The 461,373-nt window shown below is 37.9% G+C and carries 374 protein-coding genes, 1 tRNA gene, 1 other RNA gene and 1 pseudogene (2 of these 377 cut by a window edge); 216 read left to right on the top strand and 161 right to left on the bottom strand.

Annotation, left to right across the window (positions count from 1 at the left end; translation table 11 throughout):
- The 5 genes from IPJ53_09735 to pyrR form a co-directional block, all read right to left on the bottom strand.
- Window positions 1–669 carry the 5' portion of an aspartate kinase gene (locus IPJ53_09735; GenBank protein ID MBK7799384.1) on the bottom strand. The gene continues 627 nt to the left of window position 1, outside the view, so only the first 669 of its 1,296 coding nucleotides appear in the window; its start codon is at window positions 667–669; its stop codon lies off the left edge, out of view.
- A 156-nt stretch (window positions 670–825) separates the two neighbouring features.
- On the bottom strand, window positions 826–2,178 hold the full coding sequence (locus IPJ53_09730; protein MBK7799383.1) for a hypothetical protein: 1,353 nt from the start codon (window positions 2,176–2,178) through the stop codon (window positions 826–828).
- Window positions 2,179–2,285: 107 nt separating this feature from the next.
- A complete protein-coding gene (locus IPJ53_09725) occupies window positions 2,286–3,710 on the bottom strand; it encodes a redoxin domain-containing protein (GenBank protein ID MBK7799382.1) in 1,425 nt (474 codons plus the stop codon).
- Window positions 3,711–3,797: 87 nt separating this feature from the next.
- The gene (locus tag IPJ53_09720; protein ID MBK7799381.1) at window positions 3,798–4,733 is read right to left on the bottom strand and encodes an aspartate carbamoyltransferase catalytic subunit; all 936 of its coding nucleotides are present in this window, start codon (window positions 4,731–4,733) and stop codon (window positions 3,798–3,800) included.
- The gene (pyrR, locus tag IPJ53_09715) at window positions 4,730–5,269 is read right to left on the bottom strand and encodes a bifunctional pyr operon transcriptional regulator/uracil phosphoribosyltransferase PyrR (GenBank protein MBK7799380.1); all 540 of its coding nucleotides are present in this window, start codon (window positions 5,267–5,269) and stop codon (window positions 4,730–4,732) included. Before pyrR ends, IPJ53_09720 begins: the two co-directional genes overlap by 4 nt.
- A gap of 248 nt (window positions 5,270–5,517) precedes the next feature.
- On the opposite strand from pyrR, the gene IPJ53_09710 reads away from it, so the two are divergent.
- Both IPJ53_09710 and IPJ53_09705 read left to right on the top strand, forming a co-directional pair.
- Entirely contained in the window at window positions 5,518–7,839 is a 2,322-nt protein-coding gene (locus IPJ53_09710; GenBank protein ID MBK7799379.1) for a lamin tail domain-containing protein, read from the top strand.
- Window position 7,840: 1 nt separating this feature from the next.
- The gene (locus tag IPJ53_09705) at window positions 7,841–8,608 is read left to right on the top strand and encodes a patatin-like phospholipase family protein (protein MBK7799378.1); all 768 of its coding nucleotides are present in this window, start codon (window positions 7,841–7,843) and stop codon (window positions 8,606–8,608) included.
- Between the two features lie 25 nt (window positions 8,609–8,633).
- Here the strand turns inward: IPJ53_09705 and IPJ53_09700 are convergent, their stop codons facing one another.
- Complete coding sequence (locus tag IPJ53_09700) at window positions 8,634–9,200, bottom strand: phosphoribosyltransferase (protein MBK7799377.1); 567 nt, start codon at window positions 9,198–9,200, stop codon at window positions 8,634–8,636.
- Between IPJ53_09700 and IPJ53_09695 the strand changes: the two genes are divergently transcribed.
- The 4 genes from IPJ53_09695 to IPJ53_09680 all read left to right on the top strand — a co-directional run bounded on the left by IPJ53_09695 (window position 9,192) and on the right by IPJ53_09680 (window position 12,317).
- A complete protein-coding gene (locus tag IPJ53_09695; protein ID MBK7799376.1) occupies window positions 9,192–10,502 on the top strand; it encodes a (Fe-S)-binding protein in 1,311 nt (436 codons plus the stop codon). The two genes, IPJ53_09700 and IPJ53_09695, sit on opposite strands and share 9 nt — an antisense overlap.
- 37 nt (window positions 10,503–10,539) lie before the next feature.
- Window positions 10,540–11,313, top strand: coding sequence for a (Fe-S)-binding protein (locus IPJ53_09690; protein MBK7799375.1), 774 nt, complete (start codon window positions 10,540–10,542; stop codon window positions 11,311–11,313).
- On the top strand, window positions 11,310–11,789 hold the full coding sequence (locus IPJ53_09685) for a hypothetical protein (protein MBK7799374.1): 480 nt from the start codon (window positions 11,310–11,312) through the stop codon (window positions 11,787–11,789). The genes IPJ53_09690 and IPJ53_09685 overlap by 4 nt, the downstream gene beginning before the upstream one ends.
- 66 nt (window positions 11,790–11,855) lie before the next feature.
- Window positions 11,856–12,317 (top strand): hypothetical protein, encoded by a 462-nt coding sequence (locus IPJ53_09680; GenBank protein MBK7799373.1) that lies wholly within the window; start codon window positions 11,856–11,858, stop codon window positions 12,315–12,317.
- 26 nt (window positions 12,318–12,343) lie between these two features.
- Here the strand turns inward: IPJ53_09680 and queD are convergent, their stop codons facing one another.
- On the bottom strand, window positions 12,344–12,706 hold the full coding sequence (gene queD / locus IPJ53_09675) for a 6-carboxytetrahydropterin synthase QueD (GenBank protein ID MBK7799372.1): 363 nt from the start codon (window positions 12,704–12,706) through the stop codon (window positions 12,344–12,346).
- Between the two features lie 101 nt (window positions 12,707–12,807).
- A complete protein-coding gene (locus IPJ53_09670) occupies window positions 12,808–13,710 on the bottom strand; it encodes a tetratricopeptide repeat protein (protein MBK7799371.1) in 903 nt (300 codons plus the stop codon).
- A gap of 107 nt (window positions 13,711–13,817) precedes the next feature.
- On the opposite strand from IPJ53_09670, the gene IPJ53_09665 reads away from it, so the two are divergent.
- Complete coding sequence (locus IPJ53_09665) at window positions 13,818–15,128, top strand: deoxyribodipyrimidine photo-lyase (protein MBK7799370.1); 1,311 nt, start codon at window positions 13,818–13,820, stop codon at window positions 15,126–15,128.
- Between the two features lie 52 nt (window positions 15,129–15,180).
- Window positions 15,181–15,672 (top strand): hypothetical protein, encoded by a 492-nt coding sequence (locus IPJ53_09660; protein MBK7799369.1) that lies wholly within the window; start codon window positions 15,181–15,183, stop codon window positions 15,670–15,672.
- A 2-nt stretch (window positions 15,673–15,674) separates the two neighbouring features.
- On the opposite strand, the gene IPJ53_09655 is transcribed toward IPJ53_09660, so the two are convergent.
- The gene (locus IPJ53_09655; protein ID MBK7799368.1) at window positions 15,675–16,196 is read right to left on the bottom strand and encodes a hypothetical protein; all 522 of its coding nucleotides are present in this window, start codon (window positions 16,194–16,196) and stop codon (window positions 15,675–15,677) included.
- A gap of 88 nt (window positions 16,197–16,284) precedes the next feature.
- Here IPJ53_09655 and IPJ53_09650 point away from each other — a divergent pair, with 88 nt between their 5' ends.
- From IPJ53_09650 to IPJ53_09640, 3 genes are read left to right on the top strand one after another with little or no spacing between them, the layout of a single operon-like run.
- Entirely contained in the window at window positions 16,285–16,641 is a 357-nt protein-coding gene (locus IPJ53_09650; GenBank protein MBK7799367.1) for an iron-sulfur cluster assembly accessory protein, read from the top strand.
- A 20-nt stretch (window positions 16,642–16,661) separates the two neighbouring features.
- On the top strand, window positions 16,662–17,087 hold the full coding sequence (locus IPJ53_09645) for a DoxX family protein (protein MBK7799366.1): 426 nt from the start codon (window positions 16,662–16,664) through the stop codon (window positions 17,085–17,087).
- A gap of 25 nt (window positions 17,088–17,112) precedes the next feature.
- Window positions 17,113–18,723 carry a hypothetical protein gene (locus IPJ53_09640; GenBank protein ID MBK7799365.1) on the top strand — a complete coding sequence of 537 codons (1,611 nt, stop codon included), beginning with the start codon at window positions 17,113–17,115 and terminating at the stop codon, window positions 18,721–18,723.
- 3 nt (window positions 18,724–18,726) lie between these two features.
- Here the strand turns inward: IPJ53_09640 and IPJ53_09635 are convergent, their stop codons facing one another.
- Both IPJ53_09635 and IPJ53_09630 read right to left on the bottom strand, forming a co-directional pair.
- Window positions 18,727–19,485 (bottom strand): enoyl-CoA hydratase/isomerase family protein, encoded by a 759-nt coding sequence (locus IPJ53_09635; GenBank protein ID MBK7799364.1) that lies wholly within the window; start codon window positions 19,483–19,485, stop codon window positions 18,727–18,729.
- 35 nt (window positions 19,486–19,520) lie between these two features.
- Window positions 19,521–20,111 (bottom strand): transferase hexapeptide repeat family protein, encoded by a 591-nt coding sequence (locus tag IPJ53_09630; GenBank protein ID MBK7799363.1) that lies wholly within the window; start codon window positions 20,109–20,111, stop codon window positions 19,521–19,523.
- Between the two features lie 340 nt (window positions 20,112–20,451).
- Here IPJ53_09630 and IPJ53_09625 point away from each other — a divergent pair, with 340 nt between their 5' ends.
- Window positions 20,452–21,117 carry a DUF2461 domain-containing protein gene (locus IPJ53_09625; protein MBK7799362.1) on the top strand — a complete coding sequence of 222 codons (666 nt, stop codon included), beginning with the start codon at window positions 20,452–20,454 and terminating at the stop codon, window positions 21,115–21,117.
- On the opposite strand, the gene IPJ53_09620 is transcribed toward IPJ53_09625, so the two are convergent.
- The 3 genes from IPJ53_09620 to IPJ53_09610 are packed head-to-tail and all read right to left on the bottom strand — an operon-like array spanning window position 21,097 to window position 23,762.
- Window positions 21,097–22,083, bottom strand: coding sequence for a YihY/virulence factor BrkB family protein (locus IPJ53_09620; protein ID MBK7799361.1), 987 nt, complete (start codon window positions 22,081–22,083; stop codon window positions 21,097–21,099). The genes IPJ53_09625 and IPJ53_09620 overlap by 21 nt on opposite strands.
- Window positions 22,076–22,486: an acyl-CoA thioesterase gene (locus IPJ53_09615; GenBank protein MBK7799360.1), complete on the bottom strand. Its 411-nt coding sequence runs from the start codon at window positions 22,484–22,486 to the stop codon at window positions 22,076–22,078. The genes IPJ53_09620 and IPJ53_09615 overlap by 8 nt, the downstream gene beginning before the upstream one ends.
- Window positions 22,479–23,762 carry an arginine deiminase gene (locus tag IPJ53_09610; protein MBK7799359.1) on the bottom strand — a complete coding sequence of 428 codons (1,284 nt, stop codon included), beginning with the start codon at window positions 23,760–23,762 and terminating at the stop codon, window positions 22,479–22,481. The genes IPJ53_09615 and IPJ53_09610 overlap by 8 nt, the downstream gene beginning before the upstream one ends.
- A 297-nt stretch (window positions 23,763–24,059) precedes the next feature.
- On the opposite strand from IPJ53_09610, the gene IPJ53_09605 reads away from it, so the two are divergent.
- The gene (locus tag IPJ53_09605; GenBank protein ID MBK7799358.1) at window positions 24,060–25,289 is read left to right on the top strand and encodes a metallophosphoesterase; all 1,230 of its coding nucleotides are present in this window, start codon (window positions 24,060–24,062) and stop codon (window positions 25,287–25,289) included.
- Between the two features lie 200 nt (window positions 25,290–25,489).
- On the opposite strand, the gene IPJ53_09600 is transcribed toward IPJ53_09605, so the two are convergent.
- Both IPJ53_09600 and IPJ53_09595 read right to left on the bottom strand, forming a co-directional pair.
- Window positions 25,490–26,584, bottom strand: coding sequence for a hypothetical protein (locus IPJ53_09600; GenBank protein MBK7799357.1), 1,095 nt, complete (start codon window positions 26,582–26,584; stop codon window positions 25,490–25,492).
- 146 nt (window positions 26,585–26,730) lie between these two features.
- Complete coding sequence (locus tag IPJ53_09595) at window positions 26,731–27,777, bottom strand: exo-alpha-sialidase (protein MBK7799356.1); 1,047 nt, start codon at window positions 27,775–27,777, stop codon at window positions 26,731–26,733.
- Between the two features lie 315 nt (window positions 27,778–28,092).
- On the opposite strand from IPJ53_09595, the gene IPJ53_09590 reads away from it, so the two are divergent.
- The 4 genes from IPJ53_09590 to IPJ53_09575 all read left to right on the top strand — a co-directional run bounded on the left by IPJ53_09590 (window position 28,093) and on the right by IPJ53_09575 (window position 32,093).
- Window positions 28,093–29,397, top strand: a complete 1,305-nt coding sequence (locus IPJ53_09590) for an amidohydrolase (GenBank protein ID MBK7799355.1) — start codon at window positions 28,093–28,095, stop codon at window positions 29,395–29,397.
- Between the two features lie 128 nt (window positions 29,398–29,525).
- Window positions 29,526–30,041 carry a hypothetical protein gene (locus IPJ53_09585; GenBank protein ID MBK7799354.1) on the top strand — a complete coding sequence of 172 codons (516 nt, stop codon included), beginning with the start codon at window positions 29,526–29,528 and terminating at the stop codon, window positions 30,039–30,041.
- Between the two features lie 185 nt (window positions 30,042–30,226).
- Window positions 30,227–31,378 carry a class I SAM-dependent RNA methyltransferase gene (locus IPJ53_09580; protein ID MBK7799353.1) on the top strand — a complete coding sequence of 384 codons (1,152 nt, stop codon included), beginning with the start codon at window positions 30,227–30,229 and terminating at the stop codon, window positions 31,376–31,378.
- A 76-nt stretch (window positions 31,379–31,454) separates the two neighbouring features.
- Window positions 31,455–32,093, top strand: a complete 639-nt coding sequence (locus IPJ53_09575; GenBank protein MBK7799352.1) for a class I SAM-dependent methyltransferase — start codon at window positions 31,455–31,457, stop codon at window positions 32,091–32,093.
- A 140-nt stretch (window positions 32,094–32,233) separates the two neighbouring features.
- On the opposite strand, the gene IPJ53_09570 is transcribed toward IPJ53_09575, so the two are convergent.
- Window positions 32,234–32,749, bottom strand: coding sequence for a hypothetical protein (locus IPJ53_09570; protein MBK7799351.1), 516 nt, complete (start codon window positions 32,747–32,749; stop codon window positions 32,234–32,236).
- Between the two features lie 40 nt (window positions 32,750–32,789).
- Between IPJ53_09570 and IPJ53_09565 the strand changes: the two genes are divergently transcribed.
- Entirely contained in the window at window positions 32,790–33,086 is a 297-nt protein-coding gene (locus tag IPJ53_09565) for a hypothetical protein (GenBank protein MBK7799350.1), read from the top strand.
- Window positions 33,087–33,093: 7 nt separating this feature from the next.
- On the opposite strand, the gene msrB is transcribed toward IPJ53_09565, so the two are convergent.
- From msrB to rimO, 3 genes are read right to left on the bottom strand one after another with little or no spacing between them, the layout of a single operon-like run.
- Window positions 33,094–33,648: a peptide-methionine (R)-S-oxide reductase MsrB gene (gene msrB, locus IPJ53_09560; GenBank protein ID MBK7799349.1), complete on the bottom strand. Its 555-nt coding sequence runs from the start codon at window positions 33,646–33,648 to the stop codon at window positions 33,094–33,096.
- Window positions 33,638–34,075: a hypothetical protein gene (locus IPJ53_09555; protein ID MBK7799348.1), complete on the bottom strand. Its 438-nt coding sequence runs from the start codon at window positions 34,073–34,075 to the stop codon at window positions 33,638–33,640. The genes msrB and IPJ53_09555 overlap by 11 nt, the downstream gene beginning before the upstream one ends.
- Before the next feature lie 5 nt (window positions 34,076–34,080).
- Window positions 34,081–35,394 (bottom strand): 30S ribosomal protein S12 methylthiotransferase RimO, encoded by a 1,314-nt coding sequence (rimO, locus tag IPJ53_09550; protein MBK7799347.1) that lies wholly within the window; start codon window positions 35,392–35,394, stop codon window positions 34,081–34,083.
- A gap of 53 nt (window positions 35,395–35,447) precedes the next feature.
- Between rimO and IPJ53_09545 the strand changes: the two genes are divergently transcribed.
- Window positions 35,448–36,104, top strand: a complete 657-nt coding sequence (locus IPJ53_09545; GenBank protein ID MBK7799346.1) for a hypothetical protein — start codon at window positions 35,448–35,450, stop codon at window positions 36,102–36,104.
- On the opposite strand, the gene IPJ53_09540 is transcribed toward IPJ53_09545, so the two are convergent.
- Window positions 36,101–36,634 (bottom strand): RNA methyltransferase, encoded by a 534-nt coding sequence (locus IPJ53_09540; protein ID MBK7799345.1) that lies wholly within the window; start codon window positions 36,632–36,634, stop codon window positions 36,101–36,103. The two genes, IPJ53_09545 and IPJ53_09540, sit on opposite strands and share 4 nt — an antisense overlap.
- On the opposite strand from IPJ53_09540, the gene IPJ53_09535 reads away from it, so the two are divergent.
- Window positions 36,634–38,157, top strand: a complete 1,524-nt coding sequence (locus IPJ53_09535; GenBank protein MBK7799344.1) for a hypothetical protein — start codon at window positions 36,634–36,636, stop codon at window positions 38,155–38,157. The two genes, IPJ53_09540 and IPJ53_09535, sit on opposite strands and share 1 nt — an antisense overlap.
- Window positions 38,158–38,192: 35 nt before the next feature.
- Here the strand turns inward: IPJ53_09535 and IPJ53_09530 are convergent, their stop codons facing one another.
- The 4 genes from IPJ53_09530 to IPJ53_09515 form a co-directional block, all read right to left on the bottom strand.
- On the bottom strand, window positions 38,193–39,044 hold the full coding sequence (locus IPJ53_09530) for an esterase (protein ID MBK7799343.1): 852 nt from the start codon (window positions 39,042–39,044) through the stop codon (window positions 38,193–38,195).
- 84 nt (window positions 39,045–39,128) lie between these two features.
- A complete protein-coding gene (locus tag IPJ53_09525; GenBank protein ID MBK7799342.1) occupies window positions 39,129–40,730 on the bottom strand; it encodes a CTP synthase in 1,602 nt (533 codons plus the stop codon).
- 92 nt (window positions 40,731–40,822) lie between these two features.
- Window positions 40,823–41,419, bottom strand: a complete 597-nt coding sequence (locus tag IPJ53_09520) for a phosphatase PAP2 family protein (protein MBK7799341.1) — start codon at window positions 41,417–41,419, stop codon at window positions 40,823–40,825.
- 3 nt (window positions 41,420–41,422) lie between these two features.
- A complete protein-coding gene (locus IPJ53_09515; GenBank protein MBK7799340.1) occupies window positions 41,423–42,154 on the bottom strand; it encodes a methyltransferase domain-containing protein in 732 nt (243 codons plus the stop codon).
- Between the two features lie 74 nt (window positions 42,155–42,228).
- On the opposite strand from IPJ53_09515, the gene glmM reads away from it, so the two are divergent.
- Both glmM and IPJ53_09505 read left to right on the top strand, forming a co-directional pair.
- The gene (glmM, locus tag IPJ53_09510; protein MBK7799339.1) at window positions 42,229–43,602 is read left to right on the top strand and encodes a phosphoglucosamine mutase; all 1,374 of its coding nucleotides are present in this window, start codon (window positions 42,229–42,231) and stop codon (window positions 43,600–43,602) included.
- Window positions 43,603–43,610: 8 nt separating this feature from the next.
- Window positions 43,611–44,756: a cysteine desulfurase gene (locus tag IPJ53_09505; GenBank protein ID MBK7799338.1), complete on the top strand. Its 1,146-nt coding sequence runs from the start codon at window positions 43,611–43,613 to the stop codon at window positions 44,754–44,756.
- A 139-nt stretch (window positions 44,757–44,895) separates the two neighbouring features.
- Here the strand turns inward: IPJ53_09505 and IPJ53_09500 are convergent, their stop codons facing one another.
- Window positions 44,896–45,828: an amidinotransferase gene (locus IPJ53_09500; GenBank protein MBK7799337.1), complete on the bottom strand. Its 933-nt coding sequence runs from the start codon at window positions 45,826–45,828 to the stop codon at window positions 44,896–44,898.
- A 12-nt stretch (window positions 45,829–45,840) separates the two neighbouring features.
- Entirely contained in the window at window positions 45,841–46,641 is an 801-nt protein-coding gene (locus tag IPJ53_09495; GenBank protein MBK7799336.1) for a queuosine precursor transporter, read from the bottom strand.
- A 45-nt stretch (window positions 46,642–46,686) separates the two neighbouring features.
- Here IPJ53_09495 and hscA point away from each other — a divergent pair, with 45 nt between their 5' ends.
- The 3 genes from hscA to IPJ53_09480 are packed head-to-tail and all read left to right on the top strand — an operon-like array spanning window position 46,687 to window position 51,325.
- Window positions 46,687–48,534 carry a Fe-S protein assembly chaperone HscA gene (gene hscA, locus IPJ53_09490; GenBank protein ID MBK7799335.1) on the top strand — a complete coding sequence of 616 codons (1,848 nt, stop codon included), beginning with the start codon at window positions 46,687–46,689 and terminating at the stop codon, window positions 48,532–48,534.
- Window positions 48,535–48,536: 2 nt separating this feature from the next.
- Entirely contained in the window at window positions 48,537–48,887 is a 351-nt protein-coding gene (locus IPJ53_09485; GenBank protein ID MBK7799334.1) for a translation initiation factor, read from the top strand.
- The gene (locus tag IPJ53_09480; GenBank protein MBK7799333.1) at window positions 48,884–51,325 is read left to right on the top strand and encodes a hypothetical protein; all 2,442 of its coding nucleotides are present in this window, start codon (window positions 48,884–48,886) and stop codon (window positions 51,323–51,325) included. Before IPJ53_09485 ends, IPJ53_09480 begins: the two co-directional genes overlap by 4 nt.
- Here the strand turns inward: IPJ53_09480 and prmC are convergent.
- Window positions 51,322–52,113 carry a peptide chain release factor N(5)-glutamine methyltransferase gene (gene prmC / locus IPJ53_09475; protein MBK7799332.1) on the bottom strand — a complete coding sequence of 264 codons (792 nt, stop codon included), beginning with the start codon at window positions 52,111–52,113 and terminating at the stop codon, window positions 51,322–51,324. The two genes, IPJ53_09480 and prmC, sit on opposite strands and share 4 nt — an antisense overlap.
- A gap of 110 nt (window positions 52,114–52,223) precedes the next feature.
- Here prmC and IPJ53_09470 point away from each other — a divergent pair, with 110 nt between their 5' ends.
- Together IPJ53_09470 and IPJ53_09465 are read left to right on the top strand one after the other, a co-directional pair.
- Entirely contained in the window at window positions 52,224–54,749 is a 2,526-nt protein-coding gene (locus tag IPJ53_09470) for a hypothetical protein (GenBank protein MBK7799331.1), read from the top strand.
- Window positions 54,750–55,238, top strand: a complete 489-nt coding sequence (locus IPJ53_09465) for a cytidine deaminase (GenBank protein ID MBK7799330.1) — start codon at window positions 54,750–54,752, stop codon at window positions 55,236–55,238. It abuts the gene before it with no gap.
- Here the strand turns inward: IPJ53_09465 and kdsB are convergent.
- The gene (kdsB, locus tag IPJ53_09460; GenBank protein MBK7799329.1) at window positions 55,233–55,982 is read right to left on the bottom strand and encodes a 3-deoxy-manno-octulosonate cytidylyltransferase; all 750 of its coding nucleotides are present in this window, start codon (window positions 55,980–55,982) and stop codon (window positions 55,233–55,235) included. The two genes, IPJ53_09465 and kdsB, sit on opposite strands and share 6 nt — an antisense overlap.
- A gap of 67 nt (window positions 55,983–56,049) precedes the next feature.
- Between kdsB and IPJ53_09455 the strand changes: the two genes are divergently transcribed.
- Both IPJ53_09455 and IPJ53_09450 read left to right on the top strand, forming a co-directional pair.
- A complete protein-coding gene (locus tag IPJ53_09455) occupies window positions 56,050–56,922 on the top strand; it encodes a LysM peptidoglycan-binding domain-containing protein (GenBank protein ID MBK7799328.1) in 873 nt (290 codons plus the stop codon).
- Between the two features lie 35 nt (window positions 56,923–56,957).
- Window positions 56,958–58,316 (top strand): pyridoxal-phosphate dependent enzyme, encoded by a 1,359-nt coding sequence (locus IPJ53_09450; protein MBK7799327.1) that lies wholly within the window; start codon window positions 56,958–56,960, stop codon window positions 58,314–58,316.
- A gap of 31 nt (window positions 58,317–58,347) precedes the next feature.
- On the opposite strand, the gene IPJ53_09445 is transcribed toward IPJ53_09450, so the two are convergent.
- Entirely contained in the window at window positions 58,348–59,079 is a 732-nt protein-coding gene (locus tag IPJ53_09445) for a C40 family peptidase (protein MBK7799326.1), read from the bottom strand.
- Between the two features lie 80 nt (window positions 59,080–59,159).
- On the opposite strand from IPJ53_09445, the gene IPJ53_09440 reads away from it, so the two are divergent.
- Window positions 59,160–60,218, top strand: coding sequence for a PorP/SprF family type IX secretion system membrane protein (locus IPJ53_09440; protein MBK7799325.1), 1,059 nt, complete (start codon window positions 59,160–59,162; stop codon window positions 60,216–60,218).
- On the opposite strand, the gene IPJ53_09435 is transcribed toward IPJ53_09440, so the two are convergent.
- Both IPJ53_09435 and IPJ53_09430 read right to left on the bottom strand, forming a co-directional pair.
- On the bottom strand, window positions 60,215–61,720 hold the full coding sequence (locus tag IPJ53_09435; GenBank protein MBK7799324.1) for a GH3 auxin-responsive promoter family protein: 1,506 nt from the start codon (window positions 61,718–61,720) through the stop codon (window positions 60,215–60,217). The genes IPJ53_09440 and IPJ53_09435 overlap by 4 nt on opposite strands.
- 40 nt (window positions 61,721–61,760) lie before the next feature.
- Window positions 61,761–62,399 (bottom strand): outer membrane lipoprotein carrier protein LolA, encoded by a 639-nt coding sequence (locus IPJ53_09430; protein ID MBK7799323.1) that lies wholly within the window; start codon window positions 62,397–62,399, stop codon window positions 61,761–61,763.
- Window positions 62,400–62,496: 97 nt separating this feature from the next.
- Here IPJ53_09430 and IPJ53_09425 point away from each other — a divergent pair, with 97 nt between their 5' ends.
- Window positions 62,497–63,210, top strand: coding sequence for a TIGR02206 family membrane protein (locus IPJ53_09425; protein MBK7799322.1), 714 nt, complete (start codon window positions 62,497–62,499; stop codon window positions 63,208–63,210).
- A gap of 21 nt (window positions 63,211–63,231) precedes the next feature.
- On the opposite strand, the gene IPJ53_09420 is transcribed toward IPJ53_09425, so the two are convergent.
- Genes IPJ53_09420 through IPJ53_09405 form a run of 4 tightly spaced genes read right to left on the bottom strand, consistent with a single transcriptional unit; the run spans window position 63,232 to window position 68,293 of the window.
- Window positions 63,232–65,193 (bottom strand): OmpA family protein, encoded by a 1,962-nt coding sequence (locus IPJ53_09420; protein ID MBK7799321.1) that lies wholly within the window; start codon window positions 65,191–65,193, stop codon window positions 63,232–63,234.
- A 30-nt stretch (window positions 65,194–65,223) separates the two neighbouring features.
- On the bottom strand, window positions 65,224–66,465 hold the full coding sequence (locus tag IPJ53_09415) for a hypothetical protein (protein ID MBK7799320.1): 1,242 nt from the start codon (window positions 66,463–66,465) through the stop codon (window positions 65,224–65,226).
- The gene (locus IPJ53_09410; GenBank protein ID MBK7799319.1) at window positions 66,466–67,698 is read right to left on the bottom strand and encodes a carboxypeptidase-like regulatory domain-containing protein; all 1,233 of its coding nucleotides are present in this window, start codon (window positions 67,696–67,698) and stop codon (window positions 66,466–66,468) included.
- A gap of 4 nt (window positions 67,699–67,702) precedes the next feature.
- Complete coding sequence (locus tag IPJ53_09405) at window positions 67,703–68,293, bottom strand: aminodeoxychorismate/anthranilate synthase component II (protein MBK7799318.1); 591 nt, start codon at window positions 68,291–68,293, stop codon at window positions 67,703–67,705.
- Between the two features lie 47 nt (window positions 68,294–68,340).
- Here IPJ53_09405 and IPJ53_09400 point away from each other — a divergent pair, with 47 nt between their 5' ends.
- The 4 genes from IPJ53_09400 to IPJ53_09385 all read left to right on the top strand — a co-directional run bounded on the left by IPJ53_09400 (window position 68,341) and on the right by IPJ53_09385 (window position 71,122).
- On the top strand, window positions 68,341–69,315 hold the full coding sequence (locus IPJ53_09400; GenBank protein ID MBK7799317.1) for an aminodeoxychorismate synthase component I: 975 nt from the start codon (window positions 68,341–68,343) through the stop codon (window positions 69,313–69,315).
- A gap of 4 nt (window positions 69,316–69,319) precedes the next feature.
- Complete coding sequence (locus IPJ53_09395; protein ID MBK7799316.1) at window positions 69,320–69,898, top strand: aminotransferase class IV; 579 nt, start codon at window positions 69,320–69,322, stop codon at window positions 69,896–69,898.
- Between the two features lie 8 nt (window positions 69,899–69,906).
- Window positions 69,907–70,563, top strand: coding sequence for a YggS family pyridoxal phosphate-dependent enzyme (locus IPJ53_09390; protein MBK7799315.1), 657 nt, complete (start codon window positions 69,907–69,909; stop codon window positions 70,561–70,563).
- Between the two features lie 160 nt (window positions 70,564–70,723).
- A complete protein-coding gene (locus tag IPJ53_09385) occupies window positions 70,724–71,122 on the top strand; it encodes a hypothetical protein (GenBank protein ID MBK7799314.1) in 399 nt (132 codons plus the stop codon).
- Between the two features lie 49 nt (window positions 71,123–71,171).
- On the opposite strand, the gene IPJ53_09380 is transcribed toward IPJ53_09385, so the two are convergent.
- From IPJ53_09380 to IPJ53_09325, 12 genes are all read right to left on the bottom strand, one after another.
- The gene (locus IPJ53_09380) at window positions 71,172–72,008 is read right to left on the bottom strand and encodes a DUF2911 domain-containing protein (protein ID MBK7799313.1); all 837 of its coding nucleotides are present in this window, start codon (window positions 72,006–72,008) and stop codon (window positions 71,172–71,174) included.
- A gap of 318 nt (window positions 72,009–72,326) precedes the next feature.
- The gene (locus IPJ53_09375) at window positions 72,327–73,028 is read right to left on the bottom strand and encodes a sulfite exporter TauE/SafE family protein (protein MBK7799312.1); all 702 of its coding nucleotides are present in this window, start codon (window positions 73,026–73,028) and stop codon (window positions 72,327–72,329) included.
- Window positions 73,029–73,466, bottom strand: a complete 438-nt coding sequence (locus IPJ53_09370) for a FixH family protein (protein MBK7799311.1) — start codon at window positions 73,464–73,466, stop codon at window positions 73,029–73,031.
- 13 nt (window positions 73,467–73,479) lie between these two features.
- Window positions 73,480–74,874 carry a cytochrome c oxidase accessory protein CcoG gene (ccoG, locus tag IPJ53_09365; GenBank protein MBK7799310.1) on the bottom strand — a complete coding sequence of 465 codons (1,395 nt, stop codon included), beginning with the start codon at window positions 74,872–74,874 and terminating at the stop codon, window positions 73,480–73,482.
- Between the two features lie 2 nt (window positions 74,875–74,876).
- Entirely contained in the window at window positions 74,877–76,028 is a 1,152-nt protein-coding gene (locus tag IPJ53_09360; GenBank protein MBK7799309.1) for a c-type cytochrome, read from the bottom strand.
- A 12-nt stretch (window positions 76,029–76,040) separates the two neighbouring features.
- Complete coding sequence (locus tag IPJ53_09355; GenBank protein MBK7799308.1) at window positions 76,041–76,202, bottom strand: CcoQ/FixQ family Cbb3-type cytochrome c oxidase assembly chaperone; 162 nt, start codon at window positions 76,200–76,202, stop codon at window positions 76,041–76,043.
- Window positions 76,203–76,211: 9 nt separating this feature from the next.
- The gene (ccoN, locus tag IPJ53_09350; GenBank protein ID MBK7799307.1) at window positions 76,212–78,329 is read right to left on the bottom strand and encodes a cytochrome-c oxidase, cbb3-type subunit I; all 2,118 of its coding nucleotides are present in this window, start codon (window positions 78,327–78,329) and stop codon (window positions 76,212–76,214) included.
- Window positions 78,330–78,332: 3 nt separating this feature from the next.
- Window positions 78,333–78,491 (bottom strand): cbb3-type cytochrome oxidase assembly protein CcoS, encoded by a 159-nt coding sequence (gene ccoS / locus IPJ53_09345; GenBank protein MBK7799306.1) that lies wholly within the window; start codon window positions 78,489–78,491, stop codon window positions 78,333–78,335.
- Between the two features lie 88 nt (window positions 78,492–78,579).
- The gene (locus tag IPJ53_09340) at window positions 78,580–80,979 is read right to left on the bottom strand and encodes a heavy metal translocating P-type ATPase metal-binding domain-containing protein (protein ID MBK7799305.1); all 2,400 of its coding nucleotides are present in this window, start codon (window positions 80,977–80,979) and stop codon (window positions 78,580–78,582) included.
- A gap of 169 nt (window positions 80,980–81,148) precedes the next feature.
- Window positions 81,149–86,902, bottom strand: coding sequence for a gliding motility-associated C-terminal domain-containing protein (locus IPJ53_09335; protein ID MBK7799304.1), 5,754 nt, complete (start codon window positions 86,900–86,902; stop codon window positions 81,149–81,151).
- Between the two features lie 333 nt (window positions 86,903–87,235).
- Complete coding sequence (locus tag IPJ53_09330; GenBank protein MBK7799303.1) at window positions 87,236–92,629, bottom strand: gliding motility-associated C-terminal domain-containing protein; 5,394 nt, start codon at window positions 92,627–92,629, stop codon at window positions 87,236–87,238.
- 266 nt (window positions 92,630–92,895) lie between these two features.
- Entirely contained in the window at window positions 92,896–96,120 is a 3,225-nt protein-coding gene (locus IPJ53_09325) for a PKD domain-containing protein (GenBank protein ID MBK7799302.1), read from the bottom strand.
- A gap of 131 nt (window positions 96,121–96,251) precedes the next feature.
- On the opposite strand from IPJ53_09325, the gene IPJ53_09320 reads away from it, so the two are divergent.
- Entirely contained in the window at window positions 96,252–96,890 is a 639-nt protein-coding gene (locus tag IPJ53_09320; protein MBK7799301.1) for a hypothetical protein, read from the top strand.
- Here the strand turns inward: IPJ53_09320 and IPJ53_09315 are convergent.
- Both IPJ53_09315 and IPJ53_09310 read right to left on the bottom strand, forming a co-directional pair.
- Window positions 96,887–99,319 carry a TonB-dependent receptor gene (locus IPJ53_09315; GenBank protein ID MBK7799300.1) on the bottom strand — a complete coding sequence of 811 codons (2,433 nt, stop codon included), beginning with the start codon at window positions 99,317–99,319 and terminating at the stop codon, window positions 96,887–96,889. The two genes, IPJ53_09320 and IPJ53_09315, sit on opposite strands and share 4 nt — an antisense overlap.
- A 110-nt stretch (window positions 99,320–99,429) precedes the next feature.
- Window positions 99,430–99,963, bottom strand: coding sequence for an ATP-binding protein (locus IPJ53_09310; protein ID MBK7799299.1), 534 nt, complete (start codon window positions 99,961–99,963; stop codon window positions 99,430–99,432).
- 30 nt (window positions 99,964–99,993) lie between these two features.
- On the opposite strand from IPJ53_09310, the gene IPJ53_09305 reads away from it, so the two are divergent.
- The 8 genes from IPJ53_09305 to IPJ53_09270 are packed head-to-tail and all read left to right on the top strand — an operon-like array spanning window position 99,994 to window position 107,496.
- On the top strand, window positions 99,994–100,551 hold the full coding sequence (locus IPJ53_09305) for a hypothetical protein (GenBank protein ID MBK7799298.1): 558 nt from the start codon (window positions 99,994–99,996) through the stop codon (window positions 100,549–100,551).
- A gap of 6 nt (window positions 100,552–100,557) precedes the next feature.
- Entirely contained in the window at window positions 100,558–101,460 is a 903-nt protein-coding gene (gene era, locus IPJ53_09300; GenBank protein ID MBK7799297.1) for a GTPase Era, read from the top strand.
- Window positions 101,457–102,758, top strand: coding sequence for a ribosome biogenesis GTPase Der (gene der, locus IPJ53_09295; GenBank protein ID MBK7799296.1), 1,302 nt, complete (start codon window positions 101,457–101,459; stop codon window positions 102,756–102,758). The genes era and der overlap by 4 nt, the downstream gene beginning before the upstream one ends.
- A gap of 2 nt (window positions 102,759–102,760) precedes the next feature.
- On the top strand, window positions 102,761–103,303 hold the full coding sequence (gene rfbC / locus IPJ53_09290) for a dTDP-4-dehydrorhamnose 3,5-epimerase (protein ID MBK7799295.1): 543 nt from the start codon (window positions 102,761–102,763) through the stop codon (window positions 103,301–103,303).
- Window positions 103,304–104,185 (top strand): dTDP-4-dehydrorhamnose reductase, encoded by an 882-nt coding sequence (gene rfbD, locus IPJ53_09285; protein MBK7799294.1) that lies wholly within the window; start codon window positions 103,304–103,306, stop codon window positions 104,183–104,185. It begins immediately after the preceding gene.
- Entirely contained in the window at window positions 104,182–104,376 is a 195-nt protein-coding gene (locus IPJ53_09280; protein MBK7799293.1) for a hypothetical protein, read from the top strand. The genes rfbD and IPJ53_09280 overlap by 4 nt, the downstream gene beginning before the upstream one ends.
- Before the next feature lie 55 nt (window positions 104,377–104,431).
- Window positions 104,432–106,897 carry a gliding motility-associated C-terminal domain-containing protein gene (locus IPJ53_09275; protein MBK7799292.1) on the top strand — a complete coding sequence of 822 codons (2,466 nt, stop codon included), beginning with the start codon at window positions 104,432–104,434 and terminating at the stop codon, window positions 106,895–106,897.
- Window positions 106,897–107,496: a riboflavin synthase gene (locus tag IPJ53_09270; protein MBK7799291.1), complete on the top strand. Its 600-nt coding sequence runs from the start codon at window positions 106,897–106,899 to the stop codon at window positions 107,494–107,496. The genes IPJ53_09275 and IPJ53_09270 overlap by 1 nt, the downstream gene beginning before the upstream one ends.
- Window positions 107,497–107,515: 19 nt before the next feature.
- Here IPJ53_09270 and IPJ53_09265 read toward each other — a convergent pair whose 3' ends face one another.
- Genes IPJ53_09265 through IPJ53_09255 form a run of 3 tightly spaced genes read right to left on the bottom strand, consistent with a single transcriptional unit; the run spans window position 107,516 to window position 113,115 of the window.
- Window positions 107,516–108,214 (bottom strand): methyltransferase, encoded by a 699-nt coding sequence (locus tag IPJ53_09265; GenBank protein MBK7799290.1) that lies wholly within the window; start codon window positions 108,212–108,214, stop codon window positions 107,516–107,518.
- A gap of 14 nt (window positions 108,215–108,228) precedes the next feature.
- Window positions 108,229–110,268: a hypothetical protein gene (locus IPJ53_09260; GenBank protein ID MBK7799289.1), complete on the bottom strand. Its 2,040-nt coding sequence runs from the start codon at window positions 110,266–110,268 to the stop codon at window positions 108,229–108,231.
- A 9-nt stretch (window positions 110,269–110,277) separates the two neighbouring features.
- Window positions 110,278–113,115 carry a TonB-dependent receptor gene (locus IPJ53_09255; GenBank protein MBK7799288.1) on the bottom strand — a complete coding sequence of 946 codons (2,838 nt, stop codon included), beginning with the start codon at window positions 113,113–113,115 and terminating at the stop codon, window positions 110,278–110,280.
- Window positions 113,116–113,131: 16 nt separating this feature from the next.
- Between IPJ53_09255 and IPJ53_09250 the strand changes: the two genes are divergently transcribed.
- The 3 genes from IPJ53_09250 to IPJ53_09240 all read left to right on the top strand — a co-directional run bounded on the left by IPJ53_09250 (window position 113,132) and on the right by IPJ53_09240 (window position 116,259).
- Complete coding sequence (locus tag IPJ53_09250; GenBank protein ID MBK7799287.1) at window positions 113,132–114,139, top strand: endonuclease/exonuclease/phosphatase family protein; 1,008 nt, start codon at window positions 113,132–113,134, stop codon at window positions 114,137–114,139.
- A gap of 51 nt (window positions 114,140–114,190) precedes the next feature.
- The gene (locus IPJ53_09245) at window positions 114,191–115,453 is read left to right on the top strand and encodes an AAA family ATPase (protein ID MBK7799286.1); all 1,263 of its coding nucleotides are present in this window, start codon (window positions 114,191–114,193) and stop codon (window positions 115,451–115,453) included.
- 221 nt (window positions 115,454–115,674) lie between these two features.
- On the top strand, window positions 115,675–116,259 hold the full coding sequence (locus tag IPJ53_09240) for a tRNA-(ms[2]io[6]A)-hydroxylase (protein ID MBK7799285.1): 585 nt from the start codon (window positions 115,675–115,677) through the stop codon (window positions 116,257–116,259).
- Window positions 116,260–116,300: 41 nt separating this feature from the next.
- On the opposite strand, the gene IPJ53_09235 is transcribed toward IPJ53_09240, so the two are convergent.
- The gene (locus IPJ53_09235) at window positions 116,301–118,715 is read right to left on the bottom strand and encodes a M1 family metallopeptidase (GenBank protein ID MBK7799284.1); all 2,415 of its coding nucleotides are present in this window, start codon (window positions 118,713–118,715) and stop codon (window positions 116,301–116,303) included.
- A 69-nt stretch (window positions 118,716–118,784) separates the two neighbouring features.
- Between IPJ53_09235 and IPJ53_09230 the strand changes: the two genes are divergently transcribed.
- Window positions 118,785–119,264 (top strand): hypothetical protein, encoded by a 480-nt coding sequence (locus IPJ53_09230; GenBank protein MBK7799283.1) that lies wholly within the window; start codon window positions 118,785–118,787, stop codon window positions 119,262–119,264.
- A 35-nt stretch (window positions 119,265–119,299) separates the two neighbouring features.
- On the opposite strand, the gene IPJ53_09225 is transcribed toward IPJ53_09230, so the two are convergent.
- Entirely contained in the window at window positions 119,300–120,988 is a 1,689-nt protein-coding gene (locus IPJ53_09225) for an amidohydrolase (GenBank protein ID MBK7799282.1), read from the bottom strand.
- Window positions 120,989–120,992: 4 nt separating this feature from the next.
- Between IPJ53_09225 and IPJ53_09220 the strand changes: the two genes are divergently transcribed.
- Together IPJ53_09220 and IPJ53_09215 are read left to right on the top strand one after the other, a co-directional pair.
- Complete coding sequence (locus tag IPJ53_09220; protein ID MBK7799281.1) at window positions 120,993–121,979, top strand: polyprenyl synthetase family protein; 987 nt, start codon at window positions 120,993–120,995, stop codon at window positions 121,977–121,979.
- Window positions 121,980–122,028: 49 nt separating this feature from the next.
- Window positions 122,029–122,514 carry a hypothetical protein gene (locus tag IPJ53_09215; GenBank protein MBK7799280.1) on the top strand — a complete coding sequence of 162 codons (486 nt, stop codon included), beginning with the start codon at window positions 122,029–122,031 and terminating at the stop codon, window positions 122,512–122,514.
- 5 nt (window positions 122,515–122,519) lie between these two features.
- Here IPJ53_09215 and IPJ53_09210 read toward each other — a convergent pair whose 3' ends face one another.
- The 5 genes from IPJ53_09210 to recR form a co-directional block, all read right to left on the bottom strand.
- Complete coding sequence (locus IPJ53_09210) at window positions 122,520–123,215, bottom strand: TIGR00730 family Rossman fold protein (protein ID MBK7799279.1); 696 nt, start codon at window positions 123,213–123,215, stop codon at window positions 122,520–122,522.
- Between the two features lie 69 nt (window positions 123,216–123,284).
- The gene (locus IPJ53_09205; GenBank protein ID MBK7799278.1) at window positions 123,285–124,556 is read right to left on the bottom strand and encodes a sigma-54-dependent Fis family transcriptional regulator; all 1,272 of its coding nucleotides are present in this window, start codon (window positions 124,554–124,556) and stop codon (window positions 123,285–123,287) included.
- An 81-nt stretch (window positions 124,557–124,637) separates the two neighbouring features.
- Complete coding sequence (locus IPJ53_09200) at window positions 124,638–125,822, bottom strand: amidohydrolase (protein MBK7799277.1); 1,185 nt, start codon at window positions 125,820–125,822, stop codon at window positions 124,638–124,640.
- 3 nt (window positions 125,823–125,825) lie between these two features.
- The gene (locus IPJ53_09195; GenBank protein ID MBK7799276.1) at window positions 125,826–127,760 is read right to left on the bottom strand and encodes a glycosyltransferase; all 1,935 of its coding nucleotides are present in this window, start codon (window positions 127,758–127,760) and stop codon (window positions 125,826–125,828) included.
- The gene (gene recR / locus IPJ53_09190) at window positions 127,757–128,380 is read right to left on the bottom strand and encodes a recombination protein RecR (GenBank protein ID MBK7799275.1); all 624 of its coding nucleotides are present in this window, start codon (window positions 128,378–128,380) and stop codon (window positions 127,757–127,759) included. The genes IPJ53_09195 and recR overlap by 4 nt, the downstream gene beginning before the upstream one ends.
- Before the next feature lie 146 nt (window positions 128,381–128,526).
- Between recR and IPJ53_09185 the strand changes: the two genes are divergently transcribed.
- Together IPJ53_09185 and IPJ53_09180 are read left to right on the top strand one after the other, a co-directional pair.
- Complete coding sequence (locus IPJ53_09185) at window positions 128,527–129,747, top strand: 2-oxo acid dehydrogenase subunit E2 (protein ID MBK7799274.1); 1,221 nt, start codon at window positions 128,527–128,529, stop codon at window positions 129,745–129,747.
- A 520-nt stretch (window positions 129,748–130,267) separates the two neighbouring features.
- Entirely contained in the window at window positions 130,268–130,969 is a 702-nt protein-coding gene (locus tag IPJ53_09180; protein MBK7799273.1) for an HNH endonuclease, read from the top strand.
- Window positions 130,970–131,169: 200 nt separating this feature from the next.
- On the opposite strand, the gene IPJ53_09175 is transcribed toward IPJ53_09180, so the two are convergent.
- The 16 genes from IPJ53_09175 to IPJ53_09100 all read right to left on the bottom strand — a co-directional run bounded on the left by IPJ53_09175 (window position 131,170) and on the right by IPJ53_09100 (window position 150,245).
- Complete coding sequence (locus IPJ53_09175; protein ID MBK7799272.1) at window positions 131,170–132,162, bottom strand: T9SS type A sorting domain-containing protein; 993 nt, start codon at window positions 132,160–132,162, stop codon at window positions 131,170–131,172.
- Window positions 132,152–133,165, bottom strand: coding sequence for a hypothetical protein (locus IPJ53_09170; GenBank protein ID MBK7799271.1), 1,014 nt, complete (start codon window positions 133,163–133,165; stop codon window positions 132,152–132,154). Before IPJ53_09170 ends, IPJ53_09175 begins: the two co-directional genes overlap by 11 nt.
- Window positions 133,166–133,214: 49 nt before the next feature.
- The gene (locus IPJ53_09165) at window positions 133,215–133,871 is read right to left on the bottom strand and encodes a hypothetical protein (GenBank protein ID MBK7799270.1); all 657 of its coding nucleotides are present in this window, start codon (window positions 133,869–133,871) and stop codon (window positions 133,215–133,217) included.
- A gap of 142 nt (window positions 133,872–134,013) precedes the next feature.
- Complete coding sequence (locus IPJ53_09160; GenBank protein ID MBK7799269.1) at window positions 134,014–136,512, bottom strand: TonB-dependent receptor; 2,499 nt, start codon at window positions 136,510–136,512, stop codon at window positions 134,014–134,016.
- Between the two features lie 132 nt (window positions 136,513–136,644).
- Window positions 136,645–139,902: a PD40 domain-containing protein gene (locus IPJ53_09155; protein MBK7799268.1), complete on the bottom strand. Its 3,258-nt coding sequence runs from the start codon at window positions 139,900–139,902 to the stop codon at window positions 136,645–136,647.
- Between the two features lie 65 nt (window positions 139,903–139,967).
- Window positions 139,968–140,801, bottom strand: a complete 834-nt coding sequence (locus tag IPJ53_09150; GenBank protein MBK7799267.1) for a LexA family transcriptional regulator — start codon at window positions 140,799–140,801, stop codon at window positions 139,968–139,970.
- 140 nt (window positions 140,802–140,941) lie between these two features.
- Window positions 140,942–141,157, bottom strand: a complete 216-nt coding sequence (locus IPJ53_09145) for a hypothetical protein (GenBank protein MBK7799266.1) — start codon at window positions 141,155–141,157, stop codon at window positions 140,942–140,944.
- Between the two features lie 2 nt (window positions 141,158–141,159).
- Window positions 141,160–141,555, bottom strand: a complete 396-nt coding sequence (locus IPJ53_09140) for an IS110 family transposase (protein MBK7799265.1) — start codon at window positions 141,553–141,555, stop codon at window positions 141,160–141,162.
- Window positions 141,548–141,829: a hypothetical protein gene (locus tag IPJ53_09135; GenBank protein ID MBK7799264.1), complete on the bottom strand. Its 282-nt coding sequence runs from the start codon at window positions 141,827–141,829 to the stop codon at window positions 141,548–141,550. Before IPJ53_09135 ends, IPJ53_09140 begins: the two co-directional genes overlap by 8 nt.
- Window positions 141,830–141,834: 5 nt before the next feature.
- Window positions 141,835–142,068, bottom strand: coding sequence for a transposase (locus IPJ53_09130; protein ID MBK7799263.1), 234 nt, complete (start codon window positions 142,066–142,068; stop codon window positions 141,835–141,837).
- Window positions 142,069–143,172: 1,104 nt separating this feature from the next.
- Window positions 143,173–144,303: a hypothetical protein gene (locus IPJ53_09125; GenBank protein ID MBK7799262.1), complete on the bottom strand. Its 1,131-nt coding sequence runs from the start codon at window positions 144,301–144,303 to the stop codon at window positions 143,173–143,175.
- 11 nt (window positions 144,304–144,314) lie between these two features.
- A complete protein-coding gene (locus IPJ53_09120; GenBank protein MBK7799261.1) occupies window positions 144,315–146,003 on the bottom strand; it encodes an ABC transporter ATP-binding protein in 1,689 nt (562 codons plus the stop codon).
- A gap of 170 nt (window positions 146,004–146,173) precedes the next feature.
- Complete coding sequence (accC, locus tag IPJ53_09115; protein ID MBK7799260.1) at window positions 146,174–147,529, bottom strand: acetyl-CoA carboxylase biotin carboxylase subunit; 1,356 nt, start codon at window positions 147,527–147,529, stop codon at window positions 146,174–146,176.
- 23 nt (window positions 147,530–147,552) lie between these two features.
- Window positions 147,553–148,038, bottom strand: coding sequence for an acetyl-CoA carboxylase biotin carboxyl carrier protein (gene accB / locus IPJ53_09110; protein MBK7799259.1), 486 nt, complete (start codon window positions 148,036–148,038; stop codon window positions 147,553–147,555).
- A gap of 11 nt (window positions 148,039–148,049) precedes the next feature.
- A complete protein-coding gene (gene efp / locus IPJ53_09105; protein MBK7799258.1) occupies window positions 148,050–148,613 on the bottom strand; it encodes an elongation factor P in 564 nt (187 codons plus the stop codon).
- A gap of 111 nt (window positions 148,614–148,724) precedes the next feature.
- Entirely contained in the window at window positions 148,725–150,245 is a 1,521-nt protein-coding gene (locus tag IPJ53_09100; protein MBK7799257.1) for an OmpA family protein, read from the bottom strand.
- 365 nt (window positions 150,246–150,610) lie between these two features.
- Between IPJ53_09100 and IPJ53_09095 the strand changes: the two genes are divergently transcribed.
- The 9 genes from IPJ53_09095 (at window position 150,611) to IPJ53_09055 (ending at window position 165,948) form a co-directional block, all read left to right on the top strand.
- The gene (locus tag IPJ53_09095; protein ID MBK7799256.1) at window positions 150,611–150,874 is read left to right on the top strand and encodes a hypothetical protein; all 264 of its coding nucleotides are present in this window, start codon (window positions 150,611–150,613) and stop codon (window positions 150,872–150,874) included.
- Window positions 150,875–150,988: 114 nt separating this feature from the next.
- Window positions 150,989–152,884 carry an AAA family ATPase gene (locus IPJ53_09090; GenBank protein MBK7799255.1) on the top strand — a complete coding sequence of 632 codons (1,896 nt, stop codon included), beginning with the start codon at window positions 150,989–150,991 and terminating at the stop codon, window positions 152,882–152,884.
- Window positions 152,885–153,209: 325 nt separating this feature from the next.
- A complete protein-coding gene (locus tag IPJ53_09085) occupies window positions 153,210–156,458 on the top strand; it encodes a hypothetical protein (GenBank protein MBK7799254.1) in 3,249 nt (1,082 codons plus the stop codon).
- A gap of 632 nt (window positions 156,459–157,090) precedes the next feature.
- The gene (locus IPJ53_09080) at window positions 157,091–158,806 is read left to right on the top strand and encodes an AAA family ATPase (protein MBK7799253.1); all 1,716 of its coding nucleotides are present in this window, start codon (window positions 157,091–157,093) and stop codon (window positions 158,804–158,806) included.
- A 330-nt stretch (window positions 158,807–159,136) separates the two neighbouring features.
- On the top strand, window positions 159,137–160,591 hold the full coding sequence (locus IPJ53_09075; GenBank protein ID MBK7799252.1) for an N-6 DNA methylase: 1,455 nt from the start codon (window positions 159,137–159,139) through the stop codon (window positions 160,589–160,591).
- The gene (locus IPJ53_09070) at window positions 160,588–161,943 is read left to right on the top strand and encodes a restriction endonuclease subunit S (GenBank protein ID MBK7799251.1); all 1,356 of its coding nucleotides are present in this window, start codon (window positions 160,588–160,590) and stop codon (window positions 161,941–161,943) included. Before IPJ53_09075 ends, IPJ53_09070 begins: the two co-directional genes overlap by 4 nt.
- Window positions 161,944–161,947: 4 nt before the next feature.
- Window positions 161,948–162,400, top strand: coding sequence for an IS200/IS605 family transposase (gene tnpA / locus IPJ53_09065; GenBank protein MBK7799250.1), 453 nt, complete (start codon window positions 161,948–161,950; stop codon window positions 162,398–162,400).
- 267 nt (window positions 162,401–162,667) lie between these two features.
- Window positions 162,668–163,543 carry a hypothetical protein gene (locus tag IPJ53_09060; GenBank protein MBK7799249.1) on the top strand — a complete coding sequence of 292 codons (876 nt, stop codon included), beginning with the start codon at window positions 162,668–162,670 and terminating at the stop codon, window positions 163,541–163,543.
- On the top strand, window positions 163,540–165,948 hold the full coding sequence (locus IPJ53_09055; GenBank protein ID MBK7799248.1) for a DEAD/DEAH box helicase family protein: 2,409 nt from the start codon (window positions 163,540–163,542) through the stop codon (window positions 165,946–165,948). The genes IPJ53_09060 and IPJ53_09055 overlap by 4 nt, the downstream gene beginning before the upstream one ends.
- An 18-nt stretch (window positions 165,949–165,966) precedes the next feature.
- Here IPJ53_09055 and IPJ53_09050 read toward each other — a convergent pair whose 3' ends face one another.
- On the bottom strand, window positions 165,967–166,263 hold the full coding sequence (locus IPJ53_09050) for a hypothetical protein (protein ID MBK7799247.1): 297 nt from the start codon (window positions 166,261–166,263) through the stop codon (window positions 165,967–165,969).
- Between the two features lie 197 nt (window positions 166,264–166,460).
- On the opposite strand from IPJ53_09050, the gene IPJ53_09045 reads away from it, so the two are divergent.
- The 10 genes from IPJ53_09045 to IPJ53_09000 all read left to right on the top strand — a co-directional run bounded on the left by IPJ53_09045 (window position 166,461) and on the right by IPJ53_09000 (window position 178,561).
- The gene (locus tag IPJ53_09045) at window positions 166,461–167,450 is read left to right on the top strand and encodes a hypothetical protein (protein MBK7799246.1); all 990 of its coding nucleotides are present in this window, start codon (window positions 166,461–166,463) and stop codon (window positions 167,448–167,450) included.
- Between the two features lie 219 nt (window positions 167,451–167,669).
- A complete protein-coding gene (locus IPJ53_09040) occupies window positions 167,670–168,911 on the top strand; it encodes a tetratricopeptide repeat protein (GenBank protein MBK7799245.1) in 1,242 nt (413 codons plus the stop codon).
- Window positions 168,912–169,520: 609 nt separating this feature from the next.
- A complete protein-coding gene (locus IPJ53_09035) occupies window positions 169,521–171,530 on the top strand; it encodes a DUF4859 domain-containing protein (protein ID MBK7799244.1) in 2,010 nt (669 codons plus the stop codon).
- 458 nt (window positions 171,531–171,988) lie between these two features.
- Window positions 171,989–172,723, top strand: a complete 735-nt coding sequence (locus IPJ53_09030; GenBank protein ID MBK7799243.1) for a hypothetical protein — start codon at window positions 171,989–171,991, stop codon at window positions 172,721–172,723.
- A 635-nt stretch (window positions 172,724–173,358) separates the two neighbouring features.
- Window positions 173,359–174,438, top strand: coding sequence for a hypothetical protein (locus IPJ53_09025; GenBank protein MBK7799242.1), 1,080 nt, complete (start codon window positions 173,359–173,361; stop codon window positions 174,436–174,438).
- A gap of 155 nt (window positions 174,439–174,593) precedes the next feature.
- The gene (locus tag IPJ53_09020) at window positions 174,594–175,055 is read left to right on the top strand and encodes a VOC family protein (GenBank protein ID MBK7799241.1); all 462 of its coding nucleotides are present in this window, start codon (window positions 174,594–174,596) and stop codon (window positions 175,053–175,055) included.
- Between the two features lie 9 nt (window positions 175,056–175,064).
- Complete coding sequence (locus tag IPJ53_09015) at window positions 175,065–175,658, top strand: hypothetical protein (GenBank protein MBK7799240.1); 594 nt, start codon at window positions 175,065–175,067, stop codon at window positions 175,656–175,658.
- A gap of 142 nt (window positions 175,659–175,800) precedes the next feature.
- Window positions 175,801–176,898 (top strand): regulator, encoded by a 1,098-nt coding sequence (locus tag IPJ53_09010; GenBank protein ID MBK7799239.1) that lies wholly within the window; start codon window positions 175,801–175,803, stop codon window positions 176,896–176,898.
- A gap of 626 nt (window positions 176,899–177,524) precedes the next feature.
- On the top strand, window positions 177,525–178,028 hold the full coding sequence (locus IPJ53_09005) for a DinB family protein (GenBank protein ID MBK7799238.1): 504 nt from the start codon (window positions 177,525–177,527) through the stop codon (window positions 178,026–178,028).
- Window positions 178,029–178,081: 53 nt separating this feature from the next.
- The gene (locus IPJ53_09000; protein ID MBK7799237.1) at window positions 178,082–178,561 is read left to right on the top strand and encodes a DinB family protein; all 480 of its coding nucleotides are present in this window, start codon (window positions 178,082–178,084) and stop codon (window positions 178,559–178,561) included.
- A 167-nt stretch (window positions 178,562–178,728) separates the two neighbouring features.
- Here the strand turns inward: IPJ53_09000 and IPJ53_08995 are convergent, their stop codons facing one another.
- Window positions 178,729–178,902 (bottom strand): hypothetical protein, encoded by a 174-nt coding sequence (locus IPJ53_08995; protein ID MBK7799236.1) that lies wholly within the window; start codon window positions 178,900–178,902, stop codon window positions 178,729–178,731.
- A 243-nt stretch (window positions 178,903–179,145) separates the two neighbouring features.
- Between IPJ53_08995 and IPJ53_08990 the strand changes: the two genes are divergently transcribed.
- The 6 genes from IPJ53_08990 (at window position 179,146) to IPJ53_08965 (ending at window position 183,146) form a co-directional block, all read left to right on the top strand.
- Window positions 179,146–179,439, top strand: a complete 294-nt coding sequence (locus IPJ53_08990; protein MBK7799235.1) for a hypothetical protein — start codon at window positions 179,146–179,148, stop codon at window positions 179,437–179,439.
- A gap of 161 nt (window positions 179,440–179,600) precedes the next feature.
- A complete protein-coding gene (locus IPJ53_08985) occupies window positions 179,601–180,131 on the top strand; it encodes a hypothetical protein (GenBank protein MBK7799234.1) in 531 nt (176 codons plus the stop codon).
- A gap of 171 nt (window positions 180,132–180,302) precedes the next feature.
- Complete coding sequence (locus IPJ53_08980; protein ID MBK7799233.1) at window positions 180,303–180,689, top strand: hypothetical protein; 387 nt, start codon at window positions 180,303–180,305, stop codon at window positions 180,687–180,689.
- 33 nt (window positions 180,690–180,722) lie between these two features.
- Window positions 180,723–181,013, top strand: coding sequence for a hypothetical protein (locus IPJ53_08975; protein ID MBK7799232.1), 291 nt, complete (start codon window positions 180,723–180,725; stop codon window positions 181,011–181,013).
- A gap of 508 nt (window positions 181,014–181,521) precedes the next feature.
- Window positions 181,522–182,241, top strand: a complete 720-nt coding sequence (locus tag IPJ53_08970) for a hypothetical protein (protein MBK7799231.1) — start codon at window positions 181,522–181,524, stop codon at window positions 182,239–182,241.
- Complete coding sequence (locus tag IPJ53_08965) at window positions 182,238–183,146, top strand: homogentisate phytyltransferase (GenBank protein MBK7799230.1); 909 nt, start codon at window positions 182,238–182,240, stop codon at window positions 183,144–183,146. The genes IPJ53_08970 and IPJ53_08965 overlap by 4 nt, the downstream gene beginning before the upstream one ends.
- Before the next feature lie 765 nt (window positions 183,147–183,911).
- Here IPJ53_08965 and IPJ53_08960 read toward each other — a convergent pair.
- From IPJ53_08960 to IPJ53_08950, 3 genes are all read right to left on the bottom strand, one after another.
- Complete coding sequence (locus IPJ53_08960; GenBank protein MBK7799229.1) at window positions 183,912–184,763, bottom strand: alpha/beta hydrolase; 852 nt, start codon at window positions 184,761–184,763, stop codon at window positions 183,912–183,914.
- 11 nt (window positions 184,764–184,774) lie between these two features.
- Window positions 184,775–185,446: a flavodoxin reductase gene (locus tag IPJ53_08955; protein ID MBK7799228.1), complete on the bottom strand. Its 672-nt coding sequence runs from the start codon at window positions 185,444–185,446 to the stop codon at window positions 184,775–184,777.
- A 552-nt stretch (window positions 185,447–185,998) separates the two neighbouring features.
- Window positions 185,999–186,688, bottom strand: a complete 690-nt coding sequence (locus IPJ53_08950) for a DUF4397 domain-containing protein (GenBank protein ID MBK7799227.1) — start codon at window positions 186,686–186,688, stop codon at window positions 185,999–186,001.
- A 508-nt stretch (window positions 186,689–187,196) separates the two neighbouring features.
- Between IPJ53_08950 and IPJ53_08945 the strand changes: the two genes are divergently transcribed.
- From IPJ53_08945 to IPJ53_08900, 10 genes are all read left to right on the top strand, one after another.
- Window positions 187,197–187,823, top strand: a complete 627-nt coding sequence (locus tag IPJ53_08945) for a flavodoxin family protein (GenBank protein ID MBK7799226.1) — start codon at window positions 187,197–187,199, stop codon at window positions 187,821–187,823.
- A 119-nt stretch (window positions 187,824–187,942) separates the two neighbouring features.
- A complete protein-coding gene (locus IPJ53_08940) occupies window positions 187,943–188,320 on the top strand; it encodes a DUF2200 domain-containing protein (protein ID MBK7799225.1) in 378 nt (125 codons plus the stop codon).
- A 336-nt stretch (window positions 188,321–188,656) separates the two neighbouring features.
- Window positions 188,657–189,556, top strand: coding sequence for an AraC family transcriptional regulator (locus IPJ53_08935; protein ID MBK7799224.1), 900 nt, complete (start codon window positions 188,657–188,659; stop codon window positions 189,554–189,556).
- Window positions 189,557–189,634: 78 nt separating this feature from the next.
- Window positions 189,635–190,015 carry a cupin domain-containing protein gene (locus tag IPJ53_08930; protein ID MBK7799223.1) on the top strand — a complete coding sequence of 127 codons (381 nt, stop codon included), beginning with the start codon at window positions 189,635–189,637 and terminating at the stop codon, window positions 190,013–190,015.
- A 132-nt stretch (window positions 190,016–190,147) separates the two neighbouring features.
- The gene (locus IPJ53_08925) at window positions 190,148–190,855 is read left to right on the top strand and encodes a DNA alkylation repair protein (GenBank protein MBK7799222.1); all 708 of its coding nucleotides are present in this window, start codon (window positions 190,148–190,150) and stop codon (window positions 190,853–190,855) included.
- 137 nt (window positions 190,856–190,992) lie between these two features.
- Complete coding sequence (locus IPJ53_08920; protein MBK7799221.1) at window positions 190,993–191,538, top strand: GNAT family N-acetyltransferase; 546 nt, start codon at window positions 190,993–190,995, stop codon at window positions 191,536–191,538.
- Between the two features lie 193 nt (window positions 191,539–191,731).
- Window positions 191,732–192,079 (top strand): hypothetical protein, encoded by a 348-nt coding sequence (locus IPJ53_08915; GenBank protein ID MBK7799220.1) that lies wholly within the window; start codon window positions 191,732–191,734, stop codon window positions 192,077–192,079.
- 311 nt (window positions 192,080–192,390) lie between these two features.
- A complete protein-coding gene (locus IPJ53_08910) occupies window positions 192,391–192,819 on the top strand; it encodes a DUF1761 domain-containing protein (protein MBK7799219.1) in 429 nt (142 codons plus the stop codon).
- Window positions 192,820–193,581: 762 nt separating this feature from the next.
- On the top strand, window positions 193,582–194,322 hold the full coding sequence (ric, locus tag IPJ53_08905; protein MBK7799218.1) for an iron-sulfur cluster repair di-iron protein: 741 nt from the start codon (window positions 193,582–193,584) through the stop codon (window positions 194,320–194,322).
- 52 nt (window positions 194,323–194,374) lie between these two features.
- Window positions 194,375–195,760, top strand: coding sequence for a tyrosine phenol-lyase (locus IPJ53_08900; protein MBK7799217.1), 1,386 nt, complete (start codon window positions 194,375–194,377; stop codon window positions 195,758–195,760).
- A gap of 598 nt (window positions 195,761–196,358) precedes the next feature.
- Here IPJ53_08900 and tnpA (IPJ53_08895) read toward each other — a convergent pair.
- Both tnpA (IPJ53_08895) and IPJ53_08890 read right to left on the bottom strand, forming a co-directional pair.
- Entirely contained in the window at window positions 196,359–196,826 is a 468-nt protein-coding gene (gene tnpA, locus IPJ53_08895; protein MBK7799216.1) for an IS200/IS605 family transposase, read from the bottom strand.
- A 1,369-nt stretch (window positions 196,827–198,195) separates the two neighbouring features.
- Window positions 198,196–200,178, bottom strand: a complete 1,983-nt coding sequence (locus IPJ53_08890) for a T9SS type A sorting domain-containing protein (protein ID MBK7799215.1) — start codon at window positions 200,176–200,178, stop codon at window positions 198,196–198,198.
- Between the two features lie 413 nt (window positions 200,179–200,591).
- Between IPJ53_08890 and IPJ53_08885 the strand changes: the two genes are divergently transcribed.
- On the top strand, window positions 200,592–200,891 hold the full coding sequence (locus IPJ53_08885; GenBank protein MBK7799214.1) for a hypothetical protein: 300 nt from the start codon (window positions 200,592–200,594) through the stop codon (window positions 200,889–200,891).
- Between the two features lie 11 nt (window positions 200,892–200,902).
- On the opposite strand, the gene IPJ53_08880 is transcribed toward IPJ53_08885, so the two are convergent.
- Both IPJ53_08880 and IPJ53_08875 read right to left on the bottom strand, forming a co-directional pair.
- Window positions 200,903–201,376 carry a hypothetical protein gene (locus tag IPJ53_08880; GenBank protein ID MBK7799213.1) on the bottom strand — a complete coding sequence of 158 codons (474 nt, stop codon included), beginning with the start codon at window positions 201,374–201,376 and terminating at the stop codon, window positions 200,903–200,905.
- 64 nt (window positions 201,377–201,440) lie between these two features.
- On the bottom strand, window positions 201,441–202,799 hold the full coding sequence (locus IPJ53_08875) for a hypothetical protein (protein MBK7799212.1): 1,359 nt from the start codon (window positions 202,797–202,799) through the stop codon (window positions 201,441–201,443).
- Window positions 202,800–203,006: 207 nt separating this feature from the next.
- Between IPJ53_08875 and IPJ53_08870 the strand changes: the two genes are divergently transcribed.
- Entirely contained in the window at window positions 203,007–203,207 is a 201-nt protein-coding gene (locus IPJ53_08870; protein MBK7799211.1) for a hypothetical protein, read from the top strand.
- 19 nt (window positions 203,208–203,226) lie between these two features.
- Here IPJ53_08870 and IPJ53_08865 read toward each other — a convergent pair whose 3' ends face one another.
- The 5 genes from IPJ53_08865 to IPJ53_08845 form a co-directional block, all read right to left on the bottom strand.
- Window positions 203,227–203,517 (bottom strand): helix-turn-helix domain-containing protein, encoded by a 291-nt coding sequence (locus IPJ53_08865; GenBank protein MBK7799210.1) that lies wholly within the window; start codon window positions 203,515–203,517, stop codon window positions 203,227–203,229.
- 69 nt (window positions 203,518–203,586) lie between these two features.
- Complete coding sequence (locus tag IPJ53_08860) at window positions 203,587–204,408, bottom strand: hypothetical protein (GenBank protein ID MBK7799209.1); 822 nt, start codon at window positions 204,406–204,408, stop codon at window positions 203,587–203,589.
- 6 nt (window positions 204,409–204,414) lie between these two features.
- A complete protein-coding gene (locus IPJ53_08855) occupies window positions 204,415–205,767 on the bottom strand; it encodes an integrase catalytic domain-containing protein (protein MBK7799208.1) in 1,353 nt (450 codons plus the stop codon).
- A 175-nt stretch (window positions 205,768–205,942) separates the two neighbouring features.
- A tRNA-Arg gene (locus tag IPJ53_08850) sits at window positions 205,943–206,016 on the bottom strand.
- Window positions 206,017–206,073: 57 nt separating this feature from the next.
- On the bottom strand, window positions 206,074–208,143 hold the full coding sequence (locus tag IPJ53_08845; GenBank protein MBK7799207.1) for a SprB repeat-containing protein: 2,070 nt from the start codon (window positions 208,141–208,143) through the stop codon (window positions 206,074–206,076).
- A gap of 72 nt (window positions 208,144–208,215) precedes the next feature.
- On the opposite strand from IPJ53_08845, the gene ung reads away from it, so the two are divergent.
- The gene (gene ung, locus IPJ53_08840) at window positions 208,216–208,884 is read left to right on the top strand and encodes a uracil-DNA glycosylase (GenBank protein ID MBK7799206.1); all 669 of its coding nucleotides are present in this window, start codon (window positions 208,216–208,218) and stop codon (window positions 208,882–208,884) included.
- 68 nt (window positions 208,885–208,952) lie between these two features.
- Entirely contained in the window at window positions 208,953–209,450 is a 498-nt protein-coding gene (locus tag IPJ53_08835) for a hypothetical protein (GenBank protein MBK7799205.1), read from the top strand.
- 59 nt (window positions 209,451–209,509) lie between these two features.
- On the opposite strand, the gene IPJ53_08830 is transcribed toward IPJ53_08835, so the two are convergent.
- Window positions 209,510–211,048 (bottom strand): DUF853 family protein, encoded by a 1,539-nt coding sequence (locus IPJ53_08830; GenBank protein ID MBK7799204.1) that lies wholly within the window; start codon window positions 211,046–211,048, stop codon window positions 209,510–209,512.
- 245 nt (window positions 211,049–211,293) lie between these two features.
- Here IPJ53_08830 and IPJ53_08825 point away from each other — a divergent pair, with 245 nt between their 5' ends.
- Window positions 211,294–212,061, top strand: a complete 768-nt coding sequence (locus IPJ53_08825) for a hypothetical protein (GenBank protein ID MBK7799203.1) — start codon at window positions 211,294–211,296, stop codon at window positions 212,059–212,061.
- Window positions 212,062–212,082: 21 nt separating this feature from the next.
- Here IPJ53_08825 and bshB1 read toward each other — a convergent pair whose 3' ends face one another.
- From bshB1 to IPJ53_08810, 3 genes are read right to left on the bottom strand one after another with little or no spacing between them, the layout of a single operon-like run.
- The gene (gene bshB1 / locus IPJ53_08820; protein ID MBK7799202.1) at window positions 212,083–212,802 is read right to left on the bottom strand and encodes a bacillithiol biosynthesis deacetylase BshB1; all 720 of its coding nucleotides are present in this window, start codon (window positions 212,800–212,802) and stop codon (window positions 212,083–212,085) included.
- Window positions 212,803–212,810: 8 nt separating this feature from the next.
- On the bottom strand, window positions 212,811–213,866 hold the full coding sequence (locus IPJ53_08815; GenBank protein MBK7799201.1) for a ketoacyl-ACP synthase III: 1,056 nt from the start codon (window positions 213,864–213,866) through the stop codon (window positions 212,811–212,813).
- Between the two features lie 10 nt (window positions 213,867–213,876).
- Entirely contained in the window at window positions 213,877–215,310 is a 1,434-nt protein-coding gene (locus IPJ53_08810; protein MBK7799200.1) for a T9SS type A sorting domain-containing protein, read from the bottom strand.
- Window positions 215,311–215,425: 115 nt separating this feature from the next.
- Between IPJ53_08810 and IPJ53_08805 the strand changes: the two genes are divergently transcribed.
- Window positions 215,426–216,016 carry a DUF1572 family protein gene (locus IPJ53_08805; protein ID MBK7799199.1) on the top strand — a complete coding sequence of 197 codons (591 nt, stop codon included), beginning with the start codon at window positions 215,426–215,428 and terminating at the stop codon, window positions 216,014–216,016.
- 109 nt (window positions 216,017–216,125) lie between these two features.
- Here the strand turns inward: IPJ53_08805 and IPJ53_08800 are convergent, their stop codons facing one another.
- A complete protein-coding gene (locus tag IPJ53_08800) occupies window positions 216,126–216,977 on the bottom strand; it encodes an acetyl-CoA carboxylase carboxyltransferase subunit beta (protein MBK7799198.1) in 852 nt (283 codons plus the stop codon).
- Window positions 216,978–217,110: 133 nt separating this feature from the next.
- Between IPJ53_08800 and dapB the strand changes: the two genes are divergently transcribed.
- From dapB to IPJ53_08735, 13 genes are all read left to right on the top strand, one after another.
- Entirely contained in the window at window positions 217,111–217,827 is a 717-nt protein-coding gene (gene dapB / locus IPJ53_08795; protein MBK7799197.1) for a 4-hydroxy-tetrahydrodipicolinate reductase, read from the top strand.
- A gap of 33 nt (window positions 217,828–217,860) precedes the next feature.
- Complete coding sequence (locus tag IPJ53_08790; protein MBK7799196.1) at window positions 217,861–219,801, top strand: DNA primase; 1,941 nt, start codon at window positions 217,861–217,863, stop codon at window positions 219,799–219,801.
- A 48-nt stretch (window positions 219,802–219,849) separates the two neighbouring features.
- Window positions 219,850–223,818: a PKD domain-containing protein gene (locus IPJ53_08785; protein ID MBK7799195.1), complete on the top strand. Its 3,969-nt coding sequence runs from the start codon at window positions 219,850–219,852 to the stop codon at window positions 223,816–223,818.
- Between the two features lie 159 nt (window positions 223,819–223,977).
- Window positions 223,978–225,168 (top strand): glycine C-acetyltransferase, encoded by a 1,191-nt coding sequence (gene kbl, locus IPJ53_08780; protein MBK7799194.1) that lies wholly within the window; start codon window positions 223,978–223,980, stop codon window positions 225,166–225,168.
- A 4-nt stretch (window positions 225,169–225,172) separates the two neighbouring features.
- A complete protein-coding gene (locus IPJ53_08775; protein ID MBK7799193.1) occupies window positions 225,173–225,727 on the top strand; it encodes a hypothetical protein in 555 nt (184 codons plus the stop codon).
- A gap of 127 nt (window positions 225,728–225,854) precedes the next feature.
- Window positions 225,855–227,531 (top strand): DUF1800 domain-containing protein, encoded by a 1,677-nt coding sequence (locus tag IPJ53_08770; GenBank protein ID MBK7799192.1) that lies wholly within the window; start codon window positions 225,855–225,857, stop codon window positions 227,529–227,531.
- Between the two features lie 18 nt (window positions 227,532–227,549).
- Window positions 227,550–229,115 carry a DUF1501 domain-containing protein gene (locus IPJ53_08765; GenBank protein MBK7799191.1) on the top strand — a complete coding sequence of 522 codons (1,566 nt, stop codon included), beginning with the start codon at window positions 227,550–227,552 and terminating at the stop codon, window positions 229,113–229,115.
- Window positions 229,116–229,183: 68 nt separating this feature from the next.
- Window positions 229,184–230,098, top strand: a complete 915-nt coding sequence (locus IPJ53_08760; GenBank protein ID MBK7799190.1) for a nucleotidyltransferase — start codon at window positions 229,184–229,186, stop codon at window positions 230,096–230,098.
- 53 nt (window positions 230,099–230,151) lie between these two features.
- The gene (gene pgmB, locus IPJ53_08755; protein MBK7799189.1) at window positions 230,152–230,850 is read left to right on the top strand and encodes a beta-phosphoglucomutase; all 699 of its coding nucleotides are present in this window, start codon (window positions 230,152–230,154) and stop codon (window positions 230,848–230,850) included.
- Complete coding sequence (locus IPJ53_08750) at window positions 230,834–233,143, top strand: glycoside hydrolase family 65 protein (protein ID MBK7799188.1); 2,310 nt, start codon at window positions 230,834–230,836, stop codon at window positions 233,141–233,143. The genes pgmB and IPJ53_08750 overlap by 17 nt, the downstream gene beginning before the upstream one ends.
- 109 nt (window positions 233,144–233,252) lie before the next feature.
- Window positions 233,253–234,611 (top strand): alpha-glucosidase C-terminal domain-containing protein, encoded by a 1,359-nt coding sequence (locus IPJ53_08745; GenBank protein MBK7799187.1) that lies wholly within the window; start codon window positions 233,253–233,255, stop codon window positions 234,609–234,611.
- Between the two features lie 6 nt (window positions 234,612–234,617).
- Window positions 234,618–235,925 carry an MFS transporter gene (locus IPJ53_08740; protein ID MBK7799186.1) on the top strand — a complete coding sequence of 436 codons (1,308 nt, stop codon included), beginning with the start codon at window positions 234,618–234,620 and terminating at the stop codon, window positions 235,923–235,925.
- 36 nt (window positions 235,926–235,961) lie between these two features.
- Entirely contained in the window at window positions 235,962–237,896 is a 1,935-nt protein-coding gene (locus IPJ53_08735) for a cyclomaltodextrinase N-terminal domain-containing protein (protein MBK7799185.1), read from the top strand.
- A 47-nt stretch (window positions 237,897–237,943) separates the two neighbouring features.
- Here the strand turns inward: IPJ53_08735 and IPJ53_08730 are convergent, their stop codons facing one another.
- Window positions 237,944–240,748 (bottom strand): DUF4961 domain-containing protein, encoded by a 2,805-nt coding sequence (locus IPJ53_08730; protein ID MBK7799184.1) that lies wholly within the window; start codon window positions 240,746–240,748, stop codon window positions 237,944–237,946.
- A gap of 186 nt (window positions 240,749–240,934) precedes the next feature.
- Between IPJ53_08730 and IPJ53_08725 the strand changes: the two genes are divergently transcribed.
- Both IPJ53_08725 and IPJ53_08720 read left to right on the top strand, forming a co-directional pair.
- Entirely contained in the window at window positions 240,935–242,938 is a 2,004-nt protein-coding gene (locus IPJ53_08725; GenBank protein ID MBK7799183.1) for a T9SS type A sorting domain-containing protein, read from the top strand.
- A gap of 314 nt (window positions 242,939–243,252) precedes the next feature.
- Window positions 243,253–243,873: a nicotinamide mononucleotide transporter gene (locus tag IPJ53_08720; protein MBK7799182.1), complete on the top strand. Its 621-nt coding sequence runs from the start codon at window positions 243,253–243,255 to the stop codon at window positions 243,871–243,873.
- On the opposite strand, the gene IPJ53_08715 is transcribed toward IPJ53_08720, so the two are convergent.
- Window positions 243,870–245,030 (bottom strand): aminotransferase class I/II-fold pyridoxal phosphate-dependent enzyme, encoded by a 1,161-nt coding sequence (locus IPJ53_08715; GenBank protein MBK7799181.1) that lies wholly within the window; start codon window positions 245,028–245,030, stop codon window positions 243,870–243,872. The two genes, IPJ53_08720 and IPJ53_08715, sit on opposite strands and share 4 nt — an antisense overlap.
- Window positions 245,031–245,104: 74 nt before the next feature.
- Complete coding sequence (locus IPJ53_08710) at window positions 245,105–246,427, bottom strand: APC family permease (GenBank protein MBK7799180.1); 1,323 nt, start codon at window positions 246,425–246,427, stop codon at window positions 245,105–245,107.
- A 250-nt stretch (window positions 246,428–246,677) separates the two neighbouring features.
- Between IPJ53_08710 and IPJ53_08705 the strand changes: the two genes are divergently transcribed.
- The 11 genes from IPJ53_08705 to IPJ53_08655 all read left to right on the top strand — a co-directional run bounded on the left by IPJ53_08705 (window position 246,678) and on the right by IPJ53_08655 (window position 257,616).
- Complete coding sequence (locus IPJ53_08705) at window positions 246,678–247,946, top strand: cytochrome-c peroxidase (protein MBK7799179.1); 1,269 nt, start codon at window positions 246,678–246,680, stop codon at window positions 247,944–247,946.
- Between the two features lie 17 nt (window positions 247,947–247,963).
- Window positions 247,964–249,115 carry a glycosyltransferase gene (locus IPJ53_08700; GenBank protein ID MBK7799178.1) on the top strand — a complete coding sequence of 384 codons (1,152 nt, stop codon included), beginning with the start codon at window positions 247,964–247,966 and terminating at the stop codon, window positions 249,113–249,115.
- A 46-nt stretch (window positions 249,116–249,161) separates the two neighbouring features.
- Window positions 249,162–250,001, top strand: coding sequence for a hypothetical protein (locus IPJ53_08695; GenBank protein ID MBK7799177.1), 840 nt, complete (start codon window positions 249,162–249,164; stop codon window positions 249,999–250,001).
- Window positions 250,002–250,009: 8 nt separating this feature from the next.
- Entirely contained in the window at window positions 250,010–250,315 is a 306-nt protein-coding gene (locus tag IPJ53_08690) for a DUF3098 domain-containing protein (GenBank protein ID MBK7799176.1), read from the top strand.
- Window positions 250,316–250,318: 3 nt separating this feature from the next.
- On the top strand, window positions 250,319–251,119 hold the full coding sequence (locus IPJ53_08685) for an undecaprenyl-diphosphate phosphatase (GenBank protein MBK7799175.1): 801 nt from the start codon (window positions 250,319–250,321) through the stop codon (window positions 251,117–251,119).
- 80 nt (window positions 251,120–251,199) lie between these two features.
- Window positions 251,200–251,850: a tRNA pseudouridine(55) synthase TruB gene (gene truB / locus IPJ53_08680; GenBank protein ID MBK7799174.1), complete on the top strand. Its 651-nt coding sequence runs from the start codon at window positions 251,200–251,202 to the stop codon at window positions 251,848–251,850.
- Window positions 251,851–251,887: 37 nt separating this feature from the next.
- Window positions 251,888–252,808 (top strand): gliding motility-associated ABC transporter ATP-binding subunit GldA, encoded by a 921-nt coding sequence (gene gldA, locus IPJ53_08675; protein MBK7799173.1) that lies wholly within the window; start codon window positions 251,888–251,890, stop codon window positions 252,806–252,808.
- Between the two features lie 4 nt (window positions 252,809–252,812).
- Window positions 252,813–253,544 (top strand): gliding motility-associated ABC transporter permease subunit GldF, encoded by a 732-nt coding sequence (gene gldF, locus IPJ53_08670; protein MBK7799172.1) that lies wholly within the window; start codon window positions 252,813–252,815, stop codon window positions 253,542–253,544.
- Window position 253,545: 1 nt separating this feature from the next.
- The gene (gene gldG, locus IPJ53_08665) at window positions 253,546–255,255 is read left to right on the top strand and encodes a gliding motility-associated ABC transporter substrate-binding protein GldG (protein MBK7799171.1); all 1,710 of its coding nucleotides are present in this window, start codon (window positions 253,546–253,548) and stop codon (window positions 255,253–255,255) included.
- On the top strand, window positions 255,252–256,271 hold the full coding sequence (locus IPJ53_08660) for a hypothetical protein (protein MBK7799170.1): 1,020 nt from the start codon (window positions 255,252–255,254) through the stop codon (window positions 256,269–256,271). Before gldG ends, IPJ53_08660 begins: the two co-directional genes overlap by 4 nt.
- Before the next feature lie 61 nt (window positions 256,272–256,332).
- Window positions 256,333–257,616 (top strand): hypothetical protein, encoded by a 1,284-nt coding sequence (locus IPJ53_08655; GenBank protein MBK7799169.1) that lies wholly within the window; start codon window positions 256,333–256,335, stop codon window positions 257,614–257,616.
- A gap of 60 nt (window positions 257,617–257,676) precedes the next feature.
- On the opposite strand, the gene IPJ53_08650 is transcribed toward IPJ53_08655, so the two are convergent.
- Window positions 257,677–260,607 (bottom strand): S8 family serine peptidase, encoded by a 2,931-nt coding sequence (locus IPJ53_08650; protein ID MBK7799168.1) that lies wholly within the window; start codon window positions 260,605–260,607, stop codon window positions 257,677–257,679.
- Window positions 260,608–260,772: 165 nt separating this feature from the next.
- Between IPJ53_08650 and IPJ53_08645 the strand changes: the two genes are divergently transcribed.
- Window positions 260,773–262,680, top strand: a complete 1,908-nt coding sequence (locus IPJ53_08645; GenBank protein MBK7799167.1) for a PD40 domain-containing protein — start codon at window positions 260,773–260,775, stop codon at window positions 262,678–262,680.
- A gap of 227 nt (window positions 262,681–262,907) precedes the next feature.
- Here IPJ53_08645 and IPJ53_08640 read toward each other — a convergent pair whose 3' ends face one another.
- The 7 genes from IPJ53_08640 to alaS all read right to left on the bottom strand — a co-directional run bounded on the left by IPJ53_08640 (window position 262,908) and on the right by alaS (window position 270,935).
- Window positions 262,908–263,600, bottom strand: a complete 693-nt coding sequence (locus tag IPJ53_08640; protein MBK7799166.1) for a hypothetical protein — start codon at window positions 263,598–263,600, stop codon at window positions 262,908–262,910.
- A gap of 67 nt (window positions 263,601–263,667) precedes the next feature.
- A complete protein-coding gene (locus IPJ53_08635; GenBank protein ID MBK7799165.1) occupies window positions 263,668–264,648 on the bottom strand; it encodes a pyruvate dehydrogenase complex E1 component subunit beta in 981 nt (326 codons plus the stop codon).
- Between the two features lie 109 nt (window positions 264,649–264,757).
- Complete coding sequence (locus IPJ53_08630; protein MBK7799164.1) at window positions 264,758–266,170, bottom strand: sugar transferase; 1,413 nt, start codon at window positions 266,168–266,170, stop codon at window positions 264,758–264,760.
- A complete protein-coding gene (locus IPJ53_08625) occupies window positions 266,170–267,030 on the bottom strand; it encodes a hypothetical protein (protein MBK7799163.1) in 861 nt (286 codons plus the stop codon). Before IPJ53_08625 ends, IPJ53_08630 begins: the two co-directional genes overlap by 1 nt.
- Window positions 267,023–267,994, bottom strand: coding sequence for a Gfo/Idh/MocA family oxidoreductase (locus IPJ53_08620; GenBank protein MBK7799162.1), 972 nt, complete (start codon window positions 267,992–267,994; stop codon window positions 267,023–267,025). Before IPJ53_08620 ends, IPJ53_08625 begins: the two co-directional genes overlap by 8 nt.
- Window position 267,995: 1 nt before the next feature.
- The gene (locus IPJ53_08615; protein ID MBK7799161.1) at window positions 267,996–268,292 is read right to left on the bottom strand and encodes a hypothetical protein; all 297 of its coding nucleotides are present in this window, start codon (window positions 268,290–268,292) and stop codon (window positions 267,996–267,998) included.
- Between the two features lie 9 nt (window positions 268,293–268,301).
- Entirely contained in the window at window positions 268,302–270,935 is a 2,634-nt protein-coding gene (gene alaS / locus IPJ53_08610) for an alanine--tRNA ligase (protein MBK7799160.1), read from the bottom strand.
- 190 nt (window positions 270,936–271,125) lie between these two features.
- Here alaS and IPJ53_08605 point away from each other — a divergent pair, with 190 nt between their 5' ends.
- Complete coding sequence (locus IPJ53_08605; GenBank protein ID MBK7799159.1) at window positions 271,126–272,109, top strand: M23 family metallopeptidase; 984 nt, start codon at window positions 271,126–271,128, stop codon at window positions 272,107–272,109.
- A 334-nt stretch (window positions 272,110–272,443) separates the two neighbouring features.
- Window positions 272,444–273,490, top strand: coding sequence for a hypothetical protein (locus IPJ53_08600; protein ID MBK7799158.1), 1,047 nt, complete (start codon window positions 272,444–272,446; stop codon window positions 273,488–273,490).
- Window positions 273,491–274,029: 539 nt separating this feature from the next.
- Here IPJ53_08600 and IPJ53_08595 read toward each other — a convergent pair.
- Together IPJ53_08595 and gyrA are read right to left on the bottom strand one after the other, a co-directional pair.
- The gene (locus IPJ53_08595) at window positions 274,030–275,328 is read right to left on the bottom strand and encodes a hypothetical protein (protein ID MBK7799157.1); all 1,299 of its coding nucleotides are present in this window, start codon (window positions 275,326–275,328) and stop codon (window positions 274,030–274,032) included.
- A gap of 92 nt (window positions 275,329–275,420) precedes the next feature.
- On the bottom strand, window positions 275,421–277,934 hold the full coding sequence (gyrA, locus tag IPJ53_08590; protein MBK7799156.1) for a DNA gyrase subunit A: 2,514 nt from the start codon (window positions 277,932–277,934) through the stop codon (window positions 275,421–275,423).
- Between the two features lie 187 nt (window positions 277,935–278,121).
- On the opposite strand from gyrA, the gene ubiE reads away from it, so the two are divergent.
- Together ubiE and IPJ53_08580 are read left to right on the top strand one after the other, a co-directional pair.
- Window positions 278,122–278,856: a bifunctional demethylmenaquinone methyltransferase/2-methoxy-6-polyprenyl-1,4-benzoquinol methylase UbiE gene (ubiE, locus tag IPJ53_08585; protein MBK7799155.1), complete on the top strand. Its 735-nt coding sequence runs from the start codon at window positions 278,122–278,124 to the stop codon at window positions 278,854–278,856.
- Complete coding sequence (locus IPJ53_08580) at window positions 278,826–279,542, top strand: outer membrane beta-barrel protein (protein MBK7799154.1); 717 nt, start codon at window positions 278,826–278,828, stop codon at window positions 279,540–279,542. The genes ubiE and IPJ53_08580 overlap by 31 nt, the downstream gene beginning before the upstream one ends.
- Here the strand turns inward: IPJ53_08580 and IPJ53_08575 are convergent.
- Window positions 279,514–280,113, bottom strand: coding sequence for a DUF479 domain-containing protein (locus IPJ53_08575; GenBank protein ID MBK7799153.1), 600 nt, complete (start codon window positions 280,111–280,113; stop codon window positions 279,514–279,516). The genes IPJ53_08580 and IPJ53_08575 overlap by 29 nt on opposite strands.
- Before the next feature lie 86 nt (window positions 280,114–280,199).
- On the opposite strand from IPJ53_08575, the gene ychF reads away from it, so the two are divergent.
- The 3 genes from ychF to IPJ53_08560 all read left to right on the top strand — a co-directional run bounded on the left by ychF (window position 280,200) and on the right by IPJ53_08560 (window position 285,004).
- Window positions 280,200–281,294 carry a redox-regulated ATPase YchF gene (ychF, locus tag IPJ53_08570; protein ID MBK7799152.1) on the top strand — a complete coding sequence of 365 codons (1,095 nt, stop codon included), beginning with the start codon at window positions 280,200–280,202 and terminating at the stop codon, window positions 281,292–281,294.
- Between the two features lie 160 nt (window positions 281,295–281,454).
- Window positions 281,455–284,199 carry a T9SS type A sorting domain-containing protein gene (locus IPJ53_08565; GenBank protein MBK7799151.1) on the top strand — a complete coding sequence of 915 codons (2,745 nt, stop codon included), beginning with the start codon at window positions 281,455–281,457 and terminating at the stop codon, window positions 284,197–284,199.
- 262 nt (window positions 284,200–284,461) lie between these two features.
- A complete protein-coding gene (locus IPJ53_08560) occupies window positions 284,462–285,004 on the top strand; it encodes a hypothetical protein (protein MBK7799150.1) in 543 nt (180 codons plus the stop codon).
- 34 nt (window positions 285,005–285,038) lie between these two features.
- Here the strand turns inward: IPJ53_08560 and IPJ53_08555 are convergent, their stop codons facing one another.
- The 6 genes from IPJ53_08555 to IPJ53_08530 form a co-directional block, all read right to left on the bottom strand.
- On the bottom strand, window positions 285,039–286,514 hold the full coding sequence (locus IPJ53_08555; GenBank protein ID MBK7799149.1) for a hypothetical protein: 1,476 nt from the start codon (window positions 286,512–286,514) through the stop codon (window positions 285,039–285,041).
- A 22-nt stretch (window positions 286,515–286,536) separates the two neighbouring features.
- Window positions 286,537–287,244, bottom strand: coding sequence for a two pore domain potassium channel family protein (locus IPJ53_08550; protein MBK7799148.1), 708 nt, complete (start codon window positions 287,242–287,244; stop codon window positions 286,537–286,539).
- Window positions 287,245–287,364: 120 nt separating this feature from the next.
- On the bottom strand, window positions 287,365–289,680 hold the full coding sequence (locus tag IPJ53_08545) for a hypothetical protein (protein ID MBK7799147.1): 2,316 nt from the start codon (window positions 289,678–289,680) through the stop codon (window positions 287,365–287,367).
- A gap of 521 nt (window positions 289,681–290,201) precedes the next feature.
- Window positions 290,202–292,511, bottom strand: a complete 2,310-nt coding sequence (locus IPJ53_08540) for a hypothetical protein (GenBank protein MBK7799146.1) — start codon at window positions 292,509–292,511, stop codon at window positions 290,202–290,204.
- A gap of 411 nt (window positions 292,512–292,922) precedes the next feature.
- Window positions 292,923–293,289, bottom strand: a transfer-messenger RNA (tmRNA) gene (gene ssrA, locus IPJ53_08535).
- A gap of 55 nt (window positions 293,290–293,344) precedes the next feature.
- The gene (locus IPJ53_08530; protein ID MBK7799145.1) at window positions 293,345–293,770 is read right to left on the bottom strand and encodes a DUF393 domain-containing protein; all 426 of its coding nucleotides are present in this window, start codon (window positions 293,768–293,770) and stop codon (window positions 293,345–293,347) included.
- 75 nt (window positions 293,771–293,845) lie between these two features.
- On the opposite strand from IPJ53_08530, the gene pepT reads away from it, so the two are divergent.
- A complete protein-coding gene (gene pepT, locus IPJ53_08525) occupies window positions 293,846–295,078 on the top strand; it encodes a peptidase T (protein ID MBK7799144.1) in 1,233 nt (410 codons plus the stop codon).
- A 45-nt stretch (window positions 295,079–295,123) separates the two neighbouring features.
- On the opposite strand, the gene topA is transcribed toward pepT, so the two are convergent.
- The 4 genes from topA to holA form a co-directional block, all read right to left on the bottom strand.
- Complete coding sequence (topA, locus tag IPJ53_08520; GenBank protein ID MBK7799143.1) at window positions 295,124–297,697, bottom strand: type I DNA topoisomerase; 2,574 nt, start codon at window positions 297,695–297,697, stop codon at window positions 295,124–295,126.
- Window positions 297,698–297,808: 111 nt separating this feature from the next.
- Entirely contained in the window at window positions 297,809–300,154 is a 2,346-nt protein-coding gene (pbpC, locus tag IPJ53_08515) for a penicillin-binding protein 1C (protein MBK7799142.1), read from the bottom strand.
- 5 nt (window positions 300,155–300,159) lie between these two features.
- On the bottom strand, window positions 300,160–305,688 hold the full coding sequence (locus tag IPJ53_08510) for a hypothetical protein (GenBank protein MBK7799141.1): 5,529 nt from the start codon (window positions 305,686–305,688) through the stop codon (window positions 300,160–300,162).
- A 19-nt stretch (window positions 305,689–305,707) separates the two neighbouring features.
- Window positions 305,708–306,712 (bottom strand): DNA polymerase III subunit delta, encoded by a 1,005-nt coding sequence (holA, locus tag IPJ53_08505; protein MBK7799140.1) that lies wholly within the window; start codon window positions 306,710–306,712, stop codon window positions 305,708–305,710.
- A 73-nt stretch (window positions 306,713–306,785) separates the two neighbouring features.
- On the opposite strand from holA, the gene surE reads away from it, so the two are divergent.
- From surE to lpxB, 3 genes are read left to right on the top strand one after another with little or no spacing between them, the layout of a single operon-like run.
- Window positions 306,786–307,562, top strand: a complete 777-nt coding sequence (gene surE, locus IPJ53_08500; protein ID MBK7799139.1) for a 5'/3'-nucleotidase SurE — start codon at window positions 306,786–306,788, stop codon at window positions 307,560–307,562.
- Window positions 307,559–307,885: a hypothetical protein gene (locus tag IPJ53_08495; protein ID MBK7799138.1), complete on the top strand. Its 327-nt coding sequence runs from the start codon at window positions 307,559–307,561 to the stop codon at window positions 307,883–307,885. Before surE ends, IPJ53_08495 begins: the two co-directional genes overlap by 4 nt.
- A gap of 11 nt (window positions 307,886–307,896) precedes the next feature.
- Window positions 307,897–308,994 carry a lipid-A-disaccharide synthase gene (lpxB, locus tag IPJ53_08490; protein MBK7799137.1) on the top strand — a complete coding sequence of 366 codons (1,098 nt, stop codon included), beginning with the start codon at window positions 307,897–307,899 and terminating at the stop codon, window positions 308,992–308,994.
- Between the two features lie 82 nt (window positions 308,995–309,076).
- Here the strand turns inward: lpxB and IPJ53_08485 are convergent, their stop codons facing one another.
- Genes IPJ53_08485 through lpxD form a run of 5 tightly spaced genes read right to left on the bottom strand, consistent with a single transcriptional unit; the run spans window position 309,077 to window position 313,584 of the window.
- Window positions 309,077–309,724: a hypothetical protein gene (locus tag IPJ53_08485; GenBank protein ID MBK7799136.1), complete on the bottom strand. Its 648-nt coding sequence runs from the start codon at window positions 309,722–309,724 to the stop codon at window positions 309,077–309,079.
- A 26-nt stretch (window positions 309,725–309,750) separates the two neighbouring features.
- On the bottom strand, window positions 309,751–310,365 hold the full coding sequence (locus IPJ53_08480; protein ID MBK7799135.1) for an ABC transporter ATP-binding protein: 615 nt from the start codon (window positions 310,363–310,365) through the stop codon (window positions 309,751–309,753).
- Between the two features lie 5 nt (window positions 310,366–310,370).
- Entirely contained in the window at window positions 310,371–311,150 is a 780-nt protein-coding gene (gene lpxA, locus IPJ53_08475; GenBank protein ID MBK7799134.1) for an acyl-ACP--UDP-N-acetylglucosamine O-acyltransferase, read from the bottom strand.
- Window positions 311,147–312,538, bottom strand: coding sequence for a bifunctional UDP-3-O-[3-hydroxymyristoyl] N-acetylglucosamine deacetylase/3-hydroxyacyl-ACP dehydratase (locus IPJ53_08470; protein MBK7799133.1), 1,392 nt, complete (start codon window positions 312,536–312,538; stop codon window positions 311,147–311,149). Before IPJ53_08470 ends, lpxA begins: the two co-directional genes overlap by 4 nt.
- 2 nt (window positions 312,539–312,540) lie before the next feature.
- Window positions 312,541–313,584: a UDP-3-O-(3-hydroxymyristoyl)glucosamine N-acyltransferase gene (gene lpxD / locus IPJ53_08465; protein ID MBK7799132.1), complete on the bottom strand. Its 1,044-nt coding sequence runs from the start codon at window positions 313,582–313,584 to the stop codon at window positions 312,541–312,543.
- Between the two features lie 120 nt (window positions 313,585–313,704).
- Here lpxD and IPJ53_08460 point away from each other — a divergent pair, with 120 nt between their 5' ends.
- The 7 genes from IPJ53_08460 (at window position 313,705) to IPJ53_08430 (ending at window position 323,823) form a co-directional block, all read left to right on the top strand.
- Window positions 313,705–315,606 carry a tetratricopeptide repeat protein gene (locus IPJ53_08460; protein MBK7799131.1) on the top strand — a complete coding sequence of 634 codons (1,902 nt, stop codon included), beginning with the start codon at window positions 313,705–313,707 and terminating at the stop codon, window positions 315,604–315,606.
- A 4-nt stretch (window positions 315,607–315,610) separates the two neighbouring features.
- On the top strand, window positions 315,611–317,263 hold the full coding sequence (gene recN / locus IPJ53_08455) for a DNA repair protein RecN (protein ID MBK7799130.1): 1,653 nt from the start codon (window positions 315,611–315,613) through the stop codon (window positions 317,261–317,263).
- 34 nt (window positions 317,264–317,297) lie between these two features.
- Entirely contained in the window at window positions 317,298–318,101 is an 804-nt protein-coding gene (locus IPJ53_08450) for an SDR family oxidoreductase (protein MBK7799129.1), read from the top strand.
- Between the two features lie 579 nt (window positions 318,102–318,680).
- Entirely contained in the window at window positions 318,681–319,625 is a 945-nt protein-coding gene (locus tag IPJ53_08445; protein ID MBK7799128.1) for a hypothetical protein, read from the top strand.
- Window positions 319,626–319,787: 162 nt separating this feature from the next.
- Window positions 319,788–321,701 (top strand): hypothetical protein, encoded by a 1,914-nt coding sequence (locus tag IPJ53_08440; protein MBK7799127.1) that lies wholly within the window; start codon window positions 319,788–319,790, stop codon window positions 321,699–321,701.
- A gap of 100 nt (window positions 321,702–321,801) precedes the next feature.
- A complete protein-coding gene (locus IPJ53_08435) occupies window positions 321,802–322,689 on the top strand; it encodes a hypothetical protein (GenBank protein MBK7799126.1) in 888 nt (295 codons plus the stop codon).
- A gap of 384 nt (window positions 322,690–323,073) precedes the next feature.
- The gene (locus IPJ53_08430; GenBank protein MBK7799125.1) at window positions 323,074–323,823 is read left to right on the top strand and encodes a hypothetical protein; all 750 of its coding nucleotides are present in this window, start codon (window positions 323,074–323,076) and stop codon (window positions 323,821–323,823) included.
- 75 nt (window positions 323,824–323,898) lie between these two features.
- Here IPJ53_08430 and IPJ53_08425 read toward each other — a convergent pair whose 3' ends face one another.
- Genes IPJ53_08425 through yaaA form a run of 4 tightly spaced genes read right to left on the bottom strand, consistent with a single transcriptional unit; the run spans window position 323,899 to window position 328,339 of the window.
- A complete protein-coding gene (locus IPJ53_08425) occupies window positions 323,899–324,765 on the bottom strand; it encodes a hypothetical protein (protein MBK7799124.1) in 867 nt (288 codons plus the stop codon).
- A gap of 20 nt (window positions 324,766–324,785) precedes the next feature.
- Complete coding sequence (locus IPJ53_08420) at window positions 324,786–325,142, bottom strand: hypothetical protein (GenBank protein ID MBK7799123.1); 357 nt, start codon at window positions 325,140–325,142, stop codon at window positions 324,786–324,788.
- Window positions 325,139–327,562 carry a penicillin acylase family protein gene (locus IPJ53_08415; protein ID MBK7799122.1) on the bottom strand — a complete coding sequence of 808 codons (2,424 nt, stop codon included), beginning with the start codon at window positions 327,560–327,562 and terminating at the stop codon, window positions 325,139–325,141. Before IPJ53_08415 ends, IPJ53_08420 begins: the two co-directional genes overlap by 4 nt.
- A 12-nt stretch (window positions 327,563–327,574) precedes the next feature.
- On the bottom strand, window positions 327,575–328,339 hold the full coding sequence (gene yaaA / locus IPJ53_08410) for a peroxide stress protein YaaA (GenBank protein ID MBK7799121.1): 765 nt from the start codon (window positions 328,337–328,339) through the stop codon (window positions 327,575–327,577).
- A gap of 293 nt (window positions 328,340–328,632) precedes the next feature.
- Between yaaA and IPJ53_08405 the strand changes: the two genes are divergently transcribed.
- From IPJ53_08405 to IPJ53_08370, 8 genes are all read left to right on the top strand, one after another.
- Window positions 328,633–330,426, top strand: a complete 1,794-nt coding sequence (locus IPJ53_08405; GenBank protein ID MBK7799120.1) for a DUF1800 domain-containing protein — start codon at window positions 328,633–328,635, stop codon at window positions 330,424–330,426.
- The gene (locus IPJ53_08400) at window positions 330,410–331,843 is read left to right on the top strand and encodes a DUF1501 domain-containing protein (GenBank protein MBK7799119.1); all 1,434 of its coding nucleotides are present in this window, start codon (window positions 330,410–330,412) and stop codon (window positions 331,841–331,843) included. Before IPJ53_08405 ends, IPJ53_08400 begins: the two co-directional genes overlap by 17 nt.
- Before the next feature lie 10 nt (window positions 331,844–331,853).
- Window positions 331,854–332,609 carry a discoidin domain-containing protein gene (locus tag IPJ53_08395; protein ID MBK7799118.1) on the top strand — a complete coding sequence of 252 codons (756 nt, stop codon included), beginning with the start codon at window positions 331,854–331,856 and terminating at the stop codon, window positions 332,607–332,609.
- Between the two features lie 118 nt (window positions 332,610–332,727).
- Window positions 332,728–332,949: a hypothetical protein gene (locus IPJ53_08390; protein MBK7799117.1), complete on the top strand. Its 222-nt coding sequence runs from the start codon at window positions 332,728–332,730 to the stop codon at window positions 332,947–332,949.
- 6 nt (window positions 332,950–332,955) lie between these two features.
- A complete protein-coding gene (locus IPJ53_08385; GenBank protein ID MBK7799116.1) occupies window positions 332,956–333,219 on the top strand; it encodes a Txe/YoeB family addiction module toxin in 264 nt (87 codons plus the stop codon).
- 561 nt (window positions 333,220–333,780) lie between these two features.
- Entirely contained in the window at window positions 333,781–334,008 is a 228-nt protein-coding gene (locus IPJ53_08380) for a hypothetical protein (GenBank protein ID MBK7799115.1), read from the top strand.
- 10 nt (window positions 334,009–334,018) lie between these two features.
- Window positions 334,019–334,801, top strand: a complete 783-nt coding sequence (locus tag IPJ53_08375) for a hypothetical protein (protein ID MBK7799114.1) — start codon at window positions 334,019–334,021, stop codon at window positions 334,799–334,801.
- 34 nt (window positions 334,802–334,835) lie between these two features.
- Entirely contained in the window at window positions 334,836–335,015 is a 180-nt protein-coding gene (locus IPJ53_08370) for a type II toxin-antitoxin system HicB family antitoxin (GenBank protein ID MBK7799113.1), read from the top strand.
- Between the two features lie 190 nt (window positions 335,016–335,205).
- On the opposite strand, the gene IPJ53_08365 is transcribed toward IPJ53_08370, so the two are convergent.
- On the bottom strand, window positions 335,206–336,135 hold the full coding sequence (locus tag IPJ53_08365) for a ribonuclease Z (GenBank protein ID MBK7799112.1): 930 nt from the start codon (window positions 336,133–336,135) through the stop codon (window positions 335,206–335,208).
- Complete coding sequence (locus IPJ53_08360; GenBank protein MBK7799111.1) at window positions 336,119–336,496, bottom strand: STAS domain-containing protein; 378 nt, start codon at window positions 336,494–336,496, stop codon at window positions 336,119–336,121. The genes IPJ53_08365 and IPJ53_08360 overlap by 17 nt, the downstream gene beginning before the upstream one ends.
- A 241-nt stretch (window positions 336,497–336,737) precedes the next feature.
- Here IPJ53_08360 and IPJ53_08355 point away from each other — a divergent pair, with 241 nt between their 5' ends.
- The 4 genes from IPJ53_08355 to rplT all read left to right on the top strand — a co-directional run bounded on the left by IPJ53_08355 (window position 336,738) and on the right by rplT (window position 340,601).
- Window positions 336,738–339,281, top strand: a complete 2,544-nt coding sequence (locus IPJ53_08355) for an ATP-dependent Clp protease ATP-binding subunit (GenBank protein ID MBK7799110.1) — start codon at window positions 336,738–336,740, stop codon at window positions 339,279–339,281.
- A 48-nt stretch (window positions 339,282–339,329) separates the two neighbouring features.
- Complete coding sequence (locus IPJ53_08350) at window positions 339,330–339,923, top strand: translation initiation factor IF-3 (GenBank protein MBK7799109.1); 594 nt, start codon at window positions 339,330–339,332, stop codon at window positions 339,921–339,923.
- A 61-nt stretch (window positions 339,924–339,984) separates the two neighbouring features.
- Window positions 339,985–340,182, top strand: a complete 198-nt coding sequence (gene rpmI / locus IPJ53_08345; GenBank protein MBK7799108.1) for a 50S ribosomal protein L35 — start codon at window positions 339,985–339,987, stop codon at window positions 340,180–340,182.
- A gap of 71 nt (window positions 340,183–340,253) precedes the next feature.
- Entirely contained in the window at window positions 340,254–340,601 is a 348-nt protein-coding gene (gene rplT / locus IPJ53_08340) for a 50S ribosomal protein L20 (GenBank protein ID MBK7799107.1), read from the top strand.
- Between the two features lie 557 nt (window positions 340,602–341,158).
- On the opposite strand, the gene IPJ53_08335 is transcribed toward rplT, so the two are convergent.
- The gene (locus tag IPJ53_08335; protein ID MBK7799106.1) at window positions 341,159–342,409 is read right to left on the bottom strand and encodes an ABC transporter permease; all 1,251 of its coding nucleotides are present in this window, start codon (window positions 342,407–342,409) and stop codon (window positions 341,159–341,161) included.
- A 205-nt stretch (window positions 342,410–342,614) separates the two neighbouring features.
- On the opposite strand from IPJ53_08335, the gene queA reads away from it, so the two are divergent.
- From queA to IPJ53_08320, 3 genes are all read left to right on the top strand, one after another.
- Window positions 342,615–343,679 carry a tRNA preQ1(34) S-adenosylmethionine ribosyltransferase-isomerase QueA gene (queA, locus tag IPJ53_08330; GenBank protein MBK7799105.1) on the top strand — a complete coding sequence of 355 codons (1,065 nt, stop codon included), beginning with the start codon at window positions 342,615–342,617 and terminating at the stop codon, window positions 343,677–343,679.
- A 71-nt stretch (window positions 343,680–343,750) separates the two neighbouring features.
- On the top strand, window positions 343,751–343,972 hold the full coding sequence (locus tag IPJ53_08325) for a DUF2795 domain-containing protein (protein MBK7799104.1): 222 nt from the start codon (window positions 343,751–343,753) through the stop codon (window positions 343,970–343,972).
- Between the two features lie 90 nt (window positions 343,973–344,062).
- Complete coding sequence (locus IPJ53_08320; protein ID MBK7799103.1) at window positions 344,063–344,743, top strand: (d)CMP kinase; 681 nt, start codon at window positions 344,063–344,065, stop codon at window positions 344,741–344,743.
- Between the two features lie 1,961 nt (window positions 344,744–346,704).
- On the opposite strand, the gene IPJ53_08315 is transcribed toward IPJ53_08320, so the two are convergent.
- On the bottom strand, window positions 346,705–348,489 hold the full coding sequence (locus tag IPJ53_08315) for a hypothetical protein (GenBank protein MBK7799102.1): 1,785 nt from the start codon (window positions 348,487–348,489) through the stop codon (window positions 346,705–346,707).
- Window positions 348,490–349,044: 555 nt separating this feature from the next.
- Here IPJ53_08315 and IPJ53_08310 point away from each other — a divergent pair.
- The 11 genes from IPJ53_08310 to IPJ53_08260 all read left to right on the top strand — a co-directional run bounded on the left by IPJ53_08310 (window position 349,045) and on the right by IPJ53_08260 (window position 364,308).
- Window positions 349,045–349,749 (top strand): hypothetical protein, encoded by a 705-nt coding sequence (locus IPJ53_08310; GenBank protein ID MBK7799101.1) that lies wholly within the window; start codon window positions 349,045–349,047, stop codon window positions 349,747–349,749.
- Window positions 349,746–349,895 (top strand): hypothetical protein, encoded by a 150-nt coding sequence (locus IPJ53_08305; GenBank protein ID MBK7799100.1) that lies wholly within the window; start codon window positions 349,746–349,748, stop codon window positions 349,893–349,895. The genes IPJ53_08310 and IPJ53_08305 overlap by 4 nt, the downstream gene beginning before the upstream one ends.
- Window positions 349,896–349,943: 48 nt before the next feature.
- Window positions 349,944–351,437 (top strand): hypothetical protein, encoded by a 1,494-nt coding sequence (locus tag IPJ53_08300; protein ID MBK7799099.1) that lies wholly within the window; start codon window positions 349,944–349,946, stop codon window positions 351,435–351,437.
- A 169-nt stretch (window positions 351,438–351,606) separates the two neighbouring features.
- The gene (gene dgt / locus IPJ53_08295) at window positions 351,607–353,142 is read left to right on the top strand and encodes a dNTP triphosphohydrolase (GenBank protein MBK7799098.1); all 1,536 of its coding nucleotides are present in this window, start codon (window positions 351,607–351,609) and stop codon (window positions 353,140–353,142) included.
- Window positions 353,143–353,302: 160 nt separating this feature from the next.
- Window positions 353,303–354,700: an AAA family ATPase gene (locus tag IPJ53_08290; GenBank protein ID MBK7799097.1), complete on the top strand. Its 1,398-nt coding sequence runs from the start codon at window positions 353,303–353,305 to the stop codon at window positions 354,698–354,700.
- A gap of 2 nt (window positions 354,701–354,702) precedes the next feature.
- Complete coding sequence (locus IPJ53_08285; GenBank protein MBK7799096.1) at window positions 354,703–355,323, top strand: DUF4276 family protein; 621 nt, start codon at window positions 354,703–354,705, stop codon at window positions 355,321–355,323.
- A gap of 708 nt (window positions 355,324–356,031) precedes the next feature.
- The gene (locus tag IPJ53_08280) at window positions 356,032–358,179 is read left to right on the top strand and encodes an SAM-dependent DNA methyltransferase (protein ID MBK7799095.1); all 2,148 of its coding nucleotides are present in this window, start codon (window positions 356,032–356,034) and stop codon (window positions 358,177–358,179) included.
- The gene (locus tag IPJ53_08275) at window positions 358,176–359,246 is read left to right on the top strand and encodes a restriction endonuclease subunit S (GenBank protein MBK7799094.1); all 1,071 of its coding nucleotides are present in this window, start codon (window positions 358,176–358,178) and stop codon (window positions 359,244–359,246) included. Before IPJ53_08280 ends, IPJ53_08275 begins: the two co-directional genes overlap by 4 nt.
- Window positions 359,247–359,416: 170 nt before the next feature.
- Complete coding sequence (locus IPJ53_08270; GenBank protein ID MBK7799093.1) at window positions 359,417–359,857, top strand: GxxExxY protein; 441 nt, start codon at window positions 359,417–359,419, stop codon at window positions 359,855–359,857.
- A 19-nt stretch (window positions 359,858–359,876) separates the two neighbouring features.
- Window positions 359,877–360,854 carry a virulence protein RhuM/Fic/DOC family protein gene (locus tag IPJ53_08265; GenBank protein ID MBK7799092.1) on the top strand — a complete coding sequence of 326 codons (978 nt, stop codon included), beginning with the start codon at window positions 359,877–359,879 and terminating at the stop codon, window positions 360,852–360,854.
- Window positions 360,855–361,080: 226 nt separating this feature from the next.
- Window positions 361,081–364,308, top strand: coding sequence for a type I restriction endonuclease subunit R (locus IPJ53_08260; GenBank protein ID MBK7799091.1), 3,228 nt, complete (start codon window positions 361,081–361,083; stop codon window positions 364,306–364,308).
- Window positions 364,309–364,474: 166 nt separating this feature from the next.
- On the opposite strand, the gene IPJ53_08255 is transcribed toward IPJ53_08260, so the two are convergent.
- Window positions 364,475–365,164 (bottom strand): DUF2461 domain-containing protein, encoded by a 690-nt coding sequence (locus tag IPJ53_08255; GenBank protein MBK7799090.1) that lies wholly within the window; start codon window positions 365,162–365,164, stop codon window positions 364,475–364,477.
- A 351-nt stretch (window positions 365,165–365,515) separates the two neighbouring features.
- Between IPJ53_08255 and IPJ53_08250 the strand changes: the two genes are divergently transcribed.
- The 15 genes and pseudogenes from IPJ53_08250 (at window position 365,516) to IPJ53_08180 (ending at window position 375,823) form a co-directional block, all read left to right on the top strand.
- Window positions 365,516–365,680 (top strand): hypothetical protein, encoded by a 165-nt coding sequence (locus IPJ53_08250; protein ID MBK7799089.1) that lies wholly within the window; start codon window positions 365,516–365,518, stop codon window positions 365,678–365,680.
- Entirely contained in the window at window positions 365,670–365,882 is a 213-nt protein-coding gene (locus IPJ53_08245; protein ID MBK7799088.1) for a type II toxin-antitoxin system HicB family antitoxin, read from the top strand. Before IPJ53_08250 ends, IPJ53_08245 begins: the two co-directional genes overlap by 11 nt.
- Window positions 365,883–367,231: 1,349 nt before the next feature.
- Window positions 367,232–367,954, top strand: coding sequence for a hypothetical protein (locus IPJ53_08240; GenBank protein MBK7799087.1), 723 nt, complete (start codon window positions 367,232–367,234; stop codon window positions 367,952–367,954).
- Complete coding sequence (locus IPJ53_08235) at window positions 367,951–368,940, top strand: nucleotidyl transferase AbiEii/AbiGii toxin family protein (GenBank protein MBK7799086.1); 990 nt, start codon at window positions 367,951–367,953, stop codon at window positions 368,938–368,940. The genes IPJ53_08240 and IPJ53_08235 overlap by 4 nt, the downstream gene beginning before the upstream one ends.
- Before the next feature lie 118 nt (window positions 368,941–369,058).
- Window positions 369,059–369,340 (top strand): annotated as a pseudogene (locus tag IPJ53_08230) (cell filamentation protein Fic).
- 358 nt (window positions 369,341–369,698) lie between these two features.
- Window positions 369,699–370,160, top strand: coding sequence for a MarR family transcriptional regulator (locus tag IPJ53_08225; GenBank protein ID MBK7799085.1), 462 nt, complete (start codon window positions 369,699–369,701; stop codon window positions 370,158–370,160).
- A gap of 55 nt (window positions 370,161–370,215) precedes the next feature.
- Window positions 370,216–370,860, top strand: coding sequence for an NAD(P)-binding domain-containing protein (locus tag IPJ53_08220; GenBank protein ID MBK7799084.1), 645 nt, complete (start codon window positions 370,216–370,218; stop codon window positions 370,858–370,860).
- Window positions 370,861–370,899: 39 nt separating this feature from the next.
- Window positions 370,900–371,787, top strand: a complete 888-nt coding sequence (locus IPJ53_08215; protein ID MBK7799083.1) for an NmrA family NAD(P)-binding protein — start codon at window positions 370,900–370,902, stop codon at window positions 371,785–371,787.
- Between the two features lie 55 nt (window positions 371,788–371,842).
- Window positions 371,843–372,577, top strand: coding sequence for an SDR family oxidoreductase (locus IPJ53_08210; protein MBK7799082.1), 735 nt, complete (start codon window positions 371,843–371,845; stop codon window positions 372,575–372,577).
- 120 nt (window positions 372,578–372,697) lie between these two features.
- Window positions 372,698–372,928: a type II toxin-antitoxin system HicB family antitoxin gene (locus IPJ53_08205; protein ID MBK7799081.1), complete on the top strand. Its 231-nt coding sequence runs from the start codon at window positions 372,698–372,700 to the stop codon at window positions 372,926–372,928.
- Window positions 372,929–373,138, top strand: a complete 210-nt coding sequence (locus tag IPJ53_08200) for a type II toxin-antitoxin system HicA family toxin (protein MBK7799080.1) — start codon at window positions 372,929–372,931, stop codon at window positions 373,136–373,138.
- Between the two features lie 264 nt (window positions 373,139–373,402).
- The gene (locus IPJ53_08195; protein MBK7799079.1) at window positions 373,403–373,576 is read left to right on the top strand and encodes a hypothetical protein; all 174 of its coding nucleotides are present in this window, start codon (window positions 373,403–373,405) and stop codon (window positions 373,574–373,576) included.
- A complete protein-coding gene (locus tag IPJ53_08190; GenBank protein MBK7799078.1) occupies window positions 373,570–373,857 on the top strand; it encodes a type II toxin-antitoxin system RelE/ParE family toxin in 288 nt (95 codons plus the stop codon). The genes IPJ53_08195 and IPJ53_08190 overlap by 7 nt, the downstream gene beginning before the upstream one ends.
- A 238-nt stretch (window positions 373,858–374,095) precedes the next feature.
- Complete coding sequence (locus IPJ53_08185) at window positions 374,096–375,052, top strand: Fic family protein (GenBank protein ID MBK7799077.1); 957 nt, start codon at window positions 374,096–374,098, stop codon at window positions 375,050–375,052.
- A gap of 60 nt (window positions 375,053–375,112) precedes the next feature.
- Complete coding sequence (locus IPJ53_08180; protein MBK7799076.1) at window positions 375,113–375,823, top strand: hypothetical protein; 711 nt, start codon at window positions 375,113–375,115, stop codon at window positions 375,821–375,823.
- A gap of 417 nt (window positions 375,824–376,240) precedes the next feature.
- Here the strand turns inward: IPJ53_08180 and IPJ53_08175 are convergent, their stop codons facing one another.
- Window positions 376,241–377,164, bottom strand: coding sequence for a LysR family transcriptional regulator (locus IPJ53_08175; protein MBK7799075.1), 924 nt, complete (start codon window positions 377,162–377,164; stop codon window positions 376,241–376,243).
- A gap of 90 nt (window positions 377,165–377,254) precedes the next feature.
- Between IPJ53_08175 and IPJ53_08170 the strand changes: the two genes are divergently transcribed.
- The 16 genes from IPJ53_08170 (at window position 377,255) to IPJ53_08095 (ending at window position 398,970) form a co-directional block, all read left to right on the top strand.
- Complete coding sequence (locus IPJ53_08170) at window positions 377,255–378,022, top strand: prohibitin family protein (protein ID MBK7799074.1); 768 nt, start codon at window positions 377,255–377,257, stop codon at window positions 378,020–378,022.
- 23 nt (window positions 378,023–378,045) lie between these two features.
- Window positions 378,046–379,482, top strand: a complete 1,437-nt coding sequence (locus IPJ53_08165) for an NADP-dependent isocitrate dehydrogenase (GenBank protein ID MBK7799073.1) — start codon at window positions 378,046–378,048, stop codon at window positions 379,480–379,482.
- A 120-nt stretch (window positions 379,483–379,602) separates the two neighbouring features.
- Complete coding sequence (locus IPJ53_08160; GenBank protein MBK7799072.1) at window positions 379,603–379,773, top strand: hypothetical protein; 171 nt, start codon at window positions 379,603–379,605, stop codon at window positions 379,771–379,773.
- The gene (locus IPJ53_08155; protein ID MBK7799071.1) at window positions 379,773–380,054 is read left to right on the top strand and encodes a hypothetical protein; all 282 of its coding nucleotides are present in this window, start codon (window positions 379,773–379,775) and stop codon (window positions 380,052–380,054) included. The genes IPJ53_08160 and IPJ53_08155 overlap by 1 nt, the downstream gene beginning before the upstream one ends.
- 6 nt (window positions 380,055–380,060) lie before the next feature.
- Window positions 380,061–380,897 (top strand): hypothetical protein, encoded by an 837-nt coding sequence (locus tag IPJ53_08150; GenBank protein ID MBK7799070.1) that lies wholly within the window; start codon window positions 380,061–380,063, stop codon window positions 380,895–380,897.
- 8 nt (window positions 380,898–380,905) lie between these two features.
- Window positions 380,906–382,252, top strand: coding sequence for a dihydroorotase (locus IPJ53_08145; protein MBK7799069.1), 1,347 nt, complete (start codon window positions 380,906–380,908; stop codon window positions 382,250–382,252).
- 34 nt (window positions 382,253–382,286) lie between these two features.
- Window positions 382,287–383,249 (top strand): sodium-dependent bicarbonate transport family permease, encoded by a 963-nt coding sequence (locus IPJ53_08140; protein MBK7799068.1) that lies wholly within the window; start codon window positions 382,287–382,289, stop codon window positions 383,247–383,249.
- A 472-nt stretch (window positions 383,250–383,721) separates the two neighbouring features.
- On the top strand, window positions 383,722–384,543 hold the full coding sequence (locus IPJ53_08135) for a CPBP family intramembrane metalloprotease (GenBank protein MBK7799067.1): 822 nt from the start codon (window positions 383,722–383,724) through the stop codon (window positions 384,541–384,543).
- A gap of 340 nt (window positions 384,544–384,883) precedes the next feature.
- A complete protein-coding gene (locus IPJ53_08130; GenBank protein ID MBK7799066.1) occupies window positions 384,884–385,420 on the top strand; it encodes a DUF2975 domain-containing protein in 537 nt (178 codons plus the stop codon).
- Window positions 385,421–385,423: 3 nt separating this feature from the next.
- A complete protein-coding gene (locus tag IPJ53_08125; GenBank protein ID MBK7799065.1) occupies window positions 385,424–385,645 on the top strand; it encodes a helix-turn-helix transcriptional regulator in 222 nt (73 codons plus the stop codon).
- A gap of 771 nt (window positions 385,646–386,416) precedes the next feature.
- Complete coding sequence (locus IPJ53_08120) at window positions 386,417–389,587, top strand: histidine kinase (protein MBK7799064.1); 3,171 nt, start codon at window positions 386,417–386,419, stop codon at window positions 389,585–389,587.
- Between the two features lie 2 nt (window positions 389,588–389,589).
- A complete protein-coding gene (locus IPJ53_08115) occupies window positions 389,590–390,339 on the top strand; it encodes a response regulator transcription factor (protein ID MBK7799063.1) in 750 nt (249 codons plus the stop codon).
- Between the two features lie 418 nt (window positions 390,340–390,757).
- A complete protein-coding gene (locus IPJ53_08110; protein ID MBK7799062.1) occupies window positions 390,758–394,570 on the top strand; it encodes a T9SS type A sorting domain-containing protein in 3,813 nt (1,270 codons plus the stop codon).
- Window positions 394,571–394,611: 41 nt separating this feature from the next.
- The gene (locus IPJ53_08105) at window positions 394,612–396,027 is read left to right on the top strand and encodes a peptidoglycan DD-metalloendopeptidase family protein (protein MBK7799061.1); all 1,416 of its coding nucleotides are present in this window, start codon (window positions 394,612–394,614) and stop codon (window positions 396,025–396,027) included.
- An 896-nt stretch (window positions 396,028–396,923) separates the two neighbouring features.
- Entirely contained in the window at window positions 396,924–397,850 is a 927-nt protein-coding gene (locus IPJ53_08100; protein ID MBK7799060.1) for a DUF3667 domain-containing protein, read from the top strand.
- Between the two features lie 235 nt (window positions 397,851–398,085).
- Complete coding sequence (locus tag IPJ53_08095) at window positions 398,086–398,970, top strand: PIG-L family deacetylase (GenBank protein ID MBK7799059.1); 885 nt, start codon at window positions 398,086–398,088, stop codon at window positions 398,968–398,970.
- Window positions 398,971–399,044: 74 nt separating this feature from the next.
- Here the strand turns inward: IPJ53_08095 and IPJ53_08090 are convergent, their stop codons facing one another.
- Window positions 399,045–400,823, bottom strand: a complete 1,779-nt coding sequence (locus tag IPJ53_08090; GenBank protein ID MBK7799058.1) for a right-handed parallel beta-helix repeat-containing protein — start codon at window positions 400,821–400,823, stop codon at window positions 399,045–399,047.
- A gap of 586 nt (window positions 400,824–401,409) precedes the next feature.
- On the opposite strand from IPJ53_08090, the gene IPJ53_08085 reads away from it, so the two are divergent.
- Window positions 401,410–402,087: a carbonic anhydrase gene (locus IPJ53_08085; protein MBK7799057.1), complete on the top strand. Its 678-nt coding sequence runs from the start codon at window positions 401,410–401,412 to the stop codon at window positions 402,085–402,087.
- A 100-nt stretch (window positions 402,088–402,187) separates the two neighbouring features.
- On the opposite strand, the gene IPJ53_08080 is transcribed toward IPJ53_08085, so the two are convergent.
- Window positions 402,188–402,907 (bottom strand): class I SAM-dependent methyltransferase, encoded by a 720-nt coding sequence (locus tag IPJ53_08080; protein MBK7799056.1) that lies wholly within the window; start codon window positions 402,905–402,907, stop codon window positions 402,188–402,190.
- 780 nt (window positions 402,908–403,687) lie between these two features.
- Between IPJ53_08080 and IPJ53_08075 the strand changes: the two genes are divergently transcribed.
- From IPJ53_08075 to IPJ53_08020, 12 genes are all read left to right on the top strand, one after another.
- Window positions 403,688–404,773, top strand: a complete 1,086-nt coding sequence (locus IPJ53_08075) for a hypothetical protein (GenBank protein MBK7799055.1) — start codon at window positions 403,688–403,690, stop codon at window positions 404,771–404,773.
- Window positions 404,774–404,787: 14 nt separating this feature from the next.
- Entirely contained in the window at window positions 404,788–405,252 is a 465-nt protein-coding gene (locus IPJ53_08070) for a hypothetical protein (GenBank protein MBK7799054.1), read from the top strand.
- A gap of 109 nt (window positions 405,253–405,361) precedes the next feature.
- A complete protein-coding gene (locus IPJ53_08065; GenBank protein ID MBK7799053.1) occupies window positions 405,362–406,411 on the top strand; it encodes a T9SS type A sorting domain-containing protein in 1,050 nt (349 codons plus the stop codon).
- Between the two features lie 73 nt (window positions 406,412–406,484).
- Entirely contained in the window at window positions 406,485–407,399 is a 915-nt protein-coding gene (locus IPJ53_08060) for a hypothetical protein (protein MBK7799052.1), read from the top strand.
- A gap of 303 nt (window positions 407,400–407,702) precedes the next feature.
- On the top strand, window positions 407,703–407,954 hold the full coding sequence (locus IPJ53_08055) for a hypothetical protein (protein ID MBK7799051.1): 252 nt from the start codon (window positions 407,703–407,705) through the stop codon (window positions 407,952–407,954).
- 672 nt (window positions 407,955–408,626) lie between these two features.
- A complete protein-coding gene (locus tag IPJ53_08050; protein ID MBK7799050.1) occupies window positions 408,627–410,282 on the top strand; it encodes an ATP-binding cassette domain-containing protein in 1,656 nt (551 codons plus the stop codon).
- A gap of 3 nt (window positions 410,283–410,285) precedes the next feature.
- Complete coding sequence (locus tag IPJ53_08045; GenBank protein MBK7799049.1) at window positions 410,286–411,587, top strand: HlyD family efflux transporter periplasmic adaptor subunit; 1,302 nt, start codon at window positions 410,286–410,288, stop codon at window positions 411,585–411,587.
- A gap of 13 nt (window positions 411,588–411,600) precedes the next feature.
- Complete coding sequence (locus IPJ53_08040) at window positions 411,601–413,001, top strand: TolC family protein (GenBank protein ID MBK7799048.1); 1,401 nt, start codon at window positions 411,601–411,603, stop codon at window positions 412,999–413,001.
- A gap of 37 nt (window positions 413,002–413,038) precedes the next feature.
- Window positions 413,039–413,728 (top strand): TerC family protein, encoded by a 690-nt coding sequence (locus IPJ53_08035; GenBank protein ID MBK7799047.1) that lies wholly within the window; start codon window positions 413,039–413,041, stop codon window positions 413,726–413,728.
- A 1-nt stretch (window position 413,729) separates the two neighbouring features.
- The gene (locus IPJ53_08030; GenBank protein MBK7799046.1) at window positions 413,730–414,527 is read left to right on the top strand and encodes a Fic family protein; all 798 of its coding nucleotides are present in this window, start codon (window positions 413,730–413,732) and stop codon (window positions 414,525–414,527) included.
- A gap of 379 nt (window positions 414,528–414,906) precedes the next feature.
- Window positions 414,907–415,440, top strand: coding sequence for an SRPBCC family protein (locus IPJ53_08025; GenBank protein MBK7799045.1), 534 nt, complete (start codon window positions 414,907–414,909; stop codon window positions 415,438–415,440).
- 163 nt (window positions 415,441–415,603) lie between these two features.
- The gene (locus IPJ53_08020) at window positions 415,604–417,808 is read left to right on the top strand and encodes a T9SS type A sorting domain-containing protein (GenBank protein MBK7799044.1); all 2,205 of its coding nucleotides are present in this window, start codon (window positions 415,604–415,606) and stop codon (window positions 417,806–417,808) included.
- An 86-nt stretch (window positions 417,809–417,894) separates the two neighbouring features.
- Here IPJ53_08020 and IPJ53_08015 read toward each other — a convergent pair whose 3' ends face one another.
- The 17 genes from IPJ53_08015 to IPJ53_07935 form a co-directional block, all read right to left on the bottom strand.
- Complete coding sequence (locus IPJ53_08015) at window positions 417,895–421,050, bottom strand: T9SS type A sorting domain-containing protein (GenBank protein MBK7799043.1); 3,156 nt, start codon at window positions 421,048–421,050, stop codon at window positions 417,895–417,897.
- A 113-nt stretch (window positions 421,051–421,163) separates the two neighbouring features.
- Window positions 421,164–422,504 (bottom strand): signal recognition particle protein, encoded by a 1,341-nt coding sequence (gene ffh / locus IPJ53_08010; GenBank protein ID MBK7799042.1) that lies wholly within the window; start codon window positions 422,502–422,504, stop codon window positions 421,164–421,166.
- Window positions 422,505–422,568: 64 nt separating this feature from the next.
- The gene (locus tag IPJ53_08005; GenBank protein MBK7799041.1) at window positions 422,569–423,237 is read right to left on the bottom strand and encodes an ATP-binding cassette domain-containing protein; all 669 of its coding nucleotides are present in this window, start codon (window positions 423,235–423,237) and stop codon (window positions 422,569–422,571) included.
- Window positions 423,238–423,524: 287 nt separating this feature from the next.
- Window positions 423,525–423,968 (bottom strand): Hsp20/alpha crystallin family protein, encoded by a 444-nt coding sequence (locus IPJ53_08000; GenBank protein MBK7799040.1) that lies wholly within the window; start codon window positions 423,966–423,968, stop codon window positions 423,525–423,527.
- A gap of 181 nt (window positions 423,969–424,149) precedes the next feature.
- Window positions 424,150–426,264 carry a bi-domain-containing oxidoreductase gene (locus IPJ53_07995; protein MBK7799039.1) on the bottom strand — a complete coding sequence of 705 codons (2,115 nt, stop codon included), beginning with the start codon at window positions 426,262–426,264 and terminating at the stop codon, window positions 424,150–424,152.
- A 323-nt stretch (window positions 426,265–426,587) separates the two neighbouring features.
- Window positions 426,588–427,700 (bottom strand): glycosyltransferase family 4 protein, encoded by a 1,113-nt coding sequence (locus IPJ53_07990; GenBank protein ID MBK7799038.1) that lies wholly within the window; start codon window positions 427,698–427,700, stop codon window positions 426,588–426,590.
- Window positions 427,684–428,991 carry a hypothetical protein gene (locus tag IPJ53_07985; GenBank protein ID MBK7799037.1) on the bottom strand — a complete coding sequence of 436 codons (1,308 nt, stop codon included), beginning with the start codon at window positions 428,989–428,991 and terminating at the stop codon, window positions 427,684–427,686. The genes IPJ53_07990 and IPJ53_07985 overlap by 17 nt, the downstream gene beginning before the upstream one ends.
- The gene (locus IPJ53_07980; protein MBK7799036.1) at window positions 428,988–430,217 is read right to left on the bottom strand and encodes a glycosyltransferase family 4 protein; all 1,230 of its coding nucleotides are present in this window, start codon (window positions 430,215–430,217) and stop codon (window positions 428,988–428,990) included. The genes IPJ53_07985 and IPJ53_07980 overlap by 4 nt, the downstream gene beginning before the upstream one ends.
- A complete protein-coding gene (locus tag IPJ53_07975; GenBank protein MBK7799035.1) occupies window positions 430,214–431,416 on the bottom strand; it encodes a glycosyltransferase family 2 protein in 1,203 nt (400 codons plus the stop codon). Before IPJ53_07975 ends, IPJ53_07980 begins: the two co-directional genes overlap by 4 nt.
- A 3-nt stretch (window positions 431,417–431,419) precedes the next feature.
- Window positions 431,420–432,913: an oligosaccharide flippase family protein gene (locus tag IPJ53_07970; GenBank protein ID MBK7799034.1), complete on the bottom strand. Its 1,494-nt coding sequence runs from the start codon at window positions 432,911–432,913 to the stop codon at window positions 431,420–431,422.
- Window positions 432,914–432,936: 23 nt separating this feature from the next.
- On the bottom strand, window positions 432,937–433,665 hold the full coding sequence (locus IPJ53_07965; protein MBK7799033.1) for a cephalosporin hydroxylase family protein: 729 nt from the start codon (window positions 433,663–433,665) through the stop codon (window positions 432,937–432,939).
- A 12-nt stretch (window positions 433,666–433,677) separates the two neighbouring features.
- Complete coding sequence (locus IPJ53_07960; GenBank protein ID MBK7799032.1) at window positions 433,678–434,508, bottom strand: NAD(P)-dependent oxidoreductase; 831 nt, start codon at window positions 434,506–434,508, stop codon at window positions 433,678–433,680.
- Window position 434,509: 1 nt separating this feature from the next.
- The gene (locus IPJ53_07955) at window positions 434,510–435,739 is read right to left on the bottom strand and encodes a methyltransferase domain-containing protein (GenBank protein MBK7799031.1); all 1,230 of its coding nucleotides are present in this window, start codon (window positions 435,737–435,739) and stop codon (window positions 434,510–434,512) included.
- On the bottom strand, window positions 435,736–436,284 hold the full coding sequence (locus IPJ53_07950; GenBank protein ID MBK7799030.1) for a dTDP-4-dehydrorhamnose 3,5-epimerase family protein: 549 nt from the start codon (window positions 436,282–436,284) through the stop codon (window positions 435,736–435,738). Before IPJ53_07950 ends, IPJ53_07955 begins: the two co-directional genes overlap by 4 nt.
- Window positions 436,274–437,368 (bottom strand): CDP-glucose 4,6-dehydratase, encoded by a 1,095-nt coding sequence (gene rfbG / locus IPJ53_07945; protein ID MBK7799029.1) that lies wholly within the window; start codon window positions 437,366–437,368, stop codon window positions 436,274–436,276. Before rfbG ends, IPJ53_07950 begins: the two co-directional genes overlap by 11 nt.
- Window positions 437,353–438,129 carry a glucose-1-phosphate cytidylyltransferase gene (gene rfbF, locus IPJ53_07940; GenBank protein MBK7799028.1) on the bottom strand — a complete coding sequence of 259 codons (777 nt, stop codon included), beginning with the start codon at window positions 438,127–438,129 and terminating at the stop codon, window positions 437,353–437,355. The genes rfbG and rfbF overlap by 16 nt, the downstream gene beginning before the upstream one ends.
- A 15-nt stretch (window positions 438,130–438,144) precedes the next feature.
- Entirely contained in the window at window positions 438,145–439,206 is a 1,062-nt protein-coding gene (locus IPJ53_07935) for a hypothetical protein (GenBank protein ID MBK7799027.1), read from the bottom strand.
- A gap of 215 nt (window positions 439,207–439,421) precedes the next feature.
- Between IPJ53_07935 and IPJ53_07930 the strand changes: the two genes are divergently transcribed.
- The 5 genes from IPJ53_07930 (at window position 439,422) to IPJ53_07910 (ending at window position 448,438) form a co-directional block, all read left to right on the top strand.
- Window positions 439,422–440,348 carry an ATP-binding cassette domain-containing protein gene (locus IPJ53_07930; protein ID MBK7799026.1) on the top strand — a complete coding sequence of 309 codons (927 nt, stop codon included), beginning with the start codon at window positions 439,422–439,424 and terminating at the stop codon, window positions 440,346–440,348.
- Between the two features lie 6 nt (window positions 440,349–440,354).
- A complete protein-coding gene (locus IPJ53_07925; protein ID MBK7799025.1) occupies window positions 440,355–441,074 on the top strand; it encodes an ABC transporter permease subunit in 720 nt (239 codons plus the stop codon).
- A 10-nt stretch (window positions 441,075–441,084) separates the two neighbouring features.
- On the top strand, window positions 441,085–442,578 hold the full coding sequence (locus IPJ53_07920) for a Gldg family protein (protein MBK7799024.1): 1,494 nt from the start codon (window positions 441,085–441,087) through the stop codon (window positions 442,576–442,578).
- Window positions 442,579–443,357: 779 nt separating this feature from the next.
- Entirely contained in the window at window positions 443,358–445,919 is a 2,562-nt protein-coding gene (locus IPJ53_07915) for a T9SS type A sorting domain-containing protein (protein MBK7799023.1), read from the top strand.
- A 41-nt stretch (window positions 445,920–445,960) separates the two neighbouring features.
- Window positions 445,961–448,438: a TonB-dependent receptor gene (locus IPJ53_07910; GenBank protein MBK7799022.1), complete on the top strand. Its 2,478-nt coding sequence runs from the start codon at window positions 445,961–445,963 to the stop codon at window positions 448,436–448,438.
- Between the two features lie 381 nt (window positions 448,439–448,819).
- Here IPJ53_07910 and phbB read toward each other — a convergent pair whose 3' ends face one another.
- The 3 genes from phbB to IPJ53_07895 form a co-directional block, all read right to left on the bottom strand.
- Entirely contained in the window at window positions 448,820–449,566 is a 747-nt protein-coding gene (phbB, locus tag IPJ53_07905; protein ID MBK7799021.1) for an acetoacetyl-CoA reductase, read from the bottom strand.
- 91 nt (window positions 449,567–449,657) lie between these two features.
- Window positions 449,658–450,638, bottom strand: coding sequence for a chorismate synthase (locus tag IPJ53_07900; protein ID MBK7799020.1), 981 nt, complete (start codon window positions 450,636–450,638; stop codon window positions 449,658–449,660).
- Window positions 450,639–450,644: 6 nt separating this feature from the next.
- Window positions 450,645–451,874, bottom strand: a complete 1,230-nt coding sequence (locus IPJ53_07895) for a 3-phosphoshikimate 1-carboxyvinyltransferase (GenBank protein ID MBK7799019.1) — start codon at window positions 451,872–451,874, stop codon at window positions 450,645–450,647.
- Window positions 451,875–452,465: 591 nt separating this feature from the next.
- Between IPJ53_07895 and yidC the strand changes: the two genes are divergently transcribed.
- Both yidC and IPJ53_07885 read left to right on the top strand, forming a co-directional pair.
- Entirely contained in the window at window positions 452,466–454,295 is a 1,830-nt protein-coding gene (gene yidC / locus IPJ53_07890; GenBank protein ID MBK7799018.1) for a membrane protein insertase YidC, read from the top strand.
- Complete coding sequence (locus IPJ53_07885; GenBank protein MBK7799017.1) at window positions 454,295–454,864, top strand: hypothetical protein; 570 nt, start codon at window positions 454,295–454,297, stop codon at window positions 454,862–454,864. The genes yidC and IPJ53_07885 overlap by 1 nt, the downstream gene beginning before the upstream one ends.
- 420 nt (window positions 454,865–455,284) lie before the next feature.
- On the opposite strand, the gene IPJ53_07880 is transcribed toward IPJ53_07885, so the two are convergent.
- Window positions 455,285–455,731, bottom strand: a complete 447-nt coding sequence (locus IPJ53_07880) for a hypothetical protein (protein MBK7799016.1) — start codon at window positions 455,729–455,731, stop codon at window positions 455,285–455,287.
- A gap of 217 nt (window positions 455,732–455,948) precedes the next feature.
- Between IPJ53_07880 and IPJ53_07875 the strand changes: the two genes are divergently transcribed.
- Complete coding sequence (locus IPJ53_07875; GenBank protein ID MBK7799015.1) at window positions 455,949–456,617, top strand: hypothetical protein; 669 nt, start codon at window positions 455,949–455,951, stop codon at window positions 456,615–456,617.
- A 120-nt stretch (window positions 456,618–456,737) separates the two neighbouring features.
- Here the strand turns inward: IPJ53_07875 and IPJ53_07870 are convergent, their stop codons facing one another.
- The 4 genes from IPJ53_07870 to IPJ53_07855 form a co-directional block, all read right to left on the bottom strand.
- Window positions 456,738–458,348, bottom strand: a complete 1,611-nt coding sequence (locus tag IPJ53_07870) for a Na/Pi symporter (protein ID MBK7799014.1) — start codon at window positions 458,346–458,348, stop codon at window positions 456,738–456,740.
- Entirely contained in the window at window positions 458,349–459,635 is a 1,287-nt protein-coding gene (locus tag IPJ53_07865; protein MBK7799013.1) for an acetyl-CoA hydrolase/transferase family protein, read from the bottom strand.
- Window positions 459,636–459,798: 163 nt separating this feature from the next.
- Window positions 459,799–461,031 carry a hypothetical protein gene (locus IPJ53_07860; protein MBK7799012.1) on the bottom strand — a complete coding sequence of 411 codons (1,233 nt, stop codon included), beginning with the start codon at window positions 461,029–461,031 and terminating at the stop codon, window positions 459,799–459,801.
- A protein-coding gene (locus tag IPJ53_07855; protein MBK7799011.1) for a hypothetical protein crosses the window boundary here: on the bottom strand, window positions 461,028–461,373 show its 3' portion. The gene runs 1,769 nt beyond the window's last position; only the last 346 of its 2,115 coding nucleotides appear in the window; its start codon lies off the right edge, out of view; its stop codon occupies window positions 461,028–461,030. Before IPJ53_07855 ends, IPJ53_07860 begins: the two co-directional genes overlap by 4 nt.

Raw genomic sequence — 461,373 nt, 5'->3', positions numbered from 1 at the left:
GATGGTCATTGATTCTGCATCAAGAGCCGCTGAAATAATTGCAGCAGTATAATCCGACCCTTCTCTGCCAAGCGTTACAGTATTGTTTTCTTTTGTAGATCCTATAAATCCTTGAGTCAAAACTACTTCACCTGAATATAAAATAGGAGATAAAATATCTTTAATCTGAGTATTTGTTTCTGACCACAAGACTCTGCCTTCTCGCCAGGTATCATTGGTTATTATAATGGATCGTGCATCTATCCAATTCACATCAATACCTTCATGCTTAAGCCATTCAGCTAATATTCTGGAGGATATTAATTCACCTAAAGAAACAATTTGATCATAAACATAATCAAATGACATTTCTCTATTTTCTTCAATTACCCATTCTGCCTCAGCAAAATGTTCACTGAGTTCATCCATCAGAACTGAAGGTAATTTTCCAAATAAATCATTTATAAAGGATTCATGTGTTATCCTAATCTCGTCCAATAACTTTTTGGATAAATCAATGTTGTCAAATTTGGCTGTTACAACTTTTTCCAATAGATTAGTGGTCTTCCCTATTGCAGAAACAACTATTACCAAAGGTTTATTAATTCCATACCGTTTAATAATATGTGTTACATTTTTTATCCCTTGAGGATCTTTTACTGAGGCGCCACCAAATTTAAATACTTGCATATTACTTTATATACTGCAAAGAAACGGATTTTTCAAAACTTATGATAAGCGATGAATAACGATTGAATAGTTTTGCAAATTCTCTGAAAAGATTAAAAAAAAATCCCCCGGTAAAACCAGGGGACACTTCAGGTTAATTTACAACAGCTACAAGTATTATTTTTTAACCTGAAATGGTATGTTTAATATGTTTCTTGAGATGTCATTTCCCAAATCAAAACCCGCATCAATGCTGGATCGAAAATGTACTCCGGCTAAAATGTCCACATAGGATGCTTCTTTAGCAAAATCTATAAAAGATTCAAATCGTCTAACTTTCGATCTAAGGTCAGTACGATTCTTTTGAGTATAATCCATAAACGGAAATCTATAACCTAAATACTTAGATAAGATTTCTGCACCCGAACTATAAATTACCGCAGATTCGGACACAAATTCCGGCACAGGTAATGATCCCATTACTGGGATGTAAAAACGATTTAGGTGTTGTCTAATGTAAGAGGACACTCTTAGTAAGTTTTTGTCATATTTAATTTTCCATGATGAGATGTACCCATCATTTGCCGCAAATGATAAGCAAACCAATAGTTCCAAAGTTTTTGGCAAATTGAGTTGCTGTTCTTTGACCAGCTGAAGAGCAAGTAGAAAATTATGACTTAAAGGATTGGCAGTTTTATCCATCTCTCTGTTAAAATAACCAATACTTTCTTTTTGATCAAGTGTTAAAGCTTCACTGAGATTGTAAACCTCAACCGCTTCCGCATAAATATTGGAATTCTGAGCTTCAGAATAAATTAAACTTTTATTTAAATTAATACCAAAAACATTGGTATTCAATATGGTTCGGGCCTTCGACCAAAATGGCAACAATGGTCTCGGAGCATAATCAGGCGAGGTAGGTATCCACTGACCAGGTCCTGAAGGCATTGTATAGCTCGCAGGATAATTATTTAAGTAGGCTTCAGATTGACCGTCTGTCAAACTAAATTCCCAAATGGCACGCCCTATAGCCTTTCCTAATTCAATTGATTGATTAATAACCTCTTGTGATTCCCCGAGCGAAAACTTATCAGCATATTTTTGTCGTAGAACATCCGCAAGTGAAAGGTTCGAGCCCGCAGGTAAATATAAATTATGGACGATCAAACTGGTAGCTTCGTTTGAAACAATTCCCCAATTATATTTTTTACCTGCCTCGGCTTGTGGTAAGGTAACCTTAAATCCATCTAATTTAACTTGCAAGGACTGGTATCCATCAAGTCCCTGTATGAGGGTCTCGTACATCGTAAATGAAAGATAACTTTGTGATCTCGCCACAATGGGCTCTTCAAAGCCATTACATTTTGAACTAAGTTCAATACTTAGCGCGTACCAATCGCGAACAAATGCATTGTCTGCTAAATCAAGTTTCTGGGAAGGCACCACGGCAACTTCTTTCTGACAAGAGGTTACGAGTAACAATCCGACGAGGGCATAGAACCCCCAGGAGTAGGTCTTTAAACATTTCATTGGCTGTGTTTTTTAAACTAAATAATCAAAATCAAGACAAATATATTACGAATATTTGTAATATGTTAGTATTTGATTTAAAATTATTTTTGTAGCTCTACAGCCGGTTAGTTCGTTCCGCTTTTTTGTATGGCATTAATTTTATCCATTACCTCTTTAAACTGCTCGCCTGCAATCTTCTTGGTCAATATTTTCTTATTTTCATCTAAAAAGTATACCTGGGGTGTAGTTTTTACATCGTAAACAAGTCTGAATTTAGATTTATGCTGTGGGTCTGAGGTGTTTATCCACCCCCCCATCCCGAGCTGTGAGACCCCTTCCCAGCAAGTTTTTTCATCTGGCCCTGTTTTGGAACAAACGGCGAAGATTTCAACCCCTTTAGACTTATATTCCTCGTAGAATTTTTTGATACTCGGCATAGATTGTTTACAATGCCCACAATCCGGTGCCCAGATTAATAAAATGGTATATTTAGCTTTCACATCATGGAGTGAAATCGGAGTGGAATCTTGTTTAAACACCGTGATGTTTGGAGCTATTTTATCAATTAATAATGGTTTTAGGGCTTTGGCATCAGCTGTCATTTTAGCTAATGCCTCTGCATCAATCCATGGTGCCTTACCTTTGCCATAGTATTCCTCCACCAAATGTACATATACAGCATCCATCCCAACATACTTCGAATTAGCAAATGTGTTTAGTTGAGTAGAAAGCACATATTTAAATAAATCGGTACCAACTTTACATTTTGATAAAATATAATCCAGGGAGGAATTAATAGAATCAGGAATTTGGACAGTCAACTTTTGCATGAAACGCTCCAACTTACTATGAAATAGTGGTAACCTTACTGACCTGTCGTCCTGGAAGTCCGCAAAATCAAAATAATGACTTTTATAATGGTAAAATGCTTTTTCATTTTTCTCCTCCTCTGTTCCGACAAACTCAGGAACTTCCACATCCAACGTCCATTTTATCAGCAAACTTAAGATACTGTTAGGTTGATCTTTAATAATTTGATTTTGTCTTGATTTAACCGATTTATCAATGGATTCAAGTTGTGATTTTAACTTCGATATATCTGCATTATTTTCCTGTTGTTTGATTAAATGCCCAATTGAATCAGCCTTAAGACGATTTTCACTGATAAAATCAATATATTTATTAAAATCTGTATTTAGAGTAGAACCTTTGAATTTCAAATGCCCGGCAAGATCTGAAGTATCGGTTTCAATTGAAAATTTCTGTTTTCCTGCGTCAATTAAAATTTGGAAAAACTGGTGATCAGGCTGCAGAACGACAAGATACATTCCAGATTCCAGGACAGTATCTGCTTTAAACACAAAGTTTCCGGATTTGGAAACACTTGTATCCTTTATATATTGTTTGTCACCGTAATGATAGCCCAACAATAAGGTATCATTTGTGTAACCTTTAATATTGACTTTTATTTCATAGCCCTGTGCTACCCCATTCAGGGATAAAATCAACAGGTTTGTTAAAATAAATCCGAAAAAGACTTTAATGTTCATGGTTTTAAAATTCCGTAGCTTAGAAATAACGGATTAATATTAAGTAAATTATAAATACTTAAGGAGTTAGTTAAGTTCCTGGAAGCGTTATTTTTTTCTTCTATTTGCTAATAAGAATAAGACAGCCATCCTTACTGCAACCCCATTTTCCACCTGGTCAAGAATAATGGAATGGTCTGAGTCAGCTGCGTCAGTACTCAACTCCACTCCCCTATTTATAGGGCCTGGATGCATCAGAATTATTTTATGATCCAGTGCATCCAATTTAGACTTGGTGACTCCAAAAAACTGGGCATATTCGTTGGCTGATGGAAAATATTGCAGCTCCATTCGCTCAGTCTGTATCCTTAGGACATTTGCCACATCACACCAATTGAGTATCCGGTTAAGATTATAATCTACAGATACACCGAGAGATTCAATATGCTTGGGAATTAAAGTAGGAGGGCCGCAGACCTTTACTTTAGCTCCAAGTTTGTTTAGACAAATAATGTTAGAAAGAGCAACTCGGCTATGTAAAATATCACCAATTATGGCAATTTTAGCTCCTTTTATGTATCCTAATTTTTCCTGAATTGAATATGCATCAAGAAGGGCCTGAGTAGGATGTTCGTGAGTTCCGTCGCCTGCATTGATGACTTGTACTTTAACCCTTTCTGCCAGAAAAGCAGCAGCTCCAACAGAAGAATGTCTGAGTACAATCATATCAACTTTCATAGCAAGGATATTCTGAACAGTGTCCAGCAAAGTTTCACCTTTACTAACGGAAGAACCAGAGGAAGAAAAATTAATGATGTCTGCTGATAAACGCTTTTCTGCCAATTCAAAAGACAATTTAGTCCTTGTTGAATTTTCAAAAAACATATTGGCAATGGTGATATCCCTCAAGGAAGGCACTTTCTTTATAGGCCTTTGAAGTACCTCTTTAAACTCACCCGCGGTATGAAGAATCAATTCAATATCCTCCAATTTCAGTGGCTTAATTCCAATCAAATGGTCAGTTGATAATGTATTCTCGTTCATTCTTCATTGGTTTCAGGATCAAATAGTAAAACCCTGTCTTTCCCACCTTCTTCCTTAAGCTCTACTTTCACATAAGCTTGATCCAAGGCATCTACCTTCAAGCCGGAATAATTGCATTGAATTGGAAAGCTTCTATTAAATCTTCGGTCAATTAAAACTAATAATTCCACCGAGGTTGGTCTACCATATTGAGACAATGCTTGTAAGGCAGCCTGAATGGTTCTTCCAGTATAGAGCACATCGTCGACCAAAATAACTTTGAGAGAATCTACTAGAAAGTCCAGTTCTGTATGATGTGGCACAAGTATCTTGTTATTTAACCTGAAATCATCTCTGAAAAAAGTGATGTCAAGTTTACCTAATGGAAAACGTGGGGGCTTCACCAATTCCTGAAGACGAATGTGAATTCTTTCTGCCAGAAAAGCTCCTTTTTGTTGGATACCGACTATACAGCTTTGACTAAAGTCTCCGTAATTTTCAATAAGCTGGTAGCAAAGACGGTCAATCGTTCTTTGGAGTTGATCTTCCTGAAACAAAACTTTGGATTTCTTTTTTACCACTTCAAAAGGATGTTGTTTAATCACTATGATTATTATGCAAAGGTACAAAATATGCCATTTTGTGGTAAGAAACTCTTGTATATAGAAGATTTGTAATTCAAGGACTTGTGATTTTGAGCTTGGAATGAGTCCGGTAAATTTAAAATGAGAAAATAAAAATTCAGGGTAAACACTGATTGACGAGTAGTACAAGCATAGTATATTTGCATTTCAAAGTATTGAAAATGAGAAAATTACTCCAACAAATTGCATTCTTTATCTTATTGGTATCCTGTAGCCTACATGCTCAAATAATCATAAATGAGATAAATTACAATCCTCCTGAATCAGGTACAGATAAGCTTGAATTCATTGAATTTTACAACACAGGTAATACAAACCTATCCTTGAAAGACTACTCAATTACAGATGCGGTGAATATCGTTTTTCCTGACACTGTAATAAAAGCTAAAAGTTATTTTGTAATTTGTGTGAATACACTCAGCTTTGATACAGCCTTTGGCTTTAAAGCACTTCAATGGACATCCGGAGCTCTTAGGAATGACTCTGAAGTGATTACTTTATTAGACCAGAATGGAGCTGTAGTGGACAGTGTCAGATATTCTGATATAAACGGGTGGCCTTCTCTTCCTGACGGTTTTGGTCCTTCCCTTGAATTATGTCGTTCCTCAGCTGACAATCGGATGTTTGAATATTGGAAACCTTCCAATCAGGCAAGAGGAAGATTTATTGAAGGATATGAATTAAAAGGGTCTCCAGGCCAGGAAAACAATGTGGATTGTGCAGAGCATACTATAGAGGTTTCTAACTTTAAATTTGATCCAGCTGACATCACAATAAACGTTGGTGAATTTATAGAATGGAGAAATCTTGGCGGAATGCATAATATCAATGGTTCGAAGGTTACTTATCCTGCCAACCCAGAAGGTTTCGGAAACGGGACTCCATCCAGCTCACTTTGGAGTTACATCAAGAAATTTGATAAAATTGGTGAATATCAGTATCAGTGTGATCCACATTCCAATCAAATGAGGGGAAAGATTACTGTAAAGCCAAATGACATCCAATACCCTTCCTACATGGTCGGTGAAGTTACTTCCACTAATCCAATGGGAGTGCTAGACTCCTTAAACGTAAAATGCCAATTGGAAGGAATAGTTTATGGAATAAATTATCGTGTTTCAGGACTTCAATTTACCATTATAGACAATTTTGGAGATGGAATAGGTGCATTCAGTGCCAACAGAAATTATTCTTACACTGTAACTGAGGGGGATCGTTTGGTGCTCCGCGGGACAATCGGGCAGTTTAATGGCCTTGCCCAAATAAATCTTGACACCATTATTCGCATCAGCCAAAATAATCCCTTGAACTCCCCGGAAGTTATTGCCAGCCTGAATGAAAATACTGAATCTCAATTAGTAAAGATCAGAAATGTACAATTGGTAAACCCCGTTCAATGGTCTAACAATCCTTTAGGTTTCACAGTTAAAGTAACCAATGGTCTAAATACTTTTGATGTCAGAATTGATAATGACTGTGAATTAGTGAGCAAAGAAGCTCCTTCGGGAACCTTTGACATTACCGGACTTGGATCGCAAAACGACAACAGTTCACCTTTTCTGGATGGATACCAAATTTGGCCAAGAAATACCGCTGACATTAGTCCATATTTACCGGCCAGTAAGTTTTATAAGCGGCTTGACATCGTGGATGTTAAAGGCATCAATGGCATGGGGATAGCCGATTCACTTGGTGTAAAATGTGAGTTAAAAGGGACTGTTTACGGGATAGATTACAATGGCAACAGCGGTTTGCAATTTACCATCATTGATAGGACCGGAGGCTTGGGTGTGTTTTCGACGACTAATAACTATGGCTATACTGTTACTGAAGGTGACGAAGTAATCTTACAAGGCAAAATTGATCAGTTCAGAGGATTGACACAGATCACATTGGACAGCATGTGGAAAGTTTCTTCGGGAAACACACTGAATAGTCCTAAAAATGTAACAGATCTTAATGAATCAACAGAATCTGATCTGGTAAAATTGACAAATCTGGCCATTGTTGATCCTGCCGAATGGTTAGGGAATGGCACCAGTTTCAGTGTCAGACTTTCAAATGGAATTAAAGATTTTGTAATGAGAATTGACGACAATACTGATATTGCGAATACCAAACCCCTTGGAAACAGGGTAAGTGTAACTGGTCTTGGTAGTCAATTTGACAGCAATTCACCTTTTGACAGCGATTATTTAATCTATCCCAGGTATAAGAAAGATTTAAGCTTTACCACCTCAACTGAAGAAGAAATATTAGATAGAACCATCAAACTTAATCCGCAACCAGCTCAAAACATATTCCGTTTTGAAGGAAATGTAGAGGGGATTCAATTTATAGAAATTTACAATCTTACCGGAAAGCTGTTGTTAAGAATGCCTTTTAACTCTGAAATTGAAACTTCTTTAAACTCGGGATTATATCTGCTAAAAATGATTGGAGACAGCCAAAGTCAATCTTTGAAACTTATAATTCAGAAATAGTTTGGTAAAAATCGGATTAGCTCTTTCGGGTGGCGGTTCAAGGGGCTCGTTTCATATAGGAGTCCTTGCTGCATTTGATGCTTTGGGGATAGCTCCATCCATAATTTCAGGGACGAGTGCTGGAGCACTGGTTGGATCACTTTATGCAGCCGGAGTGAAGCCCGACCAAATCCTTGAAATAGCCAATAATGTAAAATGGTATAATTTACTTACTACGAGCTTCGCCAAAAATGGGATTACCAATCTTAATTTTCTTGAAAATCTTTTAACCCGGTTTATTCCCGGAAATGATTTCAAGGATTTAAAATTTCCTTTTCTAGTGACTGCAACAAATATGAATTCCGGAGGGTTGGAAATATTTGAAACCGGTGAGGTTCACAAGCCGGTTATGGCTTCCTGTTCAGTCCCAATATTGTTCAGACCAATTTCAATGAACGGGAATAAATATCTTGATGGAGGTATTGTTATGAACCTTCCTGTCAGTCCATTGATTGATCGATGCGATATCATAATCGCCTCCAACTTATTTCCTTTAGTTCCAAGGCAGGACGATGACTTAACTAGTTTTGGAAATATTATGACCAGAGTCCTTGAAGTGACCATCAGCATTAACACCAACATAGAAAAACTAAAAGCTGATATCTTAATTGAAACCGAGCTGATAAACAAATACAACCGATTTGAACTAAGCTTCAGCCATGAGTTATTTGAATTGGGTTACAATGCCACTATGGATGCTTTGAAATCTTCTACCGTAATTCCAGTGTAAATGGCGTCTTTAGGATTTAAATTGATTAATACATTTCTACTAGCGTAGCGCACTCTTCTTCGAATTTAACCTCAATATTTTGCTTAATGGTGGTGGCAAGCCTAAGGCCAAAATAATCCACGCTGATTGGAAATTGTTTATGCATTCGCTCCACCAGCACACAAACTTCTACCTTTTTAGGGATGGTTGACATAAAGGCTTTAAAACCAAAAAAAATGGTTCGACCTGAATTACTTACGTCATCTACAATAATACAGACGCTTTTGCCAATTAAATTATCATCTATATTAATAACCGGATCACCGTGAAGTGGATCTGCTGCATTAATTTTCAAATTAGCAAGAGTCACTGTTAGATTGCATAAGTGTTTCAACTCTTTTTGAAGCAATTTGGCCAGGAAGTATCCCTTTTGGTTCACACCAGCCAATATTATGGACTTTTGATCGGCATGGCGTTCATAAACTTCCATGGCCATTCTTCTAATTTTTTTCTCTATTTGCTGCTTATTTAAAATTATCATGCTATTTTGAGCGCTTAAAGTACCCTGGCAAAGTTGCTCAAAAATACGTTGTAAACTGCAATTATGATTCAAATTCTGATTTTCCTCCTCATCAGCATTTATGTCTTTTATAAGGCTGCAGGTAAATTTTATGAAATTTATCGAAACATAAACCTGGGTAAACATCAACCAATTGAAGGCTCATCCGTGGAAAGGTTTCGCATGATGATGATGTTTGCTTTAGGGCAAAAGAAAATGTTCACCCGACCGGTATCCGGTATTTTTCATTTATTCATTTATGTAGCTTTTCTATTTACTCAAATTGAATTAATTGAAATTCTTCTAGATGGAATATTGGGCAAACATCGGATTTTTGCATCTTCCCTCGGATTTCTATATACTTTTCTTATTAACTTTATAGAACTACTTTCTATCCTGGCCTTTATAGCAACTATAGTTTTTCTCTTCAGAAGAAACATATTGAAACTATTGCGATTTAAAAAACCAGAATTGGAAGGATGGCCCAGCCTGGACGCTAACCTTATTTTATTGGGTGAGATTTTACTGATCTGTGGAATTTTTACAATGAACTCCTCAGATCAATTATTGCAAAATTTAAACCCTGCGCATTATCCTGAAACAGGGACATTATTAATATCCGGGATTTTGTCAAACAATGTTTTCTATTCTTTGCCTGAGGGATTACTGGTAATTCTAGAGCGGACTGGATGGTGGTTGCATCTGCTAGTCATTTATGGTTTTATACTTTATCTACCCTACTCTAAACATTTACATGTCTTTCTTGCTTTTCCAAATAGTTATTTTAGCAATCTGAATCCCCGAGGAAGAATTTCCAATATTCCAGTCATAGAAAATGAAGCACGGGGCATGCTGGGATTGGCACAAAACGACCAAATTGAATCAGTTGAATCCTTCGGAGCCAAAGATATTTTTGACCTTGACTGGCGCACTTTGCTTGCTGCTTATAGTTGTACCGAATGTGGAAGATGCACCTCTGTTTGTCCGGCAAATTTAACTGGCAAAAAACTGAGTCCCCGCAAGATCGTAATGGACATCCGCGACAGGTTGGAAGAAGTAGGACAAAATTATAAATCCAATAAATCAGCTAATAACGCAGTATTTGATGATGGCAAATCATTATTTGACTATATCAGCAAAGAAGAGATTTATGCCTGCACTACATGCAATGCATGTGTGGAAGCTTGTCCGGTACTCATCAATCCAATGGATCCAATCATTCAGTTGAGACGTTACGATATTCTTATGAATTCAGGAGGTCCTTCTGAATGGCTGCCAATGTTCAACAGTCTTGAGAATAACCAATCTGTTTGGCAACTTCCTGAATCCAGAGATGCATGGACGAACAAGTCATAAACCAACATTTTATCACAAAAAACGAAAGTAAATTATGATCCAGATTCCACGTATGTCTGATGTCGCAGCACAAGGTAATAGCATAGAAGTTTTATTTTGGGTGGGTTGTGCCGGATCCTATGATGCACGTGCTCAAAAGGTATCTATGGCGTTTTCTCAAATTCTGGATAAAGCGGGAATCCAATATGCGATTCTTGGAGAAGAAGAAAAGTGTACCGGTGATCCAGCCAGACGTGCGGGCAATGAATTTTTATTTCAGATGCTTGCATTACAGAACATTGAAACGCTCAACCAATATCAAGTCAAAAAAATTGTATGCACTTGTCCCCATTGTTTCAATACCCTCAAAAATGAGTATCCTGAACTGGGTGGAAGTTATGAAGTAATACATCATACTGAATTTCTGGATCAACTTATTCAATCTGGACGAATAAAGTTGATAGATTCTGATGCTGAAACTGTAAGTTACCATGACTCCTGTTATTTGGGCAGAGTAAATGATCAATACGAAGCACCGAGGTCAGTCATCCATCAACTCAAAATGGATATTCGTGAAATGAAGCGATCCAGAAAAAATGGTTTATGTTGTGGAGCAGGTGGTGGCCAAATGTTTAAGGAAGATGAGCCAGGAAACAAAAGGATAAATGAAGAAAGAATTGATGAAGTAATCGCCAATGGAACAACAAAGGTGCTTGCAAATTGTCCATTTTGTCTAACAATGTTGCAAGATGGTATTAAATCGAAAGATAAACAAGATGAAATCATGGTTTACGACCTTTCAGAGTTAATCATTGAAAAAATGCAAGAATGATGGATTTAATATCTTTCCCGGATTCTGCTAAAATTTGGATATATCCTTCTTCTAAAAGAATAGAAGATTCGCTTCTAAATGAAATACAATCGAGTATTAATGAATTCACCAACCACTGGCATAGTCACCACAAACCATTAAAGGCCACCGGTGGAATCTTGCACAATTATTTTATAGTGCTTGTAGTTGATGAATCAGTTGCTCCAGCCTCTGGATGTTCTATTGATGAATCAGTTTCATTTATTAAAAATCTTGAGACTTTCTATCACACCGATTTTTTTAATCGAATGAATTTTTATTACATTGATCAAGAGGAAGTAAAACAAGTTTCGGCCGGACAAATGCCCGAATGGTATCAGACCGGCAACATTAATGATAACACTTTATTTTTCAATACACTTATTCAAGACAAAAAACAATTTTTACAAAACTGGTTGGTTCCTTTAAGGGATTCTTGGCAGCAAAAATTTATTTAGTCGATTACTTCATATTTCCGGTCGATTATTAATTTGCCATAGTTAGTTTTGGAGGATCTTTGAATTATGATAAAAAGGATAAAGAACTGGTTAGGTATCGAAGGCCCAAAGGTAAAATTTCAGCATGAGGTGTTGAATGATGAAAACAGGATAGTGGGTAGCTTGACCATCAGCACTTTAAACCCTTCCGTTATTCTGAGTCTTCAGATTATGCTCAAGGAAAAATACATTTCGGGCAGAGGTAAACATTCTAAAAATCAGGAATTCATTCTAGGTGAAAAATTTATACATGAACAACTGCATCTCACTGCGAATGAGCAAATTACCATACCATTTATGGTTGATTACCAAAAAGTCAAATCTGGTCTTGACAAAATTGAGGAAAGAAACTTATTGTTTAAACCTTTAACAGGATTGGCTAAATTAATTCGAGGAACACAATCCACCTACTTTTTAGAAGTACATGCAGAGATCAAAGATTCAATGGTTCCGGCCGTGGATATACAGGTTTTGGAAAAATTGAAATAGAAGATTAACTACATGCTTTATTAAATTCAACCTCGGAAAACGCAGCCACTGCTGGGCGTTTCGAAAACCCAGATTTCTTTCAGAAATTCAATTTCCTGCCTAATTTTATTCCAAATCCAAATAGCGATTTGTTCTGCAGTTGGATTTTCGAGCCCGACTATATCGTTTAGATACCTGTGATCCAAAGCATCCTTCACAGGTTGGAAGGCTTTATTAATGTCCTGAAAATCAATTACCCATCCTAAATGAGCATCCAATTCAGATTCCACCACAATTTTTATACGGTAGGTATGCCCATGGACATTCTGACATTTATGGCCTACTGGTACATTGGGTAATCGATGGGCACAATCGATTGTAAATTCTTTGAAAACTTCTACCTTACTCATGGGTTTAGAGCATTCAATAAAACAATGGGATTAATACGAATTTAATGGATAAACAGGAACTTTAAAAGAAACATGCAAGTAGATGATATGAATCTTTGATGTTATTTTTTTTCATTGTTTTTTTCCATTAAATCTTTCAATACTTCTTCATCTGATTTACCAAGATTTTGAAGTAACATTTTTGCATCTTTGGCAAATTGATTATTTGGGTATTTATTTAAGAACTCCTGATAATATTTAGCTGCATTGATGGAATCATGCAAGGTACCGTCAAATAAAAACCCTTTCATAAATAAAGCAACAGGAGACCGTTCGTGATTAGGGTATTTTTCAATTAACCAATCATACAAGGCAAAACTTTTTTCAAAAGTCCTCAGTGTATTTGAAGTTTCAGCGGCCTTAAAAATGAACTCAGGTGTTTGTGGGTCTTTGGGCATTACCATTGCGTATGCTTCACAAGCATCCACATAATTCATGGCATTTCGCTGATTAAACCCAGTTGCCGTGTCGGCAAAAATTGATCTGCCTATGTCAAGGATGTAATCTTCAGGAGAAACAACTTTAGGTAATTTTGATTTTAGCTCTTCAGTTTTTGCATCACCAGGATATGTTTTTAGATAACTCAAAGACAAAACATCCGCAGTAATGTGTCTGTCAGTTGCATGAAGCAAGTTGATCATTTTGTAAACATTATCTCTTGTGTCAGGTCTATCCGGATAATTCTTTACCAGGTTATTTAAGAATATAACCTGCTGGTCTTTTTTAGCCATTTTTTCACTGGCATTGGAAGCTTTTAGAAGGATTTCACTTACATCAGTATTTTTGGGTGCTGTCTGAATAATTTCCAAATATTTAGTTACCAACTTTTCGTAATTTTCTTCATTGGGAGTTGAATTAAAAGAATTTTCAAGACCTGCTACCAAAGGGTCACTGATACCAGAATTTTGTTTGCAAGACCATGATATAGAAGCCAATATAAAAAACAATAGAGCAGCTGTACGCATAAGTTTGTATTTAGAGCAAAAATAAAACATTCAACTCATTTATATTCAATATCTTATAAATTAACATACTATTTAAACATGTGGCTGCTATTGGTGTTTTGTAACTCATGAAAATAACAGCGTTTTGGATCAGAAGGGATCTCAGGCTCGAAGACAATCACGGACTTTATGAGGCATTGATGTCCGGGAACAAGGTTCTCTGTTTTTTCATATTTGACCGCCACATTCTTGAAACTTTGAACAACAAAAAAGATCCAAGACTTCATTTTATTTACCAACAAGCGTTAACCCTCAAACAAAAGCTAAACAAATTAGGCTCTGATTTAATTGTAACCCATGATTACCCACTTGCTGCCTGGAAAAATTGGATTCAGATATATGACATTCAATCACTTTATCTAAATCGTGATTATGAACCCTATGCAATACAAAGGGATTTGAAAATCAGTGAATTATTTAAATATAAGGGTTTAAGCTTTCATTGTTTTAAAGATCATGTACTTTTCGAAAAAGAGGAGGTGTTGAAAGATGACCAGACACCCTACACAGTTTTCACTCCATACAAAAGAAAATGGATGGAGAAACTGAATCAAATTGGTATTTCTAAGGTTTTTATCGATTATAGAAACGAACTTTATTTTGACCAATTTATTCAGCTAAGTCCTACCCCATATATTTCTCTTGAATCGATGGGTTTTGAACCCTCCACCCTATCGATTCCTGGGTCTGGAGCTTGGGAAAAAATTTTGGCCGGATATTCCACTTTGAGAGATTTTCCAGCAGTGCATGGGACCAGTCGGTTGGGTATTCATTTACGTTTTGGCACCGTGAGTATTCGAGAGATTGCAAGAAAGGCCTTTCAAGTATCCGAGGTTTTTCTGAGCGAATTAATTTGGCGCGACTTTTATTCTATGATTTTACAGGCATTTCCGGAGGTGATTGGGCATGCTTTCAAGCCTGCATATGATCGCATAAAGTGGTTGAATTCTGAAGAGAAATTTAAACTTTGGTGTGAAGGAAGAACAGGTTATCCGCTTGTGGATGCAGGAATGCGTGAGTTAAACAAAACTGGATTCATGCACAATAGAGTGAGAATGGTGACAGCTAGTTTCCTGGTGAAACATTTATTGATAGACTGGAGATGGGGTGAAGCATACTTTGCGGAAAAGTTATTGGATTTTGATGTGGCAAGCAATAACGGAGGTTGGCAATGGGCAGCCGGATGTGGTACCGACGCAGCGCCATATTTTCGAATATTTAATCCCGAGGCCCAACAAAAGAAATTTGATCCTAAGTTTGAATATATTCAAAAGTGGATACCTGAATTTAACACACCATCATACCCAAGGCCTATAGTTGACCACGGATTATCCCGCAAAAGATGCCTGGAAGTTTACAAAGAAGCCTTAAGTGATTGATTAGTATTTCGATCAGATGGTAGTAATTGTGCTAAAACGATTAATTTTAGGCATGAATTTTCATATTAAGTTGACATCTCTTGCTCTAGTTTTGGTTGGTTTAATTGCCTGCAAAGATGATGACCAGTCCTCGAACGTACCCTTCATAAAATTTTTAAATACCAATAAGAAAATTATGAAACAAGGTGACTTAAATCAGGATTCACTTTGGCTTAGTTTTAGTTTTGAGGATGGCGATGGAGATTTGGGATTTGGATCGAGCAGTGGCAATCAGGATATATTTTTAATTGACAAACGCACTGATCAGTTGCAAGATGCATTCAAGATTCCTGACCTACCGGATGCTGGGGGAAAACCAATCAGTGGTAATGCATCTATTCTTATTTTCACAACCTGTTGTCTGTTTCCAAACAACATTCCTCCATGTTCCAATCCGGTTCAGTTTCCTAATGATTCTTTAAGATATGAGCTCTATATCAAGGATCGTGCTGGGCATGAAAGCAATCACGTCATTAGCGATTGGATAGTACTAAGTTGTCAATAGTTTTAGAGAATTAATTGAATTTCTTTTTTGATGGCGTTCAGTGCAGTTTGGACTCCAACTTCGGCAGTTTGGTTTTTTTGATCAAGCAGCATTTGTGAAAATTGAGAAATCTCCATATTTTTATTGGCATCATTCAAGGATGAATCTAAGGCAAAGAGCACCTCATTTTTAGCAAAAAGGATAATTTCCCATAATTTGTCACTAACATATATTTGTTGTACCATATTATGTTCAAATTCCTGATGCACACTAATCATTAGAGTTTTGACCCAGACTTCAGGGGTAAGGTCTTTGGTTGAAAAACGTACCACAAGATTTTGTAATCTGATTCTCTCGAGGAAGAGGGCCAATCGTTCGTAAGACTGAAGCTTAAGTGGGAGACTTTGAGCTCCGTTGGCTGATTTTGTTTCCGAGATCCTTTTAAATCGTTCAAATTCAAAATACTGCCTCAGCATATAGTATACTACAGCAAATACGGTTAGGGCAGGAATGGTTAGCTTAAATATTTCTAAAACAGTCTCCATGATTAAAGTTGAACTGCGAAGGTACAGTATTGATCCAATTCCCTATACAGGAGAACATTTTTCTGTACTTTTGTGTTATTAATTTCAAATGGAAAAGGGCATGGAAATCTTAACAGAAACTCCTGTAATCATTACAGATTCAGCCAGAATTCAGCTGGAGAAAATTAAATTAGAACAACAAATACCTGATTTACATGGACTTAGAGTTGGGGTAAAAGGGGGCGGATGTTCCGGGTTCAGTTATGTTCTTGGTTTTGATACTCAGAAAGCAAATGATCAGGAGTACATGATTAATGGAATTAAAGTGTTTATGGATCCTGCTCACGCGCTGTATCTTGTAGGCATGCAGATTGAATGGGTAGAGGGTCTAAACAATCGCGGGTTCTCTTTTGTCAATCCAAATGCAAAGGATACGTGCGGCTGTGGTCAATCCTTCTCTGCCTGATCGCGTGTACCTGATTTAAAATGAAAGACATCTTTGATTTAATTTCCAGGATATTTTTATCCGCAATTTTTCTTTTTGAAGCTTTTACTTCTATGAAGTTTTTTGAAAGAACCAAAGGAACCATGACAGAATACGGCCTCCTTTGGAATCAGGACTTCTTATTGATTTGTACCATCATTGCTTTGAGTATAGGTGGATTATTTTTGTTGATAGGTTATAGACCGGCATTTGCGGTCACTTTGTTGCTGATGTATTGGATTCCAGTAACTTTTATAGTTTATTCCTTTTGGGACGACCCACCTGCCAAGCAAAATCTGCATTCTATATTTTTTATGAAAAATATAGCCATTATAGGTGGACTGATCCATGTTCTCATTTATGGAACAGGTCGATACAGTTTCAGAAGATTATTCGGAATGACAAAACTACCAAAAGAGAGTTGGTAAAATCAACCAATAATAAACAAGTTCTATGCTTCATTTTATTAAAGTGAGAAGTCGGCATATTTGTTTGGTTTGTATTCAATTGCTTTTTACTGGATTGGGACATAGCCAAGGTGATTATGATTTTACTTTAGATACATTTAAACTGTCGGGATGGCCAGCCTTACATTCCTTTAGTTATGCATATTACAAGGATAAGGTCTACATGTTTGGGGGGCGGATAGATGGAATCCATGAGAAAGAGTCTGGTTTTAAGAAAAGTGGAAGTAATGAAAATTTATTTGTTTGGAATACTGTAACCGATCAAATTGCAAAGTTTGAATTATCTTCTCTTCCGGATTCAATATTACTGCCCCTAATTTCAGCGGGAGCTTCTTTTGTTCAACAGGAAAACAAATTGGTGATAATTGGAGGTTATGGTGAATCGAAAACAGGGATTTTTGACACCTATCCCAGTTTAATCCAAATAGATATGGACGCCCTCGAAAGGGTCATCTCCAGTCATGGTAATTTTGCAGAAGCCATCAGCCAAATTCATGATCCAAAATTCAGAACAGCAGGAGCCCAACTTCAATATTTAGACGGAAAGTACTATCTGGTGGGTGGAAATCTTTTTGAAGGTGAATACAAAAGTAATTCAGGACAGATTAAGCAAATTTATCCTGAAACAGCGATTATATTTAGTTTGGAAAAGGAACTCAATACCCTTCAAGTAAAATTTGAATATCAATTCAAAGATGAATTCAACTTTCATCGAAGGGATTACAATATGGCTCCCTTTGTTGTTGCCCCTGGAATAATAAAGCTGATGATCTTCTCAGGTGTATTTCTCATCAACGAAAATCGTCCCTTTATGAACCTCGCACTGGTGGATACAAATGGTTATGAAGATGTGTCAAATTTCAATCAAAGATTTGCACATTATCATTGCAGTAAAGTTGGAATTTACAGTCTTGCCACGCAAGAAATGTCCGAGATTTTTTTTGGTGGGATGGCTGAATATTATATTGACTCATCCGGAATTCCATCGAGGGATCCTTTTGTACCATTTGTTAAAACAATTTCGAAAGTAAGCAGGTCAAAAGATGGCAGCTACACAGAATCACATTATGAACACCAAATGCCCGGGTTCCTTGGCACTAATTCAGAATTTCTTATTCATAGTGGAATTCCCCTATATTCTCCGGGTATTGTTGATCTGGACAAAATTAAAGCTGACACTTCATTTTTAGGGTTGATATTTGGAGGTATATATAATCCAACCGGAGACCCAAATCCATGGCAGAACAATAAAGCTGGATTAACTATGGCTAATCCATACCTGATTAAAGTTAATTTAGTTAAAAAAACAAACCCCAATTCCAGCAAGTGGGTTTATAAAAATAAGGACCCCAAAATATTCCTTAATGCAATTCCAAATCCTGTTCGTAACAAGTGTCAGATAAGTGTAGAAGGAATAACATGGAACAAATTATCCTTTTGGGTTATTAATCCTGAAGGCGATCTTGTATTTCATAAGCGTTATACCACTGGAGAAAACCCAATTATTAATTTTGAAAATTACACTAGTGGATGGTACATTATTTATGCACTTGTAGATGAAAAGTATTTGATACAATCTAAAACAGAAAAACTATAGAGGTTAACGAGTATTTTTAAATCTACTTATAGCGTCCCTTGTATATTCACTTAACACCAGTCTCCCAGAAATTTCTGCTCGATCTGGAAGTAATGTCAACCAATGTTCAGTTCTCTCCCAAAAAACTTTTTTCAATTCAATTAAAGCCAATGGATTTGACTCTAATAAAATTTTGGAAAAGTGGGAGATGTAAGCATCCATTTGCTCTGTAGTTTCAAATACTTCCTGGAACAAACCTTTATCCTTTGCCCATAGTGCGGTTTGCCATTCGGTGGCATTTAGTGCCATTTGAGAAAATGCAGCGACCCCAATTTTTCTTTCAACTGCAGGTCCAATCACAAATGGCCCAATACCTACTGCAAGTTCACTAAGTCTTACGGAAGCAAAGGTAGTAGAAAAGGTATAATCACATCCGGATGCTAAACCAACCCCTCCTCCTACAGCCTTACCTTGTATGCGGCCCAGGATTATTTTAGGGGAGCGTCTCATCGCCAGGATGACATTCGCGAATCCCATAAAGAACTTCTTTCCATGCTCTAAGTCTGTGATTGATGCCAACTCATCAAAACTTGCCCCTGCACAAAAAGCTTTATCTCCCCCACTCTTTAGTAAGATTATTGGACATTCTGATGTGGCTGAAATTTCATCAATGGTATCTGCCAAACTACTTAAAATGTCTGACGGCAATGAATTACTTTGATCTGTAAAAAATTCAATTGTTTCTACCTGATCCTGTAGAAATCTTTTCACATAGTTCCCCATATTCATAATTTAATGCATAAAATTAACAGTAAAATTTAATTCTGACGACGCCAACTTTTAAAATCTCCATTTGGAATTTCCCACACTGGAGGCATTTCACTTAGCGGTTCGGTTTCTTTTAACTCTTCAAGACAATCCTGTGCCAATTGCTGATATAATTCAGTACCTTTTGTTTTCCATAAGATCATATCGTCCGTTACATCTTTCACTTTTTTTGCAGGATTTCCTACAATAAGACTTCTTTGCTCGAATACTGATCGCTCTTTTATAAAACTCATTGCTCCAATAATACATTCTTTTCCTATTACACAATCATCCATAATTACTGAGTTCATTCCCACCAATGTGTTACTCCCAATTTTAGCCCCATGAATTATTGCCCCGTGTCCAACATGTACATTTTCTTCTAAGTGCACAGTAATTCCTGGGAACATATGCACCATACAATGCTCTTGAATGTTGCATCCATCCTCTACTACAATCTCGCCAAAATCTCCTCGAAGCACAGCAAAAGGGCCTATATATACATTCTTGCCTACTCTTACGCAGCCGGTGATCGCTGCTAATGGATGTACAAATGCACTTGGGTGAATGTAAGGAGTAAAAGATTTAAATTTATAATACATGGGGAAATGATTTAAGAATTATTGGAGAAATGTGTTAGGCAATAATTTTGTAATGTAAGAATTAGAAAATGATGAATTGAAATGGAGGCTATACAGTAAATTTATATTGCTACCAGTTGAAATAATGCAGTATAAAGAAAAGTAGCGCTTTATTAGCGAATAAATATAAATTACATTATTCGGTTGACAATTATTCAATTGCCTCAATAATGAATGCTTGTATGTTGAATTAAAAGGTAAAATTTCAACATAGTACAAGTATATTTTTTTCAATAACATATGGCTATTTGTACAAATAAAATTCTGGCACTTCTTATATTGTGTGAAATTACTGCTAAGTATGATATTTTTTGAAGTAGATTTTTTGAATTTTTTGGCCGATCTTGAAATCAACAATAACCGGGAATGGTTTAATGCAAATAAAGATAGATTTAAAGCAAAGGTCGAAGCTCCATTTCATTCATTTATTGGTAGAGTGATTGAATTATTGCAAAAGGAGAATCCCAAAATCACCATCACACCCAAAGAAGCAATTTTTAGGATTTACAAGGATGTACGATTCAGCAAAGATAAAACACCCTATAAAACTCACATGTCTGCTCTAATTTCTTCTTATGGCAAGAAAGAAATAAGTGCGCCCGGACTTTATCTTGAATTCAGTGCGGATAATCTTCACATTTATTCAGGAATATATCAACCTGATCCGCAGTCTCTTTATAAAATAAGAACTCACATTGCCAAAAACCAAAAAGAATTTTTAAAATTGTACTCTTCTAAATCATTTACTCAAACTTTCGGTGTTATCAAAGGTGAAAAAAATAAGGTCATTCCTGCAGAGTTTAAGAATGCAGCAATTCAAGAACCCTTGTTGTACAATAAGGCATTCTATTTTTTTAGTGTAAATGATTCCGAACTGTTGCTAAAAGAAGGCTTAGACAAATTGGTTTTGCACACTTATAAAGTGGCGCAGCCAATGAATGAATTTTTAGAAATGGCGTTGGTTTGATTGAATAACATCCGCTTCTCCCGTATCGCTGAGAATGTCACGGTTGATAATGATTCCGGCATTTAATTCAAAGCCAAGTATCAGGATGAGTACGTTGATACGAATCCAGACCAATGTGATGATGAGAGCGGAAATCGCGCCGTAAATCTTATGATAGGAGGAAAAATTTTCAACAAAATATCCAAATACCACCGATGTTAAAATGGATGCGGTGGTCGCAAAAATAGTCCCGGGAGAAAAGCCCTTCATCGGCTTGCGAAGTGCTGGTCCAAAACGATAAATCAAGTCAATTACAGTATAAAACAGAAGAATAATAATAACATATTGCAAAAGCTTAATGCTCAGCGCAGCAAGGGTACCCAACTTTAATAAGCCAAAGACCCAATTAAATATATAACTGCCCATTATAATAAGTACTATTGAAAAAATCAGAAGTATACTTAACAAGAAAGTAAGCAAAAGGGCAATCAGGTGTTTTTCAATCCAGCTTCTTCTGCGGAAACTACTTCTGTAGGTCTTGTCAAATCCACTCATCATGGAAAGAATCCCGTTAGAAGCAAAAAATACCGCCAATAAAAATCCAATAGATAGAAAACTCTTATTCGCTTTTGGTCGAATGGCACCCACGATGTTTTTCCAGAGGTAATCTTTGGCACCTTCAGGCATAATGGAATTAAGAGAATTTTCTAAGGTCGTAAAAAAATCCCAACTCTTGGGTAAATATGCAGTAAGTGTAAACAAAAAAATGAGGGTTGGAAACAAGGCCAGAAAGAAATTATAGGACATGGCACTTGCACGGGTTTCCAGGTCGTTTTTCTTTAATTCGAAATTAATAAATGACAAAGTAGTGTATATACTTACACCATAAAACCCTGGAAGTGAGTGGGTCTTCGACCAATGTAACAATTGTACAATGGGCCCAAAATTCAAAAATGCATTTTTTATTTTTTGAATCCCTTTAATCAAAGTATGATTTTAATTTGTCTACAATAATACTAGGGGCATTAACCCGCTTTTTAGTTTTTACATCCACAAAACAAAGAGTCACTTTTCCTTGATTTGCCAATTCTTTTTTCTCATTGTAAATTTTAGTTTCAAACTCTATGGTAAGTTCTGGTAAATGAATAATGGAAGTCTCTAAAATTAACAATTCATCATAGAAACATGGCCGGAGATATCTCACATTCATATTCATCACCGGCATAAAAACCCCTAAATCATCCTCCATTGATTTATAACTTAATCCAAGTGAGCGCAAAGCTTCTACCCTACCCGTTTCGTAATAAAAACTGTAATTTCCATAATAAACATAAGCCATTCGATCTGTTTCAGAATATCTGACCCTGACCTCTGTTTTATGCTTAAACATGCTCGCTGATCTTTTGCCTGATGACAGGGCAAGACATACAATGGGTACCTCCACGTGCACGGGAAAGTTCACTCGATGGTAAGGTAATAATCGTCTTCTTCAACTCTGAAGGTTCAATACTTCCACCTTCCACCTGACGTAGAAATTCATTTGCATGAATTACCGAGTAACCATGATTTCTAAAAGCTTTTTCGGTATTTGGATTGCGATCGTAAGTGAGGGCTACTCCAGGTCTGATGGTCAGCAAATTACAACCATCTGTCCACTGTTCACGCTCCTGATAGGGAGATTCACCATCGCCACTCCAGATAAATTTTATATCCGAACTGATTTCTGCGTGAAGAAAATCAAGCACAGAAGGATATTCCACCAACTCTCCGGAAGAACGGTGAACAGTTACGTAAGAACCAAGTCCATCTTTAACAATAGGTTTATAGCCAACAAAATCCAAATGATCTATCTGGGTAAAGAGGGTATCAATATGCATGAATGACCTTTCTTTTGGAACGTCAACTTCTACAATATTTTTAATCAATTTCTTGTCGAACAAAACTTGCTTCAGTGTATTTAATGCGTGATCTGTAGTGCGCTCACTGCTACCAATCAACAAATAATCTTCATTCAGTAACATCAAATCTCCGCCTTCAATTGAAATAGGCTCTCCTTTACGAGAAGGTGGAAAGTCATTGATCAGGTTAAGATTAATCAGTCGGTTGTCGGTGAGTAGATTGGCAAATTGAGGGTGTGCATAAATAAAGAAACGGGTAAGTAGGTTTTCCCGATGACGAACCGACTTAGAAGCTTTTGTAATTACCACATGATCTTTGATCGTCAAAGCAATGTCACGGGTAAAAATAAAATTTGGAATCGGATCAAATAAAATATGGTCCTCAGGATAATTGTATCCAGAAATTAATACTTCTGCCAACAAACCATGATCCATGTCATTTAAAGACTTAATGACGCTTCCTGGCAACTCCTCCCACTCTGCCAATTTCTGCAGCAACTCTTCTTTTAAAGGTATGCTTGCGTCCAGGGCTTCACGGATAAGAGTTTCTGTTTCCAAAACATTCTCCTCACCTATAAACATCCCCAATACGTTTGTAAATATTTTATGCTCACGTTGCATAGCTGGCAGATAAACAATGTCATCAAAGAGTAATTCACCTGCACGCTTAGGGCTTATTCGGTCAATACCTTCGTCGGGGGCATGGACAATGACTTTTTTCAGAGGCATGATTTCTGAGTCAACATATATTTCTTTAGACAAACCCATATTGAGGAATTTGCTGCAAATTTAGAGCTTTTCCTCACCAGAACACCCTACCTGTTGAAAGGAAGTTCATTTTGATGCCTAATCAATTGTATATCTGACATTTAGAGGTCATTTATTATTTGATTAAATTGTTTATATCTATCTTTTCTTCTAATTTATCCAACATTTTGTAATGCTCATCGGAACTTTTTCCCTTCTGGTCTAATTATAGGAGCGTATGGTTTTAAGTGAATAAACCAAAGCATCTTGCTCAATGTTACTATGTTCTAAATCTTCAATTCAATGGGTTTTCTTATAATGTTTATCATTTTTTTGGGGCTGGATCTTTACGTGTTTCAGGGAATTAAAATGCTCACCGCAGGTATTTCTTCAGGATTGCTCAAAAACGGAATTACCATTGGATTCTGGATAATCTCCTGGGGATTGGTGTTATTGATGATTTATGGTTTCTTTGGTTTTAGAAAGACTCACCATTTTACCTGGGTTTCACGTTGGACTTTGAATTTCTTCATTACTATTTTAGTAACAAAGATCTTTTTTATATTTTTCCTTTTTTCAGAAGATATATACCGATTTGTATTTGGCGTGGGTCAAAAAATTGTCCAACAGAATCCTGCTGAAGATCAGGCCTTTTTTCCAGACCGAAGATTATTTTTCAGTCAGGTTGGATTAATGGTTGCCAGTGTACCTTTTGTGTCATTTCTATATGGGATGACCAAAGGAAAATACAATTACAAAATCCATCATCACAAACTGTTTTTTGACGACCTTCCTGCAGCATTTGAAGGATTTAAAATTGCCCAGTTTTCAGACTTTCATTCCGGAAGTTTTGATGACCCTCAAGAAGTCCAAAAAGGACTTAACATGTTGCAAAATCAGAATTGTGATTTAATAGTCTTTACCGGAGATCTTGTTAACAACTCTGCAGACGAAGTTGATCCTTACAAGCATATGCTCAAAGAACTTCATGCTCCCTATGGAAAATTCTCCATCCTTGGAAATCATGATTACGGAGATTATATCGAATGGCCATCACAAAATGAAAAACAAAATAATCTTCAGCAATTGATAAATAATCATCACGACATGGGCTTTAGATTGCTACAAGATGAAAGTCACGCAATTGAGAAAAAAGGAGAAAAAATTCATATTCTCGGCGTCGAAAATTGGGGTGTTGGATTCGGTAAAAGTGGAAATCTTGAAAAGGCACTTGTCGGCACTCAACCCAATGATTTTAAGGTATTACTTTCCCATGATCCAACTCATTGGGAGCATGAAGTCAAAATGCATCCATCCAATGTACATTTAACCCTTTCGGGACATACTCATGGTGCTCAAATGGGTGTGGAGATTCCCGGATTTAAATTTAGCCCGGTTCAATTCCGTTACCCACATTGGGCTGGATTGAAAGAAGAGCTAGGTAGAATTATCCATATTAACCGAGGATTTGGATTTCTTGCTTTTGCAGGAAGAGTGGGCATTTGGCCTGAGATTACTGTTATCGAATTGCTAAAAAAACAGGTCTAAAAGTAAATATAACAGTTTTGGGCCTGGCGAAATTGGCGACTTTTACCACTAATTTTGATGCGGAGAACCAAATTTAGATTAACCACAAATGCGTTTGCGGATCAATGAACCACAACTTTTGCCAATTTTGTGTTAGTGGTTTGTCGCTTTTGTTCACTTTTGTCTTTTGTTGCAAATTTTGTTTGTCAGTCTGTTTCAGGCTAGTGTTTATATTCCGAATAAGTAATAAATGCTTTTCCATCATAAAGATAGAGACCTGTTTCTCTCGTACCCACCCAAATATTTCCAGTTTTATCTTCCAAAATTGACCAAATACTGCTGTTGAGCAGTCCATCTTTTTTTGTAAAACGATTGAAAGATTTACCATCGTAAAGGCTAAGCCCAGCACCAGCATCGCCACCAAACCAAAGGTTTCCTTTTTTGTCTTCTATAATCCGCGTAACACCACCGGCTAAGCCATCGCTTTTTGTAAAACTTGTAAATGAATTCCCATCATACCGGTAGGCCCCGCCCCAATTGCTGAACCAAATATTCCCGTTATTGTCTTGCAATTGAGGCCATGCCCAACTATGAGGTTTTGGCTTTGGCCCATCTTGAAATAATTCCTTTAGTTTAAGGTTGGTCACAGACTTTCCATCGTAACGGTAAACACCTTCGTTAGTTCGTCCTCCAAACCAAATGTTACCTGCTTTATCTTCTAAAATACGTTCCACGTTATCGTTACTGGTCAAAAAGCCATTTGCTGCCTCATTAATTGTGAACAGCGAAAAGGATTTGCCATCGTAGACATAAACACCATCTATTGTAACAAACCATAGTTTTCCGCTTTTTGCTTGCATGATACTGTAAACCCAATGCGAGTTACGATAGTATGGATTCTTGTTGGGAGGCAGGTTTTTTGGTAAAGGAATCTGGATTTTAACAAATGTTTTGCCATCGTAAAGACAAAGTCCCGCACCTGTGCCTATCCAAATTTTACCCTCATTATCTTCCAAAAGTGTATAAACATCATTACTGTTTAACCCATCTGTTACTAAAAACCGGCTAAAAGATTTTCCATCATATTTATAAAGACCATTTTCTGAGGTGCCAAACCAAAGGTTACCGGCCTTGTCCTGCAGGCTACATTGAACATTGCCATATCTAGGGTCACCTATGGTTTTTATAAGTTTTGAATGCCTATCAGATATCTTTTCTTTTGGTAAGTCTTTTTTAAATGGTTCGTTGCAGGCAGTCCCCAAAAGTAGTATTGTCAGAAAAGTAAAAACTTGAATTTGTGAGAAATATTTTTTCATTTTTTAAATTGTCATTGAGGTTTTGTTATCTATTTGTAGGTTTGGGTAATGCTCTGCAATGACCGCTAACTTCAGTTAAATTTTAAAATCAAATTTCAGAATACTATATAAGAAAAATCAAAATATATTGAAAATCTACCTTCCTGTCAACATCCGCTGAACACAGAGACAGCATAAATCACACCGCCGGATACTACCAACTCAAAAGATGAATTGCCACCGGAACTAAGCACTAACTCCCAAGTTTTGCCAAGATCACTGGATCGATACACACCTGCATCTAGACTACAAAAAATATAATTTCCTTGCTGCTCAATGTCATTAATCGCACTCGGCCTGAATTGAACCCCATTTCGCATATTTTTTCTGAGTAACTCTGGATTTAAAAGTGCTCCTGACAGACCCGCATCCGCTCTTATCCAAGTTTGGCCACCATCATCAGAAGTACGTATTCTGTTAGTCTTTATTCCAAATGGCGCCAAATTTTCCTTCCCCCATGGTCCCATCCCACTGGTTATAGCCACCATGTGCCCGTTAATCGTACCTGCACTTAGTCCCATTCCATCTCCAGTAAATGCCCAAACCCAGTTTTCCCCATTGTCTACAGACCTTAATAAGCCTTTAAAACCACCGGCAATAATTACACCATCTGAATAAAACATGTTCAGTATCATCCCTTCTGAAAAAACTTGTTTCCATGTTTTTCTTCCATCAATTGATTTATAAATTCCATTATCAGTTGCAACTAAAACAGATCCTCCGGGAATTTCAAGAATGGTACGAACCATTTTATCTTCCAGTGTTTTGTCCATAGGGACCCATATCTCTGTACCAATTAGTTTTTGAAATATTCCATTACCATAACTGGTAACATAGAGTCCCGCCCATCCATTGGATAGGTTGCTTATACTTTTACCCAAACCAAGATCTTCTTGCCATAAAATAGCTGAACATGTTGTATGGCCAATATAAAGACCTCTGTCTGAACCTAAAATGATCTCCTTGTCGGTTGCAATAACAGTATTTAAGGCTACGTCTTTGGGCAGGCCAATACTTACATCTAACCATGTATGGCCACCATCACTTGACCGATAAACGATTTTTGTGGCAGTTGGTTTTTCAGCCAACGGTTCTGAGTGAGCAAAAAACAAGGATTGAATAAAATGAAAAAAGATGAATAGATAAGTTGCCATTTTAATAATTTAATTGATTGAATGAAACAAATGTACACATAGCTAGATCTGAACCTTGATTTGGTTTGTAAAACGATGTAACAGAATTGTAAAAGTATGTTGAATCAAAATCTGGAGATGGAATCACTCCGGACATTGCTTAATTATAAAGTCGTCCAACAAAATCCAATTCCTTCAGTATCATTTGGATAAGAAATTTTAAAGATCGTTATAGCCTCAAATCCAAACAAAAGTTTAGAGAACAATATGTTAACTTTGAACTTCAAATTTGAAATTTTTTACATTTTACCTAACAATCCTTGCGCTCCTTAGCTTATGAAAATAACGTTTATTCTTATTTTATTTACCAGTCTACAACTTCTAATTGCTCAAAAATTAAGCATTCAGGAAATCATTCAACAAAAGGCAGATAAATTAGAATCCAAAGTAATCCAATGGAGACGTGACTTTCATGAGCATCCAGAGCTGGCTAATAGGGAATTCAGAACAGCTGCTATTGTTGCAAAACACTTGGAATCACTAGGCCTTCAGGTTAAAACTGGAGTAGCGGTTACAGGTGTTGTGGGTATACTCAAGGGTGGAAAACCTGGTCCGGTGGTGGCGTTGAGAGCTGACATGGATGCATTGCCTGTTGCTGAGAGAAATGACCTTCCGTTTGCTTCCAAAATTAAAACAAACTACAACGGTCATGAAACTGAGGTTATGCATGCGTGTGGGCATGACGCTCATGTTGCCATCTTGATGGGTGTAGCCGAAATTTTAAGTGGAATGAAGAAGGAACTGAAGGGTACTGTTAAATTTATTTTTCAGCCTGCAGAAGAAGGTGCACCGGTCGGAGAGGAATTTGGAGCTGAATTGATGATTAAGGAAGGCGTATTGGAAAATCCTAAAGTAGATGTGATCTTTGGTTTGCATATGAAGGCTGATTTGGAGGTTGGCAAAGTTTCCTGTCGACCTGAAGGAACCATGGCAGCTGCCTCCGATTTTAAGATAACTGTAACTGGAAAACCATCACATGGTTCTGCGCCTTGGCAATCAGTTGATCCAGTTGTTGTAGCCGCGCAAATCATCAACAATCTACAGACCATAGTAAGCAGAAATGTTAAACTTATAGACAATCCAGCAGTAGTAACTGTAGGGACTATACATGGTGGAAATCGTTTTAATATAATATCTGAACAAGTAGAAATGATGGGTACTGTAAGGACTTTAAGTGATGAAGATGAAATTTTTGTCAACAAGCGCATCCGTCAAATTGCAGAAAAAACTGCTGAATCTGCCGGGGCCAAAGCAGAAGTAGCACTACCCTATTCCGTACATTATCCTGTCACCTACAATGATATTGCGCTTACCGAAGCAATGCGCCCTTCATTAGAAAAAGCAGCAGGAAAAGAAAATGTTGTATTGAGACCTGCTACCACAGGAGCAGAAGACTTTTCATTTTTTGCACAAAAGGTTCCCGGTTTGTATTTTTTTGTTGGAGGCCTTCCTAAAGGTAAAGATCCAAAAACCTCAGGTCCTCATCATACGCCTGATTTTTATATAGATGAAAGTTCATTCAAAACGGGAATAAAGTCTTTTTGTAATTTGGTCATTGATTACATGGAGATGAATAAATGAAAACATTGATTGAATTACTGTAAGCCTTATAATTGGACAGCAAATATGAATGCCTTTATATTTACCGGCTGTTTTGTACAAGTGTGGTTTTGGAGAATTCTATTTAAGTTAATTATTAATTAGCATAGATGCAAAAGCTGAATATTTTAATTTTATTATTTTTGTTTTCCCTTAAAACAAATGCACAAAACGAGGAAATCAAATCAACAAATTCCTTCCTTATAACTGGCAAAGTGAAGGAGGAAAAAACTATAACACTAGATGACCTTAAAAACTATCCAATTATAGACCTTAAAGACATCAACACAAGTTGTTCTCCAAAAAGAGAAGAAAAATCAAAGGATGTAAAAGCAGTTTTACTAAAGTCCATACTCGACGACGTTGCCTTCGATTATAAAAAATCCTACATGCTTAATCAATATTATTTTCTGTTTGTAGCAGTAGACGACTATAAAATGGTTTTCTCTTTCAGCGAAATATTTAATACGGAAATAGGAAACAACCTCTATGTTGTTACAGAATTAGAAGGTAAAGGATTGGAAGATATGAACAACCGGATATTGCTATTATCTACAAAAGATATTAAAGGTGGTAGCAGAAACATGAAGTGGTTGTCAAAAATAGTAGTACAAATTGCCGAATAATTTTTCGTATAAAAATTTCTTATTTATATCAGGTCAAATGTGTTCCTAATTTTTTGTTTACTATAGATTAAATTTTTAACTTTAATATGGCTCTTATTGAAATAAGAAATTTGATTTCCAATAAGTTCAATATCATTTGTTTGAGATATAACAATAATAATAATTAACCTTTAATAAATATAACTTTGTCTTTTAATTTCAACATTACCGCCACTACTTTATATGGATTGGAAGAAGTACTTGCGGAAGAATTGCGTAGTCTAGGTGCGCTGGATATTGAAGTGTTAAATCGTGCTGTTCAATATAAGGGAGATCTTGCTTTGATGTACAAAAGCAATCTTATGTTGCGCACCGCAGTTAAAATCCTAAGACCTATTAGCACTTTCCGGGCTTTTAATGAAGATCAGCTTTACCACCATGTAAGGAAAATAAATTGGGACAATTATTTTGACACCAATATGACTTTTGCGATAGATGGCAGCACCAGTGGCGAAATCTTCACACATTCCAAATATGCAGCTTTAAAGTCAAAAGATGCCATTGCTGATCAGTTTAGGGATAAGTATGGATTAAGGCCATCTGTCGATACAGAGAATCCTGATATTCGCATCAACGTGCATATTTCAAATGAAATGGTGCATGTCTCGCTGGACAGTTCAGGAAATATTCTATCCAAGAGAAACTATCGTCTGAATCAGACTGAGGCCTCCATGAATGAAGTTCTGGCTGCAGGAATCATACTACTGTCAGGATGGAATAAAGATTCAGACTTTATTGATCCGATGTGTGGTTCCGGGACACTACCAATCGAAGCTGCATTAATTGCGCATAACATTCCTCCGGGTAAAAACAGGAACTTCGGATTTCAAACATGGCTGGACTTTGATAAAAATCTTTGGGATAAAATAAAGGCAGATTCAGAGCAAAATATTACAACTTTTAAAAAGAAGATCACTGCTTACGAAATTGATAAAAAAGCACTCAGTGTTGCCATTATCAATTCGGAACGGGCGGGTGTAAAAGAATTTATTGACTTTAAACAAATGGATTTTTTTGAATCAAGTTATGAAGGAGAGAAAGGGCATGTTGTGATCAATCCCCCATACGGCGAACGGATTGAAGTGGATGAGATTGTGGACTTTTATAAAAGTATGGGCACCCGATTGAAACACTTTTACCCAGGTTGCAACGCATGGGTGATAAGTTCAAATTTTGAAGCACTTAAGCATTTTGGGTTAAGACCTACACGTAAAATAAAATTATTCAATGGCCCCCTGGAATGCCGGTTGCATAAATTTGAATTGTATAAGGGCAGCAAAAGAGATAATTATTTATAGTCTTTGATCCTACTCCGGAAAAATTACACTTAATTTTTAGCCTCTTACATGTTTCATTTTATTATACGAATACAAAATGATGGATAATTACAATCACTCCTTTCACACCTGGGACAAATTAGCTGAAGAGTATGAGAATAAATTCATGGATTTAGACCTATACAATGACACCTACGATCTATTTTGCCAGAAGATCGGGGTGCCTCAAGCTAAGATTTTGGAGATAGCTTGTGGTCCCGGTAATATTTCAAAATACCTGTTTGGAAAAAGAGAAGATTTTATCATTGACGGATTTGATGTCTCCCCAAATATGATTCAGCTGGCTAAAAAAAATATACCTACCGGACATTTTTGGTTATTGGATTGCCGAGAGCTTCACTTATTGAAAAAGATATACGATGGGATTATTTGTGGATTTTGTTTACCCTATTTGTCAAAAGAGGATGTGGAAAAATTAATTAAAGATTGCTCAAACTTGCTTTCTCATAACGGACTTTTGTATATAAGCACCATCGAGGGTGATTATAATAATTCCAATTATGAATTCAGTAGCAGTGGCCAGGAATTTATGTATGTCTACCAACACCAAGCAGATTACCTGTCCAAATATTTTATAACCAATGGATTTAGCAACCCAACCCTAATACGCAAATATTATCCAAAATCAAATGGCATCAAAGACACTCATTTAATAATGATTGCTCAAAAAAAATAAATTCTCTTACTTTGAATTTTTCCAACCGTTGCGCAGGAAACAGAAAAAAGCAACTAAAGATGTTGTGTAGCAAACTACTTTAAATTAATGAGGTAAACAATGCAACTAATATTAAACCAGTTCATACTGTGTAATTAGCCTTATTCCATATGCTTTTTAACAGGTCCAAGATTTTTAATCACTTTTGATTTCTTAAGCTTTTCTTCGTGCTCCTTCTTTCTTTTTGAAATATAAAAATTGAAAAGTTCTTTTTCCTTAATTGGTTTTTGGGCTAAAGTCCTGTAAAAACTTCGGATCAACAAATCCTGCATATCATCAAAATTAGAGACACCATTTTCCTTATAGTAGTGACTTATTCTACTTCCCTCTTCAAATCCCCAATTGATAAGCATCCAACGCCCAAGGCTAAAATGTAACTTACTGGCAATGCTGTCTTCTGGTACTGACAGAATCTTGACCCTTCCCTCCGGATCTGTAAGTCGGAGGAGCTCCTTCATTGCATCTTCTGTATTCTTAGGAATGTATATGTCATCAATGCGAGACAAAGTAATCCTTTCTTGATATTTTTTTAGATAGGCTGTCGTGTCAAAGCTCTGAGACATGCCGATTTCTAAAAACAGGCTAAATAATAAAACAAACTTAACTTTGAATTCCATATTTAACAATTAACGCAGGTCAACACATTGTGGTATAAGGATGAATAATTCAATTTTTCCAAAAAAGTTCCCAATTACGGAAATTCTATTGTGCCTTGCCCTGGTTTTGAGCATGCTTTGGTATTTCAACGATTTTGTTGCCAGCCTCATATCGGCACTTTTAATCCTGGTTTGTATTTTCCTGTTAATCATCAGTTTGGCTGCAGAATTTCTTGAGAAATCAAAAACCCCAAGATGGTATTTTCTCTTATTGCTGGGTATTATTGCAGTTTCTATAACTTGCCTGATGGTTTTTGGACTCATTTATGGATTTAATTTTGACTGGATGAGGCCTTAACTGGGCCTTATTTGGGAAGTTTTTTCGACGGAACAAAATCAAGAGAAACAGAATTGATGCAGTATCGCAAACCTGTAGGTGCAGGTCCATCATCAAAAACATGGCCCAAATGCCCATTGCATTTACTGCATACCACTTCTACCCTAACCATCCCATGAGATTGATCCCTGTTTTCAGTTATTAGATATGACCTAATCGGCTGATAAAAACTTGGCCAACCTGTTCCGGAGTTAAACTTGGTATCTGAATTAAACAATGGGAGTCGACACCCGGAACAAACATATACGCCATGATCATGGTGATCCCAATATTTTCCTGTAAAAGACCTCTCTGTTCCTTTTTCCCTCAACACGAAGTGAGCCATTTCTGGAAGTGACTTTTTCCATTCTTCTTCACTCTTCTGAATGGGTAAAACTTGTTCCGGAATAATGATAATGGTATCATTATTAACCTGTTCAACAATTGCTTGAGGCTTAGTTGAATTTTGCACAGATTTTGGCTGACATGAAATGCTGCCACAAGTCAAAAAAGTAGAGAAAATATAGATCCATTTATTGCTCATTCTGAATTTTTTTATCTTGTTTAAGTGCCAATGCTACAATTTTACGCATAAGACTTTGAATGGTAAGAAACACCAGATATACAATTGCAAAAACGAAAATTATCCAGGAATATGTTTTGACTTCAAAAATAGATTTACCGGTAAGCCACCTTCCCGTAAAAATCAAAAAAGTAAGAATCAGTAGAAAGCCATAAATGGAATCCCGATAATAGTTCATCATTTCCTTAGAACCAAAACCAAGAATGGTATTTAAAATAATGTAAAATAACACCATGGCAGTTCCGACTAACCATATATCACCAATTTCAACCCAATCCAATTTTAGGATATTCAAGAGCAAAATAACCAGTTCGAAAACGAATACCACTGAAACGCAAACCCCAGCTTGCCAGAGTGGATTCTCCTTTATTTTACGATAAAAATCCATAATTGTTATGGGACTAATTCACCGATTAAATCAAAATGATCGGCTTCAGTAATTCTAACCTTCGCAAAATCTCCTATCCTGCAATAATCTTTTACAGAAATGTGGACTTCATTGTCAACTTCCGGACTGTCCGCCTCCGTTCGTCCTACATAATAATCAGTTTCCTTATGATCAATAAGCACTTTATAAACTTTTCCAATCTTTTCTTCATTTAGCTCTAGGGAAATCCCTTCTTGAATGGCCATCAGCGAGGCAGCCCTCTCTTCTTTTAAATTAACCGGCACATCATCCTTCATTAAATAAGCTGAAGTATCCTCTTCATGAGAGTATTGAAATACACCCAATCGGTCAAACCTTTGCTCTTCTACAAAATTACATAAATCATTAAAGTCACTTTCGGATTCACCGGGAAAACCAACAAGCATGGTGGTCCTCAAGCTAATTCCAGGCAAAATGTCCCGAATGTCACCTATTAACCTCCGAGTCTCCTCTCTTGTAATTTGCCTTTTCATGGAAGCTAAAATGCGGTCAGATGCATGTTGCAAAGGTAAATCCAGGTAATTACAAATTTTCTCCTGTGATTTCATAGTGTGTATTACATCAAGTGGAAATTTAGAAGGGTATGCATAATGCAGTCGAATCCATTCTATGCCTTCCACCTCGCAAAGTAAGTTGAGTAATTTACTCAAACTTCTTTCTTTATAAATGTCAAGTCCGTAATAAGTCAATTCTTGGGCAATTAAAATTATTTCTTTCACCCCATGTCTTGCCAAATTTCGAGCTTGCAGTATAATTTGGTCAATAGGAATTGAGATGTGCTTCCCACGCATCAACGGAATCGCACAAAATGAGCAGGTTCTGTTGCATCCTTCTGAAATTTTTAAATAAGCAAAATGTGAAGGTGTGGTTGTCAATCTTTCACCAACTAATTCATGTATATAATCTGCATTCAGTTTAGCCAGTAATGCAGGCATTTCCATGGTGCCAAAAAAAGCGTCAACTTCTTTTATCTCTGACTCTAGATTGTCTTTGTATCGTTGTGAGAGGCAACCAGTTACATATAATTTAGAAATTGCTCCACGCCCCTTCATTTGGGCATACTCCAAAATTGTTTCAATAGATTCTTCTTTTGCACGATCGATGAACCCACAGGTATTAATAATTACAATATCAGCTGGATCGGCCCCTGAAGGATTGTGCTCTACTTTGTAATGATTATAATCCAATTGGGTCATTAGATTCTCTGAATCCACCAGGTTCTTTGAGCACCCAAGTGTAATCAGCTGAACCTTCTCTTTTTTATAAGTTCTTGTCTTCAAAAAAAATATTTAGGCAAAGATATTAAAGCTTTTAAGCTTACGTTATAACAGGGATGAAACAATTCTTTCCCATCTTAGTTTTAGTTACAGGTTTATATACGGAGGCTTTAGGACAATGGGGTGTCCAAATTCAGGGAGAAAGACATGTGGTATCAACAATTCCTTCAGTTAGTTCATCAGAAATCGGGAGCGATTTCTTTGGGGTATTTGGGGGGGTGAATTATTTTTTTCGATTAAAAAATTATCGTTTAGAATTTTTACCCGGGGCAGGACTCGCTTACGAATCAGGAAAATTCCCCCTTATTCAGTCCGCCAAATTAAATTTCAAATCAATAGGACCTCAAATTTTCAGTCTCATCAATATATATCCTTTTGATTTTAAAAATGATTGCAATTGTCCCACTTTCAAAAAAGAAGGAAATACTCTAAAAAAAGGTCTTCATCTAATCATCGATCTTGGATTTCGGTATAATATACGCAATTATGCGGATCAAGAGCAAAAAACAGGACAATTTTACACTGGTTTTGGTATTGGAAACGACTTCGGGATTTCAGAAAATCTGACGATCAGTCCTATGATATTGTATAATTTTGGACACCTAGATAAACATTTGGACTCTGAAAGTTATCCGGAATTTTCACACCAAAAAATTTCTTTAGGGGTAAGGTTGTTGTATGATAAAAACAAAGGAAGAAAGAGAAGATACTAAAGAAAGTGTGCAAATATATGCCAGGTCACAAGTCCTGCCGCCACGCTGACATTTAATGAATGCTTTGTTCCTTTTTGAGGAATTTCAATGCATTCGTCACACAAACTCAAGACAGAATCCGACACACCATTCACTTCATTGCCAAAAATTAAAACATACTTCTCATCTTGATTAAAATGCAATTGATGTAGAAATTGGCTTCCATCAGTCTGCTCTACAGCCATTATCCGATAGCCTTCAGACTTTTTTAAGGTAAGGTATTCTTCTGGATGCTCAAAATGTTTCCAGTTAACAGTTTCTGTGGCTCCCAATGCAGTTTTATTGATTTCCGGATGAGGTGGTTTCACCGTATAACCCACCAATAAAACTTCTTCTAAACCAAATGCATCCGCAATCCTGAATAAAGAGCCTACATTATGGCCCGACCTGATGTGATCAGCCATTAAAATTATTGGTACTTTTGGGCTGGTTTTGAATTCCTTGGCGGAAATTCGCTTTAGATCTTTGGTCGCTGTTTTAACAAAATTCATTGGAAAGTCTTAAATCTTTTACAAAGCTAACAAACTATAAATTTTACGGGCTGATATTACTTTTTTGCCTGGCTCATCTCCTTTTTTGGGGTTATGAAGGCAGTGGTAATGACATGATTGAGGTAGTTCCGGTTTTGAAAAAAATGCAACACCCTGAACTATATACTGGTGATTTTCACATCGAATTTAACGAATCGCTGATTCTTCATGAGCGGACCTTCCTAAATAATTTTCTTAATTTAATTGGTGCCGAAAACCCACTTATACTCTTTATAGCCTATTTCCTTTGTTTGTTTGCCTTCATACTTGGCTTATCGCATTTAACTGAAGTGCTTGGTCTAACCAAACATTCAAAATACTTAAGCATCCTGTTGATATTATTTATCGCCCCCTACAGCTCGGTTGGAGGCAATGAATTGTTTTACAACATGGCTGTTGGATCTTGCTTTGCAAAAACATTGGGAATTTGGTGTCTGGTTTTTTACCTTAGAAATAATATCATCTCTTCATTTTTTCTGCTGTCTATAGCCACATACTTTCAGGTACTTGCGGGCTTTCAACTATTTTTAATTATTGGCACACTGACATTTATTGATATTTTTAGTTCAGAAAAAAATGAAACCAAAAATAAATTAGCAGCCATTATTTTATTCTGCCTACTTTGTCTACCCTATTTATTAGCATTAGTATACTCAAGAGTTAAACTACATAATCACGGAAGCGGATTATTTGATTTATTAGAATTTAGAATCGGACACCATTTCCTTATTCAGTACAGTTCAATAATTCACATTTTTATATTTTATTTTCTGTTTTTCTCCGGCTTGTACTTATGGTCAAAAAGCAACCGGTTAATTTTCAAATTTTATTTATTACAAGGTGTCATAATGCTTTTTTATATAGGGGCTACCACGATTTACAAGTCAGAATTTGTGCTCCAGATGCAATGGCTTAAAACTACCATATGGATCGAGTTATTCAGTATTTTGGCACTGGTTGGATTAATTGAAAAGATAACCCATAAATTTTCTTTTACCTGGCTACAATACTGCAATTATCTTTTAGTTATGATGATCTTATGTGTTGCCACAGTAAAACAAATTAAAAGAAATGATCTTTTTAAAGAGGAGCATGACCTTGCAATCTGGGTAAAAAACAATACCAATATAAAAAGTTTATTAGTAGTGCCTCCTGATTTTACCCATTTTAAAACCTGGTCTGAAAGAAGTTCTTGGGTTGACTTTAAAGCAATATCTCATCAAATAGCATATCTTTTCCCTTGGTACGATCGTATCCACACAATATATAAAATAAATCTTGAGACGCGAAAAAGTGGGATAAATTTAATGAATCAGGCAAAATTTAATTATCAAAAAATTGATGAAAAAACCTTAGATTATCTTTTCGATCAGCAAATGGTGAATTACGTGATACTTCCTGTAAATGCATTTTACTCAGAGCAATTTAAAGTGGTCTTTCATTCAAAATCTTATTTGATATTGACAAAAAAATCTGACTATTAAGTTAATTTTATTAAAAGAAATCACGTATAAATCATTTACATCCTTTTAGTGGACAACATGAATTCCAGGGGTATTTCTAATCTATCTCTCCAATCTTTTTCGCTGTGAGATTTACCTTCAAACTTCAGAGATAGATATTGGGCGGAACCTTGAAATACAGAAAACAGAATTTCATCCACCTTCAATTGATAAGGACTATACCATGCATCCAAATTTTCTGTACCATGATCAAAATACAGTTTTGCCCCTTTCAACTTGTCTCTTGATTCTTCGATTACATGGAAATAACCTTCCGGAATGTCCCGATCATTTCTCCGAACACTGATGGGCCAGTGCGTAGACATGCAAATAGCCCCTCCAAAAAAATGAGGATACTCCATCAGGCCATAAAATGAAATCAAACCTCCCATGCTAGCTCCCCCGATGTAACAGTTCAATTTATCGGGCAATGTTCTATAATTACTGTCGATATATGGTTTTAATTCCTGAGTCAAGAATTGAAGATATTTATCCCCTAAGGGTTTTCCTCCATATTCTTTAGTTAGTGCATTACGTTTATTTACTTTAAGGGCATTGTAAAAAAGGTCGGGCATATATTCCAAAAACCTATTTTCATTATTCCAAATTCCAACAACGATAAAATCCTGAATCATCTGGGCAGAAACAAGATCCTCTATAGATTTATGCATCTCTAATGGAGAATGATTGTATGAAACTGCCGGATCAAATAAATTTTGGCCATCCTGCCAATACAATACGGGAAATTTTTTTTCAACAGAGGAATTGTACGATGGGGGCAACCAAATTTCAATATTTCTGCTTGAAACAAAAGTACTGGGGAAGTTACAATAGCGTGTCAACTGCACAGGATGGTCAATATGCAACATGTCCTGTGTAATTGATTTTGATTTGAAACCCAAAAGCATTAACAGCCAGGCTAATGGTTGTCTCCAAAATTTATTAACGCCCAATTACTTTTGGTTTTTAATACAACTCTTAACAAATGCAACAAAGAGTGGGTGTGGATTTTCAACGGTGCTTTTTAATTCAGGATGAAATTGCACCCCTACAAACCATGGATGTTCTTTAAGTTCCATTATTTCTACCAATTTGCGGTCTGGGTGTATTCCAGAAGCGACCATACCATGATCTTCAAATTGCTTTAAGTAAGTTCCATTAAATTCATATCGATGTCTGTGCCTTTCAGAAATCATGGTCTTTTGGTAAGCATTAAAAGCCTTTGAAGGTTTCTTGACGGCGCATTCATAAGCACCTAAACGCATGGTTCCTCCTTTTTCCCTGATTTTCTTTTGTTCAGACATCATATGAATGACCGGATTGGGTGTTTTAGGGTTTACTTCTGTGGAAGATGCCTTTAGTTTGAGTACATTTCTTGCAAATTCAACAACGGCACATTGCATTCCCAAACAAATCCCAAAAAAAGGAAGTTTATTCTCGCGGGCATATTTAATAGCGTTAATCTTACCTTCAATACCCCGTTCACCAAATCCTGGGGCCACTAATAAACCATCAAGACCATTTAGAGACTGATCCACAGACTTTTTATCCTCGAGATGTTCTGAATGCACCGCGACGATTTCTACCTTACATTTATTGGCTGAACCTGAATGTACAAAGGCTTCATATATGGATTTATAAGCATCGGGCAACTCATTGTACTTACCAATGAGTCCGATTTTTACAGAATGAATTGGATTCTTTAGATTTGATAAAAATTCCTTCCATGCTTTTAGCTCAGGTTTTTTCTTAGACTTCAATCCAAGTTTTTTCAACACCCTCACATCCAACTTTTCTTTAAGCATCAGAAGAGGAACGTCATAAATGGTATCGGCATCAAGCGCTTCAATTACATTCGCTTTATCAAGATTGCAAAACAGGGCCAATTTAGAGCGAATTTCATCCGTGATTGGCTTTTCAGTACGGCAAACCAATACATCAGGTTGGATACCTGCTTCCTGGAGTTCTTTGACCGAATGTTGAGTAGGTTTTGTTTTAAGCTCTTTTGCAGCTGCGAGATAAGGGATCAAGGTTAGGTGAACTGTTGCATAATTCTTGGCCCCAAGCTCCATTCTAAGTTGCCTGAGTGCTTCCAAATATGGTAAGGATTCAATATCACCAACAGTTCCTCCAAGTTCTGTGATTATGATATCATAATTAGTCTCTCCAAGTAAGGTAATCCTCCTTTTAATCTCATCCGTAATGTGTGGAATTACCTGAACAGTTTTTCCTAAAAAATCACCTGCTCTTTCTTTATTTATTACGGTTTGATAAATTCTACCTGTAGTAACGTTATTGGCCTGTGAAGTTGAGATATTTAAAAATCGCTCATAGTGTCCCAAATCCAAATCTGTTTCAGCTCCATCATCCGTAACATAACATTCTCCATGTTCATAAGGATTAAGAGTGCCCGGATCAACGTTGATATAAGGGTCAAACTTTTGGATGGTAGTTTTGAAACCATGACCCTGAAGAAGTTTGGCCAATGAGGCGGCAATGATCCCCTTTCCTAAAGAAGAGGTAACTCCTCCCGTAACAAAAATATATTTAGTCATGATTTAATTGTCTGCTACGGGATACAAAGGTAGTGTGAAAAATTTAAATGGATTCAATTATTTGCAGACCTCCCGTCATTATGCAATCACATTTAATGATTCAATGTAAGTTTATGATACTCTGATTTTATAGACGGCTCAATCCAAAAATATAATAAATAGCAAAGCATCCCTAATATTGCACCTATTAAAAAACCTGCCAAAACATCAAATGGAAAATGAACTGCAACATAAACCTGGGCAAAACCAACAATTAACGGCCAAATCAACAGCATCCGCCTTTTAAATTTGTTTTTACCTTCAAAAAACAAATAGAGAAAAGCCCCCAAAGCCATATGATTTGAGGCATGACTTGAGGGAAAACTAAAGCCTCCACTGCACCCAACAGGGGTATTAAACTGGTCACTGAAATAGGCTTCTTTACAAGGACGTTCCCTTCTTACAGTTTTCTTTATCAAACTACTCGTCAATTGATCACTTAAACTGATCAAAACGACGATCATAAGTACAAATTTTACTAAATTGATTTTATAATTAAAAACAACATAGGCCACCAGAAATACATACAAAGGCAACCAGAAATGCTTGTCCCTGCACAATGATATCAAAACATCCAATTCTGATGCTCTCAGGTTCAGTTGAATCCATTCAAATATCTTATGATCTAGCCAAATTAAATAATTAATCATCAATCAAACTATCTTTTTAAAAACACAAATCATCCTGTCTGATTTTTGTTCATGGAAATCTTCAAGAAAATAGTTACCAAATACATATTGAAGTTCCAATCCAAATTTATTGAACATTTTTTTTATATCCATCAGTGAATAAAGTCTTACACGCTCTTCAAAAGTATAATTGGAATCGAGGTCCTGAACCTGTATTCTTTTAATAATTTTTCTTCCAACAATTTCCTTTTGTATATCAAAATTCACAGACCCAATCTGCAATTTCACATTGTGTACTATATTTTGCTCTACACAAAATGAATTAAAGTAATCAAAGATTAGATAGCCATTTTTCTTAACATTTGTGGCCAGACAATAAGCTGCTTTTTCATCTTCCGACACCGTTTCAAAATATCCAAAGCTTGTAAATAGGTTTAAAACAATGTCAAAATAATTAATTCTAAAAATTCTTCGCATATCATGTTGATAAAAACTAAGAAGTTCACTTTCATTTTCTTTAGCCAATAAAATGCAGGCCAATGATAAATCAACTCCTGTAACATCCCAGCCATATTCACTTAAAGACAATGCATGCCTTCCTGAGCCACAAGCAACATCCAAAATTTTAGCATGTTCATCCGGACGCAACAAATCAACGACGTTTTTAACAAAATTAGAAGCTTCCTGATCATCTCTCTGATTGTAGAGCAGATGGTAATAAGATGTATTGAACCACTCTGCAAACCATTCTTTCATTTGTCTCAATTTGGAATTATATCCATGGAATAAGCCGCTAAATTAATACTTTTGTCAGCTAATATTGATTTAAGATGAGTCTTATCATTTCTGTCTCCGGCATAAGGGGAACCATTGGGGGAGTTAAAGGAGAAAATCTCAGTACTGAAGATATCGTAAAGTTCTCCCTGGCTTTTGGAAAATTACTTTTACAAAAAAATCCAAAACCAACAGTAGTCTTAGGTCGGGATGCCCGGATTTCAGGAGAAATGGTCTCAAAATTAGTAGAAGCTAGTCTGCAAAGTCTCGGTGTTGGTATAATTGATGCAGGTCTATCTACCACACCCAGTATTGAGATGGCCGTTTTACACCTCAAAGCAGCTGGAGGAATAATACTTACTGCAAGCCACAATCCTCGGGAATGGAATGCTTTAAAATTATTGAACCATAGGGGGGAATTCATTTCTGCAGAGGAAGGGCTTCAAATCCTTGAACTAAGCAATTTGGAAGGCCTGGTTTATGCAGACATCGACAATCTAGGTCAAAAAACCAGTTACAACAGCAGTATTGAAGATCACATCAGAGCTATTTTAGCCATCCCCTATTTACCCATTGAGAAGATTCAATCAAAAAAATACCATATTGTAGCTGATTGTATCAATTCCACTGGAAGTCTTGCCTTACCTCGTTTGTTTGACAGCCTTGGATGTACTTATGAATTGATAAATTCCAATCCTGACGGAAATTTTAGGCACAATCCTGAACCTCTTGAAGGACATTTATCGGAATTAATGGAAGCCACTAAAAACAAGGCAGATCTGGGTATTGCAGTTGACCCCGATGTTGACAGACTGGCATTGGTAGACCATGAGGGACAGTATTTTGGAGAGGAATATTCTCTAATTTGCTGTGCAGATTTTATGCTCGATGTAAAACCTGGCAACACGGTCTCCAATCTTTCCTCTTCTCGTGCACTCGCAGACCTTACCTTACAAAAAGGAGGAAAACACTATTCGTCTGCTGTTGGAGAAGTTCATGTGGTTAATAAAATGAAGGAAGTGAATGCTGTAATAGGCGGAGAAGGAAATGGAGGAATAATTTTGCCGGATTTACATTTTGGTAGAGATTCACTAATTGGAATTGTCCTTGTTTTGGCAAATATGGCAACAAAAAACAAGACTTTGTCTCAATTGAAATCAGGATATCCTTTATATTATATGCATAAGGATAAAATTAATATTGATCCTACACTTAATTTTGAAGACTTGCTCAAAAATCTTTCAGCTGCTTATAGCGATGTGCAAATCAATTTAGCAGATGGCTTAAAAATTGATTTCAAGGATTCGTGGCTTCACCTTAGAAAATCAAATACAGAACCCATCATACGAATTTACAGTGAAGCCAAATCGGAGCAGGAAGCCAGGATTTTAGTAGAAGATATTAAAATCAAAATTGAGCAATTTAATTAAAACATCTTATGAATCAAAGGATTTACCTGGACAATGCCGCTACCACCCCATTGCTACCTGAAGTCATCGAATGTATAAATCATACTTCAAAAAATATTTTCGGTAACCCTTCTTCCATTTATAGGGAAGGAGCCGCTGCTAAAAGTTTAATAGAAGAAAGCAGAAAAGTCCTGAGCAATTTTTTACACACCTCCCCTTCCCAGGTTTTTTTTACTTCCTGTGGCACTGAATCATCTAATATGATAATTAGTGCGGTGATTAAAAATTTACAGGTTAAAACCATCATAAGTTCACCTATTGAACATCCCTGTGTTTTGCACTCCTGCAAAGAGTATGCACAAATTAGTGGAGTTCAATTAAAATATCTTCATCCGGATGAATATGGCAGGATCAACCTCAATGAACTGGAGTCTATTTTAAAAGAAAGTGATTCGCCAGCTTTGGTAACCTTGATACACACACATAATGAACTTGGCAGTCTAACCCCAATCAAACAAATATCGGAAATCTGTAAAAAATATAGTGCCTATTACCATTCTGACACAGTTCAATCTATTGGAAATATAGAATTAAATGTAACAGAATTGGACATTGATTTTGCAACTGGGTCCGGCCATAAGTTTCATGGACCTAAAGGAATTGGATTTGTATATTTGAAGGAGCCTACTCTGATTAAACCTTTCATTTATGGTGGGAGTCAGGAAAGAAATTTGCGAGCTGGAACAGAAAACATTATTGGCATAGCTGCATTGGCAAAGGCTCTTCAACTTTGCACTGAATCTTGGAAGGAGAAGTTGGCTCATCTATACCATTTAAATACTTACTTTAGATCAGCATTACAACATCATGAATTGTCCGAATCTTTTAACACACCTGAATCTGAATTCAATCCAAAAATTTTGAGTGTCAATTTTCCGGAACAAAAGGGAATTGAATGGTTGCTCATGAATCTTGACATTCATGGAATCGCAGCCTCAGGAGGCTCTGCATGTTCCTCAGGCACTGAGAAATCTTCTCATGTGTTAGAATATATACGCCCCAATGCCAAAGGAAGAACAGTGAGATTTTCCTTTTCCCAATTGAATACAAAAGAAGAACTGGACCTTACTCTTGAAATTTTATTAAAAATCCTCAAACCGCCTACACAAATTTAATCGTCTAATATTTGTTTTTCATCTGAAAACTGTTCATAAAATATTTATTGAGCGACCGAATACCTATTAATTCATAGTTACTTGCTCTTGATGTTTGATAAAATTTAAAACGAGCAAGGTTATTAAGATGAGAATAGAATTAAACATTAAATCGCTGGGGTAAAAAGACTTCTGCCATCATACATCTTGCACTACCACCACCGATCTGTTCAATAGTTGGAATGGAAACCGGCAAAATATCCGTTTTGGATTCCAGGGTACTTAGTTGATTGGCATTCAAAGATTCATAAGCAGATTTAGACATCACCAACAGTGGATTATGGTCTGCTTTTTCAACTTGTAACATATTTCCAGCAAATGATTCCATTTGATTAAATGAAATATCAATAACATCTTTTCCTGTTTTTTCAAACTGTTCTTCTAATCTAATTCTGCTGCCTTGCTCCACAGCCTCCATGCATATAACCACAAAATCCTTACCTAATGCCATCAACACATTCGTATGGTAAATTGGAAATCCCCCGGCATCGTATGCATTAAATAATATGGGTCTATAATCGATTATTAAACAGAGTTTTTGCAAAACCTCCATTGAAGTCCTTACACTTTGACAAGCATAGGCAAGTTTATGTTCATGATCAAAAATAATGCTACCGGTCCCTTCCAAAAACTGATCCTTGCTTTCAAACAACTCGAGGGAAAGACGTTTCTTTACATCGAAATCTCTGATCAACGATTCAATAATGTTTTCACTTCGTTCCTTACGTCTCACCGGTGCGAACATCGGATAAGTAATAAGTGTGCCATCTTCATGCATACTTATCCAATTGTTTGGAAAAACAGCATCCGGTTTAACAACGTCCTCTGAATCTTCAAAAACCAGAACATTGACACCATTTAATCTTAAAGCTGCAACCATTTGGTCAAACTCCTCACAAGCTTTTGACTTGATGTCTTTTTGGTCTTGCTTTTCTTGTTTTTTTTGAAATTTATTACTGGTAGCCGTCTCCTGATTGTACCCAAAATGAGCAGGTCTGACCATGAGTATAGTGTTGCTGATTTGCTTTGCCATTTTTTAAGATTGTTAAGAATTCTGTCTGTTCATGGCTTCAAGTTTTAACTTCACAGCGAGATCCTTGCCCAGAAAATTTTCAATTAATTTATGAATTAAGTATATTAATGGAGTAATAAGTACGGCTACTATAAATTTGTAGATATAGTTGACCGTTCCTATTGCCAATACTTGTTTAATTGACCAACCGGCCCCGAAATAAAATGCTATGAACAAAACAACGTAACTGTCAATAAACTGAGAGATTATTGTTGATCCCGTCGACCTGAGCCAAATGCTATTCTCTCCGGTTTTTTCTTTGATTTTATGAAATACAAAAACATCTATGATCTGACCAAAAATAAAAGCTATCAACGAACCAACGATAATCCATAAGCCCTGACCAAAAATAAGTCGATAAGCTGTATTCAGATTTCCAACTTCAGAGCCTAACCATGGGGTCTTCTCACTAATATGGGAGGTGGGCCAAAAATCAGCTGGTTGCAACCTTACTGCAAAAAAAACAACCAAAAATGCATAAATGATCAGAGCGGACGCCAAGTAGGATAAAAATCTCACCCCTTTTGGTCCAAAATATTCATTAATAATGTCCGTCATTACAAAGACAACTGGCCATAAAAGCACCCCTGCCGTAAGATTAAATGCCAAATTATCGATGCCAAAAAGTGAAAAATCCAATGAACCAAAACCAAGAGATTTTTCTAAAGAAAAGATTTTAACTCCGATAAACTCAGCTATTATTGCATTCGTAATGAACAAACCGGCCAAAACAATAAATAAAATGGTTTGTTTATTCTTGCTTATGCTAAACATATGCTCACTTAAACACATTAAGTAAGATTTGGTTTAATAGTCGTCATGGGGAAAGTTGCAATTAATTTTAAGACCGGTACAATCAGAAAAAATGAGGAGATCATTGTTGGGATTGATCTTGGGACTACCAATAGCTTGATTTCATTCATTAAGGATAGCAAGCCTTTGATAATCAAGGACATCAACCAAAAAGACCTCTTTGTCCCATCCATTATTTACATAAACTCGGAAGGTAAAATTATTGTAGGTAAAGAAGCCAAAAAGCAATTAAGTGTTGATCCAGAATGCACCATTTATTCAGTTAAAAGATTAATGGGCAAGTCGTTAAATGATCTCCAAAATCAAAAAAAACACTTTGGGTACCAACTCAGTGAGGAAAGCTCTGATGAATTGATTAAAGTTAAAATCAAAGATAAGTTTTACACTCCGATCGAATTGTCCTCCATGATTTTGAAACACCTAAAGAATGAAGCGGAACTAAGTATCGGGGCCAAAATTGAAAAGGCTGTTATTACCGTCCCGGCTTACTTCAATGACAACCAAAGGCAAGCTACCAGGGATGCAGGCAGATTGGCAGGACTCGATGTCTTAAGAATTGTCAATGAGCCCACCGCAGCCAGCCTTGCATTTGGAATTGGCCTTGATCGTCAGGATGTTAAAAACATTGCAGTTTATGATTTAGGAGGTGGAACCTTTGATGTTTCCATTCTTAGAATTGAGGATGGAATATTTGACGTATTGGCCACCAGAGGAGATACTTACCTGGGAGGTGATGACTTTGATCACGCCATTATTGACTTTTGGGTGCAAAAATTTAATTTGATCATTCCAGAGGACTTTGCACAAAAAAATAGTCTGAGAATTCTCGCAGAAGAAGCCAAAATAAATCTTAATATAAACAAAATTCATACAACCGAATGGAATGGAATTAAGCTGGACATCAATCAAAGTGAATTTGAAAAATGTACTGCTTCCTTAATACAAAAAACATTGGACTGCTGCACACTTGCAATCAAAGACAGCGGATTAGCATTAACTGACCTAGATGAAGTTTTATTGGTAGGAGGATCAACCAGGATGCAGATTGTAAAATCTGCAGTAAATAATTTTTTTAAAAAAGTGCCCAACGACAGCCTTAATCCTGACGAAGCTGTTTGTCTCGGCGCTTCCATTCAGGCTGATATTCTGAGTGGAAAGAGAAAAGATCTTCTCCTTTTAGATGTAAATCCACTTTCACTGGGCATTGAAACATTAGGAGGGTTAATGGATGTAATCATACCTAGAAACTCGAAACTTCCGATACACCAGGCCAGAAATTATACAACCTCCAAAGATGGTCAAGTCAAATTAAGAATTGCAGTTTATCAAGGAGAAAGAGACTTAGTAGAACACAACCGGCTGCTTGGAGAATTTATACTGGACAAAATTCCTCCAATGGCAACAGGGATACCCAAAATAGAAGTTAGCTTCCATGTGGATGTAGACGGAATTTTAAAAGTGAAAGCAAAAGAATTAAGGTCCGGCCAAGAGCAAGAAATTGAAATTAAATCACAATTTTCATTGAGTCCGCACGAAATGGCCAGAATGCTTTCTGAATCAATCTTACATGCTGCTTCAGATATTGAAAAAAAATCCTTGCTTGATTTGATCAATGAGGCAGAAATTTTGATCTTGCACACTGAAAAATTTTTAAAAAATCACCATTCATGGATCAATCCGAAAACAGATGTTGAAATCAAGAATATTTGTAAAGAACTGAAATCTCAAATCAATTTAAAAGCCAAGGAAAATATTCAGGAATTTATGGAAAAATTAAAAGAGATTACTACACCTCTAGCACACCTTGCGATGGACAATACAATTCAGGAAGCTTTGAAAGGTCAAAAGATATAATTATGATAAAAAAGTTAAATAATCTCTCAGATCTCGGACTTGTATATTCCACTCATGTCTCTAATAATTCTGATAAAGAAGATGATTTAACCGAACAAACCTCTTTCAGCAGTCAAATTGTAAGAGTACAATTGGAGACAAAACACAGAGGCGGAAAAGCAGTTTCAAAAATCATGGGGCTGCAATTAACGGATGACAAATTAGAGGAACTTGCAAAATTTTTGAAACAGAAATGTGGTGTAGGAGGCAGTGTAAAAGATGGAGAAATATTAATTCAAGGGGATCATGTAAAAAAGATTATTGAAATCCTAATTCAAAAGGGTTTCAAAAACACCAAGAGAACCGGAGGATGAACTTATTTTTGAAACAATTCATTTTTCTAATTTCCTTTTCGTTTATCTGTCTTAGCTCCTGTACAAAAAAGGAAATATTTCCACCAAAAGCAGAATCGGGTGCCTTAAATGCCCTTGAGTTTGAAAATATTAAAAGAACTTTTCCCTTTCATTTTATTCCTGCAAATCTGTATTCCCGTGCTTTTAATGAAATGCAACATTTCACCAAGTCGCCAATAAACTACAGAACTGAAAATCAATGGGAAAGTCTTGGTCCAAATAAAATTGCAGGAAGATGTCTAACCATTGTTGTTCATCCGGTTGATACAAACCAAGTATGGGTTGGCACAGCAGGAGCAGGTTTATGGAAATCGACCACCGGAGGTAGAGGCCTTAATGCATGGACTTCTGTCCAGACCGGCTACCCGGTATTGGGTGTAACCAGTATTGCGATTAATCCAAAAAATCCTCAGACAATGTACATTGGTACCGGGGAGATCTACAACTATCAAGGAACCGATGGTGGAAAATATGTAAGAACATTAAGAGGTTCTTGGGGGATAGGCATTTTAAAATCAACCGACGGTGGAATCTCCTGGAGTAAATCTTTGGATTGGGGAATGGAAGAATATCAAGGTGTCTGGCGAATTATTATTGACCCCAAAAGTCCAGACATTGTATATACTGCTACCACCAAAGGTATTTTAAAATCAATTGATCATGGAAGCCATTGGAATTTAATCCTTGATAAAAAAATGGCAGTGGAAATGATTCTCAATCCGCTCGCTCCGGAATCAATAACTGTAGGGGTCGGTGGAATTGATTCTGATGAATTTGGAATATTCACAAGCCAAGATGGCGGCTCACAGTGGTCGAAAATGAATTTGCCGCAATTTGATCACTTAAGAGGTAGGATTATGTTGGCGAATTATCAAAAGAATCCGCTTCGACAGTATGCCTTAATTTCCGACCAGTTTGAAACCGTTCAATGGTTAAGATCCAGAGATGGTTTTAAAAATTACTTCTACAGTTCAGTTCCGGATATTGGAACTTATCAAAGCTGGTATGCACGAGGTTTAAAAATTAAAGACAATGATTCCAGTAAAATCATTGCCGGGGGTGTTGATTTGTTCATCGATAGTTTAGGCAATGGAAATCAATTCAATCGATATACTTTAAATAAGATTAAAGTACATGCAGATTTTCATGACATTGTTTCAAACCCTTTGGATCCATCTAAAATTTATCTGGCAACCGATGGAGGTGTCTACAGGTCGGATGATTTCGGTATTAGTTTTTATTCTTGCAATGATGGATTACTTACAACTCAATTCTATTCTGGGGTAGTAGATCAGAAAACGGAAAAAATTATTTTGGGAGGTTTACAAGACAATAACTGTGGATTAATGGACCAAAACGGAGTCTGGAAATTGGTTTCGGTTGGAGATGGTGCCTATTGCACAATCAATCATTCAGATCCTAATAACATGAATTGTCTGGCCCAAAATCTGAATCTTTATAAGTCTTCAGATTTTGGTAAAACCTGGCTTGAAGTACTTAAACCTGACCCTTCCAGTTGCTTCATTAGTCCTTTAAAAATGAGTCTTACAGATGAAAATCTTATTTATGGCGGAAGCAAACAATTAATTAAGTCTATGGATAATGGAAAGACCTGGATTACACTATCCAGCAATCCTTCACTAGCTCCTATAAATTCTATAGAACTTTCCTCTCGAAATAAATCAATACTGGCATTTTCAACCATGCCGGATCTAAATCAGAGGGTAAGATTATACCTCAGTGTGGATGGGGGGACAACCTCCAAAGAAATTTCAAATTTTCTACCCAACAGAATTATTACTGATATTTCATTCCACCCTCAGAGTGATTCTATTATGCTTGTAAGCATGGGAGGGTTTGAAAATGAACATTTGTTTGTAAGCCAGGATTTTGGAGAAAATTGGGTAGGAATATCCAACGGCTTACCCGATGTGCCATTTCATACCATTGTGTACAATAAACAAAATCCTGATTTCATTTTTGCAGGTTGTGATTTAGGTCTTTTTGCCAGTGGAGATGGGGGAAAAAGTTGGATAAATTTTACTGATTCCGATGTAGATGTTGTTCCGGTTTACGATCTTATTTATTTAAGTACTGAAAATAAAATCTTGGTATTTACTCACGGAAGAGGTGTTTTTAAAATTAATGCGGAATTTCAAATTCCAACTGGATTTAAATCAACTTCAAGCGATCATAATAAAAATATATTCATTTCAACCAAAACTGAACTGCAAAAGCACTTTAGTGATAACGACAATGTAAAATTGTACTCAATTGATGGACAACTAATCTTTAGTTCTATTAATAGGATTTACAATGAGTGGGAACGAATTAGGAATGGGGTATATTACTTAGTGGTTCCCGGAAGAAACTTCAAAGTAATAATTGCAAATCATTAATTAATCTGTGCCCTTAACATTCTTGGTTTTCCTTGCATATCTGAACGAATTTCAATTGACCGGTAGCCAAAAAATTTGAATATTTCTTCAGTCTCCCTTGCTAAAAATTCATTTATTTCACAATAAATTTTACCCATTGGATTTAGATGTGCAAGTCCAAATTCAGCTAATTTTCTATAAAAGATCAGTGGATCACCCCCTTTAGGGAAAAGGGCCATTTCTGGCTCAAAAGCAAGCGTTTGTGGTGACATTAAATGCGATTCCTGCCTTGAGATATAGGGAGGATTGGAGACAATTATATCAAAAGCTTGGGCTCCAAAATCCTTCACTTCTAAGAAATCAATCAAAATAAAATCTATCTCCACATTAAATTTGGATGCATTCAGTTTGGCTACTTTCAATGCATTTGAAGAAATATCTAAACCAGCCACTTTCCAATCAGGATTTCTCTTTTTCAAATAAATGGCTATACATCCTGAACCGCATCCAACATCTAAAACTTTTAAATCTGATTGATTCCTAAATTCCTGATTTACCCAATTAGTCAGTTCTTCTGTCTCCGGACGAGGAATGAGTACAGACGTGTCAACATACAATATCAAACCCATAAAATCAGATTCATTAATTGCATATTGTACAGGAAATTTTAATTTGAGTAAGTTAATTACCTGTTCTAAAGTTGGTAACTTCTCGGCACCAATCGACTTGAAACCAGCATTATATACCTTAAACCAATCCGATTTTAGAATATAATTTTGTATTTCCTCCAAATTGCTATCATTTTGCATAAAAGCTAATTGCTTTTCCAGTATTTGGCATAATTCTTGTTTGCTGAGTAACATATTATAGAAATATATAATGTGTATTTAACTATTTAACTAACTTTAAATCAGCCCCCATGTCATTTCATCGATCAAAATCCAAAAGGCATACTTCGCTCCGCAAAATAGTAATTTACGCATTACTTCTTCTGACAACTACTGCTGAGGCTCAATTCAGATTGGATCCATACTCTATTACTGAAATAAAAGCAGCATTTGATCTTGAGAAAAAATCACTTTTCACTAAAGGGGTAAAACATCAAGAAAATAATGCAAATCATGTTTCCCTTGAAACTGAAATAAATTATTTTGAACAATGGTTGAATTCAAATAACAAGTTAGTACAATCCGAATTGAACTTTCCGGAATTGGGTAAGCAAAAAATTTATTTTACAGCTTATGATTTTTTCGAACCAGGATTTAAGTTTTACCTTTCAGATAATGAATCACAAAAGGAGATCAGCCTGGAAAAAGGGATTCACTTAAAGGGAATAATAAATAATGATCTGCAATCCATAGCTAGTGTAAGCCTTTTTAAAAATAGTATATCAGGGATTGTTCAGGTAAACAGATCCAATTGCTTTTCACTAACTCCGGCCCTTAATGATAAAAACAAAATTATCACCAATCTAACAAAGGTGAATCTTGAAAATGTAAATGAAATAATGGCCTCCTGTAAAACAGATGACATCAGGCACTATATTGAAGACAAAGGATTATTAATTTCCAGAACGAAGGAATCTTGTAAAAGGGTTGCTATCAGTATTCGGGCAGATTATGACTTATTTGTAAAATTTAATAAAAACCCACAAAACGTCAGTAATTATATACTTGGATTATTTAACCAAATAAATACCATTTACCGAAGGGAAGATATTCAAATCAGTATTTCTGAGATCATTATTCATACAACGCCTGATGGATTTCCACACACCACTGCGACAGAAGAATTGGATCACTTAAGGCTGAAATTCAAAACTTATAATGGAAATATTTCTCTTTGCCTTTCAGGGGCTACAAGAAACGGGAAAGCATCATTAGGTGGAATTGCCTATATTAATTCACTTTGTCAGAAAAACTATTCTTATGCTTATGTAAATGTAAATGGAAACTTTGCTGATCTTCCGGTATTTTCCTATGATGTATATTCAGCCGCACACGAAATTGGCCATGTATTAGGATCAAGACATACACACGCATGTGTCTGGGGGCCAAACAAAAATCAACCCATTGACAATTGTGCAAAAGTAGAAGGAAGTTGTTTGGCCGGCCAAAAGCCAACAAAAGGAACACTCATGAGTTATTGCTATCTATCAGGACAACCCGGAATAGACCTTTCACTTGGATTAGGAAAAGAACCGGGTGACCTTATAAGAAGCAAAATTGCAGCTTCTACCTGCCTAAATCAATATGTTCCAAATGCAAAAACATTGGTTACTGCCAATCAACATTTAACTGCTAATTTCGAATGCAATGATGGAAATTTTTCTAACTACTATTATGACAACAATACCATTGATGAAAATGATGACATTTTGATGATGTCCATTCAAACAAATGGAAATAATATTGGATCCATCCTTGATGGAAGTTTAAAAATCACAGAACACACCACTCCAAATTATAACTCTAAAAAGGCAGCTAAAATTACTGCTGCCTATACCAACAAACAAATCGAATATTTCGCAATGAATAAGTATTGGGAGATAAGCTCTAGCAAATTTCTCACTAAAGCCGTAAAAATTAAAATCTATGTTCATAATAAAGATTTGGAAGATCTTCAGGGCTCACTCAACGGTTTTACGAAGGAACAGTTAAAACTATTTACCATTAAATCACCCGGCAATCCAAATCCTGAATCAAATCATGCCCTTACAACTTCAAACGAATACAAGCAATATGAGCATTCCGCATCTTTAAGTGCCAATTCATTTGTGCTAAACACTATTTCACCGAGTGAGCATACTATCGAATTCGAAACTTCAGAATTGAATTCCATAGGTTTAGGGGGTCAAAAAGCAACCACTTTAACTCAATCTGAAACAAAATTTAGCAGCCTTAAAATCCGAAAGATTGGTTCAACTCAAAACATAAGTTGGAGTACTGATTTAGAAAAAAATTCAAAACACTTTATAATATTGAAAAGTTTGAATGGCATACAATTCGATTCTATTGGAAGGACAATAGCAAGCCTTCAATCCACTACAAGTAAAAACTATTCATTTACTGATTCCAAAAGTGCCACAACAGAAGTTTATTACAAGTTGGTAAGCGTTCACACTGATGACTTCAAATCTGAATCACCAATAGCATCGCTTTCCAGTTCATATTTTGCAACCAATAAAATGAGTCTCTACCCCAATCCTCTGGGCGCCACTGATCTTAATGTGGAATTCAATATCAATAATCCAAATATAAAGTCAGTCAATTTCAGAATTCTTGATCCTGCTTTTAACCAAATAGATAACCTAACTATACCTGTTATCCAAGGAAAAAATATAATTCAGCTCCCATCTGCAAAAATGAATAATGGGTTCTATTATATACAAATGACCCATACTGCAGAAACGGTTACCCAGAAAATTGTGGTTAAAAAAAGTTAAATGAACAATAAAACTATTAACATAAATTTCCAACAGATTGCAAAAGGATCACAGCTAAATGATGAAGATTTACTCTTGTTAGAATCTGCACTCTTGGCTACTGAGACCTCCTATGCCCCCTACTCCAACTTTTTCGTTGGTGCAGCCATCCGGTTAGAAAATTTAACGGAAATTATAGTTGGATCAAACCAGGAAAATGCTTCTTATCCATGCGGTATTTGCGCCGAAAGAACTGCAATTCATCAAGCTAACATAAGATATCCGAATTATATAATTTCTACAATGGCCGTAGTCGTGAAAAATGAAACAAAACATGTGCCATCCCCTTGCGGATTTTGCAGACAGGTAATGTCAGAGCAAGAAATCCGGAATAAAAATCCAATAAAATTGATTTTAGGTCACCCTAATAGAGAATGCTATGTTTTCCAAAGCTGCTCCGCACTTTTGCCTTTTGCCTTTCAACCTGAGCATTTAAATTCAATATTATAATCTGTCAATTGCAAGTCTTGCTTCGGCCTTTTTTAGATCTTCTTCTGTATCAATTCCAAATCCATTAGTTTCAATGACTCCCATTCTAATATGAAATCCAGTCTCCAACCATCTGAGCTGCTCCAACATTTCAATTTTTTCTAAAGTCCCTGTGGGCAATCCACTTATTTCTAATAAAGTTTCTACTTGAAAACCATACAGTCCAATATGTTTATAATATTGAAAAAATTTAAGACGTTCTACTTCATTTATCTCCCTTGCAAAAGGTATTGCTGACCTGCTAAAATACAGGGCATTCATTGAATTACCAACAACTACTTTCACAACATTTGGATTATCCAGCTCAAAATAATCTTTTACGGGAGTCATCAAACTGGCGATTTTCACTTTTGAATCATCCAACAAATGACAAAGTTGATCCAACGTATTGATTTCTATAAAAGGTTCGTCTCCTTGCACGTTCACAATATGAGTAAACCCACTTATTAACCGTGCAACTTCAGCGCACCGATCTGTACCTGAAGGTAAATTATCTGACGTCATGATTGCGTGACCACCAAAAGCTGCAACATGTTCAAAGACTAATTCATGATCAACCGCCACGATAATCTGATCAAAAAATCTGCATTTTGAAACTTGCTCATACACTCTTTGGATTAAGGTTTTACCCTCGATAATTCTCATGACCTTCCCAGGCAATCTAGTCGAGTGGTATCGGGCAGGTATAATGGCCAATATTTTCATTAAACTATTATTAATCAATTGCATTCATATTACAAATAAATGTAATATTTTTGTAAAAATATGGAATATGAAGTCATTATCGATCATTTTGACAATTTTACTACTTTGCTCGACATCAAGCACTTATGCACAAATAAACCCATCGGATAAAATACCTTCTCAATTATTGATCCAATTTGATGACCAAAATAATCCGTTTATTTTAGTTCAGGTAATAAAAAACTTAAGTCTTTATTCAATTTGTAAAACTTATAAAATTAGCGAATCGGAAGTTTACAATTTAAATCCTGACTTAAAAAGAGGTATTATTCATGAAAATGAATGGGTGAAAATACCAATTTCGGGGGTCCTAACATATAAAGCTGAAACTAATCTTCCTAATTGTTTATCTAAAGTGTTCTATCAGGTAAAAGCAAAAGAAACGCTTTATGAGATCATACGCACTAAGACGAAACTTAAACTCCTGGAATTGATTGAAATGAACAAACTAGAAAATGTCAATTTAAAACAAGGCCAACTTTTACAGATTGGCTGGGTTGTCCGATGCAGTAAAAAGGAAGCCGGCAACCCAAAAATCGAAATAAATGAAAAAATGAATGAGGATATCCAGGAAGCTACTAAATTGCCTGATGATGAAGTTATAAGACAAGCAAAATCAGGCAGATTAATACCTTTTACCCAAGAGTCCCGTGGGGTCGGTGTATGCCTTAATAATAATTACAGAACCAACGATTTATTAGCATTACATGCGAAGGCTCGCCGAAATTCTCTAATCGAAATTCACAATCCAATCACAGGAAAAACAGTTATGGCCAAAGTAGTTGGCAAAATACCAAGAAATTACCCAAAGGAAGTTCAGGTTGTGGTATCAAGTGAAGTGGCGAGGGAACTTCTTATCGTTGATTCTAAATTCTTTGTTTATCTGAAATTCGGTATTTGACAGTTTAAGTCTAATTTTGCATAATAAATCTACCAATGAAGTATTACAAGAACATATTAGAGACCATAGGAAATACCCCATTAGTCAAACTGAATAAAGTTGTATCACAAGTTCCGGCCCTTGTTTTGGCAAAAATTGAAACTTTCAATCCTGGCAATTCCATAAAAGACAGAATGGCAGTTAAAATGATTGACGATGCAGAGGTTGCAGGTAAACTCAAGCCGGGTGGCACCATTATAGAGTGCACCAGTGGAAACACAGGTATGGGTTTAGCCCTGGTAGCATGTGTGAGAGGCTATAAATGTATTTTTACTACCAGCGACAAACAATCAAAAGAAAAAATTGATTTGCTTAAAGCACTAGGGGCAGAAGTTATAGTTTGCCCCACCAATGTTGAACCAACTGACCCCAGATCTTATTATTCTGTTGCTGAAAAATTAAGTAAAGAAATCAACAATTCCTTTTGGTGTAATCAATATGACAACTTAAGTAATTCACAGGCCCATTATGAAAGCACAGGCCCGGAAATTTGGCAACAGACTGAGGGTAAAATTACGCATTTAATAGTAGGTGTAGGGACAGGTGGCACGATTTCTGGAACTGCCAGATTTCTAAAAGAAAAAAATCCCAACATTAAAATCTGGGGAATCGATACTTATGGTTCTGTTTTTAAAAAGTATCATGAGACCGGAATTTTTGATGAAAAGGAAATCTACCCTTACATCACTGAAGGAATAGGTGAAGACATTCTACCAAAAAATGTTGATTTTTCAATTATTGATTTATTTGAAAAAGTCTCTGATAAAGATGCCGCACTTGCTGCCAGGAGACTGGCTAGAGAAGAGGGAATTTTACTTGGTTATTCAGCAGGTTCTGCCTTGGCAGGCTTGATCCAATTGTCCGGAAAACTTACCAAAGATGATGTAGTGGTCTTGATTTTTCATGACCATGGCAGTAGATATATTGGCAAAATATACAATGATGACTGGATGAGGGAAAGGGGCTTTCTCGATTCTGAAATAAAAGTAAAAGACCTAATATCAGCTAAAAAGGATAAAGCATTCTATTATGTACAATCTGTAGAAAAAATACGGAATGTCCTCAAAATTATGAAAGAAAGAGACATTTCTCAATTACCAGTTCTTGAAAATGAAAACATCATTGGCACTGTGTCTGAGAACTCTATTTTATCTTTCATTCTTGAAAACCCATTAGATAATGCAGACAAGGAAGTAAAACTCATCATGTCTGATCCAATGCCTAAAGTTTCAATGGACCTTCCTCTTAGTTTGCTAAACAAATGCTTTTCAGAAAAAATACCAGGTGTGATTACAAAAGATCAAAATGATCATTACCATGTGCTCACCAAATATGACGTCATCAGGGCACTCTAATAGAGTAATAAAATTAGAATTTGACTTAAAATTAAATTATCCTTCGAATCGAATGAAGCTTATGGGTAATTAATTGGGTCTCCTCTCTGAGAATTCCATCATTTGTAAGGCGATCTATTCTGACTTTTCCTGATGCATGAATAATTTTATCCTCCTGCATGATTATTCCTACATGGCTGATTTTTTCAGAATCGGTCGTAAAAAAAGCCAGGTCCCCTTGATTCAATTCCTTCAGAGAATCTATTTTGTGACCAATGTTGGACTGCGGTTGGGAATCTCTTGGTATGTCAATTCCTAATAGCCGGTAATACATTTGACTTAATCCGGAGCAATCAATTCCAAAAACAGTCCTTCCTCCCCAAACATAGGGGCTTCCTAAAAATATTTTTGTGATCAGATCATTAGCTGACTCCAAATTAAGAGGAGTTTTTAATACATTTATTTCGCCTAAGTTTCCGGGATAAAGTTGATTTTCTTCTACATAAGAACCAAAGGGAATTCTTAGCATTCCTTTTACAGTTTTGATTCGTATTAATGCGTCTGCAACCAAATTTGGTCCCTTTTTAATATAATCCTGATAATCTTCATTTGGCTGAATCCAACCATTGTAATCATCATGTAGGCATTTAATATGAACCCAACTACCACTCTTTTCCAATACTTGATAAGCTTCACCAAAAAGTATTTGACTGACACCTTCTGACTTGTGATCTGGCATTCTCCTCAGAAAAGTTAAAGGATCCTGAAATATATAATTTTGCATTCCCGAAATTATAAAAAAATCACTTTCCTGACCACAATTTGATTGTATCTTTATGCTGGAGATGCTTTTATTTATTGATTATGCGTATTTTAAAGATTGTTTTTTTTATATATCTGACATTGGATTTTAACAAGGGTCAAAGTCAGGATATTAGCTTTTCACAGTTTAATTCTCTTGGTTCTTATTACAATCCGGCACTTACTGGATCATTTGACGGTAATTTTAAAGTCAGAATGATCAACAGAGATCATTGGTTGAAGTTTGCAGATGCTCCTTATAGAACTTTTGGAATTTCCGGAGACATTAAGTTTGATCAAAACGACAAAGACTTTAAAGGTGATTTTTTGGCGTTGGGTGCTTTTTTCATTTCTGACCGAGGTCAAATTTTAGATTGGAACAAGAATGAAATGGGTGTTTCTATTGCCTACCACAAACTTCTTGATAAGTTAAAGAAGACATACCTGAGTGGTGGTATTGCATTAGGAATCCTTCAAAGATCTATAAGTTACGACAACATATATTTTGAAGACCAGTTTGACGGATTAGATCGATACAATGGAAGTACCTCTGAAATTCTTCCACAGAACATACATGCCACACCTGACCTAAAATTTGGTATTAATTACAATACACAATTATCAAAATTATGGGGTGTTCAGATCGGAACAGGCATACATTATATTTTTAAGCCCAATTTTTCATTTTACAAAAGTCTTGAGGATATCAATTACAGTGGCTCTAAGGAATCTAAAGCATTGATCAGGACAAACACCATACTTAACTTTTCATATAAAATCGATAATTTTAGACAACTCTTCCCAAAATTATACTTTGCTACACAGGGCCCTTTGCAGATTTTACAAACCGGAATAAATTACAGACAAGCCTTTTACTCACTTAATCAAACAGCGATGCATGCCGGCATAGCGTTGAGGAGTGTATCTTCAACTTCATTTATTACACCCGTGGATTTTGGACTTTTGTTAGGGTTTGAAGTAAAAAGGTTTATCATCGGGATGCAATACGATATTGGATTACGAGATGCAATCAAATACCAAAACCCTACACATTCTTTTGAAATCAGTATTTCTATTGTAGGCGATTATACAAATGAGGGTTTTATATGTCCTGAATTCTAAGATATTAGGATCTGATTAGCTAGTTCGTCTGCAATTTTTCTGTCGTTACACAAACGCTGAACTTTAAACTGTTCTCCGTATTTTTTTATGCTTATCATGTAATCCTTAAATCCGTTTCTTTTAATGGGTCGAATCTTTAGTGTATCAAGTATTCTTCCATTGATTAAATCTTTGTAATAATTATTCCGTTGCATCATCGCTTCATCTAACCTTGCAGAAATTTCATTTAGATTTTTAGGTTCATCTTTGAATTCAATAAACCACTCATGATATGGTAAGTCATTATCCGTTGGATTGACTTGTGGAGCAACTGTAAATTCAATTACTTGCAAATTGAATAAACTTTGAATTTCACTCAAGGCTCCTTCCACTTCAGATGCAATTACGTGTTCTCCAAAAGCGGAAATAAATTGTGAAACCCTTCCTGTAACTTTTAGTCGGGGTGGATTAAGGGAGCAAAAGTTAACAACATCACCTAAAAGATAAGCCCATAAACCAGCATTTGTCGACAAGACTATTGCATAATCTTTATCAATCTCAACTTCTTCGAGAGACAATCGAATGGGATTGGTTTCGTGAAACCCATCTAATGGTATAAATTCAAAAAATATTCCTGATTTACTAACCAATCTCATGCCATCCAAATCCGGATTATCCTGATATGCAATAAATCCTTCACTGGCTGGGTAAGTTTCCAAAAGTGAAAGTTGTTCTCCGACCAGTTTGTTAATTCTGTGATTATAAGGTTCATAATTAACACCACCATGAATATAAAGCTCAAGATTTGGAAATACATCTTTTACACATGACTTTCCAGTCTTCTCCAGGATCTTTTCAAAAAACATTTGAATCCATGGTGGTATTCCACTCACTACTCTGAGATCCCGGTGAAGTATATCTTCAATAATCTTTTCCACTTTTAATTCCCAGGGTTGAATCAAATTGGTTTGATGATCAGGCAATTTAGCCTTGGAGAACCAGGATGGTATTTCATGATTTACGATGCCTGATAAGCGTCCTACGCCAATTCCATTGTGAAATTCAAGTTCCGGTGATCCAGACAAAAACAGCATCTTTCCATCAAAAATCATAGTATCTGATCTGTGATGCACATAAGAAAATAAGGCATTTCTAGCACTGTTTAGATGATTTGGAATACTGGCCCTTGTAATAGGAATAAATTTGGTGCCGCTCGTTGTACCTGAAGTCTTGGCCAAATACTTAGGTTTTCCAGGCCAAAGTACATTTGGCTCACCATTTTTAACTCGCTCGAAGTATGAAATGTGCTTTTCATAATCACCAATAGGCACATTTTGTTTAAAAGTATTATAATCCTTAATTTTGGAGAATTTAAAATCTTTTCCAAAAGAAGTCTTCAATCCGCTGATTATCAGTTGATTAAAAACCTGATTTTGATTTTTTACAGAATGGGATGCAAGTTTCTCTTCTCGCACACAAATCACCTGGGCGGTGGCTTTAATTAAACTGGATTTGATACTCATATAAAGTGCAAAAGTACCAATTTAAGTCTTTTGAATTGGATTATTCATCACGAAGATCTTCCACATGTAACCCTTTAAGTTGACCGGACTCCATTGTGAACTTTTGAGAATTCAAAACTGCATTGGAAACAATTTTTTTATTGTTTATGGTAATTCGATCTCCATTCTTCTCAAATATCTGCAATTGAGTCATTTGAACATCTGTCTTGCGGATTTTAATTTTTACTTTAAAAAAACTTTCCGTTCTCTCAATTGGTACAAATTCAATTGTCAAGAACTTTGAATCTTCTGATTCAATTTTATATTCATATTTCCCTGATTTATATAGACCGGCAAAAAACTTTGGGTGATATACAGCATCTTCTTCTTTGGAGGAAGTTATTTGAACTTCCTTTCTGTCTTTAAAATAAGTATACTGGGTTTTGCCATCAAAATAAACTTCATGATCAGGTAAAATCAGACTAAAGGAACTGCCTTGATAAGCAAAACTGCCGGATTGAATATTCGTTTTATGCTCAGCTGGCTTGGTCTCGATGGTTAAGTCAATCTTAAGGCTTGAAAATGAATTATATACTGATTCAACCTTTTTTAGCCATTTGGTGGCTTTTGGGTCAGGTCCTGAATAAACTTTACCCAGAAAAAAAATATAAATAAAAACCAAAGCTAAGTATCTCATCATTTTTAACTTTAGACTGTAATTGTTAACAAAGGTATTTCAAAGTCTGTTAAAAAATACTTAAAATAGCTAAAAGCCTTATTCATATTACTTAGTCTGCATGCCGCAACCAAAACTTTACGACGAAGATTTATTTAGAGCATTCACTCTGGAACATCTTTTACCTGTCTTATTCTTTACTTTACTATGCATTCTGTGGATAAAGTCTTCAAAAGCCTATACAAAAGTTGTTCAAATTAGACAGGCACTCATTTTTTCTCTAGTGCTTGCTGGAACGAATATTATTCTAATGATATTTAAATTTACACAAAACAATTTAAGTTTAACAGAAGACTTACCGTTTCATCTTTGTAATTTCCTCACATTAGTATACCCTGTTACTTTGATTTATCAATCGAGATGGTTCTTTGGAATACTTTATTTTTGGGTCCTGGTGGGTACATTTCAGGCTATCTTAACACCAGAACTCAAAGAGAGTTTTCCTCATCCTATATATTTTAAATATTGGTTGGTACATTGTGGTTTGGTAATGCTGGTAATCCATGGAATATTTGTACTTAATTGGACTGTGTATAAAAAAGATCTATTCAATGCAATTATAGGTGCCAATGTATATTTGGTCTTTTCATTTATAGTAAACATTACGTTCGGGAGTAATTACTTTTACTCGATGCACAAACCTAAGACAGCTTCTTTATTGGATTATCTTGGACCATGGCCCTGGTATTTAATTTCAGGACAATTAATCATGGTGTTTTTATTCTATTTATATTTTCTGCCAATTCATTTAAAAGCTAAAAAAACAAACCTTTAAATTAAAAAGTCCATCAGACGTCTATTCCACCAAACTTATTTTAAAAGTGGACCGTCTGTTTTTTTGGTGTTCCTCCTCAGAACACAAATTACATTCACAAGGCACAGCAAATTCACGCTCTCCAAAGCCAATATAATCAAGACGATTGGATGAAATACCTTTATCTATCAAATATTGATAAACTGATTTTGCACGATTCCTACTTAATTCCAAATTGTATTTTTCTTCTCCCCTGCAGTCTGTATGAGATCCAATGAGAATTTTAATTTTAGGATTGATGATCATAGATTCATACAATTTGTCAATAGCTGATAATGCATCTTTTCGCAAATCCCATTTGTCAAAATCATAATACACGTCTTGCAATACAAATTCCTTATTTAATTCAAAAGGGATCAAAGTCATCAGATAATTTAATGTGATGGTACTGTCAGCATCCAAGACCGGAACAGATGGAGTTGTAAAAGTTAAAACTGAATTCAAAAACGATCTTCTGGAGGCTCTAATTTCATACTTTGTATCTGGCAATAACTGAAGAATAAGGTTGGTCTTTTTACCCATAAACAGGACGTCCTTAGGATCATTACTCATTTGGATTTGCACAGAATCTAAGGAAGAATTATGCAGATGCACAGTGTATTCTTCTGCACGACTAAAATTAATATTTACATAAATTCTAAATTTGTAAACTTCCTTTTTTACCTTTTCAGGCTGAGAAACAGATTTTTTTACTATTGTGAACTGATAAATTTTATCACCATCGCCTAAACGATTGCTTGTAAACACTCCCCTTTCCAGCAAAGTATCACTTGGAATAAAATTTGGATCATGGGAAAAGACCAAATCGTCCCCGCCACTGTTGACAGGATAATCAAGATGTTGTGGATCACTCCATTTGCCATTGGACATGCGCCAAGTTTTAAATATATCCAAACCGCCAAAACCGGGAAGGTGATCAGAACAGAAATACAAAGTATCCTTAAACCAAACTGGAAATTTTTCATTGCCCTGTGTATTAATTGACTCGCCAAGATTTTGAGGCTCATTCCATTCTCCTTCCTTTTTTTTGGCTACGTATAAATCAAATTGGCCAAATCCATTAGCTCTGTCTGAAGAAAATATTAAAATACTGTCAGAATGATGAATTGCCGGATGTATATTATTACAGGATCCCCCACCTAAATCTATTTTTTCTGACTTATCATTGCCATCCATAAAACCCTCGTAAATCTGGCAGTAATAATCTGTCAACTCAGTGTTGGCGCATCTTGTAAAATAAATCAATTGTTCATTTTGATCAATGCTACAACTTCCCTCATTAAACTTTGTGTTAATTGCAGTACTCAATTGGCGAACACTCATCTTTGACGGATCATAATTGAATAAATCAAAGTAGAAATTCCCAGACCATTGATATTTTTCTTTCCCTGTAACTCCCAACCTATCAGATGAAAAGATAAGATTACCAGCTTTAGTGTAAACAGCCCCAAAATTATTTGAATTATCATTTATTCCTTCTGCTAAACTAACTTCATAATGGACAGGCAGCTCTGCTTTTTTCTTCCATTCAATACACAATTTGCAAATGGCTATATCTCTTTGGTATAATTGAGGTGTGCCTGATTCTTCACCAAGCAATCCGAATGTACCAATTGCCGCTTCATAATCCTCATTTTGTTTTAAAGAGAAAGCATATTTCTCCAATGCTGCCAATCCATAGCCGTGTTCGTATGCTCTTTTATACCAAATCAAACTTTTGGAATGCAAACCCATTTTTTCATAAGAATGACCAATCTTGAATGCCAGCACTGCTCTTTGGCCAAGAGACGGTTTTTCTTCATAATCCTTTAAAAGAAGTGAAATTGCCAAAGAATATTGCTTCAATTCATAAGCCTCTCTTCCTGATTTACTTTTAATTCCTGTAAAACATGAAGTGGTAATTGTTACAATCAATATTACACCAATAAAAAAAAATACTTTCAATTTCATTAAAATTTTAGCAACATTCATCGACTATCTGCCCAAATTTAACAAACTTTCCATCCCAATCCGGATGTAAGACGGGCTCGCAGATCCGCTGTAATAAGATTTCACCCAATCAATCCGAAAAATTCTGAATGCCTTATACCCAATATTTCCCAATCCAAAACTAATTTCTTTATAAAGTCTGTAATCTGAAGTACTCAACATGGATACTTTAAATAACTCAACCAAACCTAATTTGTTGATCCCCGGTATCCGGTCAAAAAGCAAACCTTGAAAATCATGTTCGAGATGCATGGAAAATAAACGCTTTTTCTCAATAATCTGGTATATATGCAGACCTCTGAAGAAATTTGGGTCGGTGGTTTGTGTATAAAAAATAAATGGATTTCCGTTAGCATATAGACGTTCCGGAACATCCGCCAATGGCTTTAAAGGAAGGATAGAAAAATAACTGGACACAATAAAATTGCCCCATCTAACCAAACCTGCTTCGTACCTTACAGATAAATCTATTCTGGGGGCCCATTCCTTTTCAGATACATAATAGTTTGACTGAAGGTTTAAATTAAAAATGGGCCATTTCGAACCAATTTTTTGAATCTCCAAAGGCGTTTTCCAAACTTTTGTTCCAGGCTGATATCTAACTCCGAAACTAAGTTGTAACAATTTAGGATGATTGATTGTAAGTAAAGAATCCTGAATTCCGGCACTTCTGTTGGACTCAAAAGATTTATCATCGAAGCCAAAACTAAAGTCGGTATGATTATCAAGTACTTTTCGCTCAGCCAACTTTAAACTTAATCTAAACCTAATATCATAACCGATGTCTTGCGCCCATCCCATTAAAATAAATTTCTCATCAAACATTTTTAATCTATTCACTTTTAAAAAAAGCGAAGTCAGTCCATTGCTAAATCTATCAACCAATCCAAAGGGTGAAAATTCATTGATGGCATACCCAAATTTAATAAATGAAATTCTATTTTCAAAAGCATCCATTTTATAATTAACCCCGAATTGTGCTCTAAATCTTTTTTCAGAAAATCCATAATTTAGCGCAAGATCAGAATTCAAACTTCTACTCCAATCCAGTTTTTTTAAAAAAAATGAATGACGAATTTTAAAATCAATCAGTCCTCCCTGGACGGGATTATAGCAAAGGAACTGAAGTAACCCGTTTGTATTGAGATACATTCGTTCATAACTATTCCTAAAATTATATCCCATGAGGACACTTGAATAACTCCAACGATTTGCAATTCGATCCATCTAATCAAGGTAAGGTCTTGATTCTTTAATTAATTTTATACTATCCTTCCTGACATAATCAAAAAATTCCTCCTGTGTTAAAGGTACTGGTCTCACAGTATCCCAATAATCCTTGCTTTTTGTATTCGCGCCAGGCAATATTTCTAGAGTTTCACGCTTATTTTTCGATCTTTCTAAATCTTCAAATTGATAATCAGAATAAACGATTGTAAATTTTCCTTCCATTTTGAATCCAATAATTCCAGCATTGAATCCAAAATATTGGCTTTGAATTTTTTGTTGATGTTCCCCTTCTGGTTGAAAATGAGTTTGTCTTAAAAAAATAGTATCAAAAATTTCCTGCTTGACTTGACTTCCCTTGATATAGCCATCAAATTCTGAGATAACAAATTTTTGATCTTCAATGTAAATATTGCCAGACCATACCGGATCATTTGCTACTATTGGAATAAGTTTGATTTTATGAATTTGACGACCGTCCTGATCTAAACTTGTGCCCAATAATTTGTAGCGATAATGGCTTAGGGCATAATCGGCAATTGGAGAAATAATCTCCCTCCCAAATGGTACCGTGTTTCGGTATAAATTAAAATTCAATGCAGTTGCTCTATTAAAACTAAAACCATTATCATTGCCGGAAACTTTTGAGCTTATCATCCTTTCCTGATAATTGTCAGGTTTTTTATAGTTCAATTCTGAAATAGATTCAGATAAATAAACAATTCCTTGTCGGTTGGTATCTAATTGCCCATTAAGATTACCTATATCTTTTCCCAATATTTTTTTTGGAGCACTTAGAATTTTCATCAATCCTTTTGTATACGAATTACAAGAATAATCCTTTGAATATCGTTCTACGAGTTTCCTTTCGAGGATGGCTTTCCTGATGATGTCATATGCAGGATCTTCTCTTTTAGCACTAAAAACAATTTCTCCCAAATTAAATTTCGATTCTTTCAAGATAATCGTCAATTCAACCTTTCCTCCTTTATAGTGAATGCTTTCAAAATGCTTTATATACCCGGTATATTGAAACACGAGTTTATAATCGCCGGGTTCAAGCCCTAATTCAAATTCACCTTCTGAATTAGCAATTGTTCCTTTTGTTGAATTCTCCAAATAGACACTCGCAAATGGAAGCACCTCCCTGTTTTCATTATACACAGTGCCAACAATTTGTGCATGGACGAATACTGGAATAAAAATTATAAAAAATATAAAAAATCCTTTCATAAAATCACATGCTCCTTTTAAGCCAAGCACCCAACAAATCCCTACCTATCACACTCATATAGGACTCCGGATGAAACTGTAACCCTTCTACCTCATAGTCCTTATGCTTAATACCCATGACAATCCCTTCCTGGCTCATGCAAGTAATATTTAGCATGGAAGGAAAATCTTCAGATTTTAAAGCCCATGAGTGATACAACGCAACTAATGCAGGCAAAGAAATTCCGTCTAATAAAGATCCCTTAATACCCGGCCCAGGAAACAATTGAATGGTCTGCCCATGCTGAACCCTGGCAAGCTGATCTAATTTTGCACCATAAAAGCATCCAATGGCTTGATGCCCCAGACAAATACCCAATATTGGTTTACGATTTTGAAATAACCTGATTATTTCAAATATAGACGGGTAATCGGAAGGAATACCGGGACCTGGGGAAATTAAAATCTTGTCATAATCATAACAAACATTGATTACATCAACGCTATAAGTCCTTACTGCGACCTCAGCCCCCAGATTCTCAAGCAATTGAACCAAATTATAGGTAAATGAATCCTTCAGGTCAATAAGCAAAATTTTAGGTTTCTTTGTCACCATTCATGATAATTACTCGTAAAATTAGTCAAGAAATTTAATTTTGTAGCATGAACCAATTCATCCCTTATCAACAAGCTATTGAAAAGATAGACAGACTCCAGGCTGAAAAGGAAGATTTTATATTTGTTTTAAATTTTAACAAAACATTTGGCTTCTGTGAAAAAATAGTTGACCTTGACACAGACCTCATAAATTATGAAATAAATCAAAAAATTAAGTACTCAATTGCTGCCAAATCATTTACTTTTAAATACAAACCAATTCCATATTCAGTTTATTTAGAACATTTTAATCAAGTAAAAAATCAAATTTCGCTTGGGAACACTTATCTGGCAAATTTGACATTCAAAACAGAAATTGAAACCAACTTAAATCTATTAGAGATTTTTAAATTAAGTAAAGCCAAATACAAGCTTTGGATCAAAGACCAATTTGTAGTTTTCTCGCCTGAGTGCTTCATTCAAATTAATGAAGGAAAAATCAGTACCTTTCCAATGAAAGGAACTCATAAATTGCAAGAAGGAGAAAAGCCGGAAATATTACTTGAAAATCCAAAAGAAAACGCAGAACACCTGACTATTGTCGATTTACTCCGAAATGATCTGAGCATAGTTGCTACGAACGTAAAGGTGAACAACTTTAAGTATTTAGACCAGTTAAATACAAACAATGGCATTATCGTACAAATGAGTTCAGAAATTTCAGGAAATCTAAAAGAAAAGTATTTAAAAAAATATGGGACACTTTTAGATTTAATTCTCCCGGCAGGTTCTGTGAGCGGTGCTCCAAAAGCCAGGACTCTTGAAATTATTCATGAGGCTGAGGACTATGAAAGAGAATATTACACAGGGGTTTTCGGAATATTTTCTAATGGCAAACTCGATTCTGGCATTATGATCAGGTTTATCGAGGAGAAAAATGATCAATTGTTTTTTAAATCAGGTGGAGGCATAACCTATAATTCAGATCCGCAACTGGAATACCAAGAATATATGAACAAGATTTATGTTCCCATTTTTTGAGAGCATGGCCTTAATTGGAGGTAAGATCAGAAACTTATCTTCCCATCAAAGTAGAATCAACCGCACTTTTGGACGATTTTATCCAGGATACACACCACATGAAATTCAAAATATAAATTTTGATATACAAGATAATCCAATCCAAATTTATAAAGTAAAATTATCTTACAACCTTCTGGATTATTTGATTCAAATTACTCCTTATGAAACAAAATCAATTGCAGGAGTAATGCCCATTCCGCAACCTGAACTTAATTACTCTTATAAATATACCGATAGAGAAATTTTAAATTTTCTAAAAAACAAATTCCCAGAAAATGTCGAAATTTTGATCATTAAAAATGGAAAAATTTGTGACACTTCCATTCACAATATTATATTAAGCAAAAACAACAAATGGTTTACTCCGTCAGAACCGTTGTTAAATGGCACAATGCGCCAATTTTTGCTTTATAAAAAAAAGATAACAGAATGCGAGATTTATTTAAAAAACCTTGGCGAATACAAAAATTTCAAATTAATAAATGCTTTAAATTCCTTTGAAGACAGCCAAACTCTTCCCATTGAATTAATAAAAATCTAATTGATTATATGACTAACTATGAATTGATTAAATCGGAGTGCTCCAAGTATCAAGCAAAGTTAATTGTGGTTACTAAATTGCAAGATCCTGAAAACATCTTAAAACTATACAACCTGGGACATCGTTATTTTGCTGAAAACAAAGCCCAATTGCTGACCCAAAAAAAAGATTTACTCCCTAATAACATTGAATGGCATATGATTGGTCATTTACAAAAGAACAAAGTCAAATCAATAATTTCATTCATTGCTAACATTCAATCAGTTGATTCATTTGAGCTGGCATTAGAGATCAACAAACAGGCTCAAAAGATCAACAGAATAATTCCCATTCTGCTTCAGATAAAAATATCATCGGATGAAAGTAAATATGGTTTTGAAATAAATGGCTTAATGGATTCTTTGAAGACTGATCCCTGGCACTTATTGGAAAATATTGAAATTAAAGGTGTCATGGGGATTGGCAGTCTTGTTACTGATCGTCAAATCACTCGCAAAGAATTTAGACAATTAAAAAACAATTTGGATAAAATCAACAGGATGACAAATTATAAATTGAGTTTGACAGAAATCTCAATGGGTATGTCAGGGGATTACCAAATAGCTCTGGAAGAGGGCTCTACCATGATTAGAGTTGGAACGCTGGTATTCGCTGATCTAACTTGAGTAGTTAAAATTCGTTAATTTTTCACTTCCATTTTTTAATAATACAATTTTGAAAACTAGATAATTGTGAAATAAATCAATAATATTCAAAAAATACATTAAATTTGTTAGCCCGTCAGTATTTCTTCAAGCACTTTGAAGAAAATTAAAATTCAAGTATATGTCAGTTTTAAAATTTTCTATAATATTTATAGTTGCCTCTATGGCTATGATATCTTGCTCCAAAGATTCTGATGGTGCTACCGGAGAATATACAGGAGACCTTATTGCCTTGACAGGTTTTACCGGGAGTGGTAAAATTTCAGCCAACTTAGATGGAAATTTGCTGGATCTAAATGTTTCTTTTAATGGTATCAATCCTGCTCTTGCGGCTTATGCCATTGAGGAAAATAATGGGATAAAACGAATTCAGAACATTGGCGCTAATCCCAGTTCTCCTTTCAATGCTAAAATAAATTTGGCCGACAGCAGCGTAGTATTATTGAATAGCGGCAAATTTGGCGTTGAAATTCTAACAACCGGTGGAGCTATTTCGGTGAGGGGATTTTTAAAAAAATAAGTCCCTGAAGCCTAGGCCACAAGGACTTATTCTGTTTATAATTTAATTATTAATTTCTGCTCCATTCTGCAATGGATTCATTGTTCATTTTTACATAATCCTCGTTACCATCTGCTGCTGCCAAAGCTTTTGACCTTTGGGCTACTTCCACAGCCTCTGTTCTGCGGCCAAGTTTTGCAAGAATAAGAGATTCAATTCTCAATTTCCAATACTTGGCATCCATGGTGTTGGATTTTTGTATCCATCCTAGTGCTGTATTTAGATCCTTACCTGAATCAAAATAATATCTGGCCGCCAAGTAAAAGTCATCTGAACTTGGCCCTGCAAGTACTTTTTCAATGTTTTTTACAACTTTGGTATCTACGTCTGTTTTCATTTTAACTGATACTCCGGTATTTTCCCATTTTATATTTAATGTTGCCTCATCATTTTTTATGTCATTAATGTCTATGGTGAAAGTTTCATAAGAAGTAGTTAATAACTCAGGAATAGCCTGAACTCTGACAGCTTCTTTTGAAATATCATAATTTTTAGGAGTGCCTGGTTGATCCCAATCTGAATAGAATATTAAATCCCAGGAAAGTTCGCCGGGAATTGAGTACAATGCATAACTACCTTTTGGCAAGCTCTTTCCTTCAATAGAAACATCATCAGTAAATGTAATTTTAGTTGCTTTATTGGCGCCGGTTCGCCAAAGTGCATTAAAATCTACTAACTCTCCGAAGACCTTTCGATTCTTCATGCTTGGTCTGGAATATTCAATGGTAACCAATCCTAAACCAAATTTTTGCTCGATTTTACAAAACGGACTGGGAGCAGGTGTTTGAATTTGAGCATATCCACTAAATGATATACTTAATAAAAGGCAAAAAACTAATTTTTTCATAAGGCTGAATTTAATTTAAAAGAATAGAAATCAATTACTTAGAAGTAAATGTTTTTTTTCTAAAAAAGTTCATTGTATTTTATATTAAACATTTTCATAATATATACTATATTTGCATGTACTAACTAAAAACACGATTTATGATTATTGCTTCAATTTGTACAGTTTGTTTCATTTGCTCTTGGTTTCTGATACAGCTTAGGACCTCAGAACAGGAATAATTACCTGATAATTAAACACATAAGTAAGAGATAATTCGGAGTACCTTGTAATCAAGAGCTCTTAATGATCGGTTTACTTAGATTAAGCTGGATGGGTTTACTTTTTATGACAGCAATTCAGAGTTGAATTTTCTGCTAATTTCGGGCTTAAATAAGGTATTCCTAAATTCATTCCTCTCATAATAAAAAGCATTGACAGTGTCAGACTGAAGACAAGGGACATTGTCTTGAAATTTTTACCAAAGCTACTTGTAATAAGTCTTTTAGAATAAATTATTATGCTTAATGAAGGAATGGTAGCCAGACCAAAAATCATCATGAATACTGAAGCTTTCAAGGAAGAATACATTAAAACTGATGCCGCCAGGGCAATGTATACAATTCCACAAGGAATCAATCCATTGGCAACTCCAAGATAAAAAATAGAATTTTTACCAGACCGCTTTAACAAGCTTGCAGAGATCTGACTTAAATTTCCGAAAAGTTTATTTTGGTAAGTTCTTGTGCTTTTAGTTATATATGGGAATAGACTGATAATCAATATAGAGACACCAAAGAATAAAGAAAATCCTTGCTGGTATCCTAAAAGCTTAAACCCCATTCCAAAACTCCCTAAAATGAACCCTAAAAAAGCATAGCTCAAAGTTTTGCCCACATGGTACATTATGAGACGGTAGGTAGAAACATCCCCATTTAAATCCTGGAACGGCATAGCCATAACCAATGGACCGCACATCCCCATACAATGTAAGGAACTTCCAAGCCCCAAGGTTAAAGCTGAAATTAGGAAAACAACCATTTAGTTTATAACTGTGATTTCATCATAATAAAACTTTCCGGTAGCTTCAATGGAAACCTTTAAAATGGACTTTCCTTTACCCATTTCGGATCTTGGAAAAGAATATACATAGTTCGCCGGTGAATGAATGTCCATTTTTCTATCAAGTGCTTTTGAAGGTGGATAGTACATATATAACTCCCCTTTCAATCCGGAACTATCTAGTGAACGGTTTATATTTACTATTACGAAATTTTGATTTAAGGATAATTGAACTATTCCCCCATCAAGACCGGAGGTATTTCGTTTGCCTTCTAAGTACTGTTCCATTTTTTCCTCCTTTGCGTAATAATTGTCCTCGGCCATCTCAAAATTGATATTCAAACTTAATATCACCATAAAAATAATCCCCAACGCTCCTACAACATAGGCAATCAACACTTTATATCCAAAATTCATATAGTCTGGGATGTTATAAAAATTCTACAAAAATCAAATCTTTCCGAGCCAGAATCTTATCCTTACTTTTAATTAATAATTCCAATTTTCTCTTATGTTCTTTAATTTGATTCTTTTCCAGTCTAACAAAAAATAAACAATCTAGTTTTGTTCCTCCTGCTATTGAATCAATCTTTTGACCAACAAACTCGATTGTACCAATACCGTCCTCCATCGAAAGTGAAATAGGTATCGTTTTCTTTCCCTTGTTTGTTAATTTTAAAGAATAAAAATTTGAAACGCTTCCATCCTGATTTGTTTGAAGGATTTGTCCAGGAACTTTTAGGACAACAGAGTCAATTTGTGTTCGAGTAGCTAAAATATATACAAATAGAGCAACCAGCGCTACTAAAATACCGGAAAAAACTTTAATTCTTGGCGTAAAATTAAAGTTTTTATTAGTTTCTATATTATTTACGGAAGCATACTTAATCAAATCGGGTTGCCTTTTAACTTTTAACATCATCATATTGCATGCATCAATACAAGCAGTACATTGAGTGCACTCAAGTTGTGAAGAGCCGTTCCTTATATCAATTCCGGTCGGGCACACTGCTACGCACAAATTACAATCTATGCAATCTCCTTGTTGATCATCCAATTTATGCTTTGTTCTTGGTTCTCCTCGCCTTGAATCGTAGCTAACAGCAAGTGTATTATTGTCAACTAATACTCCCTGCAGCCTACCATAAGGACAAACTACTGTGCAGACGATTTCCCGTACAAAAGCAAAAACAGTATAAAATACCAATGTAAATACCAGTATTGAAATTAAACCAATTATATGATATTTCAATGGGTCGGAAATCAAGGTTAACCACTCATCCTTACCTATAATGTACAAAAGGAAGGTATTGGAAATTAAAAACGAAACAAATAGAAAAACTAAATGCTTTAATATTTTACGAACGCCTCTCTCCAGGTTAAATGGTTTTGAATCGTTTAGCTTTTGAATATTGGCGTTTCCCTCTATGAGATATTCGATCTTTCTAAACACCATTTCCAGAAAAACGGTTTGTGGACATACCCAACCACAAAACAATCTCCCATAAATCATTGTAAATACAATGATAATAAAAATAAAAGTCAGCATGGCCAAACCGAACATCACAAAATCCTGAGGAGTAAAAACCACAGTAAATATTACAAACTCGGCCTTCGGAAAATTAAACATTAAAATCGGGCTTCCATTTATACTTAAAAACGGAAGGACAAAAAAGACAATTAAATAAAAATAGCTTAGGTAGGACCTATAATTATACCATGTACCTTCAGGCTTTAAGGCATAAATCCACTTCCTTTTTCCCTTTGAATCAACCGTAGAAATACGATCCTTAAAATCAACATCATTCTTCGGTTGTAATGCCATTCTTATTTAGTTAGTGATGTCGAATCTACTGCTTTAGTATTTTTTGTAGTATCAACTGATGGTGAACCGGACGATTCTTCTACATATAGCTCTCCTTGTTTCTCCTTAGGATTTGGTGGATTAGAACCCCTTAATGATTTAACAAAGCTTGCTAAATTAGCAATCTGTCTCGGACTAAAATCTTCTACCCATGATTTCATGCCTTTTGCAGGTACTCCATATTTTATGGTTGCAAAAATATCCTTCAAGCCACCTTTGTTAATCCAGTAATCATCCGTCAAATTTGGACCAATACTACCCTGCCCTTGTGCAAGATGACAGACTACACAGTTTACTTTAAATAACTCAGCTCCTTCTGCAATTCCTCCTGCATCTGACATGACCACTGAATTCTCATCAATTGATTCTGCTTGATTCTTCATGTACTCGGCCTTTGCCTTGGCTGCTATGGCTTGGGCAATACTCAGTTCTTCAAGTGGTAGTGGAGCTGAATATGCAATATGATATCTATACATGTAAACAGCACCAAACAAAATGCAGCCTAAAAAAGCGAAACTCCACCAGCCCGGAACTTTGTTATCCAACTCACGAATTCCATCATAATTATGACCTGAATCAATTTGATATTCTTGCTCAATAGGTCTAAAATTATTTGCCTTTCTCCAAATTCTGGCCAACCATGAATCTCTTATCTTTGGTTCCAGTATTTCAGATTCCGGAGTTACGAATCCTTTAATTTTATTGGATATAAAAACAATAATGATAAACTCCAAAATTCCTAAAATTATCATTGCCCAAATATCCATAGGAATCAATCCCCAATCTATCAATAATACTGTTGTAGATTGAGCATTTGATTGATTTGGGAACATCCAAAAACTTAGGGTAATCAATCCTGAAACCAGCGATAAAATTTTTGAAGAATTCCCATTGATTTTGTTCCTTAAATATTGCTTTGAGGCTGCCAGCAATGCATTTCCTAAAACAACAATAATTATTAACAAAACTAGACATACAAATATCATCATGTACCTGACCATGTCATATGGATCATTTTGTACAGGAGTATTATTTGCCACTCCACCCTGACTATAAATTAACTGGTTAATACCAAGAATAGCTAGAATTATTGAAAATAAAAATTTTGATTTCATAAGTTTTAAATATTAAGACTCCAATGGAATTTTAGCGTATTGACTGGATTCTTCCTTTTTCATAGAAACCACATAAATCAATACAAATACAAAAAAACTAACAAACAAGACCAAACCCACCAAGGGATAAATATTAACATGATCAATTGAGCATAAATAATTCTTGAATTTCATCTTTCTAAATTATTTATTTTGATTTAACCTTCCATCAACTCCCATTCTTTGCATATAAGCAATCAATGCAATAATTTCTTTATTGGGATCCGCATCAATTTTCTCAGCTTTCAATCTCCTATAAACTTCTATTGCCTGAGCCTGCAGATCATCATTTGCTTTTTCATCATATTTTTCCGGATATGGTACCCCCAATGTCTGCATAGCTCTAATCTTGGCCGGGGTAGTATTTAAATCAAGATCATTTTCATATAGCCATGGGTAGGCCGGCATTATAGATCCCGGAGAGATCAACGCAGGTTCACGCATATGCAAATAATGCCAGCTGTCCGTGTATTTACCTCCTATCCTTGCCAAATCCGGGCCGGTTCGTTTACTGCCCCATTGGAAAGGATGGTCATATACAAACTCACCTCCTTTTGAAAATTCTCCATAACGAGCTACCTCATCCCTGAATGGCCGTATCATCTGGGAATGGCAATTGTAACAACCCTCCCGTATGTATAGATCCCGACCTTGTAACTCTAAAGGTGTATAGGGTTTAACTGAAGCTATTGTGGGTATATTTGACTTCACTAAAAAAGTAGGAACTAATTCAATTAAACCTCCTATGGCAACCACCAATAAACTTAAAACCAACATCATTAGAGGTTTGCGTTCTATAATGTTGTGCCAATAAGTTTGCATAACTGTGAGTGGTTGGCTTTTCAAGGCAAGACCTTCAGCAGGTTCGTCAGCCTGAAATTTACCGGATTGGACTGTTTTATATAAATTATAAACCATCAATCCCGCACCATAAAGAAAAACTGTTCCTCCCAAACCCCTTACGATATACAGCGGAATTATTTTGGTAACCGTCTCCAAAAACTGATATTTCAACTGACCGGCTTCCGTAAATTGTTTCCACATGAAAGCTTGAGAAAATGCACTCCAATACATTGGTATCGCATACAATAAAATCGCAATTACACCAATCAGAAAATGCGTATTGGCCATTTTGGTTGAATATAATTTAGTATTGTAAATTCTTGGAACCAACCAATACAACATACCAAAAGTCAAAAACCCATTCCAACCCAAGGCCCCGATATGAACATGTGCAATGGTCCAATCTGTGTAATGTGAAATTGCGTTTACGTTTTTCAAAGACATCATAGGTCCTTCGAAGGTGCTCATTCCGTAACAAGTCAAGGCCACTACAAACATTTTCAAAACCGGATCTTCCTTGACCTTATCCCAAGCACCTCTTAATGTAAATAAACCATTCAACATTCCACCCCAACTTGGTAAAATGAGCATAATACTAAAAACCGTTCCTAATGACTGCGCCCAATCAGGTAAGGCTGTGTACAATAAATGATGAGGACCTGCCCAGATGTAAATAAAAATTAATGCCCAAAAATGTATAATACTCCATTTATAGGAATATACCGGGCGATTTGCTGCTTTGGGAACAAAGTAATACATGATCCCTAAGTAAGGTGTTGTCAAAAAGAACGCCACGGCATTATGTCCATACCACCATTGTACCAATGCATCTTGAACACCTGCGAAAAAACTGTAGCTGTGTGTTAAGGATGTTGGAATTGCAAACGAATTGACGATGTGAAGCATGGCAACCGTTATCCAAGTTCCTATATAAAACCAAATGGCCACATACATGTGCCGCTCCCGTCTGGTTAATATGGTCCCAAACATATTGATTCCGAAAATGACCCAGATTAATGCAATCAGGATGTCTATAGGCCAAATTAGTTCGGCGTATTCTTTTCCTTCTGTAAGTCCAAGGGCAAGGGTAACAGCCGCCAATACAATAATTGATTGCCATCCCCAAAAATGAATTTTACTAAGTGTGTCACTCCACATTCGAGTTTTTAAAAGTCGTTGGAGTGAATAGTACACACCTGTGAATATTCCGTTGCCTACAAAAGCAAAAATTACCGCATTCGTATGGATGGGCCTCAATCTGCCAAAAGTGGTGAAAGAGAACCCTAGATTCCAGGAAGGAAAAGCCAATTGAAAGGCAATTATGACTCCCAGTAAAAAACCAACAATACCCCAAATAACAGTTGCGTAAGCAAAATTTCTAACATTGGTGTTGTCGTAATAAAATTTCTGTAGCTCCATAATCTAATCTATGTGGTTAATGTCTTTTGAATCAAATAAAATTCTACGAGGGGGGGCATAATCATCATCAAACTGACCATCTTGAACGCCCCAAATAAATGCAACCAAAAAAAAGATGGCAACAGCCAAGCTTATTAGTAAAAGTAATATAATGACCTTCAATACGTAAATTTTAACAAAAGTCCCTTTAATATCTAGTTTCACAAATAATGTCAATCAGATTAAAAAATGATTTTAATCATATTGAATATCAATTATTTATATATTTATAAAAATATTTATTTTCAAGCATTTTTACCATAAAATAGCTTAACAAAATTATACTAATGGATGAAATGGGCATCAAAATTGCGGCTACAAAAGGTGTAAGCTGAGCGGATACCGCAAAGCCAACTCCAATGATATTGTAAATGATCGAATAGGCAAATACCACTCTTATGAGCAGTTGCGATTTGCGGGCAACTTTCAAAATGGAATGGATCCTAAACAAATGATCACCCGCGAGTAAAGCATCTGAAGCCGGAGAAAAACAAAATGAATCATTTACTACTGCGATGCCACAATCACTCTGTTTTAAAGCTCCTGCGTCATTTAATCCATCTCCAACCATTAATACCTTCTTCCCTGACAATTGCAAACCTTCCACATACTGTCTCTTCATCAGAGGAGATTGACTTGCCAGTAGTGATGTATTTGATGGAAGAAGTGAGGAAATATTTTCAAGTTTCATTACGGTGTCACCACTTAATACTCTTAATTGATATCCGGATAAATTTCGAAGTGTATCACCTATGTTTTCCCTAAGTTTTTGTTTTAATAGAAATTTACCAAGGAATCTTTCATCAATCGAGCAATATACAATAGATTCAGTCGAGTTCTCTTCAGGTTGACCCAGAACAAACATTTTGTTACCCATTTTTATATTGGAATTTCCAATTTTAGATTCTAAACCAAGATGTCGAAACTCCTTATAATGGTCAGGTATAAAAATTGAGTGACTTTTATATTTGGAAGCAATCATTTTACCCAAAGGGTGACTTGAATTATCTATTGAAGAAATCAATAAATTTAATTGCTCATGAGTCAAATTTGATCCTACAAATTCAATATCCTTTGACTCAGGTTCTGTGAGCGTTCCGGTTTTATCAAAAACAATTGTATCGATTCCAGCCAAAGATTCAATAACCAAATGATTCTTTAGGTATAAGCCGTATTTTGAGAATAATTGAAGTATATACCCATTAGTGAAACTCGAAGTTAATAAAAGAGAACATGGACATGCCACGATCAATACTGAACTCAATGCGTGAATAGATTTCGAAGGATCTATAAAATACCAGTAGGTACCTGCAATAAATGAAATCAAAAACACAAGTATTGAAAAATAACTGCTCAATTTATGAATGACTGACTGATCTTGCTTTTCCTGATAAAAAACCTGGTTGTTCCAAAGGTCAACAAAACTGTTCTTCGAAAAAGGTTTAAGAGCTAGAATTTCTATGGAGGCATCTATAACCCTTCCTCCCTGATAAATCATTCCTCCTGTATCTATTCTTTTTTCGTCACTTTCTCCGGTAATAAAACTGTAATCTATTTTTGCCTCCCCTTTTGACAAGATTCCATCCACTGGACAAATTTCATCATGTCGTAACTTTAAAACATCAGACACAGAAATTTCATGAAGTAAAACGGGTACCTCTTTGCCATGGTCCAGCTTGGTAACTGCAACAGGAAAATAAGTTTTATAATCATGATCAAATGATAATGAAGCTTTGGTTTTCGATTGAAAATACCTTCCAACCAACATAAAAAAAACAATTCCAGACATACTGTCCAGAAATCCTGGTCCGATTCCGGAAAAAATTTCATAAACACTTCTTACAAAAGTTACCACAATGGCCAGAGAAACGGGTGCATCAATGTTTAGGTATCGGCGTTTGATACCAATCCAGGTCATTTTAAAAAATTCCGCTGCACCATAAAAAAAGACAGGTAAAGCAAGAATAACATTTAAATATCTGAATGTTAAACCCAAATCTTTATCTTTTGATATCTCCAATCCTAAATATTCCGGAAAACTCAAAAGCATTATATTGGCGAAACAAAAGCCAGCGATGCCAATCCTGTAAATCAAAGATCGGTCTACCATCTTTGGAGATTTCTCATCCATTTTCTCCAATGAAATATATGGCTCGTACCCTATTGAACTCATTAACTCAACCACTTCCCGCACGCTCAGGAAATCTGAATTGATCACAACCTTTACTATTTTTCTATTAAAATCGACTTTTGAACTCAAAATATTTGAATTCAATTTGTGAAGATTTTCAAGTAGCCAAAGGCATGAAATGCAATGCATCTGAGGAACTTCAAATTTAAGATGCGCCCATTCTTTATCTTTAAATATAATAAACTTACTGGAAATTTCAATCCGATCGAGATATGCAAATCGGTCAGATTTTATGGACTTCACTTTTAGTCCCGCCCCTTGTTGAAAGTTATAATAATCACATAATTGATTTTGATTCAGCAAATCATAAACTGTTTTACAACCATAGCAACAAAAAACTTTGTCTTCTATACAAATTGAATCATCGCATTTATCACCGCAGTGATAACACTTTAAATCAGATTCAATCAAAACACTCATTACTTAAAACTAAAATTACAAAGCCCAAAGCTATTACTTATATGATTAACTTAGAAAATTCATATCATTTCAATGGATGATTTTGAGCAGCAGAAAATTTTGAAAGGTTAAAAATTATCCCAAAAAAAAAGGCCTCCAATTGGAGGCCTTTAAAATCAATTTAAAATTTTTATCGAAGCAGAGTAAACTCTCCTTTTACTTTCTCAAATCCAGTAGATCCTTCATATTCTATCTCTGCATAGAAAACATATACCCCTGGAAGAGCTTTCTTTCCTTTAAAGTCACCAGACCAACCAACAGATCTGTTTGTATTACCATCAGGAAGATTAGTTTGAGAATAGACCTGTGAGCCCCATCTGTCGTAAATCTGAAGCAATCTTACATTTCTAACTCGTTTACCATAAACATTGAAATGATCATTCAGATTATCTCCATTAGCAGATATGACAGTTGGCCACCACACATCTTTAATAATTCTAACCAAGACTCTAACTCTGTCGCTGATTTCACAACCAGCTTGATCGATCCCTGTGATTAGGAATTCTCTGGTAGTATCCGCCAAATAATTCAACTTACTTTCCCAGTCCACTTGCTGATCAATGTTGAACCAAGTTGTATCCTTGTATGCTCCATTTGTAGAAGTTCCTCCACGAAGTGCAAGTAACAGCGAATCCAACCTGACCAAAGAACCCTGATCAACCACAATACTCTTGATCACTTCTATACCCAATTTTCCTGGTTCTATAAGATTATAAGTTCTTTCCAACAAGCATCCATTAGGATCTTTAACAGAAATCTTATAAGAACCCTGACCCAAGTTATTGAATGACTTACTGGAAGTGTAAGGTCCACCATTAAATGAAAACTGTAAATTACCTAAAGGTTGGTTATTAACGTCTAACACTTGATTAACGGTAATGGTACCATTACGCTCTCCAAAGCATTTTGGATTAACCGGATCCACCAGTAAATCAGCTAATGGATTTCCAATTTCAGTTACATCTATTGTATCTGAATCGATACAACCGTTTTTACTGTCTTTTATCGTTACTATAAATGTTCCACCTGGCTTACCAACTGTTACCGTATTGGTTCCTTGTCCAGAAAGAACGCTACCTACCCAGGTAAATGAACCTATGGTTCCTGAATTAGCCCGCGAGCCGGAAGCATCCAATTGGATTTGGTTAACAGAACAAGTCAGATTTCCTTTTTGACTGATATCAGCAACAGGCAGAGCTACATCTTCCGTTACATTAATCGTTTTGAGATCCACGCAACCATTTTTCAGATTTTCAACCATCAAAGTGTACGTTCCAACAGCATTTATAGTCGGAGAATAGGTACTTCCGCCAATAAGATTTCCTGGACCGGACCAAGTCGGCTGATAAATAGCCCCAGTTGATGAACCTGTTCCATCAAGGTTAAGTGTTTTAACGTCACAGGTTAAAACTCCAGGAGTTTTAATATCAACATTAGGTTTAACAATGTCCTGAGTAACTACAAAACTAGTTTGATGTCTGCAGCCAGCTCTAGGGTCAACTACTTCCAGATTGTAAGTACCAGGTCTATTAATGTCTACTGTTGAGCCTGTAACCTGACCAGGATTTACAAATTGTCCATTTGAAGTCGTCCAGTTAAAAGCCAACTGATCACCTGAACCGCTGGTAGAAACTGCTCCATTTAAAGTAATTGAAGTGACTTTACAATTCAACTCAGTAGGTCCGCTGATAGCTGCGACCGGGTAAGAGAACCATGCTACAGGAACACCTGGAGTATTGTCCAAACAGCGATCAGTAAAGTTCACATTACCCGTTGTAGGATCAATATTTCCAACAAATACAGCTATGTAATACGTCTTACCAAGTTGCATGGTAGCAGGGTTAAAAACAAATCTACCATTGTCATTAAAACTAATGATGGAGCCACCTCTTGGATTACCAGGAAGGCCGTCATAAAGTACATATCTAAAAATATCATTTCCATCTAATACCCCAGGCGCTACTGTATAGTTGGCCTGTGCAGCTGCATCAAAACAAAGATTGTTTGGAGCCAAAGTTAAAACTCCTGCATCTGTGATGCAATTACAAATCTCAACAGCCTGGAATGAATCTACCAAACAATTATTTTTATCACGAATGGTCAATAGGAATGCATTCCCTTGAGGGATCCAGTCAGTCAACCAACGATCTCCGGCTTCAAAGTTACCTGCCAAAGGATCATTAACAGAATGCTCCCCTTGAATATTCCAGCTAGGTCTGTTACCATTTCTTGATGTTATCCTTACCCGATAGTTTTCTGCTGTATTGTCACACTCTACTGTATAGGTATTGTCAATAAATTCTGGAGCATCCAAGAAAGTAACAGAAACAGAATCATAGGCGTCACAATTATAATTGAAGACTGCCCATTCAAAGTTGTAGGTTCCATAACCAGGCACTGTAACAGTGGTAGAAGGTGCATTAGGATCCGCAAATATTGCATTATTTCCACCTATTTGACGCCAGGTTCCGTTACCTAAAGTAAGATTGGCATCTAATGGAAAAGTAAGTCCGCAAATGTCTTTATCTAATCCAGCATCAGCTAAAGGATATGGTTCCCAAATGATTGGCTGGTTATTAGAAATGCGCTTACAAGGATCTTTTATGTCAACTACTCCATCCCTTGGTGCAAGGTCTTCCCCAACCACCCTGGTTATGTAATAAGTTTCTACGCCCAATAACATTTTGGTTTTGTCGAAACAAATGATGTCATTAATTGAATATAATGTATCCAACACTGTAGAAGGGTCATTGTAAGAACCTTTATGTAAAATATAAATGGCTACATCTTCTGCGGTATTAATGCTTTCTGGAATTAAATTCTTAATTGGAACACATTCATCTTCACAAACACGTGTTAACAAACTGTCAAGGTTTCCAGCATCAATTGGGTCACAATTACAATTATAAATATCAATGGTCAACTGAGAAATACATCCATTCGCATCTTGAATTTGGATACTGAAAGTGTCCAAACTTGCAAGCGTATCGGAAACCCATTTGTTACCATTGATGGAACCTTTGGCAGTAATCAATGTATAAGGCGGCCTTCCACTCATCAAATCAGCTTCGACAATGAATTTTCCATCTTTAGAACCAGGTGCGCCAAAAGCAATACACCTTGGTTCCACATTTCTTACTTCCGGAGAAGGATTAAATGTGATGCTTACCACATCCTTCTGGATGCATATATCATTGTTGTTTTCTTCCAATTCAAAAACATAGGTTCCGAAATCACCCAAAGCACTTACCTGACTGGCAGGATCAAGTGTGTTGTTGAACAATACACCTGAATTTGGAGTAGGTCCCTGTACCAATCTCCATTCAATTCGAGATCCCGGGATCGATTGGAAACCACCTAGATCATATACCCGTCCACAAATTGCATCATCCGGACCTGCGTTTGGTGAAGGGATTTTGTAGAAGGCAAATGGAACGCCACCATCTACTCTCAGGCAACCTTTAATTTGATCAATTCCACCTTTGTTGTCTGTACGTCCCAAAATAACTCCTACATAATAAGTTTGTCCATAAACGAAACTTGGATCATAAGGTATAGAAAGTGAACTGATGTCTCTAATTCTTGAACTATAAGGATTATTCGGATCCGTGTAAATAAAGAATATAATAGTGTCTTTATTCGGACTTGGATCCAGGATCTGACCGGATGCATCATAGTTTATGACCACGACACCATCCTCGCAAAGTATTTGTTGGGTCTTATCCAGATTACCAAGATTGTTGGTGCATTTACACTCATAGACATGAATGAAAGTAAATTCACAACCATTCACATCTCTGATTATAACTGTATCGTTGGCCAAGTTTAAGATGACTCCTGAATTGTAGACACCTAAAGGACTTACCGTTCCATTTCCTTTTATAACTGTATATGGACTCTTACCTCCGGAAATTTGAAAATTAAAAGTGTAGTCTTTGTTATTGGAATTACAGATATAATTTGCTGGACTTTTGATAGGAGTATCATTAAAGTTAATGGTGGTAGAATCAGTTGTAATACAACCTAAGCGTGTTTCCGTATAACCAAAAACATAAGTTCCGTATTGATCTACCGTAACTAAAGACTTATCATCAAACTGATCACTGTACGTAACATTGCCAGGTCCTGAAATTTTAGTCCATTGACCTCCAACATCTTTTTTACCTTGGAAGCTCGTGGACAGACCACAAACAGAAATTACCGGCCCAGCATCAGGAGCAGGAGAAGGAACTATTTCCACATCAATGCAACACTCAGGGCTTGGACCACAATTGGACTCAAAATTGAAACAAACAGTTCCTATTGGCGCATTTGTATTCCACAATACCTCAATAACGGTGGTATCAAAAGCATTTTTTGTAAGGATTGTACCTCCACTCACATTCCAGTTTAGGAAATAAACATCATTTGGCAAAATAGTATCTATATAATAAATACCCGTTTTACCCTTACAAACCTGCAAATCACCTTTAGGACATACCTTTTTAGGCTTGAATTGATCTTCATCAAACTGCTCACAGAATTCATAAAAACAAACGATTGCCTTATCTCCAAGATTTGCCAATACCTTTATTTCCACACAATAGTCATCTTTTTTCTCTACATCTGTAAGAATTTCATCGTTGCCGATTGCCTTTTTGGCTGGATCATTTTTTAAGAACCATTTGTAACTTATATCTGTAGACAAGCCGGCGGCTCCACAAGTTTTGGTACGATCGATAACTCTTGGTTGAATTTCTAATTTACCACCAATACAATACTCTCTAAAAGTGACATTGTAATCCAAAAATATAGCAGTTAGTTTGTAGGTACTGTCACATCTCCATGGATCTGTTGATTTTGGCAAGTTGACAATTTTTCCGTTTTGGCAGGTACTAAAAACCTGTCTCGTGGTTGGGTCAATATAGACATCATTATTATCACAACCTAAATGGTATACATCCGGAGGTTCCGGGACTTCGAGCACAATGAATTGGCGCACGGAGTCAAACTTACAGCAAGTTGCCCGATCAGTAAATTCATGTCGGTATTCACCAGTTGCGCTTATCTGTTCACCATGCCAATTAAATGGTATTCGTTCGTTGCACAAAGTCCAAGGAGGACCTACCTTATCGGCAATTGGTCTTACGCGAATGGTGATACATTTCGGACCATCCTGGTCACAAATTGAACCTGATTGTGGGTTACCGATGTAGGCTGTAACGCAAAGCTGGAAATCACCTTCATCCGGAAAGTCCAAAGTTACTTCGCCCAATCCACTTCCGATTTCTGTTCCATCTAAGGTCCATTCATAAGTAGGATCGCAGGCTCCACCCGTATTGATGGTGTATTTAATATTGCAAGCACCTTTACAGACATCGCGAGGGCCCATGATATTACCTAAAGGTGGCAACATTGGGGCTGAACCACCTGAAGTTGTCAAGGTAAAATCACATACGTCTCCGGAACATCCATCCACAAACAGATAATATGTTTTACAAGCAGTAAGGTTACCAGACAAAGTAAATGACCCAGCACCATTACAATTTGGATTACATACAATGGATTCATTACAATCGCAATCCCCCCAAATACCCATCTGTACACCTGTACCATTTACGGAACAGTTACTAAAAGTAATTGTAATGGTCACTGGTCCGCCATCGCACACAAATGCCCACCAACCGGTATTATGAGCTCCCCCACCTGATGGACAGAGTGGCGAACAACCGGTAGGATTGGAATAAGTTGTATTCTGGCAGGTGTACCCATTTACCTCATCTAATGAACAAAGAACGTTGGCGTCTTCGCATTCATCCGCTGATGGCGGGGTGCATTGTGCAGTAAGTTCTAAACTCCAGATGGAAAAAAATCCAATCACAAAGGAGAGTAAAATTTTATTCATATTGTTTTTGTTTGACTTATACATTAAATTAAATTATATACGAGCTCCTGAAAAGCCGAATAAAAGTACACTGATTAACAACAATTTACAAATAAAATTGCAAGAATATATTAAGATTAAAAATACAACTCATATGTTCCAGCAAACCTATTAACGAATTAACTATAATCAGGCCAATCTTTTCGGCTAACAATAAGACCCCACAAATATGATATCCGTTGCAACGCTGAAGATTTTTTTAATGAAAAATTTTAAATTTAGAGATCAAAAAACTAAATTTTAAGCTAGAGCATTAATTATCAACTAATTAAAAAATAAATTTAAATTTTTATTCTATCTGACAAGAGTCAGGCTTCCTTTTTTATAAACCGAACTTCCATTGACTGAAAGGGCCTCAATTAAATAAACAAAAACGCCAGGGTTAACAGCCTGACCATTTAAAGTCCCATCCCATCCTAATTCTACTTGCTTAGGATCATAATCATAGGCCCCAAAAACTTTATTCCCCCATCGGTCGTAGATCTCATATTTTTTTACCTTCAGTATATCCTCTCCAGTTACCAAATTTACCTGATCATTAATTTTATCGCCATTTGGACTGAAGACATCCGGAATAAAAATCCTGGGCTCCGTAATTACTGATATGGTAAGATCATCGGAAATCTCACAACCATTTTCATCAATAATGTGTAGCCTATAACGTGTAGTTTTTAATGGCTTAGCATAGGTCTCTATACAGTTTGGGCAAAATATTGATTCAGATGGCATCCATTCTATCTTCTTTGCCAGATTGGTATCCACATTGGTGAAGCCTGTTATAAATGCTGTTTGTCCCAATAAAATAGTGGTATCCTTGAATACTTTTAAACTCAACTCTGGTTTCTCAACAATAGTCACTAAAGTATCATAAGTACAACCAAATGCATCTTTAATGTAAATCCTTTGATTACCTGGACGGAGGTTTCTGAATTCTGTATTTAAATTAAAGTTCAAGCCATCCAGGGAGACTGAATAAGGTGGCTTTCCGCCAAGCACATTTTTCACTAAAATCTTTCCGTCCTCAATTCCAAAACAACTAGGTCCATCGATTACCACTTCTACTCCGTCGAGACTTCTTGAAGCCTCATTGACCACAAATTTTCTAGTCGAAACACAACCATTCAACTTATTCTTAACCTCGAGTTCATATTCGCCTTCAGATTCAATCAAAACTGTATTAACATTATTAATACTTACGATTCTTCCGTTGATACTGGACCATAAATATTCAAAAACGGACACAGAATCATTCACCAACCCCAAAAGTCTTACTTGTCTTTGATTGCATTTAAATGAATCCAATTGAAAAATTGTAAAATCTGGTTTTAAGGTATCCATTGAAACAAAAACAGTACTGTCTTTTCGACATCCATCAAGATTGATAACACTGACTGTATAAGCTCCCGGAATATTGACAAATGGCTCAGAAGTTTTTGAAAAAAATTGTGATGGCCCTCTCCAGGAAATTAGTGAATCCTGACTTTGTATCTGCAGCTTCAATTGCAAAGAATCCTGCAAACAGTTAATTGCACCTCCGGAAACTATAAAATTCGGAAATGTCTTAACATTATCCAATTTAATACTCGTTTGCGCAGAGCATTTGTTCTTACAAATAACAAATACATTATAGGTTCCAGTATCCTTTGCAAAAGGATTTTGTTCAGAGGCAAAAAATCTATTTGGACCGGTCCAAATAAAAATTGGATCACTACAATTCGAGCTAACCTTTAATTGAATAGAATCTGAATTACAAGGCAGGGATGCATCAACGGCAAATACATCGGGATGTATAGTATCTACAACCACTCTAACTGAATCAAATCCAGAACAATAATTTCTTTGTGAGGTTACCTTAACGAAATGTATGCCTCCTTCTAATGCCGTTACCGGATTTCCAAAATACTGGGTTCCATCTGGAAATGTCCAATTGAAATTTAAGTTTGAATCAATTGAAACGACTTTTAACATGGCTCTTGGTTGTGAGCAATTTATAGTATCCGCGGTGAGAATAAAAATTGGATTTGAAGTATCTGCCCTGACATCAAAAAAGGTATCCAATGTACAAAAATTTACACCTTCAATTCTGGCAAGGTAGCGTCCTGGCAAACCAAATTCATATTTATTTCTTGAAACTGGAATTACGTTTGAAGCGCCAAACCAATCAATTTTGGAAACAGAATCTTGCGTTATTAAATTTAAAGTCGCATGAGACACTTTACAATTAATGGTATCCAGGCTAAATGATATTATTGAAAAGTTAGTATCGTATTTTACAAAAACTGAATCCGAATTTTTACATCCAAATTCATCTGACACAGTCACTTTATAAAATCCGGATAAGGGATTACAAATTTCATTACCTGAACTTTTTACACCCATTGGATTCGTCCAATCTATAGAATCCAAAGTTGAAGTACTTAAAATTTTGAGACAGGCATTTTGAACATTTTTACAATTAAAAAAGGTATCTGAGAATGAAATGGACGGTTTAACTACATTACTTACTACAAAAATAGAATCCACATTGATACAGCCCAATGAATTAGTTACGGTCACTAAATGCCATCCAGTGATATCAGTGGTGATTATTTTATTTGTATCAATTGATTTATCCGGGCGCTCCCATAAATAGCGATCAGTTGCACTGGATGAAGAATTTCGAATAAATGCTGCATTGGACTTACAGGTAATGGTGTCAGACATTAAATTCAATATAGGTTTGTCCTTTGAGGATTGGATAAATATTTCTTTTGAATTAGAACAACCATTAGAACTTGTTACATACAAAGTATGAATACCTTCTAAATTAGTTCGCAAATTTTGGGTTCTTGAAGTATCCATAGTCGGCAACACCCAAATAAAATCTGCAATTGAATCATTTACAGTTGTGATTATATTGGCAAATGCCTTATCACAGGTGATGGAGTCAGCTTCTAAGAGGATTGCGGGCTTCATGGTATCTTCTACAACAAATACAGAATCTCGTGAAATGCAACCATTGATTGCTCTGGCAAATAAATAATACCAACCACCTATTCCAACTGTAGGCTCTAAAGTGGATGAACTAAAATTCAATGGACCCGACCATTCAAAAGTGTCTATTTGTACAACCGTTTGGACAAAAATAAAGGATGAATCCCGATTGCAATTAATTGTATCCCCTCGAACATTCCCGATCCCCAATCTTTTATTTTCAATAACTTCAATAGATTTTTCTGAGGTACATCCATTTGCGGCAGTTACCGTGACCATATAAATTCCACCTTGAGTGATGGATGGGTTTTTCTGAGAACTGATGAAGTTGGATGGGCCACGCCAATTAAATTGAACGGCTGTTGCTGAATTGGATTGAATATTAATGGAGGTATCTCTACAATTTATTTCAGGTGCAGTCAGATCAATTACCGGTCTGTTCTTATCCTCGAATATGGTGATGGTATCTTCTGAAACACAACCATTAGGAGCAGTGACAATAACTTTATAATTTCCTTTTTGTCTTACCCATGGGTTTTGCTGATTTGAAATAAAACCAATCGGCCCATCCCAACTGTATTGAAATGCTTGTAAAGGAAAGTTGGTATGATTTAACATTATTTGAATACTGTCCTCCCCGCAATTTAATTCTTCTCCAAGCAAACTAAATTCCGGCGCTTCCTTATTTTCAGGAACTATTAAAAAGGTATCCAATGTGCAGCCAGCAGTATCAATTATTTTTACCTTATAAATTCCGGACTTATTTACCCATGGTGCAAATTCATTGGTAATAAAACTGTCCGGTCCGGAAAATTCAATTAATTCCAAAGGAGAATTTATTATCGGAATAATTCTTACCAGACTATCAGAACAAGTCAATGTATCCACATCATATTTAAAGTCAGGAATATTTATGGCCTCTTTCACTTGTACAAATTCTTCTGCAACACAGCCATTCTTACCAGTTGCCTCGAGTTTATACAATCCTGGAATTTTAACATAATTAATCAGACCTGAATTGTACACCATTGAAGGACCTGACCAACTGTACTTTAGAATACTGTCTGAGCTCGTAAAGGTCAATAAAGATGAATCCATTCGGCAAGTAATAGTCGTTGCCAATGGGTTAATTACCGGCCGTGTTTTATCTTCCAATATATTTATTATCTGAAGATTTGAACACCCTGATTGGTCGGTTACTTGAACTGAATATATTCCCGGTTTATTAATAGTGAGTGTATCGGAATTTCTCAAAACATTCCCCAGGTTATCACGCCAAACCCAGAATGGATTGATTACATTCGTATTGGCCTTGGCAACAATTGAAGATTTTAAACAGTTGAGTGTATCAGTTGTAACTTGCAATTCTGGTGGTGTCCCAGTTTTGGCAATCGAGAATTCCAGAGAATCAGCACATTGACCTTTGGTTAGTAAAACTTTATAAGTCCCTGCCTTATTAATTTTGGGTCTGAGCAAATCAGAAAGATCTGAAAATTGTCCATCGGGTGTTGTCCACTTAATTTCAGTTCCTGGAGGTAAAGTGGATCCTGACACATCCAAGGTTACAACCGGATTTAAGCAATTAATCTCCGGCAAAGGATTTACAATTTGAGCTTTTAAATCTACAAACTTTAAATTCAAATTCACAATTGAATCACAGGCATCCTGTGAAGTATACTTAATTGAGTAAATTCCTTCTAAAAAATAGGAAATACTGTCCAGTATAAAACTATCGCCTCGACAAATAAAAGCATTAAAATCCAGCGTTGGTGGAACTTTGTTGATTTTAAGATCGATGCAATTTTTAGACAATTCTGCGCATGTTCCACTTCTGTTTGCCGCCAAGTCATTTTTGAATTCCGATAATTTAGTTCCCTGACCTCCTTTCGGTATTTTCAAACTGTCAGCCTTAAGGTATGAAATCGCACAAATCTCATAATTGCCGGGAGGGTAATTTCTAAAATCAAGTGAATTTGTCTTTTGATTTATAAGGTCACCGGAACTTATTAAAAACTCATATGCATAAATTGTCGAATCCGGAATGAAGCTTGGTTGGATGGGTCGAATGAGTAGGTTTAGATCCGGACTGTTTTCACAATAACTAATGGAGGTTTGATCAAAATACCCTCCATTCGGGCTGCATGTATTGCAAGAAATACCAGAATTGTCACAAAACAAAAGACAAAAGCTTTCAATATTTCCCTCATAACCCTTGTCATTATCAATTAGGGTAAGCGTCCAGGTACCATTCACACTGCCTAAATCAAAGTCTTCCAAACATCCCTTATTAGGATAATAAGTGCCATTAAAAAACTGCCCAAGAATACCCCAAAACTGAAGATTATCCCATTTTGCTTTAAAGCCAACATCCGGCACTGCCTTTTGGGCACATGGAACAAAGGTTACGTTCCACTTTGAAAAAAACGTAAAACCAGAATCTCCTACAGGACCTATTAGTCCAATGGTCTGACCTGACGGAGAAGTTAAATTGATAGTAAGATCACCTATGAATTTATGATCAAATTTTATACGAACACCACACAGGCCCTGAGAAGTAGTAGCCAGATCATTGTTTATCGCACCTGAAATTTGGAGTCTTAGCGACTGAGTTAGATTATCTTTTATCACTAAATTCGTATCAATGCAGCACCACTGCCCCGACAATTCAATTGCCAAAACAAAACAAAAGACAAGTATTGCAATAAATCTATTCAAACTCTATAAACGAAAACAAATCCAAAATTAAATATATTATCAAAAAAATTAATATCAAATAGGAAGTTGCTTGAATTACGGCTCTTCCACTAAACTTTACAAGATAGTTTATTTTAATAGCTTTTTTCGAAAGGAATCTAGCCTTTAAAATAATCATCGAACACCAATATAACTAAGACACCCGAATGATGAATAATGTTGTTTAGGCTAATAAAAAAGCCTTATCGATGCGATAAGGCTTTTTTATTCTTTATGTAAAATTATTTTTATTTAGTGATTACCAGTTTTCTGGTTACAATGTCAGAATCTAGCTTGCATTGCAGAACATAAGTACCTGACTCTAAATAATTTAAATGCATGCTAATGAAACCTCCCTGTATCTCTGGTGTACTGTTGACATATAATTCACGTCCCATCATGTCTGTGAGTATCAATGAAATTTTAGCATTTGCAGAAATTGGTCCCAATGAAATGTTGAAAATTCCATTATTCGGGTTAGGTAAAATATTTACTTCGGCATTGAATCGATTTCTATTGTTGATAGATTTTGCCGGATCAGCTTCTTCTCCTAATTGAACCTTCCTTTTTTTACCAGTCTTGTCTGGACACAATACAGAAGAAATAACTTCAATGTAATTTGTTTTGGTTATAAAATTTTCTCCATTGGTATTTTTGACGGTTAGTTTCACTGCGTAAATTCCCGGCTTTTCATAAGTAACAGATGGGTTTTTATCAATCGAAGTAGCCGGTTTCCCCCCTTCAAATTGCCAATTCCAATCGTTTACATCTTTGGAAGATTCATCCACATAATTCACTTGATCGCCAGCACAAATACGGGTTTTGGAAGAAGAGAAATTAACTTTTGGAATCAGGTAAACGATGACTCTTTGCTTCAATTCTGAAATTCCGCAATCATTGGTCATAGTCATGGTAACCTCATATTCCCCTTCTGCCTTGTAGGTATGTGTAGGGTTTTCTTCCGTACTGGTTTCCATATCACCGAAATTCCATAAATAAGTTCCTCCATTTTTGGAGGTATTGGCGAAGGAAACTGCATAGCCTGAAACTACTGATTGATATTCTGCAATTGGAGCCGCCCCTACATTAATAAACGAAGTTTGACTTAAGGTAGATTTGTCAGAGCCGTTGATTGCCACTAGTGTAACATCGTAGATACCCACTTTATCGTATGTAACCTTTGGATTGGGATCTGTACTGGTACTTGGATTTCCACCAGGAAAGCTCCATTCATAGCTTGCAGCCCCTGTCGAATTGTTTTTAAATTGTACTTCGAATGGCACGCAACCTTTTGCGTTGTCTATGGAGAATCTGGAATTTAAAGTGGTGCTAATTTCAACTTCCTGACAAGTTGTGTCTTTTCCACATTTTCCGGTACTGATCAGACAAACATTGTACTTACCCGGCCCAGGAAAATTATGCTCAGGCTCTGTTTCGGAACTTTTTGAGTTATCTCCAAAATCCCATGCGTATGTTGTTGCATCAATTGATTTATTTGTAAACTTAATCAGGTTACCCAATGGGGCGCCAGCTTCAAAATCTGAAATAGGTGTGCTGTCGACTTTAATGTACTTAACTTCGTATTTTGTATGTCGATATCTCGAATTAAAGGCTGTTAATTTAACATCAAACTGCCCTTTTTCGGTATAGGTTACAACGGGCTCCTTCAATGTTGATTTTGATGGATTTCCACCAGGGAACTCCCATTCGAACGTATTTGAATTTTTGGAAGAAAGATTCTTGTATTTTACTTTAAGCACAGAGCAACCATCCTGTACATCGGATGAAAAATTAGCTTCATTGGGGGTTACCACATTAACCTTCACATTTTTTTTGACTGTCCCACAACGATTGGTAACGGCAAGTTCAACTGTATACACCCCATCTTCGGCATAGGTGTGATAGGGTTCGAATTCAGTAGATTTGTTTCCATCCCCAAATGACCATAAATAGGAATCTCCATTTAGGGAATTATTGGTGGTGGTAAGATCTCTGTCTGTAACATTTGTAGTAAAAATTGGAACAGCTTTAGCCTCTACATCTATGTAAAGACTAAAAGTTTCTTCATTTGACCCGAACTGGTTGGTAACCTTCAGCGTCACATCATAAACCCCTTTGTTGGAATAAGTTACTAAAGGATTTTGTTGGGTGGATGTTAAAGGAGAACCTCCCGGGAAAGTCCACAACCATGAAGAGGGCGTACCTGTAGACAAATCAGTAAATTGTACTTTACCTGTTGCACAAACTAAGGTTGGAACCCCTTTAAAATTGGCGACCGGTGCATCACCGGCTGAACAAGTGCCCAGGCATCCAAGACCTGGAAGGTAATTATTTACTGAAGATATAGAATTAGAAGACCAGGTATTTGATCCATTAACTGAAGGTGCCATGATGGTATTAGAACCTGCAGCATCATGCTGACAACTAAAATTGTGACCTAGCTCATGAGCCTGGAGCACTCTCAAACCTCCACCAACACTACCACCATAATCACTGCATACATTATACCTAAAGCTGCTGCATACTGCTGACAACCACGCAAGACCGATTGCTCCGGAGGACCACTTCTTAGACCAGTTAGTGGCCACTGCATAACTTGCTCCACCATATCCGCCACTGTTGCCCCAAGACCTGTGCTGATCAAGTTGTTGATTTATAGTAGATGAACCATTCCATGGATCCCCTCCAACAGTAGAGGCCACAAATATGGTGCTGATGGTAAATTCTACAGCGTCTGCAAATTCATTGTCATAATTTGTTTGAACATTGTTCAGTACAGAAGTCATAAAGGCATCTGCCTGTGGAATTCCCCCTTTATTGTCATGTAATGTTTTATCACAGGATAAGGCAATGTCCACGCTTCTGCATACACCTCTTGAATTGATTTCATTGGTATGCACTTCATTAGGATTTAAGTGCATCGCTTTTTCATATTCTTCAAATCCGCAGGCTATTCCAGAATTGCGAATCACATCAGACTCATTGTAAATGACCACTTCATTCTTAGGCGCATTTGGGTCAAGACTGTAGACCATCTCAAAATAGATACTTTGGCCAGCATCTACAACATGTCCGTTGAAAAAATCGTTGGTAAGGGTAAGACAACCCCAACCTCCCCTTGGTGTTCTTAAAATGGATTTATAGGTTTTGATTTCCTTATTTCTTGGTCTCCTTGTTACGCCTTGGTCGTCAGATACAGACAAATAGAAATCCTTTCCATATAAATCATATTCAAAAAGGTCCAAAGGCCAGGATTTTGAACCCAGATCAAGCTGCATTTTTTTCACAGTTGAACGGGTGTTTAAGGAGGATTGGATTTCTTTGATATTTAATGTTACGACCTCGTAATGCTTAAAAATCCTATCCAAGGTTGGTTTTGCGGAGGATTGAACCTGTTTTGCATTAAAAGTCTGAGCATTAAGGCCAAAAAGACAGGCCAACAAAATAAAAAAAGTCAAAATTCCGGATTTCATATTTTTTTGTTTGCATTTAAAACGCCACAAATTAAAAAAAATCTCATTTTTGCAGGCCACAAGTTCTGAATACCGTTCAAATATTTTACTATTGAATTTATAATAAATTAATATTCAATAACTTACACATAATGTTAAAAATAATAAAATCAGCACTTCTTTTGACCATATTGTCCTTTTGCATGGTTGGTATGAATCCAATTATTGGGCAATCTTCAAAAAATACAAAATCCTCCAAATCAAAGTCTTCCAAGAAAGGTCAGGAAGAATATCATTTAATCGACCATCTTTGGTTTGGCGGTGGTTTTAATTTACAATTTTACCAGGCATCTATTGGCAACGGAGTGGTCGGCAATGTTTTTGAATTAGGGCTTTCTCCATTGGTTGGCTATAAATTGAACAGCTGGATTTCAGTTGGTCCCAGGTTAGAGTTTTCTTATGCAGGAGGAAGATTTGATGCGGCACCGGATGTTTGGAAATACAATGCATTCAATTTTGGACTTGGAGCATTCAATCGTCTGAAATTTCTTAAATATTTATTTTCTCACATCGAATATTCACAGATCAGTCAATCAGAAATTGTTGGTCTCAGTCCTGATAACAAATTGGAAACAAGACGACTTTGGAATGAACATTTTTATGCAGGATTGGGCTACAATGCCGGTGGCATTTTTTCTTATGAATTGTATCTGATGTATGACTTCTTAGCACCCAAAGAATCAGTAGATTTACCTATTCAGTTTAGAATCGGCCTTACCTACCGATTTTAAAATGTGAGATTTATTCCCAAGCTAAAATGTCTGAGAGCTTGTGGGAATAAACCTTTATAATAATAGATGTTCTGATCCTCTGTGCCCAGGTATGGGTCTGTGTTTGGATCCAATGATGTTGTACTACCAAATCTACTAAACCATCCGTGAGAAGTGTATCTTTGATTGGTTAGGTTGTTTACCTGTATGTAGGCATTCAGATTGGCTTTCTTTATCATTCTTCCATATTGAAGTTTCAACATTTCTACATGATACGCCTCAATCATGGCTTCATTTTTTCCTGAAAGGTCAAGATACTGAGCGCCGACAAATTTTGTATTAAATAAAATCTGAAGCAATTCAGAGCGCTTCGGCCTTTCCAATAGATTAAATTTTATAGTTACCCCATGGATCTGTGAAGGTGAAAAAGCCAGAGGCGTGGATGCAGAAAATCTTATTATTTCACCTACTTGTGTGTAGTTGCCATCGAAAACCGGAATTTTTTCATTGAAATTTCTGGCCCTATTTTTTGAAATGTTTACCTGATAAGATATTCCTATAAATCTGACAGGTAAAAAATCTACATTACACTCTACCCCACTGCGAAAAGCTTTAGGAATATTGACTCTCAAAGGATCTCCGGTATCGTTGAGATCTCCATTAGGTGCTAAATAATCACGATATTCCATGTGATACAAGTTTGCAGCTGCTTTAAATTTTGCGATACTCCAAATAAAACCTGCATCCAAACAAACCAATTTTTCTTTTCCTAATGTTGGATTGCTCAACAGTTCTTCCCTATATGGTTCCCGCTCATAATATGCAGAAGAGAAGCTGGCTTGTATTTTGTCTGAGAGAATATAAATAAAGGCTAATTTAGGATTTGCTAAATTTATTTGCTGGGTAATATTTATCGCACCATAGGAATCATCTGTACCCATCGCGTTGTAGTTTACAGATCTGAGGTGAAAATCAAAAACAGCCTTTACTTTTGAACTAATGCCATAGCTGGATTTGAAAAAATAACTCATTTCGTTTTTCTTTCCAGTATTGAAGTAATAGTTTAGACCTAGTCCGCCCACTTTGTAAAGGGAAGTACTGATAATCTGACCAAAATGTTTTCCTTTGTAAAATGAATAGGCTATTCCAAAACTTGAAGAAAACCTGGAATTCCAGACTTTCTCTAACCCCAAATAACTGTATAAAAAATCATTGTCCAACCACTTTCGTCTGATCAAATCTGCCTGCATGGTATCCGGGTGGGTCAAACCATAATCAGCAAGGTTATTGTTGGATTTAAAATTTTCATAAAAACCTCTTCCTTTGGTAAAATTAAAATTGAATACCAAATTTGTACTCCGATTAAATGACTTGTTGTAAAAGATTTGGGAATGGGTTTGTTTGTAATTATCTACTTCATTGTCATAAGGTACAGGAGACTTTTCTCTACCTGAAAGATTCCATGTATAAAGTGAGTCCGTATTGAAATACTGATATGGAAGACCATTCCAAGCCTGACCAGTTAACTCAGACCCTTGAATGAAATTTAATCTTAGGCTGTATTTTTTCTTGATCACTGCTCCAGATAAAAAAAGTGATCTCAGTCTGCTGTCTGATCGTTCAATAAATCCATTAGAATTTTGTCTGCTGTATCTTATTTCTAAATTGTAGGCATCTTCAAATAATCCTGTGTTGGCCATTACAGAAAACATGGAGGAATTGTATGAGCCGAATTGGGTAGAAATTCTTGCAAATGGTTTGAAATATAGTTTGTTAAGGTTGAGATCCAGTGATGCACCAAATCCCCCCGGTCCACTTCTGCCGGGAACAAAACCAGTTAAAACCTCCATGCGATCTATACTGCTTAGTAAATCAGGAGTATTTACAAAATACGTTCTGGATGATTCTGCATCATTCAAGGGAATTCCATTCAAATTAACCTGAATCTGATTTGGATCAATGCCCCTGACTCTAAAACCAGCATAGCCGATACCATTCCCAGCATCAGACTGAACTTGAATGGATGGAAGATTATTCAGCATATAAGGAAGATCCTTATCGTCTCTGTTTTTTAATATTTCCTCCCCGGTGATTTTTTTAGTTGAGACCAAACCATCAGACCCCCATTTGGTGGAGCTTATGTTGATCTCTTCAAAATTTATCCTTCTGGAGATGTTAAAATCGTAGGTCACAATGGATTTATCAATCAATACTTGTCTGTATTCTATATCATAGCCATAATCGACGGATACAGCATACGTTCCTGAAGGTAAATTCCTGAATTCATAATACCCTTTGCTGTCCGTCCAAGTTGAATTGTTTAATTGTTCAATTTTTACTAAAACTTGCTGATAGGGATCTGAATTTTCATCTAATACCCTTCCCGACAAAAAAGACTGGGCATTTGATTCAAAAGAAAACAGCCAAAGCAAACAGAGAATTTTTTTCATAAACCAGGCTTTTAAAAGGGCAATACATCCAGCCTGATCCCTCCCCGGAATTACCCGTACAGGTTCAATGGGTATAATCTCAGCCGGTGAAAATCACTGATGCGGCACCCCTATGGGGCGAAGGTAGTTTTTTTTATAAACTGATCAATTAAAAAAACTGCATTGTTCAACCTTGAAATTCCTGAACCGGTCACGTAACCGTAATCTAATTGACTGGCTGTCAAATAATTAATAAACAAATTGGCTATCTCAGTTCTTTGAAGCGGATTTTCTCTCAATGGATCGCTCTGCCACTTGACATCGGGAACACACATCAAATAAAAATCTGCCTGATGTCCCTTCCAGTTTTCCAATAAGTAAGGATCTACTGATCCGTATTTAAATCCTTGCCAAACCAAATAGGTCAGAAGGTCGGTATCTTCTAAATGAAAAGAGTTATGGGATGGAGCATTCTCGGATAATTTGATTTGCTGCAAGGCCATTTGGCTAACTTCTTCAAAAGTGTATGGGACGACTGATTTCGTCAGAAAATACCTGCTGAATTCAGGAATCAAGTTAACTTTGTAATGGTTTGACAAAGCCAAAGAAAGGCTGGTTTTTCCCGTTGATTCAGGGCCCGTCAGGACTATTCGAATCTTTCTCAAATAATTTTTGTTATTATATTTTTTACCTGTATGCATGACATTGAACCATTTTACCTCTGGCGAGACTTGTACAACAGTTCCGAAGATGAAAAGTCACCTTTTTATAAAGTTACTTATAGTGAATTCACGTACTCCAACAAAATATACAATTATTATGTTCACCCTCAGTGGGATAATTTTGGATCTGCCAATTTGTACATAAAAATTCTTTTTGTTGATTACGCCGATGGATTCGCAATTATTGAATTGATTGGCGAATGGAACGATTGTATTGAAAATGACATCATGTTTCTCAAAAGAGATATCATTGATGTGATGATCAAACACAAGATCAAGTATTTTATTTTATTGTGTGAGAATGTCTTAAATTTTCACGGTTCGGATGATTGTTATTATGAAGAATGGAAGGAGGATATATCTGATGAAGGTGGGTGGATTTGTTTCATCAACGTGCTGGATCATGTAAAGGATGAGATGAAGAGGACTTTAATACAATATCATACCAATTTTGGAAAAAAATTCAATGACTTAAATTGGAGAAAAATGACGCCTGCTATATTATTTGAATATCTTGATCAAAAAATTTAACACCTCTTGGAATCGAAAATAAATAGATCAGGTTTTGTGAACATTGTTGGTTTGCCTAACAGTGGAAAATCGACTTTAGTCAATGCATTAAGCGAACACAAGCTTTCAATTGTATCGCCTAAACCACAAACAACCAGAGCCAGGATATTTTCAATTTGCAATTTTAACCAGACACAGGTAATTTATTCAGATCTACCTGGTTGGATTGAGCAGGAAAACTATCCAATGCAAAAGATGATGAACGATAAAATCAGGGAATCGCAGTCTGATGCGGACGTATTGCTCATGGTCGTTGATGGCACCAGACCAAAAGAAAGTTCATTTACGCTCACTGAAGACTGTCAAAAGTTAACGATTCCGAAAATTCTGGTCATCAACAAGAAAGATCGGATACCAGCATCAAAATTAGAGCAGGTCAAAAAGGACCTTGAATTTTACAATGACCTGGATTACAGCTTTTTAGTATCTGCCCTAACCGGAGAAGGAGTTGCGGAACTGAGAAGTCAGATACTTGAATTAATTCCTTTACACGAACCATATTTCTCAGATGACATAGCCAGTGACAAACCGATCAAGTTTTTTTTAAGCGAGTTAATACGTGAACAGATCTACTATTTGTTTGAGGATGAGATCCCTTTTAGTACCTTTGTCGAAATCACCAAGTGTAAAGGAGTGGATGATCAATTACCTATGGCCAGTATTGAGGCAACCATTTACACCAATAAGCAAAGTCAAATTCCAATTCTTTTAGGCAAAAACGGCTCAAAGATTAAGGAGTTGGGAATAAAATCAAGAATAGAAATAGAACAATTTCTTCAGCAAAAAGCTTATCTTGGATTAAGCATTAAACTCAGGAAAGATTGGCGGAACGATATTAATTTTTTAGAAAAATCAGGAGTACTAAGATGAGATTTACAGTAGCAATTGTAGGAAGACCTAACGTAGGCAAATCAACTTTATTTAATCGACTGGTTGGGCGTAAAAAATCAATTGTGGATGACATAAGCGGGGTGACCCGTGACAGAATATATGATGTTGCGGAATGGAATGGAAAAAAGTTTTACATCGTCGACACAGGTGGATTTGTAGCACATTCAAGTGACATATTTGAATCACAGATCAGGAGACAAGTTGAATTAGCGATTGTAGAATCCAGTGCGATTATTTACATGGTTGATGTTACCACCGGAATTACAGATCTGGATGAGTTTGTCGCACAATTACTGCGCCGAGTTGACAAGAAGAAATTCCTGGTAGTTAACAAAGTGGACAATCATGAAAGATTGCTTTTGGCACAAGAATTTTGGAGTTTAGGTTTTGATGAAATGTATTGTGTCTCCGGGATGACAGGCAGTGGAACCGGTGAGTTGCTGGATGCCATAGCGGAATTAATTCCAAGTGAAGAGCTGGTATTACCGGACTTACCAAAATTTGCCATTATTGGTCAACCCAATGTTGGAAAGTCCTCTCTGATTAACGCTCTGCTTGATGAAGAACGTAACATGGTTACCGATATAGCCGGCACCACAAGAGATCCGATCCATTCAGAATACAATAAATTTGGGAAACAATTTATAATTATTGACACTGCCGGAATCAGGAAAAAGGCTAAAGTCCACGAAGACCTCGAGTTTTATTCAGTAATCAGGGCTTTTAAAAGCATAGAGGAAGCGGATGTGTGTTTTCTGGTAATTGATGCCACCCTAGGAATTGAGTCACAGGATATGGAGCTTGTATCCCTTGTAATTAAAAGAAACAAAGGCTTGGTAATTTTGGTCAATAAATGGGATCTGGTTGAAAAAATTACCAACACAGCTAAAGAATACGAACAAACGATTAAGAATAAGATGGCTCCCTTTAATGATGTTCCCATCTTGTTCATTTCCGCTAAAGAAAAACAAAGAGTATTTCAAGCTATTGAAAAAGGACTTGAAGTATATAAACATCGAAGCCAGAAAATAAAGACCTCTGACCTCAATGAAAAAATGTTGGAAGCCATCGGAAAAATACCCCCTCCTTCTTACAGAAATCACCTAATTAAAATCAAGTATATTACTCAAATAGAAAAAGAATATCCGCTGTTCGCTTTTTTCTCAAATTATCCTGATGAGATCAAAGGCAGTTACAAGCAGTTTCTCGAAAACCAATTGAGAAGTCTGTATAATTTCACCGGAGTACCCATCAGATTATTGTTCAAAGAAAAATAGTCATGAAACTTACCAAGACCCCTTTGGAAGATTTGATCATCATTGAACCCAAAGTACACATTGATTCCCGTGGGTATTTTATGGAATCGTACAATAAGAATCTGTTTGATCAGAATCATTTGAATTATCATTTTGTCCAAGACAATGAATCACAATCTGAATTTGGTGTTATTCGAGGACTTCATTTTCAAATACCTCCTTTTCAACAAACCAAATTAGTTCGGGTGAGTTATGGTGAAGCCTTGGATGTGGTCGTTGATCTGAGACCAAATAGCAAAACATTTGGAAAAAGTTTTTCCATATTGCTTTCCATGGAAAATAAGAAGCAATTATTAATACCAAAAGGTTTTGCTCATGGGTATTCAGTACTCAGTGAAAGATGTATTTTTAATTACAAATGTGATGAATTCTATCATGCACCTTCCGAATCCGGAATACATCCAATGGATACTTCACTTAATATAGACTGGATGATTCCGATTGAAAAGCAAATTATTTCGGACAAAGATCTTAATTGGCCTGGCATTAAATATTACAACTTCTGAATGTTTACTATTTTAGTTACCGGAGCTCATGGACAAGTTGCCAGTGAATTAAAGAACCTTGTAAAATTATCGAGTGACATCAAATGGATATTCTTTGACAGACAAGAATGGGATATAAGTTCAGTTCAAAAAACGGAAGAAATATTATCTGCCCACCAACCTAATATACTCATTAATACAGCCGCGTATACCAAGGTTGATCTTGCCGAAAAGGAACCGGACATGTGTTATAAAATCAACACTAACTCAGTTCAAATGATGGCCATTGCATGTCGCAAAAGAGGAATCAAGTTTATTCACTTTTCATCGGATTATGTTTTTCATGCGGAAACCTCTGCCCCAATTAAGGAAGACTCCCCACTCCATCCTATTGGCGTTTATGCTCGTTCCAAGGCTGAGGCTGAAGCATTGTTAACGCTTGCTGATCCGGAGGCGATTATTATCAGAAGCTCCTGGATTTATTCTTATTATGATCATAATTTTGTAAAAACCATGCTAAAATTAGGAAAATCAAATATTGAGATTCGGGTCGTCAATGATCAGATTGGCTCTCCCACTTATGCATTTGATCTTGCCAACATGTTGGTTGTTCTGGTGAGTCGATTAAGAGAAAAAGGCATGGATTCTGTGAAGGGATTTTTCCATTATTCAAATTCCGGTTCGTTAAGTTGGTATGATTTTGCCTGTGAAATTTTTGAACATTGTGTTATGCAAGTGAAAGTCATTCCTATCAGTACGGAAATTTTCAATGCTCCTGCCCCCAGACCAAAATACAGTGTGTTAGACTGTGAAAAAATTAAAACTACCTTAAACATTGACATCCCGAATTGGAAAGATAGTCTTCATCATTGTCTTAATCGATTAAAAATAGATCAAGGGTGAAAAGGCGTCGTTTAAGAAAAATATTATTACTTTTTTTGGCCATTTTGAATGGTGTTGGTTTGTATGCCACCCACAACAGAGCAGGAGAGATAACTTACATACAACTAAGTAATCTGACTATAAGAGCCACCCTCGTAACCTATACGAAAACATCGAGTGTAGGAGCCGACAGGGATACGCTCAGGCATTAGCTGGGGAGATGGGAGTTTTACGAATGTAAAAAGATCAAATGGCAATGGTCAACCTTTGCCCAATGACATAAAAAAAAATATTTACATAGCAGAACATACCTATCCCGGCAGAGGAACTTACAGTATCAGTATGCTGGACCCCAACAGAATTGACAACATTTTAAATGTTGATCCTCCAAATTCCATCAATGTTCCATTTTATATACAGTCTACCATCACATTATTCAACACTACTTTTCAGGGAATAAACCATTCCCCAATATTGCTGAAGGCACCTATAGATATTGCCTGTCTGTATCAGGTATTTGAACACAATCCATCTGCATATGACGAAGATGGAGACAGTCTTTCATTTGAGTTGGTTACTCCATTAATGGCTGCAAACACTGCTGTCCCAAATTATCTATTACCCAGTCAGATAAGTCCCGGGATCAACAATACTGTTAGTTTGGATTCCAAAACCGGAAGTTTTATTTGGAGGTCTCCACAAAGAGCAGGAGAGTATAATATCGCGATTGCCATTTCTGAATATCGGAAGGGAATTAAGATCAGTTCCACCATCAGAGACATGCAAATCTTGGTTGTGGAATCTTGTAAAGAAAATAATCCACCTTCAATTACCGGCATTCTTGACACCTGTGTAATTGCGGGCAGTCTTATAGATTTAAATTTTTTTGTGGAGGATCCGGATAAAGGATCCAGAGGAGGAAGCGTAAAAATTGAGGTGGATGGAGCTCCCTTGTTTTTGGAAAATCCGGCTCAGGTTTTTTTTCCATCCGGATTCAATCAACCGAGAGTAAATATTAATTTCAAATGGATGACTGCTTGCAATCATGTAAGAAAAGAACCATATTCCATTTTTATAAAAGCCGTAGATAATTATTTTGATACTTCAGGTTTAACCACTACAAGAGTAATAAGGATTAAAGTGATAGGGCCGTCACCTGAAAATCTAACTTCCATCAACGAAAATGAAAATATCAGACTTTATTGGGATGCTCCTTATAAATGCACAATGGATTCATCTGACTTTAGGGGATTTTCGGTTTGGCGCAAAATAAATAATGGATTTCTACGTCAGGACACTTGCAATCCGGGACTTGAGCAATCCGCATATAAGCAATTGGCCTACCTCGTAAACGACCTTAATAATTTAAAGTTTACTTTTTTAGACAGTACTGCCTTAAAAGGAAATGCATATTGTTACCGAGTGCAAGCTGAATTTGCAAAACTAAGTCCCGGGAACTTTCCTTACAATTTCACACCCTCTTTAGCCTCCAATGAAACGTGTGATTATCTTTCAACTGATTCTCCTTTGTTGTTAAATACTGATGTACTTACCACCAATCCGGTGAATGGAAAAATATTGATCAAGTGGACAAAACCGGATCCTGAAAAGTACGACTACCAGAAAAGAACACCTCCGTTTACCATAAAAGCTTACCATTCTGAAAACTCAATAATTTTTTCAGAAATAACCGATTATACACAAAGCCCCAACAGCTTAAGGAATTTTATAGATACACTTTTTATTGACAGTCTGAGAAACACTTCTTCAACCAGTCATTTTTACAAAATCGAAATCATTTCGGGTGATCAATTTAGAGTTGAATCCGATACCGCTGAAAGTATATTCTTAATCGTAAAAAATGACAATGGATTTATGCTATTAACCTGGGACGAATCGACTCCCTGGAATAATTATGAATACACGGTATTTAAAAAGAACAAAATTGCAGCAATCTACGATTCTATATTCACTACCTCTTCCAGGTCTTATCAGGACCATGACATTATTTATGGTGAGGAGTATTGTTATTTAGTAAAGGCGAAAGGGAATTATGGAATACCCTGGATTGAAAGCCCGTTGATTAATCATTCAAATGAGTATTGTATTCTGGCTCGGGATTCGACTCCACCTTGTTGTCCGGTATTTCAGGTAAAAGGACCCTGTGAAGGCAATCCAGATTCACCTGTTCAAGTGAATGAAATTAGTTGGAATAATCCAAATCTTAATTGCCCCTCACAGGATATAGCCGGTTACAGGGTTTATGCCATATACAAGGATGGCAGTTCTGAAATATTAACTGAAATAGCAGACCCAAACCTTACTAAATATACACACATGATTACCCGAAACGAACCATTGTGCTATCAGGTAAGTGCTTATGATACTTTGGGACTTGAATGTTCCCCACTCGAAAAAATTTGTGCCAATTATTGTCCCGCATATGAACTACCTAATACATTTACACCAAATGGGGACGGGTTTAATGATCTTTTTATTCCGAGAATAAACAGATACATTCAATCTGTTGAATTAACCATTTTGAACAGATGGGGACAGGTTGTATTTAAATCGATTGACCCCGAAATAAACTGGAACGGATCAAATCTAAATGGGGAACAATTAAGTGATGGAACTTACTATTACAAGTGCAAGGTAATTCCTTACCCTAACACAGACCAGATTCAGGAGTGGATTATTACCGGATTTATTGAGCTTTTAAAAGGCAGATAATGTTTACAGGAATCATTGAGGTTATTGGAAAAATAGCAGACCTAGAAAGAAAAAATGGAAATCTTGAACTACGAGTAGCTTCTGAGATAAGTAAATTTGTTAAAATTGATGAAAGCATTTCACACAATGGAGTCTGTCTTACGGTAGTTGAATGTGATTCTAAAACCCATCGGGTGACTATAATTGAAGAAACCATTCATAAGACTGCATTCAATAATGTTAAAATTGGAGATCTTATTAATCTTGAACGATCACTTAAAATTGGTGACCGTTTGAGTGGTCATTTTGTTCAAGGTCATGTAGATGGCACGTCACGTTGTCTTGCCATAGGTACCCTTGAAGGAAGCCATGTATTTAGATTTGGCCTTGAGCCAGAATATGCCCTTTACATTGTTCAAAAAGGCTCCGTTTGTGTCAATGGGACAAGTCTTACTGTTTCTGATTTAGGAAAAGATTTTTTTGAAGTTTCAATAATTCCGTACACGTATCAAAATACTAATTTAAAAACACTAAACGTGGGTGATTTAGTAAATATAGAATTTGATGTGTTGGGGAAATATATTGTGAGATCCATTGAGCAAAGGAATCATTCGGATTGAGATTAAAAAACAAATATGACTATAAAATAAAGTTTTGGGTTAACTCTTTATATGCCTCTGAATAATCCCCTTTTTCATTTAGAATTACCAATTCTGCAAAATTGACAAAACTGGAAAAACGCGAATAAGCCACACAAACCAAAGAGGTATCTGACTTTTCCGAATGTTTGATTTTTAAATACTCAACCGGATATAATCCTTTCATAATTAATTCTGTCGTCCAAAGAGATTCTAAACCTATTGGCATTACTATTAAAAACAAGCCATCCTTACTCAATCTATTTGCAACGTTTGAAGCCAATAGAGAAATTTTTGAGGCAGTGAAATGCCGCTGAAGATTTTTTGATTGTAGCTGGGATGGAAGATCTTCAATAAAATATGGAGGATTGGAAATAATTAAATCAAAAAAAAGTTCAGGGAGGGATGAGCCGGTAAAATCCGTATGAATAAACTTAAAGGAATTGACAAATCCAGTATTAATAAAATTCACATTAGACAATTCGACTGCGTCCAAATTTATATCAATTCCAAACACCTCACAATTTTGATTCTGTTGGGCCAACATCAAACTCAATATACCTGAACCACATCCCAAATCGAGAATTCTTGTATAGTTCATATTGCTAGCCCAGGCACCTAAGATGACACTATCCGTGGAAGGCTTCATAATATTCTCACCATTGATCAGGTCAAAATATTTAAACTTAAAGACCTCCATAAGCCAAGAAAATACTATTGCTCAATATCAGACACAGTCCGCATGATCAATTGTCTTGCGGTAAATTGAGACAAAATGCCTGTGATACTTTTCGCAGAAGTTGGAAAATTATCAGCGGCAAAATTGGCTTGCGAACGTGTAAACAAGTCTATTGTTCCCGTCCCATCATTTATGATCACTGTACCTGAGTAATTTGTACCGGAGGATTTGGAAAAGTTTGGGTTCAATATCTTAAGCAATTGCCCTTCCCAATTCTCAGCTTCAGAAATTATTTGTGCAATGGTTACTACCCTGGGTTGAATTTGATTTCCTGAAGTAATTAACTTGGCATTTGCCAATGGAGTGCTATTGAGCTGCAAAAGACCATTGAATTCGGAAAGTTCCACTCCTTTTACCACAACTTCAATTTCGTCGCCAAGATTAAAACTATGATTCCCTGAAAAACGAATCACGATAGCAGCCGTAGCGTCTTGAATGAAAACATTCTGCGTTACAACATTCAGTGCATTTTTTTCAGAACTCACAATGCCTTTCACTTTAAAATCTCCGGAGACATTGGTCAAGGTGCCGACAAATAAATCACGAATGAATTTTATTGATTTAAGTTCGGATTGCCCTCCTCCTCCTCCAGTTATCACTACATCATTCAGGTTACGAATTAATAGTTGTTTGCTATTGAATTGTGAGACGATGGCTGTGATTTTTACAATGGCTGAGGGAAAAACATCGTTTGCGAATTTTGCTGTTTGACTGGTAAACAGATTTATTTTACCTGTCTGGTCGTTAACTTCCACATTATCGGTGTAAGTTGTACCACTGGATTTAGATAATGACGCATTTACAATTTGGACAAGTTGACTTTCATAGTTTTCAAAGGAAGTCAACAATTCCCCAATTGTAATTTGCTTTGGTGAAATAGATTTACCACTTGAAATTTTGGTTACCTTGTTTACAGGAACATTATTTAATTGAAGGAGTCCATTAAATTCAGACAACTCTATTCCTTTTAAATTGATCTCGAGCTCATCTCCTAAAGCATAAGAATGATTGGCTGAAAAACGAACTGTAATGGCACCAGAAGCATCCTGAATAAATAAATTTCGTGCATTCACGTTTGAATTGTCTTTATCTGAAGTTACTATGCCTAAAATTTTATAATCTTCGGATATATTACTGGCAGCTCCTGAATAAAGTGATCTGATTTCTGAAATTGATTTTAGAATAGCCTGTCCACTGCCACCCCCACAAGGAGTTTTGTTGAAAAGGATGTCTGAAGTATCACGAATGTAGATTTGCACATCGGTATTAAACTTTGACAATACACCTGTAAGGCTTCCGTTAGCTGCAGGTATTGAAAAATTGGCAAAATCCGCAAAACCACTGGTTCGCAACAACAAACTAGCCTTGTTGCAATCAACCAAAATTATATTTTGAGATGTTTGAGTCGCAACGTTTGCATATGTTTTACCTAATTCCGCACGATCAAACTCTACATCTTCTAATTTTATTAAAGTACTTAAATCCAAAGAATTCAAGGCATTAATTGATTTTGTTTTGGGGGTTACAAATTTGTTTCTTTCTCCGGCAAAAACATATTGATCCAGTAACGCATCTTCTATTCCGGCAAGCCGTTCTCTTCCATTGTCCAAATAGGAACCCTGCCCTAACTGAATGAGTCCGGCATAATCTCCTATGGTAAGATTTTTGCATTTAATTCCTACGCGGGTTCCTATAGGAAACAAAGCAAATAATCCAATACTGTTGATCTTAACTTCAATTCCACCAGTACTGTCCTGGATTACAAGAGTTTTATAAAAGTTACCTGAACGGTCATCGGCAATCACTGTTGCGATGATATTTAACTCCTCGGTAATGTTGATAAATTGACCAGGAATGTATTTTGATTTTAGTTGTACAATCGAGCTGTTTGCACTGAATGGAATGGTTGGCGTAAACACAGGAGGTTCATCAAACGCTCTGTCCACGCAGGAAGCAATCACTAGCAAAGCCAAAAACGAACCAATTGACCAACTTAAAAATTTATTAAACACCATAATTTATACTTATTCAAATGACACGATGAGATTAAAGAAATAGTTTATTCCCTGAAGGTTGAAATATTTATTAGGAAATTTTTGAGGGTTGTTTGATTCAAAGTCAAATCTGAATTGTTCAAATCCTCCGGAGACCAAATTTTTATTATTTAGTAAATTGTTTACTCCAAGGCTGATGCTTGTATAATGGCCATATATCTTATAACTTTTAAAAATAAATGCATCCATTACAAAGTAAGCCGGTAGTTTTTCCTGATCTATATAAGAGCGGAACAAATCAGTATTTCTGTCGATTCCCTGAGTTGCCTCCGAAGTTCGTCTAAGCGGATTTACTTCGAGGTATGATCGATCCACATAGGAGAAATTTAAAGTGGCAAATCCAAATCGCTTAAAATTATATTTTAAATTTAGGGTACCTACCGTCTGAGGTGTCCCGGGAACAAAGAAATTTTTCAAATAAATCGTATATTTTGACGCCGCTTTACTGAATTGATCGTAAATCAAAAAATCGGGTCTGCTTGTATACACAGCCAGGTTATTTTGAAACATCCCTCCTAAAACAAAGCCAAATGGCAGAGCATATTCTACACCTACATCCACTCCAAGATGATCCTGATTAAGTCCCGTATAAAAACCATTAATTAGACCTCCGTCTCTAAGTTCAGGGTTATTCCCGGTTTCCAAATCTCCGTCCAGAAAAAAATCTTTATTTCTCGTTTGATTTTTTGATTGAATAGCAAATCCACCTAATTGAAATTTAAAGCCAGGACTTTTAAAATAGTAACGAATCTCCCCTGACCTGTTGGTGGTATTTTGAATATCAGGAATGACATCAGCTCTCCATCCCGGGTTTATAAAAACCTGATCAAACAATGGAGGCAGCGATTCATATGCCAAGGACATGGAAACATAATTGCGTCCATTAATTTTGTAAGTAGAATTTGTCTTTACAGCCCATTGAAATCCGGTAAGAGTCTCAGACTTGCCTTTAGCGTTTTCGAAAATTGCATTTTGAAATCTGCCCTCCCGAAAGTCACGTTTGTGTGCAACTAAAAACCCTGCACTAAAATCAAATTTCTTTCTCTTGTAAACAGCCTGAGTAAAACTAGAATAGCGTTGCAAAACCGAGCTGTAATCATAAGATAACTTATCCCCAACTTTAATAATTTTATTTTTCAAATTTACATCCGGATCTGACTTGCTGACATCATCGATAAATGTTTCTTTGTCCACGTAAAAATCTCCACCGAGAAGATCAAGCAATTCGAGATAGTTTTCTTTAATAGTGTATTCAATTCTGTATGCAGAGGTCAGCTTTATTTTTCCCAATGAATATTTTAACTGAAGAAAATGTTCCAAATCGGTTGGATCTGAATGACGATCGAATTGAATATATTGTGATTGCCTTCCGGTAATAGAATCAGAACCTCCATTTATGTTGTACACAGTGTTTATGTTAGATCTGTTTACCTGATGCATTCTTGTCCAATTGATTTGTCTGACTGATTCATCGGTTTGCCACAAAGAGGATATGGTGTCTTTAGTTGGCGCATATTCAATAAACGAAGGTAATTTTTGATAATAATCCGGTCGCGGATCATAAGCATCGTTCCAATCGAGATTTGAATCAGATCTTTTTCCTTTGACCAACATGATACCCGAAGTAAAGCTTACTCGATTGTTTGGGTTTGAATGAAAATTAAGAAAAATGGCCGGAATATTTGTTGAAGCCATTCTGGCATTTCTTTTCTCCCCATTTTGGTATCCCCAATATGAATTGTACAAAGGATCTCCGGATAAGTCATATACCTCTTTTACTCCCGGACTGTTTTTACCCCGCACGACAGGTGCCTGCACATAAAATAAACTCAAACCTGAGTTCGATTTAAATTTTTTGGAAATGCCCGCGTAAACTCCCCATGCATCATAAAAAGTACCGGGTATATTGGCTTCCTGAGCCCACCGTCGGTTTGCGCCCAGGATGTAGTGAAGGCCCTTTCCAGGAAGATGGTTGACATATTGCAATGCAAGACGATGTGTGTAAGACCTGTTTGACAAAGAATAATTGGCCGTAAAACCTTTTCTGTAGGAGGCAGGATCAAAATTGATCCATTGGTTAATTCCAAGACTTCCAAAGTCATTCTCCTGAATTGGATAACTCAGATCATTTTCAGAATAGCGGGTAATTTGGTTTTGTCCGGAAAACAAATAAAATGGATTGTTGCCATTTTCCAGATCTGTCAACAGAAACCCATTAAACCCTACCTGGTTGTAAATCTGATCAATTGATTTAAGTTTGAATCTGAATGGACTGAACTGGAAAGCTGCTGCCTGCAAAATGGGGTCACGTGAACTGGTTAACAGACTGTACACTTCAGAATCCTGGTCATCATCACCATCTCCCTCATCCAGTTGAATAGTGGGAATCTCAATTTTAGGAGCATTTACTAAAATAAGAAAAAATTCAAGCTCTTGACCAGAGGTTTCCCGGGCGTTAATATTATGTTCGAGAATTTTATAACCGGGTTTATCCAATTTAAGGGTAATATTTTCATTCGCATTAAAAGCCTTCATGGAAAATTTACCAAATTTGTCCGTAAAAACGATCATATTATCCTCTACAACTAACACTTTGACCCCTTCTATGCCTTTACCTGTAGAAAAATCTGTAACTATGCCTTTAAGATCCTGGCTAAAAATGCTTTGTCCAAGAGACATCAAACAAAATAATAAAATAACCCGTTTAGATACGATCATGATCCAGTATTCAAGCTCAAATTTATCCAGATTAATCCAGCTATTCCACATTACACCTTGTATTTTTAGAAAAACCTTCTTTCTGTTCATTCACTTGGTTTTTTCTTTGAGCATTGTTACCAATAGTCAGGGGCAACAAGCAAAAATCACTTGCATTGGATTCTACAATCTTGAAAATCTATTTGATACAGAAGATGACCCTACCATTGCTGATGAAGAATTTACGCCAACGGGTCCCAAGGCCTGGACTGAAGATAAATATCAGGACAAATTAATACGACTTTCAGAAGTCATCGTAAAACTTGGAACAGACTTAAATCCGGACGGTGTCGGTATTTTGGGTGTTTGTGAAGTAGAAAACAGAAGGGTACTTCAAGATTTGGTGAATACACCATATCTGAAAGAACGAAATTATCAAATCCTCCATTTCAATTCTTTTGATCCTAGAGGAATTGATTTGGCCATTTTGTATCAGGAGAAGTATTTCACTCCACTGGAAGCCCAGATGATTGAAATCCCATTGACTGATGCTGATGGCAAATCCCGTAAAACCAGAGGGTTGCTGGTCGCCAAAGGCAAAATAGAAAACCAGACGGCCTATATTTTGGTCAATCACTGGCCTTCCAAACGAGGTGGGGAACTTGCTACAAGGCCCTTAAGAATCCAAGCCAGCAAAAAAAACAAGGAGATTGCAGACTCCCTGCAAGCCTTGCATCCGGACGCCAATATTTTTATCATGGGTGACCTGAATGACAATCCGGATGCTAAAAGTGTCACTAAATATTTGCTTGCGGAAAAGGATGTTAAGTCCTTAAAATCAGGCAGTTTTTATAACCCTTTTTATAAAAATTACCTTTTAGGTGAAGGAACCACTGCCCATGATGACAGCTGGAGTCTTTTTGATCAGATCCTGTTGTCAAAAAATTGTCTTGGAAAATCAAATGAACAATACAAGTACTTAAAGCATAAAATATTTCACGAAGAATTTATGATTCAGGAGGATGGTCATTATAAAAATTATCCACGCCGAACATTCTCCGGAGACGTTTACAATTACGGGTACTCAGATCATTTTCCGGTGGTGGTTTATCTTGCCAAAATGGTTAAAAAATAAAGTGAGTGGATGTTTTATTGATAAATTTATTTTGTGCTTGAATCAAAAAATATTTACCAACTGCATGCCGAGCAGCATTATGCACTTGACAGGATACAAAAGCTGGAAGGGGTTGTTTTCCTAACAGGTAAGGCAGGTACTGGAAAAAGTACTTTATTAAATTTAATCAAGCGGACTTTTAGGTATAATATGGTGGTACTTGCTCCTACGGGAGTAGCCTCTGTGTTGGTAGGAGGACAAACGATTCACTCATTTTTCAAATTTCCTCCCGGATGGATCAGTCAAAAAGATTATAGACCACTTTCCAAATCAATGGCAGATAAGATTGACCTTATCGTGATTGATGAAATAAGTATGGTTAGGGCAGACTTGCTTGATCATATGGATCAGTTGTTAAGGATATCGAAGAAGAATGACAGACCCTTTGGAGGCATTCCAATGTTATGGGTGGGCGACTTGTATCAGTTACCGCCCGTGATCAGCTCTCCCGAAGAGAAGGAGTATTTTAAAAACCATTACAGCTCCCCCTATTTTTTCTCAGCAGAAGTTATGAAGGAGTTAGATTCATTTGAGTTGATTGAGTTGGAACAAGTTTTTCGACAAAGTGAATTGCATTTTATCCGATTGCTGAATAGAATCAGGTTGAATGAATGTGATGAAGAAGATCTGGAAGAAATTAATTTAAGGGCTGAAGCTGATCCAAATGAAGATCAAATTCCTGCTATTACCCTCACCAGTACCAATGTGCAGGCCACCCAAATTAACTTGAGGGAGCTCAACAAATTGGATTCAAGTGCAAAAACTTATCCTGCCAAAATAGAAGGTATGGTAAATCCCGCTCAACTTCCGGCTGAACAACATTTGGTATTAAAGGAAGGGGCACAGGTTATGACCATGAGAAATGACCCTGCGAAAAATTATATTAATGGAAGCATTGGGATTTTGGAAGAATTAAAATCTCAAAGTATTCTGGTAAGATTTCCACACCAGGAGCAAAGTGTAGAAATCCCCTTGGCCACCTGGGAAATAGTTAGGTACATTTATGAGGATCAAACGATTAAGGTAAATCCTGTAGGCAGTTTCACTCAATTGCCGGTTAAACTGGCCTGGGCGGTAACGATCCACAAGAGTCAGGGGAAGACCTTTGAAAAAGCGATCATTGATTTAGGTAGAGGGGCTTTTGAGAATGGTCAAACGTATGTAGCCCTGAGCAGATGCCGCACCCTTGATGGTGTTTATCTTACTCAAAAACTAAACTGGAAAGATATTCGGACAGATGAAAGAGTGGCAGATTTTATTCGCCAATGGCGATAAATAGCATGATAAAAATCCATCATTTTATCGTTTGATTTTTGGTGGAGTGTTTATACCTTGCAGAAAATTATCCCATCATGTCAAAACATCATAACCATCCAAGCAGAAGAGAAGAGAAACAAGAAGAAAGAAAGATATTCAGGATTATCATTATTGTCGCCGCCGTTTTAATGGTACTCATGTACTTTATGTACAGATCTGCTAATTCTTAATTAACTTCCTTGAAGTTAAATCTTGAGCTAAAGGCTGAAAGTCCAAAGGAGTGGCTGGAAGCTGTGTTGTCTGATTTTGATTCCTTCCTTCAGGATCATGCAGATTGCGAACGAAAAGCATCGGCCATGGCAATGAGTTTGGTGGCTAAATATCCTGACAGATATGACATCCATACAGATCTGATCGAGACAGCGATTGAAGAATTAGATCATTTCAGATTGGTTTACCAACTAATGAGAACCAGAAATGTTGGGTTAGCCCATCAGATAAAGGAAGATCCCTATGTTAAAAAGCTGATGGTCTTTATGCATTCCGGTAGAGAAGAGAGGTTTTTAGATTACTTATTGATAGGTTCTGTTCTGGAAACAAGAGGAGCAGAAAGATTCAGACTCATTGAAGAGGGTTTGACTGACCCAGAGTACAAGAAGTTTTACAAAATGCTTTGGACTTCAGAAGCAAAACATGGTCACATTTATGTCAAACTGGCCTTGTGTTATTTTCCGGAATCAAAGGTATACCCACGATTGGAATGGTGGATGGAAAAAGAAGCAGAAGTCATTAACAGCCTGGAAATCAGACCTGCCTTGCATTGAGGCAATTTCCACACCTATTAGACAACTTTTATTCATATAGATTACTTCCCGGACCTTGCTTTCTGCATGGGATTTGGTGTGCCACTGCTGTTTCCTCTCCGATTTCCGGTTCTGCCGGATTTGAAAATTTCAAATCTGGAAGGTTCTCCCGACTTTAACCAATGGTTATTTTTTAAATTGATGTCCGCTGTTTCCAGATAAGGATCCAATTCTAATGATTTGACTTTCTTGTTTTTCAAAAAAGACTTTACTACTTGATCTTCATTTTTACGCCAGATATATGCATTGATTCTTTCAATTTCACTGGTGCCGTCTTCAAAATTCCATTTCAAAATAATAGGCATTACAGAACCCCCTTTATTAGAAAAGAATACTTCATAAACATATTGATCCTGATACAAACTGTACAAGGAGTCTGTCAGAAATTCCCTACGATTTAAATTAGAACGGGACTGTCTTAAAGTGGGTGATTCTTCGTTGGCAGGAGCGTTGTAGTAATAGTAAAAATCCCTCAGCGTAGTATCTACATCCACTAAAAATTGAGTTCCATTGGTTTTATTCCTGATTTTGGTAATGGGAATGAAATTTTTTGGAATTTCAAAATTCTCGGATTGAGCTCGTGTGTCCCGACTTGTATTTGATTTATTAAAACTGCTGTCTTGAATTAATTCCTTATTTGTAAAACCGTATGCATTTACGGAATCAATAGATATGTCAACCGGATCAATACCAAAAAACCATGCACGCCAGAACCAGTCTAAATCCACACCGGAGGCATCTTCCATGGTTCGGAAAAAATCCGCAGGTGTCGGATGTTTTAGTTTCCATCGCTGAGCATATTGTTTAAATGCAAAATCAAACAGAGTTCTACCCATGATGGTTTCCCTCAAAATATTCAGTGCTGTAGCCGTCTTATGATATGCATTTGAACCAAAATGTATGAGGTTGTCACTGTTGGTCATGATGGGTTCCAGTTGTTCTTTCGGCAAACTCATATAATCTACAATTTTATGAGCAGGACCTCTTGGAGATGGATAATTGTTGTCAAATTCCTCCTGTGTAAGAAATTGAACAAATGAATTGAGGCCTTCATCCATCCATGTCCATTGACGTTCATCACTGTTGATGATCATTGGAAAAAAGTTATGTCCCACCTCATGGATAATCACCCCCAACATTCCATACTTCGTTCCTTCTGAATAGGTTCCATCCTTTTCAGTTCGGCCACCGTTGAAACAAATCATGGGATATTCCATGCCGTTGGCTGCCTCCACGCTGATGGCAACCGGGTAGGGATAATCGACTGTGTATTTTGAATAAGTGCGAATGGTATGCGCAACCACTTTTGTAGAAAATTTGCGGTACAAACCATACGCTTCTTTTGGATAATAGCTCATGCACATGATGGGTTTGCCGGCTACAAAAATTTTCATGGCATCCCAAATAAATTTTCGGGACGTTCCAAACGCAAAGTCCCTAACATTCTCGGCTTTGTAATGCCAAATTTTTCTTTCAGTAGATTTACTTTTTTCAGCATTTTTCGCTTCTTCCAACAAGGCGATTTCAACAGGTTCTGAAGAATGTTGTGCGCTTTCCCATCTTGAATATTGATTTGAATTCAAGACTTGTTTATAATTTTGACATTGTCCGGTTGCTGCGACTACATGATCAGCCGGTACATTTATGTTTACGTCAAAATCTCCGAAAGCAAGGGCAAATTCAGCTCTCCCGGTAAATTGTTTGTTCTGCCATCCCTGAAAATCAGAATACACACACATGCGCGGATACCACTGTGCGATGGTGAACAAATGATTCCTGTCTTCTTCAAAATACTCCAACCCTCCTCTACCGCCAAGTTTCATTCTGTCCGGTATTTTGTAGGACCAGCTGATAAAGAATTTAGATTTTTTTCCAGGTTTAAGTGTTTTATTCAAATCCACTCTCATCATGGTTTGGTTGATCTGAAAATTCAAAGGATGGCCGGATTCATCTTTTACCTGAAAAATATTAACCCCATGTCCTGCAAGCTGGTCGCTGTTTTTTAGAGCTTTAATTGATTGTTCGGTAAATGGAGGTATAAACTTGCCTCCGTCTATAAAATTGCTTTCAGCCTCTGGCCGGTTTTCATTTTCATCCAGTTGCAACCATAAATAATCCAAGGGATCCGGGGACTGATTATGGTACACGATCCACTCTTCTCCTTTCATGATTAAATTCTCCTCATCCAAATAAGCATTAATGGAATAATCGGCTTTCATTTGCCAGTATTGGGATCCAGGTGCTCCTGCTGCATTTCTGTAGGAATTGGCATCAGGCAAAATGATACCTAATTGTTCAAACTTATTCCCATGATTGGATTTTGGGTTGTTTTGAATATTTTGACTATTGGAAGAGTTCCCAATAAATAAGCATACATAAATCCAAACAATCCTGATGAAGCCTATATTTCTGTTCATTGACTATCTTTGAAAGTCAAAATTACAAAAATCTACGAACTGATTCGTAGCGTTGTTAAAATTAAATCGATGTCCGTTTTTTTACAAATCTTAATATTTCTGATTCATCCCTTTTATGTAAGCGTCACTAAGGTCACCTATAATGATGCTACACACCGACTGGAAGTAAGTTGTAAAATTTTCACTGATGATTTGGAAAAAGCTTTAAAACAAGGTCTTGAACAAAAACCTGATTTAAAAAACAATGAAAGGCTTGAACAGAATGACTTACTTATACAGAATTACCTGGCTTCCAGACTAAAAATTACTTTACAAAAAGTAGATGTAGGCTTGGAATATTTGGGATTTGAACATGAGGAAGAAGCCACCATCATTTACTTTGAATCAACCCAAGCTTTCAAACGGCCTCAGGAAGTTGTGATTTACAACGAAATACTTACTGAGGTGATACCGGATCAATTAAACTTTGTCCATTATTTTCAGGGAGATTTTCACAAAACCTATCAACTTTCCAGGAAAGAACAAACCATAAAATGGATATTGCCTTAATAAAGGACGCTTTAATTTCTATTCAATAAAAACCATCAACGGATTTTTTCACCATCTAAATAAACGGACAATACTTTTGTAAGTGGAACTTCCTGATCCGGGCACTCAAGAAGATTTCTGTCCAAGACAATAAAATCAGCTTTTTTTCCGGGCTCCAGGCTCCCTTTTATAGATTCCTCAAAAGATGCATAAGCATTCCACAGGGTATATGATTTGAGCGCTTCGGTACGAGTCATTTTCTCTTCAGGGAAGAACTCCATTCCGTTGTCAAGTCTCTTGCGTGTTATGGCGGCATATATGCACTCAAAAGGATTAATCTTTTCTACAGGCGCGTCCGTTCCATTGGCAAATTTTACACCTGCGTCCAACAGTGACCTCCAAATATAGGAACTGGATTTAGCTCGCTCCTGCCCCAGCCGTTTGACAACAAAAGGGGCGTCACTGGTGCAGTGTATGGCCTGCATGGAGGCGATCACACCAAGTGAACTGAACCTGGGAATATCAGCTCTCAACAAATGCTGGGCATGTTCGATCCTCCATCTATTTTGTGGACCAATGCCTGTTTTTTCAAAAACATTCAAGACTTCGTGATTGCCCCTGTCTCCTATGGCGTGGACACACATCTGAAAACCTAAGGATTTTGCTTTGTCAGCAATTTTGGTAATCATTTCTATGGGCACCAAAGTCTGGCCTTTTACCCCCGGATTGTCTGCATAATCTTCCCACAACCAGGCCCCGTAAGACCCAAGAGCTCCATCCATATAGGCTTTTACTGATGTTGCTCTGAACATGTCCTGATTATAACTTTTCAAAGGTAGAGAATCCATTTTTTCCAATGCAGCAGCCGGATTCTCGTATAACATCACATTCAGTCTAATGGGTATCTCCCCATTTTTTGAAAGCTCATGCAATATTCTGATTTTTTCCAAACTGGTTCCGGCATCCTGAAAGCTGGTAATTCCATACTCCAAAGCTTTATCTGAAGCCAATTTTACCTGCTTTTTTATCAATTCTTGCACTATTTGAGGTGAACTCTTTTGTTCGAACTCATCCAATGCTTTTTCAATTAATTCCATGGCATTTTCTTCGAATACGCCGTTCAGTTTGCCTTCATTATCCTTCACAATTCTACCGCCTACTGAAGAAACAGATTCCGGGCTAACTCCGGCCAATTCCATGGCTTTTGCATTGGCAATCAATGCGTGACCGCTGGCATGGTATAGTACTACTGGGTGTGCCGGGCTGGCTGCTGAGAGCAAATCGTGATAGGGGTAGCCATTAAATTTGAGATCCGCCGAGGCTTTCCATTTGTCCTGATGCCAGCCTCTACCTTCAATCCAGGTCCCTGTGGGTAACTGCTTGGTTTTAACTGCAACTTTCAGTACAATTTCTTCCCAAGAATGAGTTTCGAGTAAATCTATGCTCATCATGCTCTTGCCAAGTGATAGAAAATGGGCATGTCCTTCATTTAATCCCGGCATTACAAATTTGCCCTGCAGGTCTATCGTTTTTGTATTTTCGGATTTCAACCTCATCATCTCCTCATCCGAACCAAGCGCCATTACTTTATCATTTGCAATTGCCATGGCTGTAAAAGAATGATCAAGGCTGTCTGCGGTATAAATTGCGCCATTTAGCAGGATGAGATCTGCATTTTCCTTTACTTTGCACGAGCTAAGCACCAGCAGTGTAAATATTACCAATAAACTGACTTGTTTTTTCATATTTATGAGTGAAAGTACAAATTTAAAGCTGTTTCAAGAGATCGTCCACATCTATGAAAACTATTCCAGCCAGGTAGCATGGTCAGGTGCTCCAGAAGATCTTTACACACCAATCGCTTACATCATGCACCAGGAAGGCAAGAAGTTGCGCCCTGCTGCACTTTTGATGATTTACAATTTATGGAAGGATGATTTGGGCAAGGCGCTCGGTGCCGCTTACGGACTTGAGTTGTTCCATAATTTTACACTGGTACATGACGACATCATGGATGACTCTACCATACGCAGAGGGAGAGAAACCGTTTATCGCAAGTTTGGTACCAACCAGGCCATACTATCAGGAGATGCGATGTTGATTGAAGCATGTCGTCTTGTGTATCAATCTCAGTTAGAATCAGGTATCAAAGGAAATCTGGATCTTTTTTTAAAAACGGCCATGGATGTTTGTGAAGGTCAAAGTCTTGACATGAGTTTTGAGAAGATGGAGAAAGTGATATTAAGTGAATATCTTAACATGATCCGATTGAAAACTTCCGTTTTACTTGGGTGTGCTTTTCAAATGGGTGCTGAATTGGCACATCAAAGTCAGGAAGTCTGCGAAAAACTATATGAACTGGGTACAACCCTTGGTGTAGGTTTCCAAATTCACGATGATTGGCTTGATTTTTACGGAGATCAGCAACTCACCGGAAAGGTCAAAGGAGGAGACATTCTGAAGAAGAAAAAATCAGCCTTGATACTGACTGCATTGGATTCTATGGAAGAGGAAAAAAGGCAAGTTTTACTAAAAGAATATCATGAAGATCATCCCGAAAAAATTGAATTAATTGAATCCCGGTTTTCTCAACTGGGGATCAAGGAAAAAGTCAATGAAATGTATTTGGCTTATAAAAAAAGGTGTTTCGAAATGATAGAAAACCTTCCATTAAACCCTTTACAAAAATCACGGTTAAATGAATTTGTAATTTTGGTATTGGAGCGAACAAATTGACAAACACTTTTAGTTGACATCACTTATTTTTATGATACAATTCAGACTTATGCAATATTTCAAATTTTTAATATTTCTCTTGGTGACCTTCATCTCCTGTACTTCAAAAAACAGATTTGACCCCAGTCAAAACAATCCAAAAAGTTCCACCCCTAGTGAAAAACCGGTTAATCCTCAGGGCAATATCACCGATGTAGAAAGTGATGCCATCGCCTATTTTCAGGGCTTTGGTGAAGTGCCAAAATGGAGTGTTAAAATTGGCAACATCCAGAATAATATTTTTGAAGTTCAATTGAAACTTGAAGATGAAAATGATACTTACATCGGCTTGATGCAAAAAATGATAAGTGAAAATACTTCCATGCCGGGTGAATTTTTTGTCGGACAGTTAGACAATCAAGGTGTTAAAATTGATGCTCAGTTTTTTTTGGAGAGGGCTGTATGTTCAGACAGTAAGAAAGTTGAACACAATGGCAGAATAACCATGCTCAAAAATGGCAAGGAACATTACGGATGTGGAAATTTTGTCAATTGAATTGGCTATAATTCAAAAGTAGGTCTCAACCCTGTTGAACCATCACCTCCATAGAAATCGTTGATGATTTTGACGACCTGTTCCGGTTCGTCCACCAGTGGCAAATAATTTATGTCCCCGGAAGAGATGTAGCCAAACTCTTTGTCCATAACTTCTGTGATCCATGCTTTCATAGGGCTCCAAAAATCGGTACCCACCAGAATGATGGGGACTTTATTTATTTTACCGGTCTGGGTTAATGTGAGTACTTCAAATAATTCATCCATGGTTCCAAAACCACCCGGCAGTGCTATGAAGGCCTGAGAATATTTTACAAACATGACCTTCCTAACAAAGAAATAACGGTGATGAAGATTTTTATCTTTATCAATATACTGATTGGTAAACTGTTCAAAAGGCAAAGAGATATTTAAACCCACCGAAATTCCATTTTTTTCTGAGGCACCTCTATTGGCTGCTTCCATGATGCCCGGTCCTCCGCCGGTAATCACCCCAAATCCCTCTTCCGTAAGGCGATTGGCGATACTTCTGGCCAATTCATAATGCTTGTGTCCCGGCACCACTCTTGCTGAACCAAAGATGGATACACAAGGCCCCAATCTTTGCATGGTTTCAAAGCCGTCTACCAGTTCAGCCAAGACTTTAAACATGGTCCAACTGTTTTCTGCTTTCAGTTGACTCCATTGTTTCATTGATTTCATACGCTCTTTATTTAGACAAAAAAGCCTGTCTTTTGGAAGACAGGCCTAACATATTTTTAAGAGATAAAATTATATCTCAGATTTGTAAGCGGTAAATTCTTTCCGAATAAAATCATTTAACTCCTGCACGGTATCAAACTGTTCAAACAATTCCTTGAATTTGTTGTGCCTTTGGCTGGCCGGAATCACAAAATCAAGCACTTCTTTTCTGCTGATTTTCTGCTTACTTAAGATGATTAATCTTTCTACCACATTTCGCAGTTCGCGGATATTTCCGGTCCAATTGTATTTTTGCAATTCTTCAATGGCAGAATCTTCAATTCTTTTAGGTGGCATTCCGTATTCATGGCAGATATGCTCCATAAAATGTTCTGTGAGGATCGGAATATCTTCCACTCGCTCATTCAAAGAAGGTACTTCAATGATGATGACAGCCAATCTGTGATAAAGGTCTTCTCTAAATTTTCCCCTGGCAATTTCTTCACGCAAATCTTTGTTGGTTGCTGCAATTACCCTAACGTCCACTGAAATCTCCTTATCCCCTCCTACTCGGGTAATCTTGCTTTCTTGTAATGCTCTCAACACCTTGGCTTGAGCTGACAATGACATATCCCCGATTTCATCTAAAAACAAGGTGCCACCATTGGCCAATTCGAATTTGCCCAAACGCTGTTTAATGGCCGAGGTAAATGAACCTTTTTCGTGGCCAAACAATTCAGATTCAATTAATTCAGAAGGAATCGCTGCGCAATTCACTTCCACGATATTTCCTTTGGAGCGATTGCTTTTTTCATGTATCCAGCGGGCCACCAGTTCCTTTCCTGTTCCGTTCTGTCCGGTAATTAAGACCCTGGCATCTGTAGGTGCTACCAATTCTATGGTATCCCTGACCTTCATGATCGACCTGGACTCCCCTACAATTTCTTGTGTTTTAAATTTAGAAACCTTTTTTTGAAGGATCTTTTTTTCACTTATCAGGGAGGACTTGTCAATTGCATTCCTGAGTGTGATCAGGAGACGGTTCAGATCAGGTGGTTTGGAAATAAAGTCGTAGGCCCCTCTCTTTACCGCTTCAACAGCCGTATCGATGGTAGCGTGACCACTGATCATCACAATGGGCGTGTCTGCAGCCAATTGCTGAATCTTGTCCAATGCTTCCATTCCATCCATTTTGGGCATTTTTATGTCCAAAATGATGGCATCGTATTCACTTTGTTTGAGTTTTACCAGGCAATCCAAACCGTCTACGGCCTCATCTACCTGATATTTCTCCAACTCCAAAATATCGCGAAGCACCCTTCGGATACTCTGTTCATCATCAACGATTAATATTCTCGCCATTTGAATATTTTCTTAAAATGGTATAACTAGGGTCAAAGATAAAAATTTGACTAATACATTGTTACAAATTATAAAATTATTTTATGCGTATTGTAAAAAACCTATACTTAACCAGGCCATCAGACCAGAACCGGATACAATGGAGGTCTCATCTACTTTAAATTCAGGCGTATGTACATTGGAAGACGGTCCGGTCCCCAACCTGTAAAAACATGCCGGAATCTGGTGACTGTAATAGGCAAAATCTTCTGACGTTAGTCTGGGTGGTACATGAGCTATGTTTTGAGCTCCGATGTAATCAGATGCTAACTCTGCCCATTTTTCAGCTGCAGAGGCATTGTTAATCAAACACGGATAACCTTTTTCAATTCTAAGTAGATACTCTGCCCCAAAGGCAGCGCATTGCCCTTTTAACAATTCTTCTATTCTTGCCCATAGCTGATTTCTCAGATTTTCATCCATACACCGGAGCGTTCCTTCGAGTTGGATTTGATCCGGAATAATATTGGTTGCTCCACCAAGGGTATTCATCTTGCCAAAACTCAAGACCGCCGGTGCAAACGGGGCTTTTTCTTTGCTAATGAGAGATTGCGAGGCGATCAAAAAGTGTGAGGCTACCAATAATGGATCGATGCACAAGTGTGGCATGGCCGCGTGACCACCTTTACCGGTAATGGTAATGTAAATTTCATCGCAGGAGGCCATAGAATTACCCGGGCAAATACCAGCGGTTCCGGCCTCCATGTTGGGTTGAACATGTTGTCCTATGATGATGTCAGGTTTAGGATTTGACAAAACCCCTTCATTTATCAGGATGGAAGCCCCTCCGGGTAATTTCTCTTCGCCCGGCTGGAAAATAAATTTTACTGTTCCTCCCCAGGAGGATCTGGTATTGTGCAAAATATGTATAGCCCCAAGCAAACAACTCATGTGAATGTCATGTCCACAAGCGTGCATTTTACCTTCATTAACCGAAGCAAATTCAAGACCGCTTTTTTCAACAATGGGCAGCGCGTCCATGTCGGCCCGCAAAGCGATGACGCGGTGTGCAGGCAGGTCTCCGGTGATGACGCCAACGATGCCGGTGCCGGCCCAACCAGAGCTGAACTCTACTCCCCATCCGGTTAGAATCTGACTAATTTTTTCGGAGGTTCTGTGTTCTTGAAAAGACAATTCCGGATGTCTGTGTAAATCCCGTCTGATGTCGATAATTTCCGGGCCGATACTTTCTGCCCGTGATTTTATATAGTCTTTTGTGATTTTCATTTTTCAGGAATCTAATTTACTGATATTTTTCAGACAGACATCCAAATCCATCCAAACTGAATAGTACAGTGCATAATAGCTTATAATTTGATTGGAGAGATCCAATGTTTCCGCACCTTGAGAAACTGCTGTAGGAGTAAGTATTCCCGGTTTAACAATGGGAATCTTTAATTCCCTGGCTATTTGAGTGGAATACCCAACCCATGATTTTGAACCTCTCAGACAGGCCCAGACATTTAATAAAAAACGATGTTTGTTGGTTTGAAGAAAAATAAATATCCATCCAAACAACAGCAGACCCAATGAAAAGAAAATATCAAAAACTCTTTTTTGTCTTCGGGTTACTTTTTGATTTAATGGATATTGCAGATCCAGGGTATACAATTCTGCAGGATTGTTTTTGGATGGACTTCCGATCAAACCGGCACCACTTTCTGTCAGCATCTTCACTTCAATTTGTTCAGGCAAGCCAGACATGATGTTCATTATATTTTTTGAAGATGAAACGGAAGGACAGAAAATCAATTCATTCACTTTCAATTCTTTCAACAATCTGTTCCAATAGCCATGATCCGGGTTCATTTGTTGCGCATTCAATTTATTCACAATTGAATATTCCACCTTTGATGCTTTTAAAATATCTTCTACCTGATCAATTTCAGCTGATTCCCCTACTACGACCATATTTTTTTTCAGGTGACTTCCTATAGACCAGAAATTCAGTGACAGTTTGTTGAGAATTATTCTACTGAGCATTGCATAAAACAATACAAATGCAAAAGAAAACAACAAAATCATTCTGGATGAGCGCAGCGTTTCAGGTAGTAGGGAATACACCACCAAATTCAATCCAAAACCAACAATCACGCTTAGCAGGAGGTCCTTGGACTTAAATCTTTTTTCATAGACTCCTGAAAGAAAAAAAGAAATCAACCACATCCCTGTAAAAAGAGCTGCGTTGGTCCAGAAAGCCAGCGAAGAAAAATAATAAGTATTTTTAAAATAAAGGAATGACCACCCTTTTTTGATTAAAAAAATACCGCTCAGCATCACCAGCGCATCGAAAATCGGCATGCTTAAACTCACTATTAAATTGCGTATCCAGGACAATATTCCCTTCAGCAAAATTCCACATTTGATAAAAAACAAAAAGCCAAAAACATTTCCGGGTTTGAAATATTTTTTCGAAAATATCATCATGGCCTGATAAAAACTATGATAATAATTGAGATTAGATTTTTTAGTGCTTTCTCCTTTGTAATGAATGATGGAAGTGTTGGCCAGATAATAATTTTGATAACCTGCAAGCTTGATTCGATGAGACAGATCTATGTCTTCGCCGTACATAAAAAAAGCTTCATCGAATCCGCCAATTTTATTCATAATTGATTGGCGGGTAAAAAAAAATGCCCCACTTAGAATATCAATTTGATGGTCGGATTCATAATCCAGCTGACCCATGTAATACCCATTGAAAAGCCCAGATTTTGGGAACAACTTATTCAATCCCGTTAGCTTGCAAAATGAAACCCAGGTGGTAGGAAATCCTCTTTTGGATTCTGGTAGAATTTTGCCGCTGCCATCGAGCATTTTTACTCCGAGTGCGCCGGCGTCGGAATGTTCATCCATAAATTGGCAACATTTAAACAAACAGTCTTCCGACACCACTGTATCTGGGTTCAAAAAAAGAATATATTCTCCCTGAGCCTTTGCCAATGCCAAATTATTGGCTTTTGAAAACCCAAGATTAACAGGAGATTCTATCAATTTCACTGTAGGAAAAAGTGTTTTTACCATGGTGCAGGAATCGTCCACCGAGCTGTTGTCTACGACAATAACCTCCCCACTTACTCTTTGTAAGGCGACCATGACTGAACTCAGTGCATGTTCCAGAAAATGCCTTACATTGTAATTGACAATGATGACGGACAGTTTCAAACTGCAGAATTGTCTTTAATGAAATAAGGAGTCCTGGAGGCAATGGATCTGCTGAGGGTAAATTCATCTGCATATTCCAACTCAGACCCAAAAGAAATACCTCTCGCAATCAAGCTGATTTTGGTTTGTTCCGTGTCAATTTGTTTGGTGATGTAATACACCGTGGTGTCACCTTCAATGCTGGGGCGAATGGCCATGATTATTTCCTTCGGCTTTTTATCCTGTACTCTCTTAAGCAAGGGCAAGATATTTAATTTATCAGGGCCGATGCCTTCTATAGGTGAAATCAATCCACCGAGGACATGGTACAAGCCTTTGTATTGTTGTGTTTCTTCTATGGCCATGAGATCTCTTATGGATTCAATAACGCAAAAAGTGGTCTGATCTCGTGCCGGGTTGGCACAAATTTCACAAATTTCACTGTCAGAATAAGAGAAGCAGACTTTGCATACCTGCATTTTATCCACCATGTCCTGGATGGCTGATGACAATCTGTGACTTTTTGAAGCATCTTGCTGTGCCAAAAAGATGGCCAGACGAAGAGCGGTCTTTTTCCCGACTCCCGGGAGCGTGCTTAATGCCTCCACAGCATCCTGCATAAGCTTGGATGTATATTTCATACGCCTAAAATTAAGAGTTTTCCTAATATGTAAAGGTAGAATTCCATACATTTTATCACTAAACTGCCTGTGTGCGGTTAAAATGATTAAAATCCATTAATTTTGTCCAATATTGTCATTGGAAATAAACTAATAAACGGAGAAATATGGCTGATATCATCAGAATGCCCAGATTAAGTGATACGATGCAAACAGGGTTCATCAGAACCTGGCACAAGAAAGTCGGAGATTCTGTAAAGCCCGGTGATGTATTGGCGGAAGTGGAAACAGATAAAGCCACCATGGATCTTGAAGCTTTTCAGGAAGGGGTTTTATTGCACATTGCTGTTGCAGAAGGGAATGTGGATGTTGATGGAATCATCGCCATTATTGGGAAGGCAGGAGAAGATTTTGCTAGTTTGCTGAGTGGCCCGGCTAAGGCAACTGAATCTGCTCCAATTGTTGAAACCCCTGCACCGCAGGCTTCCAGCGCATCAGCACCCGTGGCAACAAGTGTTTCTGGTGAACCTCAAAGGATAAAAGCATCTCCATTGGCAAAGTCTATAGCCAAGGAGACCGGCGTGGATTTAGCCGCTGTAAAAGGTACCGGAGAAAACGGAAGAATAGTTAAAAAAGATATAGAAAGTTCCATTGCAGCGCCTGTGAAAAGCAAACCGGCTACACCTGCTTTCATTACTTATGAATCAAAGGGCGATCGTGAAGTTTTGGTCAGTCAAATGCGTAAAACCATTGCGACCAGACTGGCTGAAAGTAAATTCTCTGCCCCGCATTTTTATCTTAAGACAGAGATCGACATGGATCAATGTGTAGAGGCTCGGAATCAAATCAATAAACTGGCAACTACTAAGATATCTTTTAATGATTTTATTATCAAAGCCGTTGCAGCAGCGGTCAGACAGAATCCGGGCGTAAACGTCTCGTGGTATGGCGACAAGATGGTCTTCCACAATGACATACACATTGGAGTTGCAGTGGCCATCGAAGACGGGTTGGTCGTTCCTGTAATCAGAAACACCGATCAAAAGAGTCTCAGTGCCATTAATGCAGAAGTTGCAGACAAAGCAGCACGTGCCAAAGAAAGAAAATTGGGACTGGATGAAATGCAGGGCAATACCTTCACTATTTCCAATTTGGGCATGTTTGACATAGAGGATTTCACCGCGATTATCAATCCACCGGATGCCTGCATCCTTGCAGTGGGATCTATAGCCAAGAAACCTGCTGTAAAAGGAGATCAGATTGTAATCTCACACCGAATGAAGGTGTGTTTGTCCTGCGATCACCGTGCGGTAGATGGGGCCACCGGCGCCAAGTTTCTCCAAAGCCTAAAGGCGTTTTTGGAACAACCGGTAAATATGATACTTTAGTAATCCGTAAGAGTATATTACGAAAACGACACCAAATATCACTAAGGACACTTTTGTAGAAATCCTACAAGATAAAGACCTTGTGCAACCTGACGACCTTCTCATATTTCAAACTCTTTATGGACTCGACAAGCAAGAAGCATCCGCTACTGACCTTGCAAGAATTATAGGTTGGTCTGACAAACACGGGGTTGTTGGAAAAATTGTTGGACTTGGAAAACGCATCCTTAAAAAACGGTACATTGAACAAACAGTGCGTGAAGACGGGACAAGAAAACTTTGGGACTTCTTTTTTACAGGTTATTATAAAGGGACATTTTTCATTTATCAACTCAAACCAGAATTAAAAGAAGCATTAGAAGAATGTGGGTTGACGGAAAACATAAAGCCAATTGTAATTCAAAATTCTTATCTCTTTGTTTGGAATCCTAACAAATGGAGCCAATGGACAGACCCAAAAAATGAGCCATACATTGAAAAAAACATTGAAGAACTCAAAAACACTGGAAAAGTGACTTTAATGTGGAGTTGCCGGAGTCACAAAAGTATTCGACCTGGCGACAGAGCATTTTTTGCAAGAGTTGGTTCTACACCAAGAGGAATTTTCGCATCTGGGAAAGTTGTTTCTGAACCTTTTCTTTCGCAACATTGGAGCGGTGAATACAAAGACGTTCCAAGAGTATTAATTGAGTTCGACACATTACTAAATCCCGAAAAAGAGCCAATTCTAACAGTCGAGAATCTCGACAAAGGAAATTTATCAAAGCAAACTTGGACACCACAATCTTCAGGAATTACAATTAGACCCGAAGCCGTTGACGAACTTGAAGAAGAATGGTTTGAGTTTTTAAGTACACAGAATATTCGTTGCAGCCCATTTTCAGAAACAACTGACACAACAATTACCTTTGTTGAAGGTTCTGCATCACAAGTTATGCAGACACGATACGAACGAAATATTTATGCAAGAAAGGAATGCATAAGACATTATGGTTATTCTTGTTCAGTTTGTGACTTCAACTTTGAAAAATTTTATGGTAGTTTAGGTTACAAATTTATTCACGTTCATCATTTGACACAAGTAGCGACAATCAAACAAGAATATAAAGTTGATCCAATTCAAGACTTGCGACCTGTTTGTCCAAACTGTCATTCAATGTTGCATAAACAAAATCCACCATTGACAATTGACGAACTAAAAGACATAATAAAAAGTAGTTAATAATCTACACGAACAAAGATTATCTATTGCTATGAGGTGTTTGTCAAACAGTAGTTTCAGCTTCTTAAATAGAAACTAAGTGCTTCGAATCAGATGTGCGTTTGCAAGTGTTTGTGGTGCTTCGATATCAAATTCTTCGCCAAACGACAGAGCGGTAATTCCGAAAAATGAAATAGGTCAATTATTTTCTGAAGAGATGGTCACGGTACTAAAAACCTCTCTGTTATTCCCATGTATTGAGCCAGGTACAATCCACTTTTGAGATTCAGGTCATAAGTGTTGGAGCCTTTATTTGGCAGCATTGATTCTATGAGTTTGCCATTTAGATCATAGATTCTGAGGGGACTCCCATTTTCGTTCATTATTTCAACCAGTAGTTTTTGTTGAAAGTAGCTGAGGTTAAAGTCAAATGATTTTTCAGTATTTGAAGGATGGTCGATACCCGTAACATTGCATTGATTGTTCAGAACCCATTGATAGGCCGAGGAAAGAATTTGATTTCGCCTTGGAAAATCAATGGTGTGCCCGATGCCCGCCATTAGGGTATCTTCCAGACAAGCTGACGATTTAGCAAATGTCTGGAGGGCCGGATAATATCTTGTTTGGGGAATGTCCTGGGAACCATGTATGATGTAGATGTTTTTAAAAAGGGCATTCACTGCAAGGTTTTTAATTTCAGCGTCCCCATTGATGGCTGCGCCAATGGGAATAAGCCCTTTGAATTTTTCAGGATGGCTGAGACCGTAAGTATAAGTCGTCAATCCTCCCCAGGAAAATCCCATCGCTACCAATAAGTCTTTTCTGAAAGGATACCAAAGACTCACTGAATCCAGCAATGCGGAGGCAAAGGTGGTATCCTCTTCATCGTTTACTCTTCCATCCAACCCACCGTCCGGACAAATGAGCAACAATCCATTTTGTTCTGCAAAAACTATTAGCGTATCGCGCCAAGATCTGGAATCCCATCTCGCAGTATTCAAAGCATGAAAGGCCAACACTGCATTTCCGCCCGGTTTAAAGCCTGAAGCGAGGTAGAGCGAATACTTCTGAGGTGCCGCTCCGTTCAATGAAAAACTGCCATCAATTTTTTGTTGGGCAATAAGCCCGGGTAAAAACACCAGGCCTAAAAGCAAAACAATTAATTGTGAAAGACGCTCAATGAATGTTGATTTCAGAAATGGCTTATTTTTCATTGAAAAAATCATCGTAAGGGTTTTTATTTTCCAATTCATCGCGTTCCGGTCTCGGACTGTCCAGGATGAGTGGTTTGTCTCCTGACACCAAAACTTCTTTTTCCTTTCCCAGTATTTTTGAAACTCCTTGTGTTTCCCATTTCTCCAACATTTTCAGCCCTTCTTCCTCAAACACGCCATTTTGTAGATCTACAGAAGACATAAAATTCTCGGACAATTCCATGAATTGTTCCATCTCCCCTACTTTCATGCTGACGTCGTCTGCCATGGCTTCCAATGCTTCATCAAACAAGGCTCTTTGATCTTTATCACCTGTGATGACACTCATGGCCGAACGCATCGCAGAATGGCTGGCGTGAATGGCTATTCTTTCCTGTTCCTTCAATTTCACCTGGTCAGAAATATCTTCGGCCATAATTTCTGAGGTCTCATACATCCTGTTCAAAACCTTGTACAGAATTTCCATTTTTCTGTACAAATCGTCAAGCTTTATGTTGGATTCCTTGAGTCTGCCGGCCTGACGTGTCTTCAAGACCATAACTGATTCTTGATTGGTCTTTTGGGCTTGTGCCGCCTGATCAAGACTGGAGGTGATTTGCTTTTTGTTGTTGTGAATTTGCTCCCTGAGAATATGCATTTGGGACCTGAGTTTAGTGATCTGCATGTTCATCTTCCCAAGGTTGTCCCGGAGGTCTTCCACATAAGATTTTAAAATCCCTATCGGGTCAATTTTTACAAAAATGCTGGTGATCCACCTCATGGCACTTTTGTACATGTACCAGGTCAGGTTGCGGGTTTTTGGATCCAAAATCATGTAGATGATGGCACCTAAGACCAACAACATACCAGACAGGTAAAGCAGATTAGAAGTAAGGCTGATCAATACCGGTAGGAATTGATAAAGCAGATAACCTCCACCCAATATCAATCCGCCCAATACCAGCCCTCCTGTAACGCCTTCAGGCCTGTTCCAGAAATTTTTCTTTGGTGAATTTAGGTTCATCATACTCTTTGCGCTTTGTAATGTTTGGTTAGGATTTTTGAGGGCATGATTATTTCAGATAGGTTTCCATTTTTTGAATGTCTGTTCTGATCTCCTCAACTATGTTTTGGTAGCTCGCTTTAAAATTGGCTTTGTTTGCTTCAACCTTCTGGCTCACATGCCCAAGTTCTTCCTGCAAATTGGTCAATCTCGTTTTATCCGCTTCCAGTTTAGCTTTCAACTCATCAATTTGCTGAGTAATTTTTTGCACTTGGTCCTGCAGTTGGGTTTCCTCAGATTTTTTGGAGGAAAGCTGTTGATTGAGGTAATTGTTGGCCGATTGGTTAAAATTGGTCTCTTCAACTTCCAGTAAGGTCAGGTACTTATTCGCCGAACTGATCAGACTCTCATGACTTACATTCATGGATTGGGCAGCTGCAAAGGCCGTTTTGTATTGGGTGGCCTCGTCCATGGTGTGCAGCTTGGCAATGGATTGAACTGCTTTGCGGTATTCAAAATAATCAAAACCCGGCAAGTTGTTTTTCTCCAGCACGCCGGCCAAAATCTCTAAAAACTTTTCGTTGGGCTGGCCTGTAACTTCGACTTTAGATTGCTCAGAAGTATTTGATGAGGAAGCAGACGAAGAATTAGCTTGATCCATCTGTGAGGAGGATGCGTTTTCGTCCGGAACAATAAAAATCGATTTGATTTTGTCTAAAATAGGCATAATTACTTTTCAGTCAATATTATCAGCAGAAAGTACAAATTTGCGTTGAAAAAATGAATTCTGAGTGTCCGGCTTAAAAATAAATGGCTTTCATTAAAATAAAGTAAATCTGGATACCCAAAAACTGTTGACTCGTTGGCTATTAACGTCCACCGGAAGAACCCATTCCTCCCCCATCGCCATCACCTTGCTTGAGGTCATCATTGAGTGCCCCTTTCTTTTTCTTCTTTTGTGGTGCCCCAAATTCCATTTTGCCAAACCGATATTCTACACTGGCTCTTACACCCCAACCTTCGATGCGGTTTTTGGAAGAAAAGCTAAATTCAGGTGACTCGAAATCGGAATTGATGTTCATCCATTGGTGAAAAATATTATCCACTCCAAAGCTGACAGCCCCTTTCTTTTTCCAAAGTTCTTTGCGGGCGCCAATGTTGTACACAAACCAGGTGGCTTGTTTTCCCTGCGTGGTCAATTTTGGAGAATTGTAAAATCCAAAAACAGTGATGCCCCAGGTAGGTGTGATGTTGATGTTTCCAAAAATATTCATATTGAAGTTGACCGCATCGTTGCGGACATCTGTAAATCGCTCACTGGAAATTTTCTGATAAAATACATTCACGGTAGAATTCAAAATTATCTTTCCCAATTTCATTAAACCACCATTGATGCTTAGGCCACTTGAATAACCGGTTGAGAGGTTGTTGTAGGTTGCATTGGTCACACCAAGGGAATCAACAAAACGATAATTGTCTATCAGGTCTGTAGTAGTCTTGTGATAAACATTGATGTTGATGCTGTTGAAATTTTTGGAATAGCCCCAGGTTGCTTCATAGGAATCTGTTAATTCCGGTGACAATTCAGGATTACCGTAAGAAATATTTGTCGGGTCATTGAAGTTTACGTAAGGATTCAGGAAGAACATTCCCGGCCTTTGAATTCTTCGTGAATACGAAATTTTTGCGGTTGAAAATTTTGATAAATTGTACGATATCAAACCGGATGGAATCCAACTTGCATAATTATTGCTGAAACCACTTTCGCCAATTTCGTTTCCATCGATAAAAGTATGTTCATATCTCAAACCAGCACGTCCTGTGATGTCTTTGGTGATCGGAAAAGTAATCTGACCATAACCAGCTGCTACATCCTGTGCGTAATTAAAAAAATTATTTCTTCTGGAATCTCGGATCAATTGATTGTTCGTAAAATTTAAAGTGTCGTAATAAATATCGCTGGTGACATCTCGCAAAATAGTCTTCGCACCTGTTTCCAAATTAATTTTTTTGGTGATGGGATGAATGTAATCAGCTGCAAAAATCAATTCCTTGTTGTTGCTGTTGTTGGGTCCGACTTCCCGGAAATTCAGTAAATTAAATTGATTGAACTGATCCGTTTCATAATCACTTTGTCTGTTGCTGATGGAATACTGAGCAGATGCGCTGAATTCGCGATCAGATTCTTTGTTAAATGTTTTCTTATAATCCAAATTAATGTCACTGCCTATGGTGTGGTTGTAAATGTCACTTACTCTTCTGAATCCGAATGGCAGCACCTCACTTTCTCCCCCCTGAAAAGTGCTCAGATCATTGTCATTCGTGAAAAGATTCAAGGGCACTCTAAGAGAAAGGGTGAGATTATTTTTATCATTGATGTCATAGTCCATTCCACCTTGCAGAAAAAATCCTCCACCGAGGTTGGAAGATTTTCCTTCTTGTTTAAGAAACAAAGTATCGGCTGCAAAAATATTTTCTCTGGTATTTAAAGTAGTTCCCCTACCACGCCATAAGTGTCCACCAAAATTACCATTGAATCCAATTTTTCCGGTTCGGATGGATAAATTGGAACCTAAGAAACTGCTTCTGGTTCCGGCACTTGCATTAAATCCTCCGGACACACCCTGGATTTTTTTGGATTTGGTGACAATGTTGATGATACCGGCGGTGCCTTCTGCATCGTACTTTGCGCCCGGTTGAGTGATGACTTCTACTTTTTGGATGACATCCGCAGGGATCATTTTAAGTGCATCCTTGACAGAAGAAGCCATGATGGAAGAAGGTTTTCCATTGATTAGCATGGTAATGTTGGAAGATCCTCTCAGGGATACATTTCCTTCGAGATCTACGGTAAGCAAGGGAGTTTTGCGCAACACATCCGCTGCATTACCTCCACGTGATGTTATATCCCGTTCAGCATTGTAGACCAATCGGTCGATTTTGTTTTCTACCAATTCCTTTTGGCCTGTAACGGTAACTTCCTCTAATTGCAAAGTACTTGGCTGCAACATAATTTTACCAAGATTGTACTCTGTCAGGTCTTTATTTATTTTATAAACTCCAATGGTGCGGCTGTGGTATCCGAGAAAAGAAATGATCAGTTCATACTTGGCATTTTTCAATTCCTTGAACTTAAATACACCATCTTCTTGTGTCAATAGCCCATCCACTTCTTTGTGTTCAAGCGCTTCTCTTAAAACCACATTGGCATAGCCAACAGGTTGTTTGGTTACTGAATCCAAAATGACCCCTGAGATTTTACCTACTCCGGGAATGGCTTTGGCAGCCATTGGATTGCCAAATTGTGCGGACAATAAAAAATGAGAAAGGAAAAATATGGATGTCAAAAAAGACTTAAAAAAATGCATAGACTTGGATTAAGATACAGAACAACAGCAAACCTAAACACTTGGTTCTGTTTGCATTCAAGATATCGACCAAACATAAAAAACCTCAGACAAACAACTTTGTCTGAGGTTTTAAATTTTGGAAATTCAAAATTACTTCACCGGAAATGGTGGTGGAGTAGGTTCTTTGAATTGTTTATTTTTCATTTGATCCATGATGTAGCGAATGGCTTCATTGAGTTGCTGGTCTTCACCCATAAACTCTTTTGCCGGATCGTTGTCTACTACGATGTCCGGATCTACCCCATGTCCTTCGATTTCCCAACGTTTTCCATCAACATCGTATCTGGAGAATTCAGGTCTGTTCAATATACCACCGTCGACAATCGGAAGTGTACCACGGATTCCCACGACACCACCCCACGAGCGCTTGCCGATTACAGGTCCAAGTTTAGATTTTTGAAATCTGTAGGCGAAAATGTCACCATCACTTGCTGAATATTCATCGATCAAGGCAACTTTAGGACCTATGACCTGATCAGCCGGTTCGAAGACCGGTGCAGCGTTTCTTGCTTTGGTTACCTGTACAGGTTCTCTTTTCAATCGCTCAATGATCATAGGAGACACGTTGCCCCCGCCATTGCCACGATCGTCGATGATTAAACCTTCCTTGTACAGTTGAGCGTAGAAATATTTAGCAAATTCATTCAAACCTTCCGGGCCCATGTTGGGAATGTGCAGATATCCTACTCGACCTCCGGTCGCTTTGTTTACTTTTTCGATGTTGTTTTGTACCCAGGTATAGTAAATTAATTTTTGTTCATCTGCGATGGGTATGATGGTTACTTCACGAGCTCCCGTTTCAGAAGCGGTTGAATTAATTTTTAAAGTGATTTGTTTATTCGCAGTACCTATCAACATGGAATAAATGTTGCTGACATTTTTGGTAGAAACGCCTTCTACTGCAGTGATGTAATCCCCTTCTTTTGCATCTACTCCGATTTCTGTCAAAGGAGCGCGTACATTCTTATCCCAGTTTTGGCTTTTGTAAATTTTATCAATTCGGAAATAGCCGGATTTATCTTTGGTAACTGTTCCACCAAGTAGCCCCATGGGAATGCGATCCGCTTTTACATAATCGCCTCCGCCTACGTAGGCATGACCGCAATTCAATTCACCGATCAATTCTCCGATGATGTAGGTCAAGTCAATGCGCGTATTGACATAAGGCAACAATTCAGCATATTGGTCCCTCAATTTTTCCCAATTAACTCCATGCATTCCGGGATCGTAAAAGAAATCCCTCATCTGGCGCCAGCATTCAAAATAAATTTGTTTGAATTCTGCTTTGCGGTCCACCATGGTTTTCATATCCGTTAGATTCAGGGGTGTTTCCAACGTAACTTTAGCGGATGGAAGATCTACGATGTAATAACTTCCTCCGGAATTAAGCAACATTTTCTTACTGTCGGCACTTATGGTGTATGACCTTGCTTTATCGCTGATCTCTGTTTCTTTCTGCGCTTTCAAATCATAGACTACCAATTTATTTGCTTCTCTCATAGAAGATTTGAAATAATAAATTTTATCATCTACCGATTGGATGCCAAAATAATTTCCACCCGCTCCCGGTATTTCTATTACTCTGTTTTCTATTCCGAAAAAATCAATTCCGGAAACCATGGTGCTGTCCGAATTCTTATCCGCTTTCTTGTCGTCTTTTTTATCATCCTTTTTATCCTCTTTTTTTGACAAGTCTCTGATGGCGACTTCATCAGATTTAGGAGCGAAAGGATTTTTTGTAGTGGACTTTAAGGTAACCATGTACACTTTTGATAAATCAAAATAGGCATGATTCCACTCAAGGTTATTGTAGGAAGGGCTAAAAGTTCGCTGCGAAACAAAATACAAATATTTACCGTCCGAACTGAAACATGGATTGGAGGAATCAAACCATGGTTCCGTAACCGGATGCGTTGATTTATCACTTAAAGAATAAATATTGATGACAGAATTTCCTTTTCTTACCGGATTGGTGTAGGCCAAAAATTTGCTGTCAGGGGACCAGTTGTAATCTCTGATTTCAAAAACATCTGAGCTGGCAACGACTACTTCTTTTTTGGTTTTGATGTCCACGTAATACAATTTCTGATTTCGGTCACTGTAGGCGATTTTGGTACCATCAGGAGACCAGGACATTCCGTATTTATAGTTCTTACCTTTTTGGGTCAATTGTTCCGGTGCGCCTACCCCATTGGATGGAATGATGTAGATTTCATCTTCTCCGGTGGCATCGCTGATGTAACCGATGTATTTTCCATCAGGAGACCAGGCCAAATCTCTTTCGTGTGCATTTGAACTGGAAGTAAGATTTTTGATGGCCCCATTTTTTGCAGGGACGGTGAAGATGTCACCTCTTGCAGAGAAACAAGCGCGATTTCCATCAGAGGAAAGATCCCAACCAAAAATATTGTCTTTTGCAGAAACGATTTTATTTCTGCCCATGGAAAAATCTTCATTGATCTGGATGCTGATTTTTTCCACTTTATCATTACTCAGATTCAATTTATAAATGTAGCCACCATTTTCAAAGACGATGGCTTTGTCTCCCAGTGAAGGAAACTTCACATCAAAGTCTTTAAAATCGGTCAGCTTTTTGGTTTGCAGGGTTGTAAAATCGTAAACAAAAATGTTCATTCTTTTGTCGCGATCAGACACGTAATAAACTTTATTACCGGTCCACATCGGGATGATGTCCTGTGCATCGTTGTCTGTAATTTTAGTGGTTTGTTTGGAAGCAAAATCATAGATCCAGATCTCATCTGCCTGGCCACCTTTGTATCGTTTCCAGGTTCTGAATTCTCTAAACACTCGGTTGAATGCGATTTTCTTTTTATCCGGAGAATAACTGCAAAAACCACCGTGTGGAAATGGCAATTGCTCCGGCATGGAACCATTGATGTTGGCGGTGTAGAGTTGTCCTTTCCAATCATTGAAATCTCTCCATCTGGAGCGATATACAATGGTTTCTTTGTCTTTCCAGCCCATGCAGATGTTGTTAGGACCCATGCGGTCAGACACATCATCTCTGTTCAAGGTGGCGGTGTAGGTGACCCTTTGTGGAACTCCTCCACCTGCCGGCATTACATACACTTCAGAATTTCCGTCATACTGTGCTGTGTAAGCGATTTTGGATCCGTCCGGAGAATATTTGGAAAATATTTCCACGCCTTCATGATCTGTCAATCTTCTGGCGGTGCCTCCGTTGGCACTGCAGGTGTATAAATTACCTGCGTAGGTAAAACATACGTTGTCACCGTAGATGGTGGGAAATCTCAACAATCTGCTCTCCTGTGCGCGGAGCATAATCAGACTGCTCAAACAAAATAAAAATGTGAATATTTTTTGCATAAAATTAATTTATCGGCGAATGTACGAAGATATTCGTAATTGAAAAATTTATGAGGATAAAACAATTATTGGACCGGGTCAGCTTCCACTTTTTCGAGAATTTCTTCCAGCACCTGATTTTGCTGGAGGATCATGTTTTTAAGCTGGTCTACCACTAATTCAAGACCCTGAGATTTATTGGATGGTGGATCCAGCTGTGTGCTTATTTTGGCTTTTACCTGCCAGACTTCCTTGATTTTATCTGCTTCGACGGCGTAGGAATTAAAACTTGTGTTGTCGGAATGCAGTAATAATTTACGTTCAGATCGCAGTAGATTGGTTGGCCGTTTGACCACGACATCTGCGTCGGTTACGAAGACATATAATTTCTGATCGCGGATTTGTTTTTCCCAATGGAAAGGATGGATGTATCCGCAGATAATAAGATCCCCCTGATTGAGTGTAGGCTCCATGCTTTCGCCGCTCACTTCAAAGGAACGCATGGTGCCGTCCGTTTTGAATTTAAAATCCGGTAAGGAATAGCATGGCAATTCATGAATGTAAACAGGATCGGCAAAACGTCCGGTATACCCAGCCTGCGCCACCATGGGTACGTGTACTATTTGTTCCCGGTCTTTACTGTCTGCTACGATGGTGAGTATGGAGAGATCTTCTGAAGCATCTACTTTGAGAAATTTTGGGCCATTTCCCGAAAATAAAAAATGAGGGTTGAAATGAAATACTTCCACTGCTTTCTGTACCAGTTCGAGGCTTACATCTCTTCTTAATTTGAGGATTTCATTGAAGGTCTGGGCGTAAGAATCGAGGGCAACGGCAAACTGTCTGGCTGAACGGATTTGATGGGTATCGATCAAATCTTGATAACATTGAATAAAACGTTGACTTACAAGGTTATTCATATTATCATATTGGCTTATCTAATAATATGTAAAGATATGCTAAGCAAGTCTAATTTTATATCATCGCGATGAAAAATTTTACAAAATGATCTTAAGTAATCCCAATATGTGATCATTGCTCTTTTTTGTCTCTTAAGTAACTACATTTCAACTATCTGTAAACCAAGGTTTTTAGCTTGTCGTTTTAACTTCTTAATTTGATTTTCTTTAAACCCATCCATATATTTTTCGATTGGTATTGGGTTAAATTTAACCCTTTCTTTTACCATTTTATAAAAAATAGCCGCAATTTTTCTTGCAGTCGCAACAATTGCTTTTGGCGCCCCATTTTTTGCTTTTATACGATTATAAAACATCGCTAACCAATTTTTGCTACGCTGTATGGCAAACGCCGCCATTCTAAATATTTGACCTGCGTGGTTTTTCTTTTTGGAATCCGGCTACTTAATACTTTCCCTCCTGATATTTTATTATTCGGCGCTAAGTTTAACCATGATGTAAAGTGTTTTACCGTTGGCCATTTACTCATATCTAATCCGACTTCGCTTATAATTTCTATAGCATTTGTTTCCGTAATCCCAAAAATTTCTGCTAAATCCGTCCCCGTTAGTTCGTACAACATTTCCTTTCCGTTAAAATTCAAATTATTTTTATTACTCTTTTCTTTTTTTTGGGGCTCCACAAATGTATCTACTCCGGATTTTTCACGAAGATGCTCTTCTATTTTAGCATCGCATTCCTTTAGCTTAAGCATGATAGAATTGATATATTGAATAACTTTGCTCTAGTTCAAAAACGTGTTCTTCTTTCCAAACCCCCGTTAAGGATTTTATAATACCCTCTTTTTTATGGGCTCTAATTCTACTATCGCAACAAGATGCTAATATCTCTGCGTTTCGTTCACCAGCTATGATGGATTTTATGATCTCTTGTCCAGATTTACCTGTAATATCCGCAATAACATGTTGTATTTTAATATTCATTTGTTCTAAAGCTTTATGCATCATGCGAATATGTGTAGCTGACATTTCAATTAAATTTTTCGATGACGCATATATGCTCTTAATTTACGAGTAAACTTATCGGGTTGAAAACTTGCAGATAATAATCCGCAACTGTGTAATTGACGTATCCAATCAGCATCGCTAACATCTGTTTTCTTTCCTCTTACATTTTTTACATGTTTAGCTGTAACTAATACAACATCAAAACCCGCATCTTCTAATACTAAAAATAAACTTACCCAGTAAATACCAGTAGCCTCCATAGCAACTGTATCTACTTTGCATTCTTTTAAAAAACACAACTAGGGCGTGTAAGTCTTCAGTAAAGGCGCCAAAGGCTCTTATTGGTTTTTCAGTGGATTCAGGATTAACTGCTACATAATGTTCTTTGCTTGATATATCTATACCTGCCGCGTTAGGATAAATAATCGGAAATGCTTTTGTTTTTTTTTCTTTCATTTTCTTAAAATTTTAAAGTGAATAAAACGAAAGCAGTGTTAAGGTTCTGAGTAATTATCGTATAAGCTCTTAAACGGGGTTTCGCCAAAGGCGAACCACCAAAATGGATTGTCATTCAAAGAACACTACCAAACTTGATAAGGGGCTGCGAGCACCATAACAAAAAACGGTTTTTGTAAACACTGCTTTACGTCTCGCAAGTTACTTTAAAGGATTGAGAGCGGAGCCGCTGTTATAAACTTGATAAACCCATACTATGCATTAGAATTTCTATTCCAAGTCAAAGAAATTCAGCTTTCGCTGTTTCGTTAAATACAAGTATTTCCTCATGCCGCTTTCGCGCCTGCCTGCCGACGCAGTCAGGCAGGGTTCATTCCCTTGAAGCATTGTCGTGCTTCATTCCGCATTGCGGAAATCGGTCAGTCATCCATTAGCTAATTAGCTAATTTTCAAATTCTCTAATTCTCTAATTTCCTCATTAGCCGCTTTCGCGGTTCCTTCCCTTGAAGCACTGTCGTGCTTCATTCCGCATTGCGGAAATCGGTCAGTCACCTTAAGCTCCAATAAAGGCTCCAGGCCTTACTGTCATATATCTGTTAGCTTATCTGTATACGAGCTCAAACAGTATTTTGTTCTTTACGCTTTTTAATTCAGTTTTAGCTAAAATGAAAAAGGCCGATCTCAATTTCTCATTCGATAACTGTATAATGATAAATCTGCATGCGAGCTCAAACAGTATTTTGTTTTGAACGCTTTTTAAATCAGTTTTAGCTAAAATGAAAAAGGCCGGGCTGAATTTCTTATTCGATCACTTTATGAGGTATTGGAATCTATTTAATCCACCTATTAAAAATGTTTTATTTCTACTGAATCCTCAAAAAATTTACCTGGATCAAAATGTAAGCGGGCTACCTTTTCGTAAATGTACTTCGCCAAAAATTATTGGTGCCGGGCTTTACCAGCAACAGCTGAAAACTTCCCTGAGGCAGGTTCTTCAGATCAATGTCCAAAACTTTACCTTCCTGTACGTCAACAGACTGGTTGAATAAGTTCTTTCCATCATTGCTGTACACATTCAGTTGCCAGTTGCCCGACACTGCATTGGTGCAATGGATTTGAATTTTGTCCTGGACGATGGTATTTTTAAGTTCGAATTGTTCTGCGACAGCTGTAAGATCTCTGCTGGCAACCTCAATGGTATTCGGTTTGTATTGTATGTTGGTGACATTGCCGGAAGTATCCGTATTTACGAGTGCGATCAACCCCTTAGACTCATTACTTCTGAATGCATAAGATATGTTGATTCCACTTGGTATCAAACCTCCTAAAAAAGCACCTGCAAAAGCGGTAATGTCCTGCCATCCCAATAACCCCAGACGCGCGTCGATGGCAAAAGTGGTGTTGGTGGTTACTTTTTCACGGATTACATCCCAGGATTTTAATGGTAATTTTACTTTTCCCCAGGCGTCAGAAAGCCGGTCAACTTGTGTAGTCAATCGTATTCTGAAGGAATCCGGTTTGATAGGCCCCGGAATCTGGCTCAGCAAACTGTCCGGCACAAAGCTGGCCGGAAATGGAATCGTCACATCGGTCTTTGAAGAAAGGTTGCTTCCAAAAGTAGTAGGCGTATTGAAAACCGTAACCGGTTTTGAATAGACAGTCGGTTGATTAAATCCCGGAATTGGGCCTCCTGCCCTGTTGGCGAAACCAAGCTCCTCCACTTTGTTGGCACTCAGACGATAAAAGGTTTCTCTGGTATTGGTGCGCACCATGGCATTGGCAGTTGGAAAACTGGCTTTTGCCTGACTGAGCGCAGGATCGCGAAACACTTCAGATCTTCTGGTCTGGTTTTTAAGAAAACTCATATCCCATTCCTGATCTCCGGCCGGCAAACCCAAAGAAAATCCGGAAACTGTGGTATCTACTGCATAAGCAAAGGAATCTCCCAAAACAGGAACCACTTTGTTGGTGATGATGATCTGTGCAGAGGCCGCCGTAAAGAGGCAAATGGACAATGCAAGGGATGAAATAAATCGCATGTATGTAAAGTTTAGAGGAGTGATTGCAAGGACACAAAGTTACTGTATTCCCCATTAAATTTAATTAATTCTTCGTGCGTACCGGTCTCCACGATCCTTCCTTCCTTCAGTACTACGATGAGATCCGCATTTCGGATGGTGGACAAGCGGTGCGCGATGACGATGGCGGTGTGTTTTTTAAGCAATTCTTCGAGGGCTGCCTGGATCAGTGTTTCTGAAGCAGAATCAAGTGCTGAGGTGGCTTCATCGAGGATGAGGATCTCCGGATTTCTGAGTACTGCTCTGGCGATGGTGAGTCGCTGGCGTTGGCCACCGCTGAGTTTGACGCCACGGTCACCAATGTTGTACTCCAAACCTTTGGAAGACTCTGATACAAAATCGGCCGCATTCGCCAATTTTAAAACTTCCCAAATCCGTTCATCAGAGTTCCCCATTTGACCAAACTCCACATTGTTTTTGATGGAATCGTTGAACAAGATAGGTTCCTGGGTCACCATGCCCATCAGTCTTCGCAAATCCTCTACCTCAATCTTGCGAATGTCCACTCCGTCTATGCGGATGCTACCGCTGCTGACATCGTGAAACCTTGCCAGCAAATCTACCATGGTGGACTTACCCGAACCACTTGCCCCTACCAGCGCGATGGTCTGTCCCTTGTGTATTTTTAAATTGATTCCGGACAGGACTTCTTTAGGGTCATTGGGATATACAAAAGAAACATTGTCAAATTCTATGATGGATTCGAAGCTCTTTTTGGTGATGGCCTGGTCGTCATTTTTAATTTTAATGTCGAGGTTCAGAATTTCATTAATCCGGTTGAGGGCGGCCACTCCTTTCTGCACATTGAAATAAGAGGCAGACAACATTTTGGACGGTTCGATCACATTAAAAAAAGCATATAAAAACGCCAGAAAAGTAGAAGCTGCAATTTGATTGGAAAAAACGAGTGATGCACCATAAGACAGCAGCAAACAAACGATCACAATTCCCAAAAACTCCGACAAAGGTGGAGCCATTTCCCTGCGTCTGTTGATGTTGATCAGGAGATTTTTGTACTTCTCCAGAATGGCGTCGAAACGGGACTTTACATAGGATTCTGCTGCAAACACTTTGATGACTCTTAGCCCACCGAGGCTTTCTTCCTGCAAGGAAATCAGGTCTCCAAATTCTTCCTGAGCATTCAGTGATTTCTTCTTGAGCGTCCTTGAAATGCCCCCGATGATGAAGGCAGTTGCCATCAACAGTATCAACACAAATAAAGTGAGACTCGGACTGGTGTAGAGCATGAAGGCGATGCTTCCCAGGATGATCAGAGGATCTTTTACCCAGGACTCAAAAGTGGCCAATAGAGTCCATTCCACTTCGTGTACGTCGGCGGTCATTCTGGCGATGAGATCCCCTTTTCTTTCTTCAGAAAAAAAAGACATCGGGAGATCCATCAGTTTTGCAAATAAGCGGCTGCGGGTATCTTTCACCATGGCTGCCCGGACAGGCGTCATAAAATAGATGGCCAGGTATCGGAATAAATTTTTCAGAAAAAAAACAGAGCCAATGCAAATGCAGACGATGAAGACCGCCTGAGATTTGTCCTTGGTGGACAGCCAGCTTGCAAAATCGTATTTGAGTTGGCTGACCAGTCCGCCGGCGCCACTTGCATTCACAGGAGGTTCAGGCACTACCAGCCCTTGTTGGAACAACATTTCGAACAGCGGAATAATGGCCGGAATGGACGCCACCGTAAAGATGGCCGTCAGCAGATAACAGACAAAATGCAGGATGACCAAGCCTTTGTACTTGCTTACCTGGCTGATGAAATTAAAAAAATCTTTCAAACTTATGAATCGAGCAAAAGTGCTTTAAATGTATTGACTTATTTGGTCGGCTTTTCAGGTTCCAGCACAAAAGTATTCAGGAATCCCGTGTTGAAATCCCCTGAACGGAAAGACTCATTCCTCATCAATTGCTTGTGAAAAGGGATGGTCGTCTTGATGCCTTCCAGAATGAATTCATCCAGTGCGCGCTCCATTTTGGTAATGCACTCCTCGCGGGTCTGCGCCTTGCAGATGAGTTTGGCGATCATGGAATCGTAATATGGCGGAACGGTGTAACCGGAATACACATGCGTATCTACGCGGACCCCATGGCCCTTGGAAGTGTGGAGCGTGGTAATTTTACCCGGACAAGGCCTAAAATCATTGTAAGGGTCTTCTGCGTTTATTCTCACCTCGATGGCATGCAGATTCGGAATGTAATTTTTACCGGAAATTGGAATTCCGGCAGCCACTTTGATTTGTTCTTTGATCAGGTCATGGTCGATGACCTCTTCCGTCACAGGATGCTCTACCTGAATTCGGGTATTCATCTCCATGAAGTAAAAGTTGCGGTATTTGTCAACGAGAAACTCTACCGTACCTACTCCTTCGTAGTTGATGGCTTTTCCGGCAAGGATGGCGGCGTCCCCCATTTTCTCCCTTAATTCAGGCGTCATAAACGGAGAAGGACTTTCTTCAACCAACTTTTGATGACGTCGCTGGATGGAGCAATCCCTTTCTGAGAGATGAACTACTTTTCCAAACTGATCCCCTACGATTTGAAATTCAATGTGTCGTGGTTCTTCCACGTATTTTTCCATGTATATACCGTCATTGGTAAAGGCCGCTTTGGCCTCCTGACGGGCGGTATTCCAGGCATGTTCAAATTCTTCTTCTTTCCAGACGATGCGCATCCCCTTACCACCCCCTCCGGCAGTAGCCTTCAGGATTACAGGGTATCCGATCTCAAGAGCTACCTTCTTGCCTTGTTTGATGTCTTTCAGTAATCCTTCGGAACCAGGTACAACCGGTACCCCACATTTGATCATGGTATCCTTGGCGGTGATTTTGTCCCCCATTCTACGGATCTGATCCGGTGTGGGCCCAATAAATTTTACACCGTACTGTGTGCAGATCTCTGCAAATTCAGCATTCTCCGCCAAAAAACCATATCCGGGATGCACCGCATCTGCGTTGGTAATTTCAACGGCTGCCATGATCTTGGGAATGTTGAGGTAAGATTGAGAGGAAGCTGGAGGTCCTATGCAGACCGCTTCGTCAGCAAATCTCACATGCAGGCTTTCGCGATCGGCGGTCGAATAAATCGCCACCGTTTTGATGCCCATTTCTTTACAGGTCCTAATAATCCTCAAGGCAATTTCGCCTCTGTTGGCAATCAATATTTTTTGAAACATGCTGTCAAATGCTGATTAAAAAATTAGGGCTCTAGAATGAATAGAACCTGATCGTATTCAACCGGTGAAGCATCCTCCACGCAGACTTTTACGATGGTTCCTTTTACTTCCGATTCAATTTCGTTGAAAAGTTTCATGGCTTCAATGATGCAGACCGTTTTACCGGAATCTATCTTGTCGCCTACTTTAACAAAAGGTGGTTTGTCCGGTCCGCCGGAACGATAGAAAGTACCCACCATCGGAGATTTTATTTCGATTTGTTTTTTACCGGATTCAGGAGCGCCGGCCGGAGCGGCAGCTGCTTCCAGGGCTTTTGGTGCAGGAGCGGCCTGATGCTGGGTCGGCTGCATGGTATAGGAAGGTTGGTAGCTGATGGCCTGCATCTCAGGCATTTTTAAAGCCTTTTGGGTCTTTATAGAAAGCTCAAACTCACCATCCTTCACCTTGAATTCTGCCAAATCAGATTTGCTTACCAGGCGGATTAATTCTTGAATTTCTTTAAAGTTCATTGTTTTAGTTTTTATTTGACTCGTTCGATATACTCTCTCGTACGGGTATCCACTTTAATTTTTTCGCCCTGCTCAATGAACAAGGGTACTTTAATCTCAGCACCGGTCTCGATAGTGGCCATTTTCATGGCATTGGTGGCGGTATTGCCTTTTACACCGGGTTCGGTGTAAGTTACCTCTACCACCAGATGTGCAGGAAGTTCGGCTAACAGTGGGGTGTTTTTCTCTGCATGGTACAACACCTCGATCTCCATTCCTTCTTTAAGGAATTCGCCATTGTCTATTAGCTTGTCACTCAAAGACTCTTGTTCGAAGGTCTCTGAATTCATAAAATTATAGCCCATATCGTCTTTGTAAAGATACTGAACTTTTCTTCTTTCTACCCTCACTTCGTTGATGGTGTGTCCTGCCACGAAAGTATTCTCGATGACCTTTCCGGAGGTCATACTTTTCAATCTGGTACGTACGAAGGCATTTCCTTTTCCGGGTTTGACATGCTGGAATTCCACAATCACGAAAATGTCATTGTTGTAATCCATGCACATTCCATTTCTGATATCTGATGTATTTGCCATAAATTAAGCTAAGATTATAAATTTTGCGCAAAGATAAGCCGTAAGTACATAAAAAAAAGGAATCCAACGAATTGGACTCCTTTTTATGTCTTGTATGCATCTCCGGTGTGCTTATTTAGGCACCAAATTAAATTCTGTTCTGCGGTTCAGGAATCTGCCCGTTTCTGTCTTGTTGTCTGCGATCGGCTTGGTAATACCGTACCCGGTATAGGACAACCTGTTCTGATCCAAACCTTTGGAAACCAGGTACTCGTAGCACACTTTGGCCCGTTTTTCAGAGAGCTCCAGGTTGAATCCCGGGCTGCCTGAATTGTCGGTATGTCCGCCTATGGCGAGGTTGTAGTCAGGATATTTTTTCAGGATTTTGGCAATTTTATCCAGAATGGAAAAGGACTCTTCTTTTAATGTAGCGCGACCTAAGTCAAACTGTATTGCCCTCATGGCGAAGTCCAGTACTTCGAGGTCCTTTTTTTCGATCAATGGGCAGCCTTTGTTGGATCGTGGTCCTGCCATCGTAGGACAATCGTCCACTTTGTCCTGAATACCGTCGCCGTCCGTATCCGGACAACCTTTAAACTGCATCAGTCCGGCTGCAAAAGGACATTCGTCCATGTCGTCTTCAATGCCGTCTTTGTCAGAATCTTTTTTAGTTTCCGGGCATCCACCTTTGGTCTTCAGCCCCGGAATATCCGGACAACGGTCGTCTTTATCGGAAACTCCATCGCCATCGCTGTCAGGGCAGCCGTAGAGGCTCGCAAGACCGGCTTTATCCGGGCAATGGTCTTCCTTGTCGGGTATGCCATCGCCGTCGCCGTCTTTCTCGGGACAGCCTTTATTTTCGATCAGCCCTTTCACATTGGGACATTCATCGTCGTTGTCAGAAACCCCGTCACCATCCGCATCCGGGCAACCGTCCAGCGCTGCTACGCCGGCTGTATCCGGGCATTTATCTTTGCTGTCTTCTATGCCATCGCCATCTGTATCAGGGCAGCCATAGAACTTGGCCAATCCTGCAATGGAAGGACAGAGATCAAGTTCATCGGCGATGCCATCGCCATCCGAATCCGTCTTGATCATTTCCATCACCGGTTTGTCGGCTTTCTTGTTGCCCAGGAAATACACCAGCCCGAATGTATGCTGAAGGTGATCTTCCCAGTCGATGATGCCCAGTCTATAGTCGGACTGTACCTGCAGGAAAACCTGCGGATGCAATTTAACATTCAGCCCCAAACCCAGCGGAATCTCGATGCCGAAGGAACGCCCCATGGGAAAGAGACTGTTCAAACCTCCTGTCAGGAAGGGATTCACCCACCAACTGCTTTTAAAAAAATGGTATTGTCCCAACACCCCCACCGAAAACAAGGGAGATCCTCCCCCATCGCCCAGTGAGTCCACGTATCTGCCCAGGCCCAATGGAGCTGACAGCACAAAATTCTTAGAAAATCTACGGAGGTAAGCCAGTTCGAAGCCATCGCCCATATCCTTCAATGCGGCGGCATCCTTGTCTCTCAGGGTATTGTAGTCTATTAAAGTCTTTTTGGCACTGAGCCCTTGCTTGAGTTCAAATAACTGAGCGTTCACGGGGCCTGCGAGGCAAGCCAGGAGTATCAGGGAGTATAAAAACTGCTTCATGGTAGCGGATGATTAAATTAAACATACAAAGATATGTTTAAATAATTAATTCAAATCAATATACATTAAGAATTTTGGTTATATTATAAAAATGAGGGGGCTGTGTGATCCACAAATAGAATTCTGCATTTTCAGATAATGAAAACAAAATGATATACGTCCCTCCGTTATATTTGAAAATTCTAAAGATCCATATAGCGGATAAATTAGAACTACTATCCTAAAAATAAAATCTCTCAAATAATTTGGAAATTTCATAAATAAATTATATTTTAGCCCGAATTATTGCTATACGACCACCAAAACGTTCTGAATTTTAAAAAATAGCCAAATGTCCTGAAACCCTAAAGCCTAAAATAAGACTAATGCCTTTAACCCAATATACTACTTCGAGCAGTCAGAATTGTCTTGATGCCCGCAAAAGTACTGACCTGTATAGGCTGAATAAAAATAATTCATTATTTCAATTTGTAAATCTGGAGGACTTAGTTCGCATCCTTGTAATTGATGATTTTCAAAACAAGCAATCTTATAGAATTTACTCTCAACTTAACGCCAGAAGTATTAACAACATTGATTTTCCTGTTCACACTTTTTTATCCACCTCAGATGAAAATTATAAGAAATAAAATTTCGACATTAATATCAAGGTCATATAGCAATGAGAAATGATAAATTGATTAATAGAAAGCTATTTGCAATTTTTAGACTCAAATTATAAAGTAATACTTAATTAAAACTTTATGGCCCTTCTAAGTCCAACACTTGAAGTAATCAAACGACAGAAAGTTCAACCAACTGAAGGTGAGTGGACTTTGCTTAATTTTTTGTTGGAAAATTTGGACAACACTTACGAAATATATTTTCAACCTTTTCTCAATGGAGACAACCCCGACTTTGCAATTATGCGAAAAGAAAGCGGTTTGCTACTCATAGAAGTTAAAGATTGGAATTTACAGCATTATTATGTTGACGAGAAAACAAGATGGCGGTTAGTTAAAGATGATACGTTTATAAAATCACCACTTAACCAAGTAGAAAACTATAAAGACAATTTATTCAAACTTCACATTGAAGAGTTATTTCTAAAAAACGTCAAGAACAAAGATCATTGGGCAACTGTAAAGTGTGCTGTCTATTTTCATAATACTACAGAACAACACCTTAACAAATTTCTGTTATCAGATTTTCAGATTGACACAAAAGAAAAAAACAATTCTAAATACCGAGAATTTGTAAGCTACTTCGGATTACTTGGAAACAATTCGCTTAACAAAGATAAATTAGACAAACTGTTCAGTAAGTTTTATTTAAACAGAAAATCAAAATATTTTGACGATACTCTGTACAACAGTTTTTACCGTTACTTGAAAGCTCCTGTCCATCAAACAGAAGAAGGAATAGAAATTAACTATACAAAAGAGCAACAAGAATTAATTAGAAGCGAAATAAGACCAAGAAGAAAAATAAGAGGCGTTGCAGGAAGTGGGAAGACATTGGTTTTAGCAAAGCGTGCTGTCAACGCCCATATTAGAACAAAAAGCAAAGTTTTAATTTTGACTTTCAACCTTGCACTTAAAAATTATATTCACGATAGAATTAGTGATGTTAGAGAAGAGTTTTATTGGAATAGTTTCTATATCACTAACTATCATCAATTTATTAAAACCCAAGCAAATAATTACAACCTTGAAATTAACGGGTTAAATGCTTGGTATGACACATCTTTTTTTGAAGATGTGAAAAATAAAATTCATACATTTGATGTAGTTCTTATAGATGAAATTCAAGATTACGAGCAAGAGTGGCTTGATATTGTTGCTACATATTTTATGCACGATGACACTGAGTGGATTGTTTTTGGTGATGACAAACAAGATATTTATCATAGAAAATTAGTTGTAAGAAACATCCCAGGCGTATGGAACAAATCACTAGATAAATCTTTCAGATTTACTGGAGCAATTGCCAACATTGCAATTAAATTTCAACAGAAATTCTTTGACAAAATCTACGAGTTGGACGACATTAAAATAATGTCGCAAATTGACTTTGAAACAAGAACTATTGAGTATCATTCATTCAACAAATTTACTACCCAAAAATTATTTGAGGCAGTTTATTCTGTATTAGAGAAGAATAAAATTCATTCTTCAGATGCAGGTATTTTATGTTCAAAAGTTGAGATTTTACGAGCAATAGATTTTTCAATACGCACCGTAAAAAATGAAAAGACTACAACGACTTTTGAAAGCCAAGAGGAATTCGATACAATAAAAAAGGATGAAACAAAAAAACTCATTGAAAAAGGTGTTGCTGAAGGAGATATAAAATTCCACATCAACAAAGCAATGCGTGACAAGTTAGAGGACATAAGAAAAATCAAGAAGAACCATTTTTGGATGAAAACAGGAACGGTAAAACTATCAACAGTACATAGTTTCAAAGGTTGGGAGATTGACACTCTGTTTTTGTTCATTGAAAATGAAGAAGATGAAGAAAGTGCATTTACAAATGCTGAAATTATTTACACTGCATTGACAAGGGCAAGGAAAAATTTAATTGTATTTAATTTGGGTAACAAAATGTTTGACAACTTTTTCAAGAGCGAAATAGAGATCCAATATGTAATTCAATGAAAGGAAAAACTGCACATAGCAAGGAATTTTCGATTGCAGGGGTTATATGATTCAAAGATAAATTTGATAAAGGCAAGAGTTCAGTTTTCCGAACAAATTTGAGTGCTAAAATACCCCACAATGGAAAACACCCAAAACGTTATGCCTCACCCTAAAAGACGACACGACCGAAAATAAGCGAACAAAAAAATGAAAGATAGAATGCCAATGCTTCAGCAAAATCAAAAGAGCAGCAACCCTACGCTCATTGCCAACCAAGTGCAGCACAACTGTTTTTGCCCCAATCGCACTTTGGCCAATACTTAATTAGAAAGAAATAAGAAATATGAGTGAAATATTCGGAAAATTCGATACGCAAGATTTAAACAGAAAATCAGCACTTGATATATTTGAAAAACTTAGACCAATTCGACAAGGCATAAACAAAGAGTTTATTGCAAGAAGATTGATTTGGGAACTTATCCAAAATGCTAAAGACAATGTTGCTGTTTGTAATTCAAACGGAGACAAGAATCTTTCAATTGAACTAAATTTAACCAATGACAAATTCATTTTTTCTCATAACAAAGGCTACTTTAAAAATGAAAATGTAAGAGGTTTAATCAGACGCTATTCTTCAAGCGACAAAGACCGAAACGAAACCAATTCAGAAGAAGCACCTGCGACAACAGGTCGTTTTGGAACAGGTTTTATGACAACACACTTACTCTCGGAATTGGTTGAAATAAAAGCTGTATTCCAAGAAAATAATGAAACTTTCAAGCCCTTTACTCTAATTCTTGACCGCACGGGCCATAATGTTCCAGAATTAATTAACGGAATAGAAAAGGCGTTCACTTCGGTTGAAACAAGCGTTTCAAATTCTTCAACAATTTCCCCGAATGTAAACGAATTTAAATCTGAATTTATTTACCATCTAAATAATGTAGGACTTGAGTTAGCCAAAATTGCTGTTGAGGAACTTAAAAACACGGCTGCTTATTCCTTAATAAATCATCCCAATATTAAGTCTATAAAATACAATGGTGTCAATACGATATTTGATTTTAAACTTTCAAAAATCAATTCAATACAATTTGAAGAAACTGAGATTATTTTTTATGAACTAAATATCCAGAAAGAACAACTATCCAAGTATTATGTGTCGGTTGGGTGCAATGAAACAAAAATAATTTTTCCAATTCAAATAGTTGAAAATGAAATTCTTCTATTGTCAGTTGAAAAGGAAGTTCCAAAAGTGTTTTTAGATTTTCCTTTAATTGGAACAGAAGAACTACATATTCCTTTTGTAATAAACAGCCCATTCTTTGAGCCAACAGAGCCACGAGACGGAATAAGTCTTACAGGCGGTACAGATGAGGACACACAGAAAAATGTAGCAGTTTTCAATGAAGCGTTTAGACTTTACAATATTTTTATCAACTATGTTCAAAGCAAGTTCGAATGGAAAAATCTTTACAACCTTGCAGACATAAGAAAACCAAAAGAAAAAGATTGGGTAAATACTTCTTGGTATGAAGAAACATATATTAAGCCAACAAGAGAAACCTTACTTACAAAATATATTGTTGATACGGTTAGATACGGTCGCAGAGCTATAACGGGAAAAGGAACAGTTGATTTCCCAAGTTCAGTTAAAAAAGAAATCAGAGAAAAACTTTGGATATTATGCAATATTGGAGATTATTTTATACTTCCAAACCAAGAACATATTCATAAGTGGTATGAAATTATTTGGAAAAAAGAATATGAGCTAACAGTAGAAAAAATAGTTAAATGGATAGAGACCAAACAAAATATAAGTCGGCTATCAACTTCTCTTGGAAAAACAGAATCCGGTACAATTGATTGGTTAAATGAAGTGATTGCATTGGTTAATGATGATGAAACTTTATTGGCACAACTTAACCAAGACAAATTAAAAGTACTACCTAACCAAAATGGATTGTTCCAAGTAAAATCAAAACTTTTAAAAGATGACGGTATTGAGGAAAATCTGAAATCTGTAATGATTACAATCGGAAACGATTGGAAAAACTTTTTATTACATCAAAGTATAAATGATTTTACAGGTATTATTTTCAATTCAAAAGACCAAGATTCTATAATCATAGAAATCAACCGAATTTTGAATGAAGGCGAAAATTCAAACATCAACAAGGCTTGCATTCAATTAGCTTGTTTGTTTCCAAAATCTGAGAATAAAATAAGAAGTAGTATTTATACTTTTTCTAAAAGATTGTTCCCAAATGAAATTGGTGAAATAAAATCTGTTCCTATTGATAATCCGAGCATTTGGGTGGTATCAGACAAGTTAATCACAAAAAGAATCGTTACTACTATTGGTTCCTGTAACAATGTTGAAACTTTAAAAACAAAATTTAGTTTTCAAATTATTTCAGAAACTCTAAAGTGGCTTGATGAGTTAATAACTTTCTTGGAAAAGAACCAATACGAAAACTTATTAAATCTAAAAACCGCACCAATACTGCCAAATCAAAACGGAGATTTTAAATATAAAGACATTTTACAGACAGATAATACCGAAGAAGTCGCAGAAGATTTAAAAGATATAAGCAAACTGTTGGGTTATGATTTTCGCAATGAACTATTGGCAAAAGAAATTTTTCCTGTACTTCCAGAAAAACAAGTTGTTGAAATTAAAGCCATTGCCGATAAAATTACAGTACTGATTGAACTAAAACTTGGAAGCATTGAAAGAGATGATGCAATTCGAGAATTATTCCGCAAACTGTTCCTATGGTTCAACAAGAACAAATATTTAGCAGAGCAAATATTTACAAAACTCTATGAACGAAAACACAGACTAATAGATGATGACGAAATTGCAGAAAATCTTGAAAAAGCAGAGATATTTGATGAAATATTTGGCGAAACAGGTTTGTTGCCTAAAGAGATAAAGGATAAGTTGAAAGCCCTTTTAACCAATCCGAACATTGCAGACATTTTAAAAACACCAACCGAAGCGATATTACCTGTTTCTGGTGTTTTATATCCAGTCGGTTCGGAAGATGACATTGCAATTTCGCTATCACTCATAGATAACTCAAGTGAGAAATCAAGAATTTCGGTAAGTGAAGATGCCAAGGAAATAATTTTCCAAACACTCAAGGAAAAAGGATTTAGATTTTCTGAAAACCTTAAAATCAAATATACCATTGTAGATGGTATTCTTAGCCCTAATGGCAATCCGATTAAGATTATCATAAAGAGTGCCAAAGCAGGTAAGATATATTTTAACCCTAATGAATGGTTGACATTGACAGAACCAGACTCTCAATTATTTGTAGTAACCAGAGGTGACGTAGTTAGAAACGTAACCCTTTCCGATATTGAATCTATTAATGATACTTTCCATATGCGATTAAACACTCAATCTTTCGCTTTGGCCAATTTAAAGGAATTTGTTAAATTCTTTCAGTATCTACCCTACACACACTTTATTTTTGAAACTCCTGAAAGCTCAACAGATTACCTGCGACAATTTGGTTTGAGCGAGCGAAACCCTAGTTCAACTGAGTTATCAACTGACGATAAAAACTTATTGCTATAATGATTTACAGCAGAGAAGAACATATTCGGTTTTTAGAAGAAGAACTTCGGGCACAAACCGAAGCCTATAAGCAGAAGTTAGATACTTCTGCTCTTTTTCTGTTGCAAGAACGTGAAGAACTTTTTGTTGCTCAATTTCTTACGTTTGAAGACGGAGAAATGATTTTGAAATTCCCAAATACCAGAGGAATACCAAGACAAGAAGAATATCTTTACTGTTTTACAGTTCCAAAGGATTTAAGAAATTATAGAGAATGGGGAAACAAGACTTATGGAGATTTATTAAAAGCAAAGACAAATTATTCTGAGGTTGTTTGTATTTGGCAATCACCATCAAAAGACAAAGACGGCAAAATTGAAAAAGATTTCAGCATTGCGAAATTCAGAGGTGTTGAAATTGAGTTTGCAATTAATATACAAGAAGCCAAAGGAATGATAGTTCTTTTAGGCCCGAAAAAACCACCATTTGAATACATTGCCAATCTTCAAAGCATTGTCCAAAATCAAAACAATGAATCTGTAAATAAAATTCTTGACCAAGATTTTCAAGGTTCAGATTGGACACCTTCTCTTCTTGACAATAAAAGCAACATTGCTGATTTTGTTTTATCTCAATTGACTTTGCAAGACAGCTTGATTATTCAAGGTCCACCAGGGACAGGCAAAACATATTTAATAGCTGAAATTTGCGAACGACTTTGTAATGAGGGTAACTCTGTTTTAGTAACAGCATTAACAAATAGAGCATTAATTGAAATAGTTGAAAAAACAGCATTGAAAGGACTTTTGGAAGAACATCGGATTTTTAAAACGAAACTTTCTGTTGACGAAGCAAAAGGGGTCAAAGATTTACAACAAACAAAAGAAGTTAGCCCACAACCTTACAATCTAATTCTATCAACATTTTTCATTACAAGTGGAAAAGCTGCAAAATCTTTTATTGAACCACCGTTTGACTATGTTATAGTGGACGAAGCGAGTCAGGCGTTGCTTGCTATGTTTGGCGGAGCAAAGCTTTTAGGAAAGAAAAATATTTGGATTGGCGACACAAGACAATTACCACCTGTTGTTGCTTTAAGTGATGATAAAGTAAGCCGTAAAAATTACGGCGCATTAGTTGACGGTTTAAAAGCTTTATCAGAAACTGGATCATTACCTATATTTCAACTTACCAAAACACATCGTTTAACTGACAGAGCAGCAAATTATACTGGTGCTTTTTATAAGAACAGTTTAAATTCAAGAGCAAAGAAAGATATTCGACTTTCCTATTTAGAAATGGATTCCGATTATGGCAAATTATTTAATCCTAAAGGTGGTCCAACTTTAATAAAAACGGATTTAAAAGCTGGTGAGTTTAAACCAATAAATGCACTTAAACTTGCAACTGAAATAGTTAAACACTTATTGGAAACAAATGAAAAATTGCATATTTCTGTATTAACATACTTTGTAGAGACAACCAAAGCATTACAAAAAGTAATTTTTCAAACTGTCGGTTATCATAAGAATTTATTGATTGAAACAGTATCAAGAGTTCAAGGATTGACAAATGACGTAACAATTTTTGTTGTTCCTAATTCAAGTTATCATCGTTCTTTAGAAAACCGACTTTTTAATGTTGCGACAAGTCGTTCTAAACGACATACACTTATTATCACAGACAAAGGTGTATTGACACGTTCGCAGATTGACAATGAAGTTAAAAGCTATCTTCAACGATTGAATGAGGAATTTTCATTTTACATTAAATTTGACAATTCAGCCATAGCCAACATTAGCGAAGTTAAACAGCAGGAAACAGTTGAGAAACAAAATCCAGGAAGCCAAGAACCAGAGCCGAAAAAAAATGAATCTGAAACCAAACCAGGTTTAAAAGTTCTTGGCAAAATAGACCTTTCAAAATTTGAAAAACCGAAAAAGGAAATTAATAAGGACAAGTTAAATATTTACATCATTGACACAAATGTCTTTGTTGATTATCCCGACATTATTTCAAAAATAGACAAAATGTATCAAGTCATTTTATCTGCAAAAGTCATTGACGAATTGGACTATTTGAAAATTTCATTGACAGAGGAACAAAAGAAAAATGTCCAAAAGGCATTGAGACAAATTAATGAGAGTATAGATAAACGTGGAATTAAAATGGACACAGCAGATTTGACATTACTTCCAAATGACTTTAACAAAAAATCACCTGACAATTTTATATTATCAGTTGCATTAAAATACAAAAAAGAAAACCCAATTATGCTTACATCAGACAATGGTTTACAGATAAAAGCAAAGGGTTTAGGTATAACGACCATAACATTGAAAGAATTTTTAAAACAATTAAAATATTGAGCCAACGCTATTGGTGTCACATTTGCAATTTCGCACAAGCGTGTCGATTCCGTAACAATCTGCCCCCCTTATTACGGTGAAGCTGACCCCGCTTGGGTCTTTTTCATAGACATATAATGGGAAAGACATATTGTTAAATGAGGACTTTTTTAATCCATTCCAATTTTATTAACTTTACTTCTGCAGATGATTTTTGGGCCCTTTTGGATATTTTTCGTACATTATTCCCAAAAATAGGAAACAACCCTTTGCAAAATCAAATCAGCTAAATTTACCACTACACCCGACCAGATTATTAACTTTACAAATGGATGACAACAGAAATAAATTATGTTCGAACAAACCTTTAAGAATATAGACGACATCCTGCACAAGGACGCAGGTTGTGGCAGCGAACTGGACTATGTAGAGCAGACTTCCTGGATCTTGTTCCTCAAATATCTGGACGACCTGGAGAAGGATAAGGCCACCGCGGCGGAACTGAGCGGCAAGACTTACACCAACATTCTTGCCCCGGAATTTCAGTGGACCGTTTGGGCCGCTCCCAAGGACAAAGACGGCAAGCTCGACCACCACAAAGCCCTGACAGGCGACGACCTGAAAGATTATGTGGACTTAAAACTATTTCCCTACCTCAAGAAGTTTAAAACAGATGCGGAAAGTGCCGACACCATAGAGTATAAAATCGGTGAGATTTTCAGCGAACTGAAAAACCGGATACAAAGTGGCTACAATTTGCGCGAAGTCATCAACCGCATCGACGAATTGCGTTTCCGCACCCATGCCGAAAAACACGAAATGAGCCACCTGTACGAGGACAAGATTAAAAATATGGGTAACGCGGGTCGTAACGGTGGAGAATACTACACGCCACGACCTTTGATTAAAACCATTGTAAAAGTCGTCGCCCCGGAAATAGGACAAAAGATATATGATGGTGCGGTCGGTTCTGCGGGCTTCCTGGTGGAAGCGTTTGAGTATTTGAAGCACAGTAAAAAACTAAGTACTGCTGACGTAACCACCTTGCAGAAAAAAACCTTTTACGGTAAGGAGAAAAAATCATTGGCTTACATCATTGGAACCATGAACATGATTTTGCACGGTGTGGAAGCTCCCAACATCATACATACCAACACCCTTTCTGAAAACATCGCCGACATACAGGAAAAAGACCGCTACGACGTAGTCCTGGCCAATCCTCCTTTTGGAGGTAAAGAAAGGGCCGAAGTACAGCAAAACTTTCCCATCAAAACGGGCGAAACTGCTTCTCTCTTTTTGCAGCACTTTATCAAAATCCTCAAGGCAGGTGGCAAAGCCGGTGTGGTCATTAAAAACACCTTTTTGAGCAATACCGACAATGCTTCTGTGAGTTTGAGGAAGTTGCTTTTGGAAAGCTGCAATTTGCACACTGTATTGGATTTGCCGGGGGGCACCTTTACCGGTGCGGGCGTAAAAACCGTAGTCTTGTTTTTTGAAAAAGGCTCCTCCACCAAAAAAGTCTGGTTTTACCAACTTAACCTGGACAGAAACTTAGGAAAGACCAATGCCCTGAACGAAAAAGATTTGGCTGAATTTGTAGAACTCCAAAAAACAAAAGCCGACAGCGAAAACTCCTGGAGCATTGCCGTAAAAGACATTGACCAAACCACCTTTGACCTTAGTGCCAAAAACCCTCACAAAAAAGAAGAAACCGCTTTGCGCACACCGCAGGAAATTTTAGAAGAAATGAAAGCCTTGGACGAAGAAAGTGCGGATATTTTAAACTCAATTTTGGAACTGATATGAAACAAGGTTGGGAAATAAAAAAGTTAGGAGAAGTTTGTGATGTAATTGGTGGAGGAACTCCATCAAAATCAAATAGTAAATTTTATAATGGTAATATTCATTGGGCAACAGTAAGAGATATGAAAGGAGATTTCATAAAAGATACTGAACATAAAATCACTGCAGATGCTGTTAAAAAAAGTTCAACTAATATTATCCCTAAAGGAAATGTAATAATCGCTACAAGAGTTGGTCTTGGTAAAGTGTGCTTAATTGAAAATGATACTGCCATAAATCAAGATTTAAGAGGGATTGTTCCTAAAAATAAATTGATAATATCAGTTGGATATTTGTTTCGGTGGTTTAAAAGTATTTCAAATTTAATTATTGAAGAAGGTACTGGTGCTACAGTGCAAGGGGTAAAACTGCCTTTTATTAAAGATTTAGAAATCCTCCTCCCTCCCCTCCCCGAGCAACAACGCATCGTAGCCATATTAGATGAAGCCTTTGCCGCCATAGCCAAGGCAAAAGCCAATGCGGAACAAAATCTCAAAAACGCTAAGGAACTTTTTGAAAGTTATTTGCAAGGGGTGTTTGAGAATGGGAACTGGGAAGAAAAAAGGCTGGAAGAAATTTGCGTTTTAATTTCAAAAGGTTCATCACCGAAATGGCAAGGTATAAATTATGTTGATGAGCCAGGAGTTTTGTTTATCACAAGCGAAAATGTTGGAGAAAACACTTTACTTATTGAACAACGAAAGTATGTTGAAGAAAAATTTAATATCTCTGACAAAAAATCAATCTTAAAGAACGGTGATGTATTAACCAATATCGTTGGTGCTTCTATTGGAAGAACTGCAATATTTGATCTAGACGATATTGCAAATATCAACCAAGCTGTTTGTTTAATAAGATGCAATCAGGAATTTTTGTTCAATGAATATCTAATGTACTTATTAAATTCGCCTTTCACCAAACAACATTTACACGATAACGAAGTAAACAACGCACGAGCAAATTTGAGTTTAGGTTTTTTCAGAAGTTTATCAATTCCATTACCTAAAATGACCGAACAAAAAGAAGTTGTTATTAAAATAAAAGAGTTCCATATAGTAACAAAAAAACTTGAAAAAGTATATCAAAATAAAATTGATGATCTAGAAGAACTTAAGAAATCGGTTTTGCAAAAAGCCTTTAATGGAGAATTGCGAAGTCCTGAAGGGGCGGTATATGATAGCGAGGCGGTAACGCCCCTCGCAACAAAGAAAAAGATTACCACAAAAAGCCCTGAAGGGGCGGTATATGATAGCGAGGCGGTAACGCCCATCGCAACAAAGAAAAAGATTACCACAAAAAGCCCCGAAGGGGCGTAATACTATGGGGCAAACACTCGTAAAAAACTATATACACATCGTATTCAGCACCAAACACCGCGAGCCGCTGATACACCCGCCCGTAGAGGCAGAACTACACAGCTACCTCGGCGGTATTTGTAATAAACTCCAATGCCAGGTAATAAAAGTGGGTGGCTACACCGACCATATTCATGTCCTCTGTATGCTATCGAAAAAGATAGCTCTAATGACATTGCTAGAAGAATTAAAATCACATTCATCTAAATGGATAAAAACAAAAGGAGAAGGATACAAGAACTTTTACTGGCAAGATGGGTATGGGGCTTTTTCAGTAAATCCATCTGAAATAGAAACGGTAATTGCGTATATCGCAAATCAGCATGAACATCATAGCAAAAAAACATTCCAGGATGAATACCGTGCGTTTTTGAAAAAGTATCATGTAGAATATGATGAGAAGTATGTTTGGGAATAGATATTTCGCCCTTTCAGGGCTTTGGGATTCGTGGCTTTGCCACTTGATAGGGCTTCACCCTATCTTAATATATGATGCCCCTTCGGGGCTAACATTAGATCAATTTTATCATAGCCCTGAAAGGGCGGTATATGATAACGTTGCAGTAACGCCCCTCGCAAACAAGAAAAAGATTACCACAAAAATCCCTGAAGGGGCGGTATATGATAGCGAGGCGGTAACGCCCCTCGCAACCAAGAAAAAGATTACCACAAAAAGCCCGGGCGTTTGATTACAACAAAAAGCCCTGAAGGGGCGGTATATGATAACGTTGCAGTAACGCCCCTCGCAAACAAGAAAAAGAATACCACAAAAAGCCCTGAAAGGGCAATATATGATAACGAGGCGGTAATGCCCCTCGCAAACAGGAAAAAGATTACCACAAAAAGCCCTGAAAGGGCGATATATGATAGCGAGGCGGTAACGCCCCTCGCAAACAAGAAAAAGATTACAACAAAAAGCCCTGAAGGGGCGATATATGATAACGAGGCGGTAACGCCCCTCGCAAACAAGAAAAAGATTACCACAAAAAGCCCTGAAGGGGCGATATATGATGCCGAGGAGGTAACGCCCCTCGCAAACAGGAAAAAGATTACCACAAAAAGCCCTGAAAGGGCGATATATGATAACGAGGCGGTAACGCCCCTCGCAAACAAGAAAAAGATTACCACTAAAAGCCCTGAAAGGGCGATATATGATAACGAGGCGGTAACGCCCCTCGCAAACAAGAAAAAGATTACCACTAAAAGCCCTGAATGGGCGATATATGATAACGTGGCGGTAACACCCCTTGCAAACAAGAAAAAGATTACCACTAAAAGCCCTGAAAGGGCGATATATGATAACGAGGCGGTAACGCCCCTCGCAAACAAGAAAAAGATTACCACTAAAAGCCCTGAATGGGCGATATATGATAACGTGGCGGTAACACCCCTTGCAAACAAGAAAAAGAATACCACAAAAAGCCCTGAAGGGGCGGTATACATTAGCGAGGCGGTAACGCCCCTCGCAAACAAGAAAAAGATTACCACTAAAAGCCCTGAAAGGGCTGAATACATTAGCGTGGCGGTAACGCCCCTCGCTATTAAAAGCAGCAAATTATGAACGAAGCAGAAACAAGAGCGGAACTCATAGACCCGAAATTAAAGGCATGCGGATGGGGCGTTGTAGAAGGTTCTAAAATCCTTCGCGAATACAACATTACCGCAGGTAAAATTCAAACTGGTGGCGTAAGATCAAAAAAAATGACTGCCGATTATGTCTTGGTTTACAAGGGAATTAAACTGGCAGTAATAGAAGCCAAAAGCGATGATTTGGGCGTTGGTGAAGGGGTGGCTCAAGCCAAACAATATGCCGAGAAACTCAACTTGGAAACTACCTACAGCACCAACGGCAAAGACATTTACAGCATCTGCATGAAAACCGGTGCAGAAGGACTGGTAGCAGATTACCTTACGCCCGAGCAACTTTGGGATAAAACTTATGCAATTGAAAATGGAAAATTGACCATTGAAAATGATTGGTTTGAGAAGTTTGCTGCCATTCCGTTTGAAGATGTAGGCGGTACAAAAGGAGCAAGATACTATCAGGAAATTGCCGTAAACAAAACTCTAGAAGCAGTCGCCAACAATGCTCAACGAATTTTATTAACCCTTGCTACAGGTACAGGAAAAACATTCATTGCCTTTCAAATTGCCTGGAAATTATTTCAAACACGGTGGAACTTAAAACGTGACGGAAGCCGTAGACCACGAATTTTATTTTTAGCCGACAGAAACATTTTAGCCAATCAGGCCTACAATGCATTTTCAGCATTCCCCGAAGATGCTTTGGTGCGGATAAATCCGAAGGAAATACGCAAAGACGGACGAGTGCCTACAAACGGCAGCATCTTCTTTACCATCTTTCAAACCTTTATGACCAATGCAAAAGTCGTAAAGAAAATAGAACCCACAGAACCAATTTCTTTAGCGGCAGAACCAATTGTGGAATTTGGAAATGAGCAATTCAATTTCGGACAATACCCAAAAGACTATTTTGATTTCATCATCATTGACGAGTGCCACCGGGGAGGCGCAAACGATGAAGGAAACTGGAGAGGAATTTTAGAATATTTTTCGCCTGCAGTGCAGTTAGGATTAACTGCCACTCCAAAACGAAAAGACAATGTGGATACGTACAAATATTTTGGAGAACCTGTTTATGTCTATTCACTCAAAGAAGGTATCAACGATGGATTCTTAACGCCATTTAAGGTTAAGCGCATCAAGACAACGCTTGACGATTATATCTACACTAGCGATGACCAGATTATTGAAGGCGAAATTGAAGAAGGAAAACTTTACACCGAACCCGACTTCAACAGAATCATTGAGATAAAAGCAAGAGAGGCAAAACGTGTTCAGCTGTACATGGACGATGCCAATCAAAAAGAGAAGGCCATTATTTTTTGTGCCACTCAGGACCACGCCGCAGCGGTTCGTGATTTAGTAAATCAATACAAGAAAAGCACAGACCCGAATTATTGTGTTCGGGTAACCGCAAACGATGGTGAAATAGGTGAACAGTTTTTAAGAGCGTTTCAAGACAACGAAAAAACAATCCCGACCATTCTAACCACTTCACAAAAACTCTCCACAGGGGTTGATGCGAGGAATATCCGTAACATTGTTTTGATGCGCCCGGTAAACTCCATGATAGAGTTTAAGCAAATAGTAGGACGGGGAACGCGGTTGTTTGATGGAAAAGATTTTTTTACCATCTATGATTTTGTAGATGCTTATCACCACTTTGCCGACCCAGAATGGGATGGCGATCCAATAGAGCCGGAACCATCCGCAACCAAAACGATCTCAACACCCATAGAGCCTCAAGAACCAAAAGATGCCGGTGATGAAGGCGAAGAGAAAGAAAAACGCAAACGAATTAAAGTAAAACTCAGGGATGGCAAGGAAAGAGAAATACAATCCATGGTTTCTACATCGTTTTGGAGTGCTGACGGCAGACCCATTTCCGCAGAAGAATTTTTGAATAATCTCTTTGGCGAATTGCCAAACCTTTTCAAGAGTGAAGAAGAATTGCGAACCCTTTGGAGCAACCCTATTACAAGGAGGACACTTTTGGAAAAATTGGACGCAGCAGGTTTTGGCAGAGAGGAATTGACTACTTTACAAAAGCTTATTGACGCTGAAAAAAGTGACTTGTTTGATGTGTTGGAATATGTGTTTAACAGCGACATCAAACCCATGACCAGAGAAGCCAGAGTCGCGGCCGCACAAGCGACCATCTTTGCTTTGCTGAACAACAAACAAAAAGAGTTTATAGAATTTGTGTTGAGCAAATATATTGAGACAGGGGTCGAAGAACTTGACCAGGAGAAACTTCCAATCTTGCTCACAAATAAGTATCAATCCTTAGAAGATGCCAAGAGCATTTTAGGAGACGTGTCCAATATCAGCCGTCTTTTTATAGAATTTCAAGAGCATCTTTATAAACAGTCTGCAGCTTAATGACAGTGCACAGCATATTTACAACCATCGTTTAGATATCATACGCTTTTGCAATTCACACAAGAAAATTAACATCACAAATCTTGCATTAGAATATTTTATCCCAATTGCACCAAGACAAGACTTATAGCCGGTCAGCACATTACAGCGCATATAAGAAATTGGCGGTTCAGTGGTTAAATGAAGCTTTGTGCTTCGTATCAAGTTCAGCGGTGGCAGAAAGTTTTCGTCTCCGAAATCGCCAAATTCTTGTAGCTGCAAAACGTCAGGTTGTGAAAAAACTAATTCAAAATAATTTGATAAACTCTTTGCCATATTTATAATGATTAGTATTTTTATACATTATGAATCATGTAACAGGTAAAAAACCTTTGAAAGATCTCATAAGTCTTTTATAGACCAATTTTAGAATTATGCGTCATGCTAGGTTGGTCTATGAATTTCAAACTTGACTATAAGTAAATTAATTTTCACAAAAACAATTGATGTAAATTATTAAACAATAAAAAAATATGGAAACTCAAACACCAGCACCAGTCCGTGCATTTCAGATTCTAGGAGGAATGATGAATTCATTTATCCTTACTTCACTTATTAAAAATGAGGTCATTGAAGCAATTGATTCGGGAATCAATTCAATTGATGAACTTGCAGAAAAATGTAAACTAAATAACAATGTATTAGCAAGGACTTTACGATACGCTTCCATAATTGGCTTAGTGAACATTACTGAAAATTATTATTCACTTACTGAGGTAGGACTTTGTTTTCTAAAAAATACACCAGGAAGTTTATATGGTTCGGCAAATTTTATTAGTGCACCGCCATGGCGTGATAGCTGGATGAATTTTGAGCATTGCTTGAAATCAGGCGAACCTGCTTTCGATCATGTTTTTGGTCAACCTTTCTTTCAATTTCTTGATGCCAATCAGGAATACGGCAAACCCTTCAATCATTACATGACCATGATGACAACCATGGTTGCTCCTGTTGTGGCGGAAGCTTACGACTTCAGTGCCTTTGATACGATTTGTGATGTTGGTGGAGGGCAAGGTTTATTGCTCAAAGCCATTCTGGAGAAATCTCCCCAATCAAAAGGGATTCTTTTCGACATGGACAGTGCTGTAAAAGAGCATGTATTAGAAAACGTTTCAGATAGGGTTGATATAGTGAGAGGAAGTTTTTTCAACTCCATACCTTCTGCAAACTGCATGATTCTGAAAACGATTATTCATGACTGGAATGATGAAAATGCTATAAGAATACTTACAAACTGTCGCAAAAATATTAAACCTAATGGCAAAATATTACTTGTTGAGCAGGTTGTAGAAGAACCCTATACACTCATTTCGCTATTTTATGATTTGCACATGCAGGTGATGTTAGGAGGTGCTGAGCGGACTGAACAAGAATTTAAAAATTTGTTTGAATCAGCAGGACTGAAACTCAATCGCATTATTCCGACAAAGTCACCAATGAAAATAGTGGAAGCTTCCTGTTAAATCATAATGAGAAGAACAGCACGAACGCATGACAGCAGCTACAAGAAATTGGCGATTCAGTGGTCAAATGAAACTTTATGCTTCTATCAATGTTTGTACTTGTTTGACAATGTAGTGCCTCTTATTCGCCACCTTCCGGTAGGTTTAAAAGGTATTGCGTCGTACAAAAGACAGTACTGTCAATGCTTTATTCAATTACTCAATTATAAAAATCATAAAATGAATTTCAAATATTTAATAATTTTTGTCTATTTATTAAGCATAAATTTTGACTTAACAGCGCAATCCTCAAAGAAAATTGAGTATCTCCAATTGATAAACGAAGGTGATATATCATTACGCTTTGGTCTTTGGGAGCAAGCAATATTGCAATACGGCAATGCAATAGCTATAGACCCAAACTTTCCAGATGCTTATATGAAAAGAGCAGTCTTGCTTCGAAGAATGGGTAGACTCCAAGAATCCTTACGCGATTATAACCAGGCTATTAATCTTAATCCGTATTCTATATACATATACGATCAAAGAGCGAAGCTTAAAATATTAGCAATGGATTACAAGGGTGCAATAGATGACATAAATCAAGCTATTTCAATTAACCCTAATAACAAGGAGCTAATTGAACACCGAGCAGATGATTATATTTTAATTGGTGACTATAAAAAAGCAATTACTGATTTAGATACACTTATAGCACTTAATTTTAATAGAGAATTTGAATATCTAAAAAAGGCTACCATTTATTTAATAGAAAATAATATTGAATCATGTAGAGAAAATTTAAACAAGGCATTTGAAATAAATCAAAACAATTCTATAGCGTACGATTTGGAAGGGCTTATATTACTTAAAGAAGGTAAGTATTATCAAGCTATTCAATCATTTGATAAAGCAATTGCTTTAAATCCCGAATTCGCTGTGCTGTATTATAACAGAAGTCTGGCCAATCGCTTTTTAAAAAATACCGATTTAGCACAAAAGGATTTAGATCAAGCAATAGAAAAAAGTCGTGATAATCCTAATATATACTTTGCCAGAGCTCTTGTGAAAAAAGAATTAGGTGATTTAAGTGGATCGCTTAACGATTATAATCAAGCTATAGGGTTTGATAGTAATTTTCAGGATGCACTTTATAATCGTGCATTTGTTAAAAAGCTATTGGGAAATTATGACAGTGCACTTGAAGATGCCAACAATCTGATAAAAAAAGATGAAGTGAATTCTGAAAACTGGAATTTAAGTGGTAATATTAAATTACTTTTTGGTAACTATGACGATGCAATAAATGACTTTGACAAGGCCATAAATATCAATAGCGATTATGCCATATGCTTTTATAATCGGGGCTTGGCTTATTTAATGAGTGGCAATACAATAAGGGGATGCAATGATATTGACCGGAGCATTGAGTTAGGCTATGAACCTGCTCGAAATATTAAAATCAATTTTTGTGAAAAGTAAATGAGTTATTCTGCCGAAATAAATTCTCATAATTTGCAAGCACATTGATAAACTGCACATCCACCTACTCGGCCAAGGTTTTTAATAGAGCTTGCAAAGCCGACTGTAGATTCCGGAGCAAAGTGTCCCACCCTAATCCTTTTCATGTTGACCCCACCATTCCGGTGAAACTGACTCCTTAATTTTTCAAAATCAGAGAATTTTACCCATATATTTTAGGTTATTTATGGCGCTAAATAGCAACTTTTTAAATCCATTCCAATTTTATTAACTTTATGTCAGAAGACGGTTTCAAGGCACTTTTGGACATTTTCGAATACTATACTTAAAAACAAGAAACAACCCTTTGTAAAACCAAAACAACTAAATTTACCACTACACCCGACCAGATTATTAGCTTTACGAATGGATGACAAGAGAAATTAATTATGTTCGAACAAACCTTTAAAAATATTGACGACATCCTGCACAAGGACGCAGGCTGTGGCAGCGAACTGGACTACGTAGAGCAGACTTCCTGGATCTTGTTCCTCAAGACTAAATACGATTGCATGAGATAATATCTTTAGGAAAGTACTTACTTTGCAAAAGCTTAAATTTTCAATTTATATGCAAGCCTTTAGAATTAAAGTGATCATGTTTGCTCTCTTATTTATTATTAAATCTCTTGGAGCACAAAAGACCGTGTACATCCCTAGATTTATTACCAATACGGGTATGGACCTAAATGATGACAACAGTCAATGGAGCTATGCCAGGAGTGTTGAGACCGAAAACGTGGTCGTGTTTTGGGAACCTGGATTTGGCGCCGATCCTTCAATTTCTCCTTCTCCATATACAGTGGATATGAAAAATTTAATTGAAGTAGCTGAGAAGTCTTATCGCATCATGCTGGATTCCTTAAAATTTGCCATTAAAGATTCTTCGGTCACCGATCAATATAAGCTTATGATCTTTTTATTGTACACCACCGATTGGCATGCTTCCGGGTCAGGACAAGACGATTCAGTGGCTACCATATTTGTAAGTCCTGCCGCTGCCAATGGAGATCATGTGGTGGCACATGAGATTGGCCATGGCTTTCAATACATAACCGGCTGTGGTACTGAAGGTGGATTCAGGTATGGATTGGGTGATAATGGTGTAGGTGGCAATGGGTTTTGGGAGCAGTGCGCACAATGGATGGCCTATCAAGTATATCCTGAACAACTTTTTGTTGATGGAGATTATAACAATTACATTCAAAACAACCATCTGCACATCCTTCACGAAAATACCAGATACGCTAATTATTTCATTACTGAATTCTGGACCTATAAAAATGGCATTGACTTTATAGGGAAACTTTGGCGAGCGTCCAGAAGACCTGAAGATCCTGTAGAAGCCTATAAAAGATTAAACAACCTCGATCAAGCAGCTTTTAATAGCCAAATTTACGAACATGCAGCACGCCTGACTACCTGGGATATTCCTTCCTTAAAAGTTTCTGGTAAAGACTATATTCATAAAAGACCTCAGGTGAAAATGAATTTTACGGCTGATAGCTTTTGGCAGGTAGATCGGAGCATTTGCCTGGAAAATTACGGTTATCACAGTATAAAACTTGGAGTACCTGCACCGGGAACAGAAATAAAAGTAAATTTTGAGGGATTGGCAGGTGACACGACCTACAGGTCAAAAAATATTGAACAAGCCGGGTGGAATTTTGGTTTTGTTGCGCTTCTGAACAATGGTCAACGCATTTACAGTGAAGCTAAAAGTGTCCAATACTCAAATGGGGCCAATCCGAAATCTTCACTTAGTTTTACAAGTCCTGAAAATTGTACCCATCTGTGGCTCATTGTAACAGGAGCACCTCAGCAGCACTGGAGACACGCCTGGGACGATGACAACTCTAATGATGAACATTGGCCATACCAAGTCAAATTTGAGAACACAGATTTATCAGGCAATTTTTTGGGTCCCTTAAAAGATATAGAATTAACCCACGACGTCATCATGAAGCCAAGATCAAATTATGATGCGAATAGAATTAAACTTAATTCTGTTTTGATAGAAGATGCATTTGCATTGCCAGAAGCAGAAATCAATCAAAAACTTGGCAACCAAATAAAATACTATGCTATTAATCCGGATGGAAGTCTGGACAGTAATTCTACTGCATTTTATCCGGGACACTGGTTTGATAATGATGGTAAAGTGACCAGGTGGCAAGTGAACTCATTTATTTATTCCGAGCTTGACATCAATGATGTGCAAGTCAGAATCGGTCAATTCCCGGGAGCCTGTAAAAATGGAGATTCGGTTACGATTCGTCAGGCACTTATTTACAGACGCAGTGATGGAAAATCAGCAAAGTTGACAATGAAATTTAACATTTATATTCAGGATGAGACCACCGCTGTAGAAGAAGAATCGCAAAATAAAAAATTGAATATTTGGCCTAATCCTACTTCCAACTTAATATCATGGAATGTCTACGAACATTTTGTCCTGAGTGATGTCCATGGAGTCCGAATTGCAAGTGGAAATGGAAGTTCTTTAGACATTTCTGAATATCAAAGTGGTTTGTATTTACTCAAAATTGGCAAGGAGGTTTATAAGGTTATGAAACAATAATGTTAATAATCTTATTTCAAGTAATCTAAGAAATATTAAAATTGGGGACATAGCTTTTAGGTCTATAACCAAAGAGCCAAACGAGTAGGAAAATTTTAAGCCAAAAGACATTCTCCGGGTTTTCGATAACTTTACAAATCAAAACTAATGATGTAGATTCCGAAGCAATCTGCCCATCCTATTCCGTTTCAAATTGCCCCCCATATTCCGGTGAAGCAGCCCCTCAAATTTTCCAAATTCGGGCCTATTTTATTTCTATAATATATGTTAGGCATGTTGTATAATTGAAACAGATATCCTCCATTCCTCTTTTTATTTATCTTTACCGTTAGCCCCGAATATTCCCTTCTTGAGGCCGATTTCGGATACAGTGATAAAACTATTTATGATTAAACAAGAAATAGCTTCTATTCAAATTCAAAACCATAAAGGAAAGATCAATTTAAACAATATCCACTATGCAACAGGCATCCATAAATCATATCACACAGACAAACATTAAACTTATCATTACCGGTATGATCCTTATGTTTATTATTGTACACATAGGGTTTCATGCCACTTACCTCAAACATTTTCCGGAGTTTACTAAATTTAATTGGATACACCATATTCATGGCGCATTGATGGGTGCCTGGGTTTTATTACTGGTTGTACAACCTGTATTGATTTACCACAAAGGTTTTACAGCACATCGTTTTTTGGGAAAACTGACTTATGTCCTTGCGCCTTTTATTATGACATCTATGTTTTTTGTTGCAAAGGAAAATTATCAAGCGGGCATTCTTAAAAAAACTTCTGTTGATGTGATGGCCATTCAATCCATCACATGGATGCAACTGTTCATGTTTGTATTATTTTATTCTCTGGCTATTTACCATAGAAAAATTACAGCCATGCATATGCGCTTCATCATTGGGACGGCGATACTCATGATTGGTCCACCTATGAACAGAATCTTAATTAGTTATTTCCCTGACATAGGAGCAGCCAATATACTTCCGATTGTTTTATATTTAAAAACCGCAATTGCTGCAAGCTTATTTCTTATCGATGTAGCAAAAAAGCAGCAATGGTTACCCTACTTGATTGTGCTTTTGGCTTTTCTATTTTCTGACTTGGTGTACCATGCCCGTTATTCAGAAATTTGGCAGGCGTTTGGAAATTTTGTAGCGCATAATTTGTATCAATAATATAGTTTGTTGTGGAGAATCATTTTTATATTTCGAACCCTGACTTCATTTCCGTTTAGTTAGCTTGGTCTTTGACCAAAGGTATCTGAAAACGTTAACAAATAAATTCCCATACCATTGAAATCAATTATTTGCAATGCAGCAAAATCACATGGTTTTATAAACTGGTGGAGAGGTGCTCCACTAAAGTTGTCCTAAATTCCATCCTAGTATCATTGTTCTTTTTTGTCTTAATACAAAAAAGAACCAAAAAAAATCAAGGCTGTTTTCATTTCTTAACGCTAAAACTGTTTTAAAAAGCTAAACAAAATAAACTCGCCGTAGGCAGTAATAATGGCTCTAGGCCTACCTGTCATAAATTCATTGGCATAGCTGCAAGCGAGCTCAAACAGTATTTTGTTCTTTACGCTTTTTAAATCAGTTTTAGCTAAAATGAAAAAGGCCGATCTGAATTTCTCATTCGATAACTATATGAGGTGTCGGAATCTATTTAATCAATCTATTAAGGCTGCTTAATTTCTACTTAATCCCCATAAAGTTTACCTGACTTATTAATTCCTTGAGTAATCTCTTTTTCTTTGGTGATACAAAAATGATTTCAGATCTTCGTTTTTGAGCAAATATCATATCCATCTATGTTTTCAAATATCCTTCTTGCCCTTACAACCATCAACTATATTGGTCTGGCCATCTTAAATATCCAGAAAACGAATGTTACCGGCGAACGACTCATGGTCTCTGGATTTATTGGCTTGGGTTTAATAGCAGCGTATGTTCTGTTTAGTTTGTTGTTGACGATAAGCATCACATCTAAAGGCGGGTTTAACTGGCTCTCCTCAGCAACTCTATCCCGAAATTTCCTGGTGGGTATTTTATGGTTCTGCATGATTGCCGGTGTTGTATTCTGCGCAATGTTGAGTACAGAGATGAGTACAGACCAAACCACAGGAATACTTAGGATCTTGTCCAAACCTGTTTACTATGGCAGTGTATGGTTGCCTCTATTGATGCTCATCCCTTATGCGATATTGCTCAATCCGCATTGGCGCGAATCTATACCTCCCGGATTCTATAAGTTTCCACTGGTGATTGCTTGTTTGTTGGGTATTGTAATCGTGATGATTCCCCAGATTGTCATCTCGATGAATATCAAGGTACCCAAGCAATCAACAGAAGACTGGAAGAAGGAAAATCTCATGCCATCCATAGAACAGGAAAACTCTGTTGAAACACTACTTAACTATACAAAAGATGAAGAAAAATGGGTCAGGGATCTTGCTGCAAGCCGCCTTAAATCCCTCCCAAATTGGGAAGATGAGTTGATCGGTAAATTGCAGCGTTCAGACGGGTATGGACACTATGATTTTCATTGGGTCTATAATTTTCTGGATCAATACTCCGCGGAGCATCCAGATCGTTTTGTAGACCCCATCAACAGTAGCCTCCAATCCATTACCAAAGCTACAGAGATGGCTCTTGCCAAATCCTTTGTTTATTCCGGTGACCTGACCCTGCTGCAAATTGATGTAGTGTGTCGGGTTCTGGATCATCAGTTTAAAGGCAGTAGCCATGTCTTCAGACCCAACATGCTCAGGTTACAGAAAGCCTTAGACACCCCTCCTGCAGAACCATCCCAGAATACTCCGGAGTTTATTGAATTTATTAAGCCATTTCAAATGGCAGTGAAGGGATGGTTGGAGAGAAATAGTGGTTAGTTTTAAGGTGGATTTTATTTAGATAAGCTTGCTCGCTACATGGACAAATTGAAAAGTACAAAAATAAAAACCTAAAAAAAGCAGTTATTCTGAAAAAACTTTTCATTGCTTGACAGACAACTCCGAAATTTTCATTTCATTAATACATAAACACCATGCAAAAAATAATACCAAATCTTTGGTTTGACGGAAATGCCAAAGAAGCAGCAGAATATTACTTAACCATTTTTAAGGACGGCAAACTGATTCATATTACCTATTACCCTATGACAGAAGATGAAGGGCTGGCTGACTTTCAAAAAGACTTTGCCGGTAAAGTACTCACCGTTGAATTTGAGATTTTAGGCATGCGATTTATTGGCATAAATGCTGGACCTTTATTCAAATTCAATGAATCTGTTTCGTTTATGATTCCTTGCAGAGACCAGGAAGAAATTGACTATTACTGGAATGCACTCACCGTAAATGGTGGCGAAGAAAGTGTATGCGGATGGCTGAAAGACAAATATGGTTTAAGCTGGCAGGTATGCCCTGACAATTGGGAAGAGCTCAACCAAAAACCAGGAGCATTCAAAAAACTGATGGGCATGAAAAAACTAATTATTGCAGACTTTTAAACCCATTTCATGTATAATAAATCGTTTCTTTTTTTTTTCAGTTTTAGTTTCTTTATACTTATATATAGTGATGCACAAGGTTCAAGATTTAATGCCGGCTTTACAGCTGGATTGAATTTTGCTGCGCTCGAGGGAAATGGAAATACTAATTATATCGGACTGAATACAGGAATAATTGGAACCGCAAAAATAACTAGACACTCGCAATTGGGAATGGAAATTTTATTTAGTCAAAACGGGGAATATATTTTACCAAAATATTATCCTGCACTACAATACGGACAAGTATGGCTAAATCATGTCGAAGTACCGGTCCATATTGATTGGCTTATAGGTGTCTTCCAAAAAGATAAATTTTACGATTGGAACTTAAATATTGGATTAGCATATACACGATTGCTTAGCTACAATATTGAAACAATTGACAAAGTAAATGTCAATGACAAAATTATTTATGCGAATAAAGATGCCATATTAATACAAGCTGGGACAACGTACAATTTTACAAAAAAGATGGGAATTAATTTTAAAGCTTCACTACCCATCAGAATTAAAGGACTAAGTTGGACATTAGCGGCCAGACTAATTTACATGATTAAATAGAAATTAACAATTATTACGTATATTACAAGTATTTCTGGTACAATAAACAATATCCAGAGACTTTATTAAAAAGATTTTATAGTATACAGAAAATTTGGTTAAATTGAGTATAATAAAAATTTAATCAATACAATTCTTACTTATGAATTTGAACAAAATATTGAGGTTTGTCTTTTTAATCATTTTCACATCCTGCCTCGGGCAAGAAAAAAAAAGCACAATTAAAGATCAAATTACCGGCAAACCAAATCCAACAATAGTAAGAAATTTTAATGCAGTTGCTGTGGCACCTGATTTTGACACTACCCTGGTTAGTCAATACATCCGGAGTATTTTTCAGGATTCGGAAGGGAATTTATGGTTTGGCACTTTAGGTGAAGGCGTAGTTAAATATGATGTAAAAACCCTGACTTATTATTCCAATCCCGATGGTTTTATTAACAACACAGTTTATGCCATAAATGAAGATAAAAATGGCAATATTTGGTTTGGGACCGATCAGGGTGTTTATAAATACGATGGAAAATATTTTAGAAATTACAATCAGCAAGATGGTCTTAGCCAAAACGAAATAAGTCGTAAAGGCATCCTTGTTGATCGATCCGGTGCTGTTTGGGTAGGTACACACAGCGGTGTCTTTCGCTATAACCCAACTGCTGAAATTAGAGGAGGCCCAAGTTTTTCTCTATTCCAATTGATTCCGCAGGTGCATATTACCGGCATCATGGAAGACAGCAGTGGAAACATTTGGTTTGCTACAGCTGAAAATGGCGTCTTTCGATACGATCCATCAGAATCACAAAAAGCGGCTGGAAAAACAATTACCCATATTTCCGATAAGATAGGTTTGGGGAATAACTTTGCAGGAGGTATAGCTGAAGATAAAGCAGGAAATATTTGGTTTACCATGAAAAACGGTATTTGCAAATATGATGGAAAAAAATTAACAGAATACACTCCTAAAGACGGATTAGGCGGCACCGAGTTCTGGGGTATTTATATAGAACAATATGGTATTATTTGGGTTACAGCACGTGGCAGCACCACAAGATTTGACCCTTCCATTCCTTTGCCAAATCCAAATGCATTTACCGTATTCACGGTTGAAGACGGGATCAACTGTTGTGTACAGAGTATGTACCAGGACAGATCAAACAATATGTGGTGGGGGACGGGTCAAGGACTTTATCGATTTGATGGAAAGCGTTTTTATCAAGTAAAAAAGACAGGGCCTTGGTAATCATAAACTATAATCAAAGCTGCTCGCTATAAAGCAACAATTCGTTTAACTCCAATTAAACGACAGGTGAAAATTTAAGGTATAAGAAAAATATTTGTGGTATTCCGGGGTTGCTATGTCAATAAAATTGGTAAGCATATCCGACTTTAGGAAAAATATATAAAGTTAGTTATTGACATAAAATAGCACTAAATCTCAGTTGCAAATATTGCGATTTGGTATATTTGTAGGGTGAGCATATCTAATAAAGCCTATTCGTGCACATTTTGAACAAAATAAATCACTATGATTGATAGATTATTTTTTGAAGATATAATTGGATCCATTAACTTTTCTTCAGCTGATACAACTTTCTTCGATTAACTTAGTAAATACACAATAAAGAGGATACTTGCTCCAACGTTAGAATGAAGCAAGGAATAAATTACGGAGCATTCTGACCCTCCTATTTCGCTTTACAGTTGTCTAGAACTGCATGAAAACATTAGAAAACCCTTTTGCATTCACCCTGTTGCTTAAAGTCTATTGTTATTATTCGACTCAATAAAAAAAATTTAAAGTCCTTATATTTGCAAAACAAGCGTTTCTCTCCAAACAAAAAAGTAAAACACTCTAAATAGAACTTTATGGACCTAATAACATCGATCAAAACTGCTATTTGGCACCAATTCGGTGCCAGTCTTGACATGCTGGAAAATGCAATAAGTATGTGTCCTGATGAGCATTGGGACACCGAAATGAATTTTTGGTACAACGCCTACCATTGCATTTTTTGGACAGACTATTACCTGACGACAGAACCCAACAAATTTATGCCTCCTGCACCATTTACCTTTTCGGAGTTTGACCCAAACGGAAAGAAACCGGACAGAACATATTCCCGAACAGAATTAATTTCCTACTTAGACCATTGCCGACAAAAGGCCACACTACTCATTTCCACATTGACGGATGAGAAATTGAATGAAAGATGGATCAACGATTACAAAAATTATTCGTTATTTGAAATTCTGTTGTATAACCTCCGGCACATTCAACATCATGCTGCTCAGTTAAATTTAATGCTTAGACAGACTGTAGACAAGACACCGAATTGGGTAAGTCAGGCAAAGAAAATGGTACAACATTAAAGATTTATTAGAGCTGAAGGTAGCGTTGTACAGACTTTGTAAAAATTTAGTTTATGAACAGAAACTTAACTATTGCAAGCCGACTCCGGGAAGTATTTTTAAATGGGCGATGGATTGCCAATACCAACTATAGAGAACAAATATTAAGTGTAAACTGGCAGCAGGCCACTCAGAAAGCTGAAAACTTAAATACCATTGCGGCGTTGACCTACCATATAAACTATTATTTGGCCGGATTGCTCAGTGCATTTGAAAATGGGAAAATTGAAATCAGGGACCAATACAGTTTTGATCTTCCGTCCATTCATTCTGAATCAGAGTGGAACAAATTGGTTGCTGAATTTTTGAGTAATTCGGAAAAGTTTGCGACAAAAATTGAAAAAATGGAGGACAAAGATTTTGACCAGCCATTTATAGATGAAAAATATGGGACATTGCTGCGCAATATTGAAGGGGTAATTGAGCACAGTTATTATCATTTAGGGCAAATTTCACTGATTAGAAAAATGATCGTACAAAATCAATCTTCATAAAATCAAGAAAATAAAATGATAATACAAATAGTATAAAAGCATTCTTAATAAGTATGATTATCCTAAATTCAGTTATTTTGATCGATTGCAAGTCCTTGTATAAGAATTGACCCCTGTATTACTTTTTACTATTGCCAACAAAAAGCACGGTGTTAACACCATAACCATCAAATTCCCTTTACTGAAGTTCCTATTGCCAATACTATGAAACCAATAAGCAAAAGCGTGTAGTTATGCTCCTTTAAAATTTGAACATCTGCATAATGACCAATAATCCCAAGTATGCCACAAAGCATTCCAATGATCCAGGTAATTTTTCTTGGTTCTGATGGGTAATCCATATACATAATTTAAAATGATGAAACGAAAATAATAGATTTAGTAAAAGACAAAAATAGCCAGGGGTATTTGAATAAATGTTACACAATTCCGTATCATTGTTACATAATTAAAATACCGGATGAACTAATTTTTGTACTCTAAGACCATTTTAAATTTTTCTTTTAAATCTTGGGGACAAAGCTTTAATTTCATTCCTGGTCAATCTGCCTTACAACCCAAATAAGAGGGAAATGAAAATAAAAATGGAGCCTTCAAAGACATTAAAAACTTGCAAAAATGGACACAAATTCCATAAAAGTTCTGACTGTCCTATTTGTCCTATTTGTGAAGAAGAGCGAAAGCCGAATGACAATTTTCTTTCTTTGCTTGCAGCCCCGGCAAGGCGGGCTTTAGAAAATGCCGGCATCTTAAGCCTAAAACAACTTTCAAATTTTTCGGAAAGAGAAGTTTTAAAATTTCATGGTATGGGTAAAACATCTATACCCATATTAAACAGAGAACTTGAAAGAGCTGGACTTACTTTTAACAAAAATTAATAAAATAACCCCAAATTAACCATTAGATAAAAAGTAACTTATATAATGGACATTATGCTGAAAATTTCAAAAATACCCTATCTTCGAATAAAGTTATTAAAATGTGCTTATACAAAAGCAAATTATTAAACCTATTTATCTAAATTAAAAACACCCTTCTGATGAAAAAATTAAAGCAGTCTTTTCAGTTCTATTTATCTTTAATAATATTTTCAATATTCATAACATGCTGTTGTGAATATTCATCCAAAATCGTTGGAAATGGAAAAATGTACATCCATCAGATAGACAATGGAAGAAGTGACACGATTAGAAGTAAATTTGAAATTGAGTTAATTTTGGAAACCAGGGTTTCAGGCAACTTTCACAACACTGGAATTATAAGCTCATCCTATGCAACAAGCTGTTCGGAAACCGCTCTCAGCACACTCACCAGAAATTCGTTCAAGTTAATTTGTGAAAATGACTTCATTTACAAGGGGCAATTAATTAAAGCGGGTACGAATTTCAAAGATGAAGAAAATCTGATCATTGAATTCGATAATTTCTCGGGAGTAATATTAATTCATTTCGGTCCGGAATTTCTAAATTCTGCAAAATTTGAAAAATCCATTCATAAATTCAGGGTGGAAATTGAAACCAGCGACCAGGAAAAATTTACAAATGAAGCATCTACCTATATGGATATGTAACAGAAGCATGTCCACGACTTATCGTAACCACCCTTACTCCAAATTTTAATGCACCTGTCGCAAAGGTATTTTAATACCCCATTAAATATTTAGTGTGCAAAAATCCCTGCTTTTTATAGAATTTATTATATTTGTAATGCAAATATCTATGCCTGGTAAAACGATGTTAAAATGGAAAAGGGATATAAACATTTGGCCTATTTCTTTGGAATACTTGCCCTCATAACCTTTGTCGGTTTTTATAAAAAATACTTTTCCCTATTTCCTGAATTTTCAGGATTAAAAAACATCCATCATTTCCATGCTGTCGCATTAACCCTATGGTTGATTATGCTGATTGTCCAGCCTATTCTGATAGCAAAGAACCAAATGACAGCGCACAGGCTGATAGGAAGAATTTCTTACCTCCTGGTTCCCATCATGTTTGTGTCCATGCTATTAGCCTACCACAATCAATACTTGCGGTTCGTTGCAGAAGCCAAATCTGAATCCGAAACCCTGGCGTTTGTATTTAGTCCAACAACTGATTCCATTCCATTCCTAATCTTTTATATTTAAGCAATACTGAATAAACGTGAAACAGCCAAACACATGAGATATATGATTTCCAGCGGAATTGTAATTGGAGGACCTGGATTAGGCCGCATTTTTATGACCTGGATGAACATGGATATCTTTGCAGCAATTGGCCTGATGAGTCTGATTTCCTTGTTGGTGTTTGTTGCACTTATTATTTATGACAGAACAAATAAAAAAGCATTCATTATTAATCCATTTTCGATAGCTCTAATCATCTGGCTGATTCCAAACATCCTGGTTATATTTTTCCCAAATACAGCCCTTTGGCAAAGTATTGCAAAATGGATGGTTGAGTTGATTTAGACCGGTTGGGGAATCCATATTAAATGATGCTGATATAAGCTAATCAATAAATCAAGCCAATCATACACTTACAAATATTCAGGCAATACAAGAAACTTAAATAATAATTTGAACCAGGTACTACAAAATAGACAAGCACAAATTTAATTACACCCACAATATCTGGTCAACGAAATAACACAGTACAATATGTGACATTAAGGTGCATGTGCCTTTATTTTCGATTAACTAAAAGTGTCAATGATGTAACTTATCTTCAGATTTGTGTAATGGTTATCTAAAACAAATGTATCAACTTTGTAGAGTAAAATTATCTTAGATAATCTCCATTATAGTTCTTTATCAGTTTGCCAGATAGCAATGCAGGCATTGAAAATAATGAAAGTGTCCAATCACTTTCTGAGAACAATTATAAAGTAGAAATGACTGCAACCATTTAATTGGTACAAATCAATTTCACGAAATTAATCATTGATGATTTCATGAAATTAAAAAAATTCAATGCCTGATGAAAGAACTTGAAGATTACAGTTGGTACCCTCCTATTTTAAGACAGTTTCAAACAGAATTTATTGGTTTTGTTGTAACTAAGTTTCATCTATATGATGTTTTTATCAGACATCTTAAAACTTTATCTCGAACAAGCTCTTCTATGACAGATCTCTGCTCGGGTAGCGGCGAACCTGCAATAAGTATTTTTAGAAAAAGCGACTGCTTTAGCAGGCTCTCACTCAGTGATAAATTTCCAATCGATCTCAAAATAAATGATGATAGAATCACTTATAAAATGCAAAGTGCAGATGTCCTGGAAATGGAATTCAAACGAGGAACTTGCTATACCATGTTTAATGCATTTCATCATTTTGAGGATGAAGAAAAATTACACATTGTGCAAAAAATTCGGCTTTCCGGTTCCGATGCATTTATAGTAGAAATACTCGAACCAAATTTCATTTGCTTTATAAAAGTATTATTCACAGGAACCATTGGCAATTTAATGTTAACTCCATTTATACTTCCTTTCTCCTTCATACGATTGTTCTTAACCTATATAGTTCCGGTCAATTTACTAACCATCACAATGGACGGCCTCGTGTCCGTTCTAAAATCACGCTCCATGTCACAATACCAAAAGCTATTTGCTCATTACGAACAATCAGTAAAAATATACCGACTTAGAAACAAATTAAACTCCCTTCTTATCATACAAATTGATCAAATGAAATGAACGCCCTCCTAACACTTTGGAAATTCAGCAGGCCGCATACAATTATTGGAAGTGTAATTAGCATCCTCACTTTGTATTACATCGTATGCGAGAAACAGGAAACACAATCTATTTCCTATTTAGTAATGGCACTAAGCATTGGAGTCACCTGTAATCTTTTCATTGTGGGGATAAACCAGATAGCAGATGTGAACATAGATAAAATCAACAAACCATATCTACCTATCCCATCCAAGGTATTAAGCATGCAACAAGCTAAGTACATTGTGATCACAGCATTATTGATAAGTCTTGGTCTCGCATTATACATCTCTCCATACCTATTTGGCATAATTACCTTGGCAGCCACCATTGGCTGGGCCTATTCCATGCCGCCATTTTATCTAAAGCAACACCATGTAACAGCAGCTATAGCTATAACAGCCGTTCGCGGAGTATTGCTCAACGCGGGTGGTTTCCTTGTATTCAACTACCTGGTCAACAATTCCCTTGAGATGCCTGAGAATGTAATAATTCTAACCCTGTTCATCATTGTATTCAGCATAGTCATATCCTGGTTTAAGGATCTGCCGGATGTAGAAGGCGATGCCCAATACAATATTAAATCATTCGCCATCTTATATTCACCCAGGTTTGTCTTGATAACAGGCAATCTACTGGTAGCAATGGCCTATATCTTTACCATTGCCGTGAAATACGCCGAACTATTTTTATCAAATGTTCAAAACTTTGAAACGAAAGTACTTTTTTACGGACATATTCTCTTGTTAATTCTCTTCGTATATAATGCGGTTACTATAAAGTTGAGCCAACATTCTTCCATTAAAAAGTTTTATAAACGTTTTTGGTGGTTCTTCTTTGCGGAATATGCACTGTACCTTTTAGCATATGCGACGAATGCATAAATTGTTATCTAAAATGAAAGTAAAACTTGATTTAACTTCAATTAATTAAGCATAGTAAGTAAAAAGATTTTCAATAATTGAAGTCAAGATACGTTTATATAAATTTAATGCCCCATTCCTGTTTAATTTGAATGAAGGAAAGACTGTTCAGCTCCAATTATTTGATTCAATGCTACCCGATCAATCTCAACCCAACACAATTTTTCAATACAAAATCAACCTTGTAAGCGTTTAATAAGTAAATCATGTAGCTAATATCCATTATTATGTAACTAATAAACGTCAATCAACAGTACCTTTACAATGAAATATTTTATACCTTGATCAAAATATAACCATTTTAGAAACATGTTGACCATGGAAAAAGATCATTAGTAAATCCTTATCAAATAATATTTTAAACAGCTACTTCAATTATCAACTTTGATTAATTATTAATTACAAAATAAATTAAACCAGAATGAACAATATCTTTAAAGGACTTTTTGCAGGATATGGAGCGTACAAATTAGGTGGTGGCTGTATAGGCACAATAGTGGTATTTGTAATCATATGGGTACTCCTTGGGCATTGTTGAAATGCCCTTATTCATTACAAAATCACCCGTGATCAAATTGCTAAAACTGAAATAAAGCAGTTAACAGAAATTATTTAAATATAAAAACCCACTTTTGCTTGGCTGCAAAATGGAGAGTCCCATTGACCTTTTTACTTGAAATTTTTAGTGAGACCTTTTTTTCAGATTTGTTCTTATTTAAAAAGTGTCTAATTTCCTCTCACCTCATCTCCATCCCCCAGACCTATATCTGTTAAAAACCTCAAAAGAAGGCTGTTGAATTCCAATGGTTGCTCAAGATTAGATACGTGTCCAGCCCGATCGATTACTTGCAATTTTGATCCTCTTATTGCCGCATGCATTAATTCGGACTGCACAAGTGGAGTAACCACATCTTCCCGCCCACAAATGATCAATGTTGGTATGGTAATATTATTCAAAGTTGAACATGTTTCCGATCTTTCAGCAAGCGCTGTCAATCCTTGTGTAATTATGTGTTTCGAATTAGCCAATACAACACTTCTCAATTGCTGCACCAATTCCTTTTGGCTCTCTAAGGAATCCTTGCAAAATACACTTTTTATAAAGCCATCACTGAAATTGACCGTTCCATTCATATTAATTTCATCAATAGTCTTATAGCGCTTTTTTTTAACCTCTGGAGAATCGGCAATGCATTGTGTATCGCAAAGAACTAAAGCCTCAAAGCGTCCTGGAAATCGCTTTATTGCATTCAGCGCAATATATCCTCCCATGGACAAGCCGCAAATTATAACTTTTTTAATACTTAACTTATCCATTAAACGGATTAAGTCTTCCGAAAATAAATCAATGCTCAAGGCTGATGTTTCGTCCTTTGATTTTCCAAACCCTCTTATGTCAAGAGCTATAAGGCGATGAGTAGTTTTAAAAAAATCAAGCTGAAAACGCCACATCGATTTGTCGAAAGGATAACCATGCAGAAATACAATAGGAATATTCCCATCTCCAAAATCATCATAAGAAAAGAGAAGGTTATTTACGGGAATCGTTAGATTAAATCCTTTAGCTGCGGTTTCCATGTTTCTTTAATTTAAGAAATTTCTTTTGTAATTGAATTTTTATCAACACCCAAACTAATTAATTGCATTTCCACCTCTTTTATCATTGGTGGCGGACCACAGATATAAAACTGTTGATTAAAATCGGTCACGATTGATTTTAAGAATTCTTCCGAAATCCTTCCAAAATGGTAACCTTCAATTTGCTCATCAGATAAAATATTGATAAATTTATCCCCCAGCAATGTATCAAATTCGCTTTCCAAAATAATATCAGCTTTTGTTTTATTGGCAAACACCAGCATATTATTCCCTATTTCATTTTTTGCCTTCAGATTTCTAAAAATAGAAATAAAGGGAGTAATGCCAGCTCCGCCGCCTATAAAAACCCCTTCTCCTTTATAGGCAATAGCCCCAAAAACATCATGCAACACTATACTGTCATCCTGTTTTAATTGTAACAACTCGTTGGTGACCCCTTCATGTTCGGGATATGTTTTAATGGTGAATTCTAAAGAATTGTCCGTAGGTAAATTTGTAAAAGTAAACAGTCTTTCTTCTCTTCGCCAGCCACTTTTATTTATAGCTATGTTTGCAGCCTGTCCGGGCACAAAGTCAAATCCCTTAGGCTTATTGGTAATTATTCGCAACACATCGTGTGTTACATTGTTTGTGGACACTATATTTAGAATTTGATTTTTCATGGTGCTTTTTTTTGAATTTTAGAATTGTTTAGCAGGACTTGTATTTAAACTTATAAATGATATCAGTGCAAACTTACTTACTACCATTCAGGAATGCCTTACACAATTTGAAAAAATTGTTTCACAAATCACGCTTTGCCCTTGATTACGATTCACATTGATAAGACAGTAATTGTAATACGAAAATTTGATTCACATAAATTCATCCTGCTTGCACTTTACTAGACTGAGCCCAAATTTACATTTCAATAATAAGGTAAGAAGATGATTGCAAAACTATTCAAATTGAATATGGAATAGAATTTTATACCTTTTAAAAAAATTGAAATTGATGATATTTTAAGTTTTGAAATTCAAAATCGCCTATCATATTTGCTATGACAATGATTAAATTGCCTACACGGACATTTCTTAACAGCAAACAAATATTTATTGATAAACATTTTGTTTACTAGTTGAAATTGAAGATAGAATAACGTGGGATATGGAATTTTTCTAAATTAAAAAGCCCATATTCAAAATATGGGCTTTTTAATGTGAGCACATCTGAATTTATTTGTTCACGATAATTTCGGCGCCTAATGCCTGAGCACCGCTTCCACCAAGGAACCCTTTTGCAAAAACTGTGTATATTTTACCGGCTTCCAGAGTAATGGCGGGTAATACAAGTGCGACAGTAGAAGTTCCAGCCACACGCACATCCAAATTGTAAGTACCGGCATCAAGTGGTGTAAAGGCAGTATACTCTGTAAATTTTTTGTTTCCAAATACCACAGCTCCGCTGCTTGCTACAGCAACATCAACCGCAGGAGCATTGGGCGACAAGTGAATAAAGCGAACATGCGCTTTGCCCGCTGCAGGGGCAGAAAGATCATCGGCAAGGACAATTGCTGAAATGTTTGATACAGAATCTACAGCAAATACAGAGTAATTGTTATCCTTCGCAAGCATCAGATTAGCCTCTATTACCGTTGTAGAAGTTCCTGTAACGTTCACTTTGATGTTTCGTGTACCTGACTCAACCTTAAGGTATCCCGTATTATTGGGAAAATTTAGAGCCGAAGAGTTTTGCTTGCTATTATCAATTAGAAGATCAACGCCAGGTGCATTTGGTGAGGCATGGGTTACTAAAACCTTTGCATAAGAGTTGTCATCGTTAGATTCGTCTTCTTTGCAAGAAGTAAAAAGAGTGATGGAAGCAAATAAAATTGTTGAAAGGAAAATTGAAATTTTGTTTTTCATGACTTTAAAAGTTTAAAATATTTAGTTAACGATAGATAGTCAAACGTAACAGCCTAAGTTTTGTTTAACTATTTTCGAATATTTGTTAAACAAAATGTTTTTTACCTGTTTAAAGGGCTATTAAACTCATGAAAATGTGTTTAGACCGATCTCTGAAAAGCGATGACTCAATACTTGCAAAAGCTGACAAGTGATTGAATTTCAGTCTATTAATATTATATTGTCTTAATCTACATGATAAAATGAAGTCTAAAGTGCGATTTTTCGACTTGTAGCCACGAGAAGAGTCTATGCTATAAGTAAATTCTAGACTGAGTCCTCTGCTTAAGACACTTTGGAGCTTACCATCATATTTATCCTTCTCACTCCAATAGATCGGGTCTGCCTATCTCACCAGGGAAAGTTCTGTTAATAAAGAGAAATAGGTCTTTAGCCGGTTTCCCTTTAGGTTTTTCCGAACCATGTGTTTAGAATTGCATTGATGCGTAAATTTTAAAGCCCTGAAGTTTTGTTGCATCCAACAAGAAATGTACATTCACATACTGTAGCTAAAAAGCATACTGAAAAAGAACTTATGAAAAAGTACCTCATCCTGTATTATTCCAAAACCAATAACAGCAAGTTCATTGCAGAAAGGCTGTCTAAAGAGCTGAATTGTGAGATGGAAATGATTGAGTCCATGATCCACAACTTAGGGTTATTATTCTTTATATCACTACTCAACATACCCATTCCAATCAATGTATCGAAAGAAAAAATAAAACAGTATGAAGCAATCATAATTGTAGGTCCAATTTGGGGTGGACTTTTAATTGCACCGTTAAAATCTGTTATCAAAAAATGCATTGGACTCAATAAACCATTTCACTTTGCCCTAACGTGTGAAAGCAAAGAAAGTGATAAGGACAGCAAGTATGGGTATAACACTGTTTTAGTGAAAGCTAAAGCTTTGGGTGGAAATTTAATAAAAAGCACCTCAGCATTTTCAACATCTCTGATAAGTGGTTACCATGAAAAGGAATTCAACATTCACGTGAAGGCAAAATTCAATGAGGATAATTTTAGTGAAGAGTTAAATAATAGAGTAAATATTTTCGTAAGTAAAATTAAAAATTCAGACATCTCAAATAAATGAACAGATGGTCAAGCTATAAAACTAGTTATCTGAGCTGGAATTTACTTTGATCAGAGATAATTTAACAGAGGACCATCTTATATTGAATTGACTTAAGCGGATTAAGCTAATCTATTAAAATGAACAACACAAGCCACCACGATGAACGAATTGCAAAAATGACTTTTGCTACTGTATATCCTCTTTACGTTGCAAAAATCGAGAAGAAAGGCCGAACTCAAGAAGAATTGCATCAAGTAATTGAATGGTTAACCGGATATGATGAAAACAAATTAAAAACCCTCCTCGAAGAAAAAGTAACTTTTAAAACTTTCTTTGAAAAAGCTACGCTAAACCCTCATGCGCATCTGATTAACGGACTCATCTGTGGCTATCGGGTAGAAGAAATCGAAAATCCGTTGACACAAAAGGTAAGATTCTTGGACAAGCTGGTTGATGAATTGGCGAAAGGACGTAAAATGGAAAAGATCTTGCGGAGTGCAGCAAGCGATTCCTGAACAAAAGACAAATCTTTTCTAAAACCCATCGGACAATTATTAATAAATCACTAGGCAGAAATATACTTTGCAAGGATGGATTGTTGCAGACCTTGATCAGAAAGTAATTACTTTAATAAATATCAAATTCTATTTATTTGTCTTTTGCCTTAAAATTTTTGACCCTAAAAAAAACTGTTCCAAGTCATAGCCAACTCCATCATTCATTTACAAAAAAAACAAGAAAGTGATTATATTTGAATGATTGTTACGACCCACAAGTGGTCTTAGATGAAATTAAAATTGAAAGATACCAATATCCATTCCGTATGAAATACTGACAGAGAAGCTAATTATATGAAAGGGAAAAAAGAAATATTGAACATTCAAACGCTGGAGAAGTTTGAGCGATTGATAAATCTCGACACCACAGTGTACGACCTTGACATGATGGTGATGCCCGGAACGCTTGAGGACAAACATAAAAATTGTGAAATATTTCCGGCACTCAGAAGGCAATTTAACCTGATTTACCTGCTCCTGGAAGGTGAACACGATGTTAAACTGGGCGCAGATCACTTGCTGTTAAATCCCAACGATCTGGTGATAGTGCCTGAAAATATGCTGTATGCAAGCGACCACATAAAAAACTGCAAAGGCTATTGCATTCATTTCAAATCTGAATTTTTGAAAGCCCTTCTTACAAAACCTCTTTCAGAAGAGTTTCCCTATTTCCAGTTTGATGCTCCACACATCATCAACCTAAATCAGCAAGAAAGTGAAATTATCCAGGCTGCATTCAAAAATATTATAGAGGAATACGAGCGAAAATCTACAGAAAAGAATTTACTGCTTGGTAATCTCATTTATATTTTACTTTTAAGAATCCGCGAAATTTATCGACCTCGGGTAAAAGAAATAAAAACCAATTCCAGTAGACAGGAGCAACTGGCAAATGGATTCAGACTGCTTGTTGAACAATATTTTATTGAATACCGGACTGTGAATGATTATGCAGAAAAGTTGTTCATCTCAGCCAAGCATTTATCAGAAGTGGTAAGGGAAACATTTGGCCGTTCACCTTTACAAATCATCCACGATATATTATTACTGGAGGCCAAGGTTCAGCTGCGCGCTACCGATAAATCCGTTTCAGAAATTGCGTACTACTTAAAATTTGACGACCCTTCACATTTCAGTCATTTTGTAAAAAAGCGAACTGGCCTGTCTCCACAAGATCTTCGCAAGAAACTCTGAATTATACAAGTCTTGCCGAAAAATTTACAATTATGCCTCTGCTAGCTTGTTTTCCTTTGCATCATAAATAAATAAACAATGGAAAATAAAACTAACAAATCAAAAATGGCCGAATGGAATAACTTCAGTAAAGCTGATGAAATCCGGGAATTTCCAAAAGGAAGACTTGAGTTACTTAATATTGGAGGAGCAACTATTGGAAGGGGTATTTTCGAACCTGGATGGAGATGGTCTACCTCTGTTCAACCTATTGTCCACACGCACAGTTGCGAAGCGCCCCATTTCCAATACCATGTTTCCGGGATCCTTCGTGTTAAAATGGATGATGGAACCGAATTCGATTGTCACCCCGGCGATGTATCGCTCCTACCTTCCGGCCATGATGCCTGGACGGTAGGTGATGAACCTGCAGTTGTCATAGATTTTCAGGGAATGATTGATTTTGCCAAGCACCTTTAAGCATTTCTATACAAGCCATGCAAAGAGCTTAGCGCTTTATGAATTAGGTTCATTTCATTTTGCATATCATTGGCCATTCACCAATTTGCTAATTTTCCTTAATTTTGGAATTGAGAAAATTAAATGATGCATATGACTGCAAGTGAGGTAATGAATCAACTAAAAATGTTTGGCAGCGAACAAACAAAAAAAATCTATATAAGCCATGGCGCAAAGGAACCCTTGTTTGGCGTTAAAGTAGCAGACCTTAAAACGATTCTCAAAAAAACAAAAAAGGATCATCAGCTGTCTCTGGAACTTTATGATACCGGCAACTCTGATGCGATGTATTTGGCAGGCCTGATGGCTGATGAAAGCAAAATAACAGAAGAGCATTTAAATGATTGGGTTAAAAAAGCATACTGGTTTTATTTAAGTGAATACACCGTTCCATGGGTGGCCGCAGAAACGAAATTTGGTTTCGAACTGGGACTCAAGTGGATCCGTTCGGATGAGGAAAGAATTGCAGCAGCCGGATGGTCTACCCTCTCCTATTACGCAAGTGTACATCCAGATGACAAATTGGATATCAATGCTTACAGCAAACTGTTGGATCAGATTCCAACAGAAATTCATGCTGCAAGAGGCAGGGTAAAATATGCGATGAACGGATTCATTATAGCCATTGGTTCTTTTATAGCTGAACTGAATGAAAAAGCAACCAACATTGCTAAAAAAGTTGGATCTGTTGAAGTAGACATGAACGGCACCTCCTGCAAAGTTCCTTTGGCAAGTGATTATCTCCATAAGATTTTAGAGAAAAAACAAATAGGGAAAAAACGAAAGACCGCCAGATGTTAAAAATCCAATGATGGCTGAACTCAAAATTTGTAAGTCCAAGGATTTGAAAACTTGTTGTCAAACCAGGATGTATTACCAGGTTTTTGAACCTGATTTGAATTGCTAACTTTGCTCCATAATATAAATCAAATGGTCCAATGAATGCCAATTTTAAATTCATTCCTTTTCCTGTTTTGACCACTCAACGCCTGAATTTAAGGGAACTTGATTTCACTGATGATCAGGATATTTTTGCGCATCGGACAGACGATAGAGTGAATACCTACCTTGATGGTTTCAGACATGATCACATATCGCAATCCCGGGATTTTATTACTCGGGTACTAAAAGAGATCGACGAAGGAATAACCATCTTGTGGGTAATTTCCCGAAAGGAGTCCAGAAAATTCATGGGAACCATTTGTCTTTGGAATATTTCGAAAACCAATTTAAAAGCAGAACTTGGCTACACGCTTGTTCCGGAGTACCACAATTTGGGATACATGAGTGAGGCCTTGGAACGTGTACTTGAATTTGGATTTAAAGTGATGAAACTTAAAACCATAGAAGCCTTTACCCATCAGGACAATGCAGGTTCAATTCGCATTTTGACAAAAAATAAATTTATGCCTGACTTTTCACTGGACTTTACAAATAAAAAAAATCGGGTAGGTTTTACATTGACGAATGAATTGGTATTTTAAATTAATTTTATGGCCTCTAAAATAATTAATATTATTTTGTCTGTTCTCTGTTTTTAGAAGATCAAATAAAAAGAATTAGATGATAGAAGATAAAGAGCTGAAGACCAAAATACGCACCATAAGCATTCTTCTATTTCTGATATCGTTCACGCAAAAATGTTATTGCTCGACTTCCACTTGCGGAGATTCAATCATGGCATTCTTACTTGGGTGGGCAGCTATATTCACCGATGGAACCGGAATTGCGTGGCTCGCCAATCCTTTCTTGTTTATTGCCTGGTATACCCTATCCCGGAATTTGAAGGTCTCCATGATGTCAAGCCTTTTCGCTGTGATTTTCTCGCTTTCCTTCTTGCTATTTGGATCCACCATGGACAATGAAGGAGGAATTTCACATGCCATCATATCTTATGAATGGGGCTACAAGCTTTGGACATCAAGCTGTTTAATTATGTTGATTGGCACCTACTATCTAATGATGAGACATAACACAAGGGCCAAGGCCAATAAGGCATTTTCCTCCGATGCTGAATATTTGTAAACATCTTGTCTCTTAAAAAGTGATTCCTCACATGGGCAACATTTAATTCGACACTCTCAATACTCAAAATATGATCCATCTCCGAAAAAGCAACTTAATTGAAGAATTCGATGCTTGAAAATAAATTTGCATTAAGGCATTATAACCTTACTTAACTTTTCAATTCAGGAGAATACCCCAATAAAATACTGCAAAATAACTTGAGATTTTAGAAATTCATTAATATTGTATTGATAAATGGGGGCCGGAGACCATTTCAAAAGCGGGGCGAATCCGAAAAGCCAAATGATTAGGACTTAAACGATTTAAATATGGAATTAGGAATTAACATGACAGCCATTGCAATTGCGGTAGTGGCAAATTTCATTCTTGGGTTTATCTGGTACACTCCATTGTTTGGAAAAGCTTGGGGAAAAGAAATGGGTTATGACCTCAACGAGAAGCCTGACAATTCAATAATGTTTAAAGGAATGGCATTTATGGTGTTTGGGAATATACTGTTCGCATGGGTTTTTGCACACAACATTGCAGCCTGGACCTTTGTACCCGGAATGAATGAAATGGGAAATTTTTCAAATGCGATGAGCGCAGCAATATTCACCTGGCTCGGTTTTTATTTACCCGGAGAATTGGGAGGCACTGTTTGGGAAAAAAAATCCTGGAAGCTATTTGCCATTAACACAGGGTATCATCTTGCTTCCCTGTTGTTGGTTGCATTTATATTGACGTATTGGAAATAAAATTTATTAACCCTAACGAACAATATTTATCACTGTACATGAAATAATTGGTCAGATTATTGTATATTAAAAGAGCGACTATAATTATTCAACATCAGGATTAATCCGGCTTAAATTTGCTAAATAGCAACAATGGGTTTCAAACGGCGGGCATTAAAATATATTTAAAAAAGGTGACAAATTTGGATGTGCCTTTAAAAGTAATCTTGATTTTCCAAATTATTTTTACGTTACCAATAATAATTCGAAGGAAATATTAAAAGTGTTTCCTTCAAATTATTTCGAAAGGATTCTCTCTACAACTTTAATAGAATTGAATAAATAAATTGCAGACACCCTGTTGCAACTTAAGCCTTATCTAATTATCAGACGTTATTGTGAATAAATAAAAATGCATACCGGCTCATCACTACCACTTACCTCCAATAAATCCACTCAATAATTTATAAATTGTCTTCGAGAAAAAGTTTCCATACTAGACAATTGCTTTCACGATCAATTATAATTTTAATATGCTGTTAGCATGTCTTGAATTCGAGAATGATATTCGGTTCTTATCCTTTTTAGCATTGGCAGGCTCGCAAACCAATGACAAATATCATGTATGGATATGACCAAATATATTCGGACAAAGTAATCCACTATTCTCATCACACCTATCTTTGTTCATTAATTCACGTCTCTGGATGAAAGAACTCTGCGAAGCTTTTTCAGGGCAAATCATTTAGATACACAATAATTCAAGACCATTAAACACACCAAATGAAAATCTTAAATATTGCCACTGTAGGAAATTTTGTTGCGGAAGACTATCGTGCAGCAGCCGTCTTTCAAAAACACGACATTGACTTTTGTTGTAAAGGCGGAAGAACGATTGAGGAAGCTTGCACACAAAAAAACATCCCAACACAAGAACTGCTCAAAGAATTAAAGCTGGCATGTAAAGTTCCGGAAAAGAGTTCCATGAATTTTCAAAAATGGCCCTTGGATTTATTGGCTGACTACATTGAGAAAAAACACCACCGGTACATCCTGCAGAACAGTCCGGTAATCATACAATTTTTGGACAAACTGTGTAAAGTTCATGGCGGCAGACACCCTGAATTGTATAAAATCAACCAAGAATTCAATGAATCAGACCTGCAATTAAAGGCACACATGAGGAAAGAGGAAATGATACTTTTCCCTTATGTGCGATCACTGGTTTCCTTAAAAGTGAACCCTGATGATCACATTCGACCAGGTTTTGGAAATGTCCAAAACCCCATCCGAATGATGATGCAGGAACACGATGTCGAAGGAGAAAGATTTAGAAAAATGTCATTGCTCAGCAATGGATACACAACACCGGAAGATGGTTGTACCACCTACAGAGTATGTTACTCCATGTTGAAAGACTTTGAAAATGACCTGCACCTTCATGTCCATTTGGAAAACAACATTCTGTTTCCTAAAGCCATCGAACTGGAAAATGAATCTCATATACTTCATGTTCAACATTAGGGCTTAATAAAACCTCAAAAAGGGTAAGACACTCATCAAAAGACAGAATCCTATGAAAAAAAACATAAAAGCAAGTTGGGCAGAACCCTATAAAATAAAGATGGTGGAGTTGTTAAAAATGACCACCCCGGCCCAAAGGAGAAAAGCGCTAAAGGAAGCCGGTTTCAACACTTTTTTACTAAAATCCGAGGACGTCTATATTGACTTGCTGACCGACAGCGGCACATCTGCCATGAGTGACCGCCAATGGGCCGGCATGATGATGGGTGATGAAGCCTATGCCGGCAGTCGCAACTTTTTTCATTTGGAGGAGGTGGTGCGCGATGTGTACGGTTACAAATATTTAATTCCAACTCATCAAGGGCGGGGTGCTGAAAACATACTGTCTAAAATACTGATCAAAAAAGGCGACATCATCCCCGGCAACATGTACTTCACCACTACCCGCCTCCATCAGGAACTCGCCGGAGGTAAGTTTGAAGACATCATCATTGATGAGGCTCATGATGCTGAAAATGAGTTTCCATTCAAAGGAAATGTTGACCTCAACAAACTAGAGCGGCTCATCAAAAAACACGGTGCTGCAAAGATTCCCTACATCAGTATCGCTACCAGTGTAAACATGGCCGGCGGACAACCCATCAGCATTCGAAATTTAAAAGAGCTCAGAACCCTCACCAAGAAGCACAAGATCAAGATCATCCATGACATGACCCGTGTAGCAGAAAATGCTTATTTCATCCAGCAAAGAGAAAAAGGATACGCAAACAAGACCATCAAAGAGATTGTCCAGGAAATCTGCAATTTAACCGACGGCGCCACCATGAGCGCTAAAAAAGATGCTTTGGTCAATATAGGCGGCTTTTTGGCGGTCAACGACTGGGATGTGTTTGAAGAGGCCAGGAACATGGTTGTGGTGTATGAGGGGCTGCACACATATGGTGGGCTTGCAGGAAGAGATATGGAAGCCATGGCGATTGGGATCGGCGAGAGTGTAAGTGACGCACATATCCGAGCCAGGGTTGGTCAGGTTATTTATCTGGGCGAAAAAATGATGGAATATGGCATCCCTATTGTGAAGCCCATTGGTGGTCATGGCATTTTTGTAGATGCAAAAAAATTCCTCCCTCACATCCCTCAGGAGCAGTTTCCTGCACAGACACTGGCCGCTGAAATTTACCTGGACTCAGGAGTCCGCACCATGGAAAGGGGCATCGTCTCCGCCGGTCGTAAAGCCAATGGAGAAAATTATTTTCCAAAACTGGAGTTGGTCAGATTTACCATTCCCCGACGGGTGTACACCCAGGCGCACATGGATGTGATTGCAGAATCCACCAGCAGGGTATTCCAAAGACGAGATAAAATCAAAGGCCTTAAAATGGTCTACGAACCAAAATACCTAAGATTCTTTCAGGCAAAGTTTGAGAGGATGGAGTAGAGGTACTGGAAAGTATTTGTAAGCAAAATTCAATGTGTAAATTTAATAATTCGTTTTGATGTCAGGGCTACGCCTCTGTATTAATATTTTTACATTGTAATCTATGAAGATTTTTGGGGTTAGCTCCATGTTTTTTATTTGTTTAAATTCATATGACGTTGCTTTGATATTTTCGTAATTATGATGTCAGGGCTACGCCCCTCTGTCAATTTTCTTTCTTTCCAAGTTATGAAGATTTTAGGGCTAAAGCCCCATTTTATATTTGTTTAAATTCAAATGATGTAGCTCTGGCATCTTCGTAATTTTGATGTCAGGGCTGCGCCCCTGTATTAATATTTTTACATTCTAATCTATGAAGATTTTGGGGGTTAGCTCCATGTTTTTTATTTGTTTAAATTCATATGACGTTGCTTTGATATTTTCGTAATTATGATATCAGGGCTACGCCCCTCTGTGTATTTTCTTTCTTTCCAAGTTATGAAGATTTTAGGGCTAACGCTCCGTTCCTTATATTTGTTGAAATTCAAGGGGCGTTAGCCCCGACATCCTCGTAGCAAAATGTGTTGTGTGAATTGGAGGAAGGGCGTTAGCCCTGACATCATTTCATTTCATAGTATTCAAACAAATATTTTTCGTCATAATCAATATTAAATTTTTTCAAGAGCAACAAATATTCATCCCTGAACGATTTCTTTTTATGGTGTTCAGGTTGGTTTAAAATATATTTCACAACCCTATCAATATGCGATTTAGAATAGGAAAAAGCACCGTATCCTTTCTGCCATGAAAATATCCCAGGAATGTATTTTTTTTCATTAAGCCATTTCGACGATCCCGACTTAACCTGTTCCATGAGTTTTGAGGCCGACATTGTTGGATCCATTCCAACAAAAATGTGCGTATGGTCGGGATTGCAATAGATAGCATAGGTTTTACATTTATGATTGGTAATAATACCACACATCACCTTTTCTAATTCATCGCGAAAGGATTCTTTGATAAGGTTTTGTCTCCCTTTAACGGTAAAAACAAATTGTATGTATAATTGGGTGTAGGTGTTTGCCATAATGTGTTTTGATGTCAGGGCTACGCCCCTGAATTTATATTTTTATTTTCCTAATTATGAAGATTTAGGGGCTAACGCCCCTATTTTATTATTTTTAATTTGTTCATTAGGATTCTTCATTTGCATCAGCAAACAAAACCTGAATTAAATATTTTTTTGGAGTTTTAGGGTTTCCATATCTTGACTTTTAGTGTTTATTCATTCATCTATCAAAAATACTAAGATTTTGTGGTTAATGCCTCATTTTATTTTTTGAAAATTCAAATGAAGGCCCCCTCTCATCTTAGTTGATTTGATTTCAGGGCTACGCCCCTGTATTAATATTTTTGCATTCTAATCTATGAAGATGGTGGGGCTAAAGCCCCATTTTTTTTGTGCTAATAATTCACATAACTTTCCTCTAACATTTTCGTATCTACGAAGATTGTAAGGCTAAAGCCCCATTTTATATTTGCTTAAATTCAAATGACCTAGCTCTGGCATCTTCGTAATTTTGATGTCAGGGCTACGCCCCTCTATTTTTATTTTTCCTTTCCTAATTATGAAGATTTTGGGGCTAAAGCCCCGTTTTATATTTGCTTAAACTTAAATGATGTTGTTTTGATATTTTCGTATTTTTGATGTCAGGGCTACGCCCCTTTATTTTTATTTTGCTCTCCTAATTACGAAGATGGTGGGGCTAAAGCCCCGCTTTTTATTTGTTGAAATTCATATGTCAATGCGCTGGTATTTTCGTGATACTGATGTCAGGGCTACGCCCCTGTATTTTCATTTTCACTTTCCTAATTAGGAAGATTTTGGGGCTAACGCCCCATTTCTTATTTGTTTAAATCAAAATAACATTGATCTTGTATTTTCGTATTTTAGATGTCAAGGCTACGCCCCTCTGTCATTTTTTTTGCTTTCAAAGTTATTAAGATTTGAGGGCTAAAGCCCCACTTTTTATTTGTCGAAATTCAAGGGGCGTTAGCCCTGACATCCCCGCAGCAAAATGTGTTGTGTGAATTGGAGGAGGGGCGTTAGCCCTGACATCATTTCATTTCATAGTATTCAAACAAATATTTTTCGTCAAAATCAATATTAATATTTTTCAGGAGTAATAAATATTCATCCCTGAACGATTTCTTTTTATAATGTTCAGGTTGATATAAAATATATTTCTCCACCTTGTCAATATGCAATTTGGAATAGGTAAATACACCGTATCCTTTTTGCCACGCAAATTTATCGGGTAGATAATTTTTTAAAAGCTTACAATTATATCTCTAATGAAATCTTTTGATTCAAATGATTCCGACCAATGCAATCAAAATATTAATTACTAAAGAAATAAAATTGACGAATGATTATCAATTTATGTTAGTCTAAATCAATTTACAACAAGCTTTCCTTTCCATTTATTTCGACCCAAGCTAATTGTTGTCAGATATACTCCTTTTTGAAGCCCAGCCAGATCAATATTTACATTTGATTTACCATTATTCAATATAGTTGCCTTAGTCATGATTTGTTTTCCTAATAGATCGTATAGAGTAATTTCCGCTACATCACTATTTTCCTGATCGAAACAGAACTGTACATAATCATTTGCAGGATTGGGGTACATTGCAACGCTCATATAATTCTTAGTTTCGGTTACACTAACAGAACTTATTTTTGAATATAAAATGGTTGAACCATCACCGACTGTCCATATATCTGATTGGCTACCGTGAATAGCATAATATTTAGCGGATATTGGTACATTCTGTTTTATCCAATTTGTTCCATCATATTTATAAATAATACCCTGAGTTCCTACAACCCATACATTATTCGCATCTGTACCCCAAACCCCATACAAATCATTTAATTTAACCCCAGGGTTTTGAACAGCCCAGCTTACACCATCATATTTTAACAATACTCCAGTTTCTCCTACGGCCCAGATGTTCTTTTCATTTGCCGCCCAAACACTTCTTAAAGTTGCCGTAGTATTAGAATTCATGGATATCCAATTATTTCCATCGAACTTGAAAATTTTTCCTAAATAACCTACGGCCCAAATATTATTAGCATCAATGCCATGAATACCAAATAGATAATCTCCACTGCTTTGCAATTGGCTGACCCAGGCAGACCCATCATATTTAAGTATAGTTCCTGAACGACCAACAGCCCAAATATTATCCTTATTTAAGCCCCACATACCTAGTAAATCTGATGTAATCCCAGAATTTTCAACACTCCAATTACTACCATTATATTTAAGAATTGTTCCTTTAGTCCCAACGGCCCAAATATTTTTGGAGTCACTACCCCAGATGCCCCAGATATCATTCGCGGTTTTTGAGTCTTGGGTTATCCAATTTGATCCATCATATTTTACAATTAGTCCTTTACTACCAACTGCCCAAACATTTCCGGGGTCAAAAACCCAAACATTGAATAGATTTTGATTATTTATATTTTGCTTATTCCATTTTAAGCCATCACCTAATAATTTAGTACCAGAATAGCCCACCACCCATATGTTATTAACATCTTTAGCAAATACCGAAGTTAGAAATTCAGTAGTGCCTGAAATTTGAGTTACCCATTGATTATTTTTATAAACCAAGATCACCCCACCTGTACCAACTGCCCAAATATTATTTGCATCAGTTCCATGAATATTGAAAAGAAATGCATTTGTATTTGCAGCTTGTTTTGACCATGTTGAACCGTCGAATTTTAAAATCGTACCTTTTCCAGTTCCCCCTACACCAGCGGCCCATATATTATCTTTATCAACTCCCCAAAGTTTATAAAGATAATTTGTGGTATCTGCATTTATTTGGGACCAGTTGTTTCCGTTATAATTGAGAATTGTTGCTCCTGCCACCCAAATATTATTTATGTCAGCCCCCCAAATTGATGCAAGGTTCTTGGTTGTACCAGAAGCTTGAGGAATCCAGCTGTTTCCATCATATTTAAGGATAGTTCCCGAACGACCAACAGCCCAAACATTATCCTTATTTAAGCCCCACACACCTAATAAATCTAATGTTGTACCAGAATTTTCAGTACTCCAAATACTTCCATTATACTTTAAAATAGTGCCTAAATTACCAACTGCCCATGCATTATTCTCATCTAATGCCCAAACAGCAGATAGGTTATTCTTATTATCAGAATTCTGAAAAACCCATTTAACCCCATCATAATGCTGGATGACTCCACTCCCGCCAACAATCCATCCTTTATTATTGTCTAGTAGAAATATGTCGTTAAAATTAGTAGCAGTATTCTGAATTTGCCAATTTTGAGAATAGCATAAAGTACCTAAAAAGTAAAAAATAGGAAAAAGAATTTTTTGTATGTTATAGATCATATTGCATTATTTTAATAGCGAAATTACTAATTTTATCAAAATTAAGTACTTTTCTTCTTTTCGATAAAAAATACTAACAATTTGTTCTAATATGAAGCCAATGGTTCAGCCACCTATTAATCAGACAGTATTCCTGCCAGAAAGCTTATTTCCTATCATGAAGGCTGCAATCTGTTGACTAAAAGTTGACTTAATTGGAGTTTATTAAAGTTCATTTAAGTTCTTCAAAAGTGAGACCCCAATGAGACCCAAAAAGCAAAATGCCTTGTAAATCTACATCTACAAGGCATTCCAGTGATCCCGTCAGGATTCGAATGTACTTTGTAAATCAATGTATTATAATCTTATATGTGTTTCGTACACGATTTCGTATGTGATATTTCAAAATTGTTTAATCATCATAAATCAATACAATGGATCAGAATTTATCAATTGAAACAAAAAAAACGATCGATCAAGAATTAGAAATAATTCTTTTATCTGAGTTGTTCGATAACCTTCAGCATTATGCCTCAATGAGACATGATGACCTTTCAAGGGATTTAGAGAGTGCCTGTAAAGAGTGGGTCAAGAATTGTCCGCATAGTGCGGAAAGGGCTATAAATCTAATGGGTACATTTATTCCACTGTTAGGTCAATTTGCAAGGGTATTCGATTTGATCTCTGATAAGGCTCAGTATTACTCAAAATTATCTGATCAGATTGGTAGGTAATCAAGATTTACTTATTCAATAAGTGGCGCCTGGTCATGAAACAATTGAATTACAGTTCTTATATCATTATTGATAGATAGGTCAGTTTTTTGAGGTGCGTTCCATCCCATCATTATACTGATCTGTTTTGCTGCTGCTATTTGGTCCGATGGTTTTACATTGTTGCCTTCATTGAAAAATATTTGGGTCAGACCCTTGATAATTTGTTCTTTCGTTAATAGGGCCTCTGTACGGGCCTCAATTTCTTTTAGATGGTGGTTGTTATCGAACGCTGTTTTCTTGTCTTGACGCTGCCCATTTGCCTGGTCTTTGGCCATTCTGATGTATTTGTCAACCTGGTTAGACTTGATATTATATTTTTTCTCTATTTTTCGTACTATCTCATTTCTTGACATACCATTTGAAAGGTCGAAGGCTATTTCGTCAATTCTCGTCTGCAAATTGGGTTTATTTGATCTGATGTTTTTGGTTGCTGAAGTTCTCATTTCAAATCTTGATTTATCATTGGTAACTCAATGTTGTTCTCTTGCTAATGTCTTGTCAGTGGTTTTAGTTCGATTGGGCTGTCTGAAGTGGGAATAAACTATTTTGGTATCTAATGACTGCCAATTCTTTTTTGTGTTGGAGTGCTCTTTGTTGTGCCCTGGGATTGCTGTCCTGGTTTCTGATGTTCTTTGCGATCATTTCAAATTCCCCGGCCTGGTCCTTAGGCTGTTTTAACTTTGGACCAAACTTCAATTTTAGGTACTCATAAATTTTAGGCTCTTTTTCTTTGATGGTCTTTAGTGTGGTTTCTCTGAGAAATGAACTCCCTTCCTTCTGATGACTAATATCAATTCCGGTAACCTTGCAAACCCTGGTTTCTTTACTTGTCCCTGGGGCGTTTTCTGAATCCGTTATTGTGTTGCTGCAAATTGGTGCAAGATCATGTATTATAATAGTGTGATCTTGCACTAATTCTTGTTTGCCAATGGTTTTGTTTTCCGTGGTGATCTTGCACCACTTTTCAGATATGGCATCTTCTATTGTCTTGTGTGCATTACCGTGGTGTTCTTGCACTAGTTTTTGGTACTTGCTCAATTCCCTATTGAATTTATTCCGGTCTTTGCCTCTGGTGTTTTCGAACAAGTCTATCCAGTAATTTGTGTTGTGCCATTCCAAAATTTTAATTCGGTCCTTCTTTTTGAGATTGTTTAGATTTATGGTCCAGTCTCTTATTACCGTCTCTCTCCAAAGTTGTACTAACCGATTTCCCAATCTTTTTACTGCATCAGTATTAATGAGATCAGAAAGGTATATTATTCCTAATTCGTTTAGATAAACGCTCTTATGTGACTTACATTCAAATCTAAAGATGTTTCCTTCTTGGTCTTTGTGTTTGGCCTTATCGTAGCATTTAAGTGAAAACGTTACCCGTTTTTCTATTGCCTTGTATTCACTTGCGGTTCGTTGTATTATGTATCTGTATTCATGCGGTTTCCCTTTACCATTATGAAACATGATATTTTTAATGATGGTATGTGTATCATAGGGCAAATCTTGAAGATTAACGCCAAATTCTAGATGACGTATTTTTGTCTTCTCTGGAATGATACCAAATTTGGTTTCAAGTTCTTTCAAAACGGTCTTGAGGTCTTCGATTCCAAAGTCGTTATAGTTGTGTACCCCGTCATTCCAGAATACATGAAGTGACCCTTTTAAGTAAATGGCTCCATTCCGGTAAATCTGAAATTTAAGATTTTTGTAATTGGCCTCTAACTCAGGTTTTACCTTTCCTTTTTCAAATTCAATTACTTCTATTTCACCATTTTCTTTTATTCTAAATGGCCGCTCAAAATTCAAATGAGGATTACTAAGCAACTTTTCCTTACCCAAATACGATATATCCAAACTGATGTAATCAATCATCTCACGGGCTGTATTTCGTGCAAACCGTTCTGTATTTCGTACTTAAGGAGTTCTAAAAGAAATTTCCTTTGCAGCGCCTTGCTCCTTGGGCAAAAGTTTTTGTAATACCGTAACTGTATTAGGTTGCCATCCTGAAAAAATTTCTCAAGATAAACTAAACAGATTAGCGATTTTTTACCATTTGGTTCTAATCTATTTCCGAAAAATATGTTTTCAATTGGTTTTAACGGGACCAATCCAGAAAACAAGGGTTTACCCTCCTTTGTCCATGTTTCGATCATCTTAACCGCTCCCTGGGCCTTAAAACGTTCATTCCGTGGTGTGGACAGTTTGAAATATGGAATGTTCAGGGGGTCTGGTGTATGTACACAATCAAATGTACCGGGTCTGGCCGGATTTTCTAAGTAACTCTGTATTATTGGCGTGTTCATACTCTTTGTCTTTTAGCCTCCATTCTCAATAAAGATTCCTGTATTTCATCATGTCTGAATCTTATCCGGTCGCCTATCCGGTGTTTGATAATGATACCTTTATTGGACCAGTCATGTAGTGTGGTCTGGCTAATTTTGAGGATAGCGCACACTTCATTGGCGGTTAACCATTCTTTTGAAGTGACTTCCTTCCTTTGGGAATTTTTAATGATGGTTTCAACTTTGGAAACCACATTTTCCAACATTTCATTGAGTTGGTCCTGGGTCAATACGATTACTTGTGACATAATTATTTTGTTTTATATCACAAGAGTACGGGGGTATTGTGAGCGGGAATTAGGGCGGGATATCGCTAATTAATCGGTTTTGGTAAATTTTGAGTAATCCCCTAAAATTTTGATATTACAATGTCTCATTACCCGCTCCATTTCTTTTATTGCCTTCTTTGTATATGGGCTGTATTTTCCCCCTGGTTTCTGGTCAATTTCCATATTATGAAAATACCTTCCTACTGATTGCGGGTTATTCTCGCCAATAATATAGGAAACAAGTTTTTCAAGGTCTGTTTTTGATTTCGTATTTTCTTTAATCCTTGTTTCCAATAGGTCATAGACCCCCAATTCTTTTAATAATACCAATTTTGAAGATATTGAATTTAGGGTTTTGATATTTTCGGCCTGATCATCTTCTGGTAATAGATTGATCTTTTTTCTTATGAGTTCCAAAAATTCGACCTTTTTACCTTTCAATGAGGCAAATTTAACCTTTAATTCCTCGGACCTCAGGGCAACTGAATCCTCTAGAGATTCCATTTGTAGGTTAATTATTGATTTTTCAACAAACTGTAATTTTTTAGCCTTGCTTTCAATTCTCTTTAATTCCCTTTCAATATCTACTTTAAATTCAATTGGTTCATATTGCTCTAAATACTCAATATCTCTCTCAATTAATTCCCTTTCGTTTGGATAAATATCAAAGGCAAGTAAATTCCAAAGGAATATTAACTTCTCTGGTACTGTGTAGGTAAACTCACCACACATACCAAAACTTACATTAGGGTGGTAAGTTGGATTTCTTTCAATATCCACTTTAATTATCCTTAATCCTGACGGTGTTTTGTCTGGTTCATGTTCTATTATTCTCTGACTTTTGATATCTGGTTTATCTTTCTTCTTCATTTGATTCTATTTAAAAAATTCATTTTCAGCCATTCGGTCGGCTGTTTCCTCCTTTGTAATTCGGATGTATTTCATGAAACTACTTTCCGTTTTGTGGCCCGTTATCTTCATGATGTCGATGGAGGGAATCTTTGAAAGGTACATCTGGGTCGCAGCCGTTCGCCTCCCGGTGTGATTGGTAATGAGTTCGTATTTGGGGACTGATCTTGTTTGGATGGTCCCGCCTCTGTCCTCTGATGTGCTGACTATCTCGTCAATTCCGGCCATTTTCGCTATTTGTTTGATATATTCATTATTGGTCTGGTCTGCAATTTGTGGCGTATCGAAACCGTATTTTTCCAAAATATTGTAGGCCTTTGTATTGATTGGCACAATCACTCTTTCCCTTGTCTTCTGGGTAATTATCTCAAGTCGATATTCACCTTTTGCCGTCTTCCGGATATGATCCTTTGTGATGCGTTTTATGTCGCTAATTCGAAGGGCAGTATAGCACATTAAGAGAAACAAGTCTCTGGCCTTGTCCTGGGACTCATTACCGGAAAGGTCCAAACTTTCAATTTTTTCAAGTTCCTTAGTGTCTAGTGAAATACTGTCAATTTTTGCCTTTAGCGTCTCAAAGTAGCGTTTTCTAAACTCAAGGTTTGAATGTATCCCCTCATCTAGTGCAGCCTGTGAAATGGTCTTTAAGTGTTTGATGTACCTCCCGGTGGTGTCTTTTGTGTAATCCCGTTGGTTTAAGAATTGGACCAAACTATCATACACGGGTTTTTTGATGTCCTCCCATTTATACCGGATGTTCATATATTTCTCAAACTCAGTCCAAATGGAAACAAAATTCCGGTAATTCTTGATCGTACCCTCTGAATATCGGTTTCCCTTGTGTGGGCCTGATTGGATAAGTATTTTCCCCCTGGATATACCGTCCAAAAATTTGCCTGAGTAATCAAGTACCAAATTTTGATTTAATCCCGTTTTGCTGACCTTTCGAACTTTGGAGGCTGTTTCAAGAGTTTTTTTTGATTGGAAAACGTTTTCCTTAAGAAGTTGGTCCAGTACCGATATGTCAATAGGTGTTTTATTTAGGTTGCAATTGTTGACATACGCATACACCAATTCAATTATATTATTAATTCGGATCTCTATGTTCTTAATGACGTTCTTTAAATGGGGGTCTTGGGCTGAATACTCCTTAATAAGTTCTTTGTCTTCAGTGGGGCGTTGCCGGGTCTTGTCCCATAACCCGGGGTAAATCTTATACCCTAGGCCTCTGCTAATTGGTTTCCCGTTTATGTGGCAAGTATAAAATATTGGTGTTGGATCTTCCGTCTCAATGGCCCGTAGATAAAATTTAATACCCATTGTTCTTAATCTGATGTTACAAATATAATCCCGTACACGATCCCGTATACGATATTTCCTTATTATATTTGTACTATCCTTATAAGAGTATAAAGGTAAATTGACTTAAATCATTGAAAATCAGTATAAAATAAAAATCCCCTTATCAAAAATGATAAAGGGAAATATGTTCCAGTGATCCCGTCAGGATTCGAACCTGAGACCCTCTGCTTAGAAGGCAGATGCTCTATCCAGCTGAGCTACGAGACCATTAACCTCCAAATTTTTGGAGGCGCAAATATAAGATTTTTAACTAATTCTGTCTTATTAATTTATCATTTTTAAGCTGGTGACCTTACCAGATCCTAGCTGCAATTGAACTAAAATCAAACCTTTTGGCAATTGGTTCCTTCGGATACTAAATTGCTGACTGCGAACACTTTGAGACCAAATACTTTGGCCATTCAAAGTGAATACCTCTACAGATTCTACCTTCTCCTCTGAACTAAATTTAATCGCAGCATCGTCCATAGAATAACTTACCAGGCTGGCCTTTAGGTCATCCGTTGCAACAGTAGATTTGATGGTAAAACTAAATGTCTGGATGCAAGATCTGGCATCTGTTACGGTAACACTGTAGGTGCCTGCCTTCAAATTTACGATCTGGCTGGATTTAAATCCATTGCTCCAATTGTATGCATACGGAGCTGTTCCTCCCTGTACCACAATTCGAATACTGCCATTCGTGGTGCCATTGTCATTTACGATCGTCGAGTCTTTCAGGGTAAGCGGTTGGGTGAAATAAAGATTCACAAATAATGTGCTGTCACATCCATATTGATTGGTTAAATCAAAGGTGTGCGACGTTTTATTTTTATCAAAAAATACGCCATTAATGGTACTTGTAGACTCATTGCACAGTGTATCAGTATAGTTTTCTGTGCTGGCAGCATTGAAATTAACCAACACATTGATCAATGAATCGCAACCCAGATGTGATTTTCCTTTCATCGTATCCGAACCAAAGGAATTACCCTGGAAATATGCTTTACCGTTAATAGTCAAAGTATCGCCAATACAGGCTTCTTTTGTGTAATTCGTCAAAATGAGCGGACATTCATATAACCTTAGGGTCCAAAAATCCGGGGGCACTGTATTGGTTACCGGTAAATCATTGTTTGTGCTGAAACTGGTCGCAGTAAAGTAGGTATTCCCCATATTATCACTCGCCATCGAGGAGGCAGTTTCTCCTTTGGTGCCACCATAATGCGTAGCCCATAGAACATTTCCGCTGGTATCTAATTTCATCAAGGCAACATCTTTGTCTCCGTAATTGCCATTCAAATCTCCGTCATTGGAGAAAGAGGTACACAACAAGAGAATGTTGTTGTCTTTATCCAAAATAGCTTTTACCGCTTCATCGTCTTTGGTTCCTCCCAAAGGTTTTTTCCAAAGAATTTTGCCGTCGTTCTTGATTTTTACCATGAAGATATCTTTGCCACCTTTGATGCTGTCAATGTCTCCACCTTTCATGCTGGTGTTGATAAACAAAATAGCAGATCCGTCCTCAAAACTTACTGCATCAGCAAAAAGATCATCCCCAGGGCCCCCAAATATCAAACTCAATATTTGATTCGAATTTCTGTTCAATTTTACACCAAAAACATCCTTTGCCCCTTTATTGGTCAAACCGGTAAAGTCTCCTTCATTGTTTGAACTGGTCTCCCCAAAAATGAAAAAATTGGCTCCGTCCGCATGCAAGATCTTTCTTGCGAATTCATCCTTGCTCCCGCCCAGATTTCTGCTCCTAACCAAATTTCCCGCCTCATCCATGGTACCCACCAATACATCAAATCCACCTTTATTACCGGTCATGTCTCTGTCCGTTGATTTGGAGGCCCCGGCAAAAATGACTTTACCTGTTTCCAAAAAATACACATCATTGAGCTGATCGTTGTTGGTTCCGCCAAAGTTCTTTTCCCACAATTTTACATTCTTTTTGGGATCGTAGGCCATAATCCAACCGTCCAGCAAACCATGTATGTTGGCTATATCTCCTCCCTTACCATTGATGGTACCCACAGTTATTAAATTTCCTCCTGGGACATAGGCAAATGAATTCAAAAAATCATTTGAAGAGGAGCCAAATGTCTTAATATGCCTCAACACACCTCCGGGAGTAAAAACGCATATTGCGGCATCGTCCAAACCTTTGTTTACCAGATTGGGTGAGTTCGATTTGCCAACCGCAACAATCAAACTATCTTCGTATATCCCCATTTCATTACAATAGTCGCCCTGATTTCCACCGAAGATTTTATTCCAAATTTTGATCGGTTGTGAGACAACCAACGCGGGACCACACAAAATCAAACATAACACTACAAATTGTTTCATACTTTTATCAATTAAACAATGAAGTTACATAATTTCGAAAGCATATCCAAAATTATTGCCAATAATTAAAAAATGAAGGTTCAAATTGAAATTGGATGGGAAGAAGTCCTTAGGGAAGAGTTTGATAAAGAATATTTTATAAATATCACAGCCTTTCTGAAACTTGAAAAATCAAAAGGCAAAATTATTTTTCCTCCTGGACCCTTGATTTTCAATGCCTTTGAACTTTCTCCCTGGAAGGATACACGGGTCATTATTTTGGGTCAGGATCCCTACCATGGCGTCGGGGAAGCCATGGGCCTTTGTTTTTCGGTTCCAAAAGGAATCAAAATTCCCCCATCACTAAAGAATATCTTTAAAGAAATCAATAGTGATCTGGGCTACCCTATTCCGGAACACGGAGACTTGTCTTCCTGGGCAAAACAAGGGGTTCTGATGCTCAATGCTTCACTGACCGTGGAAAAAGACCTGCCCAACTCTCATAAAAGCATAGGATGGCATCAATTTACTGACCACGTCATCCAAAAACTCAGTAGCCAAAAATCAAATCTGGTCTTTCTCCTGTGGGGTAATTATGCCCGTTCAAAAAAGGTGCTCATCGATGGGACAAAGCACCTCATTTTGGAAAGCCCACATCCATCTCCGTTGGCCGGTGGTGGTTTTTTTGGGCAAAAGCATTTTTCCAAAACCAATGAATACCTGATAGAAAATGGGAGGAATCCGGTGAACTGGAAAATTTAAATTAGAAAAACATTGCATTTGTTCAGATTGTCTATCTTTGGCTTATTAATTAACTAAACGATTATTTTATGAAAGCCAAATTTTTGACCCTTTTCGTTTTCTTTTTATTGGGTTCAGTATGCACACTTAAAGCTCAGGATTACAAATCAGCCATCGGAGCCAGATTGGGATATCCTTTAAGTCTTTCTTACAAAACCTTTATCAGTGAGAAAGGAGCTATTGAGGGAATTCTTGGATTCAGAGGTTACAGCTACTACAGCTGGATCACAGTTTCTGCATTGTATCAGCACCACATGCCTATCAAGAGCGTGGAAGGTTTGAATTGGTATGTTGGAGGAGGCGCAAGCGTTTTCTTCTGGAACTATGACAATGACTTCTATCCGAACAACGATTATGCTAAATTGTCATTTGGTATCCTGGGGAACATTGGTCTGGATTATAAATTCAAAGACATTCCTTTGAACATCAGTGCTGACTGGATTCCATCTGTTGGATTCGGTGGAGATTTTCTTACCGGATTTGGTGGATCTTACGGTGGATTGGCCGTTAGATATGTTTTGAAATAAATTTAAAAGAAATACAAACAAAAAAAAAGCTGTCTGATCTTCAGACAGCTTTTTTTTGTTTAAAACCAACCGGTCTTTTTAGTTCTTGAAGAGCCCATTTTAATACCCAACATCCCCAATAACCCTCTGGTTAATTCTCTTGCAACGGTACGACCTACCTGTCGTGTAACAGTGCTGCCCATCACCTTTTCAAGCGTTGATTTTTCTTGTCTTCTTGAGCCGGAAACTGGCTTTTCTTCATCAACCATTGCTTCCTCTAATTTTCTGCTCAATATTTCAGCCGCACTGTCTCTGTTGATGTTTTCATTATAATAATCTGCAATTTCTGAATGATTTCTGATGGAATCCATTTCATCTTCTTTCAATACATCCATTCGTGATTCCGGTGCGCGCATCATGGTATGGGCCAATGGTGTAGGAATCCCCTTTTCATTCAAAGCGGTTACCAAAGCCTCCCCGATGCCAAGTTCGGTAATCAAATTTGCCACTTCATAGAATCTGGTGTCCGGGTAATTTTCCGAGGCCAATTTAATTGCCTTCCGATCTTTTGCAGTAAAGGCCCTCAGGGCATGCTGAACTTTTAAACCCAACTGTCCTAAAACCTCTTCAGGAATGTCAATTGGATTTTGGGTAATAAAAAAGAGTCCTATTCCTTTGGATCTGATCAATTTTATAATGGTTTCCAATTGATTCACCAAAGCAGAGGTTGCTTCTTCAAATAACAAATGGGCCTCGTCCAGAAAAAAAACAAGCTTTGGTTTTTCCAGATCCCCTGCTTCAGGAAATTTGGTATAAATCTCAGCAAGCATCTGCAACATAAATGTGCTGAAAAATTTAGGCTTATCCTGAATGTCAGCAGCACGCAGAATGCTTATCACACCTCTTCCTTGCTTGTCGACTCTGCAAAGATCTTCTACTTCGAAACTTCGTTCTCCAAAAAATCCGGTGGCACCCTGCTGTTCCAATTCAATAATTTTTCGCATAATGGTTCCGACAGAAGCAGAAGAAACTGCACCAAATTCCTTTTCAATTTCCTCCTTACCTTCATTGGAAACAAATTGCAACACTTTTTTGAAATCTTCCAGATCCAATAATGGCAAACCGCTGTCATCACAGAATTTAAACATCATGGAGACCACTCCTTCTTGAGTATCATTGAGACCAAGAATTTTAGACAACAAAACAGGTCCAAACTCTGTAACAGTTGCCCTTAGCCTTACACCCGGTTCGTTAGAGATGGAAAGCAATTCGACAAAATTATCATGCGGCTCCCAGGGAATATTCAAGGTGGTATGACGCTCTGATATTTTGCTGTTCATGCTTCCTTCCAATGCAATTCCGCTCAAATCTCCTTTGATATCCAGAAGCACAGAGGGCACTCCTTTGGATGAAAGTTGTTCTGCCATCAATTGCAGGGATTTGGTTTTTCCGGTTCCGGTGGCCCCTGCGATTAAACCGTGCCTGTTGACCATTCTTAAAGGTATGGATATTGGCGCCTCCGGTAGGACTGCCCCATTCAACATCCCACAGCCTAAGACGATGGAATCTCCTTTAAATTGATAAGCGGCCTTTATTTCTGAAATAAACTCTTCTTTCATCTATTAAATTTTCAATACAAAAGTAATTCAATAACCATTCATTTTAACTTAAGTCTGTTTTTGAAGCAAATGCCGTGAGCATTCGCCATGACTGCAACATTTTAATTATCCGGCAAACCTCTAAACTAAAGAATCGACTTTCCAGGTAATTGTTTTTTGAAAAAATACTATCTTGCATATCAAACACTATTATGAGCAGAATAATTCACTTATTGGCCCTACTCCTTTTATTTGAAACAATCCCAATGAAAGCGCAGTACGCAGTTTTCTCCGGCATGCAGGATGTCATATCATCCGGTATGGCAAGAACGGGATTAACCATTTCCGAACCCTTAAATTTCATCAACAACCCTTCTCGGATTTCGGATATTCAGCATTCCATTTTGGCTGTTCAATCCAGACCCTATTCTTATGTTTCAGGACTGTACTCCGTCGGTGCTTCTGCGCTGTATAAATCAAATCCCCGTGAAGGCTTTGGTATTAAATGGCAATCTGAAGGATCCAGGGAATTGAATGAAAACATAGTGGGAATTTGTTACGGTCGCAAAATTGGAAAATCCAGCGGCATGGCATTAGGCTTGAATTACTTTATTAGGAATCTCCCGGAGTCTAAAAATGAAGGCACAATTATCCCTGAAATCAGTGTTCACAGCAAACTCAATAACTCCCTTAGTGCTGCGGCACTGGTTATAAACCCAATTCCAATTCAAATAAAAAAAATGGCTCCGTTGCCCACCATCATCAGACTTGGAATAGGCTATCAGTTGAGTTCAAAATTAAATTTTCAACTGGAAGTCCATAAAACCAGTTTGCTGCCTGTATCAGGAAATGTAGGTTTGGAATACCACCCAGTTAAAAATATTTCCATCAGAAGTGGTTGCACCACTCGTGGACAAATTAGTTTTGGCATTGGTTACCAATACAGAAAAAGCATGTTTATTGATTCAAGCGTGGAATACTTTCAGGTAATAGGTCCTGTTATGGGTTTGGGAATAAATTATCTGATTTTATAATCTTGCAAAATCCCAAAGAGATTAACACAGACTAAAAATATTACGAACTCCAATCGGCCTTGCGGTATTAAATCCTTCCCCATATTCAACACCGGACGCTCTGCCCACCACCCTGGATTTTGATTTGATAAAATCAAGAAAATCTTTACCGCTGATCGGTGATTCGGGCTCACTGGAACCTTCTTTATAAAATTGGGATTCAAATGCCATGATGGATTCCATTTTTTTATCTAAAAAACCGGAAATATCCACGACCAAATCCGGCTTCAGATAATGATCCTGAATATAATGATAGAGGACTTCAGGCCGCCAACTTTCCTGATTCACATTATTGTAATCAGTATTGACTTTGCGCAGACCAGATAAAAAACAGGCATCGTTTACAAGTTTTGCAGCACGTCCGTGATCTGGGTGTCTGTCTGACAATGCATTTGCAAAAACTATCCGCGGTCTGCAAGCTCTGATCACTCGGATAATTTCTTTCAAATTGTTTTCTTCATGCTGAAAAAAACCATCCCCAATATTGAGAATGTGACGAAATTCAGCACCCAGAATTTCAGCTGCGCGAAAGGCTTCTTTTTTTCTTTGTTCGGCATTTCCTCTGGTCCCCAATTCTCCTTCCGTCAAATCCAAAATACCAAAACTATGACCCAATGATTTATGCAAAGCGAGTGTACCTCCACAAGATAATTCAACATCATCAGGATGTACACCTATAGCCAGAATATCTACCTTCTCCATTATTTCCATTACCATCTGATTAATGCGGAACCCCAGGTAAAACCACTTCCAAAAGCTGCCAAACAAACCAGATCCCCTTTATTCACTTTTCCTGCCTCCCATGCTTCAGTCAATGCTATGGGCACTGAAGCCGCCGTGGTGTTGCCATAACGCTGAATGTTATTCCATACTTGCTCGTCCTTCAAACCTAATTGCCGTTGTACAAATTGACTGATTCTCAAGTTGGCCTGATGAGGAATCAACAGGTTAATATCAGAACTCTGGAGATTATTTTCTTTTAATGCTTCATGGATGACTTCAGGAAATTTGGTTACAGCAGTTTTAAAAACCAACTGTCCGTTCATGTTAGGAAAGATATCCTGTTCTGTCCACATTTTTTCGGTAAGAAAAATGCCGCCGTACTCCTGATCTGTATAACCGAAACGCTCCAATCCTAAGTGATAGCCTCCATGACAGCCGGGATTTATGAAAGCCAATTCTTCTGCATGGGTACCATCTGCGTGAAGATGAGTGGAAAGTATGCCGGAGTTTTCCTCCAGACTTGGCTGAAGCACGACCGCTCCTGCGCCATCACCAAAGATGACCGATACGTTGCGGCCTCGAGTAGAATAATCCAATCCCATCGATTGCATTTCTGATCCAACCAATAAAATATTTTTATACTTGCCGGTCTTGATGAATTGATCTGCAATGGACAAACCATAAATAAAACCGGAGCATTGATTGCGGACATCAAGGGCAGGCATTTCTTTGGAAGTTATCTTCATTTCTCGTTGCAACAAAACTCCACAACCAGGAAAAAAATAATCCGGACTGAGCGTGGCAAAAATGATAAAATCAATGTCTTCTTTTTGAATCCCGGCCCTCTCAATGGCTATCTCAGCAGCTCTCGCGCCCATGGTGGTGGTGGTCTCCTGGTGCAACTTCCCATATCTCCTTTCCTGGATACCGGTGCGTTCCTGAATCCACGCATCTGTGGTATCCATTAAATTTTCCAATTCCGAATTGGGTACTATCCTTTCAGGCACATAGTAGCCAAGTCCTGCAATTTTTGTGTTAAACATGGTGTATTTATTATTTGATGATCAAAAATGATTTAACATATAATCCCGCAGCAGTTTTTATTTGAATAAAATACCTTCCGGAATTTAATTGGTCTGTTTGAATGCGTTTTTTATTTTCTTCAGGAGTTAAATGATCTTTTTCCAGAAGAAGAATTCCTTGGGCATCCAAAATGCGGTAACCCAGCATTTTTTCCTGCAGATTGATTTCGATAAAGTCATTTGCAGGTTGTGGGCTGATACTTATTGTATTGGAAGAAACCTCCTCGGACGATGCTGAAGTTGGACGAACTTGCAAATTATCAAACCACAATTTGCTGCCTTGCTTGGGGGTTCCTATTTTATCTGCAGGCATTCCTGGATAATAATTACCTGCATAGATTTCTATGTAAATTGAATCTGATTCATTGATGAAGTTTGGTGAAGTATAGTCAATGGATTTGTACGTAGAGGAAGCCAACAATGGTGAGGCATACAGATGCACCAATTCCCTGCCTCCTATTTGCGGATTGTACCGAACAGCCCGCACCACCAACCAAGCCGTATCCAAGCCTTTGGGCTGATACTTGTAAGAATAAGACACTTTTAATTGGTTAGCTTTGAAAGGCAGAGCAGTTGGTTGCCCGGAGCCAGTTTCTCCTATCGCGCAGTAACCTGCAGAAAGATTGACACCCAATTTATTAATTTGCCGGTGTTCTAATTGGAGACTGTAATTGCCTTCATTGGCATCACTACTTTTCACAACCGTTGGCGGCAATCGCAACAAGGATGAAATCAAATTTGCGGTAGCCCATTGCTCGGGTTCTTCAAATGACACTTCTTCCCATTGTTCAAAATTATGATTGGGCATTTGCTTCAATGTATTTGGAAAGCTCAATTCTTCCAATTCTATAAATGATCCTTCTTTGGGATTATCCAGGTTCCCGGAAGCCAAAAGAAAGAAAACGGTGTCCGGATCAATACCGGAAGGAATCAGCGGCAAAGAAAATCGGGTAAATTTATCCAGGCTTCCAACAATTGGAAAAACATTGAAAGAAACCGGAAACCCAATTCTTTTAAATACCAACACCATGAATCCGGTATCATTTGCGACCATGTTGTACCGAATGATTCCACTCAAACTGTCCGGAACTTTATTGTATGGAAATCCTCCGTTTGGAAGATTTACCAGATCGCCGAGGTAAATTAATCCGGGAACAATGGTGGTATCAAACATGGCCCTTTTGTTCTCCAGTCGGATTGCGTTTCCAACAGGGCCATTTACTTTGGTTACATTTGGAGAAAATGTAGAAAAGTATGATTGAAAATTGACGGTTTCAAAAACAGCCGGCTCTTCATACAGGTCGTACTTCTGCCAATCTTCAAAATTAAAAATATATCCTTGAGTATTGGCTTGTTCCAACCAACCACAAATCCCAATGAGGAGTACAAATAACCGAATGCGCATAAAGCTATTTTCGTTTAAAAAATTACTCTTGCAAGGTAATTCCTTTTTGTGGAATTCAAATATATCTAAGCTAAACTTAAGTCATTCCATAATGTTGATTAATAAAAGCAGCCGCATGAATCTCCACACAACTTATCTCAACGGCGTTAAGTCTCTGTTTAAATATTACAGGTCTTTAGCCGAAAAATCCATTGCTCAGGTGGAACCGGAACAAATCTTCCTCAGGCCTTCCGATGAATCAAACAGCATCGCCATCATTGTCCAGCATATGGCCGGCAATATGATATCCAGGTGGACTGATTTCAAAACGACCGATGGTGAAAAAACCTGGCGAAACAGGGATGAAGAATTTATGGCAATCATTCAGGACAAGGATCAGCTTATGCAAAGATGGGAAGCTGGGTGGATATGCTTTGAACATGCATTGGATTCCATTTACGAAGAAGATTTACAAGAAATTATTTATATCCGGAATGAAGGACACAGCATCATGGATGCGCTGAACAGACAATTGGCGCATTATTCATATCATGTCGGACAAATTGTATTTATTGCAAAAATGTTGAAACAAAGTGAGTGGAGTAGTTTGTCTATTCCTCTCAACAAATCCGCTTCCTACAATTCGGATAAATTTTTGTTAGACAAAGGAATTCGTCATTTCACTTCATCTGTTTCTCCAGATAAGAAGATAGACGAAAAAAATTAGGCTGTTAAAATCACATCCATAAAGGAGTACAGAAAAAAAAATATCACTTCTGAATGTATAGAAGCACCAATCAGGATTTAAAATGAGAAGATAATTGGGTTCCAAAAAATTACGCCTCCCCTAAATCGAACATGTCCAAAAGATTACCCAGTGTTTCCTTGAGATCCTGTCTGTCCACGATAAAATCCAAAAAGCCGTTGTCAAACAAAAACTCTGACCGCTGGAATCCTTCAGGCAAATCTCGTTTAATCGTTTCTTTTACTACTCTGGGCCCGGCAAAACCTATCAGTGCCTTGGGCTCAGAAAAATTTATATCTCCCAGCATGGCAAATGAAGCAGTCACCCCCCCTGTTGTAGGATCTGTTAGAAAAGAAAAGTAAGGCAAACCATTCTTAGCCATTAAAGTCAGTTTTGCTGAAGTCTTTGCCATTTGCATCAAGGAAAAGGCAGATTCCATCATACGGGCACCCCCGGATTTTGAGATTACCATTAATGCGGCCCTGTCTTCCAGCGCTACGTCAATGGCTCTGCTTATTTTCTCCCCCATAACACTGCCCATTGATCCGCCAATAAAGCTAAAATCCATGGCTGCTACCACCAAAGGCTTTTTATTGATGCGGCCGATGGCCACGGTAATAGAATCATCTTTTGAAGAAGATTTCATGGCTTCATCCAACCTCTTGGAATAAGGCTGAAGGTCTGTAAACTCAAGAAAATCATAAGAGCGCAAGTCATCGAACAGGGTCTCGTATTTGCCATCAAACAAGATGTCAAAATATTGATCAGAACTGATGCGCGTATGATAATTACAGGAAGGACATTTATAGAAATTATCCTTCAACTTCATGTTGGTCGAAGTCGCATTGCAGTCCGGACATTTGAACCAAAGTCCATCCGGTGCTTCCTTTTTTGATTTTGTCGCTGTTGAAATCCCCTCTTTGAGGCGGGTAAACCATCCCATATCACAATCATTTAGTTAAGAATGATAATGTTCATAAGGATTGGCGCAAATTTATATGTTTTATTTATGATCTAATATAACTATTTTTGTGTGCAACATTCTTAATACACATTCACTTGATTAACAATTTCTTATGAAAGTATGTTTGATAGGTTACGGCAAGATGGGCAAGGCAATTGAACCCCTTTTGGCCGAAAGAGGGCATGAATTGAGCGGAATTGTGACCCGGAGTAATTCAAGTCAGTTGGCTGACTTTCTCAACCAATCCGATGTTGCAATTGAATTTACGGATCCCGAATCAGCATTTGACAATCTATTAGCCTGCCTGGAACACAATGTACCTGTCGTGAGCGGTACCACAGGGTGGCTGGCGCAATGGGATGATCTGGTCGGCATTCTTCACCAAACAGATGGAAGCATGCTGTGGGCTTCAAATTTCAGTATAGGGGTTAATGTATTGTTTGAAGTCAACCGTCTGATGTCAAAAATTATGGCCAGGTTACCGGAATACCAGATTCAGGTAGAAGAGGTACACCACATCCATAAAAAGGATAAACCAAGTGGAACCGCCGTAAGTCTGATCAATGACATTTTGGAAAAGCATCCATTATACAAGAGTTGGATTTTAGATCCTGAAGAACCAAATGAAACACAATTGAGCGTTCTGGCAAAGAGAGCAGAATCTGTGGTGGGTTATCACAAGGTTAGCTTTACAAGTCCTGTAGACCGTTTAGAAATAAGCCATGAAGCCTTCACAAGGGAAGGTTTCGCCAAAGGGGCTGTTTTTGCCGCCGAATGGTTAAGTGGTAAAAAAGGCCTATACACCATGTCACAGGCTTTAGGTTTTTAATCCAGGATTTACATTTAGCACTAATATACGGACATGATCGCTCGAAGCTCCATCCAAAAAGTAGTAGAAACATCCCGAGTGGAGGAGGTGGTAAGAGATTATGTGGATTTGAAAACAAGAGGTGCTAACCTTACCGGTTTGTGCCCCTTCCACAAAGAAAAAACACCTTCTTTTTCTGTATCCCCGTCAAAAAATATTTATAAATGTTTTGGTTGTGGAAAGGCCGGCAGTCCGGTGGATTTCATCATGGAAATCGAACAGTATACCTTTCCTGAAGCGATCAGACATCTGGCAAAAAAATACAGAATAGAGCTGGAAGAAACCGCCCAGACCCAGGAAAGCATTGACGAAGCCCTGGAGGTGCAAAGCCTGAACATAGTCAATCAGTGGGCACTTGACTATTATGCTACACAACTTTGGGAATCCGATCTGGGCCGCAGTATAGGTCTCGGTTATTTCAAAGAAAGAGGTTTTCTGGAGACTACTTTGAGAAAATTTGACATTGGGTTTGCTCAGGATGAATACCAGGCGTTTACATCTGAATCCATCAAAAAGGGCTATTCAATTGATCTACTGAAGAAACTGGGGCTGACCTCTTCCAACGGTAATGATTTTTTTCGAAACCGGATCATATTTCCAATCCACAACCAGGGCGGAAAAGTCATTGGATTTGCAGGACGAGTCCTGGACAAGGAAGCCAAAGTTGCCAAATACATCAACTCCCCGGAAACAGAAGTTTACAAGAAAAGTAAGACTCTATATGGCTTGCATTTGGCCAAAGCAGCCATTCGAAAATTAGGATCCTGTATTTTGGTGGAGGGCTATACAGATGTAATGTCGTTGGTGCAGTCCGGAATAGAAAACGTAGTAGCTTCTTCTGGTACTTCTTTAACGGAAGATCAAGTTCAATTAATCAAAAGACATTGTGAAAATGTCATCATACTGTATGACGGTGACGATGCAGGGATAAAAGCCGCGATGCGGGGAATTGACATGATTCTAAAAGAAGGTCTGAATGTCTACATTGGTTTGATTCCTGACCGTGATGACCCTGATAGTTTTATCCGCAAAGTAGGCTATGAGGGATTTCAAAAATTTTTAGCGGAAGAGGTCAAGGATTTCATCCTTTTCAAAATCAATCTACTTAAGAAGGAAACTCAGAATGATCCAATCCAACGCGCGAACGTAATTAACGACATCGTAGGCACCATTGCAAAAATTGATGATCCCGTAAAGAGATCCGTCTATCTGCAAAATGCCTCGCATTTCCTCAATATTGATGAAGCTACCTTGATCAGCAGTGCCAATAAACTCATCAAGGAAGACATTAAAAATAAATCATTTGCCGCGCAAAGAAAGGCGCTTGACCATGATGAACAAATCATTAAGGAGCAAGAAGAAATTATCAGTTTCAAAAAACAAAATGAACCTTATTTACACAAAGGGGATGAATTTCAGGAAAAAGAAATATTGAAAATTCTGATTCTCGAAGGCGATAAAAAATGGCGGCAGGAAAATATCACCACCGCACAATTTTTAGTAGCCAACCTCAACGATGTAATTGATTATTTTGATAATAAATTATACGCAGATGTCTTACAACAAGTCGAAACTGACATCAACCAGGGAAACATAGTCAATCTAAATTATTTCCTCCACCACCCGGACAAAAACATCAGCCAATTGGCGATTGAACTGACCAGTTCACCCTACGTGTACAGCAATAACTGGGCGGATAAATACGGAATTTACTTGTTGGGAAATCAAAGTGACATGGAATTTTCAGCAGACGATGTTGAAAAAATAATCAAGCACATTAAATACAGAAAATTCCACAAAGTCATTTTGGATATTGACCAACAAATCAAAGCTGCGCAGAGTTTTGAGGAACAGATTGAATTGGTTAAAGCCAGAGAAGAATTAAAAAAAATAAAAAATACTTTATATGAAGAAGTTTGGGGTGGATATAAATAAAATTTATTATCAATCCCAAGTTTTTTTTTCTAAATTAAAATTTATCAAATGAAGAAATTGTTTTTCACACTTGCAATAATAATTATTTATTCCAGCGCTTATGGTCAAGTGGAAGGAAATCTAAATGCTCCTACGGTCAGTGCAAAAATGCCGGAGTGGGCAAAACTAATGTATGAGACTCCGATCAATTTTATTGCATTGGATGACGCATACAAGCAATATTATCTCACACATCCATTTGAAAAGAATCACTTCACCAGGTATTACAAAAGGTTGATCATGACTAACAGGATGTTTATGTCCGCTGATGGCAAAGCAGAATCACGACAGAATTTCAACCGCGAAAATTCAAGAAACTCTCAACAAAAGCAAACCTACCGGTCTCCAACAGATCTTTGGAAACCTTATCAGATGCAGACGTTTTGGCTGGAAAAAAATCAGGAATCCTGCCCATGGCAGACGAACGTGTACGCAATTGATTTGTGCAAAGCTCATCCCGAATTTTTGATGGTTGCTACAGAGACCGGAGGATTGTTCAGAAGTTTGAATAAAGGAATTAGCTGGCAGCAAATCGGATTGGATTATCAACTTGGCTCGGAAGCAATAGCCATTCATCCCCTAAGCATGGACACCATTTACATAGGCAACTCAGGCGTTATAAGGAGATCAACTGATGGAGGATTGAAATGGACCACTGTTCTGACGGTTGCTGATCTTTGGGTCTATGACCTGGAGATTCCTGTTTCAAGACCCCATGTGATTCTTGCTGCCACCAGTAAAGGTTTATATCGTTCAGAAAACTCAGGCAAAGATTGGACGCGTATTTTTCAGGAGGCAAGTTGTGAGATTAAATCACATCCAACTAAAAACAACATCATTTATGCACTTCGCTACAATGGAACAAAATCTTCTTACGATCCATATAAGTCAACCAATTATGGGGCAAATTTTACTTTAAAAAATTCAGGCTGGCATAATCTAAAAGATGGCGGTGTGCGGATGGCCACGACTGCTGCGGATCCTAAAAGAGTCTATGCCATTGTCTTAACCAGTGACAAAGGCCCCTACTTGATGAGAAGCAACGATGAAGGAGAAAGCTGGTTAAATACCGCAAAAGGCTCTTATGATGGTTATGATTCCCCAAATTTTCCAATGGATAATTGGCAAGGGTTTTATGATTTGTCTTTGGTGGCTTCTCAAACAAAAGCAGATGAAATCATAACGGGAACCGGCTCCACTTTTAAGTCTACAGATGGAGGTACTACCTTTAAAGTAATCGGTGGTTATGGCGGAGCATTTGCTTTGCATCCTGATCTGCAAGCCAGCGTTTCTCACGGAAATGATTGTTGGATTGCAACTGACGGAGGACTCACCCACTCCAGCGATTTTTTCACAATGGTTCAAAATGCAAAAGCACTCAATTTAGGATTGAACGGCAGTGATTTTTGGGGATTTGATGCTGGTTGGCATGAGAAGGTATTTGTAGGAGGACGATACCACAACGGAAATACTTTCTACCATGAAAATTACGAAGGGAAATTTATTAGAATGGGTGGTGCAGAATCACCAACGGGCTATTTAAATCCCATAAAAAATAAGGATTGTTATTTCTCTGACATAGGAGCTTACACTATGCCTGCGGCATTAGACACCAACTGGAAATGGTTTGGTCTGCCTTGTGAAAAATATCCGAATGAATCTTATTACCCAATGGAACATAGTGACATGGTTTGGTCTCCGTTGTGTTATCAGACAGTTTATCTGGGACAAAAAAACACACTTTGGAAGAGCGTGAACAATGCTGTTAGTTTTAGCCCTGTATTCTCAGTACCAAGAAGCGATTCCTGGGTAGAAGCCATTGAAATTTCAAGAAGCAATCCTGAGGTCATGTATTTTACTGAGAGAAGTAACAGCGCTTCGGATGGAAAAATTTGGAAATCTATAAATGGAGGACTTAGCTTTTCTGAACTTCCTCCACCTGCCGGCACGTCAGGTGGTGAACGCAGAGTGAAAGCTATTTGTCTGAGCGATCAGGATGACCAATTAATATTTCAGGCATTGCGCACCGGTGGCAACAACAATAAAGTTTTTGTTTCAAAGGATGGCGGAATGACTTGGATCAATCTGACCACTTCCAAAATCAGCAATCAGAGAATCAGTGACATTTGCTTTCAGAATGGTACTGATGGAGGCGTATACATCGCTTGTGATGGTGGCAGAACATTCTACAGAAATCTTAAAATGTCGGATTGGGAAGAACATGGAATGGGTTTAAGTGTTGACCATTTTACCAGAAACCTTCGCCCTTTTTATCGGGATGGAAAACTAATCAATGGCAGCAGCATGGGCGTCTGGGAAATCAACTTCTTTGAAGAATCCAAACCGGTTGCGCAACCCTCTGTTGACAAACAAATTTCATTTTGTGACAGAGACACTTTTTATTTTGAAGATTATTCGGTGCTTAAATTAGACTCTTCTGTTGCTTACTTTTGGGAATTTCCGGGAGCAGTTTACATCAGTGATGCCACAAATAAATCTCCTAAAGTTGTATTTGGTAAACCCGGAAAATATACCGTAAAATTAACCGTAAAAAACAACGCAGGCAGTCATACCAATACCGTCAATGACATGGTTGAAATTAAGACCAGCACCTGTTCCCGGGACACGATTCCCGGTAAAATGCTGGACCTCTCCGCCAAAAACAATTATGCCAGTATTCCCGCAATTCCTGCCTTGGCTGAAGCAAATGGTTTCACCTGTATGGCCTGGATTAAAATAAACAAACCCCAGGATTGCTTTACACAAATTCTCTCAAACTGGGACAGCAACATTGGGTTTGGTTTTGGATTTGCCTTCCAGGGTTATCGTACAACTACCAATCTTACTTTTTTCTGGAAAGGGCAACCCTATCAGCTGACTTCTTCATTTAATCTGGATACAACAAAATGGATTCATGTGGCCATGGTGGTGTATCCTGATTCTGTAAGACTGTATAAAGATGGTCAAAGTTGGACACGCCGTGGAGATTTCTCCGGATTCGACCTGAGCAAAACTCCATGGACTGTAGGTCAGGGTGTTCCGGGACAGTGTGGAGATTTTGACGGGCAGATGGACGAGCTGAAAATTTTCAACCGATCTTTAACTGAGGAAGAAATTCGGTTAAACATGCATCTTATTTCCACTCAAACCGAATCAGGATTAGTAGCCTATTATCAGTTTAATGAGGCCGGCGAACAGATATTTTACGACAAAGTCAATGTAGCACATGCGTTAAATGGTAATGGAATTTTACAAGCTTCCACTGCACCTGTTTCAACCGGAATCAGTGAAAAAATGATGAATCTTGACAAAGGAAAAAACACCTTCCAACAAACGGGTGTCGAAATTCATTTACAGGATAAGCCATCCGGTCAACATGAGGTAGCAGCTTACCGATTGTTTCAACGACCTGATTCTATGCCTTCTTCCGGAATGGAAAAATATGCAGATCACTATTTCATCATCAGAACATGGGGCAATATCTCTTCCTCTAAATTTGACAGCATAGGATTTAGCGAATTGACTCGTTTTGGAATGAAAGAAGTAAACAACCCTTCTTCTTTTAAACTTTTTAAAAGAATTGCATCCAATGAACATTTAAGTGTTTGGTCTGTCGCTGTCAATGCATCATCCGCATTTAAAGAGGATGCAAAAATATTTTTTCCAGGAAGCACTAATTTCAATGGACAATACATCATTCAAATTCCTGAAATTGATTTAACAAATGTTTTTGATGGCAAAATAACCAGCAAAAAAATTACCCTGCTTCCCAATCCCGGAAGTTTGCATTGTGAGATACAATATGAAGCAACTGCAAAAGACGCAAGACTTTTATTGATCAATGCCGAAGGCAAAATCCTCCTCAACACTCAATGGGTTAATCATATACCTTTTGATTTGGATTTGACAAATTTTGTACCCGGTATCTACCTGGTGAAAATTGAAAACGCAAATGCGATTCTGGTCAAGGAGAAATAATGAAAAAACTTTAAATCAACTTTATTCCAATGATGAAGTCTACAAATTTTAGTAAAAATTCCAAATCTTGGTTTAATGACAAAATATCTTAATTTTGGCGCACATTGCAACATTTCAACAATGAAATCTTCCCATTAAACATACATTAAAAACAAAATTATGCTTGGAAATATTCTTACGGACCTGCAAAAAGAAATTCAAAATATTAAGGAGGCCGGACTCTATAAAACAGAGAGGATTATCACCACACCCCAGGGTGCAGTTATCCGCACCAATACAGGATCAGAAGTACTGAATTTTTGTGCCAACAATTATCTCGGCCTTTCCTCTCATCCGGAAGTACTGGCAGCAGCAAAGAGGTATATCGATTCACATGGTTTTGGAATGTCTTCGGTGCGATTTATTTGTGGAACGCAGGATATACACAAGGAACTTGAATCAAAAATTTCCGCTTTCCTTGGAATGGAGGATGCCATTTTGTATGCAGCAGCATTTGATGCCAACGGTGGAATTTTCGAGCCCCTGCTCAATGAAGAAGATGCCATCATTTCTGATGAACTCAATCATGCATCCATCATTGACGGCATCAGATTAGCCAAGGCTAAGAGATTTCGCTACAAGCACAACGACATGGGCGATCTTGCAGCGCAACTAGAACTTGCAAAAGATTGCAGAAGAATTCTGGTGGTAACGGATGGAGTATTTTCAATGGATGGTACCATTGCCCAACTTGATAAAATTTGTGATCTCGCCGAACAATATCAAGCAATGGTGATGATTGATGAATGTCATGCTTCGGGATTTATGGGTAAGACCGGAAGAGGCACTCATGAATTTCGCAATGTCATGGGAAGAATTGACATCATCACAGGTACCTTTGGCAAAGCTTTAGGAGGAGCTTCAGGTGGATTTACCGCAGCAAAAAAAGAGATCATAGAAATTCTCCGACAACGATCGCGACCATATTTATTTTCCAATACGCTTGCCCCAGCCATTACAGGCGCATCTATTAAAGTGCTCGAATTATTAACTTCTTCCACAGAACTCAGAGATAAGTTGGAACAAAACACCCAATTTTTCAGGGAAGCCATGACCCATGCAGGATTTAACATACTTCCTGGTGAACACGCCATTGTCCCTGTGATGCTGTATGACGCCCCTTTGGCTCAAAAATTTGCCTCTAGAATGTTGGAAGAAGGAATTTATGTGGTAGGATTTTTCTATCCGGTGGTTCCTCAGGGCAAAGCAAGAATTAGGGTTCAAATTTCAGCCGGACATGAACAAAATCATCTGGAGAGATGTGTTCAGGCATTTATAAAAGTAGGCAAAGAATTATCTGTAATCCAATAGACCCATGAGAAGGCTTTCGGATTTTTTCTACAAATGGTCCAATGGTTATTTATGGGTGTTTTTTCTTGGATTGTACATCTTATTTGTAGCTCATTATTTACCCGATGCTGAAAAAAAAATCAACACCCTGGCTAAAAGTGAAATTGGCCCTGTGGACCTTACATTTGGATATTCTCCAACAAGAACGCTTCAAATGATCAAAAACTATGGTGAGGAAGGGCGCCACTATTACCGGAGTGTAGAAATGAGTCTTGATGTACTCTACCCCATCATTTACACCTGTTTTTTTATTATTTTGCTCAGCATGCTCCTCAAAAACTATCCATCCTTCCGGTTGAGGATTTGGAATATATTTCCGTTGTCCACCTTAATCTTTGATTTTTTGGAAAATGGGTTTATCATAAGGCTTATCAATCTTCATCCCGCGGAAGGCTTTATCACAGCTCATTTTGTAGAGATTTTTAAAATGCTAAAATGGGTTTCGCTTGTAATTTTAATGGGCCTTATATTATTTGCGGCTTTTTCTGCTATTAGGCGTAATTTATTTCAAAAGAATTGAGTACAAATCTAGCTTTACCTGACTTCCCCATTATATTAGTGAATCTTTAAGCTTTCATTAAACAAATCTTAAGGATCCAAGTCAAAGAAACAATTCGTTTATTCCTAACCAATAAAAACCATGTATTATGGATAGAAGGAAACTTTTTTCAATGCTTACCAGCACTGCCGAAGAGGAGCCCATGCGCCCGACTACGGCACTCCCGGTAAACGGAGGCCTCACACCCTATCAGGGGAGTTGGAATTATGCAACCGCGGCTCATCTTTTAAGAAGGGCAATGTTTGGCCCAACACATGAACAAATCAAAGGCGCAGTATCAGATGGTTTGCAAAAAACCTTGGATAAATTGGCGACTGATCAGGCATTACCAAGTCCACCGGTTTTGTACACCGATCAAATTGCTGACCCGGAAATTCCAAAGGGGCAGACTTGGGTGACCGGCAAACTTAATCCACAGGTACAAGGATTGGTTCAGATAAAAGAGAGTTCTCTTTATTCCTGGCTCATGCAATTGATGTTTAATGAAGGGGTTTCGCTTACGGAGAAAATGACTTTGTTTTGGCACAATCATTTCGTCGTTTCAGAGATCTTTGATCCTCGGTATAACTATGATTACATTACCACCCTTCGGTCTAATTGTATGGGAAACTTTAAATCCCTTACTGAAAAAATAACCATCGACAAATCCATGTTGGTTTACCTCAACGGAAACCAAAACACAAACCTGGCTCCAAATGAGAATTTTGCCCGGGAAGTCATGGAACTGTTTACATTGGGTAAAGGAGCGCTTGCAGGTCCAGGTGATTATACTACGTTTACAGAACAGGATGTACTGGCTGTTGCAAAAGCACTAACAGGTTGGACCATTGCGGCTGATCGCAGAAACGAATCGTTTTATCCATATTCCAGATTTGACACCCGACTTCATGACAAATCCACCAAGCAACTTTCTGCCAGATTTAACAATCAACAAATTACCAATGCGGAAGAGAACGAATACAAGTCTGTCATCAATCTGATTTTCAAGAAAAGAGAGGCAGCCACTTTTATTTGTCGCAAACTCTATAATTATTTTGTGTATTATAAAGTTGATCAGACCATTGAAAGTCAGGTTATTGACGAGATGGCCGATTTATTGGTTGCCAATAATTTTGAAATCAAACCGGTGGTTAAAGCACTTTTGGGCAGTGAGCATTTTTATTCTGAAGAAGGGCTTGGCTGTATGATAAGACCACCTTATGAATTTATTTTCAATACACTTAAAGCGATGAAATTCAAACCATCTGCTGATTTGGAAATAAATTATTCTTTGTTCCTGGCCATCTACAGAAATAATATGGGATTACAGCAAGTTTACTTTGACATTCCGAGTGTGGCAGGATGGTCTCCTTATTATCAGGAACCGGGATACCATGAAATCTGGATTAACTCAGTAACTTATCCACTACGCGTTGGATTTACCAATCAGGCTGCCAATAAACAAATGCGCATCAGAGGTGGATCGGGATCGACTACCTTCGGATTGGATCTGGTGGAATATGTAAGCTCACTCACTAATCCAACTGACATTAGCCTGCTCTTAAGTGAAATAGTAGCACACCTTTTGCCACAAAATATTTACCAAAATCAAATTGACTTCCTTAAAAAAGCTTTTTTAGGGAACCTTACCGAAGCCCAATGGGCAACCATGTGGAACAGTTACAAAGCCAATCCAAACAACGCACAGGCAAGAACGGCCGTGGACAACAGGTTAAAACCTTTGTTTTCCACCCTTTTGTCTATGCCGGAATATTTTTTAAGTTAAACTCACAAAATCTTCACCATGAAAAGAAGAACCTTTTTACAAGCAAGTTCAATGGCCGCGGTGCCGGTTTTGATAAATGGAATTCCAGTGAATGCTGTTGCACGGAATTCTTTCCTGGATTTTGTAAGTCCGGACAATGATAAAATTTTAGTGCTCATTCAAATGAGCGGTGGAAATGACGGATTGAACATGGTCTTACCTATTGACCAATACAGCAACCTTGATAAACACAGAAATAAAATCCTTATCAAAGAAAGTTTTGGAATCAAATTAAGAGATGGCTTAGCCTTACATCCTTCCATGACCGGAGTTAAATCTCTTTACGACAATGGCGGATTAAAATTAATTCAATCAGTAGGCTATCCAAATCAAAACAGATCGCATTTCAGATCTACGGATATTTGGACCTCCGGCTCTTCCGCAGAGCAATTTGAAGTGACTGGCTGGCTCGGCAGATTTTATACGGAAAACCATGCGTCCTACCCTTCCGGTTATCCAAATGCTGACAACCCTGATCCTCTGGCGATCACCATTGGGTCTCTGGTCTCCCAAACTTGTCAGGGGAAAGTTGCCAATTTCAGTCTGGCCATCAACGATCCATCGACACTGGGTTTACTTCCGGAAGGTGCACTGGCTGCCAACCTACCTTCCAACACCAACTACGCCAATGAATTGAGATACATTGTCAGCACCTTGTTGCAGACCAATGATTATTCAGAAGTAATTAAACAGGCAAATACCAATGCGGGAGGTTCAATTCCGGCAAGTGGCAATGCATTACTGGACCGATTAAATATTGTGGCTCAGTTGATCAAAGGCGGATTAAAAACCAAAGTGTATGTGGTGAATATTGGCGGCTTTGATACACACGCCAATCAATGTGATCCGGATGACCATGAAATTGGTACGCAGGCAGACTTGTTAAAACAACTTTCAGATGCCATGGCCGGATTCCAGGATCAAATGAGCAAGGCCGGATTCGGTAAAAAAGTGATTGGAATGACTTTTTCTGAATTCGGAAGAAGAATCAAAGCCAATGACAGCACAGGAACTGACCATGGAACTGCTGCCCCTCTCTTTGTTTTTGGAGAGTGCATTGATGGTGGAATTCTGGGAAACAACCCAACCATTAATGATACCGTAACAAACGATGAAGGTGTTGCCATGCAATATGATTTCAGGTCGATTTATGCCTCCTTATTGATTGATTGGTTTGAGGTAAGTCCAAGTGTAGTAAGTCAGATGTTGTTTAAGGATTTTCAAAAACTTCCTATCATAAGCGGCAGTTGCCTGTCAACCGGAATTGAAGATGTAAACAGGGATTTTGCTTTAAGATTAGACAATTATCCAAATCCGGCACTTGACTATACCATCATTCATTTTGAAACTAAGAATGAGTTTATCAGAATGAGTTTGTTTGATTCCATAGGTTCTGAACTTAAGGTGCTTTTCTCCGGAAAGATCAATGAAGGTGCGCACCAGATCAGGTTGGACACTTCAGAATTACCTGTAGGAAATTATGTGATTCGGATATCCAATGATCAGGCTCAAAAAACTAAAATACTTAGTAAATTTGAACGATAGTTCTCTATGAAAGAATATGGACCCCGGCCAATTGGTCGGGGTTTTTTATTTTTACGCAAAATTAAAGCATGTCATTACCACAAGCCAGTTTGTTAATCCTCGCAGCAGGGATGGGAAGTCGATATGGGGGACTTAAACAAATGGATGCATTCGGCCCGAATGGAGAGACCATCATTGATTATTCCATTTATGATGCCCTCAGAGCCGGTTTCAAAAAATTTGTTTTTGTCATCCGGAAAAGTTTTGAAACTGAATTTAGGGAAAGAATGGATGCCACCTGGGGAGATCAGGCTGATTTACATTACGTTTGTCAGGAATTGGATCAGCTGCCGGAGGGCTTTAATTGTCCTGAGGGCAGAACCAAACCATGGGGCACGGGACATGCTGTTTGGGTAGCACATGATTTATTAGATGAACCATTTGGTGTCATCAACGCAGATGATTACTACGGCAGAGAGGCTCTGGAAAGCTTATATCAGTTTCTTATCCAAAACCCCGATCCTGACTTTTATTATGCTGTAATCGCCTACTATCTTAAAAATACTTTATCCGATCACGGTGCCGTGAACAGAGGGGTGTGTTGGCATGATGAGGAAGGATTTCTTAAAAAAGTGATTGAAACAAAAGGAATTCAAAAATCAACAACCGGAGAAATCTTTGCTGGAAAGGATGATGAATTGCAATATTTTGATCCGGAGACTTTGGTGTCCATGAATATGTGGGGATTTGGGGCTTCCTATTTTAATTTTGCTTCAGACAGATTAAAAACTTTTCTTGAGTCTCATTTAAGTGTAAAAGATGCTGAGTTTTACATTCCTGAACTCATACAAACGCTGATGGATGAGTGTCTCATCAAGGTACAAGTAATACCTTCTCCTTCAAATTGGTTTGGTGTTACGTATCAGGAAGACAAACCATTTGTTCAACTGGCTTTTAAAAAAATGATTCAAGAGGGCTACTATCCCGATAATTTAAAAGCCTGATTTAATTTTCGTTACCTTTCGTGCTTTCCACACTCATAAACTTAAAAGCTGTGATAAATAAACAACCTTCGTTCGGTTTTATTTTTGATCTCGATGGAGTGATTGTGGATACCTCCCGTTATCATTTTGAAGCCTGGAAAAAACTTGCTTCCAAATTTGGTTTTGTACTGACAGAATCCTTCAATGAACATCTTAAAGGTGTAGAGCGGATGAAATCTCTCGAAATCATTCTGCATGCTGCTGAATTGAATTTAAGTCAGGAAATAAAGGAACGATTGGCAGCACAAAAAAATGAATATTACCTTGAACTAATTGCAAACATCAGCGAAAAGGATATTCTTCCGGGTGTACTTCGCTTCCTGGAAGAAACAAAAGAATTATCCATCCCAATAGCCTTGGGCAGCGCCAGCAAAAATGCCATGCTGCTGTTAGATAAAACAGGGGTTCGTCATTTTTTTCACACCGTAGTAGATGGAATTAAAGTAAGTCGCAGCAAACCAGATCCGGAGGTTTTTGTAACAGCTGCAAAAGGAATCGGTGTGCTTCCGGAAGACTGCATCGTTTTCGAAGACTCTATGAAAGGACTTGAGGCTGCTGTTCGAGCAGGTATGCATACAGTAGGAATAGGAATTGATCCCGTATTGAGTGCTGCTCAATTGGTTATTCCTGATTTTACATCCATTACTGCAAAAGACATTGTCGAATGGTTTGACACATCAAACAAAATAGCTAGCGGTGAAATCGTACTTTAAAATAAATCCCTGGAAAATAATCGAAGAAGGTTTTGTAAAAGAAAACCAAAAATGGAGTGAAAGTATCTTTAGTCTGGGTAATGGGCGCATGGGTGGACGTGGAAATTTTGAAGAAGATTTTTCAGGGGCCACCTTGCAGGGAAACTATGTAGCAGGGATTTACTATCCGGATAAAACAAGGGTTGGTTGGTGGAAAAATGGCTACCCTGATTACTTTGCGAAAGTGCTCAACAGCGCACATTGGCATGGTCTTCGGATCACTGTTGATGATGAAATTCTTGATCTAAACAGTTGCACACTACATCATTTTCGTAGGGTATTGCATATGGACAAAGGATATTTGGAAAGATCTTTTTTGGTTGAGTTGAAAAATGGTAAAAGCCTTGAAATTCAAAGTATCAGGTTTCTAAGTATGTCCTGGGATGAATGTGGTGCCATGCAATACACCATTCAATCAAATGATGATCACACGCATATTTGTATCGAATCAATTTTGGACTTTGACATCAGGAATGAAGATTCAAATTATGACGAAGACTTCTGGACCTTCGAGCAAACAGACCAGGAGCAAAATATGCATGGCATTCAATGTTCCACAAAAAAGAATTTCTTCCATGTAGGTTGCGCCATCTTGAATAAATTTTATCTCAATGGTTCTGAAGTGATTGAAAATTATTCCAAAAAAGGTGTTGAACGAAAGCAAACAATTATTTACAAGGCAGTATTGAATACCGGTGATTTTATTCAAGTAGAAAAATCCATGGTTCAATTATCAAGTCTGGATTATTCTTCCGAAACCTTATTGGCCACATGCTTTGAAAAATGCAGATCATGGGCCAATATTCCCTTTGAACAAAAATTAAACGATCACGCCAATATCTGGTCAGACATCTGGGAATGGGCAGACATACAAATTAATAATGATGAGGTGGCCCAACAGTCCATCCGGTACAACATTTTCCAATTGTATCAAACCTATACCGGGAAAGATGCACGATTCAATATAGGCCCCAAAGGATTTACCGGCGAAAAATATGGTGGCGCTACTTATTGGGACACGGAAGCCTATTGCATCCCTTTTTATTTGGGTACCAGTCCTCCTGCTGTAAGCAAGAATCTATTGTTGTACCGTTACAAACAATTGGACAAGGCCATAGAAAATGCTCAAAAACTTGGATTCACAAATGGGGCCGCTTTATTTCCTATGGTCACCATGAACGGTGAAGAATGCCACAACGAATGGGAAATCACTTTTGAGGAAATACATCGCAACGGTGCAATGGTGTATGCCATTTACAACTATGTAAATTTTACCGGAGACAGAGATTATTTAAAAGATTATGGAATAGATGTCGTCTGTGCGATCAATCGGTTCTGGGTGCAAAGAGTACATTTTAGCAACCACAAAAATCAATATGTAATGCATGGGGTCACCGGGCCCAATGAATACGAAAACAACGTAAACAATAACTGGTACACCCTCTACATTGCTCGATGGTGTTTACAATATGGATTGCAAATTTTGAACGAAATTAAAAAAACAGATGCTGCTGCCTATCAAGCTATATTGGTTCGACTGGGCATCAAAGTGGATGAAATAAATCATTGGCAGGAAGTATCCAAGAATATATACCTGCCTCAAGATATCGACACAAAATTGTTGCTTCAACAAGAGGACTATCTTGACAAAGAACAATTGACAACAGCAGACCTTGATCCTGCAGTAAGACCCATTAACCAGCATTGGTCTTGGGATCGGATTCTTCGGTCACCTTTTATAAAACAGGCCGATGTGCTTCAGGGACTTTATTTCTTTGAAGACCATTTTACCATGGATCAAATTAAAATTAATTTTGATTATTATGAACCAAGGACCGTTCATGAATCATCCCTGTCACCTTGTGTGCATGCTATTTTGGCTTGCAGATTGGGATATGAGGAAAAAGCCAAAGAGATGTATTTGCGCACGGCAAGGTTGGACTTAAATGATTACAACAATGACTCAGATGATGGCTTACACATTACCAGTATGGCGGGTACCTGGATGAGCGTTGTACAAGGATTTGGAGGCATCAAAGTAAATGAAAACGGACTGCACATCAACCCTTTTTTACCGAAAGACTGGAGTGGCCTTCAATTTAAAATTTATTTTCTGAATCGGGCTATGAACATTGACTTATCAGCAAACAAAGTTAAAATCGTCAACCTTTCTGCTGAACATGTTGATTTTCATTACAAGGGCAAAAAGATTCTTCTACCCGCAAAAGAGTGTTTTATTTCTGAATTGACCTGATCCTATCCAACAGTCTTGTACAAATTAGATTTGATAGAACATCCGGTTGAATAAAAATATTATCTTGCTTTTCCAAAGGCCTTGTAATCTATCATCAAACCGCTATCAGTTGAATCAATTCTTTAGAAATCGTAGCATTGTTCTGGTTTTCCTAAGCCTGAACTTTTACTTTTCCGGAGCGCAGCAATCCTTACCTTCAGAAATTCCTATTCCAGACTGGGCCCGTTCTGGCGTGATTTATGAAGTTAACCTCAGACAATACACCCCGGAAGGTACCTTTAATGCATTTAGAAAACATCTACCCAGATTAAAAGAAATGGGTGTGGATGTGCTTTGGTTAATGCCCATCTTTCCAATCAGCAAAGAAAAAAGGAAAGGCACATTAGGATCCTATTATTCAATATCAAGTTATACAGAGGTAAACCCTGAATTTGGAACCAAAGATGAGTTTAAAATACTGGTAAAAGAAATTCATCGATTGGGTATGAAAGTAATTTTGGATTGGGTTCCGAACCACACAGGATGGGATCATAATTGGATTATGGAACATCCTGAATGGTATCTACATGATCCTGTCACTGACACCATCGTACATGTTGAGAAAACAGATTGGTATGATGTAGCTGATTTGGATTACAATCAAAAATCAATGCGCATCAGCATGATTAAAGCAATGCTTTATTGGGTAGATGTTTTGGGAGTGGATGGTTTCCGTCAGGATGTAGCCTACTTGGTTCCTGACCAATTCTGGAACCAGTTCTTAAGAACACTCATTTCTTTGAAGAAAGAGTTATTCCTCCTTGCTGAAGCAGAAGTCCCGGAGTTCAGAAACGCTTCTTATTTTCATGCAGACTATGCCTGGACATTTAAGTCATTGAGCTGGGACATTGCCGCCGGCATTAAAAACGCAAAGGATTTCAGAGTTTACCATCAGCTTGATCAGGAAAAATTCAAGAAAGGGTGCCACATGTATTTTACCTCCAACCATGATGAGAATAGTTGGAATGGAACTGAATTTGAAAAACTTGGGTCTGCTCATCAACTATTCAGTGCTCTGACATTTACCTTTGATGGCATTCCATTGATTTACAGTGGACAAGAAGAACCTTTGAGAAGGAGACTCCGGTTTTTTGAAAAGGATACCATTGATTTTAGAAATTATCAATACGCTTCTTTTTATCAAAAGCTTGCCGGTATCCGTAAGTCACATCCTGTTTTCTGGCCCGACGTGCCGGTAATTTGGTCGGACAACTCCAATCCAGGTAATGTACTCAGCTATACAAGAAAGAACAATCTTGAAGAAGCACTGTGCATCTTCAATCTCTCTGCCACAGAACAAGAAGTAAGCATTCAGAATATACCCTCAAAGACTTCCTATAAGGATCTAATGACCGGTAAAAAGATGAAAATTGCATCTGATAAAAAAATCAGATTGAAACCCTGGGAATATATAATTCTAATAAAATAAATCGTCATGAAGGAAAAACCGGAACTCAATTTTTGGCAAATCTGGAACATGAGCTTCGGCTTTATGGGTATTCAATTTGGTTGGGGCCTGCAGATGGCCAACATGAGCCCCATTTACCGATATCTTGGTGCCAAACCGGATGAATTACCCATACTGTGGCTCGCGGCGCCTATGACAGGCTTATTGATACAACCCATCATTGGATATTGGTCAGATCGTACCTGGACTCCGCTTGGGAGAAGAAAACCTTATTTTTTAGTAGGGGCAATCTTATCAACCCTTGCATTAATTGCCATGCCAAATTGCAGCACACTTTGGATGGCGGCAGGTTTGTTGTGGATTCTGGATGCTTCCATCAATGTGTCCATGGAACCTTTCCGCGCATTTGTTGCAGACCTCCTTCCAAAAAAACAATACACCAGAGGGTATACCACGCAAAGCTTCTTTATCGGTGTTGGAGCGGTTATTGCCTCAGCCCTCCCCTGGCTCATGAGCAAGTTTCTTGATCTGAAGGATGTTGAAGACAATGCAATTCCCCTTTCTGTTAAATACTCATTCTACATTGGAGCAATTGCCTTCATAAGTGCTGTCCTGTATACGATCATCACGACAAAAGAATACCCTCCAGATGGAGAAAAATTAAGGCAAGAGTCTGCAAAAGGAGAAATAGGTTTTATTCAAAGTGCCCTCAATGGAATAAAAGAAATCTGGAATCATATTTTTAACATGCCTTCGGTGATGAATAAAATAGCACTGGTTCAGTTTTTTACCTGGTTGGGATTGTTTCTCATGTGGTTTTATTTTGGAGATGCAGTGGCGACTTATGTTTTCCATGCACCATCGCCTTCCTCTGAATTGTACAAAGAAGGTGCTGAATGGTCCGGATTGATGTTTTCATTTTATTCACTGGTCACTATGTTATTTGCATTGGTACTTGGTAGACTTGCGGATAAATTTGGAAAGATAAATATGCATTCAATCTGTTTGATTGCCGGTGCAGTTGGTTTAATCTCATTATCTGTTATAGATCATAAGTTTGGACTTATTTTTTGCATGTTGGGCGTGGGAATTGCCTGGACAAGTATTTTATCTATGCCTTATGCCATTTTTGCACCACATTTACCTGAGAACAAAGTGGGCGTATATATGGGGATTTTTAATTTTTTCATCGTCATTCCTGAAATAATGGCCACCTTATTTTTTGGATATATTATGAAGAACTTTTTACAAAATAATTCCATGTATGCAGTTATTTTGGGCGGATGCATGTTGTTCATTGCTGCCATACTGTGTTTGCGAATAAAGGAAAATTAAGTGAATTTTAGCTATCGTAATTCAATCAATATTCTGATGCAAAACATCCAATTTAGAATAGGTATTATTTTATTCTGTATAATTCTTTCTACAAATGGCTACATTGCTCATGCCCAAAAAAATGATCCGGCTCAACGAATTCCGGATGGAGTGACCATCCCTGACTATTACCGTCGTACCGTCAAACCTGAAGATAAAGTTGAACCAAGAATAGACCCTCCCTTTTGGTGGTGCAACATGCCGGACAAATCGCTGACACTCTTGATTCACGATAAGAATATTGGTTTGTCAGATATCAGCATCTCTAATTCTGCCATCAAATTAACCCGTAAACACTTTTTGGAAAATAAAAATTATCTGTCATTCGATCTTGACCTGTCTAAAATAAAAAAAGGAATCACATTTGAAATCACTTTAACCAAAGGAAAACAGATTAAAAAATATCCTTACACGCTAAAAGAGAGAATTAAAAAATCAAATCTTGAGCCGCTCAATTCCTCTGACCTGATTTATTTGATCATGCCTGATCGTTTTGCAAATGGAGACCCCTCTAACGACGAAATCCCAGGAATGAATCAACAAGGTGTAGACCGGTCCAAAATGTATTTTCGTCATGGTGGAGATTTAAAAGGAATTCAAAACAATCTGGAATATTTTGAAAAAAACAATTTCTCCTGCCTCTGGCTTAATCCCATTCAGGAAAACAATCAATTTGCAGAATCTTATCATGGGTATGCCATTACTGATCACTTTCGCATAGATCCAAGATTTGGCAATAATGAAGATTACGCAAACCTGGCGAAGTCCGCTCATGAAAAAAAAATAAAAGTGATCATGGACCTGGTTTTTAATCATTGTGGCACTGAACACTATTTTATAAAAGATTTGCCGAATGATAATTGGCTTCATCAATGGGATACATTTACCAGGACAAATTATCAAGCATTGCCCTTGGTTGATCCTCATGCCTCATCGGTTGATAAAAAATTAACTCTGGAGGGTTGGTTTGATAAAAGCATGCCTGATCTAAATCAGGATCAAATAGTCTTAGGAAAATATCTCATCCAATATTCCATCTGGTGGTGTGAATATGCAGATCTTGATGGCATAAGGGTAGACACCTGGTTTTATTCAGACAAGACTTTTATGGGAAAGTGGCTGCACGCCATTCAACATTATGATCCGTCCATAAAAATATTTCAGGAAACCTGGGTCAACGCACCAGGAGTACTCGCCTATTTTAACAGTGAAGAATATCTTGGAAAGCAAAAGTCACCCACACAAATTAAAGATTTTCCACTCGCCTTTGCCATTCATGAAGCACTTACAAAACCATACAGCTGGGATGGTGGGGTAGCAAAATTACATGCCACCCTCGCACAGGACTTTAATTATTACCACCCGGAGCATAATCTCATATTTTTGGACAACCACGACCTAAGTAGAATATATTCTATTTTGGGTGAGGATCTTGATAAGTGGAAACAAGCAATTGCATTGCTGTTTTGCCTGAGAGGTATCCCTGCTATTTATTACGGAACAGAGATTCTTATGAAAAATTATGCAAATCCGGACGGTCTGGTAAGGGAAGATTTTCCAGGTGGTTGGAAAGAAGACAGCATCAACTATTTCATTTCTTCTAATTTAAAGAATAAAAATAAAGAGGCCTTTGATTATTTTAATGTCTTGAGTTCATATCGGGCTAACCATAAAGACTTTTACAAAAATGCACAATTCACTCAGTTCCTTTGCAAGGATAACTTATACATCTCCTACCTAAAGCACCGGAATAAAATATTACTTTGTATGATCAATACGGATTCTGTCATAAGAAAAAAAGAACTGGTAGATATATTTTCTGATAAGATTACAAACTGCTTTGATATTTTCAACAAAGTCGATATGGGCAATGAGATCGAAGTTCCTCCGCATGGCGTAAGAGTCATCGAAATTAACCTTAATGTAAATTAAATTTACATGATGAGGGTCTGCATTTCTGATCACAATTAAAACACTGTCTAATAAATTGTCAATTTTGAAGTGGCTATCATTTTGCCAAGTGAAAATATTCTACAAAAATAAATTCCTTGTGCAATTTGCTTTTCAATGTTCAATTCTATCGTCTTAACGGGTGAAAATTTTTCTGACAACACTTGAATACCATCCAAATTGTAAATGTCAACTCGATCAAATTCCTCATATGATTCAAAATGTACATTTCCTGAAGTTGGATTAGGATATATGCGAATCAAATCCCTAGCATCCCAAGATTCATGGGTACCCACAGTGTTCCAACCTGATTGATCTACATACAAACGATGATCTCCGGGAACCAGACTCAATATGTATTTGGGATCATTTATTAATAAACTCGTTCCATCCAAAACATTGTACCATCTGCCCGTATGTGGAAATTGGACTTCGGGATTTCTGGTTACAATGTCAAAATTCCCAACCACAAAAGCATTAAGATCCGTTGAAATAAATTTCATCCATTTGATCAACCCCTCTCCCAAAGAGGATTCAAATACAGCATTTTGGATAAGTCCGGACTGGTTTTTAAAAGCATTCACTTTTGCAATAAAATCGTACAGTGACTTTCGGGAGGGATGGGCAAAATAATCAGCTCTTATCGGCTTCGGAGCAAGTCGACAATTTGTATTGATGGTTCCATCGATACAGTGATTGATGGAATAATCATAACCCACTTCGCCATTTTGCCAAATCATCTTAGGTCCCGGCATCAACAGATAAAACAGATGGACCAATTTTTGCCTGTCGATCGCCGTATTCAATTGTTTTATGTTGTAATTCCCGGTTCCATTTCCATATTGCAAATTTTTAAAATTGAGCCTTTCTTCATCATGACTTTCCATATAAGAGATCAAATGATTCTTAGACCATCCCCTCTTTACAGCCAGAGAAGAATTCAGATCATTGGAACCGTAACCCATGGAAGCCTGATTGAAATTATAATTCATATTACCCCAAAGTAAAAATCCACTTTCAGACAATTCTTTCTCCTCTGCATTATCTGCAAAGTGTTCCAAAATTACATAGGCATTAGGATTCTGACTCTTTACCAAATTTCCATAATCTTTCAGAATAGCGATACGACTTGCATCGTATCTGGACATCAGAGATGCATCACTTCCGCTGTTGAATTGGGTAAAACCTTTTGACAGATCAAATCGAAATCCATCAACATGGTATTCCTTCAACCAATGTTCCAAAACCTGCTTAACATAAGCCCTTGTGTATTTGCTTTCATGATTAAAATCATATCCTACATTAAATGGATGGCGTGCAACCATATTAAAATAGGGGGAGTTTGCTGCAGGTCTGTTACTCGCTGCATCCCAATACATCTGCACCAACGGACATTGACTAAACGCATGATTAAAAACAACATCCAGTACAACTGCAATCCCATTTTCGTGACAAACATCAATTAACTTTTTCAATTGTTCCTGAGTGCCATAATATTTATCCAATGCGGCATGAAATGAAGGGTTGTATCCCCAACTGTCATTGCCCTCAAATTCGTTTACAGGCATTAATTCCAATGCATTGATACCCAAATTTTTTAAATATGGAATTTTATTGAGTACTGAATTAAAACTTCTCTCCTCCGCAAAATCCCTTATAAGGAGCTCGTAGACCATCATCTGATCAGGTGGAACTGGATTAAAATTTGAAGAAGTCCATTGAAATTTTGACTTAGGAATCGAAAAACTCGTTACATATCCGGATGCACGATTTATAGGATATTCCGGAATATCCGGATATACAATTAGAGGTATTTTGGCGTCATTGGCAGGATCCAGAACTTTTGTACTCAGTGGATCGGCAATTATTAATTTACCATCAATAAGATATTGATAATTATAATTGAAATTAGAGTCCAATTGATCAATCAATATCCAAAAAATATCGCCACTCTCAGACTTTTTCATCAAAGCGGAAGAAACCGGCGAATAGTTGTTCCAATTTCCCAACACGAAAACATGTTTCTTCAAAGGAGCGGTCAACATTAAATAGACGGAATGATTGTCAACATAGTTCAAACCGGGAGCTATCCCCGGAGGTGGATTTTGAACTATTGCCTGAGGCTCTCCAACTACCAAATTATATTCTAACTCTACCAACTCTGATCCTGAGGAGCATTTAGCAACAATTTTGTAATTTCCATCTGCCACTGTAGCAAAATCGTACACCAGTTCCTTACCAGTTAAATCGCGTTCCAATATTCCGTTCACATACAATTTAATGTCAGCAGATTTTGAGCAGGCTAAAGAAAAAGTTACATTTTCACTCGGGCTCAAAAATTTATACCGACCGGTAGGATTTAACCATAAAGCCTGAAATTTACCTTCCGGATCAGCCAGATTATAAAAAATATCACCACCATTTGCTTCCCTGCCAGAAAGTGAACCGGTTGAATTTCTAAATACAAAAGCTAATTTCAAAACCTTTTCATTGACAGGCACATTGTAGAAAGACCGAATGTGAAACTTGACACTGTATAAATTTTTTCCCAAAGAAGTCATGATCAATCTTGAATCCGTAGTCCCCCAACTTCCTACTACGTATTTCCAATCTGAGGGAGATTGACTCTTATCGGTGATGAGGCCGGTATGCAAGTAAACCTGTTGATTAAAATCTTTTAATCCGGCATTCCCCATGGAGGCATCATAAATGATGGTGACGGTGTCCTCTGCAGAAGGAAATATTGGCGACACCTGCAACACTTGAGCACTCAGGTAAAAGCCCAGCAAAAACACTGGCATCACGGTTAAAACCAAACATTTATTCTTAAGCATAATCCTAAAATTAGCATACAAACAAGAAATCTGATATTAGTGTTTCGAGAAATGCCAAAATATTCCAATTTTATCATCGCCCGGTTCATCCTACTAATTGGTCTTCCGGAGAATATAATTATTCCGCTTACATTAAAACATACTTGTATTTTGGAAATGGTATATTTACGAATCCATTTTATAGCAATGAGGAAAATAATTCTGATCAATCTTTGCATTTGCCTAATATTTCAAATTTCTCAAGGACAAAATTTACTACCTGAGAGACGTTGCATTTGGAATAATCCTGGTTCACAAAGTTTCAATACAGATCATTTCGAAATTCTAAACCCCCTACACTTCGGCGCAGACTCTTCTGGGAAAGTTGATTGTACTTTGTCCCTCAACTCTTGCATTAAATTTCTGAATTCCAGACCAGGCATTATCCTCTTCCCACCTGGCACTTATCTTTTCCTAAACAATATCATATTACGTGATAGCCTTATCATAAGAGGATCCTGTGCCGAGAAAACAAAATTCATTTTTGACCTTAAAGGCAGACCGGAAGATTGCATATCTATCAAAGGCAAGAAATCGCAAACCTCCATAAAGTTAATTGCAAATGCTTTCAAATCCACCAATAAAATTGATGTTGCTGACCATCGTGATGTAAAAAAAGGAGATTACCTAAAAATATTTGAAAACGATGCCAACAGAATTTTTTCATCATGGGCCAGTAAAAGCATTGGCCAGCTGGTTAAAGTCAAAGACAAACAATTGAATGAGCTTACGCTGGAGGAAGAATTAAGAATTGATTTTTCTTTGACGAATGAAGCATCCTATTCAGTAATATTTCCAGCTTATTTTATAGGACTTGAATACTTCTCAATTGAAAGAAAAGATGCCACTACAACTCAAACCCACAACATCAGTTTGGATCTGGCCGCACATTGTTGGATTAATGGAGTCGCGAGCAGATTTGGCAATTTTGCTCATGTTACCATAAATGAATGCAGCCACATCAGCGTAACTAATTCATATTTCACCAAAGCATTTGACTATGGCGGTGGTGGGAAAGCCTATGGTATAGCCATCCAACAAACCAGTGGCAGATGCCTGATCAGTAATAATATTTTTGAAAATTTAAGACATGCTGTCTTGTTACAATCCTCTGCAAACGGCAATGTGATTTCATACAACTATTCTAAAGATCCTTATTGGACAGGAACGCTTTTACCATCTAATGCTGCAGGAGACATCGTACTTCATGGCAACTACCCTTTTCAAAATCTTTTTGAAGGGAATATTTGCCAAAATATAGTGATAGACAATTCTCATGGCATCAATGGACCCTTCAATACCTTTTATAGAAACCGCGCTGAGTTGTACGGAATTTTTATGAATGATGGTGCCGGCAACCAACAAAATTTCATAGGCAATGAAATTTCAAATCAACTTCTGGGACAATATTTTAAAACCGGTATTGACCACTATGAGTTTGGCAATAATAAAAATAATGTAAACATCCCCGCAGGCACGTCGAGTTTAACAACGAACAGCTTATATTTGGAGAATACGCCGGATTGCCTTTCAGACTTCAATACTTTCCCTTCAATCGGATATCCAAACAGTTTAAAGATTGGCACCAATTCAGCACAACAAAGATTTAAGGAATCCTATCTTACTATATGCTGGAGTTCCGAAAATCAATTAAAGGGATCACTTGCTATAGAATCACCTAAAAAATTATGTTTTGGCACAGAAGGAAAATTTAATATTAATTACGTCCCATGCGCTACATTTAATTGGTCTACCACAAATGGCAAAATCATATCCGGACAGGAAACCCGGAATGTAATAATTGACTGGGATCATCCCGGTGATGCCAAGATCGTATTAAAATATACATCTGGTCCTATAACCGACTCCACTTCTGTTTTAGTACAAATTGATAATTGCACACAAACTGAAAATCTTGAAAATATATCTATCAGACTTGAACTGAAAGAAGGAAGGATTATGGTTATCACAGAAAATAATTTAGCCTTCAAACAATTGAACATTTTTAACATTCAGGGTAAAATAGTGCAAAGTTTAATATCAGGTTTGACCAATACAAGATATAATACACCTGACCTTCCTAATGGAATTTACGTCTGCGCATTACTTATCAATGGCTTCCACCATCAACAAAAAATTATAATTCCCTGAACAAAATAATTACAAAGCATTCCTCTTTTGACATCAATATTTATAGAGATCAATTTCTTCAATCAAATTTTTTTCTATCAAGTTAAAGTATTTTTTGTCATAGATCTTATTAGTAATTTATATTTTTTATTCCCGCATTCAATACATTTCAGGAACGAACATTTTAAAGAGATTCATTACATGCAATAGCTTTAATCTTGCAATGACTTATTCGCTACAAAATAAAATTCCAATCAAGATATTTTCTTTATTCAAAAGAGCCCCTTAAAACTTACCTTTACTTCATGTATGAGTTTTTTAATGTTGGCCATACAATGTTTAGTTTATTGGGTTATCCGGTAAGCTATATGGAATTTGTGGGAACTGTCTTCGGGATAGCCGGGGTTTGGCTCGCAGCCAAAGCCAACATCCTCACCTGGCCGGTAGGATTGGTAAACATCATTTTATTTTTTCTGATCTTTTATCAGGTGCAATTGTATTCTGATATGTTCCTGCAAATCTATTTTTTTTTGATTTCACTTTATGGTTGGTTTTTTTGGGATAAAGAATTGCACCAGAAGGAACCGATCAAATTTCTTAGCAATACCTGGAAAATTTACTTAGCCGTACTTTGTACAGTTCTGACTTTCACATTCGGTTATGTTATATCACAACTTCACAATTGGTTTCCAATTGCTTTCCCCAAGCAAGCCGCTTATCCCTACTGGGACACTTTTGTGGCCATTGCAAGCATCATTGCCAACACTCTGCTGGCCAGAAGAATAATTGAAAACTGGATCATTTGGATCGTGGTAGATGTAATTTGTATTTATCTGTATTTCAGCAAAGGCATTGCATTTGTTGCTTTGGAATTCATAGTCTTTTTAGGCCTGGCCTGTTATGGTGCATACCATTGGCATAAATTATATCTTAAACAAAAAAAAATCGCTTATTAAAGTTTCTCTAAGGCTTCCTGCAGATCTTCTATTAAATATTCCGCATCTTCAAGTCCAACATAAAATCGAATCATCCGGTGCTCTCTCATGTTCGGATTGAATGCTGATTTAGAAACACCAGCCATTCTGGGAATGACTAAACTCTCATGTCCACCCCAACTTACAGCCATCAAAAATCTTTTAAGTGATTGACAGAAATTTTCAATTTTATCTGCCTCCTGACTCTTCACTACAATGGTAAAAAGCCCGCATGCTCCGGACATCTGACTTTTAGCCAACTGGTATTGCGGAAAGGATTCCTCCAAAGGAAACAAGAGCTCCTCAACTTTTGGATGACTTTTCATAAAGGCGATCACTTTGTGTGTGTTGATTGTGATGCGGTCCAATCTGGCCGGAAGTGTTCTCAATCCTCTGATCAAAAGCCAGGCATTAAATGCTTGTATACCATTGCCGGCCATCAAATATTCCAAATCAAAAATTTTCTTCATATGCGCCCTCGTCCCGGAAAGCACTCCTGCCACGACATCGCTATGGCCTCCAATATATTTGGTAGCAGACTGAAGACATAAATCAATACCCATTTCAATTGGCCTTTGATAAATTGGACTGCAATAAGAATTATCCACCACCGTAAGAATATTTCTTTTTTTAGCTTCCATCGCAATAGCCCTCAAATCTTGTATCGCAAAATCCCAGCTATTAGGTGACTCCAGATAAATGATGCGGGTACTGTCATTGACTGCATCCCAAATATTTTTCGAATCTCTTGCATCCACATAAGTAGTAGTTACCCCGAATCTTGGAAGATGCTGATCAAATAATTTTTGCGCCCAGGTGTAAGGTGCTGCGACTGAAATTATATGATCTCCTTTTTGTACAAATGGAACTATTGCAGAATAAATGGCTGCCGCCCCGGAATTAAATACCAAAGCATCTTCTGCCCCATCAAGCGCTGCCAACTTTTTTCTAAGGATGTCCACCGTTGGATTCAACCCTCGTGAATACAAATACCCACTGTATTCATCTTTAAATCTTTCCCGCATTTCCTCCACCGTTCTAAAAGCAAAATTGCTCGTCTGCACTATTGGTGGAGCGATGGCTTGAAAATAATTCTCCCGCTCCTCTCCCAACTCATTAATTATATACGATACATTCATCTTGGTTAAAATTGAATCTGTGTAAATTGAAGATTATGGCCGAATCCATTTCGTGCTACCTTGAAATTGTTGCCTTAACTAACCTTTCTGCTTTTTTGAACGATAAAAAATAAAATTAAAAATACCACAAAAACCAGGGTGCCAATCAATGCCATCATGGGTGTGTTTAAAACTATGGATCCACTTACAAATAAATAGGCCGCAATAAAAAAAAGTGTAGGAACTGGAAACCATTTCATCTGATAAATCCCCGTTCCATTTAAGTGCTGGGTTTTACGTCTTAAATAAAACAATGCCGCAGCTGAACTCACCATTCCAATACTGTCCAGAAACATGACAAATCCGAGTATGCGATCAAAAGTATTGGCGTAAAAAAGAATTATAATAGTCAACACTGTGAAAGCGGTCAGACTGACCGTCAATACTTCATGTGCGCCATATTTCTTTTTAAAAATTTGTGGAAGTATTTGATCATCAGCCATTGCATACATGACTCTCGGATTTGACAACAACAAAACATTTACGTAGGCTAACACTGCAGTGAATAATAGTAAAGAAAAAATAGTCTTTCCCAAAGGCCCAAATAATTTTTCTCCAATGATGGAAGCAATCCCTCTGGCCTCTTTTAGCTGATCAAAACCAATTATCTTGTAGTAGGCATAATTGGTCAATAAATACAAGGTAATGACTATCAGAATTCCGGTAACAATCCCTCTGGGAACAGTCTTACGCGCATTGTCTACTTCTTCTCCAAAATTAATGGTCTGTTGATACCCTCCATAGGTAAAGCAAATTGCTACCAAGGCGAGTCCTATTGATTGAAGAAAATCCATGGGCTTCACTGGCGCAACCGTTTCATGCACCGTTTGAATGGATGGCGCCAATAAAAAAATGGAAGAGATAATGAGAAGAAGCAAACTGATTTTGATAAGCATCAGGACATTCTGAGTGGTTGAACTCATTTTGAGTCCCATCAGATTCACCCCATAAAACAAGAGAATAGCTGTAATGGCTATGAGTGATTTACCAACATCTGTCATGCCTCCCGGGGCCACTACGGATGCAAGATAATCACTCCCAATTAAGGCAACTCCGGCAAGGGAAGCTGCATTAGAAATAATGATCACACAATTTAATGCAAATGCTATAGACGGATGGTAAGCATAAGAAAATACCTTATAGTAACCTCCTGTGACGGGATATCTGGATCCTATTTCAGCATAGGTGAGTGCTCCACAAAGAGCAACCAATCCCCCCAGTACCCAGGCAGTAAAAAAAACTTCCGGATTTATTGCAGCCTTTGCAGCATCAGAGGCAGTTCTGAAGATTCCCATCCCAATAACCAACCCAATTACAATCATGGTCAATGAAAAGGCATTTAACTTTTGAACAGACATAGTTGTAATTTTATTTAAAAATCTACAAAGGAAGGAAGCAACTTATTTTGATGGGTAAATATATCATTATTTTATTTCGCTTTGCCATTCATCCATCTAGGTTGGCATACATCTTCATTCAATGGCATACTTTATGCTGCTCCTCCCCTAACTTAAGTAACAAATAGTCTATTTTTGTAAGGTGTTAAAAGCGATTGATTATTATTTTTATTGTTGTCTCCTGTCTTTCAGCTTGATTCAATGCAAGCAAGTGGAATCAGCCAAATTGCAAAGTGCCCGGGATCTAAAAAAATTATTGATAAATCTGGCACCAACCAAAAACCTGGATTTTTATATCCTGCCCGATTCAGAAGATTTCAAACTCATCCCCCAAGACAGTTCCAATCCCATTACATCTGCGAAAGTGGAACTTGGAAAATTCCTTTTCTTTGATCCGGCCATCTCATTTAATCCTAAGTGCTCGGCAGCTGCGAGAACATTTTCCTGCGCCACCTGTCATTTTGCGGAGGCGGGTTTTCAAGCCGGCATCATTCAAAGCATAGCAGGTGGTGGCCGGGGATTTGGTTTTACCAGACACAAACATCCACTTTGTGATTCTTCGGAGATGGATGTACAAATGATTCGCACACCCAGCATCGTCAACTGTGCCTATCAGGAAGTTCAACTCTGGAGCGGAAAGTTCGGTGCTACCGGCCCAAATGGAGGGACCGATAGTTTATGGCCCAAAGGAAGTTTTACTGAACTCAACCGGCTGGGTATGCAAGGGGTTGAAACACAGGCTCGCATTGCTCTTGAAGCACATGGCATGCGCATGAGTCCTGAGTTGGTTACCAAAACTATTTACCAGGCTTTATTTGACAGCGCTTTTACAGGTGTAGACCCAAATCTCAAATACCGGCGAATAAGCATGGCTAAGGCCATTGCTGCTTACGAGAGGGTTGTCCTCACCAATAAAGCCCCTTTTCAACGATGGCTCAGAGGAGACAGCTCAGCCCTAAATGAGACCCAGATTAAAGGGGCTTATCTGTTTTTTGGTCAAGCAAAATGTTATTCTTGTCATTCGGGACCGGCCTTGAATTCTATGAAATTTTATGCATTGGGCATGAACGATTTTGATGTTAATTCGGTAATTTTAAAGGACAGTTCTGATGACCATCGTTTAGGAAGAGGGGGTTTTACCAAAAAAGAAGCAGACATGTTTTGTTTTAAAGTCCCTCAATTATACAATCTTAAAGATGCCGGATTCTTAGGACATGGTGGGAGCTTCTGCTCAGTCGAGGAAATCATCAGATATAAAAACAAAGCGATTCCTGAAAACCAGAAGGTTCCAAAACAAAACCTTGCTGCTCAATTTGTCCCTTTAATGCTTCAAGAAGAAGATATTATGGCGTTGACGGATTTTATTGAAAATGGACTGCATGACCCTGATCTCAAAAGATATGAACCCAAATCTGTACCTTCGGGTTTCTGTTTTCCCAATGCCGACAAACTCAGTAAACTTCAGCTGGGCTGTCAATAAACTTAGATTCAAGAAAGTTGAAACCCATTTCAATTTGTATTACCACCACTTCCGACATTGGATTTGACCAACGACTGCAAAGGGTTTCCAACACATTGGTGGAACTCGGATACCGGGTAACCATTCTATACAGGTCCAAATCCTCCATAAAAAAATCAATAACAGATCGCTACTCCTTTGAGCATCCGGCCATCACTTTAATCCTCATATCCACCTGGTTCCAATCTTCATTTCTTTTTTATTCGGAGTACAATATTCGGTTGCTATGGAAATTGATGGGCCTCTCACCAAACTGGGTCTATGCGGTAGATGCAGACACCTTATTGGCTTCAACGGTCTTCAAAAAAATTAAAAGGGGCAAACTCATTTTTGACGCCCATGAATTTTTTGAAGAAAGCCCTGAAATAATTGATAAAAAATTCATTCGCAAAACATGGTCAAATATTATCCATTGGGGAACGGCTAATGCTGATTTATGTTTGTCTGTAGCTCCCATCTTATCTGAAGTACTGAGCAAAAAATATAAAGTAAAATTTCATTCAATCAGGAATCTACCAACCAAGAAAATCTTTCCGAATACTTACACTGATCGACCAAAAGTGATTTGGTATCAAGGGGTTTTAAATATAGGCAGAGGCCTGGAATTAATGATTGAAGCCATGCTTTCACTGCCTGAATATGAGTGTTGGATTGCGGGAGACGGGGACATCTCTGATCAACTACATAAACTTGCAGAAAAGCTTAATTTAGGAGCCCGGATAAAATTCTTTGGAAAGTTAACACCTGAAGAACTTGCATTACTAAATACCAAAGCACTAATTGGGATCAATTTGTTGGAAGGCAAGAGTTTGAATTATTACTATTCCCTGGCCAATAAAACCTTTGACTACATTCAGGCAGGGTTACCCACTCTTCACATGAACTTTCCGGAATATCAAAATCTGATAGCAGAATATCCTGTTGGAATTCTACTGTCGGAATGTACCCCGGAAGAAATTTCAGCTTCAGTGAAATCCTTAGAAGATCCTACTCTCTATCATCAAATGTTTCTTGCCTGCCAACAAGCTGCGAATGTTTTGGTTTGGGATAATGAGTCTGGTATTCTGGTAGAATTGCTGCAAAATCTGGAAAACAAAAATGAAGATCCCTCATCGCTCCAACCAAAATAAATATATATAATTTATCTTAATATAATACCTTTGCCAAAACTTTACCTTGCGAGCAGATAGTGGAACGAGTACCTTTATGCATGTCCTGGCGGTAGCCTTGGTTTTTTCATTATTGGGACTGGCACTTTTGGCATTTATTCACAGTGTTCGCCTTGAAGACAGAATCAGTACAGAAACTCCTTATGTCATTGAACTCAAGAAAACTTATTCCAAAGATTCACTTGATGTGTTGAAGAATTGGCTGAATGGCCAATCCGGAATAGTAAAGGGAAGTATACAACTATTGAATAAAGAAGAAGCTCTCAAGGAAATGACTGCTGATCCTCGGGTTGACATTTCCATTGCCCCCGGAGAAAATCCATTTTATGACATCCTGATGATTGGACTAGATCCTTCCCAGGATCAACAATTTACCATCAAGAAAATACAGGAATATCTAAAGACCCAATCAATTGTCAACATGGCAGGAGACCATGTCGCCCTGAAACCTGAATTAACCAAAACCATTGGTAAAGTAAAAACTGTTTTTATCTTCATTACCCTTCTTACAGCCATTCTGGCATTTTTAGTGACCGGATATTTGGTCAGGATTTACATTCGCACAAAATTCGATGTCATTCAATTGTGGAGATTGCTGGGAAGCACTGAAGAAAACATTACGAAACCATATATCAGAATTGCCATTACCCACGGTCTTGCAAGTTCCCTGATGGCTATTGGCCTGATGGGTTTGGCGATGTTGGCTCTGTTCTACTTGTCACCATGGATTTATAATTTAATCGATCTAAAAAATTTTGTGGTGGTTATGCTCGTTTTATTGGTAATTGGGCCAACTTTGCACATTCTTGGTATTCGTCGGGCCTTGAATTCATATCTTAACAAATAAAATCAATCATGGGAGAATCAAAATCTAAAAAAGCACCCATAAAATCTGAAACTGCTTACACTGCGGATACCCAAAAAGTTCTTTCTTCTCTAAAAAGAAAGGACTCAATGTCCTATGGTAAAGCCCATATCCAGATTGTCTTAATTGGGTTGGGTCTGATAGCCTTAGGTCTGTTACTCATGTCCGGAGGATGGATGCCATCTCCCGACGTGTGGGACGAAAGCATCATTTATTCAACCAGAAGGACCGTTATTGCGCCAATTTTTATCATTGCAGGACTTGCCATGCAGGTTTATGCAATATTTAAAGACTAATTCATGTCCGAATATCTGATTATTTTGATCCTGGGCATTGTTCAGGGATTGACCGAATTTTTGCCGGTGAGTTCTGACGGACATCTTGAATTAGCTAAATATTTTCTGGGGGATCATTCCTCTGCGGTGGACAGTCTTCAACTCACCGTTATTCTACACATGGCAACTGCACTCAGCATAATTTTTGTTTTCAGAAAAAGAATTGTTGAATTGATCAAAGGCTTGTTCTCCGCTTCAGATACAGCCTCCAAAACTTTCAGTATCCGCATCATTATTTCGATGATCCCGGCCGCTATTGTTGGACTTTTCTTTGAAAAACAAGTGAGTGAATTGTTCAATGGTAAAATCATGTTTGTAGCGTGTATGATCCTGACAAACGGTTTGATCCTAATGCTGGGACACTACAGAACTTTAGCCACAGGAGGCAACAGTAGCTGGAAATCATTTCTGATGGGCTTCAGCCAGGCGATTGCCATTCTACCCGGAATCAGTCGTTCCGGCAGTACCATCGCCACTGCAAGTCTTGTGAATTTTGAAAGAAATGAGGCCATCAGTTTTTCGTTTTTGATGGTTGTTCCATTAATCCTGGGTAAAATCGCCAAAGATATTTTGGAGGGTGGTTTGATGGTTTCTTCCTATTCTCTTTCTGCTGTTTTGCTGGGATTCATCACTGCTTTTTTAACCGGAGTGTTGGCATGCGGATGGATGCTCTCTCTGGTAAGGAACACTAAAATGAATTATTTTGCCTGGTATTGCATCATTCTTGGTGCGGGACTGATCTTATATCTCCTTTTAAATCGTTGACCCTGATAGCAACTCCATTAAATATTCAGCAGTTAGACTTGTCTGCCGGAGCTGTATTTCTGGTCAATAAGCCATTGCGGATGACTTCTTTTTTTGTGGTGGACCGTATCAAAAGAGCCATTTGGAGATCTTCCAAACAAAAAATAAAGATTGGGCATGCCGGAACACTGGATCCTCTTGCCTCCGGTTTGTTGATTTTATGCACCGGAAAGATGACCAAAAAAATAGATGATTATCAGGCCAGGGAAAAGCATTATACAGGTCATTTTACCTTGGGAGCTTCTACGCCAAGTTATGATCTGGAAACTGAGGTGATTCCATTCGAAGATCCAGGCCATATTAGTCTTGAAAATATAGAGAGCTGCAGGAAATCATTTCTGGGCTACCAGGAACTAATACCCCCCGTACACTCCGCAGTTAAAGTTGGGGGTAAAAGGGCTTACACGCTGGCTCGTAAAGGGGAAGAGGTGTTACTGGCTGCCAAGCCCATCTACATCTCTGAAATGGAATTAAGCACCGACCATTTTCCACAGATTGGTTTCAGCATCAGATGTACCAAAGGAACCTACATTCGCTCGATTGCACATGAATTTGGGCTTAGATTGGGAAATGCCGCCTTTCTATCGGCTCTTGTAAGACAAAACATTGGTGAATACTCGTTGGAGGATGCGTGGGAACTTGACGAACTGATAAAAATTCTTAATCCCTTTAATGCACCTTTGGTACCCTGAATCGTTCTAACTTTGTCAGGAAAACGAAACACTATTTATGTCCATTCAAGTCGAGAATCTTGTAAAAATTTATGGCAGCCAACGGGCTTTGAATGGCATTAGTTTTACCGCAGGTAAAGGCCAGATTTTGGGATTCCTGGGACCGAACGGTGCCGGCAAAACCACCACCATGAAAATCCTTACCGGTTTTCTTTTCCCGACTTCCGGAAAAGCATCTGTTTGCGGATTTGATCTCTCAGAATCACCTCTTGAAGCCAAAAGAAAAATTGGATACCTACCTGAGCACAACCCTTTATACAAGGACATGTACATCAGGGAATACCTCCTGACTTTTGCAAAAATCAGTCAGATTCAAAATCCGAAAAAGCGCGTTGAGGAACTTATCGAATTGACAGGCCTCACCAAAGAACAAAATAAATTGATTGGTTCCTTATCTAAAGGATACCGCCAAAGAGTTGGACTAAGTCAAGCCTTGTTACATGACCCGGAAGTTTTAATACTGGATGAACCAACCAGTGGACTTGACCCTAATCAAATCCAGGACATCCGGGACCTCATACGGAATTTTGGTAAAGAAAAAACCCTGATTTTTTCGACGCACATCATGCAAGAGGTGAAAGCATTGTGTGATCGGGTGATCATCATCAACAATGGTTCAATTGTCGCAGACGATCCCATTGATATGTTGCAGGAAAAATTATCGGACCGCCAAATTGTACATGTAGAATTTAATAAAGACCTGCCCATTGATTTATTAAAAAACATTCCGGGCGTTCAATCGGTAAGAACCAATGGCAAGGCCCGATTCACCGTTTATTCAAGCAACCAAAAAGATTTACGCGAAATGTTATTCAATTTTAGCGTTCAGAACAATTACATCATTTACGAAATGAATAAAGATAAAAACAGTGTGGAAGAGGTATTCAGCTTACTGACCAAGTCATCTCCAAAGGATTAAAAATATGTGGACGATTTTTACAAAAGAAATTTCCGGTTTTTTCAGTCTGCTCATAGGTTATGTTGTAATTGGTATATTCATTCTGATCATGGGATTAATGATGTGGGTGTTCCCGGATTACAGTATATTATATTTTAACTATGCTTCCCTGGACCAATTGTTTATCATGGCACCCATCATCTTTATGTTTATGATTCCTGCCATCACCATGAGATCTTTTTCTGAAGAAATTCAAAACGGAACCTTAGAAATACTCATCACAAAACCAATCACCGAAGCTCAGATTGTCTTAGGTAAATTTTTTGCATGTCTGAGTCTGACCGCAATTGCCCTATTACCTACCCTATTCTACTTCTATGCAGTTTACCAATTAGGGGCTCCGGTTGGGAATATCGATACGGGCGCTGTAATGGGTTCTTACATTGGATTACTTTTTTTGGCAGCTGCCTGTACTTCAATTGGCTTATTCAGTTCAGCCATTTCTAGAAATCAGATCATTGCTTTCTTGTTGGCGATTTGTTTGATTTTCATTTTTTACTATGGGTTTTACTTTTTTAGTAAACTCCCGATTTTTTTTGGAAAAACAGATGACATCATCCAACGAATCGGGATGGATTTTCATTACAACTCCATAAGCAGAGGAAGCCTCGACAGCAGAGACATCATATATTTCTTCAGCTTAATCGGTTTCTTTATTTGGCTTAACATCAGTTGGTTAAAAAATAGATTTTTCTAAGGTGGGCATTATCAATAAAATCCAGGGATCTTTTAAGGTCATCTTCTTGACCGGCATTTTGATTTTTATCAATGTGCTGGGATCTTTCTTTTTTGGGTCAGTGGATCTCACAGAAGAAAAAAGATTTACACTTACTCCTTCTACCAAAAATATTATCCGAAATGTACCGGAGGTAGTACTCGTCCGGGTATTACTTGAAGGAGAGTTTCCTGCAGGTTTTAAGAAACTCCAACAAAGCACCAAAGAATTGCTTGATCAGTTCAGAGCCGAATCAGGTTATATTGAGTATCAGTTCGAAGATCCTAATGATGGATCCATTCAAGAGATAAATGCCAGAAGAGAAGAACTTAAAAAAGATGGTTTGGTTCCTACCAATCTTATGGTTCGAACGGGAACTGAAAATAAAGAACAATTGATCTATCCTTACGCAATTTTTAATTTCGCCCAAAAAAAAATTGCCATCAACCTTTTAGAACACTCAGCTGATCAGGACCAGGAAACCAATCTGAGCAATTCAATTAGTTTGTTGGAATATAAATTTGCAAACGCCTTGCAAAAGTTACAACACCAGGAGAAAAAAAACATTCTTCTTTCAACAGGACATGGTGAACTGGAAAAAGAACAAACCAAAGCATTGGTACTGCAACTCAGCTCCTTTTATAATGTTGGTTACATCAATTTGGACAGTAATTACAACCTTAAAAAAGAAATTGACTTACTCATTATAGCGAGACCTACCATTCCGTTTTCAGAAAAAAATAAATTTGCTTTAGATCAGTACCTGATGAATGGTGGAAAAATCATTTATCTGGTGGATGGCATGTCAATCTCTTTAGACACTTTAAGTACCCGAACAGAATACATTCCGGAACCACTCGATGTTAATCTTTCAGATTTGTTTTTTGAATATGGACTCCGAATTGAACCCAACCTTGTACTGGATCTGGAATGCAGCAGAATTCCACAGGTCATCGGAAACCAGGGAGGCAAGCCACAAATCGAATTATTTCCTTGGTATTATCATCCGCTGGTCGCTTCAAAATCAACACATCCCATTGTAAATAATATTGACCGGATTAGTCTGGAATTTCCTTCATCGATTGATACCCTCAAAACAAAAACATCCTTGAAGAAAACGGTACTCATACAGTCTTCTCAATACAGCCGATATCAGTTATCTCCCATGAAAGTTGGGTTTGACATATTGAGGTATAAAGCAGATCCAGATAAATTCAACAAACCATTCTTACCCATTGGAGTTTTGGTAGAAGGTGAGTTTTCTTCGCTGTTTGAAAACAGGGTAAGCGAAGAACTAAAATCTCAACTCACAAGCCTTGGTATGGACTACAAATCAAAATCAAGTCCTACTTCCATTTTGCTGGTATCGGATGGAGATCTGATACGAAATTTATACGACAAAGAAACAGGCAAGTTCGCACCATTGGGTTACAACAAATGGGAAAAAACCAGTTTCAACGGCAATAAGGATTTTATTTTAAACAGTATTGAATACATGATTGCACCGGATAATGTTCTGAGTGCAAGAGCGAAAGAAATTAAATTGAGAATGTTGGACAAAGTGAAAGCTGAGAAAGAAAAAGGTAAATGGCAATTTTTCAATATTGGATTACCGGTTATCTTAATTATCATCTTCGGCCTTCTCAATCAATTTATTCGCAGAAAAAAATACATTAAACCCCTGAACATATGAAGCAGAAAAATACCCTACTGTGGTTGTTGATTTTTGTAATACTCGGAGGTTTGTCCTGGTACTTTGTAAAATATAAAAACAATAAAACTTCCATAGATACTGCTGACAGGGAATTTGCTGTAAAAGACATTGACCAGGTGACCAAAATCTTTCTTGCAAAAAAAGATGGAGAACCCATTACACTTGAAAAAATTGAAAATCAATGGTATGTTAATCAGAAATATAAAGCCTTCCCAAATGCCATTGAAAACATTTTAGACGTTATCCAAAAAGTCTCCTTAAAATCTATCCCTCCTAGACCTTCCTACCCGTCCATCATGAATGACCTGGCAAGCATAGGGATAAAAGTGGAAATCTATACCAATTCAAATAAACCCTTTAAAACATATTACATTGGCGGTGTGACCGGAGATGAAACTGGAGTCTACTTTCTCATGGACAATGCGCGGCAACCTTACGTGATGCATCTGGATAAACTGAATTCAAACATCCGTCACCGATATGACATCAAATTACAGGACTGGCGGGATCGCTCTTTAGTTCCTTTGGAAAAAAAACAACTGGCTGGGGTGAGCGTTGATTATCCCTACGATCCTTCCTCCTCCTTTTTGATTACCAGCTCAGGCAATGAATTAAAATTGGCACAAGGGCAAAACCCAAATACGTTTATCCAAAACATCAATCAAAAAATATTGGATTCTTATTTCGAGAACCTTCTAATTGCACAAACCGAAGCATTTGAAAATACCAATCCACTGAGATCGCAGATAAGTACTTACCTCCCTTGGTGTCGAATTGCTATAAAAACAAACAACAAACCAGATTCATTAATTCTGAGTTTCTATCCCATTAATGAAGAAAATGAACAACCGGTCGATCTAAGTTCAGCTTATTTAGCAAAAAAGAATTTCTTCAGATTATTTGTCAACCGCAGTGATGGCGATTTTCTTTTGCTGCAATTCAATCAGGCTTCTGCCGTATTAAAAACCTTTCAAGATTTAAATGTCGTCAAATAGATTTCATTAACTTTGCCCCGGACCTAAGGGCCCGATTTTTTTATAACACAACACACCCTTCATGCAACACCCTAGTTTACAGTTTTGGCTGTTTAGATTGTTTTTAGTATTTATTTGGATACTTATCCCATCTTTTGGATTCAATGCCAACATTAATTCTATCAATAAAACGAACCCTGATTGGGGGTTTTACGCACACAAATTGCTCAACAAGTTAGCCGTATTCACCTTACCGGCAAACATGATTGAATTTTACAAAACCAATTTGGAATTTCTAAGCAACCATGCGGTTGATCCGGACAAAAGAAGATATGCAATTAAAGGTGAGGCTACTCGCCATTATATAGATCTCGATCATTGGGGGAAACAATCCTATCAAAACCTTCCGGGTGATCTCATCGAATGTGTGCTGCAATCCTCAGACATAAAAATTTTCAAAGGCTTGGACAGCACATCGGTATTTGAAAAAATTGATTCCCCGGATAGAAATATTAAAAAGTTAGTATTCACCCATTCCTTCAAAAATAAATTTTTGGAATATCGAGATGGTATCGATTTACCTGATTTGAAGAAGTGGTTGCTGGAATATGCATGGATGGATCATGATGAAGAAGATTGGGTAATTGGTACCGATAAAATCACCATTCTCTTCCCGAATGCAAATCTTCAAGATTTTCAGATGCACCTGGTGGACCATTTCAGTCCCCATGGAATTTTACCCTATTTTTTACCTCAGATTTACAAGCGATTGGTACAGGCTTTTAAGGAAAATGATCCGGACAAAATCCTAAAATTATCTGCAGACATCGGGCATTATATTGGCGATGCTCATGTCCCACTGCACACTACAAAAAATTACAATGGACAACTCAGCAATCAAACAGGTATTCATGCTTTTTGGGAAAGTAGAATTCCGGAATTATTTGCAGAACAATATTTCGACTTTGTGGTAGGACCTGCAGAGTATGTTCCTGACATCCGACCCTATTTCTGGAAAATCATACAAGACAGTCATCAAGGTGTAGACAGCGTCCTCATGATAGAAAAAAGAATAAGCCAAATAACTCCTCCGGACCAACAATATTGTTTTGAAACAAGATTGGGGGCTGTTACCAAACTTCCATGTAAAGATTATGCGGAACTTTATCACAATACTTTAGACAAACAGGTTGAGGCCAGATTCAGGTCTTGTATTTTATCCATTGGTTCTGTTTGGATGAGCGCCTGGACAGAGGCAGGTCAACCTGATCTTGAAATTATGACGAATAAAAAATCAAATGCCTCTATCTTTCAGAGAGACTCCCTGCAGGAAAATAAATTTTTAAATGTCAGAGATCATGAATGACCATTGAGTAAAATTTAATGACTCCTGGATAAATAAACCCATTAATACATTTGTCCCAAACTAATTCTTTGAATGCAACAGCTTCCTTAATATTGGAACTTTCCCGGGAAGATTAATTCTCAAAAGACAGACGCCATTGAGTGGTTCCATGTCAATTCTCCATTTATGTTCACCTAATGGAGTTGCTTTGACTGGAATTCTTATACCCACAAGGTTGAACATTTCAAAATCCGGGGAAAGGTCCTCAGAACCTAATTCTACTACAAAGTGATTTTGAAATGGATTTGGATAAATCATGGGCAAACTGGAAGGATCTACCGGATTTATCGTACTGGTCAGGCAAGTTGATCCGGTGGTTTTAAATCTTAAGGAAATTTGTTGTGTAAAATTAAGATTACACAATACACCCAAACGAATCTCGTAATCACTGCAAGAGTCCAATCCTGATAAAAAAACCATGTCTCCCCTAGTGTTGGAATGTTGCCATCCGGGTTCATATAATTTCCGGAATTGATAATACACCAGATCATTACCATTGATTTTTTGAAAATCGATGACTGCCGTATTTTTGGTAGTTCCGGCTAATGCAGCTTTTGCAAGCGGGCCACAGGATCCATTTGTAATAAGAATGCAGTAATCTTCATATTCTCCAAACTCAAGTCCTTGACTGCAAGGACCGGGCTCTTCGATGTTATTTTCCGCATATTTGAGCATGATCCTTAATCTGGTGTAACCATCTTTCGCCTCTGCCGGAATATTGAAATTAAACGATGCTGTTTGATTACTTTTAGAACCTGCCGGAATAAGATTTTCCTGCGTTTCAAAAATTCCATTTTGATTTTGATCCAGCCAGGCCACCATGTGCATCAAGCTGCTGTCATTGGCAAATCCAGGGACGATTTTTATACTGTGCGCTTGCCATTTATCCAACACCCATTGATAGGATGACCCGGTATAGTTTCCGTACCCAAGGTTATTTCCGGTTTTAAATTCAACATTGTCAACAGAAATGGATTCAATCCATTCAAAATTGGATTGGGGCCTGTTGCGTTTACAGTAAGAAATGTCGGTACACTGCCCACATCCATTGGTTTGTATGATTAATGGTTCACTCATTGCAGACCATTCCGGATCACAAAAACTAAAGAAATTGCATTCATATTGTTGACATGGCAGTAATCCATTTATTAGAATTTCTTGACCATTGGTATGATTCATATAAACGGTATCAAAATGGAGATCAAAACGTTTTCGAATTACGTATGCAATCCTGTTGCTGATGCCTGAATGCCGCAAATTCACCAGAACAAAATCATCTCCGGAGAATTTCATGGACAACCGATCCGGTGATTGACAGCAACCGTCTGTCCAAACGGATTGAACAGGTGAATAAACTTCCTTGAAGCGAACACAACCTCCTTTTATTCTAAATTCATATTCGGTACAATATTCCAGGTTATTAAACACAATGGTACTGTCTGAAAATGCTTGCTGTTGTTCCCAATTTGTGGCGCCCTTTTTTCTAAGTTCAATACTTACCGGCAACAGCCCGAGTGGTACAGATCTTCGAAATTCAATTTTGTTAAGCTCACTGTGCAATTCAAATGGTTGAACGGCATTGGCGGCAGAACCTAAATTTAATACACCTCCGCTCACCGTAATGGCCTGCAGCGAAGCTATCTTTTTACAATTGGATAAGATGAGCGATTTGACAGATAAGGCAGCAGTTCCAGGATTTGATCGAGCCAGTTGTGCCAGGTTGTTGCAGGGAATACTGTACAACAATGCAATCGCGCCGGCTACCTGCGGGGCAGCCGCACTGGTACCTGAAAAACTCCTCAGACCATTCGATGGGCTGATGGTATATACATTTTCACCATAAGCACCCAAATCAATTGACTTATTTCCATATCCTGCTGTAGGATCTTTTTGATCAAACCAATCCATGCTGGTTACCGTGATCAAATAATCACTTTCACAGGTAGTGGGCAGATCTCCATCTTCGTCTACATTTAAATCCAGATTGGTGGTGGATGCGGCATTGAGAATGCCTTCAGCTCCCAATGAATCATAAACTGCACACCAAATTGGCGCTTCCTCCGGCATGCCATAATCAGATCCCCAGGATGAGTTGGTAGCGACTACAAAAGCACCTTGCTTTCCATTGCTTTGATTGTAGGCCTTTCTGGCTTTCCATGGATAAGTGTAGGACAGGATGGCATTTGCCTCATCACCTCCGCCTGCTACAAACATGAGCTTTACTTTCCAATTAATACCGCATACGCCCAAATTATTATTTCCGGTGGCAGCAGCAATTCCGCAAACCGGAGTCCCATGAAATCCGGGGTCAAAATTTCCTCCATCCTTATAACTGTTCCAGCCATAATAATCGTCTACATAGCCGTTCTGGTCATCATCCAATTTATTGTCCGGTATCTCTTGATAGTTTCTCCATAGATTTCCCTTAATGTCATAATGAGCAATGTCCAAACCATCGTCTATGATACAAAGCACAATGGTATCGCCGAGTTCTGTGAGCCCGCCTGTATTCAGATCCCATGCCAAATCAGAGTCAAAATCAACTCCCGGAAGTCCCCCCTCTGATCCGGTATTCAAATGATGCCATTGTCTGAAAAAATAGGTATCGTTGGGTGATTTTCTAAGTTGCAATAATTTGTTTTTCTGAACGGCCAAAACTTCAGGATCCTTAGACAACTCAGCTATGATGTCCTCAGGCCTGAATAAGGTAAAATCAAATTCCAGTAAAAGGATATTCCAATCTTCTGATAAAACCTTCTTTAACCTTAACTCACCGTTGCTGGATCGGGCTTTTAATCTATTCCTGAGAAAAAGTCTTGGATTAGAGCCTGAGTTGAGTTTTACGATGAGTTCACCTTGTCTGTGGGTCAAAGCCTGGGCAGACAAATGCAGGGGTAGAATAAAAGCTATACATGAAAGAAAAATGAAAACTAGAGTTCGAAAACCTGTCATGAAATTGGGAATAAGCGAATCTTCCTACAAGATACATACCACTTTAGAGTTATCCGATAAATATATTAAATAAAGTTACCAATCATATACAAATATCAAATATTTGTCATACATTAGCGTCTAATTTTCAGTACTATTGTTAAACTACGACCAAAACTCTTTTTTATGAAATCATTTCGTTTTTACGTTTTGATAAGTTTCGTGTTTTTTGCAGGCATTCTGAATGCTCAAAATGAACTTCTGACATCTGCAAAAGACCATTTTAAAAATCAAAAATATTCGGAAGCCATTCCCCTTTTTGAAAAACACTTATTGTCTCATTATCAAGACGTTAACGCACAAAGACTGTTAGCATTATCTTACCAAAATGCTGGCATGAGCCACAAGGCTAATCAGATGTTTAAATATCTTTTGTCAAAACCTCATCCGGATTCCGAATTGTATTTTGAATATGGGGAGTTTCTACGCAACCAAACCGACTTTGTCTCTGCTAAGGGTATGTATTTGAAATATGCGCAATTTAACCCTGCCATCGGAAATTATTTTGCTCAATCCTGCGACTTTGCTTTGGCAGAGTTAACAAAGCCTAAAAGCTGCAGCCTTGATAAAGTTGAGGAAGCCGAACAAAGCTCGTTAAAAGAATCAGGTAATGAACAGACCACTAAATCTGCTCCAAATTCAAAACCTGCAAATGCCCCAAAATTAATCGCAAACTCCATGGATAAGTCCATTGCCCTGGACGAAATCATTCACGGGAAATCCCTTGCCAATGGAATTATTGCCTACAGTGATCGTAGAGATTTTGTAGCATTTACAAAATCTAATAAGCAGTCGCTTTCCACGCTCATGAATCAATCCGCTAATACTTCTTTGTATTTTGCCCAGGTAGATCAAGATGGCTCATGGTCCGGAATAAGCACTTACGAATATTCCAGCCAAACCTATTCCACCAATTTTCCTGCACTTGCTGATCAGGGAAACACTCTGTATTTTGCCTCTAACAAACCAGGCGGTTATGGAGGTTATGATCTATATGTCAGCTACAGAGAATCCAATCAAAATTCCTGGTCTGAACCTCAAAATTTAGGTTCTCTCATCAATTCCCCGGGAAACGAAATCTCTCCTTTTTATAAAAATAATGATCTTTTCTTTTCTTCCGATTGGCATAATGGTTTTGGAGGCTTTGATGTATTCAGGTCGACCAGGGATGGAATTGCATGGAGTGACATCCATAATTTAGGAGCCTGTGTAAATTCCACTAAAGATGAATATCAGTTTATTCTGGATACAACAAATGATGGCGTTTTTCTTTCCAACCGTGAATCAAAAATTGGCGGTGAACATCAATATAAAACTTCTAAAGTTGCTCTCAATAATGGCGTTGGTTCAGCGCATCCTATCATGGAATCTGACATCAGCTTCAAATCGCCCATGGACATGAATATTTTGGTGGCGCCTTTAGAAGTTGGAAATATAGACGAAACCGGACTGGTCTTTGATGATCCAAACATTGGATTCTTGCCTAAAAATCAACAATTGCAAAAAGTATATTTTATACAAATTGCCGCAATCTCCCACTTTAATGAAGCCATGGCCGATCGATTTAAGAAATTTACCAAATATGGTGATGTATATCGCGTCGAATCAGATGGTATTAATAAAATCCGTATTGGAAGCTTTCAAAAACTAAATGATGCCTTGGCTACCTTAAGCCTCATGAAAAAGAGCGGAATTAAAGAGGCGTTTGTCGTTGCAGATATCCTGGATGACAAGCGTTTTAAATTGATCTTGAAAAATTCGACTGATTTTAAAAACATAAAAGAAACTATAGACGAAACCGGTAAATTCAAAATTCGCGTTGCAGAGTTTAAAGCGCCGGATTGGTTCGATCCATCTCCACTGCGCGACATCGGTAAAATAGAACATTGGACAAAAGGTGGTTGGACCATCATAGTCTTAGGTGATTTTGCAAATTCACACGATGCAATTCAAGCCCTGGACAAAGTAAAAGCTAAAGGCTTCAAAGAAGCTTATATTGTGATTGAAGAAAATGGAAAGTTGTTTAGACAATAGATTCCATAGAAATTATCGGTGATCCATTATTGATGGTTTACAAAAAATCTACAGAAAATAAACCAAAAGCCTTCTCAGTTTGAGAGGGCTTTTATCGGTTTGGGGTTTTGTGAAGTTGTTGTATTCAAAGCATAAATACTCAATATAGAACAAAAGTCCATTAGAATTCCAGTATTCAATTGTAGCACTTCTTCCCCAATTTCACAAACCATTGTTCGCAGCTGGATTCACTTTTTTACTTTTATTTTTCCTTCTTTATTTCCGTATAGTCCAAACACCTCGTAAGCAACCCTTGAAAGAAGTTCGATTATTGATAGAATTTTGTCTCCTTCAAAATTCTCAAATTTTTTAACTGCGTTTTTCTCTGTCACCAAAAATCCCATTCCTTTCAATCCGGTAACTCCCATTCGCGCATTCTTATAATCTAATAAATATTTATCTGACCAGCGAATCTCGATTTTCAAATTCGAATTCCCGTTTGATATTTGAAAAACTACACCTTCATTATCAACTTCGAGTTCAAATTCACTTATTTCTTTGTTTATTATTCTCTCTAAGCAAATTATCAATTCATCGCTATTGTAGTAAAACTGCCTTTCCTTATTTTCAAGATTTGATAATTCATTTTCGTATTCTGGGATTTTATCTTTCGTTATCTGAATTGCGAATTTTGTAAACTCATCTTTCGCTTCGTAGTTTTTCAATCTTTCGATTTTATTTCTTAAATCAAGAATTTTATCGTAATCTGGATTATCCAAATTTTTTAGTATTCGCAATTTTTCCCTAGTGTAAAATAATGGCTTTTTAAATGCCTCTGCTCCCTCAAAATCCCATTCATTAATACAAGCTTTCAATTCGTTTTCCAAATAGTCATGCTCACTTTGCAATACCTCAATTAGTATTTGGAGTTCGTTTATCATTTTTTCATCTTTCAGCTAAAATCTACTAAACCTCACCTAAATGATTTCAAAAATGACTTACCGGTATTTATCTGTACATCACAGATTTAACCGCCTTGATGACCTTTGCCGGATTGGGTAAATATTCCTGTACCATGGTGGGTGCATAACCCAGTGAAACATCTGCCGCATTTACTCTGATCACAGGAGCATCCAAATAATCGAATGCATGTCGCTGCACCTGAAAGGCAATTTCTGCGGAAACGCCTGCAAAGGGCCAGGATTCATCTACTACCACCAGGCGATTTGTTTTCTTTACAGATTCAATTATGGTCTTTATATCCAAAGGCCGAATCGTCCTCAGATCAATTACCTCCGCATCAATTCCTTCTTTCTCCAACTCCACCGCAGCTTGTTTGGCCACTTCCATCATTTTGTTAAAGGAAACGATGGTAACGTCCTTCCCTGTTTTTCTGACTGCTGCCAGACCTATGGGTACATAATACTCTCCTTCCGGCACTTCACCCTGGAATCCATACATGGTCTCTGCTTCCATGAAACAAACCGGATCATCGTCCACAATGGCTGACTTAATAAGACCTTTTGCATCATATGGATCAATGCATGAGATCACCTTGAGGCCCGGGCAGTTGGCTAACCAGGATTCAAATGTTTGAGAATGTTGCTGGGCCAATTGACCTGCTGCCCCGGAAGGCCCTCTAAAAACTATGGGACATCCGAATTCACCGGATGATTGAGACAAGGTTTTTGCGGCATTGTTGACTATCTGATCAAATGCCAAAACTGCAAAGTTCCAGGTCATGAACTCCACTATGGGTCTTAATCCATTCATGGCCGCCCCTACCCCGATACCCGCAAAACCCAATTCAGCGATGGGTGTATCGATTACTCTTTTGGGACCAAATTCATCCAGCATTCCTTTACTGACCTTATAGGCCCCGTTGTATTCGGCAACTTCTTCACCCATTAAAAATACATTGGGATCTTTTCGCATTTCTTCAGACATGCCTTCTCTTAGGGCATCCCTGAGTGTAATAATTCTACTCATAAGCCATTTCTTGCGGCAAAAATAGGGTATAATAAACAACCATCAGAAGGAAATTGGAATATTTGAGGGAATTCTTGGGAATGAGTTCTCGAACTTTCAATTGGCTTGACTACTTGCCCTTCCCCTGAAACAATACCCAAAGTGTGTAAAATAGTATTTTAATGTCCAGGCCAAGAGACCTGTTTTCAATGTACAGAATGTCATATTTTAATCGCTGCAACATTTCATCCAGATTCGATGCATACCCAAATTTGACTTGTCCCCAGGAGGTAATGCCCGGCCGAACTTTTAGCAAATGCTTATAATGCGGGGCCTTTTCCATGATTTTGTCAATAAAATATCTTCGCTCCGGCCTTGGTCCTACCAAGGACATATCACCCTTTAATACATTAAAAAATTGAGGCAACTCGTCCAGTCTCCATTTTCTCATGACCGATCCCCATGGGGTGATCCGCTCATCCTGATCGTTGGAAAGTTGAGGCCCTTCTCGCTCCGCATCGACTGACATCGATCGAAATTTATAAATCATAAAAGGGTGACCATTCGCACCAATCCTTTCCTGACTGTAAATGACCGGTCCTGGACTGGAGAACCTGGTGCGGATCATGATGTACAAGATTAAAGGTAACAATACCACCAACATGACTAAACTTACCAGAAGGTCGATCAACCTCTTAATCAGGATCTGCCATCTGGGCATCATTTCTTGCTTGATCTCAATCAGAACTGCACCATACAAGTGATTCATTTTGACCGTACCTAACAAAATATCATAAGTGTCCGGAATGGTACGCACCATCAACTGATTCCCGAATTCAAACAAGACATCCAGAATGCTTTTAAGCTTCAAATGCTCCGTGGATTCAATGGCTATTATTACTTCTTCGATTCCTTCCTTTCTGATGACATCTGCGATATCCGCCAGCCCTCCTAATTGAGGAAGACACTGGATGAGCTCATTTGACCTTCCACCATTGGAGTGTATAAACCCAACGAACTTATGTCCCAAACTGAATTGAAGAGACATGATGTCATTGTACAAATCAACTGCGCGCTGATCTCCGCCTATAATCAATGTATTAAAGCCGACTATCCCCTTCTTTAACCTTCGGCTCATCACCGAAAGAAAAATCATTCTAAAACTTACTACCAGACCAAAATGCAGAAACCAATAAGTACAGACGGTCCTCAAATATCTGGTTTCGAAATTGAGGGATTTGTGCAACAGTAGAGCAAAAAAAATGGTAATGCTACCGGCAAGTGCCAAAACAAAAGTTTGGGTGAATACTGCCCATCTTGACAATCGATAAACGTCTTTATATTGTTCTGTCAACAAATTCAAAAAATACCAACCTATTGGAATTACCAATACCCCTTGGACAAACAGTTTTTTGCATTCTGTCTCCGGATCGAGAATAAAAAAATTATTGTTGTGCAGGTAATTGACAAATAAAAACCAGGACAAAACGGCTAATAGAAAATCGCCTGTCTGATAAAGAATATTTTCTTTTCGGATGGCCATTAACGATGCGTCACTTTAAAGTTATCCAGATAAATATGCTGTTCGGTTTTGGCTGTATCCTTGATGTATGCAGCAGCCACCGCCATTTTATAAGACGCTCCTCTGTAGTTGTTGAGAATGTCGGTAAAATCAAAGTATATTTTATTCCAGCTTGATTTAGGAAGTACCAGTGCATTGATTAATCTGGTAGGTGATTCTCCTGCCTTGTATCCAATGAATCCAACGTAAAAAGGGATGTCTGATTTGTAATGCAACTCCATGTAAATCTGATTTGGACTAACCGGAATAGGTTTTGGAATATCATACCATGCTTCCAGAATTGGATGGTTATTGCTCACGGTTATTTCTCCTGAATTAGCCCCCTCGAAGGCATCTGCAGCAGCTGTCAGAATAACTTTTGTCTCCTGGTCTCCATCAATTTCTTCATTAAAAAAATGTATGCGCTCAAAATCCTCTATAAATGGAAACTTAACATCGCCTCCATAAAATAAAACTGGTAAAATGGTATCTGTTTTCGTTTTTTCAAGTGGGACATTGATCACATAGGGATCCAGAAAAGGATATCGGGTCGGTTGAGTGACCATTCCATTTTTTCTGAATCCGGCATAGATTTTAATTTCAGTATTTCCTTCTGCGACAATTGGAATCGTAACGGGCATTTCGTAGGCCCCAACATATTCATTATTCGCATAAACCCATACATCTTTAAACTGATGAAAACTGCTGCCCTGATCCGGGCTGACCTGGAGTTTGAGTGAAGGAATATGGACGTAGGAAGGAATGGCTTCTTGTTGATCCAGTTGGGTGCAAGAACAAAAGAAGTTTAAAGCGATGGTTACTAAAAATAACTTTCTAAACATTACTGTTTTCGATTAGGCGAAAAATGGCATCCACGAGGCTTAGTGCGCTGATTCCATCTTCCAGGTTGACTTCCGTTTCAGTATCCATAACGATACTTTTTGCAAAAGATTTTATCTCTTCTTTAATTGCATTTACGGGTTCTGTATCCGCCTGAAACAAACTGATGTATTTCTTTCCTTTGTAGGTGTCAATTTCAATGGTATTGTCCTGATAAGCATCCAACAATGAAATTACCTGTGCCTCCTTCGTTAATAAATCAAGACTGATGTAAGCATCTTCCTGAAATATCCTGATTTTCCTCATTTGCTTCATCGAAATCCGGCTGGCGGTCACATTGGCTACCAATCCATTTTCAAATTCAATGCGGGCATTGCAGATGTCGGCCATCTTGGAAACAATACTGACCCCATTGGCTTTTATATCAATTGGTTTTGAACGCGCAATCACGCTGATGAGGTCGAGGTCATGGATCATTAGATCATGTACTACCGATACATCTGTACCCCTGGGATTAAAAGTGGCCAGACGATGTGCCTCGATAAATTTAGGATTCTTAATGGAATCTTTGACCGCCAGAAATCCCGGATTGTATCGCTCCACATGTCCTATCTGTATTTTTACAGGATGTTTTTGTTGCAATTCTTTTAAGGCAAGTGCTTCCTCAAGACTTACCGTGACTGGTTTCTCTATAAAGCAGTGTTTATCGGCAGCGATCGCCTGAGAGGCGAGTTTGAAATGAGTCACCGTGGGGGTCACGATGTCTACTGCCTCACAATTCTGCAGTAAATCTTCATAAGAATCAAATGCTCTGACATTGTATTCAGTACAGATATTATGCAGGGATTCTTTATCCAGATCGTAACAACCCACCAGCTCAATTTCTTCACAATCCAGTATGCATTTAAGATGAATTTTACCCAAATGCCCGAGGCCTGTCAAACCCAGCTTCAATTTTGTTCCCATTTTAATAAGTCATCTGTAACTTGAAAAGAAATAAAAGTAGAAGCACCAGCAATACAATGGCGACAAACAAAAAGCCTGTCTGAATCATATGCCTTCTGAATACATGCAACAGTTCCTGATCTTCCGGATATTTAGGAAGGATTTCCTCTTTCCATCTCCTGAGTGAAATCATTTGAGAAAAGGTAAACTGAATCCTCCGTTGCACCAACTGACGATAGTAACCAAGGGTACGCACCCGGATGTACAGATTGAACAGGATGAACAATCCAAATATGGTCAGTACCAGTAATATTTTCATGCGCTGCGATTAAATAAGATTTTGATCGAGGATGGTACGTGCTTCTGCAAGTGCTGCATCCATTCCTTCCGCATTTTTACCACCTGCAGTGCTAAAAAAAGCTTGTCCTCCTCCACCACCCTGAATGTGTTTTGCAATTTGCCTTAGCCAGACGGATGCATTGTACCCCTGGCTGGTAGTTAATTCTTCCGAAATGTAACACATCAATTGAGGTTTGTCCGATTCAACAAACCCAAAGATAATGATGGCAGGATCCAGCTCTTTTCCTAAATTAAAAATCAAGGATTTGCAAATTTTGCTGTCTCCCAGATCCACTTTTGTAACTAAAGTCTGGATGCCATTTATTCGCCGTGCAGATTGAACGAGTTGATCTTTGAGGCCCAGTGCCTTGGCTTCTTTCTGCTCTTGCAATTCTTTTTGAAGCGATTTGTTTTCCTCTATCAAATTTTGCAACTGCTGGATAAGATTGGGCGGATTGTTTAGCAATTGCCTGACTTCTGAAAGTTGCTCGATCTGATTCCTCATAAATTCTTCAGACTTTACAGCTGTAACCGCTTCTATTCTTCTGATGCCTGCCGCAATAGCTGAGTCTCCAATTAATTTGAAATAGCCTATTTCTCCGGTTGAATCCACATGGCAACCGCCACACAATTCCCTTGAATAAACAGGGTCAAAGGTGATCATCCGTACATCCTCTCCGTACTTTTCACCAAACAGCATCATGGCACCCGCTTTCCTGGCATCCTCTATGGGTAAATGTCGGGTCTCCTCGAGCGCAATGTTCTGGCGAATTTTTTCATTTACCAGTTGTTCAATTCTTAGCATTTCCGATGCACTGAGTTTCTGGAAATGAGAAAAATCGAATCGCAGGTAATCCTCATTGACCAAAGATCCTTTCTGCGTAACATGTGTGCCCAGCACATTTCTGAGTGCAGCATGCAGCAAATGGGTAGAGGAATGATTTTTTTGTATCAGGGATCTCCTGTATGAATTGATGACGGCCCTTACACCTGCAGTTGGTTCTGATGGAAGCACATCGGTCATGTGAAGGATCAAATCATTTTCCTTCACTGTATCCAAAACCTCCACCGGTTGGTTGTCAAAGTACAAAATTCCTTTGTCTCCCACCTGTCCACCACCCTCAGGGTAAAACGGTGTAGTCTCCAGCACCAATTGATATTTAGTCTGTCCCTTTGTTTGAATTTGTCGCCAGCGTAAAAGTTTGGTTCCCTCCACTTCATGTACATCGTACCCTACAAATTTCACCTGACCTTCCACGACCAAATTCCAGTCTGAATATTCTTTTTTTGCATCTGCACGGGATCTCTCCTTTTGCTGAACAAGACAGACGGAGAATTCTTTTTCATCGACTTCCCAATCTTTTTCCTTTGCAATCAGTTTGGTGAGATCTATCGGAAAACCATAGGTGTCATATAATTCAAAGGCATCCTGCCCGGATATCACCCCTTTTACCGGTTGAAGCAATTCCAATCTTTTCAATCCCCCTTCCAGGGTTCTTAAGAAGGAACTCTCTTCTTCTTTAATGACACGAACAATCAGTTCCTGCTGACTTTTTATCTCTGGAAAAACATCCCCCATTCCGGTCACCAAGAAAGGAACCAATCTAAACATAAATGGCTCCTTGATGCCTAGGTAAGAATAGTAATACCTGACGGCCCTTCTCAATATTCGTCTGATGACATAGCCCGGACCGGTGTTGGAAGGAATTGTTCCATCCGCAATGGTAAATACAATGGCTCTGATGTGGTCCGCAAGGACTCTCATGGCCATATCGGATTTATGGGTACTGGTATATTGTCCGGTGTAGGGAATGTTGCTGAAGCCAGCCATGAATTGGATCATTCCGCTGAAAATATCTGTATCGTAGGAAAACTTCTTATCCTGGAGCACCATGGTAAGCCGTTCGAATCCCATGCCGGTGTCGATATGCTTGTCAGGCAATTCCTCCAGGCTCCCATCGACTTTCCTGTTAAACTGTATGAATACCAGGTTCCATATTTCCATCACCTCCGGGACGCCCAGATTGACCAGAGCTGCACCTGAAGTTTTCTTTCTTTCCTCCTCAGGTCTGAGATCTATGTGGATTTCAGAGCAAGGACCACATGGCCCGGTATCTCCCATCTCCCAAAAATTATCCTTCTTGCCAAAAAAGAGAATTCTGTCTTCCGGCACCCATTTTTTCCAAAAACCAACAGATTCCATATCCCTGTCAAGACCCTCTGTCTCATCCCCACCAAAAACGGAAACATAGAGTCTGGAAGGATCCAATTTGTACTCTTCAGTCAGTAGTTTCCAAGCGAGCTCAATGGCCTCCTCTTTAAAGTAATCCCCAAAGGACCAGTTGCCCAGCATTTCAAACATGGTATGGTGATAACCATCTGTCCCAACTTCTTCCAGGTCGTTATGCTTACCACTGACGCGTAGACACTTTTGGGTATCCGCTACCCGTTTGTCTTGCGCCGGCTTGTTGCCAAGAAAGTAATCCTTAAACTGATTCATCCCTGCGTTGGTAAACATCAGAGTAGGGTCATTTTTCACTACAATTGGGCTCGATGGCACAATTTTATGTTGATTTTTTTCAAAAAAACTCAAGAACTTTTGGCGAATTAGTCGGGACTCCATATATAACATGTTAAAATCAAAATGATATTACACACATAATCAATATTTTACACAAATATTTTTCTTATATATATGAAATAGATTTGTGTATGTTTTGTGGTATGGGATATGTTTATTAATTTTGTATGATCAAACAAAAAGCGAAATGAATCGGATCGCAAAAGTAGTTAATTTAACATAGCTGCCGAATATGAGGTCTGAAAAATATGTTTATAACCCCCATACCCTTCAATTTGAGAAGGAAAAGCTGACCAGAAAGTCAGTTTTCCTTAAAGTTTTTACCTTCATTTCTGCCGTAGTGGTTGCCGCTTTTCTGTTCTACTTTTTTACTTCAGAATACTTTCCCTCACCACGTGAAAAAGCCTTGAAAAAGGAAATCACACAGATGGAGTATCAATATTTATTGATTAAAAATGATCTGGAGCGTGCAGAAAAAGTGCTTACCAACATCCAGAACAGAGATGCCAAGGTGCATAGAGTATTATTCGGTATGGATCCAATTGACCCGAGTGTTTGGAATGGAGGTGTTGGAGGTCACGACCCCTATGCCTGGACAGGGCAATTCCGCAACAGTGGTTCTACAGTGAAAGATGCTAAAAAATATTTAGACAAACTGGAAAGACAGATTTATTTACAGTCCAGATCCCTGGATACTTTGGAAAAACTCGCCAGAACCCGCGAGGACATGATGGCCAGTGTTCCATCGGTTAAACCCGTTAGAATGGATCGGCTTTCTACAGACGTACAGCATCTATCCGGTTATGGTATCCGTTTGCACCCTGTTCATAAAGTCAATAAAATGCATGCTGGTATTGACTTCACTGCTCCTGAAGGAACTTCCATTCAAAGTACCGGTGACGGGCGTGTGGTTAAAGTGGAGATTAAAAATTCAGGATACGGAAAATCCGTACTGATAGATCATGGCTTCGGATACAAGACCCTTTATGCCCACATGAAAGTGATTAAAGTTAAACAGGGGCAGAAAGTAAAGAAAGGGGAAATCATTGGCAGCATTGGAAACACTGGAACCTCTACCGGTCCTCACTGTCATTATGAAGTACACTTCAACGGGAAGCCGGTAAACCCAATTCACTATTGCATGGATGGACTGAGTCCAAAAGAATACCAGGAAATGGTGGCTAAAGCCGAAATGGCGAATCAATCCTTTGATTAACATCACAACTTACATCCTTTCACAAGGTCTTATTTTAGTTTTAAAATGTCAAGCACTGGCTTAGCATTCTCCAATGTCTGACTCCATTGTTCGTCGCAGTTTCAAACTGCGATGCCTTAGGATCATAGCATTTTCAATGCGGCCTGTTATCTCAATTTTTTATGAATGAATAACTACATTTAGACAAGCTATTACTCAAAATGCTCCAGGAACATTTTGCAGTCTTTCCTTCTATCTTGATCTCAGCAACAACTAATTGGTAGTTCCTAAAAATAATGTATAAAAATCATTGCTATCCTGATCATTTGAAGTATTTTCGTTTTCAATTCAAAATATGAAAAAAGTCTTATTTCTCTATCTGATTTTGCAAATTCAAGCTCAGCCATCTCATTCTCAATTGCTGGAACAATTTTTATTTAAAAAGCCAGAGAAACCTGAATGTCTTCAATATCAACTTCCAATAATCCAAACACGTTATATTAATTCTGGTGAAGGTGCTTTTAAATATAAATATAAGGGAGAAGAATTTTCTGGTGAGCTTGAGTCAAGTGCTGAAATCAGATCTGCTGCACAACCTAATTTATTCATTACTATTCAAAATGATAATGAAGGTAACCCATTTATGATTCAAATGGATAGTTTTGATCTAAACCAAAGATTGGTAAAAAAGACTATGGATTTTCCAAAAATGAAATTGATCAATGAATACAATACTTATTCTTATTTTACAGATGGAAATATTTCAAGCGTCAGTCAAAGAAAATGTGCAAACTGTGAAGTTCAAATGAGCCTTGACATCTTAAAAAATGACCGTGGTGAATATGAAAAAATATTATTCAAATATGCTTTGGGTGACTTCGACATTCATATTAAAAAAACAGATAACAAGACTGAATATTTACAATATTTAAAATTCTCGGATGAATTTAAAGAAGCAATGAAACTATCTGGAAAACCGATAAATGACGAGGGGACTTTAGATAGTAAAATCTATAAAATTGAAATGCAAGACTACGATAGCTTATTATACTACTCCAAGCCTTTTGGCGGAAAGGGAATACAGCTAACTAAGATAGAGCTTCTCTCAAAAGATGGAAAAATATTAGAGAGACTTGAATTTAATTCTGAACACGAATTATCCAATCATTTTGTTGTGAAATATAATTCTTCAGGCCAAACAATTGAAATTGAAAACAAATTAATGAATGTAACTTATAAATCAGAATTTAACAATAATGGACAATATATTCTACAATATAACTTATATGCAAGTATTCAGAAACTAGAATATGAATATAATGAACAAGGAATGGTAGTTAAATTGTTTGAATTTGAGTCTATAGAGAATCCACCAAGCTCTGTAGTTTTATTCCAATATTGAAGTTATTGACTGATTAGTTTATTAGTTATAACAAGTTGCCTATGTTCTTCGCAGTTTCAAACCCCATGTTCGTCGCAGTTTCAAACTGCGATGCCGTAGGATCATAGCATTTTCAATGCGGCCTGTTATCTAAATTTTTTATGAATGAATAACTACATTTAGACAAACCTATACCATACGTGTATTTAAAGTTAAAACTTTATACCTAATTATTCGATGGTTGGAAATCGCAAAAATCAAGACCATTGTTCGTCGCAGTTTCAAACTGCGATGCCGTAGGATCATAGCATTTTCAATGCGGCCTGTTATCTAAATTTTTTATGAATGAATAACTACATTTAGACAAGCTATTACTGTTTGTGTGTCTAAGATTAAAACTTTTCACCGTATTTTTCCGAAGTTGCAAACCACGAAAATCAAGCGTCATAAGTCAATTGATGAAACTCACAAATGCATGTTCAAACTCCACGCTTTATCATAAATAAAAATGGCAGGAACTATGCCTGCCATTTAAAATATTTTTTTAGATAAAAATGAATCTACTTGAGTGCCTCCAATCTTGCTTTAGCGGCATTGGATTTTTCAAAATTACCCTTCTTTGCATAAATCTCTTTTAATGCAATTAGGGTATTTACATCCTTATTGTCTACTGCGTCTGCTCTTTCAAAATATGGCAGTGCCTTGTCAAAATAAGATTCCATTTCTGCCTTTTTCTCATTGTATTTGCGGGTACCATCTTTGGTATAATCATTGGCCAATTTATTGGCTTCTTTGCTGATGATGGCTGCCTTGTTGTAATACAATGCGCCTGAACTGTAGAGCGCCGTACCATTGTTTGGATCCTTGGCTAAAACCTGCGCATAATTTTTCAAACTTTCGTTAAAATATTCATCCGCTTTTACCATGTCTCCCTTTTCCCATTCCTTCTGACACAAATTGTCGTACACATTTCCAAGAGTATTGTAGATGGACAGGTTATTTGGTTCCATTTCAATGGCCTTTTTCAATTTTCCAATTAATTCATCCAGTTTGCCTAATTTCAGAAAATGGTTTATTTCAGCAAAAAGAAGATTGGTTTCTTCCGGATATTTAGTTCGTCCCTCAGCCAGATATTTTTCTGCCTTTGCATTGTCTTTTTTCTCATAAAGTTTATACAAACTTTCATAAACAACGGCTCCAGCTCCTGTTGAATCCGTGTAATTGGCAGCGGCCAATTCTTCAAAATATGGAAGAGCATCATCGTCCGCCTTAGCGCTCAAAGCACAAATCGCGGTAATATAGGTCTGACGATTTACATCGTCTTTGGATTGCAATATGGCTTTTCCGCCAGCCTCTGTAATCAGTTTGTCCACTTTTAAAACTCCGCCAAAATTCTTGTAGGCTCCGATAAAATCATTGTTGTTATAGGCGTTGGATCCAAAATTATTTAAAAATTGGGAGGTCTCCTGCAAGCTAGCTATGACGTCTTTCTTTTCATAACCTTTCACCGCCAGGGACATGGCTTTGGTCAAAGATTCTAATGCAATTACTGGTGCATTTGGATTGTCTAATTTTGCTTTTGCGTTCAACACCAGCTTGGTATTCTCCATCCCGGCCACTTCGTTGTAAATATTTCCTCTGACCAGCCAGGTCTTGTACATTCCCGCAACTGCTTCATTGGTGTACGCACCATCTATGAGCTTTTTTGCTTCTTCCAATTTTTCTTTATTGCCTTTGGTATCCAGCAAATAAAGTCCCAACAAACGATCTGCTTTCTTAACATCTTTTTCCGGTTCCTGGGCGAAACTTAATCCGGATGTCAGCAAACTAAACAAGGTGAAAAGAATCAGGTTTTTCATTTTTGAATGATGTTTTAATTTTATGGATAAACTAAAAAAGATCAAATTTGATTTCATCTTGAACGAAATTTATCGTTAAGAAAATTATAATTTTATTCTTCTGAATCGTCATCGGCCAAAGGCATTTCTGTAACATCCGGCAGCACTACTTCTTCATCTTCTTCGCGTTTTACAACGGCCACATCTCCAATCTCATCCGTTTCGTCCAATCGGATCAGGCGCACACCCTGGGTGGCCCTTCCCATGACCCTAAGGCTTTCTATGCTCATTCTGATGGTCACGCCATTGGTTGTGGTGATCATCAGATCATCTGTATCATGCACTATCTTAATGGCCACCAATTGTCCTGTCTTGTCAGTAACCTGTAGCGTTTTAACTCCTTTTCCGCCACGATTGGTGATCCTGTAATCTTCCAATTCAGACCGCTTGCCATTGCCCTTTTCGGACACTACCAATATGCTGGTTGTTTTATCCTCGGGATCCACACAAACCATTCCGACCACCGCATCTCCCTTGGCTTCATCCAGGCTGATGCCTCTAACCCCGGCTGCATTCCTACCCATAGGGCGCACAGTGGCTTCCGGGAATCGAATGGCACGTCCCATTTTATTGGCAATGATGATTTCATTTTTACCATTGGTCAGTTTAGCTTCCATCAGCTGATCTCCTTCATTGATGGAAATGGCGATGATTCCATTAGCCCGAGGCCTGCTGAAATCTTCGAGGCTGCTTTTCTTGATGGTTCCTTTCCTGGTACATAACATGATGTAGTGAGAATTTAAAAACTCCTCATTGGAAAGATTATCCACATTGATATAAGCCCTGACTTTATCTTCCTTGGCTAAGGAAACAATATTCTGAATGGCCCTGCCCAGAGATGTTTTGGCAGCCTCAGGAATTTCGTACACCCTTAACCAATAACATTTACCCATTTCTGTAAACAGCAGCAGGTAATTGTGGTTGGAGGCAATGAACATGTGTTCGATGAAATCCTCGTCCTTGGTTTTGCTTCCGGTGGAACCTCTTCCCCCTCTTGTTTGGGTGCGGTATTCAGAAGTTTTTGTTCGTTTGATGTAACCTTGATGCGAAATGGTAACTACCACCTCATCATTGGCTATCATGTCTTCCATGTTTATTTCACCCTCCGCCATCTGAATCTCGGTACGGCGATCGTCCCCAAATCGAGATTTGATGTCTGTGAGCTCATCCACTATAATTTGCTTTCTTAATTCCTCACTTCCAAGGATCTCCTGAAGTCTGGCAATCTCCTTCATGAGTTCGTCATACTCTTCCTTGATCTTATCCCGCTCCAGTCCTGTTAGTTTCTGCAACCTCATGTCCAGGATGGCTTTCGCCTGAATCTCACTCAACTGAAAAGTATCCATCAATCCAGTCCTTGCATCATCCACCGTTCTTGAACCTCTGATTAGTGCAATGACTTCATCCAGATGATCCAAGGCTATTAATAAACCTTCGAGAATATGTGCTTTTTCCTGGGCCTGTCGAAGTTCGAATTGTGTCTTGCGCACGATTACTTCAAGGCGGAACTTTATGAATTCACGGATCAGATCTTTTAAGCCAAGGGTCATGGGTCTGCCACCTACCAGCGCTATATTGTTTATTCCGTAACTATTCTGCAACAAGGTATACTTGAATAAATTACTCAACACCACATTAGAAATCGCATCTTTCTTGATTTCAATGACGATTCTCATTCCATTCCTGTCGGACTCATCCCGTACATCATGAATGCCAGTAATCTTTTCCTCATTTACCAATTCTGCGATCTTCTCAATCAGATAAGCTTTATTAACCTGATATGGAATTTCTGTGATGATGATGGCCTCCCGGTTGTCATATTGTTCGATCTCTGCTCTTCCTCTGACCACCACTCGGCCGCGTCCTGTTTCATAAGCCTCTTTAATCCCGGCAACCCCGTATATGATTCCTCCGGTTGGCATGTCTGGTGCAGGAATATGCTCCATCAATTCTTCCACTGTAATATCAGGATTCGCTAAATATGCCATGGTACCATCGCAAACCTCTCTCAAATTGTGTGGGAGCATGTTGGTGGCCATTCCGACCGCAATCCCGGATGATCCGTTTATCAACAAATTCGGAAGCCTTGCAGGCAATACGGTGGGTTCCTGAAGAGAATCATCGAAATTAAGTCTGAAATCAACCGTTTCTTTATCGATGTCTTCCAACAACTCATCGGCGATTCTATCCAGTCTCACTTCGGTATATCGCATTGCAGCCGGACTGTCGCCGTCTACCGAACCAAAGTTACCCTGGCCATCAACCAGCGGATAACGCATGGACCAGGGCTGCGCCATTCTAACCATGGCATCGTACACACTGGAATCCCCATGCGGGTGAAACTTACCCAAAACCTCCCCTACTATCCTGGCTGATTTTTTATAGGGTTTGTTATACCTCATGCCCAATTCATTCATCCCGTAAAGCACCCTGCGATGCACCGGCTTCAGGCCATCCCGAACGTCGGGTAAAGCCCTGGAAACGATCACAGACATGGAATAATCGATGTAGGATGTCTTCAATTGTTCCTCTATGTTAACCTGGATAATTTTATCAAATTCTGCCATTCCTGATGTTGGTTTATTTAAGGCTGCAAAGTTAATAAAATAAGGCCTATTTGTGAAAAAAACATAGCTTTTATTTACTATATAATTTATTGTAATTCTTTATCTTAAATATATTATTTTTCATCATGCATAATCTGTTCATTTAAACTGAGTCAAGCCTTGTATCTTTGTCGTAAATCCATCATTTTTGGCAGAAACAAAACCATATACAGACCTGGAAGGAAGCAAGAAATCACAGGTCCGTCAAATGTTTAACCGCATCGCTCCGGTGTACGATTTTTTGAATGGCGTACTTTCCTTAGGCATCGACAGAAGTTGGCGAAAAAAAGCCATTGCAGAATTGGCAGATGTTCCGGCCGGGGAAGAAGTGCTCGACGTGGCTACCGGCACCGCAGTTTTGGCCATTCAGGCGTATAAGAAATACCCCACCCTCAAATTCCGTGGCATGGACCTTTCTGAAGGGATGCTCGAATTGGGACGCAAACGTCTCCATAAATTAGGTCTTACCGATAAAATTCAACTGGACCTGGGGGATTCGGAGAATTTACCTTATGACACCGACCGATTTTCAGCCGTCATGGCTGCTTTTGGCGTTCGCAATTTTGAAGATTTGGATAAAGGTCTGGCTGAGATGTATCGCGTGACCAAACCCGGTGGAAAAATCATCGTCCTTGAATTTTCAAAGCCCAAGAGTTTTCCATTCAAACATTTGTTTCAATTATATTTCAAATACTTACTCCCCAATTTTGGCAAATTGGTCTCAAAAGACCCACGAGCCTATCAATATTTATATGAATCTGTGCAACAGTTTCCGGATTATGAGCGTTTTCTCGAGAGGCTGTCACAAAGGGGATTTGTTCGCTGTGCACACCGTTCACTGACTTTAGGTATATGTTGCATTTACACCGGTATCAAACCATAGTTTTTTTCGTTTTTTGTATTACAACTCTTAGTTTGTCTGCACAAACAAGAGTGCGCAATTACAATTATGAGGGCTTTAAGAAAAAGTCCCATTATTTTGGCCTGACGCTGGCTTTAAACTCTTCAGGATTTAAGGTGGAGCATTCCAGAACACTAAGACCGGAAGGTGCGTTCAAGGTCAATGAAGGAGTTGCAAGCCCGGGCCTCACGCTCAGCATGATTACTAATTTTAAGATCGGCGAATATTTTGATTATCGCCTCCTTCCATCCATCTCACTTTCATACCGAAAATTGCTTTACGTACCCACCAATGGTGGCCCGGTTCAGGAGGATTTGCTGGAATCTGTATTTGGTGAAATACCGATGGTGGTGCGTTTTACTTCTGCCCCATACAAGGATGCCAGAGTATTTATGCTTGCCGGAGTTAAATATTCCTATGATTTTGCCTCCAACAGTCGTTCAGATAAAAACCGCTTTGATTTGGTGAGAATATCGCCGCACGATTTTCAAATTGAAATCGGAGCAGGAATGCAATTCTTTCTTCCTTATTTTATTTTCACACCTGAGATTAAGTTCTCCCATGGTTTGAACAATGTTTTGATTTACGACAACAAGCTGATTGAGTCTACGATCATCGACAAATTATTTTCCCGAACGCTTACGATTTCATTTCATTTCGAAGGTTAAGCCAACTCACCGCTTCTCTGCTGATGTCCTGATAAAAGTGCAGAAAAAGTGCATTCAGTTTATCATGCTGGCTCCTGACAATCTCCAGCGTATTTTCAAATTGCACATCAAACTTTGCCTTGCGGTTCATTCGATTCATAACATCCGCAAGTCCCTCCATGGATTTGTATTGGTCCAACCATGATCCCTGAATCATGCGATGGGTAATGGTTTGCGCCGGCTCCGGAAAATCCATGGATTTCAATTTTAGTAAATCATAAATTTTCTCTGCAAATACATCATAATCAACCTCCATAAAAAGACTCCAGTTGAAGTGAAGAAAATAATCCATTACAATGTCTGTTGCCACTGGTGCATATTTGTGCACAGCCGGTCTGAAAATGACATTTAATTCATCCACGGTGGCATGATGATCGGTGTAATTATCGATCCAACGGTGAAATGAAATTCCCGGGAGGAAATCGGCCAAAATATTTTTTTCATCCCGCTTCTGAATAAAATCTGCGAGGTAATTACCGACCATTAGATTTTGATATGGGTAGGCCAGAACGAGATGTGCGAGATAATTCATGTTAACAGAAGAATAATAACCGAGCCAAACAGGGCTTAAATAAAGGGAATTTCTACCTTTGCGCCTTTGTAAAAAATGATCACCATATGGGTTTACAATGCGGAATCGTAGGATTACCTAACGTAGGAAAATCAACCTTGTTCAATGCGCTCACCTCTGCAGGTGCGCTGGCAGCCAATTATCCATTCGCCACGAAGGACCCGAATCTGGGTGTGATCACCGTGGCAGATCCCAGGCTTGCAGAATTGGCGAGTTTGGTGAATCCGCAAAAGTTGATCCCTACCACAGTCGACATACTGGATATTGCAGGCTTGATCAAAGGTGCTTCCAAAGGTGAAGGACTGGGCAATCAGTTTTTGGCCAATATTAGAGAAGTGGATGCCATCATTCACGTGGTCAGGGCTTTTGACAATGACAATGTAGTGCATGTGGACGGATCCGTGGACCCGGTAAGAGACAAGGAAGTGGTAGATACAGAACTTATTCTGAAAGATATAGAATCGCTGGAGAGAAGATTGGACAGATTACGCAAACAATCGAAATCAGGCGACAAGGAAGTATTGAGAGACATTGAAATCGGAGAAAAGTTATTGATTCATCTTAGCGATGGGAAAACTGCACGCGCTTTTGTCCACGATGAAGACAGCGCTCAATTCGTTAAATCCAGTCAGATCCTCACTGGAAAACCTGTTTTGTACGTATGCAATGTGGATGAAGGGAGTATTCACACCGGTAATGGACACACAGCAAGATTTATTGAAGCCATCAAATCCGAAAAAGCAGATGTGTTGATTATCTCCGCAGGCATAGAAGCAGAAATCACTGAATTACCTGAAGAGGACAGAGCAGGTTTCTTTGCGGACCTGGGACTTACAGAGCCCGGCACTCATAAAATCACAAGAGCGGCCTATAATTTACTAGAGTTAATAACCTATTTTACAGCCGGGGTTAAAGAAGTTCGTGCCTGGACAGTAAAGAAAGGCACTAAAGCACCCGGAGCAGCGGGAGTTATCCATTCAGATTTCGAAAAAGGCTTCATCCGTGCGGAAGTCATTCATTACCATGACTACGTAAAATATAAATCAGAAGCGGCCATCAAAGCAGCCGGAAAAATGGCAACAGAAGGAAAGGAGTACATCGTTCAGGATGGAGACGTGATGCATTTTCTGTTTAATGTGTAAATAATTAAGACCATAAATACTTGGTTTACACTATAAGTATTACTATACTTGTAAAGTTTTGTTATTAGCCCTCGGATAAATTTACAGATTTCCTATTAAGATCGACCATTATGGGATTTTCCTATAGTGCATTCTGTATTATCAAATTAAACTCCCTGTTATGCCATTTAACAAGAATTCTTCCTTTTGCTTTTTAATTTCATCTCTATTCATTTGGAATTGGATATTTCCATTTTCATGGTCAGAGCCATCGAGCACATTTCGATTGAAAGCACCTTCTGATCTGGTGTTGAGTTGTAGTTATTCCATCGACTTGGATAGTTTGTCAAACCCTGATCTTAGCTATCTAGGAGGATTGTCTCCAGACACAGGACAACTGGGTGATTTAATTGTCTTCGACCTCGTTTGTGCTTCATTTTGCATTGAAGATTCCAGCATTTCTTATCCGGGAATAAATACAGATGCAGGTCTTAAGGCTTGTACCTATTACCATCAATTGTATGATTCACTAAGTCCTTTCAATCTTTATGCTTTAAATTACGGAAATGATGGTTATGTTACAGAAGCAGACTCCGTAATCATTCGGATCGAGGACCAGCGTAAATGCAGGCAGGGTCTTATCCAGAGGATTTATCAGGCCTATTTTGATACGTTGATCTTAAGTGACACACAATCAATTTGGGTAATAGATTGTCATCCATTTTACATTAATACCGATAATCTGTGTGACCCCCATGATGATCTAATCTGGGAGTACCCTTTTTGTGATCCAGCCTACATCGTTAAAATTTATGGCTGTCAAGCACCGGTTGATACACTTAGTGCGCCAAGGATAATCAATACAGATTGCAGCATGATCACCAAGGAATATTTTGACCAAATCATTGGAAAATCCGATTCCTCCTGTCTTTCTATCAAACGAAAATGGGTCATTATTAATTGGTGCATTTATGATCCTTTCGCAGACCCTAAGAGGGGAAAATATGAATTTATCCAAAATATTGAACTTATTGATACAGCTCCTCCTACGGTTTCCTGTACAGTAGGACCTTGTGAAGCTGCAATCAAAAATATGCTCAACGGCCAATGCGAGGGCCACATCAAGCTGAGTTCAGAAGCCATAGATACATGTACTCCTAAAGATTTTCTTATTTACTCTTATCAAATTGATATGAACAACGATGGTTTAGGTAAATATGGTAGTTATGACTTAAAAGTTGGATCTTTAAGTAAAAGACAAATAGCGATTGGAGAGCTACCCGTGATCTCAGATAATCCATTTGCGGATAAGGCTTTCGACCCTTCGAATGCAAGTGGCAAATATCCACTAGGCATTCATAAAATTTTTTGGTCCGTGGAAGATGGATGTGGCAATAAGGGAATTTGTGAATCCACTTTTGAAGTCAGAGATTGCGTTGCACCGACTATTATTTGCAAGGGTAATTTAATAAACTTGATTCTTGATCATAATGGAGAAGTTTCCATAAATGCAAAACAACTCCTTGAATCAGCAGAAGATAATTGTACTGGACAGGAGAAAATTAAAGTATATTTCGGAGAAAACACAGACAGTACAAGAATTACTTATACCTGTGAAAAATTTATAAGCGATAGGGCTTGTGATTATTCTCGTGATGTAGTTCGAATCTGGGCAGAAGATGAAGCCGGTAATAAAAGTTCATGTTTTGTTACCTTACTTATTATTGACACTGCCAATATCTGTACCGGAAAAACGCTAAGAAATATAAAATTCCATGCTACTCAAATAACAGATACAGCCATCCATGACATCGACCTTTTTACAAGTTTTAATGGCATACAAATAAATTATGGAGAAACCAGTTGTCAGGATTTTGCAAATCTTGGTATTTGCAACAGTAGTTTTGGCTTAACCAAAACTGATCAAATCATAAACGGTATTGATGTACTGGACATCGTGTATCTCAATGATTTAATCAATGGAAATTCACCCAAAAATCTATATAATTTTAAATCAGGAGATGTCAACAGCTCCGGAACTTTAACTTCCATTGACAGTAAGTTACTGAATGAATTAATTTTGGATCAAATCATAATAAGAGAATCATCAGATGCTTATTGGAAATTTGCAGAACCTGCAGACACTAGCTTTCGCCTTACATTTTCATGCGACAGTTGTGAATTTAGAGGGGTAAAGATCGGTGATTTGAACTCAGATGCACAAAGCCGATGCAATACTTCTACATCCCTTCCGGAAAAATGTGTACTTATGGACATTCCGGACAATAATTTAGTCCAGGATTTTTATCAGGATGTCCCGGTATTTGTAAAAAATTTGGAGGAAGTATTGGGTTTTCAATTTTCTTTCCACTTTGATGAAAAGAGATTACAAATTGTTAGCTGTGTGACACTAGATCCCGATGCGAATTTTAAATATTCAATTGTTAAGCAGAATGACACTTCATTTTTGGTTGGCACCATAATATACGACCGGGGAAATCCTTCAACACTGAATGACTCATTTCCACTTTTATACCTTAAAGTTCTGGCCAAAGAAAACAGTACGGTAAGTAAATTGCTCAAATTTGAGCCGTTTGATTTACTGAACAGAGCCTACAAATACGATGAAGTGAGACATGCTATCTGTCTTAACTTTCCGACTGATGCCAAGACAGCAGAAAAACCACAAAATATATTTATTGCTCCAAACCCAAGCAGTGGCCTTGTCAGGATAATTAATCCATCCGCTCAAAAAATAAATTCAATTGAATTTCTTGATCCTCATGGCAAATTGATAAAAAAAATAAAAGTACCAAATGACAATTCATTGGGGAAAGAGATTAATCTGACTCTGCCAATTGGATTTTATATGGTGAAATTTATTTTGGACAATGGTTCCTTAACAAGAAAAATCATCATCCAATAAAGCTGAACGGATAAAACCCCAAGCTTTCAAGCAAGATCTCCTTTTTGAGATGAATAATCTTCAGATTGAGATCTTGCTTCCATTTTTTCCTGGCTGGTCCAATATTAAAATCAAGCTTCATTTAAAGTCTACAGATTTAAAAAGAGGTTGAATTATTCTTTTATCTTAAAATGTGCTTAACAATAGAACTTTATCATTTTTATAAATGACCTGCGTCATTTAAATGGGTTAGAATGAATAGCAAATTGCTGAAAAAATAAAAATGAAAATTTTTAATTCATGGTTATGGGCGTTCAGCATTCTTGCAATGTTAACATTGGGTTGTGATAAAAAAACCGGAGAGGATGGTGCGTGTGGAGGTGATAAATTAAAATGGGAAGCAACGATATCTAAAACAAGTCCTTTTAACAACTACGTCAGTGGGGATCAGCGGTTTTTCGTTTTTGAAGACTTGTTGACCCCGGAAAACATCTGTACCGAAGAACACGTTGAAGTTGTGTATGAAGTAGATCGCTGTTGCTACGAAGATTCCGTCGAAATCAAAATCAGTGGAAAAGCATATTGGGGTTTGTATGCATCTGAAAAACCATTGCGGTGCCTTCAAACCCACGTCGGCGACGAATTGGAGTGTTATGTTTCAGATAATATTGGTCTAAAGCAAGCATTTCCAGATGAACCGGGATGGATTGGACTTCAGCTGCTGGTTCAATTTCCTACCAGAGGCTCTTATGAAGCAGATTACAATTACATGTTTTTAAAAATTTACAGCTTGGGAATAACGCTCCAATATTCGGAGCATAAGTAAGAAAGAAAATGGTAACTAATGATACTTCAATTTATCACCTGCTGAGGTGTTCGTTTTTACTGATTAGTTCAGTCACTTTAATAAGTTCTAAGTCGAGATTTTGCTGCCAATCTTGCGGTTGATAAGTTAGGGGGTAGTCAGGCATTACACCGTGACCGGAATCTTTTAACCCAAGGCCGGAGGTAAGTTGATAGACATTTAAACCTACTCTCAATCCTGATTTTGACAGTTCAATATTACCGGATGCCAATCCCCTGCTGGCAAATTCACTGCCGCCTGTTTCTTCTCCGATTACCACAGCTTGTTTCTGATGCTTCAGATGACTGGTCACATAACTCGCCATGGAAAAGGTTCCCCCGTTGGTAAGCACATAAATTTTTCCATCGAAATGATATTTATATTTTTTAAAAAATGGAAAACTGTGATACCATCCATGCCTTCCGGGAAATTGGATTGGATTTAGACAAAACAAAAGCGGAGTAATCCTTTCTAAAAAACTTGCCTTGAATTTTGGATTAAATGGTGTCAGACTCAATCTCCTGTGGAAGGTAAAAAATCGGACTGGCTGATCCAATAGATAAGCTAAAAAAATATTGCCTTTAAAAACGTTACCTCCCCCATTTCCCCTGAGGTCAATAATTAGATTTTGGCAGTGATCTGATTTTAATATTTTAAACACTTGTCGGAACCATTTACCTTGCCCCTTTCCGGTAAAATGATCTACATCCAAAAGATAGCTTCCAACACATCCATCCAATTTTTGTAAGTGGATTCCACTTTCTTTCAGAATAGATTTCCGGGATGCTTCATCTAAAATTGTATTAGGCTGTGATACAGGAATTTTAGCAAAGAGAACAGTTTCGTAAATTTCTCCTGAGTGATCTTTCAATTTCAAAATAAATTTATCGCGATGACCCAAAAGATAGTAAATAAACACTGCAAAATTTATTTCTGCACTGTAGGTTTTATGGGTTTGATTGTACCCATCCGAAAGAGAAAGTTCCTTCATTGAATTTATCCATTCATTTGATGCTACACCTTCAATACTTATGATCTCTTCTTTTGGCTCAATCCTCTTTAAACTGTCCTCACAAGAAACTACAAACAATCGGTCCTCTAAAATCTTTACCTTGACAGGAATTAAAGGAATTAACGGGCCTTTTGAAGCGGATTTTCTGCCAGAAACACTTATATGTCCACAACCCACTTTACCCACTGCTTTTCTCAGGACATTTCTGAATTCCCTCAAGGACAGGGAATCTGCACACAAGTCTTTCATTAAAGCATAATGTATCTGCATCTGCTCTTTGTTGGCATAAGCATAGTAAGCAGGATGCCATTTTTTCATGTAGCGATTCAATTGATCCAAATCCTTATGCATTTCTTCTTTGGAAAGCAAGGGGATCTGTGCATTCAAATGTGCAGAAAAAAACACTACAAAAAATAGAATGGAAAAAATCCACCAAATAATGGAGAATGTTCTGTGGTTATATTTTTTAAAGACAATCATATGCAAGTAATTCTAAAATTAATTACCTATTCGATTGATCGAAATAGCCTTTGTTCTCCATTCTGCTGCTGAAAAAATTTAAGAAGATCACCACAAACAGAAAAAATATAATGGCCTGAATACTCACCAATAATTTTCCAATAAATGTAGTTGGCACAAAATCTCCAAAACCCATGGATGACCCTGTGGTGAAACTAAAATAAATGGCATCGTACCAGTGTACCAAAGGATGGTTCAGGTAGTCTCCTGAACCATAGATCACTGCAAAAGCAAACAGGATTTCCAGATAATTCAGAAAGACCAGGAGCATAGACCTTTGGTAAGATTTTGGTTTGGATAAGGTATCTGAGGCAAAGATCAAAGTTGGGGCATGCAATAAGGTTTCGGCAGTGAGCCAAATCTGAAGTGCAAGCAGCCAGTGGTTATGCTGAAGTTGAAAATAAAGTAAAAATATTGGAAATGCCAACTTGGATATAACAATCAAATCCACTGCAAGATCCTTAAAATGTGTCCCGTATCTTTCGAGATAATGCTTGATGTAACTGGAAGGAAAAACAAATTGTGAGGCCGCAAGGAATAATCTAAAAATCTTTTCAAGGCCGTAGTCATTGTGATGTTCATTATGCCAGATGGCTCTGATGTTCTCCTTTCTTTTGTCTTTATGGAAGTCATTAGAGATGGTATTGGTCGCAGGATCACCCAAAAAGAGCTTTTTTAGAAAATGCTTCATAAGGCAAACTTAGGAAAAAATTAGAACTGTCAGCCTAGAGTACTAAGATGAAGTCCTTGGTTACCTATTAAATTCAATACACGGACAGTCCTTTTAAAAAAAAGTAAAACTGATAAAAATCTACCTCAAATTAATTTTTAAAACATTCACTGAGGACAAAACTTTCCCATCTGCCAAATAAAAAAGCCTGTAAATACCAGGTGGAATAAATTCTGTATTGATATTTGTCTGACCAGACTTTTGCACATTTATGTCAACTAACTTGTTGCCCTGTATGTTGATCAATTGCAGCTTATAAAGCCTCGATTGCAAATCAGTTTCGTAATCCACTGTTAAATAATTATGAAAAGGATTTGGTGAGACGAGAAGTTTCCCTGACCTAGTGATTTCTTTTGTTGTGACCAATCCAATATAAGTTTCAGCGGCATTTGTTAAAACTGGAGTATTGTTATCAAAATAAATAGACGCTCTGTTCACAAGTACAAATGGCTTTGAACCTACTATAGGCTTAACTGAAAATTGGACAAATCCATGAGATGCTGGCTCATTTGTACTACTATCTGGGAGTAAAATATTTTTAAATAAAATCTCCAAAATACCCATTTTTTTAACTTGCATAACAAATGGATGACTAGCATGTACTACCCTTACAGTAGTAGGATCCAATTTTTTGGCCAAGGTATCTAGTATGGTGATGTCGAAGACAGTGTCAGTCTCAGTATTTTGAAATCTTATAGTATAGATTAGTTGACCAGAGTGGTCTGTCGATGGATTATAATTGGTCTTATCTACAAGCTTACCATTTGGATCATAATAGGTCACAATTTCGTCATTCCATATAGCTTGATTGTTGAGAAGATCAGCATCATTCTGGCAATATACATCGGCTACTAAGCTAAAAGAAGAACCTACCTTGGCTGCTGAAGGTGTCCCGAGAGTAATGGTAAAAATCTTGGATTCTTTTATTCCTAACGTATCCCATATATCCCAAATCAACTGATTTCCTCCGAATACCGTTTGATAGTCTGGAGTGGATTCTATTATGTTCCATCCACTTGGAAATTTCAGAGACAATTTTGAATTTGGAACCAAAACATTACCTAAATTGGAAACTTGTATATTCACAATGGAGGAGTGGCCAGGACGTGAAAAAGTTGAACTTATTGCAACCTCCAGATCAATCCATGGTTTTTCCTGAATTGCAAAATCAAATTGGCCTAAAACCTGACCATATTCTTTTCCTACATTAATGAGGTGTTCTCCAGGCACAGAAAATGTAAAATTTGGATTAGGAACAGAAACTTTGATTGTGTTTATTGTATCTCTAGTCACAAGTAATATATAACCGGAATCTGAAGAAAAAGTAGCAAAGGATCCAGGATCTGAATTAAGCAAATAATTTTTCAAAATTTTATCATTCGAATTAAAAATCCCATCCACATTTGTATCTAAAAAAACACGACCAGTAACGTAAGTTGACTTTTTGCACCAAAGGCTGTCGTCATAGATGACTTTAAAATGAACAATGGAGTCAAAATTACAACATGTCTTAAAATCTGAAAATTCATGCCGATATTCACCTGTATAACAAACCAATTCTCCAAACCAATTATATGGCACTTCTTCACTGCAGATAAACCTTGGTGAGCCTATTTTATCTGGACTCCTTCTCACCTTAATAGTTTTGCAAATTGGGCCATACTGATTGCAAATAGAGTTGGATCTAGAATTACCAACAAAAGGAGTAACACACAGTTGAAAATCACCTTCTACAGGAAAATCCAAATTAACATTTCCTAAACTATTACCAACTTTTCTACCATTCAAAGTCCAAATGTAATTGGGTTCACAATTTCCGAGTGGCAAAACGACATATTTAACATCACACGCTCCCCCACAAAGATCACTTACCCCTAAAACATCACTAAATGCAGGAAATTCTGGAAGTGCTCCACCTGAGGTTGAAATTTTGAAATCACAAACATCCCCCGAACAACCGTCTACAAAGAGATAATAAGTTTTACAAGCTGTAAGATTCCCAGACAAGGTAAAAGAACCAGGACCGTTACAGTTAGCATTACAAACTATAGATTCGTTACACTCACAATCACCCCAAATACCCATTTGAACTCCAGTCCCATTAACAGAACAGTTAGAAAAAGTCATGGTGATGGAAACTGGTCCTCCGTCACATATAAATGCCCACCAGCCAGTGTTATGGGCACCTCCACCGGAAGGACATAGAGGAGTACAGCCAGTAGGATTGCTATAGTTGGTATTCTGGCAGGAATACCCATTTAGCTCATCTAATGAACAGAAAGTAATGGCTTTTTCACAGACATCCGCTGAAGGCGGAGTGCATTGTCCAGTGTTTTTTACAGGGGTAAATAAAAGAAAAAGCAAATAAAAAAGTGTAATAAATTTTAGGTTCATCATATTGGTATTTTTTATGATTTTCTAAATAAACCGGGCTACCTCACTATAATCCAATTACAAAACATCTTGCCGGATGACAAAGACACTCAGAACAAGTTTTTCACTTGGAGGCACTAACCCATAAGGTTTACTAAATTAAAATTAATATTTTTTTTTGAAACAAAATTCAAAAAGAAATATATTGAATTTATTTTCACATAAAGAGACAAAATAGTGATTTGTTAATATCCATTTGGGAAGTTCAATCTTAAGAATCATACAGTTGAATTGCCATCAATTCATCCTGATCACTAACGATTCCAGGCAGGTTCAAAGATTTATATAGGCTTCTGAAAATCGGGTAACCTTTCTAAAAAATACATCTTCCTAACCCTTTCAAACACTTCTTATAAATGATTATATCCTTTCAAAAATAAGGAGTTTAAATCACTAGATGTATATAACTTTAATCTTAGCTAACAAATATGAATCACTTTAAAACTTAAAAGTATTTAAAACAGGTCTGTTTTTAAATCCAAAACTTATGGCATTTTCATAATATTCATTGAAGAAAGCACCTTTCCGTCCGCCAGATAAAAAATTCTATAAATACCCGGAGGATATAATTCCGAATTAAATTGAATTTGCCCTGCCTTTTCTACCACTGCATTCAATATTTGCTTCCCCTGTATATTAATAATTTTCAATCGGTAATCTCTTGAATTTCCGGTGGATTCATATTCCACCATCATGTGATGATTAAATGGATTGGGTGTCACCCTTAGTTTTCCATGTTTAACGGGTAATTCTGTATTCACCAAGCCAACATATGTGGAAGCCGTGTTTGTCATCACCGGAGGGTTAAAATCAAAATAAATGGATGCCCGATTAGTAATATAAAATGGGTCAGTGGTAGTTTTTGGTTTGACTGCGATCTGGACAAATCCATGGGAAGCAAATTCGTTGGTGCTGCTATCCGGAAGTAAAATATTTTTAAATAAAATCTCCAAATTGCCCAATTTCTTCATTTGCAATTGAAATGGATGACTCGCATGTAACACCCTCACACTTGTGGGGTCCAACGCATTGGATAAGGTATCTCGTATGATGATGTCAAAGGCAGTGTCTGTCCCAGTATTTTGGAATCTTATGGTATAGATTAGTTCACCGGAATGATCTGCTGAAGGATAATATTTTGCCTTATCTACAAGCTTATCATTTGGATCAATAGAAGCCCGAATTCTGTCATTCCATATGGCTTGATTGTTGAGAAGATCAGCATCGTTCTGGCAATATACATCGGCTACTAAGCTAAAAGCAGAACCTACCATGGCTGTGGAAGGTGTCTCGAGAGAAATTGTAAAAATCTTGGATTCTTTTATTCCTAACGTATCCAATATATCCCAAATCAACTGATTTCCTCCGATTACAGTTTGATGTTTTGGAATGGATTCTATTACATTCCATCCAATTGGAAATTTCAAAGACAACTTTGAATAAGGGACCGGGACATTACCTACATTTGATATTCGTAAGTTGACGATTGTAGAGCGCCCGGGACGGGCGATGGTTGAACTAATTGCAACCTCCAGATCAATCCTTGGTTTTTCCTGGATGGCAAAATCATATTGGCCAGGAAACTGTCCATATACATTACCCACATTAATAAGATATTCATCAGGTACAGAAAATGCAAAATTTGGATTAGGAACAGCAACCTTGATAGTGTTTACTGCATCTTTTGTCACGAGTAATATATAACCGGAATCTGAAGAAAAAGTAGTAAAGGATCCAGGACCTGAATTAAGAAAATAATTTTTCAAGATTATATCTTTCGAATTAAAAATCCCATCCACATTTGTATCTAAAAAAACACGACCCGAAATGTAAGTTGCCTTTTTGCATCCAAGGCTATCGTCATAAATCACATTAAAATAAACAATGGAATCGAAAACACAGCAAGTCTTTTTGTCTGTAAATTCATGACGATATTGCCCAGTAGCAGTAACTAGCTCCCCATGCCAATTGAAAGGTACACGTTCACTACAAAGAGTCCGTGGTGTTCCAACTTTGTCTGCTGTAGGTCTAACCAAAATGGTTATACAACGTGGACCGTCCTGATCACAAATTGATCCGGATTGAGGGTTACCAATATAAGCCGTAACGCATAATTGAAAATCTCCTTCATCTGGAAAATTAAGTGTCACCTCCCCTAATCCACTACCAATTTCTGTTCCATCCAATGTCCACTCATAAGTAGGATCGCATGCACCACCCGTACTGATGGTGTATTTAATGTTACAAGCACCTTTGCAGACATCACGTGGGCCCATGATCTTACCTAAAGGAGGTAACAAAGGGGCAGAACCACCTGTAGTTGTCAAGGTGAAATCACAAACGTCTCCGGAACAACCATCTACAAACAAATAATATGTTTTGCAAGCAGTAAGGTTACCTGAAATTGTGAATGATCCAGGACCATTACAAGCAGGATTACAAACTATAGATTTATTACAATCGCAATCTCCCCAAATACCCATCTGAACTCCACTTCCATTGACGGAGCAGTTACTGAAAGTAATGGTAATGGTTACCGGTCCACCATCGCACACAAATGCCCACCAACCAGTATTATGAGCTCCCCCACCTGATGGACAGAGTGGCGAACAACCGGTAGGATTGGAATAAGTTGTATTCTGGCAGGTATACCCATTTACCTCATCTAATGAACAAAGAAGGTTGGCGTCTTCGCATTCATCCGCTGATGGCGGGGTGCATTGGCCAAAACCATCCATTGAAATGAACAGCACCAAACCAATGAACGGTAAAAAGAAATTGAAACTTCTGACCATGTTATTAAATATTTGAGGAGGTAAATTGACTCACTCTAAATATAAGACGCAAATTGATCTACTTGTGCTGTATAGACAAACTAAATAATGTTAATACTATAATCAGCTAGGGGCTCAAAAAGTTAGATATTCTATCAAAAAGCCTTTTGTTGGTTGCTTTTTGTAAAATGGCCCTAAATAAAAAATGAGCACAAATATTATAATCAGAAATAATAAAGACAGATCGTATAAGGTATTTAATCTATCCCTTATTTTAAATAGGAACAGATTGCTGAATTAATTTTTGTGGAGCTGCGGGGATGAAAATTCAAAGGCTTCTGAATTTTCATTCAGACCGGAGCGTCTGCATAACGACGCACGCTTCTCGTGGTCGCCATGCCGACTAATAGTCGGCAGTCGAATTTATAAGTTTTGTGGAGCTGCGGGGAGTCGAACCCCGGTCCAGAGAAAGAACCCATTAACTTTCTACATGCTTAGTTTCCTATTCGGTTGTCGGCTAAGGAGTAGGTTAAGAAACCACCTTTCCAAAGCGTATTCCCTTAATCTTGTCTCTTGCCCGGGACTTGCAAGCGACCAGTCTGAAAAGGTTTGATGCGCGACAGGAGCCTATCAGACTTCAGCTCCATTGCACAGAAGCAAATTAATTCCTAGAATTAAGCTGCAACGGCAAAAGTTGTATTGCCATTTGTGGTTTGATAATCGTTTTTTACGTAGCGTACTATCATCCTACGGCATGCTTACTAACCAATCACATTTCCTGTCGATTCCAGTCAGCCCCTTATACGTTTACAAGTAACCCAATAACTGCAAATTGGCCTGATTAAGTTCCCGTGCTATCCAAACTTTATAAATTTATTTGCTTGGGAAGGATCCGGTAGTTGACAATACTCTTTTTTTCTAAAAATGCGCAACCGATGACGGGCAATGAAACGATAAACGCCGTCTGTGATATTTGCCGGAAACAAACCTATGACTTTGCTAAGAATCCGCCAAATCCCTCCTAATTCGTACAATGCAGCCGCTACTGCCCTGCTGTAGACAAAAACTTTACCCTGCTGCAGCCCTACCAGAGTATCCATTGCAAGCAAATTTCTCTCCACCAAAAAAGGCTGAATTCTTTCTTCCTGTAAACTCGCAAACCGAAGTTTATCCTTGTGATCTCTGGCCAATAAAAATCTTACCGATGCCAAACAAAATGGGCATTCCCCATCGTAAAGGAGCAGCAATTTTTCTTTTGGTATAAAATCAGGGTACATCATCCTTAGAACAAGTGCGATAAAATTAAGTTTCTCAAATAAATAGAACAGCAGCTATATTTGAAAAAAATTGGACCCATGGACTTTACAAAAGCTTTTGAGACTACCGCAGACCGCTTTATTCGTTACGCAAAGATAGACACACAGGCAGATCCGGCATCTACTTCCAGCCCTTCTACCGCAAAACAAAAAAATCTTTCAGTGATGCTGTTTCAAGAACTCACCGCTGCTGGAATCCAGGCAGAGACGGATGAATTCGGTTATGTATATGCAAGAATTCCAGCAAACAATGCGGATAAAAAATCCAAAATATTCTTTTGTGCACATGTGGATACCGCACCGGATTGCAGCGGAACAGATGTAAAACCTATTTTGCACAAAAACTACAAAGGTGAAGATCTTGTTTTGCCGGATGATCCCACTGTGGTCATAAGCCCTGCAGATTTTCCGGACCTCAAGCAGAAAATTGGATTGGATTTGATCACCGCCTCCGGACATACGCTTTTAGGTGCAGACGACAAGGCCGGCGTAACCGCCATAATGGAAGCTGCGCTATTTCTAAAAAATCACCCGGACATAGAACATGGGGAGATGATTATTTTCTTTACTACGGATGAAGAAATCGGACACGGGGTCGATCATGTCAATATTCAGAAACTGGGTGCAGACTTTGGTTACACCCTGGATGGTGGACCAATCGGAAGTCTGGAAGATGAAACCTTTTCGGCGGATGCCTGTACCATAAAAATAAAAGGGGTCTCCACGCATCCCGGTTATGCCAAAGGCAAGATGGAAAATGCCATAAAAATTGCCGGTGAGATCATTGCAGCTTTACCTAAGAATCGCATGTCTCCTGAATCCACTGACGATTATGAAGGTTTTGTTCATCCCACCAGACTCGAAGGCAATCTGGAGCACGCTGAAATTGATTTTATCCTGCGCGATTTTGTCACCTCTAAATTGGATCAACACGTGGCCGAACTTACCTCCATTTGCCAAAAGGTAATGGATTCCTTTCCACATTCAGGCTTTGAGATAAGCCGTAAGGAACAATACCGAAACATGAAGGAAGTGCTGGACCAGCATCCGGAAGTTTGCAAAAGAGCAGAAGATGCGATTGCTGCATCCGGACTAAAACTTATAAAAGGTCACATTCGTGGTGGAACAGATGGCAGCCGGCTTTCCTTTATGGGATTGCCATGCCCGAATTTATTTGCAGGTGAATATGGCATCCATTCAAAAAAAGAATGGGTCTGTGTTCAGGATATGCAAAAAGCTTCTGAGGTCATCATCAGAATGGTAAGTGCCTGATATAAATTGGGCTACCAAATAAAATAAATACTTCGAAACTAAATCCTATTTCTTTTTTGCGGGGGCTTTTGCCTTTGCTTTCACAGTCGCTTTTGCCGCTGGTTTTGCCTTTACCTTTTTGTCAAAAGCACCGGGAACCTGGGCTTCTATAATTTTCTTAAAATCCTCCTTACTCATCGTAGCGGCAATCTCAGAAGTAACCTTCTGATCGTTGACTTTTGGAATGTTGATGAGCTTCTTACCAAATTTGATGTAAGGACCCCACCGACCATTTTCAACACTGATTTTGTCTTCCGGCCAATTGTGGATAAATCGGTTGGATTCTTTTACCTCTTTTGCGTCAATCAATGGTATTGCCTCTTCCAATGTCAGGGTATCGTGATTTATTCTTTTCGGAACATTGATAAACATTCCATTCCATTTAATGAAAGGCCCGAAACGCCCTTTCCCTTTGGTGATTGGAAGTTCCTTATAATGTCCTATTGGTGCATCCTCCTTTTGTTTTCCCTGAATCAGGGTGATGGCATCTTCCATACTCAATCCTAAAGGGTCCGTACCTTTGGGGATAGAGATAAACTGTTCGCCGAACTTTACATATGGACCAAACCTACCAGCACCAACAGATACTGGCAAATCCTGAAAAGTGCCCAGATCTTTTGGCAATTTGAAAAGATCCATTGCTTCCTCAAAACTAATGGTTTCAAGGCTTTGTCCGGGACGCAGGTTGGCATAACGCGGTTTTTCGTTTTCGTCCAATTCTTCTACATCTCCGATCTGTACAACCGGACCAAATCGAGTTAACTGAGCAATCAGTTTCCTTCCGGAGACCGGATCTGAGCCAAGATCTCTTCGTCCTCTAGCCCTTTCGCCTTCGGCCATCACCTTTTCTACATCCTTGTGAAAAGGCCAGTAGAATTCATCTATCATCTTCACCCAGTTACGCTTTCCGTCTGCTATTTCATCAAAATCCTTTTCAATTTCAGCGGTAAAACCGTAGTTCATGATTTCTCCGAAATGGGAAGCAAGGTAATCGCAGACTACCATTCCGATGGCTGTTGGATACAAGACATTTTTAGTAGCTCCGGTATTTTCAGATTCTGTAGTGGCCACAATCTTTCCATTGGAAAGGTTGAATTTTTTAAAATTTCTCACCATACCTTCTCTGGATTCTTTCACTACATAACCTCTTTCCTCTTCCATGATTTTACTGATGGTCGGGGCGTAGGTGGAAGGACGACCGATTCCTAATTCTTCGAGTTTCTTTACCAGACTGGCTTCCGTATATCTCGCCGGAGCTCTTGTAAATCTCTCTACAGCCGTAATTTGTTGATAAGGGAGCAAGTCTCCTGCCTTTACCGCAGGCAACATACCTTCCTGTCCATCTTCTTCTTCATCCGATGATTCCAGATAGAGTTTCAAAAAACCATCAAAAAGCAACACCTCACCTTCCGCAACAAATTTGTGAGCGGTTGATTTACTGATTGAAAGTTGTACGATGGTCTTTTCCAATTCTGCCGGAGACATCTGTGAGGCCATGGCACGCTTCCAGATCAACTCGTATAGTTTTTGCTGGTCACTCGTCTCGCCGGCATTTCGAAGATCCATGTAGGTAGGTCTAATGGCCTCATGCGCTTCCTGTGCGCTCGAGTTTTTAGTTTTGTACTGTCTGGTATTGACGTATTCTTTCCCAAACTGTTTTTCGATTTCAACGGCCATGGCTGATAATGCCGTTTGGCTGATGAAGGTTGAATCCGTTCTCATGTAACTGATGCTACCGGATTCATACAGTCTTTGTGCAGTAGACATGGTTCGGTTTACACTGAAACCAAGCTTCCTGCTCGCCTCCTGTTGCAGCGTCGAAGTAGTGAATGGTGGAGCCGGATATCGTTTTACCGGCTTAACTTCTACTCCATCTACTTTATAGCTTGAGTCTTTGCAAATTTTTAAAAATTCTTCGGACTCCTGCGCCGTTTTAAATTTATGATCGAGTGTAGCTTTTAAAATAGCTTCTTTCGGGCTTTTGACCTGAAAAAGACCATCCACTTTAAAGAACGCCTCCTGACTAAAATCCTGAATCTCTCTTTCTCTATCCACCACCAGCTTGACGGCTACAGATTGGACACGACCGGCGGATAATTTATTTTTTACTTTTCTCCAAAGAATTTCAGATAATTCGAAACCCACCAGTCGATCAAGGACCCTTCTGGCTTGCTGGGCATTCACCAAATCGAGATCTACTGTCCTTGGATTCTTGATGGCATCCTGAATCGCGGGTTTGGTAATTTCGCGAAAGACAATTCGCTTGACCTCTTTGGGATTCAAACCCAAAACCTCACATAAATGCCAGGAAATGGCTTCTCCTTCACGGTCCTCGTCCGTCGCGAGCCAGACTTCATCCACCTTCGCCACCCATTCTTTCAACTCCTTGACCACCTTGTGTTTATCTGGAGAAACAATGTAGCTAGGGGTGAATTTATTTTCAATGTCAATGCCTTTAGGCCCTTTGTCAAGGTCTCGTATATGGCCATAAGAAGACTTAACTTTAAATTCCTTTCCGAGAAATTTTTCGATGGTACTTGCTTTGGCTGGGGACTCGACAATCAGCAATTTATTGGCCATATAATAATTTTCTATATCTGAAAAATTGGGCAAAGCTAAAGGAATTTTGGGAAATGCACCCTTTGTAGGGAAGTACAAGGCGGAAAATCAATATCAACAACCCACCTTATTTTATCTTACAACGTCGACTTTTATCACTGAGGAGTGCCCTTCGCGGTCCATAATCATAAAGTGATGCCGGCCCGGCGGAGGAATAAAAGTAAGTTCAAATGGATAGTTGGAACTGGCAATATAGGTGTTGTCCATAAACCACATGATCTCTGCACCGGGATCCCTGTGAGTTGCCTTGAAGATCATGGGATTTTTTTGCAGATCCAGATCTACAGGTATCATAATCTGAGCATTGTGGTTGGGATAAATAAAGGCGAGCGTCCTGAATTGCTCAGCCCCCTTCTCCCGGCAATCCTCCCTTAATGGCGGCATGGCTTTGAATTCCGGATGTGCGGAGGCATAAAAGTATTCCATAGCCGGAGGCAACACAAACCAGTTCGCCTCTACAATTTGAGATTCACAATCCTTAAATACCCGAAAATTTAAAGTGGTATCCAGGAATATCTTTTGATGAAAAGTACAAGTTTTTAACAATTTGGAAGCTTTTGGAAGGTATTGTGTATCGATGTCCGTACAATATCTACCAGGGGTAAAGCCACTTTGTCTGCATACGGGTATAAATACCATGTCGTCATATGGGATTGTCCATTCTCGTTCGGCAGGAAGTAATTGTATAATTTCCTGCATCAATGGCGCGGCGGTTTGAATTCCTATCAAACCCGGTCTTGCCATTCCATTGGCATTCCCAATCCATACCACCACTGTGTAGTCAGGGTTAACTCCTACACACCAGGCATCCTTATATCCAAAAGAGGTGCCTGTTTTCAAGGCAATGGGGGAAAGCGAATTACGGGTGTGGATATTAAACTCCTCCTGATTCATCCCATGCAAACGCATGCTCTGAAACATGTGATGGATGGCCCCGGCAGTTTGAAGGTCAGGATTTGAGTTTAGTATATTCTGGTGAGGCTTTTCATTTTTTAACAAGCGTAAGTGGTAGTCAGAAAAATCAGGATATTTCTGTTGATGATCCTGGTATACATTCAGAGTATGTGCCAGATAAGCATACGTGCGTGCCAAATCGGCCATATTCACTTCTGCCCCACCCAATATCAAGGACAATCCATAGTCTTCCCAGGGTCTGAATAAATGAGAAAAACCAAATCTCTTAAGATTCGCATAAAACACAGGGATCCCGTATTCTTTTAACATCAGGACACTTGGGACATTCAATGATTTTTGAATTACTTCCCGGCAACTCACCGCTCCGGAATATTGTCGAGAAAAGTTTTCTGGTCTAAAACCATTTATTAACGTGGGAATATCAGGAACCAAAGAACCCGGACCAACCAAACCCAGATCCATCATGGCCACAAGCAGCAAAGGTTTTAAAACAGAACCTGAACTTCTCGGCGCATGAACCATGTCCACATCTGCGTTTCGGACAACTGAAGAATCCATACTGTTACCAAGATATGCCAGGATGTTCCCGGATTTATTTTCAACCACCAGGACAGCGAGATTATGAATTTCATTGGCTTTAAAAATGCGATGATGGTTTCTGCTGATCCGGATCACTTCATTTTGTAAATTCAAATCAATGGTTGAATTCATAATGGTTGCATCTCCTTTTAATTTGATGGCATATTCAAGTGCGTGAGGAGCATTTCTTGGAAGAACCAATGGTTTATCCGGAAGTGGTTCTTCAATGGACAGCGAATAAACATCTTGACTGATAATAATGGAATTATTTAAGTCCCTTAGTAAACGGTTGCGTTTTAAAAGCAGTTTTTCCCTGTTTTTTGAAAGATGTAACATGGAGGGTTGATTGGGTAAAACAGCAAACAGCGCGGCTTCTGCCCAACTAAGATCTTCAAGTCGTTTGTGATAATATTTCCAGATGGCTGTTTCTAATCCCACCACATTGGAACCAAATGGTGCCAAACCGGAATAGAGTTGAAGTATTTTTTCCTTGGAGTATAAAAATTCAAAACCAATGGTCAGATACATTTCTTCTAATTTTGTAAAAATGCTTCTTGACTTATTCTTAAGACACAATCTGGCCAATTGCATACTGATGGTACTGGCTCCGGAAATTACTTTTCCATTCTTCAGATTCTGGTAAAATGCTCTCACCAATGCAAATGGATCAATGCCAAAGTGCCGGTAGAAATTCTTATCCTCATAAAATATTAAAGCCTGCTTGTACGTCTCCGGCAATTTCTTTGTGATGGGAAAACGCCATTGCCCATCACAGGCTACTTTGGCTGACAAAAAAGCATCATGCTTATCCAACAATACGGCGGAATAACAAAATTGATCCAATGCATAACTAGCCTTCACTAATGATCCAAGCCACAAGATTGAACCTGCTGCACAAAACCAGGTAAATCTTCTGAGGATCATTCCTCCTATCTCGTTGATTTTATAATCAATTTGCCGGGTTTGTATCGAGCAAAAACAGATGGTTCGTACATGGCTTCACAGAAGAATTCCGGTGAAGAGAATGTACCTGCTGTAGCCGCAGTCAATGGTATGTTAATCAACATTTCCTTACTTGCAGACAAATCAAAATAATACATAACCCGATCATCACGAAAATCCTGATACTTGATATCCGTCCTATTACTTTCAATTCCTCCTACCCTAAGATTATTAATCTCCATACCGGAAGGAAAAACTGCCGTAAGTGCAAGATTTTTCAGATTGCCCAATTTACCATTTTGAGAGATTTGGACCCTTGCAATCAAGTCCTTTCCCTGAGGTAAATTTGCAAGGTCCACTTTCCTTCCTTCCTTATCCAGATAACTGACCAGCAATTTCAAGCCATTCGATTCTGAGACATTAATGGAAGAGGATAATTTTCCAAATTGTATGATTTGTACAGAGAGTGGAATGGAAGAATTGTTTTTGAATGTTAAATTATTTTGATTTTGATCCCCCAATGATTCCTGATAAGCAGCAAATTTTGAATTAATGTCTTTTGGTTGATTGTTCCAATCAAGCGTGAACTTCATTTCTGTAGAAACCGCTCCGTTTTTATTTAAAATCTTACCCATACTTAAAAGCAAAACGGACATTTCTTGCGTGGAAAAATATTTTTCAGCGGCAATTCTTTTAATAATTTTTTGAATCAATTTTGCTGATTCCGTTTTGTTTCCCATATCGTTTAGCACCATCGCAATAAAAGACTCATCGCGCATATCGGAACCATAATTAAAGTAATCATCCTGATAAGCCGGAACTTCCATAGCGGATCCTTCAATTAATTTCGCAGCGATTTCCTTTTTACCTGATAAGGCGTATGCTCCAGCCAGCAACCATTTACCCATCAAAGTCTTTTCCTGCTGCAACATCAGTCGGTTCATAGCTGCCCAATCGGCTCTACCTGCCACCGCCAATGTATACAATCTATAAGCTTGATTAAATTCAAGATTACTTGCATTATTGAATTTTAATTTGTTATAAGCAGCACAAGCTTTACGTTGATACTCATTCAGATTGTTCAACATTTCTTCAGGCACATTAAAGCCCTTGGATCTGGCTTCTGATAAGAAATGACCAACATAAGAGGATGCGTAATCATAAGTAGCTGCTTCACCTGGCCAATAACTGAATCCTCCATCAAATCGCTGAAAGCCTTTCAATTTCTGGATAGTCTTCCGCACATTTTCAGCACACAGATTCTTTTGTTCCTGACTCAACTCCATGACATCTGCCAGATAAAGCTGAGGAAATCCTGCAGATACAGTCTGCTCAACACATCCATGGGGATATTGAATTAATTTTTCAGCAAAATCTGTGAGCAATCCACCTGAGAATGAAGCAACATTGAGCAAGGTTTTTCTGGTTCCTGAAGTTCCATAAGCCGCAAGTGACTTTTGTATGGATTGTCCGGGCTCCACCCAAAATTCAGTTACACTCCTTGTAACCGGATTCGGATTGTCGATAAAAACTGTAACCGATGATTTATTCAAATACGCGCCTGAACTGCAAACTATGTCCAATCCAGACGGTCCAATTTTTCCTTTAGCTTTAATGTCAAAATATACTTTTTGCTCACCCGGCCGGTCAAAATTTACAGTCTTTTGGCTTGGACCTACAATTTCAATTCCATCTCTTGCAGTTACTTTTACATCTACTTTAGAAATGTTCTTCTCGTGAACGAAAACTGTAACTGGCACTTGTATGTTGTCATCTGTCGCCATCACGCGTGGAAAATTGATGCTGCTCATCAATTCACTTTTAACTTTCACCTGTTTTTCTGCTGATCCATAAGCATTTTGGTTGTTGGCTACAACCATCACTCTGACCTCACCGATGTAATTGGAAATGGTAAACCGATGTTTGTTTTTGGTCTTTGGTTTAAGATGTTGCACTCCTGTTGACAGAACAACAGAAGAAAATCTTTTCATCTTGGCAAGATCTTCTGCGGATACTTGTTGATCACCACCAATACTGAATATTTTTTGAAAGGAGGCACCATGAACGCCGATAATAGAATTGTAGTTATCCCAGGTCATCATCCTCATGGCTTCTTTTTGTAAGAAGAAATCGTAAGGATTTGGCGTTTTGAATCTTGTCAAATTCAATAATCCTTCGTCTACCACAAACAATTGGTAAGCCATCTCTTTACCGGAGGCTTCGTTGACTTCGATTTCAAATTCCTGATCCGGTTTGATGGACTCGGCCATTTGGATACCGGGTTGCAATTTTCGATTTTCATTTTGTACCATGATTGGAATTACACCAAACATACGTACAGGCAAATCATTGACTACATCTTTGACAGGTTGGATCAGACTTACATCTGCATAAACGTTTGGTTCCATCTGATCTTCAATATCAAAAGTGAAACTGGTCCTGTCTTTCTGTGCAGCAAGCTGAAAATGCTTGATAATTTTATTCTCCTTGATAATGCAAATTTGATATTGTCCTGAAACGGCACCCGGCAGATATAAAGTTGCTTTTTCTCCAATTTTATAGGACTCTTTATCGGCCTTAAAATTCAGCACATGCACAAAGTCTTTGTTCTGATCATTTTCTTCATATGGCCAACCGGTATAAAAATAATCTCCGGATGTTTGATTCGTAACCAGATTTGTTACTCTGATGTAATAGCGATCGTAATCCTTCATGGTGAAGCTGACTTTTGCCTTTCCATTGGCATCGGTCTGCGTCATTTTTTGAGAAACCAGTTTTCTAAAATTACTGTGTGTGTATTGTCCGTTTTGGGCTCTAATCTCATACCACCATTCCCAATTTACGGTGAACAACTCAACTTTTAATTTACGATTTGCAACAGATTGTTCAGCATCGGTCAACACCGCCAGTTCAAACTCCTGAGATTCATTTACTGGATATAGTTTTCCAAAATTAGTTTCCGGACATTTGATTCCCACATATTCAGGAAACATCTTAATGTTTTTTTCATAATAATCAGTGCTCATGTCCCCTTCATCAAAAATTCTGGAAACAAACACCGCTTGAATATCCCCATTAAACATGGATCTGTTTAAGGTACCTAAATCCAAAATTGTCTTTCCCGCTTCATTAAGATTTCCATCGATGATATCCAATTGACCACTTACTTTTAGTTTTTCAGGATCATCAAAATTAAAATCCTTCCACTTTTTAAACACAGGAGGTTTTTGTTCATAATGAAGCTCTACTTTGACTTGTTTGCCGTTAGCCGCAGCTCCATGCAAATATTCAGCTGCTAAAGGAACATTTGGCAATTCTGCCCCAGGTTTCCAGTTTGCAGGAAAATCGACCAATACTTTAAATCGGTTGGGCTTTACTGTTTCTACTTTAAGGGTATGTTCAAAAACCCCGGGTCCGGCTTGTAAGACCGCTTTATAGTTACCTGTTATTCCGGATAAGGAAATTGGAATTTTAAAAGCGTACAATCCAAATAAATTTTGAGTCAATTGTTGTGTAAAGACTGTTTGGCCATTGGGTGATTTTACTTCCAATTTTATGGGAAACTGGGACGGTATTGATTTTCCGGATTGTGCCACCACTGCATTCAGTAAAATGGTGTCTCCAGGTCTCCAAATACCTCGCTCAGCATAGATAAATGCCTTGAGCCCTGACTCTGATTTGGCTCCACTGACATCAAATTCACTTAATGGTAAACTTCCTGATTCCTGGAGTTTAAGGTATGCATAGTGCTTATTTAATTTGGCAACTGCATAGGCTGGCATTTTTTTAGTTTCAGGATGAAAAACACCTTTACCATCGGTGGATCCGGATTGTATCACCTGCAATTGCTGATCGTAGAAAGTTACCTCTGCTGATTTTGAAGGAAGGCCATCATTGATGTTAAACACCGAAACAAATGTTTGGCCTCCATCTTCTGAACTTTTGCAAGTCATGGCAATATCAGAAGCGAGTATGCTTTTACGTGCAAAATTATGGGAAGAATAATAGGATTGACAGCAAGGATCTTCATAATCATAGCAAGTCATAGTTGATTCCGAACCTTCATATTCATAATTACCCCATGGACTCCAGATGGAGGTATATTCCTTGGTTCCGCTGAAATCATCATATTCATTTAAAACCAATTTTCGTTTTCCTGCTGCGCAAGGAAAGTTTGAATAGTCGGGTTGAAACCCTATTCTAACTTCGTAAATCGCTCCGGGTTCCGGCGTAATCATTTTACTTAAATCCAGCCCATAAGTCAACCAGGTCTGACGATTGGAATTGGGATTAATATTTTCCAGCACGATTGTTTGCTGATGGATTATGCGTCCTAATTTTATCATATTGTAAACATCTTCCTGAAAATCCAGATGCATATTGTACAACACATTGTTGGAGAAAATTTTAAAAATCTCCACATCCACTTTTTTCAAATTTATAGCTTCAAAAGGGAGTATGAGATTTTCAGAAACCGGTAATATATTTCCTGGAGAAGTAAATCTAACTTTTGGTTTTTCCTCATTAAAACTAAATTCGAAATTAAATTCACGATCCAGTAATTTTCCTCCCTTACTCTTGATGTTCTTATCAAAAATCAATTTCACTTTGCTGGTCTGAAACTGGTCACTAAACTTAACATGAATCAGATCCAATTCTTTGCGCAATTCAAGGCTGCTGCTGTCCGGCTCAAGCCTTACGAGTCCTCTTAAATCCTGTGCCTGATCGAGCGGATCAGAAAAATAAGCGATGACCGTTTTTTGAATTTCCGATCCTGTTTCAATTCCCGTAACTACAAAACTGGCTGAGGAAGGTATCTCAAATTTCTTTTCCTGCAAAGTGTTCTTCTCTTCAGGTGTTTCACTCCACTTAATACTCAACGATTCAGTTTGGGAGGTTCTTGGAATGGAAGATATTTTGTATAATATTTCTCCATTTTGATTTTTAGTAAATTGATATTTTAATGCACCGGCAGAACTATGCTTAATTTCAAACAAATTAGCCAGAGTTTCTTCTGACAATTCATCGCTTGGCACAACATTGGCTTCCAGCATAAGCGCCCCATCTTTCTCCGGGTCAACCCTCAAATATTTCCATCGTACCTGAACGACAATCGGTTCAATGACAAACTTAAAATTCATTACAGACAATGAGTCCGGTACATCCTTAAACAGCTTGGCAAGTTGCAGATTTGCTTCGTATTCTTTCGAACTGATTTCTTGATCTGCGGCAGGAAGAAAGCTTAAGGTATATGCGTTGGTCCAACTCAATTTCCCTTTAAGGCCGGGAGAGAAGGTCAGCAAGCCTGGATCGGCATCCTGACCAATTTGGGATTCGTCAATGGGGCTTTGGTTGAAATGAATTTTTATACCGTCTGATCTCTTTACATTTCCGGCTTGAATACCATTTATATAGGTTTGGAAAGCCTGTGGATTCTTTAGAAAATCAACCGAGTTTTTTTTACTGCACGACCAACTGAGCAGGATAAAAAACATCCAAAGTCTGGCTAAATTCATTCCATTCATTTTTTAATTTTTATTGAGGTGAAATTCTAAGTACCAATTCAAGCAAAAGGTCTTCCTGTGAAACTCCTGCCACATCCACTCCTTTCGATTTAAGATCATATTCCTTCAGCATTGAAAAAATCTGTTCCAATTCTGCGACACTGTACTTTCCAGCTGCTTCCTTGTATTCCTTGATATAAGAACTGAAGGAAAGTTTAAGTATCGACATCAGTTCCTGATCACTTTTCGAAAGATAATGTTTTGTAAGCCAAATCTTTGAGAAATGATTATAAATCGAGGTAATGCAAGGTATGAGTGGATTTGTCTTGATGTGCAAGACGAGATTTTTTGTTATCAAATAAATCTTTCTTTTGTCTTTTTGGGAAAACGCCTTACACAATTCGAACACATTGTATTCCTTACTGATTCCAATGTGCTCTGAAACTTGATCCTTGTTCACCTTGCTGCCTTCCTCGAGATTGACCCGAAGTTTTTGGAGTTCGTTGTTGATTTGACTTAAGTCATTTCCAATGTATTCTGCAACCAACATGGCGGCCTCCTGATCCAATTTCAGTTTTAGGCCGGAAGCTAAATTGGAAATAAAAGCCGGCAGCTGTGAATCGTAAATTCCTTTTGATTCAAAAAAAACGTGTTTTTCTTTTAAAGTCTTGACCCAGGCAGACCTGCCGTCGGGTTTTTTGTTTTTGTAAGCAATTACCAGTGTGGTGGTAGGTACCGGTTGCTTAAAATAAGTCTCCAATACGTCCCAGTCTTTTAAATCCTGTGCCTCCTTGACCACCACCAATTTTTTGTCCCCCATAAAAGGAAATTGCCGGCAGTATTCAACCAAAGCCCTGGTGGTAGTATCTTTTCCGTAGACCACCTGAAGGTTAAAATCTTTCTGTGACTCAGGCACCAGATTATTCTCTGCTTCTTTTACCAGACTGTCGATGAAATAATCTTCATCTCCGGTCAAAAAGTAAACCGGCTTTACTTTGCCGCCACCAAAATCCTTCAATATAGCCTGGTAATCCATCCTCTTGTTGATAATCCAATCCGTAAAATTAAACAGGACCTGACTATCTTTGGGCTTTCATCGAAGAATTAATATGAATAAAAAGTTAATCCTGGTCACCAATGATGATGGCATTTTTGCTCCGGGTCTAAAGGCCCTGGTCGAAATAGCTAAAAACCATGGTGAGGTGGTGGTGGTGGCTCCTAATTCCCCACAATCAGGCATGGGGCACGCAATCACTATGAATCTCCCACTCAGGCTCCATAAAATAGACGTTTTTGAGGATGTAGAATCCTATGAATGCAGTGGGACTCCGGTTGACTGTGTAAAACTTGCAAAAAATGTGTTGCTCAAAGAAAGGACCATTGATCTTTGTCTTTCGGGTATAAACCATGGGTCAAATGCCTCTATCAACATTATCTACTCCGGTACCATGTCCGCTGCTATGGAAGCAAGTTTGGAGGGAATTCCAAGCATTGGATTTTCACTGTTGGACTATTCATTTGATGCGGATTTTTGGCAGGCCATGCCGCACATTGACTTTTTGATAGACAAAGTACTCAATGAAGGAATTAATCATTGCAAACTTTTAAACGTCAACATTCCGAAATTAACCCGGAAGGAAATCAAAGGCATTAAGATTTGCCGGCAATCTGAAGGAAACTGGGTGGAAGAATTCAAAGAGGGAAAAGATCCCCGAAATCAGACTTACTATTGGTTGACGGGCCAGTTTTTATGGGATGACCCTCATGAGGACACGGACCTTTGGGCCCTTGATCATGGTTTTATCAGTGTAGTACCTTCCGGACATGACCTTACTGTTCACAAGGCCCTTCCTGCCAATGCTCATTTAGAAAATCAGACAAAATGAATTTATACCCTCCTTCCACCCACCCCTACAACAAAGTTTACGTCGGAATTCTGGCGGGACTGATTTTACCTTTTGTAGGTTATGCCATCCTTCTGATGATTTATGACTTTCTTGATAACCAGGACATCATCAGCAGCATTGGAATGTCACCAAATTTCAGAGAACGGACCATTGGTCTGATTGCTTTAATACTCAATGCAATTCCTATGCAAATTTTTAGCCGACGCTATTGGCAGGATGCGATGAGAGGAGTTGTCTTTCCGACGCTGGCCTATGTAATCATATGGATGTATTTGTATGGTTTTGAATTATTAAAATTCTAGTGTCAAAGAATATTTACATTATTGCCGGCGAGGCTTCGGGTGATTTGTATGGCAGTAAATTATTAGCGGCCTTGCATTCGATAGACCCCGGATTGAAGGCCAGGGGTTGGGGTGGACAGAAAATGGCTGCCGAAGGATGTGTGTTGGAAGTCCGTTATGAAGATGCCAGCTTCATGGGTTTTGCAGAGGTTATCATGAACCTTAGAAAAATTTTGGGTCTCTTCAAACTTACTAAAAAAAGTATACTGGCGGACAAACCTGATGCCCTCATCCTCATTGATTATCCAGGGTTTAATCTCAGAATGGCAGAGTGGGCAAAAAAACAAAACATCAAAGTATATTTCTACATTGCCCCTCAAGCATGGGCCTGGAAGGAAAACCGGGTAATAAAATTGAGAAAATATGTGGACAAGTTATTTGTCATCCTTCCTTTTGAAAAAGAATTTTTCCATAATCATGGAATAAGCGCTTATTATTTTGGTCATCCATTGATGCACCACATCAGAGAATTTAAAGCAGATCCCGAATTTCGTAAAAAAAATAAGTTGGACGAAAGACCGATCATTGCATTGTTACCGGGCAGCAGAAGACAGGAAATTATGACCATGCTGAAAGTATTTTTAGAAGGTTTGGAAAATTTCCGGGAGTATCAAGTGGTGATAGGAGGATTGGAACATCATCGCCAACTTTATCAGGACATTATCCAAAATAGTCATGTGCCTTGCAAGGTGATTTATCAGGACACTTACAACTTGCTAACCGTCAGCACAGCCGCTTTGGTAACCAGTGGAACAGCCACGCTGGAGACAGCATTATTTGGTGTCCCCCAAATCGTTTGCTACAAAGGAAACTGGATATCTTATCAAATTGCAAAACGGCTGATAAAAGTAAAATTCATCAGTCTGGTAAATCTGATTGCCGGTAAAAAAATCATTGAGGAATTGATTCAGAATGAAATGAATCCAATTCGAATTAATCATGAACTTGAGAATTTACTGGAACCAAAAAAATACCAGGAGATCAAAAATGCCTACAGCCATTTGCACGAAATGCTGATATTGCCAGACACTGAAAAGAAGATTGCCGAAGTGATTTATAAAGATTTATAGTTTACCGCTTTAACTGGAAATATTTTTTGTGCCAAATTCCTGAGACATCCTTTAAATCATCAGGACCTGATTGAATCGTAGATTATATTTCAAACTCCTCCAGGCTTTTCTGTGACCTCAACTTAAATAATTCGAAAAGCATGGTGCCGAATTTTTTGAATCCATCCAATTGTTGTACGGGCAAAACTTTATGTTGCGTATGAATGACCAAATAAAAATTCATTCCCTCCATATTAAATTCTTTCTGTTGTTCAATTAAATTCAAAATGTCGGAATCAAAGTAATACCTAATCACACTTTCGAATTCTCCTGTAAGTTTGAATTCTTTGGAAAATTCAGGATGGGTATTAAAATCAATGTCTTTAAATCCAAACCACTCAATCAAAACATCAAAAAAATTCTCAGGTTTTAACCTGAATTGCGGAAGAGACAGCGCTTTAGAATCAAAGAACTGAACACTTTGAGAATAAGTGTGAGATGATTTTCCGGTGGAAATGGTATAGTCATAATCAAACATAAAATGTTCCGGATCCATCTCCCGGTCGATTATCAGGTTTTTTATTTTCCGTTGAGTCCCCTGTTTAAAAAGTTCAAAAGCTTGAACCTGCTTGAGCATTCCAATGGCTGCACTCTCACTGTAAACCATTCCGGCATTGTAGGCAAAATTCCTGATGGCAGCGTTCCGATCTCTTTCCTGGTCGGCACCAGTAATGATGTCCCATAAACCCATGACAAATGTATTTTATAGTTTGAATGTTAATTGGTCAATTCGATTTTTTTTTCCACTGCTTTAAAGTCGGCTTCATCATTGGAAGCTATGACAATTATTCTGTCTGATTTATGCTCTTCCAGCAAACTAAAATACCAATTTTTTGTAAAGTCATCAAGATTGGACAAAGGTTCATCCAGAAAAACAATTTGTGAACGAGTCAAAAGCGCCAATGCCAGCTTCAAGCGCTGCTTCATTCCGGAAGAAAAATTTTTGATAAATTTATCTTTATGTGGTTCAAGGAAACAAATTTTTAAAAAATCATCAATACTCAAATTACCCGTAAATTCCTTATGACACAAGTACAATTCCAAAAATTCATTTACACTGAGATAGTCGTAAAGATCTGCATAGGGGGCTGCAAAACTAAAATGTCGGAACCATAGATGATCCTCAATGGCCACACCATTTGATTGATAGATTATCTTTCCTTTTGTGGGGATAATTAATCCTGCCATTAAATGCATCAAGGTGGTTTTTCCCGAACCGTTGGCACCGGAAAGCCCGTAAACTTTTCCTGCGGTGAGATTGAGGTTAAGATCTTTAATTACCCAATAATTGTTTGAGTATCTTTTGTAGAGATGCTCTGCAAAAATCTCCATCTGAATTAACGTCGATGTCCTTTCATGATTCCCCTGTTGCTACCCTGGATAAATTCCAAAATGACCGTCTTTTCTTCAGACTCAGGAAGTTCCTCCCTGATCATATTCACTGCCTTGGTGATGTTTCGGTATTTAATGAACAGGTAACGATATATTTCATGGATGCGGTCAATTTGCTCTTTTTGAAAACCTCTTCGACGCAATCCAATCGCATTTACTCCTTCGTAAATCAAAGGTTCTCTAGCGGCTTTGGCAAATGGTGGAATGTCCTTGGTGACAAGTGAGCCACCGCCTACCATCACATGTGCCCCTATTTTTACAAATTGGTGAACAGCGGTCAGTCCACCTAAAATGGCGTGATCCCCTATATCTATATGCCCGGCAAGATTGACGTTGTTGGCAAGAATTACATGATTTCCCACGAAACAATCATGTGCCACATGAACATAAGCCATAAGGAGGCAATGTGCACCTATTTTTGTGGTCATAGAAGCCTTTGTCCCTCTGTTTAAGGTACAATATTCTCTGACTATGGTGTGGTCGCCTATTTCTAACAGTGAATTCTCCCCTTCGAATTTAAGGTCTTGTGGAACAGCGCCCACTACGGCGCCCGGAAAGATTTTTACATTATCTCCAATTCTTGCCCCGTTCATAATGGTAACATAGGGTCCAATCCAACAATTTTGACCAATGACGACATCCGATTGAATGGTTACAAACGGCTCTACAGATGTGCCGGTTCCAATTTTGGCTCCCGGACTAATGTTGGTCTGGATAGAAATCATGAATCTCTCTTTATAATTTGCGCGGTCAACTCGGCTTCACAAACCACCTTGGTGCCCACATACGCAGTGCCGGCCATCTGGACCAACCCCCGACGAATTGGCGAAATTAACTCCATTTTTAGTATTAAGGTGTCTCCGGGAACAACTTTTTGACGAAACTTGGCATTATCGACTTTTAGAAAATAAGTATCCCAAAGATGTGGATCCTGTTGTTGGCTTAATGCATAAACCCCTCCGGTTTGAGCCAAAGCCTCCAGTAGCAGCATTCCAGGGAATACCGGGTTGTTGGGGAAGTGGCCCATGAAGATGGCCTCATTCATGGTCACATTCTTTACTCCGACCACTTGACTGTTAGTCACTTCAATGATCTTGTCTACCAGTAGGAAAGGATATCGGTGCGGAAGCATGGATTGAATGTCCACCGTATTGAATACCGGATTCTTATCCGGATCGTATGTAGGCAAACCCCTTAACTTCTTTTGCTCGATCATTTTCTTCTTCAGGACCTTCGCAAATTCTACATTTGATTTGTGTCCTGACTTCTTAGTCACGATTTTGCCGAGTATTGGCTTTCCCAATAAAGTGAGATCGCCCAGAACATCCAATAATTTATGCCTGGCCGGTTCGTTGGAAAAATGCAAAGTCAACGTATTCAAAACTCCCTCCCGTTCAACTTTAACCGAAGGTTTATTTAATTTTCTTGCCAATTCGTCCAGATCTTCCTGATTCATCAGCCGATCTACAATGACAATTGCATTATCCAGATCACCTCCCTTAATTAGATTTTGTTCCAGCAAACGCTCCAGTTCATGCAAAAAGACAAAGGTCCTGCAAGGTGCGATGTCAGATTTGTAATTTTCCAATCCATCGAGTGAGGCGAATTGCTGCCCAAGTGTTTTGGAATTAAAATCAATCATGGAAGTTAACTCAAAATGATCTGACGGGATGGCCATGTACTCCGCGCCGGTGTCTTCGTCTTCAAATGAAATGGATTCACTGATGATGAAATAATCCTTGTCCTGATCCTGTTCTTTGATTCCACTTTTTTCAATGGCCTGTACAAATTGGATTGAACTGCCATCCAAAATAGGAATTTCGGGTCCATCCAATTCAATCATTACATTGTCAATTCCCATTCCCGTAAGGGCTGAAAGGGTGTGTTCCACAGTCCACACCTGGGCTATTCCTTCCTGAAGTGTGGTCCCTCTGTTGGTTGAAATTACTTTGGAAGTGTCGGCAATGATCACCGGTTGCTCCGGAAGATCAATTCTTTTAAACTTAATCCCATGATCGGCCGCAGCGGGCATAAAACGCATGGAGACTTTGGCTCCAGTATGCAAACCGACTCCCTGGATTAAAATATCCTCTGCAATAGTTCTCTGCTTCATATTTAACTCTTGGTCAATTCTGAATTCTTAAGGAGTTTTTCTAGTTCGTGTATTTTTTTTCCAAGTTCAGGAAGTTTTTTAAATTCACTGTAGGATCTTAAAAAACTGAAATAATCCATTGCCGGCGAACCATACCATTTGGTATTTTCCTCCAGCACATTGCTCACCATTCCACTCTGAGCCTGCACCATGGTGCCATCTGCTATTTGTATATGCCCTACGATTCCTACCTGTCCACCAATCACACAGTTGTTGCCAATTTTAGCACTGCCGGCAATTCCAGCCTGTGCAGCAATTACCGTATTTTCTCCAATTTGTACATTATGAGCTACCTGAATAAGGTTGTCCAACTTTGTCCCCTTCCCTATCACCGTTGACCCCATGGTGCCCCGGTCGATACAAGTATTGGAACCGATTTCAACATTGTCCCCCACCAGTACATTTCCTATTTGCGCAATTTTAGTATAGGTGCGGTCTTCTTTGGGTGCAAATCCAAACCCATCACTCCCAATTACTACATTTGAATGAAGGATGCAATGCGCACCAATCTCACATTCATGGTAAACCTTGACCCCAGAATGCAATACGGTCCCATTGCCAATCTTCACATTTTTTCCTACAAAAACCTGCGGATGCAGGATGCAATTCTTGCCAATGGTGGCCCCCTCCTCAATCACGACAAAAGCGTGTATGGTGGCTTCAGGGTCAATCACCGCTGAAGGTGCTACCTGGGACATTGCATGAACTCCCCCCGTCTCAGTAGATTTGGTTTCAAATGCTGCAAGAAGTTGACTTACAGTCTGATAAACATTTTCAACTTTCAAAAGGGCCACACTGACCGGTTCCTTTGGCACAAAATCATTTTGTACAATAACCAGTGATGCTTGTGTGGTGTATAAATGGGGTTCATACTTAGGGTTGGCCAGAAAGCAAACGCTTCCCGGGGTACCTTCTTCAATTTTACTCGGTTTATCAAGGACAATACCCGGATCCCCGATCAAAGTTCCTTGTACAAGCTTTGCTAATTCGCCTGCTTTGATTTTCATTAAGCAAAAGTACAAGGAATGTTTTATATTCAACCCATATCATTAGCTTTAGCACAGAAAGGACTAAACCAATGAAGGGCAAATAAAAAATTGGACTAATTTTGCTCACAAGATCAACTTATGGGTAAGAAATCTGCCAAACAAAAGATTGAAAAGGCCACGGTAGTTGCCAGCACTCCGGCCGGCCCTTCCTGGGTTATTTGGGCGATACTCGGAATAACTTTTTTAGTTTTTACGCCGAGTCTGCAAAATGGTTTTGTCAACTGGGATGATGACCGGAATGTTTATGAAAATCCTTTGATCAAGGATTTAAACAGCAAAAATGTAAAAGCCATTTTTCAAACGCCCATTATAGGGAACTACAATCCATTGAGCATTCTGAGTTTTGCCATAGAACATGAGATGTTCGGGATGAGCCCAAAAGCTATGCACTGGACGAATTTACTGCTGCATTTACTTTGTACTTTTTTCGCTTTTAAGATTTTCCAGAGGTTGGGATTGAGTATTTGGTTTGCCGCCCTGGGAGCCCTTTTATTCGGGATTCATCCATTACGGGTGGAGTCAGTTGCCTGGATTACCGAGCGAAAAGACGTACTCTTTTCCAGTTTTTTCCTTCCTGCTCTGTATCTGTATGTAAAAAACCTGGATGAACCAAAAGCTGGAAGAATGTTTTGGGTATTCCTGTTGTTTGCCATTGGACTGTTTGCCAAAATACAAATGGTGGCCCTTCCACTTTCCATGATTGCCGTAGACTATTGGAAAGGGCGTAAAATAGGGTTTAATCTGGTTCTTGAAAAATGGGCATTTTTCCTGGGTGCTCTTGCAGTCGGAATTCTTGGTATTTACATGTTAAAACAACAAGGCTCGCTTGAAGCAAATGTGACACATGCCGGAATAGGCCGATTGTTTATAGGCAGTTATAGTTTAATAACCTATTTGATAAAGTGGTTAATTCCTTATCGGATGTTACCATTGTACCCATATCCCGAAGAGTTGAGCATTTGGCATTACTTGTCCATGCCGGCGGCCATTCTCATACTTGGGGGAGTTTACTGGGCGTACAAAAAAGATTTAAAAGCCGTGGTCTTTGGATTCTTATTTTTCTTTGTCAACATTGTTTTTCTCTTGCAGGTTTTAGGTGCCGGACAGGGATATCTGGCCGATAGGTTTACCTACATAGCCTACATCGGCTTGTTTTTTATAAGCTGTTACTACCTTCAGGAATTTTTTAAGCAAAACAAGGAAAAATCTCAGGCATTGAATTTTTCCCTGGGTGTTTACCTTTTATTTCTTGGGTATTTGTCCTTCAAACAATGCCATTATTGGAAAGATTCGGGTACACTTTGGACCAGAGTCATTGAGTTTTATGACAACACTTCCCTTCCTTTTAACAACAGGGCGAACCACCTTCGCGATTTAAAATTATTTGACAAAGCCCTTGACGATTACAACAAAGCCATTGAACTCAAAGCAGGGCATTCTACCTATAACAGCAGGGCAAAATTATTTTTTAATAAAAACGAAGATCAAAAAGCCATCCTGGATTACAACAAGGCCATTGAATTAAATCCAACTTCTGCCGAATACTATACCAATCGAGGTGCCGCACACGCCAAAACCGGCAATCTTAAAGCGGCTTTGGAAGATTTGAACAAAGGCGTTGCACTGGATCCGCGTTGGAAAGTAGCTTATCTCAACCGATCCATCATTTACAATCAATTGGGGCAATACGACAAATCGCTGGCAGACATAGACGCGTATCTTCAACTGGAGCCAAATGATGCAGATCTTTGGTACGAAGGTGCCCGATGTCTGAGGGCAATAGGTGACAGCAAAAAGGCCATCACTTATTATGACAGAGCATTGAGAATTAATCCCCGATATGGTCTGGTTTACCTTGAAAGAGGAAGAACCTATCAGAGCCTTGGCAATACCAGTCAGGCACAAGCGGACTTTGAGCAAGCGCGCAGACTGGGCGAAAAAGTAGAGGAAGCCCAGCCATTATTTAACCAAAGCAAATAACAGCATGCTCGCTTCACTCATGATTAAGAATTACGCCATCATTGATTCCCTGGAAATCAACTGGCCTGATGGACTTATCGCCATCACCGGAGAAACCGGAGCCGGTAAATCCATTATGATTGGCGCACTTCAATTTGTTCTGGGTGCAAGGGCTGACAATAAAGTGCTTAGAAATCCAGACGAAAAGTGCATTGTGGAAGTAACATTCACGGAGTTGGAGCAGGTAAAATCTAAAATAAAAGATTTGTTGGATGGTGAAAATCCTGATCAGCTCATCATCAGAAGGGAAATTTTACCGAATGGCAAATCACGAAGCTTCTTAAACGACTCCCCTGTTTTGGTCAGCCAATTAAATCTACTGGCCCCGCACCTTATCAACATACACCAGCAATTTGACCATCTTGACATATTGGAAGAAGAAATCCAAATGGACATTTTGGACAATTTTACAGGCAGTAAGGACTTGCTGACCAATTACCAATCGAAATACAAATCATACAAAAGCCTGTTGGCCCAAAAAAAACAATTGCTGGAAAGTCAACAAAAAAGTCAGTCAGAAATGGACTTTCTCCAATTCCAATTAAATGAATTGGAACAAGCCAGTTTAAAACCGAATGAGTATGCCGTATTGGAAGAAGAACTCAATCTGGCAACTAAGTCGGGTGAAATTTTGAAAAATGCGGGATCGGTTGCACAAATTCTGAATGATGAAAAAGGAATCTCCGAGCAACTCTTACAATGCCTTCAATTGCTGAAACCTGTCCGCATTAATCCCATTCTTAATGAAAGTTATGAGCGATTGGATCAATTGCGCACAGAAATTAAAGACATTGGCGATGAGCTGGAACGCCTCAACGAACATACTGAAATGAGTCCAGAGAAGATCAATCAAATGCAGGATCGTCTGGATTTAATCAACCGATTGTTAAAAAAGCATCGCTTGCAGACAGACCATGAACTGATCGAGCTCATGGAACAAACCGGTAGCAAAATTCAATCGTTCACTGATCTGGAAGATCAGATCATTGAATGTGAGAAACAAATAAAATCTGGTTCAAATGAGTTGAAAAAATTGTCAGAATCATTGACTGATAAAAGAAAAAGTAAAACCTCAGAACTGGAAAAAGCAGCCGTCCGACTGTTGCAATTACTTGGAATGGAGTTTGCCCAATTTAAGATTGAACTGAAGGAATCTCCAGATTTTACCGAAAACGGAAAAGACCAGATAGACTTCCTTTTTTCTGCCAACAAAGGTTCGACCGTCAAGCCAATAAAAAATCAAGCTTCCGGGGGAGAATTGTCAAGACTCAATCTTGTTTTAAAATCTTTGGTTGCTAAAAAATCACAGCTGCCCACCATGATTTTTGATGAAATAGACACGGGAGTTTCAGGTCAGGTCGCACTCCAGATGGGTAACATTTTAAAGGAAATGTCCAGCAATCAGCAGCTCATCACCATCACACATTCAGCTCAGGTAGCCTCAAGGGCAGCCCATCACTTTTATGTCTTCAAAGATTCTTCAAAATCCATTACCAATACCCGGATGAAAAAAATTGAGAAGGAGGACCGTACGATTGAAATAGCCAAAATGCTGAGTGGAGATCCGCCGACCGATTCAGCTTTAAAAAATGCCAGCGAACTTATTGCATTAAATTAAAAAATATCATTTATCATTACAGAAAATAAGAGATATGTCAAATCAACTTTTATCAGGAAAAAGAGGAATTATTTTTGGTGCTTTAGACGAGCAATCCATTGCCTGGCATGTAGCAGAACGTTGTGTAGCGCAAGGTGCGCGCATTACACTTACCAATGCACCTGTGGCCATGCGCTTTGGGAAAATATTTGAATTGGGAAAAGTCTTAAATGCAGAAGTGATTCCGGCAGATGCTACCTCTGTGGAAGACTTGGAAAACCTGCTGACAAAATCCATGGAAATTCTTGGCGGGAAAATAGATTTTATATTACACTCCATAGGCATGTCTTTGAATGTAAGAAAAGGAAGATCTTACACAGACCTGAATTATGAATTTATGCAAAAAACCTTTGACATTTCTTCCATCTCTTTTCACAAATTGATGCAGACAGCCTATAAGCTGGATGCTGTAAATGATGGCGGATCTATCATGGCACTGACCTACATTGCCGCACAACGAATTTTTCCGGATTACAGTGAAATGGCTGAATCCAAGGCTTTGTTGGAATCCTTTGCCAGAAGTTTTGGGTATCATTATGGCGTACACAAAAAGGTAAGAGTGAATACCATCTCACAATCCCCTACCATGACCACTGCAGGATCAGGAGTCAAAGGATTTAAAGAGTTTTTTGAGTATGCAGATAAAATGAGTCCGCTCGGTAATGCATCGGCAGAATCCTGCGCAGATTATTGTGTAGTCATGTTCTCGGACCTTACCAGAATGGTGACCATGCAAAACTTGTACCATGATGGTGGATTCTCTTCCATGGGTATGAGTCCTGCCCTACTCAACCTCTAACATTTGACAAATTCTTAAAGAAATAAAAATGCATTCTACTTTTAGTTGGAAAGTGGTTTTCATGAATTGATGTTATACTTGTTTTCAAATCGGTCCTTCCTGATTAAATTAGTCGAACAACTTATTACGAAGAAGAGTCAGTCCGGTATTATTCAATGAAAATCAATTGAGTAAATGATGCCGAATGGAACTTCAATAAGCTTAATAAAGTATTTGCCAAATAAAAGTATGATCGTATCCTAAAAGACTGAAAAATGCTTGGATTTAGTCAATATTCCTACATTTCAACAAAGCCAATTCTATTTATTTAATCTGGAAAACATCAGAAAGTATAACTTTGATTGAAAGTTGTGTGTGGCTGACCGGTTATACCAGAAATTATTTTTGTTTTACAAAGTCAGTTTAAAACTTTTAACGATTGTTGGTATTTGTTATCTCATTTTTTTAAAAGGAAAAGAAATCTGCAAATCCTGACTTAATAAAAAATAATTGTTTTGAGTTTCCCGAAGGAACCAATGTAAATTCATAACATTGATGAACCTTTACAAATTGGTTTAGATACAATAATCATTCGAGCTCATGGACTGGTCTTTAATAATAAAAACCTCACTTATAATAATTGTTGGAGCTTATCTTTTGAGCTGCAGGACTAAAAAAAAGGAAATCGGTAATCTTCAGGATTGGATTGACACACATTATCCCGGAACTTTAAAGGTGATCGAAACACAAACGGAAGATCCAATTCGCCGGCTTAGTTTTAAGGTAAAAAATTCAACAGTAGCCAGCCTGGAAGATTCAATGCTCCAAATCAACATACATTGGGACAAGCGTCAACCCGGATTAGGGATCATAAAATCAGAAGTGGATTCAATGTTGGCCAATGCTAAAAAAGAACTTTCCGATACCCGACATTTATTGGGATTGCTTCAATCCAAAGGAGTGGAATATTTTAGCTGTGGGATTAACCTTGGAGATATCAGAATCTTAGTCTTTGAAGAACCCCTGAAAAAAAACCGGGACGAACGTCTTGTTCAATTGCTAGAGGCTCTTTCCGATTGGCCTGAAGCTGATCATTATGGACTCGGAATATATTTTATGGAACCCAAAGCCTATGGTGAAGAATTTAATGAAATTATTCCTCTGGTACATTGGCATTGGTCAGCAGCCTGGCAGCGAAAGAATTCGATTATCAGTTTATTATTTCAGCCCGGATACCTTTCTGAACCTCAAAAGTTAAAAAAAATGTGGGAGTTCAATACAGAGTCTGACCGCCTGTTATCCTGGATTGATCAGTCGAGACCTGTCGCTGAAAAATGGGCAAAGATGCATTTAACTAAACCATTCACCATGCCTCCTGAACACGCAGAATATGAAATACTCTCAAATGCACTTGGCGTCAAAATAAAATTTCCATTCAATTATTCCACTACTGCCAAGGAAAGTGAAACTTACGACGGGTATATTGCAGGAGAATATCTGTTGGATGAAAAGGAGTTCAGCTCCGTGAGAATTTCAAAAGAATAATGGACTATTTGAATTCAAGTAGATTTTGCATTAGAAATAGTTTGATTTCAAATTTAATTGTCCCATCACAAAAGTTATCGTGCGTTAAAATAAACCTAATCCGGTGTAGTATAATGTACAATATGAAATCCAAATTGACAGTCTATCATAAATCCATTATGTTTGCACCAGATTTTAATGAGAAGAGAAACTAAATTCACTAAATTACTTAAACTCACTTTTGGGTTATTTTTAAGTTTTACACACCTTGAATTTATCAAAGCTCAGACCCAGGTAGATTCCACCCTTCAAAGGACCCAGGATTCACTGGCTAAAATAATAACGGCCCAACCAATAAAAATCAAAACAGGAATCAGCTCATCAGCCGACATCCTTTCGGAAGTAGATACCAGTAATTATTTGTTGGTTCCTTATCGGAATACAGGTTACATCAGTACCAACAATTTGGGTGCTCCCATATTGGCTGCAAGGGAAGGCCTTCAATTCCATACCATGGTAGATCATGGATTTCATTCCACTGATTTTTTTCATAAAAAATTTGACCAGCTTCCCTTCTATGTTTGTTCCAAAGCATATTCGGAAGTGATTGTTTCACAAGGTTTGTATCCTTCGAGTTCAACTTCGTCTCTTATCGATAACCTCACGGTTGACGCAATGCTGGCGGCTTCATTCAGGCACAATGTGCATGTTAATGTATTTTACAACAGAATAAATCACAAAGGCATCTATCAAAACGGGCGAAATATATTGAGTTCCCTGGGAACCATCCTCCAATGGTATAATAAGCAACAGACACTTGGATTAAATTTTGTATTGGTAAGTAATACAGATGCATTGCAACACAACAATGGAATTACCAATGACAGTTTTTTAATATTGGATCAATTCCGGGTCAGGGAATCAGTACCGGTGCATTCCACTTCTGCAAAGACCAATCACTCAATCAGGCATTATGGGGTAAATGGCTTCTACAAGACACCATTGAAATGGGGTGCTTTCAGGCCTGCATTTAATTTCATGGCTGCCTACAAGGAATTATCCCATGCATTCGAAGATGCAAGTTCCAGATCTTCATTATCTGATTACGGTCCACTCTTTGCAGTCGACACAGTAGGAATAAGTGCTTTTTACAAACAATATTCCTGGATCGGAATGGGAGGTATCAAATTTTTTGATTCCGAAAACACCACACTTAATGGAAATTTTGGCTTTGACCACAACCATTTACTGATTGATTCTGTAGAAAAAAACATTTTCAGGATCCGGTTTAATGGAGATGGTAAAATCAAAATTTCGGGATTTGAATTGTTCGCACACACTCAATTAATAGGAAATGGAAATCGCCTTGCAAATTTGAATTGGGTTGGCCTCAAATCGACATTGCCTGGCATAGGAAATTTAATTGCCAAAGTAGAATGGGAATCTGCTACTCCCAGTTGGCAACAACTTTATTTGATTGCAAACGACCGAGCCATTTGGGAAAATGATTTTAAAAATGTTTTAAAAAACAATTATTCAATTGAACTCCAACCAAAAAAATCTTTCTTGCCAAAATTGCAATTAGGGTATGCTTTAATTGATCAATTAATTTACATGGATGCATCCAGAAAATTTCTGCAGGAAGGTAGAATTCTTCAGCATCTTCATCTTAAAGTAAATGAGACGCTCACTTTTAGACGATGGAGTAGCCATCACGAATTAAATCTGCACCGCCTAAGTCCTGATCCGGCAGGCTGGACCGGATGGTATACCTATCATGACCTCAGTTACAAAGCTTCTTTTTTTAAGAAAGCAACCAACGCTACTTTTGGTATCAATGCCCAGATTTACGACCCTACCCAATTGTTTGGTTTCCACTCCATCACTTTACAATATTATCCATTAAGTCCCTTTTCCATAAAAACAAAACCCATTGTGGGCGCTTTTATGATTTTTAAGGTAGATGATTTCACTGCGCGAATTCAATTTGAACAGTTGGATACTTTTTGGGATAAAAAGAGAATCAGTTTTGCAGAAGGATATCCGGTCTATGACTTTGCAGTAAGAGTTTCTATCCAATGGAAATTTATTAACTGATCTGGGAAACCGCATTACGCTCCTTTTGTAAGGAATTGTATCAAGATATTTCTACCTCATAATGAATAAAAGTGTAATTTCCGAAATGAAAACGTCTGTTATGAAATTTTTAAAATTGACCATCATGTTAAGTTTTGTCCTCATTGGTTTTTCTAATGCGGCAATAGGACAAACCAAAACTGACACCACCTGGATTGTTGAAACCAAAGATGGGAACAATTACGTAGGGACTGTTAAATACTTAAGAGACTCCCTTGTAGAAGTTACTACCAAGCTGGGAACCTTGACTATTCCAAAAAGAATGATCCAATCCATCTCCCTACCCAAAAAAGATGAAATGGTAAAAGGCGAATATTGGCCGGAGAATCCCCATTCCAGCAGACATTTTTGGGGGCCAAGTGGGTATGGATTAAGAAAAGGAGAAGGGTACTACCAAAATATATGGGTCTTTTTCAATCAGGCGAGTTATGGATTCACCGATAATTTTACTTTAGGAATTGGGGTGGTTCCTCTCTTTCTATTTGGCGCAGGATTGGAGTATACGCCCTTTTGGATTACCCCTAAATTTAATTTCCCTTACAAGAATGGAAAAGGAGCCTTTGGCGCCGGAACCATTTTATTCGGCATCGCCGGAGAAGAGAGTCAATTTGTGGGCATACTTTATGGCGCCAATACATTTGGCACACGTGACAGGCAATTGACACTGGGACTCGGCTATGGATATAACACAGGAGAGGATGGAGGCTTTGCTAAATATCCAACACTTTCGGTCAGTGGCATGATCAGGACTTCAAGAAAATGGGCTTTTATCACTGAAAACTATTTAATAGCCGCCGGAGAGAACACCACCATTGGTTTTGTTTCAGGTGGTGCCCGATTTATGGCGAAGCATTTGGCCATCGATTTTGGAGGATTCATTCCTGTTGGCGGAGAACTGGACCGGATCATTATTTTGCCCTGGTTGGGTATTGCGGTACCATTCAAATAATAATATTTTCTTATGAGTATGTTTAATACCAACGGTACTTCAGCATACTATCCGATTTGGAAAATCATTCAATAAATCCAATTTATGGCACACTTTTCTTAGAATTAAGAGAAATTGAAATGCCTACTTTGATTATATCCCGTTGATTCCAATCGTAAATCGATCAATGTATTAATTCGAGAAGTCTTTTGAGCAAAGTTTGCATATTCATGGCTACAAACACGAATGGCTCTTCTTCGATAAAGCATTAAATTTGAATATCCCTAAGGCAAATTTGTTCCCCTACCAACTGTGCATGTAAAATTGATTTACTTTTGCGATATGAAACTTAAAGGGGTTACGCTCGTATTCTGTTTATTATCCACCCTCACTTTTGCACAGGCGGTGGTTCCTTCTACTCCTTCAAACAAAGGAAAATTGTTTGTGTTTTGGGGTTGGAACAGAACAGCCTACAGCAAATCAGATATCCGATTTAACGGCAATAATTACGACTTCACTTTAAGGAATGTAAAGTCCATCGACAAAAAAACTAAATTTAATCTGAACACTTATTTCAATCCTTCTAAAGCAACCATTCCACAATATAATTTCAGGGTAGGATATTTTATCAATTCAAAATACAATGTGTCCATTGGCGTAGACCACATGAAATACGTGGTCAGAGATTTACAAGATGTGAAAATTTCCGGATACATTCATTCAGGATCGGAATATGATGGTCTTTACAAGGGAGAATCCATCAAAATCAAAGAAGGATTTCTGGCATTCGAGCACACTGACGGATTGAATTACATCAATCTTGAATTCAGAAGATTTGAAGAAATAATCAAGCATAAAATAATCCGATTAAATATCACTGCAGGAATTGGTGGTGGTGTTTTATTGCCAAAATCGGATGTCACATTATTGAATCAAAGAAGAAATGATGAATTTCATTTGGCCGGGTATGGGTTTGGAGCGATCTTAGGAATTAACATTCCCATATGGAAATACTTTTTTCTCCAATCCGAATTCAAAGAAGGATTTATTCATTTGCCTGATATTAGAACGACCCAATTTTCTTCAGACAAAGCACATCAATCATTTTTCTTTTCCCAATGGAATCTGGTCTTTGGGGCATCCTTCCCTCTTTAAAAAATTTTGTGAGGTCATATAAGCGCAATAAGTCTGTCCTGCAGCAGTCTTAAATATGGTGGAATTATTTTTTCATTAATACAAATAGCGCCCCATATAGTATCTCAACCCCAGGCTGATGGTATATGCACTTTTGTCAGCATGATCAGAAAAAAACAAAGTTCCGATGGTTTCAATTTCCATCTGATGAATAAAGAAAAACTTATATCCAAATCCAATTTGCGAAAAGGGATCAAAAAGTATTTTAGGATCCGCCGATGAAAAAGATCTGGATACAGACCATCTGGGATTGGTCTGAAATAATAAATAAGTAAAATGTTGCGGGTGGATCAGATAACCGGGTAAGAAACTGATGGGAATTCCAGCATAAACAAAATACGAACTTTCCTTTTTAAACAATCCAGAGGTTAGATTGTCAAATCGCAATCCCATTTCTGCAAAGAGTTGAATTTTATCCAACAGGACATTGTAAAAGCATTGACCATGATAAGACCAGCCGGCCCAATCCAAATAACCCAATACATCCGTGCCCTCCAAACTTTTGCCCAGAGGAATCCCTATCGTATGCTGGACGGACAAGGAAGGAGTATGCGCACTAGTTTTGTGTCTCAGAAAAAGTTCTGTTCCGCTCAAGCCATATCTGCGGTATGAAAGTCCATTCTTCGCCATTTGCGAAAATCTCAACACATCGGAAAGGTTGACATGACTGGAGCGAATAACATTGCGCAATCTGAATCGCACTCCAACATTTAAATCACGACCAACGCCTAATAAAAATTCAGGCTGCACATTGAAAAAAACATATTCATCAGAACTGTTCAATTGTTTATTTTTTTCAAAATACAAGCTGTTGAAAATTCTGAAATCCCCCTGACCCTTCTCATAAACCAGGTAGGACAAATTACCGGACTGTGCATGCAGCTCGAGACTAAGAAACAACAAACAGTAAATAAAATTTCGCACTATTTTCCCATAGATAAAAATGAATTCATGGCCGCTCCGACCCATGCAGCAAGCCCTGAACTAATTCCCCCCACCAATCCGGTAATCCAATACAAATGATGCGGATGCAGTCCTCGAAAGACCTGGCCTACCATCGCAGAAAGTGGAGATTGACTCCACTGATCCATCCAGAAAACCATGCCTGACCATAATGCACTGGTGGTTGCAAATGCAATGACAAATGCTTTTAATTCACTTGGCTTAAAATAAAATGCAAGCCCAAATGAAACCAGCATCAGCACCCACCAAGGTAGAAAAAAACCAATAAAAATGCTGCTTGCAATCAGCAAACCTATATATGCTCCTGTACTTTTCATTTCTTTTTAAATTCTAATGTGGAGAATGAGGATATTCGTTTGTCTTGATCATCCACCAAATAGTTTAATAAATAGTATTTTCCTCTCGCCCAATCTTCTATCATATTTTTGTAATTTGGATTTCCCGGTCTTCCGTCTTGCCCTCCCGGATAAACTCCAAAGGCCTTCGGACCACTTGGAGTCAATTCAACAATCATCCTCCAGGAAGGCCCGAAAGTCTTGGCATGTGCATTGATAATTTCTTTACCTCCTGAGGTAGAGATAAATGGAATTCCAAATGCTTGAATTTTCGCCATGTGAGGAATAATTGAAGCTTTGTAATCTCCCCAGTTTTTGTTTTTCATTTCAGTGGCTGAAATTTTGGTCATCATGGAATCAAAACAAATGGCTACCAAATCTTTTAATTGCTCTGTGTCTTTGCTGGATTGGATGTCATAATAACTGAGTAAAGGCTTATTCTTCATAAGCGCTACCGTGGTTTCATCAGATGGAATAGCTGTGGCTTTTTTGGTGGTATCCATGGTAACTTCATCCCAAATCATTTGATGAATTGCGTCAAACCAAATATCAAAGTAAATAGCTTCAACAGAGCTGGAATCGTAATTGTAGTTCCATTTCTTTAAAGCAGCAATTACAGATTGTGCCTTTGCATCTGTCTGGACGCTGTCCATTTTCTCCAACATCAAAGGCAAAATGGACTCCGCTTTCAGACTGTGTGCATTGTGTTGCAATGACATCATGTCTTCTACACTCCATTTTTCTTTTTCCCTCAACAGTCTGTTGACCATATTACCTCGGTAGGATCTAAAATCACCATCATTGTAATAATTTGGATAAGTAGCATCGGTCGATTTTTGATTGGCAGAAGAGATAAATCCCCGTGCAGGATTCAGGCAATGCGGATTGAATTCAAGTGGCAGAAAACCATTCCAGGAATGTTCACTTTTAGTACCGTCTAAAACAAACCTTCCCAATTGATTGGATTTAATGGGCATCAATCCCTGCACCGTTAATGCAATGTCATTGGACTTACTGATGAAAGCCATGTTCTGCGCCGGATATGGAAATTTTCGAATGGCCGCACGGTAATCGTTGTAGTTTTTTCCCTTTCCCAATCCCACGAAGGCATCCAGCTCGCAAACGGTAGAAGGCTCGTGAATGATCCAATGCATGGACAGCCCTTCTTTCGGATTGTTCATGTGTTCATAGACCACCGGTCCCCAATCAGTGAGCTTGACGGTATCAATGATAAAATTTTCATTCTTAATTCGAATGGTGTCGTAGCGGGTGTTTACTTGTTTCCATTCACCATCGAGTAAATATTCATGGTGTGTTTCATCTTTCCACTGTATGCGGTACCAATCCATTACGTCCCAACCAGCGTTGGTCACCCCCCATGCGATGTCGTTGTTAAAACCAATTACCACGCCGGGTATTCCAGGAAAAGTCACACCATAGACATTCATTTCAGGTGTTACAATTTGTTGTTCGTACCAGATGCAAGGCAATGTCAGCGTAAGATGCGGATCGTTGCAAAGTATTGGATTTCCGGTTGTAGATTTTGCTGCATTTACAGCCCAATTATTAGATCCCAATCCACTGGGCTGATGTTCTCTTTGGATGTCAAGGTAGCCCATATCTTCCTTGGGATTTGATTTTTCCAAGCCCAAATTTTCCATTTTAAAACCCCAATCTTTGGTGGGTGGAATGACGGGTTCCATTTCAGGATTATTCTCAGGGAAGAGTAAATCAAAATCCTGACCGAAGACCAACTGAGCATTTGACAATTCAATATCCTGCTCTCTGCCGCACAATATTTCTGCCATGGATTTATGAAACAAGGCACTGCGATATGGAGACCATCTTCGCGGTGCATCGTTCATTAATTTATATTCTATCGGATAATTCTGTGGAAGAAGATGATCAATGTAAAAATTCACGCCTGCGGTATATGCCTCCACCAGCGCAAAACTTTCCGGAAATGTTTTCCATACTTCAATGCTCTTTCTGGCAGATTCTGCCAAACCTTTCCTTCGTTTGATTTTATCAAAGTCCAGAGCCCGAACTCCTGCAACTTCACTCACCCTTCCTTCAGCTGCCAAAGTAGCAAAATCCATTTGCCACAATCTATGGTATGCATGCATGTAGCCCTGTAAAAAAAATGCATCCTTCAAGGAACCTGCAAAAATATGAGGAACCGCCCGATCGTCGAGATGAATCTTTCCATCAACATTGGAAAGAACATCCATAGTCTTAGCATTTTTACCTGCACTAAACACATTTTGCCAAAAGCCTGTGGATGGACAAATGAAATTACCCAAAGGAGGTAAATTGGTTTCTCCTACTTTTATTGATCTGGTCATCAATGTAATCCAGCCCCAGGACAATAATATCGGAAGTAAGATTTTTAAAAATCGCATTTCTATTTTTATTTAGCGAATGAAATAAAATGATTTCTCATTTGACATTTTCTCATCAAATGTATAGGATTCCAGATCAAAACCCTTAATTGATTCTACATCAGCTGTTTTTTCCATAGCCATGTATCGCACCATAAGACCTCGTGCCTTTTTTGCATTGAAAGAAACAAACTGCATTTTTCCGTTTTTGAATTCTCTGAAATGGATGTCAATCACCGGAACTTTTATTTGTTTTAACTGCACTGCTTCGAAGTATTCCTGCGAAGCCAGATTAATGAGGTATTTTCCGGATTGTTGTTCAATGTCTGATTGAATCAGATCGGCAATTTCATTACCCCAGTATTGATAAAGGTTTTTCTTTCTTCCAATTTTCAGGGCTGTGCTCATTTCCAATCGATAAGGCTGCATCAGATCCATGGGGCGAAGGAGTCCATATAAACCTGAAAGTATTCTTAAGTGGGATGCACAATAATGAATGGATAAAGGATCGAGACTCTTAACGTCCAATCCCCTGTACACATCCCCGGAAAAAGCATAAAGAGCGGGCCTTGAATTTTCCTTGGTGAATTGTTGAATAAATGCCTGATTTCGTTGATGGTTTTCGGCCGCAAGTTTCGGACTGATGTCCATTAAGGCTGCCAGCTTTTTGGGCGAATATTTCTTCAGCTGCTCGACGATGGGCCATGATTTTTCCCACAGCCTTGGAATCTCGGTGGAGTTTTGTTCTATGTTAGATTGATAGTCGAGATCCTTGGAAGGAGATACCAGGATGATCATATGATATATTTGTGCAATGTTAAAGATTTTTTGTGAAACACTCTGTCGGAGAATTTGGTAATGATCGTATAATTGCTGGGGATGAAAATAAAAAGCTACCCTTTACAAATAATTTTATTCTCTTCAATGATCCCACCACATCAAAACCTACGTAGAAACCCTTAGTTTCCAAGAAAACTTTATCAGGGTAAACACTGATTTTTATATTTTTAAAAAGAATATATTAGGAAAAGCAACATTTGACCCATAGTTTTGAGTCAAGTTATTCAAGCGATCAAATAAAACGAGACCATATGTCATTTTTTAAAAAATCAGCCTTGTTGCTGATCACACTTTTGCAATTTTCAGCATCCGCGCAAAAGGTCATACTGGGGGGAGGTCAGTCTCCCCAAATAAAAATCAAAACCAGTGATCAGTGGCATCCGGAGTTCTGGAAAGACTCTGCCTATGCCAGGACGGCCTTTGACGGTTCGGGCTTGAACTATGATTTGTTTAATGCAAGTCGTTTCTTGTATCAGGCTACCCTGGGATCCGGCGAGGAAGAGATCAAGCGAACAGCCAGCATTGGCTTTGCGCCCTGGATAGATGAGCAAGTTAAACTCAAACCAAGTTCCATAAGCGATGAATACGAGAAAGTAATTGATGAAGTGGTGGATTGGTTTTATCTGAATGGAGGAGACTCCACAGAACAACCGGATTACTTCTGGGCCGTACACTTTAATTATGCCTGGTGGCAATTAAATTTAACAAACCGAGACAAACTTCGTCAACGGGTTGCCCTTGCTTTGAGTGAGATATTCGTAGTTTCCGGAAATGGGGATCTGGGAGGTTATGGCAGAGCCATGGCCAGCTATTATGATGTGTTGATTAGAAACTCTTTTGGAAATTTCAGAGATCTGCTGCGCGAAGTATCCCTCCACCCTTCCATGGGATCCTATCTTTCACATTTGAACAATCCTAAAACGGATACCATTGAAAACATCCGACCGGATGAAAACTACGCCCGCGAAATCATGCAGTTATTTACCATCGGTCTGTATGAATTAAATATCGATGGCACGCATAAGAAAGATTCATTGGGCAACAGCATTCCCACCTATGATCAAAAAGACATTCAGGAATTTGCGAAAATATTTACGGGACTCAGCTTTTCAGAGATCATGCCCAACCGATGGATAGACACTCCACAATTTGGCGTCACCCTGTATCTGGGAATTCCCACCAAACCCATGAGAATGTTTAATGAATGGCATGAGCCGGGTTCCAAATATTTGTTGAATGGATTTGTGACACCGCGCAGGCAGGATGGAATGAAAGACATCGACAATGCCGTAGATAATTTATTCAATCATCCCAATACCCCACCCTTCATTTGCAAACAATTGATCCAACGTCTGATCAAATCCAATCCAAGTCCTGAATATATAGAACGCATTGCCAGGGTATTTATCAATGACGGATCGGGTGTCCGTGGAAATCTGGCTGCAGTAATTAAAGCTATACTGCTCGATGCAGAAGCACGGGATTGTGACTGGTCTCTTGATCCTGACAATGGACAACTCCGCGAACCCATGATACGTTATTCACATTTTATGAATGCCATCGGGGTAGAACAATATTATGGCCGCTTGTGGAATTCGGGATATGACTTTTTGGACAACACCGGGCAACATGTTTTGGAAGCTCCTACCGTATTTAATTTTTACTTTCCGAATTATGCACCGAAAGGCTCCATTTCGGCCAATAACTTAATGGCTCCTGAATTTCAAATTCACAATTCAAGGACCAGCATCGGGTTTTTGAATCAGGTCAATAATTGGATCATGGATTATGTCATGTATTCCTGGGAGGCAAACGATGTGCCCACCATCCTGATTACAAAAGAATTGGAAGACCTTGCCAGAGATCCGGAAGCCCTGGTAAACAGAATTGACGTACTGCTCACACACGGTAATCTGTCTGACAGATCCCGCGGGATTATAAAAAATGCCGTCAGCAGAATGCGTTCAGGAAATTATCGGAAAGATCGTGCGCGGCTTGCTTTGTACCTGGTGATGATGTCTCCGGATTATGCCATTTTTAAATAAGAAAATCATGAATCAAAATAATAATTCAAGAAGAAAATTTATAGGTCAGGTCAGCTGTGCAGCATTGGGATATACCACCTTCCGTAATTCCATGATTAATCTTCAGGCCATCAATGCACTTGCCATAGCCAACAGCGCATTGGACCCCGAATACAAAGCACTGGTGTGCATCAATCTAAGTGGTGGAAATGATTCCTTCAACATGTTGGTTCCATCTTCCAACAGTGAATACAACACGTACAAGACGACCCGTGCAAATCTTGCAATTCCAAAAAACGAATTGCTGAATCTTTCCGTACTCAATACACCCGGAAGAGAGTTTGGACTTCATCCGGCCATGGAGGGATTGCAAAAAATATTCAATCAGGGAAATGCTGCATTTATTTCAAACGTAGGAACCCTGTTGGAAAAAACGACCAAGGATGATTTTTACAACAACAAAGTAAAATTACCATTGGGTCTGCTTTCTCATTCCGATCAATCACAACACTGGCAATCAGGAATACCACAATCGCGTACCAACATCGGTTGGGCCGGAAGAATGGCTGATCTGATCAGGGACATGAATACCAGTCAGGAAATTTCCATGAATGTAAGTCTCTCCGGAAGTAATTTATTACAAACCGGAAACGAAGTGGTGGAATACGTGATCGACCGAAGAAATGGAAGCATTGGCATCAATGGTTATCGACCGGACAACATGTACGATCAGTTCAACATCATAAAATCCGGGGCCATTGACAGTTTGCTGGATTACAATTACCGCGATGTATTTCAAAAGACTTATGTAGATGTTATTCGCGGCGCAAGAGACGGACATCTCAAGTTCAAGGATGCGCTGGACAATGGAGTAGAAATCAAAACTCAATTTTCCGAAAATGAATTTTCCGAATCTCTTAAGATGATTGCAAGGACCATTTCTGTGCATCAGAAATTGGGATTCAAAAGGCAAATTTTTTACATCAACTTTTACGGATGGGATCATCATGATGAAGTACTTCAAAACCAACAAGACATGCTGACCATGGTGTCAGACGGACTGGAAGAATTCAACAATGCCATGATCGAATTAAAACTCAGCAAACAGGTCACTACTTTTTCCATTTCAGAATTTGGCCGCGCATTGCCGTCCAATGGAAATGGAACAGATCATGCCTGGGGTGGTAATGTTTTTGTAATGGGCGGTGATGTGATTGGTTCAAGAATTTTTGGAACCTATCCTTCTTTGAATCTCGATGATGATTTGAATGTGTATGATGGGGTTATCATACCGACTACTTCTGTGGATCAATATTTTGGCGAACTCGCTTTGTGGATGGGTGTTCCACCTTCAGACCTGTCCTATGTATTGCCGAATCTGAGCACATTTTACAACATCAACTCCGGCAAAGCGCCACTTGGATTTTTAAATATCTAAATCTGAAATCATGAAATTATTCTTCAACATATTTTTCTTCCTGCTGATCAATCTTCATCTCAACGCACAATGTTATCCGGATCGACATTCCACCAATTGGTTTGACGGCTGGGTTTCCTGTCAAAGCAAAGAATCCCCCAACCCTGATAACAAACAGGGACACTGGATGCTTTTTGATTTAGGCACCCGTTATAAAATTGACCGCATCAAATTTTGGAACAGCAATGATCCTGCACATTTGGATTGGGGAATCAGAGAACTAAAGATTGATTATTCCAAAGACAGTACTACCTGGCGCAGCATCAGTGTGATCAATCTGGAAAAAGCACCCGGACACAATCGCTACGAAGGCATGGATTGGCTGGATGTAAATATTCCGGATGCACGATACCTGTTATTGACTGCTCAAAGCAATTTTGGCAAAGACTCTTGCTATGGATTGGCAGAAGTCCAGTTTTCTGCAGAGAAAGTAAATACCGTAAATGTTGCCGACGAAAATCCGGAAGAAGATTCCTTCCAGGTAAACATCAAACCGAATCCTTTCAAGAGCCAGTTTGTTGCAGAAATTTCCGGATTAAAAGAAGAGCTAATTCAATATCAGGTCGTAGATTTATTGGGCAAAGTTTGGCAGTCCGGTCAAATTCAAATGCAAAGGAGCAATTACCAATTGAGAATTATCAGTGAAGAATGGCCTGCCGGAAATTATGTTCTCTCGCTAAGAAAAAACAAACAGTCCAGTAAGTTTTCATTGGTCAAAATGGATTGAGGTTTTATTAGATCGTTTTAACCAAACATGACCTATGGACTTTAGAGATTATAATAATTTCCTTTTTGCGCATTTTTATTGTAATTTTGTGTAAGTTTTAAATTTAAATTAATTTATTATGAAAACACATGAAATACTTATTGCTCATCCAAAAACTACTGAGGAAGTTGATGCCATTAAAGCTGTTCTGCATGCTATGAAAATTGAATTTGAAATTTCCAATGAAGAAAGCTACCATCCAGATTTTGTAGCTAAGATATTGGAGAGTAAGGAACAAGCTAAAAACGGAAAAGTTACTAGGGTAGAAAAAGAAAACTTGAAAGAATTCTTAAGCGTGTAATGCTTAATGAGCTATTATTTAGAATTTACTGATAAGGCCTCTGAAGATATAGCTGATCATAAAAAGTCGGGTAATAAAACTGTACTCAACAAACTGCTTGTCTTATTGGAAGAACTTAATGATCATCCATATACAGGGACCGGGAGGCCCGAGCCACTTAAACATGCTCTTTCAGGCTTATGGTCTCGCAGAATAAACCATCAACATAGATTGATTTATGAGGTAAGCGATACAATCGTTTATATTCTCTCGGCTAAAGGACATTATTAGTTTGAAGAGTTATTTATTTCATTTCCAAAGGTGCAGCTTTTACTCAAATGCAAAGAAGCAATTACCAATTGAGAATTATCAATGAAGAATGGCCTGCCGGAAATTATATTCTTTCGCTAAGAAAAAACAAACAGTGCAGTAAGTTTTCATTGGTCAAAATGGATTGAGGTTTTGATTAAAATAATCAAATGAGGTAAACTTCTTGGGACTTAGTTTGTGGTTGATAATAAATTTGTTAAGTTATAATAATTGTTCAATTATGTTATTTTTGCGCTTTAGTGGCTTACTTTTGGAAATTTGAGCTCTTTATTGAATGGCGATGAACGAATTGGAAATTCATAATGTAAAAGATCGAAGTTACAACTCCCGCCTATCGGTGAATCCTAAAAGGATTGATTATTTGTCCCTTTGACGAATGAGCTAACCTTGTCAATGTGTCAATGAACATTGCCCTTTAATTTGTTTGGGATATATTATTGCAGGAAATCTTTCTTGTAGAAATTCTATTTAAAATGATTTTAGATATATTATTTTAATTACTTTTATATCAAAATAATCGAAATGTCAGTTGTCAAGAAATTAGTACGGAAAATTACTTCAACCAATACAAGTACAAAAAACCATACTCATTTAACAAAAAGACTTCTTTTAAGAAGAGCAAGAGCTGCTGGCAAGTTGGCTTCAAATAAAGCAATGAGCATTATGGGCTATGTTGTTGTTGTGCAAAATGATGTAGTGATAAAAAAATATCAAGACGGCAGGACCGAAATTATTGACCATTTAAAATAACATATCGCATTTGCCAGTTATTAAATTACCTAAACAGGAATTGAGACTAAGAGTATTCGCAGGACCGAATGGCTCAGGAAAAAGCACGATAATCAAAGCAATTAAAGATACAAAAATAGGAGGCATTCCTATTGATTTTGGATATTATATTAATGCTGATGATATCACACAATCACTTGTTAATGGTAAATTCTCATTTTATTCTTTCAAATTAAAAATTTCTAATTTAAGTTTTCTTGAATTCGCTAAAACATCTGGCCTGTTAGGAAAGGAATTTACAGAATCACATTTCGTGGAATCATATACAATTCAAGGCAATTCCATTGTTTTAATTGACAAAATTCATGCGGACAAAATTGGCCAAATAATAGCACGTTATTTAAGAGAAGCAATGATACGATTAAAAAGGCGATTTAGTTTTGAAACAGTTTTCTCACATGAATCCAACTTGGACATTATGGAACGAGCTAATAATGCCGGTTATAAAGTTTATCTTTACTTTATTTCAACAGAATCCCCTGAAATTAATAAATATCGAGTAGCACTCAGAGTTGCAGAAAATGGACATGATGTTCCTCCGCAAAAAATTGAGGAACGCTATTACAGATCTTTAAAACTGATGTACAAAGCATCTCAATTGGCTTATCAAGCATTTTTTTTTGACAATTCAAAGGAAAGTGCTCCATTTGAATTGGTTGCACATTTCAAAATAATACGGAATAAAAAAAAATGGGATAAAATTGAAAAACATAAGGTGGCGCATTGGTTTAAAAAATATTATATAAATAAATAATTGGTTTAATCATTTTACACTTGTACTCATAATTATGTACAAATACAAAATACTTTTACACAAAGAAACCGAAGGCGTGTTTACTGTAACTGTTCCTGACTTGCCTGGCTGTATCACTTATGGCGAAAATGTGAATGAAGCCATTTCAATGGCTAAAGAAGCTATTGAATTGTATGTTGAAGAGTTGCAAGAAAGAAATGATGCGATTAATTAAGTAATATTATATGTGGACCAGGGCCTTTCAGAAATTTAATAATATCAACAAAAACGAGGCTTTGAAAGCTTGTGTTCAAATATTGTTACAAAATGTAATAACCTCGACTTGATCTGACAGACGGTCATAAATTAGACGATAACTTTTGTTGGAAAACATCTAAGCCCATATTAAAACTTTTTAAGCCTATTCAAATCTGAACAACCAATCCTTCCTTTCCCAGAATGGTATTGGGAAAAACAGATTGACATTCCTGAAGGAATACATTCAATTCATGGTAACGTGAGGAATAATGTCCTGTAATGAGTCTCTGAACAGAAGCTTTTTTCGCCATGGTGGCCGCCTGGTGCGCGGTGGAATGTCCCGTCTCCTGTGCTTTATGGGCTAAGGCTTCCAGATAAGTAGTTTCATGATACAAAACATCCACTTCCCTGATAAATGGCACAATGGATTCATCATATCTGGTGTCGCTGCAATAAGCGTATGATTTTAAATAATGCACCGGCGTAGAAAATTCATCTGCCTCATAAATGTTGCCGTCTATATCGGAAACGGATTCTCCTGCCACCACTTTTTTATATTGGGAAACAGGAATGGCCAGCTGGCTTATTTTTTCAATGTTTAGTTTGCGGTAATGCTCTTCTACTTTGAAAACATAACCGATGGTGGGCACCCGATGGTTCAGTGGAAAAGAAGTGATGGAAAGCAAACCATCGTCGTAAAACTTAGTCGCCACCTGATGATCGAGTTCGAGATAGGTAATTTCAAAATTCAAATGAGCTCTGCTGTGCTTGAGCGTCCCTTCGAGAAAATCCCGGATTCCTTCCGGACCACAGATGGTCAGTGGTTCTTTGCGCTGCAAATGACTGAAACTGGTGATCAGTCCCGGCAAACCAAAAACATGGTCACCGTGAAGATGAGAGATGCAGATATGGGAAATTTTGCTCCACCGGACTTTGTAAGACCAAAGCCTGTTTTGCGTAGCCTCCCCACAATCAATCAGGAAAAGTTGCTCCCGAATGTTTAACAATTGCGCACTTGGAAACCGGTCGTCAGAGGGGATTGCAGAGGAGCTTCCCAGGATGAGAAGCTCAAAGAGATGACTATTCTTCCTCGTCATTCAGATCCCGCTCTATGTCTTCCATAAAAATGTAATCAACGGACTCGTCAATCGTCGGGATAATGGTCAGAATGCCATCCAGTTTACTAATCTCAATCAATTTTCTAACGCCCTCACTGTTCATGTTGGTGAGCACGAAAGAACCATAATCCTTCCAAAGTCTGTTGGCAGTAAGGATGGAGCTAAGGCCTGATGAATCAATGTAATCAACTTGCTGTAGATCAAAAATCAGGTTTCTCACTCCTTCATTGCGAAGGAAGACAAATTCTGATTTAAGAAGCGGAGCGATCATGGAGTTTAATTGAGGTTCTTCCAGGGTAAATACAGAATATCGCTCTTGTTTGTCAATCTGGTATTTCATGAGATATGAATAAATTAATATATTTAATGTTTTAAAATTTAGGCAATTATTTATTATAAAAACAAATAATTATTACCAAATGTCGATTTTTATCTAATTTTGAGATAGCAAATTTATAAAACTTTGACGCTTTCGTACAATTTAGCTTGTAAATAGCCTTTTAAAACGAATACAACAAAAAATAAGCCTTTAATGTTATTTGGATGTGTGTTAGTTTTGACCAAATAGAATAACCGATAAAATGAATAAAAGATTTTCTCAAAAAGTCAGAAAAGTATTGGCCAACAGCCGTGATGAAGCCATCCGTCTGGGACACGATTACATTGGCACTGAACATATTCTGCTTGGCATGCTGGCTGAGCGGGATACGCTGGCAGTCAATGTGCTCAAGTCACTGAAAGTGGACCTCAGCCAATTGAAAGATAAACTGGAGGAAGCCATTCCGGTGAGAAAAGGTGAGGAAACCTCTTTTCAGGTAGGAAATCTTCCATTGAACAAACAAGCAGAGAAGGTTTTGAAGTTTACCTATCTGGAAGCAAAAATCACCAAGGAGGACGAGATCTATCCTGAACATCTTTTGCTTTCCATATTGAAGCACCACGACAATCTGGCTTGTATTGTGTTGGAGCAATTCAACATAGACTACGATAATTTCCGGTCTGAGTTAGATTACCTCAGCCAGCAAGGAGGCATGGAAGAATTCCCGGATATTACTGCAGCCGCCAGTGATCCTGATTCCTACGAAGAAGAGCAGGCTTCTTCTTCCTTCTCCAAAAAATCCGGATCCAAATCCATGACACCCGTATTGGATAATTACGGTCGTGACATTACCAGGCTCGCTGAAGATGGCAAGCTGGATCCTATCATTGGAAGAGAAAGAGAAATCGAGCGGGTCTCTCAGATTTTGAGCCGCCGCAAGAAAAACAATCCAATATTGATCGGAGAACCCGGAGTCGGTAAGACCGCCATCGTAGAGGGACTTGCCCTGATGATCATGCAAAAGAAAGTGTCGCGAACTTTGTTCAACAAGCGCATCGTAATGCTTGATCTTGCTGCGCTCGTGGCCGGAACTAAATACCGTGGCCAGTTTGAAGAGCGCATCAAGGCCATCATGAATGAATTGGAAAAATCAAGAGATGTCATCCTGTTCATTGACGAAATACATACCATCATCGGAGCAGGTGGCGCTACCGGTTCACTGGATGCTTCCAACATTTTCAAACCTGCTTTGGCAAGAGGAGAGTTGCAATGCATTGGTGCTTCTACCCTGGATGAATATCGTCAGCATATTGAAAAAGACGGAGCACTTGATCGTCGTTTTCAGAAAGTGATGATAGATCCGCCTACTGCAGAAGAGGCCATTTTGATTTTGAACAATATAAAATCCAAATACGAGGAATTCCACTCCGTATCTTATACCGACGAAGCCATAGAGGCCTGTGTCAAGTTGAGCGACCGGTACATTACCGATCGTTTTTTACCGGACAAAGCCATTGATGTACTGGATGAAGTGGGTGCGAGGGTGCATTTGAAAAACATTCACGTGCCCAAGCATATTGAAGAAATTGAAGCCCAAATCGATACCATCAAGGAGCAAAAAAATGTAGCTGTAAAAAGTCAGCAATACGAGAAAGCTGCTGACTTGAGAGATCTGGAATCAAAACTTCAAAAGAAACTGGAATCCGCAAAGGTGGCCTGGGAAGATGAATCCAGAACCAGGAGATTTCCGGTGAATGAAGAAAATATTGCAGAAGTAGTAGCCATGATGACCGGAATTCCGGTTAAAAAGGTAGCACAAAGTGAAAGCAAGAAGCTGGTCAACATGGCCGACGACATGAAGAAGTCCATCATCGGACAGGACGAAGTCGTCGTCAAAATAGTCAAAGCCATCCAACGTAACCGGGTTGGATTGAAAGATCCAAAGAAGCCGATAGGAACCTTTATTTTCCTGGGTCCTACTGGTGTAGGTAAAACAGAGATGGCCAAGGCATTGAGTCGCTTCTTGTTTGACTCAGAAGACGCACTCATCCGTCTGGACATGAGTGAGTACATGGAGAAATTTACCGTTTCAAGATTGATCGGTGCGCCTCCGGGATACGTAGGATACGAAGAAGGCGGACAGCTTACTGAAAAAGTACGAAGAAAGCCTTATGCGGTGGTGCTTTTGGATGAAATCGAAAAAGCGCATCCGGATGTGTACAACATCTTGCTGCAGGTATTGGATGAAGGTCAATTGACAGATGGCTTAGGCCGTAAGGTGGATTTTAAAAACACCATCATCATCATGACTTCCAACATTGGAGCCAGACAATTAAAAGATTTTGGCCAGGGTGTGGGCTTTGCCACCCAGAGCAGAGTGGACAATGCGGATGAATATTCCAAGAATGTGATCAAGAATGCCTTGAAGAAGACCTTCAGCCCTGAATTCCTCAACCGTGTGGACGACGTGCTGGTATTCAACAGCCTGGAGAAAGATCAGATTTTCCAAATCATCAACCTGGTGGTAAGCGGATTGCTCAAGCGCATCGAACAAATGAAGTTGGAACTGACCATCACGCAGGAGGCCATGGAATTCCTCGCCGAGAAAGGGTACGATCCTCAGTTTGGTGCCAGACCACTCCACAGAGCGGTTCAGAAATACCTGGAAGATCCTTTGGCAGAGTATATTTTGAATGAAAATCCGGAACCCGGGACTAAATTAAAAGCCGTGCTCAACAAAGAAAAAGATCAGGTGCTGATTTCTCAATCTGCAAAAAGCGGAGTTGGTAAAAAATCCTCCTCTTAATGTGCAAATCCCTGTTATTTTTGCAGAATAAATCTTAAAATCCTTAATTTGAATCTTAGAAAGAAGCCTCAATCCTATCTTGATGAACTCAGGAGCCAATTTAGAATCAACGAACAAATCAGAAATCACTCTATACGTTTAGTTGGCGATAATTTTGACGAACTCACCCAGGTTGCCGGAAAAACCATAGAACCCGGAATTTATGATACCATGCATGCCATGAAATGGGCTTTTGACCTGGGCATGGATCTCGTGGAAATCACCGCCAAATCCGATCCTCCGGTTTGTAAGATCATTGATTTCAATAAATTCCTCTACCTCAAGAGAAAGAAAGAAAAAGAAATTAAGGCCAAGACCGCCAAGGTGGTCATCAAGGAAATTCGATTTGGTCCCAATACGGACGATCACGATTTTGAATTTAAAATCAAACACGCGATCAAATTTCTGGAAGAAGGTGCCAAAGTTAAAGCCTATGTACAGTTCAAGGGTCGTGCCATAGTCTTCAAAGACCGGGGCGAACTCATCCTGTTGAGGTTCATCAATGAGCTGCTTACCCACGGTGCTGCGGAGGAGCTTCCAAGACTGGAGGGCAAGCGGATGTACGTCATCATTTCCCCTAAAAAAGGCGTTGCAAAAAATTAATCTGCATTTATAAGGTTTTGTTCAAATATTTTCTACCTTTGCGTGCTCAAAAAATAAGGCCATGCCAAAGGTAAAAACCCATTCAGGGGCCAAGAAAAGAATGAAGCTTACAGGAACAGGAAAGGTTAAAACGTTCCAGGCAAACACCTCTCACCTTATGCGTAATAAGAGTAAGAAGTCCAAAAGACGCCACAGAGGCAGTGTTGTAGCCCACCCTTCCGAACAAAGCAGACTAAAAGCATTGTTGGGAATATTCTAAGTATGTTTAACCGGTGTATGAGGTTAAGTATTCCTTCACGGGAGTCCCTTACACGCCAAAAACTATAAATTATGCCACGTTCAGTCAACGCCGTCGCATCCAGACAGCGCAGAAAAAAGATCCTCAAAGCCGCGAGAGGTTATTTCAGCGGAAGATCAAAAGTTTATACAGTCGCTAAGAATGCTGTAGAGAGGGCAATGAAGTATGCCTTCATCCACAGAAGACAGAAAAAACGCGCTTTCAGAAGACTTTGGATCGCCAGGATCAACGCAGCCGTAAGACCTTACGGTATCAATTACTCCAGATTTATCGACAAGTTGAATAAAAGCAACATTGTTTTGAACAGAAAGGTGCTGGCAGATTTGGCCTTGCACCATCCTGATGCTTTCAAATCAATCGTCGACAAAGTAAACGGGTAATTTCCCCTTTAATTTATTCCTTCCATTGCCTTGGATTTTCTAAGAGGTGTAATGCTATTGGAAAATCCAGGGGTAATTCCTATTGGATTTACGTATTGATTTCTTGGCTTTGGTTTACGATATCAATAGTAGACTTTTGGGTCGAGTCAAAAGTTTTCAGAGAAACCGGTTTGGTGGATCTCGTTATTCAATAAAGTTGCCTTAAAGTACATCCCATCGTCATTGTTCTTTTTTGTTTTGATACAAAAAAGAACCAAAAAAAATCAAGGCTGTTTTCATTTCTTAACGCCAAAACTAACTTAAAAAGCTAAACAAAATAAACTCGCCCTAAGCAGTAATAATAGCTCTTGGCCTTACTGTCATACATGTTTTAGATTATCTGGATGCGAGCTCAAACAGTATTTTGTTTTTAACGCTTTTTAAGTTAGTTTTAGCTAAAATGAAAAAGGCCGATTTGAATTTCTCATTAATCCCCATAAAATTTAACTGACTCAACTTTAGTTTCATTGCCCCCCTTTGTGCAGGTCAAAAGCTTAATCGTTTCCCTTATAGTTTTATTATCTTCTCATGGCTTCCACCGGGTCCATTCTGGAGGCATGCAGCGCCGGAATAATGCCGGAGACAATGCCTATGATGATGGACAGAATCAAGCCGATCAATATGTTGGTCATCGAGATGTACATGTCAAAATGAAGGACCTTGCTGAAGAGCAACAAGATGCCCCACACCATGACGAGTCCTGCAATCCCCCCTACCAGACAAAGGATGATCGCTTCTAAAAGATATTCCAGTAAAATAAAAAATCGCTTGGCGCCCAGGGCCATTTTAATGCCGATCAAAGGGGTGCGCTCTTTTACGGATACAAACATGATGTTCGCCACTCCAAAAGCACCTACCAGCATGGCAAAGAGGCCGATGACGAAACCTGCTATATTGAGGACACTAAAAACCTTATCAATGATCGCCGTCAGCATGGTCACCTGATTGATGGCAAAATTATCCGGATCAATGGGTTTTAATCCCCGCACCGGACGTATGATGCTGGCCAGTTCGTATTTCATTTCTTCCAGGTCCTCCCCTTTTTTGGCCTTTACATTCAGCATGGTGCCCCAGCTGGAATTGCTGTTGATGTTGATAAGCTTCCGCATGGTCTTAAAAGGAAAGAAAGCTGCTTGATCCACCGGCATGATGTTGATCAGAGAGGCGCCTTCGACCTTCAAAATCCCTACGATGTTGAATTTCCGGCCCATGGCTTTGACTTCTTTGCCCACTGCATCCCCTCTCGGAAAGAGCGCGGCAGCCAGTTTGCTCCCCACGATGATCTGGTCAGATCCGTTCTGAAACTCTGCACTGGAGAAATAACGCCCGTCTTCAAATTCCATTTTGATGACCCGATCGTAGTCCTCTGTAATGCCTGCAAAATAAGCTCCTTCCACATATGACTTTCCGGTCTTGATCTGGCTGCTGGGCAGAAAAACAGACAACGAGGCATACTGGGCCATTTTGGATTTGCGCTGTATGGCCCTCAGATCTTCCAGATCAGGGCTAGGCCTGGACATGTATTTCCAGTAATTCATGCCCGGATCTTCTGTCCAGGGGCTCTTGTCAATGTACAGGACGTCGTTGCCGAATTTCTCAAAACTCTCCACCAGGTTGTCTTCCAGAGAATCCACCGCAGAGAGTACTGCAATGACGCAGAAAATTCCAATGGTGATGCCCAGTAAAGTCAGAAAACTGCGCAGCTTGTTGCTGACCAGTTGCTGTTCCGCCTGCCGAAGGCTTTCTTTGAAGATTCTGAATACAATCATGAGCTGCTAAAGTTCCATAAAATTAAGCGCCGGAGCTTAAAAACCATAAAAATATAGATGACAAGGGGTATAATTCCGATGAACGCACAACAAAAACACCCTGATTATCATTGATGTAGAAAGAAATATAAAATTAGAACGCTCCTTACTTGCTTTTGGGTACTCCAATTCTTTATTTTTGCCGAAATTTAAGCAGCACAACTACATGCGTACAAAACTATCACAATTCAATTTTACCCTTCCAAAAAATTTAATTGCCCAATATCCTGCTGAAGAGCGATCAGAATCCAGGATGATGGTCATCCATCGGGATACCGGTAAAATTGAGCACAAGGTCTTCAAAGATCTGCTCGACTACGTCGAGGACAAAGATGCCATGATCATCAACAATACCAAGGTGTTCCCGGCGCGCATGTTTGGCAGGAAAGAAAAAACCGGGGCCAAAATAGAAGTCTTCCTCCTCCGCGAACTCAACAAACAAGTAGGCCTTTGGGACGTACTGGTCGATCCGGCACGAAAAATAAGAGTCGGCAACAAATTGTATTTCTTTGACAAAAACAACAAAGAAGTCCTGGTAGCAGAAGTCGTGGACAACACTACTTCCAGAGGAAGAACCATCCGTTTTTTGCACGATGGCGACGAAGCTTCTTTCCAGGCCATCCTCAGACAACTGGGACAAACTCCCCTACCCAAGTACATTACCCGTCCTACGGAAGCCAGCGACACTGAAAGATATCAGACCGTATTTGCCCGTGAGATAGGAGCCGTTGCAGCACCTACCGCCGGCTTGCACTTCAGCCGAGAACTGTACAAAATGCTGGAGATCAAAGGGGTGAATTTTGGTGAAGTGACCCTGCATGTGGGCATGGGCACTTTCCGCACCATCGATGTGGAAGACCTCTCCAAACACAAAATGGAAGCCGAGTATTTCAGAATAGATCCGAAAACTGCCGACCTGGTCAATGAGACCAAGGCACTGGGTAAAAATATATTTGCGGTAGGTACGACCTCGATGAGGGCCTTAGAGTCTTCTGTGTCCGCCTCCAAGCAATTGAAACCGGCCGAAGGATGGACCAATTTGTTCATCTACCCGCCGTATGAATTCTCGATAGCCAACCGAATGATCACGAATTTCCATTTACCAAAATCGAGTTTGCTGATCATGGTATCCGCCTATGCGGGACATGAATTACTGATGGATGCCTACCAGGTGGCGATGAATGAAAAGTACCGTTTCTACAGTTATGGAGATTGTATGTTAATTATTTAATTTCGCGGAACTTTTTAGAAACTTTTCTATTTTATTAAAATTAATTACCTAATAAAAATAATTATACCAATATGTACTGGACTTTAGAGTTAGCCCATCATCTGGAAGAAGCGCCTTGGCCTGCAACCCGGGATGAGTTGATCGACTACGGCATCAGAAGCGGAGCTCCGATAGAAGTAATCGAAAACCTTCAGGAGCTTGAAGATGACGAAGAGATTTACGAATCCATGGAAGACATCTGGCCCGATTTTCCTAGAAAGGATGATTTTCTTTTCAACGAAGATGAGTATTAACTCTTACGGGTTAAAAGAAATGTTACCAAAAAATCCTATCCACAGACCGGGTAGGATTTTTTATTTTCACCTGAACAATCGTGGATCCCTGTGACGACCAAGCCTGCTGACCATATCATCATTGCAATCGACGGCTACTCTTCCTGCGGGAAAAGTACCCTGGCGAAAGACATTGCCGAACAACTGGGCATACTCTATGTGGACAGCGGAGCCATGTACCGGGCGATCACCCTTTTCTGCATGCGTCATGGCATTCATCCCGATCGCCGCCTGGATGTCCTAAAGGCCCTGAATGGCATTACCCTGGACCTCATTCCGGACCACAGCCTGCAGGTGTTTTTAAACGGTGAAAATGTCAGTGAGGCCATCCGAAAACCCGAAGTATCAGAATGGGTCAGCGAAATATCCGTTATCCCGGAGGTGAGAAAAAAAATGGTCGCCCAGCAAAGAACCTTTGGCGAACAAAAATCACTGGTCATGGATGGCCGCGACATCGGCACGGTGGTTTTCCCGCAAGCACAGTTTAAATTTTTCATCACCGCCGATCCAAAAATTCGTGCCCAGCGAAGATTGCTCGAGCTGCAATCCAAAGGCATCCGTTCCGATCTGGAGACTGTCCTGAACAACCTGCAGCACCGCGATCTGATAGATTCCACCCGCGAGGACAGCCCTCTTCGACAGGCAGAAGACGCCATTGTGATAGACAACAGTCAGCTGGATCGCAGCCAGCAATTGGAGAAGGTATTGGAGATCATTCGCAGTAAAGAATAAGGGTCAAGACAAATATTTTGGAAACAGCAGTTTTGAAGATCCCGTCATTCACTGAAGTTGTACTAAAATCCAGCCTTTCGTCCTTGTTCTTTTTTGTCTTGACACAAAAAAGAACCAAAAAAAATCAAGGCTGGTTTCATTTCTTAACGCTAAAAATGTTTTGAAAAGCTAAACAAAATAAACTCGCCTGGAGCAGCAATGATAGCTCTAGGCCTTATTGTCATACATGTTTTAGATTACCTGCGTGCGAGCTCAAACAGTATTTTGTTCTAAACGCTTTTTAAATAAGCCCAAAATTGTCATTAGAGTTCGTAGTGAAAGACAAAAGAGCAACAAAGGCAAGACTCCTCGCAAGAAATTCGCGCGGAGGTGAAGTTATATTTCATTGAGCACGAATTTCGAGAAGAGGCTTGCATTTTAAGCTATTTTGGCTTGTAATAGAATTCTAATGACAAGTTTGGGATGTGTTTTAGCTAAAATGAAAAAGGCCGGGCTGAATTTGTCATTCGATAACTATATGATGTGGTATTGGAATCTATTTTTAGGGTCAAGCGAAAAATTTGGGGAGACAGCAATTTTGAAGATCCTGTCATTTACTGAAGTTGTACTAAATTCTATCCTATCGTCATTGTTCTTTTTTGTCTTGACACAAAAAAGAACCAAAAAAAATCAAGGCTGTTTTCATTTCTTAACGCTAAAACTGTTTTAAAAAGCTAAACAAAATAAACTCGCCCTGAGCGGCAATAATAGCTCTTGGCCTTACTGTCATACATGTTTTAGATTATCTGCAGGCGAGCTCAAACAGTATTTTGTTCTAAACGCTTTTTAAATCAGTTTTAGCTAAAATGAAAAAGGCCGATATCAAATTCTTATTCGATAAATGTATGATGAGCTCCAGGCCTTATTGTCAAACATGTTTTAGATTATCTGCAGGCGGGCTCAAACAGTATTTTGTTTTGAACGCTTTTTAAATAATCCCACAATTGTCATTAGAGTTCGTAGTGAAAGTCAAAAGAGCAACAAAGGCAAGACTCCTCGCAAGAAATTCGCGCGGAGGTGAAGTCATATTTCATTGAGCACGAATTTCGAGAAGAGGCTTGCATTTAAAGCTATTTTGGCTTGTAATAGAATTCTAATGGCAATTTTGGGAGATGTTTTAGCTAAAATGAAAAAGGCCGATCTGGATTTCTCATTCGATAACTATTTGATGAGGTATCGGGATCTGTTTTGGGGCAAGACAAATATTTTGGAGACAGCAGTTTTGAAGATCCCGTCATTTACTGAAGTTGTACTAAATTCTATCCTTTCGTCATTGTTCTTTTTTGTCTTGACACAAAAAAGAACCAAAAAAAATCAAGGCTGTTTTCATTTCTTAACGCTAAAACTGTTTTAAAAAGCTAAACAAAATAAACTCGCCTTAGGCTGTAGCAATAGCTCCAGGCCTTGGTGTCACAAATTTATTGGCTTATCTGTCAGCGAGCTCAAACAGTATTTTGTTTTTTACGCTTTTTAAATCAGTTTTAGCTAAAATGAAAAAGGCCGGATTCCAATTTCTCTTTCGATAACTATATGATTAGCTCTAAGCGTTACTGTCATACATGATTTAGATTATCTGCAGGCGAGCTCAAACAGTATTTTGTTTTTAACGCTTTTTAAATAAGCCCAAAATTGTCATTAGGGTTCGTAGTGAAAGACAAAAGAGCAACAAATGCAAGACTCCTCGCAAGAAATTCGCGCGGAGGTGAAGTCATTTTTCATTGAGCACGAATTTCGAGAAGAGGCTTGCATTTAAAGCTATTTTGGCTTGTAATAGAATTCTAATGACAAGTTTGGGATATGTTTTAGCTGAAATGAAAAAGGCCGGGATGAATTTCTACTTAATCCCTATCAAGACTTAAAAATAAGGCAACACCCCGGGAAAGCTATTCTGCAGGGTTATCCATCCAGGTCTTTCAAGCTAATTATTCCTTATCCGATGCCGAAAGTTTTACTTTCTTAAGGGCAGGGCCAAAGGCGGAAACGTCGCCTGTTCTGAGGAGGAGATAATTTTTCTCCATACTGGTCTCCTGGTGAACAGGAATCCTTAGTTTCAGTTGGTTGTAATCCTGTAAGATGGTGGTGGCATTCGTGCCAAAGCCTTCCGGAATCATCTTATAGGGTTCCGGCAACGAAGAAGGTTTTAGGACTCCACCGATCAGGTCTTTGAGTAGCTGCAGATCCGTGTGGTCTATGATCGCATCCGCATTAAGGTCAGCAGCAAGCAATCTATAAGGATCGGTAATGGTCCTGCGGCCTTTCAGATGATCTTCCAGCAATTGTACGTCAAAGAGGTCAATGCCTTTGATCTCCGTTCCGGTAAATGCATATTTCAACTCGTATTCCTGGTCCTTACGCAATCCGTTCAGGATGTAGGAGGCATTCTGATCCTGAGCAGCAGGCGTGATCACATGGCTGACCATGTTCTCCAGGCTGAGCCTGAGATTGGTTTTCTTTTGCTTGCGGGTTTCGTCCCAGAAGCTGATGGACAGATCGTAGCGCACATGGCCCAGACTGTCCTTGCGCTTGCAATCCGGTACGTTGAGGTTGTTCTGGATGATGATCTTGGTCTTGCACAGGTCTGCATTGCCCAGAGAATCCGTCACCCACATCTCCACTTCGTTTTCGCCCAGTTCGGCACAGGTAAAAATCCGGGCGCGGTCGAGTACATCTTTGGAGAAGGAATAGCGCAACTTCTGTTTAGGGCATTTATGAAAACTAGCCTTGTTCAGATCCGAGGCCCAGACCTCTATCATCCCTGATTCTGCGATGCCGTCCAGATCCTGATCCACCGGCATCAGATCTACGATCACCCCGGTGAGGCAGTATGGAGTCGGTGGAATGGTATTTTTGACAATGACGGTCAGTTCGCACTTGATCTCTGATCCGCAACCGTATTCTGCGATGTAATAAAACTTAGTGGTTCCGTTGGGATAAAAGCCGCTGGCATCGTTGCCGGTGCTGTCGGCGTATTTAGAAGTGTTGTGGATGACGAAAGGCATCTTGCAGGGGGACACTACCGTAGCGGGATCGATCTTCACATACACCCCATTGCAGTCCTGAGAGGCCACCACGATGGTGTCTTTAGGGCAGGAGATTTTAGCATCCGGATCGATGGTGATCAACTTGATGACCTGCTGGGCGGTAAAAATGCCAATGCCCGGATTTTTATAAGGGTCGTACACGCACCAGTCGAGTATCTTCCAGGTACGGATGATCTTGACGCAGCCATCGTTCACCCTGAACACCTCATCCGAATAATTCACCATCGGGCGGGCGCATTTATTGGTCTTCCAAGTAGGCTTGTCGTAGGGTCTTGGCAGGTGCTTGACGCTGTCCTGTGGATTGCAGCTCTCTATGGTGATGTCCTGAGGGAAAGTGATGTCGCGATAACCGAATGCATTGGCGTTGCTCAGGGTGATGACCTGGGTACAGGTAAGCCATTGCCAGTTGTTGGGATTCTCAACGCCCCAGGTACGGGTGATGGTCCCTACCCCACAGTCGTTGATGTTGTACACCACCTTGCAGTCGTGCTGCCACTTGATGAACCCGTTTTCGTCCGTATAGGCCTTGCCCCACTTATTGAGGTCGCTGTAATTTTCGGTGCAGGAGATGGTCACATCGCCCGGACATACCAGCCGGAAATCCTGACCCTGCATGGCGGTCAGTCCGATGAACAGTAAAAAGACAAAGGAATGGAGGAGTTTCATTCTTTGATTTTGGTTAGGTTAAAGATGAACAAATATATGAAAAGTATTTATACAAGGTTTTTGTGGGGGTGAAATTTAAGACTTGCCCTGATGGCAAGAAAAACAACCCAAGCCAAAACCAGCCTGAATCCAAAAAAAAACCTCAAAAAAATATCTTTAAAAATTTATTAACAATGTGAAATTTTTGTATTTTGCTGACCTGAAGTATACCGACGCTATTTTTGCTGTACTGCCCACACGAAACACGATGATTTTTTTAACCTGAATCCACTTATGATGAAAAAATGGAGAGTGCTCAATAAAGATTGTGAATTAAGACAAATTCTTGTATCCTATGGACATTTCAATAACTTAGAATATACAAAGGTTCTTAAAACTTGAATGTATCAAAATGGGAAATTGGAACAAAAAAGTGTTAATGTAATTATGAAGGTCGTATTAAAAATAGATTTTGGGCTGGAAGTGGACATAGCTTTCAATAAATTGTTAAATATGTGCACTTTTAGTGTTCATAAAAGAAGTTATGGGCAACCTTAAACAACGACCGTTCAAACAGTGACAGAAGAATTAAAAACATCAATTGAGGGACTTTACACGACCTTCTCACGCTATCCATTCAGTTCGACAATGGTCGGCTGCCCTTGCTGCGTTTCTGACACAGACAAAGAAAAAATTCACACTAAGCAACTTCGACATTTAGATGGTGACGACCTTTCGAGGTATGCTTTTAAGGCAATGACAACCTGGGGCGACACGGACGACTTCAAGCACTACTTGCCACGGATATTTGAGTTACTTTCAACAACTGACTTTATCGTTGACACCTTTGTTGTTTTAGGTAAACTTGACTATGGTAAATGGACAACTTGGGCGACAGAAGAGCAAAGAGTAATCAAAGACTTTTTACTTGCATGGTGGACAGACATGACGAAGAACAAAAGCTATTTCGACAAAGAGGCTTTTATAGAAATTTACAAGTTGCTTGGCGACATAGACCAATTACTTGACAGGTGGGTAATAGCTTTTGACGACAACAGTTTCAAAAACTTAATTGACTTACTTGACAACTATTATCATGACTTGACCAACAAAAGCAATCAGTGTAAAGAGGTTGACAAAGGTTCTATTGACAAACTGGTCGTTTGGCTGACGGACAAGCAGGAAATAATTGAGAAGGGCTTTTTCCACTATGAAAATATTGATAAAGAGTTTGCTGAGAAAGTATCGAACACACTTTATGTAATTGAATGGACAACATGATAGACAACAAGGCAGCCCATAACAGCACCTACAAGAAATTGGCGGTTCAGTGGTTAAATGAAGCTTTGTGCTTCGTATCAAGTTCAGTGCTGGCAGACAGTTTTCATCTCCGAAATCGCCAACTTCTTGTAGCTGCAATCCGTTAGCGGTCAGGCTAAGACGACCTCGAACACAATCATTGACAGACATAAACTATGAAACGATTAACAGTTGACGAATTTATTAGGAAAGCCACTGAAGTACATCAAGGCAAGTATGACTATTCGTCAATCAAATATGTTTATGCCTTAAAAGAAGGAGTGGAAATTACCTGTCCCATTCATGGACGATTTTTTCAAAAACCGAATTCTCACATAAGCGGACAAGGTTGTCCATCATGCGGTGGAACTACAAAATCGGACACTGCAAGTTTCATAACGAAAGCTAGACTGAAACATGAAAACAAATTTTCATACGAAAAGGTAGATTATTCCAATAATAGAACGAAAGTAATTATCACCTGCCCGATACATGGCGACTTCATGCAAACGCCAGACTCTCATTTAAACGGAAAAGGTTGCTCAAAGTGCGGAAAAATAAATACGAGCAAAAAGCTTGTTATGACTCAGTCCGAATTCATTGAAAAGGCGACAACTAAACATGACGGAAGATACAGTTATGGTAGCGTTATTTATAAAAATAGTAAATCGCCAGTGATAATAACATGCAAAACGCATGGCGACTTTGAACAATCACCGAATATGCATCTACAAGGTTATGGATGTTCAGAATGTGGAGGGACAAAAAAACTAAACACCAATTCCTTTATTGCAAAAGCGAGTGACGTGCATCTAGGTAAGTACAATTATTCTAAAGTTCATTATGTAAATAATTCTACAAAAGTTACAATTACTTGTAATGAGCATGGCGATTTTACTCAAACACCTATGAAGCATTTGCAAGGACAAGGTTGTCGCATATGTGCAGGAAATAGTAATCATTCACTCAATAGTTTTATAGAAAAAGCGAAAATAGTTCATGCCAATAAATTCAATTATGAGAAATCTAAATTCGTAAATGTCAAAACTAAGATTGTCATAACTTGCCCTGTTCATGGCGATTTTGAACAAATCCCTTCTGAACACTTGAGTGGCTACGGATGTAAAAAGTGTGGAAATAATACCAAATATTCGACAGAAGAATTTGTTTCAAAAGCAAGAGAAATTCATGGAAACAAATATGGATATCAGAATGTAATTTACGAAAGCAGTACGAACAAAATTAAAATAGAATGCCCATTTCATGGACTTTTTGAGCAACGTCCGACCAATCATTTAAATGGTCAGGGTTGTCCAAAATGTAATTTACCGAAAGGCGAACAAAGGATAATAAATCATTTGGAAAAATTAAATTTGAGTTACATTACGCAATTCACATTTGAAGATTGTATTCACGTAAAACCTTTGCCTTTCGATTTTGCGGTGACAAAAGATTCGGTAAAGTATCTTATAGAATTTCATGGTGAACAGCATTATGAATCGGTAAATTATGGAAAACACAAAACAGATCTTGATTATCGAAAAAGAATGGATAAAATAAAAATGGAATACGCTACGAGTAACAGCATTCCAATTTTAGAAATTCCATACACCGCAATTGACAGAGTTGAGGAATTAGTAAATAAATTTCTTGGAATTGAAATCAAGTAGAGTAATAAAGCCCGAACCGCTAACAGCACCTTTGCGTTATGGCGGGGGAAGTGCGAATATGAACAGTAGTGCAATTAATAAACAGTGTGCGTTTAGACAGGTTAGTGCATCTAATCCGCCACAACGCAAAGCTGCAAAACGTTAGAGATAAGCTATTAAATTAAAAATAATGGATTGGAATAAATTATTATCTACAAAAAGAATAAGTGACTTTTGCGATTTGACAAATGATAAATCTTCACAATTCAAAGATCCTAGATCAGAATTTGAGAGGGATTGTGACCAGATATTCTATAGTTATCCATTTAGAAGGCTTCAAGACAAAACACAAGTAATCCCTTTCCCTGAATTTGCATTTGTGCATACTAGACTAACTCATAGTCTAGAGGTTTCGACAATTGGACGTTCATTAGGAAAGATGGTATTTGAATTGATAAAAGGTGATTTAGCTGATAAATCTATTACTTCAAGTGATCTAGGAGCACTAGTTGCGGCCTCATGCTTCGCTCATGATATTGGTAATCCCCCTTTTGGTCATTCAGGTGAGGCCTCAATTTCAATTTTTTTTGATGGCGGACCTAGAATGGTTGATTTAAATTTTCCGTCATATTGCTATTTTGATCATCAAAATAATGATTGGAAGATTTTAGATTATAACAATAGCGAGGATGTAAATATTGACATTGCTCTTGAAAATTCGAAATATTATTATGATTTAAATCGATATGAAGGCAATGCAAATGGTTTTAGAATTTTAACCAATAATTGTGGGAAAGGAATAAATCCAACTTATGCACTTATTGGAGCTTTTAGCAAATATCCAAGAGAGTCTTTTATAGAAGAAGATCTGGATTATTCTTACGATAGAAAAGAAGCCCCTAAGCAACTAGCTAAATATGGATTTTTTCAAGCCGACAAAGAAATTTTTAGTGCTATTGCAGAAGAATTAGGCTTAGTGAAAATTAGTAAAAATCCAAAAGACTTAGCTTTTAGTAGACATCCTTTATCTTATCTGATGGAAGCAGCTGATGATATAGCCTATCAAATGATTGATTTTGAAGATGGATGCAGATTAGATATAATTCACTATCATGAAAATTACAATAAAATAACACCGAGAGAAGTATTACTTAAAATTGCCAAAATAGATACTAGGTTTTCGGAGGAACATTTAAATTTACTATGTAAAGATGGAGATCATAAGTCAGAATTGTCTTATTTAAGATCATCGGTAATTAATGTTTTGACTCACTTATGTTATGAAGTCTTTAAAAATAATTATAATTCAATTATGTCAGGAAATTTTACTAAAAGCTTAATTGATTGTATAGAAAATAAAATAGTTACAGATGCTTTAAAATATATGAAAGACTTAATCAAAGAAAAAGTATATAATTATGTTCCAGTTTTGGAATCAGAAGCAGCAGGATTTACAATATTAAAAGGCTTAATTGAGTCATTTGCACGCACTGCAAAAATTTGTGTAAGTTGTGGAGATATAAAAAATGCTGAAGAGAAAAAAATCGAATCACTTTTACCGGGAGAATATCGACCTAATTCAGAAATCGAAGATGGGATAATCAGACCTATTGAAATTTATAATAGGTATTTAAAAATTTTAGATTTTATTTCTGGGATGACGGACAAATATGCATTTGATAAGTATAGGAAAATACATGGAATAGTTATGCCAGGAGTAAAATAGCCTAAATCTACCAATGTACTTGCAATCATGCCACCAATTAGCAGAAATTTTAACTTTTGGATTTTAAAGAAAAAAATATTTTTTACATTTAGCTTATGCGCAAGCGTGACGGCACTTCACAAGTACATGGCCGTTATGCCACATTAAACAATAAAAACATATGATAACAGATTTAGAAATATTGAACTTTAGAAGTATCCAAGGTGGCAAAGTGCATCTTGAGCCTCTAACAGTAATTGTGGGAGCTAACTCAACTGGAAAAAGCAACCTTGTTAAAGCACTAGATTTTATTTCTGACATTGCTCAATATGGCATTCATGACGCTGTATACAAAAGAGGTGGATTTAATGAAATATTACCCAAACAAATCAAGAATCTAAATGGATTGGAGATATATTTTAATTTCAACATTAATCTTGATGAACCTGAAAATTGGCCAAAAGAGTTTGGAAAACTAACCGCAAAATATGAATTAGGAATTGAACAAAGCAGAACTGGAAAAATAAAAATAAAAAGAGAGTCTTTAGAGATAAAATCAATTCTATTACTTTCTTATTTTCTTGATAAAAAATGGGATGACAAAGAAAATAAGATTAAAATTGACCTTGAATTACCTGATCTAAATTTATTCCAACAATCATCTTTTAAGATATCAAGAATAAAACTAAATAAATTAAATTTTACTACAAATGTCAAATTAGATTCTGAGCATTCGTCTCTTCTTTTAAACTGGTTAGGTATTAAACGTTTTTTCGAATCACGTAAAGACAAAAAGTTACCAGAAGTTAAGGAATTAGAAAAAACCATAAACTCACTATTAAGTGCTGTTCGCCCTGGTGAAAAAAGTGAGGATTTACCAATAATTTCCCTCAATAGAATTTTATTCGGAATAAGTCCACATTTGCGCAAACTAGTTTCGGAGCTTGAATCAATTTCAAGATATGACCTTTTCATTAATGAGCTAAGGCAAGAACAAATAATTTCAAACTCAAGACAAGTTTCGGTTACTGGGGATAATATACCATCTGTAGTAAAAACTTTCGCGAAGGAAGATAAAGAAGCATGGGAAAGAATAACTAGTACAATGTCAAATATTTCTCCGTATTTTTCTCAAGTGCGCTCCGAAAGTTTAAGAGCTGGGAAAGAATATCTTCTATTCGAAGAAATATTTAATGGAAGAGCCATTGAATCTTGGGAAGCTTCAGATGGTACTTTGAGAGCACTTGCTATTTTACTTTGCTTAGAATCTCATAGACAAGGTTCAACAATATTAATTGAAGAGCCCGAACATAGACTACACCCTTGGGCAGTAAAAGACTTAATGAGTCATATAAAGGAAACAATAAGTTTAAAAGACATTCAAGTTGTTATTACAACTCATTCACAACAAGTATTGGAGTGTATTCTTCAAAATGAGCTATTAATCACTGAACGTGATGAAAATGGCACTCGATACAATACGCTAGACAAGGTAATATCAAACCCAAATATATCAATGGGAGAAATAGGAGATCTATGGACTAGAGGTTTATTAAAAGGCGTCCCTATAAGTTTTTAATTATGGCAGTAGAATTAGGATTTATTGTTGAGGGGCATTGTGAATATGAATCCATACCTTCAATTGTAGCAAAAATACATGGCTATTTTAATTACCCTATTGTCAATGCAAAGGGTATTGGAAACGTTATTAAAAATACTGGAGATGAACTTCTTTATCTCGTAAAACATTTTGCTCCAAGAAAGGTAATTATCACTCTTGATTACAGGGAAGCAGAAAGAGAAGGGTTAGTTAATAATTGTACTGAATTGAAAGAAATGGTTCTGCAAAATTGCAATGCATTTATGCAAACCCAACAAAGTGGGAGTTTAACACTTCCTGAAGAAATAGTAGTTGTCATTGCAGATAAAACATATGAAAGTTGGATTTGTGCAGATTATGAAAATCTGAAAAATAATGATTTATTCGATTCAGATAAAATAACTGAGACATATCAAAATGTTGATGCTGAAATACCAAATCCGTGTATTTGGTTACAGTCTAAATTGAAAAAAAAAATTGACATGAAATCTAGAGCAAATAGAAAAAAAGTATCACAAACTTTAAGACCTGAGATAGCGGCATTAAAATCTAGATCTTTTAGGAAATTTCATAAGGAGGTAACAAATATTAACGTGACATAACAGCACCTACAAAAAATTGGCGATTCAGTGGTTAAATGAAGCTTTGTGCTACGTATTGTAATACTCCCCATTTGTTGTACCAAAAGTTCATTAAGTTAAGCTAATAAAATTCATATTAAACAGCCTAATTTTTATTTGACTCTTCATACCTTTTATTCGGTGATTGATTTGTGGTTTGATGCTTTTTCTGTTCCCAATAAGTGATATGCTTATGAACTACCTCAAAAAGTTCAAAACCATTATCGCATGGATTGAAATAAATAAATGTACACAAATTGTAGATTCCGAAGCAATCTGCCTCCCTATTCCGTTTCAAAGTGCCCCACTATTCCGGTGAAGCTGACCCTTCACATTTCCAAAATTCGGATCTTTTTCATAGTAATATAATAAGTTAATTAGGTTGATGAATGGAGACTGCCATTCAATTGGAACTGCCCATCCCACTCATGGTGGTCTGATAAATGTTTCCCACTCTAACCTTCAGTAAACCCCCAATCTATGAACACACCTTAGCTCAGCTTGACACTTACAAAAAACATAGCCTGTCTATAAGACTTCGCACCATCTTTCCGGTCATTAATTGTGATTTCCCTACTGTCATTCTTGGTTCCATGATTATTACCTTCCAGAAAAGGTCATTTTTTGCTAAAACACGGAAATGAATAATATCTTTGAACAATACTATTTCATTAACCCAGTAGAGCACAAATGCAAGGAAAACAACTTAGAAAATTAGAAGCCGAACTGTGGAGAGCCGCAGACCAACTGAGGGCAAACAGTAAACTGACTGCTTCGGAATACTCAATGCCCGTATTGGGACTGATATTTTTACGACACGCTTACAACCGCTTTCAAAAAGTAAAAGTGGAAGTGGAGAAAACCTTGCCCTCGCATCCACAACGGGGCAAACGACCGCTGACCAAAAAGGACTTTGAAGAGCAAAACTCCATGTTTCTGCCTGAGAAATCGCAGTTTGATTACTTGGTTTCATTGCCCGAAAGTGCCGATATAGGGGAAGCCATTGACAACGCCATGAAACTGATTGAGGACGAATATGAAAACCTCAAAGGTGTATTGCCCAAGAATTTCTCCATTTTCAGCAAGGACTTGTTGAGGGAACTGCTCCGCATTTTCAATAAAGAAGTGTTGCAGAAAGCCGAAGGAGATTTGTTCGGAAAGATATACGAATACTTTCTAAACAAATTTGCAATGACCGGGGCACAGGAAGGCGGGGAGTTTTTTACGCCCATGAGTTTGGTGCAAACCATTGTAAACGTCATTGAACCCGACCATGGCATAGTGTTTGACCCTGCCTGCGGCAGTGCGGGTATGTTTGTGCAAACAGGCTATTTCATAGAAAACGAAGGTCTGAAACCTGCTGAGAAGGTAACCTTTTACGGACAGGAAAAAGCCGAACTCAATACCAAACTTGCCAAAATGAACCTGGCAGTACACGGCCTGGAAGGCAACATACAGGAGGGCAATACTTTTTACGAAGACAAACATAACCTGGTTGGGGGTGCGGACTTTGTAATGGCAAATCCTCCGTTTAATGTGGATGGTGTGGACAAAGGTAAAGATGCCGTTAAGAAAGACCCGCGGCTGATGTTGGACGGAAAAGTTTACCTGCCTAAAAACGACAACGCCAATTATTTGTGGATTCAGTATTTCTACAACTACCTGAAACCAACAGGCAGAGCGGGTTTTGTAATGGCTTCCTCTGCCAGCGATGCAGGACACAGCGAAAAAGACATACGGGAGAAGTTGGTAAAAACCGGTGCCGTAGATGTGATGATGGCGATTGGCAACAACTTTTTCTATACCCGTTCCTTGCCTTGCACGCTTTGGTTTTTTGACCGGGGAAAAGAGTCTAAACACGATTTTGAGGATTCTGAGATTAACACAATTAAGGCAAACGGAGAACAAAAATCCTGTCTATCCTTTAATCAGCGTAATCGTGTCCTGATGCTGGATGCCCGAAAAATTTACCGCAAGGTAACCAGTAAGGTAAACGACTTTAGCTCCGAGCAATTGCAAAACCTGATTTGCATTGTAAACCTGTACAGAGGTAATACCAAAAAGTTTGAAAGTACGGTAAAAAGTTATTTGCAAACCTCTGCCTACTTAGCCAAAGAAACAGCCGAAGCGACCACTGAACTGCAAAAGCATTTACAGAAAGTGTTTAAAACAGTAAGCGAATATTGTCTAAAACAGGATTCTCAGGATTTAAGGATTGACAAGATGATTCCTGAGTGGATTGAAATAACAAGCGAAGCCAAAACCATTTTTGAACAGCAAAACAATTTGCTTGCAGATATTTCTCGCTTAGATAATCCTGCCAATCCAATATTCGAGAAAATCGTATCCCAGACAAAAGGATTGCGCAAGCCTCAAGACAAACTCATCAAGCAGTTGCTCGACGCCATCAGCACAGCCGCCAAAGAATACCAACTCAACAAAAACAAAGATTGGAAAGAGTTGAACTTAAAAGAACATCTTGACCACCTAAAAGCCCTGCAACAACAACTCAGCGGCAACCCCGATGAAGAAGAACCCGGCTTGCTGCATGAAACCGAATATTTCTACAAACAAGCCCATTGGCTTACGAGCCGTTTCCCCGAAGGCGTTTATACCGATGTTGAAGGACTGTGCAAAGTAGTAACGCAAAATGAAATAGAAGCCAAAGACTGGAGCCTGAGTCCGGGCAGGTATGTAGGGGTGGACACCAGCACCGATGAGGATATTGACTACGAAGAACGATTGAAAGAAATACACATAGAGTTGGAGGGCTTGAACGAAGAAGCCATTGCTTTGGCGGATGCCATTTCTAAAAACTTTAAATCGGTTTTTGTATGAAATGGGAATTAAAATCATTTGATGAAATTGGTTTTATCGGAAGAGGTAAATCACGTCATAGACCAAGAAATGCAGAGCATTTGTATGGCGGTATATATCCATTTGTTCAAACAGGTGATATCAAAGCGGCAGGTTTTAGGATAAATGAATACTCACAAACATATAATGAAGCAGGACTTGAACAAAGTAAACTCTGGAAAGAAGGAACACTTTGTATTACGATAGCAGCAAATATTGCCGATACAGCCATTTTAGGAGTTGACGCTTGCTTTCCTGATAGTGTAATTGGCTTTGTACCTTATGAAGATAAAAGTGATGTTCGCTTTGTAAAATACTTCTTTGATATTTTTCAAGCAAGAATGAAAAGTATTGCAGTAGGTGCTGCACAAGATAATTTAAGTCTAGAAAAACTTCTAACTTTTAAAATTCCTACTCCCCCCCTCCCCACCCAACGCAAAATCGCTTCCATTTTATCGGCTTATGATGATTTGATTGAGAATAATTTGAAGCGGATAAAGTTGCTGGAGGAAAAGGCGTTATGTGAATACAAGTTGATTAATGAATTTAAAAATACAAAAATTCTTGGCGATGTTTTGAAATTAAATTATGGAAAGTCTTTAAGTGCTGATAACAGAAATCCTGGCATGTATCCTGTATACGGTTCAAGCGGTGTAGTTGGTTTTAATGAATTATCATTAGTAAAAGGACCAGGTGTTATTGTTGGGAGAAAGGGGAATGTTGGAACTGTCTTTTGGAGTCATTCCGACTTCTTCCCTATTGATACAGTTTACTATGTTGAATCAGAAATTAGCTTATACTTTCTTTATTTCAACCTGAAACATAGCCAGCATTTTGACAATAGTGATGCAGCTGTTCCTGGTTTAAACCGAACCTCCGCTTTGAGTAATAAAATTCATTTGCCATCATTGACTGATATAAAAGCATTTGAAGACTATTGTAAACCAATTTTTTGTTTAATGAATGTCCTTCAAAAGCAAAACACCAAACTCCGGGAGGGACGGGATATTTTATTACCTAAACTGATGAGTGGGCAAATAGAAGTCTGAATTAGGATTTTTTGGATTAAAGGATGATAAGATTATCAAAAGAAAAGAATTGAAAATAAAAGAAAAGTAAAGTAAAGTGAACAAAACAATATTGATTATTTTATGGGCATAATGATATGGAGGAATATTATACTAAAATCAATAAATCTTACGAATCCAAATTCTGACAAATGAAGCACGAAGAACTGACACATAAAATAATTGGCTGTGCGATGAAGGTGCATAGTACCTTGGGTAATGGTTTTCAGGAAGTGATTTACCAGCGGGCATTGGCCATAGAATTTGAAAAACAGGGATTGGGATTTCAGCGTGAAATGGAAATGACCATTTATTATGAAGGCATTGACATTGGCACCCGCAGGGTTGATTTTTTTGTAGAAGATGTGATAATGGTAGAGCTGAAGGCATTGATAAAATTAGAAGAAGTGCACCTGACACAGGCTATGAATTATTGCCAAGCATACAACCTGCCCATTGGTTTGCTCATCAATTTTGGGGCAAAGAGCCTTGAGTTTAAAAGAGTATATAATATCAACCACCCCGAAAACAAAACATACAAGAATCAAATCCCAAAATTAACAAATCCAACAAATCCTAATTCAGACAATTAATGAATGGCCAAATAGAAGCATGAGTGAAATAGTAATATACCAAACCCCCGATAATCAAACACAGATAGATGTGCAGTTTGAAGGGGAAACCTTTTGGTTAACTCAGGAAGATATTTCCCAACTATTTGAACGTGACAGAACAGTTATATCCAAGCATTTACGCAATATTTTTAAGGAAGGTGAATTGGAAGAAATAGTGGTAAGTGCAAATTTTGCACACACCACTCAACACGGAGCTATTAAAGGGAAAACACAGGAAAAGCAGGTAAAGTATTACAATCTCGATGCCATTCTTTCGGTAGGATATAGAGTTAATTCCAAAAGGGGGACCCAATTCCGTCAATGGGCATCCCAACGGCTCAAAGATTATCTGGTGCAGGGCTATACTATAAACGAAAAACGCCTTGCCGAAAAAAAACAACATGTAGAATATCTCAAAACCGGCATCCGGATTTTAAGTCGAGCCATTACTCAACAAGCCAACACAGAAGACAGCCAACTTCTGCAAATCTTCGCCAACGGATTGTCGTTGCTGGACGATTACGACCACGAAAAGTTAGACGCTTCAGGCAGAACCAATCGCCAAACTGTTTATCCCGATGTGCAAGACTACTTAAAGGTGATTGCAAAAATGAAGTCAGCCTATACTTCGGATGTATTTGCCAAACCGAAGGATAAGGGATTTGAAAGTTCAGTAAAACAAATTGCACAAGCTTTTGGCGACAAAGATTTGTACCATAGCATCGAAGAAAAAGCCGCTGCGCTGTTATACCTCATTGTAAAAAATCATTCTTTTGTTGACGGCAACAAACGTATAGCAGCGGCTTGCTTTCTCCATTTTCTGGAGCAGAACGGTTTGCTTTATTTAGAGAACAATACGCCAATCATCAGCAACGAAGCACTGGCAGCCATCACCCTATTTGTAGCCACCAGCAAGCCGGAAGAAATGGAAATAGTGAAGCAGCTTGTTATTAGTATTTTAAACCGATCAAAGTGAAAAGCGAATAGTAAAAAGTCATGGAGAGTCCCTTAAAAAATAAGAGTTATTCGTTTGCTATTCGAATAGTCAAACTTTCAAAGTATTTACAAGCAGAAAGAAATGAATTTGTTTTAAGTAAACAAGCACTGAGAAGCGGAACGCTATGTTGGTATCAACCGGTAAAAATTCAAAAGAATTAAAATAATGACGCAACCTATCACTTATCACTATTCACTTATCACTTATGTTTGAATACTCAGAAGATAATTTAATAGAACAAACAGCGATTGATTTATTTTTTCATCAATTGGGGTGGGATACACTATTGGCCTATAACAAAGAAAGCTTTGGCGAAGGAAGCAGTTTGGGAAGACTGAACAAAAAAGAAGTGGTGCTCAAAAAGACATTTTTGGAGAAAATTAAAGAATTCAATCCAGACCTACCACAAAAAGCGTATGAAGAAGCCTACAATAAAATTATAGAAGAAAGCATTACCAAGTCATTAGATGAAATCAATTACGAAAAATACCAATTGCTTCGCAATGGCATTCCCGTTGATTTCATCAACGAGAAAGGCGAGCAGGTTAAAAACAAAACACTCAAGGTTTTTGATTTCGACCATGCAGATAACAATAACTTTTTAGCCGTTCGCCAGTTGTGGTTGCAGGGTAAAAGCAATCGGGAACGCAGGCCGGATATAATAGGTTTTGTAAATGGTATTCCGCTTTTATTTATAGAGCTTAAAGCAGCACATCGAAAATTAGAAAACGCCTACAACGATAATTTCACCGATTACAAAGCCGTAATTCCTAAACTGTTTTATTACAATGCTTTTGTTTTGTTGAGCAATGGCATTGAAAGTCGCATTGGCAGCGTTACAGGCAAATATCAGCATTTCCACGAATGGAAACGCATAGCGGAGGAAGATGAAGGCATTGTTGCCCTGGATAGAATTATTGTGGGTGTTTGCGAGAAAAAACGCTTTCTGGATTTATTTGAGAACTTCATATTGTTTGATAATTCCTTGGGCAAAGTGGTAAAAATCATTGCCCGCAATCATCAGTTTATTGGTGTTAACAAAGCCATTGAAAATATCAAACAAAAAGAAGAACTTTTTAAAAATGGCAAAATCAGCTTAGAAGAAAAACAAAAACTCGGCGTGTTTTGGCACACACAGGGAAGTGGAAAATCCTACTCAATGGTTTTCTTCTGTCAAAAGATTCACCACAAATTCATAGGTAGTTATACTTTCTTAATCGTTACCGACCGAAACGAATTAGACAGACAAATTTATGGCACATTCAGCGGAATTGGTGCAGTGCCACAAGTCAAAGCAGGCTCTAATGATTCAATACAAGCCAACAGTGGAAAACATTTGAGGGAATTACTCAGTTCGGAACATCGCTATTTGTTTACACTTATTCATAAATTCAACTTTGAAGAAGAAATTACCAGGCGTGATAACATCATTGTAATTTCAGATGAAGCGCACCGAACACAAGGTGGAAATTTGGCAATGAACTTGCGAAATTCTTTGCCCAATGCTTCATTTATAGGTTTTACCGGAACTCCCCTTTTCAAAGACGATGAAATCACCAAGCGAATTTTTGGCGACTATGTTTCCCGATATGATTTCAAACGAAGTGTAGATGATGGAGCAACTGTCCCACTTTATTATGAAAACAGAGGAGGACCTTTGAAATTAGAAAATCCTGTAATCAACGACCAGATACGAGCAATAATTGATTCAGAAAGTGAAGATTTATACGGTGACCAAAGAAGCAAACTTGAACAGCTTTTTGCGAGAGATTATCATATTCATATTGCTAATAAAAGATTGAATGATATAGCCAAAGATACCGTTTGGCATTTCTGCAACCGTGGTTACAAAGGCAAGGGAATGTTCATCGCATTGGATAAGCTCACGGCGGTAAGAATGTATGATTTAATTACGCATCATTGGCAACTGAACGTTGAGCACTTAGAAAAAGATTTGGTAAAAGGAAAATATGGGGATCAGGAATTATTGGAAAAGAGCCGTGAACTGCAATGGATAAAGGAAACGGAAATATGTGTGGTGGTAAGTTCGGAACAAAACGAAATACAAAAGTTTCAGAAATGGGATTTAGACATTGAGCCACACCGTGAGAAAATGAATAAGGAAAACCTTGAGGCAAGGTTTAAAGAGGAAAATGACCCATTTCGTTTTGTGATCGTTTGTGCCATGTGGATCACAGGTTTTGACGTCCCTACCCTTTCTACTTTGTATCTGGACAAGCCTCTAAAATCTCATACGCTTATGCAAGCCATTGCAAGGGCCAACCGCATCAGCGAAGGCAAAAACAACGGGTTGATAGTGGACTATATTGAAACTTACACAGCTCTGTTAGACGCTTTGGCAATTTATGGTTCAGGTGGTGAAGATGGCGAAGGTGGTGGTGGCGAAAAACCAGAGCCACCAGTTAAGCCGAAAGAAGAAATCATCAAGCAATTAGAAGAAGCATTAGAAGCGACTGAAACATTTTTAAAGGACGAAGTAAATTTTGATTTGCAGGAACTCATCAATGCGGATGGTTTGCACAAATTGGCTGCAATGGAAAAAGCAGTTAATGCTGTCTATACCAATGACGAAACTAAACGAAAATTTCAAGTTCTTGCAAGAGAGGTTTTTAAGAAATATAAAGCATTACAACCTCACAAAGTATTAAACCAGTATGCACCAAGAAAAAACGCAATTGATGTGGTCTACACTGCCATTGAGGACAATATTGAAAGTGCAGATGTTGCAGAAATTATGCGAAAAATTCAAAACGTGGTGGATGAATCCATAGAAAATATGGTTGCAGAATCAGGCCACAATGAAAGTAAAATCATTGACCTAAGCGGCTTAGACTTTGATTTGTTGGAGCAATACTTTCTGAAAACTAAAAATAAAAATGCAGCCGTTCAATCACTCAAAGACAAAATTGAAAAGCAACTGAAACAAATGGTAGAAAGAAATCCATTGACAGTTGACTATTACAAACGATATCAGGAAATTATAGAAGAATACAACAGAGGTAAAGACGAAGTAGTCATCAAAGAAACTTTTAGAAAACTAATTGAGCTTGTAAACTCCTACTCAGAAGAGGAAGCCGACACCAAACGAGAGGGCCTGACAGACGAGCAGAAAGCAATTTTCGACATTCTAAGGCATGGTAAAAAATTGGAAGAGAAAGAGAAAAATGAAATCAAAAAAATCTCTGTTGAACTGCTTGAAGAATTGAAAAAAGAGAAATTGAAAGTGGCGCAATGGTCTGACAAATCAGTAACAGCAGCAGCGGTTTTCAACACAGTAAGCAAAACACTATTTGAGACTTTGCCTTACCCTACTTATCAAACTGACGACATTGACTTAAAGACAAATTTAGTTTACGAACATTTAAAACACCAGTATTTCGGTGGAGGAGTGAGTATTTACGGACAATACTAACCCACGCTTGTAGATTCCGGCGGAATCTGAATCAAACCATGTAAAATGCTGTGTTAGCTAGCCGCATTAAAAATACTTTCATCATATGGCATGGCAGTTTTAACCTGCGACGAGCAAAGGGGGAATGAAAAATGGAACATGGTTTTTGCCATCGCCAAGCTTAGTATTAATCAACCACCGATTCACCATTCAAATCGGTGGTCAGCACCTCACTCATGTAGTCATAGAATGGTCTTACATTTTTAAAAGTCTGATTAAGGGTTTTTAAAAAATTCTTATCCAGCACTTCGGCATCTGTAAAATTTCGTTGGAAGTAAAATTGTTTGTGCTTCAATAATTCTATGGACGGGTGGTCTTTTGAAAAACCCTTGGGACAGGAAGCCAATGTTTCACCCTGGATTTGACCAAAGGTATTGAGCAGTGATTTATTTTTAAGTAGTTTCTCCCAATCTTTATAATTGAGTTCAACATCCTTTCGGATACGAAGTAGGTCAGCAGGGTTTGGCCCGTAGAAACCTCCACAGGCCATGGACTTGCCAGGCTCTATGTGAAGGTAATATCCGCCTCGCAATTTTTTTGTTGCCCGATCGATTCCGCCACCCATGTAAGTTTTGTATGGCGTCTTGTCTTTTGAGAAGCGTGTATCCCGATAGATTCTCATTAAGACATCCTTCGCATTGGGATTTTCAATTTGGTCGTGTTTGTTCATTTCTATTAATAAAGCATCGACGAAAGTGGTCAAATTTTCAAGTGAGGCGAGGTATTTGTCTTTGTTGTCATTAAACCAATCGCGGTTATTGTTTTTGGCCAATGACTTGAGAAATTGAAGGGTGGACTTTTCGATCACTGCGGGCATGATGCACAAATTTGTTCAAAGGTAAGGAAAATGGCTCTTTCTTGGGGATCTGAAAGCTGTAGTACGACTGCCATTCCGGCGGGATCTGAAATGAACCATGTAAAATATGGTGCTGGCAGGCCGCATTAAAAATGCTTGGAGCGTATTGCATCGCGGTTGCAAACCGCGACGAGCAGAGGAGTAGGATCTGAAACAACCATGTGAAAAATGGTGCTAGCAGGCCGCATTAAAAATGCTTGGAGCGTATTGCATCGCGGTTGCAAACCGCGACGAGCAGAGGAGACGAGCAGAGGAGTGGGATCTGAAACGAACCATGTGAAATATGGTGCTAGCAGGCCGCATTAAAAATGCTTGGAGCGTATTGCATCGCGGTTGCAAACCGCGACGAGCAGAGATTTAAACGAAATCATTAATATTCAAGAAATAGATGGTCAAGCAAAAGCTTATCAGGTTAAACAAATTAGAGAAGTAATCATTAATAATAAATTAGAAATTCAAGAAGATGATGAATCATAGATATGAAATAATAATTTACTGGAGTGAGCCAGATCAAACTTTCATAGCTGAAGTTCCAGAACTGGCAGGCTGCAAATCTGATGGCAAAACATATCAAGAAGCAATTTCTAATGTCCAAGTCATAATTGAGGAATGGATAGAAACAGCTATATCAATGGGAAGAACCATTCCTATTCCAAAGGGTAAACTTATGTATGCCTAATAAATGAAATAGGACGAGATAATAAAAGTCACCGACTCTACACCGCCAGGCATCTAAAGACTGCCATTCAGGTGGGATCTAAAAAGAACCATGTAAAATATGATGCTAGCAGGCCGCATTAAAAATGCTTGGAGCGTATTGCATCGCGGTTGCAAACCGCGACGAGCAGATGAGTAGGATCTGAAACGAACCATGTGAAATTTTGTGCTAGCAGGCCGCATTAAAAATGCTTGGAGCGTATTGCATCGCGGTTGCAAACCGCGACGAGCAGAGGAGTAAATCTGAAATGAACCATGTGAAATATGGTGTTAGCGGGCCGCATTAAAAATGCTTGGAGCTTATTGCATCGCGGTTGCAAACCGCGACGAGCAGAGGAGTAGGATCTGAAACGAACCATGTGAAATATGGTGTTAGCGGGCCGCATTAAAAATGCTTGGAGCGTATTGCATTGCGGTTGCAAACCGCGACGAGCAGAGGAGTGAAATCTGGAACGAACCATTTAAAGTATGTTGTTAACAGGCCGCATTAAAAATGCTTGGAGCTTATTGCATCGCGGTTGCAAACCGCGACGAACAGAGGAGTAGGATCTGAAATGAACCATGTAAAATATGGTGCTAGCAGGCCGCATTAAAAATGCTTGGAGCGTATTGCATCGCGGTTGCAAACCGCGACGAGCAGAGGAGTGGGATGTGAAACTAACCATGTAAAATATGATGCTAGCAGGCCGCATTAAAAATGCTTGGAGCGTATTGCATCGCGGTTGCAAACCGCGACGAGCAGAGGAGTAGGATCTGAAATGAACCATGTAAAATATGGTGCTAGCAGGCCGCATTAAAAATGCTTGGAGCGTATTGCATCGCGGTTGCAAACCGCGACGAGCAGAGGAGTAGGATCTGAAACGAACCATGTGAAATTTTGTGCTAGCAGGCCGCATTAAAAATGCTTGGAGCGTATTGCATCGCGGTTGCAAACCGCGACGAGAAGAGGAGTAGGATCTGAAATGAACCATGTAAAATATGGTGCTGGCAGGCCGCATTAAAAATGCTTGGAGCGTATGGCATCGCGGTTGCAAACCGCGACGAGCAGAGGGCCATAAGAATGTTCATTTACAAATAAAGGAATTCTTTCATATTTTAAATAAATGTCCAGTTTTTTAACTAATAAACTGGACAAATCAGCTAGATTGCCATTATAATGTTCATTTACAGATAAAGGAATTCTTTCATGTTATTATAAAATGTCAAGTTTTTTACACCATAAACTTGACATTTAAATAAACTAAACTACCTTTGTGGTATGAAACGAAACCTTAAAGTGGTTCCATTCGACCTAAAAAAAGATCCATACAAATGAAAGTGGCATCGCAAATACTTAAAACCATTATAAAACTCCCCGAAGACAAAACCTTTGGGTATGCCGATTTACCTATTGGTAAAAACGAATATCAGTCTGCCGCCAAAGCCTTGGAAAGAATGCAAGCCAAGGGGATAATCAAAAAAATGTCGAAGGGTATTTTTTACAAACCCATTAAAACAGAATTTGGCGATTTGTTGCCTGGTGATAGCGAAATGTTAAAACACTATTTATTTAAAAATGGTAAACGTATAGCCTATATCACAGGTGAATCACTTTACAACCAAATGAATCTTACAACTCAAATGGCATTTAGAATCAAAATAGCCAGTAACAAAAGAATAAATATTCACAAAGGAGCTATTAAAGCAAGATCTGTAAAAAGTTATGCCGAAGTAACGGAAGCCAATTATCAGGTACTAGGATTTTTAGATGCCATTAAAGATATTAAAAGAATACCTGATTGCACTGTTGCTAACGCAGTTAAAATTTTAATCAAGAAAATAGAATCATTTGATGATAAATCAGTAGGTGACTTAATAAAATATGCCCTTTTGTATCCGCCTAGGGTAAGGGCAATGTTGGGTGCTATGTTGCAAAATATAGATGATGGAATTATTACAGAAAAATTAAAAGAAAGCCTAAACCCCATGACAACGTTTGAAATAGGCTTGAAAGAAAACGATCTACCAACCATTAAAAACTGGTACATCGTATGAAATTGCATCACAACAAAGAACTTTTTGTAAACTACCTAAGGGTAACGGGACAGCAAATGAAAATCCCTGCCATTTATGTAGAAAAAGACTATTGGCTTACTTTTGCTTTGTTTACCATTTTCAACAATAAAATTGGCAAAGACATAGTATTTAAAGGTGGCACAGCACTGGCCAAGTGCTACAATATGATAGAACGCTTTTCAGAAGATATTGACTTGGTAGTATTGAGACGTGAAGGAGAAACAGACAACAAGTTAAAATCTAAATTGAAAGAAGTAAGCATGATTGTAGAAACCTTATTACCCGAAGTAACGATTGAAGGAATTACTCATAAAATGGGAATGATCCGTAAAACGGCACACTCATACAACAAAGAATTCAAAGATGATTACGGACAAGTAAGAGATGTGATAATTTTGGAATCAACCTGGTTGGGAAACTACGAACCATACACCACCAAAAGCATCGTTTCTTTTGTTGGTCAGATGATGTTGGACAATAAGCAGTCTGATATTGCTAAAGAATACGGACTCGTTCCTTTTGATTTGCTGGCATTAGAACCTATAAGAACCATTTGCGAAAAAATAATGAGCCTGGTTCGTTTTTCATATGGCGAAAACCCAATAGAAGATTTAAAGAAAAAGATAAGACATACTTATGATCTGAATCAACTACTAAAACAAAAAAGGTTTTCTGATTTCTTGGATTCAAGTGCGTTTGAAGAAATGCTAATAAAAGTAGCAAATGATGATGTAATTAGTTATAAAAATAATAATACATGGTTAATCCACCATCCCTCCGAAGCGTTGATTTTTAAAAACTTGGATAATGTTTGGAATGAGTTGAAATCAATTTACAGCACTGACTTTAAAAACTTGGTATTCGGAGAATTACCAAATCAAGTAGCCATTTTGGAAACCTTAAAAAAGATTCAAGAAAGATTAAGGACAATATCTTGGACAATAGAAATTGAAAGCAAGAAATAAAATTTACAGAGGCTAGTTTAGAAAAGACATTTTCCGAATTGGTGGGTCAAGAAGGCTTTCCCCTCCATTTGACCATTACGATTACGCGTATGCCGGTAACAATTAAAATCAGCATTTTATGAACAGCGAAATATTCATATACTAAAACCCAGACGGCAAAATCAAAATAGATGTTCGATTAGAGGAAGAAACCGTTTGGCTTTCGCAAGACCAAATGGCAACCTTGTTTGGCAAAGCCAAGTCAACCATCTACGAGCATATCAAAAACATTTATGAGGAGCAAGAGCTAGAAGAAGCATCCACAATGAAGAAATTCGGAATTTCCGAATTTCAGCAAAAAGCCCTGTTTAACTACAATCTGGATGTTATCATTTCCGTTGATTACCGGGGTATCCTGTAAAACAACGGGAGGCAACCATAAATTAACCTCCCCTTTTTTTATGTAACCACCAAAGGACTCTATATCAACCTCTGCACCATGACAAGCACATTTTCAAGCTTTCTTTAAAGTTAAAAATTTTATGGTTTGCAAAAGAGCTTGCAATTTTCCCCATCCTCAGCTTCGGTCAGCAGCAAAACGTTCTGTAAAAACGTGATACACTCCACAACCACTGACCGACAGGCCCCAATACGACCTTAACCCGGCAGTCAATTTAGCTGGAAGTTCCAACAAGCCGACCCAGAAGGATTTTATAATTGTCCTGCCTCCCCTCTAAAAAAGGCTTCCAATAGAAAAAAAATAAATCAATTATATTTGTATGTACAAACAAATATGTTGTATATTTGCAGCCGTAATGAAAAAGAATCCTTCCAAATACTGTGGATGCCTGTATTATTCGGTCAATGCTTTGTCGAGATTAATGACAAAAATTGCGGACGAAGAATTTGCCGTTACGGGTCTTTCCTCTTCTTATGCTTTTCTTTTGATGACGGTTAATAACAAGCCGGGTATACAGCCAAAGGAAATTAGTGAGCAGATGCAGCTTACTGCTTCTACCATTACGCGACTGATTGAAAAGATGGAGCAGAAAAAATTATTGGTACGCAAATCAACAGGAAGATCTACTGAAGTCTTCCCAACTGATAAAAGCATGGCATTGAATAATCATATTAAGGAAGCCTGGAAAAATTTATACAACAGATACTCTGAAATTCTTGGAGAAGCTGAGGCAAAGAAACTTACAGCAGACATCTATGGAGCTGTAAATAAATTGGAGTAATATTTTTTACTCCCTATCATTCAGAATCACAAACCAAATAAAAAAAACTAAAAAAATGAAAAAAATCGGAGTCATAGGATCAGGAGCTGTTGCCCAAACATTGGGAGCAGGATTCTTAAAACATGGATATCAAGTGATGCTTGGTACCAGAGACAAATCAAAACTTGACGATTGGCAAAAAAAGAATGGAGCTGATGCGCTAGTGGGTTCATTTGTTGATGCAGCAAAGTTTGGTGAAATTATTGTTCTTGCAGTAAAAGGAAGTGTAGCAAAAAATGCTCTTGATTTAATGGGGCATGAGAACTTAAACCACAAAACTATTATAGATGCCTCCAATCCTATTGCGGATGCTCCACCTACTCATGGGGTATTGAAATTCTTCACCAATCTTGACAAATCATTAATGGAAGAACTGCAGGAAACTGTACCTACTGCAAATTTTGTAAAAGCATTTAACAGCGTTGGAAGCGCATCTATGGTTAATCCTTCTTATGAAAGCAAACCTACTATGTTTATTTGCGGAAACAATGAAAATGCAAAAAAGGAAGTATCCCATATCCTTGACACCTTCGGTTGGGAAGCTTCCGATTTCGGAATGGTAGAATCTGCAAGAGCCATCGAACCATTGTGCATGCTTTGGTGCATCATAGGCTTTACCAACAACCAATGGACGCATGCTTTCAAATTATTAAAAAGGTAAACCATTCAAATAATTAATAATAAATAAAAATCTAAAACTATGTATGTAATTACAGGAGCTACCGGTAATACCGGAAAACCAATTGCGCTTTCATTGTTGAAAGCAGGAAAAAAAGTAAGAATCATCAGCAGAAATGCTGAAAAGGCAAAAGAACTAACTGATCAAGGTGCTGAACTCTTTATGGGCGACACCTCTGATGCTGAACTATTAAAAAAGGCTTTTAATGGAGCCACGGCTGTATATGCCATGATTCCACTTGCCTGGCAAGCAGAAAACTACACAGATCATCAGATCGTACATGCCAAGGCGATTGCAGAAGCGCTGGAATTTTGTAAAGTAAAATATGTGGTTTCACTAAGCAGTGTAGGAGCACATCTTGAAAGCAACTCAGGTGTAGTTCTTGGTTTAAATAAAATGGAAAAAATGTTCAATGAAATAGAAGGTTTAAATACGCTTCACTTGCGTCCAACCTATTTCATGGCAAATACATTGGGAATGGTTTCACTGGTTAAACAAGCCGGCATATTGGGTTCGCCCTTAAAAGCAGATCTTTCGTTTCCTGTCATCGCGTTTAATGACATTGCCAATTATGCAGCAAAAAGATTGCTTGCCTTAGACTTTCAAGGTCACAACGTACAATATTTGCTGGGTGCGAGAGATGTTACTTATCCCGAAATGGCCAGGGTTTATGGCGTAGCGATCGGTAAAAACGAGCTAAGCTATGTTGAATTCCCTTACGCAGATTTTAAAAATTCCATGATGACAATGATGGGAACTTCTGAAAGTGTGGCTGACAATTTGAATGAGTTCATTAAAGCGATGAATGATGGACATGTGCTGGCGGAAGCGAAAAGAGATGCAGAAAGCACAACGCCTACCACTATTGAAGAGTTTGCATATACGTTCAGTTATGTTTATAACATGTAATTAAAAAGATGATGGCTACTCAATGTACATTGGGTAGCCATTTTTAATTCTATTTATGGAAAAGATAGCATTGGTAACAGGAGCTTACAAGGGATTAGGCTTGGAATTCTGCAAACAATTAGTAAATGCAGGTTATAAGGTAATTCTTACTGCAAGAGAAATACAAAAGGCACAGGCAGCAGCAGAAACTTTGAATGTGCGACAACAATCTGCAATTCCAAAAGCACTTGAAGTAACGGATGAAATTCAAATTAAGAATTTAGCTTCCTGGGTAAAGGAAAGCTATGGAAGACTTGACTTGCTTGTAAACAACGCTGGTGTAAATCCAAAAGACTACGCAGACAAATCAAGAATGTCAAAGGCCTTTCACCTGGACAATCTTGATGCAAAAGAAATGTTGGACGTAATTCACATCAACAGCATTGCTCCTTTGCTTGTTGTCAAACACTTTCGGTCGTTGCTTCAAAAAAGCGAGCGCCCAATTGTAATAAACATTTCTAGTTGGTTGGGTTCAGTTACCAACCTGACATTTGGTGGACATTATGGTTATGTTGGAAGTAAAAACTTGTTGAATGTATTCAACAAATCGATGGCAAACGAACTCCGGCAAGACAACATCATTTGTGTAAATGTGAATCCGGGTTGGGTTCAAACCGACATGGGTGGACAGAAAGCCCAATTTACTACCGAGCAAGCAGTATCCAATATTTTGACTAATGTTGTATCAAAACTTTCAATGAGCGACACCGGTAAATTTCTGAATTATGATGGCAACGAACATCCCTGGTAAAAACTTTATACAGGTGATGGCATCGCAGTTTTAAACTGCGACGAGCAGGGGGGATTACTGAGACTGTACACTTTTATAAAAGAATTGGAATGTATTAATAAAATGTCCTAAATTTGTTAGATGAGTAGAAGAATTGAGCTAACGGCAGTCATAGAAAAGGAGGACAATATGTACCTATCACTTTGTCCTGAATTAGACATTGCCAGCCAAGGGGAGACTCCGGATGAAGCAAAATCAAATCTTGTAGAAGCTATTGAATTATTCTATGAGACTGCTTCTGAAACTGAAATAACCAAAAGGTTGCACAACGAATTGCAAATTTCACGGGTTACCGTAAACATCCATGCTTAATTGAAAACCTTATCGGGCAAGGAGGTGTGCCTAATATTATCCAGACATGGATTTATAAATGTGAGACAAAAAGGAAGCCATGTTATCATGCAAAAACAAACGGAAAATTCAACAATATCTGTTCCTGTTCCCATGCATAAGGAAATTAAAATTGGAACCTTACATTCGATAATAAGGCAAGCAGAACTCTCAAAGCTTGACTTTGAATGACACCTCTGATAAGCTGGGCCATATGGCAGTGATAAATTGAGACATCCGTTCCGTTGGAATCTGAAACAAACCATGTGATATATGGTGTTAGCAGGCCGCATTAAAAAGGCTTTGGTCGTATGGCATCGCAGTTTAAAACTGCGACGAACAGAGGATTTTATAAATTTTTGAATAAAAAAATGGTGCTTTCACACTCTGGCGATAGCAGCTAGCCCAAATAAGACCACGAAAGTTTTGTATCTTTGTTTTAATAAAGTGTTTTATATGAAACGAGATAAAGTAATCGAATCAATCAAAGAACTCCCACAGGAATTTGAATTAGAGACACTGATAGAAAGGCTAATTTTTATTGAAAAGGTCGAACAAGGTTTAAAACAAATAGAGGAAGGAGAAACTATTTCACATGAGCAAATAGAGCAAATTGCCAAGAAATGGTAAAAGTTGATTGGACTAAATTAACGCTTGATGACCTAAAAATAATTCACACATCTATTTCGCTAGATTCCACTTCTTATGCAGGAAGATTTATTGATAAACTTTTGAACAGAGTAAGACAGTTAGAAAATTTTCCACGCTCAGGAAGAATTGTCCCGGAATTTGGAATAGAAAATATCAGAGAGTTAATTGAAGGAAACTACAGAATCGTTTATAAATTAAACAATGAAGGGGTTTTTATTGTAAGGGTCCACCATTCGTCTATGATGTTGAGTGACATCTAAAAACCTGCTAGGTACTAATTATATACTTAAATTACGACTGCCATTCCAGCGGAATCTGAAACGAACCATGTAAGCCATTGTGTTAGCAGGCCGCATTAAAAATGCTTTGGTCGTATGGCATCGCAGTTTAAAACTGCGACGAGCAGGATTATAATTGATAATAGCGTTTAATTAAAATTGTATAAAAGTTTCAATAGTTTTTGTACTTTTGATACTATCATATGATAGTATCAAAATAATGAAACCTCCCTACGAAATAACATCCAAAATATTAAAAAGCATTACTTCTATTTCTCAAAAAACTGGCGAAGTGAACGCTAAATATTTAGTAAAACAGAATCCTAAGCTTCGAAAGCAAAACCAAATCAAAACGATCCATTCTTCATTAAGAATTGAGGGAAATACGCTTTCTGTAGACCAAATAACCGCCATTATTGAAAACAAACGAGTGGTTGGACCTGAAAAGGACATTAAGGAAGTCCTCAATGCATTAGATGTATACAAACAACTTAAAAACTACCAATATGCTTCAGAAAAGGATTTTTTGAACGCGCATAAGATGTTGATGACTGGCCTGGTTGCAACACCCGGTAAATACCGGACAAAAGGTGTTGGAATTGTGAAAGGCTCAAAGGTCGAACACATGGCTCCTCCATATGAGCAAATAAAATTTCTCATGGGTGATTTATTCAAATATCTCAAAGACAAATCTGAATTGACATTGATAAAAAGCTGTGTTTTTCATTATGAGATGGAATTCATCCATCCTTTTATGGATGGGAATGGCAGAATGGGTAGACTTTGGCAAACGATCATTTTGATGAGTGAATACCCTTTGTTTGAGTTTTTGCCATTTGAATCGCTCATCTCGAAAAATCAAAATGAGTATTATCATGCACTCTCTATTTCTGACAAAGAAGGAAAGTCAACAAAATTTATTGAATTTATGCTTCGCATCCTGGATCAATCCCTCGATGAACTACTTGAAAATGGTACAAAAAAATTAAATGAAACAGAAAGGTTAGAGATTTTTTTAAGTGAATGTAATCAAACTTTTAGAAGAAAAGATTACCTGAAACATTACCCTGAAATTTCAACTGCCACCGCCAGCAGGGATTTGAAAAATGGGGTGGAACGAGGGCTGATTGAAAAATTTGGCGACAAAAAAACAACTCAGTACATAAAGAAAAAATAATACCGCTACCAGCAATTAAATTGACAAAAATGAAATATTTTCACATTCTATAACTTAATTATGAAAATCAGTTATCAAAATATTGTTCTTGCCATTTGGGGACTTTTACTTTTAGCTTCCTGCAATACACTAGAGAAAGCTTCCACTCACGGCTTGAATAGTGGTTATTATAAATTGAAATCTAAACATGAAAACACCCAGAACATTTATTTAGATGTTACCAATGAGCAGATAAATGTTTATCATCTCACAAAAAACCAACCGGATAAAAATCAATTCCTGACCATCCCATTGACTAAAATGGACAGCCTTGTTTGTAAACCGATGGTTTTTAAGAAGCACAGTCTTGACATTGACATCACCACCATTCTTTTAAAATACCGACCATCTGTTTATGGATTACCCGCGCAGTTGACTACGGATTTAAACATGGCTTTGTATTTCGGCTCGAGGCATGACTACTTCCCTATCAGGAACAAAAAGGATCCCCTGGGGATGAGTTATCATAAACTCAGTAATTGGGGTTACGATTATGGCGTATTTGTGGGACCAGGCACTACCTTAATCAGTCCTTTTACAACCAACAATAGGAGTACAAATGAATACAGCGGAATGATCATTCAGACGGGAATCGCAGGTTTCATAGAGTCAAACATAGTCAGTTTTGGTTTAGCTATAGGATACGATTATCTTATGAATCATGACAGAAAGATATGGATATACAACAATAAACCCTGGGTGGGATTTATCGTGGGGGTTGCCTTGAATTAAATTAGGTTTTGCGATAAAATGATTTAAAACATTTTTCACAGTGAATGAATACAAATGACCAAAACAAGACCAATGTAATAGGCGGGGTTTCTTGTTTCAAAAAAGGTCGGTAGTAAACAAGCATTATTTTTACAAATCAAATTTTAAAAGAAAACTTTCTGTTGGGTATAGGCCTCATGACTTTCCTCTTGAGTGGCCTCAGCATGTCAACTCCCCCACTCCGTTCATGATGGGACAGGCAGTTCTACTTGAAAAGCGGATGACACAGACAGTCCTTCCATCGGATAAACCTAATTAAATATATTTTCCCACTCCACATTTACAATTACAATTGCAAAAACGTATGCAGTTGGTAAATTTTGCTTTACCACCAACACACAAGACGATCTAAAAGTAAACCACAAAAGAGCCTATCTCCTAATATTGCTCATACCAGCTAAACTTATCCCGGACGATTTGTGATTTTTCCTTTTTTAAATACTCCAATAAAGACTTAGAAACCGGAGAATGCTTTTTCCCTTTTAACCATATCAAACTCCAGGTTGTTTTAATTGGAAGTCCTTTGATTGAAATTATTTGTAACTCATTATTGTGTAGTTCATTTTTTATCCCAATGAGTGGCATAATGGAATACCCTAATCCGGCCAGTAATGATTGCTTCACCGCTTCATTTGATGTTAACTCCATCTTTTTTAAGACGGATATGCTGTTGCGTTCAAAAAAACTTTCCATTGTTTGTCTTGTCCCGGAACCCTTTTCTCTAAAAATTAAAGGCAAATCTTTAAAAATTTCTTTTGTGCTTATTCCTTTTTTAAACTTTTTCTCAACACTGCCTACAAGGAATAATTTATTTTGAAGTAAATCAAGCTTCTCAATATTTAAATTATTTGGCAGAATAGAAACCAGCGCAAAATCAACTTCATTATTTTCCAAACTCTCCACAACCTTGTTTTTATTAGTTACATCCATCAATAATTCTATTCCGGAATGTTGCTGCATAAAATTGGTTAGGAAGTAGGGCATTACGTATTTTCCAGTGGAAACTACCGAAATCTTTAAACGACCTGTTAATTGGCCTTTATAAGCGAGGGTTTTATAGTTGATGGCAGAAACCTGGTTAATAATGTTTTCAGCCGCCTCCGCAATTTCCAATCCAAAATCTGTAATGTAAATTTTCCGGCCAACTACTTCCGTTAAAGGTATGTCAAACTGATCCTGAAAATTCTTTAACTGAATGGAAACGGCCGGCTGTGTAAGGTGCAATTCTTCAGAAGCCTTTGTAACGCTTTGTGTTTGAACGATTTTTAGAAATATCTGCAATTGGTTCAATGTATAATTCATAAATTATTTTTATGGTTTACATTACAAAGATAAATAAAAGGTTATGAAATAGATTGTTCAATTTTGCACCGTCAAAAAAAATTATACATCATGAAAATAGTCAAAGTCATTTCTGCAGTTACAGTCTTAACAGCATTCACCAGTTGTGCAGTTGTAAGACCAGGAGAAGTTGGAGTAAAACAAAAGCTTGGTAAACTTTCTGAAAAAATTCATGCACAAGGCCCTGTTTGGTTCAACCCATTTACTACTAAAGTTATAAAAACAAATATACAGATAAACGACATTGAATTATCACTAAGTCTACCGAGCAAGGAAGGCTTAAGTGTTACAGCTCAAATATCCATTCTTTATAGAATCGGTCAAAACAGTGTACCTAAAGTAATCAAAAGTATTGGACTTGGATATGAAACGATTATATCCAATGTATTTAGATCCGCATCCGCAGATGTGTGTTCCAAATATTTTGCAAAAGACATGCACTCAGGGATGAGAGCTGAAATAGAAAATGCAATTAAAATCAAAATGGAAGAGACCCTTGCTGATCAGGGAATTCTTGTTCAGGCGGTTCTGATGAAAAGCATCCAATTGCCTACGGGTCTGGCAAGTTCAATCGAACAAAAATTACAAGCAGAGCAAGATGCTATGAGGATGGTTTTTATTTTACAACAAGAAAAATTAGATGCTGAAAGAAAAACGATTGAAGCAACCGGGACAAGAGATGCTCAAAAAATCCTTTCAGAAGGTCTAACAGACCAAATCATTAAGATTAGAAGTATTGAAGCTTTTATAGAATTATCAAAATCTACGAACAGTAAAATAATAATTACTGATGGCAAAGTGCCATACCTCATCGATTAATTAAAAAAAACAAAACAAAAATGATAACTAGAATTACTGTAGCAAAAGGAGACGGAATTGGCCCTGAGATAATGGACGCCACATTAGAAATAATCTTAGCAGCAGGTGCTAAAATCGAAATTGATGAAATTCAAGTTGGCGAAAGTGTTTATCTGGCAGGCAATACATCTGGAATCGCAGCTGAATCGTGGGATACTATCAGGCGAAACAAAATCTTTCTAAAAGCTCCCATCACCACACCACAAGGTGGCGGATACAAAAGCTTAAATGTTACCACTCGTAAATTTCTGGGTTTGTATTCAAACGTAAGACCTTGCAGGAGTTTACATCCTTTTGTAAGCACAAAGCATCCTGTTATGGATGTGGTGATTATAAGAGAAAATGAAGAGGACTTATACGCAGGCATCGAGCATCAGCAAACGGACGAAGTGGTGCAATGCCTCAAATTAATAAGTAGACCCGGTTGCGAAAAAATTGTACGATACGCGTTTGAATATGCTAAACAACAAAATCGTAAAAAAGTAAGCTGCTTTACTAAGGACAATATTATGAAGCAAACAGATGGTTTGTTTCACCAGGTGTTTAATGAGATTGCAAAAGAATACCCGGAAATAGAAAACGAACATTGGATAATAGACATTGGGGCAGCAAAAATGGCCGATACGCCTGAATATTTTGATGTCATCGTCATGCCAAATCTCTATGGAGATGTTTTAAGTGATGTTGCTGCACAAATTACCGGTTCAGTTGGTTTGGCGGGTTCTGCTAATATTGGTGAAGAGTGCTCCATGTTTGAAGCCATACACGGTTCAGCTCCGAGACGCGCAGGTCAAAATGTGGCGAATCCTTCAGGTCTATTACAAGGTGCGATTATGATGTTGAATCATATTGGACAAACCGATGTCGCGGAAAAAGTACAAAATGCCTGGTTAAAGACACTTGAAGATGGCATACATACGTACGACATTTTTAAGGAGGGAATCAGCGCCCATAAAGTTGGTACTAAGGAATTTTCAAAAGCAGTAATCGCGAATATCGGTCAAAAACCATCCATACTTAAGTCTGTTTCGTATGCAAACAATTCAGCTTTAAATCTGCCTAAATACAAACGCAAACCTGCAGCAAATAAAGAATTGGTGGGAGTGGATATTTTTGTACACTGGAACGGCTCCAATCCTAACGAATTAGCGGAGAAAGTGAAAAAAGTTGAAATCAATGGAATAAAACTCTCCATGATAACAAACAGAGGAATCAAAGTATGGCCTGATGGATTTCAAGAAACATTTTGTACTGACCACTGGAGATGCCGTTTTAAACCATTCGAAAATTCTGAAATAGACAAATCAAATATCATTGATCTTATGAAAAATGCAATCAATGAAAACATTGACTGCATAAAGACTGAAAACCTGTATTCGTTTGATGGTCAAGCATCCTACTCACTAGGACAGGGACAATAAATTACAAAAACTAAAACATTCTACTTATTCAGGGTGAATTTAATTACCAAGATGCATAAGAGTTGTGAACTCTTATGATACCTGTCAATTGAATGTAAGAAAAAATAAAAATTAAATAAAATGTATAAAACCATATTAAAAACCAGTCTTTGGATGTCACTCATGATTGCATTTCTAATCATTGCATTCCAAACGAATGATGCAATAAACGGCCAGGTATTTGCCTCACTAGGAATAATAACCGGTGGTTTCTTTCTCAAATTTATTTCAAACCCAAAATTAAGCAAATGATGAAAAATACTGAAACATTCACACTCATTGATCGTCACTTCTCTTATGATGACGCCGAGGAAACGCTCTTGGAAATGTTTTCCTCCAAAATCAATTATCATAAAATAAAAAATTGGAGTTCCCAGGAAAGGTTTGGCAAAGATGATGAAATTGCCCAAATAAAAATTCCGGAATTAAAAAAGGAGTTGGAAAAATTACAAACCTTACTGTCAAAAGCAAAAAACAATGGAAAGGGAATAGATATTACCTCTGAAATAAAAATCACTCTATTGGAAAGATAGTTTCAGATGTTCAAAGGGAGAAGTCTTTTAATAGCTACGAAACACCATAAGGAACAAGTGATTGCTACAATTTTAGAAAAAGAACTTGGTGTAAAATGCTTTGTTGTTGCGGATCTGGATACGGATGAACTTGGGACTTTCACCGGAGAAGTAGAACGTAAAGACGATCCGATCACTACGTCCAGGAACAAATGCCTTATGGCAATGAAATTGAGTAAGTATGATTTGGTCGTAGCCAGTGAAGGCTCTTTTGGACCACATCCTTCTATCCCTTTGGTACCTGCAGATGATGAATTTTTACTCTTTATTGACAAGAAAAATGATTTAGAAATCATTGCCAGGGAGCTAAGTATAGAAACCAATTTCAATGGCTCAGAAATTAAAAATGAAGAGGAACTAAAAGAATTTGCAGCAAAGGCAAATTTCCCTTCACACGGCTTGATTCTTAGAAAATCAAAAAATTATTTTGCAGACATTACTAAAGGAATAACTAATGCAGATCAACTATTCAGTACTTTTAAAAAGCTCATTGAAAAATACGGAAAAGCTTATGTAGAAACGGATATGAGGGCTATGCATAACCCCACAAGAATGAACGTGATTGGGAATGCAACCTTTAAATTGGCTAATAAAATTAACTCACTCTGCCCAAATTGTGATACGCCGGGTTTTGAAATAACAGATTCGAATCCAGGTTTGCCTTGTGAATTGTGCAATTTTCCGACCCAAAGCACAATAAGTTATCTCTATACCTGTAAAAAATGCTCTTATAAAAAAGAAGAAAAATATCCGCATGGAAAACAAACCGAAGATCCAATCTATTGTGATCTTTGTAATCCATAAATCCATGTATGAAAAGAATAGTAATCAAGCAAGCGCAGGTAGTAAATGAGGGAAAAATCACTTTGGCGGACGTATTAATTGTTGGTGAAAGAATAGAAAATATTTCAGATTCCATTTCCTGCAACAATGCAGATGTTATAAATGCCGAAGGCTTGTATCTCCTGCCTGGAATAATTGATGACCAGGTACACTTTCGTGAACCCGGGTTAACTTACAAAGGAACCATTTATTCCGAATCAAAAGCAGCAGTTGCCGGTGGAATCACTTCATTCATGGAAATGCCAAACACAATACCCAATACCTTAACTCAAAAATTATTAGAAGAGAAGTATAAAATAGCCTCCAAAACAGCCTTGGCAAACTATTCCTTTTTTATGGGAATCAATCAATACAACTTAGAAGAGGCTTTAAAAACAGATAATGAAAATGTGTGTGGCATAACCGACGATGGGCTCTATTTTAATAATGATGAAGGCATCCTCGCCAATTACCCTGAATTTTTAGAAAATCTTTTCTCCAGATCTGATAACTTAATAGCTCTGCATTGCGAAGACGATGCCATTATTAGCAAGAATACCTACAAATACCAAAAGTTATATGGAGAAAACATTCCCATTGAATTTCACCCCCTGATAAGAAGTGAAGAAGCCTGCTTATCAGCGACCAAACGTGTTTTACAAATTGCTAAAAAACATAATAATCGGTTACATTTCCTTCATATTTCAACTCAGGCAGAAGCAAATTTATTTGAAAACAATCTCGACATCCGAGAAAAACGCATTACTGCAGAAGCTTGTGTGCATCACCTTTGGTTTTCAGATAAAGATTATGAGAAATTAGGAGCCAAAATAAAATGGAATCCTGCCATTAAAACAGAGGAAGATAAAAAAGGAATTTTAGCGGCTCTTTTGGATAACAGACTTGACATCATCGCTACAGACCATGCACCACATTCAATTGTCGAAAAAAATGGAACCTATTTTAAATCTTTATCAGGAGGACCTTTAGTTCAGCATGCTTTACCTGTAATGCTTGAATTTTTTCATCAAGGAAAAATAAGTCTTGAAAAAATAGTCGAAAAAATGAGTCATCATGTGGCTGAAATTTATAGAATAAAAGAGCGGGGGTACATTCGGGAAGGTTATTTTGCTGATTTAGTATTACTGGATTTGAAAAATAAATGGACGGTTTCTGCTGAAAATATACTTTATAAATGTGGCTGGACACGTTTCGAAAATCAAATCTTCAAAAGTAAAATACTTAAAACATTTGTCAATGGAAATCTAGTCTATGCAGACGGTATCATAAATGATACGAATAAAGGAAAAAGATTGAAATTTTCAAAAATAAGATAAAAAGATCAATTCTTATTCAAGCAGAAATACATTCATGAATTATAATCTACTCATAGAAAACCTAACAAATCCAGCTTTACTCTTTTTTGTACTTGGTATAGTTGCCGTTTATTTAAACAGTGATTTAGAAATACCTCCAAATTCATCAAAATTTATTTCATTGTACTTGTTATTTGCCATAGGTTTCAAAGGTGGCCAGGAATTATCACATGAGGCATTTACTATGGAAATTGGATTGTCAATGATATTTGGGGTTTGTATTTCTTTAATGATACCACTCTACACATTCTTTATACTTAAAAGAAGATTGAATGTCTTTGACGCCGGTGCAATAGCCGCTGCTTACGGTTCCGTAAGTGCAGTCACATTTGTGACGGCCGTTTCTTATCTAGAATCTCAGCAACTATCCCTTCATGGACACATGGTGGCTATTATGGCCTTAATGGAATCTCCGGCAATTATTATTGGCCTATTATTAATTTCTATTTTTAATAAAGACCAAAACGAAAAAATACAGAAACGTTCCGCTATAAAACATTCATTCACAAATGGGAGTGTATTGCTCATACTGGGCAGTTTAATAATAGGCTACTTGGCGAATGCCAAACAGGCAGAAGGAATAAAACCATTTACAAATGACCTTTTTAAAGGTTTTCTTGCCATTTTTCTCTTAGACATGGGAATTACAAGTGGCAGAAAACTAAAAGCATTTTTCTCATTTGGTTGGTTTCCCATTATTTTTGCCATTTTAATTCCACTAATAAACGGCTGCATCATTGCGATGTTAAGCTCCTCTGTTACACCAGACATAACCAATCGTTTTATGTTTGCAGTTTTGGCCGCGAGCGCCTCTTACATTGCAGTACCAGCTGCTATGAAAATTTCAGTTCCACAATCAAATCCTGGGCTCTTCTTACCAATGGCTCTTGCCGTTACCTTTCCGATAAATATTACAATTGGTATGCCCATCTATTTTCTCATTGTTCAAAATACTTAAATATAAATTATTGTTGGCTCCCAGATGTAATCACATTTCCAATTCGCATGAGCAACCAGACAAGCCAAAAATTGCATAAGAATTTTTATTTTTCTGATTGAATGCTCATTCATTTAAAAATAATTTCCTCTTAGACTTTTCAAGACGCCTCCCACAACCCGCGAAACAACAACTATTCGCTACTCGACAAATCACAGCGAAAAAAGGTAAAATTTGACCCTGAAAGAAAGTTGAATTTCAATAAAGTGGAGGTCAATGCACAAAATTCGCTCTCATCAAAATTCCATCTTAAATGCATTTTGAGACATTTCACAAATCTAATCCGGATGATCAGGTTAGAAAGTATCCTGCATTGAGAAGGAAATTGGCAAAACGACCATGATTATCAAGAAAACATTCAGCATAATTTTTGGCTTTGAATAGAAAATACAGGTATTTTCGCCAATTACTCCTGAAAAAATCTACGGTAAAAATGAAAGACACCGCACTCATCAATGGCAAGGCAAATAAGATCATCAAGGCGATCCTGTTCTGTGTAGTTTTTACTGGGCTTTTCATTGCTTTCTCTTTCTTAAAATCTTTCATTCCTGAAACGTTTGAAAGAATCGCACATGGAGTTATCGGAACATTTGTTGCACTGCTGTGCACCTACCTTTTTCTTCGTTATGACAAGAAAACTTTTTCCGAAATAGGTCTCCTATTTGAATCAACGACTGTGAGAAAATTCATCTTGGGATGCTGCACAGGATGTATGTTAATGGGTTTGCTGACCTTTTCGATCATCTTATATTCAGATTTTAAAATAGAGTTAAATACCCACAGCAACATGGGACAATTCCTGCTTTGGACACTGCCACTGATTCCTTTGGCATTTATGGAAGAAGTTGCGTTCAGGGGATATCCACTCTCCATACTTAAAGAATCCGTAGGCATAAGAAATTCAATTCTCATCAGTTCTATTCTGTTCGCCTCCTATCATATAGCCAATGGTTGGACCATCCAAACTGCATTTTTAGGGGCGGGATCCTGGGGTATATTGTACGCGCTATTAGCCACTGGCTCAAAAGGAATTTCCATGTCCACGGGAATGCATTACGCTGCCAACCTGACCACATCCGCCTTTGGGATTTCGAATGATTCTTACCATTTATGGGTGCTCAAACAAGCGAATGGAACAAGCCTTGAAAATTATCAAAGCAGCACATGGGCCACTTTAATCCCACAGCTCAGTATTTTGATTGCAGGAATATTCTGCATGGAATGGTATCTAAGGAGGCGCTTACCAATCCAATAATCACCCTCCTGACGTACATCCAATACCTAATTACCAAGCGGATTACAAATACTCATTTGATGGATCAAATGCACCCGCTTAAACATTTCATCATCAGGAAGCCACATGTACAATTAGGGTACAAAATTGGCCTTTCCAATCTCTAAAAGACTCGGCTGAAAATCCAATGAATCACCTGAATTCGAGTAGTTTACAGCAAAAAGTCTGCGACCCACCCTACCTTCAAAGACCCCGGATGGCTGAATTAGATTTTCATTTATTTTCTGTTATTTATTATTTTTTTATTGTTTTTCAATAAATATTTATTACTTTTGCCGTACAATTTAAAATACCAACCATGATGTCTAAAAAAACCAACTATTTATTTATTGGCCTGCACATTGTCGCCTGGGTCATTTTTGTAGGCTTGTGCATTGAAGCAGGAGCACTGATCGTAAATTTTATATTTAGTCTGTTTAAACCTGAAATCGTCCATAACCTATACCAGAAGCTGGACTTGAGCGATCTATATTCCAGGAGCAAATGGTCATATTATTGTATGTACAGTTTTATAATGGTCATCTCGGTTTTAAAGGCCTACTTATTCTACATAGTTATTAAGCTTTTAACTAAATTCAATTTATCCAAACCATTCAGCAATTTTGTATCGGAGCAGATTACACAAATCAGTTACTACACTTTTGCAATAGGAATCCTGAGCTATGTTGCCAGACAATCAGCCAATTATTTGCTTCATCGTGGATTTGAAATTGACATTTTAGATCAATTCTGGGAAGACAGTCAGGCTTTTGTCTTGATGGCTGCAATCATCTACATCATAGCAACTATTTTTTCAAAAGGAGTTGAGATCCAAAATGAAAACGATTTAACTGTATAAGCTATGGCAATTATTGTAAACCTGGATGTGATGATGGCGAAACGGAAAATTTCGCTTAATGAACTTTCTGAAAGAGTTGAGTTGACCTTATCCAATTTATCCATCTTAAAGACCGGAAAGGCAAAAGCTATCCGATTTTCCACGCTAGACGCCATTTGCAAAGCTTTAGAATGCCAACCCGGCGACATTCTGGAATATGCAGAGGATGAAAAACGTCCTGTGTAAAAGCAAGGAGGCGCGGCTTTTTATTGAAGGAGCAGACTGCTCTCCTTATGGAAAGGAATTTAGAATTTCATGTGTAAAACAAGAGCACAATGATAAAACATCCATCAAAATCAGCTAGAAACCACGATTGAAATGCGAACAAGCCTTTCTGTTCAACTTCTCATAATTAGACATTTTAATAAGACATTTTGTAAACTTTAATTGTCTTTTAGAAAAGTTTGAATACAACTGTTTTCAACATGGTACTAAATCCTAAGTCCGGGTATTCTTCAATTGACTTAATTATAGAGTAAGAAAGCGATAAAGTCCATACAATTGTCAAAGAATTCAGAATCTGAAGCATGTTACTAAATTGTTAGCCGCGATAAGTTTGAATTAATGGAACCATGCTCCTTGCTTTTGGATAAACCTCGCTCCGCCAAATGGTCAAGGATGGAAAATTTGCATGCAACAGTTGAAACGATCAAAATATCACCAGAAACTTGTGGCTCAGAACAATTTAGAATTTAATGGTGTAGACATTTTCATTTAATTAATTAGTCAATTGGTATTCGAAATCTTTCGGTGAATTCACTTTTTGCCATACCTCTAAAAAATCCTCCCTTCAAATTATAATAGTGGGTTCATAAATAGTTTAAAGGCTCATAATTTTCATTTCATTTAAGACAATTGATAAACCATTGCCACTTGTATAAGGAAATGCCCCACTTATCAATTTGATGCATACATAGGTGTGTTTTCATATTTTAATTATGATTAACTTTGCTATGGATGAAATTTTTTAAACATATCCTATATAAAATACCTCAATCGAGTTTTTTGATTCTGTTATTTTATAATTTCTATTATGTACAACAATATGCTCAAGTTACAGAATCAACCTTCCAGCATTTCAGTATTGAAGAGGGCTTATCGGACAATGCTGTGAATTGTATTGTACAGGATAATGAAGGATATATTTGGATGGGCACTGAAGATGGTTTGAATAAATTTAATGGATACACCACAAAAGTCTTCAAAATATCTCAAATCGATCCGTTACTGAATGGAATCAATCACGTTAACTGTGCTTTTAAGGATTCAAGGGGCAGATTATGGTTTGGCTCCAAAGGACTTATACTGTATCACCCCAATGAAAATAAATTTAATGTTTTCCAACACAGCGCCAGCGCAAACAGTCTAAACCACAATGACGTTTTCTGCATTACAGAAGATGAGTATCACACTATTTGGGTTGGAACTCGGGTGGGACTGGCCCGTTTTGATGAATCTACCAAAACATTCACAAGATTTAAACTGGATACCTTAGGACCTCATCTAGAAGTATATGGGAAAAATCGAATTATCGATATCATTTCTGACCATCGGGGATCTTTATGGCTGTCCACCCTAATAGGCCTTCATAAATTTTCAATTGCAAATTATAAATATACCACATTTTTATTAGATACCGTTGACAAAGAATCCCTTAATGCCAATCATTTTGGTCCAATGGCCATGACTCCTAATGGAGAAATTTGGATCAATTTTTATGGACAAAAATTGATGCGATTTGACACAAGCATTCAACTTTTTAGTGATGTAAAACTACCCAATAAAGAACTGACTTCAGACATGAGATACATGGAATGCATGCGCACAGATACAAAAGGCAATGTGTGGATAGCGAGTTCATCTAGTGGGTTGATCGTGTTTAACAATAAACAACAAAAATGGGATCATTTTAAACATGATCCATTTAACTCCAAGAGCCTGGCAGATAATAAAACCTTATCCTTGTTTGAGGACCGATCCGGCATGATGTGGGCAGGAACAGCCAGCCGTGGAGTTGATAGAATGAGTCCTAACCCGGAAAAATTTAAAAGCTACATACTACAGCCCGGAAAATTGAATTCATTATGTGAGAATGACATTACATGTGCCCGCGAAGACAGCAAAGGAAACCTTTGGATTGGAAGTAAAAGCGGACTTATGTACTTTGACAGACGCACCAATACATTTAAATGTTTTCGGCATAACGAATCTCAAAGTAATTCATTGACTGATAATCGTATTTACGCAATTGACATTGATTCACTAGATCATATTTGGGTCGGAACCAATGAAGGACTCAACTACTATAACCCTGAAACGGATAAATGGACTGTTTATAAATACTATGAAAAGAACATTGACGGATTGCCGGGAAAAATAGTAATGGATGTGATTGTGCGGTCCAATGGAAAAATATGGGCAGCCACCAATGGCATGATTTGCGCGCTCAAGTCAAAAAGCGGAATCTTTGAAAATCAATTTAATAACAGCAATATAGCAAAGCATAAAAGAGCATTTTATTGTACCCTATTTGAAGACAGCCATAAAACCGTTTGGCTGTCCACGACACGATCCGGCATCCTACGGGTCAATGATCATTTTGAAATTATCCCTGGAATAAAAACTTCAAAAGAATTTAATCCTGGAATTGTCCATCAATTTGCAGAAGACAGTCATGGAAATATATGGATGGCTACAGACCAGGGACTGTATCTTTGGAACAGATCAAATGATTCGATAATTAGATATTGCAATGTTTCCGATATTTTTTGTGAAAACATTTTATCAGTAGTCATACAGAATGATCAAAAGATTTGGATCAGCACATCGAAGGGATTAAGTCATATCGTTCTTAATCAAAATTTCGAAATAGAATTTCACAGACAATACACAGTTCATGATGGTCTCCAAAGCAATGCATTTAACAGTTTTGCAGGAATTCGATTAAGCACCGGAGAGCTTTTCTTCGGAGGAATTAACGGATTTAATATTTTTGAACCATCTTCCATAAGGCAGAATGAATATATTCCTGAAGTAAGCATTTCGTCCTTCAAAGTATTCGACAAAGAATTTGATTCCTCCAGAGATTTTATAAACTCAGGAACTATTGAGTTAAACTACCAACAAAATTTTTTTTCCTTTGAAATGACGGCATTAAGTTTTGATCACCCTGAAAAAAATCAATATGCCTATAAATTAGAAGGATTTGATCCTGAAACAATAAATAACGGCACAAATCGATTTGCCTCCTACACCAATGTTCCGCCTGGCAATTATGTATTGCATATTATTGCTTCCAACAATGATGGTAAATGGAATTGGAAAGGAAAAAAGATTAACATTGTCATCAAACCACCATTCTGGAAAACCATATGGTTTCGATTACTACTTTTAACTGGCGCATTCTCCTTTATATATTATTTATATTCCAGACGAGTAAGTCAAATCCGAAAACTAGCAGATGAGGAAACAAATATCAACAAACAAATATCAGAAGCGCAATTAACTGCCTTGAGAGCTCAAATGAATCCGCATTTCATTTTTAATACCTTGAATGCCATTCAACAGTTAATTTCTGAATCTGACAAAGTAATGGCACTGAATTATCTTTCGAAATTTTCGAAATTAATAAGACTCGTTTTACAAAATTCCGGGAACCAAACCAATTCTCTGGCAGACGAACTTATTATGCTGGAATATTATTTGGAATTAGAGTCTTTGCGCTTTGCAAACAAGTTTACTTATCATTTTTCCATCGACCACCGCATCAACAAGGAAAGTACCGATATCCCAACAATGTTATTACAACCTTATATTGAAAACGCAGTAATTCATGGTTTGTTAAATAAAAAAAGTCAAGGTCATCTGGAAATAACCCTGGAAAATAAGGAGCATGTATTAATGTGTACCATTGAAGACAATGGCATAGGCAGGCAGGCGTCTGGAATTATCAATGATTCAAAATCAATGCATCACGAATCATTGGGCATGAAAGTTACGGAAGAACGAATAAAAATGATCCGGAAAAGCTCCAACACAAAAGTTGAAGTTGAAATCCTGGATTTAAAAGATACATTTGGAAATCCATCTGGAACCAAGGTAATTATCAAAATACCCATAGATCAATAAATATGATTAAGGCTATTATTGTGGAGGATGAAATACGAAGTGTCAAGCTACTTGAAAATTTACTTAGAGACTATTGTCCGGATATTGCACTGATGGGTTCCGCCACCTCTGTTGAGGAAGGATTTAATCTGATTAACATTCATAACCCAGACATTGTATTTCTTGACATCGAGATGCAAAAAGAAAGCGGATTTGATTTGTTGAATAAATTTAATGAAATTAATTTTGAAATTATTTTTACAACAGCTTATGAACAGTATGCCTTAAAAGCCATAAAATTCAGTGCAATTGACTATTTGTTAAAACCTATTGACATTGAAGAATTAAAGACTTCAATTGCCAAAGTGCTAAAAAATAGTCACATTCACCAAATAAATAAGAAATTTGAAACTTTGATGCAAAATAAAAATCTGGAACAACCAGGTCATTTGCAAATTGCACTTCCATCTACAGAAGGGCTGTCCATAGTTTTTGTGCATGAAATTTTGTACCTTAAATCGGACCGACAGTATACCTTATTCGTATTTAAATCAGGTGAGCGAATAGTTACCTCTAAAAACCTCGGAGAATATGAGGATTTATTGTCGACTCATAACTTTTTTAGAGTTCACCACTCAGCCTTGATCAATCTTACAGAAGTTAAAAAATATGTGCGTGGTGAGGGAGGGTACGTTATCATGAGCAATGGAGATCAGGTAGAAGTTTCAAAACGTAAAAAAGATGCCTTTATTAACCAATTCGCTAAAAAATAATTCTAAAAATCTTTACCAGCTGTACATTAATCACTGACCAAGAAAGCACAATTATTTTAAAATATCACTTTGAATTGAGTTACAACCTGGCACTCCTATTTAACTACCATTTGACAGTAGTCATTGCATACTTTAATGCAGTCATTTAATTCAATTATGATCGATCCATCTGTAAAATGAAATGCATCGATTGTCAATTGGCATTTATGTACTCCACTTTTATTTAGATCTTTGAAATAGATATTCAATCAAGCAGTAGCAAGACATTTCTAATATTCTGCATTAAGAACCTATGTGTATCAGACAATAAGTGCTTGATAAAATAAATTTATCAGCACCTAACTTGATGATTACATGAATTGCATGGATTCTTGTGCTTTCAATTAAATCTAATTATTTATTATTAAAATACATTATCATGAAAAGATTGGTTGCGTTTATTTATTTTAGTTTATTGGGTTTGATGGCATTTACGGTTAAAGGGCAAGATCATTGTGGATTCGATGAAATGCACAAATCCAGGATGGAAAATGATGAAGAATACCGCAAGTACATCAATGATTTAGAATCCAAAATTAAGACCCATACAAAATTGCATAAGACAAATTACAGATCGCAACCACCCGTATATGATGTCCCTGTGGTTGTTCATGTAATACATTTAGGTGAAGCAATCGGTACTGGCACCAATATCTCTGATGCCCAAATTAAAGGCGCCATTCAAACATTGAACAATGAATTCAGAAATGTAAATGGAACCGGAGTCGATATGCAAATAAATTTTTGTTTGGCGGCAAGAGATCCAAATGGGAATCCAAGTTCAGGTATAAACAGGGTCAACGGTACAGTTATTCCAAATTTTTCCACTGGAGGCATAAACAACTTCTATTACAATACCTGTGCAAATGAAAAAGCGGTTAAGGATTTAAGCAGATGGCCTTTTGAATCCTACCTAAACATCTGGGTGGTCAGTAAAATTTGTGGAGGGAACATCAGCGGATATGCCACCGGACAAACGGGTTCGGTCTACAATGGAATTTCCATTCTTTCTTCGCAAATGTCTGCCTCAAAAGTAACTTTAGCACATGAAGTAGGACACATGTTTAATTTATACCACACTTTTAACGGGGACGGGACCAATGTAACCCAAGGAGGAATACACTATTGTCCAACAGACACATCCTGCGCAGATAATGGTGATCGGATATGTGACACACCGCCCCACAAGCAAGGTGATTTTGGTTCTTTTAACCCCTGCACATCAAATGGAATATGGGACAATTCCAGATACAATATAATGAGTTACAGTTTTGTCTATTCAGGAAATTTCAATACAGGAAATATGAGATTTACCCAGGGTCAGAAAGACAGGGTGCGAGCAGTTTTATTGGCCATCGCCTACCATCCTTATGTCTTTTCAAATGGATGCACACCGGCAACACCGAATGATGCGAGCGTTCAATCGATTTCATATCCTCTGCAAACCACCTATACTTCTGAATGCACAGCTCCTTACCAACTAATTCCCAAAGTCAATATTAAAAATTTCGGATCCAATGTTTTAACCTCTTTAAACATTCATTATAAATTAGACAATAACAGTATCAACAATTATGAGTGGATTGGCACTTTAGCTCCCAATGCTTCCACACAAGTTACTCTTCCGGGCATTGATATTTCCGAAGGCGCACATAACCTCCTGGTCTATAATTCCAATCCCAATCAAATGCAGGATGGATATGTAAATAATGACAGCGTGATGTTTAATTTTAATTACCAATCAGTTCCATCTCTGGAATTGTCAAGCATCGTCACGAATCCTTCATGTTTTAGTGGGCAAGATGGAATGGCTACTGTATTGGCAAAATCCAAAATTGAAATCAAAGAAGATTGGGAGTCTCCTTCGGATTGGACTATTGCAAATGGTTCAGAAGTAAATCATTGGGTAATAGGATCGGCCACCTCAAACGGTGGAACTAAATCCATTTATATTTCAAAAGATAATATTAATAATACCTACAACACTTACACAACATCCATTGTACATTTTTACAAAGACTTTTATTTTCCTCCAGGCGCAACTAACATAAAAATAAAATTCGATTGGAAAGGAGAAGGTCAATTTAGCAATGTACCCGGAGGCGTGGATTACATGCGGGTTTATCTTATACCGGTCGACCAAGTTGTACAGCCCTTATTTCGAATATTATCTCCCCCACATCTTGGAAGCTATCATTCCCAATTGGTCTATCGAACGGACTCAATTATTGGCATTGACAGCATTGCCGGGTCATTTAAACGGTTGGTATTTAGCTGGCGAAATGATTACGATTATGGAGGTCCATCCCCTGCATCGGTAGATAATATTGTGGTAAGTTATGAACTGCCAAATACATTCAGTTACACATGGAATACCATCCCTGTGCAAACAAATGCAACAGCTACAGGATTAACTCCAAATGAGTATCAGGTTTCAGTCACGGATGCATCTGGATGTTCATCAACCCTATCAATAAACGTACAACAACCTGCACCCGTTCTTGCTACGATAACAGCCAATGGGCCATTATCTTTTTGTCATGGAGGACAGGTCACCTTAAGTGCAAATGAGGCTACCAGCTATCTTTGGAGCAATGGAGAGGTTACCCGGGATATCCTGGTTTCATCTACCGGAAATTATACAGTTACAATAACAGATGGGAATGGTTGCACCTCAGCTTCAACAACTACCTCCGTTAATGTTGTGGATCAAATTGTTGCAACTATTTCATCAAATGGTCCTTTAACTTTCTGTCAAGGAGGAAGTGTGACATTAAAGTCAAATAATGCAGCTTCTTATTTATGGAATAATGGTGCGACAAACCAGGAAATAGAAGTTGGAACGACTGGTGATTATCAAGTTACGATAACCGATCAAAATGGCTGCACCGGAATTTCAAACATCACAATGGTAAAAGTGAATGAAACACCGATGGCTACAATTACTCCAAATTCTGAAACTACATTTTGTGAAGGGGGTACGTTAATTTTGAGTTCCAATATTGGAACAACTTACTTATGGAGCAATGATTCCATCACGCAAAATATTATGGTCACCGCTTCTGGTGAATACCAGTTAACTATAACAGATGAAAATGGATGCACAGGAATATCTGATCCCATTGTTGTAAATGTTAAAAAAATACCCCTATTCCCCGAACCAATAATGGGTGAATATAATGGAGTGTGTTCTAATTCAATAAAGCAATATTCAATTCCATTTGTTGACAATGTTTCGTATTATTGGGTGGCTCCTTCAGGCGCAAGCATCATTCAAGGACAGGCCACGAATCAAATAACCTTGCAATTCAGTCCGATTTTCAAAAATGGAACCCTGAGTGTAGTGATGTATAATGAGTGCGGCATAAGCCCAATAAGGAAACTGGTTATAAACTCCACCCCTATCATTCCAACATCAATTTCCGGATCAGCTTATTCAAATTGCAACACAACTTCAGTTTACAAAACAAATAAAGTTATCGGGGCAAATACTTATACCTGGTCAACTAATATCGCAGGTGCAGTCATAACCACCTTTCCAAGTCCGAATGATACCATGGTTAACATTGTCTTTCCAGCTTTCACTTCCGGATCCATCAGTGTTGTTGCCAACAACAATTGTGGCTCAAGTCCAATGCGAACTATCAATGTAATTGGCACTCCTCCTGCGGCATATAAAATATACGGGGTGGTAAATCCTTGTGCGGGCACCTTACAAAATTATTACATCGCAAAAATTCCCGGAGCAACTTCTTATGAATGGACTGTACCATCAGGCAGTGTAATCACAAATGGAGCAAGCACAAATACGATCCAAGTTTTGATTGGGAATAGTGCGGGCGACATTACAGTTAAAGGGGTGAATGCCTGTGGTGTTGGTTTGCCCAAAAAACTTAGTCTACCGGAGCCATGCAATAACTTGACAAGTAGAAAGCAATCGGCATCCGAATTTAACATTTTTCCAAATCCTACGAATGGTACATTCCAACTTTCATTTAATGGAATGGAAGCCTCTACAGCAAACCTTCAAATATTTGACCTAAGAGGAAATGCTATTAAATCAACTTTATTGGATTACAATAAGGGACTCAATGTATTCACTTTTGATTTAAGTCAATATAATAATGGGATGTATTTTGTAAAATTCACTTTGAGCAATCAGGCCCAAACAATTAAAGTGATTAAGCAATAAAGATTAAATAATTAGTTACCTTTCACATTAAAAAATAGCAAATGCGAAAAATAAGATATATAACCTGGTGCTCAATATTTTTACTAAATCTAAATGTGTCTGTAGGCCAAGTCGGTCCGGAAATTTATATAAGTAAGGACAAAAATGAGACTAAAATGGAGAATCAAGCCGATCACCCCTGCATTACTTCAGATCAATATTCTGTGATTGAAAAACGGTGCAAGGATAATTTGGAAATGCTTCAACAAAGTGGCATCATTAAAAGCAGTCTGCACAATGTCGTATTATTGAAGTGGCCCTTAAAGGCATCAGACAGTCTTAGGGATTGTAGCTTTTATCGTGTTTCTGCATATGTTGATCAAAATACCACTTCCGGAGCGTTTCAGGATTTTAATTGTGGCACCAATACCTATGATGGCCATCGTGGGACTGATATTTCAATTTGGCCTTTTAATTTCTATAAAATGGACCATGATTTAGTCGAGGTAGTTGCTGCGGCACCTGGAATCATTCTTGATAAACATGATGGAGAATTTGATAAAAACTGTGCGGGCAATAACTTAACAGCCAATTATATAATTATTCGTCACTCAGATGGTTCACAGGCAAATTATTGGCATTTGAAAAAAAATTCATTGACCAAAAAAGCAATTGGCCAAACTGTGACAGCAGGTGAATTTCTAGGCATTGTAGGCAGTTCCGGAAGTTCCTCAGGACCTCATTTACATTTTGAAGTTTGGACCGGAAGTACCAGTGCTACCAGAATTGACCCCTTCAAAGGAACTTGCAATTCCTTGAACAGTAATTCATGGTGGGAAGCACAAAAAGCCTATACTGAGACTTCCATTGTTAAAGTATCTGTAAACACTACAGATATCGTATTACCACCTTGTCCAATGACCGAAACACTTAATGAAAGTGACAATTATCAAATTCCGTTTCAGGGAAATGGCCTTCCTCCGGGATTTGCAAAATTTTACATTTTTATCAGGGATGAAATAGCAGGGAAAATTGCTGACATGAGTATTGTTAATCCTGATGGATCTACTTTTGCAAGTTGGACCTATGTGTCATCTGCAGCAAGCAAAACCAGAGCAAACGGAACCTCCAAAAAACTGCCGACCATTCCCGGAAAGTATACTTTTAAAGCGAGTTACAACGGCACTGAATGTTCTAAATTATTTAATATAATTTCACCTACAAATACAATTGATGAATACAATGGAAACAATATTATAATTTACCCCAATCCAACAAATGGAATATTTCTGATGGACAAAAAGGATGTTGTTGCAACTGAATTAAAAATTTACAATCTGTTAGGAGCGAATGTCTATAATTTAAAAATTGTTGATCAAATTACAGAAATTAATTTAGACTTGCCTTGCAACTTGTATATATATCAAGTATGGAATAAAAACCAGGTTGTTGACAAGGGTAAAATATTGATTAAATAATAACTATATATTTGTGGCTGCTGGATTTCATGTTCATTAAAACTTTGCAAAATTCAATAAAAGCAAAGCAAATTTAATTTTACAAAAGAATTTGAAAAGGTAACTGTCTATGATTAAGAACGGTTGTTAAAGTTCTTAAATAATTTTTTGTGTAACATAACTAGAGTATTTCTGAAATTAAATAGTTGGAGATTCCTATTTTTGGTTCTGAACAATTTGGATATTTGATAATCAGAAAAACATTGTTGACCATTATATAACCTCCAATTAGAGTCATAATAAGAACTTTTCAAATACACCTTTGGGTAAAATATGACCATTCAGTTTCAACTCGCCGTTTTTTGAAGTGCATTTACTTCAAGAATTACCATACATAACTTTGATGGCAATTAAAGTACATTCATTCATGTTAGTTCCAGTGTAAATTGTTCATGGCCTTGCCTGAAGAAGTTCTATTGTATATTATGTTTTAAACAATAGAACTATAGCGCAAAATGAAAGCATATTCTTGAAGTACATACAAATGCTTTGAAATGACATAGGAATCATTAAGTATTAAATATTTAATTAAAAGATATTATATTTGCTTATACCCTCTTAAGCAAATGCTACCCTTAGAATTTGACTATAATCTATAAAAATATCAATTCAGACAATGTTTTAGTTCTACTTCTCTTTGATAAATAGGAAGCCATTATTTCAAAAATTAGTGTATTTTGCGTATAAATCCGAATCTATGAACCTTAGGGACAACAATTTTTCATTAATTCGTCCACAAGCTGGAAGTAAAATTTATTAGTTTTTAAATAAAATTTATTAATTCTATGTCCTCAAAAAAAATACGGACCCAACATTGCAAAAATTGCAACTACGATTTTAAGATTGACCTGGCAATTATGAATTACTGTCCAAATTGTGGTCAGAGAAATCACAGCCCTCGAATGCCCTTCTTTCACTACTTATACGAGTTAATGGAAGGCATTTTCCACCTTGACAATAAGACTTGGTTAACCGTTAAGACCTTAATTTTACATCCTGGTAAAATCACAAAAGATTATATTGAAGATAAAAGAGTTCGTTACTCCCCTCCTGTAAGGATGTACATTTGGTGCACAGCATTATTCATGTTCAGTTATTGGCTTCTAATAGATATAGGTGCTCGTTATTCAGAACCTTCAGTGGAATCAGGTAAAGCACTAAGCTTGCGATTTGATGAAATGTCTGATTCATCAAGCACTTCAATAAAAATTATTTCCAATACACTCTGGCCTACCCTGCCCTCGACACCCCTTAGTACACAAAGAGAATTAAAAAGCATTCCTGACCATAAAATAAAAAGTTGGTTGCAGACTCAAATGTACAAGACAGATTACTTTCATATTCTATTAATAAAAGCCTATCGAAACCAAATAAATAGCAAATTAACCTTATCGGCCTACACTAAAAAAATGACTACCGGAAATAATCTAATTTTTGTTCTGTTGCTTCCACTCAATGCTCTAATATTATTCCCAATACTATATCGAAAGAAAATGTACTATTATGATTCAATGATATTTACTATTCATACAAATACATGGATTCCTCTTTTTCAGTCTATATGGTTATGGATCCTGGCGGCTATGATCAGTTTCTTCAATGCTCCCTATTCGATTTTTTTATCAATTCCAATTATCAATGCTGTTTATTATTTTATGGCAATAAAGAAGACTTTTGACTTTAGTTTGGTCAGTACCTTCATACGATGGCTGCCTATATTTTGTATAGATACTTTATACCATTGGATTATATTGTTGTTGGTTGCCGCATGGTATATGAACTAAATGAAATCTACCATAAAAGTTCACCTGGAAGAAAAGTTCCCTCCAAAGTCGAAGACAAAATGACAAATACTACTTGTGCGTGGATTCTTTATAGACCGCCAGACTAAAATTATCAACTTGCAAGGAATGCCCAATTTTAACTGGATTCTTTTGAAGGAAGATTTGTGTAGGAATTTCCTATGATGAATCTTATAAAGAATTAATTAGAAATATTAATACAATATAAGAAAATTGAATGAATAATAATCTATACCTGTTTCTAATTTCAATATTGTGCTTGAATTACTCTTGCAAAAATATCAAAGATATTACTCAATTTGCCCCGACTGAAACATTCCTTAACGACACCTTACTTCAAAACATTGAACCTAAAAGAGCCATGATCATCGTTGCCCACGATGACGACATGTGCGGAATGGCAGGAACGATATCAAAGCTCAACAAAGATGGTTGGGAAATTGCGGTAGTAAGTTTTTCAAAGTCACCGGAGAGAAATGCTGCTCAAATATTGGCATGCCGCAATATTTTGGATACGGTTATGTTTGTCCATTTGACGCCTGAACAATACAGAAATGATTTGAAAAGTGCCAAAAATCCCTCCGAACCAATTCCGAAAAATAGATTTAACGATGTTTTCAATAAGGAAGTTATTGTGAGGGAATACATAAAATACATCAATAAATTTAAGCCGACTGTCATTTTTAGTCTTGATAATGAAATGGGTGGTTACGGGCATCCGGAACACGTTTTCATAAGCCAGATGGTCATTAATTTAACATCAGACAAACTTATTTCACCGACATACATATACCAAAGTGTTTATACTCAGCACATGGAAAATACCATTATGAAACGCCATGGTGAAAGAATGAAAACTTGGGGATTTTCCGGAGATGAATGGCAAAATGCAAAAAAAATATACGAAGTGTCCGGAATGCCGGAACCCAGCGTGCAGATAAATATAACAAGTGAGGCAAAATTAAAAATGGAGTATCTAAGATCTTACAATAAGCGAGAACGTGAAATTTTAGATTTCTTTGTCCCACATTTTGAAAAATTCAGCGCTGAAGAATACTTCACAATATTTGACAGAGAATTTTTTAGGATCTTAAAAATATAATGGCAATAGAGTATAGACTATAACTGAATGAGTAGTTTACCTTGCAAATGATCAAAATTCAGAAAAATAATGTGTTACCATTTTACAAATGGAATTGAATGCAAACGCTGATCAACAGACCAAGCCTTCATAAAATAAACGCCAGGCAAGAGTTCATTCAGATCTAGTTCCGTTATTTCTTGTTCTGCAACTAAGGACTTAATCTCTATTCCTTCCACCGTGCAAATCGAAATCCTATTTAAATGCACGCCTCGGTGGTTAATAATTAATCTGTCACGAAGAGGATTAGGAGTAAGTCTAATAAATTCGGTACTCTTTTGCTCCTCAACAATTGAAGTAAAGCAACAAAACTCATAGGGCCCAATGTCATAAGCTGCCCCACCAACGCCATCACCATCCTGAGGTCTTATACGCCCATCCAGATCCAATTCTACTACTCCAGTTAAGTCTACCCCGCGATCAATGGCCAATAAACTCGCTGTACTTAAATGGAAGTCCAATGGTGGATTTACAAAATTTGGATCGCCATTTTGACCATTGCGCTCATGCGCTGGATATTGGTTGCGAAAGGTTGATAAACTGTTAAAATTTTGATTGCCAACCGTGATCAGATTTTGACTCTGAACAGGAAAATGGTAAAGGTTGTGATCGAGCATCACACCACTCAAACCAGATAATGCCTGGAAGGTGATTAATGAATGTCCGGCCTGAGGGGTGATCTTGTAGAATATATTATTTCGAATCTGCACATTGACAGGCTGAACTGCTTGACAAATTAAAAGTGTCGGCTGATTGTTGGTCGAATGGAAGAGATTGTTAAAAAAATAAATATCTTTCACAGGGCCATTGGATGAGATTTGCACCATGGCCGGAAAGATGTTGTTTCTTACCATCACATTTTCAGTAAGGAGGCTCTGGTTTCCTGATTCCGACGCAATTCTTAGGCCTTGGGGAACATTGAACAGGATGTTACCCTCAACAATTACGTTGCGCATACCTCCTCCTTCATCCCCTCCAAGATGAATGCTATGAATGCGGGTATCGTGTATAATGTTGTTGCGCACGATGAGATTGTTGGTGGTTCTTAGCTTTAGACCGTCGTCCGCATTTTTGATTTCATTACCTTCGATCAATACATTTTCAGTTTGGCTGATGTACATGCTGTGCACAAAAACGCTTCCACTGCCGTTGTTGTCTAAAACATTGTCGCGAATAATTACATTTTTTGCAGAACAGAAGATTCCCTGACCTGTATTGCCATTTCCATTGTTGGTGAAAAGACAATTTTGAACTGTAATGTCTTGCTCATAAAGAATCATTCCATTGCTGCAATAGTTGATCCGTAAACCATCCAATAAAATATGGTGTGGCTTATTGGGATACCATGACTCCCCTACCCAGAGACCCGTTGGTCGATTAGTAGTCAATCGGGTGCTCAGTGCAATTTGGCTGATGTGTAGAAATGAAGAAGGATCCGTGTCAGAGCCTCTGCAGGTAAGTACATTACCCTGACCTTCTAAATAGATTAATGGTAAAGAACCATTTCCATAAGCTCCTAAAAAAAGGTATTGGTTGGGGGATCCGTTGGCAGATCTAAGCTCGATGCCTTGAACAGTGGTCCAGGTATCAGATCTGGACATAAAAACACTGTCTCCCGCCCCAACAGTTTGATTCAGCAAATTGCTCAAGGTCTGTAGACTGTTTTTGGGACCATCCGTTCGGGAAGCGTTGGGTTCTTGAAGACGTCCGCTCCAATTATCGTTCCCCCGGCTTGAAGAGAAATAATAATTAGTACAATTTACCCTACTACCTAAGCAAAGTAAAAAAGCTATAAATAAAATAGATCCTTTCACTGATGACAAATTTAATTGGAATTTTGATTTAATTGAAAAGTTGACCCTAAATTTTGCCAGAATACAATGTATTTTTACCATTGACTCAGTCAATCCGACCTATAACACAGGTTAACTTATTAGGAGTAAATGGGATGCTGCATTCAAGTTCTGATTGCTCTTATCTACTTTCCAATATCTTTTGATTAGTGTTTTGCAAAATCTTGCGACAATAAATCAATTAATATGGACATAATTCTCGAAGCAATATTTTCACTTTAAATAATACACACATTTAGGTTTAATCACCATAAAAGAAGCAGGCTGCAAATGCATAATAATTCGCTCTCAATTAAAAATTAAATTCGAGGAACTTTTATACGAAACGACAAAAATTCTTAGAATTGTCGTTACGATCAAACAAAATATTCATTCATCAAATAAAACAAGAAAGTAAAAACAAAAATGATAAATTTACGTTGAATATTTATGTATTAGATTATTCAAATTATCAGCAAATACTGCAATAAATGAAAATCTCGGTTCTCAAAATCGATACCAAATCAATCGAACCGTTCCTCACCTCTAACGAATAATCCTTAAATCCATGAAAAAGATAATAATTGTATTCTATTTTATAATTTTAGCTTGTTCTTGCAATCAGAACACCAATAAAGTACAACTAGATCAATTGAGTCCCCTGGACAAATTGAAATTGGGAAATCAAAGATTTGCCAAGGGAGCTCCGATTCATCCTGATGAAACTTTGCAAAGAATAAGAGAACTTAAAAAAGGACAGCATCCGTTTGCTGTCGTTGTAAGTTGTTCAGATTCGAGAATTCCACCTGAACTCATTTTTGATCAGGGACTAGGAGACATTTTTACAATTCGGACAGCCGGGAATGTGATCGGTGACTATGAGTTAGGAAGTATAGAATATGCTGTTGAGCACTTGCACTGCAATCTTGTAATTGTGCTGGGACATGAAAACTGCGGTGCGATTGAAGCATTTATTTCATCCAACAATGAAAGGCATGAAGATCACATTCAAAACATCGTAGACTATATTTCAAACGAAGATGAAGAAAAAGCAATTCTGGACAGCTTAAAAACCAATCCTGATCTGGCCATACATGCCAACATCAACCATGGTGTCACCACCTTGCAAAATTCGACACCTATTTTAAAGCATCTTGTTGAGGACAAACACTTAACTGTGATAGGAGCATATTATGATTTAGACACCGGCAAAGTGACCTTTAAGGATAAAATAGAAAGTAATTAGCAAATAACAATTTTAAGACCTGAACTAGTTGACCGAAATTATATCTCCCTAAATGTTAAATGGGCTGATTTTTTTATACTGTCCAATCTAATTTGCAATGTCAGGATTTGGCCTCAGTCTGTCCGGATAATACCCGCGCAACAATCACATACAAATTGTCAGAATATTGGGGCAACCTCATTTTGCGAAATATGGCAGATAGAAATGTGGTTTCGCCATAGTATTTATATTCCATTGTAGAAAAGCCAAACCTCTTTAGCTTGATTGTCATTTCATCCAATGTGCAGACGTTTTTGACATACTTATAATACTTAGGTCGTCCAAAGAGTTTGTAAGAAAGCGCCTCCAATTTTCTGTATAGACTCTGTTTGTTTGGCATAGATAATAAAAACACCCCATCTACATTCATTGATTGCTTAATCAGCTCTATAGATGCATCCAGATCGTCGATGTATTCCAATACGCTTGAACAAATGACCATATCAGCCTTGTGATCAACGTGCTGAGACAGGGACTCTATATTCCCATTTATGAATTTTACATTTTTTGTAGCCAGTTCATCCAACTTTTCAAAGCATATTTGCAACATCTTTTCACTTGCATCAACACCAATAACCTCTTTATTCCTTTCTGCAGAATAAAATGAAAACACCCCACTCCCACAACCAATGTCTAAAACGAGAAATTTATCATTACTGTATTTGTCAATAATGTCCGTCCATATGGAATAACGTTCCCTGAAATTCTTGCTCGTTGTATATTTTTGGTCAAAATTTCTGGCAATACCGGTATGCCAATCAATTGCATTTCTCGCGATCATATTATGTTCCTCTATTATGAAGCCAAACTCTATAATTGACTGCAAAATGCCACTTGTCTCTGCTTAAACATTTGTTTATAATTTGATTCCCAAACTAATTTTTAAGAAATCTAATTCGCAAATATTAGAAGGCGTATATTGCAGTAAATTTAAACCGTAAATATAATAAATAATATGAAGCAATGAAATTTTAAATTGTAAAATTGGGAGCAGTAGATTTTTAAGAAAAAGTACGTCCTCGCTGCCAAAAATAAAAGGTAATTATAATCATAGAGAATGAAACTAAATATTTATCTGAAAGAAAATCCATATTTACTTTTATTGATTACATCCATTTTTTTGGTAAATGTTGTGGCATTTCTTCCGATTGCAATACAAGATAGACAGGAAATTGTTGTGCTTGGAATTTCATTTAACAATTTCCTCTGGATCATTCCCATTTCTCTAACATGCCTTTGCATATTGTATTTAGGGATCAACAATTACTTATATTCTAAAACCCTTAGCTGTACTCATGTGCTAATAACGACAATCACAGCATTCCTTTTATTTATCCTACTATATATCGGCATCCATCCATCACATTTTACAACAAAGAATCATGAATTCATTGGAATCTCTATTCAAATTCTATTTTTTACATTTGTATTGGGTCAGCTTATCCTTCTAGCGAATATTGCACTTGGAATAAAAAGAAAATTTAAGACTCACTAAATTAAGGAATTCTTTAATCAATATAGTCCAATTGATTTCTTATCTTTCATCTTTATATACAATCTCATGTTTGGAAATCTGTTACTTGGCCTTACTTCCACTACTTATCTTGCACTGATCATTTTCAACTTACAAAAGGTGAATGCAACCGGTGAACGGCTTATGGGATATGCCTTTATTGGATTCGTCATTATGGCTGCGTATGCAGTAAGCAGTTTATTACTGACCATTTTCATCACTTCCAAAGGAGGTTTTAATTGGTTGTCCGACACTAAAACATTGAGAAATATTGGAGTAGGAATCTTGTGGTCAGGTATGGTGGCAGGAGTTGTTTATTGTGCGATGGCCAGAATGGAATTTAGGTCATCTGCCCACCTTTCAGGAATGTGGAATTTGCTGAGCCTGCCTGTATATTTTGGTTCTTTATGGTTGCCATTGCTGATGCTGGTGCCGTATGCCATTATATTAAATCCGGAATGGCAATCCACACTTTCGCCATTTTTTTATAAGGCTCCACTTTTGCTGGGGTGTTTTCTGGGTTTTGGACTTGTACTTATTCCTAAAATAGTCAGGACAGCGAAAACCGTGCGACACACGGAAAGCGCAGACAGTTCTCAATGGGCATTCAATGCCTCCATGCAAGAAATCAATAAATATCAAGATCCTTCCATAAAAGGGCTGTTAAGCCATACTCATCGAAACAATGATGAAAGGATTCGAAGTGCAGCAGTGAGCAAAATTAAATCATACGAAAACTGGGAAGGAGAACTGATGGAGATGCTAAACCATCCTGAACTTAGTGATGTATATTGGGGATATGCATTTTTAGATGGCAATAAAATTGATCATCCAGCAGATTTCATTCAACCCTTAAAAAAAAGTCTTCCCCTGATGGCTGATGGCCTGCAAAAATCACTCAGTGACCCAAACAGTCTTTATATAGGGTACATCCAAATTGAAACCGTGTGTCGTGTTTTAGAAACACAATTTAAAGACAGTTCCGATTTATTCTTGCCGGACATGTTAAGACTGCAGGAAATTTTGATCAAAACTCCCCCTGAACGTACGAGCAAACAAGATAAACAGTATTTTGATGAATCGCTCAATTCATATCGGCTGGCTGTTAAAAACTGGTTGGACAGCCACCAATAAAAACTTCCTTCTTCATGGTATTTTTTATTGAAAATATAAAAATTGAACTGACCGAAAACATTCATGGCTTAACCCTAACTACCTCCTCCGGTGAATTCCCATTGCCCGGTCAAAACATTTCGGAGACTACGGAGATCCTTCAATCCAATTTTGAAATTGTACAAAAACATTTCATTAAGCCATCCGAAGATAAAATTAATGCAGAAGACCTCCATGAAATTTGCTTAAAAATTGTGGTCTACTATTTCTACCTGTATAATTCATGGAGAACATCCAATCCAAATAAAAAATCAATTGATCTTAATTTTCTAAAAAAAGACTTCGACCATCCTTACACATATGACATCATTATTCAATACTTTAAAAATAAATATCCAGAAGACTATGAACATAAATCCAGTGTGATGCTGGACATCCCTGTTGAAAAATTATTAAAATATGAATACGATCGGGCAGAATTTTACAAGGCCTTTAGATAGGATGAATTCATCATTAGGCATTTAAAAAATTAAAATTATTTTACTTTTTTTTGATATTTACAACTTATTTTTTGCAAACAGATTATAATTTCGCAAAAATTATCAAAACATGAAAAACATCTACTGTATTTTAACTTTCATTTGGATGCTTACCATTGAAATAAGTGCCCAGAATCTATTCACAGAAGATTTTATCTACGCTCCTGTGGACAGCCTTGAAAATTCAGGGGAATGGTTTAGATCCGGTATTGATTTAGAATACAATATTAAAGTAGTAAGCCCGGGACTTGAATACAAGGATTATGCAGGTTCAGGCAGGGGCAATAGTTGTCTGATTTCCAACTCCGGCAACGGGGATGTACTTTATCACCACTTTAGTGAGCCGGTTACTTCGGGGGCAGCCTATTTATCTTTTATGTTTCGGGTGGATAGTTTGCCGGCTACTGTCACAGAAGGATATTGCATTGCCTTCAATCCCAATTCCGGTGGCACCAATCTGAATACGAGCCTAAGCATTAAAAGGCTTTCTAACAGGACCTTTAATCTCGGTGTACAAAAGCAAATCGAGAAAGATATCAATTATGCCAATGCCGTATTTGAAATACAAAAAACCTATCTCATCGTGCTGAAGTATTCCATCAAACAGGGAGTGGCCAATGACTCATCTTCCTTGTATGTTTTTGAAAGAGGGGTCCCTGCGGTCGAACCAATAAAACCTATGGCAACGACCATTGATGGTGATGATTATACCGGACAGGCAAGCGTGGTATTGGTCAACAACTATGCACAATCCGGCCTTACCGGGTGCTCCCTCCAAATAGATGGTATCCGGGTGGGAAACTCATGGGCCACCAGCGTTTTGAACCCAGTGAGTGCAACTAAACCTGAAGCAATTCAAACCAATTTTGTAATTAATCATTTTCCAAACCCTTTCCATCAAAAGGCCAACATCAGCTTCGAAATCCCATCGAAAGGTATGGTACAGCTCAGCATTTTTAATGAATCAGGATTTAAATGTACAACCCTACTCCATGCAATAAAAGAAAGTGGAAAACATCATATAGTTTGGGATGCAGAACAATTTCCGGCTGGATTGTACCATTGCAACATTCAATTCAACGATGGGTTAATCAGTCGTAAGATGTTACTTATAAAATAGAGTTTCAGAATTTCATAGATTGCTTATCATATTTTAATTTTTCAAAAGAATAAATCACAACCTTAAGAACTATATGGAAAAAAATATTTTTAATTCATTCGTACTAATAACCCTGAGTGCCATCACCCAAATGGTATTTGGACAAGGATGCAGCGACGCAGGATTTTGCACGCTCAATAGTTTTAAACCATCCAAACAAGAAACTGAACTTGTAAAAAACAATCAAATTAAAATAGGAGCTTTCATAGGAAGTGCGGACAATTCCATATCAGTATGGGGAAATTACATGGAATACAACAGACAAATAACAAACAAATTTGGGCTGGATGCCAGAATCAATACCCTGGCTCAAAATGGCAATGATTTATCAGTATTTGGGGTGAGTGACCTCTTCTTGACAGGTAAGCTCTCAATTTTCAAAAGGTTTAAGTTGACGCTGGGAACCAAAATTCCTCTTGCAAATGGCAATAGAAAAGACAACAGTTTGCCCCTGTCCATGGATTATCAATCAAGCTTAGGAACCTTTGACCTAATTCTTGGCGGGGGATACGAATTTAATAAAATTAGTTTTGTTCTTGCACTCCAACAGCCTCTCAGCCAAAATAAAAATGAATTTTTGGCAGAAAATTATCCTGCAGGTTCACCGCTTCGAAATTTCCAATCCACCAATAAATTTATCCGCAGTGGAGATATTTTACTAAGAGTCTCCTACCCTTTTAACATCGGACAGAAATTAACTTTAACACCCAGCCTATTGCCGATTTACCACTTGGCCAATGATCAATATACAGATATAACAGGTGTTGAAAAAGAAATAAGCGGTTCACAAGGCTTAACACTCAACGGCAACTTATACATTGATTATGAATTGAATCAACGAAATGCCCTCCAGCTAAATGCCGGCGTACCCTTTGTCGTGAGAGATGTTAGACCCGATGGTTTGACCAGGAGTTTTGTGGTGAATTTAGAATATAAAATTAATTTTTAAACTTCGCCCTGAATCAGCAATTCTTACCAGAGAAAGATTTCTAACACATACTTGATTAAAAATGTAATAGCAATTGCTAATACCAGGCTGACATTTAAGGAAACTGTACAGAATCAGATTATCTATTCTATTTAGACTTATACATTTGATGCAAAATTATGATTTGCATCCATTTCTATTGTTAAACTGACTAATAATCTTTATAGAGTCTGCTTTTGGTTCGGCTGTTAAGATTAAACAATATTACAACCGATCAAATTTTCAAAGTCTGAAGAAGTATTTTCCTGGCAATCAAATACCTGGATGCAATTGTTCGGTTTTGTTTTATTCTATTCCTTTGCCATTATTTATAAAAAAGATTCCTTTAAACATATGCGTTTTATGGTTGGAACTGCTTTGATCATGATTGGCCCGGGATTGAGCAGGACGCTCAATGAATATGGTGGAGCCGGAATAACAGCTTACACTGCAACCATTGCCCTTTCTCTCAAAACAGTTCTTGCTGCTGCCCTCCTGGGGAAAGATTTATTAAGTAAGAAAAGCTGGATACCTTAAACAGTTGTGCTCATGGCACTGCTCCTGTCCGATCTGGTGTATTACGCCCGATATTCGGTGGTATGGCAGGGATTTGGAAAATTTGTAATAAATAATCTCTATTGACTAATTTAACTATTGTATTTGGTAATTAAATTCATTAATAAAATTTGAATCTAAACTCTGGATTAAGCTAATAGGAAGAAATACAGTCGAAAAAGTTAATTTTTGGAAGAACTTGTGTTGATTACTGAACCAGGCCATAGATGCTCATCAAGATATAAGGCAAGCTTTAATTATAACTATATTAAATAGAAGTCTAAGATACTTGCTGGAGGCAGCTAGTCAACGAATATTCATTACCCCACCCCTTTTGAGACAATCAAATTGACTTCAATTAACAGTCATGAATATTTCGACAAATAATAATAATAATATTGTTAAACAGACATACTTTACCTAAATTTAAGAATGGCGGCATAAAATAGACTATAGCTCAAGAAAAATCAAATATTTTAGTCCACATATTAATATTCCAAGGATGGTGTTAACTTTGTTATTAAGTACCCTAAATTATGAATAAATTGCAAATAATTGAACATCAGAGCCCAATACGGTGTTTATTGAATTTGTAAAAATTGACATATAGCCTGGAAATTGCAATGTATATATTTGATCTAAACTCAAAACTAAATGCAAAAGGAAGAATATAATCTAGATAAATTATTTGAATTCATAAAACTAGAAAGACGGGAAATAACCTCAATCTATTTTTACGCTATTTTGAGTGGTTTAATTCAGTTAAGTCTCCCGCTTGGCATACAAGCTATTTTAGGATTTGTGCTTGGGGCTACTCTGGTAACCTCTGTCTTCATATTAATCATCATCATTATAATTGGTGTTATTTTGGTTGGATATTTTCAAATCAATCAAATGAAAATCATCGAAAAAATTCAACAAAAGATATTTGTAAGATATGCCTTTGACTTTGCGGAAACAATACCAAGACTTGATTTGAAAGAAATTGATCATTATTATTTACCTGAAAAAATAAATCGTTTTTTTGACGTGGTTAATGTACAAAAAAGTATCTCCAAAATACTTTTAGATATGCCAACGGCAATCATTCAGATTGCATTGGGACTAATTTTGCTTTCCTTGTATCATTCACTGTTTTTTCTTTTTTCATTAACTTTAATATTCATCATTTGGGTGCTATTTAAGTTGACTAGCAAAAAAGGATTGGAAACCAGCATGAAAGAAAGTAATTACAAATACAAAGTACTGGGATGGCTAGAAGAAATGGGGCGCGTAATAAAATCAATCAAATATAGCCAAGGCACCAATATCAATTTAATAAAAACAGATGAAAAATTAGAAAAATACTTATCGGCAAGAACTGCCCATTTTAATGTTCTGCTTTTTCAATTTAAATCTTTGCTCATATTTAAAATTGCGATTACTGCCGTAATGCTTATTTTAGGTTCTTATTTATTGTTTAACCAAAAAATAAATATTGGACAATTTGTTGCTGCAGAAATTGTCATCATTACGATTATCAACTCTTTAGAAAAACTAATCATTAGTCTGGAACATATATATGATGTAATTACAGGACTTTATAAACTAGACTCTGTACTCAACGATTCTCTTGAGAAAGATGGAAAAATTGACTTCAAAGCCAATGAATTAAAAATTGAAATAAATAATTTGAGTTTTTCATACAATGAAAATCAAAAAGTATTTACAAACTTATCACTTTTAATACATCCAAACAGTATAACATGCATCTCTGGAGAAGAAAATAGCGGAAAATCTACTTTACTAAAATTATTAACAGGGGCCTATAAAAGCTTTGATGGTTACATAACTTTGAATGACATACCATTGCAGAATTACACCTTACAAAGCCTTAGAAAACAAACAGGTGTATTGCTTTATGAACAAGAACTTTTTGAGGGAACGGTATTTGAAAATATTTCCCTTGGCAAAAAAGAAATTACAACTGAGAGCATAATGGAACTATCTAAAAAATTAGGCTTTGAAAATATTATTCATCGATTCCCGTCAAATTTAACTGAAAAAATTGACCCATTAGGAAAATCTTTACCTACTTCTGTTACAAGAAAAATACTGCTGTTGCAATCACTTATTCACAATCCATTGCTAATAATTATGGAGGAGCCTTGGATTGGGTTAGATGAAAATGTTAAAAAAAGACTCCAGGCATACCTTTTAGAAGAATCGAAAAACAAAACAATTGTCGTCTCAACAAATGACAATGATTTTGCCAATTTATGTAAGCATCATATTCATCTAAACAAAGGAAATGCCATCATAAAAAAATAGAAAATGAATCAATACAATATCCCATTAAAATCTTTTGATGCTATATATTTAATTCATCAAAAATCCAGAATAAAATACTACTTCTGGACATTAATTCTGCTATTGGTATTATTTCTTTTTTTGCCTTGGACACAAAATATAAAAACCATTGGCAATATCACTACGCTAAGCCAAGAACAACGTCCGCAAAAAGTAAATTCACCTATCCCTGGAAAAATCAGCCAATGGAAGATCAAAGAGGGTGATTTTGTAAAAAAAGGTGATACAATTATAATTTTAACGGAAATAAAAGAGGATTACCTGGACCCTAATTTAATCACCAGAACACAAAGTCAAGTTGACGCAAAAAAAGGAAGCATCACTTATTATAAAGGAAAAATAGGTACAACCGAAATGCAAATTGGCAATCTAATACAAGCCAAAAATTATAAAATTCAACAACTGGATAACAAAATTAGTCAAATCAACAATAAATTAGAAGCAGAAAATGCAGAATTAGTCGCCAATGAAAACGAAGTCACATTGCTTAAAAATCAATACGAAAGACAACTTAAAATGTTTGATGAAGGATTGGTTTCTCAGACTCAATTACAACAAAGAAATATACAATATCAAAATGCTGTATCTAAAAAAATAATTACAGAAAATAAAATTGCCCAGACAAAACAGGAACTAATAAATATACGAATAGAAAAAAATGGTGTAGAGCAAGAGTATGCTGAAAAAATAAATAAAGCAGAGGGTGATAAATATCAGAATTTAAGTCAAATCGCCAGTACTCAGGCTGATGTTGCTAAACTTGAAAATCAAGTTAGTAACTACACTATACGAAACGGCATGTACATTGTAACAGCTTCTCAGGACGGTCAAATCGTGCAAGCGAACAAATCAGGTATTGGTGAGATTTTAAAAGATGGGGAGACCATTGCGATTATAGTCCCTACAAGAGTTGATTATGCAATAGAAATGTTTATAAGACCAATGGATTTACCTCTAATCAACATAGGACAGCCTGTTCGCTTTACTTTTGATGGATACCCCGCTATAGTTTTTAGTGGATGGCCGAATGGAAGTTATGGTACTTTTGCAGGAAGGATAACTTCATTTGAAAATGCTATTGGCCCCAATGGTATGTACAGAGTATTGGTAGCAGAAGACAGCTCCATAAAAAAATGGCCGGAACAATTAAAAATTGGAACAGGCGCTCATGGCATCCTCCTATTAAAAGACGTATCCATATGGTATGAATTATGGAGAAATGTGAATGGGTTTCCAGTTGATTTTTATATTCAAAAAAAATATTAACGGAAGACAATAAATGAAAAAATCATTTCTTTTACTCCTGGTCATATTAAGCTCTAATTATCTTTTTGCGCAAAAAGATAGTACTACACTAAATATTGAAGAATTTTTAGAAATTGTAAGGCAATACCATCCTGCGGTAAAATTATCCAACATCGCTATCAAAAAATCCGAAGCAGATATTTTGATAGCTCGAGGTGCTTTCAATCCAATAATCAGCAACATCACTTCAAATAAAACTTTTTTAAATACAGAATATTACAACTATTTCAACCCCAACATAACAATACCTCTTTGGTATGGTGTGGACATCATGGCAGGTGTAGAAAACTTGTCGGGTAATCGCATAGACCCTACCGAAACATTCGGAAAATCAAGTTACTTAGGTATAAGCATTCCATTGATCAAAAATTTAGTCATACAAAAGCGCAGTGCTTATCTTATGCAAGCCAAATTGTATAAAGAAATGACTTATACAGAACAAATAGCTTTGATTAATAACATTATGATGGAAGCTGCCAGTCAATATTGGCAGTGGGTAAATGCCTATCAGAATTATCAGATAGTAGACAAAAATCTTAGTATAAGTTTGCAGCGTTTTGAGATGATAAAAAAAATGTGGAAAAATGGAGAGCGTCCTTCTATAGATACCATTGAGGCGATGACCCAACTTCAAATATTTGAATCTCAGAAAAATGAAAGTTGGTTGATATATCAAAGCGAAAGCATAGCCATGAGTGCTTTCTTGTGGAAAGCCAATAACACGCCATATCAATTACCCGCAAACACCATGCCTCAGCAGGGATGGGAAAATGAATCAAATATTGAAGCGTTTCAGCTCAATCTAACAGACCTAAAGGAATATGCACGACAATTTCATCCTGAATTGAAAATATATAGTCAAAAATTTGAAGTTTTAGGAATTGATAAAAAATTAAAATTTCAAGAATTATTGCCCGAACTTGATTTCAAATACAATCATTTAAGCAAAGGTTACAATGCCTTCAACACCGACGGCATATTTTTTCAAAATAATTTTCAATACGGTTTCAAATTAGAGATGCCATTACTGTTTTCTCAAGGCCGGGGAGAATACAAAAAGGTCAAACTAAAAATCGAAGAAAATAAAATCAATCAGAGTCAAAAATTACAAAATATAGAATTGAAAATTCAAAACTATCACAATGAATTTGTCATACTTAAAAACCAAGTAAAGCTACACAGTGCGATGTTGAGTAATTTTAAGACCATGTTAAAAGCCGAAGAGTCTTTATTTAGGAATGGCGAAAGCTCATTATTTCTGATAAATTCGAGAGAAAATAAAGTTTTGGAAATTGAACGTAAATTAATTGAATTAAAAACCAAATACTATAAAACTATTTATGCGCTTCAATGGAGCACTGGCTTATTGAAATAAAAAGTAAAAACAATATTTGATTTAATAAAACATATCTATGGAATGGTTAATACCTTTACTGTCATTGATTAGTCTTGAAGTAATACTGGGGATCGACAACATAATTTTTATATCTATTTTAGCCGATAAACTTCACGAAAATCAGAGAAACAAACTCAGATTCTGGGGAATTGCCATGGCAATGCTTATGCGACTTGGCCTTTTGGCTCTTATTTCCTGGATTTTAAAATTAGATAAAACCATATTCACGCTATTTGAAGTTGACTTTTCAGGAAAAGGACTTATATTAATTTTGGGAGGCCTGTTTCTTATTTATAAAAGCGTAAAAGAAATTTATTACAAAACCGAAATAAGTAAAGACGACGAACCATTAATTCCAAATAAAGCCAGTTTTAAACGATTGCTTACAGAGGTAATAATATTAGACTTGGTATTTTCTATAGACTCCATTATTACAGCCGTTGGAATGGTTCAAGAACTTTGGGTGATGTATACTGCAGTAATTGTTACTGTAATCATCATGTTGTTTGCATCCAAACCAATAAGTGAATTTATTAGAAAACATCCATCATTCAAAATTTTAGCATTGTGCTTTTTAATGATGATTGGTGTTTCTTTACTTGCTGAAGGGTTTCAATTCGAGATACCAAAAGGATATATCTATTTCTCCATGGCATTTGCTTTCTTGGTGGACATAGTTCAAATGAAAACCGTAAAAAATAAGTAAAATGGAATTACTTCCTGTCGACCTTATCCAGATCAATAACAGTAAAATAAGTGAAATTGACAATGTAATAAAAGCTATCTACAGATTAATCATTTACAGCCGGTATCATTCAGATGATGATCTATTGGATATATATCTAGAAGGTGTTAATAATCTTAAAGAGCAATTAAGTATTAAAAATGCTCAAATGGAGGCTCAAAATGAAGAAGAAGCAAAAGAGTATTTGAAGAACCTTAGAACAACGCTTGATTTTGTGATTGGAGAAATTACGAATCACAATAATTTTGAAAAAGAAATACAGTTATTTCAATTACTTCGACTGGCTTCTCCTGAAACTCATGCCATACATCCCAATCGTTATCGACGCACTCTTGTTCAAATAGGATCTTATATTTGCCCTGAACCTGCTAAAGTACCTCAATTAGTTTCCGAGCTTTTTCACAGGATAAAATCCATAACCAACCCTATAATAAGAGCCATTTACTTTCATCACGAGCTGATTCGCATACACCCTTTTGCTGATGGAAACGGAAGGGTCACAAGAATTGCAAAAAACTGGATGCTAATGTATGATTTATATCCACCTATATTTATAAATGATGCTCCTCAAAAAATAGAATACATTACTACGCTCGGGCATAGTTTCAGAGAACTCGAAAAACACCCTAACAAATGGAATAATTATACCGATGCTTTTTTTGAACAAGAACTTGACCGCTTGTTATTAAATTCCACCATTCTTTATGAAAGCATTAATATTATCGGTTTAAATAGAGAGAAATTAATTAGAGTAAATTAATTACAAAATATAAGTGATTGCCTTTAAAAATTAATATCCTAAATTTTTAAGCAAATAATTTGGTATTCCTTTGAATCAATGCGTTAAATCCTTACGATTGTTGCTTACCATTTTTAACCCGATTTTACTAAAAATTGAGCTTGAGCACTAAAAGCACTTTTTTTATTCAAAAGCTATCAATTCCATCAAAACTAAGCCCGGTAAGGACTCAAGATGATTTCATCATGAGATTTGGCTATTAATCTTTATACTTTAATTTTAAAATCGTGGAATGCAAAAATTGGCTCCTAATTATATTATACCTGATATCATAATTTTTGTAGATTTGGAAAATAAATATAAAACCGCTCAAACAAAACTAACAATTAACCAATTTTTTATGAACATTGTAAAGAAAATTGTGGTCGTCATTGCCTTCATTATCGCACTGCCATTGGTAGCAGCCTTATTTGTTCCTAAACAGTACACCGTTTCTGTCTCCGAAACAATCAACAAACCTAAAAAAGAGGTTTATGATTATTTGGTTTTGCTTAAGAATCAGGAAGAATACAGTGAATGGGTAAAGGCGGATCCAAATCTTCACCCAACCATTTCCGGTATCGATGGCACAGTTGGTGCAAAACAAAGCTGGAACAGCAGGGATGACAATGTTGGAGAAGGTGAACAAACCATCACCGCACTGACTGAAGACAGAATAGATGTTGACATAAAATTCATTCGACCATTTAAGAGCCATGCAAAAGCTGCAAATATTTTTAAGGCCCTTAATGAAAATCAAACCGAGGTGATCAGTGAATTTTATGCAAAGGAGATTTATCCCCTTAACTTAATGTCGTATTTATTTGGTAGAGGTATGATCAAAAAAACTGAAATACAAAATTTAAAAAACATTAAACAGATACTGGAAAGATAACAACTAAGTTTAGGTTCAATCCGGATTATGTATTTAAATCAATCTAAAATCAATTTTTAAGGAGCTTCATACAACGAAATATTCAGATCTGTTGTCATGTGAATGTGTCTGCCGAATTAAATTTAATCCTGCCTTAAACGAAATTAAACAATTAGCTAAAGTCATGAAAGTAAACCGATGTCTGCAATTCTTATTTAGTTTTCTGACTGTTTGCGGATATGGGCAAAACATCTACGATGCCCGCCAGTCAGTATTCTTACAGGCAAAATTAAATGAAAATCCTCCTGCAATTACCCTTAACTGGGTATTGGACACTGCCAATGGCGGCTATACCGTATGGCGTAAATCCAAATACGATGAAATTTGGACCGATAGTCTTGCAGTTTTAGATGCACGTAGTGTTTCCTGGGTGGATAGCTCCATTAAAATTGGGGTTGATTATGAGTATCAAATAATAAAAAGCCTTCCTAAATTTCCATACGGTGACGGCAGTATGAATTCTGGTGCAGGATACATTTATTCAGGCATTAAAGTTCCGGCTATTCATCATCGAGGAGCGTGCCTGGTAGTCATTGACAGTACTTTTAAGCAATTGCTTGCCATGGAAATTTCAAGACTTCTAAATGACCTGGAAGGTGATGGTTGGCAGGCCCAGATGCTTTACGTAAGTCGAAAAGACTCCATTGGCAAGGTAAAATCAGGAATTAAATCATGGGCTCAAAAAAATCCAGATGCTAATCAAGCACTATTTCTTTTAGGACGCGTTCCAGTACCCTATTCCGGAGAAATAGCCCCTGATGGTCACCACAGTGATCACAGAGGAGCCTGGCCCTGTGATGGCTATTATGCAGATCTGGATGGACTGTGGACGGACAGGACAATCAACATTACAACAGCAGCCAGTTCGCGAAATGACAATGTCCCCGGTGATGGAAAATTTGATCAAAACGTCATCCCGGGAAAAGCTCGCCTTCAGGTTGGACGTGTTGATTTTTCTAATATGAGTAAATTCCCGGAATCAGAAGAACAACTTTTGAGAAGATATTTGGATAAGAATCATGACTGGCGAACAGGAAAAATAAATATGGTAGAAAGAGGACTGGTGGATAATAATTTTGCTCCAGATCCAGAGGCTTTAGGTCAATCAGGCTGGAAGAATTTTTCGCCGATGTTTGGCATTTCAAATGTCAAAGACCTAGCTTATAGAGAGACGCTGAGTAAACAATCCTATATTTGGTCTTATGGCTGCGGTGGCGGTGGTCCTGAGAGCGCTTCCGACATTTCCAATACCACAAATTTCACAACAGATTCTCTTCTGACTTTATTTACCATGATGTTTGGGTCATATTTTGGAGATTGGGATTACCCGAATAATTTTTTGAGAGGCGCCATAGCTTCCCGAACCTGCCTGGCCAGCACATGGGGCAACCGGCCGACTTGGTTTCTACACCACATGGCCATGGGCGAACATATTGGTTATGCGACTCAATTGGCCATGAACAACAGGGGACTTTACAATCCTCGATTCTATGGAGGATATGTTTCAACTGCGCTCATGGGTGACCCTACCCTTCGCATGCACATCCTGAGACCTGTAGAAAGATTAATTGCCCTTCAGGATGGACTTAATATTCGTCTGGATTGGCAAGATTCAATTGGTTCAGCAGGATATTTTGTCTATAAAAAATCAAGCGGCGACAGCACATTTAAATTACTCAACAAAATTCCGGTAACCGATCATTTCTTTATCGACCCCTGTGTAGAAAAAGGACCGATAAACTACATGGTAAGAAGCACCGCTCTGAAAACAAGCGCCAGTGGCAGTTATTACAATTTGAGTGCAGGCATTTTTACCTCTATTGTAAGTGACCCTCCAACTTTTTCTCTTGTGGCACAAACCAAAAATGCAGATCCCGGAAAATCCAATGGATCCATTAAAGTAATTCCTCAAGGCGGATGTGCTCCGTACTCCTATAGATGGGATTCCGGTCAAACCACTGAAGAAATTATTGGATTAACTCCTGGAAAATATTGTGTCACAGTAAGTGATTGCATGGGGTGTAATACTTCAGATTGCGCAAGCATCACCGTCAGCAACGGACTTGTAACGCTCCCAGGCTTGCTTAAATCTAAACTATATCCCAATCCTGCGGAAGACCATATTATTTTGCATCTGGAATTTGAAGCATCTGTAGAAATTCAAATTTTCATTTACAACCTTCAAGGCAAAATATTTTCCCAACAAATTTGCAACGGCAAAGAGCTTGATTTAAAATGGGATACAAGGACTTTACCTGAAGGACTTTACTGGCTTACCATGAGAAGTGCCCAAGGACATATAACATTGCCTTTTGTAAAAATCGAATAAATTTTAAAAGTAACAATCATCTTTTCAGATTTCCATTTATCTATTTGTTCTAAATGAATAGAAATAACTTTTAAACATTAAATGGTTTATTTTAAAACCATCCATTTTTTAGTCAGTAAACCTTTATTCGTTTTCAACACAACAAAATAGAGACCCTGATCAAGTGAGGATAAATCCAACGAAATATCGGCCTGGTTAGAATTTAGCTTCCACTCATGGACAGTTCTGCCCATCGCATCCGTTAAATTTAAACTAAAGGAAGTTTTCTGATCAAATGTGAGAAAAATTCTTCCGTGTTCTTGCACAGGGTTGGGTAAAATCTCAAAACTTTCCAAGCCAGAAACATCATTTGTTGCCGTTACATCTCTGACCTCAAAAGGACCAAAAGATTTCTCACAACCATTGGCATCTTTGACCCGGAGGCTATAGCTGCCCAATGCAAGCCCTTGAATATGCTCAGTCGTCATCCCATTTGACCAAAGAAATTGATAAGAAGGAACGCCCCCTGAAACCTCAAGGCTGATACTTCCATTTGGAAGGCCATCAGTAGCCCCTGCAATTGACAGGTTGCCATATAAAATATCTGTCGCTTGTCCGACACTGAATGACTTTTGGATAATCGCCCCCAAAGCATCTTTCACCTCTACTGAGTAATTTCCTTTGCTAATATTTTTTAATTCGGAGCTTGTTGAACCATCACTCCAGACATATGAATATGGAGGGGTTCCTCCTTGTACGGTCAATTTGATAAAGCCATCGTTACCTCCATAGCAACTTACATTTCTGATTTCCCAGGCACCTAATGAAAGTATGCTGGAACTTGCCAGAACAATGTTCTGACAGCTTTCGGCAACGCCACATTCGTTTTCAATTTTGAGACAAACTTTGTACTCTCCTTCTTTTGCATACTGGTGTGTTGGATTTTGCTCAGAACTTGTAGTCTGATCACCAAAATCCCATGCCCAGGATTTAGCAATTCCTTTTGACTCATCCCTAAAGTTCAAGGTGAGTAAATCCCTGTTATAATTAAATGCTGAGACCGGAGTGGATTGTTCCAAAACTTTAAACTGTTCAAAATTTGTACAGGTATTTTCCTTATTTCTTAAAACCAAATCATAGCTTCCACCTTTGTTTACAGTCAATTGCTGATACTGATTTCCGGATACGATGTGCCCGTCGGAAGTCGTCCACTGGTATTCCAATTTACCCGCTGGAAGTGATGCCGATGCGTCCAGAACAATTTCAGGATGAATACAACTCACATCTTTGATTTGGGCTAATACAATGGAAGGTTTTGTGACGTCCTCCGCAATACTAACTGACTCCACGCTGAGACAGCCATTGGTTTTATTTTTAATTTCAATAACATAGGTACCAGGCTTATCTACCAAAGGTTGCAAGCCATCTGCGCCTGAGACAATATGTCCATCATTGGTAATCCAATCAATTTCAAAGTTGTTTCCGAAATCTGAATTCAAGGCATTAATGTCCAAATTTCTTACGGTACAATTCAAATTGCCATTTGTCTCAATTTGAATTTGTGGATATACTTTATCTTCTTTTATTACGACTGTATCTTTTGACAAACACTGATTGACTGTATCCTGAACATTGAATACAAAATCTCCACCAGCACTCACCAGGATGGTTTTGGAAGTATCTTTAAATCCTCCATTCAATTTTGTCCAAAAGTATTTTGTATGTGTACTGAGCGTAGTCCCGGAAAGAGTTCTGTCGGGCGTATTGCAATCCACCAGTCCGTCCCCTGTGGCTTTAACATCCGGATACACCCGTATATCCTTTACTTCCACTGAATCAGAATTTTCGCACCCATTGATAAGATTTTTCACTTTAAGGACATAAACTCCCGGTTTGTCCAAGGCAATTTGCAAAGTGTTGTGGTCTCCCAGAATTTTTCCTTTTCGAGTAGTCCAGGTATAAGTAAAATCAGAACCTTGATCAGTTCCAAAACCATCCAGAAAAACAGTGTCTCTGCCGCAATATATGTTTGTATTAGCCCCTGCTTCTGTAACAGGCTTATGGGTAGCATCAACGGTTATCTGATCTGTAAACAAACAGTTTTTTGAGTCCGTTACTTTTATGTTATAAGTACCACCTGACAAATTATTAAAAACTGAGGTGGTTCTTTTTCCAAAACCAATGTCATACGAATATGGCTTCGTCCCACCACTTGCTGTTATGGCAATGAAGCCATTCTTGTTGTCACAGGATTCATCTCCCTTCACTGGAATGGCCGTCAACAAAGGCGGTTCAGAAATACTGTAGGTTTTGGTAATGGTACAATTGGCTGCGTCAGTCACTGTAACGGTATACAATCCTGCCGGAAGCCCTGAAATTAAATTGGAGGTCGCCCCATTACTCCAGCTATAAGTGTAAGATGGAGTGCCATAGGCGACTTGAATAGTGATGTCTCCTTTGGATTCCCCGAAACAAATATTATTGGTTTGTTTTTGACTGGTGATGGCGACTCTTTTTGCTGGCCCATCAACAGTCCAGGGGCCATAAGATTCAAAGTAACCATTTTGATCGGTTACCGTAACGGAATAAACACCACCCGGAATGTTTATCAAATCTTCCGTTGTTGCACCGTTGCTCCATTTAAATTTCAATACCCCGTAACCTCCGGTAGGGTTAAGATTGACTTTTCCATTGTCTCCGCAAGTAGAATGATTGACACTACCGGTAGCATCCAATGTAAAACTATGGACAATCCAATTATAATATTCGCTGTAACTCCGGTTTTCAATTTCCCAGGTCCTGAAATCAGGAGAAATTACGTATAGGGTAGGAAAATAATTGATGTTGTAATCATTCATAACCGACCCGCCATTGCTGGCTGTAAGATTTGCGATCTGGTAAGGGGTCCCTGCTACCCAATTTCCCCAGGTGCCACTGCCTGTACAGCCTGAAGGGCCATAAAGACAATTGGTGTTGGTGGCAAAATCACCTTCCAGCATATAAACATTGGTCAATGAACTTAAATTCGCATGTACACTTTCCAGTACTCCACTGTTGTGAAAGGACCAACATGGACCACACCATGTTGCCATAATATCCAGACAAGCAGATTTTCCTCCCGCCATGGAAGCATGCAAACTGATGGTGTTTCCATTGATGTCCTGCACAGTAATATCCGGCGCCGGACTACCATTGGCTAATTGACAAAATGAAATATTTAAAAAAGATATACTGAATACAAATAACAGAATAATATTCTTCATGACTACATTTTACAGTCACAATATACGAAGAATAAAAATCATCCCATCAGGACACTTAAGACTCCTGAATACAAACATATTACTTGGTAAAAACGAATGGAATTATATCCAGATCAATGACGTCGCATGTTTTGCATTTGCTTCATCATGTTGCCCATCCCATTGCCTTTGCTCATCATGAACATCATTTTCCTCATCTCTTCAAATTGCTTCATAAAGGCATTGACCTCATGGATGGTTTTCCCGCAACCTTTGGCTATACGGGTCTTTCTGGCCATGTTTAGCAAATCAGGATTGGCCCTTTCCTTAGGAGTCATAGACTGTATGATGGATTCGACTTTTTTAAATGCATTGTCATCTATATCAATGTCCTTAACCATTTTGCCAACCCCCGGAATCATTCCCAACACACTCTTAATGTCCCCCATTTTTTTGATCTGATTAAGCTGAACCAGAAAATCGTTGAAGTCAAACTTATTTTGTTTGATTTTACTTTCGATTTTTTTGGCTTCCTTTTCATCAAACTGCTCCTGGGCTTTTTCTACCAAGGATACAATATCTCCCATCCCCAGAATTCGCTGGGCCATACGATCAGGATAAAAAATATCCAGGGTGTCCATTTTCTCACCTGCAGAAACAAATTTAATTGGTTTGCCAATGGTATACTTAATGGATAAAGCTGCTCCACCACGGGTGTCTCCATCAAGTTTAGTAAGCACTACTCCATCGTAGTTGATTCTTTCATGAAATGCAAGAGCTGTATTCACCGCATCTTGTCCGGTCATGGAATCCACGACAAACAAAGTTTCGGAAGGCTGAATGGTATTTTTAATATTCTCAATTTCAGCCATCATCTCCTCATCCACTGAGGTACGTCCCGCCGTGTCTATAATTACTACATCCAAACCATTGGCCTTGGCATGAGCAATAGCTCTTTGAGATATTGAAACCGGATCTTTGCTCTCCGGATCTTTAAAGATCTCCACGCCCACTTGTTCTGCCACTACGGTCAATTGGTCAACAGCGGCAGGGCGATAAACGTCACACGCAGTCAGGAGGACCTTTTTATTCTTCTTGGTTCTTAAATACAACGCAAGCTTACCGGAGAAAGTCGTCTTACCGGAACCCTGCAGACCAGAAATAAGAATTACTGCCGGATTGCCATTCAAATTAAGTCCTGCCGCTTGTCCACCCATGAGTTCAGTGAGCTCATCCATCACGATCTTCACCATGAGTTCACCTGGTTTGACCGAAGACAGTATGTTGCGGGTTCCCATTGCCTGATCCTTCACTTTATCAGTAAACTCCTTGGCAATCTTATAATTGACATCTGCGCCAACCAAGGCCCTGCGGATTTCCTTGATGGATTCTGCTACGTTAAGTTCAGTTAACTTTCCTTCACCCTTAAGGCTCTTGAAGGCTAATTCGAGCTTTTCATTAAGATTTTCAAACATGATCTTTCAATTGAAGCTGCAAATATAATGGAACTACCGGCAACAATTATCAAATGGAGTATTCTTAGACTAATTCCAGCCCTTTACCTGTAATCTGGTAAACTTTCCTGTTATCCGGGCTGTATGGGCTTAAGTTTAAACCGGTCAACAAGACACCGGTTCCCTCCTTTTGGTGAAGGTCGGTAAGCAATGCCTTTACCAATTTAATAGATGACTCATCCAACAGGGCAAAGGGATTGTCCAACAACAACAATCTGGGCCTGTGGATAATGGCCCTGGCAAGGCCTAACAAAACCTTTTCTCCGGATGAAAGACTGGAAACTTCCTCCAACGTTTTTTCTGCAAGACCAAATTTCGCTAAGGTGTCTGTGATGTATTGGTCGGAGTTCAGGTCACGTATTTTATCAGCAGCATTTAGGGCAATTGCCAAATTTGCTCTCAGGGTTTTATCCTCAATTAAAGGAACCTTGGTTGAAAATATCCCTATTCTCCTCCTGGCAGCGGCAAAGTCAGGTGTGGCCGGATTCAGACTGTAATCCAGCACTTTTAAAGTCCCCGACTGAACAGGAAGAAGACCATAAAAGGCATGAATTAGGGCAGATTTTCCGCTTCCATTACCCCCTATAAGTTCCACCCATTCCTTTTCTTGTTGTTCAAACTGGAGGTCTTTAAACAACACATGCTCACCATATGTGAGATTCAATCTTTGGGCCTGAACTAAGAAATAAGACATTGGTTGCTTTAGTGTGCAAAGATATCACAGTTTGTTACAATCTGAAAATTGTCATTGAAGATGCGATCAATCCCAACCCATTTGTAAATTCGGTTACACCCTGTAAAATACACCGTAAAAAAAATCCAACAGCTAAATTATTCCAATAAACTAAACTATTTACAGTGAAGATTTTCGGAGAAAGGTCCTTTGATAAATTTGAGATAAAGATTTGAAATGGAAGCCCTGAAAAAACAAATAAAAAAGGGGAAGAATTCTCCTCCCCTAATAAATTAATAATTTACCTGCTAATGTATTTCGATAAGTTTTGCTTTTGGTTCTTCTACCATTTTCTTAGTCATGGCAATGGTCAGCATTCCATCTTCATACTTCGCATCGACTTTGTTTTTTTCAGCCAAATCCGGAACGTAAAAACTTCGACAGAAAGAGCTGAAGTTAAACTCCCTCCTTGTAAAATCTCCTTTCTTTTCTTCCTTCTCATCTCTCTTTTCAGCGGAGATGGTCAGCATATCATTTTTTAATTCTACTTTAAAGTCCTCCTTCCTCATGCCGGGCGCAGCCAATTCAATAAAATACTCTTTTTCAGTTTCTCTCACATTCACGGATGGCATAGTGCTACCTCTTTCTGCAAAATTCTTATCATCCCAGTTGAAAAATTCTTTAGCAAAGGCTTCATCAAAGAAGTTACTGAAATTTGGCAGAAACCTGTTTACTTTCATTAAATTTCCCATGATTGTATTTTTTAGTGTTTAGATAAACTATTTTAACTTGTCTAAATTGATACAACTCATTAGAAGAATCAATGACAAATGTCATTTATGAAAATAATTTTTATCATGTTGGTGAAATTTGATTCAACGACTTATCATTTAACCTAAAAGGATTAAAAAATCATTCCTTCCGTAAAAAAAACTAAAATGAAATGACTTTTTTTTCTTTAAAGGATTCTATCGCCATCAGCGTGGCATAAGTGGTGTTCCACAAAGATTCAAAAGGTATCGGTGAATGACCTCCCTGTGTAATAAAATTCAACCAGGTTTTGAATTGTGTGTGATGACCCTTATCTTGATTGGCCGATTTGCTTCTCTTTTTATAACCATAATAATCGATCCGCTTGAAATTGTCTATAATGGCTGTGCGATTTAACTGATGAACTTCAATACGCTCTTTGGGATAATCCTTTGACCCATTGGTAAAATAATTGATAACAGCGGAACTCCCATTTTTTAAATGCACAAGAATGCTGGCATGATCTGTATCCAATCCAGCATTCAGACCCAAAGACTGCATGTATACTTCACAAATTGTACTGTTGCACAAAAAGGCTACAAGGTCAAAATAATGACAAGCTTCTCCAATAATGCGCCCCCCATGTTCACTTGCATTGGTCCAATGGTCCATTGGGAGTGAACCTGCATTCATAGTAGCTACGATTTGTATGGGTGCTTCACAGTTGGACAACTCTTTCTTCAACTCTTGAATCATGGGTGCAAATCTCCTGTTAAATCCTACCGTGAGACTTCCCGCCGTTGTCTCAAATGCTTTTGATACATCATTTAATTCGCTCAGATTTAACGCAAGAGGTTTTTCAACAAAAACATGTTTGCCTGCATTCAATCCGGCCTGTACCATCGCAGCATGACTGCTGTGTCTGGTTGTAATAACGACCGAATTGATTTGTTCGTCCTGAAGGATCTCGACAAATGATGATGCCGTGTATGGAATTTTGTATTGCCTGGCAAGCTGACCTGCAGCCAATCCTTTGTTCCCGCATATGGCCTGAACAGGAGCAATTAATTTTGTGAGAATTGGGAGAACGGTAGAGGAAGTAAAATTACCTGCACCAATAATTCCGATCCGTCCTTGAGTTGATGGAAATTTCTTTTCATCAAATGGATTGCGACTTTTTTCTACAACTTTTTTGACATCATAGTGTATCAGATAAGTGATGTCTTTGTGATCTCCAATATTTTGGTATATCGATTCAAATTGTTCCAGTTCAACAATTTTTCCAATTAATGACTTTACTTCAAGTTTATTATAAGTCAATGCTTGCAGAATAGCTTCAAAATTTCTCTTCTCTGTCCATCTCACAAAAGGCAATGGATAATCATGTCCTTTTTGCTCATAAACTTCATCATATCTTCCGGGACCATACGAACAGGACACCTGGAAACTCAATTCTTTTTCATAGAAATCGGCTCTCTGAATATGAAGACCCACCACCCCAACTAAAATTATCCTTCCGCGCTTGCGACTCATTTGTGCTGCCAGGTGAATAATCTCCTGAGAAGCGGAAGAAGCCGTAATGATTACGGCATCGGCACCATACCCGTCACTCAATTGCTTAACTTTCAACTCATCATTTATGCTGTCCTCCGATAAAAAAGCATGGGCTCCATAATTTTTTGCCATGCTTACACGATTTTCATCCAGATCAAATGCAATTACCTTACATCCATTACTGACTAAAAGTTGGACTGTAATGAGTCCAATTAATCCAAGACCAATCACCACAACAGTTTCACCAAAGCCTGGATTGACCAATCTGATTCCTTGCAGTGCAATTGACGCAATGATCGTAAAGCTTGCTTCTTCATAAGTTAAATCTCCAGGAATCTTTGCAACAAGATTTTTGGGAATGCATACGAATTCTGCATGAGGGCCATTTGAAATCACCCGGTCCCCTATTCGAAATTCTGTAACCTCCTCTCCTACTCCAACTACTTCTCCTGCATTACAATAACCCAAAGCAATAGGTGTATCTAACTTACGCATCACAGCTTCATAAGTTGGAGCAAACCCATCCGTTTTCAATTTGCTGATGACTTGTTTTACACGCTCGGGTTGATCAAGAGCCTTCTGAATCAGATTTTTCTTGCCAAATTCAACCAACATTCTCTCTGTACCCGGAGATACAAGACTAAAATGACTTTTGATTAACACCATTCCCCTACCGGGGGTCGGAATGGAAGACTCGACAAGCATTGTTTCCCCATTCTTAAGATCCTGTATTATTTGCAACATTGTCCGGATATTAAATTGTAATGTATTCAAAAAATACCATGCAGAGAATTATTTATAGAAAAATTGTATTTAAAATGATTCAATGGCCAATAAAGAAAAAATAATAAAACAAGAATCCTTGTCCAGCCAACAGTTAACCATATAGCTTGGTATAAGCAAGCAGATAAATCCTGATTTACCAATCTCAGGAGTATAAAAATGAAATATTCCTGCTCGACCACTCCAGCTTCATCATGCACACGATGGGAAAAATGCTTACTAATGCCATCTACTTCCACCATTAGAACTTTACCTTTTGCTCCAAAGATTCCACATATTTACTTTTAAACATTGAATTCCTTAAGCTCCAATTCCAAAATAGTATTAATTCCTGATGCAAAATTTTCAGGTGAATAATTCTTCTTTGCAAATTCAATATTTGCACGCTTCACCTGGTCACGTAAATCCCTTTGCTCAATATACTTCGTCAAATTTTCTTTCAATGACACAACTGACCTCACTTTGGCACAAGCACCTTGATCAGGTCCTACTAAAAATGGCAAATAATGGTGTTCAGTCGCAATTATAACACAACCGCTGCGCATCGCTTCTATTATTGATATGGGCATGGCCTCCGAAGCATAAAAGCTCGGCAGAACAAATATATCTAGAGCCTTCAGAAAATCTTTTTTCTGCATTCCATAAAGAGGACCATGGTAGAAAATCCCGTCTTTTGGATCCTTAATAAAAGTATTCAATCTTTCCCTGACTGTACGTTCGTTCATAAATTGATCTGAATAATATTGTCCTGCAATATGAAGCTCAATATGTTCATACTCCTTTTTCAATTCTCTGAAAGCTTCCAGCAAAATAAAAATTCCTTTACTATATATTAAATTAGAAAAATAACCAATCTTGATTACTTCACTGTTTGGCTTGTCTTTTATCTCTAGTTCATCCAGAATGGGATCATAAAAATTATGAAGTACGCTCACCTGAGCTTCTGGTAGAAAACCATTATACTCTCCTTTCATAGATTCATGCAAAACAATAAAACGATCGACCCTGTGATAAGCTAAAGTAAAAAGTGGCTTTAAATAAAATGGCAATGAACTTATAAAGTGATTGAAAAATGCAGCATGGATATGCAAAACAATGCGGCTGCCGGTAAAATGAAAAAACAAAATGGAGAAAACATCTTTCAGCGCTCCCCCTACAGACCTGGATCCAGCTAAATACAATACAGAATATTTTCTACTGGTTGAAAGGAAAATGTATGTAAATATCAATTTTAGTGCAAAAAATATTTTCTTGTAAAATGGTAATTGTTCTAGATTTTGGTCGCACAATTTTTTTGTACCATTGTATTGATCATGTGCAAATTTAAATGCCACAGATTGCCCATTCACCGGCGGGGGATAAGGTCCCAAAAAAATAACATCAATGGGTCTTCTCATGTCCATTAAATCTAAAATATAACCAATATGGAATCAACAAAAACACCAGGTGATCTACAAACTGAGGAAAATATCCCCTGGTATACCATTGAAACAATGCCATGCATAAAATCACAAGAAATATTCTATGCTTTGGATGATGGTAATCTCGATTTACGGTAGTAAGGCTCAATATCAACCCTGTTAAAAATGAGCCCAAAACCAAAAACCAAAAACCTCCGGCAATGATAAAATAAGCATAATGCAAAGGTGCTTCACCTGTTGCAGCCCACGCCAAAGGAAGATTGTATGCTTCATCCACAATAGGAAACGCAGGAGGCGGATATAATTTATCCTTGTAATCTCCTACTACAGCCCTTGGAAGGGCCCGAACTATAAAATAGGTAAATGTAATTCCATAATCATGTTTAGGGTTTGGATGGGTGTGATAGTATTTGATGATGTTGATGTCATCCAGTGCGCCTCTGGTTTGTTCTGCAAGCGTGCTTCCAATATCATAATGAACTGGATTGTAATCGAAATTTTTAAAATCACCTACTATTAAATTGTACCGGTTGATCGTTAAAAATAATATCATGTAGAGAAGAACACTAAAAAGGGCCAAAGGCGCAAATATTTTTTTAAATGAAAAACGATAATTAAAGAGAATCAGCAACAAAACCCCAATTACGGTCATGATGATACGATAACGAAATCCCATCATTGCAAATAAAACAAACGATACGATTACAAATAAAAGCCAATATTTGCGATCAATTTTAATCAAAAATCCTATGACTAGGCAACTGACCAAAGAGTCTGCAAAATTCCTTAAATAATTAGAACCTCCCTTTGCATTGAACAATGTTTCTTCCGAATTACCCGTCAGCACTTCAATAGGATTTACCCCGGACAAAATAAAATTAAGCATCACTAAGAAAAAGAAAATCCCGAAAAGCCAATACAGGAGTGGCTTTGAAAAATTAAAATTAAAACCGGATTGAACGAATTCCCGGTGGCGTATAAAAAAATAACCAAGCAAAAAAGAAAGACTTGCAAATCCAAAATACAAAAAGCCCTCATCGTAATATTCCAGTATATTTTCACCAACGCCTAAAAATGCGCCCTGATCTCCCCAGATAGTAGCCCGCCCCTTAGAATAAAAATACAATGGAGTAAGCAAATAATATATGGAAAAAATAAACCACGAAAATGCAAACACTACATGCTTTCTGAGTCCATTTAATAAAACAAAAACCCATCCTGCAACATAGACAATAAGATTGAACAATATGATCAAATAAATAGTCATAGCGCCTCTGATTGATGAATAAAATTCACCAGCCTAAGTCCATAAGCCTCTGAACTACCGTATTTGCTCCTGTCCAAAGAATTCATTGACAAATTCAGGTAGTATTCAGGATCACGCATCTGTTCCAAGAGCAATAATATCCGATCAGTGTCGGTAGGATCCACAATAAATCCACTCACCCCATCCTCCACAATACTTCCGCTGGCTGCCGTGGTAATAACGGGAATTCCAAGGCTTAAAGCTTCATACACGACAGTGGCTGATCCCTCTCCGATACTCAGAAAAAGTAACACATCGATTTGTTGTAACATTTCAAGTAATCTAAAACGATCAAGATGACTGGTAAGGGTCATTACTTTTGATAACATTTTTTTCTTCTCCTCCGGTAAGTCAAACCCATCTCCACCAATTGCAACAAAATCAGCAAAATCACATGCCGTTGCTACCTTGTAGAAATAATGGATGCCTTTGCGCAAGGCAAGGTAACCTATTGTCCCTACCTGAAGTTTTTTTCTTTCCGCCAATTTACGCGGTTGTTTACCAACACCAAATGTAAAGCCATAGGGAATGCAGGTAATCTTATCCGGCGAAACGCCCCTCCCCATTAGGGAATCTGCCACATTCCTGGAAGGACAAATGATGGCATCTGCCAAACCCCATTCTAATTCTTCGCGATCCATATACTGCTGTACAGGTTCAGGCAAATCTATCTCCTGAGCATAAGCTGTGGTCCAATCCGAAAAAAGTTTCATCTCCTTTTGAATCCGATCACGGTATTCAGAGTAAGGCAAACTGCATTGTTCCAGTAAAATCTTACGATGCCTATTTTCTTTTGCAACAGTTAGTGCCGCAGTATTATATAAATAAAGTACTTCTGCAGGATCCTTTTGCAAGGCTGAATTTACCAGGCTCCCAAAATGATGGTCCGCCCACATAAAAGTCTTACACTCAGATTCTTCATTAAGGATACTTTTCTTACTCATAAAATACCTCAACCCCATAAATGGAAAATGAGTAATACTATTTTTGGGCAAACCTACTTCCCTTCCCACAAATTTCTGGAATGCACTCCAAGGAAGTTTGCTCATCAAACTTCTTCCCCAACTAAATGGAGGAAGGTCTACACAAATATCAGTATACAATTTTTCCAATAATCCATCCCGATGTAAACATCGTGGCACTGCATATTTCATACGTGCACCTAATTGAAAAACTGAAACACTCACAGCGCTTGCTTTAAAAGTAAAACAAAATTGTGTATAATTGCCTTCAACCGGTGGTTGTATTTCTCATGAATTTTCTGATGCATGATACTCGCATCATAAACATTTCTTATATTAAAATCTTTTAAATTAATAAAGATTGCACTCGTCCATTCAACAAAATAGCTCTTCAATCTGAGTAAAAACTTTTGAATAAGTCCAATAGTCTTATTGTCAGAAATATGTAAACTTAATCCGTTTTTTCGAGCAATGGATTCTAATTTACCTCTTTCATTTTCAAGAAAGCCCAGAACTATTGCATCCTTTATTGCGAGTTTCATCAGCAATGGACCGTTTGCAAGACCAAGATATTTTTGCACACCTGCATCAATGGATTGCAAATAGGTTTCCCATATAATAATGGGATACACGTGTACAAACTCCAGAGCAGTGTGAAACGGAATGTCCTCTGATTCCTTATTAAACAAATTCTTTCGTTCCTCAAATTCAGGCTTATTCTGTATTTGTGCTGCACCATTACTTTTGGCAGAATGACCTGCAATACTTAAAGGCGTATAAGAAAATAAATAGCTGTCAATTTCTGAGGCCAAAACCATGGATGAATAAATATCAGGAATTTTTGAATTAAAAAAACGCCCTCTGCCTTTTTCCTTTATTGATTTAATAATCGAAACATCAACAAATCCACTATACAACCACGGAAGGTCTCCTGGAAATTTTTGACACCTCATTACCTTCGGAAGAAAATCACGACTGTGCCTGATTTCAACTCCCTGTTTTAATGGTATGCTCATCAGTTCAGGTATTCTCACATAGTTATTTCCAGGCCAACGAAAAAAAGACTGCTTCCAACTAATTGCCTTAACCTGATATTGATCCAACAACAAATTAATTTTTTCAAAACTATCAGGCAGAAATCCATCGTCATCCCCCAATATGGTTACAAATCCATCTTCGACCTTTGACAATGCAAATTCCCAATTAGCAGTCATGCTTAATGCTTGGGGAGTACAATAATATTTTACCCTTGAATCATTAAATGATGAAACCACTGCGAATGTGTTGTCGGTGCTACAATTATCACTCACAATGAGTGACAATGCCGGGTAGGTAGATTGCAGACAAGTCTTCATAGCCCAATGCAGAGTCTCACATCGGTTTTTTGTAGGTATAAGTACAGTGAATTTTCTGAATTCTTGCATCTCTTACTTGATCTTTTTAAGGACATGCAATGGATGTTCAGATAGCCATCTATTTAATAAAACTATTTGGAGTAAAATCAAAATCCCCAAACATGCTGTATATAAAATACTTGACCATTCAATATATTGAAGCAGCCAAACCAAACTTAAACTCATCACCCCACAAAGGAGTATGGGTTTTAAAATGGTCTCTAAATACCACAATTTCATTAGATTTGGCAACAACTTTCTATGCATCAAAGGAACTTCGAAAATCACATAGGATACATTTAGGACCAGCCAAATCCACACTGCTCCATTAATTCCATATTTTTGGATGACAAAATAAAGCAATGGAAGCAATATCAGCAAGGCTACTATGTTTTTGAATAAGGATAGCCTTGTCCAATGATGAGCCAATTGCAAATAATAAGGCATGGTCATCAAACCATTAAACATAAATCCAAAAATAAAAATCTTGACCAACGGATTAATGCTCCCAATCAAGTCCTGATCCTGAAACCAAATTTTCAAAACATACTCAGAAGAACTCCAAAAAACAATGCAGACCGGCACCAAAAGAACGGCAATGAGTTGACTGCTTTGTTGATACACTTTCGCTACACTTGCCTCATCATTCCTGGAGTTTTCTTGTACCAACATGGGATAATAGGCGGTTGCAACAGCTCCAACAATTTTTGAAGGAATGGATGCGATGGTAAATGCCAATGTATACCATCCAAATTCTTTCAGACTCACCATCTTGGCCAACATCATTTTATCCGCTTGAGTGAGCACGATTGCCACCATTGCAATACCGGCAACTCCCAGTGAGAATTTCCAACGAGAAAATAAAACTGTTCGCCTAAACGCACCATGATAATCTCTTAATTCGCGATATCTCCATACCATGAATCTTATAAAAATAACTGTGCAAACTGATATAATTATGTTTACAACAAAATAAGACACTACATCATTAGAAACGTAAAATAAAACCACCAATACGAGAATAAATTTGATCAATTCAAAAAAAATAGTGACCAAATTCAATTGATATTGTTTTTGCATTCCATTAAGAGCGCCTGAATATAAACCAAGCGGAAACCGAAATACAAGCAAACCGCCCATAAGATAAATGCATTCACCAATTTTATCCGAAGAAATACTGGCATTTGATCCCCAGGCTTCTGAAAAAAAAGATTGAATTAAAACAATGATAATGAAAATAAAAATCGCTAATCCCCAATATACCCATTCAAGTGTTTTGAGTAAATCTATTTTATATCGTCTGTCATTCTCCGTAATATTTACTTTTGCCAATTCCTGATTTATGGTAGCGCTCATTCCCATATCCAAAACAAAAAAAATGGCTTGTAAACTCGCGTAAAATCCAACAAGCCCATATGCTTCCACCCCCAAAACCCGTACATAAATTGGCACCAACATGATCTGAGAAATCAGAATCCATGCCTGAAGACTAAAATTTGCTACAATATTTTTAGATAAGAGATTCAAGATTTTTTATCAATTCTCTGTTCCTATCGGATGCACCTTAGATAACCCTCCGGGGCAACACTTATTAACAATTTATGGTCAACCATGTGGTCTATTTCAAATCCTTTATTTGTTTCCAAAAATTTCCAAACAGCAGTCTTGGCATTATTCCCCACATCCCATGGTCGGTCGTACATTCCCTTTGGCATGTCTTCAATGATGGTATCAAAAACCACCAAATAAGAACCTGAAGTAACAAAAGGTGAATAGAGTTGCAGTTCTTCCAACACATGGTCATGAGTGTGATTTGAATCCAGACAAACCAAAATGGTTCCCTTTCCAGCAGCCATGGCGGCTACCTGATTGACTATTTGATGATCCAGAGAAGATCCTTCTATTAAATGAATTCTCTTGAACATTGGATGTGACTCAATCTCCTTCCTGTTATGAGGTCTTATGTCTATATCAATTCCAACAATTTCTCCCTTTCCAATTAACTCCATGATGGATGCATAATAGATCAAAGATCCTCCATGGGCAATTCCTGTTTCAATAATTAAATCAGGTTTAATTTGCCAAATGATCTCCTGCATGGCAATCATGTCCTGAGGGTATTGTATAATTGGTCTACCCATCCAGGAAAAATTGTAAGAGTACTTCTCCTGATTAGAAATTACATTAAACTGATGAGCTGCTTCTTTGAGCACTTTGTTGTCACCGAATGATTTTATTCTCTCTTCTCTTTCTTGCTGAAAGGCTGCTATTGGATCCATATCTTATATGTTTTATTGATTCTCTTTTTTACCCCAAAATTCCATTGGTTCATAGTCATTATAAGCATAATACCCTAGGTTAAGAGCAATGTGCTTTTGGTGCATTTTTAAATAATTTAAAACCAAATCTTTAATTTTAACCGGGTGACCGCTGCAACATTGGAAAACTCCGGAACCCGGATTCAAGCTAAAGTCTACGATTTGATTTGCAAGCTCCGTTACAGGTAAATAATCCCTTATTTGTTCACCTCCACTCATATTAAAATACTCGTCTCCACGATCTATGGATTTTTCCAATTGACTTAAAATGGAAGATTCAGATTGCCCTTCGCCATAAGTATAAAAAAGCCTTAACCATTTAATTTCAAAATCAAGATGCTCCTGAAGTGCAAATAAAAATCTCCTGAGTGAGTCTTTTGCAATTGCATAAGGAATCAGTGGGTTTGAAAAATCTGATGCACTTAAAGCTCCTTCTTGCATTCCATATTCCAAACATGTCCCCGTTACAGTAATATCTGAAACCCCGGATTCAATCAATGACTTAATAAATTTATACTGCTTAGGCAAGTTCTCTTCTATGTGGAACATCTGTTTGTAATTGGGTAGTCCCTGCCATGCCAGGTGGATACAAATGTCCGGAGTGGTGTGGTTTGAAAAATAAATCCCTGGATCAAAAGTGTCCAAATCACCTTCAACTAATTCTAATTCGTGTGACACGAATCCCAGATTTTTCATGCTGTTGATGTTCCGCACCAGACATAAAGGTTTGATGCACCTGTGAATAAGTTCCCTTACAACATGTCGGCCTATAAATCCTGATGATCCGGTAACAAAAACTTTCATTCTAAAAGATTGTAAGTTGGGGGACGGCTATAACAAACTTCCCTCCCCAGCTTCTTATGTAATCAAGTTGCTGGGATATTTCTTCTTTAAGATTCCAAGGAAGAATAACTACATAATCTGGTTGATATTTTTGTATCCAAGATTCATCCACTACCTCAATATGCATTCCCGGAATAAATTTGTGCTGTTTGTGAGGTGACGCATCTACAATAAAAGCGAGTAAATCTTTCCTCACACCACAAAAGTTGAGCAGTGTATTTCCTTTGGCAGCTGCTCCATATCCTGCAACAGATTTCCCAGATACTTTTGCATCAATTAAAAATTTAACAAACTGATCTTTTACATTTTCTGCCTTCTGTTGAAACTCCTGGTATGTCTCAGTTTTATTCAACCCTTTACCTTCCTCCAATAAAATCATTTTCATGACCCTGTCTGTTACCTCTTTGGTCTCATCTTCTTCATGACAAGCAAAAATTCTTAAAGAGCCTCCATGTGTGGAAAGCTCTTGTACATCAAACATTTTCAAGCCACAGGATTCAAAAATTCTTTTAACAGTGATAAACGACAAATATGAAAAATGCTCATGATAAATCGTGTCAAATTGATTCAATTGAATCAACTGGAGCAAATGTGGAAATTCCATGGTAATAACTCCCCGCTTGTTCAATAACATCTTCATCCCCTGTACAAAATCATTAATATCCGGAACATGGGCCAGCACATTATTTCCTAGTAACAGATCTGCCTTGTATCCCTCGTCCACTAATTGATTAGCAAGGCGTGTTCCGAAAAAATCCACAACAGTTTTGATACCCTTTTCTACTGCTACCCTGGCGGTATTTGCTGTGGGCTCAATACCCAATACAGGAATGTCAAGCTCTTTAAAATACTGAAGTAAATAGCCATCATTGCTCGCAAGCTCAACAATTTGAGCATCAGAATTGAATCCAAAGCGCTCAACCATCGACTCTACATAGGTTTTGGCATGTGCCAACCAGGAAGAAGAATAAGAAGAAAAATATGCGTAATCTGAATTAAAAATAGCTGCATGACTGGCATACTCTTCTATCTGAACCAGATAACATTGACCACATACCATGATCCTTAATGGATAATAAACTTCTGGTTGCAGCAGAGCCTCTTTTTTCAAAAATGAATTGGACGGAGGACTGAAACCAAGATCAACGAATTCAATATTCAGCGGCGATTTACAATGTCTGCATTGACTCATGGCAATCCTTTAAAATTCTCATTAATAAATGGATAAGACAAATCCTTTTCACTGATGTGTTTGACGGCTACTGGCCATTGGATTCCGATGGCCGGATCGTCGTACCTGACACACACCTCCCGTAGAGGATCATAAAAAGCAGTGTGATGGTACAGTAAGGTGGAGTCCATTTCCAGTGTAATAAATCCATGTACAAATCCTCTTGGAATCAACAATCCTTTAAAATCTCCTCCGAAAAGTTCAATACCAAAATATTGCAAATAAGTGGAAGAATCCTTTCTTAAATCCACCACTACATCAAATACCTTTCCGCTTAAACATCTTACAAACTTAATTTCTGCAGCCTCTCCAGCTTGGGCATGCATTCCTCTCAGAATACCAGGAGATTTATTAAAAGACTGATTCATCTGAACAAAATGTTCATTCATTCCAATACTGCCAAATTCATTGGCACAATAAGTCCTGAAAAAATGACCTCGCTCATCAGCAATGGGTTTCATCTTCACCAAATACAATCCATCAAATCCTGTTTCTTCAAATTCCATTTGCAGTCAATTGAAGAAAGTAATGGTCAATTTGTTGTGTGGTCATTACAGTGGCCCCTTCATAATAAGCGCGGTACCATTCAATAGTTTTTGCTACAGCTTCCTCAGTTCGAAATAAAGGCCTCCAATTTAATTCCCGAATGGCCTTGCTGTGATCCAACTTTAGTAATCCGGCTTCATGAAAATCCTGCTCGGGCTTCTTAATCACATACTCCAATTCAGGCCAGTGTCTGGCGGAAATTTCGACCATCTCTCCTACCGTTTTAACATCATCAGGATAAGGAGAAAAATTCCATGCGGTGGACGCGTTCGTATCTTGTAATAATAATTTTTCAGCCAGTAACAAATAACCCGTCAGACAATCCATCACATGTTGCCAGGGCCTTACGGATAAAGGGTTCCTGATTTCCACCTTTTGTTTTGCATGAGCTGCTTTCATCAAATCCGGTATCAATCTGTCCGGACTCCAATCACCTCCCCCCAGCACATTTCCGGCCCGTGCCGTTGCAATTAAAGTATCATGTGATGAACCATATTTTTCCAAAGGAAAAAAACTTCTTCTGAAAGAACTTATCAAAATTTCACAACATGCTTTTGAAGAACTGTATAAATCATAACCACCCAAAGGATCCCCTTCCCGATAAAAATGATCGCTTTCTACATTCTCATAAACTTTGTCTGTGGTGATCATCACCATAACTTTGACACGCGTACTCATTCGTGCAGCCTGAAGAACATTGAGTGTTCCGATCACATTCGACTGATACGTTTCAACCGGATCTATGTAGGAGGGTCTGACCAGCGCCTGAGCAGCCAAATGGAATACAATTTCGGCTCCAGATTCCTCCATCACTTTTTCAAGATGGTCGACATCCAGAATATTACCTTCAACATGATGACAGGGCAAATTCAACAAACTATAATGGTTTGGATTTGTATTGGGAGGCAATGAATATCCGGTAACCTCCGCTCCAAGTTTATGCAACATGGCTGTCAGCCAGGATCCTTTAAAACCAGTGTGTCCGGTGACCAGAACCCTTTTATTTGCAAATGCTTTTTGGAGTCTTTCTACCATATTTTCCATTCTGCTTTACCGTTCTTCCACAATTCTTCCAATTCAATGCGGTCTCTCATTGCATCCATTGCTTTCCAGAAACCCTTATGTTGGTACGCTGCCAGCTGACCATCTCGAGCTATTTCATACAGCGGCTTCTTCTCCCATTGCACCTGATCCATATCGCCCTCCAGATAATCGAATATTCCTTGTTCCATTACAAAGAAACCTCCATTGATCCACAATCCATCATCCTCCGGCTTTTCCTGAAACTCTTCCACCAGGCCTGCATCATTGATATTCAAATGACCAAATCTTCCTGGCAACTGTATGGACGTAAGTGTTGCAAGCTTTCCGGAAGATCGATGAAAATTTAATAAAGCTTTCAAGTCAACATTTGAAACTCCATCTCCATAGGTCAGCATAAAGGGTTTACCTTCTGTATATTTTTTAATTCTTTTTATCCTGCCTGCGGTGTTGGTCTCAATTCCTGTATCGATTAAGGTAACTTTAAAAGATTCTGTATTTGAGAAATGTACATCCACTTTATTCTTTGCCAACTCAATGGTCACATCTGAATTATACAAATAATAATTCAGAAAGTATTCTTTTATCATAGTAGCCTTGTATCCCAGACAAATCACAAAATCGTTGAAACCCTGGGCTTCATAAATTTTCATGATGTGCCAAAGAATGGGTTTGCCTGCAATTTCAACCATTGGCTTCGGACGAGATTCCGTCTCTTCCATCAACCTTGTTCCCAACCCTCCAGCAAGAATTACCACTTTCATATCCGTATCAAGTCTTTAATTCGTTTGCAAACTATCTCGCCATATTTTTCTTAAAATGACAAAACCCAGCGTGAGAAAAAAACTAATCAAAACTGTTTTGATCACATTCAGGAATAAGTTTTCTTTTTTTACTTCCAAAGGTTTCATCGGAAGATCCAAAGCCTGGATGAAGGGGGTCTTATTTTGCAAAGTGAAAGAAGCGAGTTCTAAATTTTTTAATGCTTCCCCATATAAAATGGAAAACATTCTGATGTCGCGATCCACCTGGGTCTGCGGAACTAAATCTTCGTTGAGAAAAGTATTGCGGTAACTGTCTTTAATCCCCGCTAGATTATAATCTTTACGGTGAATAAGGTTTCTCAAACTGTCGACTTTATGTTGAAGTCGATCATATGTATCCTGCTGCTTTTCAATGGTTTTGTCAATGTAAAATTTACTTAGCTGATCATACAGTGAATAACACAACTGGTAAGATAAATCCTCCACCGGCAACCTAATGGACAACTCCATTATCCCTGTTTTTTCATTGAAAGATGTCTCAAGTCTTTTTAAAAATAAAAAATGAAGACGCTTCAATGCCATACGCTCCTGATGATCAAATAATGATATTTCTGATCGCTTATATCTTAAATCACTTAAAGAGTCAGATTTCTCCCAAAATGGAATCGAAAACCACTCACCTTCTGATTTGAATGCGTCTATCAAATGATTTGCCAGATAATCGTCTTTTCCATTTACCACAGTTTTGCTAAAAAAAAATGTTTCTGCAATTCTCCTTGTCTTGGCAATTTCTATGATTTTTTGCAAACTTAACTTCTGACCTGGTGCAGATAATCCAAACTGACCCAGGATGGAGGTCAATCCTGATTGTCCTGCCTCAGCTTCATTGAGCATAAAGCTCACTTTTGCAGTAAACTGAGGCTTATTATTAAATTGCCTATACCCAAAATAAACAGCCACTGGAATTAAAACCCAAAGAAATAAAGGTACACTGCGCTTAAACTCCTTTAGGTAATCTTGCAGAAGCAGAGTAAATTCCCTAAGGTTGAATGTAATATCGGGACTTTTTGGATTCATCGTGAGAAACTGAATTCAGTTTTCTATTTGGTTTTTTGTTATATTTAATCACAAAAATAAGAATATTTTATATATAAATAAATTAAATAATTCATGGAAAAACTCCATTAAACAATCTTTAGCTCAATGCTTTTACAACTCTATTTGGGATCAAAAAATGAAATCTTATTATTTTCGCATCTGATTCACCCTATCCAAATTAAAATATTGACCTTATGGACTTGAAAATTTCTTCATTGTCAAAAAGTTATGGTCTCCAAAAGGCCGTTGACGACATTTCTTTTGAAGTTAAATCAGGAGAAATTCTTGGCTTCCTGGGACCAAATGGAGCCGGAAAAACTACCACCATGAAAATGCTGACTCAATATCTTGAACCTGACAAAGGAACCATTTGGTATGGCAATAATTCGAGTCGCTCTTCCATTGACCTACGAAGAACCATCGGCTATCTTCCAGAACACAATCCTCTTTATGAAGACATGCCTGTATTGGATTATCTGTCTTTTTGTGCTTCTCTTCAGGGTGTATCCATCTCTGAGATTCCCTCAAGAGTGCGCGAAATGGTTAAAAAATGCGGACTGGATGTTGAAAAACATAAAAAAATTGGAGAGCTCTCTAAAGGATTCCGGCAGCGTGTTGGACTGGCACAGGCGCTCATCCATAATCCCCAAATTCTTATTCTGGACGAACCAACTACAGGTTTGGATCCAAATCAGATTGTGGAAATCAGAGAACTGATCAAACAACTTGGCAAAGAAAAGACCGTAATACTGAGCACTCATATTCTTCCGGAAGTAGAGGCCACTTGTGACAGAATACTTATCATCAATAAGGGTCGGATTGTTGCGGATGGCACTGTAGCCAATTTACGCAAGCAATCTGAGTCCCGCCAAATCCTACATGTCCGGATTGAAGGAACAGAACAAGAGAAAATTTTCTCTGCATTGCAAGCTTTGCCGGAGGTTAGCTTAGTTGATTTGATCAATAGAAATGAAAATAAATTCGAAGTTCAGTCACGAGGTGAAATCCAGCTAAACAAAGCAATTTTTCATTTATGCGTAGAAAAAGGTTGGGACCTCTTAGAATTAACACCTTTTGAAACCAAATTAGAAGACATATTTAGAGACCTTACCATAAACTAATTGAGTATGCAATCACCAATTCAAATAATCGCCAAAAGAGAACTCAATTCGTTCTTTGATTCTTTGACAGCTTACATAATGTTGCTGGCTTTTCTGGGATTCAGCGGGTTTTTCACCTGGATCTATGGCGCAGATGTGTTCATTCGCAAAGAAGCAGATCTTCAGGTTTTCTTTGCCATAGCGAAGTGGACACTTTTCTTTTTCATTCCCGCCATCACCATGAAGATGATTGCGGAAGAAAAAAAAACAGGTACCATCGAACTACTTTTAACAAAGGCTGTCAGTCACCGTCAACTTGTATTAGGCAAATATCTTGCATGTATGCTGCTTGTTTGCATTGCATTGCTTTTTACGCTGCCCTATTATTTTTCAATTGCAAGATTGGGGTCAGTGGATCATGGAGCAACCATCAGCGGATATCTAGGATTGTTGCTCATGAGTTCTGCTTACATTGCCATAGGACTTTTTGCAAGCAGCCTCACCAACAATCAGATTGTCGCATTTCTTTTGGCCCTGTTAATTGGAATATTTTTTCACTTTTTATTTGATTTATTCAGTGGTGGGACACGAGGATTCATTGGTAATCTGATGAGTGATCTAAGTGTCAGCAAACATTTTGAATCCATTTCAAGAGGAGTACTGGACACCAAGGATCTCATTTATTTTGTCAGCCTCACATTGCTTGGTTTATTTATGGCTGAACAATTAATCACCAAACGAAAATAACAGGAAAAACATGAATACTACTGCTTCAAAAATCATTGTAGCAATTCTTGCATTTGTGGCATTGAATTTTCTTGCCAGACAATTCTTCTTTCGTCTGGACCTCACAAAAAATCAGGAATTCACACTCAGTCCTGCTACTAAAAACATCCTGCGAAACCTGGAAGAAAAAGTAAAAGTTACGGCCTATTTTTCAGATGATTTACCTACTGATGTTGGCAAAACTAAAGAAGAGCTGAAGGAAATTTTGGATGAGTTTTACAATCTTTCGAAGGGAAACCTGGAATATGAATTTATCGCCCCAAATGATGATCCAAAAAAAGAGGAAGAAGCCATGAGGGAAGGTATCCAACCGGTTATGATAAATGTCCGTGAAAAGGATCAGGCCAAACAACTAAAAGCTTTCTTGGGAGCAACCATAAAGGTGGGAGATAAGAAAGAAATAATTCCCGTCATTCAACCTGGAACTGCCATGGAATATGCACTGACAACCAACATCAAAAAACTGGTAGTAAAAAACAAACCTGTAATTGGTTTTATCCAGGGTCATCGGGAAGCATCCCTGCAGGAAATGGTTCAAGTGTATGAATCGCTAAACATACTTTACTCGGTTGAATCGGTTTATTTTACCGACAGTACCGATTTAAGTAAGTATAAAACTTTAGTGCTCGTCAGGCCACAGGATAGCTTTCCCCCAGATCATTTTCAAATGCTGGATGAATATCTTGCTCAGGGAGGTAATTTGTTGATTGCAGCCAATCAAATTGAAGCGGAATTACAAACAGGTCAGGTTACTCCTTCAATGAGCGGTGTAGGCAATTGGTTGGCAACCAAAGGCATTGTTTTGGAGAATGCATTAATAAAAGATGCAGCTTGTGGTTCAGTGCAAGTACAGCAACAGACTGGAATGTTTTCATTTGCTACACCGGTACAATTGCCCTATCTTCCATTGATCCAAAATTTTTCCAACCATCCGGTGACCAAAGGTTTGGAACGGGTAATACTACAATTCGCATCGGCGGTAAGCTATAATGGAAAAGAACAATTTACCCCACTCCTGTTTTCTTCTGGCAAATCGGGACGAGATCCGATGCCAATAGTAATTGATATTCAACGCCAGTGGACAGAGGCTGATTTTCCGGAGAGGAATATTTGTCTGGGTGCCGTAGTAGAAGGAAAAATTGCAGGCACCACTTCCAGCAAACTTGTAATCTATGGGGATGGCGATTTCCCTGTGGGGCGAGGTAGAAATCAACAAATTAATCAGGACAATGTCTCCCTACTTGTGAACGGAATCGACTGGCTTACCGATGATACAGGATTGATTGATTTGCGTACAAAAGCTGTGGAAACCAGGCCAATTAAAGAGCTTGATGATGCCACCAGAAATATGTATAAGTATTTAAATTTTTTGGTTCCAATAATTCTTGTTTTGCTTTATAGCTTTTACCGAAGTTCGCAAAATCGCAGAAAGCGAACTCAAAGAATGGAAGAACGCTACAATTAAAAGCAAATTTAAATTCATTTCAAACTGGTCCATGAAATAATAAAGAGATTAATAATTATACCTTAACTTGAAAAAATAGTCCGATAAATAAATTGTACATTAAATAACTCCACCCCTCCGGGGTTCAAATAATTTTTGTTTATTGATTCAATCACAATATCATCCCTCCGGGATTTATTATCTACATTGAAAAGTTGATTCTCCTCCTAATTTGTTATTGGTTGATTTTTTTAATTACACTTAAAATAACAAACCCCGTAGGGGTGACATTTTTATAAAAAACACTCTTACTCAATACCAAGCCCCGTAGGGGTGACATCTTTGTAAATAACACTCTTACCCCATACCAAGCCCCGTAGGGGTAACATCTTTGTAAAAAAACTCTTACCCCTTACCAAGCCCCGTAGGGGTGACATCTTTATAAATAACCAAGCAAACAAAACCAAGCCCCGTAGGGGTAACATCTTTGTAAATAACACTCTTGCCCCATACCAAGCCCCGTAGGGGTAACATCTTTGTAAATAACACTCTTACCCCATACCAAGCCCCGTAGGGTAACATCTTTGTAAAAAAACTCTTACCCCTTACCAAGCCCCGTAGGGGTGACATCTTTGTAAAAAAAACACTCTTACCCCATACCAAGCCCCGTAGGGGTGACATCTTCTTTAGTAACCATGCAAACAAAACCAAGCCCCGTAGGGGTGATATTTTGCTCAATTAAAGCCAGCCAACATATCTTTGATTTCAAATCGTTATTACAGTAATTAATATTTAACCCAATGAGTTGGACAAAACACCTATTGATACTCTCCCTGCTTTGTATGATTTCATGCGGCGAGGTAAAAAAACGATATAATTATAGCCCGGATGAGGCCTATCTGATTGATAAATTTGGGGCTCCATCAGAAGAGTTGAGCCAACGACATTTTCAGCTCATCAATTCAATAATTAATTCTAAAACATATCGTTCTCCACAAAATTCCATTTCAGGATTATGGACCCAACAAGGCCCTGGAAATATTGGGGCTCGCGTCAGTGCTGTGGCCATCCACCCTACCAACCAAAATATTATCTATGTAGGATTTCCAAATGGAGGTGTCTTTAAGACAACCAACGGAGGTGCCAGCTGGAATCCAATTTTTGACAATCAGGCAACTCTAATGATTGGGGCGATAGCTATAGATCCGAAAAATTCGGAAACGATTTATGTAGGAACCGGCGACCCCGACATTTCAGGATATCCTTTTGCTGGCAACGGTATTTATAAATCAACAGATGGTGGCAAGAATTGGACAAACATGGGTCTTGAAGCAACTCGCATCATCAGTGAAATTCTGGTTGACCCTCAGGATAGCAAAGTGATTTTTGTTGCTGCTATGGGAAACCCATTTGAACCAGGTTCAGAACGCGGATTATTCAAATCTTCAAATGGAGGAGTTAGTTGGGAAAAGGTTTTATTCGTCTCCAGCCAGACAGGCATGACCAATATTGCATTTAAACCAGGAAATTCTCAAGTACTTTATGCTGCAAGTTGGGAGAGATTGAGACGTGATGATACCAATGTGGTGGAAGGTCCAAATAGTAGAATAAGAAGAAGCAAGGATGGTGGAAAAACATGGGAGGTTATTCACAATGGTATTCCGGATTATCCGTACAGCAGAATAGCCATTGAAGTGTGCAAATCAAGTCCTGAAATCATCTATGCGAGAATGGTGCGGAATGATACAGCCTTTTGCAATGGAGGCCAGCAAATAAGCGGTTTATACAAATCAATGGATGGTGGTGACAATTGGCAACAAGTAATCACAGATTATAACAACTCGGGGCTTCCCTGCGATGTGCTGGGAGGTTTTGGGTGGTATTTTGGTCGAATTGGCGTCAACCCAAACAATCCAAATGATATTTTTCTTTTGGGGGTAGACCTTTACAGAAGTCTAGACGGTGGCATAAGTTGGGTGAGGGCTACGCCTGATTGGTGGACTTATGAAGTGCACGCCGACAAACATGAAATAGAATTTTTCGAAAACGGAGATATCCTTTTAGGTACAGACGGCGGGTTATACAAATTGAGAAAAAATTCAACTGAATGGGAAGACCTTGAAAACATTGCAACGACCCAATTTTATCGGGTGGCCTACAACCCAAACAATCCATCTTACTTTTATGGGGGTGCCCAGGACAATGGCACCTCTACCGGCAACGCACAGAATATAAACAATTGGGAAGCCATCTATGGCGGAGACGGTTTTCTGCCTGCCTTTCACCCTACTGACCCAAACATATACTGGTGCCTCACCCAAAACGGAGGACTTAATCAAACCCTGGATGGCGGACTTGGTTTTAAGAGATTCACAAATGGTTTGAGTGGAAACCGTAATTGGGATTTTCCTTATCTTTTAAGCAGGTACAGTCCCGACATAATGTATTGCGGAGCTAACAGAATATTTAAAAACTACAACCTTTTGGAAGCCAACTGGAAATCCATTAGCCCTTCCCTAACGACCAATGGACCGTATAAGATTGTTTCTTTACCAAGCATCACCTGCATGGATGAATCCTTAATAAATCCGAAGACTTTAATCGCAGGCACCAACAATGGGAATGTATGGATTTGTAAGGATTCAAGTTCCTTATGGATGAATGTCACATCCGGATTGCCACCAGGATATGTCACCAGCGTTAAATGCTCCAAAGAAAATGACAGCACTTTTTATGTCTCCATGTCAAACTACCGAAACAATTCTTTAAACTCATTAATATTTCGCTCCAGAAACAATGGAAAAAGTTGGGAATCTATTTCTGGTGGGGAACTTACCGAAATACCGGTATACGATTTGCAAATTATTGAAGCAAAATCAGACATCATCATGGCTGCCGCGACACTTTTAGGAGTTTATGTGACCAATGACAAAAGCTCCAACTGGAAAAGGGTTGGAGACAATATGCCACTAATTACTGTAAATGACCTTGATGTAAACATTAAAAACAATCAATTAATTGCAGGAACTTATGCGCGATCGATCATGACCTTCCCACTCTCAGAAATAAAGAGAGGTAACCCGACTTCAAATGAAGTACCGGCCTTAAAAGCGCTGAGATTGGAAATAACGCCTAATCCTGCGGATGCTGAAGTCGTTATTGATCTGCCAAAGCTCAGCAACGGAATGAACAGATCTTTGAGAATCATGGATCTTAACGGCCAGACAATTATAAACATCGAAAACATCGATCAGGAAAAATCAATTTATAGGTTAAACTTGCAAGGATTGAATGCAGGAATTTATTTGGCGGTGTATCAGGAAGGCCAGGTGTTCAGATCAAGAAAGTTACAAAAAATCTAATCTTCTGTGAACTATGATTTTGTATTCATGTTTTAGTTCGCATGATCCGGAATTTTAGTTTTGTAAAGTGGTCTGTGAGCATACTTTTGTTTACAGCTTGTATTTTTTTCCAGCAAGTCAAGGCTCAGTCAGTTGGTAGCCTTACGGGAAACGTTAAAGATTATGAAACACAGGAACCTCTGATAGGAGCAATTATAGCCATAGAGGGAACTAATTTGGGTGCCACAACCGATCTCGATGGAAATTATACCATCGTTAACATCCCAACCAAATCTTACAATATTACCGTATCGTTTTTAGGCTACCAAGCTTTAACTAAATACAACGTGGTTATAACCGCTGGTAATACTGGTCAAATTAATTTTGAACTCCGTCAGGACAGTAAGGTGCTGGGCGAAGTAGTATTTTCAGAAAATAAAAGCATCAGGATAGCAACATCTGAATCCCCTCTCAGCATCCAAAACCTAAGCGCTGAGGAGATTAAGAGTAATCCAGGAGGAAATTTTGACATTTCAAGGGTAGTGCAAGTACTTCCAGGTGTCGGTGGCACTTCCGGCAATGGCAGTTACAGAAATGACCTGGTCATCAGAGGAGGAGGCCCAAATGAAAATGTCTATTACTTGGATGGTGTTGAAATTCCGGTCATCAATCATTTTTCAACCCAAGGGGCCGCTGGTGGGCCAACTGGAATCTTGAATGTTTCCTTTTTGGAGGATGCCACACTCTCTTCAAGTGCTTTTCATGCAAGGTATGACAACCCTTTATCCAGCGTGCTTCAATTCAAACAAAGAGACGGCAACAAGGATCGAATTCAAGGTAATTTCAGGTTAAGTGGAACCGAAGCAGCATTAACTGCTGAGGGGCCAATTGGGACAAATAAAAAAACATCCTTTTTGGCTTCTGCCAGAAGATCTTACCTTCAGTTTCTATTTCAATTACTTGATTTGCCAATACGTCCCAACTATTGGGATTTCCAATATAAAATCTCACATCGCTTTAATGCCAAAACAAGCCTGACAGCCATAGGTGTCGGAGCTATTGACGAATTTAAGTTTGCGCTTCCCAAAAATACAACTCCTGAAAATCTTTATGTATTGAGTAGTAATCCATTAATCAATCAATGGAATTACACACAAGGTTTTACCTTAAAGCACCTCCAAAATAAAGGCTATTGGAATTTAACTTTTAGCAGAAACATGCTGGATAATGCGCTGGACCAATTTTCAGATAATTTCAACAGCACACAGACGGATGAAAATAAAAGAACACTCAAACTTCGAAGCCGTGAAATTGAAAACAAACTGCGTTTTGAAAGCCACAAAGTAAATGGGCCCTGGAAATATTCTTATGGTGCAATGGTTCAATATGTAAAATACTCCAATGAAACATTTGCTAAAGGCAGACCGGAGATTCGGGACAGTGCGGGTGTTGTAATTCAGCCTGGTATCAACTTTAGTTTCAATACGTCTCTGGATTTTATAAAATATGGCTTGTTTGGTCAAATCAATCGAAGTTTATTGAACGACAGGTTAAGTTTGTCACTGGGAGTTCGCTCTGACGCAAACAACCTTGCAGAAGACGGTGCTAAAAACCTATTGAACACCCTAAGTCCCAGATTAAGTGCAAGTTTCAAAATGTCAAAACAGTGGACTCTTAATGCAAGTCTTGGAAGATATTACAAGATCCTTCCTTACACCATTCTTGGTTTTAGAGAAAATGAGCTAGCCGTTAATCAAAACCTTCCTTATATCCGCTCAGATCATTTTGTGGCAGGACTTGAATACATTCCGGCAAGCTCCTTAAGATTCACGCTGGAAGGTTTTTACAAAAGGTATGATAACTACCCAGTCAGCATTCGTGATGGAATTTCACTTGCCAATCTGGGAGGTGACTTTGGAATTGTGGGCAATGAAGCAGTCAACTCAATAGGAAAAGGAAAGACCTATGGAGTTGAATTCTTTGCTCAACAAAAATTAACAAGGAATATGTACTTCACCACATCCTACACTTTGTTCTGGTCCTCTTTTACTGGAGTAAATGAAAAGTACATTCGTTCATCATGGGACACCAGACATTTGGTTGCCATCCTCATGGGTTATAAATTTAAATACAATTGGGAGCTTGGTTTAAGGTGGAGATTTCAGGGGGGCACTCCCTACACCCCATTTGATTTGGAAAGGAGTCGCGTAAACTACGCGGTTGAAGGCAGAGGCACATTAGATTACAATCAATTGAATGGCAGCCAACTTGCTAATTTCAACCAATTGGATGTTCGACTTGATAAAAAGTGGAATTTTAGACGTACGACTTTTGATTTGTTTTTGGATCTTCAAAATGTTTTGGTCAGGGCCAATCCTTCATTCCCAAATTATACGTTTAAAAGAAATGCAGACAATACGGCATTTGAAACTACAGATGGAGCAGCCTTAAGACCTGATGGAGCCAATGCAATTCCCATCATTTTGGAAAATGCTGATGCAAATCTTTTGCCAACCATTGGATTTATCATTGAATTTTAAAATTACTGGAGTGATTATCCTCTTTGAATTTTTGTCTTAACAGGAAATTTGTTGAGAAAATGTTTTCGAATGCTATCGATAGACATTACACTCCACAATCAAAATTATTTCATTCAATAATTTTAATTAAAAAAATCTATCAGTAACTTGAAAGGTCCAAATGGTTAGACATATACAATCTCCTTCCACAACAGCTCAACACTTCACATAATGAGCTCTTCAATGATTGATTCAGACTTCTTAACCTTAACGATGTTTCCTCTAAATTAGAGCGAATTGAAAACACTCAAGACTCCATGAATTTAAAAGACGAACCAGGATCTTTCTTTCAATCAGAAAGATCCTGTTGCAATGCAAACTTCTAAATTGCCTAAAGTAAATCTAAGCTACATGTTGCCCTCCGTTGATCGCATAATTTGCACCGGTGATGTAAGCAGCTTTCTCTGAGGCAAGAAATGAAACCAAATAAGCAATTTCATCTGTGCCTCCTAATCTCCCCATTGGGATTTGTTCCACTATTTTATTCCGAACCTCCTCCCGAATGGCCATGACCATATCTGTACCAATGTAACCCGGAGAAATAGTGTTCACTGTTATCCCTTTTTTAGCTACTTCCATGGCAAGAGATTTGGTAAATCCATGCATTCCAGCCTTGGCAGCAGAATAATTTGTTTGACCAAACTGTCCTCTTTGTCCATTTACTGAAGATATGTTGATGATGCGACCAAAACCCTGAGCAATCATGTCTTCGATTACATGTCGTGAACAATTAAACACAGAATCTAGATTGGTATGAATCACATCACGCCATTGCTCCTCGGACATTTTCCAAAGCGGAGTGTCCCTTGTTATACCTGCATTGTTGACAAGAATGGATACTGGACCATATTTAGCCTTAATGTCAGCCATCATTCTGCCAGTGTCTTCGAAATGGGTGACATCTCCTTCCACCATGGCAAATTCATACCCTTTCTCTTTTTCCTTTTCCTGCCAGACTTTTGCCTTTTCTGCATTTCGATAATTAGCCACTACAAAATAGCCATCATCTTTTAATTTTTGACACATGGCCGTGCCGAGTCCCCCTGTAGCACCTGTAACCAGGGCTATGTTTCTTTGATTGGTTTCCATGGATGATAATTTGTTGGTGTGACTGTAATATTATTACAAGATTTTTAATCAAACAAACAATTACTAAATTTTAAATTATTTTAAAATTCCATCAACCTCTTAAAGATTGTATAAACATAAGATCTACAAGCCCCAATGCCGTCATGGCTTCGACAACTACTGGAACCCTAAGTGCTATACACAAGTCATGGCGTCCCTCCACAACCAATTCGCTGACAGTTGTTTTTTCAAAATCATAGGTCTGCTGTTTTTGAGGTGTACTCGAGGTGGGTTTTACAGCAATGCGAAAAACCATCTCGTTGCCATTTCCCAAGCCACCGGATATTCCTCCGGAATGATTAGTAAGGGTATGTCCCTCCTGATCAATGATTGGATCATTGTGGGTGGACCCCTTCATTTTTGCTGCCTGGAACCCACTGCCAAATTCAATCCCCTTAACAGCAGGAATGGCAAACATTAAGTGAGCCAGTACTGACTCTAAAGAATCAAAAAAAGGCTCCCCCCATCCAACTGGAATACCAGTAACCCGACACTCAACAATACCGCCAATGCTGTCATTACTTTCCAAAGCCAATTGCAAAGCTTCCTCTATATTTTCTTTTCCTCCTGCCTCAACAATTCTTGCCTGGATCTGTATGTTGGTCAATATTTTCTTTGCAACCACACCGGCGGCAACAATTGCTGCAGTAAGACGCCCGGAAAAATGACCACCACCACGATGATCATTAAAATTTTTGAATTTTCTCGAAGCACTGAAATCTGAATGCCCCGGTCTGGGTTGATTGACAAACTGATCGTAATCACCTGATCTGATATTGGAATTGATAAATTCAATACACAAGGGTGCGCCGGTTGTCTTTTGATTAAAAACGCCTGATTTAATGACAGGTTCGTCCGCCTCAACTCTGGTGGTAGTCCCTTTCGATCCAGGTTTTCTTCTTGCGATATCTGAATAGAAATCAGTTGCGCTCAATTCAATTCCGGGTGGAATCCCATCTATTAGAATACCCACGACAGGTCCATGTGATTCTCCGTAAATACTTACCTTAAAAATTCTGCCGAAGGAATTCATATAATTTCAAAGACTGCGAATCTTACAAAAATTTTGTGCCTGATCCCAAAATCCTGGATAAGATTTCTTGACCTGTAAGGGATCAAAGATAGAAAGTTCTCCGAGGATACTTACCAGTGGTGTAAACGCCATCACCATGCGATGATCGCCATATGTTTGAATTGGCTCAAGTGGATTTTTTAGCGCTCCCTTTGGAATTAAAATTTCATTCGGTCCTGCAACAGGATTCAAACCCAATCTGCGAAGTTCGATCTCTAAGGCATGGATACGATCCGTTTCCTTTATCCTGAGTGTACTCAGTCCGGATATTTGAACACTTATCCCCAACCCGGCACAGGCAACAGCAATGGTCTGTGCAAGATCAGGGGTTTCAATGCAATCAAAATGCAAAATATCTTCTGGTAAATTAAAATCGGGATTCTTAGAAATAATTACACCAACTTCATCATACACCGTATCGATCCCCAACCGCTTGAAAATCTCCACCACCCTACCATCCGGCTGATAACTATTCGGATACAGCCCGGGCAATTTGATTTGTACATGATTCGGAAGAAAACAAAGCCACTCATACCAATACGAGGCTGCACTGTAATCCCCCTCTATAACCCATTTATTCTCCTGGTAATCGCCAGAAAGAATTCGGACCCCTTCAACATTCCTTATTATCTCAATACCGAGTTTTTTTAAAATCCCGAGCGTGAAGTCTATATAACTTCCTGAAACCTGGTCTTTTGGAATCAGAAGTGTGAGACCACCAGGAAGAGAAGATGCGATTAATATTAAAGCAGAAGCAAACTGGCTGCTTTGTTTGCCTTCTAAGAGAAGTTCCCCTCCCTGCAAGGCTCCTCCTTTGATTTTAATGGGGGGAAAGCCCTCTTCTCCCAGGTAACTGATTGTGCCCCCCAAACTCCTTAATGCATCAACCAAGGGACCAATCGGACGCTGCAACATCCTGGCACTTCCGGTTAATATTCGCTCCCCTGGAATTAAAGCAAAATAAGCCGCAAGAAATCTCATGACAGTCCCAGCATCTCCTACATTCAGTATGGATTCCTTTGATTGGATCAGGTCCACCATAATTTGACTGTCTTGCGCCTCAGATGGGTTAAGAATTTCAACTCTTTTGTCACTGAGTGCCTCGATGATCAACAGTCGGTTGGTTTCACTCTTTGATCCCGGTAAAGCAATTGTAAAATCACTGCCCACCCCTTGGGCATTTAGCTGGTATGTCATAAGTAGAAGACCACAATAATACGTTTTCTGATACTAGCCTCAAACAACTTAACTAAAAATCTTGAATGCATGCCATAAAAGGCCATGACTCAACATGATTAAATGTTTGATTATCTATTATTTATAAATTACAAAATTAAATATGTCAAAAACTTTAACATTTTTTATTTGACTAAGCAGCGTTTTTTGACTAATAGGAATCTTTAATAGTATGTTACCGGTTTCAAATAAAGAATTGATTTGTTGATTGTGAATATTGAAAACGTACCTGTTATTTACCTCAGGTAGTGATAGGTAAGGTTAGCTCCGGTACCCGGGTATCGGAGTTTTCATCCCAACAAATCCAATAAAAATACATATTTTACCTACTACTGTCTAAATAAACTACCAGACTAAAGAGCCTGGTAGTTTCATTTTAGGGAATGTAGAACCCAACAATTGTGCTGTTTCCGTCCTCACAGATGTGTCAGATTTACCCTATTATCACCTCCTCTTACGCCCTTCATCGTAATTTAAGCTTCAATCATCGAGATTCTTTGGATCAATGGCATGAGGATTTGTAGCTTTGCAGGCCAAAATTTATCAGCATTCATGGAACGTAATCATATAATTGGTTTTGCATTGATTTTCGCAGTTTTGTTTGTGTGGAGTGAATTCTTCTTTAAGCCCAACATGGAAAAAAAAGCTAAAGAGAAAAAATTTGCAGATTCAATTGCTTTAGCCAGCCAGCCTCAACCCTCAGGAGACACCTCAAAATTTATGCAAGCCCCCGTGGCTCAAAACAGCGGGACAATCTTAGACACTACTTCAAAGGACAGCCTAATACAAGAACAAACCTTTGTGCTTAAGAATAAATTAGTTGAAATCTCCATCAGCAACAAAGGCGCTAAAATCATTAAAGCCAAAATAGACAACTACAAAAAGATCTCTCCGGGTAAAAACAACGAAGAAATTGTTTCTGACCTTTTTTTATTAGAAGACCCTAAGAATAAATTTGATTACCAAATTCAAACAGCCCAGGGCCCTGTCAATACCGGTTTATTAGTTTTTGAATCCACAAACAAAACCGACGAGTCTGTTGAGTTAAAAGCCAATTTACCTGGTGGTGGTACTTTTTTTGTATCCTATCATCTAAAGCCGGAAGATTATGTTTTGGATTATTCAATTCGGGTTGATCATGCCGGCGCCTCCAATGATGTTGTTTTGCAGTGGGAAAATTATCTGGATAAGCTTGAGAAAAATTATGAATATGAAAAATTCTATACCTCGGTTTATTACAAGGAAAAAGAAGAGGATGCCGATTATTGTTCTTGTCGCTCAGATGATAAACACGACAGTAAAACAAAGTCTGTTGAGTGGGTATCCCATTCCAATCAGTTTTTCAATTCCTCTTTAATCCCCAAGGAAGGTTTTAGCAGTGGGAGTTTTGAAACGGTAATGTTGGCCGAGAATAGTGAAGATCTTAAATTACTTAAATCGACCTTAAATATTCCGGCCGCCTCTGTGCATGGAAAGAATTTTGACATGCAATGGTATCTGGGACCCAATGAATACAAACGTCTAAGTCAATTCAAGAACCATCTTCAAGACATCATCCCATATGGTTGGTCTATTTTCGGGACCATCAACCGACACATGATCCGTCCGCTATTTTCATTCCTCAATGACTTTATGGGAAGCAAGGGTTTGATTATTTTATTGATGACCCTTATTGTAAAGCTCTTGGTTTTTCCATTGGCATACAAGATGTTAAAATCTCAGGCAAGGATGACGGCCCTCAAACCTGAAATTGATAAAGTAAAAGCCAAACATAAAGACGACCTGCAACAACAACAGGTCGAGACCATGAAAATGTACAACGAATTTGGTGTAAATCCCTTGGGGGGATGCTTTCCACTTTTGTTGCAAATGCCTATTTGGATTGCTCTCTACCGTTTTTTTCCAGCAACCATTGACTTTCGCCAAGCCTCATTTTTATGGGCTTCCGACTTATCTTCCTTTGATGAATTTTTGATTTTACCATTTTCTATACCGTTTTTTGGAAATACCTTAAGCTTGTTTGCCTTTCTTTGGGTAATCTCAACCTTGGTATTCACCTATTTTTCTTCCAAGACCATGGATTTCTCAGCCAACCCTGCCATGCTCTACATGCAATATCTGATGCCTCTGATGTTTTGGTTTATGTTCAATAAAACGGCAGCTGGTCTGACCTGCTATATGTTTTTTAGCAATTTGTTGAATATCATTCAAACAATATTGGGAAGAAGTTATCTGTTTAATCATGATAAGATCAGAGATCAGTTGGAATTAAATAAGAACAAACCGAAGAAAAAGGGGGGCTTCCAGGAGAGACTGGAACAGATGATGAAGGAAAAGCAAAAAATGGAACAGGAGAAATTGAAAAACAAAAATAAATCCTGATGAATAAAAGATTCCTTTTGCTTTTACTTCCATTTCTTGTTTTTGCATGCTATAGAAAAACAATTAAGGAAAAGGGTCAGGCAATTGGAGATCAGTTGGAATCAGGAGAGCAAATAAAAATTCCGGATGCGCTTCCAAGGTTTATCGGAAAAATAGAAGCAAAAGACACTTTACCCCAGAATTTAGATACGTTGTTGTTCTATCAACGGACCGCCTGCTTTGGTTTTTGCCCAACCTTCAACTACACCTTGTTCAACAATGGAGCCGTTTTGTATCAAGGCATCATGCATGTCCAAAACCCGGGAAGGTTCTGGGGTCTAATGGCAGAAGATGAATGGTTAAAATTGATGGAAAAAATAAATCAAATAAACTTTTTTAAGCTAAGCTCTGTATATCCTCCAAACGAAAGAGAATTTCTGCCTGATCTGCCCAATAAGAATATTCTGATTAAAGAATATGGATTAAGAAAATTTATTACTGACAACCACTCTTCTCCCGCTCAGTTGAAGGAATTGGAAGATATGATTGAATCAAAATTCCAAATGATTATAAATTATCAATCAAAATGAAACCACTCAAAATAAATACCAACTTGGGTAAGGAAGCAAGTGTATACACTTTAAAGTTGGAATCACAAGACAATTCTCTCATTGGAAAAATATTGAGGAAAATATATGAATGGTTTAAAAAGCGATTAAGGTAAATTTAAACCAGCGCCATTGAGATTTTAATAAATGTATAGATAATTCCCTTCGCAAATATTATAATATTCCAAACGGCTATTCAACCTTTATCATCGTCCTTTCATTAGAAAAGTTATATCAATTTACTGATTAGATCTTCTGCAAAAACAACATATAATTACAAATCTAATTATCGATGCATTCCGTCAAAAATAATTACGAGACTTAAAGTTTAAATTGATTTAAGAAGTGGATGCTCATCTGTTGATTTATACTATTTCGGTATCAAAAGTTGGAAATTTAATTTCACTTTCCCTTAAACAATTCATCCAAATAATCTCCCCGGGTATTTGCATTATATTCCATCTTGCATATTCCACTTGAACTGCGCATGATGGAAACACATTGTGATCTTGCAGTTTTGTCATCCAGGTGTGATCTTCCAAGAATGCAATGTCCCAATTCATGAAACAACAAAACCTCTCGTTCAATGTCTGTAGCTTTGTTCCAGTAATTACTGTCCATCAAAATTGTATGAGCATCCTTACTTGCTTGACACTGACCAGCAATATTTTGATCAAATGAAGTAAAAGAAATATTGAGCACTTCTAGTTCGCCCCTCACATCAACCCCTCTATTTAAGGCCTCCTGTTGAAAAAGGTCCAGATAAGCAACAAACGCTGGGTCAACGATGTGTACATTATCTTTATTGCAAGACCAAAATAAAATTAATAAAAATAAAATCCAACGCATACCTCAATTTAATAATACAAGGACAAAAAAACATAACTGTACTGTATACTATTTATTTTTTTAATTAATGGGTTACTTCATCTTCCTAAAATACGGCCTTTTTAAAAATAAGTAAAGTGAGAATAAAAAATATTTAAATAATCAAGTACAAAATTTACAAAGGAAACTTTATTATTCAAATGAACAATTTAAAATGAAATCAAATAAAATTAGTTATATGAAAAAATGGATTTTAAACGGGATGGCAATTTGTGCCATGGCTCTCTTCAGCTTGACATCATGTCAGAAAGAAGAAACTGTTGACCTTGAAAATTTTGTAGATGATGCGGTGTATCAATTACAGGATGGTTGCGGACTTGGAAAATTGGGATGCTTCGAACTGGTGTTCCCGGTGACAATCCAGTTTGCAGACAACACTACCCAAACATTTGGTTCCTATGAAGAAATGGCAAACGGAATTAAAGAATGGAGAAAAAACAATCCCACCATTTCAGGAAAACCTGCATTTGTATTCCCTATTGATGTGATCAAAGCAGATGGGACTACTGTAACAGTGGATTCCAAAGAAGGCTTGAACGAGTTGAGAAAAGAGTGTCCTCCAAGACATGGAAAAGGTCCGCGCGGGCACATAGGCCGGGGATTGTCATGCTTTGAATTGGTATTTCCTGTTACGCTTGTCTTACCAGACAACACTGAAGTGGTCGCCAATTCTAAAGAAGAGTTAAAAGCAGCTCTTAAAGCATGGAAGGAGTCAAATCCGGGAAAACAATCAGCCCACCCTAATTTGAAATTTCCTTTCAGTGTTACCTTAAAAAAGGATGGCAGTTCTGTAACTGTGAATAGTAAAGAAGATCTAAAAGCTTTAAAAGACGCTTGCAGAGATTAATTAGAGAGGAGTCCAATCTAAATAATAATTTAAACCGGCTTGTTCTACAACAAGCCGGTTTTTTATTTTCTACTGACAAGTATTAGGAATAATTTTTCCCAACAACTGATCTTCAATGAATTAATATTTATTGCCACCCATTTCCAAACTTTTCAAATTCTCAAAAGCCTGAGAAATATATTCATTGGAATTATTGATTTCTCTGGTGAGATTCATCAGTGATGAAAAATCGAAATCCAACGCATCAACATTTGAAGCAAAAATCTCCATTAAAGTTTTATTCACTTCCATATGAATTTTCAAATTTGCTTGTCGCACTTGTTTAACAAGCTTTAAGGAATCCTTTTGATTTTCACTCATTAATTTTTTTAACAAATCGTAGTATTCCTGCTGAGAAGTCTGGAGTTTAATAAAATAGGAATATTGATCTGTATGGCTACTGTTCCTTAAGTTGAAAAGATTATGACTGATGTCCTTGATATCCTTCACGCCCAATGCCGCATTCCTGACAGCTGCGCTGATATGTGAAACAGCGTGGGCATCTTCAGCAGACAAATTACCTTGTTGCATTTGAATATAAAAATTAGTAATCTCATTTTCATATTCTTTCATATAACCATACTGTTCAATTTCATCATCAGGAGATTCTTCAATCCGCATCATAATCCTATTAAGTCTTATTGACTCCCCAAGAAAATACTTCGCTTCTTTCCGAAGAGCCATTAACGCTGATCCAGATTCTAATGGACTAACTCCTTTTAAAAATTTATTTTTTGAAACCTCCCTGCTTGAAATGGACCGGTCAATAAACTTGGTAAATATTCCTAAAAATGGCAGCATTAAAATGATCCCAAAGAAATTTACCATGCTGTGAAATGCAGCAACAGCAACCATGTCATCCCTTATGTTCAATATTTCCCTGATGATAAAAATATAAACACTCATCATCAACCATGCAACAATTGCACTGAACACGTTGATATATATCTGCGCCCATCCTGTCTTTTTCCGAATGGTATTTCCTTTTAATGTACCTAAAAATGCAGAAATGGTGGTTCCTAGATCCGCTCCAATCACCATAAAAAGACACTGATCGACCTGAATGATTCCAACAGATAGGGCCGATAAAAAAATAACCATACTCGCCGAACTGGATTGCAGACCCGCGGCAAGCAAAAAACCAACTGCAAAGAATAATACGTATGGTTTTCCATTCAAAAAAGTGAGGTCCATTTGCTGAGCAAATTCGGCAAAAGCTCCTTTCATATATTCAAGTCCCAAAAAGATCAGGCCAAACCCCATTAAAAATCTACAAGTTTGATTCAGCCACTGTTTTGTTAGAAAGAGGGTGCCAAGACCCCCAATGGCTATTAAGGGTAAAATGATAACGTCTAGTCGATACTTAAATCCCAAAAGTGATACGAGCCATCCTGTAATGGTCGTCCCAAGATTTGCACCTAGAATTATACCTATCCCGCTCTTGAGCAGAAGGATTCCTGCACTTGTAAAAGACATTACCAACAAAGTGACCATTGCGCTGCTTTGCAAAACAGCAGTAATCAACGCCCCGGAAAGCACGGCTTTTATCGGATTTCTGGTATGTTCTTTAAGAAACTTGGTAAAGCTTCGGCCTGCCATTTTCCTTAATGATTCTTCCATCTGAGACATTCCAAAAAGAAAAAGTCCCAAACCTGCAAGAAAAGGCCAGATTTGAATGACAGTCGGATTCATTTAGAAAAATTTTTTACCAAACCTTTCAAAGATAGCTATATTAAGCTCCTCTCTAAATTGAGGATGTGCAATGTTTACCAACTCTCGCGCCCTTTGTTCAAGATTTTTCCCATATAAATTAGCCACCCCAAATTCGGTTACCACAAAGTGCACATTGGCTCGTGTGCTTACAACCCCGGCTCCTTCTTTCAAAAAGGGAACAATTTTAGATTTCCCACTGCTGGTAGTGGAAGAAATCGCAATAACAGGTTTCCCACCTTCTGACATGGCAGCTCCTCTCATAAAATCCATTTGCCCCCCAACACCAGAAAATTGATAAGTTCCGATTGAATCAGAGCAAATCTGTCCGGTCAGGTCAATTTCAATGGCTCCATTGATAGAAACAACTTTAGGGTTTTTACCAATCACATAAGCATCATTCACATAATCTGATTCGAGAAAAGCAAAAGAAGGGTTGTCATCAATAAATTCATACAGCATTTTACTCCCTGCGACAAAAGTCGTTATTACTTTTCGGCGATGCTTCTTTTTATATTTATTGGTAATAACCCCAGCCTTGCATAAGTTCACCACACCATCAGAAAACATCTCTGTATGGACACCAAGATCTTTGTGATGATAAAGCTCACCCATGACTGCATCGGGAATAGAACCAATCCCCATTTGTAAGGTAGAACCATCTTCTATTAAGGCTGCACAATGTTTCCCAATCAAACTTTCTGTTTCTCCCGCATTCTTGCCATAATTTATTTCGGGTAATGGATCGTCTACAGCTACACAACAATTAATTTCAGAATGGTGCAGTATTCCATCCCCATGTGTCCTGGGCATATTAGGGTTAACTTGTGCAATTACATATTTTGCATTCTTAACTGCGGAAAGGCTTATGTCCACTGAAACTCCCAGACTGCAATATCCATGAGCATCAGGAGGTGAAACATGGATAAAGGCCACATCAATTGGCAATATTTTTTGATTAAACAATCTTGGGATCTCACTAAGAAATACTGGAATATAACTTCCCATACCCCGCTGGACAGCGTCACGAATATTGGATGAAACAAACAACGAATTGAAATAAAAAGACTCTTTATACTCTGGTTTAGCTAAACACATTTCACCAAAAGTGGTCAAAGCCACAATTTCTACCTTGGATAATTCAGAAGCTCTATTCTCCAGTGCACTTAATAATTTGGTTGGAGTGGCCGCACTCCCCTGCACAAATACACGATGACCAGATCGGACCACTTTAACAGCATCCTCTGCATTTTTATATTGTATTTCCATATTATCAGGGTTCAAAAGTAACCAATAGATTTCTGTTTCAATCTATCTGATCATAAAAACAAGTAGCAAAGTCAATTCAAATTCAACAAACGAAAAATGCCATTGGTTGAATTCAAAATAATTACCCTTAATCCATTTATTTTTGAAATAATTAGCAAGTTTGCTAAAAATATCTGCTCACTCTTATTTGCCCATTTACCGATGCCGCCTGATCGGCAAGCAACCAGTTAACCAAAGAGTTTGAATCTATATCCAATCTGTACCCTTTTATGTAAGCAGAACAGGAAACTCCCAAATTCCAAGAATTATAAATTCCAAAACCCCCGGATACTCCCGCCCATAACCAAGGTGTCCAATGATAGGAACATCTGACTGCCCCAAAAGCGCCCAATGCTCTGGAAGGCATGTAAGCAACACTTGAAGAAAGAAAAATCTTTCTGTTCATTAAAAGTGTCTGGAAATTAAGTCGCCACTCAAATGGAAGACGAATATTTTTATTCACATTTGGTAGGGGCTCTAAAAATTGATTCTCAAGCGCCTCTTCAGATTTTAATTCCACATAAATTGAATCAAACAAATTGTTTACTGCCAATCCATCAAAAAAGTAATTGGTATCTACCTGCTCTCCAGTCAACTGATCATTCCAACGAATAAATCCCAATCTATTTATCCCAACACTTATTTTAGTAACTTCATTCAATTGATAACCTAGGGCCCAGTCACTAACTATTCCAATTCCTTGTATGGACAAAAGTGATTTATTCTCCTGATCCGTAAATATTGATTTCAATTCTAAATCCAACTCTAAAGATTTCCCACCTTCTGCGGTAAAGAGGGATCCTTTATTAATTTTCAATTCTCGCATTTCCTGTCCGAAAGCCAAACCAATTTGTCCTGATGCCATCCATTTTCCAATCTTTCGATCAGCCCCGAACTTTAAATACTGATACCTTAACACATCAAAAGAGCTATTATCAAATTGCGCCCTTATATTTTCATAACGTTTGTTGCCAAAAAAATAAAGACCAAATAACTCTTCGTCAAACTTCGCCTCAACAATATCTTCATGCCCCGCAATTAGTCTTATTTGATGAAATGGTCCTTTTGACAATCCACTTTTTTGATAACTTATACCTAATCCAAAAATAACCCCCAAGTGATTTAAATTTTTGAGCTGATCAAATGCCTTTTCTTTTAAAGACTGATCAAGGAACCCACTGTTGTAGTAAGCTTTGACAAAAGGCATATTTAAATAATCTGAACCTCCTAATATGGAGCCATGTAAAGCTAAAACACTTTGTTTGCCAGAGGATTGATCAAATTCCGGAAAATCTGATTGTGCAAACATTTGAAACCCTGCAAAAAATACAATTAATAACGTGATGGCTGTTCTCATTCTGCTCTGTATATAAAATCTCCTGTCAACGAAAAATTAATTTTATAATCACTGTAAATTTTAACGGCTTTATCAGCAGGCTTTGTGTCAAAAACTGCACAAACCTTTACTTTCTTAGTTCGTAAAATTTCATCTATCAAACTGCGGGACAACTCAATCTTGATGACTGAACTTTTTGGCTGAGTCACTTTGCCAAAGGCGTCTATTTCTGCTGCCTGAATGATCTGATTCCCATTGATCAAAGGAATGCTTGTTCCATCAACAGGATTGATCAAAGCAAGTGTAAGTCTGCAATCTATCGGAACGCCATTGTCAACATTTAAAAAAAGATTCCCTCCTTGT

This window comes from Candidatus Vicinibacter affinis (assembly GCA_016714365.1).
Taxonomy (GTDB): domain Bacteria; phylum Bacteroidota; class Bacteroidia; order Chitinophagales; family Saprospiraceae; genus Vicinibacter; species Vicinibacter affinis.
Note: the sequence above shows the minus strand (reverse complement) of the source record. Positions and strands in the feature narration are given on the sequence as shown.

Coding starts and splice junctions, on each gene's coding strand:
- IPJ53_09730 (MBK7799383.1), bottom strand. CDS start 2,178: ATGAAATGTTTAAAGACCTACTCCTGGGGGTTCTATGCCCTCGTCGGA.
- IPJ53_09725 (MBK7799382.1), bottom strand. CDS start 3,710: ATGAACATTAAAGTCTTTTTCGGATTTATTTTAACAAACCTGTTGATT.
- IPJ53_09720 (MBK7799381.1), bottom strand. CDS start 4,733: ATGAACGAGAATACATTATCAACTGACCATTTGATTGGAATTAAGCCA.
- IPJ53_09710 (MBK7799379.1), top strand. CDS start 5,518: ATGAGAAAATTACTCCAACAAATTGCATTCTTTATCTTATTGGTATCC.
- IPJ53_09695 (MBK7799376.1), top strand. CDS start 9,192: ATGATTCAAATTCTGATTTTCCTCCTCATCAGCATTTATGTCTTTTAT.
- IPJ53_09685 (MBK7799374.1), top strand. CDS start 11,310: ATGATGGATTTAATATCTTTCCCGGATTCTGCTAAAATTTGGATATAT.
- IPJ53_09680 (MBK7799373.1), top strand. CDS start 11,856: ATGATAAAAAGGATAAAGAACTGGTTAGGTATCGAAGGCCCAAAGGTA.
- queD (MBK7799372.1), bottom strand. CDS start 12,706: ATGAGTAAGGTAGAAGTTTTCAAAGAATTTACAATCGATTGTGCCCAT.
- IPJ53_09670 (MBK7799371.1), bottom strand. CDS start 13,710: ATGCGTACAGCTGCTCTATTGTTTTTTATATTGGCTTCTATATCATGG.
- IPJ53_09665 (MBK7799370.1), top strand. CDS start 13,818: ATGAAAATAACAGCGTTTTGGATCAGAAGGGATCTCAGGCTCGAAGAC.
- IPJ53_09660 (MBK7799369.1), top strand. CDS start 15,181: ATGAATTTTCATATTAAGTTGACATCTCTTGCTCTAGTTTTGGTTGGT.
- IPJ53_09655 (MBK7799368.1), bottom strand. CDS start 16,196: ATGGAGACTGTTTTAGAAATATTTAAGCTAACCATTCCTGCCCTAACC.
- IPJ53_09650 (MBK7799367.1), top strand. CDS start 16,285: ATGGAAAAGGGCATGGAAATCTTAACAGAAACTCCTGTAATCATTACA.
- IPJ53_09645 (MBK7799366.1), top strand. CDS start 16,662: ATGAAAGACATCTTTGATTTAATTTCCAGGATATTTTTATCCGCAATT.
- IPJ53_09640 (MBK7799365.1), top strand. CDS start 17,113: ATGCTTCATTTTATTAAAGTGAGAAGTCGGCATATTTGTTTGGTTTGT.
- IPJ53_09635 (MBK7799364.1), bottom strand. CDS start 19,485: ATGGGGAACTATGTGAAAAGATTTCTACAGGATCAGGTAGAAACAATT.
- IPJ53_09630 (MBK7799363.1), bottom strand. CDS start 20,111: ATGTATTATAAATTTAAATCTTTTACTCCTTACATTCACCCAAGTGCA.
- IPJ53_09625 (MBK7799362.1), top strand. CDS start 20,452: ATGATATTTTTTGAAGTAGATTTTTTGAATTTTTTGGCCGATCTTGAA.
- IPJ53_09615 (MBK7799360.1), bottom strand. CDS start 22,486: ATGTTTAAGCATAAAACAGAGGTCAGGGTCAGATATTCTGAAACAGAT.
- IPJ53_09610 (MBK7799359.1), bottom strand. CDS start 23,762: ATGGGTTTGTCTAAAGAAATATATGTTGACTCAGAAATCATGCCTCTG.
- IPJ53_09605 (MBK7799358.1), top strand. CDS start 24,060: ATGTTTATCATTTTTTTGGGGCTGGATCTTTACGTGTTTCAGGGAATT.
- IPJ53_09600 (MBK7799357.1), bottom strand. CDS start 26,584: ATGAAAAAATATTTCTCACAAATTCAAGTTTTTACTTTTCTGACAATA.
- IPJ53_09595 (MBK7799356.1), bottom strand. CDS start 27,777: ATGGCAACTTATCTATTCATCTTTTTTCATTTTATTCAATCCTTGTTT.
- IPJ53_09590 (MBK7799355.1), top strand. CDS start 28,093: ATGAAAATAACGTTTATTCTTATTTTATTTACCAGTCTACAACTTCTA.
- IPJ53_09585 (MBK7799354.1), top strand. CDS start 29,526: ATGCAAAAGCTGAATATTTTAATTTTATTATTTTTGTTTTCCCTTAAA.
- IPJ53_09575 (MBK7799352.1), top strand. CDS start 31,455: ATGATGGATAATTACAATCACTCCTTTCACACCTGGGACAAATTAGCT.
- IPJ53_09570 (MBK7799351.1), bottom strand. CDS start 32,749: ATGGAATTCAAAGTTAAGTTTGTTTTATTATTTAGCCTGTTTTTAGAA.
- IPJ53_09565 (MBK7799350.1), top strand. CDS start 32,790: ATGAATAATTCAATTTTTCCAAAAAAGTTCCCAATTACGGAAATTCTA.
- msrB (MBK7799349.1), bottom strand. CDS start 33,648: ATGAGCAATAAATGGATCTATATTTTCTCTACTTTTTTGACTTGTGGC.
- IPJ53_09555 (MBK7799348.1), bottom strand. CDS start 34,075: ATGGATTTTTATCGTAAAATAAAGGAGAATCCACTCTGGCAAGCTGGG.
- IPJ53_09545 (MBK7799346.1), top strand. CDS start 35,448: ATGAAACAATTCTTTCCCATCTTAGTTTTAGTTACAGGTTTATATACG.
- IPJ53_09540 (MBK7799345.1), bottom strand. CDS start 36,634: ATGAATTTTGTTAAAACAGCGACCAAAGATCTAAAGCGAATTTCCGCC.
- IPJ53_09530 (MBK7799343.1), bottom strand. CDS start 39,044: ATGTTGCATATTGACCATCCTGTGCAGTTGACACGCTATTGTAACTTC.
- IPJ53_09525 (MBK7799342.1), bottom strand. CDS start 40,730: ATGACTAAATATATTTTTGTTACGGGAGGAGTTACCTCTTCTTTAGGA.
- IPJ53_09520 (MBK7799341.1), bottom strand. CDS start 41,419: ATGATTAATTATTTAATTTGGCTAGATCATAAGATATTTGAATGGATT.
- IPJ53_09515 (MBK7799340.1), bottom strand. CDS start 42,154: ATGAAAGAATGGTTTGCAGAGTGGTTCAATACATCTTATTACCATCTG.
- glmM (MBK7799339.1), top strand. CDS start 42,229: ATGAGTCTTATCATTTCTGTCTCCGGCATAAGGGGAACCATTGGGGGA.
- IPJ53_09505 (MBK7799338.1), top strand. CDS start 43,611: ATGAATCAAAGGATTTACCTGGACAATGCCGCTACCACCCCATTGCTA.
- IPJ53_09500 (MBK7799337.1), bottom strand. CDS start 45,828: ATGGCAAAGCAAATCAGCAACACTATACTCATGGTCAGACCTGCTCAT.
- IPJ53_09495 (MBK7799336.1), bottom strand. CDS start 46,641: ATGTTTAGCATAAGCAAGAATAAACAAACCATTTTATTTATTGTTTTG.
- hscA (MBK7799335.1), top strand. CDS start 46,687: ATGGGGAAAGTTGCAATTAATTTTAAGACCGGTACAATCAGAAAAAAT.
- IPJ53_09485 (MBK7799334.1), top strand. CDS start 48,537: ATGATAAAAAAGTTAAATAATCTCTCAGATCTCGGACTTGTATATTCC.
- IPJ53_09480 (MBK7799333.1), top strand. CDS start 48,884: ATGAACTTATTTTTGAAACAATTCATTTTTCTAATTTCCTTTTCGTTT.
- prmC (MBK7799332.1), bottom strand. CDS start 52,113: ATGCAAAATGATAGCAATTTGGAGGAAATACAAAATTATATTCTAAAA.
- IPJ53_09470 (MBK7799331.1), top strand. CDS start 52,224: ATGTCATTTCATCGATCAAAATCCAAAAGGCATACTTCGCTCCGCAAA.
- IPJ53_09465 (MBK7799330.1), top strand. CDS start 54,750: ATGAACAATAAAACTATTAACATAAATTTCCAACAGATTGCAAAAGGA.
- kdsB (MBK7799329.1), bottom strand. CDS start 55,982: ATGAAAATATTGGCCATTATACCTGCCCGATACCACTCGACTAGATTG.
- IPJ53_09455 (MBK7799328.1), top strand. CDS start 56,050: ATGAAGTCATTATCGATCATTTTGACAATTTTACTACTTTGCTCGACA.
- IPJ53_09450 (MBK7799327.1), top strand. CDS start 56,958: ATGAAGTATTACAAGAACATATTAGAGACCATAGGAAATACCCCATTA.
- IPJ53_09445 (MBK7799326.1), bottom strand. CDS start 59,079: ATGCAAAATTATATATTTCAGGATCCTTTAACTTTTCTGAGGAGAATG.
- IPJ53_09440 (MBK7799325.1), top strand. CDS start 59,160: ATGCGTATTTTAAAGATTGTTTTTTTTATATATCTGACATTGGATTTT.
- IPJ53_09435 (MBK7799324.1), bottom strand. CDS start 61,720: ATGAGTATCAAATCCAGTTTAATTAAAGCCACCGCCCAGGTGATTTGT.
- IPJ53_09430 (MBK7799323.1), bottom strand. CDS start 62,399: ATGATGAGATACTTAGCTTTGGTTTTTATTTATATTTTTTTTCTGGGT.
- IPJ53_09425 (MBK7799322.1), top strand. CDS start 62,497: ATGCCGCAACCAAAACTTTACGACGAAGATTTATTTAGAGCATTCACT.
- IPJ53_09415 (MBK7799320.1), bottom strand. CDS start 66,465: ATGGATCGAATTGCAAATCGTTGGAGTTATTCAAGTGTCCTCATGGGA.
- IPJ53_09410 (MBK7799319.1), bottom strand. CDS start 67,698: ATGAAAGGATTTTTTATATTTTTTATAATTTTTATTCCAGTATTCGTC.
- IPJ53_09405 (MBK7799318.1), bottom strand. CDS start 68,293: ATGGTGACAAAGAAACCTAAAATTTTGCTTATTGACCTGAAGGATTCA.
- IPJ53_09400 (MBK7799317.1), top strand. CDS start 68,341: ATGAACCAATTCATCCCTTATCAACAAGCTATTGAAAAGATAGACAGA.
- IPJ53_09395 (MBK7799316.1), top strand. CDS start 69,320: ATGGCCTTAATTGGAGGTAAGATCAGAAACTTATCTTCCCATCAAAGT.
- IPJ53_09390 (MBK7799315.1), top strand. CDS start 69,907: ATGACTAACTATGAATTGATTAAATCGGAGTGCTCCAAGTATCAAGCA.
- IPJ53_09385 (MBK7799314.1), top strand. CDS start 70,724: ATGTCAGTTTTAAAATTTTCTATAATATTTATAGTTGCCTCTATGGCT.
- IPJ53_09380 (MBK7799313.1), bottom strand. CDS start 72,008: ATGAAAAAATTAGTTTTTTGCCTTTTATTAAGTATATCATTTAGTGGA.
- IPJ53_09375 (MBK7799312.1), bottom strand. CDS start 73,028: ATGGTTGTTTTCCTAATTTCAGCTTTAACCTTGGGGCTTGGAAGTTCC.
- IPJ53_09370 (MBK7799311.1), bottom strand. CDS start 73,466: ATGAATTTTGGATATAAAGTGTTGATTGCCTATGTTGTAGGAGCGTTG.
- ccoG (MBK7799310.1), bottom strand. CDS start 74,874: ATGGCATTACAACCGAAGAATGATGTTGATTTTAAGGATCGTATTTCT.
- IPJ53_09360 (MBK7799309.1), bottom strand. CDS start 76,028: ATGAAATCAAAATTTTTATTTTCAATAATTCTAGCTATTCTTGGTATT.
- IPJ53_09355 (MBK7799308.1), bottom strand. CDS start 76,202: ATGAAATTCAAGAATTATTTATGCTCAATTGATCATGTTAATATTTAT.
- ccoN (MBK7799307.1), bottom strand. CDS start 78,329: ATGGAGCTACAGAAATTTTATTACGACAACACCAATGTTAGAAATTTT.
- IPJ53_09340 (MBK7799305.1), bottom strand. CDS start 80,979: ATGAGTGTTTTGATTGAATCTGATTTAAAGTGTTATCACTGCGGTGAT.
- IPJ53_09335 (MBK7799304.1), bottom strand. CDS start 86,902: ATGAATAAAATTTTACTCTCCTTTGTGATTGGATTTTTTTCCATCTGG.
- IPJ53_09325 (MBK7799302.1), bottom strand. CDS start 96,120: ATGAAATCCGGAATTTTGACTTTTTTTATTTTGTTGGCCTGTCTTTTT.
- IPJ53_09320 (MBK7799301.1), top strand. CDS start 96,252: ATGTTAAAAATAATAAAATCAGCACTTCTTTTGACCATATTGTCCTTT.
- IPJ53_09315 (MBK7799300.1), bottom strand. CDS start 99,319: ATGAAAAAAATTCTCTGTTTGCTTTGGCTGTTTTCTTTTGAATCAAAT.
- IPJ53_09305 (MBK7799298.1), top strand. CDS start 99,994: ATGCATGACATTGAACCATTTTACCTCTGGCGAGACTTGTACAACAGT.
- der (MBK7799296.1), top strand. CDS start 101,457: ATGAGATTTACAGTAGCAATTGTAGGAAGACCTAACGTAGGCAAATCA.
- rfbC (MBK7799295.1), top strand. CDS start 102,761: ATGAAACTTACCAAGACCCCTTTGGAAGATTTGATCATCATTGAACCC.
- rfbD (MBK7799294.1), top strand. CDS start 103,304: ATGTTTACTATTTTAGTTACCGGAGCTCATGGACAAGTTGCCAGTGAA.
- IPJ53_09270 (MBK7799291.1), top strand. CDS start 106,897: ATGTTTACAGGAATCATTGAGGTTATTGGAAAAATAGCAGACCTAGAA.
- IPJ53_09265 (MBK7799290.1), bottom strand. CDS start 108,214: ATGGAGGTCTTTAAGTTTAAATATTTTGACCTGATCAATGGTGAGAAT.
- IPJ53_09260 (MBK7799289.1), bottom strand. CDS start 110,268: ATGGTGTTTAATAAATTTTTAAGTTGGTCAATTGGTTCGTTTTTGGCT.
- IPJ53_09255 (MBK7799288.1), bottom strand. CDS start 113,115: ATGAACAGAAAGAAGGTTTTTCTAAAAATACAAGGTGTAATGTGGAAT.
- IPJ53_09235 (MBK7799284.1), bottom strand. CDS start 118,715: ATGAACAGAAATATAGGCTTCATCAGGATTGTTTGGATTTATGTATGC.
- IPJ53_09230 (MBK7799283.1), top strand. CDS start 118,785: ATGTCCGTTTTTTTACAAATCTTAATATTTCTGATTCATCCCTTTTAT.
- IPJ53_09225 (MBK7799282.1), bottom strand. CDS start 120,988: ATGAAAAAACAAGTCAGTTTATTGGTAATATTTACACTGCTGGTGCTT.
- IPJ53_09220 (MBK7799281.1), top strand. CDS start 120,993: ATGAGTGAAAGTACAAATTTAAAGCTGTTTCAAGAGATCGTCCACATC.
- IPJ53_09215 (MBK7799280.1), top strand. CDS start 122,029: ATGCAATATTTCAAATTTTTAATATTTCTCTTGGTGACCTTCATCTCC.
- IPJ53_09210 (MBK7799279.1), bottom strand. CDS start 123,215: ATGAAATCAATGAAACAATGGAGTCAACTGAAAGCAGAAAACAGTTGG.
- IPJ53_09205 (MBK7799278.1), bottom strand. CDS start 124,556: ATGGCGAGAATATTAATCGTTGATGATGAACAGAGTATCCGAAGGGTG.
- IPJ53_09200 (MBK7799277.1), bottom strand. CDS start 125,822: ATGAAAATCACAAAAGACTATATAAAATCACGGGCAGAAAGTATCGGC.
- recR (MBK7799275.1), bottom strand. CDS start 128,380: ATGAAATATACATCCAAGCTTATGCAGGATGCTGTGGAGGCATTAAGC.
- IPJ53_09185 (MBK7799274.1), top strand. CDS start 128,527: ATGGCTGATATCATCAGAATGCCCAGATTAAGTGATACGATGCAAACA.
- IPJ53_09180 (MBK7799273.1), top strand. CDS start 130,268: ATGTGGAGTTGCCGGAGTCACAAAAGTATTCGACCTGGCGACAGAGCA.
- IPJ53_09175 (MBK7799272.1), bottom strand. CDS start 132,162: ATGAAAAATAAGCCATTTCTGAAATCAACATTCATTGAGCGTCTTTCA.
- IPJ53_09170 (MBK7799271.1), bottom strand. CDS start 133,165: ATGAACCTAAATTCACCAAAGAAAAATTTCTGGAACAGGCCTGAAGGC.
- IPJ53_09165 (MBK7799270.1), bottom strand. CDS start 133,871: ATGCCTATTTTAGACAAAATCAAATCGATTTTTATTGTTCCGGACGAA.
- IPJ53_09160 (MBK7799269.1), bottom strand. CDS start 136,512: ATGCATTTTTTTAAGTCTTTTTTGACATCCATATTTTTCCTTTCTCAT.
- IPJ53_09155 (MBK7799268.1), bottom strand. CDS start 139,902: ATGCAAAAAATATTCACATTTTTATTTTGTTTGAGCAGTCTGATTATG.
- IPJ53_09150 (MBK7799267.1), bottom strand. CDS start 140,801: ATGAATAACCTTGTAAGTCAACGTTTTATTCAATGTTATCAAGATTTG.
- IPJ53_09145 (MBK7799266.1), bottom strand. CDS start 141,157: ATGTTTTATAATCGTATAAAAGCAAAAAATGGGGCGCCAAAAGCAATT.
- IPJ53_09140 (MBK7799265.1), bottom strand. CDS start 141,555: ATGCTTAAGCTAAAGGAATGCGATGCTAAAATAGAAGAGCATCTTCGT.
- IPJ53_09135 (MBK7799264.1), bottom strand. CDS start 141,829: ATGTCAGCTACACATATTCGCATGATGCATAAAGCTTTAGAACAAATG.
- IPJ53_09130 (MBK7799263.1), bottom strand. CDS start 142,068: ATGGAGGCTACTGGTATTTACTGGGTAAGTTTATTTTTAGTATTAGAA.
- IPJ53_09125 (MBK7799262.1), bottom strand. CDS start 144,303: ATGCGATTTATTTCATCCCTTGCATTGTCCATTTGCCTCTTTACGGCG.
- IPJ53_09120 (MBK7799261.1), bottom strand. CDS start 146,003: ATGTTGTTCCAACAAGGGCTGGTAGTGCCTGAACCTCCTGTGAATGCA.
- accC (MBK7799260.1), bottom strand. CDS start 147,529: ATGTTTCAAAAAATATTGATTGCCAACAGAGGCGAAATTGCCTTGAGG.
- accB (MBK7799259.1), bottom strand. CDS start 148,038: ATGAACTTTAAAGAAATTCAAGAATTAATCCGCCTGGTAAGCAAATCT.
- efp (MBK7799258.1), bottom strand. CDS start 148,613: ATGGCAAATACATCAGATATCAGAAATGGAATGTGCATGGATTACAAC.
- IPJ53_09100 (MBK7799257.1), bottom strand. CDS start 150,245: ATGAAGCAGTTTTTATACTCCCTGATACTCCTGGCTTGCCTCGCAGGC.
- IPJ53_09095 (MBK7799256.1), top strand. CDS start 150,611: ATGCCTTTAACCCAATATACTACTTCGAGCAGTCAGAATTGTCTTGAT.
- IPJ53_09090 (MBK7799255.1), top strand. CDS start 150,989: ATGGCCCTTCTAAGTCCAACACTTGAAGTAATCAAACGACAGAAAGTT.
- IPJ53_09085 (MBK7799254.1), top strand. CDS start 153,210: ATGAGTGAAATATTCGGAAAATTCGATACGCAAGATTTAAACAGAAAA.
- IPJ53_09075 (MBK7799252.1), top strand. CDS start 159,137: ATGTTCGAACAAACCTTTAAGAATATAGACGACATCCTGCACAAGGAC.
- IPJ53_09070 (MBK7799251.1), top strand. CDS start 160,588: ATGAAACAAGGTTGGGAAATAAAAAAGTTAGGAGAAGTTTGTGATGTA.
- tnpA (MBK7799250.1), top strand. CDS start 161,948: ATGGGGCAAACACTCGTAAAAAACTATATACACATCGTATTCAGCACC.
- IPJ53_09055 (MBK7799248.1), top strand. CDS start 163,540: ATGAACGAAGCAGAAACAAGAGCGGAACTCATAGACCCGAAATTAAAG.
- IPJ53_09050 (MBK7799247.1), bottom strand. CDS start 166,263: ATGGCAAAGAGTTTATCAAATTATTTTGAATTAGTTTTTTCACAACCT.
- IPJ53_09045 (MBK7799246.1), top strand. CDS start 166,461: ATGGAAACTCAAACACCAGCACCAGTCCGTGCATTTCAGATTCTAGGA.
- IPJ53_09040 (MBK7799245.1), top strand. CDS start 167,670: ATGAATTTCAAATATTTAATAATTTTTGTCTATTTATTAAGCATAAAT.
- IPJ53_09035 (MBK7799244.1), top strand. CDS start 169,521: ATGCAAGCCTTTAGAATTAAAGTGATCATGTTTGCTCTCTTATTTATT.
- IPJ53_09030 (MBK7799243.1), top strand. CDS start 171,989: ATGCAACAGGCATCCATAAATCATATCACACAGACAAACATTAAACTT.
- IPJ53_09025 (MBK7799242.1), top strand. CDS start 173,359: ATGTTTTCAAATATCCTTCTTGCCCTTACAACCATCAACTATATTGGT.
- IPJ53_09020 (MBK7799241.1), top strand. CDS start 174,594: ATGCAAAAAATAATACCAAATCTTTGGTTTGACGGAAATGCCAAAGAA.
- IPJ53_09015 (MBK7799240.1), top strand. CDS start 175,065: ATGTATAATAAATCGTTTCTTTTTTTTTTCAGTTTTAGTTTCTTTATA.
- IPJ53_09010 (MBK7799239.1), top strand. CDS start 175,801: ATGAATTTGAACAAAATATTGAGGTTTGTCTTTTTAATCATTTTCACA.
- IPJ53_09005 (MBK7799238.1), top strand. CDS start 177,525: ATGGACCTAATAACATCGATCAAAACTGCTATTTGGCACCAATTCGGT.
- IPJ53_09000 (MBK7799237.1), top strand. CDS start 178,082: ATGAACAGAAACTTAACTATTGCAAGCCGACTCCGGGAAGTATTTTTA.
- IPJ53_08995 (MBK7799236.1), bottom strand. CDS start 178,902: ATGGATTACCCATCAGAACCAAGAAAAATTACCTGGATCATTGGAATG.
- IPJ53_08990 (MBK7799235.1), top strand. CDS start 179,146: ATGGAGCCTTCAAAGACATTAAAAACTTGCAAAAATGGACACAAATTC.
- IPJ53_08985 (MBK7799234.1), top strand. CDS start 179,601: ATGAAAAAATTAAAGCAGTCTTTTCAGTTCTATTTATCTTTAATAATA.
- IPJ53_08980 (MBK7799233.1), top strand. CDS start 180,303: ATGGAAAAGGGATATAAACATTTGGCCTATTTCTTTGGAATACTTGCC.
- IPJ53_08975 (MBK7799232.1), top strand. CDS start 180,723: ATGAGATATATGATTTCCAGCGGAATTGTAATTGGAGGACCTGGATTA.
- IPJ53_08970 (MBK7799231.1), top strand. CDS start 181,522: ATGAAAGAACTTGAAGATTACAGTTGGTACCCTCCTATTTTAAGACAG.
- IPJ53_08965 (MBK7799230.1), top strand. CDS start 182,238: ATGAACGCCCTCCTAACACTTTGGAAATTCAGCAGGCCGCATACAATT.
- IPJ53_08960 (MBK7799229.1), bottom strand. CDS start 184,763: ATGGAAACCGCAGCTAAAGGATTTAATCTAACGATTCCCGTAAATAAC.
- IPJ53_08955 (MBK7799228.1), bottom strand. CDS start 185,446: ATGAAAAATCAAATTCTAAATATAGTGTCCACAAACAATGTAACACAC.
- IPJ53_08950 (MBK7799227.1), bottom strand. CDS start 186,688: ATGAAAAACAAAATTTCAATTTTCCTTTCAACAATTTTATTTGCTTCC.
- IPJ53_08940 (MBK7799225.1), top strand. CDS start 187,943: ATGAACAACACAAGCCACCACGATGAACGAATTGCAAAAATGACTTTT.
- IPJ53_08935 (MBK7799224.1), top strand. CDS start 188,657: ATGAAAGGGAAAAAAGAAATATTGAACATTCAAACGCTGGAGAAGTTT.
- IPJ53_08930 (MBK7799223.1), top strand. CDS start 189,635: ATGGAAAATAAAACTAACAAATCAAAAATGGCCGAATGGAATAACTTC.
- IPJ53_08925 (MBK7799222.1), top strand. CDS start 190,148: ATGACTGCAAGTGAGGTAATGAATCAACTAAAAATGTTTGGCAGCGAA.
- IPJ53_08920 (MBK7799221.1), top strand. CDS start 190,993: ATGAATGCCAATTTTAAATTCATTCCTTTTCCTGTTTTGACCACTCAA.
- IPJ53_08915 (MBK7799220.1), top strand. CDS start 191,732: ATGGCATTCTTACTTGGGTGGGCAGCTATATTCACCGATGGAACCGGA.
- IPJ53_08910 (MBK7799219.1), top strand. CDS start 192,391: ATGGAATTAGGAATTAACATGACAGCCATTGCAATTGCGGTAGTGGCA.
- ric (MBK7799218.1), top strand. CDS start 193,582: ATGAAAATCTTAAATATTGCCACTGTAGGAAATTTTGTTGCGGAAGAC.
- IPJ53_08900 (MBK7799217.1), top strand. CDS start 194,375: ATGAAAAAAAACATAAAAGCAAGTTGGGCAGAACCCTATAAAATAAAG.
- tnpA (MBK7799216.1), bottom strand. CDS start 196,826: ATGGCAAACACCTACACCCAATTATACATACAATTTGTTTTTACCGTT.
- IPJ53_08890 (MBK7799215.1), bottom strand. CDS start 200,178: ATGATCTATAACATACAAAAAATTCTTTTTCCTATTTTTTACTTTTTA.
- IPJ53_08885 (MBK7799214.1), top strand. CDS start 200,592: ATGGATCAGAATTTATCAATTGAAACAAAAAAAACGATCGATCAAGAA.
- IPJ53_08880 (MBK7799213.1), bottom strand. CDS start 201,376: ATGAGAACTTCAGCAACCAAAAACATCAGATCAAATAAACCCAATTTG.
- IPJ53_08875 (MBK7799212.1), bottom strand. CDS start 202,799: ATGATTGATTACATCAGTTTGGATATATCGTATTTGGGTAAGGAAAAG.
- IPJ53_08870 (MBK7799211.1), top strand. CDS start 203,007: ATGTTTTCAATTGGTTTTAACGGGACCAATCCAGAAAACAAGGGTTTA.
- IPJ53_08865 (MBK7799210.1), bottom strand. CDS start 203,517: ATGTCACAAGTAATCGTATTGACCCAGGACCAACTCAATGAAATGTTG.
- IPJ53_08860 (MBK7799209.1), bottom strand. CDS start 204,408: ATGAAGAAGAAAGATAAACCAGATATCAAAAGTCAGAGAATAATAGAA.
- IPJ53_08855 (MBK7799208.1), bottom strand. CDS start 205,767: ATGGGTATTAAATTTTATCTACGGGCCATTGAGACGGAAGATCCAACA.
- IPJ53_08845 (MBK7799207.1), bottom strand. CDS start 208,143: ATGAAACAATTTGTAGTGTTATGTTTGATTTTGTGTGGTCCCGCGTTG.
- ung (MBK7799206.1), top strand. CDS start 208,216: ATGAAGGTTCAAATTGAAATTGGATGGGAAGAAGTCCTTAGGGAAGAG.
- IPJ53_08835 (MBK7799205.1), top strand. CDS start 208,953: ATGAAAGCCAAATTTTTGACCCTTTTCGTTTTCTTTTTATTGGGTTCA.
- IPJ53_08830 (MBK7799204.1), bottom strand. CDS start 211,048: ATGAAAGAAGAGTTTATTTCAGAAATAAAGGCCGCTTATCAATTTAAA.
- IPJ53_08825 (MBK7799203.1), top strand. CDS start 211,294: ATGAAAGCGCAGTACGCAGTTTTCTCCGGCATGCAGGATGTCATATCA.
- bshB1 (MBK7799202.1), bottom strand. CDS start 212,802: ATGGAGAAGGTAGATATTCTGGCTATAGGTGTACATCCTGATGATGTT.
- IPJ53_08815 (MBK7799201.1), bottom strand. CDS start 213,866: ATGTTTAACACAAAAATTGCAGGACTTGGCTACTATGTGCCTGAAAGG.
- IPJ53_08810 (MBK7799200.1), bottom strand. CDS start 215,310: ATGCGCATTCGGTTATTTGTACTCCTCATTGGGATTTGTGGTTGGTTG.
- IPJ53_08805 (MBK7799199.1), top strand. CDS start 215,426: ATGAATCTCCACACAACTTATCTCAACGGCGTTAAGTCTCTGTTTAAA.
- IPJ53_08800 (MBK7799198.1), bottom strand. CDS start 216,977: ATGGGATGGTTTACCCGCCTCAAAGAGGGGATTTCAACAGCGACAAAA.
- dapB (MBK7799197.1), top strand. CDS start 217,111: ATGAAAGTATGTTTGATAGGTTACGGCAAGATGGGCAAGGCAATTGAA.
- IPJ53_08790 (MBK7799196.1), top strand. CDS start 217,861: ATGATCGCTCGAAGCTCCATCCAAAAAGTAGTAGAAACATCCCGAGTG.
- IPJ53_08785 (MBK7799195.1), top strand. CDS start 219,850: ATGAAGAAATTGTTTTTCACACTTGCAATAATAATTATTTATTCCAGC.
- kbl (MBK7799194.1), top strand. CDS start 223,978: ATGCTTGGAAATATTCTTACGGACCTGCAAAAAGAAATTCAAAATATT.
- IPJ53_08775 (MBK7799193.1), top strand. CDS start 225,173: ATGAGAAGGCTTTCGGATTTTTTCTACAAATGGTCCAATGGTTATTTA.
- IPJ53_08770 (MBK7799192.1), top strand. CDS start 225,855: ATGGATAGAAGGAAACTTTTTTCAATGCTTACCAGCACTGCCGAAGAG.
- IPJ53_08765 (MBK7799191.1), top strand. CDS start 227,550: ATGAAAAGAAGAACCTTTTTACAAGCAAGTTCAATGGCCGCGGTGCCG.
- IPJ53_08760 (MBK7799190.1), top strand. CDS start 229,184: ATGTCATTACCACAAGCCAGTTTGTTAATCCTCGCAGCAGGGATGGGA.
- IPJ53_08740 (MBK7799186.1), top strand. CDS start 234,618: ATGAAGGAAAAACCGGAACTCAATTTTTGGCAAATCTGGAACATGAGC.
- IPJ53_08735 (MBK7799185.1), top strand. CDS start 235,962: ATGCAAAACATCCAATTTAGAATAGGTATTATTTTATTCTGTATAATT.
- IPJ53_08730 (MBK7799184.1), bottom strand. CDS start 240,748: ATGCTTAAGAATAAATGTTTGGTTTTAACCGTGATGCCAGTGTTTTTG.
- IPJ53_08725 (MBK7799183.1), top strand. CDS start 240,935: ATGAGGAAAATAATTCTGATCAATCTTTGCATTTGCCTAATATTTCAA.
- IPJ53_08720 (MBK7799182.1), top strand. CDS start 243,253: ATGTTTAGTTTATTGGGTTATCCGGTAAGCTATATGGAATTTGTGGGA.
- IPJ53_08715 (MBK7799181.1), bottom strand. CDS start 245,030: ATGAATGTATCGTATATAATTAATGAGTTGGGAGAGGAGCGGGAGAAT.
- IPJ53_08710 (MBK7799180.1), bottom strand. CDS start 246,427: ATGTCTGTTCAAAAGTTAAATGCCTTTTCATTGACCATGATTGTAATT.
- IPJ53_08690 (MBK7799176.1), top strand. CDS start 250,010: ATGGGAGAATCAAAATCTAAAAAAGCACCCATAAAATCTGAAACTGCT.
- IPJ53_08685 (MBK7799175.1), top strand. CDS start 250,319: ATGTCCGAATATCTGATTATTTTGATCCTGGGCATTGTTCAGGGATTG.
- truB (MBK7799174.1), top strand. CDS start 251,200: ATGACTTCTTTTTTTGTGGTGGACCGTATCAAAAGAGCCATTTGGAGA.
- gldA (MBK7799173.1), top strand. CDS start 251,888: ATGTCCATTCAAGTCGAGAATCTTGTAAAAATTTATGGCAGCCAACGG.
- gldF (MBK7799172.1), top strand. CDS start 252,813: ATGTGGACGATTTTTACAAAAGAAATTTCCGGTTTTTTCAGTCTGCTC.
- IPJ53_08660 (MBK7799170.1), top strand. CDS start 255,252: ATGAAGCAGAAAAATACCCTACTGTGGTTGTTGATTTTTGTAATACTC.
- IPJ53_08655 (MBK7799169.1), top strand. CDS start 256,333: ATGCAACACCCTAGTTTACAGTTTTGGCTGTTTAGATTGTTTTTAGTA.
- IPJ53_08650 (MBK7799168.1), bottom strand. CDS start 260,607: ATGACAGGTTTTCGAACTCTAGTTTTCATTTTTCTTTCATGTATAGCT.
- IPJ53_08645 (MBK7799167.1), top strand. CDS start 260,773: ATGAAATCATTTCGTTTTTACGTTTTGATAAGTTTCGTGTTTTTTGCA.
- IPJ53_08640 (MBK7799166.1), bottom strand. CDS start 263,600: ATGATAAACGAACTCCAAATACTAATTGAGGTATTGCAAAGTGAGCAT.
- IPJ53_08635 (MBK7799165.1), bottom strand. CDS start 264,648: ATGAGTAGAATTATTACACTCAGGGATGCCCTAAGAGAAGGCATGTCT.
- IPJ53_08630 (MBK7799164.1), bottom strand. CDS start 266,170: ATGGCCATCCGAAAAGAAAATATTCTTTATCAGACAGGCGATTTTCTA.
- IPJ53_08625 (MBK7799163.1), bottom strand. CDS start 267,030: ATGTTTAGAAAGTTATTTTTAGTAACCATCGCTTTAAACTTCTTTTGT.
- IPJ53_08620 (MBK7799162.1), bottom strand. CDS start 267,994: ATGGGAACAAAATTGAAGCTGGGTTTGACAGGCCTCGGGCATTTGGGT.
- IPJ53_08615 (MBK7799161.1), bottom strand. CDS start 268,292: ATGAAAATATTACTGGTACTGACCATATTTGGATTGTTCATCCTGTTC.
- alaS (MBK7799160.1), bottom strand. CDS start 270,935: ATGGAGTCCCGACTAATTCGCCAAAAGTTCTTGAGTTTTTTTGAAAAA.
- IPJ53_08605 (MBK7799159.1), top strand. CDS start 271,126: ATGAGGTCTGAAAAATATGTTTATAACCCCCATACCCTTCAATTTGAG.
- IPJ53_08600 (MBK7799158.1), top strand. CDS start 272,444: ATGAAAAAAGTCTTATTTCTCTATCTGATTTTGCAAATTCAAGCTCAG.
- IPJ53_08595 (MBK7799157.1), bottom strand. CDS start 275,328: ATGAAAAACCTGATTCTTTTCACCTTGTTTAGTTTGCTGACATCCGGA.
- gyrA (MBK7799156.1), bottom strand. CDS start 277,934: ATGGCAGAATTTGATAAAATTATCCAGGTTAACATAGAGGAACAATTG.
- IPJ53_08580 (MBK7799154.1), top strand. CDS start 278,826: ATGTTGCATTTACACCGGTATCAAACCATAGTTTTTTTCGTTTTTTGT.
- IPJ53_08575 (MBK7799153.1), bottom strand. CDS start 280,113: ATGAATTATCTCGCACATCTCGTTCTGGCCTACCCATATCAAAATCTA.
- ychF (MBK7799152.1), top strand. CDS start 280,200: ATGGGTTTACAATGCGGAATCGTAGGATTACCTAACGTAGGAAAATCA.
- IPJ53_08565 (MBK7799151.1), top strand. CDS start 281,455: ATGCCATTTAACAAGAATTCTTCCTTTTGCTTTTTAATTTCATCTCTA.
- IPJ53_08560 (MBK7799150.1), top strand. CDS start 284,462: ATGAAAATTTTTAATTCATGGTTATGGGCGTTCAGCATTCTTGCAATG.
- IPJ53_08555 (MBK7799149.1), bottom strand. CDS start 286,514: ATGATTGTCTTTAAAAAATATAACCACAGAACATTCTCCATTATTTGG.
- IPJ53_08550 (MBK7799148.1), bottom strand. CDS start 287,244: ATGAAGCATTTTCTAAAAAAGCTCTTTTTGGGTGATCCTGCGACCAAT.
- IPJ53_08545 (MBK7799147.1), bottom strand. CDS start 289,680: ATGATGAACCTAAAATTTATTACACTTTTTTATTTGCTTTTTCTTTTA.
- IPJ53_08540 (MBK7799146.1), bottom strand. CDS start 292,511: ATGGTCAGAAGTTTCAATTTCTTTTTACCGTTCATTGGTTTGGTGCTG.
- IPJ53_08530 (MBK7799145.1), bottom strand. CDS start 293,770: ATGATGTACCCTGATTTTATACCAAAAGAAAAATTGCTGCTCCTTTAC.
- pepT (MBK7799144.1), top strand. CDS start 293,846: ATGGACTTTACAAAAGCTTTTGAGACTACCGCAGACCGCTTTATTCGT.
- topA (MBK7799143.1), bottom strand. CDS start 297,697: ATGGCCAATAAATTGCTGATTGTCGAGTCCCCAGCCAAAGCAAGTACC.
- pbpC (MBK7799142.1), bottom strand. CDS start 300,154: ATGATCCTCAGAAGATTTACCTGGTTTTGTGCAGCAGGTTCAATCTTG.
- IPJ53_08510 (MBK7799141.1), bottom strand. CDS start 305,688: ATGAATTTAGCCAGACTTTGGATGTTTTTTATCCTGCTCAGTTGGTCG.
- holA (MBK7799140.1), bottom strand. CDS start 306,712: ATGGATTACCAGGCTATATTGAAGGATTTTGGTGGCGGCAAAGTAAAG.
- surE (MBK7799139.1), top strand. CDS start 306,786: ATGAATAAAAAGTTAATCCTGGTCACCAATGATGATGGCATTTTTGCT.
- IPJ53_08495 (MBK7799138.1), top strand. CDS start 307,559: ATGAATTTATACCCTCCTTCCACCCACCCCTACAACAAAGTTTACGTC.
- IPJ53_08485 (MBK7799136.1), bottom strand. CDS start 309,724: ATGGGTTTATGGGACATCATTACTGGTGCCGACCAGGAAAGAGATCGG.
- IPJ53_08480 (MBK7799135.1), bottom strand. CDS start 310,365: ATGGAGATTTTTGCAGAGCATCTCTACAAAAGATACTCAAACAATTAT.
- lpxA (MBK7799134.1), bottom strand. CDS start 311,150: ATGATTTCTATCCAGACCAACATTAGTCCGGGAGCCAAAATTGGAACC.
- IPJ53_08470 (MBK7799133.1), bottom strand. CDS start 312,538: ATGAAGCAGAGAACTATTGCAGAGGATATTTTAATCCAGGGAGTCGGT.
- lpxD (MBK7799132.1), bottom strand. CDS start 313,584: ATGAAAATCAAAGCAGGCGAATTAGCAAAGCTTGTACAAGGAACTTTG.
- IPJ53_08460 (MBK7799131.1), top strand. CDS start 313,705: ATGGGTAAGAAATCTGCCAAACAAAAGATTGAAAAGGCCACGGTAGTT.
- recN (MBK7799130.1), top strand. CDS start 315,611: ATGCTCGCTTCACTCATGATTAAGAATTACGCCATCATTGATTCCCTG.
- IPJ53_08450 (MBK7799129.1), top strand. CDS start 317,298: ATGTCAAATCAACTTTTATCAGGAAAAAGAGGAATTATTTTTGGTGCT.
- IPJ53_08445 (MBK7799128.1), top strand. CDS start 318,681: ATGGACTGGTCTTTAATAATAAAAACCTCACTTATAATAATTGTTGGA.
- IPJ53_08435 (MBK7799126.1), top strand. CDS start 321,802: ATGAAATTTTTAAAATTGACCATCATGTTAAGTTTTGTCCTCATTGGT.
- IPJ53_08420 (MBK7799123.1), bottom strand. CDS start 325,142: ATGAAAAGTACAGGAGCATATATAGGTTTGCTGATTGCAAGCAGCATT.
- IPJ53_08415 (MBK7799122.1), bottom strand. CDS start 327,562: ATGCGATTTTTAAAAATCTTACTTCCGATATTATTGTCCTGGGGCTGG.
- yaaA (MBK7799121.1), bottom strand. CDS start 328,339: ATGATCATCCTGGTATCTCCTTCCAAGGATCTCGACTATCAATCTAAC.
- IPJ53_08405 (MBK7799120.1), top strand. CDS start 328,633: ATGTCATTTTTTAAAAAATCAGCCTTGTTGCTGATCACACTTTTGCAA.
- IPJ53_08400 (MBK7799119.1), top strand. CDS start 330,410: ATGCCATTTTTAAATAAGAAAATCATGAATCAAAATAATAATTCAAGA.
- IPJ53_08395 (MBK7799118.1), top strand. CDS start 331,854: ATGAAATTATTCTTCAACATATTTTTCTTCCTGCTGATCAATCTTCAT.
- IPJ53_08390 (MBK7799117.1), top strand. CDS start 332,728: ATGAAAACACATGAAATACTTATTGCTCATCCAAAAACTACTGAGGAA.
- IPJ53_08385 (MBK7799116.1), top strand. CDS start 332,956: ATGAGCTATTATTTAGAATTTACTGATAAGGCCTCTGAAGATATAGCT.
- IPJ53_08380 (MBK7799115.1), top strand. CDS start 333,781: ATGTCAGTTGTCAAGAAATTAGTACGGAAAATTACTTCAACCAATACA.
- IPJ53_08370 (MBK7799113.1), top strand. CDS start 334,836: ATGTACAAATACAAAATACTTTTACACAAAGAAACCGAAGGCGTGTTT.
- IPJ53_08365 (MBK7799112.1), bottom strand. CDS start 336,135: ATGACGAGGAAGAATAGTCATCTCTTTGAGCTTCTCATCCTGGGAAGC.
- IPJ53_08360 (MBK7799111.1), bottom strand. CDS start 336,496: ATGAAATACCAGATTGACAAACAAGAGCGATATTCTGTATTTACCCTG.
- IPJ53_08355 (MBK7799110.1), top strand. CDS start 336,738: ATGAATAAAAGATTTTCTCAAAAAGTCAGAAAAGTATTGGCCAACAGC.
- rpmI (MBK7799108.1), top strand. CDS start 339,985: ATGCCAAAGGTAAAAACCCATTCAGGGGCCAAGAAAAGAATGAAGCTT.
- rplT (MBK7799107.1), top strand. CDS start 340,254: ATGCCACGTTCAGTCAACGCCGTCGCATCCAGACAGCGCAGAAAAAAG.
- IPJ53_08335 (MBK7799106.1), bottom strand. CDS start 342,409: ATGATTGTATTCAGAATCTTCAAAGAAAGCCTTCGGCAGGCGGAACAG.
- queA (MBK7799105.1), top strand. CDS start 342,615: ATGCGTACAAAACTATCACAATTCAATTTTACCCTTCCAAAAAATTTA.
- IPJ53_08325 (MBK7799104.1), top strand. CDS start 343,751: ATGTACTGGACTTTAGAGTTAGCCCATCATCTGGAAGAAGCGCCTTGG.
- IPJ53_08315 (MBK7799102.1), bottom strand. CDS start 348,489: ATGAAACTCCTCCATTCCTTTGTCTTTTTACTGTTCATCGGACTGACC.
- IPJ53_08305 (MBK7799100.1), top strand. CDS start 349,746: ATGATAGACAACAAGGCAGCCCATAACAGCACCTACAAGAAATTGGCG.
- IPJ53_08300 (MBK7799099.1), top strand. CDS start 349,944: ATGAAACGATTAACAGTTGACGAATTTATTAGGAAAGCCACTGAAGTA.
- dgt (MBK7799098.1), top strand. CDS start 351,607: ATGGATTGGAATAAATTATTATCTACAAAAAGAATAAGTGACTTTTGC.
- IPJ53_08290 (MBK7799097.1), top strand. CDS start 353,303: ATGATAACAGATTTAGAAATATTGAACTTTAGAAGTATCCAAGGTGGC.
- IPJ53_08285 (MBK7799096.1), top strand. CDS start 354,703: ATGGCAGTAGAATTAGGATTTATTGTTGAGGGGCATTGTGAATATGAA.
- IPJ53_08280 (MBK7799095.1), top strand. CDS start 356,032: ATGCAAGGAAAACAACTTAGAAAATTAGAAGCCGAACTGTGGAGAGCC.
- IPJ53_08275 (MBK7799094.1), top strand. CDS start 358,176: ATGAAATGGGAATTAAAATCATTTGATGAAATTGGTTTTATCGGAAGA.
- IPJ53_08270 (MBK7799093.1), top strand. CDS start 359,417: ATGAAGCACGAAGAACTGACACATAAAATAATTGGCTGTGCGATGAAG.
- IPJ53_08265 (MBK7799092.1), top strand. CDS start 359,877: ATGAGTGAAATAGTAATATACCAAACCCCCGATAATCAAACACAGATA.
- IPJ53_08260 (MBK7799091.1), top strand. CDS start 361,081: ATGTTTGAATACTCAGAAGATAATTTAATAGAACAAACAGCGATTGAT.
- IPJ53_08255 (MBK7799090.1), bottom strand. CDS start 365,164: ATGCCCGCAGTGATCGAAAAGTCCACCCTTCAATTTCTCAAGTCATTG.
- IPJ53_08245 (MBK7799088.1), top strand. CDS start 365,670: ATGAATCATAGATATGAAATAATAATTTACTGGAGTGAGCCAGATCAA.
- IPJ53_08240 (MBK7799087.1), top strand. CDS start 367,232: ATGAAAGTGGCATCGCAAATACTTAAAACCATTATAAAACTCCCCGAA.
- IPJ53_08235 (MBK7799086.1), top strand. CDS start 367,951: ATGAAATTGCATCACAACAAAGAACTTTTTGTAAACTACCTAAGGGTA.
- IPJ53_08225 (MBK7799085.1), top strand. CDS start 369,699: ATGTACAAACAAATATGTTGTATATTTGCAGCCGTAATGAAAAAGAAT.
- IPJ53_08220 (MBK7799084.1), top strand. CDS start 370,216: ATGAAAAAAATCGGAGTCATAGGATCAGGAGCTGTTGCCCAAACATTG.
- IPJ53_08215 (MBK7799083.1), top strand. CDS start 370,900: ATGTATGTAATTACAGGAGCTACCGGTAATACCGGAAAACCAATTGCG.
- IPJ53_08210 (MBK7799082.1), top strand. CDS start 371,843: ATGGAAAAGATAGCATTGGTAACAGGAGCTTACAAGGGATTAGGCTTG.
- IPJ53_08205 (MBK7799081.1), top strand. CDS start 372,698: ATGAGTAGAAGAATTGAGCTAACGGCAGTCATAGAAAAGGAGGACAAT.
- IPJ53_08195 (MBK7799079.1), top strand. CDS start 373,403: ATGAAACGAGATAAAGTAATCGAATCAATCAAAGAACTCCCACAGGAA.
- IPJ53_08190 (MBK7799078.1), top strand. CDS start 373,570: ATGGTAAAAGTTGATTGGACTAAATTAACGCTTGATGACCTAAAAATA.
- IPJ53_08185 (MBK7799077.1), top strand. CDS start 374,096: ATGAAACCTCCCTACGAAATAACATCCAAAATATTAAAAAGCATTACT.
- IPJ53_08180 (MBK7799076.1), top strand. CDS start 375,113: ATGAAAATCAGTTATCAAAATATTGTTCTTGCCATTTGGGGACTTTTA.
- IPJ53_08175 (MBK7799075.1), bottom strand. CDS start 377,164: ATGAATTATACATTGAACCAATTGCAGATATTTCTAAAAATCGTTCAA.
- IPJ53_08170 (MBK7799074.1), top strand. CDS start 377,255: ATGAAAATAGTCAAAGTCATTTCTGCAGTTACAGTCTTAACAGCATTC.
- IPJ53_08160 (MBK7799072.1), top strand. CDS start 379,603: ATGTATAAAACCATATTAAAAACCAGTCTTTGGATGTCACTCATGATT.
- IPJ53_08155 (MBK7799071.1), top strand. CDS start 379,773: ATGAAAAATACTGAAACATTCACACTCATTGATCGTCACTTCTCTTAT.
- IPJ53_08150 (MBK7799070.1), top strand. CDS start 380,061: ATGTTCAAAGGGAGAAGTCTTTTAATAGCTACGAAACACCATAAGGAA.
- IPJ53_08145 (MBK7799069.1), top strand. CDS start 380,906: ATGAAAAGAATAGTAATCAAGCAAGCGCAGGTAGTAAATGAGGGAAAA.
- IPJ53_08140 (MBK7799068.1), top strand. CDS start 382,287: ATGAATTATAATCTACTCATAGAAAACCTAACAAATCCAGCTTTACTC.
- IPJ53_08135 (MBK7799067.1), top strand. CDS start 383,722: ATGAAAGACACCGCACTCATCAATGGCAAGGCAAATAAGATCATCAAG.
- IPJ53_08130 (MBK7799066.1), top strand. CDS start 384,884: ATGTCTAAAAAAACCAACTATTTATTTATTGGCCTGCACATTGTCGCC.
- IPJ53_08125 (MBK7799065.1), top strand. CDS start 385,424: ATGGCAATTATTGTAAACCTGGATGTGATGATGGCGAAACGGAAAATT.
- IPJ53_08120 (MBK7799064.1), top strand. CDS start 386,417: ATGAAATTTTTTAAACATATCCTATATAAAATACCTCAATCGAGTTTT.
- IPJ53_08115 (MBK7799063.1), top strand. CDS start 389,590: ATGATTAAGGCTATTATTGTGGAGGATGAAATACGAAGTGTCAAGCTA.
- IPJ53_08110 (MBK7799062.1), top strand. CDS start 390,758: ATGAAAAGATTGGTTGCGTTTATTTATTTTAGTTTATTGGGTTTGATG.
- IPJ53_08105 (MBK7799061.1), top strand. CDS start 394,612: ATGCGAAAAATAAGATATATAACCTGGTGCTCAATATTTTTACTAAAT.
- IPJ53_08100 (MBK7799060.1), top strand. CDS start 396,924: ATGAATTACTGTCCAAATTGTGGTCAGAGAAATCACAGCCCTCGAATG.
- IPJ53_08095 (MBK7799059.1), top strand. CDS start 398,086: ATGAATAATAATCTATACCTGTTTCTAATTTCAATATTGTGCTTGAAT.
- IPJ53_08085 (MBK7799057.1), top strand. CDS start 401,410: ATGAAAAAGATAATAATTGTATTCTATTTTATAATTTTAGCTTGTTCT.
- IPJ53_08080 (MBK7799056.1), bottom strand. CDS start 402,907: ATGATCGCGAGAAATGCAATTGATTGGCATACCGGTATTGCCAGAAAT.
- IPJ53_08075 (MBK7799055.1), top strand. CDS start 403,688: ATGTTTGGAAATCTGTTACTTGGCCTTACTTCCACTACTTATCTTGCA.
- IPJ53_08070 (MBK7799054.1), top strand. CDS start 404,788: ATGGTATTTTTTATTGAAAATATAAAAATTGAACTGACCGAAAACATT.
- IPJ53_08065 (MBK7799053.1), top strand. CDS start 405,362: ATGAAAAACATCTACTGTATTTTAACTTTCATTTGGATGCTTACCATT.
- IPJ53_08060 (MBK7799052.1), top strand. CDS start 406,485: ATGGAAAAAAATATTTTTAATTCATTCGTACTAATAACCCTGAGTGCC.
- IPJ53_08055 (MBK7799051.1), top strand. CDS start 407,703: ATGCAATTGTTCGGTTTTGTTTTATTCTATTCCTTTGCCATTATTTAT.
- IPJ53_08050 (MBK7799050.1), top strand. CDS start 408,627: ATGCAAAAGGAAGAATATAATCTAGATAAATTATTTGAATTCATAAAA.
- IPJ53_08045 (MBK7799049.1), top strand. CDS start 410,286: ATGAATCAATACAATATCCCATTAAAATCTTTTGATGCTATATATTTA.
- IPJ53_08040 (MBK7799048.1), top strand. CDS start 411,601: ATGAAAAAATCATTTCTTTTACTCCTGGTCATATTAAGCTCTAATTAT.
- IPJ53_08035 (MBK7799047.1), top strand. CDS start 413,039: ATGGAATGGTTAATACCTTTACTGTCATTGATTAGTCTTGAAGTAATA.
- IPJ53_08030 (MBK7799046.1), top strand. CDS start 413,730: ATGGAATTACTTCCTGTCGACCTTATCCAGATCAATAACAGTAAAATA.
- IPJ53_08025 (MBK7799045.1), top strand. CDS start 414,907: ATGAACATTGTAAAGAAAATTGTGGTCGTCATTGCCTTCATTATCGCA.
- IPJ53_08020 (MBK7799044.1), top strand. CDS start 415,604: ATGAAAGTAAACCGATGTCTGCAATTCTTATTTAGTTTTCTGACTGTT.
- IPJ53_08015 (MBK7799043.1), bottom strand. CDS start 421,050: ATGAAGAATATTATTCTGTTATTTGTATTCAGTATATCTTTTTTAAAT.
- ffh (MBK7799042.1), bottom strand. CDS start 422,504: ATGTTTGAAAATCTTAATGAAAAGCTCGAATTAGCCTTCAAGAGCCTT.
- IPJ53_08005 (MBK7799041.1), bottom strand. CDS start 423,237: ATGTCTTATTTCTTAGTTCAGGCCCAAAGATTGAATCTCACATATGGT.
- IPJ53_08000 (MBK7799040.1), bottom strand. CDS start 423,968: ATGGGAAATTTAATGAAAGTAAACAGGTTTCTGCCAAATTTCAGTAAC.
- IPJ53_07995 (MBK7799039.1), bottom strand. CDS start 426,264: ATGTTGCAAATAATACAGGATCTTAAGAATGGGGAAACAATGCTTGTC.
- IPJ53_07990 (MBK7799038.1), bottom strand. CDS start 427,700: ATGAGAAGACCCATTGATGTTATTTTTTTGGGACCTTATCCCCCGCCG.
- IPJ53_07985 (MBK7799037.1), bottom strand. CDS start 428,991: ATGACTATTTATTTGATCATATTGTTCAATCTTATTGTCTATGTTGCA.
- IPJ53_07975 (MBK7799035.1), bottom strand. CDS start 431,416: ATGCAAGAATTCAGAAAATTCACTGTACTTATACCTACAAAAAACCGA.
- IPJ53_07965 (MBK7799033.1), bottom strand. CDS start 433,665: ATGGATCCAATAGCAGCCTTTCAGCAAGAAAGAGAAGAGAGAATAAAA.
- IPJ53_07960 (MBK7799032.1), bottom strand. CDS start 434,508: ATGAAAGTTTTTGTTACCGGATCATCAGGATTTATAGGCCGACATGTT.
- IPJ53_07955 (MBK7799031.1), bottom strand. CDS start 435,739: ATGAGTCAATGCAGACATTGTAAATCGCCGCTGAATATTGAATTCGTT.
- IPJ53_07950 (MBK7799030.1), bottom strand. CDS start 436,284: ATGGAATTTGAAGAAACAGGATTTGATGGATTGTATTTGGTGAAGATG.
- rfbG (MBK7799029.1), bottom strand. CDS start 437,368: ATGGAAAATATGGTAGAAAGACTCCAAAAAGCATTTGCAAATAAAAGG.
- rfbF (MBK7799028.1), bottom strand. CDS start 438,129: ATGAAAGTGGTAATTCTTGCTGGAGGGTTGGGAACAAGGTTGATGGAA.
- IPJ53_07935 (MBK7799027.1), bottom strand. CDS start 439,206: ATGAATCCAAAAAGTCCCGATATTACATTCAACCTTAGGGAATTTACT.
- IPJ53_07930 (MBK7799026.1), top strand. CDS start 439,422: ATGGACTTGAAAATTTCTTCATTGTCAAAAAGTTATGGTCTCCAAAAG.
- IPJ53_07925 (MBK7799025.1), top strand. CDS start 440,355: ATGCAATCACCAATTCAAATAATCGCCAAAAGAGAACTCAATTCGTTC.
- IPJ53_07920 (MBK7799024.1), top strand. CDS start 441,085: ATGAATACTACTGCTTCAAAAATCATTGTAGCAATTCTTGCATTTGTG.
- IPJ53_07915 (MBK7799023.1), top strand. CDS start 443,358: ATGAGTTGGACAAAACACCTATTGATACTCTCCCTGCTTTGTATGATT.
- IPJ53_07910 (MBK7799022.1), top strand. CDS start 445,961: ATGATCCGGAATTTTAGTTTTGTAAAGTGGTCTGTGAGCATACTTTTG.
- phbB (MBK7799021.1), bottom strand. CDS start 449,566: ATGGAAACCAATCAAAGAAACATAGCCCTGGTTACAGGTGCTACAGGG.
- IPJ53_07900 (MBK7799020.1), bottom strand. CDS start 450,638: ATGAATTCCTTCGGCAGAATTTTTAAGGTAAGTATTTACGGAGAATCA.
- IPJ53_07895 (MBK7799019.1), bottom strand. CDS start 451,874: ATGACATACCAGCTAAATGCCCAAGGGGTGGGCAGTGATTTTACAATT.
- yidC (MBK7799018.1), top strand. CDS start 452,466: ATGGAACGTAATCATATAATTGGTTTTGCATTGATTTTCGCAGTTTTG.
- IPJ53_07885 (MBK7799017.1), top strand. CDS start 454,295: ATGAATAAAAGATTCCTTTTGCTTTTACTTCCATTTCTTGTTTTTGCA.
- IPJ53_07880 (MBK7799016.1), bottom strand. CDS start 455,731: ATGCGTTGGATTTTATTTTTATTAATTTTATTTTGGTCTTGCAATAAA.
- IPJ53_07875 (MBK7799015.1), top strand. CDS start 455,949: ATGAAAAAATGGATTTTAAACGGGATGGCAATTTGTGCCATGGCTCTC.
- IPJ53_07870 (MBK7799014.1), bottom strand. CDS start 458,348: ATGAATCCGACTGTCATTCAAATCTGGCCTTTTCTTGCAGGTTTGGGA.
- IPJ53_07865 (MBK7799013.1), bottom strand. CDS start 459,635: ATGGAAATACAATATAAAAATGCAGAGGATGCTGTTAAAGTGGTCCGA.
- IPJ53_07860 (MBK7799012.1), bottom strand. CDS start 461,031: ATGAGAACAGCCATCACGTTATTAATTGTATTTTTTGCAGGGTTTCAA.